The organism is Solibacillus palustris (assembly GCF_022549215.1).
GTDB lineage: Bacteria > Bacillota > Bacilli > Bacillales_A > Planococcaceae > Solibacillus > Solibacillus daqui.
On record NZ_JAKZFC010000003.1, the window covers coordinates 1 to 408,626 of the forward strand.

Consider the following 408,626-nt stretch of genomic DNA (forward strand, 5'->3'; position numbering starts at 1 on the left):
TTTCACAACATTCATGGCATTTAAGTCTGTTTCCAAACTTTGATTTGGGAACGTTTATTAGGTTTAATTTGTATACGTTATAAATCTTGTTGCACTAAAGCACCCGTTTAACAAAAAGAGAATAGATAATCTTGTTTTTAGGTATATTTGTTAAATCGAAGTCCTTGCCAACACAACTAGACAGTTTAAAATTTCTTCATCATTGAGATTAATGCTGGGTAATATCTACAGCAATGTAGGTATTGCTATAAATAGGCATATGGATTCTCTTTACATTCCACAATTTCTGAAATTCCTTAATTGGAACTTTTCGATTATATTTTTTATTATCATCATCACAATTCACCAAATGCCCTAACGATTCTGAAAGATAAATATACTCTTTGTCGTAGCCTACAACAGGGACAAAATGCAAATTATTAAGCCCCTCCTTTACTTTAATAAAAACAATTACAGGAGTTCCTTTACTAACTTCGTACTTTAATGTATGTATATCCCCTTTATAATAGCTTGTTTTAAAGCCTTTTTCTCTTAATATTTTACGAATTCCCTTTGAATATACATTACCTGCTCTCGTTTTACAGGGGAAATCTGTATATAACGATTCTCCCTCAGCTTCTATACCGAAATGACGTAGTAGATACGCTGTTGAAAATGCTGCACATTCCGTATTTTTTTGTAAATCAATTCGATTATTTTGTTGGATAAGATAATTAGGTGGATAATCTCTTTTGCGTAAAACAGGTATAGGTAATGTCATTAAATATGCATTAATACTAATTGTTATAACAACCCAAAAAATAACTGTTCTAATTATAAACATATTGCCTCCCTCATTGTTTTGTATTTGTATGCAAATCACATTTTATAACTATAATTTGCCATTTTATTACTTATTTAAAGTATAACATTCCCAAAGCGTCGTTTGGTAACCATTCATAAAAGAAAGATGTTCAATAAAATGGCCCTTTTTATGAAAAGGCACAATTTTTACTCTAGAATTGCGCCCGATTCTGGAATAGTCCTTTACTTAAATAACTGATTCACCTTATCTTCATTCTCAAGATGTTTTTGCTTAAGTGCCTTCAGATCATCTTCATTTTTCAATTCACTAAAATCTTCTCCATACCAATTTTGCAGGTTTTCTTTCGTTATTTTGTATTGTTGATTATCAAAATTAAACGTTATCCAATCTGCATTCTGAACTTATGTAAATAAAAATGTAGCATTAAAAACGACTGTTTTTTTATAGTGTTGTACTGACTCTGACCAATCATAATTTAAAATAATTCCATATGGCTTCTCTTTTGTTTCAAGTTCGAACCCTTTTAAATGTTCCGACCCTTCCAATTGATGTTCCCTACCGCACTGTTATCGCCAACAAGGGAATCTTTAAATTTAAATATATCTTCTTTCCCATCCTCTTTCCCGTTATTTGTGTTACATCCACTTACAATTAAAATTACCAACAATGACAGGGATAAAAATTTAAGCATTTGTTTCATTGGTAGCCCTCCATATCAATTAGTTACTCAACCATAAAATTTATCATATTTCTCTACAAAATGGCCCAATACAAAAGGACGCCTTATTACTAAAGAAAGGCGCCCTATTCTGGAATTATTCAGGCCGTTGAAAAGAGTTCACACTTATTGAACATTAGACATCCGTTGAAGAACAAATAAAAGTTGGCGACCACTAATACGTTAAATCACCAGAAGCCCCCATCTGAATGGATAATTTGTCCCGTAATCCATTCAGATTCTGCACTTGCTAAAAAGACGATTAACTTTGCAGCATCTTTAGGTTCACCGATTCGACCCATTGGGAATTTCGGTAATAAGGATCCCTTCAACTCACTGTTCATCCATCCACTGTCAGTTGGTCCAGGATCTACGGCATTAACCGTGATTTTAAGTGGCGCTAATTCAAGAGCGACTGATTTAGTAAAAGTAGAAACAGCACCTTTTGTTGCAACATAAGCCAAATTGCCAGGCTCAGGTGATTTGTCTTGACCTGACACCATGTTAATAATTCGACCACCATGTTTTCCTTCAATTTGACGAGCAAACTCAACAGTCAAAAGACACGTTCCTCTAATATTAACGCCATAATGAGAATCGAGGATATTTGCATTTATAGAACGAAAATCTACGTCAACGGAAAATGTTGCATTATTTACAAGAATTGATGGAGAGCCCAGTCTCTCATTAACTTCATCAAGCAGTTTCCTCGGTGCGTCTGGTTGAGAAAGATCCAATTCCATTGATTCGCATCGTACTCCAAAGCTGCGGATCTCCTCCATAAGATGTTGTGACCAAACGGAATCATCATCAATAAAATATTTCATCTGACGATCATAATTTGACCAATGGGTGAAAAAAATGTCTGCGCCTTCTCTGGCTAATTCTCGACATATTGCAGTACCTATGCCCATTACTCGACTTGCGCCAGTAACAATCGCGATCTTATTCACTAATCGTTTCATATAAGCATCTCCTCACGGACACGCTAAACATAGTGCTATTGGAGATGTATGCTTACCAAACAAAAAAACAAATACCGATATTCGCTCGGTGTGTTTATAGCACATGAACCCAGCGATCCTATAAAGGTTTAAATAAAAATAAAAAATTGACCCTTCAATAAAAAGGGAATCAACAAATCCATTCAATTACTTAGCTATTAAAGGATATCTCCCATTAAGATCCATGCTCCTTCCGTACATCTCCATTCTTATATGGTATCGTAATTACCAATTCTAGTAAATTGTTCAAAAAGAACTATCTTGAAAATTACTTCCCATAAGCCTTCCTCCATTAAATGGCCCGATTGTTGAACACAAGTTAATCAACACATATAAATTCCCTGCTAGTCAATCTTTTTTATAAAACTACACCACACTATATCCTCAAAATATTGAGCGCTTCATACGCTTCTTGTATAGCATCTTGGTTTACCCCAATATATTTGAGTGTGATATACGGAGCGCTATGATTAAAAATATTCTGCAGAATGCAACGTCCTTATCATTCTGGTACACAAGGTAGCCGAATGTTTTACGTAATGTATGGGTACCGATTTCTTTGATTTCACAATGATGAGCAGCCTCACGTAAAATTTCATACGCTCGAACAGGAGTAATCAGTCGGTTCTTGCCTGCCTTGCGTACTGTATATTTTTTTCTACGCTGCTTTGCCTTTTTCGTTTTCTGCTCAACGATATAGAAATGATCCTTACCATCAACATCCTGCACCTTCACTGTTAAAATATCGATAGAGTAAACCTGTATAAATGCCAACACAAAAACAATAGCTCATCACGTTTGTTTTTACTGGCCAAAAATGTACGTACTTCTAATATTTTTTCTAAATCCCTTATTGGCTGCATTGGACATGATCCCCTTTCTATTACTCAACAAGGCATACTCATGTTACGATGCTTATCGAAGCCAAATGGGATATGAAATCTATAGCAGATCGCTTAGGCCATAGTTCCCCTGTAACGACATTGAATACTTATGTACATATTTCGAATAAAGTTGCAGAAAAAAGTTTGGTTAGTTTCGAAAAATACATGGAGAAATTGGGACAATAAAAAGTTTGTGGGCAATTTGTGGGCAATCCAAAAATGGCATGCGGGCAAGATAAAACAAAAAAAGCGTTGGAGCTAGAGCCCCAACGCTTTATCTATTAGTACATCTTCATATATTGGTCGCGTTCCCATTGGTGTACTGTTGAACGGTACATCTCGAACTCGATTTCTTTTGCCTCTTTAAAGTTTGCATAAATATGTCCACCCAAAGCGCGTTGAACAACTTCATCTTTAGCAAGTAGGCCAAGTGCATCGTCTAATGCTGCCGGTAAATTATCGATACCATTAGCTTGACGCTCTTCTTCGCTCATTACATAAATGTTACGGTTGATTGCTGGTGGTGGCGTTAACGTTTGACGAATCCCCTCTAAACCTGCTTCTAAAATTACAGCCATCGCTAAATATGGGTTAGCAGATGGATCCACAGAACGTACTTCTACACGTGTAGATATACCACGAGAAGATGGGATACGAATTAGTGGCGAACGGTTTTGTGCTGACCAAGCTACATAACATGGCGCTTCATAACCTGGTACTAAACGTTTGTAAGAGTTAACTGTTGGGTTTGTAATCGCTGTAAAACCTTGTACGTGCTTTAACACACCAGCCATGAATTGCATAGCTGTTTCCGATAAGCCAAGCGTAGTTGATTCATCATAGAACGCATTTACTTTTCCTTTAAATAACGATACGTTAAAGTGCATTCCTGAACCTGCTTCGCCAAATAATGGCTTTGGCATGAATGTAGCGTGTAAACCGTGCTTACGAGCAATAGTTTTTACTACTAATTTAAATGTTTGGATGTTGTCACAAGCTGTGATAGCATCTGCATACTTAAAGTCGATTTCGTGTTGACCTGGTGCTACTTCATGGTGAGAAGCTTCAATTTCAAAGCCCATTTCTTCAAGCTCTAATACGATATCACGACGGCAGTTTTCACCTAAGTCTGTAGGTGCTAAGTCGAAATACCCACCGTTGTCATTTACTTCTAACGTTGGTTCACCTTTTGCATCTAATTTGAATAAGAAGAATTCAGGCTCTGGTCCTAAGTTGAAATTAGTGAAGCCCATTTCTTCCATTTCTTTTAACACGCGCTTTAAGTTGTTACGTGGGTCACCAGCAAATGGCATACCATTAGGATTGTAAATATCACAAATAAAACGTGCTACTTTACCTTTTTCTGCTGTCCATGGGAAAATCATAAACGAATCATAATCAGGATATAAGTACATGTCAGATTCTTCGATACGTACAAAGCCCTCAATTGAAGAACCATCAAACATCATTTTATTGTCTAATGCTTTATCTAATTGGCTTACTGGAATTTCTACGTTTTTAATTGTTCCTAAGATGTCCGTGAACTGTAAACGAATAAATTTTACTTCTTCTTCTTGTACGAGACGTTTAATATCTTCTTTTGTGTACTTACCCACTAAATTCCACACTCCTAAAATTGTTCAGTACTAATTTTATTTCTTTTATAGCCTTATATAATTTACACGTTATTGATAAAAACGTGATAAATCCCCTTGTCGGATAGATGATTTTTGCATACGCTGTGCTTGACGCATTTCTTCACGTAATATTTTTCGTAATTCTGTATCCGAGATATCTTTATTCGCTTGCTGTAGTGCAGGGTTATTTTTCATCGCAAATAGTTTTTTAATACCTGCCATATTGACACCTTGCTCTAGCATATCTTTAATTTCCAATAATTTATCGACATCATTCAGTGAGAACATACGTCGATTTCCCTCTGTACGGTGTGGCTGAATTAAATCATGTTCTTCATAATATCGAATTTGGCGCGCCGTAAGATCTGTTAGTTGCATAACGATGCTAATAGATAATAGTGGCATTGAACGTCGAATTTCGCTACTCATTTAATCCACCTCCCTTACACATATCATAATCCTTTGTAACATCCTTTGTCAATCTTATGTTAGAAAAACTAACACAAGATGAATAAACTAGCAATTCTCGTTCTGAAAGTAGAGAATTATCTAAAAAACAATCAAAAAAGCCGTCCGAAATTCGAACGACTTCAACTTGATTCAGCAAATTCTTTTTGTACTGAAAACGAAGCGACAGATACTGATAGTTCCCTTCTTCTATAAGTGGGGTGAATAGGGGAACTAAGGCTAAGAAAGCCGCGTCGGGCGGCAACGCCTGAGTGACCAACATCGTGTTGGCCCAAGCCCCGGCGGATGTCACAGATTTTTTAGAGGAGTTTTTCAAGTAAACTTGAAAAATCTGGACGCAATTACACCAAGGCGCAATTGATTAATTATTATTTTAATTTTTGTACGGCTGCACAAATTGCATATTTCACATGCTCGTACGTTAAGCCACCTTGTATAAAGGCTGTATAGGGCGGACGAATAGGACCGTCTGCCGTCAATTCAATACTGGAGCCTTGAACAAACGTACCTGCCGCCATAATTACATCATCCTCATAACCCGGCATATAAGCTGGCTCTGGTGCAAAGTGAGCGTTAATTGGTGAAGCTGCTTGAATTTCACGACAAAAAGCGACCATTTGCTCTGGCGTTTGGAATGACACCGATTGAATTAAATCCGTACGCGTTTCAGTGTAATGCGGCGATGTTGACATACCGACTTCCTCTAGCATAGCTGATGTGAAAATTGCACCTTTTAAGCTTTGCGCGACGATGTGTGGTGCCATAAAAAAGCCCTGATAAAAGTCTGCCAATGTATTTAATGATGCCCCCGCCTCTGCACCAATTCCTGGCGATGTCATACGGTATGCACATTTTTCTACTAAATCCGCACGCCCTGCAATATAGCCACCGATTTTCGCAAAGCCACCACCTGGATTTTTAATTAACGATCCTGCCATTAAATCCGCGCCTACTTCAGTTGGCTCTAATTCCTCTACGAACTCACCATAACAATTATCCACAAAGATAACTGCTTGTGGTGCAATTTCTCGTATTTGCTTTACCATATCTGCAATTGCTGCAATTGTAAACGAAGGACGTGTTGCATAGCCTTTTGATCGCTGAATCGCAATCATTTTTGTATTTTCTGTTACTTGTGCTTTTACGCCGTCCCAATCAATGTCTTTATTATCAATTAATTCAACATGACTATAGCCAATCTTATAATCTTTTAATGAACCCGTATCTTTGTCTCCACCATCAACGATTGACTGTAATGTATCATAAGGTTTTCCTGTGATGTATAATAGCTCGTCACCAGGACGTAGCACCCCAAATAAACTTAACGTAATAGCATGCGTACCTGAAATTATTTGTTGACGCACTATCGCTGCTTCTGCACCGAAAACTTCCGCATATACACGCTCTAAATTATCCCGTCCTTCATCATCATATCCGTAGCCCGTTGAAGGATGTAGGTGAAAATCACTTACTTGATGATTTCGAAATGCGGCTAATACTTTTTGTTGGTTAAAAAACGCGTGGCCATCTACCGCTGTATGATATTGACGAACCTTTTCTTCGACGCGCGTTGCAAGTTCGATTGTTTCGTTCGTTAAAATTGATTGAAATGCCATGATTCTAACTCCATTCTTTTTTCAAACTCCTCCCATTATACATCAAAATTTTTCTTTTTGACGAATGATTGAAAAACTGCTATTCTCATTGTTTAGTAACTTTAAGGGGGAAGTAAGTTGGCTTGGGATGTGTTTAGCGTTATTGGCACTATTGCCTTTGCTATTTCCGGTGCGCTTGTCGCAATGGAAGAGGAATATGATTTATTTGGCGTATATATTTTAGGAATTGTGACCGCTTTCGGTGGTGGTGCAATTCGAAATTTACTTATTGGTTTACCAGTCTCGACATTGTGGAGCCAGGAAATGATGTTTCAAATTGCGTTAGCAGCGATTACGATTTTCTTTTTAATGCCTCATCATTTAATAAAACATTGGAATCGTTGGGGAAATTTAACTGATGCCATTGGGTTGTCGGCATTTGCAATACAGGGTGCCATGCATGCGGTTCATTTAGAATTACCACTTGCTGCAACCATTGTTGCGGCGGTATTAACGGGTGCTGGCGGCGGTATTGTACGTGATTTACTCGCTGGAAGACGTCCGATTGTTTTACGCCATGAAATATACGGTGTATGGGCTGCATGTGCCGGACTGTTAATTGGACTTGAAATTTTTAGAGGCGATTTCTTTTTATATAGCTTATTTATAGTCATTACCGTTTTACGTATTTTCTCCTATACACGTAGTTGGAGCTTACCTATACGCAAACTGCAATATTCGAAGTAACGACAAATGCACTGTCCAAAAAGTGATCACTATTTGGACAGTGCTTCTTTCATGTATTAATTATCCGCTTTAGGCTACTTTTCACGGTGGCCAAATATAATAAAAATGTTTTGCTAAAAACGACACTTCCTGTGACAAGCATTCATGACCAGCACCGTGCTGACCTCAATCCTCGGCGCAAAGGGTCTGTCCCAGAAATACTTCTCGGACAGACCCTTTTTTGCATTCATTATTTAAATTCTAATTCGCCGTCGTATGCCATCATACCACCTTCAAGGTTTGTCACATCGAAACCTTGAGAAGCTAAGTATTCGCAAGCATTTGCACTACGCACGCCGCCTTTACATACTAAAATATATGGTTTTGAAGCGTCTAACTCACCTGTGTGCTCTGGAATTGATCCTAGTGGAATATGTAAAGCACCTGGAATCATCCCTTGTTCTACTTCAAAATCTTCGCGAACGTCGATAACATTTAAATCTTCGTTTGCATCTAATAGGTTTAATAGCTCATCCGTTGTCATTGTTTTCATAATTAATCCTCCAATACGTGCTAGCGTCTTAGTTATTATAATCAATCCCACTACAATGCGCTATTAAATTTCCTGAATTATTTATTCATCTTCTGATAATGCAATATTTTTTGATGGAACGAAAGTTGAAATTGCATGCTTATAAATAAGCTGTTGCTTTCCTTCAGTTTCTAATAAGACAGTAAAGTTGTCATAGGATTTTACTTGGCCCTTTAATTGAAAACCATTTAATAAAAAAACTGTAACAAAAATATTATTTTTACGTATATTATTTAAAAATGTATCTTGTAAATTTATCGATTTTGTCATCGTTTTTTGTCTCCTCATCTCTATAATGTATGCAATAATTACCTATTCGTTATTAGTATAGAGTATTCCTTCAAAATTAGAATAATTTACAAGAATTTTTTAATTTCATTATAATCTTTACCAATCCATTTGATTTCCATTTTATTGCGGAAATATGTTAATTGGCGTTTGGCATAACGACGTGAGTTTTGTTTAACTTGTTCAATCGCTTCCTCTAATGTCACATACCCATCAAAATACGCGTAAAATTCTTTATAGCCAATCGCTTTAATTGCTTGCACGTCGCGAATTCCAGCATCATAAAGCGCACGAACTTCTTCTAGTAAACCTGCATCCATCATTAAATCAACACGTAAATTAATGCGCTCATATAATTTTTCACGGTCCATATCCATGCCGATAATCAAATGGTTGTAGAGCGCTACATCGCCGCGATTGAATTGTTCCTCTGCACGCGATACCCCTGCAAACTCCGCCATTTCTAATGCACGAATGACACGGCGCGTATTATTCGGATGGATTTCTGCCGCCGCTGCAGGGTCGATTTGTGTTAATTTTTCATGCATTGCTTCTGGTCCAAGTAGTTCAAGCTCTTTATAGTATGCTTCACGCGCTTCTTCATTTACTTCTTGTTTCGCAAATTGGAAGTCATACAATACCGATTGGACATAAAGCCCTGTTCCACCAACTAAAATCGGCATTTTCCCACGCGACTGAATTTCCTCGATTTTTTCACGTACTAATAATTGATATTCCGCAACCGAAAAACCTTCTGTCGGTTCTTTAATATCAAGTAGATGATGCGGCACACCATCCATTTCTTCAGGAGTAATTTTTGCCGTACCGATATTCATGTGACGGTAAATTTGCATGGAATCTCCATTAATAATTTCTCCATCAATTTCCTTTGCAAGACGAATACTTAACGCAGTTTTGCCAGATGCGGTTGGACCAATAATGGCCACTACATCAATTTTTTTATTCATGTTCTAACCACCGTATAATACTTTCATAAACTTTTTCTTTTCCAATTTCATTTAAAATTTCATGGCGCATACCTTCAAATAGTTGTACCTTCACATGTTCAACACCAGCATCTACTAATTGTTTACCTACCTTTAGTACACCTTTCGCTTGTTTTTCACCTACCGGATCATGCGTCCCACTAACTAGTAATATTTTCAAATCAGAACGAATACTCACATTGCCAGTGTGATTGTCAAGTGTTGCCATCGCACCTGTTAAATCGGCATAAAATTGATTCGTCGATACAAATCCGCAAAAAGGATCGTTAATATACTTTTGCACTACTGTTTGGTCAGACGTTAGCCAATCAAATTCAGTTTTTGGATTTGGTACTTGTGCATTAAAGCTACCAAAGCTTAATTGATTCATTAATTTACTTGGTTCTGCCGGTCCTTTTAAATGTACAAGCTGACTTGCAAGCACATGACCTGCTTTATGCATGAGAGATGATGAGCCTGTGCCACTTAAAATAAGACGCTCTATTTGCATGCTATACTTTTGTGTGAAGCGACGCGCGATAAATGAGCCCATACTATGCCCAAATAATATGGGCTTGCCTAGATCCTGTAATTTAAGATGTTCTAAAATTTCCCGGACGTCTTCTACTACCCTTTCAAATCCATTTTCCAAATCAAAATAACCAAGAATACCATTATTCGCAGCGGTGTAACCATGTCCACGATGATCATGTGTCGTGACATAATATCCTTGCGCACATAGCACTTCCGCAAACTGCTCATAGCGTTCACTATGCTCAGCCATCCCATGTAAAATATGGATATGCTTATTCGGATGTTGCGGTTTTAATGTTCGTACAAAAATATCGTAACCATCTGACATTGTTAGATAAAATGTATTTTTCTCCATACCATCACCCCATCGTTTTATTACTCATAACGAGCTTTTTTCAATACATAATTTGGAACCAAGTGCATTTATCTAATATAATCCGTTCTGCTATGCCACGGGGGACGCTTTCCTGAGGGCGTGGCACATACAAGTGGATTTACCGCGCACGCTTAATCCTCTAGGAGTCGCCCCCCACTTCGCGGCACTTTACTATAAAGCTAAAATTCGTTTAGACTACAAAAGTTTTAATAAAGTGTGCTGAAATACGCTTTGTTTTTAAAATAAAGTCTACTTCATCTAAGGTTGTTTTATTTTTACATAATGAAAATAGCTATTTATATAGGCAGAGCTAACTTTTAATCAAAGATAAAATATTGTATACAGCGTAATATTTTATTGATCACCGCCGCCTCGCGATAGCGCAAGCGGCAACATTGGACTCTTTTAACTATAGAGAAGAAAGTAACATTTTAGTTTGGCGGGCCTTGCATGCGGCATTAAAGACAGTAGTATGGACACGTACCACGTGGCCATAATGCTGTCATGCCGTAGCCCGCCGAAAATAAGTTGACAGCACTTGATCCATTTTTTGTTAGTTAATTTGAGTCTTAGCACTCTCTGAATGCATTTAATATTACATCACACGTTTGAACATTTTTTCTACCTCATAAGATGTAAAATGAATGAGTACCGGGCGCCCATGTGGACAAGTAAATGGATTATCCGCTTTGCGTAAATCTTCAATTAATCGCTGCATTTGCTGCTTATCTAAATAGTGATTTGCCTTAATTGATTTTTTACAACTCATCATAATGGCCGCGTCTTCTCGTAGTTTCTTTATATCTGCTTTACTTGCATTCAATACTTGTTCAATCAGTTCCTCAATAATTTCTTGTTCCTCGCCTTTTGGAAACCAGGTCGGATATTCACGTACAACAAATGACGAATGTCCAAATTCCTCAAGAAACACGCCGACTTCTTCCAGCTGGTGTTTTGATTCTTTTAAACGCAATGCTTCATCCGCTGAATAATGGAATGTGAGCGGCATTAAAAGTGCTTGACGTTCATTAACATTCACTTCACCTACTTTGTCACGGAAAAATTCGTATTTAATCCGTTCTTGTGCAGCATGCTGGTCGATTAAATAAAAGCCATCCTCCATTTGTGCAACGATGTATGTGCCATGAATTTGTCCAACGATCTCAACTTGCGGGAAATGAAGCTTCTCTTTTTTAGGTAATTCTTCTACTTTCAAAGATTCCTCCAAATTTGGCTGAACATTAAATGGCTGGTCAGTTTCTTCAATAAAGGATTCTATTATTTGCTCTTGCATACTTCGCTCGATTGCAGATGGCTGTTTTGTTGGCATAGGTGCATACGGCTCTTTAATAACAATTGGCTCTGAAGATAAGCGCTCAACTATTGAATTCATTTTCGATGCGTCAAAGGTTGGCTCTGATGCTTTTTGTGGATTCCAAATATTCAATTGCTCATTCGTTACTCGTACGGGCTTTTCTTTTTTCTCAGCCAGCGGAATTCGAATTACATTTCGTATTGCTGCACGGATTGTATCTTCAATGAGCTTTAACAATTCAGGCTCCTTACTTAAGCGTACTTGATGCTTCGCTGGGTGCACGTTGACATCTGTTAACTGTGGATCACCTTCCACATACAGTAGCACAATTGGAAATCGCTCAATCGGTAAATACGTATGATAAGCATCGGTAATCGCTTTTTGAATGACAAAGTGCTTCACCCAGCGCCCATTCACAAAGAGTGAAATATAGTTTTTTGATGCACGTGTTACTTCCGGTAAGCTTGCAAAACCGTGAATTTTATAGTCATTATTACTACCTTCAAAGGCTAGCATTTTCTTAGCATTGTGCACGCCATAAATAGCCGCTAGCACTTGTTGTACTTGTCCACGACCGTTTGTTTGTAGCAATGTTTGTCCGTTATGGACAAGTTTTATCGCCACTTCAGGATAGCCAAGCGCAATACGATTAACAAAATCAATCGTATGCCCTAGTTCGGTTTGAATCGTTTTCAAATATTTTAAACGAGCTGGCGTATTGTAAAATAATTGCGCCACCGTAATATCTGTCCCTCGTCGAAGTGCGGTCGGTTTATGCTCTTTTAAATGACCACCCTCTAAATAAAGATGCACCCCACCATCGCCGTCAGACGTCCGCAATGTCAACTTTGAAACCGAGGCAATCGATGCCAATGCCTCACCACGAAAGCCTAATGTTCGAATTCGAAACAAATCCTGTTCTTTTACAATTTTGGATGTAGCATGTCGAGAAAAGGATAAAAGCGCATCTTCTTCGTCCATGCCACTGCCATTATCAACCACTTGAATTGAGCTAAGACCCGCTTCTTCAAGAAAAATTTCAAGTGACGTACTGCCTGCATCAATCGCGTTTTCTACAAGCTCTTTAACAACTGATGATGGGCGTTCTACTACTTCACCGGCCGCAATTTTATTCGATAGCCATTCGTCCATAATTTGAATTTTTCCCATGCGAATCTCCTCCTTAGTTATTTCCTAATAACTTTTGCTGTAATTCATACAGTAACGTCATTGCTTGCATTGGTGTTGTGCCCATCACATTTAATTTCGTTAATGTATCAAGCACTTGTTGCTGTTCAGGTGACAATGTTGGCTCATCACTTAAGCTAAACAACGATAATTGCAATTCATCTTCTGCTACTTTTGTAGGTATTGTTACAACAGACTCAGGTTGCCTTAATTCAACTGCTTGTGCAACTGGCACGAGTTTATCTGAATGTCCTGCTTCAAATTGCGCTAATAGCACACGTGCACGCTGTAAAATTGCTTGTGGCATTTCTGCAAGCTCAGCAACATGTACCCCGTAGCTTTTATCTGCCGCGCCTTTTTTCACCTTGTGTAAAAATACAACACGTCCATCTTGTTCTGTTGCACTTACATGAACATTTTGTAGTCGTTCTAATTCCTGTTCTAAATCCGTTAGCTCATGGTAATGCGTTGAAAACAGTGTATTTGCCCCAATTTCAGTATGAATGTATTCCATCATCGCCTGCGCTAAGCTCATACCATCATATGTTGATGTGCCACGTCCAATTTCATCAAATAGTAGTAAACTCTTTTTCGTTGCGTGAGTGATGGCGTGCTGTGACTCTAACATTTCAACCATAAATGTCGATTGTCCCGCGGCTAAATCATCCGCTGCCCCGATACGAGTGAAAATTTGGTCAGTAATCGGGAGCTCTGCTTCTGCTGCTGGTACATAGCAACCCATTTGCGCTAACACAACAATTAACGCCACTTGTCGCATATAGGTACTTTTACCCGACATATTAGGCCCCGTAATAAGCATCATATTTTTGTCATCTGTTAATATGCAGTCGTTTGGTACATAGCTTTGTTTATTCAGCATTTTTTCTACGACCGGGTGACGACCTTCTACAATTTTTAATGCTCGACCTTCATGAAATAGTGGCTTAGTAAAACGATATTTATCGGTTACCGCCGCAAAACTCATGAGGACATCTAATTCACTGATGGATGCAGCTAGCTTTTGCACGCGTGGAATATACGTTTTTAGTTGATCACGCAATGCAACAAATAAATTATATTCTAACGCTAAACTTTGCTCTTCAGCATTTAAAATAAGCGCTTCTTTTTCTTTTAATTCTTCCGTAATAAAGCGTTCGGCATTCGCTAATGTTTGCTTCCGTTCAAAGCGCGCTAAATCGGTATTGCCTAAGTGTGATTTTGTAATCTCAATATAATAGCCAAACACACGATTATAACCAATCTTTAAATTTTTGATACCTGTTAATTCACGCTCTTTTTGTTCAAGCTGCGCAATCCAATCCTTCCCATTGCGAGAGGCATCTCGGTATTCATCCAATTGCGCATTATAGCCATCACGTATTACATCCCCTTCCTTAATAGAAATCGGCGGATGATCGGTAATGGCATGCGCCAACAATTGTTCAATATCTGCACATACATCTAATTGTTGACCAAGTGCCGTACATTTTTCACGCCCACTATCAATTAATTTTTGTTGAATCATCGGTACTTGGCGCAGTGATTCACGAAGTTGCGCTAAATCACGTCCCCCTACTGAACCAAATGCAACACGACCCGCTAAACGTTCTAAATCATAGACATTTTTTAGTAATTCATTTAATTCTTGACGCAAGAAAAATTCTTCTAAAAATTCCGTCACAACGGTTTGGCGTGCTTCAATCGCTATTTTATTTGCAAGTGGTTGATGCATCCATTGTTTGAGTTTACGTCCCCCCATTGCTGTCACAGTTTCATCTAAAAGCCATAGCAATGTTCCTTTTGAATCACCACCGCGAATAGATTGAATCAACTCTAAATTGCGTTTTGAATTCGTATCAATGCGCAAATAACTATTTGCCTCTGTATACGTAAATGCTTGAATATGTGAAAGTGAACGCATTTGTGTACGCTCTATATATTGTAATAAACGCTTAGCAACGCCTTGCAATTTTACCGGTAATTGTGCCACATAGTTTTCCGCACGGATGCCGTCCATTTCTTCTTTTTCAAGTGACAGCACAATGCCACTTGTTTCTGCGTAATCCGATAATAGCAACTGCAATTGCTCTGTAACGATGACTTCCTTAATGGCATACGCTTGAAGTTGCTGAACCAATTCCTTTGCGCTACCTTCGATAATAGATGTATTCGCTTCTCCAGTCGAAACATCTAAATACGCAAAGGCTAACTCATTTGCCGATAGTTCCTCTGCAGCTGCAATAAAATGATTCGATTTTCCGTCGAGTGCCTTACCCTCCATAATTGTTCCAGGTGTAATCACTTGTACGACTTCACGTTTTACAACACCTTTTGCATTTTTCGGGTCTTCTGTTTGTTCGCATACCGCTACTTTAAAGCCTTTAGCAACGAGTGTTTCAATGTAGCCTTGTGCTGAATGATGCGGCACACCACACATCGGTATAGGATTATCTGTGTTACCTGCACGTGCGGTTAAAGTTATTTCTAATAATTGTGATGCTTTAATAGCGTCCTCAAAAAATAGCTCATAAAAATCGCCTAAACGATAAAATAAAAACGCATCTTGAAAATCTTGTTTAACGAGCAAATATTGCTGCATCATCGGTGTATATGTAGTCATTAATTGTTTCCCTCATTTACTAAACTTGTACTAGTTATTATACCACTAGCTTCGCGATTTTCCTTATGCTCGCTATTAGAAAAACATGACAGACAAAAAAAAACGCTCAAGCACTGAACTGTACTTGAGCAAAATCATTATGAAAATGATGATGAATCAAATTCCGCTTTTTCAGAACTAGCTGACGATGAGGATGAGGAAGAAGATGATGAGCTCGATGCACTTCTAGAATCATGTGAGCTTTCATCATATGACCACTCTTCCTCATAATCTGTTGGATGTACATTGATCACAACAGTTGTTTCTCCGATAATTTCAACTAAAAATTCACGTTCAATTGATACTTGGATCTTATCACCTGATTTTGTAATGATTGCTTCTATACAGTTCGGCTGCTGTAAGACACGCATTTTCACATCGTTAGAATCAACTTCTACTCCATCACGAAAAGATAACTTAATACGATCTTTATAAGCAATCGTTTCCGTATGAACCGCTGTTTTTGAGTGATTACTATACGCATACCAAACATTCACATCAAATTTACCTGTTACATCAACAAATTTACCATTACGCTTTGCTTGGCATTGATGGTTTATAACCCAGCAACCTAAAATACTTGTCGGCGCATTTGGCGGACATAGTAATTCTTTGGATTCGGTTCTCTTTTTCCCCTTCGCTACCACCGCTCTTGTTACAATTTGACGCAAACGCTTCACGAAAACTTCTCTCCTTTCTTAACTATTGCTAATGTATGCGATAAGTGCCTAATTGGTGAAGGAACAAAAACATCATTATCAAATGTTAATTGAACCGAACTTAATCATAACCTTCCTGGCTATAACGGTTGTTTTTGCAACAAAAAAGGAACTACTACATTCCACTGTAGTAGTTCCTTTTTTTTAAACTGGTACTGATTCTTCAAGTAATTTATTTATTTCCTCTAGCGGTAACGGTTTGAAATAATAGTAGCCTTGCCCGGTTTGACAGCCTAGACGTTTTAACTCCTCGTGCTGTTCCTTTGTTTCAATACCTTCAGCTACGGATATCATATTTAAATTTTTTGACAGCTGAATAATCGTTTTAACAACAGCATTCATGCGTGGGTCTGCTAAATTATCGACAAAACTTTTATCTATTTTAATCTCTTCGAATGGTAACTTCTGTAAATAACTTAATGAAGAATAGCCCACGCCAAAATCATCAATGGCTGTATCAATCCCATTCGCTTTCAGTTCATTAATAATTTTTTTAGCGCGCATCACATTATCCAGTTCAATGCTTTCGGTAATTTCAAATTTTATGTACTTAGGGTCTATGTTGTAACTTTCAATTAATGCAATCGAATTTTCGACAAAGCCGGCATTATAGAAATGGCTTGGCGAAATATTGACTGACACTTGATACAGCTTTAAACCTAATGCTACACGTTCTTCTAGCCATTGTAATACTTTTCGTAAAATGGCACGGTCAATTTTATAAATATTGCCCGTATTTTCTGCAACCGGAATAAACACTGCTGGTGATACGAAGCCAATTTCTGATGATACCCATCGAGCTAGCGCCTCAAAGCTTTCGATTTCTCCTGTAGCGATGTTTACTTTTGGTTGTAACATTGGTAAAAACTCATTATTTTTCAAGCCTTTTGTAATATGCGCTAGCACATTCATTTCCTGTTCTACTGATTCAATTTGACTTTGCTCAAAACGTTTAACCACTGTACCTGAAGCCTTCAATGCATTTGATAATGCTATATCTGATTTACGAATTGCATCTATAAATGGCTCATTATCATTAAATGATGCTGTCCCAATTTTTAGTGTCAAATACGTCTCTTTATCATTAATATAGTAAGGCTCAAACAATATATCATCAATTTCTTGCTGGGGAATTCTTACCTGTTGGTTTGTAGAACGACTAGCAACAATAATCGATGAACTCGTATAACGGGCAATGATTGAATCATTAAATGTAGTCAATTTTTGTAAACGACCTGCCAATTGCCTTAATATTTCATCACCAGCTTGTCGCCCTTGTAAATCCACAATATTTTGATATTCACCTGGTGCAATAATACATAAGGCCCCTTCATAGCCATGTTCAATTAAAGACATCATTTTATTTTTGAAATGTTCGAAATTAGTTAATCCCGTTGATGCATCTTGATATATTAATTGACGAATAGCGTTTTTTTGCTCGTAATATTTCACGGCAAGTGTCACAATAGGCACAACTCGATTTAAAAATTTGAAATCTGCTGCCAATGGTTCGGCTTGTTGTTCAAAATATATTGAAAATAATCCAATAATTTTTCCTTCTGTATTTAAGATAGGTTGGCTCCATAACGAAACAAATGGGTGCTTTTCAATAAGTGGTTTAAATATTTTATTGTACTGAGACTCACTTAAGTTTTTAATAATGACTGGTTTTTTAATTGAGGTATTTTCATTAAAAGTTAACCCCACCAATAGCAACTCTTCATCAAGGAAATGTATTTCCTCTGTTAACTCTCCGTAAACATACTTCATACGATTGTAATCATCTACTAAGACAATCGAACTAAAACATTTCTTACCAAATGTAGCACTAACCGTACTACAAATTTTATTCATTATTCGCTCAAACGAATCGCCATTTTCTAAACTAAAGTATACTTCTCTTTCCAGTTCAATCAACGCCTCGACATTTATCGAATCAGTTAAATCCCTCATCATCAGTACGCTATATTGTAATTCACCGAACTGATTATGCATGGGGATTATATTCACTTCATTCCAAAAGGTCGACCCATCTTTACGATAATGTAGCGACGATGTTTTAAATGTTAAACCATTTTCAATACTTTCTTGAATCGCTTCTTCATTTAAAATATCCGTTAGTTGGCCACGTAATTTATCGATCGTCATTCCAATCATGTCATGCTCGTTATAATCTGTCATATGCGAAAAAACATGATTTACAAATTCAATTGTATAGCCCTTTTTTGTATTGACAATAACAATACCTGAATCAAGTTGTCTCGCCATTTGACATAACCAAAAATATAATTCAGCATCACTTAAACTTCGATTATCGAATTCATTCATCTTCCATGTCCTTTCCTTTTTTTCAAACTAATTCAATAGTATAGCAAAAAAACAGGAATTTCGAATGGATAATACCACATCTCTTTATAACTATTTTCACTTAAATTAATTGTATCAAAGTACTAAAGTAACATTTTTTCTAGAACGCAATAAGGTTTATACCATTAAATTTCATAGGTACTATATTATTATCCATTATTAGTAAAATAAGTAACAATGGGTATTTTTATTAAAATTTATCAAAATTTGATAAAAACAGGACAACCCCATAATTTCTCAATAAATATTTTTCATTTATTTGTATAAAAAAAGGCTATTTAAATAAGCACATTTACTTATTTAAATAACCTATTTTATTTATTTTATGAACAAGAACCTGGTACGCTATTACGTACTTTTGAACCTGTTTCTCCTTTTAGTAGATCTCCACCTGTTGAAGCAATGACCTCATTTGTAACTGTATTGGCAATTGCATTTGATACTAATTGCAATAAGTCGTTTACATCTACTTGAGATTGTTTAAACTGTTGTACCACTGGCAATTCGTCGATTTCTTTTTCAATATTTTCGATTTTTGTTTCCATTGTTTTTAATGCGCGTTCTTTCCCTAGGTGCTGGAAGTTAACCGCTTGTTTTTGAAGTGTTTTTAATGATGCGATTTTTTCTCGTACAAATTGATTATCGTTAATTTGCTCTTCAGCCTTTTTGAAAAACTCCACTTCTTCCGTGTTGGCAATCATATGGGCGATTTCTTTTGCTTTCTCTACGATTTCGTCTTTCGTATATACTTTTGTTGTCATTTTACGAATTCCACCTCTTCTTTAACTTCTTCTACAAACTCACCCAGTAATGAGTAAGATTTTGCTTCTAAAATCTTCACTTGCACAAGCTTCCCAATATATTTTGGGTCTGCCTTAAAGTTTACAAGACGGTTTTTACGCGTATAGCCAGCTAAAACGTCATCTCGTCTTTTACTGCTGCCTTCAACTAAAACTTCTACTACTTGACCTTCTAGACCTTTTAATGCTTTAGCAGAAAATTCTTGAACAACTGCATTTAAGCGGTGCAGACGATCTTTCTTTTCTTGATCTGTTACGTTATCAACCATTTTCGCAGCAGGTGTGCCTTCACGTGGCGAGTAAATATAAGTAAATGCCATGTCAAATCCAACTTGGCGATATAAATCAAGCGTTTCCTGGAATTGCTCCTCTGTTTCATTTGGATAACCAACAATGATGTCAGTCGTTAATGTAACATTCGGAATTGCTTCTTTAATTTTATCGACTAATTGTAGGAAATGCTCTCGTGTGTACTTACGGGCCATAATTTTCAAAATTTCATTCGAGCCAGATTGTACTGGTAAGTGAATATGGTCGACTAAGTTTCCACCTTTCGATAACACTTCAATTAAATGATCATCAAAATCACGTGGGTGACTTGTTGTAAAGCGAATACGCGGGATATCAATTTTGCGTAATTCATCCATTAAATCGCCTAAACGATATTCGATGTTTTCAAAGTCTTTGCCGTATGCGTTAACATTTTGACCAAGCAACATAATTTCTTTATATCCTTGTGCTGCTAATTCTCTTACTTCTTGAATTATTTCTTCCGGTCGACGTGAACGCTCTTTACCGCGCGTATATGGAACGATACAGTATGTACAGAATTTGTCACAGCCGTACATAATATTAACCCAAGCTTTAATAGAACCAAGACGTTTTTTCGGTAAGTTTTCGATAACGTCCCCCTCTTTTGACCAAACCTCTACAACAAGCTCTTTTGACATGTAAGCCTCATGTAAAATGTTTGGTAAGCGGTGAATATTATGTGTACCAAATACCATGTCAACATGCTGATACTGCTTTAAAATTTTGTTTACCACTGATTCTTCTTGCGACATACAGCCACAAACACCAATTAGCATTTCTGGGTTTTTACGTTTATATTTTAACAAGAAGCCTAGCTCACCGAACACTTTATTTTCAGCGTTTTCACGAATGGCACATGTATTAAGTAGCACTACATCCGCTTCTTCGATGATTTCAGTTGGTGTGTAGCCAAGCTGCATGAAAATACCAGCCATTACTTCTGTATCATGCTCGTTCATTTGGCAGCCGTAAGTACGAATATAAAACTTACGATCATGTCCCATTCCTAAAAATTTCTCTTCAATATCAAAATCTTTATGGTATTTTACTTCTTCTTTCCCGCGTTTTTTCGCATCTTGCAGTGAAGGAGCTGTAAATACTTTCTCAAAATATTTACTATAGTCTTTTTCTTCTTTTGGTTGTTTAATCTGCTGACTTGCTAGTCGTTGTTCTTCATTCATCGACTATTTGCCCCCTATCATTTATTACAATTACTCATTTCAACATTATAGCGAAATGTAGCTAGCAGTTACAAGTTAGTCGACAAATTGTTTATAACTATTTATGTCATTTGTACGCAAAATTGTAAGAAATGTGACACTTAATTTGATTACTTGTGACCAATTCATTGCATATTGTGCTTCAAACTGATGTTTTGGCAGTTTTATAACATCTTGAAATAACTTTTTTGCATCGAGCTGCTGTTCATTTAAATACGCTAAAAATGCTAAAAACAGTTTGTGGTCCTCTACTGCCAACTCTTTACTTTCTAACAGAGCGTCCATGCGATCTCCTGGCGAATTGGCCCGTTCAAATAACTTCCCTAAACGGAGCTCTAACTTTTCATTTTTATACTGTAAAAAATCAAAAATGTTCGACATGCTGCACCTCCGCAAATTTGGTGGTGATTTTCTTATTAACTGTAGCAGATATAAGTGGTTTTCTCATTAGAAAAGTAAAAGACAGAAAGATTGCCCCTCCTGCCTTCACGTTAATTATTCAATTACTTTTTTTATCGATTTTAGTATCGTGATGAAATGGTGGCATAATCAAATCGTAGATTACGTACAACTGTTTCTTTCTCAACAACTTCCCCTTCTTCTATCTGTAATAACCTCTTTCCAAACATTTAACAGCAAATAGTTTTGTATTACTCGTATCTATATGTTTCTAACTTCTTCACCTTTTAAAATAATTATTTCCTCCAGGCAAATTCAAACGTAAAATACTTCATCAATAGAGACAATTATTCGATTCATTGATCATCCTGCTTAAATTATGAATAATGACACATCAATTGAAACTTAGTAAAACGCAACTTTAAATTGACAGTTTAAGCTCTAACTGATGTATTATATTTAACAACTAAATATTACCAATCACTTGCTTATTATTAAGTTTGAATATTCTAAATGTGGTTATACTAGCGTTTATCGAAAATCGAATTATTATTAAAATTCACTGAAAAGATGTATTTTTAATACTTGTTTATGTCTATTTTGTTAAAGATGTATTTATCATATTGCTTTAAGAAAATAATAGGCCTATATTTATCTCGAAAGGACGTGTTTAGCACATGTTAGATCAACATACAATCGACGTTATTAAATCAACAGTACCAGTTTTAGAAGTACACGGAGTAACAATTACAAAAACCTTTTACCATAATTTATTTAGGGATAATCCAACATTATTAAATATTTTTAACCACACGAATCAGTCAAAAGGTCGTCAACAAACGGCTTTAGCAAACACAGTTTATGCGGCAGCACAACATATAGACAATCTTGAGCCAATCGTACCAGTAGTCGTACAAATTGCACATAAACACGTAAGTTTAGGCGTTTTACCAGAACATTACCCTATTGTCGGTCAATACTTACTTGGCGCTATTAAGGAAGTATTAGGGGATGCAGCTACAGACGAAATCATCGATGCATGGGCAAAAGCTTATGGCGTAATCGCTGACATCTTTATTTCAGTCGAAGAGGATCTTTATAAAGCTGCGGAGAACAACGGTGGCTGGCGTGCATTTAAGCAATTCAAAATTGCACGTAAAGAACAAGAAAGTGCGGATGTAATTTCTTTCTACTTAACACCAACAGATGGCTCAAAAGTACCTGCTTATAAGCCAGGGCAATATGTAACGATCCGTGTCACAGTGCCTGGCGAGGAATATATGTTAAATCGCCAATATACATTATCACAGCCAAGTAATTCACAAGAATTTCGCATTTCTGTAAAACGCGAATCTGAGAATCTTATTAATGGTAAAGTATCAAACTTTTTACATGACACTGAAGTTGGGACAGTCATTGACGTAAGTGCTCCAGCTGGTGTTTTCACATACGAACCAACAAATGCAGCTGTATTATTCATTAGTGGTGGGATTGGTGTTACACCGTTAAACGCAATGTTCCAAACGATAGAAAATAAAGAAAACATAACATTTATTCAATGTGCTCGAAACGAAAAGGTGCTTGCTTTCCACGAAGCAATCCAAAATAAAATGAACACATTAAATGGACCAACTGGTTTACGCAAGCTATTTAGTGCATTCAAAAAAGATAGCAACTCACACCATCAAGTACTGTACTCAGACAACAATGAATACATTAATGCTAGTATTTTGCGTCCAACCTTAACTTCTGATACGCATGTTTACATGTGTGGACCAACACCATTCATGGAGGCGGCTATTAACGCTTTACATGAATGCAATATCCCAGATAGCCAAATTCATTATGAATTCTTCGGTCCTGCGATGCAGTTAAATACAAAGTAAAAGCATCAATGTTAATAATTAGATGGCAAATTTAAAGAAATAGACTAATTGTTAACCTTATCTATAAGATGAAAAATAGGACTGTCCAATAAGTTCCTTTTACAACAAAATCTCTTGAATTTACTAATGCCGAAACGCTGTTAAATCAACGTTTCGGCATTTTGAATTTTGCATAATTCAAGCTACTATTTACATTACAATTTTCTCTTGCCATACGCTAAATGACCATTTTCCAATACAAAATTCACCAAATAGGATTCTTTCCCTAATTTACATACCACTCTTACCTTCTTCAAACTTCGATTATTTCAATTGCTAACTTATTTAAATTTAAATGCTTATATTTCGAAATTCTCGGTAACATGTATTTCTAAAATTCATCGTCATCCCATACTTTTGTTGATGTACCTTAATTTTGAAACCAATACAACTTTTATGACGTAATAGAAACAAGAAGGTAGTTGGATGAAGAAATTATTAGGTGTTATGCTAATTTGCTTAAGTATTATTATCGGATTTAGTAGTGTAGTGAACATTTTCCCTAATATGATCGCGTTACTGCTTGTACTTGGATGCATTAGTATTCCCCTCTATTTGTTTGGACACCTTTTACGAACGAGTCGATATTTGATGAAAGTAAATTGGATAAGATGGATGTCCGCCTATGTATTTGTCATCATCATTATTCCTACACTCTTTTATACATTAATTAATTATGAACAATTGAAGCTACTATACTTTAATAGTGAGCAATATATTTTATTTGAATCCGCTAGTGAACATAATTTAAAAGGTCTTTCACTTGGGTTCATCATGATTCTATTGTTATTAATATCGATTCGATTTTTTAATGATGATATTAAACATATGTGGCTGATCAATATATTTATTTGCATGACGATACTTGTATACGTAGGCTATCAATATATTATGTGGGACGACTATCGTGGAATTCATGAAACTGAAGGATTAGTGAAACATAAATGGACCGGGGATAGATATTCTATACTTTGGACTGAGTTAGATAAGATTACCGTCACGCCCTACATCAAATATGCAAGTATAACGAATACCTCCGACGATACACATATTTAGTAGAAAATGACATTTACCTCTAATTACGGAGAAAGTATTCAATATATTTTCCAAGGTTTATATGAAGAACCTTTACAAAAAGGCTTTCGGGTGAAAGAGATTGCAGCTTTTAATCATATACCGTTTATTGTATCAACATTGAGTGAGAAAGAACGGGATTGGTATGAATTAGAACTGGAGCTAAATAAATTGAAGCGGGAACCTTTTGATTTTTTTTTTGAGGTGGAATAGCAGTTAAGAAAGTGGATTTTGTAGTCTAGAATGTTAAAGTCCTGAAACAAGGAACTAAGTAAAATGTTAGGGGGATGTGATTTGCACGTCAACATTAATCCAAGGTAGTGCTGGACTTCATTATACTTAATGTCCCACAATTCCTTTGCTTTAAAGCAACATTGCGCCTAAAACCATATACGTTGCACTTCACTATTTGCTGTTCCAACAGAGGTTAATTCCCAATTTTTTCGCTTAGTTAAACTAAATACCCATATAAATACATTCAGAATAATTATTTTAAAATTATTCTGAATGCCTTCACTTAACCTCTGGATTGAAAAAAGAAGCTAATCACATCTTTTATGTATAAATTATATTCCAATTCCCCTCATTTTCACCATAACTTTCTCTATCCTTCCTTCCATATCAATTTCATTAAACTTCGGAAGCTTCAACTCACTTACGATTTTTCCGTCGCGCATAAACAAAATGCGCTCTGTCCGTGCCGCAACCTTTACGTCGTGAGTTACAAGCATAATCGCAGTACCTTCTGCGTTTATTTCGGAAAATATGTCCATAATTTCCTGTGAAGTTTGTGAATTAAGCGCCCCGGTAGGCTCATCCCCGAAGATGATTTTCGGTTTGTTCAAAAGTGCACGACATATTCCAGCACGCTGAAGCTGTCCACCTGAAACCTGTGTGATATCGCGCTTTTCAAGCTCTGCAATTCCTACCCTCTTCATAAGTGCTCCTGCCTCCTCCAAAATTGTTGCAACATTTTTTCTGTTGTCGCGCATTGACGGAAGAATAATATTATCCAGAATATTAAGATTTTTCAGCATAGTCGGTTGCTGAAAAACAAATCCCATTTTTGTTCTACGTAAATCTGAAAGCTCATTTTCTCCGACTTCCGATAAGTCTTTGCCATTAAAAACGACCTTTCCTCCATTAACTCTGTCCATTCCACTCAGTGCAAACATCAGTGTTGATTTTCCCGATCCTGAAGGTCCCATAACCGCAACGAACTCGCCTTCATTTATTTCAACGGACACTTCATCGAGAACATTGCGCTGCTCATCACCCTCGCCAAAAGATTTTACTATACGATCTCCGAGAATAATCTTCTTCATATGACTACTCCTTTATATTTTCTGAAATTTTTATTTGCCCTGTGACCGATACGCCGATTATTGTTGCAATAAGTACAGCGCATATCATCAATAGCGGACTAAACAGATATGCCGAAAGTGAATTTACTTCAAAATTAAAAATTGCTGCTCCAAACGAAGAAATAATCGCGCCAGCAAGTACTTCTCCTAGAGTATTGGCTAGAAGCGTACCAAGAACAATGCCAACAATTAAAACGAAAAACGAACGTGAAATATACTGCTTCTTAATATCGGAATTCGTAAAACCGAATGCTTTCATTGCGGCAATGGAATATCTGTCCTTTGTGATAAGCATTTTCATAAATAATAGTGTTACTAGCACTGTAATTATTAGCGCAATGGCAACTGCGACAATTGAAGCCTCTCTGACTGAACTTATTGTCGAGCCGAATGTTTGTGCAACAAATTCATCAATATCAGAAACCTTCGCAAAATCAAACTTGTATGTATATTCCAAAGTTCTTCCATCGACAAGAGATTTATCAGATAGTTCCGCACAAATAATGCTCCACATAATATCCGCAGATTTGGCAGTAAAAACAGCCTTTGCAGTTTTGCCACCATTGGTAATATCAGAGTAAATTCCGCTTATTGTGAATTTCTTCTCTTCTCCTTCAATTACTAGAATAATTGCATCACCAACCTTTTTACTCAATTCATCGGCGTTCAAAGCTGAAAGTGCAATTTCGTTTGTTACGTTGGGAGCTCTACCTTCAGAATATTCAATAGGGAATATCGAATGGTCGCCAAGTTCAATTTTTATATTTTCCTCTGATCCGTCCCCCATTTTTACTTTGAATGTTTTAGTTGTAAGGATAGCATACTTTGAAATGGCACTGTCACTGTTTATCATCTTTACAATTTCAGCAGATTTTTCAGAAATATTATCGGTTTGCTGAATATCTATGCGCATATCGTAATCACCAATCCCCATATATTGGATGAAACTTTTAGAGGAAATCGTATTGTGCACGTTTTGCGGAACAATAATGATAAATGCCGACATCAACAGCACCGTTAGCATTGTGGCGTAAAGCCTCTTCCTTGAAAGAACATCTTGAATACCAAGAAAAATATTTGTATTAAGCAGCCTGTTTTTACTTAGGACAAAACGTTTTATGCTCGATTTTTTCTCCAAAGAAGTGCCAAAGCGTATTGCTTCCGCAGCGGAAATTTTCCGAAACCGTCTCAACATTCCACTTACATAGGCGATAATTGAAAGGCATACTAGCAATATACCAAGTATTCCAAAAAGCAAGGCAGAAGAGGAATTTTCACTTTCCCCCATATAAAGTCGGATATTTTCAAGAAGCTTATCTTTGAACATAATCGAAAGTACAAAACCGAGGATACTACCTACCACTGCAATCGTTGCGTATTTCGCAATGTAAATCTTTTTTATGTCCGAAACACGCAGCCCAATTGCCTTCAATACGCCAATTTCATGGTAGTCGTCTTCAATTTTTGCTAGGAGCGTAAAGCGTATGCACATAAATGCGATTGCAACGACAAGTGCACTTATTAGAAGTATAACTGCTATCATCATGCCATCGGAAAGTGCGTTAATCATTTTTATAAGTGAATATGTAATCGTTGGCCCATTCGCTTCAAGCCCTGCTGAGGCATAAGCTGTTTCAAATGTGCCGAGCTCCGACAATTCTTTTAATCTAAACTCAATCAAATACTCTATACTTCCAGCGTTCTTTATATCAATGTAATCATTTTCACTAACAAGAAATCTCTTTGAGGCGGAAAGCGAGGAATTCATCTGCGAATCACGTAGAAACCCCTTAACTATAAATTCCTTTCCGCTTATTACTGCTTTGTCACCGACCTTTGCCTTTCCGTCCTTCATATAACTTATTGGTACGTAGAGTTCGCTATCCGATACGTTTATGATGTTTCCTTCAAGATCAAGAAGATAATCAAATTTTTCGCTTTGTATACTGAAACCGTTATCCTGAACACTATTTGCAAGCGAACTATCTCCGAGAATAATTTTCGCACCGTCCATATTGAGAAATTCAATTACTTGAAAATCATCGACATTATTATTTTTCTCCGCAAAAGATGTTAGCCGCGCAATATCAACTTCACCCGAATGCATCTGCATAAAGTGAGGAGTTTTAGCTTGTTTCATAAGCGTATCTAGCGCCCCAGAAAGATTAATAACGAGTATCGCTGCGAGCGAAACAAGCATAGTCGAAGTGGCAATAAATATCATTGTTGTAAGTGTAATTACTTTGCTCTTTAAAATGTCATTGCGGATTATTCTTTTATACATAATTCACCCCTATTTTTTACTTATTAACCTTTTTCAAGTTGTACACAATTATTGAAATAATAAATTATTCTTTACTTCTTTAATTTTTACTGTCAAACATTTGCATAACAATGGATATTAGACTTCCACTTTCAGTACCAAGTATTCTTTCTATGTTGAAAATAAATGCCTGCATCCTTTTACCGCGTTCTTCATTCGTCATCTCAACCATATCATCATCAAAAACGGTATTCATATATACGACAACCATTTCCATGCATTCATATGGGAATGGTGTATTGAAAACGCCTTGTTCAATGCCCTCGCATATTATTTCCGTTAATATAGGAGGAACACCGTTGATTATGACCTTTTGTATTTTTTGATGCATAAGCGCGTTTTGTGGCTTGTGAATATGCTCCATAATTTCCTTACTGCTGCCACCACTTAGGTTCAAAGCCATTACAACCCCAATAATACGTTCGTTTAAGGTGATGCTCTTATCTGCACCTATTTTCTGTGCAGCACTTAAAAGGCGATCACTATATCGCTCAATCAGCGCATCCATAATATCCTCCTTTGACTTAAAGTGATAATATAGCGTGCCTCGAGCAATACCAACTTTTTCGAGAATATCGTTTGTACTTGTGCCGTCAAATCCCTTTTGACTAAAAAGTTCATCCGCCACGTCAAGTATTTCGTGCCTACGTTCCTTCGCTTCTTTTCTCATATAAGCTCCCTCCTATAGACCGACTGCCTGTCTATAATGTTATAGCACTTCCAAAAAACTGTCAATATAATTTTCAGATCCTTTCCAATCTAATAATATCGATTGTTTTCGACTTCCCAATACCTTTCTATGCTTTTATTGAATAATGAATCGGAAGAAGTGCTTAATTAGATTAATAGCTGTTAAATATGATTAATGAAAAAACATCAGTAAAATGCTTAGTACACTTTTACTGATGCTTCCATTCAATATATTTTCCTATCCTTTTTAATTGATCAAGCAGCTTTTTATTAGCAAACATATTTGTCCAAAGATGACAATCAATCTCCCCTACCTTAAAGGTTCTTTCATATTATTTCGCTTCCCTTACATAAAAACGACCACTAATTAGATACATTAGCGTAATAAAAATATAAATAGCTAACGTAATACCTGTTACGATAATAGATGTTGTGAAAATAATACCAATCAGGATTGCACTTAAAGCAATAATCGCTATCCAAGTTGTATAAGGGAACCATTTTACGGCATAGGCACTTGTTTTTTCTGACTGTTTTTTACGTGATTTTACATGGGCAATCGCTATGATTAACCAAATGAATAATACAGTGTATCCTAATGAACCCATTAGAAACTCAAATGTTTTTTCTCCTGCAAATAACGAAATAATTACACCCGTAAACATTGCTAACGTACACATCAATATGGCATACACTGGGACTTTTCGTTTCGATAAATAACCAAATATTTTAGGAATACGCCCGTCCATAGCTTGTGTATATAGCACGCGTGATGAACCATATAAGCCTGAGTTCATAGATGAAACAATTGCAAGTATTACTACTGCATTCATTATATGATCCGCGCCTGGTATCCCAATCATTTTAAATACCATGACAAATGGACTTTCCGGTACCCCGTTTACTTCATTCCAAGGTATTAAACTAACAATAATAAAGAAAGGTAGTAAATAGAATGTAATAATACGTACTAATGTACTACGAACGGCTTTTGGGACCGCTTTTTCAGGATTTTTTGTTTCAGCTAACGTAATACCAATAATTTCAGTGCCCCCATATGAGTAAATTACTACAAGCATTGCAGCAATTAAGCCGGTTGGTCCATTTGGTAAAAACCCACCGTGATCCGTTAAGTTAGAAAACCCAACAGCAGTATGATTGCCAAATGTGACAAGTAGTAGCACTAACCCTGCGATAATGAACACGATAATAACGGAAATTTTAATTAACGCAAGCCAAAATTCCGTTTCGGCAAAAATTTTCACTGAAAATAAGTTGATCGCTGTAACGAAAATAGCAACCGTTAATGCAAGTATCCAAATCGGATATTGTGGTAGCCAATATTGAATAAAAATGGCCGCAACGACCGATTCAGCTGCAATATTTAAAACCCACATTTTCCAATAAATCCAGTCTAAAAAATATGCAGGATATTTTCCTAAAATTGATTGTACTAAATCGCTAAATGTTCTTGCTTCGCTATTACGAACGGACATTTCCGCTAAGCCTTGCATCACAAATAACAGAATAATACCGCCTAATAAATACGCAATTAGTACGGCTGGACCGGCCATATCAATGGCTGCACTACTTCCTTTAAATAATCCTGCGCCAATCGCCCCGCCTAATGCCATCATCGTAATATGACGTGAGGTCATTGTTCTCTGTAATTTCTTGTTGCTATTTCCCATGTTTTTTCCTCCTAAAATCATCTATACCTCGGCGTATTCATTAACATCCGCCCGGAGATCAATTACGCCGTGGCGTAATTGCGTCCAGATTTTTTTAAAGCTCGTTTGAAAAACTCCCCTAAAAGGGGTTTGAACCCTCACTGAACAGAAATTACATATTTGGCATTCCTCCCCCACGTGTAGAAGTAGGGGACTTCTGCTGAAACAACTAAAAAAAGGCATATCGTCTCTTCCTTCATTATCAAATGAAAAAAGAGACGATATGCCCTTAGCAAACCGCGGTACCACTCTTATTGGTCCTTCATGAACCCTACTTTAAAACCTGGTAACGAAGGTTAATCGTTAATGCAAATTCGAATCATCTCGATGTTCTATTTACATTACCACTCCTAGGTAAGTTCAAAGTATTATTGGACTGCGTTGCACCAACCCGCAGCTCTCTAAACCGAATAATTTGCTTTTACTACTCCTATTCTTTGCGTTTTCAATATTAATTTTAAATTTTTCATGAATATCTCATCCTATATGGAAATATCTCGAATTACAATTACCGCCCATAAAAAGCAATCAAACTTCTGCTTGTCTTTTTTACTTTCTAAAATCAAAAAAAGCATATCGTCTCTTCCATCATTATCTAATGAAAAAAGAGACGATATGCCTTTAGCAAACCGCGGTACCACTCTAATTGGCTCCTCTTGAACCCTACTTTTAAACCTGGTAACGAAGGTTAATCGTTAATGCAAATCGAATCTTTTCACCATTCTATTTACACTACCACTCCTAGGTAAGTTCAAAGTATTATTGGACTGCGTTGCACCAACCCGCAGCTCTCTAAACCGAATAATTTGCTTTTACTACTCCTACTCTTTGCGTTTACTAAACTAATATTTTTAATTGTTTAACTAATATCCAACACTATACGTTCCTGTTTTATCTTTGTCAATACTTTATTTCGCAATAATCGATTAATATTAATACACAACAAAGAGATTCTGTTCCTGAACAATTTGGTACACTTGATAAAGAAGGTAATGCTATCACACTTATTAAAAAAACTTATTAAAGATCATAATATTAACAAGTACCATTTATTTCAGAATGAAGGACCTAACTGATTGAAGATTCACTTTATGGATGGATAATCACTTGTGTCCCTATTGGAACAATACTTGCTAACTCCTCAACATCTTTATTATGCATACGAATACAGCCATGTGATACTGCATGACCTATGGAGCTAGGATCATTTGTTCCATGAATACCGTAATGTTCTTTCGATAAACTCATCCACATTGTACCGAATGGACCACCTGGATTTGGTTCCTTGTTGACAATAATGAAATTCCCAAATGGTGTTTCAGTAAGCATTTTTCCTACGGCAATAGGATATTGCTTTTGAAGCACACCATCTTTAAATAAACGTAACCAGCGATTATTTACGGAAATCTCTATTTGAAAAGGTGTCGAGTTAGGAAAACCCGGGATAATTATTTGCTGTCCAATATAAAGAACATCTGGATTAATCCCTTGATTTGCATAAATGATGGCCGATAATGGTGTCCTAAAATCTCTAGCTATTTGGGACAATGTATCCCCTGCTTTTACCGTATAAATCAATATTATCATCTCCAAAACCTAAGTAGTTACTGTATATTATGCACTGGTTGAAAAATGGATTAACGGTTTATGATAGTAGTTGTAACAATAAGCTTGTACACTGGAAAAAGTAATTGATTTAATACATACAAAAATATAATGCATGCGGCTACTATTCGAAGTATGCTGTAATATCCAAAAGAAAGGAGCACTTATTCATGAAGAGGTTTTATGTAATTTTACTTACCTTTTTACTAGCTGCTTGTAATAACGAAGCAATGTCATCAAATACTAATTTAACAGTTCACGCTTTTAAAGTAGGTAAAGCCGATAGTTTATTAGTATCGCATCTAGAGGAACATATTTTAATCGATGCAGCTGAAGAAGATGACGGCGAAAAAATCGTTGCCTATTTACAATCACAAGGCATTACAAAGTTAAATGCTCTTATTATTACACATTTTGACAAAGATCATGTAGGTGGTGCGGATTATGTTGTCAGAGAAATGGACATTGAACATATATATGTGCCCAACTATGAAAGTACTAGTAAACAAACGCAGCAATTTTTATATGCCGTTGAAGAACGAGAAATGACGATTGAAAAATTAACGTCAGAAACCGCTCTGTCAGTTGGTGCGGCAAATGGGAAAATCTATCCACCGATTCAAACAAATTTTAAAGGAGATAATGATTTATCATTAGTAATTAGCCTACTCTTCAATGATACTAGTTTTTTATTCACAGGCGATGCAGAAGCACCACGTATTGCAGAGCTTCTAGCGGACCCGACAATTGTGAAGCCCCATACATTTTTAAAAGTGCCTCATCACGGACGTTTTAATGATCAAACAACCGCTTTGATCAATGCCGTACAACCAACCTATGCGTTAATTACAAGTTCAAACAAAAATCCTGAGGAACCTGCAACGGTTGCTGCACTAAAAAAGGCAAATGTACAAATTTTCACCACTCGTGAAGGTGATGTTGAATTCCTTTCAGATGGTACGATGATTACTGTGAAGGAATAATAAATGGGTATTTATCATTATTAATAATCTTGTTTTAATATTAATTTTCTTAATAATTCCCAGACTAGAATCACTGAATGAAAATTGAATAAGTAAGTAACTATTAAGTTTATCTCCGAGAAATAGCCAATGTTATTAAAATAGGATATTTACCATGGAGACATTGGCTTCTTTACAGTTTATTAGAACTCCGTCTTCTTAGACAAATTATTCTTTTACAAAATTCATCTGAAAAAACCCCAAACATTTTTATTCTAATTTCATTAATATTTTATTTCAGATGGACACGAATTTTTGTAATGTAATGCTCCTCGCTATTTTTTACGACCCCATCATAAATATATTCTTCCATTACATAGTCCCCTATTTCATAATTTTGACGTTGTATTTCTGATAATAGACGCTTATAAGTTAAGTGAATATTTTCTTCTTTTCCTAAATGATAGCCAATTGCATACAATCCCGGTGCTGAATTAAAGTACGTCTGGCTCTTTTTTTGCTTTAGCTGCTCCATATAAAGGTAACTATAATTTGTATACTCGCCCTCTAGTACTTGTTCGCGCAAAGTCATCCCCCCGATTTGAAACCCTGTATCTAGACCTATCGCGTTTAGTTCATTAATAAATTGAGTAACTACCTTTGCAAATTCTTCATCTGTTATATCTTTTATATTTTGACTCAGGTATAACAGATTTCCAGGTAAATATTGAATGCTAATTTGATGGAAATCAATCTCTTCAGCTTCCTCCAACAAACTAATTTTCACATCCATCATCTTTTCTAAATTTTCTAATTCTCTCCTTTTCATGCGCACTTTTTCTTTTTGTTGCATCATTAAAGAATAAAATAATTCAGGCGACTTTTTTTCCATATAACTTTGAATTTCCTCTAAAGACATTCCAAGTTCTTTTAATAGATGAATGACATTGAATAATTCGAGCTGTCGAAAAGAATAATAACGGTAGCCTTTTTCATTCCTGTAAGTAGGTGTTAGCAAGCCGATTTGATCATAATAGATTACCGTTTGCTTATTAATCTTACATAGTTTTGCGAACTCTCCTGTTGTTAATAATTTTTCAGACATTTGAGATCTCCTTTCTTGACTATATAGTAACTATATACCTTAAGTTGTATATACACAAAAGAAAGAAAGGTTTTGACATTATGTTTACTGGGATTCGAGCAATTACAGACTCAAACATAAAAGAAGTTTTAGATTTAAAAATTTCAGAGCAACAGCATGGATTTATCGAGCCTGTCAGCCTTTGTTTAGCAGATGCTGAAAAGGACACCCGCTATATTCCGTTAGCCTTATATGAAAAGGGAGAAATTATTGGTTTTTCAATGTATGGAAAATTCGATGAACAAATATGGCTCGACCGCTATTTAATAGATGAGCGCTATCAAGGAAAGGGTCTTGGAAGCTACTTTCTCCGCGCACTTGTCGAATATTTACTGGAAAGCTACCCAAAGCAAGCTATCTATTTAAGCGTATTTGAGCAAAATAAAGTGGCGATCCAGCTGTATCAAAAATTTGGTTTCTCCTTTACTGAGGAGTTAGATGAAAACGGAGAAAAAATAATGATTTATCCAAGCGGAGGATTGTAAGATGCTCAAACAAGTAATTATTATCGGTGCTGGTTTAGCAGGCTTAAGTGCTGCTAAGAAATTGAAAGAACAAAATATTCCATTTGTATTATTAGAGGCAGCTGAACGCGTTGGGGGGAAAATCGATTCCATCACATTTGATAATGGAATTTATTTCGAGTTAGGTCCTCAATTTTTTAATAATGATATGCATGCCTTCAAACAGCTATTAAGCGCAGCAAATATTCCCGTTGTGGAAACAGCACTAGACAGCAATTCAATAGAAGTGGACGATTATCGTAGACTTGATGTAACTCCGATTATCCAAAAACTTCACACTATTGAAAAAACCAGTTTATCTGAGGATATTCCCTTACAAACTTTATATGAAAAGGTTATAACGAATGAACAGGACCGTCGTATTATTGAAAGTTATTTTTGTGAAATTTTAAATATCCACCCTTCACAAGCAAGTGCAATTGCGTCACTCGAAAGTAGTAACCGTTATTTATCTGAGCAAAATGATTTACTACTTCAAGGGGCAAAGCCATTTAAAGAGCTAACTCAATATCTCGCTTCCTTATTTCAAGAGGAGCTTTACACGAATCATCCCGTTTATGCTATTCACAAGGTGAATGATTATTATGAAGTTCATACGACAAAGCAAGTATTTTATGCGCAAACAGTTATTATAGCGTTACCCCCAACGATTGCGTGTAAAATTCAATTTAGCGAAAAGTTGAAAACACACTTTATGCCAGCTCTTCAAAGTTATGTGGATGGTGCAATTATTAAAATAACATGGCTTTATCCTCAAAAGTTTTGGCAGGATAAACAGCCACTTAATGGGGTTATTTATACTAGTGTCCCTGGTGTCTCAGTTGTGGATTCATCAAAAAAACAGGAGGATGCGCGGTTAACAATGTTCATCGGAGCAGAGGCCGCACATGAATTCGCTACCCTTAATACACCGACTCGCCTACAACAAGCGACTACATTACTAGAGCAGTATTTTGGAGAAATAGTGCATAGCTACACTAACGTTCAGGAAAGTATTTGGGTGAATCATCCTTATTGTGGTGGCGGATATAGTGCAAAAGTAAAATTTGATGGACTCATTGATGCGCCTATGATTTTGAGGACACCGCATGAAAATATAGTTTTTGCTAGTAGCGAAATAGCGCTTAAATTCCCCAACTTTATGGAAGGTGCTATCCAAGCAGGATACAATGCAGTTGACAAGTTAATATTAAAAAAATAAGTTAATTTCTTTATAAAAAATACCTGCAGTTGGTTCACCCTTTTTCAAGTGTCCTAACTACAGGTACCATATTAGAATTAGACGGTCCCTTTAATAAATCTCTCTTACTTATGAAACGGTTCTCCGTGACTTTCCTAAGTGCGATTTTTTATTACGTATAAAATTGATTATGAATTAAGCTATTTCTTAAAACAGAAAAAATAAATCAATTTTAAACCGTTTGATTAATTCTCCCTTTTAAAACCTTAGGCAGACTGAAAGTTCCATCCAAATATCCCCTTAGTGAAAGCATTATTGGTTCACTATTCTCGCCAACACCAATTATGATACTTAAATCTTTTGGTGAATAGACAACTGTATGCAGCGTTCCGAAGTACTCTTTGTAGTATTTGTAAAACAAGGGGGAATTTCCATCATTAAAATGACGATATACAGACATTGGTGAAAGTTCCTTTATTAATAGACTGTTTATATACTCCTTACGCTTTACTGACCCTTGTATCTCCTTCCCATTTTTTTCTCGTAATGCTTCTGAATCAAAATGATTTGTACAGATTAGTGGATTTCCGAAACTGACAAATTGTTTCTGAGGAGATGCTTCCACTACCACACCTCTTCCACTTTGATCTGTAATCGAATAATTGTAGCAAAATCCATGAGGGATGGTAGAAATTAAGTCGATTGCCTCTTTTATGCATTCACACTGATCCAACAACAGTCTAACTATTGTCGTCGCAATAAATCCTTCTTCTTTGTCATGATTATTTACAAAATGTAATCCGACAACAAGCCCTTTTTCATTCATACCATCAAGCCTTCCAATCACTTGCTGGCTAAATCCAACACTTGCGTAACCATCGATTGGATTAGAAAAAACGAGTCTTGCATCATACAACTCTGGACTAAAATCATAATTTCGTACATAATAGTCATCATTTACAAATGCTGTACATCCCATTGATGGAAAAGATACATCATAACCGCTATAAAGTCTTATTATCGTATCTAACTCCATATCTAACCCCTTTGCCATACCTCTAAGTTCCTCTAAAAGATTTGGTGAAATAACCTTTAGTATCTCTAAAGCTTTCTTCACATTTGAATTAGAGCTCAAATTCTCAAGTAAGCTAAGTTGCTTTAAAAGCTGTGTCGATTTAATTTCTTCACTTTGCTTTAAACCCCATTCAAAAGAACTCCCCTGTAACTCTACTACTCTTATCATCAATTCTTCCATTTATCATTCTCCTCTTCTTTCAATTTGAGTAACAGGCATTAACAACTCCAATTCTGTAAAATCCACACCATAATACCATTCTAGTATGGGCGATATTGGTGTCCATTTATGTTCGAGTGCATAGGTCATTAGTTTATTGTAACCATTTTGGATCATAGATAATGAATCTTTAAAAGACATTGCGATGCAGATGCATTTAGGCATGTGTTCAATCAAGGCGATTTCTGTTAAATCATTTATTCTTAAGTCAATCGGTACTCCAAAACCAATTTGGACTTTAATAAAATCTTTACCAGATAGATATTTCAAGTAACAATTTTTATATGGAATATCTAATTTTTGCAATTCACTTCCTCTTTTCAAAAAATGCTCTTTAAATTCTCCTGTTTTAGATTCGGCAGTAAACCAAATAATTTGTTCTGCACTTTTTTCTATTAAATAAATTTCCTTACTTATAGAGTCACTTTCTAGATAGCGTAAACTTACTGTTAAAAGGTCCTGTGTCTTTTTTATGTTGTAAACCCAATTTTCCATCATTTGCTGCCGTCTTGCCTCTTCATTTTCTAATAAAAAAATTTGAATATCTTTTATAGGTATACCAGCTAAGCGTAAACTTGAGATTAACTTCACTGTTGCGATTTGATCATCAGAATATACGCGATAGCCATTTGTACTTCTTTCCCGAGGAAAAAGTAAATTTTTCTGTTCATAATACCTTAATGCACTTTTAGAAATACCTGTTCTTTCGGAAAAATCCTGTATATTCATGAACTGAGCCACATTATCACCCCTCTTAAGTCTAATGTTAAACCTTAAAGTAACTTGAATGTAAAGGGTTTTTCAAAATAAAATGACTTACCACATAGGCAAGTCACTTCAAGTATAAGTATAAAGGTAGTCTTTTCATTTTAATTTCGTACTTCTATAAGGGAAGAGTATTAACCGCACTTACTTATGATACGGTTCACCGTAATGCCTCTAAGTGCAATTTTCTATATACCCCAAAACTTGAGAACTATGTATCACAAACAAACGCCACCCCTTTAAAGGGTTTATTTACCATAGGTATTTTTACATTGCAAAAGAAAATAATCAGGAAGTATGACCGGATTTAGAATTTTATACTTGATTATGACTAAAGACATAAAAGTTAAAGAATAATTACCCTGTAAAAAAATACATTTCGACAATAGTTGTCCTTTAGAATGAATTTTAGTATTATGACATACTTTTTCTTGAAGGAAACTTTTTTAGGGGTGGTTAAAAATGAGTGAGGAAAGCAAACTGTCAAGACGTGACGTCTTAAAGTTGGGAACTGCTGGTGCTTTGGGTTTGGCGGGAAGTTATTTTTTAAATAATTTAGCTCCTTTTAGTACTTCCGTTAAAGCACAATCGCATAGCCCAAATCACAGTAATATGAATCATAATCAAATGGTTGGGAATATGACAAAAACTTCAGGTTATAAAATGGCTGAAAAATTACTAACTACATTTGATTATGGAAAAGTAAGTAAGTTATCTTCTGGGCAAACGCTTCGTGAATATGAAATTGTGGCTATAGATAAAGAGATTGAAATTGCAGAAGGAATTAAATTTCCAGGTTGGACTTATAACGGAACCATTCCAGGACCTACATTTCGTTGTACTGAGGGGGACTTACTTCGTTTTCATTTTATAAATCAAGGAAGCCATCCTCACTCTGTTCATTTTCATGGTATTCATCCACCAGAAATGGATGGTCTTGTACCGATTTCACCTGGCCAAAAATTTACTTATGAGTTTGAAGCTAAGCCGTATGGAATGCAGATATATCATTGTCATGTATTACCACTTGCTCGCCACATTCATAAGGGATTGTATGGAAACTTTATTATTGATCCAAAAACACCAAGGGAACCAGCGTTAGAATTAAATATGGTGATGAATGGGTTTGACTTGGATTTAGATGGCGAAAACGATTTTTATACGGTTAATGGATATGCATTCGCATTCATGAATTATCCTATTAAAGTTAAAAAAGACCAATTAGTCCGTATTTATCTAAGTAATTTAACGGAATTTGATTTGTTGAACTCTTTCCATCTTCACGCTAACTATTTTACGTATTATCCTACTGGAAGAAATGATAATCCTTCTCAATTTACTGATACGATAATGCAATGTCAGGGAGAGCGTGGAATCCTTGAAATGAGATTCCCTTATAAGGGAAAATACATGTTCCACGCCCATGTTAGTGAATTTGCTGAATTGGGATGGATGGGTTTTTTTGAAGCAGAGTAAAGGAGGGTATGACAAAATGAATTTAAAGTGGATAATTTCGGGTTTGATTCCCTTGGTATTACTTATAGGAGTATTAGCTTGGGTTTTGATAAACGGAGCAGGAATAGAAAAAGATCCTGCTGCTCCTGTTGAAGTATTAAATATTGAACGGATAAAAGTAACATATGAAGGTTTTGAACTTTCAGTAAGTAATACTGGTCCTGAAACACTGACGATTTCACAGGTAATTGTAGATGATTCTGTTTGGAATTTCAGTGTATCACCTGACCCTACGCTCAATCGCTTTGAAGATGGGAAAATCACCATTCCCTATCCATGGGTAATGGGGGATCCTCATGCTATTAAAATTATCACTGAAAACGGCATTATTACAGAAGGAGAAATTGCTGCAGCAACTCTTACTCCTGAAGCTAGCTGGAGTAACTTTTTAAACTATGGATTTATCGGTTTTTATGTCGGGATTGTCCCTATTACTCTAGGCTTATTATGGTATCCATTTATGAAACGTTTTAAGCGAAAATGGATAAATGCTATTCTTGCACTTACTGTTGGACTCTTATTATTCCTATTTATTGGAACACTTGCTGACGGATTTGAAATTGGTGCTGAAGCTCCTTCTGTCTATCAAGGTAATATGTTAGTTATTATCGGAGCTGCTCTTACGTTTTTACTTTTAATTGGATTTGACCAGTATCAGCAAAAAAGACAGGAAGCAAAAGGATATTCACCATTTAAAATAGCATTTCTAATGGCTACAGGAATTGGCCTTCATAACTTTGGAGAAGGATTAGCGATAGGGTCTTCCTTTGCCCTTGGGGAAGCTGCTTTAGGAACATTTTTAATCATTGGTTTTACCCTACACAATATTACAGAAGGTATTGGAATAGCTGCGCCGCTTTTAAAAACTAAGCCTAGTATAAAGCATTTCTTAATTCTAGGAACGATTGCTGGTGCACCTGCCATTCTTGGTACTTGGTTTGGTGGATTCATCTTCTCACCAATCTGGGGTGCTTTATTCTTAGGAATTGGAGCAGGTGCTATTTTACAAGTAATCTATGTCATTACAAAAATGCTCGTTGAAGATCATCGAACATATAAGGAACCATCTGTTTCATGGTTAAATCTTTCTGGATTCACAATTGGAATGTTAATCATGTACTTTACAGCATTTTTCGTAAAATTCTAAGACCACAGATATTAATACATCTTGTTATGAAAATTTTCTAGAAATGATTATAAGCGTCTAAAAAAGAATTGAAAGATTTAACGATTAGGAGGAACAATAATGTTTCAAAATATCGGAATACCAGGATTGATACTCATTTTAATGATTGCCCTTATTATTTTCGGGCCTTCTAAGTTACCTGAAATTGGAAGGGCATTTGGCTCAACATTAAGAGAGTTTAAAAAATCTACTAAAGATCTTATAGATGACTCAAATGTAGATACATTGGATAAGAAAGAAAAACTAGACAAATAAATTAAGAGGGGATGTAGGTTCTTTCTTACATCTTCTTATTTTTCTTTATGGAGTGGTTAAATTGGAAGATCAAAATAAGCACTTAGTTAACCATCTTGAGGAATTACGTAAACGTATTATCATTACTTTAGTTATCTTTTTACTGTTTTTAGTACTCGCATTTATATACGTCCAAGATATTTATCTTGTGATTGTTCAAGAATTGCCATTTAAATTAGCTCTGTTAGGACCTAGTGATATCTTATTCGTTTATTTAATGATTGCTAGTATTGTTGCCATCACAGCTACTATACCTGTTGCAGCATACCAAGCTTGGCTGTATGTACGTCCAGCATTAACACCGAAAGAGCGCAAAGTAACAATCGCCTATATTCCAGCAATATTTATTTTGTTCCTATTAGGAATTAGTTTTGGTTATTTTATTCTAGTTCCACTTGTACTAAATTTTTTAATGTCACTGTCAAATGACATGTTTACTACTTTCTATACAACAGAGAAATATTTTCGATTTTTGTTTCATATGACATTACCTTTTGGATTTTTGTTTGAGCTTCCTGTTGTTATTATGTTTTTAACAAGTATAGGAATTATCAATCCGAACAGTTTACGAAAGAATAGAAAATATGCATATTTTTTGTTAGTTGTCGTTTCAATTTTAATAACGCCACCAGATTTTCTATCAGATATCCTTGTAATAATACCTTTAATACTTTTATACGAAAGTAGTATAAGCTTATCTAAATTTATATATAAACGGCAAAATAAAGAAGTGAGTAATGAAATATTAAAAAGGATCTTTAAACATTGAAAGATCCTTTTTTGCTAGCAAACATATGCAAAAAGAATTAATCATATTGCAAATTGCACTTTCCCCTTCATTTCAAAAATAAAAGTTATTCAAATCAATTTATATAAAATAAACAATCTATATTCAGAAAGAAATCCTCCTACAGTAGTAAGTTAATACTAAATTTCAATCTCAATCAATAGTTCTTAGCATATTCCAAAAAACCATTAAGATAGATGGATGATTATGGTATTATTATAAATAGAAAATTTAGAATATTAAATTTCCAAAGCAAAGGGGGATCTTTTTTTATGTATATAAATATTTTAAGACATCCAGGACCTACACCTATTCCTAAAAAAGTTCAGCTCGCAATGAATCGAGATATTTTTAGTCATCGGAGCAATGAATTTGTCGAACTTTATCGTGAAACTATTGAACGAGTGAAGCCAATATTTGGCACGAAACAGGATATTTTACTACTCCCTTCTGGTGGTACAGCAGCACTTGAAGCTGCTGCGGTGAATACTGTTTCAGCGGGCGAAGATGTTGTCGTTATTACAGTTGGTGCTTTCGGCGACTATTTTGTATCTATTTGTGAAAAGTATGGGTTTCATGTTCATAAGCTAGAAAAACAATGGGGACAAGCTTGCACAGCTGAGGAGTTACAAGCATTTTTACAACCATTAAAAGATATAAAAGCGGTTTTTGTTACATATAACGAAACATCAACAGGGATTATTAACCCAATTGCTGAGTTAGCACAAGTAGTTCGAAATGAAACGGACGCGTTATTAATTGTTGATGGGGTGAGCTGTATTGGTGGTTCACTTGCTAAAATGGACGATTGGGGTATAGATATTCTCGTTACTGGCTCTCAAAAGGCAATGATGTTACCACCTGGGCTTTCTCTTGTCAGTGTCAGTGACCGAGCATGGAAAGTCATTGAAGAAAATAATGCCCCATCTTATTACTTAAACTTACAAAGCTATCGCAGTTGGGCTGTGAAAGGTATGACGCCGAACACACCAGCGATAACACTTATTTATGGACTGAACGAGGTATGTAATCTAATTGAGGAGGAAGGCGGATTTGCAGAAACGGTTGCTCGCCATGAACTCATGAAAGATATGGTGCGCAATGCAATGAAAGCATTGAATATTGAACTTTTGACAGAGGATGAGCACGCTTCACCTACAATAACAGCAATTTTGGCTCCAGAAGGAATTGTATTGGGAGATTTCTTAGCACATTTAAAGCAAAAGTATCATTTAGATTTTGCTGGTGGTCTCGGTCATTTACAAGGAAAAATTTTCAGATTTGGCCATATGGGTTATTGCTTCCCAAGTGACATTTTACAAGCTATTTCTTTAATGGAAGCAGCATTGCAAGACTTTTCTTATGAGTTTGAACCAGGGGCTGGTGTCCTTGCTGCACATAAAGTATTTTTAGCTGCACACTGTAAATAATTGAGGGTTATCTCCCGCTGAAATTTAAGCTTATATACTTTTTCTTTTATATGAGCAATTATTAGGGTATTGTTTTTTCGTATCTTTATTTGCAAATATTGAATGAAGTAAAATTTCAAAATGAAAAATGCAAGAAGGTTATGTTACAAAAAAGTCTTCCAACATCCACCGAATGACTGGAAGACTTTTTATAATTTGTCTAATAATGATTGAATTAACAACCAAGTTTATCCATTGCTAATAAATGTACATTTCCCCTTTTACGGACGACCAAAGACTGGCTATAAAATTGTCCGGACAAAACCTTTCGGCGTACTTATTAAATAACATTAAACATAAAATTAATATTATTTATTTTTTTGATAAAAATAATTAATTTTATTATTTATGTTTTTCGATATTTGTTATATAATTTAATTGAATTAATAAAAAGGAAGGTTTCCAATATGGCTTATCAAGTAATTACAAATTGCCCTGTTTGCAGTGAAACATTGAAAGTCACAAAATTGCAGTGCACTCATTGTCACACGACGATTGAAAATGAATTTGAATTATCTAAGTTGGCATCCTTATCTAAGGAGCAGCTACATTTTGTTGAAGTATTTTTAACGAGCAGAGGAAATATTAAAGAAGTTGAAAAGGAACTAGGTATTTCGTATCCAACAGTTCGAGGAAAGCTAACAGATATCATTTCATCTCTTGGCTATGTGCAGAAAAAGGAGACTGAAGTTGACGAAAAAAAAGTTGTCTCAATGTTGGAAAATGGCGAAATTACACCCGAAGAAGCAATAAAACTTTTAAAAGAAAATTAAGGAGGAATGTATGATGAAAGAAGAGATTTCAAAAGTGTTAACAATGGTTCAAGAAGGAAAGATTGATGCAGATAAAGGATCAGAACTAATTCGAGTATTACAAGAAAAAGAAGATTCCGCTAATAAACTTCATGAAAAAACAGTAAAATATATAGATAAAACATTAAAAATTCGTGTTATATCAGCCGAAAATGATAATGTCAAAGTCAATTTGCCCTTAAAGCTAGTTAAAGCAGTATTAATAGCTGGTCACAGCATCGCAGCGAGTATTCCTCAATCCGAAAAATACGTAAAAGATATAGATATCAACCTTATTATTGAAGCTATCGAAAACGAATTAGATGGTCAAATTGTTGATGTTCAATCGGCAAACGGGGATTCCGTTTCGGTTATTATTGAGTAGTGATTTGCCTATGATGCACTTAAAAGTAAAAGCCAAAAATATGCGGTTCACCATTCCAATTCCATTTGCTGTTTTAGATTTGGTAATAACCATATTATCCTCGAAACTTCTCCAAAAAAACGTTAATAAATGGACAAAAAAGCACTTTGAAAGTAAAAAAATAGACTTTTCCTTTCCGTTAATAAATAAAAAATCGCTGCAACCTATCATCAAGGAACTGAAAAATAATAAAGGGCTCGTGCTAGTAGATGTTAAAGCGAAGGATGGTACAGAGGTAAAGGTTAGACTATAGTTTAAAAATATACACGGACCACTTTTTTCATTTTAATCAAAAAGCCTATTTTCTCACTTATCATTCGAGAAAAATAGGCTTCGACAATTAAATTTACGAAGAGCCTTATATAAGAGATATCTAGCACAACAAAAATGCACCCCCTTCATACGAAATGCAAAAAATTATGCCAATCTTTTAGGTTGACGAATCCAAGCAATAATTATAGTTATAATTAAGGCGAATCCTAAATAACCCATTGTTGAATATACTTTACCAACCAATGTTGTAAAACCTACTAAGCTTGCAAAAAAACCAAGTAACCCAACGAAAATAACAGTAGGTTTAAATTTTTTGCTTTCTGGTGAAACAAATCGAACTGTAAACGCAAAAAACATCCCAACTGCTGTGTTGTACATCATACCAAGAAGTGCGAATGCCATTAGAACACCGACTACCGGATGAATGTTATTTGCTAATTCAAGAGTTGGCATATCCACTTCAGCGACAACATCCAATTTAACAAATATTGTTAAATTGATTAAAATGATTAGAATCCCAAGCATAACACCACCGAAAATACCGCCAATGCCAGCTACTTTACGCTTTTTTACTGTCCCCCCCAATACAATGAGCATCGCAGCACCTGTTGCAATGTTATACGAAACATAAAGCAAAGCACTGACGATCCAGTTAGACGCAGCAGAAGATTGTATTTGTGCCAGTTCATTTGCTTGTGAGATGGAAAGATCCATTGTAAATAATGAATAAATTAATATAACAAAAATGATGACCATTAAGTAAGGTGTGAGTAAGGCGATAACATTAATGATATTTTTCACATTTAAAAACAGCGTAAAAATCGTTGCAATTACCATTATGACACTGCCAATCCTCGGGTCCATACCAAACATTTGCTGAAATGTAGACCCCGCACCAGCAAACATAACAACGGCTACACCAAATAAGATGAACGTAATTAATAAGTCTAAAACAAATCCAATATACCGTCCACCTATGTAATACATTACATCTTTGTGCGATGTTGTTTGTAAATCCGAGCCTAGCTGTGCAAGCGTCATTCCTAATAAGGCAAAGGCAATCGTCGCAATAATCGCACCAATGAACCCTTTAAGACCGAAGCTCGTAAAAAACTGTAAAATTTCTTGTCCAGATGCAAAGCCGGCACCAACAACCATCCCTACAAATGCGCCACCTATTTGCATACTCTTTTTCATCTATTCACCTACTAGGTTTTTTAATAATATTTAGAATTGTATTGTCAAAGTAATCCTTAAATACCTTATTCGATACTTAAGGATTGTATACCATTATCGATACGTTTTTTCTCAATCGTCTATTGTCTCTACATTTACTTGACAGCTACAAAGCCTTATGAAAAGAGAGCCATAAATAGTAATTTCGCTTAGTTGTCCGATTTTAAATTTTTTAATCTACGAACTTTTGCTGTTGTTTCAATCAAAAGATTAAAGGTGTTCAAATGGAATTTGTAGTTAATACCAGGCTAATTCCCACTATGACTTTCTTTTTTTCACATAACTTAAAAGTAATACTAATGAAAGAAGGTATGCTTTTTGTATCAAAATCCGTTTGATGAAAGTCCAAATGGCCAACCATTTAATCAATTCTTTCCACCAGGATTCGGCGGTCCTGGGGCTCCACCACCTGGATTCGGTGGTCCTGGGGCTCCGCCACCTGGATTTGGAGGGCCTGGCTTTCCACCTCCCCCAATGAATCAACCACCAATGGGAGGAAATACACAAATGCCTACAGGAGCTCCCCCAAACTTTACACCAGCAATGCCTATGTCAACATCTAGATCAGGTTCATACACTGGTTCTAGCGGGATTAGGCGATGTATTTACCGCAATACATTCATTTGGCTAAGAAACGGCAATAGTTTTTGGTTTTTCCCAACATTTGTAACTAGAAACGTCGTTTTAGGCTTCCGCTGGGGAAGATTTGGCTGGCAATATAGCACAATTAATCGAGATTCGATCCTAACATTCCAATGCTTTTAGTTGGTGATTTTCAAGTGATAGGAAAGACATTGTATGATGTAACAGATTTTGTTTTCTATAGAAAAAAATTACGTACCTTTTGACATGTACGAAGAATAGCCAACTATCTGATTTGTTTCGGATAGTTGGCTTTATTACGGTTTTTTCTTAAACATTTAGGTCATTTCATGCATCATCTCGGATTTTTGGTTGCTAATGTTTCTATAAATTTGGTCAGCCTGTCATTAGATGCTCCCTAATTTAGTGCATTGTCTTTATGAACTCAAATAGCTTTAAAATACTCTTTGGGAATGTTCGATTTTTCATTGTGCATAAGTATACATTACGATTTAAAAATTCACTTTTCACTGGACGTATTAGTAGGTTTTCTGATAAATGCTGTGTAACATAGTGCTGCGGCAAGATGGCAATACCTAACCCTTCTTCTACTAATACTTTGATCATTTCAAAGCGCTCTATTTTATATTGAATATGCGGTTTGATATTTTCTTGTTCAAATGCTTTTAAGATTTGTGCACTTGTTTGAAATTCTGTCATCCCTATTATGAGTGCTTCTTCGATAAAGTCTTCTAACGTTAAACCTTCCCTCGTAGCAAATCGGTGGTCGTTTTTTATTAAGACAACGTATGGCTCGTTATACAATAATTCACTTTTTATTTCTGTATCGACAATTTGTTGGTTTGTAATTACTCCGTGTACATGTAAGCCTAATAACGCTTGACGTACGGTTTGGTTGTACAATGTGTCCATGAGGGCAATTTGATTTTTTGGATATAATTTTTGATAAGCAACCATTACTTTTGAAAACCAATGATTAGCCGATTCAATCATACCTAATCGAATTTCTAACTGTTCCCCTTTCGCTAACTCTAAAAGTTCTGTATGCATAACTTCATATTGTGCAATAAAATTTTTTGATCGTTCATAAAATTGTTGTCCTAATTCTGTTAATCGAAATTGCTTCGTTGTTCGTTCGATAAGTGGTGCATTGACTTCACGTTCCAATGATTTTATCGCATTGCTTAGTGAAGGCTGTGAAATATGCAACGCTTTTGCAGCCCTTGAAAAACTTTGATACTTTACAATCGCATCAAAATAATACATCTTCCTTATTTCCATTGAACTACCTCATTTATAGTTTTAAACTATTGTATAATAAAAATTTAATATTTGTTAATATAAATATTTGAAAATATAATAAATATATAATTTTTAGTTTTCAGAAAGGTGAATGTAATGTATAAAAATACAGACTCTGAAGTATGGCAAGGTCGTATCGACCATCATACAGAACCAGCTTATTTTCGTTATCATCAAGTTGTTCAATTAGCAGAGACAGCCCATCAAGGAAAAATTGGTTTAGTAGGCTTTGTTTGCGATGAAGGTGTACGTCGCAACAATGGACGTGTCGGTGCTAAAGACGCGCCTCATGCATTACGCAAACAGTTAGCACCATTACCATGGCGTCATTCAATTGTTGAAAATACACTTGTTGATTTTGGGGATATTATTTGTGAAGGACATGCCTTAGAGCTTGCCCAACTAGAACTTGGCGATAAAGTTGCTGACATTTTAAAAAGCGGTAAGGCCATTGTACTTGGTGGCGGACATGAAACATTATATGGTCAGTATTTAGGTGTACGAAAAGCTGTTGGCGCTAATGCTTCCATTGGTTTACTTAATATTGATGCACATTTTGATATGCGTTCATACGACAATCAAACTTCATCTGGTACGATGTTTAAACAAATTTTAGATGAGGATCCGAATGCACACTATTTTGTATGTGGCATTCAGCAATTTGGCAATACGACTGCATTATTCAATACAGCCGATCAATACAATGTGCAATACTTCGTAGACGATCAAATGGATTCAGATGTGTTCCTTTCTCAATTAAATCAGTTTATGGATACGCATGACGTGTTACTGGTAACACTATGTATGGATGTCTTAAATGCCGCTGAAGCACCCGGAGTCAGCGCACCATCACCATTTGGGTTATCTGCATTAAAGGTTCGTGATATTTTACGCCGAATAGCCGCTAACAAAAAAACAGTAAGCTTCAGTATTTGTGAAGTCAATCCTTCACTTGATGAAAATCATCGAACAGCTAAATTAGGAGCTTACTTTATTAATGAAGTTATTATAAATAGTTTTGAGTAAATTACCAAAGGGGGATTTTTATGGAATTAAATCAAATTACAACATTATGCCTAGCAGTAACATTATTTTTAATTGGTTCATTTTTAATAAAAAGGGTTGGTTTTTTAAATCGGTTTTGTATACCTGCACCTGTAGTGGGGGGCTTATTATTTGCTATATTAGCAACTACGTTAAAAGGGTTCGACATTGTTGAAATTACATTAGATACTTCTCTACAATCTATTTTCATGATCACATTCTTTACTACAATAGGACTTGGAGCAAGTTTCAAACTAGTTAAGCTAGGTGGGAAACTCCTTATAATTTATTGGATTGCTTGTGGATTCTTAGCATTAATGCAAAATGTCATTGGCGTGTCTTTAGCAAAAGTCATGGATATCCATCCGTTAATCGGTGTTATGGCTGGAGCTGTTTCTATGGAAGGTGGTCACGGCGCTGCTGCTGCTTATGGCGAAACAATTGAAGGGTTAGGAGTAGCATCCGCCGTATCAATTGGGATGGCTGCTGCCACATGCGGATTAGTAGCTGGTGCACTTGTTGGTGGTCCAGTTGTCCAATACTTAATTCGCAAATTCGACTTAAAGCCAACTTCTGAAGAAACAGAGGAATATGTTGAAAAAGCACAACATCCGATTACAGAAAAGTCATTCATGATACAAGTTTTCTTAATTACATTCAGTATGGCAGCAGGTACTTATGTAGGTGAATTGTTCTCTACTTTAACAGGATTTGTATTACCTGGTTATGTTGGTGCTATGTTTGTAGCTGTAATCGTTCGTAATCTTATTGACCGTATTAACCCTGAATTAATTAACATGAAAGAAATTAACTTAATCGGTGATATTTCACTTGGTATTTTCTTATCTATGGCACTTATGAGCATTAAATTATGGGAAATTGCAGATTTAGCTTTACCATTATTCATCATTATTTTAGCTCAAGTAATCTTCATTGTTCTTTTCGCCGTATTCGTTCTGTTCCGTTTACTAGGCAAAAACTACGATGCAGCTATTATGGTATCTGGTTTCCTTGGTCACGGTCTTGGTGCAACACCAAATGCAATGGCCAATATGTCAGCAGTCGTTTCAAAGTTCGGTCCATCACGTAAAGCATTCTTAATCGTTCCAATCGTAGGTGCTTTCTTAATCGACGTGTTCGGCATGCCAATTATTATTACTACAATTAACTTGTTTAAGTAGTACGCCTCGCAAATCATAACTTAAAAAAGCAAACCTTATACGGGTTTGCTTTTTTTAAAATTAGTAGAATGTGTACATATATTTTAATTGCAATTGTAAGTCACTTAATTAACGAACCATTCCGAATACCTCATTAATATCGTATTTATCTTATCCAAATATTTGGACTAAAATCAATTAACCATATTATTAATTCCACTATCTTGCTTTCACTAGTATGAACTTTACTAATTTGAAAAAAATATCATTCTAATATCGGTTGAAATAACGCATTCCACATGCTACACCAACTTTCCGGAGCGGCAGCTAAACGATGCCATTCAAAAAACGCATTCTCCAGGGGGAATTGGAGAGTGCGTTTTGCATGTACTGATATCGCCTCTAAGGAAAAAGCGATATCGCTGTATTTAGAAATTGTCTGTGACAATTCTATATGTTATTTGTCTTCAATAATAATATACGTTGCTTTTACAGGTCCGTGTACACCAACAATAAGTACCATTTCGATATCGGCAGAGTTACTCGGTCCAGTCATCATTAATATACATGAAGAAATTCGCTCCCCTTGCTCGATTTGCTGATGAATAAGCTGTGCCGCTTGGGTGATACGTGGCACAATTGTACTTTTAGGGATAAGTACAATTACATTTTCAGGTAGGAAATTCATCGTACGTCCGTTGTGTTTATTGCTATACAATACGGCAGTCCCTGATTCGGCAAGTGTTGTTTCACTAATTGTAATACTAATATTCGCTTGCTCAGCTTGACGAATATTTTCTTCAGGCTGTTCCTCATTCCATTCATAATGTGCAATGTTTTGACTAGCCCATACCGTCATTGTTTCGGTTAGACCAAATGCTGCAAAGCGTTCATCTTTAGGTGTAATAATTGATCGTCCACCGTTTGCCTCTACGACACTTTGCAATACGTTTGGTAGCTCGGCTGTATTCGTTACAAGGCAAGTTGTATGGATATTTTTACATTGCTCTTTTAGTACTTCGACAAGCTCTTCACTTGATGCATTTTTAAACATATCGTGCTGTGGCTGAAATTTCCACTTAGGACGCTTCACAGCAGTGCGCATCGGACGTTTTAATTGGTGCGCAATATTTTCTAAAAACGCTTCACGTTGTTTAATCATTGCGAATCTCCTTTCTGACGCTTCTTCAGCCATTCACGGAAGCTTTCCTTATTTGGTGCAGGGAAATCACGTTCCTCAGTCCATGCCTTTAACGGTCCAGGGCCTTTGGAAATTTTCCCATCCTTAACAAATGGCGACATCGCTGGAGAAGCAACCTTAGTCGCTACGGTAAATAACGAAGACGTAGAGGCACCATAGCCAAATGCTTTCATAATCAGCCGTTCCGAAATAGGTGCTTTCCCTTCATTTTCAACAATTTTTTGACGATGCTTATGCAGTAATTCGTGCAGTGGAATTTTGACAGGACATACTTCTGTACAAGCACCACATAATGTTGAAGCATAAGGTAATTCTTTGAAATCATCATAGCCACCTAATAATGGTGATAATACTGCTCCAATTGGTCCCGAATAAATCGAGCCATAGCTATGCCCACCAACGTGACGGTATACAGGACAGGCATTGACACAAGCAGCGCAGCGAATACATTGTAGAACTGACTGGAATTCAGTACCTAAAATTTGCGAGCGACCATTATCAACGATTACTAAATGAAATTCTTCTGGTCCATCTGTATCACCTTCATCTTTGATACCAGTTAACGTTGTAATATAGCTAGTAAGCTTTTGGCCAACTGCACTACGTGTTAATAGGCTTACTAATACTTCCATTTCTTCAAAAGTAGGCACAATACGCTCCATTCCCATCACGCTAATTAGCGTTTTTGGTAAAGCAGCAACCAAATCCGCATTGCCTTCATTTGTCACAAGTGTTACGGAGCCACTTTCTGCAATTGCAAAATTACAGCCAGTAATGCCAATATCTGCGGTCAAATATTCTTGGCGTAGCTTTTCGCGCACAAATAATGCCATTTCTTCGGGTTGATTTGATTTATCATAACCAATCTTTTTTGCGAAGACATCACGAATTTGATCACGATTTTTATGCAAAGGTGGCACGATTATATGCGATGGTGGCTCATGGTTGTTTAACTGTAAAATATATTCCCCTAAATCCGTTTCAATTACTTCACAGCCAGCTTCCTCTAATGCTTCGTTTAAATTAATTTCTTCCGTTACCATTGATTTTGCCTTGACGATTTTTTTCGCTTGCTTATCAATTGCAATTTGTTGAATATAACGTGAGGCCTCTTCCGCTGTTTGCGCAAAATAAACATGTCCACCTCGCTTTTGTACATTTTCACTTAATTCATATAAGTAAGCATCTAAATTTTCAAGCACGTGCTGGCGAATTTCTTCTCCATGTGAACGCCAGTCTTCCCAATTGCCAATCTCATCTACCTGTAACTGTCGACGCGTTTGGAAACGTTGTTGTGCGCTAGAAACGGCACTACGCATAAATGTATTCGTTAAATTTGATGACACGCGGTCCTTAAATGGCTCATGACTCGTTTTCATCGCCATAGAAAATCTCCCCTATCTACTATTTAATACTTCTGCAATATGCATCACACGGACAGGTTTTCCTTTACGTTCAATACGCCCGCCAATATTCAATAAACAGCCTGCGTCCGCACCAATTAAAATTTCCGCTTCGGTTTCCTCGACATTGCACACTTTTTCTTCAACCATTTGTCCAGAAATATTACCCATTTTCACTGCAAATGTACCGCCAAAGCCACAGCAGCGTTCCTTACCAGGTAACTCAACAAATTCAAGCCCCTCGACGTGTTTTAGTAAGGTCATTGGTGGTGTCTTAATACCTAATAAGCGTGTCATATGGCAAGATGTATGGAAAGTAGCTTTTCCTGTAAGGCGAGCACCAACGTTTTCAACTTTCAAAACGTTGACGATAAAATCAGTTAATTCATATGTTTTGTCAGCCAATTGTTGTGCGCGTTTCTCCCATTGAGGATCATCTTTAAAAATATGTGGATACTCCTTAAACATATACGCACATGAGCCTGCTGGTGTTACTACATATTCAGCTTGCTCAAAAGCACTAATCATATTTTGCATAGTTTTCTTAGATTGCTCAACATAACCGCTATTGTAAGCAGGCTGCCCGCAACAAACTTGGCTTGTTGGAAATTCAATGTCACAGCCTAAACGCTCCAGTAGTTCAACTGTAGCTTTTCCAACATTTCCTTGGAACATTTCGACTAAGCATGTTGCAAATAATGTAACTTTCATCGTTTCCCGCCGTCACTCTAGACGATGCGGTTCCCTCCTTTTTCATTGTGATAATAATGTTTATACTGTTAAAAACTATTTTTGAAATATTTAAACAGCAGGTCATCAGATGATTTGAATATTATCATAATTAAAAAAATTCGCTATATGTTTTTTCGACAATAGGATAGGTAAAAAAGTAGAAATTGATACATACATAGTGTTGTAGCAAACACTCGCCTGTTCTTGTAGCACGTTTATTTTTTAAACATTCTGAAAATAAATTTCAAAAACTTATATTCCTCCTAATTAACCGGAGCATTTCGTATCTTTGTGGAGTTCATAAAATAGTTAATTCTTATATCTTTAGCTAAAAAAATAAACAAAACCTAATTGACTTTGTTTAAAATTTGCTTTAATGAATATCTTCTTAAGAACGGTGCTTTGCTGCTCTAACTGCTGTACCTACTTCAATAATTTTTCGGAGCTCTAGAAGGTGAGGGATGCTATCACGATTTGAGAGAATCGTTTTCGAAAGCGGTAAATTTAGATTTTCCACGCTAAAGTGTTTTGAAAATGTCCCAGAGCCTATCATATGCTGAAATGATGGATATGTCAGATTCGGCTATTTACGATCAATTGATTTCGGAGTACGGCGAAAAATTTACAAAAGAAGAAGCGCAATACGCTATCGATAACTTACAATAAAAAATGTGCCTTCCACATATCAAATTGTGGAAGGCGAAATAGTAATATCTATATTTGGTCTAATTTTTAATCTCTTGAATTAATGGGACTATTTTGTTCCATGGTACGCAATTTGTAATATTAGTCCATACTGAAGTATATTATTGACGAATACTCTCCTCATAATATATGAAAATATTAACTTTTAGCAACGCTTATTAAAGATAGGTCGTTCAAGTTTCTCAATAAGATAATGTTCTAAGGCAGAAATGAAATACCATTGTTCTAAATCATTGAAAATAAATACAGCAATTTCAGTATTATTGTCCTTAATGACCTTATCCCAGTTCTCATCCCCGAAAGCATTTATTTGGTTTAAAATCCTTGACCTTAAACCAACTGCAGGGAGTGCTCTACCTACGTACTTAACCATTCCTTCTTGTATGAAGTAGTAGATTCCACATTCTGTCTTTAACTCGTCAGTAAAGTTGTTGTCTTTTCGAATATTATCTAAAGTCTCTTTTTCGTATGAGAGGTCAAGACAATTACTTATTTTTGAAGAAAACAAATCAACTAAACTTTGTACGTTAATATCTGAGTATGTTCTTTTAACAATCATTAATTCCTCACCCTTTCGCCATTAAATATTCGACAGAAGGAGAAAATTACCTTTATCAAATTTTTGCGAATCGTTGCATACCATTTAGGTTCGCTTGCCAGTTCATCATTGTCATAAACTTAGTAAAGTTTATATATGGGCTGTTACTCGCAATCCAAGCCGCTTCCGTATGCCAACCTCTTCGTTTTATAGACACTAAACCTAGTGACTCACAATATTCGAATTTTTGTTTTGTACTCATTAATACTCCTCCTTAATAATTAACCTTTATACTTATACGTTTTAGGTTTGAAATTTTAAAATCAGATGGAGTAAAAACGAAAGAAAAATCTTTTAATATGTCGATTTTGTGAACAAAAAAACATTTATCGTATAACCTCCCCACTAATCTGACTCAACTCCTGCTTTATCTTCTTAATCAATGTAGGTCGATTATTCCCAAACATAGCCTCGATACTAAAGCCATTTGTTTCATAAATCTCTTTTACGTCAGTGATTCGACCATCCATCGTAATGCCCCAATCTTTATTTTGATTAGTTACGATATCACCTAAATCATGATCGACTTGGTATTTAAACGGACTATTCGTTAAAATCTGTCCTTCGAGATACTCTTCTTGTATCAACTCGTTTAATTGTTGTTTCCCACTATCAGTTAATGATTGAATAATTTTAGATTCATGAATTGGTAGGTCATCATCACCCTTTTCAGCTACATCCCTAGCACTAGCATCGATAAAAATTTCATGGTGATTGATTGCACTGTAGTTACTTAACATTATAAACCAAGTGTTATTAAATACCCTGCGCGTGAATAGATTAGAGGTAAATTAAAAATAGATTTCAATTACCATTCATTACGCCATACACATGCAACAACGTTAATTGAAAATGGCACTCCTATTAAGACTGTACAAAAAAGATAAGGACACAGTCGTTCTGCAGTTACAGAAAATACCTATGTCCATTTAACACAAAAAATGGCGAGAGATGCTGCCGATATTTTTGATTCCATAGCTAGAGATTTATGATATATTGCTGGCATAATTCTAAAGCGGTGGCATATCGGTGGCAAACCCCACCATTAAGTTATATTTAATTAATATATTCTCTTACCAAAACATTGCTATATCAATGTTTCTCTTAATTACTTCGTATCATCCATCTTCAGTACCGCCATAAATGCTTCCTGAGGGACTTCTACTGAACCGACTTGCTTCATACGTTTTTTACCCGCTTTTTGCTTATCAAGTAATTTACGTTTACGTGAAATGTCACCACCGTAACATTTTGCAAGTACGTTTTTACCCATAGATTTGATTGTAGAACGGGCAATGATTTTTTGACCGATCGCCGCTTGAACTGGTACCTCGAATTGTTGACGAGGGATTAATTCTTTAAGCTTCTCTACGATTACTTTTCCGCGCTCATAGGCAAAGTCTTTGTGCACAATGAAACTTAATGCATCGACTTGCTCACCGTTTAATAGGATATCCATTTTGTTTAACTTCGAAGGTTGGTAGCCGATTAACTCATAGTCAAACGAAGCATAACCTTTTGTATTTGATTTTAAGAAGTCAAAGAAGTCATATACGATTTCCGCTAAAGGCATTTCGTAGACGATTTTTACACGTGTTTCATCGATATAATCCATACCTGAGAAGTTACCACGTTTCTTTTGGCAAAGCTCCATAACAGCCCCTACGTAATCATTAGGTACCATGATTGTCGCTTTTACATATGGCTCTTCGATTTTATCGATCTTTTGTGGATCTGGCATCATTGATGGGTTATCGACTTTTAACACTGTACCATCCGTTTTTGTTACTTCATAAATTACAGATGGTGCTGTTGTAATTAAATCAATGTTAAACTCACGCTCGATACGCTCTTGGATAATTTCCATGTGTAATAGACCTAAGAAACCACAACGGAAACCAAAGCCTAATGCTTGAGATGTTTCTGCTTCATATTGTAATGCAGAGTCATTTAACTCTAATTTTTCTAATGCTTCACGTAGGTCGTTATATTTCGCTGTGTCGATTGGGTAAAGACCGCAGTATACCATTGGGTTTAACTTACGGTAACCAGCTAATGGCTCTTTTGCTCCGCGACTACCTGCAAACGTAACTGTATCACCTACACGTGTATCTTGTACGTTTTTAATAGAAGCTGTTAAGTAACCTACGTCACCTACTGTTAATTCTTTTTGAGCTACAGATTTTGGTGTATGAACTCCAACTTCGATTACCTCGAATTCAGCTCCTGTTGCCATCATACGGATCGTATCACCTTGTTTTACAGTTCCGTTTACGATACGAATCGAGATAATTACCCCTTTATAAGCATCATAAACAGAGTCGAAAATTAACGCTTGTAATGGAGCATCTGGGTCGCCTTGTGGTGCAGGTACTTTTTCTACGATTTGCTCTAAAATGTCTTCAATACCAATTCCTGCTTTTGCAGAAGCTAATACTGCTTCTGAAGCATCTAAACCGATTACATCTTCTACCTCTTGGCGTACGCGCTCTGGGTCAGCAGCTGGTAAATCGATTTTGTTGATAACCGGTAAGATTTCTAGATCGTTATCAAGTGCAAGGTATACGTTTGCTAATGTTTGTGCTTCAATCCCTTGTGCAGCGTCTACTACTAAGATCGCCCCTTCACAAGCCGCTAACGAACGAGATACCTCATATGTGAAATCGACGTGACCTGGTGTGTCGATTAAATGAAATGTATATTCCTCGCCATTTTTTGCATTGTATTTTAATTGCACGGCATTTAATTTGATTGTAATTCCGCGCTCACGCTCTAAATCCATAGAGTCTAAAAGTTGTGATTTCATTTCACGTTGCGCAACTGTTTTTGTTTTTTCTAAAATACGGTCAGCTAACGTTGATTTCCCGTGGTCGATATGCGCGATTATCGAGAAATTCCGGATATTTTCTTGACGTTTTAAGCGTTGTTCTCGGTTCATAGTAATTTCCTCTCCTAATTAGAAAAAACACCGCTTTTTCATCGTTCAAAGCTCGGTGTTATGACGTATGTAAAGAATACCCCACTTACTTTTCTACTAAAATACAGCCCCTATGCTCTAGTGTTTATACACAAATGAGCAATAGAGGCCTCTTGTATCTTTAATTATACTATGAAAGTAAGCGATACGACAACAAAGAACACATCTCAACAGCGGGCATTTTTTCTAAATTCAATAAAACATGTGCTTTATTAGACGAAAAAATGCTACACCATTGATTCAACAAATGCCAAACGAATCGCTTGCGCTAATACCGCCATTGTCCGTTGTAACTCTTCCTCCGTATTATCGATCCCGCCAAATTCTATTAGCAGTATATTTGGCGCTAAATCTTGATTATAAATGCCATTGACATCATCACCTTGCTTTTTCATTATGCCACGCGAAATACCGGGAACAATTTGATTTAACTGTTCACTTAATGCATTCGCATAAGCTAGATTCGATTCAAAGCCTGCATGTTCAGCACCGACAACAAATGCAACTTTCGCATAGGTTTCCTCACCGTAATTCAATGTTGTCGCTTTTTTAGATGCCGAATCCCGATGGAAATCGATGACTAATTGATATTCGCTTTGTTGCAAATAATCAGCTAACACAGGACGCGCTACTTTATAAGCCTGATGAAATGTCGCATTCGTTAATTTCATTTCCGTCATTACATCAAAGTCCAAAAAATGCGGTGTAATGCCATTCAACTGCAAATAATGCTCCATCATTTGCTGCAACGAATAGATATTCGTTTGCTCATCATAAACCGCTTTTAAACCTGTCGCTTGTTCAACAATGGGCTTATACGACTCATGTGAATGTGTAAAAAGCATAAGTGCATTAAATGGTTCAGTCTTTTCCATAATTGGTTCCGGTTCAGGCACATCTGCTGCTGCAAATACAAAATGGGGCTGCTCCTTTTTTTCGGTTGCCATTTTATTATTTGGAAAAGGGAGTTGCCCAATAATTAGGGGCAGTGTAAATAAAAGGCATAGCAATATCGTAAAGCGTTTTAGTTTTTGCAAACACATCACCCTTTCTCCAATACGATATGGAGAAGAGATGAAAATTAGAACGATTTTCTAGCATTTTTTATCCATTCAAAAAGACTTTCACTTAGCAAAATGGCAAACTGAGTTAACCAAAAATCCACCTCTTTTGGTGTTACAATAAGACGTTCGGGATGGGAGCTAAAGACTTCCTCAAACAGCTGACGGCGATCTTCATTTGACCATGTCACCCATTGACCAAAAATAGGTTCTAATGAAGTTAAATCAAGGTTTTCTTTCGATGAAGTCCAATTAGTTACAGATAATTTACTAGAGGGCTTTCCTTTTTCACTAATTTTCGCTGCAATCGATTGAAACACTGCCTCTACAGCATCTGCCATTAAAATCGGTGCCTCTACAACTGTAGGAATACCAATTGCGCTTATTGGTACGTTTAACACTTCCTTTGAAATTTCTTTCCGGTGATTACCTACACCACCACCTGGTTGAATGCCGGTATTGGTTAATTGAATTGTACGGCACAGCCTTGCACTGCCACTCGTTGCAAGTGCATCAATTATAATAACAAGTTCAGGTTGAATGCTTTCTGTTAATGCTTGTACGTAATCGCTTGTTTCGAAGCCTGTTTGTGCAGTCACACCTGGCGCATACAAAACAAACTCTGGTGATTCAAGCTCTGATTGCTTTTTATGCATCGCGTCAATTACATATGGCCCAATCGCATCTGGTGTAATCGTTTTATTCCCTAACCCAATTACTAAAATTCTTGAATCTGCGGTAATGGAGATTTCTTTATGCATCTCCTCCAAATAATGTATAAGAGATTCTTGTAATTGCGAAAAGCCGTGCTGGTCTTCAGAGGTTAATGTTGGGATAGATAATGTAATATAGACCCCTTGTTTTTTATGAATTTGTCGTTCACCTTCAGCACTTACTTCCACTTTAGTAACTTTTACGCGATTTTGCTGTGACTCTTCAATGTGAATACCGCTTTTTTCTTCTAATTTTTCTTTTTGCTGACCATTTGTTTGTAAGACAACTTCTGCTGCCTCATCTATTAAATCTGTCCGATTCCAAGTTATTTCTTGCATTTTAACACCTCCATTAGCAGTGTGTTCAAACTGTCAAGTAAATATTCTTTGCGTTTATGTATTGCAATTCCTTCAATCCTTTGGTAGAATGATTTTTGTTGTATTGACACATGAATTAAGTGAGAAAATACTCATCTCGTACCTAAATACTAGGAGGTGAAAGAAATGCCAAACATTAAATCTGCTATTAAACGTGTAAAAGTTAACGAAAAAGCAAACGCTGCTAACGCACAAGCTAAATCAGCTATGCGTACTCAAGTTAAAAAAGCTGAGCAAGCGATCGCTGCAGGTGCTGATAACACACAAGAATTAGTAGTTGCTGCTTCTAAAGCATTAGATAAAGCTGCTTCTAAAGGTCTTATCCACAAAAACGTGGCTTCTCGTACTAAGTCTCGTTTAGCGAAAAAAGCTTAATTTGTAACTTATAAAGTCAACTGTCATTGGACGGTTGGCTTTTTTCGTTGTCTGCAACCACAAAAAAGTAGGTGCTTAGAAAGAACATTCTTAAACACCTACTTTGCTATAATTTTTTCATTAAAAACAATTCTAAATGACGTTCACGATTACCACCTGTCGTTTTCAGCTGTAAATCGACGTCTGCGAGGCTGTAGAGCGCCTGTAACAATCGTTGATCACTCGGTCGATTCCTTTGTCCCGAAATAATTTGAACGCGATACGGATGGATTTTGAGCTGTTTAGCAATTTGTTGTTGGTGATAGCCCTTCTTTTGTAAATAAAAAATATGATTCATCGTTCGAATATTGCTCGCAAGTAATCCGACCAATTTAATAGGCTCTTCTTTTTGGCGGAGTAAATCATGATAAATTTTCAATGCTTCCTCTTGATCATGGTTTAAATAGGCATTTAACATTTTAAATGCGTCGTGCTCTAATGTTTTTGCTACCAAATCCTCGACTAAACCAATCGTAATTTCTATTTCTTCCCCTAAATAAAGCGCCATTTTTTCGATTTCCATTTGAAGCTGTAGCATGCTAGGTCCAACCATTTCAAGAAGCTTACCGATTGCATCCTCTGTTATTGCTTTGCCATGTATTCGCGCCTCATTTTGTATCCAAACATTTAAATCGTTATTTTGTGGTGTTTCTGCTAGTAATACAACACATTTTTCTTTCATAAGCTTTGTTACTTTTTTACGCTCATCTAGCTTTTCATATGGGGCTATAAATACAGTGACTGCCGTATCTGTAGGATTGTAGAGCCAATTTTCGAGTCGTTTCACATCATGCTCTATTTTTTCTTTCCCTTTTTCTATCGCTTTTAAAAATGAAGCATTCTTAGCTATAATTAATTTACGTTCAGTAAAGAATGGAATCGTATCAGCTTCATCGATTACATAATCAATTGGCTGGTCATTTAAATCAAAGGTCATCACTTCTGCTTCTTCTTGTGCACTTAGAGCAACCTTTAATCGATTGATCGTTTCATCAACAAAGTAGGATTCTTCACCTACTATCAAATATACTGGGGCGAAATTCCCTTTTTTAATATCTTGCCATACTTTTGTTATCATATTGGGAACCTCCCTAAGTTGTCGTATCCTTTAGTATACACATTTTTTTGCAAATTGAGAATGTAGAGTTTGTACATGGCATCATATGTCAAAACTTGTTTTAATGATTTTTGAAATACCATAGCTATTTTGTGGATTTTTCTTGAAATTATTTGTCGATAAACCACTCAATAAAGGGAATAATTAGTATTCTATATAGCATTTTAGATGGAATTATTTTATAATAATGGCAGATTAGGAGGGATACTTATGGCAGGACATCAAGATCCAAACTACGTAACTGAAAATCCATTTGAGGGTCGTGGCCGCGCAATGAAAGGTAACGACTTCCCAGATACAGGTTACGGTTTCGCCGTTGGCGGCGGTTTCTTCATCACAATGTTCATCATTGCGGTTATTGTAGAAGCAGCTGTTCGTTTATAATGTATTAAAAAGAGAGCGACTGACTATATTCAGTTGCTCTTTTTTTGAGTATATAAAAATAAGTTTTTCTATATTAATTCTTAAACAAATCATTCGATGTTTCCAATTGCATCACACCATTTTTTACACGAAGTTCTATCGTTCCATCATAACCTGTTATTAAATACGGAATTTGTCGTTGTTCAAAACGGGTGATGACATCAATATTTGGATGCTTATAGCGGTTATTTTCTCCTGCTGTAAAAATTGCAAGTTTTGGGGATGTCTGCTCTACAAACGCTTCAATACTCGATGTTTTACTGCCATGATGCCCAGTTTTTAATACATCTAGCTGTTCAATTGCCGCACTATATAGCCGTACAATTTCTTCTTCGCCTTCTTTTTCTAAATCACCTGTAAATAACGTCTTAAACGCTCCCTGACGTACAAGTAGCACAAGCGAATCATTATTTCCATCATATACCGTATCATGTGGCCAAATATAATCAAAGCGTACATCGCCAATTTGCCAGCCATCACTCGCCATTTTTTCTATCAATGTCGTCTTCGTTTTTGCAAGCTCTTCTAATAAATCATTCATTACTTCTTTATCAAGCGAATTCGGTGTTACATGTACTTCTGAAACGCGAATTTCCCGAAGCACTTCTTCTGCTCCCTCTACATGATCAGCATCAGCATGCGTCAATATAAACGTATTGATTTTTTGAATACCACGCCCCTTTAAATAAGGTACAACAACTTGCCTCCCTACCTCATAAGGTTTATCCCGTTCCTTCCAAGCCTCTTGCTCAAATCGCAGTAAACCACCAGCATCAATGACGACAACTGATTTTCGGTACGGCAATTCAATAACAATACAATCCCCTTGTCCAACATTAACAAAGGCGATTTTTAATTCTCCATGCAAATACGATTGGAAGTGGAAAATAATCGCTGGGATAAGTAATGTAGCAGCCATCTTTTTAAGATTGGAACCTTTATCAAGGAAATAAAATGCCAATAATACCGAACCATATAGGACGACGAGCCAAAACAATGACGGCTTTCCAGGATTCCACATTTGAGAAATTGGCTGTTGAATAGCGAGAATGAGGTCTGTTAACCACAATCGAAGTGGCTCATAAATCGTAAAAATTAGGTGATTAATTGGTAGTGGAATAAATGAACAAGTAAGGAGAGCGAGATTAACCGGTAAAATAATGAAGGAAAACAGTGGTACAAAAAAGATATTCGCAATAAAAGAAGATAAGCTGATTTCAAAAAAGTGATGTAACAACAGTGGGTAAACGAGGATTTGACAAACGAACGTAATAAAAAATGACTGCAACCAAAAATTTTCGTAGCGCGCTAATATACGGCTTGAGTATACAAGACTATACGTAGCCAAATAAGATAATTGAAAGCCTACCTGATAAATCGCACCAGGCTCAATGAGTAAAAAAACAAGCAAACTAAGTGATATGGCGTCGTCCATCGGAATTTTCCAACGAAAATATTGTGCTAACATAATGAATTCTACAACACTAACAGCACGCCAAATTGACGGTGCGCCACCCGCTAAAACAGCATATATAGGTAATAAAATAAGCAACAAAATATTCGCTAACTCGCGCCGTACACCTAAACGCAGTAATAGTTGAAAAAACAGTAGTGAGACAAGTGCCACATGTAGACCTGAAATTGCAAACAAATGTGTAATGCCTAGTTTTTGATACGCGCGGTTTAATTCTTCATCCACATTTTCTTGTAGACCGATTAATAGCGCATGAGCTTCTGCAGCGAGCGAATTTGGAAAGGTTTGTTCAATATGCTCTTTTAACCGAAAGCGCTGATCATAAATCGGTTGTAGGAACGTTTTTTTCTTACCGACAAGCGTCATGCTTCCAATCTCCACAATGCCTCGCGCACTTTTACTTTCCAAATACCGCCCCATTAAAAACCCGTAGCGATGCGCTGGAATTGACGGCTCTACTTGCTGTCCTGTTACAAAATAAATTTGCCCAGCTAATTGCATGAACTGTAATTCATGCTTTTGCTGTTCACTCTTGATTTCGTATGTAACATAGACCTTATTACCTTGCGCATCCTTCATAATGCCACGCAACATGACACCATTTATCTTGTATTGATCTGTCCAAGTAAGTTCTGCAGGTAACGTCACCGGTTCCTGTAACTTATCTACTTCATAGCTAAAATAACTATATGTCAATAAATTAATAGTCACAATCCCCACTAAATGCCATTTCCATAACTTTTTATACAAGCAAAATCCAACTAATAACCCGAGTATCAATAATAGCCTTACCGATTGAAAACTAGCGACAGCACTAATACAAACCGATAAGGCATAGTAAATCCAATTATGCTTCCATAAGTTGACCAAATAAAGCATGCATCTTCTCCTCAAACGGGAGCAAATCTTCATGGCTCGCACCTAAAGTACGCATTTTTTCAAGCATGTCAAATGTTAACGCGTATTTTTCATCCTGTAAAAAATCAATTTTCGCTTCATCAAATGGAATATGTACAACATTTACATTTGCTTTTGTAAATAATTCTAACGCATACACACTATTTTTATAATCTTTTGCATAGTAGACGTTTTTAATACCGGCTTGAATAATTGTTTTCGTACATGGTAAGCACGGGAAATGTGTTACATAAAGGTCGGCACCATTTGCCGGTGTACCGTATTTTGCACATTGTAGTAATGCGTTGGTTTCGGCATGAACCGTACGTACACAGTGATTATCCACGACGTAACATCCTTGTTCAATACAATGTTCATCGCCCGAAATCGAGCCGTTATAGCCACCTGCAATAATGCGTTTTTCGCGAACAATTGTTGCGCCAACAGCTAGGCGTGTACAAGTACTACGCAATGCTAGTAAATGACTTTGTGCCATAAAAAATTGATCCCAAGTAATACGCTCCATATGATAACCTCCAATAAATATGTCACTTCTCAGTTTATACGTAAGTTTTGTGAATCGCAATGCACGATTATTTCGAGATTTCACATTTCTTTACTTTACATCAATTAACTCTTTTAATTGCTCAAACGTCTTTTCACCGATTCCTGTTACCTTTTTTAAATCCTCAATCGTCTGAAAATTGCCCTGCTCTGTACGGTGGCCAATAATGGCGTTTGCCTTTGATGGACCGATACCTGGTAATTGAGTCAGTTCACTTTCATTTGCCTTGTTTAAATTAACTTTGCCGGATTTATTAACTCCACCACTTCCATTTGATGAGGAATTGCTCGTGGCACCTGCAATAAGCATTTCTAGCTCCTCTGTTAGCTGCTCGCCGACTTTTGGAATATAGAGTACCAATTCATCTTGAAGCTTTTGAGCATGGTTAATAAGTGTTGGATTTGCCTGTTCCGTATAGCCACCTGCAGCTTCAATAGCATCAACAATACGCATGCCTTCTTCAAGGGTATAAACACCTGGATAACGAACAGCGCCTTTCACATCTACCATATACGCTTCGGGTGTATTATTTTCAATAATTTCGGGTTCGGTAGGTTCAATTGCTGCTAGTGGAGCGATTGGTTCAATCGTTTGTATTGGGGATTGTTTTGAAGTATCGTGAATGGTGAAAAAATAAAATAATAGAGCTGCGAGAACACTCCCTGTAATCACAAGCATCTTTTTATACTTCTCTAAAAATGGCTGCACATCAAAAAACACCCTTTCTTAAAGAAGGCTTTATATATGGAGCTATCTCCACTATACAAAGTTTCATTCATTAAGAAAAGGTATTTCATGTAAATCACTGAAACTGTCTATTTCGGCTATTTTACCGCACGAATAAAAATTCGTTCACTTTCATCATGCGGTGCTTCGGCGGACCAATCTGCTGAAATTTCAATAGATGTAAAGCCGATTTCTGTTAACCACATTTCGTATTGCTGATAAGCAAATGTCCTCTGGAAATGCTCTTCATCAAAACGTTCAAATAAATCGCCTTCTGTTTGTATAAAAAACGTCATTTGATGATAAACGGAATGCTCAAATTCACCTGGTTCTGTATGCCAAACATACGTTATTTTACCGTCGTCATACGTAAATGGACCATCTAAAAAGATGTCGTCCATTTTAAATAGTGAATGCACATCAAAAAACAATTGCCCACCATCACGTAAACTAGCATAAATCCGCTTCAACGTTTCAACAACATTTGCCTCGTCTTTTACATAGTTAATCGAATCAATTGGTATAATTGCAACATCTAAGTTGTCAAAGCCATCTAACTCATCCATACTCATCGCATATAACGGCATTGATATACCGTTTGCTGCCATTCGCGCACTTGCCACAGCAAGCATGTCCTCAGATAAATCAATACCCGAAACTTGATATCCCGCAACATGTAGCATACTAGCTAGCGTCCCGGTACCACAGCCGATATCTAATAATTGTTTGAATTGTGTTGCTGGTGCATAACGAGTAATCCACTGTACGTACTGATCATACGGAATGTCGACCATTAGTTCGTCATAAACCTCAGCAAAACGCTCATAACTATTCATTGTTAGTTTGTGGCGTGTCTAAATGTGGTGCATCTCCCCATAAACGCTCTAAATTGTAGTATGCACGCTCATCTTTATGGAAAATATGCGCAACAACATCACCCATGTCCACTAAAATCCAACGAGCTGTATCAAAGCCTTCTAATTTACGTACAGTAAAGCCTGCTTCTTCTGCTTTTTCTTTAATTTCACGTGCAATCGCTTGTACTTGGCGTTCTGAGCTACCTTCTGCGATGATGAAATAATCTGCTAATAGGGAAATACCTTGCATATTTAATGCAACAATATCCTCGCCGCGTTTGTCGTCAATTGCTTTATAAGCAATACTTAATAATGTTTCATTCATGTATGTTTATTCCTCTCTCATTAAACTGTTGTAGCACTCAATTGAAACTGGATAAATGGCTATTTGTGAACTTACTAAATGCATGAGCGAATGCAGTACACATGCTCGAAATGCATCATTCAAATCCACCTCTGCAAATGCACGTAGCTCATCTACCCCTGGGAACTTTCGATTGGGTTCAATCATATCTGCTACAAAAATAATTTTTTCAAATGTGCTCATATTCGCTCGGCCAGTTGTATGGAAACGGATGGCATTCAAAATGTCTTTATCGTCGATATGAAATTCGTTTTGAACAATCCAAGCGCCAACAGGTCCATGTAGAATCTCGCTATCCCATTGTAGTAATCGCGGATCTAAATTTTGTTCGTAAACAATTTTTCGCATCCATTCTACTTCAGCATACTTGGCGATATCATGAAAAATCGCTGCAATTTCAGCCTTTTTTTCATCTTGACCATATCGTTGTGCCAAATGAATTGCCGTTTCCATTACTCCAATAGTATGAATATAACGTTTTTCTGGCATACGACCTTTAATTGCCGCTAACATCGCTTGTCGCTCCATATAGACCTTCCTTTCGAATATAACGTTCCACTGCCTCTGGTAATAAATATTGCAGTGAGCCTTGCTGTTGTAATCGATTGCGAATAAATGTTGAAGAAAGATTAATCTCCGGTGCCTCCACCATTCGTACATTGTAATCTGTTTTTGCCTCGGAACCAGGACGCTTCACCCCAACGAAATTTACAAGCTCTATAAGCTCATCAATTTGGTACCACGTATGAAGCGAATCAATCATGTCGCCACCAATGATAAAATAAAATTCCACATCGGGTTCACGTTCACGTAATACTTTCATCGTATCATACGTATAGGAAACGCCTCCACGCTCAAGTTCAAAAGTCTCCGCGTTAAAATAAGGTACGTCTTCAATCGCGAGCTCAACCATTTTTAAGCGTTGTTCATTCGTCGCAGATTTCGATACGACTTTATGCGGTGCTTTTGCATTTGGCATAAAGCGTACTTCTGACAAACCTAACGCCGCATACACCTCATTAGCCATAATTAAATGACCAATATGTGGCGGATTAAATGTACCACCAAAAAGACCAACCTTCTTCATCATCATTCACCTTATTTCGCTTGTGCTTTTGGTAATACGATTTTTTTATTGTTACGAGATTCTTTATATAACACAACTGTTAATCCGATTAATTGTACTAGTTCAGCGCGTGTACCTTCTGCTAACTCTTGTGCTACGTCATTTTTGTCTTCTTCGCAGTTATCTAAAATACGTACTTTAATGAGTTCGCGAACTTCTAATACATCGCGTAATTGTGCAAGCATTGCATCATTTACGCCACCCTTCCCCACTTGGAAGATTGGATCTAAATGATGTGCCTCAGCACGTAAAAAACGTTTTTGTTTACCTGTTAACATAATTTCTATTTTCCTCCTAATTGCTCTGTTAAACGAGCAATCATTGCATTTGTATTTGGATAATTGCCTAACCAATGCTCATAAGCAATCGCACCTTGATGAACGAACATGCCTAAGCCGTTGACAATTGTTGCACCTTTTTGCTCAGCCGCTTGCAAAAAGGGCGTCATTAATGGATTATACACAATATCAGCCGCAATTGCCCCTGTTGGAAACTTTTCAAGAGAAAATGGTAATGCAAAGTCGCCAGTCGACATGCCTGCAGGAGTAGTTTGAATAAAGATTCGATACGTATCTAAATTCTCCTCAGCTTGTTGTATGGTAATCGCTACGCCAGCATTCATTTCATCGACAATTCGCTGTGCCTTTTCGACTGTACGATTAGCAATTGTTATGTTTTTATAACCTACCATTTGAAGCGCAAATGCAATACCACGCGCTGCACCACCCGCACCGATTAATAATACAGGCTCCGTTCGCTTTGATGTACCGATTGCTGCTTCAAGTGACTTTACAAATCCTGGACCATCTGTGTTATAGCCTTTTAGTTTGCCATCAGCTGTTCGTACGACTGTATTGACTGCACCCATTTTTTTTGCTAATTCATCTAATTCATCTAAAAAAGGAATAATCGTTTGTTTGTGTGGAATTGTGACGTTCCAGCCACTAGCTCCTAGCAGTTTAAACGACGCAACTGCCTGCTGTAAATTTTCAGGCTTCACGTGTACTGGAATATATGTTGCATCTACTTTCTCCTGCTCATACCACGCATTGTGCATTTCAGGAGATTTTGATTGAGCAATCGGATCTCCAATAACCGCAAACCACTTTTTCATCGACAAGGCCTTCTTTCCCAATAATTGAAATCCGTTTCACCTTGGCATAATTGCCGTCTAGTAGGTGTGCTGGTAGTCGTTAGATTAGTGACGGGCGAACGAATACTTCGACCCCTTTAGGTGCAAACGCTGCAACGACAACATTTGCATGCTGTACCGTAATCCAGCCTAAGCCTGAGAATACAACATCTGTTTTCGCTTCTTTAATTGAAAATTCATGACGTACTAATTCAGGTAATTGATCAATGTGCGCTGCTGTAGGAGGTGCTAAAAGCTCCCCTTTATGCTCTGCGTACAATAAATCTGCTCGTTCTAGCTTCGTACGGTGAATTGGTAAATCATTTGCTACATGCACGGTAAATGCAGAGCGTTCACCTTTAATGAAATCAAAGCGTGCTAATGCCCCAATAAATAATGTTTGCCCCTCATTTTGTTGGTACACTTTTGGTTTAATTTCTTTTTTCGGCATAATGTATTTTAATTCACTCGAATCAATATGATGTGCCATTTGGTGGTGATTGATAATACCAGGTGTGTCAAATAATGCAGCACCGTCATCTAACGGAATGCCAATCATATCAAGTGTTGTCCCTGGGAAGTGAGATGTCGTAATCACTTCCCCTTCACCTGTTGCTTGTTTAATAATGCGGTTAATGAACGTTGATTTCCCTACATTTGTACAACCAACTACATACACATCTTGTCCATTGCGGTATTCTTCAATTGCCTCAACCACTTCTTGCATGCCCATACCTTTATGTGCAGAAACAAGCTTTACATCTATCGGCTTTAAACCTAATGCCTTTGCTTCGCGTTTTAACCAGTTGACTACCTTTTTATCTTTTACAGATTTCGGTAAAAGATCGGCTTTGTTTGCAACTAATAGTACTGGATTTTTCCCAACAAAACGATGTAAACCAGGTAACCAACTGCCGTTAAAATCAAAAATATCTACAATTTTTACGATTAGACCTTGCTGTTGTCCAAGACCGTTTAAAATACGTAAAAAATCGTCATCAGTTAAGCTAACTGGTTGAATTTCATTGTAATTTTTTAAACGGAAACAACGTTGGCAAATAATTGTTTCCTTTTCTAATGAAGATGCTGGCGCATAACCTAAACCATTCTTATCTTCTGTTTGAATCACTGTTCCACAGCCAATACATTGTGGCATTTCGTTCATTAAATATTTCCTCCTAAAATAAATGGCACCTTAGGATTAGTCCCCCCAAGGATATTGCCCTTTTCGTTTTAAATCATTGTACACACGACGCTCTACAAAGCGGTTAAACTTCGTTACAAGCCCGTCTGAGTCTGCAACAGGACGCACTAAAAACGTATAAATTTTTTGACGTTTTGCCCCCATGACATCCGTTAATAGTTGGTCGCCTAACATAGCAACCTCATTGCGATTTAGGCGCAGTTTTACCATTGCATCATAGTAGGCCTTACCTAAAGGCTTTTTTGCACGATAAATAAACGGAATCCCATGTGGCTCTGCAAACGTTCTTACACGTTGTTCGTTGTTGTTTGATGCAATAATAACTTTTATGCCCGCTTCACGCATCATGTCAAACCACGCAACAAGTTCTTCCGTTGCATCAGCACGATCCCATTCAACTAACGTATTATCTAAATCCGTAATAATGCCTTTAATGCCTAGGTTGGCCAATTTTTCTGGCGTTACTTCGAAAATACTCGTGACAAATTCATTTGGTAATAAAAAACTATACAAATTCGTTACCCCTAACTCAAATTGATTTTTCTATTATAACATAGTAGCAAAGGCTTCTCCCATTTTTATCTTCGCTCCTTGGGTTACGTTCTCACTAAACGTCACTGCCTCTCGTTCAAATAACATCACCACAGTCGAACCAAATGTAAAATAGCCAACCTCTTCACCTTTTGTCCAATTGCTCGTTGTATTCGTTAATTCAATCGAATTGACGAAAGTTGCCCCTACTTTGATGAACGCTGCTTGATGGTGGTCATCATATTTGATTTCGCTAATCATACGATAGTTATGGCTAATTGGTTTCTTTCCATATTCAAGACCCATTTGATTTACTGGATATGATCTTTGTCCGAGCACATATTGGCGAGTAATCTGTCCATTAATCGGGCTATGTATACGGTGATAATCTGCAGGGCTTAAATAAAAGACAATATATGTGCCATCCTCGTATCGCTTTGCTTGTTTAGTGGAGCCAAGTAAGGCTGCTAATGAATACGGCTTATTTTTTACCATAAACATCATGCCATCCGTAATTTGGCCAAAAACTTCAATTTTCGCATCAACTGGACTAGTAAAAATCGTCGGGCGGTTATCTACAGGTCTTACGTCCGCTTTCAACTCACGTACAAAAAAATCATGTAAACTTGTAAATTGTTGCTGTGATTTTGAAACCTCTGTTAGGTTAATTCCGTATATATTACTATAGCTTTTAATAAAGGTTTTACTTATTCGTGATTGGGCAACTGTTTGAAGCATTTTTGATGAAAATTTTCCATTCGATAGTTCGATTAAATTTTGATACAATTTTTCTTTCACTTGCACTGGCCTCCAATGTTCATATTTTCTATTTAATTGATTTCGTAATTAATTTATTAACGTGAAACCTCCACCTACCACGTAGATTGATTGCATTCACTAATTGAGCTTTTTGGACGGTAATTTTACTGCTAATAAATTTGGGATAAAGATAAATTATATAATGGAAATGCACACAAATAAAGGTCCTATTATGAATAAACTACTACCTTTTTTTCAATTAACAAGTATAATAAAGAATAGCTAAAGAGCAAAGGAGTGTTTCCGATGTTTCTATTTCAAAAGGTGGATTCCACATTGAAAAAGATAAAAGCAAATGCTGCAAATATTATAACAATTACAAATATGTCATTTGGTGGAGCTGCAATTATGGCGACGTTAAATGATTCATATAGCTATAGTGTTTTACTAATTTTTATCGCAGCATTTTTAGATCGTTACGACGGAAAAGTCGCACGGAAATTTAATCAAGAGTCTGATTTAGGGAAACAACTCGATTCAATGGCTGATATAATTTCGTTCGGTGTTGCACCTGCCCTGTTAATGTATGAAATGGCATTAATCGATGCTGGTGTTTCGGGAATGATGATGCCCGTATTATATATCGCTGCTGGCGCAATTCGTTTAGCACGCTTTAATGTAATGGATTCAACAGGTTATTTCGTTGGTTTACCAATTACAGCAGCTGGTACGTTACTAACATTTTCTTATTTCTTTACCGATGTTCTATCAACGCAATTTTACATGATTTTGTTCCCTGTACTTGCTGTATTGATGGTTAGTACATTTACATTGAAAAAAGTGTAGGCACTTTAAGTCCTACACTTTTTTCATGCTCTGACGAAATTCATCATATACTGTCGAAAACGTGAAAGGAGATTTCTTTGAGCGGTGTTTTGACAGTACTGCTTCAACTTTGGCTTGAGTTCCCTGCACTTGTCGGCTATTTAAAAGGGCAAACATTTTCGAAGCCACTCAGTCGTGAACGAGAACAGCAAGTAATTTCCCGCTTTATGGAAGGTGACGAACAAGCGCGTATCGAATTAATCGAGCACAATATGCGACTTGTAGCGCACATCGTCAAAAAATTTCATCCCCCACATGAATTGCTGGATGATTATATTTCAATTGGCACAATCGGTTTAATGAAAGCCGTCAGTAGTTTTACCCCTGAAAAGAAAACTCGCCTAGCTACGTATGCCGCGCGCTGTATAGAAAATGAAATTCTGATGTATTTACGCACGCAAAAAAAGGTTCAAAAGGATGTATCATTATTTGAACCTATTGGTATAGATAAGGATGGGCAATCTCTACAAATTCGTGATTTACTTCAGCTTGATGAACCTTCCGCCATTGAAGAAATTGAAAAAAAGGAAGATTTCGCGAAGCTTTATCACTATTTAAACACGCTCGAACCTCGAGAACTTGAAATCATATCCTACCGCTATGGATTGCAAAACTATGACCCCCACACTCAAAAAGAAATTGCAAAACGCCTCAATATTTCACGCAGTTACGTATCCCGAATTGAAAAACGGGCATTAATCAAGCTGTATCAACAGTTTAAACACAATGAAAATCAACAATAAAAGAATTTTCTAGAAATTTCTTTGTGCCAAGGATGGAGGGCACACTATGCTATTCAAGAATGCAGAATGCGTTGTCACAGGAAGTGTCGTTTTTAGCATTCTATCTTTCTTATTTTGACTACTGCCGAAGCACCACCCTAAGCAGTTCCATAATACAGGAAGAGGACATTGTACAAAAAGTGTTTACTTTTTGCACAATGCCCTCCCCTTTAAGTGTTGCTTTCAATCGTTTCAAAAATCATCACGAATCCAATAATAGTTGTGATCGCAACGGCACCATAAAGTAAAAAAATCATCGCGTTCCCCCTTTAAACGAAGTATTAATCTAGTTATATCCGTTTAAGAATTATTGAAAACGCTTCGGTAATTATAATTTTGTAATCGCTTTTAATACTACTTCTGTTGAATGCTTCGCTGCTACTGGTAAAAACTCATCAAAGCTAAGATTCGATTCTTGGCCTGCAATATCAGATAACGCACGGATTACTACAAAAGGTGTACCGAATTGGTAGCAAACTTGCGCTACGGCAGCTGCTTCCATTTCTACTGCCTTCATTGTTGGGAAGTCTTTACGAACAGCTTCAACGCGTACAGGATTGCTCATAAATACATCGCCTGAACAAATTAAGCCCACCGCTGCGTTGTGCTCACCTACTTCAGCCACTGCTTGTTGTGCCACTCCCATTAACTTTTCATCTGAGTTATATGCTGCTGGCATGCCCGCCATTTGCCCGATTTCATAGCCGAATACTGTTACGTCACAATCATGATGACGTACTTCATCAGAAATGACAATATCCCCTACTTTTAATGCGCTATCAAAGCCACCAGCTGAACCTGTATTAATCACAACATCTGGCTGATACTTTTCTAATAAAATCGTTGTCGACATAGCTGCGTTTACTTTTCCGATACCACTTTTTAAAAGCACAACTTCTTTACCTTCGTATGTACCCGTTGTATATTCGCTGTTTGCCATTGTTTCAGATTGTGGGTTTTGCAATGCTGCTCGTAATAATTCTACTTCTTGTTCCATTGCACCAATTACTGCGATTTTCATATCTATTCCTCCAATAATCAATTACGCCTCGGCGTAGTTGCGTCCAGATTTTTTTCAAGCTCGCTTGAAAAACTCCCCAAAAAATCTGTGACATCCGCCGGGGCTTGGGCCAACACGATGTTGGTCACTCAGGTGTTGCCACACGATGTGGCGTCCTTAACCTGAGTTCATCCATTCAGCTGGGGTTTGAACCTCAACTGAATCGAATTGCATATTTGACATTCATCCCTTACTTATAGAAGTAGGGGACTTCAGTACTTGTCGCTTCGCTTTCAGTACAAAAAAATTGCTGAATTCTGTTAAAGCACTCTTCTTAAAGTACTCAATCCTACTACACTTCGTCAAGCAAAATCTGTGACAACTGTAAGGGCACTAGGCTAACATGATGTTGATCACTCACGCGTTGCCACACGGGTGTAGCGCTCTTTAATTGAGTTCCCTTATTCAGCCCTAGTTATGAGCTTTTAATGTAGCAAATTAATAGGCACCAACAACTGAATTTAACACTTCTAAGCGCGTTGGTTTCCAGCCTTCACCATCAATCCATTCTATACTAACACGATACATTTCCGTTTTATCCATTGATGTGACAACCGCAATTGCAGTATTTGCGCTACCATTATTTTTTACTCTTAACACAATACTATTTTCTTGTTGTAAATCAAGCACACTAAAAACTGCCTTAAGCTTCTCTTCATAATCGATATGTCCCGATTCAAATGTCGATACATGCTCACCCGTTTGTTCAGTCGGATATGCAGCCCATGCGCTATTCACTTGAACTTCATCGACAATTGGATCTACTGAAGGTAGTATGGTGTTTTCGACTACATCTGTCGTTTCTTCCGTCACATTTTCATCATCTTCATCGTTTACATCGGTAGATCCAGCATTCGTTTGATCTCCACTCGTTTGATCTTCATTCGATTGTTGCTCTTTTGAAACAACATGCTCATTTTTTTCTTTCGGTTCTGCCTGGTCTTTTGGTACTGAATCATTTGATAATATTATCGCTAATGTTACGACAATCGCTATTGCCACAATTGCAATTAAAATATTTAAATTTTTATTGAGCCGATCAAATTTTGAGCTTTTTGCTTTTTCTTCCGCATACTGTTGTCGTGTTTGAAAGCGTCGTTTACGTTCCATTTCCATACCCCCTATGCATGTACATATTGTAGCAAAAATAAAAGCAGTTAGCGAATATACGCTAACTGCTGCTTGCAAAAAATACAATTATTTAATTTCTAAAATAACAACTTCCATGTCGCCGCCTGGTGTTGTTAATTTTACAACATCATCGACTTGTTTGCCCATTAATGCTTTTGCGATTGGCGAATCATTTGAAATTTTACCTTCAATTGGATCTGCCTCTGCTGAACCTACGATTGTATAAGATTCTTCAAAGTTTGCACGCTTACCGCCGATTAGTTCATCGAAAGTAATCGTTTTACCTAATGACACAGCATTCGTAGTACCATCTTCAGTGATGATTAATGAACTACGCAACATTTGTTCGATTAAGGAAATACGTCCTTCAACGAATCCTTGCTCTTCTTTTGCTGAATCGTACTCAGAGTTCTCTGATAAGTCACCAAAAGAACGCGCTACTTTAATACGCTCTACTACTTCTGGGCGTTTTACTGTTTTTAATTCGTTTAACTCATTTTCTAATTTTGTTTTACCTTCAAGTGTCATTGGATATTGTTTTTCGTTTGACATTTGTTCTCACTCCTCCGTTATACCTTGAAAACGTTTACTTATACCATTTTCATGCTGTTGACTTTATTCTTGATTCGAACAAAGTTTACAAATCAAATTTTTTTGTTCATAAATAACAGAAAACCCGACTACTAGTTTACGGTATGTGTAAAGATGACTAAATAGAATCTTTACACAACGTTTACTAGCAGCCGAATTTCATCAATGCTTATTTATGTGTTGTTACCATTATTGAAATGCAATATTTGTAAATACTACACCATCATATTACAAGTTAGCACCAGTTTCAAGAATTGTTTTTATTTTCGTTACCATTAAATCGATTGCAACGTTATTATCGCCACCTTCTGGGATAATAACATCCGCATAACGCTTTGTTGGTTCGATAAACATATTATGCATTGGTCTTACTGCCGATAAATATTGATCAATTACTGAATCTGCTGTGCGACCGCGCTCTTTAATATCACGTTGAATACGGCGAATAATGCGTAAATCCGAATCTGTGTCTACAAATAATTTAATGTCCATTAAATCACGTAAACGCTCATCTTCAAGTACTAAAATACCTTCAACGATAATTACATCTTTTGGTTCGACGTCAATAACTTCTTCTGAACGCGTATGCTGTACATAATCATACACCGGCTTTTTTACAGCTTTATAATCTATTAGGCTGTGTACATGCTCAATTAATAAATCTGTATCAAATGCTAATGGATGGTCATAGTTTGTCAAAAGACGCTCATCAAACGTCATATGGCTTTGGTCTTTGTAGTAATAGTCTTGTTCGATTACTACTACTGAATGATCACGGAAAACATCATAAATGGCACGTGTTACACTCGTTTTACCTGAGCATGAACCACCAGCGATCCCGATAACAACTGGACGCTTTGTCATTTAGTTATTCTCCTTTCGCATCATGTCGTACTTAGAAAGTGGTTGGTCGACTTTGAATTTTAAAATTTGTAATGGGTGACGTGCAACATCTAGCTCGTTACCATCTTCATCCCAAATTTGTCCAACTGTCATTTTGAACGTTTCGATATTTGGTCCGAAGAATTCAATTGTATCACCTGGTTTGAAGTAGTTACGCTGCTCCATCGTCACCATTTGCGTTTCCGCATCATAGTCCATTACAAAGCCTGCGAAATCCCACTTCATTTTATGTGAGTGGAAACCGAACATTTGCTGTTTGTAACTTGGCTCACCTTCGAAGAATGAAGAAGCTGTTGCGCGATTTGCACAACGCGCTAATTCTTCTAACCATTCTTTTTGGAATGAGAAGTTTTCTGGGTCAGCACAGTATGCGTCAATTACTTTACGATATACCGAAACAACTGTTGCAACGTAGTGAATTGATTTCATACGCCCTTCTACTTTTAATGAATCAATGCCCAACTCAATCATGTGAGGAATAGATTCGATTAATTTTAAGTCTTTTGGACTCATCGCAAATGGTGCTTCACCTTCGTTAAATAACGCTACTTCTTCACCGTCTTTTTCTTCGTAAAGATCATAGTCCCAACGACAAGATTGGCAGCAGCCGCCACGGTTTGAGTCACGTGCTGTCATGTGGTTCGATAATGTACAACGACCAGAGTATGCAATACACATTGCACCGTGCACGAATGCCTCGATTTCAATGTCTACTTCCTCTTTCATTTTACGCATTTCTTCGCCGCCAACTTCACGTGCCAGTACAACACGCTCTAAACCTTCGTCTTTCCAATACTTAACCGCTTTCCAGTTTGAAAGTGATTGCTGTGTAGAAAGGTGGATTTCTAAAGAAGGAGCTGCCTTTTTACAAGTTTCGATAATTAACGGGTCGGCTACAATAATCCCTTTAACACCAGCACCTTCAATTGATTGTAAATATTCTTCAAGCCCGTCCATATTTTCATTGTGAGCGAAAATGTTTGTTGTAACGTAAATCACTGCGCCATATCGGTTGGCAAACTCTACGCCTTCTTTCATTTCTTCAATTGTGAAGTTTCCTGCGTTTGAACGTAGACCGAATTCTTGACCGCCGATGAATACAGCGTCTGCGCCGTAATGTACGGCAACTTTTAATTTTTCTAAGCTTCCTGCTGGTGCTAATAGCTCAGGTTTTTTCGTAATCACTGTTTTTCCGTTAATTGTTTCACGGATTTTTTCGTTTTGAATTAACTGTAGCATGATGCCTTCGTTCTCCTTCCTAGTAAACTGTTTCTTTGTAGATGAAGCCAGTATCCAGTGGACGTAACGCCGGCTGAATTGCCTCTACTTGCTCGAATAATTCAGATTTGATTTCATCGTATGCATCTTCACCTTGTTCAAAGTACGTATCAATTGCTGTACGGTAAAGTGACGCCACTTTGACAACATAGTCGAATGATTGTAAGATGCCATCGATTTTTAATGAATCAATGCCTGCTTCGAATAATTCGTTCATTTCTTCGATAATACACATATCATTTGGAGAATATATGTGCGTACCGTTCATGTCTTCATAAATTGGGTATTTATTTTTACGTTCTTTGTCATGTATGAACATGTTTTTATTGTCTTTACGATTTTCGATTTCCATCGCTTGATCGCGGTATAAGAAATAGTTGCCTAAAAGGGAACGCTTTGATTGGAACATGCATGTCATACCGTGCACTTGCACTTCGATTTCATGTTTTGTGTTTTCTTTAATATCTAGCACTTCGTCAACAGAAAGCTCACGTGCTAATACACCACGTTTACTTCCGCGCTCACCCCAATAGTTTACTTGGAACCAGTTTGTTGCTGTTGTTTCTGGGTTCCAATGTAATGGAATTGTTATGCCTAATTCGCGAACCGCTACGATTACCGCTGGATCACCAAAGATTAGCGCATCAACACCAATTCGTTGCATTTCTTGTAAATACACGTCTAGCGCTTCTAAACGATCATTATGGAATAAAACATTTACCGCTACATATACTTTTTTACCTGCAGCATGTATAAGCTTCGTTGCTTCTTCTACTTGTGCTACTGTAAATTCTCCAGCTAAACGTAAGCCAAATTTTTGTTCACCAATTACAAAAGCATCTGCACCTGCATCAAGTAATGCTGCAACATGCTCAACCGATTGTGGTGTTACTAATAATTCTGGTTTTTTCACACTAATCACCTCTTCAAACATATTAACAAACCATCACCAACTGGGAAGAACGCACTTGTATAATCAGGGTGCGCCATAATCCAATCGGAAAATGTTTTTAAATTTCGAATCATCGTTCTTTTTCTTCTCGGTACTTCTTTTATATCTAAATCTGAAAGCCCGTGCATATACATATTATCGATATACAAAACGCCACCCGATGGAACGAGCGGTGCATATTTTTCGAAAAACTTCATGTATTGCCCCTTTGCCGCATCAATAAAAACAGCATCAAAAGTAGGTTGAATGGATTCCACATCTACTTCTAACGCATCGCCCTCTATGACTTGTATACGGTCTTTTACCTGTGATCTTGCAATGAATTGTTTCGCATATTGTACACGTGACACGTCACGTTCAATTGTGACAATTTGGCACGTTGGTAATGCTTGTGCCATACGCATTGCTGAATAACCAATCGCTGTCCCAATTTCTAAAATCGATTTCGGATTTTGAATGCGCAGTAGCTGATTTAATGACTCAATACCAGCAAGCTGCATAATTGGTACATGATTCTCCTCTGCAAAGCGTTCCATTTCTAATAATAATTCATCACGTTCAGGAATGAAGGAAGCAATATAAGCATCTGATAATTCCATTCGTCTATCTCCCTTTACGTGTAGTTTTGTGCTCACATCTTTTCATTTAAAAATCACATTTCGTACCAGATAGCGTGAAATGATGCCTTTTCTTATGTGGATTTCCTTGAAAAATTATACTTCCCAATCCACTAAAAAAAGACGAAACGAAAGATGTTTGCGCCTACAAGCTTATTTATATAAGGACAAAAAATCACAATTTATGATAGCACGAAAAGAATAGGAATGCGAATAATCTTTACTAAAATCCACCTTTAGACGGAAATATCTATCACATTTTGACGAAGTTACGACTAGATTTTTCGAGTTAATTCGATAATTACCTTTATATATGTGAGCTTTCACTGCGGGATTTATCTTCATTTAACTACGAAATTGCTCTAAAAACAAAATTAGCGATTATCTCTACTTTCATAAAAAGTGAGAGATAATCGCTAATTAAATATAAATTCTTTTAAATTTTTTTCTAACTTAACGTAAATATTTTTCAATATTCGCTAAATGCTCATCATACGATTTAGCAAAGTGATTTGTTCCTTCTTTATCTGCTAAGAAGTATAGATAATCCGTTTCAGTTGGATTTAATGTCGCTTCAATTGATGTTTTCCCAGCACCAGCAATTGGGCCTGGAGGTAGACCAACATTTACATACGTGTTATAAGGATTTTTCACTTCTAAATCTTCATACAGCACGCGGTCTTTATGCGAACCTAACGCATAAAGCACAGTTGGGTCGGTTTGAAGTGGCATATCAATTTTCATTCGATTGTAGAATACACTCGCTATCGTTTCACGGTCTGTTTGAGCAGTTGCTTCCTCTTCAAGTAGAGAAGCAAATGTTAAAAACTCATGAACCGACATTTCTTTTTCTGCTAAAATTGTTGTGTATTCAGACACAATTGTATTCATAGACGATAGCATCGTTTTTATTACATCGTCAAGCGTAGGGTCTTTCTCAAAAAATGGATATGTCGCTGGATATAAGTAGCCTTCTAATGCATAACGAACATTCTCTTTTAAAATATCTTCTGTAAGTAATTCGGGATACTCTGTCATCATTTGTTCGATAAATGATTGATTTGTCACACGTTCCATGAATTTCTCAGCGCTATGTGATGTATTTTTTTCTACAACATTAGCAATTTGTTCTAATGTTAACCCTTCAGGTACTGTCATCGTAAACACAGGCTCTCGATAGACACGGCCCGTTTTTAAACTTTCGATAATTTCATCAAGCGTCATTGATTGTGTTAATGAATAATTACCTGCTTGGAAATCAGATTCGTTTTTAAATTTCGTATAATATTTAAAAATGCTCGCATCTTTAATAATACCTTTTTGCTCTAAAATACTCGAAATTGATGTAATGCCTGAACCCATCGGAATTTCCACTTCAATTTTTTTGTTTGATTCTGGGTCCACTGGCTCTAATGCCGAAGTGATATAATTATAGCTTGAATAACCCGCAATTGCGATGACAATAAGAACGACAAGCGCGATGATCCCAACAATTTTTCGCACGGTTTTCACCTCTCCTTTACGTTCCTTCATTTTCTTGAACATTTCTTGCTTTGAATTTTCATCTAGCACGGGAGTCCCCCCTCTTTCTCTTTCATTATGATACATAAATTTAAGCTTTCATACAATAATTGGCGTTAAATTGATAAATTTATTCTCGTAAATGAAGACGAATAAATATATTTTGAGGTTCAAACAAAAAAAGATATGCTAAAAGTTTTTCAACTTTCAACATATCTCGAATTCATATCACTTTTGTATTAGTTTTGTGCCAATGAATTTAGGACATCTTCCACCATTGCCCATTCTTCATCTGTTTCGATTGGTAATAAGTCCGCTACTTCACCGTTATCCCCAGCAATATAAGCTGAAGCGAATACTTCCTCGAGCTGTGGCTCGTCATCTTCTAGAATCGCATAGAATAAATAGCTTTTCCCTGCATTGTCGAAGCGGTGTAAAATTTGGCACATAATTTCTTCGTCTTCTTCATTTAAAATTGTGAAGTAATTAGCTTGGTCTGTACCAAATTCAGCTAATACTGTATTCATCACTTCTTCAACCATTGCCCACTCTTCATCCGTTTCGATGTCCGAAAAATCCGCCATTTCGCCATTTTCGTCTAGCTCGTAGCGCAATGCTGAAATCCCCGCATCTTCATCGCCCACTAATGAGAATAATACGTATGAATGATCGTCTGAATCAAATGTGAATACAACACGGCATTGTTGTTCGCCGCCATCTTCTTTTTGTAAAATGAACATATTTTCTTCCATTATTTTTTCCTCCTAAATGATTGAGAGTTGTTCAAAAAGTAATATCTTTTACACAGCGCCCAAATCAAAAATTAATGATTCATTGAAGGTAGAGATCGCAATTAAAGGGGAATTGCTAAAATCAACTCATGTGAAAACGCATTCACGACCCGTAATGTGCTGACCTTCATCTTCGGCGAAAAGGGATTGTCTAGAAAACACTTTCCAGACAATCCCTTTGTTTTTCGAATAAATTATTCTTCGCCTAATTCGTCTTCGATTTGATTTAATACTTCTTCAATTAAATCCCATTCTGCTTCAGTTTCGATAGGCGTTAATTCGCCATCTTCACCATTTTCAGCTGGTGCGAACGCTGATGCAAAGATTTCTACAGCACCATCTTCATCTTCTTCAGCACCTACTAAAGAATAAAGCACGTAAGATTTACCGAACTCTTCTGATTCAAATGTGTGTAAAATTTCGCAAAGTTGCTCGTTACCGTTATCGTCTACTACTGTAATGTGGTGTTGTTGTTCTGACATAATTGTCACCTCTTCATAATATTTAGGCAATACCTATTATTGCTCAACTCATTATACATAAAGCTTCCTGTATTCAGTACAAAAAAGCCTCATTTTAAGCAATTTTTATTTCTACCTTAAAAGGATATAAGGCAAGAAATGTTTAATTTCGGCTGTCTAAATAACCTTGTAAGATCATGACAGCCGCCATTTTATCAATGACCTGTTTACGTTTTTTACGGCTTACATCTGCTTCTAGTAACACGCGCTCAGCAGCCATCGTTGTTAAACGCTCATCCCACAGCTTCACGGGGAACCCAAATGTATCTTCTAATAACTTTTTATAGTTTTCAGAAGCTTCCCCACGAGGACCAACTGTATTATTCATGTTTTTTGGATAGCCGACAACAAATTCTGTGACATTGTGCTCTTTTGTAAGTTCTTTAATGCGTTCAATGCCGAATTCACCTTCAGCTTCATTGATTTTTACAGTTTCAATTCCTTGCGCTGTCCAACCAAGTGCATCACTAATTGCCACTCCGATTGTTTTTGAGCCAACGTCTAAACCCATAATTTTCATTATTCCGCCTCAGTATTCTTTCTAATATAAAATTTCACGAGCTCCTCTAATATTTCATCACGCTCGAGCTTGCGGATTAAATTACGCGCGTCTTGGTGGCGAGGGATGTATGCCGGGTCACCAGATAATAGATAACCTACAATTTGATTTGTTGGATTGTAACCTTTTTCTTCTAGAGACGTATACACCTTCAACATCACTTGCTTTACTTCTTGTTCCATTGACTCTTCAGGAAAACTGAATTTCATTGTTTGATCGAAAGAACTCAAGACCAGCACCTCGCTTTCAGCAATAGGGAGACGGCATTAGACCCCTTCTCCATTTTTACTATTATAACTTATTCAAGCAAGCACTTCAAATATGCTTCGAGTAAATTTTCAAACTTATAAAGATTTCACGTGTTCATATACATTTGCTAGAGCTTCATCTAATTTAGAAGCATCTTTTGCACCAGCCATCGCCATATCTGGACGACCGCCTCCCTTACCACCGCAAGCTTCTGCTACTAATTTTACGATGTTACCAGCATGGTAGTTACCACCAACAATATCTTTCGTTACACCAGCACATAGCATTACTTTATCACTATCTGATGCACCAAGTACGATAATTGCTGATGACATTTTTTCTTTTAAATCATCCATCATTTGACGTAATTGATTATTATCTTTCGCTTCAACGCGTGTCGCAAGTACGGTTACATCACCGATTTGTTGTGCTGCATCTAATACTGCGCCCGCTTGTGCGTTAGCGATTTTTTGTGATAACGAATCATTTTCGCGTTGTAATTCTTTATAATCCGCTTGAAGTGATGCTACGCGTGTTGCTACATCTTTTGGATTTGCTTTTAATAAAGTTGCTGCTTCGTTTAGAATTGCTTCTTCCTCTTTAATTGCTTCATATGCAGCTTTACCTGTTACCGCTTCGATACGACGTGTACCAGCACCGATACCACCCTCAGAAACAATTTTGAAAATACCAATTTCAGAAGAACGGCTCACGTGTAAACCACCGCAAAGTTCGATTGAATAATCTGAAACTGCTACTACGCGGACGACATCACCGTATTTTTCACCGAATAATGCCATTGCGCCCATTGCTTTTGCTGAATCGATATCCATTTCTTGAATAACAACTTCGATATCTTCCCAAATCTTTTCGTTTACCGCGCGCTCTACTTGTGCAAGCTCTTCTTTTGTTGCCCCACCGAAGTGAGAAAAGTCGAAACGTAAACGATCTGGACCTACATAAGAACCAGCCTGTGCTACGTGGTCACCTAACACATCTTTTAGAGCGCGGTGCATTAAGTGTGTCGCTGTATGATTTTTCAGGATTAATTTACGTTTTGCTTCGTCAACTTTAGCCGTTGCCGTGTCTCCAACGTTCATTTCACCAGATTCAACAACAACTGTGTGTAATGGTTGCCCGTTTGGTGCTTTTTGTACATCTTTTACGATTGCTTTGAATGTATCTGATTCAATAACACCTGTATCAGCTATTTGACCACCCATTTCAGCATAGAATGGCGTTTCAGATAAGATAACAAGTGCTTCTTGGCCTTCAGAAGCTGTGTTTGTTTCTTGTCCGTTAACAACAATTGCAGCCACGTTACCTTGTATTTCATATGCATTGTAAGTAAACGTAGATGCTTGTTTTAAGTTTGATAATACTTCATTTTGGACTTGCATTGAGTCCACGTCTACACGTGCATTACGAGCGCGTTCTCGTTGCTCTTCCATTGACGTCTCGAAACCAGCATGGTCAACTTTCATGCCTGCTTCTTCCGCGTACTCTTCTGTTAATTCCACTGGGAAACCAAATGTGTCATAAAGTTTGAATGCATCGCTACCCGGGATAACTGTTTCACCTTTTTCTTTTTGTATTTCAATGACTTCTGAAAGAATTGCTAAACCACCATCTAATGTTTCGTGGAAGCGATCTTCTTCGTTTTTAATCACACGTTGAATGAATTCTTGTTTTTCTGTTACTTCTGGGTAGAAGTCTTGCATAATCGCACCAACTGTTGGCACTAATTTGTACATAAATGGCTTATCGATACCAATTTGTTTTGCATAGCGTACCGCACGACGTAGTAAACGACGAAGTACATAACCACGTCCTTCGTTTGAAGGTAATGCACCATCACCGATTGCGAATGCTACTGTACGGATATGGTCAGCAATAACTTTGAATGGTGTGTTAATATCTTCCGCTGAACCGAAAATTTCTTTTAAGTCTACTTCACCTGGACGTTTGTATTTACGGTTTGCAAATTCTTCTGTTTTTTCGATAATTGGCATGAATAGGTCTGTATCAAAGTTTGTTGGTACGTTTTGTACAACCGAAACGATACGCTCTAGACCCATACCTGTATCAATATTTTGCTTTGGTAGTGGCGTGTAAGTGCCATCTGGATTGTGGTTAAATTGAGAGAACACAAGGTTCCAAATTTCTAAGTAACGCTCATTTTCGCCACCTGTGTATAGCTCTTCTTCAGGTGCACCAAATGCATAAGCTTCACCACGGTCATAGAAAATTTCAGAGTTTGGACCAGATGGACCTTCACCGATATCCCAGAAATTCCCCTCTAAACGAATTAAACGCTCAGCAGGAATGCCAATTTCGTTATGCCACACATCATAAGCTTCTTGGTCTTCAGGGTGTAGCGTTATCGATAATTTTTCAGGTTCAAAGCCCATCCATTTCGGATCCGTTAAAAATTCCCAAGCATAGTGAATTGATTCTTTTTTGAAATAATCACCAATTGAGAAGTTTCCTAACATTTCAAAGAAAGTATGGTGTCGCGCTGTTTTACCTACATTTTCAATATCGTTTGTACGAATTGATTTTTGAGCATTTGTAATACGTGGGTTATCTGGAATAATACGACCATCGAAGTAAGGCTTTAATGTTGCTACCCCTGAGTTAATCCATAATAATGATGGGTCATTGATAGGTACAAGTGGCGCTGAAGGCTCAACGTGGTGGCCTTTTTCTTTAAAGAAATCCAGGTATAAACGACGAATTTCAGATCCTGTCATTGTTTTTGTTGTCATGTGTTTTTCCTCCTAATATTGTTGAGTTGACGATGAATTTACCAATAAAAAAAAGCCTCCATCCCAGGTAAAGGGACGAAGACTGTTATCTCGTGGTACCACCCTAATTTATAATGCAAAATGGCACTATATCTCAGATGCTTGTAACGTAAGCACACGTCAGGGATTAGCTGCACTCTGGAGTAGCTTTCGGTAATATTTCATGGAGATTATTTCAGCCGAGGAATCTCTTTCTAATACATGAATATTATTACGTACTTATTCCATCATCGTTTTCATTTTTATTCTTTGTTCATTATAAATAAAATGACAACGTACTGTCAATTGTCACTTATTAATAATCAAAACGTTTTTTCGTCAACAGAATAATAAATACAGCAGGTACCGTAAAGATTAGCATACCTAAAAAGGCTAAGCCTGGTTCAATTTCATAAAGCATCCCACCAAGCAATGTTAAAAGTGCCGCGCTTAAGCTCATTGCTAATGCAGAATACAGCCCTTGCGCATTAGGAATTTGCTCTTTCGGTAAAGTTTTTGAAATATATTGAATAAACGCATAATGTGCCATTGCAAACGACAAGGCATGTAGCGCTTGCGACACGACAAACATCGGCATATTTGGGAACAAATAAATGAGCAACCAACGCACTGTCGAGCCTATTGCAGCTAGCAACATAAGCGAAGAAGGCTTCCATTTCGTTAAAAACGTATCGGCCTTTAAGAAATATAAAATTTCAAAAAGTACCGCGACATTTAAAATCATCCCAATATAAAATGCATTGACGTTTAAATTCTGTAAATAAATATAGCTATAATTGTAGTACGAAGCATGTGCTCCTTGCAATAAAATGACAACTATTAATACCCCTGCAAAACTCTTTACCTTGAATAAGCTTTTCATCGATAACACTTTTGTATTTTCAGGCTTTGGTATAACGCTTAAAATTTGTGGAGCTGGCATTAATTGAATCGCAAATAATGCGGTTAATCCAAAAATCATCGTCCATAAAATTGTTTGTTCACCGTAGACACCCGTTAACATACTAATTATTAAAACAGCCACAACGTACCCAAACGAACCAAGTGATCGTGCTTTCCCGTAATGGATTTGTCCATGTTGCATTAATGTAGCAGCACTACTTTCCATAGCAGGTAATAATGCTGGATAAAACATGCTAAATAACATTGTAATAATAAACAATCCGACAAAAGAATCTACCGGGATATATAATACCGTCACAATTAACGAAGCTAACGTAAAAAATATTAATACACGTTTATTACTCATAATTTTAGAGACGTAAGGGAAAATAAACATAGTCGAAAACGCACGAGCTACTAATCCGAACCCCATAATTTCACTTGCTTCTGAAACTGAAACTCCTTTATCATTTATCAGCCAGCCTGTCCAATAGGCAATAAAAATGCCCCATGTTGCAAAAAACATAAAGAAGTTTTTCGCTAACCAACGTTGTTGATTCATACAAAACCTTCCTTTTTCTAATTTCTATTATGTTGAATATTAGCACGATACCCATTACAATACTGTGAGATATCTCATATTTTCTGTTTAGGAGTTGCATTATTTATTGAAAAAATTAGCATATGATGAAGCGATTTATTATATAAACAAGTACCCCATTTCGCAATATTTTTCATTTGATATTACCCCATTTATTCATGTGTATGAGTTTGAAAAGGGCGAATTTATATTCCAAGAGCAATCACACCCCGAAGCGTTATACTACATGATTGAAGGGAAAGCAAAGCTATACATAACACATAAAAACGGGAAAATTTCTTTAATCGAATTTTTATCTTCTCCGACGTTTATGGGTGAAATCGAATTATTAAACGAGGCACGCTATTCAAAAGGCATACAAACTGTTACGCAAACCATTTGCCTTGCCATTCATTTCCGCGATGTAAAAGACAAGCTACTCGCCGATCCCGTTTTTTTAAAAATGATTTGTCTGTTTTTAAGCTCAAAAACCATGAAAATAACTGCCAGGTATACTCAAAATCAAGCATATCCTCTTGAAAATCGACTCGCTTCTTTTATCTTATTGACTTCTGACAATGATTTTTACAAAGAAAAACATACCGAGGTATGCGAATATTTAGGAATATCTTACCGCCATCTATTATTTGTCCTTGCAAAGTTTACAGAGGAAGGCTATTTAACAAAGAATAACCGTGGCTATATTTTAAATGACCGAAAAACACTCGAACAATTGGCTGTAGAAATACAGTACTAGAAGACAAAAAATCCAGTAATTTCTTCAAATTTATAAGAAGAAATTACTGGATTATATTTAGATTCATAACGAGCATTTTTCAATACAAAATTTGGAACAAAATGCATTTATCTAATAGAATCCGTTCTGCTACGCTACGGGGGACGCTTTCCTGAGGGCGTGGCTGCAACTAACTTTTATGTGCCTCTTACGGTGGCACATAAAAGTGGATTTTCCGCACACGCTTAATCCTCTAGGAGTCGCCCCCTTCACTTCGCGGCACTCTACTATAAAGTTAAAATTGGTTTCTAATACAAAGAATTTGGATAAAGTGTGCTGATTGAAGCTCTGTTGTTGAAATGAAGTCTAAGGATGTTTTTACTTTGACGCAATAAAAGTAGCTAATTTTATTGTGGTAGCTAACTTTTAATCAAAGATACAATATTTTGAATAAAGCGTAATATTTTATTCATCACCGCCGCCTCGCGATAGCGCAAGCGGCAACATTGGACTCTTTTACCTTTATTAAAACGTACCATTTTAATTTGGCGGGCCTTGCATACGGCATTAAAGACAGTAGTAAAGGGAAATTCTAAAACAATATTTAGAATTTCCCTTTGCGCCGAGGAGAGTAAAATCGAGATTTTACTCCCCACAGAAGCAGTCATGCGACTGTCGCTTCGCTTTCGTCGCAGAAGTTAAAGCCAACCTAGACGGCGGTTGGTTTTAGCTTTGCCGTAGCCCGCCAAAACTAAGTAACACCGAACTAAATCCATTTTTTTAGTAAGTTTACTCAATGTTAGTTTAGAAAGGATTTTCACTCTAATCATTGTAATCATATGGTGAAATGCCTTCCATACCAATCAATGGATGGATATAGGGCGCTGTTTCCGTTGTTAAATTGCTTGGTAATACTTCACCAATTTTATGTGATTCTGCAGTATTTAATAATCCTAATTGTTCTGTGGCAGATTGTTTTGCTGTTTGTTCCTGTTTAAGTTCCATAGTTGATGAGGGCTTTTCTTGTGACACCGCTTCGATAACTTCTGTCGTTAATGTTGGATTTAAACGTGCCTTTAATGTTGTAAAACGCATTAAATCATCTGTTGTTGCTAATCCTTTAGCTAGCACATCTGGTTCTCCACATAAAATTAAGAAGTTTTTTGCACGTGTAATACCAGTGTACAGTAAATTTCGTCGTAGCATTTTCGCATAACCACGCACAACTGGCATAATAACAGTTTGGAATTCTGAGCCTTGTGATTTATGGATTGAGCAGCAGTAAGCAAGCGTAATTTGATTTAAATCTGGTCGCTGATACGTTACTTCAATGCCTTCATAAGAAACAACAAGTAAATCCTGCTTTTCGACCGTTTCCTTCGCTCGAATGATTGCAATAACTTCACCCATATCCCCATTAAATACATTGTTTTCAGGTTGATTAACAAGTTGTAACACTTTATCACCAATACGGTAAATAGTGTCCCCAAAGACGAGTTCTTTTCGTGTGCCATCATTCGGATTAACAAGCTCTTGAATTTCTTTATTTAAGTTATCAATACCTGCTGGCCCTTTATACATTGGCGCGAGCACTTGAATGTCACGAATTGCCTGACCTTTAGACATGGCTCCCTTCACTACTTGTGTGACAACACTCGTTACTTGGCTAGCAGCTGCTTGAATAAAAGAGCGATCGGATGTTTTCACAGTTAAACTTTCTGGCATAATGCCCTTTTTAATTTGATGAGCCATTTCAATAATTGTTGAGCCTTCCGCTTGACGATAAACATCGGTTAATTCAACTATAGGAATTTGTTGCGAACCGAGTAAGTCTTTTAATACTTGCCCTGGTCCCACAGGAGGTAGCTGGTCTTGGTCACCTACAAAAACTACTTGTACATCTTCATGCAACGCTTTTAATAGTTGATGCGCCAACCACGTGTCAACCATCGACATTTCATCAATAATAATTAACCGCCCAACAACCTCACGTCCTGTTTCTTCATCTTTTTCCTGTCCGTTAAAACCTAATAAGCGGTGAATCGTCATCGCAGGTAATCCTGTTGATTCGGCTAAACGTTTTGCTGCACGTCCTGTTGGAGCAGCAAGTACGATTGGAAATGGCTCGTCTTTTTCTACATATGTTTTGGGATTTAAAGATAAACCATGTAGTTCTGCATACACTTCCACTAAACCGCGCACAACGGTCGTCTTCCCTGTACCAGGTCCGCCCGTTAATATCATGACGGCAGAATTAAGTGCTGTTTCAATTGCTTGTGCCTGTGTCGGAGCGTATGTCACCTCGTATTGCTCTTCAATATCGCCAATTGCTTTTCGGATTTCGTCACGAGAAAAATTTTGTGCTAGCTTATTTTTTTCTTTTAGCTCAATAATTTTACTAGCGATTCCTACTTCACTAAAATAGAGCGTAGGTAAATACATGCGTGTTTCTTCACCGCAAATTTTCGACTCTTCACGCATTTCAATTGCCGCTTGTGAAATCGCCTCATACGGAATTTCAATACGCTGACTTTGTTCAAGCATTGCCTTTACTTGAGGAAGCACAATTTCTGCTTCCAAATAAACATGCCCCTCCGATAAAGCCGCATTTGTTAGCACATGAAAAATCGCCGCTTTTATCCGGTCTGGATGATTGCCAGTAATGCCAAGCTTAGCACCAAGTTCATCCGCGCGAATAAAACCCACCCCGTCTACTTCTTCAATAAGACGGTACGGATTTTCAGTAAGTAGCGAAATCGTTTCCTCTCGATACGCTTGATAAATTTTCATCCCTAGCTGTGGGCCGAATCCCCATTCATTGAGACGTACCATTACACGCTCTAAACCTAGATTTTCTTCTATCGTTTGACGAATATGCAATTTTTTTTCTGATGAAAGTCGTGGTACCGCATCGAGCGCTGATGGGTCTTCTAAAATTTTCGTTAATGCATCGAGGCCAAGCTTTTCGACAATCGTCTCTGCTGTTTTGCGTCCAACACCTGTAAATAAATCACTCGATAAATAATGCACAATACCTTGCTCTGTTGTCGGCACTTCTTTTTCAAAGGTATCAATTTGAAATTGTACCCCATATTTTGGATGTGTTTTCATTTGCCCTTTAAAACGGTAGAGCTCATCTTCAGCTAATTTTGGAAAATAGCCAACAACAATAATTTCTTTTTCTTCAAATTGAATATTTGTTTCTTGAATTTTGACACGAATAATGGAGTACATATTCGTTGCATTATGAAAAATTGTTACTATTGGGCGACCTAAAATAAAGTTTTTATTTAGCTCAAACAAATCTAGATTTTCCGCCATTTTCATGTCACACCTTCTTTTTAATCGTATCGTCATTTTACCATAGGATGCCTATACTGTCTTTGCATTGCTAAATCTCCGATGCGTCTGATTTTTCTATTAATTTCAGTTATTAAAATGGTATGATAGAAAATAATTATTGAAAGTAAAGGTAGTGAAAACATGCAATTTAGACCATGTATTGACTTACATGATGGCAAAGTCAAACAAATCGTCGGCAGCACGCTCGGCTATCAAGATAAAGAGATTGTAGAAAATTTTACATCCGAGCATGATTCCTCATATTATGCATCATTATTTCAGCAACATAAATTAACAGGTGGACATGTCATAATGCTTGGCCCTGGCAATGTAGAAGCAGCAATTCGCGCATTACAAGCGTATCCAAACGGCTTGCAAATTGGCGGTGGTATTACCGCTGACAATGCAACGAAATATATTGAGGCCGGCGCATCACATGTCATCGTGACCTCTTATATTTTTCATGATGGGATATTAGATATAGCGCGCCTCGAAAAATTAGTACAAGCTGTCGGCAAAGAAAGATTAGTCATTGATTTAAGTTGTCGCAAGCGTGATGATAAATGGTTTGTTGTAACCGACAAATGGACGAAATTCAGTGATTTTGAAGTAAATGCCCAATCGATTCAGCAAATTGAGAATTATTGTGATGAGTTATTAATTCATGCGGTTGACGTGGAAGGCAAACGCAGCGGTATGCAAGAGGAGCTTGTTCGTGATTTAGCGCAGTGGACTTCGATCCCAACTACGTATGCTGGTGGTGTACGTTCGCTTGAGGATTTAATAAAATTCAAATCAATCGCAAATGGTAAACTTCATGTAACAATCGGCAGTGCATTATCAATTTTTGGTGGCGATTTAGATTTCCAAAAGGTTGTAACGTATTGTAAGTAATCTATGAAAGAGAATTGGCTCATCCTCGACGAAAAGGAATAGTCCAGGAAATACTTCCCGGACCATTCCTTTTTTTACAAGTTCGCCATTAAACGCTTGGCAATCATTTGATATTCTTCAGGACCAATACCCGGTGCAAATTCTTCAGGTAGTTCATGTAAATCTGGAATTTTCGCTCCCTTTGGTGTGCCCTCCTCCACAATGAGCGGAGCGTTCGTCAACGGATGCGTTCCTTTCCAAATCTTATCAATATCCTTATAATCCCCAACATAATTCCATGTAAAGAGTACATTTCCATAGCCGCGCTCTTCGTATTTTCTTGCCTGATCAAACACATGGTTATCAAGATTTGGAATTGGTAGCATTTTTGTGACATCAAGCCCTGTCGCCATTTCAATAGCTTTAGCATATGCCACTACATGAACACCACCGCGCACAAGTAAATAACCAATCATTTCACGTGCGGTTGGGTGATCGGTCATCTCAAACACACGCATTTTATGAGTACGCGCTCCGCATTCTAAGAAAAAATTATGCAGTAAATCAAGCACTAAATTCCCACTAGAAAACACATTTTCCCCTGTCCAAGGCTTCCCCATTGAATCCATTGGTAAAGACGTTTGTGCAGCAGCAATAAAGCTTTGTGTATTCCGCATGTTTTTTGCATTTTGCAGTGGCGCCACATTCGGTACACCTGAAAACGAGCTATCTTTATTAAGTAAATTAATCGTATTCGCTACAAGCTCTACGTGGCCAAACTCCTCTGCCGTAATACTTGCAACTAAATCATAAAAAGGCTTTAGCTTCTTTTTGCCACGAAAATTAAACGACTGATACATATAATTATTAAGTGTCGACATTTCGCCGAACTTTCCACCTAATAATTCTTGAACTGCACTCGCCGCATTGGCGTCACCATACTCCACTTGCGGCAATTCAATTAACAAACGATTAACGCGTTGAAACAAACTTGCACCCCTCCCACTTAACAAAACATATGCCAGTAGAAGTAGCGCTATTCCTTAGTCTTTGCGATTTACAAACGGCGTTATCCAAACAATTTGATCAATACGAATGTAAAAAGGCGTTCGGCATACATCTAGTAAAATATAATCTGGACAGACAGCTGCTAAAACACCTTGCTGAACATGATTACCTGTTTGCTGCACAGCGACCATTTGCCCTAAATAATGCTGTATTGCTTCCAACCAATACGCATTTGAATAATTATTCATTTGAACCAAAAAATCACTCCTTTAGTTGCATATCCTACAATATGCACAAAAGGAGTGATTCGTTCATCTCTTATTATTTTGCCTTAGATTCAACAATAATTGTAACAGGTCCATCATTTACAAGTGCGACATCCATCATTGCACCAAAAATGCCTGTTTCGACATGTAAGCCATATGTTGATAACTCATTATTAAACGCTTGCCATAGAGGTTCTGCTTGCTCTGGACGTGCTGCAGAGGCAAAGCTTGGACGTTTCCCTTTGCGTGTATCCGCATATAACGTAAATTGTGATACGGATAAAATGGCACCGTCTACTTCATGGATAGCTCGATTCATTTTGCCATCTTCATCTTCCCAAATACGTAAATCAGCAATTTTTTTTGCGACATATTGAATATCTTCTAATGTATCGCTATGTGTGATACCTACTAATAGCACATAGCCTTTGTCAATCGCGCCGGTAATTTGACCATCTACTGTGACAGAAGCCTGCTTTGAACGTTGTAATACTACTCGCATGTGATACCCTTCAATCTATTAATTAATAACGCGCTGTACAGAATAAATATCCGGCAGCTGCTTAATTTTTTCTACGACTTTATGCAGTCCTGAAATATTCGAAATCGCAATCGTTAAATGAATCGTTGCAATTTTATCACGATCAGCACGACCCGTTACTGCTAAAATATTCGTCTTTGCCTCACTTACGGCATGCATGACATCATTTAATACCCCTGGACGATCAAACGCAGAAATTTCAATATCTACTGGATATTCTTTACGCGTTTGAGTTGCGGCATTTTCCCACTCTACTTCAATTAAGCGTTCCATATTGCCATCCTCTTGAATATTAGGACAATCTGCGCGGTGAACGGAAACACCTCTACCTTTCGTAATAAAGCCAACAATTTCATCACCTGGCACTGGTGTGCAGCAACGAGATAGACGGATTAATAAATTGTCGATGCCTTTAACGATTACACCGGATTCAGTACGTTTTTTCGGTGCATTGCTATTCATATTTTTGACGATTTTTTCAAGCGCTTCTTCTTGTTCACGCTCTTTACGCATTTTTTCTGCAAGGCGATTTACGATTTGCTGTGCTGTAATACCACCTACTCCAACTGCTGCATACAAATCATCTTCGTGCGTATAATTAAATTTCTCAATAACACGCTTAATATTTTCTGCTGTTAATACTTCTTTGGCGTCAAATTCTTGTGCTTTTATTTCTTTTTCAACAAGCTCTTTACCTTTCACAACGCTTTCTTCACGTACATGCTTTTTAAAGAACTGTTTTATTTTATTTTTCGCCTGTGAACTTTGTGCAATTTTAATCCAGTCACGACTTGGTCCGAATGATTGTTTTGATGTTAATACTTCAATGATATCACCCGTTTTAAGTGGTGTATCAAGTGGGACCATTTTGCCGTTTACTTTTGCTCCAATTGTTTTGTTGCCGACTTCCGAGTGTACACGGTAAGCAAAATCAATCGGGACAGAGCCAGCTGGTAATTCAATAACATCGCCTTTTGGTGAGAATACGTATACCATGTCAGAGAATAAGTCGAATTTTAGTGACTCCATAAATTCTGCGGCATTTGATGATTCATTTTGGAACTCTAAAATTTCGCGGAACCATGTTAATTTTTGGTCAATGTTTTCTACATTTCTCTCAACCGTTTTCCCCTCTTTATAAGCCCAGTGAGCCGCGATACCGAATTCAGCAATTTTATGCATTTCTTTTGTACGGATTTGCACTTCAAGCGGGTCGCCATATGGTCCGATCACCGTTGTATGCAAAGATTGATACAAGTTTTGCTTTGGCATCGCAATATAGTCTTTAAATCGTCCTGGCATCGGCTTCCACAACGTATGAATAATCCCAATAACAGCGTAACAATCTTTAATGCTACCAACCAATATTCGTACTGCTAGTAAGTCATAAATTTCATTAAACTGTTTCTTTTGCAGTGCCATTTTTCGATAAATGCTATATAAATGCTTTGGACGGCCATAAACGTCCGCTTCAATTTCAACTTCTTCTAGCTGAGAGTTAATTTCGTCCATCACATTGTCTAAATAAGCTTCACGTTCATCACGCTTTTTCTTCATTAGGCTGACGATACGGTAATATTGTTGTGGGTTTAAATAGCGTAAAGCAGTATCTTCTAATTCCCACTTCACTTTCGAAATCCCTAATCGATGTGCTAATGGTGCAAAAATCTCCAGAGTTTCTTGAGAAATTCGGCGCTGTTTTTCCGCTGGTAAATGCTTTAAAGTACGCATATTATGTAAGCGGTCTGCCAGTTTTATCAAAATCACGCGGATGTCTTGTGCCATTGCGACGAACATTTTACGGTGATTTTCCGCTTGCTGTTCTTCTTTTGACATATATTTGATTTTTCCAAGTTTCGTCACACCATCAACTAATTTTGCCACTTCTTCACTAAAGTCGTTCACTAAATCTTCTCGTGTTACTTCTGTATCTTCAACGACATCATGTAAAAAGCCCGCTGCAACCGTCTCTGGGTCCATTTGTAATTCGGCTAAAATGCCCGCGACTTGCACAGGGTGAATAATGTATGATTCTCCGGAGCTACGGAATTGCTCTTTATGTGCTTCCTTTGCCACCTCATACGCTTTTACAACAAAGGCAACATGTTCTTCATTCATATACGATTTGACCAGCTCGAATACATCTTCGGGCGCCAAAATTTGTTCTTTCGACATAGTTTGTCCACCTTGTTTTATATTTTCACGTTAAGTATAAATTCAATTGTATAAAAAATGTCTAGTAAAAGTAAAGACACGTGGGCATTTAGTTTTGCAGAAAAGCGAAATTTGTAGAATTGATGAACGGTAATTGGGGAATTTTTATCAATGTGGGCCAAAATTTGACCTATAGAAAAGGAAAATTGCGTTATGCCAGGTTTGCTTCGTGACTTTATTGTTCATGATAAACTTTATTTGAGATTATTTTTGTATGAAATGCTAAAAAATTTATTGATTTGCTTAAATTCTCGTCGCCATATCAATATACGTTTCTTGTCCATTTACAATTATATTGATTGTGTCATGTTGTGAATCACCATACGTCACTTTAAATACATTCTGTTTTAACTCATCATTTGATTGATTATAATTTTCAAACTTGATATTTAATATATTTCCTGTCAATTCTAGTTCGGCTGTAACGGTTCCTTGAGTGTGAAAAACAATATAGGCACCATATTAAATGATTTGCAATCTAAGGTCAGAGAAAATCACCTGTTGTACTTTATTAGGGATATTTTGAATTTCATTAATACTTAATTCTGACGAGGCGTAAGCTGCTAAAATCAAAATGAACAATAGCAGAGTATAACATCGTTTTTTCAATTCATACTTCCCCTTTCTATCGATGGCTATACATTATTATTCAACAAATCACTTCAAAAGCCTTCCTAACACCTCTTTAGTAATTTACAAAACAAAGAGCTATCCTTTTCTAAATCATCAAAAAACTACCCTGCACAAATGTACAGGGTAGTTGCATCTATTTAGTATTTAATTAATGCTTTAATTGGAACTTGGCTAATTTTTTGGCGACCTTTTAATTCCTCTAACTCAATTAGGAAAGCTGCACCAACTACTTCGCCACCTAATTGCTCGATTAAACGCACCGTCGCTTCTACCGTACCACCCGTTGCTAATAAGTCGTCACAAATCAATACTTTTTGACCAGGTTTTACAGCGTCTTTGTGCATTGTTAATGTATCTGTACCATATTCTAAGCCGTAATCAGCTGAGATTACTTCACGTGGTAATTTACCTGGTTTACGCACTGGTGCGAAACCGATTTCTAATGCGTATGCTACTGGGCATCCGATGATGAATCCGCGCGCTTCAGGTCCTACGATAATTTCAGCGCCAACTTCTTTAGCATATTCAACAATTTGATCTGTTGCATATTTATATGCAGGACCGTTATCCATAATTGTAGTAATATCCTTAAAGCTGATCCCTTCTTTAGGCCAGTTTTCTACTGTTGTTACATATTGTTTTAAATCCATTGTTCCTTGTTCCTCCTCAAGAACTCAATCGTTCATCAAACCATTGTTTTAATTCACTATATGTGGCATATAATAGTTTTTGCTCGAGCTCGATTTGTTTTGAACGCATTTTATATGACGGTGCTTCTGATAACTCTTTCTTCGGCGCATTGTCATTGACAGTCGTCAAACCATTCTCTATTGTAACAAATCCCAGCTCAAAAAACACTTTTGTCATAAATTTAATTACTTCAATATTTAGTCCGATATGTTGTGATAATTGTTGAATATGCTGATTCAAGTTAAAGGTCGGACGTTTTTTCAGAAAACCATAATACCATTTAAAATGATCACGTGAGGGCATACCATTAAAGTACGCTGAGTTTTTCGTGTAAAAATGTGCATATATTCGTTCTACTTTTACGGTTTGTAATAGTTCTTCCAATAGCATGATGTTTTCCGGTAAATCTAAAAGTACAATATTCTTTTTTACATCAACTAACGACACTTGGTCTGTAACGTGAACAATTTCCTTTGGAATAACTTCGGCATGTTCAATGATTGTTTGCTCCGAAAAAGCAATAAAATCCGTTTGCTCCACTGGTATTTTGGCAAGCCAATGCGCTGTTTGACTTTTCCCACGATAATCGTATAGCTGCCATTCATTTACACCTACATCTTGTATCATAAATTGTGGCTTTTTATTTCCTTGCCATTCATTAATTTGTAAATCCCCGACGAGCGATAATGCAATGCCATACGAAATTTCATCAAACAAATATCCTTTGCTAAAGCCAATTGCATCTAGTGTCGCATAGGCATCTTCTAGTTCCATTTTCAAATGGTTCTCAGCTGTGCCAATTTTACGCATTGACTTTACTTTCACCTGTTGAATCGCAAAGTTAGGCTTCGGGAATTCCGTTCCAAACGGAGCGAGCTGACGTATTTCTTCAATTGCTTCTACCGAAATTTCATTCAGATCAATTGGTACATCAATTTGAAGTTTTTGAATCAATTGTTCTTCAGTTAAACATGCACTTGCTTGTTCATGCAATCTCGTTCGAAGTTCATCGACATGTTCAATGGGCAATGTCATTCCTGCTGCCATCGGGTGTCCACCAAAATGCGGTAATATATCGCGATTTTTCGCAAGTTCATTGTATAAATGAAACCCTTCAATACTACGGGCAGAACCTTTTGCATGCCCTTTTTCACGGTCGATAGATAATACTATTGTAGGGCGATAATATTTTTCTACTAAACGCGAAGCTACAATGCCGACAACGCCTGGATTCCAACCTTCACCTGCTACGATTAATACGAGTGAATCTCGCATTGGCTCATTACTTTCAATGATTGCAATCGCTTCATCTGTAATTTCTTCAACAATTTTTTTACGCTCTATATTTTTATCATTTAGCTGTTTAGCTAGATTGTTCGCTTCTAGTTGATTTTCACTCATTAAAAAGTGAACACCCGGCTGTGCATCACCTAATCGACCAATCGCATTTAAGCGCGGACCAAAGTAAAAACCGACTGTTTCTTCGTTAATATCCTTTTGAACGGCTCCAGAAGCTTCACAAAGCGCTGGTACCCAAGGATTGTGCGAGTGCTGTAACGCCTGTAAACCGCGCTGAACCAAATAGCGATTTTCACCAACTAAAGGCACTAAATCGGCAATCGTTCCTATCGCCACATATTCAAATAAATGTTCTGGCAATTCGCCATATAAAGCATGTGCCAATTTAAATGCAACACCTACTCCTGCAAGCTCACCAAATGGGTATTGCCCCTCTGGTATGCGTGGATGCACGATGATATTAGCATCTGGTAATTCGTCTCCCGCTTCATGGTGATCAGTAATAATCACATCCATACCGAGTTCGCGTGCCAATTTGACTTGCTCAATACCACTAATTCCATTATCAACTGTAATAATTAATTGCACTCCGTCCATATGTGCTTGTCGGAATAAGTTTTCATTTGGGCCATAGCCATGCAGAAAACGATTTGGAATAACAAAATCGACATCTGCGCCTAAATCTAACAGTACATTAAGCAATACGGTTGTACTTGTAATTCCATCGGCGTCATAATCTCCATAAACTAAAATCTTTTCACCGCTATCTAATGCTTGTTCAATTCGGGCAACTGCTTGTTCCATTCCTGCCATTAAAAATGGATCATGATAGGCACTTTCATCTACCTTTAATAGCGGTGCCGCCATCTCCACTGTTTCACAGCCACGTGCAATGAGTATTTTCGCTGCAATTGTTGAAATATTTAGCTGTGATGTTAATTGATTAATAAGCTGTTCATCTGGATTTTGGATTGTCCAAAGTTTTTGTGACTGGATCATGTAAATTCACTTCCTCATGCAGTCCATTATACAAAAAAATAAGGATGTTTCCTAAGGATTCTTATTAAATTAAAAAAAGATGCTTTGCTAAATATTTAGCAAAACATCTTCTAAGGGGTTATTTTGTTAAATCTCGATTTGTTTCTAAATTATCAAGTAGTTCTTCTATTATGAATTAGAGGCACCGCGCTCTCGCAATTCAGCTTTCAATTCAAGGATTTCCTTATCCTTTTCGTTTATTAGTGTTCGCGCATTTTCTAATTCTTTACGCACTGTTTTTGTTTGGCGCTGACTGCTAAACATTCGGAATGCGGAAAAGCAAAAACTCATAATAAAACCGACTAAAACCGAGCCCAAAATTATTAAAATTAATGGCCAATATGCTTCACCAAAAACATAATCTACCGGAACTTTTTCAACATTCACTGTGGCAAAAACAGCGATAATTATTGCAAAACCAATCCCTACTACTACTGTCCATTGTTTTTTCATTACCATCACCTGCTCTAATATTATATGTCTATCCAATTATTGCTATTCCCACTTTTGAGGTTAATTCAAACAAAAAAAGGTATTCAATAAGCAAACAACTTATTGAATACCTTTTTGACTTTCTTAAATTTGTGGCTCGTCTGAACCCCATTGTTTTTTCTCTTTTTTCACAACGGCAGTACCTTTTTTGTCCATTTCACGAGACTTTAAAGTATACCAAACTTGAGCTGCGATACAAATTGATGAGTACATACCCGTTACTAAACCAATCAGTAAGGCAATTGAGAAGTTTTGAATCGATGGTGCACCTAAGAAAATAAGCGCAATGACTACAATAATTACTGTTAATACTGTATTAATAGAGCGTCCCATCGTTTGACGAAGAGATTTGTTTACGATTGTTGCAAGTTCTTCTTTAGTAGAAATCGAACCTGCACGGTCAATATTTTCACGAATACGGTCGAACGTAACAATCGTATCGTTGATTGAGTAACCAACTATCGTTAACACCGCTGCGATAAATGTAATGTCTACTTCTAAACGTAGCATACTGAAAACCACGACAATAAAGAATACATCATGTAGTAACGAAATAATTGCCCCTAGGCCCATGCGCCATTCGAAACGAACTGCTACATAAATAATAATACCCAGTGCTGCTAAAGCCAATGCATAGATGGCATTTTTCGCTAACTCTTTACCAACTGTTGCTGAAACGGTACTTAAACTTGGCTCATGACCATATTTTTCAGCTACATCAGCTTTAAAATCTAATACTTCTTGTTGAGAGAAGTCTGTTTTATAACGCATTACCGCTACATTTTGCTCTTCGCCCGAAATAACAACATCTTCATTTGCGAAGCCAATTTCATCTAAATAATCAACGACTTCTTCTTGTGTTAATGCGTTGTCTGCTAGAATTTCAACTCGTGTACCTTGAGAGAAGTCAATGCCTAAGTTTAGCTTGAACACGCCAAGAATGACGATTCCGACTACAAGAATAAGCGTTGAGAGAACATAGAACTTTTTACGGTTATGCACGAAATCAATTTTATCGAATTTCGTTGTTAAATCTAATGAAGTAATGCCTTCTTCTAGACTATGCTGTTGCGATTTGCGAATACCGAACCAAGCTGGGTTATTAAAGTAGCCACTATTTACAAGTAAACCTTGTAGCATACGTGAACCCCATACCGCTGTTACGAATGATAATAATATCGAAATGATTAATGTTGTTGCAAAACCTTTTACCGAGCTTGTACCAAAGTAGAATAATACTACCGCAGCAAGCAATGTTGTTAATTGCGCATCAATAATCGCAGATAAAGATTGCTTTGAACCTAATTTAAAGGCATCTTTGACAGAATGACCAACACGTAATTCTTCACGAATACGCTCTGCCGTTAAAATGTTGGCATCGACCGCCATACCAATACCTAACACAATGGCTGCAATACCTGGCAATGTTAATACCGCATTGATTCCGTTAAATACGATTAATACTAAGTAAGTGAATACAGTTAATGTAATAATCGAAATGAACCCTGGTAAGCGGTAGTACAGTAACATGAAAATGAAAATTATGATGACACCAACAATACCTGCTAATACGGTATCATTTAATGCATCTTCACCGAACTGCGCTCCAACAGAAGTTGAATATTTTTCAGTTAATTTAACTGGTAATGAACCTGAGTTTAAAATCGAAGCAAAATGTTTTGTTTCATCAACAGTGAAGTTCCCTGAAATCATGACATCTGTTGTATTTAATACTTGTGTTACAGAAGCTGCAGATTCAAATTTTTGCTCTTCTACAGGCTTTTGAATTTCAGCGGCATATGAATCTACGCCCTCTTCAAAGTCTAACCAAACGACTAATAAGTTATTTGGTGCACCCATACTCATAACTTTTTGTGTTACTTCAGCAAATTTCGCTGCATCTTTTAATGTTAATGTAACGATTGGACGGTTTTGATCGTCGAATGATGCCTTTGCACCACCCTCTTTTAAATCTGTCCCATCGAGTAAGATGTTGTCATTCACATCACGGAACGTTAAATTGGCCGTACTTGATAATAGCTCACGTGCAGACGATTGGTCTTCTAAACCAGCAAGCTGTACACGAATACGGTTTTCTCCTTCGATCTGAATACTTGGCTCACTAACACCGAACATGTTAATACGATTATTCAGTGCTGTTGTTGTATCAGCAAGTACTTTTTGAGTAATTTCTTGCCCTTCAACTAACGATTCAACTTCATAAAGAACTTCGAATCCACCTTGAAGGTCTAAGCCGAGTCTTACATCGTTTAAAACTTTCTGTACCGTTGTACCCATTCCCGTAAATAGCAGCGCTACTACAAGAACAAACGTAATTATACGGTTTGCTAATTTCATTAAAAAATCCTCCTCAATGTCGTACAAAAAAGTACGAACAAAAAACATCAAAGTGCGTTCCACAAACTATGTACTTATGGATATTCATGTACTTTTTGCTTTTCAAATATAATATATCTACACATTGAAAAGCGCAACACTATCATTATGAAACAGCTTGTGGAAACTGTCAAATTATTACTAGATATTTCGAATTACTTTTTCTTAAATTATGAAGACCTATTTCTTTGGATCAAATAATTCATCTAGTTCGTCCTTTGACATCATTGTTTCAACATTACTTTGCTTTAAATCTTTTATTTGAATATAGTTCAACAATTCAGAAGCACTTATACCTAAAATTCCTGAAGCAAGTTCATGAAGCCTTAAACTTTGAACGTCTTTCTTACGCCATACCTTATCAATGCAATAGTGCCACACATCTTGCTCTGTAATGGAATCATAGCCAAAGTAATGAATTTCCTCAACTTTGTTTTTCAAAATTTCTTGAACTTGTTCATAAAGTTGTGAAAACGGAATTTGCATAGCAATCACTCCTACTGTAGGTTTTAACTTAATTTTATGGAGCATACGTTAATTGTATATGAATTCGAAAGGAGAGAGCAGAAGGTAATTGGGCTCATTTTTAAAAGGAACTTTATTTTTAATGTTCGTCATCTTCATTTCTAAATGTTTTGGATTTCTTTACCGCATGCAATTTATGCGTATAGCAGGTGAAGAAGTTGTGGGGCTCTATATGACCGCATATCCGACATTCATTTTCTTTATTTCTCTCATTCAACTCGGAATTCCGATTGCTGTGTCTAAACTTATTGCACAATATGATGCGACACGTAAAAATGAACAAATCTCAGCTGTTATGGTAAGCGCTATTAAACTTTCTGTCATTTCCATTATTGTATTCACTCCAATTGTCTTACTAAGTACTCCTTTTATAGCAAATACATTATTACATAATGAAAATTTAATCTTGACACTTTATATTAGCGTCTTCACTATTCCACTTGTTATCATATCAAGTCTCATAAAAGCATATTTGCAAGGCTTAGCTAAAATTGCACCTACCGCTTGGGCACAACTTCTTGAGCAAGTTGTTCGCATTGGACTCATTATGGCTGTTTTGCCGTATTTTGTTTCAACTTCCCCTGCTAAAACTGCTGCGGCAGCAATGGCGATTACGGGAATTGGTGAAATTTTTTCGTTGCTATTTTTGAGTTACTTTTACATTCGTGCCAAACGAAAACAAGCTACATCTAAAAAAGTGAGGTCTTCTTTCACGAAACCGATTATGCAAATTGCCTTACCATCTGCGGGTAGCAAATTGTTTGGCACATTTACGTGGTTTTTAGAGCCGATTGTTTTTTTAAAAGCGTTGACCGTTGCTGGCCTAACTGCGGGTGCAGCGACTACACTGTATGGGGTGATTTCTGGTGTACATATCCCATTATTATTATTCCCTGCGTTCATCCCAAGTGCGTTATCAATTATTCTCGTCCCAGCTGTTAGTAGCGCCTTAGCACGCAATGATTTGCCTTTGCTCACGAAGCGGGTCAGCCATTCACTACGACTAAGTTCGTTAGTTGGCTGCATTGCTGCTACCTTGTTTTTCATACATGGAGACGAATTGGTCACGCATTTGTTCCATTTAGAAGAAAATCGAGGTTATATGAAAATTTTAGCACCCATTTTTTATTTTTATTATATTCAAAGTCCACTTCATGCCATTTTACAGGCAATGGACGAGGCACAAGCTGCAATGATGAATTCGATTTATGGTGGCATCGGCAAACTGTTTTTATTATTTTTCCTTGCGTCTCAGCCGGAAATCCAAGAATTTGGTGCTATCATTGCCATAGGTTTTGGTGTTTTAATAACATCCTTTTTACACATCGCGTCCATTAAACAGCAACCAAAAATTCGTGTTGGCTTTCGATTTTTTGTGTTGCCCTATAGTGTATTTATCGTTACAGCTACCGTACTCCCTACCTATACACAGCACTTTCCATTCACTATACAAATCATAATGACACTTACCGTTACCATTTTACTATTAGTACTCACGAAGCAAATTCGCATTCAAGACATTTTATACATTCGTACGATCTTTTCGCGCACGTAATTGGACAAACCACTTCCCATTGTCATAGCTACAATAAAAAATATCTCGAATATTAGTATAGCCTTGTACCATCAGCTCTTTCTCTAACCATTCCAAATCTTTATCAATAATTTTTAAATGCCGCATATCCACATAGCCATCAAGCACAAGTGGTAAAATTATCGGGTCTTGATCCTTTAGATAAATTGACAATTTTCCAGACTGCTCTAAAAACGCAAAGGCCACATCTTGTACAGAGCTAACACCTTGCTCACGTAATTGTTGTAGCAAATCATCTAAATTATAACGCTGTTTTCTCATTTCGATTTCACATAACCAGCCATCGCGAATGATCATTGTAGGATCACCCTCTATAAAATCACGTAATTTTTTATTTTTTAAAATAAACCAAGAATTCACATATTGAATGATAAATAATACACCAATTGGTAATATATCCTTCCCTAAATCATGATTTAGATCATCCAAAGCAAGTGCTGCGACTTCTGCCATTAATACAAAAATAGCTAAATCTACAATGCTCAATTCGCCAACTTCTCGTTTACCCATTAAACGAAATACAACAAGTAAAATAATATATAAAAGTATTGTCCGAATACTAATTAGTAAATAATCATTCATATGATCACCTCGTAATTAGCATGAACAAAAATAGGAAATTCATACAAAAAAGCTTGTGGAATATGCATTCCACAAGCCTTTTATCATTACACAGATTCTATACGACCAATTGCTTGGCGTTCGAATTTTAAACGTGTATTTCCATCAACTAATAAGTATACAGTAGTATCTTCAATTGTGTCGACTTCACCATGTAACCCACCAACTGTAACAACTTTATCGCCACGTTTTAAGTTACTCTGCATTTGCGTAGTTGCTTTTTGACGTTTTTGTGCTGGTCGAATTAAAATGAACCACATCGCAATGAACATTATGATAATTGGTAAAAATTGATATAAACCTTCCATTCTCAAATTGCCCCCCTTCTATATCTCATTTTCATAGTATAGTATATAATTACGCTCTTTTGCGCATTAAAACTCTAAAATTTCTTAAAAATTTTAAAAACTACCAATTTCTACTAAAACACTAACAGATTATTAGAAGTTTTTTGCATTTGGCTTATTATAACCATATTTCTCAAAGAATTCCTCTTTGAAATCACCAAGACGGTCTTCACGAATTGCCTCACGAACTTGCTCCATTGTTTTGATTAAAAAGCGTAAGTTGTGGTATGAAGTTAAGCGTAAACCAAACGTTTCTTCCGTACGCATTAAGTGACGAACATATGCACGTGTATAGTTTTTACAAGTATAACAATCACAAGTTTCATCAATCGGTGTAAAGTCTTTTGCATACTTTGCGTTTTTAATAACCATACGACCTTCAGAAGTCATTAATGTACCGTTACGAGCAATACGTGTTGGTAAAACGCAATCAAACATATCAATTCCGCGAATCGCACCATCAATTAGTGAGTCAGGAGAGCCTACACCCATTAGGTAACGTGGTTTGTCTGCTGGCATCATTGGTGCAGTGAAGTCTAATACTTTGTTCATAATATCTTTTGGTTCACCAACCGACAAACCACCGATTGCATAACCAGGGAAGTCTAATTCAACCAATGCTTCTGCTGATTTACGACGTAATTCCTCGTATTCGCCACCTTGAATAATACCGAATAACCCTTGCTCGTCTGGACGCTGGTGCGCTTCTTTACAACGCTTTGCCCAACGAGTCGTACGGTCTACAGATGCTTCCATATATTCGTATGTTGCTGGGAATGGTGGACACTCGTCAAATGCCATCATAATATCTGAACCTAAATCGTTTTGGATTTCCATTGCTTTTTCTGGTGATAAGAATAATTTATCGCCATTTAAGTGGTTGCGGAAATGTACGCCCTCTTCTTCGATTTTACGGAACTTGGATAAAGAAAACACTTGGAAGCCGCCTGAATCTGTTAAAATCGGACGATCCCAGTTCATGAATTTGTGTAATCCACCTGCTTCTTTCACGATATCATTACCTGGACGTAACCATAAATGATACGTGTTAGAAAGGATAATTCCTGCATTCATTTCTTTTAATTCTTCTGGACTCATTGCTTTAACTGTAGCCTGTGTTCCTACTGGCATAAATGTCGGTGTTTCAAATGAGCCATGTGGAGTATGCACAATTCCTAACCGTGCTCCTGTTTGTGCACATGTCTTTATTAACTCATAACGAATGGGTGGTTGCTTTTTTGTTTCTGTCATTACTATTTCCTCGCTTTTCTAAAGTATGAACACTACTTCGAATAAAAACACCTACCACTCGTTGTAGTAGGTGCACACAAATATTTATTGTATAGAGATTTAAGGGTAATTGCAAATTACTTCTTCGGGCGAATAAACATCGCATCGCCAAAACTGAAGAAGCGATATTTTTCTTCTACTGCTTTTTCATACGCGTGCATTATTGAATCTTTTGAAGCTAATGCACTTACAAGCATCACAAGTGTTGACTTTGGTAAATGGAAGTTTGTAATAAGTCCATCAATCGCCTTATAGTCGAAGCCTGGGAAAATGAAAATGTTTGTCCAGCCTTGTGAAGCCACGATTTTACCTTTATTATCACGCGCTACCGTCTCCAGAGTACGTGTTGAAGTTGTACCGACAGAAATGACTTTACCACCCGCATCTTTTACACCTTGAATCGTTGCCGCTGCTTCTTCTGAAACACTGTAAAATTCTGAGTGCATGTCGTGCTCTTCGATTGAGTCAACACTTACAGGGCGGAAAGTACCTAAGCCTACGTGTAATGTAATAAATACAACTTTTACACCTTTTGCTTTAATCGCTTCCAGTAAGTCTTCCGTAAAGTGAAGGCCCGCTGTTGGTGCTGCTGCTGAACCACGCTCTTTTGCGAATACAGTTTGGTAGCGATCTTGGTCGTCTAATTTTTCGCGAATGTATGGTGGTAAAGGCATTTCACCTAACTGGTCTAAAATTTCATAGAATATGCCGTCGTACTTAAAATTGAACGTTCGGCCACCATGATCTAGCTCACCAGTACAAGTTGCTGTTAATAAGCCGTTACCGAAAGTCACAACTGTGCCAACTTTTACGCGTTTGGCAGGTTTAACTAGCGTTTCCCACTCATCGTCCTTTGTTTGCTTTAATAAAAGCAGCTCGATGTGTGCCCCTGTTCCTTCTTTTTCCCCCATTAAACGAGCAGGTAAGACACGTGTATCATTTAATACAAGACAGTCCCCTTCGTTTAGCTCATCTAAAATATGCCCGAATTTATGGTGCTCTAGTGCTAATGAATCCGGATTTACAACCATTAATCGGCTCGCAGTACGGTCTAATAATGGTGTTTGGGCAATTAATTCTTCTGGTAAATGAAAATCAAAATCTTCTACTCTCACGTTAAAAACTTCCTTCTTATTCTTTTTGTGCTGGCGGGTAGCCAAAATGATCGTAGCAAATCATCGTCGCAATACGGCCTCTCGGTGTACGCTGAATAAAACCAATTTGCAGTAAATAAGGCTCATATACATCTTCAATCGTAATGCGCTCCTCACCAATTGACGCCGCTAGTGCATCTAAACCAACCGGACCACCACCAAAGCGCTCAATCATCGACTGCATTAATTTATGGTCAATATGATCTAACCCGCGCGGATCGACTTGTAATAACTCTAATGCTTGCTGTGCTAGTTGTTCTGAAACAATACCATTCGCTAACACTTGCGCATAGTCACGCACACGCTTTAGTAAACGATTGGCAATACGTGGTGTCCCACGAGAACGACGCGCAATTTCATAAGCCGCCTGTTCATTTAGCTCAACACCAAATAACTCACCTGAGCGAATGACAATTTGTGCAAGTGCTTCCTCATCATAATATTCTAAGCGTGCTAACACCCCAAAACGATCACGTAATGGTGCAGATAACGCACCTGCACGTGTTGTCGCTCCTACTAATGTAAATGGAGGTAAATCTAATCGAATCGAACGTGCTTCAGGTCCCTTACCGACAACAATATCTAAACAAAAGTCTTCCATTGCCGAGTACAATACTTCTTCAATCGCACGTGGCAAACGGTGAATTTCATCGATAAATAATACATCGCCTGCTTCAAGTGAGCTTAATATCGCAGCTAAATCACCTGGGCGTTCAATCGCAGGACCACTTGTCATTTTGACATTTACCGTCATTTCATTAGCTATAACTACTGCCAATGTTGTTTTCCCTAAACCTGGTGGACCATAAAGGAGAACGTGGTCAAGACTTTCTTGGCGTAGCTTTGCGGCTTCGATAAAGATTTTTAAATTGTCCTTTACTTTATCTTGGCCTATGTATTGCGCCAAGCGTTGTGGCCTTAACGAAAGCTCAAATTGCTGTTCAGCTTCGGTCGCTTGTCCAGAAAGTACGCGGTCTGACAAAGTTCTCACTCCTTTTTATTTCAATTTTAATAATAATTTTAATGCCTGTTTAATATATGCATCTGTCGTTGTTAAGCGATCATCTTCTTCAAGCAGAGGTTTAATTTTTTCGAGCTCTTTTTCTGAATAGCCAAGCGCTACTAATGCAAGCGTTGCTTCTTCTAGCTCATGTTTATTTGGATTGACACCAAACAACGGTAGCTCATCTTCGGCACTTGGTAATACATCCGAATCAAGTAGCATATCAAGCTTGCCTTTTAAATCTAAAATCATTTGACGCGCTGTTTTCTTACCGACTCCTGGAAAACGCACTAAAAAAGCTTCATCTTCCATTTCAATAGCTTGAATCACTGATGTTGGATTACCGCTTGCTAAAATAGCTAAAGCACCTTTTGGACCAATGCCTGACACTTGAATGAGTTTTTTAAATAATTCACGTTGCTCTAAACTATGGAAACCGTATAAATTTTGTGCATCTTCACGCACTTGCATCGATACGAAAATTTGCTGCTCACTTGCTGATGTTCGAAAAGCATAAGGATTTGGCGTATAAAGTAACCAGCCTACCCCTTGTTGTTCTAACACGATATACTCTGGTGTAATACGTGTCACTTGTCCTTTTAAATAATCATACATCGTTTCATCCCTCACATTTCTTGCTTCATTATAGCATAGTTTGACTGGATTTTACGAACATATGTTGCATTACTCAAAACAAAGAGGCTGCCTATTAGACAGCCTTACTAAGTGTAACATATTCTACATCATCATTGTTTGAATCGTACTTTTTAACGATGCTTTATATTTGAGCCAATCCCGGACAATCGATTGGATAAATGGATAGCATGAAAGCTTCTGCCGTTCGTTTAATTTTAAATAAAACAAACTTTCTCTCAGTATTTCATTGGGAAAATTTAAATAATGTAATTTATGATGGGCTGTTTGTAAATACGGGTGCGTTTTCATGAGTTTTTTTAAATTATAATTTGTTTGAGGTAACACGCGATGCATCCATAATATCAACTCATCCGATGCTTCCCCAAGAGTTGCCAAATCAAAATCAATTATTTTTACCTCATTTGCTGAGACCATGAAGTTATGGTGCACGACATCTCCATGCAGTATCGTTATTGCTTCCTGATATTTTTGACTTTGTTCAATTGCATTTAATGCGGCTAAGGCTTCATTTACAATAATGTCATAATTATCACGGAGCAAGCTTTTTAAAGCCTCTTGTTGCATAACAAAACGTTCGAATCTACGTTGCCATTTTTGTTGGAGATTGTAGTTGGGCAATTCTTCTCGAGACCAATTGATTTTATTTGATGTGTTGTGTAATGTTTCGAGTGCTTGCAACGCTAGTATTTGATGCGCTCTTTTTTCATAGTTTACACTCGTTCCATCAATCCATTTTTGCTTTAAAATATGGCCACTTTCATTTTGCTCAAGTGGCACATGGTATGGAAAATCAATATTTTCTAACTCTTGATGAACATATTTCACTTTTTGTGCAAGCCCTATATCTTCATAATATTTCATAAAAAAACGGCCGTTTGGTGAATCCCACTGCCAACAATTTTCTTTAATTACTTTCGACATGATTTATTTTGAGATGGCATTTGATGCATCGGGTGCATTTGTTGCATCTGTGGCATCATAAATGTGGGATGCGGCATCATTTGTGGATGGTGACAAGGATTCGGGTTACACATCATCTGATGAATTTCATCATAATAATGGCGTAATTGTTGCTCTTGATCAGAGCAGTCACAATTTTTTGTTGAGGACTCTTCATTAATAATTGGAAGCATATTCATGGACTCTTCCATCGGCATACGGTGACAATGCGGACATCGGTGCATTGGCATCATCTGTGGCATCATTTCTGGCATCATTTCTGGCATCATCTGTGGCATCATTTCTGGCATCATCTGTGGCATCATCTGCGGCATCATCTGTGGCATCATCTGCGGCATCATGTGTGGCATACAATGATGTGGCATCATTTGCGGCATACAATGATGTGGCATCATTTGTGGCATACAATGATGTGGCATCATCATCGGCTGCTCGATATAAATCGGCTGCTGTGGTTGTGGTGGTTGCTGAATAAAAATAGGCTGCGGTTGTATCATTTGTGGCTGTGGCTGTGGTATTGGTTGTGGTATTGGTTGTGGCATTGGCTGCGGTTGTGGTGCAGTTACGTTTTGCTCAATCGATGGTTGGACATGCACATGTGTTTGCCAATTTGGCATCGGCATTGGCTGCGGTATTGGCGGTTGGAAATAAAAATCTCCTTGCCACAGCGGTTTTTGAATTTGCGGAACTGGTAATGGTGTTGGCGTTGGGGCTGGGGGTAGAGTAGGCTTTGATGGTTGCACTGGCATCTCCTTCACCGGCTTATGCTGTTCTTTCACTACATGCTGTTCTTTCACTACATGCTGTACCTCTTTTTTCGGTGCACTATTCGGTAAATAAATTTCCATTCCCGGCACGATATAATCGGGATTGGTTAAATGTGCGTTTAAACGCTTTAATTCTTCAAAGCCAACTGCATACTGTTTGGCTATTTTCCACAAAGTATCTCCCTTTTGGACAATATGAACGCGCACATCTTTCCTCCTTTTCTCGTAATAGCATATGCATAAATTGCCTAGTTGCCACAATGTTTACGTTTAGAAAACACATTTCGGCCCAAATAGCGCGAGATGATGTATTTTCTTATGTAGCTTTCCTAGAATAAGTTATACTTGCTTATCCACCAAGTAGTTAAAAGTTGTGTTACACTAAAAGGAACAGCTACGTTGATAGAGGTGGAAAAAAATGAAAAAATTATTAGGAGAAGAACGCAGAATCGAACTTCTCGCCTTGCTAAAAAATGCGAAGCAACCATTAACAGGTACGGACTTAGCAAAGCATACAAATGTGTCACGTCAAGTAATTGTTAACGACATGAATTTATTGAAAGCACGCAATGAACCAATTGTCGCGACAAGTCAAGGCTATGTTTACATGCATCATGTGCAACAAGAAAAATTCACACGTAAAATTGTATGCGCGCATATGCCGGATGAAGCAAAGGATGAGCTATTTATTTTAGTTGATTGCGGTGTTACAGTCGAAAGCGTCATTGTTGAACATCCCGTTTATGGTGAAATTACAGCATCCATCATGGTATCCAATCGACTAGAAGTGGAGCAATTTGTGAAACGTGTCGAGGAATCGAACGCCCTTTATTTATCAGCATTAACAGATGGAACACATTTACATGTGATTAGCGCAACTTCTAAAGAAAGTATAAAATTAGCTGAAGCAAAATTACGTGAACGCGGTTTTTTAATCGAACATTAAACGAAAACAGCTTAACGGTATCGTGGCCGCTAAGCTGTTTTATTTTATGCAAGAACATTTCTTTTCGTCATAATGTTACCATTAGCTGGTGTTCCATTACCGTTTATTAACTACGGATTGACACCGCTGCTATTAAACGCATTTTTAATCGGCGTTGTGCTGAAGCAAGTTAAAAAAGGTGTACGAAAAGTTTTTTCAACTTCTAGCACACCCTCTAAATTATTTGAAAAACGTATTTCGAATCTTTGTGGATCTCATTGAAAATTTTATTCTTTTCGATCAACTAAAAATCGACTTCGCTGCTCCACTGTTGGCAGCATACATGCCTCTTTTTTCCCAAACCAACGATAACGATTTTTCGCAAAATAGCTATAGATTGCATCGCGCAAAGGTCTCGGAACTAGGATTACACCAAACATCAGCTTCCACAAACCATCCAGTTGCCCCGCAATTCTTAACGCCGCGGTAGACTTCAAATAATAACGCTCCCCTTCAAGAAGCACTAAACTATCAATGTCTACTGGTACTTGAAATTTTTTTAGCAATCCCTGCCCTATCTCACTTTGAAGCGATGCAAATTGAAAAACTGCCTTTGTATCACGCGTTAAAATAAACTGCACACTTGCATCACAAAAATTGCATTCCCCATCAAATAATATAATACGTTCCATTATTGATTCACCTCATTCAGGTGTTACATACGTAAAATATGTACCGAGTGACTTCAAAGTGCAGCCAAGCGCTTTTAATTCCTCTACTGCACCTTTCATCATCGGTTCATCCTCATCTGCTAGTATATCAATAATAAAGAAATAATTCCCGAGCCCTGTTTTCAGTGGACGCGATTCAATTTTACTTAAATTAATTTTGCGCCATGCAAATACCGATAACACTTGATGTAACGCACCAGATACATCTGTTGGCAATGTTAACATGAACGTCGTTTTCGGCTGTGCTTTTAGGGGCACTATGCCATGACGAATGTTTTGTTTAGATAACACGAAGAAACGTGTATGGTTAAAATGAAAATCATGAATATTTGTTTCTGCAATATGTAAGCCGTACTTTACAGCTGCCGATGCGTTTGCCACCGCGGCAATGCAACGATCTTCCGTCTTTGATACAAGTTCTGCGGCTGCGGCTGTTGAAGCATACGGAGTTTGTTTTACGCCCCCATGATTGTAAAATAAAAATTTATGACATTGCGCTAATGCATGTGGATGTGAGTATATTTCTTCAAGCATATCTAATTGATTTGCATATTTTTTATTCACTAACAAATGCTGTTGAATTTTTGACATAACTTCCGCTGTAACAAAAAGCTCTGCCTCATGGAATAAATAGTCTACTGTAAGCGGTACAGAACCTTCCAACGCATTTTCTACTGGCACAACTGCTAACTCCACTTTCTCTTCTGCAACAGCTTCAATACATTCTGGAATCGATTGATAGGGAATATGCCAGTCATTTGGAAATAAACCCTTTGTCGCTAAATATGTAAATGATGCTTCTGGACCTAAATATGCAATTCGTTTTTCCCATTGTTGTTGTGACATCTAATTACCCCCTCAATTTCAAGTTCTAAATTTTCTGTTAATTTTTTATAAAAAGAAAGGGCTGTCCAATCTGTCCGAAAACTTTTGGACAACCCTTTTTCATCTAGGTTAATGCGCTCATTTAGCACATACGATTTATTATAATGCACCTGAACTAATTACTTCAGCCGATTCAACAAAGTCTAGTTGATTTAAGCCACGAATTAGCTCATCCAGCTCATGGACCATGCTTGTAACATCTAATGACAGTGTTACATTTGCACGACCTTGAATCGGAATCGTTTGGTGAATCGTGAGCACATTACAGTGTGCATCTGATACGGTTTCAAGTAATTTGGCAAGTGTGCCTTTACGGTCTTGTAATTGAATAAACACCGTTAAAATACGCTCTTGCACAATTGAATGGAAAGGAAAAACTGCATCACGATATTTATAAAATGCACTGCGTGATAGGTCAACTTGCTTTACTGCATCCCAAATAGAAGCGACGGTACCCTTTTGTAATAGCTGCTTTGCTTCTAAGGTTTTTTGCATTGCATCGGTTAATACATCTTCACGCACTAAATAATACCGTTGATTTGCTACGTTTTTCATCAAGATCCCTCACTTCATTAGTCAACAAAGTCAAATTCGAATTCCATTAAACGAACTGTGTCGCCATTTTCTGCGCCTCGTTTACGTAATTCTTCGTCTACACCCATTGCACGTAATTGACGAGCAAATCGGCGAATACCGTCTTCACGGCTGAAATCTGTCATTTTGAATAGACGTTCGATAGTGTAACCAGAAAGTACGAATGAACCGTCATCATCACGTGAAATTTCGAATTCCACGCCTTTTGATTCGTGTTTATAAAGCACAACTGCTTCTGATTCTTCATCGATTACTTCATGTAATAAGAATTCTGGTGTTACCTCTAATAAGTCTGCTACTTCGAACAATAATGGTTTTAACCCTTGACGAGAAACTGCTGAAATTGGGAAGACTTTTACATCGTCGCCCACTTTCTTTTTAAACTCTGCTAAGTTTTCCTCTGCATCTGGCATATCCATTTTGTTCGCTACTACGATTTGTGGGCGCTCTAATAAGCGTAAATTGTATTGCTCAAGCTCGTTGTTAATCGTTACATAGTCATCATAAGGTTCGCGACCTTCCATACCACTCATATCAATTACGTGTACGATTACTCGTGTACGCTCGATATGGCGTAAGAATTGCATCCCTAAACCAACACCTTGGTGTGCGCCTTCGATTAATCCTGGTAAATCGGCCATTGCGAATGAACGACCATCTTCCGTTTCAACCATTCCTAAGTTAGGTACGATTGTTGTGAAGTGGTAAGCACCGATTTTTGGTTTTGCTGAAGATACAACAGATAGTAATGTTGATTTACCTACTGAAGGGAAACCTACTAAACCAACGTCTGCTAATACTTTTAATTCTAAAATAACTTCTAGTTCTTCGCCTGGCTCACCTTTTTCAGCAAGCTCAGGTGCTGGATTTGAAGGTGTAGCGAAACGACAGTTCCCACGACCACCACGGCCTGCTTTTGCAACTACCGCTTGTTGGCCGTGCTCTACTAAGTCTGCAATAACCGTTTTTGTTTCTGCGTTCATCACAACTGTTCCTGGTGGTACTTTAACGATTAAATCTTCCGCACGTCGACCGTGCATCCCTTTACTCATCCCGTGCTCACCGCGTTCAGCTTTAAAGTGACGTTTGTAACGGAAATCCATTAACGTACGTAAACCTTCTTCTACTTCAAAAATAACGTTACCACCACGTGCACCATCGCCACCTGCTGGACCACCATTTGGTACATATTTTTCACGACGGAAGGCTACCATCCCATCTCCGCCGTCTCCACCTTTAACGTAAATCTTTACGTGATCGACAAACATTGCTTTCACTCCTCATGCATGTGAAGAACGTATTTCCATGATGTATCCGTTTGTTCATACGTTTTCACTTCAAAAATATTTTGCTCTATTGAAAATGGCTTCATTCGCCAATTCCCATTTAAATGGAATGTAATCGACCATTCCTTGTCTTTTGCTTCAATGTTCAATTGTAACTGATGTTCTTCAAAAGGATCGAGCACATCATAAACATGAATAATTGTTTTTTCCAAGTATTGTGCAATTGCATCATCAAATTCACTGCGAATAGGTGCTTGTACATAACTCGATAATTGGAATTGTAAAGCCGGGTAGCGCCAATGTACTGTATGTAGCCATTCTACGGTGTTTTTAAGCTGCAGTCGATTGATATTTGAAAATACTTTACAATGTTCAGATTGTTGTAAAATAACTTTTTTGGCATCCTCTACTCGGCCTAAATCTAAATTCATTTGAATTAAATGAAGCTGATTTAAATAATCGTGATTGGCGTAGCGTAACGCTTCGCTAACAGTTAATTTGGAAACGGTCATTTTTCACTCTCCGTTTTACAGATTCGTTATTAGTATAACAAGTTTTCGTTTAATTTTCCTTCTATACCTCACACAAATAATACATTCAATACTTAAGAAAATTTCAATTATTCATTAAATAATCCAATTTTCGCTCGTTTAGCCTCAACAGATATTGGGGGACTCAATGTGTTCCACTTTCGACCAAAGGACTGAAATGGCCGAGGGTTGGCGAAAATGCCGAGATACACTTTTACCAAAAAAAAGGACTGCAATAAATGCAGTCCTTTAATTGCAAAAATTATGCTTCTTGTGCAACTGGGTATACAGATACTTTTTTCTTGTCGCGACCCATGCGTTCGAATTTAACAACGCCGTCAACTGTTGCGAATAAAGTATCATCTCCACCGCGGCCTACGTTTGTACCTGGGTAAATTTTTGTACCGCGTTGACGGTAAAGAATTGAACCACCAGTAACGAATTGACCATCAGCACGTTTAGCGCCTAAACGTTTTGACTCAGAGTCACGTCCGTTTTTAGTAGAACCTACACCTTTTTTAGATGCGAAGAATTGAAGATCTAAAGTTAATAATAACATACTGTTCCACCTCCTAGATCATTTTATATTTCAATTCGATATATTCCGAATAGCTCGCAGTCATTGTATAGAACTGTGTCACCATTGTGTTCAGAATAACTTGTAATTTAGCGTCTGTTTCATCATTCAGATCCGCTTGAGGAATTGTTACCTTTAAGTAACCTCCCTGTGAACCTTGCTCGATTTCAGGAGTCAACCCGATAATTTGTGGAATTGCATTTACTGCACCAAAGGCAACAGCAGAAGCGCCTGCACAAACTAAATCTCGACCATAAACGTCCGACAATGCGTGACCTGAGATTTCAAAGCCATACGATTTGCGATTTGCGTCACTGTAAATAGTTACCGTAATCATAATTTCACCTATTAAGCGTTGATTGCTTCAACTACTAATTTAGTGTATGGTTGACGGTGACCTTGTTTACGACGGTAGTTTTTCTTCGCTTTTAATTTGAAAACAGTAATTTTCTTTTGCTTGCCTTCTTTAACAACTTTCGCTGTTACAGTAGCGCCAGCAACAGTTGGAGCTCCAACTTTAACTGTTTCTCCACCTACGAATAAAACTTTGTCAAAAGTAACGATTTCGTCAGCAGCTACACCTAGTTTTTCAACGTAGATTTCTTGACCTGCTTCAACTTTGATTTGTTTACCACCAGTTTCGATAATTGCGTACATTAAAATGCACCTCCTCTTAGACTCAGACTCGCCCGGAATTGCAGGTGATCATAAAAGATACTTAAAACCTGTTCAGCGCGGTTGCAGTAGCACGGGTGCTACAAACAATAACATTAAAATACTACCATACCAAAATTCTTAAGTCAACCTGTTCATTACATGTTTTTCAAATGCTGAACGGTATTTTCGATTTCTCCAATCTCCTATGACTTTGCTCCATAAGAATATACTTACGACAACAAAAGAAAGAGATTGTGGTAGCAAATATAATAGTACGATAATTGTGACTGTAAGTAAATAGAAAGAACTAGAGACGTAATATTCGAACAATTTCGAGTAAGAATATTGTTTTAAGAGTGTAAAACAAAGAATCCTTCCGCCATCAAGCGGCCAAATTGGTAATAGATTAATGCATAAAATAAATAACTGTATTTCGATAAATAACCCTTTTAATAACGGTGGCAATAAAAAACTAAGTCCTATCCCTATTATTGTTGCAATTGGTCCACCCATTGCAACGACGATCAATTGTCGATACGATAACTGCATTTCGTGCTTTAAAGTCATTTCTCCACCATATGGCATAATTTTACACGTATCAACTTGAACGCCTACAAATTTTGCCGCTAGAAAATGACCGAGTTCGTGGATCACTAACGAAACCATCATCACGCTATACAATGCAATATTACCATAAAGTGCGATCATCAATAATAGCAATAAAAATGCCGGATGAATTGAATACTTCATTTAAATTTCGCGATCCTTTAACCACTGAGTAGTTTGCTCCATATCCAAAATAACACCGTCTTTTTCAATTTGAATATAAAGCTCACCACTTTTTTTCGTCGCCATAACAGTTCCTTTACTTACAGATGTGTATGGCAACACATAAAAGTCATCAACAAAACCAAATGTCATCGTCATCCCATTATCATAAATAATTGAAATCGATTTTCCATTGTATTGTGTATGACCAGTAAAAATTATAAGTCCGTCATAGAGCGCATTTAAAACGAAAGGCTCTTTATACGTTAGTAAATAGCCATCATTAAAGCGTTCAATTGTTTCGAACATCTGCAATTGCTCCACCGAAGAATGAGCCGCCACTGTAATTTGTTGATCTTTTGGTTGTGTGATGGCTACAACTAATTTGCGCATATACAGTAAATCATCTGAGCTATAAACAATTTTATTAATAGCTCGTTTTAACGTTAAATCCCCAAAATAATTAGCACCTGCAATGCCAAGAAAAAGAGCGATTGCGATGAGCCATTGCCATTTTTTCAAGCTCACCATCCTATCCTTTTTTCTCTATTATATGCTCCATACAAAAGTGCATGAAAAAAGGAATGCTAAAAGTTTTTTCAACCTTTAACATTCCTTATATTCATTATTTAAATAATGATTTAATTTTTGCTAATACGCCTTTTGGTTGATCGTCCTCTAAAGTCATTAGTGGCACAGAATCTCCTAAAATACGACGCGCAATATTACGGTAACCTAGAGAAACTTTGTTATTCGGATCCATCACAATTGGTTCACCTTTATTTGATGAGCTTATGACATCCTCACTATCTACAATAATACCTAATAAATCAATTGATAAATGCGTCGTAACCTCAGTAATATCCATTGCATCACCATTGTTCATTAAATGTTTACGAATACGGTTAATAATTAATTTTGGCGGTTCGATTGGCTCTTGTTCAAGTAAACCAATAATGCGATCAGCGTCACGCACAGCTGAAATTTCAGGCGTTGTAACAACGATTGCTCGATCCGCACCAGCTACAGCATTACGGTAACCTTGCTCAATCCCTGCTGGACAGTCGATTAATACATAGTCAAAATCACGTTTCAACTCATCAACTAATACCTTCATTTGCTCAGGAGCTACAGCGTTCTTATCTGTATTTTGAGCAGCTGGTAATAAGTATAAACGATCATCAATTCGCTTATCTTTTACTAGCGCTTGATGTGTTTTACAACGTCCTTCAATTACATCGATTAAATCATAAATAATACGATTTTCTAATCCTAAAATAACATCTAAGTTACGTAGACCGATATCAGTATCGACCAAACACACCTTTTTCCCTTGCAGTGCTAATGCAGTTCCAAGGTTGGCGGTTGTAGTCGTCTTCCCTACGCCACCTTTTCCTGAAGTTATTACGATTGCTTCTCCCACATTAGCGGCCCCTTCCTTATGTAAGGTAGCATATTGAGTATTTGCTTCATCAATATTCTTAGAGAATAAAAATTCTTCTTCACTCATTTAGCTCCCTCCTTTAAATGTTGATAAATTCGGTCTTATATTTCTTAATTCTTGGATTCGGTCATAGGAAATCGTACCATCTTCGTTTATATAGGCAAAGATTTGATGCGTGTGTTCTAAAAAATATTTGCTTTCGTTTGTCATTACTTCGACAAGATTAGCAATTAACACATGCGTCGGCTCAAAATGAGAAGCAAAAACGACTGCTTCTTCGTTGCCATTTGCTCCAGCATGAACGATTCCTTTTAGTTTACCTGCTATATGGACATTGCCACCTGCTTCGACACGTCCATTTGGATTGACATCACCTAAAATTAGAATATCTCCAGTTGCACGTAATACTTGCCCTGAACGTACAATTCCAACAAATGTTTCAAAGTGACTTGATTTTTCCTGTTCTTTACTTTCTTCTACAGTTAGTACATCACTTTGAATATTTTTCACACGATATTTTTGCTGTTTCTCAACAACTTCTATAAGCTGTGCCTTTTGTTCGGGCGTACAGTAACGTCTTCCTAAGTGCAATTGTACATCTATTTTACCATCAAGATGTCCATCTGTAACTTTTTTTCCTAGTTCTTCTAGCAATTCAGTATATGAGCATTGGTCATCTAAACGAAGGACCAATCCATCCTTCGTACCTTTAATATGGACAAGTTGCTTCTTCATAGCAATTTCCGTCACCTCGCGCCAAATTATTATGAAAAGAAACAATCCAAAATATAGTGAATTGTTTCTTCCCATCATTTTTTAATGCTACTTAAGCGCGTTGAAATACGCGAGCGCTAATACAATATTTAAACGCCCATGCAAGCATTATTAAAAATAAAAAATTTGCAATTAAAGTTGGAACTAATCGATAAACTAAAAATGGTTGCAACGCCATCGTAGTAAATTGAATCAAATAGAAAAATTCATATAAGATGAATTCTAATACTGCTAATAGCCCTATAGCTAAAAATGTAGTGAATACTAAATGTGACTCAAAACGCTTTACAAACCAAGCCGCACCAAAACAAATGGCAGGATATAACACAGTATATAGTCCAATAATATTAATGTAAAATACATCAAAACATAACCCAAAAATTAAGCCATAAATCATGGCTTTTTTACGACTATAATAAATGGCTAAAAAGATTAAATATAAAATTAAAAAACGAGGGATTAAAAAATACGTGCTGCCATTCCACTGAAGTGGTGAAAACATCGCAAATTCAGACTCTACTAAAAATAATAATACCCCAACAAGTCCGATACCCAATCGAGTGATCATTATTCATCCCCCTCAACTGCTGCCTCGTCAACTTCATTTGTTAAATCCGCATTCGTTGCATTGCCGTCTGAGCCATCTACTGCTGTAGTTTTACGCTTTGCAATAATGACATTTTCTAGCATCGAAAAGTCTGCCGCTGGTTTTACATAGGCCATTTTCGTCAGACCGAAATCATCTGTAGTAACTTCGGTAATTTCTCCGATTAGCATTCCTTTAGGGAAAATCCCCCCTAAACCAGATGAAATTACTTTTCCGCCTACTTTTAATTTCATTTTTGAATCGATGCGCTTTAGTAATAATTCGTTACGCTCTACGTCATAACCTTCTATTAAACCATGAATTTCTTCATTGTTTTCTCCAAAAGCGATTGCTGAAACACGATAATTTTCATTATTCGTATAAAGCAGTTCTACTTCAGAAGTATACGGTGTCGCGATAACAATTTTACCAATTAATCCACGCGATGTCATAACTGCCATGTTTTTTTCAACACCGTGAGCAGTACCTTTATTTAAAATAATTTTTTCTTCCCATTGATCAGGGTTTCTTGCAATGACCGTCGCCTGAATCGGGTCGAAATCACGTAAGCTTTCCTCTACTTTGGCAAGGTCACGTAATGACGCATTTTCGGCCTTTAGTGTACTTACTTCCGCCTGTAACATTGCAAAATCCTCTAAGCGCATTTTTAGGCGTTGATTTTCATCATACGTATTCATAAGCGAGTCAATATTGCTAAAAATACCCGTTATGTAGTTCGTTGGCTTTGCTACAAGCGATTGCGCAAAGCCAACTGTATCTTTAATAAGTTTTTCGGGTAATGTTGCGTTATGACGATCACGTAAAGAGAAACCAATCAATGCCACTAGAAAAATTACACTTACTAAAAGTATGATTAATTTTTTATTTGTTAATTGTGGCACAAGAAAAGTCCTCCTTATTTCAATTGTTGAGCACGAATAAGATCGATGTTATCTAGTGCTTTACCTGTACCGATTGCTACGCAGTCCAATGGGCTCTCTGCGATAAATACAGGCATTTTTGTTTCATCGCTAATCACTTTATCTAAGTTGCGTAATAATGCGCCACCGCCTGTTAATACGATACCTCGCTCCATTACGTCCGCCGATAATTCTGGCGGTGTTTGCTCTAATGTTTTCTTCACGCCATCTAAAATAGCCACAATTGCTTCGTGTAATGATTTAGAAATTTCATCTGATGTAATTTCGATTGTTTTTGGTAAACCTGTTAATAAGTCACGGCCACGAATATCCATTTTTTCTGCTGGGCCTTCTGCACGTGCTGTACCGATTTCAACTTTAATTTGTTCTGCTGTACGTTCACCGATTGTTAAGTTATACGTTTTGCGAATATAAGCAATAATCGCGTAATCCATTGCATCTCCACCAACACGTACAGATTCACTTGTTACAATACCGCCTAGTGAAATAACTGCAACTTCCGTTGTACCACCACCGATATCAACGACCATAGAACCTGTAGGCTCCCATACCGGTAAGTTGGCACCGATTGCCGCTGCAAATGGTTCTTCAATCGTGAATGCTTCTTTTGCACCTGCTTGACGAGATGCGTCGATTACTGCACGTTGTTCAACAGAAGTAATGCCATATGGTACACAAATCATTACATTCGGTTTTTTCCAATTAGAGCCCGAAGCTTTCATTGATTCACGTAAATAATATTGAATCATCGCTGTTGTAATTTCAAAATCAGCAATTACACCATCCTTCATTGGACGAATTGCTACGATTGAACCTGGCGTACGGCCGATCATATTTTTAGCATCATTACCTACTGCTACAATATCTCCAGTTTTCGTATTTTTCGCTACTACTGAAGGTTCACGTAATACGATTCCTTTTCCTTTTACAAACACAAGTGTATTAGCTGTGCCAAGATCGATCCCGACATCTTTATTCCCTAATCCAAACAAATTAGTACTCCCTTTCTTATAAAAACCATTGTTTATTTATGATGTTACAAAAATCATACGCTCTATTATAACGAATTACATCAAGAAATTATAGTGTCACAAGAACTGAATCGCGACTTTTGTCGAATGTTTTTCATATAACACTACTTTTCTATTGTATTTCGAAATTCGTTTTGAAACAAATAAAATTAATATGTAAGATTTAACAATATAACAACATGGACATGACGAATATAACAACAAAAGGTTCCATAATGCAATAACATTTAATTATTGATTGTTATGTAACAATTATTATTGTGATGTAACAAAAATGCATAAAAAAGGGAGTGTCCTAGAAGTATTTCTGGGACACTCCCTTTGCGCCGAGGGTGGAGACCAGCACGATGCTGGTCATGAATGCGTTGTCAAACGATGTGACGGCTTTAGCATTCGTTCCTATTCTGACCACCGCGAAAAGCAGCCTAAAGCGGATTATTACAACACGAGGCTTGCACTGTCCAAAAAGTTGTGACTTTTTGGACAGCCTCTTTTTGTTTAAAAATAGCCTTTTTCTTTCATACTTATAAATTGATGGTCTCCGATAATAACGTGATCCAGCAAATCTACCCCAACAATTTTCCCGGCTTCGTATAGACGTGTCGTAACGTCAATGTCTTCAGGGCTTGGGGTAGGTACGCCACTAGGATGATTGTGCGCACAAATTATCGAAGCGGCGGAGCGTTTGACTGCTTCGCGGAATATCTCACGCGGATGCACAATGCTAGCATTTAAGCTTCCAACAAAAATCGTTTTCTTATGCAAAATTTGGTTTTTGACATTCAAAAATAAACAAACAAAATGCTCCTGCTGTAATGATGTCATATCTTGCATTAAAAAATTGGCTGCATCTTCTGGCGACCGAATTGTGTAACGTTGCTCATCTTCTTTTGATGCTAATCTTCTCCCCAGCTCAATCGCTGCAAGTAGTAATACAGCCTTAGCCTCACCAATGCCTTTAATTTCAGTCATTTCCTCTAGTGTGGCAAATTTTAAATTGTGTAATTTTTCAAAATTCAGCAATACGCGATTTGCCACCGTAAGTACCGATTCTTGTTTCGTTCCTGTACCGAGTAAAATCGCGATTAACTCCTGATTAGAAAGACTTTTTGCTCCTTGACGCAGCAACCTTTCTCGTGGGCGATCTGCTTCATGGACATCATGAATTTTCATATTTAGCATGGTAGTTCTAATCATTTCTATCACTCCTAAACGTGTAGTTTTAGAAGTTGTAATGTAAGCAATTTTTGGACTAAAGACGCAATCGGTAGACCAACGACATTATTATAATCTCCTTCAATTTTGTCAACGAGTAAGGCGCCACTCGTTTGAATGCCATAGCCACCAGCCTTATCAAACGGATCTTTTGTTTGAACATATGCTTCAATCATTTCATCCGACACTTCTTTAAAAAGTACTGAAGTTTTCTCGACAATAGTATGCTCTGTACCATCTGCTAAAACGATGGCGACCGCTGTCATAACCATATGACGATTACCACGTAGCTGCTTTAAATGCGCTACTGCTTCTTCATGTGATGTTGGCTTATGTAAAATTTGGTCGTTAAAAACTACAATTGTATCGGCCCCAATTATGCATTTATCGGGACATTTCGCTGCAATATCACGTGTTTTTAAGAGCGCAACCCCTTCTACATAATCTTCTACTGTCAAAGCCTCTACACTTGTTTCTTCAACATTACTTGTTACAATCGTAAATGGCACACCTAACATCGATAATAATTCTTTACGTCTCGGAGAAGCTGATGCTAAAACGAGCTGTTCATTAGTAGTAAAATTCATATTCCAATCCTCCCACTACTATAGTAAACGACAATTTCGGTTTTGAAAAATGTCCTTATTCGATATTAGGTATGAATTTTGACAGTTTACACATATTTCTCAGTTCAAAAAGTTACTTTCATGCAATCTAGCTGTTCAAAATAATTTTTTGTTAAATGGAGGCGAATGATATTGGGATTTGTTGTTAGCTTCAACACTTCTTCCGCACGATCTACCCAATCTTCTGGAATTGCTGTTGTATCAGCCTTATCAACGGATTGTAACGTGAGCCATTTCGTATCTTTCAAAGTTTTCGGCAATTGAAGCTGAGCTGCATTAGGACAACTACTATGAAGCGTAAGTTTTTTATAAAATGCGCTCGGTACAACCGTTAATGCCGTTTCCACCTTTTCAATATCTAGTCGCGACCATACAAAATATTGTGAATCTATTTCAAAAATTGCCGATTTATTCAACGTTGGATACTCCGCAACAAATTGTGCCGCACTTTCAGATGACGAAAATACACCATGTTGCAACGCATAAAAAACTTGTACAATTTCTTGTTGTTCTTGTTGTTCTTGTTGTTGTACAGCCGTTTCCACAACTGAATCAACATCTTGTGCTTTTTCTTCAGTCGGCATTTTTAAAAGCATGATTAATAACAATACCCCAATGATTCCTGTCATACTTCCAATGAACATTGCTTGAAAAACTACATTATTTTTTATTTTTTTCATTTATTAATCGCCTCAACTCTTTTAGCTCAACTCTAGCAAATTGCGCATAAAAAAAGACGAGACTACTGTCGTCTCGCCAAAAAAACTTTTCGATTTCATTCGAGCTAAACAGACAATCGCTACTTAAAAATAGCTACACGATTACGCCCTGCTTGCTTTGCCCCAACATATAATGCCTTATCAGCAAATGTAATTAAATCTGATAACTTACTCGTATGCTCTGGAATACTAGCTACCCCAATCGATACCGTCACATGCACTTCCATTTCTTTTATTATTTGCTGCCCTAATACTGTAATTTGAAATGATAGCGTTTCTATCACTTGGCGATAATGTTCAGCTAATTTTAGTGCGTCATCGGAAGTCGTATTCGGTAATAATATTACAAACTCCTCTCCACCATAACGAGCCAAAACATACTGTTCATCAACAAGTGTCTGTAAGTGAGCCGCGAACTCTTTTAAAATACTGTTTCCATTTTCATGACCATACGTATCGTTTAAACGTTTAAAATGGTCAATATCTAAAATGATAGCCGATATAGTTTCCATTTTATGTTGAACTAACTGTATTTCCATTTCTTCAATACGTTCTGTTAGATAGCGATAATTGTACAAATTTGTCAATGCACATCGTTCACTTTTATAAATCGTTTTTTCTATGACTGATTTATGCTCCAATGCCGTTTTATATGCCGTCACTAGCAGTTTACAATGTTCAATTTGAACTTTGTTAAACGCAAAAAGCGCATCACTTTCTAACAAAAGCATCGCTGGTTGATCGAATTGACCAATAGGAATGACCAATAAAGATTCTGTTTTTAAATCAGTTTCCAACAAGTGCTCCATTTGCAAATAGGCTCGTTTTTTTATATAGTGCATCTTATTTTCAGCAAATACTTTTTGAAACAAATTAAGCTGAAATCGGTTGATAAAACGTTTTTCAAGCTGGGCATTATTAAAAATAAAATGTTTCTCTGTTTCATAAACAATGGAAACTTGTTTTGCTCCAGTAACAAGTATCACCTTTTGTAAAAATTCTTTTGTAATTTGTTGCTGCGTTTCATAATCATTAAAATTCACTTGGAATTCCATGACATTTTCTAATGTTGCCGACTTTTGCAGCGTGGCATCATAATTCCGATATATCTTTACAGTAATTATGTAAACTAATAATGCAACTACAACTGCATACTTTCCATACATTAAAAAATTCGTGTACAATGCTGTACCTAACAGTACAAAAAATATGGAATTTAACACCTCTCCAAAAAGCGACTCTTTATATTTAACTAAGTTCAAACCTTTTACTTGCTTATTTAAAGTCATTATTACAACTCCGCTAAAAAGGGCAAATATTGCATAAAATAGACAGTTCACCAACAGCATTTGTAAAAAAGGCATTGTACCAAATTCAAAACCGAATATCGTAATGATTGTATAAGACAACAAAGGTCCAACAAAAAACACCATCGCATAGATTGGGTAATGTGAAAAATTCCCCAATTTCATACGACTTATTAATAAAAAAGCGAATATAGCTAATTGATAATACAGTATCATCATTGGTAAACCGTACAAATACAAAACCGGAATCATTATCCAAAAAATGTTAATTCGTTCCATTTGTCCATATTTCAATGGATAACAAGCCGCAAAAATTGTTACTAACAGTAATCCTAAAAATGTATATATATCCATCTGATGTGTAGGCACTTTATCAAATAATAGAGCCAGCATAATCGTCACAACTAAAAAAACAACAGCATTTGATCTAATTTTATTTTCATTGGTAAACATATTTCCCCCACTAGAAAACACTTAAGTTCTACCATAGTAGCAAACTAGTGATATGATGTCATCTGATTAATCACAAGAGGGTAAGTTTTTGTCGTATCTCGCTCAATAAATAGAGTGAACCCGTCACAATTAGTACTTTTTCATTCTTTGTTGGCATTTGTAACAAAGTACCTACATTTGATACAATCGATTTTTCAATTGCGTTACTTTTTTCCAGTAATTGCTGCGCTGGCATAGCACGTGGATTATCAATATCAACAAAATAAAACGTCTCACTAACTTGTTCAAGCATGGTTAAAATGGAATCTACATCCTTATCGGCCAATAAACCAACGATAAATTCAATCCTTTGCGTTGGAAACTGTTGCTGAATCGTTTGTACAAGCATTTCGATACTTGCTGGATTATGCGCACCATCAAAATATACATTTGGTAACACTTGTTCAAAGCGACCAGACAATTTTGCTTTGCTGATTGCTTGATTTATTTTTAGTGCTTCCACTGGCAAGTCAAATGCCTGAAGCACTTGTAAAAACGCGGTAATTGCTAACGCCATGTTTTTCCCTTGATGTGGTCCTAAAAATTGACGTGATAATTGTTCAAATGAAAACCCTTTTTTTATGTGAGTATAGGTTTCACCTTGAGCAGTAAACGTCACAATAAATTCCCGCCCATACTTCTCAATTGACGTATTTTTTATTTGTGCTTCCTTTTCGAAAATAAATTGTACCTCTTGAGGCACTTCGCCAAGTACAACTGGTCGCCCCTGCTTTATAATACCTGCTTTATGTGCGGCGATACTAGAAAGTGTCGTACCTAAAAAATTCGTATGATCAAGCGCAATACTCGTAATAACTGAAACAATCGGATTTACTACATTCGTACTATCTACACGCCCACCCATCCCTGCTTCAAGCAGTACTAAATCAACATGTTGCTGCTTAAAAAAAACAAACGCGATAACTGTTAACAATTCAAAATCAGTTAGTTTCCCACTTAAACCACATTCATGTAATTGTTGGAAGATAGAGTCTAGTTGTTGTGCTGTAATATTAACACCGTTTATTTGAATTTGGTCGTGTACATCAACAACGCATGGTGACATAAATTTCCCAACAGAAAGACTATATTCACGTGCCATCGCTTCCACAAACGTTAATGTAGACCCTTTCCCATTTGTACCAGCAAAATGCACGACCTTTAGTTCTTTTTCAGGACTTCCAAGTATTTTAAGAGCTTGTTCAATCGAAGCCAGGCCTGGTTTAATAGCCGTATCACTCGCAACTTGCCAACGTTCTTTATAAATATCTAATAACGGAATCATTTTAACCACCCTTTACACAAAAAATAACTACGTACTTCTGCAATAAAATACAGTGAACCTGTAATGACAAGTACATCATCAGCTGTTAACTGAGCCATTTTTTGCTCAACTAGCTCCATCCAATTCCTACTAGCAAACTTCTGTTGATGATTACTTTGTTCAAATAGCTGCCTTGCTGTAGCTGCGCGAGGTAAAGTAATTTGTGTGAAATTCATTTCTGAAGCGACTTGGTCCATTAGCTGGATGCTTAGCGCATGATCTTTATCTTGCAAAGCGGCATATACAAACACATACTTTTTGTTTGGTAGGACTTGTTGTAATGTTTCAATAAGCGCCGTTGTTCCCTCCGAATTGTGAGCCCCATCTAGTATAATATTATTACGCACCCATTCGAAGCGACCTTCCCATTTTGCTTTTTTCAATGCGTCACGCAATTTCACTTCATCCAGCTCTTGTAAAAACAGCTTTGTAGCAGTAATAGCTAGCGCGGCATTTGCTATTTGATGCTCCCCCAACATTGCTAGCTCTACATCTTTTAGTTTGAACTCACCTACATAATCAAACAATGCTTGGTTTGACTTTGCAAAAAATTGCTCGTTTAATGTATAAATTGGTGCCTGTAACTTATGAGCGGTTTTTTTAATGACCGACAATGCTTCCTCATTTTTCACACCGACTACTACTGGCTTTCCTGCTTTAATAATGCCCGCCTTTTCCGCTGCAATTAGTGCATACGTGTCACCTAACATATCGGTATGCTCTAATGAAATCGTCGTAATAACCGAGACCTCTGGAATAATGACGTTTGTCGAATCTAAACGTCCGCCTATGCCCGTTTCAAGAAGTGCAACATCCAACTTTTGTTCAGAAAAATATACTAGAGCTAACAGCGTCATAAATTCAAAAAAGCTTGGAAACTTACCATTAAGCCTGTCTACAATGACCCCCGCCAAAAGATTAGCAATTCGCAAAAAATCCTCGTCTAAAATTTGCTGCTTGTTAATTGTTACGCGCTCATTGGCACGCTCTAAATGCGGCGAAATAAAAGCACCTACTGTTAAACCTTGTGCCATTAATATTTCACGAGTAGCATTTAGTGTCGAGCCCTTACCATTTGAGCCAGCAAAATGAATAAATTTCGTTTTATGTTGTGGATTACCTAGTGCTCCTAAAATAATATGTGCTGATTGTAAAGGCTCTCCCTTATACTGACTTGCCTTTAAGCGAAAAATAAAATCTGTGCACTGCTCCATCGTTTGAAACATGTCGTTCTCTCCCTAGTTACATGTATATGTATGTTGTATTAATTCTTAATTATAGCGAAAAAAAAGAAAAGAGGTACCGAAAATTCGGTACCTCTAAGAATAATTACATAGCCTTTAACTCAGCAATGCGTTTTTCTACTGTTTCGTATTTTGCTTCGTAGTCTTCAAGTTTTTCACGTTCCGCGGCTACTAAAGCTTCTGGCGCTTTTGAAACGAAACGCTCATTTGATAATTTACCCGAAACTAATTTTACTTCTTTCGCCCATTTTTCCAGCTCTTTTTCAAGACGTGCAATTTCTTCATCAATATTGATTAAGCCTGCTAATGGCATGAAGATTTCTGCACCTGAAACAACCGCTGACATTGCTTGAGCTGGTGCTTCAAGTGTCGCACCAATTGTTAAGCCATCTGGGTTACAGAATTTTTCGATATAGCCTTTATTTGCTTCAAGTACAGACGCAGTTACAGCATCTTTTGCTGAAATTGTCATTGCTACTTTTTTGCTCATTGGCGTGTTTACTTCTGCACGGATATTACGAACTGAACGGATAATGTCCATTAATAGCTGCATGTCGCCCGCTTCCGCTTTGAAATCAAATGTAGGGTTTACAGTTGGCCAAGCTGCTACTGTAATTGAATCACCTTCATGCGGTAAGTGCTGCCAAATTTCTTCTGTTACGAATGGCATTAAAGGATGTAACAGGCGCATTGTGTTGTCTAAAACGTAAGCAAGTACAGAACGCGTTGTTAATTTTGCCGCTTCATCTTCACCGTATAATGGTAATTTCGCCATTTCGATATACCAAGAACAGAAATCATCCCAAATGAAGTTGTATAACTCACGGCCTACTTCACCGAACTCGTATTTATCAGATAATGTTGTAACACGCTCGATTGTTTCATTTAAGCGACTTAAAATCCACTTATCCGCTGTAGAAAGGTCGCCTGTTAAATCGATTTGCTCGAATGTTAAGCCTTCCATATTCATTAAAGCAAAGCGTGATGCATTCCAAATTTTATTTACGAAGTTCCAAGTAGATTCAACTTTTTCAGTTGAGTAACGTAAATCTTGACCTGGTGAAGAACCAGTTGCTAAGAAGTAACGTAATGAATCGGCACCATATTGCTCGATTACTTCCATTGGATCAACACCGTTCCCTAGGGATTTAGACATTTTGCGTCCTTCTTCATCACGTACTAAACCATGGATTAATACATCTTGGAATGGACGTTTGCCCGTGAATTCTTTCCCTTGGAAAATCATACGGCTTACCCAGAAGAAAATAATGTCATAGCCCGTTACTAGTGTGCTTGTTGGGTAGTAACGTTTGTATAATGCGTCTTCTTCATTTGGCCAGTTCATTGTAGAGAATGGCCATAATGCAGATGAGAACCACGTATCAAGCACGTCTTCATCTTGAGTCCAGTTTTCTTTATCTGCTGGTGCATCTTTACCTACGTAGATTTCACCTGTTTCGTTATGATACCAAGCTGGAATTTGGTGACCCCACCATAATTGACGAGAAATACACCAATCATGAATGTTTTCCATCCAGCGGTTATACGTATTTTCGAAACGGTTTGGTACGAAGTTTACTTTTTCTGCTTCATTTTTTTGCATTTCTAATGCTTCTTCAGCTAATGGGCCCATTTTTACGAACCATTGTGCCGAAAGATATGGCTCTACTACTGCGTTTGTACGCTCAGAGTGACCTACTTGGTGTACATGTGGCTCGATTTCAACAAGTACTCCTGCTTCTTGTAAATCTGCTACAATTTGCTTACGACATTCGAAACGATCCATGCCATTGTATTTTCCAGCAAGTTGATTCATTGTGCCATCTTCGTTCATAACTAAAATACGTTCTAAATTATGACGGTTCCCTACTTCAAAATCGTTCGGGTCATGCGCTGGTGTCATTTTTACAACACCTGTACCGAAGTCCTTATCAACATAATCATCTGCAACGATTGGAATTTCACGACCTACGATTGGTAAAATAACCGTTTTCCCTACTAAGTGTGCATAGCGCTCATCTTCTGGGTGAACAGCAACACCTGAGTCACCTAACATTGTTTCTGGGCGTGTTGTTGCAACGCGTAACACACCTGAGCCATCAGCAAGTGGGTATTCCATATGGTAGAATGCGCCTTCTACTTCTTTGTGAATAACTTCAATGTCAGAAAGGGCAGTTTTTGCAGCTGGGTCCCAGTTAATGATGCGTTCGCCGCGGTAAATTAAATCTTTTTCGTATAATTTTACAAATACTTCATTAACTGCTTCTGATAAGCCTTCATCTAATGTGAAACGCTCTTTTGAATAGTCTAATGCTAACCCTAACTTCGACCATTGTGCGCGAATGTGAGAAGCATATTCATCTTTCCATTCCCATGTTTTTTCTAGGAATTTTTCACGACCTAAATCATAACGTGTAATACCGTCTTCACGTAATTTTTGTTCTACTTTTGCCTGTGTTGCGATTCCTGCATGGTCCATACCTGGTAACCAAAGCGCATCGTAACCTTGCATACGTTTCATACGGATTAGAATATCTTGTAATGTTGTATCCCATGCGTGACCAAGGTGTAATTTCCCTGTTACGTTTGGCGGTGGAATTACGATTGAATAAGGCTCTTTTTCGCTAGTTGGGTCTGCTTCGAAAAATTTACCGTTTAACCACCATTCATAGCGGCCGGCTTCTGTTGACTGTGGATCATACTTAGTTGGCATTGTCATTTCAGTCATGAGTATCTCTCCTTTTTAATAAAAACTTTTTTCAATGAAATCAAAAAACTCCCTTCGTCTTTAAAAAAGGACGAGGGAGTTAAGTCGCGGTACCACCTTTAATTCCGGTCGGGTTTAGTCAAGCGCTCGCATACGTCATCACTTGCTTCACTCGTCCACTCGTGAACTATATGTTCAACTCGCGTCTTCGATCAGCTGCGTTCCTAGTCTGACAAGCGCTTTCTTTAAACCCTTTTTGATTTAATTAAGCGCTCGCAAAATATGCGGCGTTACTATGCCCAAACGGCACTTCATTCGATAACGGTGTTTAACCGGTACTTAGCTACTAACTGTTCACTAAGTCAGCTCCTAGGCTACCTTCTGTAAGGACAATGTGGAAACTTTGCAGCTACCGTTTCCTCTCTAACACATTGTTTATTTACGTACTCTTCCTATTCAACGCTTCAAATATTAAGTTACTCTTTATTTTATGATGTTTTGCATAAAATTTCAAGTATCACAATTTACACGGAATGATTATTTGAAACATATACTGACCTAAAGGAGTTTTCTAAATGCGTAAAAATTATAATCCATATTTATTGCCTCCTTGGCTAAGAAAATTTCGCTTTTTAATGCGACATTGCATTATTCCATTAACGGTTTTTCAAGCAATTCGCACTCTTATTTTCCCAACTACTTTGGACATTATCTTATTGTTTATTTTGATTTTCATTTGTTATTTATTATTAACAGATTTCATTTAATTAAATTTCCACCAAAATAAAAAAGGCAATAAAGAATAAGTCTTATTCTTTATTGCCTCGTTTTTTATTTTTTTGATGCATTTAACTGCACTTGTACAACACTATAGGCTTCTGCTAATTGATCAAAAAAGTCAACTTCTTCACTCGAAATTTCTGAGGATTCTAAGATGGCGGCTTTCACCATTTTTTGTGCTTGCTGAAGCTGTTCTTTTTCCTCTAACACAACTGTTTCCTCTACCACAACCTTAATTGGCTGTTCTTGCTCAATAACCTCTATTTTCTCAGCTTCTTCTTTTTGAATGTCACAGCTCACTTCCCACTTACAAACACATTGCCCACGTTCATTAACAGTTACATCCGATTGGAATGTCTGAATTTTAATATTCGCCACTTCCTCATTCGGTACATCGATTGAGAAAGGTAACGCGTATTCGAAATAGGCCTCGTCCTTTTCAATATCGAGATGTTCAATATAAATTCCATCTTTCGAAATCGATTCGTTTTCTTTAAAATCAAATTGCATGTGACCTTTTAATACATAAACACCTTTTACGATGATTGAATCTGCATTCACTTCACTTTGCCAATTTGGCTCTACTTTTATGATAGAGCCTTCCTGTACTGTTCCAAAATGTTCAGGAAAGCGAAGTACCTCACTCATTTCCCATTTTTGCATTAAAACCGCCTCCTCCGTTTACTTTATGCCAAAATGCAATAAATAGACCAAGTATGATTAATTGTCCAACTAAGCAAAATATTTAACTCATTTCCCCAGTTTAACTTGCTTCAGCATTCAGCGGGAATTCAAACCAAAGCAGAATAAGTGAACGAAGGCTAATAACATCACATCCAGTGAAAACGGCTTATAACGTCTGTATCAGTTTTTTTCTCAAAAAAAAGACCATTGTTCCCTATTAAACGAAACAATGGTCTTTAAATTTATCGTGCTAATTTCTCAAATACGGTATGGAAAGCAGCAACTGTTTTTGCAATATGTTGTTCTGTGTGAGCAGTTGAAAGGAATAAACCTTCAAATTGTGATGGTGGTAAGAAGATTCCTTCCTCCGCCATTAATTTAAAGTACTCCGCAAAAAGTGCTAAATCCGATGTTTTAGCAGATTCAAAATCAACTACGTTCTCATTTGTGAAGAAGAAACCAATCATAGAGCCTGCTCGATTTACTGTGTGTGGAATGTTGAATTTCGTTGCTGCTGCGCGGAAACCTTCTTCTAATTGATCACCTAGGTTTTTGAAATATTCATAAGAATCTGGTGTTAATTGCTCTAATGTAGCACGGCCCGCTGTCATTGCAAGTGGGTTACCTGAAAGTGTACCCGCTTGATAAATCGGACCTGCTGGCGCGATGTTTTCCATAATTTCACGTTTACCCGCAAACGCTCCTACTGGAAGACCACCACCGATTACTTTCCCTAATGTTGTTAAATCAGGTGTTACACCGTAGTAACCTTGTGCACAGCCATAGTCTACACGGAAGCCAGTCATAACCTCATCAAAAATTAATACCGTCCCATGTTTTTCCGTTAATTCACGTAAGCCTGTTAAAAACTCTGGCTTCGGCGGAACAACACCCATATTACCTGCTACTGGCTCAACGATAACCGCCGCTAATTCTGAACCAAATTTTTCAAAGACAATTTTTGCTGCTTCTAAATCATTGTAAGCAACTGTTAATGTATTTTTTGCGATATCCGCTGGGACACCAGGAGAGTCTGGTAAACCTAGAGTAGCAACACCAGAACCAGCTTTAATTAATAGCGAATCGCCATGTCCATGATATGAACCTTCAAATTTTAAGATTTTATCACGCCCTGTATAACCACGAGCTAAACGCAATGCAGACATAGTTGCCTCTGTACCCGACGAAACAAAACGAATCATTTCGACGCCTGGTACACGGTCCATTACTAATTTCGCTAATTCATTTTCAGAAAGAGATGGTGCACCAAAAGAAGTTGCTTTCGCTGCTTGCTCTTGAATCGCTTGTACAACTTTTGGCTCTGAGTGACCTAAAATAAGTGGTCCCCAAGATAATACGTAATCAATGTATTCGTTGCCATCGATATCTGTAATCATTGCACCTTTACCTGATTCCATGAAAATTGGGTCTAAGTTTACTGATTTGAATGCACGTACTGGAGAGTTTACTCCACCTGGCATTAAATCAACAGCCTCCACGAAAGCTGCTTTTGATTTTTCATAACTACGCATATTATTTTTCCTCCAACCAACGGCAAACGTCTTTTGCATGATAAGTAATAATTAAGTCAGAACCCGCACGCTTCATACCTAATAATGTTTCCAATACAACGGATTTTTCATCAATCCAACCATTTTGAGCAGCTGCTTTAACCATTGAATATTCGCCCGAAACGTTATAAGCAACTACCGGAACAGGGAAGCTATTTTTCACATCACGAATAATATCCATGTAAGCTAATGCCGGTTTAACAATTAAGAAATCCGCGCCTTCTTCCATATCTGAAGTTGCTTCGCGAATTGCTTCCATACGGTTTGATGGGTCCATTTGATATGTTTTACGATCGCCAAATTTTGGAGCACCTTCAGCAGCTTCACGAAACGGTCCGTAGTAGCTTGACGCATATTTTACCGCATAAGACATGACAGGAATATGTTCAAAACCAGCTGCATCTAACCCAGCACGAATTGCTGCTACGAAGCCGTCCATCATGTTAGAAGGAGCAATAATATCAGCCCCTGCTTCCGCTTGAGAAATAGCAGTTTGCGCTAATAAATTCAATGAAGGATCATTTAAAATTTGTTGATTTTCTACAACTCCACAATGTCCATGATCTGTGAACTCACATAAGCAAGTGTCAGCAATTACTAATAACTCAGGGTGCAATTCTTTAATTAACCGCGTTGCTTTTTGAACGATACCGTGTTCATGGTATGCACCTGAACCAACCGCATCCTTTTCAGCTGGAATTCCAAATAATAATACAGCTTGAATGCCTAGCTCAACAATTTCATCTACTTCAGTAGCTAAATTGTCTAGCGATAATTGAAACACACCTGGCATTGAGCTTACTTCGTTTTTAATATTTTCGCCTTCAATAATGAATAAGGGATAGATTAAATCTTCTTTGTGTAAGTGTGTTTCTTTTACTAATGCACGCATCGCCGGTGTTTGACGTAAACGGCGGTGACGTTGAAAATAAAGTTCTGTCATGTTGGTGATTCCTCCAAAATAAGCTGTTCAATGACTGCTTGCATCGTATAGATTTTGGGCTGAACACTTGGTGTAATACCATAATTCGCTAGTGCCGCCGTTGTTATATGACCAATAGAGGCTATTTTTACTTGATCCCATGCAATAGAGGTAGCGACTTCATTTGCATACACATCTACTGCGGAAGGGCTGGCAAAAATAACGACTGGATTTGGTACATTTCGTATTCTTTCTTTCAAATCCTCTACGTACCGCTGATGAGCATGCGTTTCATAGACCGTCCATTCATCTGCGCCTGTGCCATCACGAATTGTACTTTTTGCCATAGAGCCCCGTACAAATAAAGCACGCTCATTTGACTGTAACTGAAATTCTTTAATAAACACATCGGCACTATAAACAGTCGGTATAAAGTGAATCAGATAGCCATGCTTTTTCAGTAAGGCAGCTGTCTTTTCACCGACAGCCGCAATTTTAATCGTACTCGGCAATGTTATTAGAGCGCGTTCAAGTTTATTTACAAAATACTTAACCGCATTTTGACTCGTAAAAATAAGCCAATTATACGCTGTCAAATTACATAAATAAATTTGATCTTCATTCGTCTCTTTTTCAACTGTTTCAATTAACGGATAACAATAAACTTGACCGCCATGCTGTGTAATGAGTTCTTTGACAGACATGACAACACTTGAGCCCGTTAAAAAAATTGTTTTGTTAGCAAGTGCATTACTCAACATCAAGCTCAGCTTTTACTTTTTGAATTAAATCAAAGGCACCTTGTTCTGTTAGTTTTGCTGCTACTTGTTTACCTAATATATCCGCATCCGTACCTGTTAACGTTTCTTTATAACTTACAGAAGCATCAGGTGCTGCGACTAAACCAGTTAATGTAATTGTGTCCCCGTCAACTGTTGCATACCCTGCGATTGGCACTTGGCAACCCCCATCCATAGCCGCTAAGAACGCTCGCTCTGCATTTGCTGTTTTCCAAGTAGGTGCATCTGTTAATTTTGACAATTGCTCAAGTAACTCTGCATCATCTGCACGGCACTCGATTCCTAATGAGCCTTGTGCTACTGCTGGTAGGCAGATATTCGTATCTAAGTATTCTGTTACGACTTCATCGCTCCATCCAAGACGTTTAAGACCTGCTGCTGCTAAAATAATCGCATCATAGTCTTCTGTTTCAAGTTTATTTAAACGTGTATCTACATTTCCACGTATCCATTTAATCGTTAAGTCTGGTCGTACTGTGAGAAGCTGTGCTGAACGGCGTAACGAGCTTGTACCAACAACTGCGCCTTCTGGTAAATCAGCAAATTTTACATGATTTTTTGAAATGAATGCATCACGAGCATCTTCACGTGGTGGAATACAGCCAATCACTAAGCCTTCCGGTAATACAGCAGGCATGTCCTTCATTGAATGCACTGCGAAATCGATTTCTTTATCATATAATGCTTGCTCAATTTCTTTTACGAACAAGCCTTTACCCCCAACTTTTGAAAGTTGAACATCTAAAATACGGTCGCCTTTTGTAACGATTTCTTTAATTTCAAATTCGAACGGTACACCAGCTGCTTTTAATTCGTTAATAAACCAGTTTGTTTGCGTTAATGCTAATTTACTTTTACGTGAACCTACAATAATTTTTCTCAAGTTATTCCGACCTTTCTGTTATACCCATAGATGGAAATTCGATAGTTTGCTGCCGAGAAAGAAATTTACGACAACAAGTAAAAATAAATAAATATGTACGCGTGCATACATCGTACCTATTAATGTGCCTTTACGGTGCAATACAAAAATAATTAAGTACACGACTGACACAACAAATGAGCCAACAATTTTCACATCAAAAATTGAAATACCTTCTAACGTTAAAAATGCCCATTCCAACCCTAAAATTAAACTAATTAATAATAAAGGAACACCAATAATTGTTGAATAGTTAATCCAATTCATCGTTTGCTGTAAATTCGGCAAGCGCGACCATAAATTGTTCCATTTCTTTTGCTTTAATATGCGATACAAAATCAAATACAAAATGGCAAAGATAAACGCGACAGAAAATGCCGCATAGGAAACAATCGCAAAGCTAATATGAATAAGTAGCATTTCAGAAATTAACGCTTCTCCAACTATTTGTTGTGCTGATTGCGGAGCAATTAAATGAATCGACATAAAAACAAAACTCAATACATTTATAAAGAACACCGGCAAGTCAACACGGACAATGCAGTGTAGGACAATTGACAACATTGTAAGTAACCATGCATAGATAAAGACCCCTTCATAGAGAGATAAAATCGGGAAACGTTTCGTCTCTATGACAAACAGCACTAAATAAATCGTTTGCAATACCCAAACAATCGAAACAAGCCAAAATGCAACACGCCTACATTTCACATTTTTATATAAATAATCAATAAAATATAGCACGATACTGAGCGCATAGAGAACAATTATGAGCTCATATAATCTTGCCATAACTAAATCTGTCATAAGCTCTATCCCCTATTTGAAATTTGCTCCAATAACCCATTTCTAGTTATGTTTAGAGAACCATCTTCCACACTAAATCGTGCGAATTACTATCGTTTCTAATGTAGACTTCCAAAATATTATTACTTGATAATCTACACTAAAAATGACCAATCTTAGTTCGTCCTAAAACATATATGAAAAAGCGCTTTCGCTATCTATAATTTTACCATATAGATACGAAAACGCTTATGTTTTATTTGAAGAAAGTACGTCAATATGGCCAGTTTTCTATTGGCGAAGCGTTCTATTAATAAGACAAACGTGGCTCAAAATTTGCCTCTTGAAGCTGTTCATCTTGCTGTGCTTTTTGTTGCATTTGTTGCACTTCATGCTCCACATCTTCTTCAATCCCAAAAATTTGTTGGAACAATAAAAGCTGTGCTGCTGCCTCATTTGAATTGGCCAATTCTTTCGCCTGTAAAATAGGATTTTTTAATAATTGATTAATAATCGATTTCGTATGTTTATTTAAAATTTTTCGCTCACGCTCTGTTAAATCAGGCATTTTGTTTTCAATACTCATCATCGTTTCTTCTTGAATCGATGCCGCTTTCTTACGTAATGCTGAAATAACTGGTACTACACCCAACGTTTTAAACCAATCTTTAAATTCAACAATTTCGTTTTGAATCATTGCCATAATTTCATTTGCAGCACGTTCTCGCTCTGCTAAATTGGCTTGTACAATTCCTTGTAAATCATCGATATCATATAAGAAAACATTGGCTACGTCGCTAATTTTTGGATCTAGATCACGTGGTACCGCAATATCTACCATAAATAACGGGTCGCCTTTACGGAATTTCGCTACGTCCTTCATTAAATCGTAATCAATGACATAGTCAGTTGCACCTGTTGAGCTGATTAAAATATCCGCCTCAAGTAGCGTACATTGTAATTCATTCATTGCCTTTGCATCACCATCAAATTTGGATGCTAAGTTTTGTGCTTTTTCAAATGTACGGTTAATTACTGTTACTTTCCCAACGCCATTACCATGGAGATTTTGAATCGCTAGCTCACCCATTTTACCAGCACCTAAAATCGCGACATGCTTGTTTTGTAATGAACCGAAAATCTTCTTGGCTAACTCAACTGCTGCATACGAAACAGATACGGCATTTTCTCCGATCGCAGTTTCACTATGAGCACGCTTGGCAAACGTTACAACTTGTTTAAATAAGTGATTATAAATAGTTCCCGTTGTCCCTAATTCTTGACCTTGTAAGAAACTTTTTTTCACTTGACCCAAAATTTGGGTTTCACCTAACACCATCGAATCAATCCCCGCAGTTACACGGAATAAATGATCTAGCGATGCTTCCTCCTCACGAATGAATAAGTGATCCTCAAATTGTTCCATTGGGATGTTAAACCAGTTCGCTAAAAATTGCTTTATATAATGACGGCCTGTATGTAATTGATCTACAACCGCATAAATTTCTGTACGATTACATGTAGAGATAATTACATTTTCTAATATACTTTTTTGATTTTGTAGCGCTTCCATCGCATTCGGAATATCAGATTCGATAAATGATAATTTTTCACGGATTTCGACAGGCGCTGTTTTATAATTCAAGCCTACTACCAATGTATGCATGAATCCCCCACACCTCACACGTTCTAATTCACAAAGCTTATTTTATCATATTTCCAACATAATTCACCTATATATTGTGAACATGCTATGAATAAAATGTAACACAATTAATTAGAATAATTCTAATGTAAGTTTAACAAAGTTCTCTTAATAATTCAATGCGTTCGACTCAGAAAAAAAGCTACACAAAAAAGTTTCCTTTTAGTGTAGCCAATATTTTTACATAGTATGAATTTTAGTAGTGATAACATTTCCTGAAGCGTCTAAGGCTTGGAATTCCACTTCTGTGTAGAGATCGAACTCTGGGAATTCATATAAATTTGGACGGTGCATATAACGTGAAGAACCACGCGACGGTAAGTCATATTGTGTGTTACCGCTTGGCGAATTGAAAATAACACGCACACCTTTTACATCTGTACAGCTTGTATTAACATCCGCAATCAACGTTACTTTTGTTGGTTCAATTCGTACATCCGTATTATTGAATAATGTATCCCCAACTAAGCAGCTATTATTGCTAACAGGTGTTTTACATAAAATCGAATTAATAATCGATTGTAATGCACCATGTAAATTCTCAATCTCTACAATATTTTGGTAAGTACCTTTTGTTTCAGATGCGATATCTTTTAACAGCTTTTCGTTCACTTGCTTGTACGAGCCAACGGAAACAGTATGAATCGCAATTCCTTGTGCATTTGCTTTTCGAAGCACTTCATCTAAGCCATTTGTATTTGAATAACCGTCTGTAATTAAAACAATTGCTTTATTCGTAAACTCATTGGTTGTGAAGTTGTTTAATGCCGTATTCAACGAAGCGATTATATTTGTACCGCCCGAGCGCTTATAATCTAACAAGCTTTCCATATTAGCGACTTCCTCTGCCTTACCTTGTGCTTCAAAGGTTGCTCGTGTGTTAAAACGATACACATGCGTTGGATTTGCATTCACCTGCTTCACTGTTTGCTTTATTTTGCCTCTTGTTGCGTTGGCAGGATCCACTTTATTCATCGAACCTGAATGATCGACTACAAACATTACTTCAGATTCAAGTGAACATAAATTATTTTCAAATCGAGGGTTGGCAAAAATTGGTGCTGAAATGGTTTTCCCTTTCAACGAACCTATTACTTTATCGTAACGTGGATCTAAGTCAACCAAACGGACCTTGACCTCTGATTTGCCGTAAATAATATCATCGAAGAACACAACGGCCGAGCCTGGGCTACCTGTGCCGGTATTGTAGTCTTTTGTGTTGGTATCGAATGACACCAGCTTCGATTTACCGTTATATGTCACTTCAACCGTTCCGTAATAATCGGTAATGATGGTCCCACCAGGTGCAACAAGGTTTACGATCACTTTCGTATAGCGATCCATACCTTCTGGACGCTGTTCCAATTCTTGCCCTGCAAGTAACACATCTATTTTGGCGATGGCACCTAGTAATTTACCGATTAAGTCTGCTTGTTCCTTCTGCAATAAGTTTTTATCCACTTGACCTAATCGTTCATACATTGCTTGAATCACTTTTACCGTTTCAGCATGGGCTAATGTAATATCATCAGCAGGAGGTAAAAATTCTTTAATTAAATAAATAATAACGGCGTGTACTTTGCTCTCAAATTGATCTAAATATTCTTTACCAATAACTCCTTGTAAATCATATGTGGCACGGCCTTCACTATTTAGTGTATACATCACTTTTGCAGTGCCTACGCCGCCCCAATCAGAGTCTTTATCTGCGCCATAAATCATATAATCTAAAATTTGTTCAAATAACCAAACGGAAATGATTTGACCTTCTAACTTTAATTCAGCATTTCCATATTGAATTTCATCAGATTCTACATCACCTTGCGTCAAAGTACCTTGTTCGTTTGTATAAGTTTCCCATTTTGAACCAGTCATCAGTTTCGTATCGACATCATAATCCGTTACCGTAATTTCTCCATTCACTGTAAAAGGAACTGTTATTGTACCTACCTTCCCTTGAGGCAGCGCTGGTAATGGCTTAGATCCTGGATCAACGTTGCCGCCATTCCAATCTTTTTGCTCTGGGTCAAATACTTGATACGTAACACGTAATTCTGGCTTTGGAATGTAACGAACAGACGTTTTAATTACTTGATTTTTATATGTGTAATATTTGTCTGCTGGGTTAACCATTTCAAAGCTAATCGTATCAACAATTGATTTAGTTAAGGCTGGTGCTGTTACATAAACGTTTAAAAATGGACCATCCGTGTAAACAACGCTCGCTTCGCCACTAGTGCTTGTATTTGTTTCAGAAATTTTTGCTTTTGCTTGTGATGTCACTTTAAATGCTAATGATTCATCATAAGGTATGTCATTGCCATAACTGTCACGCAAATCAATTGTAATAAGTGTAGAATCTACACCATTGGCAATCAATTCTTCTTTTGCTACGTTAATACTTTTTACTGCCTTATAAACATCCGGACGTTTTTCTTTGTCATCTGTGCTTGAACCTGGCTTAGATGGAATCGTTACCGAATTATCTTTAGATGTTACAAAGTTTGGAGGCAGTGTAATTTTATTATTGTCTTTACCTGTTGGTGATGATGTTAGCCCTTCGATTGATAGCTTCCCTTGCTTATAAATACGATACATAAATACAGCAAAATCACCGCGTTTCAGCGTATTCCCCGATACATAGTCCTCATAGGTTTTCTTTCCTGTTGTACCTGCTGTAATTTCATTCATATATAAATAACGAACAGCTTGAACCTCTGATAAATCTAATCCGTTCGACGCCGCATAAATTCGAGCAAACTGCCCTCTATTTACTGGTGATGTACGTTTGTTTGCATTAGCAACACCATTTAATGGGATATTTAAATCACCATAATAATTATATAAAATCTCTTGCATTTCTCGCTCTGACTTACCCTTTAAATCAAGATGAAAGTTCTCATCTAATTTTGAAATAAAATGAAGTAGCTGCCATTCTTTTACAGAATAACCCCCGTCAAATTTATTTCCTGGAAACAAGTCCAAATAATTATTATCCACTGCCCATTTAATCGCAGTAAACTTCGGATTGTTCGTTGAAACATCCGAAATTTTCGTGTTAGCCGCCTCAACTGGTGACGCACTAAATGGTAACGCCGTTGAAAGAATCAGTACACAAATTACTACTAGCGCCATATATTTTTTTATATTTTTCATATTAGCACTCCCCTAATTGTAGAACAAAATGTTGTCGCGATAGTTTTCTTTTAAATCTGTTTCTAAATAACGTAAGAAGCGCTCAATAATGGCTGCTGACTCGGCACGCGTTAACGTACTTTTCGGATAGAAGTAACCATCATCCCCCTGCAGTAGCCCTATTTCTGTCGCTACATAAATCGAATCACGAGCATAGTCTGAGATTTTGTAATCATCCTTGTACTCAGTTGCATAATTTGGATCTGGAGCTTTCTCTTCAAGTCCTAATGCACGCACTAAAATCGTCGCTGCTTGTTCACGTGTTAAATAGCCATCTGGTTCAAATGATTGTGGAGTAATCCCGAAAATGACACCTTTTTTAACTGCCGCCTCTAAGTAGTTATAATCTTTCATTGAGCGCTTGACATCTTTAAAAATCGTAGTTGGCGTCTTAGTCTTAGTTTTCTTTTCTTCTAATACACGAATATCAATCGCTTTACCAATGGCAATCGCAAAATCATAGCGTTCCTCTGGTGTATTTGGAGAATAGAAATTCGATTGATCATCTAAAATTCCTAACGAATAAAGCTTTTCAATTGATTCACGTGCCCAGCTTGATGAAAGGTCCCGGAACTTAGGTATCTTTAGCATCTCAATTTTTGGCATATACTCGATTTCAAGTGCTACCGTTCCACTAGCATCTGGTAAATCATATTCATATTCTGATAATGTATCCGCCGAGCTAATCGTTTTGTAATTGCCTTTAAAGCTCGATAAGCTTGCATCACTTTCGTTGTACTCTAATACGCGAGATTTCGCCGTTGAAATTTTATTTTTTACAGTTCCGATTTTTCCATCTGCGAAATAGATTTCATAATCTGTTATTTGTGTCTCAGCTGAACCCCAGAAGTTTTCATAGCCTTCATCTCGGCTATTAATATGAATCGTAATTTCTTCTGGTTGTGCCTTTTTCCCACTACCAACCGATGTATACGTTTTGCGTGCAATCGCATTGCCTGCATAATAATCTGAAGCAGGGCGCTTATCTGTTACTGCACTGTCTGAAAGCTGGTAGTCTGCTAATGTATACGTGCGGTTATTAGCTACAATTTTCTCAGTAAATTTCGTAACGCTACCTGTTGCTGTACTTTGACCAATTTGATCGTAGTTTGTTACATCATATGTATAAGCATAGTTACGCGTAAGCTTTTCGCCATTTGGTCCAGTTAACGTTAATTTATAAGTTTCAGTTAACTTCCCTTTATTTTCTTTTATTGTGACCGATACATCTTTATTAGTGCCTGTAAATTTGATTGGTTTACCCGTTAAAAAAATATATTCTTCGTAATCGTATTCATTTTTAATGCCACCAGTAAAATCCAATGACTGTGCTGAACTTTTTTGCGGCACCATCAGCACTAACATCAGCAAGCATGAGAAGGCTGCTGAAAAAATAAATTTAAATTGCTTGTTCACTCATACATCCCTCATCTCTCTATGTACTTCTATTTTTAACTTTCTCTAAAAACATTGATTGGCATGCGAGTATTTTCCTCGCATGCCATCTTACTTATTCGCTTACCATTAAGACATAAACATCTGATGTTGAACGAGCAATTGCCGTAATATGATCTGATTTTTTAATATCTTTTATTGTAATGACTTTACCATTTTTGACAATCATCGCTTTCGATAAATCCAATGTTAATGCCCCATTTCGGAAGCTCCATGACCCATCCTTATTCCACTGACTACTATTTTTCACTGACATTTTTTTCGTATTATAGTTAACGTCATCGACACGCCCAGTTAAGGTTAATGTCGCTAACTTCTCACCAGGAACAAAGTGAATACCTTGTATATGACCGTCCTTTTCATAGAAATAACCGTAGTATGGGTTTGGTGAGTTTGTATAGTTATCATATAAATCTAAATCTAATTCAGGAATGACTTTGAAATTTGATGAACCATCTAATTCAGATGCAACTGTTGAATTACTAAATGCAAACTGCGCATTTGACTTATCTGTTTTCCAGAAATGATTATTAAAGCGCTCAATATCTGTTAATTCTAATTGATATGCGCCCATATCTGCTACATCAATACGTGCAAAGTATAAACCATACTCTGATAAGTTTGGCGCTAAGAAACCATCATTTGTAATATTGACGATATGTGCATAATCGTTCTTCGTTGCACCATCTGTCAGTACAAAGGCAGTTGTAGAAATAGGTGTTTGCTCTGTATTTAACGCAATTAATCCCTCTGGTTCTACTAAACGACCATTTCGAATTAAAATCGAACCTTCATGATATTGAACCTTTGATACGTTTTTTAATGAAATAGTATTAACATCCAATGATACATATTCAATCGGCTGATAATAGGTACGCTCATTTTTAGCTAATACAATAATTTTCTCGACTACTTCTTTACTAAATTGCTTTTTCGTTACAAAATATAAATCACTATTTTTATAGTTCATTAATTTTGATTTTGAAATCTTTTTGTTGCCTACATAAATCGATGTATTATTCGTCAATGTGAATGTTTGCTGCGCTATCGTATCTTCTGTGCCGAAACGCCAATTCAACAGTGGATGCGCATTTTTAACGACCATTGTATTTTTCGTAGTATTAACTGTGTTTAAATTTGCCTTATACAAATCTTCTACCATTACCGCAGTTGAAATAATATGAATTTCCGACACGCGAGATGTAGTTGCCGTTTCAAACTTGAGACGAACACGATCCCCAACATAAATGGTACTTATATCAACAGAAGAATTATCTTTAAACACTTCCGTATTGTTCGTTACAACAAAGGTATTTGTTGAAGAACCATCAACCTTGACACGAATTTGTAAGCCGTTTGGATCAACCGATGTCACGCTACCTGAAAGCTGCTTACTATTCGATACAATCGAACCATCTTCAATATTCGTTGTGCCACGCATTTCTTTAATTTTACCATTCGATAATTTAATCGTTACTGGCATGCCATTTTTGAAGCCAGCAATCGTTGTTAGCGTATCATTTATGTAGTAAATGCTATTTGCAGCTACTTGGAAAACCCCTGTAGTACCATTGCTCTTTTTTAATGAAATACTCTTTAGTGTACGTGTTACACTACCATCTTTATTTTCCGTTTCACTATATTGCGCCTTTACAAATGTATATGTAGTTGCTGCTTCAGCTTGCTGTCCTGTTGGAAACATTGCTAAAGCAATAATAATTGCTAGTAATACTGTTGCACATTTTTTTAGCAATTGTTCCGCCTCCCTTAACTTACTTCTACATAATAATTTTATCAAAATAAATTCATTCATCATCTATTAATCAAAATTCGTAACAAAAAGCTCGTAATATTTGTATAATTTGTATAGCTCAAATGAACTATCCCCTGTAATTAACAATAAAAACAATGAGCGTTTTTAATTTTGGTCAAACATTTTAAACCGATACGTCAATTGTATGACCAGAAGTTGGGTGTGGAGCATCTAAAATTTCAAGTACTTGCTCGGTAGATTGTTCTTGAAATTCCATCGCTTTTTTTGTTACGGCCAATGAAACATTTTGCATTAATTGTGCTTGTTTCATCGACATCGCTAATGCTGCAATATCCAAATGTAGCACCTCCCTACACCTTTTATCGACAGTCCATATTAAATATCAAGTCATTTTGATTTGTTTATTGGCAATATTATTGAATTTTCCCAAGAAAAAAACAATCTCACAGACAAACATGAGATTGCTTTTTCATTCTTACATACGTCCTTCAATTTCAGCCCATGCTTGCTCGAAGCCAAGACCTTTTTCTGAAGAGAATACGAATAATGGATCTTCTTTTTCCATTTCTAGTACTTCACGGACATTCTTTTTGTGTTTATCCCATTTACCTTTCGGGATTTTATCTGCCTTCGTCGCAACAACAATTACCGGAATGTTGTAATGCTTTAAGAAATCATACATCATTTGGTCATCGTTTGTTGGATTGTGGCGGATATCGACGATTAGCACAACCGCTCTTAGCTGTTCGCGACCCATGAAGTACTTTTCAATCATTTTCCCCCATGCAGCACGTTCAGTTTTTGACACTTTCGCATAACCATAGCCTGGTACATCAACGAAATACAATTGTTCTTCAATTCGATAGAAGTTTAACTGTTGCGTTTTACCCGGCTTTGACGAAATACGTGCCATCGCTTTACGGCCAATCATACGATTAATGAACGAAGATTTGCCGACATTCGAACGACCCGCTAACGCAAACTCAGGTAACCCATCTTCTGGGAACTGTTCTTCTCGGACAAAGCTTCCGATCATTTCAACGTTATGGACTTTCATTACTTTTTAAAACCTCCATCTAGTGCAATAGCTAGAACTTCTTCAGCTTGTGACACTAGTTTAAATGTGAGCTGCTCACGAACTGTTTCAGGAATATCATCAATATCGCGCTCATTGTCTTTCGGAATAATAATCGTCGATAATCCTGCACGATGCGCACTTAACGATTTTTCTTTTAGACCACCAATTGGTAATACGCGACCACGAAGCGTTACTTCACCTGTCATACCGACCTCGCGCTTAATTGCTTTACCAGTAATCGCTGAAACAATTGCTGTCGTCATCGTAATACCTGCAGAAGGACCATCTTTTGGTACAGCACCTTCTGGAACGTGAATATGAATATCATGCTGCTCAAAATAATCTGCATCTAAGCCTAAATCGTTCGTAAGCGTACGGACATAAGATAGTGCGATTTGAGCAGACTCCTTCATCACATCGCCAAGCTTCCCTGTTAATACTAACTTTCCTTTACCAGGCGCTAACGAAACCTCAATTTGAAGTGTATCGCCACCAACTGTTGTATAAGCGAGACCTGTTGCTACTCCAATTTGATTTTCTGTTTCGGCTTGACCGTAACGGAAGCGGTGTTTTCCTAGCATATCAACTAAAACTTTTGAAGAAACGGTTACTTTTTTCTTTTCACCAGAAACAATTATCTTCGCAGCTTTACGGCAAACCGTTGCAACTTGGCGTTCTAACCCACGCACACCTGCTTCACGCGTATAGTAACGAATTAAATCAGTAATTGCTTCTTCCTTCATTAAAAATTGTGCCTTTTTTAAACCATGTTCCATCATTTGCTTCGGAATTAAATGGTTTTTCGTAATTTCCATCTTCTCATACTCTGTATAGCCCGCGATATTAATCACTTCCATACGGTCAAGAAGCGGTCCTGGAATTGTACTTAAATCATTCGCTGTTGCGATGAATAAAACATCTTGTAAATTATATGGCTCTTCGATGTAGTGATCGCTGAATGTACCGTTTTGTTCAGGATCTAATACTTCGAGCATCGCTGCTGATGGGTCTCCACGGAAATCATTCGACATTTTATCGATTTCATCAAGTAAAAATACTGGGTTTGTAGTACCCGCTTTTTTCATCCCTTGAATAATACGACCTGGCATCGCTCCAACGTAAGTACGACGGTGACCTCGAATTTCTGATTCATCACGCACGCCACCAAGTGAAATGCGGACAAATTTACGGTCTAAACTTTCAGCAATTGAACGTGCTAAACTTGTTTTACCAACGCCAGGAGGTCCTGCTAAACATAGAATCGGACCACGCAATGAATTCATTAATTGACGCACAGATAAATATTCTAACACACGCTCTTTCACTTTTTCTAAACCATCATGATCGCGGTTCAAAATTTCCTCTGCAATACCAATATCAATTCGGTCTTCTGTTTTTTCGCTCCAAGGAATCGATACTAGCCATTCAATATAATTACGAATAACACCGCTCTCAGCACTTGCTGCCGGCAACTTTTCATAACGATCTAATTCTTTATATGCCACTTTTTGTGTTGATTCTGGCATGTCGGCAGCTTCGATTTTTTTACGTAGCTCTGAAATTTCACCTGTTTTGCCTTCGCGATCACCAAGTTCTGTTTGAATCGCTTTCATTTGTTCGCGTAGATAGTATTCTTTTTGCGTACGCTCCATCGCTTGCTTTACTTTTGAGCTAATTTTCTTTTCTAAATTTAAAATTTCTTGCTCATCATGTAGACGGATCATTAAATGATCTAAACGTTTTTTAATATTTGTAATCGCTAATACTTCTTGCTTTTCACTAATTTTAAACGGCAAATGCGACGCAATTACATCTGCTAAACGCCCCGGCTCTTCAATATCTAATACCGATTCAATCGTTTCAGTCGTAATTTTATTCGATGATTTTGCATATTTTTCGAAGTATGTTAGCACTGTTCGCATTAATGCTTCCGTTTCAGAATCTTTATAATCTTCGTCCTCGAAAAGTTCTAAGTCGGCAATTGTAAATTTGTCAGATTCTACGTAACGTAGCATTTTTGCTCGGTGTAAGCCTTCCACTAAAATACGTAATGTACCGTTTGGTAATTTTAGCATCTGCTTCACTTTGACTAATGTACCCATTTCAAATAAGTCTGATTTTACAGGAGCTTCTACACGTAAATCTTTTTGTGTTACTAAAAAAATTGTGCTGTCCCCTAACATTGCATGTTCTAGTGCAGCGATTGAGCGCTCACGTCCCACGTCAATATGTAAAACCATCGTTGGGTATACTAAAAGACCTCTTAAAGGTAAAACTGGCATATTCGTTAATTTGTTTGTCACGCGGGTATTCACCTCCATCCAAATCTTTAAAAAAACCCGCATTTGTAGTATGTGTTAGTTTTTCATCAATTACGCTTTGCTATACGTAGTCTCAATTTTTTCCGAGCTACTAAAAAATGTTCTTCAAAAAATCTGGAACATCAGACAGCCGTTATCTTATTTCAGCGAGCAAAAATACTCGCTTAAATAAGTTTAATATTCCAATTTATTGCCGATATGTATTTTCTTTTGTTAGAAAAAGCTGACTTTGGACTTGTTTATGAAGTCAAAGTCAGCTACATCATTGAAAAACTTCAGCAATTAAGCTGTTGTTTTTTCGTTATCATCTTTTGTATAGATTGTGCCGTCTTCTAATAATAGCTTTGGCTCTACTTTGTCGCTAATTGTTTCTGCTGTAATGATACACTTTTTGATATCCTCACGAGATGGTAATTCAAACATTACATCTAGCATTGTCGCTTCAATAATTGAGCGTAAGCCACGAGCACCTGTTTTACGTTCGATTGCTAATTTTGCAATTTCAACTAACGCATCTTCCTCGAATTCAAGCTCTACATGATCAAGTTCCAACATTTTTTGGTATTGTTTAGCTAATGCATTTTTCGGCTCTGTTAAGATTTGAACTAATGCATCTACATCTAACTGTTCCAATGTAGCTAACACTGGTAAACGTCCGATAAACTCTGGAATTAAACCAAATTTTAATAAGTCTTCAGGAATTAATTGAGACATTAATGAACCATCTTCATCGTTCCCCTTATTTGGGTTTGTACCAAAGCCGATTACTTTCTCACCTTGACGACGTTTAATAATCGTATCAATACCGTCAAACGCACCACCTACGATAAATAGGATGTTCGAAGTATCGATTTGTAAAAACTCTTGGTGTGGGTGCTTTCGGCCGCCTTGTGGAGGAACGCTTGCAACTGTACCTTCTAGAATTTTTAGTAATGCTTGTTGCACACCTTCACCTGAAACATCGCGTGTAATCGATGGATTTTCAGATTTACGTGCTACTTTGTCGATTTCATCGATATAAATAATCCCTTTTTCAGCACGTTCAATATCGTAATCTGCTGCTTGGATTAATTTTAGTAAGATATTTTCTACGTCTTCACCAACATAACCAGCTTCTGTTAGGCTTGTTGCATCTGCAATAGCAAATGGCACGTTTAAAATACGTGCTAACGTTTGGGCTAGTAATGTTTTACCACTTCCCGTTGGACCGATTAAAACGATATTTGATTTTGATAATTCCACATCATCAATTTTTGAATTTGAATTAATGCGTTTATAGTGATTATAAACAGCAACTGCTAATGCTTTTTTTGCACGCTCTTGACCGATTACATATTCACCTAAAATATTTAAAATCTCTTTAGGTTTCGGAATATCTTGGAATTCAATTTCTTCCTCAATCCCTAACTCCTCGACTACAATTTCTGAGCATAATTCGATACATTCATCACAAATATATACACCTGGCCCTGCAACCAGCTTTCGAACTTGTTCTTGTGGCTTACCACAAAAAGAGCATTTTAAATTGCCTTTTTCATCATTAAATTTAAACAATTCGGTTCACCCCTATTCAAGCAACAATCTTACAAGATTCTATTCGTTTTATCAAATATATTGACTGCACGACGTTACTTCGTTGTTTTAAATTATTATATTTCAAAATTGTGAGAATACTAGGTAAATTCCAAAAATTGATAATGTCCTAGCTTTTTAACAATAGGAAAATATATTTCTATGTATGTATTATGTCATATTTCATCATTATGTAAAATCAGAAGCATTTATGTGATAAAACAAGGCACGGCAAAAAACCGTACCTTGTTATCATCTACTATATAATTCAGTTTTCATTACTTCAATTTCAATAAACAATCGCTCAATGAAATCAAGTAAATAATCGCTATCCATTCCTTACCATGGTGAATAAATAGCCTTTGCTACTGAATATAAATCAAAAGATATTAGTTGATTTTAGCGTTTTCTACTAAGAACTCAACTGTTTTTTGTGTGCGGATATCGTTCTCAAGGATCGATGTACCACCTAAAGCAGTTAGGATTTGGTCTTTGTCCATACCAAATTGTGCAGCCATTTTTTCGATTTCTGTATTGATATCTTCTTCAGATACTTCGATGCTTTCAGCTTGACCAATTGCTTCTAATACTAAAGAAACTTTTACGCGACCGCCCGCTTCTTCTGCCATTTGAGCGCGTAATGCAGCCTCATCTTGACCTGAGAATTGGTAGTAAAGGTCTAGGTTCATACCTTGCATTTGTAAACGTTGACCGAATTCTTGGATCATACGGTCTACTTCAGTATTGATCATGCCTTGTGGAATTTCAACTTCCGCGTTTTCAGCAGCTTTTTCAACTAACTCATCACGTAAAGATGCTTCAACGTCAGCTTCTTTGTTAGCAATAGTCGTTTCTTTTAATTTAGCTTTTAGAGCTTCTACAGTTTCAACTTCTGAGTCGATTTCTTTAGCGAACTCATCTGTTAATTCTGGTAATACTTTTGTTTTTACTTCTTTAATGTTTACCACGAATTTCGCTTCTTTACCAGCTAATTCAGCAGCGTGGTACTCTTCTGGGAAAGTAACTAATACGTCTTTCGTTTCGCCAGCTTTAGCACCGATTAATTGTTCTTCGAAGCCTGGAATGAATGAACCAGAACCGATTTCTAATGGGTAGTCTTCACCTTTACCACCTTCGAATGCTTCATCACCTACGAAACCTTCGAAATCGATTACAGCTGTATCGAATTCTACGATAGCTTCATCTTCTTTAATTTCTAATTCAGCTTTTTTCGCTAATTCAGCGTCAATCATAGATTGAATCTCTTCATCAGTTACTTCAGCAGATTGTTTTGTTACTTCTAAACCTTTGTAATCGCCTAATTTTGGTTCTGGTTTCACTGTTACTGTTGCAGTGTAAATGAAGTCAGCACCTTTAGCGAAGTTTTCTGTACCAGCGATTTCCGGGTAGTCAACTGGCTCGATACCAGCTTCATCTAATGCTACTGGGTATGAAGAGTTAATCACGATTTCTAAAGCATCTTGGTATAATGCTTCTACACCGTACATTTTTTCGAATACTGGACGAGGCATTTTTCCTTTACGGAAACCTGGTACGTTAATTTGTTTTACAACTTTTTTGAAAGCTTGGTCTAAAGCTTTATCAACTTCTACAGCTTCTACTGTTACTGTTAATAAACCTTCATTACCTTCTTGTTTTTCCCATTTTACTGACATGTATAATTACCTCCAAAATTAACTTTCGTTTGATTTACAACTGTCATATATATTGTTTGACAACCATTTTAGTATAACATAGATGCACAATGTTTCAACAATTTTCACTACCGTTGTAAATCAGTCATAGATTCTAATTTTTGTAAAAAATCATCAAGTTCATCATGAGCTTCTAGTATTTCGCCGAACATTGTTTTCACGAAATTAACGTAACTATTTGCTACATCTTCACTATTGTAGCCGCTCCACTCAAATGGGTACAGCACAATTGCATGTTTGGCTACTAAATGGTTTACAGCCTCCAGCATCGTTGGATCTTGCTCCAGCGTCTCTGTTATATGCACCATCACCGCTTGAAATTGTGGCAGCTTCGTTGGTAATTCCAACTGAGCAGGATTTATTGTATCCATGTGATTAAACTTTGCAAGTGCAATTGGTATATTTACTTGTTGTTCTACTAATAAAATCAGTAACAAACTTTGAATAAATGGATGAACAGATTCGGTTTCGATGATAATCTTTAATTCTTCCACAAATGGTCGAATGTTTATATCTGTCATTTCATGAATTTGTAATAACTGCTGTTGCACAGTAAGTTGTAAAAAAAGATGTACGTCAAAATCATCATCATCTTCATCGATTGTTGTTTGCAATAAATGTGCCTCTTGGTTTTCGGCAATTTCAGCATTTAATTTTTTTAAACGTGTAAACTTATCAATTTCATCGCTTGGAATTATATCTTCTTCTAATAGAGACTGAATGATTTTTTCTACTTGTTTAAACTGACGAAGTTGCATACAAATCGTTAAATATAATTCCATTACTTCAAAATACATGTTCGGCCCTTTTGCAAGTATGTCCTCACAAATTTCTTTCGCACGTACATAACTTTTCGTTTCATAAAGTGAATATGCAAAAACACTCAATGAAACTTCATCACCTTCCTCTAATAGCAATGCCTGTTCGAACAAATCATTTGCCTCATGATAACGACTTAGCTCAGCTAAAGATTTGGCCTCATTGAATAATCGTTCAACAGTACCCGGAAATAAAATAACTTTCCGCGATGATTTATTATTTTCCATCTAGTTCAACTCCAATAATTGTGAAGTAGTATAATGTCGCTATTTGTTTCAAAATTATATCACACTAATATTTTATTAATCATGGCTCTAAAATTCACAAATTTAATATTTATCATAATTTACATTAATTGAAAAATGTATATACTAAGTACTAAGATACATATAATTCTCTCTTTTTCCTTTTTACATAATTCATTATTCCCGTTCAGTTCAGTAAATAATCTAATTTATTATATAAAGGGGCGTTTCAAATGGTTGTACTTTCTGAAAATGTAATATTAGAGTTTAAGCCACGTTTCGAAAAGTCTTTAGAAAATTTACCGATTACCGTTGTTAGTCGTAGTACCGCGATTGTCAATGAATCCGAATATCCTGTTAAATTCGATTTTATTACTGAGACATTAGTTGATTACAAGAAGCAAGTAGTGACAACAAATATTATTAAAATCGAAGGAACGATTCCTGGATCAATTAAAATCGGTGCGCTTATGGTGGTTCCTCAACATTTATACATTACATGTGAATATGAAATTTTATCAATTACAAACAATGAATTAAAAACTTTAATTCAAAATGAAAATCCGATGTTTTTATATAGTAACTGGCTTCTTGAAGCGATTGAAAACGAAACATTGGTATTAGAGGTAAAAACAGATACAGGACAAACGGTAGACTGGCCTGTAGGAATTAAAAACGCATATTTCTTATAATATTTTTGGAGATGCTAATCATTTAGCGTCTTTTTTTATTCCACTATTGTTTTTTCAATATACCCATTTCATTTTAAATTTTCTAATGTCTATTGTATACTAATCGCTATGCACATTTCAGTAGATTTATATAAATGAAAGAAGGAAAACGTAACATGAAATATGGATTTATCGGGCTTGGCAATATGGCGAGCGCTATTATACACGGAATGATTACAAGTGAATACTTTGTGCCAACAAATGTATATGGGATTAATAGATCTATCGCAAAAACAGAAAATTTAATTGATAAATATGCTATTCAAGCAGCTACTTCTATAGAACAGTTAGCAAATGAAGTGGACGTCATCATACTTGCAATAAAGCCACAAATGTTTGAAGATGTTCTGCCAACAATTAAGAAACACTTAACTGACAAGCACATCATAATTTCTATCGCAGCCGGAAAATCACTTGAATATTTACACGAACAATTAGGGAATGACACAACAATTTTTCGTGTAATGCCAAATATTAATGCGACAATTGGTGCTTCGACAAGCTGCTATTCTACCCTTAACGCCAGCCAAACACATAAGGAGTTAGTTGAACAATTATTTTCAACAATAGGTTCGATTGTTGAACTACCTGAAAATTTATTCTCGATTTTTACAACAATCGGTTGTTCTTCACCTGCTTTTACCTACCTTTACATTGATTCATTGGCTCGCGCTGCTGTTCGCGAAGGAATGCCTAAGGATATGGCATTAGAAATTGCGGCAAGTTCGGTATTAGGTAGTGCAAAAATGGTACTAGAATCCGATTCGCATCCATGGGCTTTAATCGACCAAGTTTGTTCACCAGGTGGCACTACGATTCAAGGTGTTACTTCACTTCAAGTAAATCATTTCGAAAGTACCATTTATGAAGCTGTAGATGCTGTCACTACGAAAGACGCATTGATTCAAAAACAAACTGTATAATAATTTGGAGAATAAATTATTTCACTTTGGCTATTTTTAATTTGATACTTTCTGCTACGCTACGAGTGGCCAACACGATGTTGGTCACGAATGCGTTTCCACACCATGTGGTACACTTAGCAAGTGTTCCACTTTTCCGATAGGCGTGCCTTCAAATTTTGAATAAAAGCTTTGCGACTAGTAACTGCAGGAGCAACCCATTGTCACCTACCTGTTTGCCCCCTAAGTGTATTGTGTGCCCCTGTTCCTACGTTCTCTCCACAACCCCCAAAGTTATGTAAAAGCTTATTAGAAAAAATCACTCCATGCTACAGTGACGCCCCATAGTTCCCCAACCCTCTTCAAACTAATTTTAATCCGCTCGCTAACCCAATTTTTCGTCTCTCAAATTAGGACCTACCTTTAATTTCTTTACAATTGACACAATCAAAAAAAATTTTTATAAAACATAATTGCTAACTTTAATACTATTTTATATAATCAATCTTGTTTCGAATTGAAACAACTCTATAAAAGATGATTGGGAGCGTGACAAGAAATTGGGTAAAGCATTGATTATTGGAGCTGGCGGTGTAGCTAGCGTAGTGGTACACAAATGTGTACAAAACTCTGAAGTATTCGAAGAGATTATGATCGCGAGTCGAACAAAATCTAAGTGCGATGCTTTGAAGGAAAAATTAGATGGTGGTAAAACGATTATCCACACAGCACAGGTGGATGCGGATAACACTGAAGAACTAATTGACCTAATCAATGGATTTAAACCAGATGTGGTAATTAACGTAGCTTTACCATATCAAGACTTAACTATTATGGATGCATGTTTAGCAACGAAGACTCACTATGTAGATACAGCTAACTACGAGCCTTTAGAGACAGCTAAATTCGAATATAAATGGCAATGGGCTTATAAAGAGCGTTTTGAAGAAGCTGGTATCACAGCACTTCTAGGTTCTGGTTTCGACCCAGGCGTAACAGGCGTATTCACAGCGCATGCACAAAAGCATCACTTCGATGAAATTCACTACATCGATATCGTGGATGCAAACGGTGGCGACCATGGCCTTCCATTCGCAACAAACTTCAATCCAGAAATCAACATTCGTGAAATCACAGCGAACGGTCGTTTTTGGAAAGAAGGCAAATGGGTTGAAACAAAACCTTTAGAGCACAAAATGGTATACAACTTACCAGAAATCGGCGAAAAAGATTGCTACCTTCTATACCATGAAGAATTAGAATCTTTAGCGAAAAACATTAAAGGATTAAAACAAATCCGCTTCTGGATGACATTTGGTCAAAAATATTTAACACATTTAAACGTGCTTGAAAACGTTGGAATGACTTCAATCGAGCCAATCGAATTCCAAGGCCAAATGATTCAACCAATTCAGTTCTTAAAAGCTGTTTTACCAGACCCTGCAACACTTGGTCCACTAACTAAAGGTAAAACAAACATCGGATGTATCGTTCGCGGCATTAAAGATGGCGAAGAAAAAACATATTATGTATACAACATATGTGACCACCAAGAGTGCTACCAAGAGGTTGGCTCACAAGCAATTTCATACACAACAGGTGTACCAGCAATGATTGGTGCAATGCTTGTGATGAACGGCGAGTGGCAAAAACCAGGTGTTTGGAACGTAGAAGACTTCAATCCAGACCCATTCATGGATGCGCTAAACAAATGGGGCTTACCATGGCAAGAAACAGAAAATCCAGATTTAGTGGACTTAGACTTCACAAACCCTAATAAAGAGGTTAAATCATAATGGCGAGCGCGAAAGCTGATTTAAAACCCATTATGACTGCTGCTCTTGAAAAAGAAACAGGCATTAATTGGAATGAGGCACCATCACCTGCCTTCGTTGTAGACGAACGCCTACTAGAACGAAATTTTAAGCTGTTAAAATCAGTCCAAGACCGTACAGGCTGTGAAATTTTACTTGCATTAAAAGGGTTTTCAATGTGGTCAACATTCCCAATGGCTCGCGACTATTTAGCAGGAATCACATCTTCTTCTTTATTTGAAGCGCGCCTTGGTTTCGAGGAATTCGGCAAGGAAGTACATGCATATGCACCTGCCTATGCAGAACACGAAATTGACGAATACTTAACATATGTCGACCACATCGTCTTTAATTCATTTGATCAGTTAAATAAGTATAAAGACAAAGTATTAAACCACGAGAAAAATATTTCGATTGGTTTACGCGTCAACCCTGGTTATTCTGAGGTGGAAACACCACTTTATGACCCGTGCTACATTAACTCTCGCCTTGGGATTCCAGTTGAGTCATTCCGACCTGATGAACTAGACGGGGTGGAAGGCATTCACTTCCATGCGATGTGTGAGCAAGGTGCTGACGTACTAGAACGTATTTTAGTGCACTTTGAAGAAAAATACGGTCAGTACTTACACCAAATGAAGTGGGTGAACTTCGGTGGTGGTCATCATATTACGAAACCAGGTTATGATGTAGAACTACTTGTAAAGCTAATTAACCATATTCAAGACACATATGATGTCAAAGTAATTTTAGAGCCAGGTGAAGCAATTGCGCTAAACACAGGTTATTTAGTCGCTACAGTGCTTGATATCGTACACAACGGCATGGAACTAGCAATTGTTGATTCTTCAGCAACTTGCCATATGCCAGATACGTTAGAAATGCCGTATCGTGCACATATTATCGGCTCGGGTGAAGCAAACGAAAAAGCATATACATACCGCTTAGGTGGCATGACATGCTTAGCTGGTGATATTATCGGTGATTATTCATTTGATGAGCCATTAAAAGCAGGCGATAAGCTCGTATTTACAGACATGGCGCATTATACAATGGTGAAAACGCATATGTTCAACGGTGTAAATTTACCAAGTATTTGCTCTTATAACGATGAGGAAGGTATGAAGGTAATTCGTACATTCCACTATGAGGATTATAAAGGCCGCTTATCTTAAAATTCAAAAAGACATCATCTCGTGCCCAATAGCGCAAGATGATGTCTTTTCTTTATGTGGATTTTATCGGATAATTGATACTTTCCTATCCATCAAAAATGTTATAGTCATATGCTATTTTTACTTTATTTTGGCGTTGGAATAAATAGTGAGACGAACGACGGCTGCCATATGCCCTGCTCATTTTTTGCCATTCCTACACCTGCTGGTAAGCCGTTTTCCCCTGTAAACATCACCCATCCTTCAGTATCTGTATCTTGTTCAAATTCACCTTCTTGCAGTCCATTAAAATATGTGGCAATTAATATACGATTGAGCTCTGGCGTAAATAGCTGCTGGTGTAGCGCTTTTGTTTTTTCATAATATGCCTTTACCTCAAAAATTTCTGAAGATTGAGCCGTTGTAAAAAGCGCCTCGTATGTTGGAAAATCCATCTCTATTTCGCTCAATAAATACATTTTCGCAATTACTACAGGTGAAATATGTCGTAAACGCTCTAAATCATGATCGATTTTAAATGCCTCAAAAACAGCCTGCTCCTCAGCCGTCAATGTCAGTGCCAATTCATCTGACGCTTGAATGGCTGTCACCTTACCAGCTAATTGTCCCTCGTTAATTTTCAATAATTGATGCTGCTCTACATTTTGATAAACAAGCAGCTCATCCTTTGCCGCCTTAATCGTTTCATTCGCAAATGACGAAAATGTTACGCCATGCTCCTGAAAATAGTAGGGATTAAGAAACGGGTCTCGCTTATTCATTTCGGTTAATTTTTCACCAAGCCCTCGTACCTTTAGCACCGTACCATTGACAGTAATTTGTCCCTCATCCATCGTCACAGAATCATTCGCTAAACCGAGTACAGTCGAGACAATGATTCCACCAGGAGTATAGTAGGCGACGTAATCCCCGTAAGTAATTGGTGCGTCCTTATCTATGACCATTGGCAAACTCTCTAGCATCCATTGTTCGCCAAGTAAACGCGCATAACTGGGTTCAATAACCTCTAAACCTGTTACATCATCTAGTAACGGCAATAACGTCTCACTTTCACTTGCAGTTAGAACACTTTTTTGAGGTGCAAATTGTGCAATCAGCAACATGCCAATAAGACAGCACACTGCAACTGAAACAGATAGTACTTGCCAATTTTGTTTTTTTGGTGTTGGCTTCGTTTGTAGTAAACGCTGTTTTAGGTCATTCGTAAATGGTGCGTCTTGCTGTAATTCTTGCCTTAATTGTTTTTTAAATCCCATCATAAAATGCCGCCTCCAACTCCTGATTGTTTTTTAATAGTTCCCTTGCACGACGAATTCTTGTACGCACGGTGTTTTGTGAAATCTTTAATAAATCGGCAATTTCAGCTACCTCAAATTCCTCGTAGTAGAATAAGATAATTACTTCACGATAATAAACAGGCAATGCAAACACACTATCTTTTAACGTTGTAAACGATTCTATTGCTAAGTATTTTTGCTCACTTGAAGGTTCATTTTTACGCACTGGGAGTAATTTCGTTAACAAATTTTTGCGCTTTTGTTTGCGCAATTCATCATGACAACAATTAATTGCAATACGCGTTAAATAGGTTTTTATCGAGGCATCGTTACGGAAATCCTCTTTATGTAGTAGAAACTTCATTAATACGTCCTGTGTAATTTCCTCTGCAAGCTGAATATCCTTCACGTATAAATAACTAAAATGATATAAATATTCGCCATACTGTTCTATGATTTGTTCCACCGATCACTCACCTCTTTTCAATTCTACAACTTAGACGCATATTTTCTGAAAAATTGTTCAATTAATTCAAAAATATTTTTTCAATAGCATTCTTTTGAACAAATAATTATAAAAATGTTAAACTTACTTTTAGTAACTAAAGGTAAAGGAGTAACCTAAAATGAAAAACTTTGAATTTGGGATTTATTCACTAGCGGATATTGGGACTAACCCATTAACTGGCGAAACACCGAGCCCTTCGCAGCGACTTCGGGAAATTTTAACGATGGCAGATTTAACAGAGCAACTTGGACTAGATCTATTTGGCGTTGGAGAGCACCATCGCTTAGATTATGTCGTTTCTGCCCCACCCGTTGTTCTATCCGCAATTTCACAACGTACAAAACGTATTAAATTAACAAGCACAACAACGGTATTAAGTACGGTTGATCCAGTACGTTTATTTGAAGACTTTGCTACACTCGATTTACTTAGTAATGGTCGTGCTGAAATCTTAGCAGGTCGCGGGGCATTTATTGAATCATTTCCACTGTTTGGCTATGATACGAAAGATTACGATGCATTATTTGAAGAAAACTTATTATTACTACAACAATTGAACAGCAATGACCGTGTCACATGGAATGGACAATTTCGCTCTTCATTACGTAATGCCGATATTGCCCCTCGTCCAATACAAAACGAAATTCCGATTTGGGTTGGGGTTGGTGGTACTCCTCAGAGCGCGATTCGTGCAGGAAAACTCGGTGTTGGTATGGCATTAGCGATTTTGGGTGGCCCTCTTGACCGTTTCCAGCCTCTTGTCGATTTGTACAGAGAAGCAGGACAGACGCATGAGAAAATTTTAAATGTTGGTGTTACAGGACATCTATTTATTGCTGAAACAACCGCGCAAGCACGTGAAGAATTTTATCCGTTTTATAAAAATTATTGGCAGTATGTCAATCAGCAGCGTGGTGGCTTAGGCTTCCAATTATCCTTTGAACAATTTGAAGAAATGACTGCTCCAAATATGGCGTTATTTGTTGGTAGTCCTGAAGCGGTTGCTGAAAAAATTATTAAGCAGCATCAACTTTTTGGTCACACTCGCTTTTTAGCACAACCAGATATCGGTGGGCTGCCAATTGAATTAATCGAGCGTAGCATGAAGCTATTTGCTGAAAAAGTAGTGCCCCTTGTGAAAAACTATATACAGCAACAGTAAAAAGCACGGAACAACAGATTTTCACGTTGTTCCGTGCTTGCTATTTTCAAGTTGATTGGTAAGTTGAATATGGGGCTTTAACCAATTCCATCACTCCGTACCATTTACTGCTTTTATCATACTTGAAAATTCCATAAAAAAACACCATAGCAAAATACTATGGTGCAAAGATTTAAGTGCCACAATAACTCACAAATGGTGGTGAGTCATCTTGTGGTGGCTCGGTAAATTTTGAGTCTGCTGTTGTATACGGATTTGTTACTGCTTGTAATAACTGTAAAAAAAGTGCTGGCTCCCCTTCCACGAATTCGTTAATCGCTTGTTCAACGACATGATTACGCGGGATAATAACTGGGTTCACTGTTTTCATAATGTCTCTTGCTTCTTCAATGGTCGTGCCTTGTGCATCTAAACGTGCAGGCCATTGTTGTTCCCATTGTAAAAATTCTTCTGATTGGAACAATAGATTTTTTGGATATACTCCTTCCGTTAGAGCACGGAATGTATTTGTATAGTCAACTTCAAATCGCTCCATATACTCAAGCAATTGTAAAATGAGTGCCTCGTCTTGCTCATTAGTTGATAATAGTCCTAACTTTTCGCGCATTTCACTAAAATAATAGCCTTCAAAGGCACTCGGGAACCTTTCAACTACCGGTTGAGCTAACTGAATAGCTTCTTCTAAATCAGTTGCAATTATCGGCAACAAACTTTCGGCAAATCGTGTTAGATTCCATAATGCGATGTTCGGCTGATTGCCATATGCATATCTCCCTTGCGTATCAATTGAACTAAAAACTGTTGCGGGATCAAAGGTATCCATAAATGCACATGGGCCATAATCAATTGTTTCACCACTAATCGTCATATTGTCCGTATTCATGACACCATGAATAAAACCGACACTTTGCCATTTTGCTACAAGTGCTGCTTGCTTGTCTAAAACACACTCTAGCAACGCTAAATAACGATTTTCATCCTGCAAAATTTCAGGATAATGACGTGCTATTGCATAATCTGCCAATGCACGCAAATTCTCAATACCTGCAAATGTTGCCGCATATTGAAATGTCCCAACACGCAGATGGCTTTGTGCAATACGTGTTAATACTGCGCCCTCTAACGCCTGTTCCCGATAAATCACATCGCCTGTAGAAGTGACTGCTAAGCTACGGGTTGTCGGAATACCGAGCGCATGCATTGCTTCACTGATGATAAATTCACGCATCATTGGGCCAAGTGCTGCACGTCCATCGCCACCACGAGAATACGGCGTGCGCCCAGAGCCCTTTAGCTGTACATCAAAACGATCACCATTTGCTAATACATGTTCACCCAATAACAGTGCGCGGCCATCACCAAGCATATTTAAATGACCAAATTGATGTCCTGCATATGCTTGTGCAATTTGTGCAGCACCTTCTAGTTCTAAATTTCCGGCTAATATTTTCGCACCTGACTGTAATAATTCATCCGCATTTAATTGTAATTCCTGCGCCAACGAACGATTAAAAATTGCAATCGAAGGCTTTTTTACACGATTCAGCTGAACTTTCGTAAAAAAACTTTGTGGTAACGTTGTATATTTATTGTCAAATCGAAAACCAAATTGTTGTTGTTGCAAAAATTTCACCTCATTCTTTCTTATGTTTATTATAGCCGTCTGTATTTAAACAAACCAAAAAATAGACATAACCATTTATGTTCCATCACTTGATAACATATAGACATCATTGCAAGTCCCTTATGTAAACGCAAGATAAACGTTTTCCACTATAAAATATTTTTGTAAAAAGTTATAGTAAACTAATAAAACTATCGTTAACCAGCTATAAATATCCGGTTGACATACTACAAAATTCCACCTATTATTTAAGTTAACTAATTTAAATTCCTAGTTAACTAAAGGAGTACTCAAATGAATACCATTACCTCAACAAATAGCTTTAAAACGATTGATTTAGTTTATTGCGGACTATTTTCTACTTTGATGATGATCGGTGCAAATATTACATCATTCGTACCCTTTTTAGTAATTGGCGGTGTTCCAATTACATTGCAAACCTTTTTCGCGATTTTAGCTGGTCTTGTACTAGGAGGCAGAAAAGGGGCCATTGCTTGTACAGTCTATATGTTAATCGGATTAGCAGGTGCACCAGTATTTTCTAAATTCACAGGTGGTTTCTCTGCCATTCTATTTCCAACATTCGGCTTTATCATTACGTTTATCTTATGTGCGTATGTAGCAGGTAGAATTGTAGAACACTACAAAACAAAAACATCTTATATCTTTGCAGCTCTTATTGCGCTAGTTATTAATTACGTTCTAGGTACAACTTGGATGTATGTTGCTTATAAATTTTGGGCTGCTGCACCAGAAGGCTTTAGCTATGGGATGGCTTGGTTATGGATGTTGCCTCCGATGCCAAAAGATATCATTCTAGCCATTTTTGCGGGTATTTTTGGGTACCGTATCCAAAAAGTACTTAAAATTTTACCGATAAAATAATTGTATAGGTAATTATTTTAATAACCCTACACGAGCCCCTTACAAAGTAGAAGCTTTATTTTTCCAATTTCTTTTTCTTTGATATAATAAAGTTAATTACAAAGGAGGAATTCTCTGTGTCGAACCATTATCAAAATATTGTCGTTGCAGTAGACGGCTCAAAATTATCAGACTATGCATTTAAAAAAGCAATTGATGTAGCAAAACGAAATGTGGGCTCTACCCTACATATTATTCATGTAATCGATACTAGTGTAGCTACTTCATTCGATATGCTATATGACAATATGGTAGAATTAATTCGCAAGCACGGCGAAGTATTATTAGACGGATGCGAAACACAAGCAAAAGATGCAGGCATCGAAAATGTAGAAAAAATCTTAACAAAAGGTGTGCCTAAACAAGTATTATCAAAAAAATTACATGAGCATGTACAACACGATTTAATCATTTGTGGTGCAACAGGTGTTAATGCAGTAGAACAAGTCTTCCTTGGCTCAAACACTGAAGCAATTGTACGCCACGCAAAATGTGATGTTTTAGTAGTACGTACACCAGAAGAGTAAACGAAAGGGTATGAGGATTTTTGTCCTCATACCCTTTTTAAATCATTAAAATTTCGCGAATGTCTTGCTCTGTTAATGTAGACGACTGCTCCGAATCTAAAATATCTGCAATGAGCATCTTTTTCTTTTGCTGTAATTGATTCATTTTCTCCTCAATCGTGCCACGTGCAATGAGCTTAATAACCTGTACGACCTGCTGCTGTCCCATGCGATGCGCGCGGTCTGCCGCTTGCTCTTCTACTGCTGGGTTCCACCATAAATCATATAAAATAACGGTGTCCGCGCCAGTTAAGTTGAGGCCGGTCCCTCCAGCCTTTAACGATATTAAAAATAGATTACTTTCCCCGTCATTAAAGGCGCTACATAATAGCACACGTTCCTCTGAAGGCGTTTGCCCGTCTAAATAAAAATAATGTTCCCCGCGCTTTGTTAGCTCCGTCGAAATTAGTTTTAGCATTTGTGTAAACTGAGAAAAAATTAGCACCCGACGCCCTGAATATTTTGCTTCTTGTAAAATCTTTAGTAGCTGTTCAAACTTTGCCGAACTTTCTTGATAATCTTCAATAAACAACGCGGGATGACAACAAATTTGTCGTAATCGCGTGATGCCTGCCAAAATACGAATTCTATTTTGCTGAAATGTATCCTTATCTAAATGCTTTAATGTATCTTCACGCAATTTTGCTAAAAATGCTGCATACAAAGCTTTTTGCTCTGGTAGTAATTCGCTAAAATCAAGTGTTTCTTCCTTACCTGGAAGCTCCGTTAATACATTTTCTTTCATGCGGCGCAGCAAAAACGGGCGCACACGGCGGGCAATGTCCTTGCGTTGCATATGCTTAAATTCCTCAAGTTCGCGGAAAAGCTGCGGAAAAATAATACGATAAATGGACCATAATTCAGCTAATGAGTTTTCAATTGGTGTTCCTGTTAACCCAAAGCGATTCGTGGCTTGAATTTTTTTCACTGTACGGGCGGTTTGCGTTAATGGATTTTTAAAGGCTTGCGCTTCATCAAAAAATACCGTGTGAAAATGCTGACGCTCATATAATGCGATATCCCGGCGCAGTAATGGATACGTTGTAATGACCACATCATGCATCGATAATTGTCGGAGTAATTCTCGACGTTCAACTGTTGTGCCATCTACAATAATAGCTTCAATTTCTGGTGCAAATTTCATCAGTTCATAAAGCCAGTTATATGCTAGTGACGACGGACAAACAACTAGTACCGGCTGCTTATTGGCTCGAATGATTTCTAGCTCAGACACAATAAAGGCGATACTCTGAATGGTTTTACCAAGCCCCATATCGTCTGCGAGTACACCGCCAAAGCCATAATTCGCAAGTAACTTGAACCAATTGTAGCCGTCCTTTTGATAATCACGTAAAATCGGTGCTAAACTTTCTGGTACTTCAAATGACAACATTTCTGGTTGTAATAGCTGCTGTGTAAACAACTGAAAGGACTGTTCTGCTTCAAAAATGTCACTATGCTCAAACTGCTCTAGAAATGGTAAACTATCTAAAATCGGCATATTAAACGTCAGCTCATATTCATCATCCTGCGCTGGAATTGCTCGTAAAAAGCGCTGAATTTCTTCCATTTCTCGTGTTTCTAAAGATAATAAAGCTCCATTTGCGAGACGATAAAATTTTTGTTTTACAGTCAGCCCTCGTAATATTTCTTTAATTTGCTTATTTGTTACGCCATCCATTTCAAATTTAAATTCCAGCCAATTTGTACGCTCTCGTTGTACATTGACGCGAATTTTCGGAAAGTTATTTTCTTTGGCAATACGTAATTTCACAGAAGTCGTCGTATAAATTTGCGTGAGCTTTTGTAGATGTGGCAATGTATGATACAAAAATTGATACTCTAATTCATCATTTTGCATATAATAGCCGCCCTCTGTATTTGTGAATCCACTATCATCCATTACTTGCATAATGGCTGCCTCTTTTTCGATATCACGCAAAATTAAAATCTCGTCTGCAATCGACGTTTCTTCAAGTGGCTGAATAACAAATTGGTCATAATGAAATTCTAGCCCTGCTAATAGTCGATTATTGACACGGTCTAAATAAAGTTTTGCTTGTAGCGGTATCTTCATTTGTTCCTTTGTAATATCCGCGGCGATTTCGACACATCCAATTTTCTTGAGCTTTGGTACAATCACATCTAAAAAATGCGTTAACTGGTTATTTTCAATGATGAAGCGCTCCTGTTTTACAAATAGTTGCTGCAAGTCTTTTACTTGCTTTGTACTTTGCGCAGACAAAACATACATATCCTGCTCAATTAAAAGTGCCCCGTAGCTTTCAAATAATATAGCGCTCTCTAACTGCGGTATGCGCATTTCATAATGATTTTCCATTTTTCCAACATTAAATGTCAATGAAGATGGTGCTTCCATATAGTGAAAGCCATTAAAACTTTCACGGTTATATTGAACAGCAATTTCTTGTTGCTCTGCTAATTTTGGTGCAAGTTTTTGCCATGCAGAAGGTGGAATGAGCATCATATCTTCAAATAATTGAAGTTCATCTTGCTGTAAGGCTGCATCAATATACAGTTCCTCATCTTGTACAATGTCATTTAGCTGCTGTACGATATTATTTTGTTTCGATTCAAAACAATGCTCACTTTGCTCATACGTAAAATGTGGGGCAATTTGGTACGGCCGTGCTCCTGAAACTGCCTGTAAAAAAGGGCGAATGGAGCGAATCGGTATGTCCTCTACCCTTAAACGTAGCGCAAATAATGTTTCATGTTTTGTTAACTCAATCGGTGTTAAAACAAATTGCAGAGCTAATGTCTCACGCTGCTCAAAATGCCGCTGATAGCCACTCCCACGAACCGACTTCTCGTCAAAAATTGAAAATAATTCATTATCAATAGCTTCTTGCTGCTCCCTTTGCAGTTGTAATTCGCCCTGAAGTAACCTTTGCTGCTGAAACGCAATTAAAACAGCGGCCACATGCTGACATTTTTTCGAAAACTGAATAAGGCTTTCACAGCTACAGCTCGTTTGCAATTCTTTTGATGTTGTTGTTTTCATAATACGCACTTGAAAATCTTCTGCGCTTTTCACAGTAGCGGTAGCATGAATTTCGTCATTTTCATTGATTGTAACTTTCCCAGTTTGATAAAAGGTTTGTCCCTTTTTATAAGAGACCGTTCCGCATAGATCCTTAATTTTTTTGTCTGTTATGTTTATCTCCATGCTCAACACCCCTTTCTCATTACTTCTATTCTCGCATGAAGTCACTGCAAATTCTATCCTTCTCCCCCAAATATGCTTGTGAAACGCAAAATGAGTGTTACCGAATTATCTGAACGTGTTGGAATCACAATGGCCAATATGTCAATTTTATAAAAAGGCAAAGCAAAAGTCATTCGTATTTCTACACTTGAAGCTCTTGAATGTCAGCCTGGTGATATTTTAGAATATGTAAAGGAATAGGATATTAAGAGAATTCATTAATAACTATATTCAAAATTAGAAGGATAACTAATCGAAAAAGACATTTTCACGAATGAAAATGCCCTGTCCCGCTTTTAATTACTTATTTCGCTCCCATCTCAGCAATGACGGATATGGATCATATGCCCATTCTGTCCGACCATTGAATTTATACAAACCATAATGTAAATGAGGCGGAAACTTGCCAGCCGTTCCTTCTTTACCATAACCTGTACTCCCCACATAGCCAATCGTCTGCCCTGCTTCCACGATATCACCTTGCTTTATGCTATCATCAAATGAATGAAGATGTGCATAATAATGGTAAGAATTATGATGATCACGAATGCCAATGCGCCAACCGCCAAATTCATTCCACCCTATAACTTCCACAACACCGTACGAAGTCGAAAGAATTGGTGTACCGTAATTTGCAAAAATATCTGTACCTTCATGGATACGCCTACCACCCCAACCACGATTTGCTCCCCATGTGCCAGCATAGCTATAAACGTAATTTTTAGGAATCGGGAAATAATTCGCATCTAAATCAATCGTGCCAAACTTTTCGAATAATTTCGCAATGACCGTAATTTGATTGACAACTTGCTCATTTTTATAATAATCCCACAACGCTAATTTAAAATCCTGTACACCATGTCCATACATACGCAAATATTTAGCCATTGTAAACATTACATCTTCATCATCATCTAGTGAAGCAACACCATCTCCATTACCATCAAGTCCCATGCCACCAAATAGTTGAATTGAATTTGGAATCGTATCATCTTCTACTGGATTCAATGCACCTGCCCAATATTCATTTGAAAATTGAATAGCTATTACGCCTTCCTTCTTCGGTATGTCTTGCCGCACCTGCTGAATATTACGTTCATACTGATCAATTGCCGCTAAATAATACCATGGAATAACGAAATCCTGGAATTGCACATAATATTTCATACGCTCTTGGATTCGCTGCTCTTTTGTATCCTGTTGTTCATTTGCATTAATAGCTTCATGTCCAATGTTCATAGTTGCTATTGTAGCAACAACCATCGCTAATAATTTTCGGTGCACAATTCCTCCTCACTTTCCGGCCTGCTGCAATCTCAACATTTCTGAAATTGTAACAAAGCTATAGCCTTGCTTTTTAAGTTCTGGTAATATTTTTTCAAGTGCTTGAACCGTTTGCTCTCGGTTTCCGCCTCCATCATGAAACAGTACAACATCTCCTTGTTCTATACCAGTCAACACTGTATTAACAATCTTATTGACTCCAGGGTCTTTCCAATCTTCAGTATCTAAATGCCAAGACCACATGACTAACTTATAGCCTTCACGTGCCACTTCTGTTACTAATTCATCTGTATAATTTCCTTCTACTGGACGAAATAATTTCGTTGAAAAACCGGTAATACTGTAGAGAATTTCATTCGTTTTCTCAATTTCCTTCATTACCTTTGGGACAGATTTCGAATAAGGGTGGCTGTACGTATGATTGGCAATTTCATGACCTGTTTCATACATACGTCGTACAATTTGTGGATATTTTTCTGCTTGTTGTCCTACAATAAAAAAAGTACCTTTCGCATCATATTGATCGAGTAAATTTAGTACGTTTTCTGTATGCGTCGCTTGTGGGCCATCATCAAACGTAAGTGCAACAACCTTTTTTTCGGTTTGAATATCCCAAATAATATAACCGGCGTCTTCATAATATTTACGCCCTTTTTCAGCCGAAGTTCGGTCAATGACGTATACTACCGAAATTGCAGTAAACACAAAAACACCTAAAAAAAAACCCATTTCTTTTTCATTATTAAGCCACTTCCTTTAATTCAATCGTTACGTTTATTATTGTTCATTCCAAGAAAATTATTGACGAAACATTAAGGAATTGTTGTCAAAAAAAGCCTGATTACTCTTTTAAAGCATAATTAATTCCCTCATTAGCCATAATCTGATTTTTATATGGATTTTATTAATTTTTTTAAAGTCAGGGAATTTCTATGATCATTTTATAGAGTCGTATCAATTACGCATTCTTACGTTAATAAACAAGTCGGTAATGAGACCATTTCTTCTCTTTAAATGAAAAACACCTGTAGACCAAAATCATGTCTACAGGTGTTTATTTGTATTAGTTCATTTTTAAAGAATATTTACCGAAGCCGTCTGTACCTTCACCAATGTATTCTATACTTTTATTGCCTTCTAATACATTTACTGCTTTTTTAGATGATTCAAATACAACTTTTACATCGCCAGAAATCGGAGCGAATTTCCAGTTACCGTCTGCTGATGGGTCGATCGTTTTTTCTTCTAAAATGTAATCGATAATCGCTTGACGATTTTCATCTGGGTAAATTTCTACAGCTGTTGCATTACGAACACCTGGGAATGTACCATTTGCGCGGTAGTTGTTTGTTGCTACAATAAATTCTTGTGCTAAATCAATTGGTTGACCATTGTATTGTAAGTTGACAATACGTGAAGCACCTTCATTTACTAATTTACCGCTTGGATCGTATTTTGCTGGTTGGGTTACATCGATTTCATATGTCACTCCATCAATAACGTCATAGTTATATGAACGGAAGTCTGTGTTAATTAGTTGTTGTTCTTCTTTATTACTCACATTAATTTGATTGAACTGCCCTGCTGACATTTCTAACCATTCTTTTACATCTGCGCCTGTTACTTTTAACATCGATAACGTATTATCGTATAGGTAAAGGTCTGCCACGTTTTTAATCGCCAGTTCGCCAGCTGGAATGTATGTGTAGTAATCTGCATCGCTACGAGTACCTGCTTTAAATGGTGCACCGGCTGATAATACTGGAAGGTTTTCGTATTTTGTCCCTTTGATTTTGTTTTTCACATAAATAGTTTGTGCATTTGTTACGATTTGAATGGATGGATCGTCTTGTATTTGTGAGAAATAGCTATGAATTGTTGCTGTTGTTGTCCCTACAGCTTGACGTACATAGTTAATTGTACCTTCATGCGCTGATTTTACACTTTCTACAATCTCTTTGTTTACTTCAGCGTTGTCTTTTGCGATTTCACGCACTGCGCCAGTACCTGAAGTTACGTCCCAATCGTCGCCTTTTTTCTCAAGTTGTAAATCGATTACACCTAAATGGCTACCGAATTTACCCGCCATTACGACCGGAACACCATTCATTGTACCTTGTGTTTCATCAACATTTGTTAATGATTCATCAACTTTACCTGGGAATACGCCATGTGCATGTCCTGTAATGATTGCGTCTACGTCATTAATTTTTGAAAGTAAGTAGGATACATCCTCTTCGCCCATTTCATGAGTTGCATCACCCATACCTGAGTGAGAAAGAACAACAATTACATCTGCCCCTGCTTCCTTCATTTGAGGAACAACAGCTTTTACAGCTTCTACAGAGTCATCTACTGTTACTTTCCCCTCAAGGTTAGATTTGTCCCATTTTAAAATTTGTGGTGGAACGATCCCTGTAACACCTACGCTAATTGTAGATATGTTACCCTGTGAATCCACTACCTCTTTATCAATTAGTACATATGGTGTATATTTTAATGCTTTTGTTGCTGCATCACGAACATTAGCATTAACAAATGGGAATGTCGCGTCATCTGTTACTTCATCTAAAAAGTCTAAACCATAGTTAAATTCATGATTACCAAATGTAGCCGCGTCATAATTTAAAACTTCCATTGCTGCTACTGACGGATGCATTTCTCCGTCTTTAAGCTTTTGAACTGCTTGAACGTAAGAGCCAAGTGGTGTACCTTGAATTGTGTCACCATTATCAAATAATAATGTATTTGGATTTTCTTTACGCGCCTCTTCGATTAGAATGGCTGTTTTCGCAAGACCTAAGCTGTTAGATTGTGCATCTTTATAGTAATCATAATTCATGATATTTGTATGAATATCTGTTGTACCTAAAATTCGTAGTGCGGCCGTTGTATTTGCTGCTACCGGGCTATATTCTGCTAAGAAACGTTCTAAAATTTTCTCAGCTTGTGCTTTTGTTACAAAGTCTTTCGGACGGATTGTCCCGTCATCAAAGCCTGTTACTAAGCTTAAACCTACTGCTTTTGCCATTTCAGCACGGTCGCCTTGTGCGATTTTAGAGCTATCTTTATATTGGTCTAATACTTTTTCTGAATATTCTTCATCCGAATCAAGACCACGAACTGCAATCATAAATGCATGTGAACGTGTTAGCTTATCATTTGGCGCAAATTCAGTATCTGTTTTACCTTTAATTAATTTTAATTCGACAGCCTTTTCGATATATGGCTTTAACGAATCTGGAACATCTTTAAATTTCACTGATTGTCCAGTTCCTAGAGGCACCCCTAATGCTTCAATAACTTCTTTAACATACTCACCGCGCGTAATTTGTTCATTTTCTGCAGCCGCTGTTGGCATAACTGCTATACCACCAGCTAATAGCGATAGTGTAAGGGCAGAAGCCGATAATTTTTTCCACATACATATTCCTCCATTGCTTAATTTTCCAACTTACTAATATATATTACCAAACACTCAAAATAATAATAGATAATTAATTAACTATTAATAAAATATTTACAATTCAAAAGAGTTAATAGAGTTAGAAAATTATTAAAAAGTTTATAAATAAAAACCCCCCTCGAAATAATCTAATATTTCAAGGGGGTTCGTGAACAACTTCTATTTAGATATTGTACATTTCTCAAATGCGCTTTGTGTTTCGCGATATAAAATCAAATTTGGAATTTGATATGTTTCTGTCGTTATAAAAATTTGTTGAAAGTCATTTTGTAACGTCGATAACCTATCTTCCTCTTCTGACGAAATGAAAAATTGGCTCGTCATAATATCAAAAGTTATCGTATGGATTTGATTATCTTCGTCAATTGTATTGACGATTAACTTCGGTACACCAAATGTAAGCTCAAGATTATGCGTAATAAGCCTTTCGCTATGATTCAATAGATTGTCGAAATCATCTAGATAAGGTAAAGTATAAATTATTTCCTTGAAGGGTAAATCTGTTAACATAGTATTTAAAATTAATTTAAAAAATTTAGTATTAGTTGAACCTTCAAAGTTAGTTTCTTCTACATTTAACTGTTCATACTTAAAAGGAACCTCGAAAACTTTTCCGCTATCCGCTTTAAATAAAATATTCACTCGGAACACCTACTATTTCAAAAATTTCCGCCAATTTGTGCTACTACATTTAAAAGTATAAGTTAGCAATTTATTTACATAGCGTCAAAAGTATTATAACACAATTAGTCATTTATAACTAACACAAAGTTTATATGCGTTACTTTCGATTCATTTTTATCCATCCATACACAAATTATTGTAATGTGTCTTTTGAATTGATCTAATACTAGATACACATGAGGTATTTTGGGGAAATTAGAAAATATATTAGAAGTGCATTTTATCTATAAAATTATTTTGCTGCCTATAAATTTCGTTTTTCTTTATATAAATTATAAATCGCTCCAGACATCCGCTCAGGATCACCAAAGAAAAATCGTTCATACAATGTTTGACGGGTACCAAATGGACTCATCGTTAAATCCCATGCAATGCGAAATAGCTTTACGCGTTCTTCACCTAATTGAGATTTTGATTGGAGAAAATGATTCAGGTCATCGTTTAGCTCAGTTTGAAAGGTATTTTCTGTCGGTATATTTATTAAGCCACTTGCAGCTAATAATTGAATGATTTCAACCATGCGTGGATACATTTTGGGATAAATTAAAATGGCGGCTTCTAGCGGCTCACGTTGTGGACAAATATAGCCAAATTCGTGTAGCTGTGCGTTATGCTCGGATTTTAATAACAATGCTTCAATCGTTTCCTGAAGCACAAGCATTTCCGCTAATTTGTGCTGAACATGAGTATACTCTTCGATTTTAATCGAATCGACAATTGCAAATGCAACATCTATCAAAAATTCAGTTTTCTTTACTTGCCGCGCCACAACTTGATGTAATGACAGTGGGCGAAATAACGAATTTTGAGCAAATGTGTTTGCTACATGTATATTATTTACATAAAAGACTCGGTCCCACGGAACAAATACTCGATCAAAAATAACGAGCGAATCGATTTCATCAAACTTTGAACCAAGAGGATAATTAAATTCACTTTCCCCAAGTGCAAATGATTCACGGCATATAAATTTTAGCCCACTCGTATTACTTGGAATCGCAAACGCAAACGCACGATTCCCATCTCCATCGTTACTAGCAGACATCACAAAAATTTCGTCCGTCATCCCACCCTGTGTAGCTAGTAATTTTGCACCGTCAACGATAATTCCTTTATCATTTTGTTCAATAATCGTTGCCGCAATTGGTTTTTCATCAAATTCGATATAAAAATTCGAGCGGTTCACTTGTGGATCAATGAATGTATGGGTAATGGACAAATCCTGCTCACGTGCATATTCATAATACGCCTGCAAATGCTCAGGATAGCAATTTTCTTTTCCTTGTAAATAATCCGTCGAACAAGCAAATGCGGTAACTACTGTATTCATATAATCCGGGCTCCGGCCCATTAAACCATGATGATACGATGCGTAATGCTGAACCATCTGCCTCCGCTTGACTAAATCCTCCTTAGTTTTCGGTTGGATAAATGACCGCCCTATCAAATCATTCGTTGTCGGTGATGAATAAGTCAATTCATGTTGCAAGCTTTGATCGTGCTGCATTGAATAAAGCTCAGCTTGACTGTTCATAATCCCTTTAAATGCACGGTGCTCTGATAGTTTGCCGTGTATCCGCTCTCCGTCAATCCATATCTCAGTCCCTAATTGATCAATACGTGAAATATATTGCTCCCCTGTAATAATAGGCATTAGCACGCTCCTTTTCACAATCATTCTATGTATCATATTAAAAGTAGCATTAATTTGACCATCTATTAATAAAAAAACTAAATAGAGCCAGGGCTTCTTCACCCCGGCAATTGTTTATTCATCCAAATAATCGTACTTTCGTGCCTCATCTGCATAGGCTTTGGAAATTTGACCATTAAGCTGTTCATCTTTAGAAAGATGTAATATTTCTTCTGCTCCGTACATGTCTTCATTCAATTCACCGTACAAACTTTTGTAACTGTCATAATCCCCTTCAAAATCAGAGGGTGTATCTGAATTACCATACTGAGCGACTTCTCGGAACGAATCTTCATCATCTTGTAAAACATCGTGTGATTCCCTATTAGAAAATGAATTATCCACTGGTGGCAAAATAATTTCTTCCTCAACTGGTCGATCAGTCGCAATCGATTTAGACTCTGTATGCTCAATACAAAATGCTGTATAAGGTATTGCCCTTAAACGATCATACGGAATTAATTCTTGGCATTTTGCACAAACTCCATATGTGCCATTTTCCATTTTTTCGAGTGCGGAATTTACCTGCCTTAACAATTCTTCACTATGGACACTTAAGGCTAAATCCTTTTCTCTGTCATATAACTCAGTTGCTAAATCGGCTGGATGATTATCGATTGTCGATAATTCATCGGTAGCCTCCCTCAAACTGTTGCGAATTGTCCCTCCATTTTCTTGATCATCCGTTGCAATAGTTAGTTCCTCTTTTTGTTCTATAAGCTGCTTTTTTAATTTTGATAACTGTTTAACGGTAAGCATCGCTTTCACTTCCCTTCATTTGTAGTATGAGCGAAATGAAGCGAATTCATGAAAGTAAACTTGGCAAAAAAAACGAATAATATTACTGTAGTGAAATCTAAAGAACACGTTTTAAGATGAATACCATATAAGAATCGACCTCGAACCACACGATTTACACGTCTCTATAAATAGTTACACCACGGTATAATAACTTCAAGTTTTTTTGAGATTACTGGAAAAAAACCTCCTAATAATCAGTTACACTCTCCGGCGATTCATTTTTTCAGCCGAGATCTGCACCTCTAATGAATTAAGGACATACTTTGGTTCTTCTGATGAAGCAAGTCAGGCATTTTCAAGCATTGTTTTATATTGTTGGGCAGTTCGAATTTCGATTGTCAGCACGCCGGTACTATAATATGTTTTTATTATAAAAGGCACACCACTCGTATTTTGAAATTTAAAATCTAACGTACCATAGGATACAGTTGCATCTCTGCCTACAGGTACGTAGCCTACACTTAACGAATGATGATGTCGCTCTCTTATCCTTAACGCAACTTGATCGATTGCATTAAATAATGTGGAGGAAGTTTGACAAATCCCTCCGCCAATCCCCATCACCATTTTTTTATTGACAATTTCATATGCGGGTTGATAGCCCCTTGCTTCAGACCTTTCACCAACCATTGTATTAAATGAAAAATAATCGCCTTCTCCAACAATGATATTATTAAGTGCTAGTGCCGAAAGTTCGATGTTTTTACTTCTTCCTTCTGCTGATGGTTGGAAATACGTTGTAAATGAAGCAATCACAACATCATTCAGCGAGGCAACTTCTTCAAATTGATAATTACTTTTTATTTCGTACAGCGGTAAATATACATTTTCTCCATTTTTAGAAGCTTCAATAATTTTAGCAACTAATTCACTTTCTTTTAGAATAATCCCATCATTTCCTTTAATAATTTGCCCATTCTCCCCCACACGATCAAGCTCCATCGTTTGATCGTATCCGATAAAGGTCTCGTATCCCCTTGCTAAATTCTTAGCCATTTGTTTCAACTGTGTTTGATAGAACGTAAAATCAGATTCGAAGCCTAATTCTTTCGGATTTATCGTTTGAACAATTTCCAAGGTACGTGGATCGATTAAGGTAACAAAAGCCGATTTTGAAATTTGTTGTGGCTCAACATCTACCTCCGTTACATTTGAACTGTCTTCTGTAGGTTGAGTCATATATGTGGGTTCATTTTTTTCTTGTTCGCTATGAAGTGTTTTTTCCTGACATCCAACTAAAAGCCATATGGTACAAAAAAGCAGTAAAGTTCCCCACGTTTTTTTCACAAAATTTCCCCTATCTATAAAAGCCAAGATACTTCTAGTTTATTCAACTCTTTCTAAAATTGTGTTATGTAAGAAAAACGGCTCAACACTAAAAGTTGGGGAAGAAATGATTTTTACTTAATAGGATTTGTTCTTCAGCACTACCAGAGTGCAACAGGCTGTTCCGATTAATTAAGAATAATTGGGATATATGAGATTATTAATAGAAGCATTTAAATTTAACAACTTGCATTTTTAACCGTTTTATTCATACCAAAATAAAAACCGACAAGTGAACTTATAACAGTTCACTTATCAGTCTTTTGGTTGAATTATATTTCAATAACAATGGGTAAAATTATCGGACTTTTTTTTGTCAACGTATAAATATATTGATCGACTACCTTTTTGACCGCTTTTTTCATGGCAAAAGGATTGGCTTCATTAAATTTCAAAACAGCTGTTTTTGCCAGTTCGTTAATATCATTAATTAACTGCTCGGCATCTCTAGCATAAACAAATCCTCGCGAAATGGTATCTGGGTCTGTAAGAATCGAACCATCCAGCTTACTTATCGTTACGACAATTACGAGCATGCCATCTTCAGACAAACGTTTGCGGTCACGTAATACAATATCGCCTACTTCACCAGTGCCAATGCCATCGACATAAGAATCCCCAGCAGCTACAGCCCTTGTTTGCCGCGCCACTTGCCCGAAAATATCGACAACATCTCCATTTTTCAAAATAAATGTGTGCCCTTTTTCCACGCCCACTGCCTCAGCGAGTAAACGATGAATATGTAGCATACGGTACTCTCCGTGCACAGGAATGAAATATTTCGGCTGCATGAGTGTAAGCATTAGCTTCAAATCCCCTTGATACCCATGTCCCGAAACATGTAATCCAGTTATACTTGAATTACCATATACAACATTTGCTCCAAGTTGAAATAAATTATCGACGATTTTAGATACGTCTTTCTCATTCCCTGGAATTGGTGAAGCTGCAAAAATAACTGTGTCACCTTGTATCACTTTAATATCCCGATTGCTACCTGTAGATAAACGTGACAGCGCTGCTAAAGGCTCCCCCTGACTTCCTGTACAAACGATGACGATACGTTCTGGTGGTAATTCCCTCAAATCCTCTATCTCTATTAACATCCAACTCGGCAGTTTCAAATAGCCAAGCTTGATGGCAACAGACGTAACACTTTTCATACTACGTCCAAGAAATAATAGCTTGCGGTTTGTTTTACTAGCTGCCTCTATAATTTGCTGGATGCGGTTTACGTTCGAAGCAAAGGTTGAAATAAAAATCTTTCCTGTCGCCTGTAAAAATTGTTGCTCTAATTGATTAGCAACTAAACTTTCAGACGGTGTATTACCTGGTCTTTCTGCATTCGTACTTTCCGAAATTAATGCTAATACACCTTCTTGACCTATTGCTGCCATTTTATGAATATCCGATGATTGGTCATTTACAGGGGTTAAATCGAATTTAAAATCTCCCGTATGCACAACTTTCCCTTCAGGTGTGTGGAATACTAGCCCTAAACAGTCTGGTATACTATGGCTCGTTTTGAAAAAGGTTACGGCCATTTTGCCAAACTCCAAGCGAGAGTCCGCCGTAATTTCGGTTAATTGAGCATCCCTCAATAGCTTATGTTCTTTCAATTTCAGTTCAATAAGACCTAATGTAAAACGTGATGCAAAAATAGGGATATTGAATTTATTCAATAAATACGGAATCCCACCAATATGATCTTCATGCCCATGCGTTACAATACAGCCTATGACTTTATCGCGATTTTCCTCAATATAAGTAAATTCAGGGATGATTACATCAATCCCTAATAAGCTTTTATCTGCAAATTTCACCCCGCAATCAACCAGAATAATTTCATCTGCATATTGAATTACATACATATTTTTTCCGATTTCATTAATACCACCTAAGGCAAAAATGGAAAGTGTCGATTGTGCGCTAGTCAAACAATTACCTCCCGATGAAAAGTTAGTAAAACACTTCAAGTGCTTTCTAGTATTGCTTATAAAAGTGTGTTATATACCGTAAAAATTACTCGGGAGAAGCATCATTTTCAAATACACTCTTGCTATTTTTTCACTACATTAAAATTCGAACCAATTAATTGCCAATTTTGCGGGAATGGAAGACCGAGCTTCCAATAACCAACACCACGTAAATATAAACGTTTTACCAAATTAAATTTCGCTTGAATAGAGCGAGCATCCTCAAACCAAACAATATGTGAACGCCCCTCATCATCGGTATAATTAAAGTATGGTGCTTGCGCGGTATAGTCGTATAGAATCGCTGCATGATATCGTTTCGCTAACTCAATCGCTCGCTGCGGGCTTAATGCTTCTGCATAAGGTCCACCTTGTACGAAAGGTAGCGTCCAATCATAGCCGTATAAATTTTGCCCAAGTATAATTTTTTTCGATGGTATAACCGTTAAGGCATATTGCACGACCTTTTCGACTTCAGGTAACGGTGAAACTGCCATTGGTGGCCCTGCTGAATACCCCCACTCATACGTCATTAACATCACAAAATCGACTATTTTACCGTGTGCCTCGTAATCATGACCAGCGACCCATTCACCAGGCTGATTCGAACTCGTTTTCGGTGCGAGTGCAGTCGATACCGTATAGCCCTCTGCATGCATTCGTTCTACGGCTCTACGCAAGAAATTATTGTAGGCTTCTCGTTGATCACCTGGTATTTTTTCGAAATCAAAATGAATATCCGAAACATTGCCAATGTGCTGTGCTTCCTCAATAATATTGTCAAAAAGTACATCTTGTACGGCTACACTTTGAAAAATATCACGTGCAAGTTCACTACTGAACTGAAAATCCTCAAGATTCGATATGACCATCGCAATTGCTGCGTTGTTCTTTGCTGCTACTGTCGGTAATGGCTTGATAGGCGGTACCTTTAACGAACCATCGCGCCTCGCCTCATAACTAAAAAGTGCTAAATACGTCAAATAGGGACTCGTTGCTCGCGCTTCATCTACTAATGCATCGCTTACTTCATCGCCCCTCGGTTCAATATACGCCAAAATTTCCGCTGTAGTTTTTGGTATTGGGGGAATAAATAATCGTGTACCAATCATAAGCGGTGCATTTGGATTAATGCCATTCATTTGCGCAAGTGTTAAATAATTGATCCCAAAACGCTGTCCAATTGACCATAAACTATCCCCAGCCTGTACGACATAAAATTGCCCCCAAATAGGAATAACCAAAGCTTGCCCGACAACTAATCGGTCTGGTTCTGGTATTTGATTAGCTGTCACTATTTCTTGAACAGTAGTTCCATATGCCCGCGCGATTCCCCACAACGTTTCTCCCGGCTGTACGACATGAATGTAAATTGTCGTTCCTCCTCTTTATTCGATTCTATAATTTATGAATTGAAGTGTGCGAAAATGTATTAATGTATATAGAAAGGTGCGAAGCAAGGAGCTGTTCAAGCTCCTATATTCAATTTCGACATGGGAAATGACATCAATTTCAACTTTTTTCATATGATAATGATGAGGTGAATAAATGCCAAGAGTCAAATATCGCGAAGCTGATGTAGATTTAATGGCTCGTATGATGCGAGCAGAGGCAGAAGGTGAAGGAAAACAGGGAATGCTTTATGTTGGTAACGTTATCGTTAATCGCGCCATTGCGGATTGTTTAGATTTTCGTGATGTTAGAACGATTGAGGATGTTATTTTTCAAGTACAGGGTAACAATTATTCATTCGAAGCAGTCCAAAAAGGCAATATGTTTTATCAACGTGCCCGCGATACCGAACGAAGATTAGCGCGCCAAACCCTAGATTTCTGGCGCCAACATCCTGCTAAATTTGCACTATGGTACTTCAATCCAGCTGGTGAATGTCCACCAACGTGGTACGGTCAACCGTTTACCGGACAGTTTAAGCAACACTGTTTTTACGAACCAATAGGTGGGACTTGTGATAGTGTTTATATGAATTAATTATTTACATTAAAATAGTAAAATTTTATGGAACTGCTTAGTATATAAGCGTTCCTTTTTTTAATGCACATTTCATTTAAGTTTTGAATAATCTAGGGGATAACCTAACTTTTCATTTTTTTTGCCAGAAAAACTAAAGGAGCGAACGACTATGTATTCATATGAAAATCTTGGTTACCCACCTTCAATGCGTTCGATTTATCCAAGTGCCCTCTCTGAATATCCCGCGCCAATACGGCATTTCTTAAATGAACAGCCTTCTTGTAACGATTATCGATGCATTAGTAAAAAAGAAGCAGACTTTAAGGCGATGAACCAATTATTATGGATGGAACACGTGAACTGGACGAGAATGACGATTATTAGTATTGTTTTCGGTTTACCCGACTTACCATTTGTACAAGAGCGTCTTTTGCGTAATGCAACGGATTTAGGCAATAGTTTGCGACCGTTTTACGGGGACCAAATTGCTAATCGGTATACTGAATTAATCAAAGACCATTTAACGATTGCCGCCGAGTTGGTAACCGCAGCAACCAAGGGAGATGCCATTACTGCGAAATTGAAAGAAGAAGAGTGGTATCGTAATGCAGATGACATTGTTGCTTTTTTAACGCGCATTAACCCTTATTTACACAAAGCTCCCTTACAACAAATGTTTTATACACATTTGAAACTTACAAAGGAAGAAGCCGTTAACATTATCCAAAAAAATTATAAAGAAGGTGTCGCTGTTTTTGATTTAATCGAAGCTGAAGCATTAGCTATGTCTGATATGATTGCTTCAGCCATCGTTTGTCAATTTTTTGGCTTTTTTTCTCCATTTAACTTGTATTAACTTATAAACAGGTTAGCGAGCGCAAATCGTTTGTGCTTCTAACTTTTTTTGTGTAACAATTAATCTTCTTTTAAAACGAACTGATAATATAATCTTCTTAACTCAGATGTTTTGTAAAGCCCTAAATGCGTTCTAAATTGTGGATGTTTCTTCATACCGTTCTTTCGTAATTCCTTCACATACCAGCCCTTCGAATACGTGTACATTCCTCAGTCCCCTTCTCACCATTATAAAACCGTTCTACCGTACCCATCATATGCGGGAAAATGAATTCAATTACGCGTAATTAGTGAATTTTTTTGAGGTATTTATTTTAGGGATACAATTGAGTATTTTACGCAAAAAGAACCACTTCGATTTATACGAAGCGGTATTATTATCAGTTTAGAATATGATAGATTTTCGCATTATAAATAGCAAAATAATTCCGTTTATGTCCAAGAGATCCTCGATTAATTCGACCACTCCAGATTTTGTAACTCAAAAGATGTGAGTCATTGTTAGCAAAATGGCGATTTTGCTCTTGGCTTTTTAGCTATTGTACTTATAGAGGTTTTTGACATTTGACCACAATAAATTTAAATGGTGGTTTATCTTCCATATTTTTATGAGGTTCTACAATTTCAGATCCCTGATACATTGATTCCGTTGTCAATAAAAACCTTTGCATTTCGACCATAGCCAATACCAGGAATCAATATTTCCTTCACTTTCTTCTCAAGGAAAAAGTCCTTTGACAGGATGGCAGAGTCTGAAGGTTCAAATCCCCACATCATTTGATTTTCTATGAAACTAGCTTCCCAAAATTCAGTCATATATCAATCTCCTTTGAAATTAGTTGTTATTTTAATGCGATAAAAAATGTTTATTATTATGCCATTTTCACTCATTTCTACATTATTTTATTTAGTTCCAGGACCTTATTTTTAGCATGAATTATAAAATATAACAAAATAAAACTCCAATACCTCAAACACAATTGTTGTGCAAGAAGTATTGGAGTAGAATATTTCTATTATAGTGGTAATTTACCCGCTACATAGCCACCATCAACTGGTAAGATAACCCCGTTAACTTGTTTAGCTAAATCAGAGCATAAGAATAATACGGCATTCCCTTGATCTTCAGCTTTAGTCATTTCACCTGAAGGCATTGCTTTTAACACTGCGTTATATTGTTCTGGTGCAGTCTCTGCCCAACGTTCGATAGCTGGTGTAAGAGTAGAACCTGGTGCAATTGCATTTACACGGATTTTATCTTTTCCGTATTCTAATGCAGCAGCTTTCGTTAAGCCAACTACGGCGTGCTTAGATGCTACATAAGCAGCCATGTTCACAACGCCTTCCATACCAGCACCAGAAGCTGTGTTAACGATCGAACCACCACCGTTTTTCAGCATGGCATTTACTTGGTGTTTAATAGAATAGAACGTACCATATAAATTAATTTGAATCGTTTTATCCCATGCTGCAGAATCAGCATCACCAATTTTTGTTTGTTGTAAGTTTACACCAGCATTATTATGAGCAAAATCTAATTTGCCGAATTTATTTACTGTTTCGTCAACTAGTGCTTTTACTTCTTCTTCTTTACTAGCATCACATTTGAAGAAATGTGCTTCGCCACCGATTTCTTGAATCAATTTAACTGTTTCAAGACCACCTTCTACATTTACGTCTGAAACCATTACTTTTGCGCCTGCTTTTGCTAAAGCTAGTGCACTAGCTCTTCCAATACCTGATCCCGCAGCTGTTACTAATCCAGCTTTACCTTCCATTAACATCATAAATGTCAACTCCTCGTGATTTTGATTAATTGTAATGATCCTTGTTGTTATTACAATTACTAGTTATTTAATTTTTGTAAACCATGATTAAAATATGATTACTTTAAATGGTTTAGCGTTAAACTATATTGATAATATACAACAAGAAAGAATAAATGGTCAAAGAAAACATCTATTTTTTTAACTCAAAAAATTGAATAATGATGTTAATTCCCTTCTTATAGAGGCAAGTCATATTATCCCCCTATGTAAATGCACTAATGCTCGCGAATTAAATCTGATAGCAAATAGAGAAACGAATACGTTGACCAATCGTAGTGCTGTAAAACGTAACCTATTAAAATTTAATATTATGTATCCCCAAACTTATGGTGACGAACCAATTTTCAAACCATTTTAATGATTTATCCTATTCAAAATTCTAGATAATAATTTTAACGAATCATTTTTAGCGTTCAAAAGCTCATCTGCCAAAATTGATATACAACTTAAATATAAATAAGTGACAAACTGTTGCTAAAGTCCCTTTTTGGCACTTAATAATAAATATGTAGTATATCAAAAACGACAACGCGGGAATTTGCACTATTTTTCCATTCAGTTTAAAAGTTCCGATGAGAAATGAAAATAGAAAATTGATTGTAACAGCAAGAGAAGATTTTTCTTGGTATAGTAATGTTGTCGATGTTTGGTATGAGAAACTGTAAGGAACAAGAAATTGTATCCTTACGCGGTTAGTAGCTGATTAGAGGGACGTATAAGGGTGAGAGATTACGCAAAAGGATATTGTTGTAAACTAAAAACCCAAAATTGCAAAGAACCCTTGACCATTCCTAGTGGAAAAGCCAAGGATTGAAAAAATTGAAAGATCATTGCTAAGCTATTTTTTCATTTTAGTTGTACCGCCGTATATGGTCTATACGTATAGTTGTGTGTGTTCTGAATCATCTACTCAATTACTTTGCTTTAAATAGACTTAGCGCTCTGTTAAGTTCACCAAATAATATTTATAAGATAGTAGAGGTTTGACGTTCCTCTAAAGACGATAATGTTGCTTATCGGATTCCAGTTTGAAACATAGTCAAAATTGCCGCAGCATCGTGCAACTCAATGAAGTTAGATAAATCCAAATTACGTAATAGGTTAAATACGTCATCTTCCGTTGCACCGACTTTGATTGGTTCGTCAATATGGATATTGATATTGCGCCACAACATTTCCTTTAACCAACCGTTATTAAAACACTTACCTAGAAACGCGCAGAAACACTTCAATCGGACTCGCTTCGTTGTGTCCTTATCGGTCATCAGCGACAACCAATCGTAAATAGCGTCAGCATCAATCGCAAGTAAATATTCTATCTCCGTTTTCAGTAGTCCGTTCCCGTAGTCCGCTTGCTCGCATTTGACGGATATTTATTTCAAGCGCTTTTTCGATAGTTAGCGCAGATTTAGAATCAATCTTAATAACGGTAGAATTAACTCCTTCGTTGAATATTCCGTCTAAATCCGCTTTCACTGTTAAACCGCTTCTTCTTTTTGTCAACGCAAAAAAACCTCCCAACGTTAGTTAGAAGGCGTTTCAATTTCGGCAGTTATACTGCTTCATTGACCGCTATAAAACTACGCTAGAAGGTTGATTTGACTCGGTTTATACCGCAATATGTACGTCCCCAGTAGGATTCGAACCTACGACCGCACGCTTAGAAGGCGTGTGCTCTATCCAGCTGAGCTATAGAGACAACTGCTTTAATAACATAACTGGTATTAAAGACAATTTTTATTATAAGTTACAAACAAAAGAAAGTCAACAATCTTTTTTATAAACTATTATGGAAATGAAATAATAGTTCAAAAACTAACTTACTTCATACTATGCAAAAAGCCTCGAATTTATAACGAGGCCCCTCCATTTATTCATTAACGTTCAATAAACATTTGGTCAAATAAATTATTTTTGTCATCATAACAATCTAACAAATAATGCGTCGGCGATATGGTTACTGTGACAAATGATTTTTCTTTAATTTGGCGAGGCTTCTTTAAGCTACCCGGATTAATGAAAAAGATACCATCAATATATTCCGCGCCTAAAATATGTGAATGCCCAAAGCACACAATATTCGCACCAAGCTCCTTAGCACGATAGACAAGCTTCATCGGTGAAGATTTCACATCATATAAATGGCCATGTGTGACATACACACGCTCACCATTTACATGAATCAAAACTTCATCTAAGTAATTTTGATCATAATCGCAGTTGCCCTTCACCCGTTCCATGTTTTGCATCGCTGAATGGGAGTACGGTAATTCACTATCGCCACAATGAATCATCTTGTATGCATCTGGATGATAGCTTTTTACACGTTCAATGATTTCCTCATCACCATGGGTATCACTCATAATTAATAGTTTCAATCCAACCCACATCCTTTTCCAGTGGTATACGAATCAGTTTGCCATCAGCTTAAGAAAATCAATTATTACTTCACAATTGTCTTTTCACCATTTACTTCAGTAATTCCGCTAATTGTAATGCCAATTTACGAATTGCGTTACCGCGGTGTGAAATGGCACCTTTCTCTTCACCAGAAAGCTCAGCCATATGCTTTTCTAAAGCTGGTACGTAGAAAATTGGATCATAACCAAAGCCGTTTGTTCCTTTTTTCTCATGGGCGATGATACCTTCACATGTGCCAAATACCGTTTTCGTTTCCATATTTGGACCTGCGATTGCTAATGCACAGCAAAAGCGTGCTGTACGTTCTTCTTCTTGAACGTTCTTCATATTGGCTAATACTTTTACCATATTAGCCTCGTCGTCATGATCGCCTGCATAGCGTGCTGAATATACGCCTGGCTCCCCATTTAATGCGTCGATTGCTAAACCGCTATCGTCAGCGATTACGATTTTGCCAAGTAAATTAGCTAACGTTTCTGCTTTTAATATTGCATTTTCTTCAAATGTCGTCCCAGTTTCTTCGATTTCTAAATCTGGGGCTACTTCGAACATTGTAACTACTTCATAGCCGAATGGATTAAATAAGGCTTCAAAGTCTTTTGCTTTGCCTTTGTTTTTTGTGGCGATTACTACTTGCTTCATTATGCTTCCACCTTCCCAATTAGTACTGCTAATTCACCTAGCGCGTCTTTTTGAATATTAATTAACTGGGCAATACCCGCTTCACCTAAATCTAATAGCTCGTTTAATTCCGTTCTTGAGAAAGTCGCTTCTTCGCCTGTTCCTTGTAATTCAACAAATTGACCTGCACCCGTCATAATTACGTTCATATCAACCTCTGCTGTTGAATCTTCATTGTAATTTAAGTCTAATACTGCTCCAATGTTAGCTAATTTCCCAACACTTGTTGCAGCTAGATAATCAGTTACTGGAAACTTGGCAAATGGTTTTTCAGTGCCCATTTTCGCAATCGCTTGAGTCATTGCTACAAACGCTCCTGTAATTGACGCTGTACGCGTGCCTCCGTCTGCCTGAATAACATCGCAGTCAATCCATACTGTTTTTTCACCTAACGCCTCTAAATCAACAACTGCACGTAATGCACGTCCGATTAAGCGTTGGATTTCCATTGTACGACCTGTTACCTTACCTGCTGAAGATTCTCGGCGTGTACGTTGCTCCGTTGCGCGTGGTAGCATTGAATATTCTGCAGTAATCCAGCCTTTACCTTGTCCACGTAAAAAACCTGGTACTTTATCTTCAATAGTTGCAGTGCAAATTACTTTTGTATTCCCAACGGTAATTAATACCGAGCCTTCTGGGTGCATTAAATAGTTATTTTCAATTTGAACTGGACGTAATTCCGTCACAGCTCGTAAGTCATGTCTTGTCATGATGGACCTCCTCAATTTGTTCGCGCACTTATCTTAACATACTTTACTAGCAGCCTAAAGCGAAAATGCAATGCTAATATAGAAAAAACCCAAATTAGAGAACACCCTAACCTGAGTTTGATCATTATTTTTCAAATGAGATTTTACGAATATCTAGAGTCCCCCGCTCTAACCAGCGCTCCGCAATAGAACGAAAAATTGGCACTGATCCAGAGGCATAAAGGACATGTTGTGGCGGCTCACTGTCCAAACGCAGTTGATCTTTATAGCTTAGTATCGCCTCAACATCTTTTGCCGTTTCTTCAGCACTAGATAAAACATGCACATCCTTACCTACTGCTGCCTCAATTTGCTTTTGTAAAATAGGATAATGCGTACAACCTAAAATCACCGTATCAAAACGTTCATTTTCAATCGGTTTTAACCCTTTTGAAACGAGATCATACGAGAATTGTCCCTCATATTCACCACTTTCTACAAGAGGCACAAATGTTGGACAAGCTAGCGGAATAACCGTAGCCTTAGTCGAAAGCGATTTAACAGCTTCCTCATACGCTCCACTTTTTACCGTACCTTCTGTAGCTAACACAACGATTTCATTACGCTTTGTTTGCTTAATTGCTGCTCGTGCCCCAGCATTAATAACACCTAAAACAGGGAAAGGCATATGCTTTTGTAAGCTTTCTAATGCCACCGCTGTCGCTGTATTGCATGCAATAACGAGCATTTTAATATTCATTTTTTCTAGCGCCTTTGCCATTTGCCATGTAAAGTTACGCACTTCTTGTTTCGAGCGTGGCCCATACGGACAACGCGCAGTATCACCGATATAATATATTGTTTCATTCGGTAATAGTTCCATTATTGCTTTTGCGACAGTTAACCCGCCGACTCCTGAATCGATTACACCAATTGGGGCATTCACTAGTACCGCCTCTATCCTATTTCATTAATAAATGTAGCTTTTGCAAATATTTTAATAATTGCTCGAACTCTACTGTGTCAAATTCATCGGTAATATCGCGTAAATAATCTTGACGCTTTACAATTACTTCTTGAATAATGCGTTCACCCTCCGGTAATAGGTGGATGCGCACCACACGACGATCATTTTCGTCACGAACTCTCTGAACAAGTTCGTTTTTCTCCATTCGGTCGACTAAATCGGTTGTTGTCGAAAATGCTAAATACATTTTAGTCGATAAATCACCAATTGTCATATCACCTGACTCTTGCAACCATTGCAATGCAACAAATTGCGGAGGTGTAATAATATAATTGCTTAATATTTCACGGCCTTTTTGCTTTATTAAGTGAGAAATATATCGTAATTCTTTTTCTAAGATTGCTACAGATTCAGAGCTATGTGTGCTTTGATCTTTCATCGATTTCATTCACTCCCCGAACGTTTCATAATTCTATTTTGATGTTTTTTTCGTAAAATAGCAAGTATCCATTCAGTTTATAGACAATTCTTGCAATCGCAATAACTCAATTAGTGCCTGTGTTCGACTGGAAACACCTAATTTTTGAATTGTATTGGAAATATGATTACGTACTGTTTTTTCACTAATACCTAGCTTAGCCGCAATTTCTCGTGTCGAATAGTCTTCAATTAATAACTCAAAAATTTCTCGTTCTCTTTTTGTTAACAGCGAACGATGCTGCGGACGAGTCATTTATGCAACACCCTCCTATCCTCTTCTTTGTACATTATGTCACGTGCGAATTAGAGGTGAGGGCATTTAACTATTTCCCAAGCAATAATTTTTTTTGTTCTTCTAAAAACGGGACACCTTTACCTGTCTCATAGTTCAATTGAACCAATGTTCCGCGCGCTGTGTAGCAGACATCCCCTTTTTCGTTTTTAACTAAGTAATGTAAATCCATTGAAGTATTGCCGATTGATGCAGTTTTCACATAAATCGTTAATGTTTCGTCATAAAATACTTGTTTTAAATAATCACACTGAATATCGGCAACAACTAACATATTTTGATTAATTGCTTCATTTGAAAGGTCGAATCCAAGTGCTTTATAATATTCCATGCGAGCATATTCTAAGTAGGCAAATACCTTCGTATTGTTAACATGTCCATACATGTCAGTTTCTGAAAAACGCACCTTTACGGTTGTCGAAAATGTAAATTCTGCTGCCCATTCTTGTGGCTCTTGAATATAAGTTGCTCTCATATTATTTCCCCCTTTTAAGTAAAAAAACATCATCCCCCGATAATGAATCTCTATTCATTATAACATAATTTGTCATTTCCTACAGATATGATCATTATGGTTTTACTTAATTATTGTTGGACTATTGTATTAATGTAAATACAATTAAGATTTTATTACACTAATATCAAATTCCCTAAAAAAAGACCTCCACAAATGTGGAGGTCTTTTGAGTTAGTATGATTAGTCAACCATGTGGTCAGAACCGAAGAAGTTCTTGAACATTTGAACAGTTGTTGCACGGTTAAGCGCAGCAATTGAAGTTGTTAACGGAATACCTTTTGGACAAGCAGCTACACAGTTTTGAGAGTTACCGCAGTTAGCAAGACCGCCGTCTCCCATAATTGCTTCTAAACGCTCGTCTTTATTCATTGCACCAGTTGGATGAGTGTTGAATAAGCGTACTTGTGATAATGGAGCTGGACCAATGAATGAAGCTTTTTCAGACACGTTTGGACATGCTTCCATACATACACCACAAGTCATACATTTAGATAATTCGTAAGCCCATTGACGTTTGCGCTCTGGCATACGAGGACCTTCACCTAAATCATAAGTACCATCGATTGGAACCCATGCTTTAACTTTCTTAAGTGCGTTGAACATACGTTCACGGTCAACTTGTAAGTCACGGATGACTGGGAAAGTTTTCATTGGTTCTAAGCGAATTGGTTGAGTTAATTTGTCTACTAAAGCAGAACAAGATTGTTGTGGACGTCCGTTGATAACCATTGAACATGCACCACAAACTTCTTCTAGACAGTTCATATCCCAAGCTACTGGAGTCGTTTTTTGACCATCAGCAGTTACTGGGTATTTTTGGATATGCATTAAAGCAGAAATTACGTTCATACCTGGGCGGTAAGGAACATCAAACTTCTCAACGCGTGTAGCACCATTCTCAGAATCTTGACGAACGATTTCTAACTTAACTGTTCTACCAGTATTTACTGTTTCCATTTTCTAGTTCCCCCTTTTACGCAGAGTAGTCGCGTTTACGTGGTGGAATTAACGAAACGTCTACTTCTGCATAAGTAATAATTGGCTCGCCCGTAGCTGGATCGAACTTCGCCATAGTTGTTTTTAAGAATCTTTCATCATCACGTTCAGGGAAATCTGGTTTGTAGTGCGCTCCACGAGATTCGTCACGTAATAATGCACCCTTCGTCATAACTTTTGCAAGGTATAACATGTTCTTTAACTGACGAGTGAAGTGAGCACCTTGGTTAGACCATTTTTGTGTGTCATTGATGTTGATGTTTTCCCAACGCTCTTGTAATTCAGTTAATTTTTTGTACGTTTCTTCTAATTTAGAGTTAACACGTACTACTGTCATGTTATCAGTCATCCACTCACCAAGCTCTTTGTGAAGTAAGTAAGCGTTTTCTGTACCGTCCATTTTAAGGATAGCTTCCCATTTCTCTTGCTCTTCTTTTTCACGACGTGTGTAGATTTCTTCTGATAAATCTTCCGCGTGGTTTTTAAGACCTTTGATGTACTTAACAGCATTTGGACCAGCAACCATACCACCGTAAATCGCAGATAATAATGAGTTAGCACCTAATCGGTTTGCACCGTGTTGTGAGAAGTCACATTCACCAGCAGCGAATAAACCTGGGATTTCAGTCATTTGGTCGTAATCTACCCATAAACCACCCATTGAGTAGTGAACTGCTGGGAAGATTTTCATTGGTAATTTACGTGGGTCATCACCTACGAATTTTTCGTAGATTTCGATAATACCACCTAACTTAATATCTAATTCATGTGGATCTTTATGAGATAGGTCAAGGTATACCATGTTCTCACCGTTGATACCTAATTTTTGGTTTACACATACGTCGAAGATTTCACGAGTTGCAATATCACGAGGTACTAAGTTACCGTAAGCTGGGTATTTCTCTTCTAAGAAGTACCAAGGTTTACCGTCTTTGTAAGTCCAAATACGACCACCTTCACCACGAGCAGATTCTGACATTAGACGGTTTTTGTCGTCTCCAGGAATTGCTGTTGGGTGAATTTGAATCATTTCACCGTTTGAATAAGAAGCACCTTGTTGATAAACAATTGATGCTGCTGAACCAGTGTTGATTACTGAGTTTGTTGTTTTACCGAAGATAATACCAGGGCCACCTGTTGCCATGATTACAGCATCAGAACGGAATGATTTAATTTCTTCAGTACGTAAATCTTGTGCTACGATACCGCGGCAAACGCCTTCGTCATCCATAACGGCACCAAGGAATTCCCAGTGCTCATATTTTGTAACTAAACCAGCTACTTCGTGAGAACGAACTTGCTCGTCTAGTGCGTATAGTAATTGTTGACCAGTTGTTGCACCAGAGAATGCTGTACGGTGCATTAACGTACCGCCGAAACGACGGAAGTCAATTAAACCTTCTGGCGTACGGTTGAACATTACACCCATACGGTCCATTAAGTGGATAATTCCAGGGGCTGCATCACACATACCCTTAACTGGTGGTTGGTTCGCTAAGAAGTCGCCACCGTATACTGTATCGTCAAAGTGGATCCATGGAGAATCCCCTTCACCTTTTGTATTAACTGCTCCGTTAATTCCGCCTTGCGCACAAACAGAGTGCGAACGTTTAACTGGAACTAACGAGAATAACTCAACTGCAGTACCAACTTCAGCTGCTTTAATCGTAGCCATTAAGCCGGCAAGACCGCCACCAACGACGATAACTTTACTCTTTGCCATGATTATTTCTCACTCCTCATTAATTGCTAATTACTTTTACTCACATTTTCATCCGATACTTAGTTCTTAACTATGTATTAGCGTTCAAGTTAAGAAATTATGCGAATGAAACAATTGCTGCAACACCCATAATGCTTAAAATCACAAATACTAATAAAGAAACATAAGTGAAGATTTGTTGAGATTTTTTAGATTGTGTAATACCCCAGCTCACGCAGAATGACCATAAGCCGTTCGCTAAGTGGAATGTTGCTGATACGATACCAACGATGTAGAATGCTAACATTAATGGATTGTCAACGATTTCAGCGATCATGTCCCATTCAACTTCAGTACCTAATGCTTTTTGTATACGAGTTTGGAAAATATGCCAAGCAATGAAGATTACTAGGAAAATCCCTGTGAAACGTTGTAAAGCGAACATCCAGTTACGGAATGTGCTAAAACGCTTCGTGTTGTGTGTAGCAGTGAATGCAATATACACTCCGTAGAATGCGTGGAACATAAGTGGGATATAAATAATAACCCATTCCATTACTAACAATAACCAATGCGGAACTAAATCCATCTTGTGAATTGAGTCATTGTAAGTACTTTCACCGCCAATTGCAGTGAAGTTCAAACTTAAGTGGAACACCAAGAATAACCCGACAGGAATTACACCTAGTAACGAGTGTAAGCGGCGCCATAAAAATTCACGATCTTTCGACAAAACTGTTACCCCCCTTAGTACTTGAAATACACATAAACATCGTCACGAAATTGTTGACTCTGTTTGTTGACTGCATATTTCATCATGGTACAATATTATGACATGTCCATTGTACTCTCAACAGATACTAGCGTCAAGGCAACCAGTGATATTTTATAATCATTTTAAAGACGACTTTAAGCTGTTTTGAGTCGGATTTTTTCTACTTATATTCACATTTCTTATCAAGAATTAAAATTATAAGAAAAATTATGAAAGAGGTATTTTACTATGGGAGAGCTAAAAATGAAAACGATTCCATCTTTTGGGTATGAAATCATTCGAGATCATCTGCTTCATTCAATTTTAGGAAAGCACGAAGAGGATGTATTATATTGGGCGGGAAAAGAACTAGCACGAAAATTTCCACTATTTTCATCAGAGGAACTACCATCATTCTTTACAGAAGCAGGCTGGGGCGTAATTACATTAGAAAAAGAATCAAAAGATGAAGCCCACTACGTATTGACGACAACTGAAGAACATTCGTTAAATATTGAACAACGTTGTTTCCGTTTAGAAGCCGGGTTTTTAGCCGAGCAAACACAAAAACAATTAGGCTGTTTAACAGAATGCTATGTAGAAAAAATCGAAAAGAAAAACTACGTTAGATTTACTTTAAAGTGGGATTTAAAGGAGTTAGTTTAACAAAAAATACCGTTCATGGACCTAGTCAATCCATGAACGGTATTTTGATTATGAAGCTGAAATCTCTAATATTGCTAGATTGAATTCATCATGCAATGCATTAGCCGCGCGTACCATTTCGTCCTGCGGCACAACAACCGACACTTTAATTTCTGATGTACTTACCATCTTCACAGGAATATGCTCTTTACCTAATCTAGCAAACATACGCGCTGCGACACCAGGATTCGATACCATCCCTGAACCTACAATTGAAACTTTCGCTAAGCCAACCTCAAAATCTGCAAAGCTAAAGCCTAATGATAATTTACTTACCTCTAGTACACGCAAGCTTTCCGCAAATTCTTCTTTGGCAATTGTAAAGGAAATGGTTGGCTTTATACCATCAATCACTGCCTGCACAATAATATCCACATTGATTTCATGTTCGGCTAACGCATGAAACACCTCAGCTAGTGATGCTGTTTCATAAGAATCATAGCCAATTGTTAAACGAATTATATCCGATTCATATGCAACACCGCGCACGATTAAATTTTTTTCCATTTCTACATCCCCTTTAATTAACGTCCCATCCACATCACGCTCATTTGAACGAATGACGAGCGGTATTTCATATTTCTTAGCTAGCTCTACCGCACGTGGATGTAAGATATGTGCTCCTAAATTTGCAAATTCGAGCATTTCATCATATGAAATTTCAGGTAACATTCGGGCATGTTCAACGATTTGGGGATCAGCAGTAAAAATGCCGTCTACATTGGAATAAATATCTACGCGCTCTGCTTCTAGCGCTACTGCAAGTGCAACAGCTGATGTTTCAGATCCACCTTTTCCCAATGTTGTAATATCATGCACCTCCGTTATTCCTTGAAAACCAGACACAACAACAATTTCACCTTGTGCTAAATGCGATTTAATTCTTTTCACATCAACGTCTTCTACACGAGCATTTCGATGCGTATCATTCGTTTTAATACCTGCCTGCCACCCAGTCAATGACACAGCTTTTCCACCTAATTCTTGAATTGCCATAGTTAAAAGTGCACTAGTCATCTGCGCCCCTGTCGCGATTAGTACATCCATTTCACGCTTTGATGGCTCATCCGTAATATCATGTGCAAATTGTCGCAACTCTCGCCGAATCGAGGCCATGGAAGAAACCACAACAACTAAGTTTATGCCGCTTGCTTGCTCCTTTATTACTTTTTTCGCTACATTCCTAATTTTTTCAGCCGTCGCAATTGCCGGGCCACCAAATTTTGCAATAATAGTTTGCATTCATTTGCGCTCCTTTTTCTAGTACTAGTAAATTCTTTACTTCTATCCCAATGGAAAATCGCAAAAAAGCGACCTTCCACGTTCATGGAAAGTCGCCGTCAAGACAAATAAAAATTAAAGTATCTTTTAGGATAGCCCTCCAGAACAAAATGTTCTGACAATCTTACATCTCTTAAATGCAAAACCAGCAAAATACGTGAACAATACGCACTTCACTTCGGCAGATTTCCCTTTCGATTGCTTTCTTAGGAATTGTTCTTCCTCAAGCAATGTACTATTGAATACTGCACCTCTATCATTAGAAAATATAGAATTGTTTGTATTTTACCATAACACTAGTCCGTTTTCAATGTTGCATCATGAAAATGTCTGTAAATGGAATCTGCTAGCTTTGGTGGCATACCGGCCTCTTGTAATTGTAATTCACTCGCCTCACGTATTTTTTTTACAGAACCAAAATGTTTCATCAATTGTTGTTTGCGTCTTGGCCCTACACCATCAATGTCATCAAGTACAGACTGAATCACATTTGTTTGGCGCTGTTGACGTAAAAACGTAATCGCAAATCGGTGTACCTCGTCTTGAATACGCTGCAATAAATAAAACCCATCACTTGTACGTTTTAGTGGCACCACTTCAGGTGGACTACCGAATAATAGCTGGGACGTATTGTGCTTATCATCTTTCGCAAGACCCGCAATTGGAATCACGAGACCCAGCTCATCTTCAATCACTTCACGTGCCACTTCGATTTGCCCTTTACCACCATCGATAACGATTAAATCCGGTAACGGTAAATTTTCACGTAGTACGCGCGTATAACGGCGGCGCACTACCTCTGCCATCGCACCATAATCATCATGCTTTGCTGCTTCACGTGTTTTATATTTGCGGTATTCCTTTTTAGCGGGCTTACCATCTATAAAAACAACCATAGCTGACACTGGATCAGTTCCGTGCATGTGGCTATTATCAAACGCTTCAATTCGCAACGGAATCGAAATATTCATCGCTTCCGCTAATGCTTCACATGCACCAACTGTTCTTTCTTCCTGACGTTCAATTAGTTGGAATTTTTCTTGAATGGCAATGCCTGCATTTTTCATAGCCAAATCGACGAGCTCTTTTTTTGAACCTCGTTTTGGAATTATAACTTTTGTATTTAAAAGCTTTTGCAATATTTTTCCATCAATTGAACTTGGCACAAAAATTTCTTTTGGCAAAATATGATTCGACGGTTCATAAAAACGACCTACAAAGGTTAAAAACTCCTCTTCAGGCTCATTGTAAATTGGGAAAACAGATACATCACGCTCAATTAGTTTCCCTTGGCGCACAAAAAATACTTGTACACACATCCACCCTTTTTCAACTGCGTAACCAAATACATCACGATTTGTTAAGTCATCAGACACCATTTTTTGCTTTTGCATAATGCTATCAATATGTGTAATTAAATCACGGAATTCCTTTGCACGTTCAAACTCTAAATTTTCCGCTGCTTCGAACATTTTTTGCTGAAGGTCCTCTTTAATTTCATCGACCCCTCCATTTAAAAACTTCGAAATTGCTTCAATCATTTCGTCATAAACTTGTTTTTCAATGTCCTTTACACAAGGTGCCAAGCATTGTCCTAGATGGTAATACAGGCATACCTGATTTGGCATATGTGTACATTTTCGAAGTGGGTACAGTCGGTCTAACAGCTTTTTCGTTTCATTTGCTGCATAAGCATTCGGATAAGGACCAAAATATTTTGCTTTATCCTTTTTAATTTTACGCGTTGTAATAAGACGTGGATGACGTTCAGTTGTTATTTTAATGTACGGATAGGTCTTATCATCAGTTAGTTTTATATTATATTTTGGATCATGTAGCTTGATTAAATTTAGCTCTAAAATAAGCGCCTCTATGTTACTAGAAGTGACAATATATTCAAAGTCTTCAATTTCACTTACTAAGCGTGCTGTTTTCCCATCATGACTGCCTGTAAAATACGAGCGAACACGGTTTTTTAATATTTTTGCCTTTCCAACATAAATTATCGTGCCTTGGCGGTCCTTCATAATATAGCAACCCGGGTCAGCTGGTAATATTTCTAGTTTCGCTTTAATCATTGCATTCATATTTCTCACCTATAAACTGTGTCGTTATCTTAATTTTAACCGATTCTAATACAAGAAAAAAGCCGTACACCTTCATAGGCATACGGCTTAGTTACTGAAATTATTTATTGTCGTTAATGAAGTCGATTAACGCTTCTTTTGGCATGAAGCCAGCTGTTTTTGCTTTTAGCTCGCCATCAACGAATAATAATAATGATGGGATAGACATGATTTGGTACTCAGCAGCAGTACCTTGGTTGTTATCTACATCCACCTTAACGATTTTAACATCGCTACCGATTTCTGCATCTAATTCTTCAAGAACTGGAGCGATCATTTTACATGGACCACACCATGCAGCCCAAAAGTCTACTAAAACTACACCATTTGAAATTTCTTGTGCGAAAGTTTGATCTGTACCGTGTACAATTGCCATTTTAAAATAGCCTCCTTAATTACAATATGCTAGTAGTATAGCATGATTTGGCAATGAGAAAATAATAAAATGCTCGCGGAAATTGGATTTGCGGTGAAATCTTGGAAACAGGCAGATGCATTAACATACATTCGAAAAATACTTAAGAGTTAAATTATAAGTGCTCTTCTTCCTAGTGAATAGTTAAGATGGCACTCGTGGATTCTGATTATCGAGGCAAAAATACGCGGCTTTTCTTCTTCCAAAAATTAGAGTAAGCTATAGACAGAGAACATAAAGGAGGTAGTTACATTGATTACAATAAATAAAGAACGTGTCCTTCAAATCGCAACGGACTTACTTCAACTGCATAGTCCTACTGGATACTGTCATGAAATTATGGATACAATTGAACAGTTCGTTCATCAAACAGGTTATCAATTTGAGCGTACATTGAAAGGCGGGGGGATCATTTCTATTCCCGGAGCTAATGAGGGCAAGGTTATCGGACTTTCTGCGCATGTTGATACATTGGGCGCCATGGTACGTTCGATTACTGGTCACGGTACATTAAAGTTTACGCTTCTAGGTGGTCCGCTCGTTCCAACTTGGGATGGCGAATATGTTTTTATTCGTACGAGAGATGGCAGAACGTATAGCGGTACAATTTTAAGTACTAGCCCGGCAGTTCACGTATTTGAAGACAGCAAATCGAAAAAACGTGAACCGCAGTTTATGGAAGTGCGTCTCGATGAAAAGGTGAAAACGAAGGAAGATGTATTGAAGCTAGGCATCGGTGTCGGTGACTTTATTTTTATTGATCCGAAAACGACTGTAACAGAAAGTGGCTTTTTAAAATCTCGTTTCATTGATGACAAAGGAAGTGTTGCGTGCTTATTAGCGCTCCTTGAAATTATGAAACAGGAATCAATTGTACCGGCATATCCGGTAAAAATTGTGATTTCCAACTATGAAGAAGTTGGTCATGGTTCATCGTATATCCCTGCTGATATTACCGAATACATTTCTGTTGATATGGGCTGTATCGGTGATGATTTAAGCTGTACAGAATATGATGTTTCCATTTGTGCTAAAGATTCAACTGGTCCGTATGATTATGAATTGACATCAACTTTTATCGAATTAGCTCAAGAAAATAATCTGCAATACGCAGTTGATATTTATCCTATGTACGGGTCAGATACAAGCGCAGCACTGAGAGGCGGCAATAACATCAAAGGTGCCCTAATTGGACCTGGTGTTCACGCTTCACACGGAATGGAACGTACACATTATGAAGCATTAGAAAACACGATTAAATTGATTTATTTATACATTACTAAGAGTTAATAAGGACTATCTCCGGGCAACACCAAAAAAGCTTCCCCAATTAAATTGAGGAAGCTCTTTTTTATGCGTTTACTTTTAATGCTTTGAATTCCTCGATTAGAAGTGGGATAACTTCGAATAGGTCCCCTACGATACCATAGTCAGCAACTTTAAAGATATTTGCTTCTGGGTCCTTGTTAATTGCTACAATTACTTTAGAGTTCGACATACCCGCTAAGTGTTGAATTGCTCCAGAAATACCAGCCGCGATGTAAAGGTCAGGTGTTACAACTTTACCAGTTTGGCCAATTTGTAATGAGTAATCACAGTATTCTGCGTCACATGCACCACGAGAGGCACCAACTGCACCACCTAGTAAGTTAGCAAGCTCTTTTAATGGTTCGAAACCTTCCTCCGATTTCACGCCACGGCCACCCGCAACAACTACTTTCGCTTCAGAAAGATCTACACCTTCAGTAGACTTACGGACAACTTCTTTAATAACTGTGCGTAAGTTTGTAATGTCTACTGTAACAGCAGATACATCACCTGAGCGACCTGCATTTTTTTCTAAAGGCGCGATGTTATTTGGACGAATTGTTGCAAAAATAACGCCGTCTTTAATTTTTACTTTTTCAAATGCTTTACCAGAGTATATTGGACGGATGAATACTGTGTCATCACCAGCACCTTCGATTTCTGTAACATCTGAAACTAAACCAGATTGTAAGCGAGACGCGATTTTTGGAGATAAGTCTTTACCTAAAGAAGTATGACCAAATACGATTGCTTCTGGTTTTTCTTTTTCAACTACAGCTAAAATTGCTTGGCTGTAACCATCAGATGTATAGTTTTTTAAGTGTGGGTGCTCTACAGTAACGACACGGCTTGCACCATATGCGATAAGCTCATTTGCTAAATCTGCTACAGCATCCCCTACTAATAATCCTACTATTTCACCACCGTCAGCGATTTTTGAACCTGCTGCGATTGCTTCGAATGAAACGTTACGTAAGCTCCCTTCACGAACCTCACCTAACACTAAAACTTTCTTTGACATGAATATCCCTCCATTACCATCTTCGTAAAACTTCGATTTATTTCGTATCTAATGAATGATTAGACAACTTTTGCTTCGTTGTGTAATAAGCTTACTAATTCTTTTACCTGTGCAGAAAGATCACCAGATAATACGCGACCAGCTGCTTTTTGTGGTGGTAAATAAATTTCTATTGTTTCTACTTTTACTTCAACATCATCTTCATCGATATCTAAATCATCTAGCTCAAGTTCTTCAAGTGGCTTTTTCTTTGCCTTCATAATCCCTGGTAAAGATGGGTAGCGTGGCTCGTTTAACCCTTGTTGAGCTGTTACTAATAATGGTAAAGATGTTTCTAACACTTCAGAGTCACCTTCGATATCACGAACAATTTTCACATTAGTGCCTTCAATTTCAAGACTCGTAATTGTTGTTACATAGTTAATGCCTAATAGGTCTGCTAAACGTGGACCAACTTGACCAGAACCACCATCGATTGCAACGTTACCTGCTAAAATTAAATCTGCTTCTTTGTCTTTTAAATATTCCGCTAAAATATAAGCTGAAGAATATTGATCTAACTCATCTAAATCATCTTCTGTATTAATTAACACTGCTTCATCAGCACCCATTGCTAATGCTGTACGTAATTGCTTTTCAGCATCTTCGCCACCGATTGTTACAACCGTTACTTTACCGCCTAGTGCATCACGCTTTTGAATTGCTTCTTCAATTGCATACTCATCATATGGGTTAATGATGAACTCAGCACCATCTTCTTGAATTTTACCGCCTGAAACGACGATTTTTTCTTCTGTGTCAAAAGTACGTTTTACTAATACATAAATATTCATAATCTAGACCTCCTAAAAGCTTTTTAATTTAATCCGTATAAACGGCTTATTTACCTGTAAATACTGGTTCACGTTTTTCGATAAATGCTTGAATGCCTTCTTTTGCGTCGGATGATACGAATACTTCACCAAAGCTTTTTGCCTCTGCAGCAACGCCATCATAAAATGAAGGTGTTTTCGAGAATTGCAACATTTGAATCGCTACTTTTAATGCAATTGGTGATTTTTTTGCAATTTTTTTCGCAATCGCAAGCGTCTCTGGTAATAAATTTTCATCAGAAAATGCTCGGTTTGCCAATCCCCATTCTACAGCTTCAACACCTGAAATTGGATCGCTTGTAAACATCATCTCCGCCGCTTTAGCAACCCCTACATAGCGTGGTAAACGCTGTGTACCTGCAAAACCTGGAATTAGACCTAATGATAGTTCAGGTAAGCCAAGCTTGGCATTTTCAGTTACGAAACGCATATGGCATCCCATCGCAAGTTCTAAACCTCCACCTAAAGCCGCCCCATGAATAGCCGCGATAACAGGCTTTGAAAAGTTTTCAAGTCGCTCGAATACGTCTTGTCCGTTTTTCGCTAAAGCGGTGAACTCTTCACCTGACTGTACGCTTGTAAATTCTTTTATGTCAGCCCCTGCAGAGAAAAATCGTCCCTCTCCATGAATGACAACTACTCGCACCGATTCATCATTTTCTACAAAGTCCAATAATCCATTTACATCTTGGATTAAGCCTTGTGAAAGCGCATTTGCAGGCGGTCTAGAAATTGTAGCGATTGCTACGTTATCTTCTACTTTCCAACTTAGAAACTCCATTTCCCCACATCCCCTTTTTATGCTTTTAATGCATTTATTAATAATTGCTGAATTTTTGGAGCTTGTTCCATTAAGTCATAGCGGTATTCATTCATTACCCATGATGTCGTAATTTCGTCAATCGTACCGAATACCATTTGACGAGCAACACGAACATCCATCGTTTGATTAAACTCTCCATTAAGCATGCCTTCGATTAAAATTTGATCTAATAAAATTAAATATTCTTTAAGAATAGCGTTAATTTTCAATCTAATCTCTTTATTCGACTGCCTTAACTCTAATTGAGTTACGGTTGCTAAATGGCGATCACTCGATAAAACATGGAAATGGTTTTCAATCATTTTGCCTAACTTTTCTGAAGACGTTTCTCCACTTTTTATTATAGCCTGTAAATTCTCTACGAAAATACCCATTTTTTCTTGAAATACAGAAATTAATATATCTTCTTTATTTTTAAAATATAAATAGATTGTTCCGTCAGCTACGCCAGCCTGTTTTGCAATTTTAGATACTTGTGCTTGATGATAGCCATTTTCCGCTATTGCAATGACTGCAGCATCTACTATTTGCATATACTTGGGTTTATTTCGTTTCAAGTTGCTCACCACCAAAAAAAAATGAAAACATGAATGACTATTCATTCATGTTTTCATCTTATAATTTGTTAAACTTTCTGTCAATAGCTCAATCTGGATTATTTTGCTTCTTGCTCCATCATTTTTTGTTTTTCTTCATCTACTAATTTACGACGTAAAATTTTTCCTACAGCTGTTTTTGGTAACTCAGTACGGAATTCATAGTAGCGTGGTACTTTGTATGCTGCTAAATTGCTACGGCAAAATTCATTTAATTCTTTATCGGTCACTTTTTTGCCTTCTTTTAATACGATATAGGCTTTTACTGTTTCACCACGGTAAGGGTCTGGAATACCTGCAACAACGCATTCTTGAATGGCATCATGCTCGTATAAAACCTCTTCTACTTCTCGCGGATAAATATTAAAGCCACCTGCAATAATCATATCTTTTTTACGGTCTACTACGTAGAAATAACCTTTTTCATCCATATAGCCTAAATCACCTGTTAAGAACCAGCCATCATTAAACGTCATAGCCGTATCTTCTGGACGATTCCAGTAACCTTTCATTACTTGCGGTCCTTTTATCGCGATTTCCCCTATTTCACCTGGTGGTAATACTTCCGATTCGCCAGAACGAAGAACAGCAGCATCTGTATTTGGCCAAGGCAAGCCGATTGAACCATTAATTCGATTGTCCCAAATTGGATTAGCATGAGTTACCGGTGACGTTTCAGTTAATCCATACCCCTCAACAATTCGACCACCTGTTAATGCTTCAAACTTTTCTTGTACTTCAAGCGGTAATGGCGCAGAACCACTTAAACATGCTTTGATAGAAGAAAGATCATATTTTGATAAATCAGGATGATTTAATAGTCCAATATACATTGTTGGTGCACCTGGGAATAATGTTGGCTTTTGTTTGTCGATTGTTTTTAATGCTTGCTCCACATCAAATTTAGGCAGTAACACCATTTTACCTTGTTGCATTATTGTAAGAACTAACACGGTAGTCATTCCATAAACATGGAAGAACGGTAAAATACCTAAAATTATTTCTTCCCCTTTATTACATTTATACATCCATGCATCACACATCATCGTGTTAGCAATTAAGTTTTTATGCGTTAACATTACACCTTTTGGGAACCCTGTTGTACCACCCGTATATTGTAACAACGCTAAATCATTTTCAAAATCAAAATCTACGGAAATTTCAGTAGCAGTTGCTGATTTCATAATTTCTGTGAACAAGTGATTCATACCGCTATGTTCAACTTTTACACTGAATCCGTATTGTTTTTTCTGAATGAATGGATATACCAAATTTTTAGGGAACGGTAAATAATCTTTTATACCTGTAACGATAACGTTCTCAATTTTCGTTTCATTTAATATTTTCATCGTACGGGGATACAAAATGTCCATCACTAAAATCACTTTCGCACCACAATCAGACATCTGATATTGTAGCTCACGCTCAGTGTATAACGGATTTGTTTGAACGACAATACCACCGGCATACAAAATGCCATAATAAGCGATAACTGATTGAGGACAGTTCGGCAACATAATTGCGACACGATCGCCCTTCTCCACCCCTAGAGAACGTAAATAATTCGCAAACTTTAATGCCGATTGATATAACTCTTTGTTTGTCAGCTCCCTACCCATGAAGTGAACCGCTACTTTATCCGGGACCTCATTGTAAGCATCGGTCAAAAATTGTTGCACAGGAATTTGAGGAAGATCTATCGTATGCGGGATTTCCTCAGGGTAACTCGCTAGCCAAACCTTTTCTGTCATAAAACTTCTCCCCTTTTCTAAAAGCTTTATTTGTTACCAACAGTATAATTAAAAAAGGAAATTCTTTCAAACTATTTAGTTAAAATTTTACTTTATTTTCTCGTTATTTCAAGTATTCTCTCGTTTAATATTATGTTTCTCATAATAATCTCATACATTAAAAACGAAAAATCCCCTGAATCTTTTTTGAAATATATTTTTGTAGGAAAATATATTTTTCTACAAATGTTTAAATTTATTCCTCAAAATAAAAAAGCAAACAAACCATTACTAGTTTGTCTGCTTCTTCATTTAAATCGTAGCCAAATAATATATTCCTACTGCGAGGAATAGTACACATACAACAATTAAAATTTTAGATAAAGTTTCCATCGACCTTCTCCTTGGAAAAACACATTTCTCGCCGAATAACGTGAAATGCACTATTTTCTTATGTGGATTTCAACTAAAAATCACTCTTTCTATTCCACTAAGATATACTTGCACCGATGACAAAGGATAATCCTACTGAAATCGTAAATGATATAAACCCGACAGAACGATTGTCTGCAGCGATTTCTTCATCTACATTGAATTTTGGTGTTAAAAATTCAAACAGTAAATAAGCAAAAATCAATAATATAAACCCGAAAAGTCCCCAACCTAACATCTCCACAAATGATGGATGTTGCTGGATTGAGTATCTGAAAATATTACAAATGCCGACAATCTTACCACCTGTCGCTAATGCAACGGCAACATTCCCTTTTTTTATTTCTTCCCAGTTTTTATATTTCGTCACGATTTCAAAGATAATCATTGCCACAAATAAACATAGCACTACTACACTAAAATAGCCGGCCGTTTCAACGAGAGGTTGGCGCCAAAAGCTTGAACCTAGCAATCCATTGTACCCCCTTAACAAATTTTGTACTTACTCTTAATATGAGCTAATTTTGCAAAAGGAGCAACTATTATTTTAGTTCAACGACCGTCACACCAAAGCCACCCTCACCTGCTTCACCATATCGATAGGATTTGATACGCTTATGATTTTTCAAAAAGCTTTGAATTCCTTGGCGTAATGCCCCTGTTCCTTTACCGTGAATAATTGATACACGTGGATAGTTCGCCAGTAAGGCATCATCTAAATATTTTTCCGTGCGAATGAGTGCATCTTCATAGCGCTCTCCACGTAAATCTAATTCTAGTTTCACATGTGAATTACGATTTTTAACATTCATATTCGGACGTGTTACTTGTTCTTTCTCTGGCTTAATATATTCTAAATCGCTATCAGGAAGTTTCATTTTTAAAATACCAATTTGAACAACCCACTCATCACTTGATTTATCAAGAATTGTTCCTTTTTGCCCATAACTTAATACTTTGACCTCATCGCCGATTTGTAGATTTTGTTTACGTTCTCGTGCAGCGACTGCTTTTTGAAGGACTTTATTTTCTTTTGGTGATGCTTCGTCTAAACGTTTTTTCGCATCGATAAATTCGTGTTCCTTAACGTTTGCTGCTGCGAGTTTTTTCATTTCGCGTAATTCAGCAATGACATTTTCAGCTTCACGTTTTGCTTCATCCACAATTTTACGCGCTTTTTCTTTTGCCTTTTTCTCTAGGCTTTCTTTCTTATCATCATATATGCGAAGACGTTCTTCAAGCTCCGCGCGAATTTGTGCGGCATCCTCTAGTAATGCATGCGCCTCATCCGCCTCGCGCTCTGAACGTAAACGGCTTTCTTCAAGCGAAGCAATCATCGATTCCACTTCATGACGGTCTGTGCCTGTAAATGATTTCGCACGGTCAATAATCGTGTTTGTTAACCCTAAACGCTTCGAAATTTCAAAGGCATTTGAACGACCCGGTACACCAATTAATAAACGATACGTTGGACTAAGTGTTTCAATATCAAACTCCACGCTGGCATTCACTACAAGTGGACGATTATAGCCGTATGCTTTTAGCTCAGGATAGTGTGTCGTTGCCATAACGCGTGCCCCACGATCTACCACTTCATCTAAAATTGAAATTGCTAATGCCGCACCTTCTTGTGGGTCTGTACCCGCACCAAGTTCATCAAACAGTACAAGTGATTTGTCATCAAACTTACTTAAAATGTCAACAATGTTCACCATATGAGAGGAGAACGTAGATAATGATTGCTCGATGGATTGCTCATCACCAATGTCCGCAAAAATTTGCTCAAACACCGCTAGCTCTGAGCCGTCTAAAGCAGGCACTGGTAAGCCAGACTGAGCCATTATTGTACAAAGACCAACTGTTTTTAATGTTACCGTTTTACCACCTGTATTTGGACCAGTAATAACAATCGCTGTAACATCGCGCCCAAATTCGATTGTGTTTGCTACTGCTTCTTCAATCGGTAATAGTGGATGTCGAGCACGAACTAAGCGTGTATAGCCTTCCTGATTCATTTTTGGCATCGTACATTTATTTGCTTGGCCGTACTTACCTTTTGCTAAAATCACATCGATTTCCCCAAGCAATTGCACTAACACGAATATATCATGACCTACTTCTGCTACTTTTGATGTTAGCTCTAATAATATACGCTCTATTTCCGCTTTTTCTTTTACTTTTAAACGCTGGACTTCATTGTTTGCTTGAATTACTGATTCTGGCTCGATGAATAATGTTTGACCGGAAGCGGATTGGTCATGCACAATGCCACCATAATGTGAACGGTATTCTTGTTTTACTGGAATAACAAAACGATCGTTACGAATCGTAATAATGGTATCTGATAGCATTTTTGTCGCATTTGAACCGCGCGTTAAGCTTTCTAGCTTTTGACGTACCTTTGATTCCTCTGAACGTAATGACTGACGAATTGAACGTAGTACTGCACTCGCAGAATCAAGCACCGCTCCGTTATCATCAATACAGTCATTAATTTCCTGCTGTAATGTCGTAAGTACTGGCATCTGCTCTTTTCGCTCGATAAAATGAGGGATTTCAATATCCTTTTCTGTCTCAATATCTTCAATAAAATTACGTAAAATGCGGCTCGCACGAATCGTACTTGCAATTTCCATTAATTCCATTGGGCTCAGCATTCCCCCAATTTGTGAACGACGTGCATGCGGTCGCACATCAAAAATACCGCCTAACGGAACATTGCCCTTCACACGTAAAATAGCTAAGCCTTCATCCATTTCTGCTAATAATTCAACAACCGTTTCAAAATCGGTTTCAGGCACTAATTCATCAATTGCCTGCTTTCCGATTGAGTTCGTACAAAATGCCGCGACTTGTTCACGGACTTTATCAAATTCTAATGTTTTCAACGCTCGCTGTTCGATCATGAAAAACACCTCCTGCTACAATTATTTATTTTTCGTAATAAAGGCTTCAAATTGCTCTTTTGACCATGTATTAACGATTAATTCTTTCTTTAACCATGCTTTTTGCGCATATTTAACACCAATTTCCATGAAGCGTAATTGATCAATCGCATGGGCATCGGTATTAATAGCGATTGGTACATTATGCTCCATTGCTAACTGTAAATGCTCAATACATAAATCTAAACGGTATGGGTTAGCATTCAGCTCTAAAATTTTCCCATGCTGTGCAGCCCATTCAATTAAAAGTGGAACATCTGGTTCATAGCCACCGCGCTCGCCAACAATTCGCCCCGTTGGATGTGCAATCATATGCACGTATGGATGTTCGACTGCTGTTTTTAAACGTGCCATAATTTTGTCCTGTGATTGCGTGAAGCTTGAATGAATCGACGCAATGACAAAATCTAGTTCCTTTAGTACTTCATCGTCAAAATCAAGTGTGCCATCTGGTAAAATATCCATTTCTGTGCCGTGATATAAGCAAAAATCAGGGTTTGTCTCATTAAAGGCATAAATATCTAGCTTTTGTTGCTGTAAACGTTCTGGCGTTAAACCGTTCGCCACTTTTAAATATTGCGAATGGTCGGTAATTACCGCATGCGTATAGCCTTTTGCAATTAATGCTTGCCCCATCTCACTTACTGAATGTGCACCATCTGACCATGTTGTATGCATATGTAAGTCCGATACAATGTCCTCAAGATTCACTAAATGATCCAGCTCATCTAAACGGTCTAGCTCTTTACCACTTTCACGCACAGTTGGCGGAATGAACGGTAAATCAAAATGTGCGAAAAACTGCTCTTCGGTTTCAAATGTCACAATCGAGCCGTCCTCTTGCTCGACACCATATTCACTAATTTTTTTGCCCATTGACTTGGCCAGCTGGCGCATACGTACATTGTGATCTTTTGAGCCAGTGAAATGGTGTAGCGCTGTCGCATATTCCTCACTTTTTACTAAACGGAAATCAACACTCACAGGCTCATCACGGTCTAAAATTACCGACACTTTTGTATCCCCTGCAGCAATTGTTTCTAAAATCACAAGACGTGTTAAAATAGCTTCACGTACAATTTCATAATCACTCGTTGCAACTATAAAATCGATATCCTTACTCGTCTCTGCTACACGTCGAAAACTACCAGCTACAGAGAACTTTTCCACTTCAGGCAAGCTTGCAAGTAGTTCATTGATTTCTAATACAGCTGGCTCTAGTTGCCAAATCGGTAAACGTTCTTTGCGTGAACCGAAAGTTTCAAGTTCTTTTAAAATTTTCTCCTCGGTTTTTGCCGCAAAGCCTGCTAATTCACGAACTCTCCCTGCTTCACATGCTGCTTTTAACGAATCTGTATCGACTATGTTTAATTCTTGGTATAATTTCGCTAGCTTTTTTCCACCTAGGCCAGGTAATTTCATTAAAGGAATCAACCCTTTTGGTACCATTTTTTCAAGCTCTTTTAATGTTGATGATACGCCCGTTTCCATTAGCTCTAAAATAACCGCAGCTGTTCCTTTTCCAATGCCTTTTATTGCTGTAATATCATCTATTTCACTTAAACTACGTTCATCAGCCTCAAGTGCAGCAGCAGCCTTTCGAAATGCCGATACTTTAAATGGGTTTTCTGCTTGTAATTCCATATATAACGCGATTTTTTCTAATGTGCGGATAATGATTTTTTTATTCATCATAATTCCCCTCTCTAAAGAAAGCTCCCCCCGAAAATCGAGAGAAGCTTTCACATGATTTTCAAATTCATTACTCCTGATTAATTATGCCTTGGCGTAATTGTGTCCAGATTTTTTTCGAGATTACTTGAAAAACTCCTCTAAAAAATCTATGACCTCCGCCGGGGGCATTAACTTGTTTCAGCCGGGGTTTAAACCCCCACTGAATTAAGGAATTCTTTGCATTCAACACCCACTTATAGAAGTGGAGGACTTTTACTGAAGCAAGTTAAAAGTTAATTTTTGTGAATATACCACCAATTTTGGAACATGCTTGTGATGACTGGCGTGTGTTCAAGAATTAGCCCTGTTAGGAACGAGCTATCAATAATCAACTGGACCGATTCTACAGGTAGTAGTGCAATGACGTATAACCCGATAAATAAAATAATGTACGCTTCGATAAAGCATAATACTGCGCCTAATAAGTAGTTTAACGAATTTAACACAGGTAAATACGTTAAAAAGTCAAACATCGAGCCTAAAATTTGTAACGCAATTTTCACAACAAAGAAAATAAGTGCAAACGCAAATACGCGGTAAAACGTACGATCGACATCTAATGAATCTAGCACTAATGTCATCGTAGAACCTTCTGTAAAGCCTGGATATGGAATCCACAGCACAAACTTATCGGCAAGTGGTTTATAGTAAATTATCGCAACTACAAGCGCTACTAAAAAGCTACCGATATTGATTAATTGGACAACAAGACCACGCTTGGCACCAATGATTAAACTAAATATAAAGACCGCAAGAATAAATAAATCTAACATATATGTCAACCCTTCAACTGTTTCAATTGTTCTTCTAATTTTTCATATTGTTCTTTTAATATTAAATAGTCGTTAACAGAATTTACAGCCGTTAATACAGCTAGCTTCGAACTATCTAATGACGGATTTAACCCATTAATTTCACGCATTTTGTCATCGACGATTGAAGCGACTAATCTCATGTGGCCAGTTGACTCTGTTCCTACCATTTTATATGTATGTCCATAGATTTCTACGGATATGCGATTCTTTTCTTGCTCAGCCAAAATAACCCCTCCAAAAAAGAATAGATAAACAGTTATCAACAACACTAGCTGGATTGTTCGCATGTCATATACGTCTGATTCCTGTTCTATATCAATTACGCCATTTTCATATTGTACATCATATCATTTCCAATTTGATTATCGCAACCGAATGCCTATATTGTATATCGGAATCTGCAAAACAATATGTTATTTTCACATTTTTTCATTTCGGGCTATACTTATTTTAACTCACGCTTTCGAAAGGACCTATTATGACAAACATTGTATTACAACTAACTACTGACATTCAGCAACAAATTAAAACACATTACCAATCTTCATTGATCGAACGCCATGCTCCTGGGGTTATTTTTGCCGCAAAATTATCTGATACCGCAATTACTGCGTATAAATCTGGGAAAGTGATGTTTCAGGGAGCAGGCGCTGAACGTGAAGCGGCACGTTGGTCTAGTATTGCCGCACCCGCTACGACAAAAACAACGTCTACAAAAGGTGACAAGCTTCCAACCAATTTTGCTACCTTATCCGTCATTGGCTCTGATGAAACAGGTACTGGAGATTATTTCGGACCTGTAACGGTAGCTGCCGTTTATGTGTCAGCTGAAAATATCGCTCTTGTACAAGAGATCGGTGTTAAAGATTCGAAGCAATTAACCGATGATTATATGCGTCAAATTGCACCGGATTTAATGAAGGTTTGCCCTCATAGCATTTTAACGCTACGCAATGACAAATATAATGAAATTCAGGCACGTGGCTATTCACAGGGCAAAATTAAAGCACTTCTTCACAACCAAGCGTTAAAACATGTATTAACGAAAATTGAGCCTGAAAAACCAAACTATATTTTAATCGACCAATTTGCTGAGCGCGGCATTTATTACAACCACATTAAAAATGAAAAGAATATTATTCGTGAAAATGTCTTATTTTCTACGAAGGCCGAAAATTTACATGTCGCAGTAGCTACTGCCTCGATATTAGCCCGCTATGCTTTTTTAAAAGAAATGGACCGTTTAGCGGAAATGGTTGGTTTTCCATTACAAAAAGGAGCAAGTGGCAAAGTTGATGTAATGGCAGCAAAAATTTGGCTGAAACATGGCGAAGAAGTGTTAAAATCAATGACAAAATGGCATTTTGCTAATACCGAAAAAGCACGTAAATTACTACAAAAAAAGAAGGGATGAGGCGCTAATCGTGCACTTCATCCCTTTTTAATTATTTTTCTGTAATTGCGAAATAATTTCCTTCTTCATCCGAAAAATTAAATACTTTTCCAAATGGCATATTGACTAATTCACCAACTGTAATGCCTTTCGTTTTATAATCTTCATATAATGCATCTAAGTTTTCACTGTAAAACATTAATGAAGGCGTACCTAAATTTAATTCTGGTGACATTGCTTGAATTTTCTTTTTGTCGTGCAATACAATCCTTGTCTGCGCTTCATCTGTTGGTGCAATTGTAATGATGCGCATTCCCTTATCTACATCCGAAATTACTTCAAAGCCTAACTTCTCTGTCCAAAATGCTTTTGCTTGTTCTTGGTCATTTACATAAAGCATTACTTGTCCTAATTGCTGAATCATCCCATTCACTCCTTCACTTTTCACCTTTTACTATACCCTATTTTACCAAAAGTAAAAACGATAGAGCTACATAAACTCTACCGTTTTCATTAATTATTTTTCTTCTGGTTTTACACCCATAAAGTCATCTCGTTTTGTAATATCAACACGTTTAATAAATAACGCTAAAATCATTGCTACAACCGTAATCCCCGCTGCCACGAAGAATGAGTACGTAATCCCATCAAGTAATGCCTGTTGCATAACTTGACCTTGAATCAGTTCTAATTGCTCTACTGTCGGCTGTGCTGCACTTGGATCCGCATTCGCTTTCATATCAGCGACAATTTCTGCTGCGCGAGTTTTTGTATGTGAGTTGAAAATGGTTACTAATACCGCTGTACCAATCGCACCTGCCACTTGTTGTGCTGTGTTATTCATCGCCGTACCATGTGGATTTAGGCGGTTAGGTAATGCATTTAAACCATTTGTCATAACTGGCATCATCACCATTGAAATTCCCAACATTCGAACGGTATACACCGTAATAATAAATGTATACGTAGAATCTGTTTCTAAATATCCTAAACCAAATGTTGCTATTGTCGCAATAAATAAACCGGTAACAGCTAAAATACGTGGTCCAAATTTATCGAACAACTTACCTGTAATTGGTGACATAATCCCCATCACAATTGCACCTGGTAACATTATTAATCCCGCCTCAAATGGCTCAATACCACGTACATTTTGAACGTAAGCTGGTGTCAAAATCATTCCTGAGAACATCGCAACGGATAATACCATTGACACAACAGATGCTAGTGCATAGGCTGGATATGTGTAAATACGTAAATCCAGTAAAGGTTCCTCTAAGCTGAATTGGCGCGTAATAAACCAAACTAAACCAATCGCCCCCACAAGAATCGTACCCCAAACTTCAACGGCACCCCATCCTGCCGAACTTGCAGTACTAAAGCCGTATAACAATCCTCCAAAACCTAGAGTCGATAATACAACTGAAAATAAATCAATTTTAGCTGGACGATTTGGTAATACATTTTCTAATTTCCAAACCGCTAATAATAATGCAATAATTGCGATTGGTAAAATCATTTTGAACAGAACGCTCCAGTCATAATGTTCAACAATCCATCCTGATAATGTCGGTCCAATTGCTGGCGCTAATACCATAACTAAACCGAAAATCCCCATTGCAGTCCCACGCTTTTCAACTGGGAAACTAATTAACATAACATTCATTAAAATTGGAGACATTGTTGCTGCACCTGCTGCTTGAATCATACGACCTGCTAGTAACAGACCAAATGATGGTGCAAATGCGGCCATCGCTGTACCAATAACGAAAATCGCCATTGATAAAATAAATAACGAACGTGTTTTAAATTTAGTAATTAAAAAAGCCGATGCTGGTACAAGTATCCCACTTACTAACATATAACCCGTCGCTAACCACTGCACCGTTGAGTAATCCTTAATATCGAATGCCACCATAATAGAAGGTAGCGCTACGTTTAATAGCGTATTGTTTAAAAAAGCAACGAATGCCCCTACAAATAATACAGCAATCATTAAATAGGGAGGCTTTTTTAACGTTTTAACGTCTTGATTCTTTTCCATAAATTGAAACCCCTCTTTTTCTTCTATAAAATTTAATATTTTTACACTCGAACTATTTTATACTCACAGTCCAAAAAATTCAACAAATTTGTACCACAAGTCCAAAAACATTGCTATACTCCTAAGAAAACAGTAAACTTGAAGTACAAACAAAACGGAGGAATAGAATGAATCTGCGAAAAAGACAAGTATTAGACGCCGCACTACAGCTATTCATAGAAAAGGGATTCCACAATACATCGATTCAGGATATATTATCAAAATCTATGATTTCCAAAGGAACATTTTATAACTACTTCTCCTCTAAAAATGAATGCTTCATGGCCATATTAGAACAAGTACGTTATGAGGCAAGCCTACGCCGACATGAAATATTACACGGTAATGACCCATCAGATGAAAATATACTGATCGAACAAATTATCGTATTAATGCAAATCAACAAGGAGCAAAATCTAGTCTCGATTTTCGAGGGCATTTTTCAATCAAATGATTTAGAACTACGCGATGCACTTATGCGTAATCGCCTCATTGAAGTAGAATGGTTATCGAATCGATTCGTTGATATTTTTGGCGAAGAGGCAAGACCCTATACACTAGAACTATCCATTTTGTTTTTTGGAATGGTACAGCATTTATCAATGTCATTTCGTACATTTTATGGTGTCACAGTAGATGTTAAAAAGGTTGTAAAGATTGCCTTTCGCAATATTAAAGTAGTGTTACCCGAAATGATTGCAACAAATGACGTTATTATAGGAGCAGGGTCACTCCAATTGATCGAAGGAAATACGCACTATCGACCTATTACAAAAGATATGATTTTAAATAAACTAGAAGGCTTTTTATCTGAATTGCAATACGACGATATCCATACAGTGGGCATCCAGTTTACGCAAACGTTAATCGAACAATTAACTGACGATACATTGCGTAGCGCAGTGGTCGAAGCTTTATTAAAACCATTTCGCTCTTCATTTTCAAATACCTCACATGAAGCTGAATCGATTGAACTCTCCAATATGCTCTGGTTTTACGTAAAAAACTTTAAAGAAACATAAAACAGGCTACGCCAAAGGAATTTCACCTTAGCGTAACCTGTTTTTATTTGCTGTTATCTATTGATCGCTATAAAACAGCCCGATCTCTTTATTTACTAGTTGAAATATGCACTTTTAGTTGCTTCCCTTTAACAGGTGTAGTTTTCATTGCATTCAACACAATTTTACCTTTACCGTTTAAAATTTCGATAAATGTAGATGTATCTAAAATGGTAATGATGCCGATATCTGCTGCGGTGATACCTGGAATTTTACATAATGTGCCGACAAAATCAACTGCACGTAGCTTTTTCTTTTTACCGCCATTGAAGTAAAGCTTCGTAATATTGGCATCAACCATTGCGCTTTTTTGCTTTTTCTTTTGTGGACGGGTTTGCATTTTTTTATCAAATGCCTCTGACTTTGCTTCTACTTCTTCATGTGTTGGTAGAGTCGCAATCGGAATTTTATTCCCAATATATTGCTCAATGCCTGCTAAAAAGTCGTATTCAAAAGGTGTCACAAACGTAACTGCCTTCCCTTCTTTCCCAGCGCGACCTGTACGACCTGTTCGGTGCACATAAGCCTCTTTCTCCATCGGCAAATCATAGTTAATGACTAACGAAATATTATCAATATCAATGCCGCGAGCTGCGACATCTGTTGCGACTAAATAGCGAAAATCTCCGCGCTTATAGTCATTCATTACCATTAAGCGCGTTGATTGCTCCATACCACCATGTAGTTGGTCAACGCTGTATTCACGGTCATATAAATAATCATATACTTCATCTACACGTGCTTTTGTACGACAGAAAATAATACATGTATCAGGGTTTTCAATAACCGCCACCTTTTCAAGCGCTGATAGTTTTACTTCCTCTTGTACCTCAATGACCGCATGTTCGATTTTAGGTGCTTGTTGTTCGGAATGTACTTCAATATCAAGCGCATTATTTAAATGACGGCCCGCAAGTGACTTAATTTCGTCAGGTACTGTTGCAGAAAATAGCATCGTCACATGCGGTTCGGTAATATGTGAGAGTATGGCTTCTACTTGTTCAATAAAGCCCATATTGAGCATTTCATCCGCTTCATCTAAAATAACATAGCGAATTTTTTCTAGTTTTAATGTGCCTTTTTCAATATGGTCAAGTACGCGCCCCGGTGTCCCAACTGCAACATGCGTTTTTTGCTTAAGCTCATCTTGCTGGTAACGGAATGGCTGTTTTCCGTATAATGCAGCTGCTTTGACACGCTTATAGCGCCCGATATTTGTAAATTCTTCTTTAACTTGCACGGCTAACTCGCGCGTTGGTGTTAATACTAATGCTTGCGGTTTGTTTTCTAACCAGTCAATGTTTTCGCAAATCGGAATCGCAAAGGCGGCTGTTTTCCCACTGCCTGTTTGTGCTTTAACGATTAAATCTACATTATTTAGTGCGTGTGGCAATACTTTATGCTGCACTTCAGAAGGCGAAATGTAGTCTAAATCACGTAACGCCTGTAATATTTCTCTTGATAAATTGTATTGTTTAAAGTCGTTTGACATTTGTTTTCCTCATTTTCTGTTAATGGATTATTCCCGGGTCTACGATTGCGATGAATTTACGCGTAGCTTGTGATAGTGGCACAGTTTTTAAATGAACAATACCAATACTGCGTTTAGGAATTTTTTGTTGCAGTTCAATTTCATATAAAATCCCTCGTTCAATATAGTCGAGCGAAAATTCCTTTGTCACACTGGCAATTCCTAAATTGATTTTCGCAAATTCTAAAACTAAATCATGCGATCCTAGCTCGAACTCAGGAGAGATTGCATAGCCTTGCTCTTTCAAATATCCTTCGACATAATTACGTGAATTAGCCTTCTTTTCCAAAAAAATTAGCGGCATTTTCATGAGCATTTCTAAACTGATTTGCTTTTTTGTCAAATTTCTATATTTTTGCCCGCATACAAATATATCATGAATTTCCTTGCAGGGGATTACTTGTAGATGTGCATCTTCCACCGGTAAGTTGCAAATGCCTAAATCTGCCTCTCCAGCTTTAATAAATGCTAAAATTTCACTCGTTGTTCCATTTAATACTTTTAATTTTATACCCGGATAACGAATGTGGAATGTTTCTAAATATGGAAGTAAAAAATGGCGTGAAATTGTATCGCCTACTCCAATACGCAATTGCCCTATTTGTAAATTTTTAAATTCTGCAATTTTTTCTTCGCCTGCGTCAAGGATTCCTAAAGCCGAGTTCACATATTCATGTAATATTTCTCCTTCATTTGTAAGCGTTACACCTTTAGGCGTTCGGTTGAACAACATTGTTTCAAGTTCTTTTTCTAGTTTTGAAATCGCTTGACTGACTGCTGGCTGTGTCATGTACAGCTCTTTGGCCGCTTTAGAAAAGCTTTTATTGCGACTGACTGCGTTAAAAATTCGATAAGCTTCTAATTTCGCTATCATATAACCACCACTTATATCTGTTATTAGAAATATTAATTTTACTTATATCACATCACTGCGATATAGTAAACATCGTGAGAAAAATTAAAACAATATTTGTTTACATATGAGGAGAGATTATTTTGGAACGAGTAGTAGGAACTGTAGTACGAGGTCTTCGTGGCCCAATTATTAATGAAGGGGACGACATTGTACAAATCGTCGTTGATACAGCATTAAACGCTGCGAAAGTTGAAAGTTTTTCTATTGAAGACCGCGACATCGTAACTGTAACAGAATCAGTAGTAGCACGTGCACAAGGTAACTATGCAAAAATTACAGATATTGCTACGGACGTACAAGCAAAATTCGGTGAAGACACTGTCGGTGTAATTTTCCCAATTCTTTCACGTAACCGTTTCTCAAATATTTTAAAAGGGATTGCAAAAGGAACAAAAAAAATCGTTCTTATGTTAAGCTACCCTTCTGATGAAGTTGGAAACCACTTAGTAACATTAGATGAACTAGACGAAAAAGGCATCAATCCTTGGACAGATGTTTTAACTGAAGCTGAGTTCCGTGGACACTTCGGTTACAACAAACATACTTTCACTGGTGTTGACTATATCGAATACTATAAAGAATTAATTGAAGAACAAGGCGCTGAAGTGGAAGTTATCTTCTCAAATAACGCGAAAACGATTTTAGATTATACAAAGAGCGTACTTACTTGCGATATTCACTCTCGCTTCCGTACAAAACGCATTTTAAAAGCTGCTGGTGCTGAAAAAGTATTCGGCTTAGATAACATTTTAAATGAATCTGTAAATGGTTCTGGCTTCAACACAAACTACGGTTTACTAGGCTCAAACAAATCAACAGAAGATGGTATAAAATTATTCCCTGATAACTGTCAACCAATCGTGGATGACATTCAAGCGAAAATTTTAGCAGCTACAGGCAAATTAGTAGAAGTAATGATTTACGGTGATGGTGCGTTCAAAGATCCAGTAGGTCAAATTTGGGAACTTGCTGACCCAGTTGTATCACCTGCGTACACTCCAGGACTTGACGGTACACCAAACGAAATCAAATTAAAATATTTAGCAGATAACGATTTCTCTGAATTAAAAGGTGAAGAGTTAAAAGCTGCCATTAAAGAATATATTAACAACAAAGAAGAAGATTTAACTGGTCAGATGGCAGCTCAAGGGACAACGCCTCGTAAGCTAACTGACTTAATCGGTTCATTATCTGACTTAACTTCTGGCTCTGGCGACAAAGGAACACCAATGATTTACATCCAAGGTTACTTCGATAACTATACAAAATAATTTTCTGACTAGGTGCTTTTAAAAGCACCTAGTCTTTTTGTTCTTTTTCTCTAGCTTATCCTCCGTTTTCTGAAAATAGCGTATTATTTTGTCACTTTAGTACTTCAGCTTGATAAATTTCTTTTATATTTTGAAAATTAATGATATTATTTTGATTATCGATTTATAGAAATAGGTGTTATTATGAAAAATTTATTAAGGAAAAAATCTATCGATGACCTTTTACATAAGAAAGGTTCGATTCAGCTTCAAAAAACTATGGGTCCCTTCGATTTGATGTTACTTGGTGTAGGTGCCATTGTCGGAACTGGGATTTTCATCCTTCCAGGTACAGTTTCAGCGCAGCATGCGGGACCTGGTATTGTGTTTTCATTTATTATCGCAGCCATCGTTTGTGCGTTAGCCGCGCTTTGTTACTCAGAATTCGCTTCTACTGTTCCTGTAACAGGAAGCGCTTACTCATATAGTTATATTGTATTTGGTGAGATTGTTGCTTGGTTTGTCGGCTGGGCATTACTACTTGAATACGGCTTAGCAACAGCTGCCGTTGCTACAGGCTGGTCGGGTTACTTTGTCACTTTAGTAGAAGGCTTCGGTATTCATTTACCGGCTGCACTTACCAACTCATTTAGTGTAGAAAATGGAACGTATATTAACTTACCTGCTGTAATTATTATTTTTGTTATCGGTTCCCTTCTCTCATTAGGCATGAAGGAATCAACACGTTTTAACGCTATACTTGTTGCACTAAAAATTGGGGCAGTCTTATTATTTATCCTAGTCGGCGTATTTTATGTGAAGCCTGAAAACTGGTCACCATTTTTACCTTATGGTATGAGTGGCGTGTTCACAGGTGCAGCACTTGTTTTCTTCGCTTACTTAGGTTTTGATGCGGTGTCATCTGCTGCAGAAGAAGTAAAAAATCCACAACGTAATATGCCAATCGGAATTATAGGCTCTTTAATCATTTGTACGATTCTTTATGTAGCAGTTTCGCTTGTATTAACAGGGATTGTTCCATATCAACAACTGAATGTAGCTGATCCAGTTGCCTTTGCGATGAAATTTGTCGAGCAAGATTGGGTAGCGGGGATAATTTCATTAAGTGCGGTTATCGGGATGTTAACAGTAATTTTAGTCATGATGTACGGTGGGACACGTTTATTAATGGCCTTTGCTCGTGATGGCTTAATGCCAAAAGTAATGAAAGAATTACATCCAAAGCGTAAAACACCTATGAAAAATACATTTATTTTCACAATGATTATTTCTATATTTGCGGGCTTTATTCCACTTGGTACATTAGCTGAAATGGTCAACATGGGCACATTAATCGCGTTTATCTTCGTATCTGCGGGCATCATTTATTTACGTAAAAATAAAGACTTACCAAACGGTGGCTTTAAAGTTCCGTTTTATCCTATACTACCAATTGTGTCGGTATTATTGTGTATTTTCTTAATTAGCCAGCTTTCTGCACACACTTGGATTGCTTGTGGTATCTGGTTCGTGTTAGGAATTATCATTTACTTCATTTATGGTAAAAGACATTCGGCTTTAAATAAATAAATCCATTTGTATGAACTATCCAACATTTTTGCTTCATTAAATAATGTTGGATTTTTTTATTCATTTTTACTTCATAACTTATCTAGTTTACTCAGCACAAATTATAGGAGTCAAATCCCCTACAGGTGTATATAGTCCATGAATAACCTAAGCTTTATCCACGAAAGAAGGTGAATATATAAATATGTATCCGTTTAATAAATAAACTACAAGATAATTTCGGACCTTTCAATTGTCACACAGCCTGGCTTCTTTTCACCTGGATTCCCTGGATTTCAGGTCCTCCTGAGCCTCCTGGTGGACCTTCAGGGGAAGTACGCAATTTCCTTCACCTATCTATGGGACCTCCTCCTGAATTCACTCCAACTATGACACACTGTTGCACTGACTCAGGCAAAATTCGAAGCTGTTTATATCGCAATACATTTGTATGGTTAAATAACTGAGATGATTTTTGGTAATTACCGACATTCGTATCTCGAAACATCAACCTCAGTTTCAGGTGGAGGCATCGTTAAAAAATACAATTTTTTCTCCCGAGAGAAAAATTGTATTTTTGTTTTATCACAGCCCCTTTCATCTTTTTTTTGCTCAAACCAGCAAATCTCCCCCTAAATATTAGCCACCAAGTTAAATAGAGGTAACTGAAACAATTGTAATTAAACTGTAATTAATGCTAGTTTACCTAGTAATAGCAGTCTATTGGCGCACTTTCAAAATCTACTACCAACATTTCCCTCCAAGTATTATATATTTTCCATGATAAAGTCGTTAGTGTACTAAATTTGGAGGTAACTATTATGAAAAAACGTTTCGTAACAACTGTCGCTTTAGCAATTGGGATTAGTTCATTTTCTACAATGCCAGCAATAATGGAACCAACACCTGTATATGCTGCAAATGTACAAAATAATGATCAAGCCGTTGCTATTAAAGCCAATCAATTAATTACTACTGCAAAAAGTTTAATCGGGAAAGCAACTTATAGTAATACCGTCTATAAACCTACTGCACCTTATAAATTTTCATGTGCCACTTTTTTAATGTATATTTTCGAGAAAAATGGCGTAGATTTAGCAACTTATAACGAAAACTATATGATGCAACAAGGAACCTATGTACCACGTAACCAGCTTCAAAAAGGGGATTTATTATTCTTTAAAAGTAAAAAAACAGGAACAGACCCAGACCATGTTGGGATGTACATTGGAGATAATAAAATCATTCACATGGCTGATTCAAAACAAAACATTGTTATTTCAGATTTAAATAGTAAGCCGTACTACAAGGATAATTATGTAACCGCTCGTCGCGTACTACCAACATTAATGAGTGCAAATCCTGCAACAACAGGAGATAAAATTGTTGCCAATGCGTACGCTACGAAAGACCAAGTAAAGATGGGCTCAATTAATAATGATGCTTCATTACGATTTACATCAGGCGGCTTCATTGAATATACGTACCGAAAAAATGGCGTTTTATTAAAAACCAAAACACTTAGCGAGCAAATGAAACTTGGTACAGCTGTTTCTAAATCAAACTTAAAAAAAGGGGATTTAGTATTCTTCAACAGTACGAAGGGATCTAAAACACCAACACAAGTTGCAATTTATGCAGGTGACCACCGATTAATTATTCCTACGAGTAATGGAGTTATTACACGTGTTTTACTAGTAGATTATTATAAAGATCATTATATTACCGCTAGACGTGTAACGAAATAAAACAAATGAAAATAGCTCTATCAACTGTATTGTAGACAGTGATAGAGCTATTTTTAATCTATTTCTTTTCATCATTCACTACTTTTTAGTTGTTTAGCAAATTGAATCATTGCTCGACTCGACATCGGGCCCTTAATGAGCAAAAGTGATTCTCTATCTAACTGTTGCTCTAGTAACTCATACACACCTTTAATGTCTTTATACATATATACTTTTGCTGATGTTCCGTCTGCAATTGCTTGTTTGGCAATATTCTCGGCTTTCGTTCCAACCGTTATTAACGTGTGAATCGGATAGGTGGCAACTAAACTCCCTAATTCCATGTGATATTTTTTTTCGAATTTGCCAAGTCTTTTAATATCACCTAATACTAAATAACGCTTCTTACCATTCCCTACCGAATCTAGCACCTTTAATGCTGCTTCTAGTGAGGTTGGGTTATTTGTCCATGTATCATCGATAATCGTGCTCCCGCCTACTCCCTTTGAAAACTGTAAATGGCGCTCCATTTGCTCGAAAGTTCTTAACTTTAAGATTGCCTTTTGAACAGATAGGCCAAGCTCATGAATGACCGCTAGCACTGCAAGAACGTTGTACACTTGATGTTCCCCGTAACCCGGAATATAGGCTTGAAATTTTTTGTTATTGATATGAACCTGAAATTTCATGCCTTTTTCAGCAAATTGCACTGCCGTGGCGTATATGTCCGCTTTATTTTTAATGCCAAATGTAAACACTTTATTTTGATACGTTGATAAAGGAAGTTTCTTTGTATTTTCATCATCGCTGTTAATGATTAGTGTTCCTCCCGCACGTATTCCATTTAAAATTTCGGATTTCGCTTTAATGTAGCCATCTAAATTTTTACATCCATCTAAATGATGTACACCTATATTTGTAATTACACCAATGGTTGGCTGGTAGATTTGACATTGATAGCTGATATTACCTGTATTCCCTAAGCCTAATTCAAAAACTGCCGCTTTTGTGTCATCATCAATTCCTAATAAATATGTTAATGTTTGACGCGGTTCGTTTTTACTACTTACGGATGTTTGAACGTTCATTTCATTACTTAATATATGTTTGAGCATTTCTTTCGTAGTCGTCTTTCCACAAGTTCCAGTAATTGCAACAACGGGAAGGTCAAACAAGTTCCGATAATACGTGCAAAATACAAAGAAAGCTTGTAAAAGATTGCGAACATAAATAGCGGTAATTTGAGATAGTGCTTGATTTTGCAGTTTCTCCTTTTCATCACAAACAATTAATAAAGGCTTTATATTATTTAATTCTTCCCAATTTATATCATCACTTTTGCGGATAAACAACATTGTATTCGGTGCGATTAATTGCTGTGGATCATAATTCATAACATGCTTCACAAACCAATTTTCAGCACCGTTTATTAATTGCCCTCCTAGCAATTGACGTATGGTTTTTACGTGTAAAGCTCGGATAAAATCGCCCCCTTTAAATTAGGTTATGAAAGTTTATCCATCTTTCTTAGGTGATCTATTCATAAGTTTATAATTCATTATCGTGTTGTACATCGTTGTGTCTTCTAATGTTTGAAAGAACGACAAATCTGGTACATAATTACCTTCAATAACCCATATCCTCCCCAAATCTGTTACCGCTATATCAAAGCCAATAATGTTACGTTCTGCTGATTGGTCAAGCAAATGGGATGCTGCTTTACAAACGGTATCTATTTGATTTTCAAGTTGCCCATGAAACTTTGAAAGTACAGTAGATTGTCTTAGCGCTTGTTGCAAAGTCAAAATAGATTGAGCTGCATTCGTTACAAAAAAATGAGGCCCTGCAACTTTTACCACTTTGCCAGTTACATACCAATCATTTGCTACCTTTTGCGTCATAACTCGGATATCCATAAATCGATTATCGATTGTCGCTAATTCAATACCCCGTTGAATGATATAGTTTTCATCTATTGGAGCAATTTTGCGAACATGCTCATACACTTGCTCAATACCTGCTATTGCCCATTTTTGTCTTCCCATCTGAATTTCATAATTTCGCATTCCTCTTTTGTGAATTTTTATAATCCCTTTTCCTTGTTGCCCATTACATGGCTTTAAAAATACAAGGGAATACCAACTTAAATAGCATGAAAATGTTGACGTCGTTAGTAAATCCGTTTGGGGCATGAAGTTCGCGATACTTTGATATTGATTCCATTTACTAACCGAGAAATGGAGAAAAGAATCGGTAATCACTATATCCCCTGCTAAATTAAATATCAACTCTATAACTATAGATTCACAATTGGTATAAGATGGTCCCAGTTGTTCAGCCGCCATGATCGCAACTTTTTGTAATTGTACTTGGTGCCTAAAACAAGCTACTGTTTCAATAATATTGAGATTTTGTTTTGATGAATGTGTAACATACCAGCGTTCATTGCGTCTTTGAACAGTTACTAAACAGTGATACCCTTTTTTACTTAGAAGTGTCGTATGAAAATGCGATTGAATGATATAATTTCTAGCACCAATAATCTGTTGAATATATTCATAAAGACCTTCTTCTAACATGTCAACTACTCTAACTTTAGTTTTTATCTGATACATTCCTTGATGTTTTGTCACAATAATAAAATCCATGCCAACAATTGGTTTCAGAATGATTTGATGCTCTAGCTTCAACATGGAGTACAATGCATCCTTTGAAAAACGTTCAATCTTGGCTAAATACGGTTGCAATTGCTCATGTTGCATTAGTATTTTATATTGTTCGATTCTCCCCCTAATCGCATGCATGATGGCCTCCCCCGATACATTTTATAAAAGCCCCATCAATTCATAATTGAAGGGACCTCATTCACATCAATGCACCTTTAACATTGACAACCTAAAGCAACAACTGATCCTTGCTTAACGGGTACAGTACCATCTTGATTAAAGAATCCTTTAATGACGAAGCTTTGAACTAAATCATTATTTGCAGTTGCTACTTGATCTCTGAATACTGCTTTAAATGGGTATTCTGTCATCCCAATTAGCCCAGTACCACGAACCTTTATAACACAGTTCTTCCCTTCTCTTTTACATTTCACATCTGTAATTTCATTTGCAGTAAATATAAAACTAAAACTATCTGGTGTTTCAGTATCTTCAAATAGTAATGACAGCGTAGAAGTATTTAGCGTAGTAATACATACATTGGCAAGGTATGTTAAATTCCCGCGAATATTTCCAACACCATCGAACTTAACATTTACGCCTTCGGCAAAAGCATTTACACGCACACCACATGGACAAATACCTCCCATAGTTTCCCCTCCCTTCTTGTATGATTAATACACTATATTAAATTAATATTTCTGGTGCTTGTGTATTTGCCATTGGCGGTTCTGGTGCCTACATGCGTGTCATGTATAAATTGATTTGTGTCAAAAAAGCAACTTATTACGCACTCATGTTTTTTTCTTCAATTTTGATGCTAAATCAAACATTGTTTTACTATACATATCTCCTTTAATTAAAATAATTGTATTGCGATCAATGATTACTTTTAATAGTTCATAGGCTAACACACTATTAATAAAACGATATACTTGTGCTTGTATCCCTAACTCCTCCGCATGATCTGCAATAATTTTTGCATGTTCTCCAACGGTAATGAGTATATCTACTCCTTTTTCTAATACAATCTCTGCTGCTTTTTTATGAATAAACGTTCCCCATGAACCGACATCGGTAATTGTTCCAATAATGGCAATACGCTTCTTTCCACCAGCAAGTTCATTTAATACAGTTAAGGCCGCTTCAAGTGATGTTGTTGTAATGCTCCACGTATCATCCAGTAAGAGCGCATCATTCATACCTTCAAATAATTGCAATTGTTTATTGAGCGGACGATATGTTTGTAACTGTCCCGCTGCTTGAGGTATTGTTAACCCCATCTCAACTACTGCCACAATAGCAGCTAATGCGTTCATTACTTGGTGTTTTCCAAAGCCAGTAACGTTTACTTTATGGTGCTCCCCCTTATGAACAACTACAAACTCCATACCATTTGTACTGTAGCGGATATTTGTAGCGGCAAAATCATTTGAACTTTTCGTTCCAATTTTTATGAGTCGCCCTTTGAATTTTTGGAAATCTATTTTGCTTGTATTACGATCCTCCCCATTAATGATTAACACACTATTTTCATCTAATATTTCTAACATTTCAGCCTTAGCGTCAATATAACCCTCTAATGTTTTGCAATAATTTAAATGATGTTCTCCAATATTTGTAATAATTCCAATTGTCGGCTTGTAGTACTTTCCAGCTTGATGCAAATCTCCTGGTGCCCCTACAGCAGTTTCAAAAACTGCTGCCTCTGTATCACTTTCAATACTTAATAAGTATTGAAAAAAGGCCGTCCTAGAATTCGTACTAAGCTGTGTTGCCGTCACTTTTTTATAACGCATTAAAATATGTTTAATCATTTCTTTCGTTGTTGTTTTGCCTGCTGTTCCCGTAATAGCCACAACCGGTAGCTGAAATTGTTGTCGATAGAAATGGATAAATTTCCATAGCGCTTCCTCAGAGCGCTCTACCTGGATTACCGTCACTTCATTTGGAAGTTCCTTCGTGTGATAATGCCACTCCGTAACAAGTACAAGCGGGAAACATGGCGCTAATTTTGCCCAATTCATAATGCGCTTTTCAATAAACAAAACCGTATTTCGCCGCTTTACCTGTTTTAAACGATATGCCCCATAATGAATACCGATTGACGAGCCATGTATATGTTTTCCATCAACAATAGTACATAATGTTTCAACAGAAATTGGTTTCATAATACATTTCACCTTCCTTTCACTCTTAGCATATGTTCGATGAATTTTTAGACGTAGATATTTGAATTATATAGGTTGGATAACCAGACAAAATCTATTTATCACCATACTTTTAAGAGGAGGTACTTTCATCAATTCGAATGGAGGTGAATGAATTGAAGACAATTGTTTTTATTGGTACTAACAAATCTGGCTCAAGCAGGGAAGCAACAAAAGCAGCGGAAAAGTTGGGTTATTTTACCGTTCTATTTACAAGTAACGAAAGACAATTTGAACAGCGTGAGCAATACGTGGATATCCATAAAATGATTGTTGTGGATACTTCAAATATGGAGGCTTTGAAAGCGGAAATTGTTAAACTTCAACAAATCGGATTAGAAATTAAAACGATTGTTAGTTTTGTGGACCCCTATGTACATGTGGCTTCCTTACTTTGCGATATGTTTTGTCAAAATCTCACCTCATCAAAAGCAATTGAAATTATGGAGGATAAAGAGGAGACACGAAAGTTTTTACTGAACAAATCATATACGCCACAATTTACAGTCATTGGACCAAACGAAATACCAACAGGCAAATTAATATTCCCTCTCATCATTAAATCTCCAAAATCAACTGGCTCTAAAGATGTATTATTTGCTAAGGATAAAAAGGAATTTAACAAGCATCTTGCAACGCTTCAAAGTAAATATCCTACCGAATCCATTATTTATGAGGAATACTTAAAAGGTGAACAATATTTAGTGGAAGTTATTGTACAAAAACATCTTCCCCATATTATTGCAGTCATGAGACAAGATATTACAAAGGGAAAACGATTCATTATTACAGGCTATCAGCTATTTGCAAATATACCTCCAAATTTGTTACCAGATCTTGAAACGCTTTGCCAATCCATTGTAGAAACGTTCGATATTAATACTGGGGCTTTTCATTTAGAATTACGACTAATAGGAAATAATTGGAAGTTGATTGAAATAAACCCACGTATTTCAGGTGGAGCTATGAATAGAATGATAGAGGCCGCATTTGGTATTAATTTGGTAGAGCAAACATTAAAACTCTATCTCGGGGATGAACCAGATTTCACACCTAAACATCACCATTTTGTCTATACTAAATATTTAATTGTCCATCGAAAAGGTAGATTAGAAAAAGTAACAGGAAAGCTACGCGCCTTAAAATCCCCAGGCATTTTCGAAGTGTATATTAAACCTAAAAAAGGCACAATACTCATCCCCCCTTTATCAATGGGACATCGATATGCCTACATCATTGCTCAAGGCAGTTCTATAAGTGAAGCCGTATCACGTGCTAATCGGGCAGCCCACGAAATAAAATTTCACATGCACCATCTACAATAAGAAAAGCGCTAAAGCGCCCTTCCAGCCCCGAGTGGGCAAAACGCCACGTCCATGTGGCATGCCCTCAATGACTCACATCGTGTGAGCCTCAGACATTGGAGAGCCCGACGCAAAAGTAAAAGCTCCACCACTTTTGCAGGAGGGATCGAAATGACCGAGGGGCTGGCGCTTTAGCCTAGACACTTTGTAAAAATTTATTCTTTCAAATATTTTAAGAAAAAAGGCTATACGAAAAGAAAAACTTTCCGTATAGCCTTTTATTATGCGAATTATGCTTTAAATTGCTTATCTAAAAATTGAATCGTTTCAAACATATTTGTTTTACTTGCACCCTTAACTAAAATCGTATCTCCTCTTCTAACCATGCCTTTTAGAAACAAATGTAATTGATCCTTGTTAATAAAATGGTGAATGTTCATTGCTGGTATGCCACTTTTTTGTGCTGCTATCCCGATTTCCTCCGTCCGGAATCCGTACGTAATTAATTGATCTATTTTTTTATCCCCAATATACGCACCTAACTTACGATATTCTTCTTCTCGCAAATCTCCTAATTCACGCATTTGTCCAATAATTGCAACTTTTCGCCCTTTTGCAATTTCACCTAACACATCAAGTGCAGCGCGAACCCCCTGTGGATGCGAGTGTACCGTGTCATCAATTAACAAAATATCATTTCGGCAATGGTAAAGCGTTAAACGACGTGGCGGCTTTTTGAATACTAAGCCCGCCTGAATAACATCTGATGAAAATCCTAATTGGTCCGCCACCGCTATAGCATTTAACGCATTATATACATGGTGCTCCCCTAAAATTGGAATAAACATCGGGATTTCCTTATTTCGTAATCGGATGTTAAAAGTCATACCATCATCTTTATACTGCACATCATAAGCCATATAGTCTGCCTTTTTATGAATACCAATTGTCTTTATTTGTCCTTTAAATTGGTCGGTTAATAGCCATTTAGAATTATCATCGTCTTTATTTAATATGAGTAATCCATTTTGATCCATTCCTTGAATTAGTTCTGATTTGGCTTTTGCCACGCCTTTAATGTCACCATCAAAGTTCCCTACATGCGCTAATCCAATATTTGTTACTACGCTAATGTTCGGTTGAATGATTTCACAATGATCAGTAATGACACCTGGATAGGCCATACCGTATTCTAAAACAACAGCTTTATGGGATTCGTTAATAAGTTCCTTATGCTTTTTCGTATGCTCCGTTGTATTCCAATAATCTTTCGACTCAAAAATGGACCAATTTTTTGATAAAATCGATGCAATGAATGCTTTTGTCGTTGTTTTTCCTGCACTCCCTGTAATTGCAATAATTGGTTTTTCAGTTGTTTTCAACGCTCTTCCTTTAATTGGGACAACTGGTTTTTCAGTTGTTTTCTCTACACTCTCTGTAATTGCAGCGATTGATTCTTCAGTTGTTTTCTCTGTACTTTTTGTAATTGCAACAATTGGTTTTTCAATTGTTTTCTCTGCTGGTGCTAGATTTTTGGCAGCTTGAATTTGCGCTTTTATCTCCTGCTGATGATGTGCAATGTAATTTGCATACTGGAGGGTATGTCGGACAACATCTAATTCCAAGTAAAATGCTGGTGGACACCCTGGCCGCCAGTTAACTTCATAAATCCAAAGTTTGCCGTTTTTATCTAAGCCAACGTCAATACCGATTTCATCAATTACTTCCTGAAATTTATCCATTTGAATGTCATCTAAATGACGCGCTAATGACAAGCCAAAATGCTCTAGCATACGCTTAATATTAAACGCCTCACGAGGAAATTGTAATTGTAAAAAAGGCTCTAAGTAATTTGTAAAACCACCATTATTAATATTAGGAACTATCGAACCTTGTGGCGCAACACGAGGATATACGGTCGTAATGATCCACTTACCTTCACCATTTTTTTGAACATGAATTCTAAAATCAAATACTTGCCCGTTTTTCAACGTAGATTGAATATATGGTTGCAATATAAATGCTTCTTCTGCTAACTGTTTTTTTAAAAATGTGTCTAGCTGATCCTTTGTTAGTTTTTCTTTCTGTGTATCCTTTTGTACTTCATAGCCATTTGCTAGTATTGAAATATAATATATCCCCTTACCTTTACGGCCTTCAACCGGCTTAAAAACTACTTTTTTGTATTTTTGAATATGCCGGTAAAATTGTTCCTCATTTTGTACACTCTCAGTAGGGATGAGGTAACTTGCAAACTCCTTCCCCTCCTGTAAACGTTTGGTTATACTCAGTTTGTTGCCGATGGAATTTGTCGTGAAAGGAATTTCATTTCGCAATAGCCTTAAAATATTTTTCGAAATTGCTAATTTTTCTGGGCTTCCTGCGTTATAGATGACATCGGGAAATGGGACGGTTTTTTCTTGCCAGACTCCATCTTCTAAAACTTTCGCTTGAATCGTTCGTGTTTTGAAGTCAACCGCTCTAGGTGTGAAATAATAAAACAACATCCCTTCCGCCTTTGCAACTGCTGCAAACGCATATGACTTCAAAACGGTTTCTGGATCTTTACGATGGTGCAACATGCCAATTGTTGTCAAAAACATACACTCCTTTTTATCCCACTACCATTTCGACTCAATATAAGTATTTTTGCTTAACAATGCTGGCTCTAAAAGTTGAATCGCCAACATGGAACCAAGGTCAACGGTCATCTGCGTTTCAGTTTTTTCTAGCCGAATAACGTCTTTTATTACATTCGTATTTTGCTCTTCTATATCAACTGCGCGTAATAACGTTAACTTGACGCGTGACTTTTCAATTGCTTCTAAACGAAAGAAGCTTGTTGCTGTATGTGTTTTTGGATTCACTACTGTATATAGCTTACATTCCTTAGTCGTGAAGCAAAACGGAATCGTGTCACTCCCAACTAACTTCTCAAAAAAATGACCATAGTATTTTGACCAAGAATTCGTGAGTAAGTCTTGCAATTGTTTCAAATCGTTTAGTGCACCATAAAGCGGGTGTTGCTTTTGATTTTCATTGTTCACAATACTTCCTCCCTCTTTGTCTCGTACACAGTCCTTTTCAGCAGTTAACGATTCTTACAAAGTGCTTCTCTCTACGATATGACTGTACATGAATTGTTGGTGATAAGTTACGCCCAATTATTAAAATTTCAGTTCTGTTTTTCTCACCAATAACTCCTGCCTTTTTTACATCAACAACATTTGGTTTTCGAAAAAAATTTTCAATCCTCCACAACTGACCACTATTGTTTAATGTATATTGACACTTTTAACCATACCAATTATTTGTTAAGGTATCAGTAATCGCGAAACAGAAAAAATTATCAGCTGAACGACAACATTTTGGAGGGACTTATTGTATGGAAAAAACATCAACACTTTCTAAATCATCTAGTAAAACATTCGATATCATTTTATCGGCAATGTTAATTACACTCGTATTTGTGGCTACACTATTTTTAAATATTCGATTACCTATAGCGGCTAATGGCGGATTAGTGCATTTAGGTACGGCTATGCTTTTTATTGTTTCAATTGTATTTGGACCTAAAAAAGGGGCAATTGCAGGGGCATTCGGAATGGCTTTATTTGATTTATTTTCGGGCTGGACACTTTGGGCTCCATTTACATTTATTGCTCGCGGCTTACAAGGGTATGTAGTCGGCAAAATTGCATGGTCTTCAAATCGCCAAGGAAATAATGTAGGCTTCAATATTTTAGCAATTCTTGTTTCTGTACCAGTAATGTTAGCCGGTTATTACGTTTGTGAAGCGATTTTATTTAAAAGTTTAGTAATCCCATTTGCTTCAATTCCTGGCAATCTTGTTCAAAATGCAGTAGGGATTATCATTGCGATACCCGTAGCTATTGCGCTAAAAAAATTACCCATTTTTAAATAAAACATCCATGAGCTTTTCGCTCACAACCATTTTTAAATACAAAATTTAGAATCAAGTGCATTTATCTAATAGAATCCGTTCTGCTACGTTACGGGGGACGCTTTCCTAAGGGCGTGGCTACAACTAACTTGTATGTGCCTCTTACGGTGGCACATACAAGTGGATTTTCCGCACACGCTTAATCCCCTAGGAGTCGCCCCCTTCACTTCGCGGCACTCTACTATCAAACCAAAGTTGGTTTTTATTACAAAAATTTTGAATAAAATTTTTTGTTTCAAACGCTGTTATTGCAATAAAATAAAAATTAGTCTAAGAATGATTTTATTATTTGACGCAATAAAAGTAGCTAATTTTATTGCCATGGCTAACTTTTAATCAAAGATACATTATTGTATACACCGTACTATTTTATTCATCACCGCCGCCTCGCGATAGCGCTAGCGGCAGCATTGGACTCTTTTAACTATTGAAAAGAAGAAAAATTTAATTTGGCGGGCCTTGCATGCGGCATTAAAGACAGTAGTATGGACACGTACCACGTGGCCATAATGCTGTCATGCCGTAGCACGCCAAAAAAGTAACAATCAATTTTTTCTTAGTAATTTCGCTCTATGATAGTAAACATAAAAAAACAGGTTAGCGTGGAAAAGTAATCCGCGCTAACCTATTTTTTATTTCACTATTTTACTAATTGCTTTAAAGGCATCACCTTGCGCAATTTGTTGCATTTCAAAAAGAGCCATTTCAACACTTGTAATGTTCGCGCCAAGTTGTAGCATTTTTTGAATTCCTACTTCTCGGTTGCCTGCAGTACGGGATGACACACAGTCGGCTAATACTTCTACTTCGTAGCCATTTGCTAGTAAATGCGCTGCCGTTTGATACACGCAAATATGTGTTTCAATACCAGCTAACAACACCTTTTTACGCCCCGTTTGCTCCAATGCTTGTACAAATTCTGGCGTGTCGTACGCACTAAACGTTATTTTTTCAATTGGCAGTTGATCTGTTAAATGCATAGCAATACGCTCATCAGTTGGACCAAGCCCTTTTGGATATTGCTCTAGCCATAAAATCGGTAATTGTAATACCTTTGCCCCTTGTACGACATTGGCAATGTTATTAATGACAAAGTCACTTTCATCGACAATTTGCGCTAACTTTCCCTGAATATCAATCAAAACTAACACCGTTTCTTGTTTTTGAAGCATAAAATCCCTCCTCTTTGTTACATTCCCTTCTATTATACTGGAATTTTAATAAAAAGAAAAAACGATTTCTTAACATTGAATCCGCTAAGACAACCCTGTATAGTAAAATTAGAATGGAGGATTTACATGCTACGTCTTAGTTGGTTCATTAGTATAGGCATTAGTTTATTTGGTGTAATGATTATTCAGCATTTTTTCACAATGAAACCAGATGAAACAGCAAATGCAGGTAACTTGGGAGCATTAGGCATTGCGCTGGTGGCTCCGTTTATTTTGCTTAGCCTTTTTATTACATATCGCTTTTTTGTTGAAAGTTCACGTCACGCGCGTGATCATATTATGCGCATGATTTATTTAGTATTTGGTGTTGCGTTGCTAGTTGTATTCGTTTTTTATGCAAATGGCTACAAGGAAGATGTATTGACCAATTTAGGTGGCGACACAAAAACACCTGGCTCACAAATTTATGGCTTTCCACTACTAAATGAATATACAAATAGTATTATTATCAATTTTTATACATTTGGTATTGTGCATACGATTAGTGGTCTTATAGGGACCATAGTTGGTATCGTGCTTCCTGCAAAGCAAGCCGATGTTGAACAATAAGGGAACCCCGAATGTCTTTTTACTACGCCATTCGGGGGTTTTTTTAGGATAACTTAAACTTCCGTACTTCAGTTTTTAAATTGGCTGCGATTTCAGCTAATTCCTCAGAATTTACTGTCATTTCTTCCATCGTTGCTGATTGCTGCTGAGTAGTTGCAGCTACTTGTTCACTTGCGGCTGCTGTATTTTCAATAATTGTGGAAATATCTCGCATCGCACGCTGTACTTGGATGGAGTTATCTTGCACTTGATTAAATGCTTTATGCATATGACCTACATTTGCTTCTGTATTTGCTACACGTTTCACGATTTGTATTAATGCGTCGCCGCCCTTTTTAATAATCGTTACTTGTTCTTCTACTGCAAGTAAGTCACTTTCCATTGTTTTTACTGTTACAGTAGTTTCAGATTGTATATCATTAATTAGCTCTGTAATTTGGCTAGATGCTAGACGTGATTGCTCTGCTAATGCACGTACTTCCTCAGCTACAACGGCAAAGCCCTTCCCATGATCACCTGCACGTGCTGCTTCAATTGCTGCATTTAATGCAAGTAAATTTGTTTGGTCTGCAATATCCGTAATAACCGTAATAATGCCTCCAATTTCCTCGGAGCGCTTACCAAGCTTTTGAATCGAATCTGTTGCAAATGAAACCGTCTGCGTAACGGTACTTAAATGTTTAATCGCATCACTTATTGCTGCTTCTCCCTCTTTAGCAATAACTGTTGATTCTTTCGCAGTAACAAGTGTTTCTTCCGCCTCCCGTAAGCATGTCGTCACTTCTGAGATTGTTTCACCTAACATGTATAAGATTTTCTCAATTTGGGTTGATTGCTGTGATGCGCCCGCTGCAATTTCATTAATCGTATTGGCGATTTGGTTGGAGCCCTCGCTGGTTTGCACGGATGAATCTGACAAAATTTGTGAAGACTCGGCAACATGAGCGGCACTGCTCGATACGATACGTATTGTTTCTTTCAAACGAAGTTGCACAGCTTTAAAGCTGTTTGCTACACCAGCAATTTCGTCATTTCCTTTCCATTCTATAATGCGTGTATCCAAATTTAATTCTGCTAGCTCATTTGCATTTTCTTGTACCTTTTTAAGAGGTCTTGAAACTTTATATTCCACAAATAAACTAATGACCGTTATTGCCAAGAACATTAAAATAGCGTTAATAACCGTAATAACGCCTAAGTCCTCTTGTAAACTCTCTACAAAAGGAGCCGTCAAAATCGCTGTTGCCCATATCCCAATAACCTCACCATTTTTATCAATTATTGGTTCATAAATGCCTTCTGATTCTTCATCTAAGATTTTTGATAATCCAATATAACGCTCTTTATTGGCAAGCACTGTTTTTTGGATTTCACTAGAAACTTCCGAATTTAGAGCACGTTCACCATTTGCCAAAACATTAGTACTAATACGGGTACCATCTTGAAAAAAAGACACATAGTTGCCATTTGTCAATGTTGCAATTTCATCAACAATTTCAGTATTTCCTACTAAATTTAGGTCCCCTTTATGTAAATCCCCATCAATAATAGCCCATTCTCCTGGATATTTCACTTCTATGTACGCTTGACTTAATGAACTATCAGAAATCAGTTTGTTTTCCATTGTATCAATTAAATTTTGTTTAGATGAGTTATAGTTAAATACCGTGATAACTACCACCAGTACCGCAATACAATTAAATAAAATAAAGTTAATTTTTGTACGTATCTTTGGTGATTCTGCAATAAAATTTAAGCCTTTCATCGTTCTCCTCCTCTTTATCTATGTACTTCGAATCCATTTTCATCATTATAGAATAAAATGGGTAATTTAGAAATATATAACCAAATAATGCTGAAAATAATTATTTTAATATTCCATTTCTAAAGCAACTCATTCTGCATATCTCATAAAAAACCTTCATTTTCTCAAAATAAAAACAGCCTATAGAAAATTTTCTATAGACTGCCCTTACTATTCAAATTAAATTATCGTACTTCTGCACCTGCTTGAGTCAATGCTTTTAGTACTTTGTTATGTGCAGCTACGACTTCTTCATCTGTTAACGTACGTTCTGGATCGAAGTAAGTTAATGAGAAAGCAACTGATTTTTTTCCTGGCGCAATTTTCTCACCAGCGTATACGTCAAATACTTTCACATCTTTTAATAAGCTAGTGCCTGCACCTTTAATAATGCTTACGATTTCACCTGCAGCAGTTGTTACATCAAGCTCTAACGCGATGTCACGGCTCATTGCAGGGAAACGAGGAATAATGTTGTAAACTAATTCTTCTTTAGTTGCAGCTAAAATCGCGCGTAAGTTTAATTCTGCTACATATGTTTCTTTTACATCAAATGCTTTTTGCTCTTGTGGGTGAAGCTGAGCGATTATCCCAACTTTTTCGTTATCTAAGAAAACCTCGGCAGTACGGCCTGGATGCAGCCCATCTAACTGAGCCTTTGCGTAAGAAACACGAGCAGTTAGGCCTAATTTTTCAAATACTGATTCCACAATCCCTTTTCCTACGAAGAAATCTACATTTTTCTTCTCGCCTTGCCATGTATTGTCAATCCATTTACCTGTTAATACGAGCGCTAAATGCTCTTCTTCAAATGGAAGCTCTTCAGCAGTTTGACCAAGGAATACAGAACCAATTTCATATAATGCCACTGTTTCTGCTTGGCGTGCTACGTTGTAGGCTGCTGCATCTACTAAGTGTGGAATTAAGCTTTGACGTAAAGTTGAACGCTCTTCAGACATTGGCATTAATAATTTTGTTGTTTCTTCTGCCTTTAACGCGAACTTTTGAGAAAGAGCCGCAGACGTTAATGAATACGTCACTGCCTGGTAAAGACCCGCGCCCTCCATAACGTTACGCACAATACGGCGACCCGCTTGATACGGTGTTAAGCTTCCGATTTGCTCACTTGCTGGTAAGCTTACAGGAATTTCATCATATCCATACATACGTGCGATTTCTTCCACAACATCTTCTGGAATTTTAATGTCTTGTCGGCGAGTTGGCGCATCAATAATTAATAAACCATTTGCTGCTTCTACATCGAATTTTAAACGGTTTAAAATAGATAACATATCTTCTAATGAAATCTTCATACCTAAACGACCATTAATGAAGTCTGGAGATACAATCACGCGAGTAGGTGCTTTATCTAGCTCATCAACTAACACTGTACCTTCTAATACTTCACCACCTGCAAGTTCAGCCAGTAATTGTGCTGCACGATCTGCTGCTGGTAACACGCGGTTCGGGTCTACACCTTTTTCAAAACGAGCTGATGAGTCCGAACGTAAGCCGATATCTTTTGAAGTACGACGCACGCTTGCTGGGTTGAAGTAAGCTGATTCGATTACTACAGTTGTTGTCGTATCAGAAACCTCTGATTTTGCGCCACCCATTACACCAGCAACTGCTTCTGCTTCTTGACCGTTTGTGATCACTAAGTTATGTGACGCTAATGTACGCTCTTGGTCATCTAAAGTAGTAATGACTTCGCCGTCTTTTGCCATACGCGTTACGATTTCGCCTGTTGCAAGTTTGTCGTAGTCGAATGCGTGAAGTGGTTGACCATATTCCATTAACACGTAGTTCGTAATATCCACTACATTGTTATGTGGACGTACGCCTGCTGCCATTAAATAATGTTGTAACCATAATGGAGACTCTTTTACTTCAATATTTTTTACAACTTTTGCTGCATACATTGGGTTGGCTTCTTTATTTTCTACTGATAATTTTAAAACGTCAGCTGCTTTTTCAGAAGAAGTAGCATATGAAATTTCAGGTAATTTTACTTCTTGCTCTAAAATTGCAGCTACTTCATAAGCAACACCTAGCATGCTCATTGCGTCAGAACGGTTTGGCGTTAATCCAAGCTCTAATACAGTGTCGCGTAAGCCTAAAATTTCTAATGCATCTGCACCTGGAGTCGCATCTGCTGGTAACACGTAAATACCTTCCGCGTAAGCCTTTGGTACAAGACGCCCTTCGATACCCAGCTCTTGTAATGAGCAAATCATACCGTTTGATTCTTGACCACGTAATTTTGCTTTTTTAATTTTAATGCCGCCTGGTAATTTTGCACCTGGTCGTGCAACGATTACCTTTTGACCTGCGTCAACATTTGGTGCACCACATACAATTTGTTGTAGCTCTTCTTCGCCAACATCTACTTGGCACACATTTAATTTATCTGCTTCCGGGTGCTTTTCTTTTGATACAACGTGACCGACAACAACATTTGTCATGCCTGATGCACGATCGATTACCGCATCCACTTCAATACCCGCGCGCGTAATTTTTTCAGCTAATGCGTTTGCTTCTAACGCTGAAATATCAACATATTGACTTAACCATTTTAATGATACTAACATTTCGATTGTCCTCCTTACACTTCTGCCTGGTGGAATTGTGATAAGAAGCGTGTGTCATTTGTATAGAAATGACGAATATCATCCACACCGTATTTTAACATTGCGATACGTTCTGCACCGATACCGAACGCGAAGCCTGATAACTTTGTTGAATCGTAACCAGCCATTTCAAGTACGTTCGGGTGAACCATACCTGCGCCTAAAATTTCAATCCATCCAGTTTGCTTACATACGTTACAGCCTTTACCTGAACATTTATGGCAAGATACATCTACTTCTACAGAAGGCTCTGTGAATGGGAAGAATGACGGACGTAAGCGAATTTCACGCTCTGCACCAAACATTTTCTTAGCTAACGCATCTAACGTCCCTTTAAGGTCTGACATGCGAATGTTCTCGCCAATAACTAACCCTTCGATTTGCATAAATTGGTGAGAGTGTGTTGCATCGTCTGTATCACGACGGAATACTTTACCTGGGCAAATTACGCGAATTGGCTCGCCTTTTTTCGCTTCCATTGTACGTGCTTGTACTGGTGAAGTATGTGTACGTAATAATGTTTCTTCAGAGATGTAGAATGAATCTTGCATGTCACGTGCTGGGTGCCCTTTTGGTAAGTTCATCGCTTCAAAGTTGTAGTAGTCTTTTTCTACTTCTGGTCCTTCTACGATTTCATAGCCCATACCTAAGAATAGGTCTTCGATTTCTTCAATTACACGCGTTAATAAGTGACGGTTCCCTACGCGTACTTTCGCACCTGGTAATGTTACGTCGATTGATTCACTTTCAAGCTGCGCTAAAATTGCGGCCTCTTCTAAAACCGTAACTTTCTTTTCAAGCTCTGCTGTAACATTTTCGCGCACTGTGTTAACAAGTGCTCCCATTTTTGGGCGCTCTTCAGCAGAAAGCTTCCCCATTCCTTTTAATAAGTCCGTGATAGGTCCTTTTTTACCTAAATACGCAACTCGAACTTCGTTTAATGCTTTTAAATCAGTCGCTTCAGCAATTTTCGCTAAAGCTTCTTGCTCTAATTGCTTTAATTGTTGTTCCATTGATAAAATCCTCCTTTATATCGTTTTTTCATAGCGTGTAATCTACAACATTTATGAAAACAAAAAAACCTCGCCCCTATAAAAGGGACGAGGACGAGTTTCGCGGTACCACCCTAGTTATTGCTAAAAAAGCAATCACTTCATTGGAGCTAACGACTGTTTCCAGCCGGCTATCCTTTCACCGAAATCGGATCCCGGACGCTGCTCGCGGGGTGAACTTCATTATACGTTTTGTTAGCGTACTTTCAGTCAGTGGCGCGCTTTTCCTAAAACAAAACTTGTATAATTACTCTTCCCGGTCAAAGCATTTAGTAATTATTCTTCAACTAGTCTACTCGATATTTAAGCATTTTTCAACTAGTTGAAGAAATTCGATTGATTACATATCCCAAAGAAGGATTAAAAGTGTACCAAGAACTGTCATAACTACTAAACCTATACCGTATACAATGTTTGAATAAATTGACCAACGATCTTCTGTTTCACCTGCATGCATGAAAACTGCAAACTGTAAAGTCGCTTGTATAAACGCTGTTACTAAAAGAACGATCATTCCTGTAGTGAACGACATATCTGTAAAGTAAACAAGCATCGCAATCACAGTTAATACTAGTGAGAACAAGAAGCCCATTACTTGGCCAATTGGAAAGAACTTAGCCATAAATTACATCATTCCTTTCAGGTAAATGAAACTGAAGATGAAAATCCAAACAACGTCTAGGAAGTGCCAGTAAAGTGAGAATACAAATGTTTTACCAGCTGTAACTGAGTTTAATCCACGTTTCCAAATTTGGAAGATGATGAATGAACCCCAGCATAGACCCATTGTTACGTGTAGTCCGTGTGTTCCTAAAGTTGTTAATAGTATCGACGTAAAGGCACTAACTGATAACCCTGCACCGATGTGTACATAGTGTTTAAATTCGTAAATCTCTACACTTAAGAATACTGCACCTAAAAGTAAAGTAATAATCATGAAACCAATCGTAGCTTTTTTACTACCAAGACGCATTGCATGAATCGCTAAACCAATAGTAAAACTTGATGTTAAAAGAACAAATGTTTCAATTAACACTGGTGTAATTTCGAAAATTTCTGCACCAGTTGGACCGGCACCTGTGCGATCAACTAATGTGAAGTATGATGCGAATAATGTACCGAATAACATAATCTCCGCACCTAGGAACACCCAGAAACCAAAGATTTTCAGGTTGTTTTCCTCTGTAGAGTACTCTAATGGAACGTTGTTATTAACCTTACCCATTATTTCGCACCTCCTTTTTGAGCATGTTTTTTCTCGTCTTCTTCGACTTCATGGGCATGAATATGGTAGCCATGATCATCTTCTAATGAACGGTAAGCCATACAAGCAAGAATTCCAATTAAACCGAAGATTGCTAAGTACCACATACTGAATACTAAGGCGAACCCAGCGATGAAGAAGAATACTGACATAACAAATGTTTGTCCTGAGTTATTAGGCATATGAATGTCTTCAATTTTACCTTTAAATAACTTCGTACCGTGTTTCTTAGAATCCCAGAATGCTTCTGAAGTTGCATCAGTTACGTCTGGAGTAATTGCGAAGTTATAATGTGGAATTGGCGTATGCGTTGCCCATTCCAGACCACGTGCATTCCAAGGGTCGCTTGAAATATCGCGTGGAGAGTTTTTAAAGCTATACCAAATGTTCCAAACGATCATTAAGAATGAAACAGTCATAATACCAGCACCAACGAATGATACCATGTTTAAGAATGAGAAGCCTGTCGCGTCAGAGTAAGTGTACATACGACGTGCTTGACCATCAAGACCTGTAATGTACATAGGAATGAATGCTAGTACGAAACCAGTAGACATTACCCAAACTGTTGCTTTACCAATACGTTCGTTAAGCATGAAACCAAACATTTTTGGCCAGTAGAATGTTAAACCTGCTAGCATCGCGTAAACAACACCAGGGATGATTACGTTATGGAAGTGGGCTACTAAGAACATTGTGTTGTGGAATTGGTAGTCAGCTGCTGACATCGCAAGCATAACCCCTGTTACACCACCAAGAGTGAATAATGGAATGAAATGCATCGCATAAAGCATTGGCGTTGTCATTTCAATCTTACCTTTGTAAAGCGTAAACAACCAGTTGAAGATTTTAACCCCTGTTGGAATTGCAATCGCCATTGTTGTAATCGAGAAGATTGAGTTTGTAAATGCACCTTGCCCCATCGTGAAGAAGTGGTGCGTCCATACTGCGAATGAGAAGACCGAAATAACTATCATCGACCAAACCATTGACGTATAACCATATAGGTTACGACGAGCAAATGTTGAGATAACCTCAGAGAAAATACCGAAAGCTGGTAAAATTAGGATGTATACTTCAGGGTGTCCCCATACCCAGAATAGGTTGGCCCAAAGCATATCCATACCGCCATTACCAATTGCAAAGAACTGAGTACCAAATAGGCGATCCATCGTACCCATAGCTAAAGCTACTGTTAATACTGGGAATGCGAATACGATAATTAAGTTTGCAATCAGTGCAGACCAAGTGAACATTGGCATTTTGAATAATGTCATACCTGGGGCACGCATTTTCATAATTGTCGTAATGAAGTTAATACCTGTCATTAACGTACCAAGACCCGCAATTTGTAATGCTATCATGTAATAGTTTGTACCAACACTCGTACTAAATTCATTACCTGCTAACGGGAAGTAAGATGTCCAACCAGCATCTGGAGAACCACCGATTACGAATGAGACATTAAATAATCCCATACCCATGAAGAATAGCCAGAATGCTAAGTTGTTTAAACGTGGGAACGCTACGTCACGTGCCCCGATTTGTAATGGTACTAAAAAGTTAAAGAAGAAAGTAATAAATGGCATTGCCATGAACAGGATCATTACAACCCCGTGTGTTGTAAATACTTCGTTATAGTGCTGTGCTTCTAAAAATGTATTTTCTGGAACAGCAAGTTGCATACGAAGCATTACGGCATCGACACCACCACGGAATAGCATAACTAGAGCCGTAATTAAGTACATAATACCGATTTTTTTATGGTCAACAGTTGTAATCCACTCACGCCATAAGTAACCCCATAATTTAAAATACGTAACAACTGCTACTAATGCGATTGTACCAAGAACAATCGAAGCCATTGCGATATAAATTAATAGACTTGGATGTGGAATTGCAAACTGTGCAAAGAATTCCTTCATTGTAGTACTCCTTTCGAGTTTAATACTTACTTATTCGTGTGAAGAATGATCTTCCGCTGCTTCGTCATCATGATGCTCGTGATGAGGAGCTGGTGAGAACTCTAAATGAGTTCCAGTGTAAGTTGATTTACCAAGATGACCTGGTTCTAATAACTCATCGAATTTTTCTTCCGTAATAGGATCAGCAGTTTCATGAACCTCTGTTACCCACTCGTCAAATTCTTTTGCAGTCATTGCTTTTACATCAAAAATATTTTCTGCTGTACCGCGACCAGAGAAGTTCGCGTTACGGCCCCAGAATTCACCTGGGTTATCAGCTGCTAAGTTTAAAGTTGTTACCATGTCAGACATTGCATATTTCTGTCCACCTAGTTGTGGAATCCAGAAACTAGTAATTGGACCGAATGAATATAATTTAAATTCAACTGGTCGATTTGCTGGAATGTAAACATAGTTCACTGTTTCAATACCTTGTTCTGGGTAACTAAAATGCCATTTCCAGTCAGATGAAGAAGCATAAATTACCAGTGGTTCTTGATCTTCGTAACCTTGTGGGATATTTTCTACAATGTAGTTACTCTTTACAGATACTACAGATAAAAATACTACAATAATAACTGGAATCCCAATCATAATTGTTTCTACAAGCCAGTGACCATGAATATGTGGCGGCTCGTAATCAGCACTTTGTTTTGAAGCACGGTACTTAAATAACATAAATATCAAAATCACTACTACCGTGATTACAATACCACCCATCAGAGTAATTAATAACATCGTATCGTCTGCTTGGCGTTGTGCTTGAGGACCTTTAGGGTCAAGTACTGTTAATTTGTCATTACAACCTGCTAATAACACTGCACTTAAACCAATGAAAGATAGTAAAGTTGCCTTCAGATTTTTCATAGTTGGACTCCTTTCCAATATATCGATCTTGTTAGAATTTCGCGTTGCTTGCAAACTTTGCAAACAAAATAAAGAAACAATGCATGTCATGGAAAATGTTTTCTTCTTTCCCACTATGGTAATAGTAGAAAATAAAAATATTTCTAGGGTACATACACAATTTGGTATGTACAGTTTTACTCATATAAAAACATTTAACTTCGTTTCCACATGAAAAAATTATTTTGTTTAGCATGTTGCGTTAATTTATTTTCTAACCTTCCTCGATTTTAGTGAAACATCAAATAAGTGTCAAAACATCAAATTGGAAAAAAGCCTTTTTTATTACTATTTCCTCAAATTTATTTTTCATTATTTCAAAATATCGATAGGAAACACAGTAAAACCGCGCAATTACGAGCATTAAAATTCACATTGTTAAAATTGACATTTCTATGAACTTCTCAAAGTGTATCTTTTCCGAACTATCTGAATTATCCACATGACGTAAATCTTGGGTTTATATTACAGTTATTTACCTATAATTATAAAAAAAGGGGACTGTAAGCATTAAACTTACAATCCCGTTACTTATAAATTATTTAACAAATGAGTATAATAAAATTCCCGTTGCTACTGCGACATTTAATGATTCTGCGCCACCTAAAATTGGAATAATGACATTTTGGTCTGTCTTGGCTAAGATTTGCGGATTAATACCGCTACCTTCATTTCCAACAATTAGTGCAAATGCATTAGTTTGTTCAATTTCTTTGTAAGAAATCGATTCTTCTAGAGATGTTCCATATACCTTAACGTCATCTTGCTGTAATTGCTCAATCCATTCGATTAAATCCCCACGTACAACAGGGATATGAAAATGTGAGCCCTGCGCTGATCGCAATGTTTTTGGATTGAATGCGTCTACACAGCCTTTTCCTAATACGACTGCATCAATACCGGCTGCGTCTGCTGTACGAATCATTGTCCCGATATTACCTGGGTCTTGTACTGAATCGACTAATAATACTTTGCGCCAATCGTACTTCTCATCTTCCGAAATTTCACGTTGCTTACAGTGCGCAAATACACCTTGAGAATTTTCTGTTTCTGCAATTTCCTTAGCAACTGCTTCATTTACATGTACTAACACAACATCATCAATCGCCCATAATAATGGTAAATCTACACCATCACGTACGATAATTTGAATGATTTGGTCTGTATGCTTTAATGCCTCTTCTACTAAATGAAAGCCTTCTACAATATATTCACCAGATTTTTCGCGCTCTTTACGCTGTGATACGAGTTTTTTCCAATGCTTTACGAGCGCATTTTGTGTTGATTCAATTCTTTTCATAATTTCCCGTCCTTTATAAGTACTCGAAAATTCATTTTATCACAGAATCACTTTATTCCATAATGAGATGTGATGTATAAAATTGAATTACTGCGAACACACTTCGTATAAAGGAGGCGTTTTGAATGGACTTTCAAATTCGACAAGCAATTACAGCCAATGTATTAGGGTCAGATGCAACTGAATTCAAAGACATTGTAAATGATGCTATCTCTAGAGGAGAAGAACATCTATTACCTGGGTTAGGTGTATTTTTAGAAACTTGGTGGCAAGCATCAAATGAAGACGAACGAACACATTTTGTCGAAAAGCTAGCAGAAAAATTCGCAAATTAATAAATGTCCATCTCAATTTTCCCTAATGGATATTGAGATGGGCTATTAAAAAAATTATTGACGATAAGTTTTATCCATAATAAATATTGGTTTAATGACTGCGCCGAATACAGATTCCTTTGCTGCTTCGTTAATTTGATCGAAATCATAAAACTTCACAAGCTTTTCAAATGGGAATCGTCCCTCTTCATGGAATTTCACAAGCTGTGCAATTGATAATTGCGGGATACCAGCCCCCATTACAACACCAATCATATTTTTACCAGTCATAATTAATTCAGCTGAATGAACCATTTCCAGTTGAATTAACATACAGCCGATTGTTGAACATGTACAATGACGAAATACACCTATCGAGAATCAATTCTATAATAGATGTATTTCTTAAGTAAGCATTAATAAAGAGCTAGCCACATTTTTTGCAAATGTATTTGTATAAGCCCCAGCTAATTATTACTGCCTGTAATTTCTGTTCTTCTGGTAAATGATTTTCGATCGTTACTAATAAATAATCTTTTACCTTTTCATCAATCATTTGTGTCGTTTGCAGGCGAACCAATAAAAGCACCTATCATAGCGCGTGGTCCATTCGTAATGAATAAAGAGCAAGAAATCATTGAAGCATTTGAAAGTTACCGAAATGGTACTTTTTTTAGATGGTAAACCATATTAATAAGCAAAATAAAAAGCAATCCAGCGTCTCCTGAATTGCTTTTTTCTATGTAGTGATGGGGCATTCCATCTTGAATACAAACATCACTGTAGCGTGCCACCCTTTGTCACAGCGTCTCCCATTTCAAAAGGCTTTACTCTACTACATCACGTGCTCGCTCTTCCTGCTTACAAATGCTGCTCGTTTTAATAGAAGAGACTACAATCCGTAGTAAGCTTCATCTATTTCAACTTTACGCTAATAAAGATACTAATACTGCTTTTTGAGCATGCAGGCGATTTTCTGCTTGCTCAAATATATAAGAATTTGGTCCATCAATTACCGATGTCGCAACTTCTTCCTCTCTGTGTGCTGGTAAGCAATGTAGGAACATATAATCTTGCTTTGCATGTGCAACTAACTCATCGTTAATTTGGTAACCCGCAAAGTCTTTTAAACGCTTTTCTGTTTCCTCTTCTTGCCCCATTGACGTCCAAACGTCTGCATATACCGCATCCGCATCTTTTACGGCTTCAATCGGATTATTTGTCACAACAACTGTGCTACCGTTTTGTATTGCAATTTGCATTGCTTTTTCAATAATTGTCTTGTCACATTCATAGCCAACTGGAGTTGCTACTGCTACATGCATACCAACATGTGCTGCGGCAACAATTAATGCATGTGCAACGTTATTGCCATCACCTACATAAGCAATTTTTAAACCTTTTAACTCACCTTTGTTTTCAGCAATTGTTTCAAGATCCGCTAATGCTTGGCACGGATGATCGATGTCTGTTAAACCATTAATCACTGGAATCGATGCGAATTCAGCTAACTCTTCTACCATCACATGTGAATTGGCGCGAATCATAATGCCATCTAAATAACCAGATAACACTTGGCCCGTATCTGATATTTGCTCGCCGCGTCCGATTTGCATATCACGTGCATTCATATACATACCGTAGCCACCTAGCTGCTGCATACCGACCTCGAATGATACACGTGTACGAGTCGAGCTTTTTTCAAAAATCATGCCTAGCGTCTGACCTTCAAGTAGACGAGGACATTTGCCCGCTTTTGTAATGGTTTTTAACTGTGTAGCAAGTGTCAATAACTGTTGTACTTCTTCACTTGTATAATCAAGCAGTGTTAATAGGTCTTTACCTTTTAAACTTTCGACAGGCTTTAACTGCACCTCTTCTAATAATTTCATGTCTTACACCTCTGTCACCTTTATGTTGATTTTCATTTTACATATGCATAAATATAAAGTCAAGCGAATTAATATAAATTTTTATAATTAATTAAATTATTCGATAATTATACATATTAATCCCAAGGTGACTTATCATAAAATTTTTACACAAACGAGTATTTTTATTATTTTTACAGAAAATCCCTACATAAATATTGAATTCCGATTCATTTTTCAGCATAATTAATACAGGATATTCTTGAGAATATTTTACTTCAAATAGATCTTTCAAGGGAGGAATCATTCATGCCACAAGCAACACATAACGTAACGTTAGCAGTATCAAATAACGCTACTTGGGATTTTTTAAAGGATTACACAAATTGGGCACCATTAATTCCAGGCTATATCGCGCATGAGGTACTAAGCGACAAGCAATTCACATGGATCTTCTTAGCAGATTTAGGCTTTACGAAAAAAACAATTAAATTAGACGTAAAAATGACTGATTTAGTTGAATCAACGGATGTAAAGTTTGATTTAAAGGGGCTTTCTGATAATTTTAACGGCAAAGGATATTTTAAAATAGCTGGCGACACACAAGTAGAATTGATAGGTAGTTTGGAATTATCTGCAGATGGCATAATGGGTATGATGATTAACTCCGTATTAGAAAATTTTGTCCCAAAGGCAACAAAAGAATTAACAGAGTCCATTCAATCTAAAATCGATGAATTACACGGTGTAAAATAATGAAAATCCTGCATTGCTCATGTTTAAAGCAAATGCAGGATTTTTTTAGTTAGCTGTTTTTGTAGTTAGCTTTTCATATAACGCTTGCGTTTGTTCTGCCGTTTGTAAATTGAAGATAACGATTTTTCCATCATCTATAAACTGAATAAATGGTGGGACGTTTGTATCGACAAAAAGCTTAGCCTTATCGCCATTTTCAAATTTGAAATGTCCCTTTAATTTAGATCCAACAGCTGAACCATTTGTACGCATTGCAATGTCCGGCAGCACTTCTAATAATTGCACGTGCTCCATTTGTGCAAATTCGTATGTATCACCATACATACCAGCAATTTCAATTTGTTCATCGGTAACTGTAACCCCTGTTGGCTGTAGTGCAAAATAGAAAATCATCGCAACGCCAACCAATGTAACCGTTAAAATAATCACTGGACGCTTTAGGTTTTTACTAGCTCCTTGTTTCCACTTACCATTTTCATCGAATAAATTGTGATTATATTTTTGCGATTTTACTACAACGATAATCGTAAAAACAATAATGAGTGTTAAGAGAGGCATTATAAGGTTTGTATAATCAAAATATTCTACAATACCGATAACAACAAACAGTGCTGCTAATGCATAGGAATACCGACCAATTAACTTTGCAAGTCCTTCAACATCGACCTTTTCCTTTTGTTCCTTTGTCATCGTATTATAGCCAGATATTAAAAAATGCCATTTTAATTTTTGTACTGCGAAGCCTAAAAAGAGAAATAATGCCGCTACAATAATCCAAATCATCTTCATTCCCCCTTCTAAAAAAACAATAATAAATAAAGATAGATCTATTCTTTATAAGAACAAATCTATCTTTCATTATAGTGTATATATCACCAAATTATGGCATTTTATGAATATTTAGTCGAATTTAATTTTATCCACTGTTTCACGGTCTAATCGTTTGATGACTTCTACGATTAATTTAACCGCATTGTCGTAGTCGTCACGATGTAAAATCCCTGCGTGTGAGTGGATGTAGCGTGTTGCAACACCGATTGCTAGGGATGGAACGCCGTTCGCTGTAATGTGGATTGAACCCGCATCTGTACCACCACCAGCGATTGCTTCGAACTGGTATGGGATGCCTGCTTCTTCTGCTACATCTAATACGAATTCGCGTAAGCCTGAGTGAGATACCATTGATGCATCATAAACAACAATTTGTGGGCCAGCACCCATTTTCGATGTTGACTCTTTTGGTGTTACGCCTGGTGTGTCACCAGCAATACCAACGTCAACTGCGAAGCCGATATCTGGTTGTACTTTAAATGTAGAAGTTTTCGCACCACGTAGGCCGATTTCTTCTTGTACGTTTCCAACACCATAAACGATGTTCGGGTGTTTTTCGTCTTTTAATGCTTTTAATACATCAATTGCAATGGCACATCCGATACGGTTATCCCATGCTTTTGCTAGTAGATGCTTTTCGTTTTTCATAACGTTGAATTCGAAATAAGGTGTGATCATGTCGCCAGGACGCACGCCCCACTCCATTGCTTCCTCTTTAGAAGTCGCGCCAATATCAACGAACATTGCTTTAATATCTACTACTTTGTTACGCACGTCAGCAGGTAAAATATGAGGTGGTTTTGAACCAATTACCCCAATAATTTCTTCGCCTTTGCGTGTTGTAATTGTTACGCGCTGTGCAAGCATTACTTGGCTCCACCAACCACCAACTGTTTGGAAGAATACGAAACCTTTGTCATCAATGCGTGTCACCATGAAACCAACTTCATCTAAGTGACCGGCAACCATAATTTTTGGACCGTTCTCATCGCCAACTTTTTTCGCGATTAAGCTACCTAAGTTGTCTGTTTCTACTTCGTCTGCAAATGGTGTAATGTATTTTTTCATTACTTCACGAGGAGCACGTTCGTTCCCTGGAATACCGTTTGCATCCGTTAAATCTTTAAACATTTGTAATGTTGGATCAAGCTTTGTCATGAGAAATAGCCTCCTAAATAGATTCCATTTAATTATAACGATTTTATTTCGAAAAGTGAAATAGTTTTACTGTTATCGTGTAGATTTCACCCATTAATACCCATTACGCTGACGCTCGTAATTTTTTTCGTTCTTAGCTTTATATGCTTCAATAATGTCTTCCACTGTAAAGTCTAAATTATAAGCAATTAAGCTATATTGCGACCAGATTGCCTTATAATTTTCTTCTGTTTGTTGTTTTAAAAACGTTAATACAGTTTGTGTCGCATCAATAAAAGCTTGAGTTAAATCCGTTTTCTTTTCAACAACTGGCCATACCTCTAATGTAAATTCGCGCATATAACCAAGTGACAGCATAAAATGAATGGAATCAACAAATTCCTCTAAAATCACGCTTTTTTCTGATGGTCCCTTTGTTGACCAAAACTTAAAGCAGCGCGTTTCATTTGCTAACTCGGCAAGCTCTACTAATAGTGCCAACCCTTTTTCATCAAAAACATCCTTTTGAATATTTTGTGTTTCTTCAATAAAACGATCTAGTTGACGCTGCATTTCAAATAACTCTATAAATTCCATAAAAAATTCCCTCTTTTTCTAAAATAAATGAAACTTTCATTCATACTTAATCGTATAGCATGAAAACACTGTAATCAAGGAGGAACTTCTATGGCACTTCTTTTGCGTATTGTCATTATTATCCTCATCATCTACATATTTTATAAAGGGGTTCGCTATTTAATCGACCCAAAACGCAAATTAGATGAGGCATATGAAAATGGGAACTATTATTTTTATGATGATGTAAAAAATGTCCGGAAAAACTTTTTCATCACTTATAAAGGAGCGCTTTTTGAAGGGGAAAAATATTTAGGCACAACAGACAATTCCTTTGAAGTTATTAGCATTTTTGTTTTTGTACATGATGCTATGAAGCTTCAAGGTTTTACAAAAGAAGATTTCTTATACTTGGAGAAGGAAGTCTTAATGAATTATCCAAACGCCACCATCAATTGGAAAAACCCGATTGAGCAATTGATGAAGGACTAATATGTAAAGCGAATCGTTTTTTAACGGTTCGTTTTTTTTTTTGAAACGAAACGCCGTTATAACCGTATAGTAGTTTGAGGTGAATTTTATGGAAATACATATTCAACAAGCTGGTTATGTAGCAAATGAACCAAGTATTGAACAGATTGAGTTTTTAATAACGCCCGGTGAAATCGTTGGGCTCATTGGAGGCAATGGTGCTGGTAAAAGTACAACGATTCAATCGGTGTTAGGGGTTATTCCGTACTTTGAAGGGGATATCTCGATTCCCTCTTATGGTTATGTACCTGAACGCCCACTATTATATGAACATTTTACATTACGCGAACATCTTCAATTTTTAATCGATGAATTTCATGATGAAAATTTGTGGCATAAGGCAAATCAGCTATTAACGCTTTTTCAAATAGACAAGCGTCTGGATGATTTACCGATTTACTTTTCAAAAGGAATGCAGCAAAAAGTAATGCTCGTTTTAGCATTTTTAATTGAACGCCCGCTCTACATATTAGACGAGCCGTTTATGGGGTTAGATCCAAGGGCTATGCGTGAGCTGCTTATGCTAATCGATGAACGAAAACAACAAGGAGCGAGCTTTTTGCTTTGTACGCACCAATTAGAAATGGCTGAAAAATTATGTGATCATTATGTATTACTGCATGAAGGAAGAATGCAAGCACAGGGCACATTACAGGAACTACAGCAAATTGTGGGGCAACCCATTTCATTATTGGATATTTTTTACGAGCTTCAAGGTAGGTTGTAGTTATGTTTGTAAAACGCCTTTATCGCTCTTATCAATTTAATTTTAAATTATTTAAATCTGTCTTTGATTGGACCGTTGTTCTATACATTGCCATTCCTAGCGTTGTTATTAGCTTTTTCTTATATCGCGATATTTCAGCAAACTTTCAAGCAATTGAAATTCAGCACAACATTTTGCTCACTCTACTTTTCGGATTAAGCTTTTTTCTAATAATTCCTTCTTTGCGTTTGTTTTTGTATGATGCTGACCTTTTATTTTATAAACAGCAAGCCACGAAAATACGTCATATCAAATTATATGGCTATTGCTATTCATTTTTACGCTATAATTGTTTCCTAATCATCGCACTATTACTTGCTTCTCCATTTATTATTTTGCCATTATCAAAAATCATACTCGTTTTCAATGTAGTCAGCGTGCTCCATATTTTCATTCAGTACAAATATCAAAAATGGTATACGAAATGGCCTCTTTTTTTAGTCTTTCACGCACTTTTTACTTTTACTCTTTTTATTATTCCAATTTGGGGATATAGCATACTGCTGGTGATTGGGCATGTAATTTTATTGAAAGCTGTTTTTAGCAATCGCTACTGGACAATCGAGGTTCGTTGGGAATACGAGGCATTTTATCTATGGATGAAACGTTTCTATCAATTTAGTAGGGAAATGCGCTATTATTTACCAGCTAAAACAAAGCAGCCACTCGCTATACTCGCTAAAAAGACGGTGTTTAGTAAATATCGAATTGACAATTTATTCTATAAAACACTTTTACGAAAATTACATTACATGATCTCACCTCTTCAGCTTATCGCGATTTGCATCGGTCTATCTTTAGTCTTACCAATGTGGGCAAAAGTTTTAGTTTTTGTGTTTTCAATTATAGGGCTCCATGTTTTATTGCATTCAATTATAAGAGAAATTAAGCAAGCGCCATTTTTCCAGCTAATGACGGTTCATGAAGATGAATGGTTAAATGCAACATTACGGCTCCGAAATCGATTACTCACTCCAGCGATTGTTATACTGGCATTCCTATTTTTTATTCTTTAACAAACTAAAAGTGGATGCTACAGCTTTGTAGCACCCATTTTTTTCGTTTTATCGATTATGTCCATAATGCCCTGGGTTGGCAATTGCACCAATTGTACTTACCCAGCGATTTGTATAATTGAAGAAACCTGCAACGAACGCCGCCTCTAACACTTCATGGTCATTAAAGCCAGCTGCTCGCAATAAATCTACTTCTTTCGTTGTCATTTCATTTGGATAACGCGTTGCACGATACGCATAATCACATAAAGCACGCTGCTTTTGTGTTAACTTCGCTGAACGATAATTATAGGTTAACTGATCGACCCAGCCTGGATTTTTCGTTAGTCCACGTAAGATATCGCTATGTGACGTTAAGCAGTAACTACAATTATTAGTTGATGATACAACAAGCCCCATCATCTCTTTATCCGCAGTTGATAAATAGCAAGTTTCTTCATTAAATAACGAAAATTTAAAGTCTAAAAAGCCTTTGTACTGCGCAGCATTAAGCGGAAGTACTTTAAATAAGTTATTTACAAAGCCATTTTGCTCTAGCTGCTTTTCGACATGCCCATCGAACAACTCCTGCAAGTCCTGTGGAATTTCTTCTTCGTTGGGCTTTTGTAAATAAGAGAGCTGTTCGTTATATTTACTCATTTGTTTCACCATCTACTGGAGCAATCGCAAAACAGCGAGCTGGGAAACCTGTTGCATTTTTAGCTTTCGGGAACGTTGCAAAAATAATTGCACCAACTGGAGGCACTTGGTCTAAGTTGGCCATTACTTCAATTTGGAACTTATCTTGTTGTAAAACATAATCCTCACCAGCAAAGCCGATTTCTTGCTGTAATAAAGGCGGATCTGTATCAAATGGTTCGTGTCCAACTGCGCCAACATTACGCACTTCAAATAAAAACTTCAATGCCTCCACAGACCAGCCTGGATAACGTGAAATGCCGTTTTCATCTTTATTTAACATCGCATCTTGATTTGGCCAACGCTTCGACCAGTCTGAACGCATTGCGACAAACGCACCTTCTGGAATTTGACCATACTGCGCTTCAAACTGCTCAATATCTTCAACCGTTAATGCATAATCATGATTTTCTATCACTTTTTCATGCACATCTATGACAGCTAATGGATATGCAAATTCATCGACACGAATTTCATCGACTAATCGGGCATTTGGTACAAAATGCCCCGGTGCATCAATATGCGTACCATATTGGCCTGGAAAAGCATAATGATTCACTTTCATAGGCGCTTCAGAGAAATCAAATAATACCGTATTTTTTAACGGTTCAAATCCCGGCCAGCGAGGTGTATCTTCACCAAAACTTTGTGTTAAATCTACCCACTTGTATTTTGGAGACTGCAATTCCTTTAATTGATTCCAAAGTGTTAAGTTTGTCGCAACTACCATCTAAAATCCCTCCTAAAATAGTTTTCTGAATTTATTATAAATTACAAATATTTATAAATCAAACTATTTTAATATGGATAATAAGTAATTTTCTTTTGTAGTTTATTTATTAAACTCATACTTTCCTATCAAAAAAAACAATTTTTCTACATAGAGAAAAATTGTTTTTTGTTTTGTTCGAGTTCATTTCGCTATATTTTAAATAATTGCACAAGAAAAAAAATATGGATTGCCGCCATTAATGGTAAGCCAAACGCGAATGCATTGTGCTTTGTTTTATGGCGAAATAAATACATTCCTAGCACGCCTCCACATGCGCCACCGAAAAATCCAAGCGTTAACAATGTTTTTTCTGAAATGCGCCACTCCTTTTTCTTTGCACGTTCTTTATCGATATACATATAGATACACAAAATGAGTGAAACGATTACAACATATGAAACGACTGCTAATGCCACAACAATTCCCCCTTGATTTAAGAAAAGCGCTAAAGCGCACTTCCAGCCCCGAGTGGGCAAAACACCACATCCATGTGGCATGCCCTCAATGACTCACATCGTGTGAGCCGCAAGTTTTGGAGAGCCCTCCTGCAAAAGAAAACGCTCAACCACTTTTGCAGGAGGGATCTAATGGTGCGTGGGGCTGGCGCTTTAGCCTAGACAATTTGAAAAAAGACTGATAAGGAATCAGTTCCCTATCAGTCTTGATTATAAAATACATGTTAAGTATTTTGCACCTGTCGCTTCGCTTTCGGTGCAGAAATAATATTTTCGGCTTAGCCTCAAATATTATTTAGCTACTGCTTTTTTAGCTTCTTCAGCTAATTGAGTGAATGCTGCAGCATCAGTTACAGCTAAGTCAGCTAACATTTTACGGTTAACTTCGATACCAGCAACTTTTAAGCCGTGCATTAAACGAGAATATGATAAGCCGTTCATACGAGCAGCCGCGTTGATACGAGTGATCCATAATTTACGGAAATCACGTTTCTTTTGACGACGGTCACGGTATGCATATTGACCTGATTTCATTACTGCTTGGTTAGCTACTTTGTATAATGTATGTTTTGAACCGTAGTAACCTTTTGCTAATTTTAAAACTTTTTTGCGACGAGCGCGTGTTACTGTTCCGCCTTTTACGCGTGGCATAGTAATTACCTCCTGCTAATTCTTTCGAATGATTAGTTATTTTGTGTTTTTAAATAATCTTTACCGAACAAAGATTATTTCATGTAAGTTAATAATGTACGAATACGTTTGAAATCGCCTGAAGTTGCAACTTTAGCTTTACGTAAATGACGTTTTGCTTTAGTAGATTTGTTAGCGAATAAGTGAGAGCCATAAGCACGGTCAAATTTTAATTTACCAGTACCTGTTTTTTTGAAACGTTTCGCAGCTCCACGGTGAGTTTTCATTTTTGGCATGTCGATTTCCTCCTAAACTTGTTTCTACATACGTATTATTTCTCGTTCTTCGGTTGAAGAATTAAGAACATGCTTCGGCCTTCCATCTTCGGTTTTTGTTCAACCGTAGATACTTCAGCACAAGCTTCAGCAAAGCGATCTAACACACGCTGACCAATTTCTTTGTGTGTGATTGCACGACCTTTGAAGCGGATACTACATTTAACTTTATCGCCTTTTTCAAGGAACTTGATACCGTTACGTAGCTTCGTTTGGAAATCATGTTCATCGATTGTTGGGCTCAAACGAACCTCTTTCATCGTGATTATTTTTTGATTTTTACGAACTTCTCGGTCTTTCTTTTGCTGTTCGAACTTAAATTTACCATAGTCCATGATACGAGCGACCGGTGGCTTGGCTTGAGGGGCCACAAGGACAAGATCCAAGTTAACACGAGTAGCAATTTCTAACGCTTCGTTTCGTGTTTTAACACCAAGCTGATCACCGTTATGGTCGATTAGACGAAGTTCACGTGCGCGAATGCCTTCGTTTACATACATGTCTTTGCTAATAATAATCCACCTCCAAGTGTTTGTCGCGAATACATGAGTTGGTGTAAAGTATAACCCGGTCGAACGGTACACCCCCGCGTTATGTCCATATAGTCTTTTTTATTTGTACAAACAAAAAAGACGGACACTCGAGATGTCCGCCCGCTATATGTGCATACGCATTGTTGCGTAAAACAATTCAACGTGTCTATACCTGTAGATAACAAATTGCATCATTCAGGTGAGAAGCGGGCAGCCTCTACTTGCTAACTTTGTATTCATAACCTAAATAATCTTACCATGCCTCTTATTTGACGTCAACTATTTTTCTTTTTTTATTTTGAACAAAATAAAGCCTTTCTATTCCACGCAACATTCTAAAATATTTAACCTTGCTTCAAGCATTCACAATGTATAAATTTTTTTCTACCAGAACATTTATTAATAGTTCTTTAAATTCTTTTTGTACTACTATCAATACTAGTTCATTAATTCCAATTGAATTGTCCACAGAAACTACCTTTTATTTCCTATAGTTCCTTGTACTACAATAAAATTGTAAGGCTATAATATTAAATGGAGTTGATAGGTATGTCTATTAAACACAAATTATTAGCTGGATTTGCACTAATGGTTATTGCGAACCTCACAGCAAGCACAATCTCATTTTATCAAATGATTGGCATTGACAAACAGTACAGTGACACAATAAACACCGGATTGCCCAAGTTAAATGCAGTAAGTGATATACGAAATAGCTTAACGATAGAAAGTACTCAGCTACAATCTTATATTTTAGGCGATGACACTGCTAAGGAGCAACTTGAAGTAGCTCAGTCTAAATTAGATGAAACTTTAAACCTTTTCAAAGAGGGTATAGAAAACGATGCAACCATGCAGCAATTTATTGATATTAATGAAAAAATTGAACTTTATGAAAAAGAAATTAATGAAGCATTACGAATTAATGATGCCACTGGTGGAGTCGATGCCGTGGCGTACTATTTAAAAACCGTGATTCCAGCTCGTGATGCAGCCATTAATTCAGGTGAAGAGTTAAACAATCAATTTCAACAATTATTTGATAATGCAAAAATACAATCCGAAAATAAAAAGAACGAAGCAATAATTATCGCCGCGATTGTATTCTTTAGCTCACTCCTTTTAGGTATACTACTTGCACTTAGCTTAAACCGACGAATCGCTATACCATTACAAAAATTACAAGCTTCCGTGCATACAATTGCTTCAGGTGACTTGAGTCAAGAAGACATTCAAATAAAATCAAAAGATGAAATTGGTCAATTAACGGGTTCAGTTAACAAGATGAAAAATACAATCAAGGGATTACTTGAATCCTTAGGTAGAAATGCTAAGCATTTAACCGCTTCTGCTGATAAGTTAAATGCTTCAACACAAGACATTACATTACTCTCTGAAAATATTGCCCATGCTGCTTCTAACTCTGTAGAATCTACACAGAATAGTGCATTTGCCGCAAAAGAGTGTGCAACGGCAATGGAAGAAACTTCTTCAGCTATACAACGTATTGCAGAATCCGCGCAGCTTTTAAATACATCAGCTAACGAAACTTCTGACGTGGCAGATGAAGGTGAATCAAATGTTAAAACAGCAAAACACCAAATGCAAACGATTTATAAATCAACGAAATTAACAACAGATTTAATCCATAAATTAGCGCAACAAACAGTCGAAATTGAAAATATATCACGCGTCATTACAAGCATTACAGATCAAACGGATTTATTAGCACTGAATGCAGCCATTGAAGCCGCACGTGCAGGTGAGCATGGTAAAGGCTTTGCAGTTGTTGCTGATGAAGTCCGCAAATTAGCAGAAGCTTCCAACAAATCCGCAAATCAAATTGTCGCATTAACAAATGAAATTCAACTGGATACAAAAAATGTAGAGCAAGCCATTCAAGAAAGCTTAACTTCCGTTGAACAAGGCGTTGACATCATTGACAATACAGGTACATCCTTCAACAAAATATTGGCAGCAGTAGATTATATGCGCTCGCAAATTGAAGATGTATCTGCAGTAACAGAACAAATATCAGCCGCAACAGAAGAAGTTACCGCTTCAGTGCAGGAATTGGCAGCCCAATCACAAATCGTCACAGATGATACTGCAAAAGCGAGAGATGCGATTAACGAGCAAATTTCAGCCATGCTAGAAATTAATAGTGTTGCAAACGATTTAAGTGTACGCGCAGAAGATTTACAACAAGCTGTTGGAGAATTTAAAATTTAACTATTGATAGTAACGAAAAATCTTACCATGTTGTATGAAACAACTTGGTAAGATTTCTTTATTTTGGAATAATTATACTTTCAAAATACAAAAACACCCCCTTTTTTCAATGTCAGCATTGAGTAAAGAGGGTGAGATAAATTATTTTGTAATTTCAGCTTTAATGTTTGCTAAGAATCCTTCAAATGATACTGTTTCAGAATCTTTTGAGCCGTAACGACGAATGTTAACTGCCCCTTCTTCCACTTCCTTATCCCCTAACACTAACATGTAAGGGATTTTTTTCATTTGAGATTCACGGATTTTGTAGCCTAATTTTTCTTCACGGTCGTCCATTTCTACACGTACGCCAGCTGCTTGTAAATTTTCTTGGACTTCGCGTGCGTAATCATAGTGTACTGCATTAGAAACCGGAATGATTGTTGCTTGAACTGGTGCTAACCATGTTGGGAATGCACCTTTGTATTCTTCGATTAAGAATGCTACGAAACGTTCCATTGTTGATACAACACCACGGTGAATAACGACTGGGCGTTGTGGTTGACCATCTTCCCCGATGTATGAAAGATCGAAACGCTGTGGTAATAAGAAGTCAAGCTGTGCAGTCGATAATGTTTCTTCTTTACCAATTGCAGTTTTTACTTGAACGTCTAATTTTGGACCGTAGAATGCTGCTTCGTCTTCTGCGATGAAGTAGTCATAGCCTAATTCGTCCATCGCTTCTTTTAACATCGCCTGTGCAGTTTCCCACATTTGATCGTCATCGAAATATTTCTCTGTATTGTTCGGGTCGCGGTAAGAAAGACGGAATGAGAAGTCCTTTAAATCAAAGTCTTTGTAAACTTCTAAAATTAATTCCACTACTTTTTTGAATTCTGCTTTAATTTGGTCTGGACGTACGAAAATATGTGCATCGTTTAATGTCATCCCGCGTACACGCTGTAAGCCTGATACCGCACCTGACATTTCATAACGGTGCATTGTACCAAGTTCCGCAATACGAATTGGTAAGTGACGGTACGAGTGTAAACCGTTTTTGAATACCATCATGTGGTGAGGGCAGTTCATTGGACGTAAAACTAATGTTTCGTTGTCCATTTCCATTGGAGGGAACATGCCATCTTGATAGTGCTCCCAGTGACCTGAAGTTTCGTATAATTTTTTCGAACCAAGTACTGGAGTGTAAACATGCTTGTAGCCTAAAGATAATTCTTTGTCTACGATATAACGCTCAATTGTACGACGGATTGTTGCACCGTTTGGTAACCATAATGGTAAACCTTGACCTACAGTTTGAGACGTCATGAAAAGGTCTAATTCTTTACCGATTTTACGGTGATCACGCTCTTTTGCTTCTTCAAGCATTTGTAAATGATGCTTTAATTCATCTTTTGTGAAGAATGCAGTACCGTAAATACGTTGTAACATTTTGTTATCTGAGTTACCGCGCCAGTAAGCACCTGCAAGAGATAATAATTTGAACTCTTTTAATTTCCCTGTAGATGGTACGTGTACACCACGGCAAAGATCGAAGAAATCGCCTTGGTAGTAAATAGATACTTGCTCATCTGATGGGATTGCATCAAGTAATTCTAATTTGTACTCGTCGTCAACTTCAGTGTAAATCGTATGTGCTTCGTCACGAGTTACTAATTTGCGCTCGATTTCGATGTTTTCTGCAATGATTTTTTTCATTTCTTTTTCGATTGCTGGTAAATCTTCTGCTGTAATTGGTGTTGGTGAATCAATGTCATAGTAGAAACCTGAATCGATTACTGGACCAATACCTAATTTTACGTCTGGGAATAAACGTTTTACTGCTTGTGCAGTCAAGTGAGCTGTCGAGTGACGTAAAATTTCTAATGCCTCTGGTGATTTGTTCGTAATAATTTCAATCGCACCATCTTGTTCGATCCCTGTTTTTGCATCGACTAACGCGCCATTGATTTTACCTGCTAATGTAGATTTTTTTAGACCAGGGCTAATTGAACCTGCAACGTCTAATGTAGATGTGCCTTTTGCAAATTCCTTTACTGCGCCATCTGGGAAAGTTAATTTAATCATTTCTGACATAATGTTGTCCTCCTTATTTTTGGCAAAATAAAAAGCACCATCCCTCGTAAAGGGACGATGCTGTATTTGCTCGTGGTGCCACCCTTCTTCCTTCTTCGCATATTACGAATAAGAAGCTCTCGGTCAGTTAACGTACTGAGAAACGTTGACGGATTTGCCCCATCACTGCTCCAAGGTAGTAAAGTAAAACACTTTGCTAGGAAGTTTGCAGCCAATGACTTCCCTCTCTTAAAGCTAGTTCGTTAAACTTGTTGTCCTTTTCAATGCATTTATTGTTTAATTACGTTAAAAGTATACGCTCGTTTTTAAGGAAATGCAACTATGAAGAAGAAAATATTTCACTATTTAAATTCTTCGATTTGTGCCATCCATTTGCACTGGAATTGTGACAGCTTTAATGCGTTCCATTAAACGTGCTGCTTTAACGACCTCAATATCACCGCGCTGCGATTGTGCCAAATGATGTTCTAACCCGCTATAATCAAAATTTGATGTAATGAATGTTGGTAGCTCTTCACTCATGCGGTAATGCATAATCGTTCCTAGGATTTCATCACGTGTCCATGCTGACATCGTTTCTGCTCCAATATCATCTAACATGAGTACTGGTGCTTTTTTGACATAATCGATTTTCTCATTTAATGAATTATCGCCAATGGCATTTTTCATTTCACGTAAAAATTCTGGTACGAATACGACAACAGTTTTCACTTTTAATGTTGCAAGCTCATTGGCAATTGCACCGAGAACAAAGGATTTACCAACACCAAATTTGCCATATAAGTAAAAGCCTTTTTTCGGTAGCTCTCCTGTACGTTTATATGTTGCGACAAACTCTGCTGCTTGATCAGCAATCGTTAAACGCGAATGATTGTCGATAGCTAAATCTTTTAATGTCGCCTTTAACACATCTTTTGGCATATGCATACTTGAAATCATATTAGCTACTTCACGGCGCTCATCTTCACGTAGCTTTTGCTCGCATGAAACATACGTAATATCAATAACATTGCGCGTAATGAATAACTTCGGAATATAACCTTTTAGTAAATTTGTACATTGATTCGTATTACCACAGCCGCAGCATGTTAAGGATTGCCCGGTGTACTCTAAAAGCTTTGGTAAACTAATTTCAACCATTTCCTTCGTTACTTGCTGTTCATGTTCGCGCAAAAATTCTTGAACTTTTGGGTGTTCAATCGTTTCACGACGGATCGCTTCAAAACGTTCTTCAAATGAGGGCATACGCTTTTTGATTTCATTTAATTGATTATTAATTGGTTCGATTGCTATTCACCTGCCCTATCAAGCTTTTGTAATATTTTTAAGCGCTCTGTTTCAAAATCGATTGCTCCGTCTTGTTGCTTATCTTGAGATGGTTCCTCATTACGCTTATAGAACCAATCTGGTACTTGCTCGTCACGGCCACCTTTTCGATTATTATAGGCTGGCTTTTTCGTTTGCGTTTGCTTTGGTTGCGTACTTTCTTGTTTCCACTGCGAATACTTATCACGCTCTTGTCGTGCTAATTCCATCGCTTCTTTCGCCGTTTTTAACTGTTTGCGATTCCAGTGGTCCGCAATTTTTTCAACGTAAGCTTTAGGTAACTTCATGTCTGTTGATAGCATAACGTATTCTAATAAAACGTTTACAACCCCAACGGACATTCCATATTTCACGACTAAATCTTCAGCAAGCTGTATCGAAGAGGGGATCGGTTCTTTGCCGTTGTTTATATCACGTAAAACTTGAACTGGTGCCGTTGTTTCTAAATATTGCAGTAGTTCTTGCTCTTTTGATAAATTTTCATCAATAGCTACTTCCGTTTGTTTTTCAAAAGCTTTCGTTAACACTGGCGCATCTGTTGACACTGTCAGTTTATAAAAATCTGCTGCTGCTCGTTTTAAACGATCTGTCGTCAACTTATTGTGCTCATCTAATGCGGTGATGACCACTTTTTGCATATGAAGCGGTGATAAATTGTATAAAAATGCAAGTTTAGCAATTGTATCTCGTGCCTCAAGCGTTAATGCGGCACTTGGAATTAATTGCTCCGATAGGCCCGCCTGTAATAATTTAAAATCAAATTGCTCATAGTAAAATGGATAAGCCCCACTTGTCGTTTGATTTATCTCTAAATCGTCCATAGGTAAACTTTGACTGATCGGGCGATACACATCAGTAAATGTGCGCGTCACCTCTTCAAATTGGGCCTTATTTGGCATTGTTAAAAAGCGCTGACGTAGTTTACGATAAGCCCCTTCTCCGATCTTACTAAATAAAAACATCGATAAAAGCGGATCTTTAAAAAAACTTGCCGCATCAAGTGGGCGCACTAATTCATAGAGAAAATGGCGACCATCCGCGACGTCTTTACGCCATGTACGAAGGAGACCGATTGCTTCTAGCGCTACACGCGCTTCAAATACTTGCTTAAGTGGTAGTGATAACACTTGCATTAAATAATAATGGTTCATCACCTGCACACTATGGCTTTCTGCTTCTGCCCACAACGTTAAATACAAACTAATAGGTGGGGGCCCAATTAACGGCTGATAAAATAATGTTAATAATTGACGTTCATTTGATGAAAGTGCGTGAGGGAGCGTAATTTCAAAATGATCCGTAGGCTGTAATTCTTTGAAGTGAACCATTTTCGTCCCTCCCTTTATTATTTCGCATTCGATTGACGAGTCATAATTTCTTTTAGTTCATCGATAAATACCGTAATGTCTTTGAATTGGCGGTAAACGGATGCAAAGCGAACGTAGGCAACTTCATCGACTTTTGATAGGCGGTCCATTACCATTTCTCCCACATCTTCAGAGCGGACTTCAGCATTCCCTAAATGGCGAAGCTCTTTTTCGATTCCAAGTACGAGATCTTCTAGCTGCTCTAATGAAACAGGACGCTTTTCGCATGCGCGAATTAAACCACGCAATACTTTTTCACGGCTAAATTCTTCGCGTGAGCCTTCTTTTTTCACAACAATTAATGGTGTTTCTTCTATTTTTTCGAATGTCGTAAAACGAAAACTGCATGATTCGCATTCACGACGTCTACGAATTTCTTTATTATCATCAACAGGTCTTGAATCAACAACACGTGTGCCGTTGTATTGACAAGCTGGACATCTCATAGTTTTTTCTCCTAAGTCGTTTAATTAATATCTTTATTATATCAAAAAGCACGCAATGGAAATAGTGATTCCTACGCGTCTATATTGTATTCAAAATGAATGCTTTAAAATTATATAGTGTTCATAGAATATAAACAATCAAAAAAAGCTTTTTGTAGAAACAAGTCGTTCTACAAAAAGCTTAGAAGTTTACAAATTAAGCGTTTACTACTGCTAATTCGTTTGCAATTTTCGTTGCTAAGTCTACTACGCGAGCTGAGTAACCCCACTCGTTGTCGTACCAAGCGATTACTTTTACTTTACGGTCACCTAAAACGATTGTTGATAAACCATCAACAGTAGATGAGAATGTTGTAGTGTTGTAATCTGAAGATACTAATGGCTCTAAGTTGAAGTTTAAAATACCGTTCATTTTGCCGTCAGCAGCCGCTTTAAATGCAGCATTTACTTCTTCTACTGTTACATCACGATCTAAATCAACAACTAAGTCCACTAACGAAACGTTTGGTGTTGGTACACGTAATGCCATGCCGTGAATTTTGCCATCTAATTCTGGTAACACTAAGCGTAAAGCTTTTGCTGCACCAGTTGAAGTTGGGATAATTGACGAAGCACAGTTACGCGCACGACGTAAGTCTTTATGCGGGTTGTCAATGTTGTTTTGATCATTTGTGTAAGCGTGAACTGTCGTCATTAAACCGTTTACGATACCAAACTCATCGTTTAATACTTTCACTACTGGAGCTAAACAGTTTGTTGTACAAGATGCATTTGAAATAACTTCATGTTTAGATAAATCTAATTTGTCGTCATTTACACCTAATACTACTGTAATATCTTCATTTTTACCTGGAGCAGTTAAAATAACTTTTTTCGCACCAGCTTCTAAATGCATTGCTGCTTTCGCACGGTCATTAAATTTACCAGTTGCTTCAATTACGATATCTACGCCCATTTCAGCCCATGGTAATTTTAATGGATCGCGTTCGCTTACTAATTCAACGCGTTTGCCGTTTACGATTAAAGCACCTTCGATTGCTTCGACAGTACCTGGGAATACGCCGTGATTTGTGTCATACTTAATTAAATGTGCTAACGTTTCAGATGGGTAGCTCGCGTTTACCGCTACAATATTTACGTCACCGCGCATCATTGCTTGGCGGAACACCATACGACCAATACGGCCGAAACCATTAATTGCAATAGAAACTGTCATATTTTTTAAATCCTCCTAAAAGTACATTTCATTCGTTTTCTTTATTCGTTGATTAGTATAACACATATTTCAAAAAGGTGAACACATTTTACGCACATTCATAAAGTTGTTATATTCTGATAATAATACCTCCGCATCATTCCTGTTCCTGAATATTTCGATGTACATATTTTCGTGCAATCGTAGTTTTTAAAATGAATATTTCCCCATCCTCTCCTTATTTTTATATTGGTGTTATTTCAATAACCTTCGCATCATTCATCGTAATTGTTTTACTATATTTTTCGCCATTTGCAACATTATAATTCCCTAGTTTTTTTTGTTATTATAAGCTTGACCTTAATAAAAATCAGAATGTAATCATGTTACGATTCATTTATCCATACTATTTTTCATAACATGATGGCAAATCGTTTTATTTTGGGGCATGTACATAGAAGTCTTTCCTATTTTGCGAAAAAGCCTTTTGTAATCTTGGTTGAATTCGTTTCTTTTTCTGTTCTGTAATGCCTTTTCGAAATAACTTCAATACGACCGCTTGCCATTGATTTCTTAATATCATAAATGGTGAAAAATCACATCCATCCACCTTTTTTGTCATGCCAGCCATAGTTTCAAGCATATGTATCTGTTGATTTAAGTTACTCTTGAGCCAACTGTGTTATACCAAGAAAATTCCTGGTGTGACTTTTACTTTCTTTTGATTGTTGAATTCTAATCAAAGAAGATTCGTTTTAGTTATTTTGATCCACAAATTGTAACACCCACAATCCGGAGATTGTGGGTGTTACAATTTATTTACTTTCTTATTTTTTAAATATCCTAGTCCTAATTATTTCAAATAATCCACCATTATTTGTACGATCAGTAGCACGGTCACTACCCTTAGGAGCGGTTTAATATGTTTTGATTTTAACTTCCTCGCCAAACGTAATCCTAACTGGGCACCTACAATTGCCCCAATCATCAATGCAATGGTAAGTGACCAAATGATTTTACCTGTTGAGATATACGTAATGGATGCCCCAAAGCAACTTGCGAAAACACCAATTCTAGCTAAACCCACCGCTCGGATATACGCTATTTTTTGGCTAGCATACAAATACATTGCAAGCGTGCTGCTCCCAGGTCCAAACATCCCGTCATACATACCAATTCCGAGTAAGGCTGTACCTATTTTTTTATTCACATGTAACGGCTCTGTCCCATCAAAGTTCCCGTTACCCATGAAAGATGTAACGAATGCAAAGCTAAGTAATATTATTGCAATGACCGTCAGAACTTCCCCACTTAAAAAGGAGGCAATTAGTCCACCTAAAATCCCACCCCCTAAGCAAAATGCGATGACAGCCAGCGCCTCTTTACCCGTAACTTCTTTCTGTTTAAAAATAACGAGAAAACTAGATAACGAACTAACTGTATTAGACACTTTATTTGCTCCAATTGCTGAATGCACGGGCAAGCCCATGAGAAGCATTGTTGGTAAGCTGATAAGTCCTCCGCCTCCCACTAGTGTTCCAACTACATTACCAACGACCCCGACAATAAAAAAGAGGAGAAATTCCATAAAAGAGCCTTCTTTCCATTCGTACTAAATGTAAATTAAGCATACCTTTCCATAACTGATAAGTAAATTTAATATTTTTTATCGTCGCTCATAAGAAATATTCATCCTAAAAGTATTCGAATAAAAGGTGAATCAGGAAATGAATCCCTCAACTGAAATTATTTCTTATGCTGAACATCTCTCTTAACTTTGGCATTAAGGGGCATGTTTTAACCGTCATATGCTACGATCCGATTCGACTCTATCGCAGGTCGCCGCATAAACGTCCAATATATCGTAGTTGTTCTTCAATATTCCCCTTTTGTTTAGGCCATGTACATAGAAGTCTTTTCCCATTATTTTGGTAGGCTGCTTGGAATCGAGACTTCACTTGTTTTTTCTCTCGCGCATTAAAATTCTTCCTGAACAATTTTAAGACAACTGTCTACCATCGCTTACTTTGAAACCATTGACGATCTTTCCACACCTCTTAAACTTTATTCCTTCTTTTATCGCGATCGGCCTTACCTTTTTTCTATATTTCTTTAGAAATCACTCCGAATGACTATATCTATCAAAAAATATACGTTTAAAATATTCGTCTCCATGAAAAGTAAAATGCCATGAACACTAGGTTCATGGCACACTAAATTTATAAATTTTCTACTTTGTTGAAAAACTTCTTCAATCAGGGCATTCCGTTATTTCAACACATTCCACTCATATAAAATCGATTGTAACTGAATGGCTGTATCTTCCAGTGTACCATTATTATGAATCACAGCATCTGCTAGCTGCTCTTTTTCTTTTACAGGAATTTGAGTAGCGATACGCGCGCGTGCCTCGTCTTCTGTAAAGCCGTTACGCGCCATTAAACGCTGTAATTGCACTTCTTCCTCGACTGAAACAACGATAATTTTCTCTACAAAATGCTCGAGCTTGCTTTCAAACAGCAATGGAATATCCATAAAAATGTTTTTTTCACCATATGACATAAATTCATCGCGCTGGCGCAGCATTTCCTCACGAATGGCAGGGTGAATAATACCGTTTAACGTTTGACGCATGTCGCCGTTATGAAAAATAATGCTCCCTACCTTTGCACGGTCCATTGAACCATCAACTGCAATCACTTCTTCTCCAAAGGCTTCCGCGATTTTTTTTATTGTGGGGGTGCCTGGCTCTACTACCTGACGTGCAATCAAATCCGCATCCACTATTGGTAATTTATAAGATTGAATCATTTTTGCGACAGTGCTTTTTCCACTCGCAATACTTCCTGTTAATCCAATAATCACAGCAATTTCCCCCTTTTACTTTTGGCATTGCGGACAATAGGTTGATGTTCTACCCGCAATGACCATTGATTCTGTAGTTGTTCCGCATGCTAAACACTCTTTTTTTCCATACATTTTCAAGCGGTGCTGCATTGTACCCGCGCCACCATTAATACTGCGGTAATCCGAAATTGTTGAGCCGCCTGAGTCAATGCTCTCCTGCAATACCTCACAAATCACCTGAAACAGCTCGATTTTTTGTGTATGGCTTACTTCACTTGCTGGTTTTGCAGGGTAAATACTCATTTTGAATAAGGATTCTGTTGCATAAATATTACCGCAGCCCGAAATGACCTGACCATCCATAATAACTTCTTTAATCGCCTTTTTTGCAAAGCGCGGTTTATCACTTTGCATTAAGAAAAAGTCGCACGCTTCCGCATCAAACGGCTCAGGGGCCATTTTTAAGAGCGGTGCATGGTCAGCTATTTCTTTAATAAAGCGCAGCTCACCAAAGCGGCGAATGTCTGAAAAAACAAGTAACTCACCGCTCGTTAATGTGAAAATAGCATGAATATGTTTACGGAATTTTTCTTCAGTAATTTCAAGAACATCGTTTACGACAAACCATGCACCTGTCATTCCTAAATGATTGACTAACATAAAGCTTTCTTCATTTTTCACTAAGTGAAAGAAAATATATTTGGAGCGACGTTGTAAGCGGTCAATCGTCATTCCTTGTAACATTCTTTCAAATTGTTCAGGCGCTGAGCTTTTAACAATTGCTTGTTTCCCAGCCTCATGAGAAGCATAAACGGTTTCTGAAAGTGTAACACTTGCGATTGTTTTACCTTCAACAATTGGCCGTAAATCGCGAACTAATCCTTCGACTTCTGGTAATTCTGGCATTACACTTACTCCTTATTTCGCGTCATACCAAGTAGCACCATGTGAATAATCCACCTTAAGCGGTACAAGTAGCTCAATCGCATGCTCCATTACTTCTGGTACGATACGCTCTAAAATTTCGATTTCTTCTTTTGGTGCTTCGAAAATTAATTCATCATGCACTTGTAGTAATAATTTTGCTTGTAAGCCTTCCTGTTGTAGGCGTGAATCCATATCAATCATCGCTTTTTTAATAATATCGGCTGCACTACCTTGAATCGGTGTATTCATTGCCGTACGCTCAGCAAAGCTTCGTAAATTGAAGTTCGAGCTTGTGATGTCTGGTAAATAGCGACGGCGATTTAAAATCGTTGTCACATAGCCCATTTTCTTCGCATCTTCAACAATTGAATCCATATAGTTTTTTACACCTGGGAAGCTTTGTAAATAGTTTTCAATAAACGTCGCTGCTTCTTTACGTGTAATATCTAAGTTTTGCGATAAGCCGTAATCACTAATGCCGTATACAATACCAAAGTTTACCGCTTTTGCTGTACGACGCATATTGCTTGTTACTTCATCTGCTTCAACACCAAACACGTCCATCGCAGTACGTGTGTGAATATCCATTCCTTGCTTAAATGCTTCAACGAGTGCTTCGTCCCCGCACATATGGGCTAATACACGTAATTCGATTTGAGAATAATCGGACGCAAATAATACCCAGTCCTTTTTCGACGGCACGAATGCTTGGCGGATTTTTCGCCCTTCTTCCAAACGAATCGGAATGTTTTGTAAGTTCGGATCTGTTGAACTTAAGCGCCCTGTTGCCGTAAGTGCTTGTTGGAAGCGTGTGTGTACTTTTGAATCGTCACAGTGCACCTCTTTTGTTAAACCTTCAATATAGGTTGACTGTAATTTTGCTAACGTACGGTACTGTAAAATATGCTTTACAATATCATGCTCAGATTGTAATTTTTCCAGTACATCGGCCGCTGTTGAATAACCTGTTTTTGTCTTTTTAATAACTGGTAAACCAAGCTTATCAAATAAAATAACACCTAATTGCTTTGGTGAATTGATGTTGAATGTTTCACCGGCAAGGTCATAAATCGTTTGCTCAATGACATCTAGTTTCGCTTTCAATTCACCGCCCATTTGCTCAAGTGTATCTACGTTTACCGTAATCCCTTCGCTTTCCATTCGCCCTAAAATATGTGCAAGTGGCAGCTCTAGCTCTTTATATAATTCAAATTGTTCGTTTTGTTGTAGCTTCGTTTCTAATACCGGCTGCAATTTCCAAACTGCAACTGCTTTACGGCTTACATGCTCGGCTAGCGCTTCAGCTGTTGGTAATGCCCATTTTGCACCTTTACCATATACGATTTCGTTCGCCTGAACATCTGTATAGCCAAATTCCTTTGCTAACGTTGCCACATCATCCCCTGAAATCGACGGCTTTAAAATGTATGAGGCAAGGAGTAAATCAAACTCGACACCTCTTAATGCAATATTTAAACGCTGTAGCATCGCTTGTGCCGCTTTACTATCGGCAATATATTTTTTCTTTGATTCATCTTCTAACCATGATTTTAACGCTTCATTGTTGAACACATCTTCCATTGTAGTGAAATACGTTTTTTCACCATCGGATAGTGCAATTCCAAATGCTTGGCAACTATGATAATGCTCATTTTCAAGCTCTAAATGCAACGCCATCGTGTCTTTTAACATATCTGTTGTAATAGTCTCTACGGTAGTAAATTCCACTAGTGCCTGTTCTGTATCTTCAACTTCAAAATTACTTTTTTCGATTAAAGATTTAAAGCCAAGCTCTTTCCAAACATCCAGCAACGCTTCTTCGTTCGGACCTTGATATGCTAAATCTTCTAAACCAATTGTGATTGGTGCTTCCGTATAAATCGTCGCTAATTTTTTCGATAAATGTGCCAGTTCTTCATTTTCAACAAGCTTTTCCTTCATTTTAGAAGCCTTCATAGAATCCATTGCTTCGTATAAGTTTTCGATTGTGCCATGTTCTTTTAGTAGCTTAATTGCTGTTTTTTCGCCAACACCTGGAACACCTGGGATATTATCCGATTGATCGCCCATTAACCCCTTCATATCGATAATTTGAATTGGGGTTAAGCCATATTTTTCTTCGATATGTGCAGGTGTATATTTTTCGATATCGGTAATCCCTTTTTTCGTAATGTACACTGTCACATCATCATTCGCTAATTGCGTTAAGTCTTTATCACCCGAAACAACAATGACTTCCGTTCCCTGTGCTGCAGCTTGTTTTGCTAAAGTCCCGATAATATCATCTGCCTCATACAGTTCTAACTCATAGCGTTTAATATTAAAAGCATCGATTAATTTGCGAATGTACGGGAATTGCTCTGATAATTCAGGTGGTGTTTTTTGACGACCACCTTTATATTCGCCAAATGATTCGTGACGGAATGTCGTTTTGCCCGCATCAAAAGCGACTAACATTTGTGTTGGATTTTCTTCACCAAGTATTTTTTGTAACATTGTCGTAAAACCATATGTCGCATTCGTATGAATACCGCTATCATTCGTTAATAATGGCAGAGCAAAAAATGCGCGGTAAGCTAAGCTGTTGCCGTCTAATAAAAGTAGTTTTTGTTTTGTCATTCGTTTTCCTCCATTTAAATCAATTTCGCCTCGGCGTAATTGCTTCCGTATTCGGCTTTGCGCTTGAGCAAAGGACTCCTTACCGAATTCGTGATATCCGCCGGAGGCATTAACTTCTTTATGCGAGTGCTTGAACACCGGCTAAAAGAGGTTAATGTACGATTATATGTTCTCTTTCTACTTTACCGATTGTTCACATGAATTACCAACATTTAATAGTCATTTGCAACGTTTTTTCTCATAAAAACAAAAAAGCCCCTAATCTAGGAGCTTTCCATTATTTCAATTTCTTAAATTTAACTTGTTCAACTGTATCACGTTTTTCAACATAAAAAATCTCTTCAAAAATAACCGTTAATAAAAACGCATTTAAAAATGGAATAATTAAATACATCGGCATGCCCGCTAAATCATATGGCATTAAGCCGCGTGCAAAAACTTCCACAAAACCAATTTGTGTGAAGTAAAAAATCATCCCCACCCCTACTTGCCAAATGGGACGCTTATCTTTGCGTTTTTCAAACCAAAGCACCTTTTTGAATGAATTTCGCACATCTTCTGCAATAAACAAACTTAATATAAAAATGACAATAAATAATACAGGTATATGATAAATTTCAGCTTTCATAAACTGAAGATTCGATTGGAAAAATAAAGCGGTAACAGAAGTTGCCATAATAAAAGCAATTAATGTGTTTTGAATTGTTCTACTCATGCGCAATTCTCCTTTTCTATTAACTAATTCATATTATAACAGCAAAATAATATGAACCAGTAGTATTTTTAGAAGAATTCATGAAGGTAATTAAACCCAAAAAAAGAAACGTACATCATTTGCATGTACGCTCCCTAAAAAATTATTGTAATTGTCCTGAAAGTAATTTTGCATATGGTGAGTTGGCTGGAATAATAATAACTGTTTCATCACCAATCGTTTTCTTATATGATTCTAAAGTTCTAAATAAGCTGTAGAACTCTGGATCTTTTGAATAAGCATTATTATATATTTCAGCGGCTTGCGCTTCACCCTCTGCACGAATAACCGCGGCATCTTTATTTGCTGTCGCTAAAATGACTTGCACTTCCTGATCGGTTTTTGCTTCTTGGCTGCGTTTTTCAGCATCCCCCTCAGATAAGTACTTTTGTGCAATCGATTGACGCTCTGAAACCATACGTGTATAAACAGATTGCTCATTTTCCTGTGGTAAATCAGTACGGCGAATACGCACATCGACTACTTCAATTCCTAAATTAGCTTCTGTAATCAGTTCATTTACACGCTCTGTTACACGGTCATTAATATTGCCACGCTTTGAGTTTTCATCATCAATGATATCATCATAAATCGTTTGACCGAATTCTGTACGCAGCGCCGAGTAAATATACTCTTCCATACGACTTTCTGCATTCAGCAATTGACCTGCGTTTGAAATTAACGCTTTCGGGTCTGTCACACGCCAAATTGTATAGTTATCAATAATAATACGCTTTTTGTCCCCCGTACTAATTTCTTCTTCTGTCATATCATGCGTCATTAAATTACGAGGTAACGTCGTAATACTTTGAATGAATGGGACTTTTATGTGCAGACCAGGTTCAGTTTCATATTTGATTACTTCACCAAATTGGCGAATAACTTTATACTCATTTTCCTTCACGACATAAAGATTGGCAAAGACAATGGCTAGTACTGCAAATACAGCGGTAATAATTGCAGCAGATGCACCCCATTGCTTCATATTCACAGGTTTTTTATCTTTATTAATTTTATTCGGAGCTTTTTTAGACTTTTTCTCAAACGCTGTTTCTCCATCATTTGTTTCGGTCTTTGGTACTTCGTGAACTGTTTTTTGTTGTTTTTTATTGCCAAATAATTTTTTTACAAACACATCTAAATCGCCATCAAAATTATTTTTATCATTACTCATTAGTTCGAACCTCCTTCTTTCTTCGTTTCAGTAGAAGTATTCGTTTGTGTTGGTTGTAATGGTAAATACTTTAATGTACTACTACCATCGTCATTCATAATATAAATTTGTGCATTCGGTAATACTGCCTCTAATGTTTCAATCATTAAACGTTCACGTGTAATCTCTTTATTTAAGCGATATTCTTCATAAAGCTGATTGAATAGGGCTACTTCCCCTTTTGCCTGCTCGATACGGGCCGTTTTTTCCCCTTCTGCTTTCGATAAAATAGCCTTCATTTCCCCAGCTGCTTCACTTGTACGTTGGTTGTTATATTTAATCGCTTCGTTGATTTTTGTGCTCTTCATTTCACGCGCATCCGTTACAGCAGTGAAAGAGGCACGTACTTCTTCATTCGGCACATCAACATCCTGTAGCTTGACGCCGACAACGCTAATCCCAATATCATACTTTTCGAGTAACGACACTAATAAATCACGCGTTTTTGCCTCGATTTCTGCTTTTCCGTCTGTTAAGGCATCATCAATCGTAGAGCTACCAATAATTGAACGAATCGCGCTTGAAGTGGCACTATGTAAAATTGTACGTGGATCAGCAGAATTAAATAGATATTTCTTAGGATCTACAATGCGCCATTGTACGACCAGGTCTGTTAATACAATGTATTCGTCACCTGTAATCATTTTTGTTTCTTCATCAAACGCTTCTAATTCGCCATCTGAATTTTGCTTATAACCAAATTGTAGACTGTATGTTTCTTTTGATAAAATTTCTACCGTTTGAATCGGCCAAGGTAATTTAAAATGCAACCCTGAATCTTGAATGGTTTCATCGGCTTGCCCGAACGTAATTACAACAGCTTGTTCGGATTCATCTACCGTATACCACGATGTCGTTACAGCAACGATTGCGATAATAGCAAATAATATAAGTCCAATCCATAATAATGTTCGCTTAACACTCATCGTTAAAAACCTCCTAATCTTTTTTTATTCAAATAGTTTTACGGACGAAACAAGCTTAAAGTTTCAATATTTTTCATAAAAATTAAATTTAGGTAAAAATAGAAAATACATCAGTACAAATGATGTCAATATTAATCCAATCAAAAAACCGTCCTCTATAAATAGAGAACGGTAGTTTGGAGTACGTATTCATCAACTAATGTATTACTTTTGAAACGGGGGTTTCTAATACAAAGAATAGCACCCGAATATAAAGTATTTATATCAGTATTGTAAAAGAATTGTTAAGCTTATTTTTTCAATGGTAAGTAGACCTTCATACTCGTTCCTTTTCCGACTTCACTCGTTACTTGAATTTTCCCTTGATGCGCTTCGATTAAATGCTTTACAATCGACAAGCCTAGCCCTGTACCCCCAGAATTTCGACTGCGGGCACGATCTACACGGTAAAAACGTTCAAAAATCCGAGAAATTTCTGCCTTTTCAATGCCTAGCCCTTCGTCTTTTACTTCAAAGATTCCGTAATCATTATTGGTACTAATTCGCAATTTGACTGTTGTTTCTTCTTTTGAATAAGCGATTGCATTGTTAATTAGATTTGTAAAAATTTGCATTAGGCGATTGACGTCACCTAAAATGACGGCATCTTGTTCGATATCTACATCAAATTGCATATGCTTACTTTCAAGCTGTGCACTTGTTAAATCAACGACGCGTACTAAAATATCTTGTAATTTTGTTGGCATAATGTCTAATGTAAAGCCGTGCCGCTCGATTTTCGATAGTTCTAGTAAATCATGTACTAGCACTTCAATACGGTTACTTTCATCATGAATAATTGTCAAAAAAGATAGCAGCATTTGTTCATCTTTAAATGCTCCATCAAGAAGTGTTTCTGAGAATCCTTTAATCGACGTAATAGGTGTTCTTAATTCATGGGATACATTCGCGACAAAATCTTTTCGAATTTGTTCAAGTCGTACAATCTCACTAATATCATGCATTACAATAACAACCCCAAGCCATCGCCCATGTTCTCCAACTACCGGTGCACCATAAACTTGTTCATTATATTCTTCTTCCGCAATTTCCAAAACAAGCTGCTGACGGTAAGGCATTTCCGTTAAAAATACATGGTCAATAAACTTCTCTAACTGCTTTGGTAAACCTAGCGACATAAAGCTTTTACCGATTAATTGTTCAGTTGGTAATTCAAAAAGCTTTTGGAAATTTTTATTGACGATTGAAATATTCCCTTCGCGGTCAATCATCATAAGCGCACTCCCCATATTTTCAATCAACGTTTTTAGACGTTCCTCTTCAATCATACGGGTTTTTGTAATGTCTTGTAGATTACGCGCTAAAATATTGATGGAATTACGAAGCTCCACTACTGTTCGAGGGCCATTCGCAAAGGCACGGGCGCGATAGTTTCCCTTTGAAAGTTCAATCGCTGTTTTCGTAATATTGACAATCGGCGTAATAAAGTTTGCAGCCACTCGATGCGCCATCAACGCCATTATAATAAGCCCTATCAGAAGCAACGTTGCCACAGAAATATAGAGCTTCACTTTTAATGTGTTAAAGTCAGTCGAATACATATCCATTGTATAAGTCTCTAATAATGCTTGCTTTTGAGAGTCAGTTAACACAATTTGTTCATCCGCTATTAATTGTTCCACTTGAGCAACATTGGTATCTTTTGCAATCGTATAATATTCATCTGCAAAAAAAGGAAAAAGCTGTCCTATGAACAACCCTAGAACAGCTAATCCTAACCCAATGACAAAAATAAACGAATAAAATAAACGGTTCTTCATGATATTCATTATTTTTTTGGCTCCTCAAATTTATAGCCCAGCCCGCGAATTGTTTTAATATACAATGGCTTACGGCTATTTTCTTCAATTTTATCGCGCAAATGACTAATGTGAACGTCCACGATTCGTGTATCACCAGCAAAATCATAATTCCATACCGCGCTTAATAATTGATCGCGCGTTAATACGCGGTTTTTATTTTCTAATAAATACACTAAAAGCTCAAATTCTTTCGGTGTAAATTCTAATGATTCTTCATTAATAAATGCTTCAAAACGTTCTGGATATACTTTTAAATTTCCAAACGAATAAATAATTTCACTCGATTCTGCTACTTCTTCAACAATTGGGCCAGAGAAACGACGTAATACAGCTTTTACACGTGCAATCACTTCACGCGGGCTAAACGGTTTTGTCATATAATCATCCGCACCGAGCTCTAAACCTAACACTTTATCAAACTCATCATCACGTGCTGTTAACATAATAATCGGTACGTTAATACGAAGGCGGCGTAATTCTTTACAAACTTCTACGCCATCAAGCTTAGGTAACATTAAGTCTAATAACATTAAATCCGGTGTATTTTCTACAGCTGCATCAAGTCCTGCTTGACCATCATGCGCAAGCAAAACTACAAAGCCAGCTTGTTCTAAGTTATATTTCAATAGTGTTGCAATTGGCATTTCATCTTCTACCACTAAAACCGTTTTCGTCATATTTAAATCCTCCAAGATTGATTTGAAACCCCCATCTCAAATCAATGACTTCATTTGTCTGGTAGTAAAACTATTCTTTGAAATACGGTATATCAAAGTGTCCCTTTCATAGTAACAACTTTTTTGGAAAAGTACAATTGTTGAAATGCATGTAATTTTCCTTTCCATAAGAAAAACACCATTTCACGATAAAATGGTGTTTCGTGTATAACTAGCTTAAACTAATGCCTTCATAACATCCTTAACTGCATTTGCAGAGTTGTCTAATGCCTGTTTTTCATCTGCTGTAAGTTCTAGTTCGTATATTTTTTCAATTCCATTTGCACCAAGTAATGCTGGTACACCAAGGTAAATTTCTTCATAGCCATACTCGCCTTCAAGGTATGCGATTGATGGTAAAATACGTTTTTGATCTTTTAAAATTGCCTCAGCCATTTCGACCATTGCTGCAGCTGGTGCATAATATGCTGAACCGTTGCCAAGTAAGCTGACGATTTCACCGCCTCCAACTCGTGTACGTTGCACGATTTCTGCTAAACGTTCTGCGGCAATTAAGCTTTCTAATGGTACACCACCAATTGTAGCAAGTCGTGTTAAGGGCACCATTGTGTCACCATGCCCACCTAAAACTAGCGCAGAAATATCTTTCACAGATACGTTTAATTCTTCTGCAATAAATGAACGGAAGCGCGCCGTATCAAGTACCCCAGACTGACCAATAACACGGTTTTTCGGGAAGCCCGATTCTATAAACACAGTATACGTCATCGCATCTACTGGATTTGTTAATACGATGATAATTGCATTTGGTGATGTTCGTGCGATTTCTTTGGCAACTGTTTTCATAACACCTTGGTTGATTTGTACTAAATCGTCACGACTCATACCTGGTTTACGTGCGACACCTGCTGTAATTAATACGATATCTGAATCCGCGATATCATCATAGTTTGACGTTCCTTTTACGTAAGAATCAAAGCCTTGAACAGGCGCTGTTTCCCACATATCTAACGCTTTACCTTTCGTCGGGTTTTCTACTGCTGGTAAATCTAAAATGACAACATCGCCTAATTCTTTTTGCGCTGCGATGAATGCTGCTGTTGCACCTGTGTAGCCACTACCAATTACTGCGATCTTTTTACGTTTTAATACCATAATAAACGCTCCTTTTTAATAGCTAGTGTAAGGTAACTAATTTTTAGTGGATAAGAAAGTATAGCTTTTTAATAAAATCCACATAGGAAAAGGGAGAAAACGCGAAGTCTCTCCCTTTTGTAGTTACTATTTATTTTGAAACGAATTCTTATTAAAGTCAATCATTGCCTATAAAATGATTTATTATGTTCACAATATTATTTAAAACTAAATAATTTGTTAAACATTTCACATAAAATGGCAAAAAATAAGTTTTAATTAGAAGTTTTCGATTAATTTAGTAGCGAATTCAGAACATTTAACTTCTGTAGCGCCATCCATTAAACGTGCGAAGTCATAAGTTACGTATTTAGAAGAGATTGTTTTCTCAACTGAAGCAGTAATCATGTCTGCAGCTTCTTGCCATCCTAAGTGCTCAAGCATTAATACGCCTGATAATAATACAGAAGATGGGTTTACTTTATCTTGACCAGCATATTTAGGAGCAGTACCGTGAGTAGCTTCGAAAATAGCGTGTCCAGTTAAGTAGTTGATGTTAGCACCTGGAGCGATACCGATACCACCAACTTGTGCAGCTAATGCGTCAGAGATGTAGTCACCGTTTAAGTTCATTGTAGCAACAACGTCGAACTCGTTTGGACGAGTTAAGATTTGTTGTAAGAAGATATCAGCGATTGAATCTTTAACTAAGATTTTACCAGCAGCTAATGCAGCAGATTGTGCTTCGTTAGCAGCAGCTTCACCTTTTTCAGCTTTGATTGCATCGTATTGGTTCCAAGTGAATACTTTGTCGCCGAATTCAGCTTCAGCTACATCGTAACCCCATTGTTTGAATCCACCTTCAGTGAATTTCATGATGTTACCTTTGTGTACTAAAGTAACAGATGGTTTGTTGTGAGAGATTGCGTACTCGATCGCAGAACGTACTAAACGCTCAGTACCTTCTTTAGATACAGGTTTGATACCTAAACCAGAAGTTTCTGGGAAGCGGATTTTGTTAACGCCTAATTCAGTTTGTAAGAAATTTAATAATTTCTTTTGCTCATCAGAACCAGCTTTGTACTCAATACCAGCATAGATATCTTCAGTGTTTTCACGGAAGATTACCATTTCTACGTCTTCTGGACGTTTAACTGGAGAAGGTACACCGTCAAAGTGACGTACTGGACGTAAGCATACGTATAAGTCTAACTCTTGACGTAAAGCTACGTTAAGTGAACGGATACCGCCACCGATTGGAGTTGTTAAAGGACCTTTGATAGCGATTAAGTATTCATTAATTTTTTCTAAAGTTTCTGCAGGTAACCATTCACCAGTTTGGTTGAATGCTTTTTCACCAGCTAAAACTTCTAACCATTCGATTTTCTTTTCGCCGTTATAAGCTTTTTCTACTGCTGCGTCGATAACGCGAGAAGCTGCTGCCCAGATATCTGGACCGATACCGTCACCCTCGATGAATGGGATTACTGGATTGTTTGGAACGTTTAGTTTACCGTTTTCAACTACGATTTTGTTAGTCATTGGAAATTGCCTCCTAATAATCATAAATCTAGGACTGTGTCAATTCACAGCCCTAGATATTTTAACATACTTTTTTGCTTAGCGCTCGTTAATTGGAACGTATTTTTGCATATCTGGACCAACATATTCCGCACGTGGACGGATTAAGCGGTTATTTGCATATTGTTCTAAGATGTGCGCTACCCAACCTGAAGTACGAGATACTGCAAAGATTGGTGTGAATAAGTCATGCTCGATACCTAAAGAATCATATACTGATGCTGAGAAGAAGTCTACGTTTGCAGGTAATTTCTTTTGCTCAACGATCATGTCATGAATTTTTACTGACATTTCGTATAATTCTGGTTTACCAGTTAACTTAGTTAACTTTTCAGACATTACGCGTAAGTGAGGTGCACGTGGGTCTCCTCCACGGTAAACGCGGTGACCGAAGCCCATGATTTTTTCTTTGTTGTCTAGCTTGTTTTGTACCCAAGCTTCAACGTTATCTAACGAACCGATTTCAGTTAACATTTTCATAACTTGTTCGTTTGCACCACCGTGTAATGGACCTTTTAAAGCGCCGATAGCTGAAGTTACACCAGAATATACATCTGATAATGTAGCTACACATACACGAGCTGTGAATGTAGAAGCATTTAATTCATGGTCAGCATGTAAAATTAACGCTTTGTCGAATGCTTCGATTTCGATTGCTGCAGGCTCTTCACCTTTTAGCATATATAAGAAGTTTGCTGCATAACCTAATTCAGGTTTTGGAGCTACTGGTTCTTTACCTTGACGTACACGTGCAAAAGTAGTTACTACTGTACCGATTTTCGCTTGTAAACGAATCGCTTTACGGTAGTTAGCTTCTGTTTCCATAACGTCTGCTTCTTCGTCAAATGCACCTAACATTGATACAGCTGTACGTAATGCAGCCATTGGGTGTACTGTGTTTAATGGCATAGATTTAAATAAATCTGTAATTGCCGCAGGGATTTCCATGTTTGCTGCTAATTCAGCTTTTAAGTTAGCTAATTCTTCAGCGTTTGGTAAACGTGTGTTCCATAATAAAAATACTACTTCTTCAAATGTTGCGTTGTTAGTTAGGTCGTCGATGCCATACCCTACGTATGTAAGTGTATCATCGATAATTGAAGAAATTTTCGATTCTGCTGCTACGATACCTTCTAAACCTTTAGTTGCTGACATAAAAAATCGCTCCTTCACTTAATAAAATAGTTTTGTAAGTGCTTTCTTTTTCTAGTAATAAAAAGAACTACACTCATACTGTTCTGCTCAATGAACCTATAAGTAAATCGCTTACATAACTTATTATAATCAATTTTGACGGCTTTGTGAATGAATTAGTTCGTTTTTAAGAAAAACACGAATATCTAATAGAATTAAAGAATTAAAGAGAATTTCTCGTTTCGAACGAGTTATATAAGGTATAATTTAGGAGTGATTTGCATAGAAACCAAAAAAAACCAAGCTCAATTACTATTAAAAATCAGGCATATAGGCGTTTTCTTACTATATATTGCCCTTTTTTATTTCATTCCACCTATAATTTTCGGACTATTTTTTGCCTACTTACTATTCCCTATTTTTCTTTATTTTAAGCGCATTCTCCATGTCCCATTTTTTATAGTTGTTATTGTACTTTCTATTTCACTTTTTACAGTAATAAGTGCCGTTGTTATTTTAATTCTACATAGTTTATTTACTTTGCTCCCTAGCTTACAAACTACAGTTCACCTATTAGAAAAAAACTATGATACCCATCCATTATTCCCTCTAATTCTCGATAAATTTTCAGGTTTACTCAACGAATTAATGTTCTTTATGGTTGATTTTATTAAAAATAGTTTGCATTCGATTTTTGAATTACTTATCTTTATCGTTACTTTCTATTTTGCATTGTTCGAAAGTAATAGGAACCGTCTTTGGTTCTTTGCTTATATTCCAGCAATGTATCGAGCAAGTTGGTCTCGGTATTTTCAAAAGGCGATGCAGTTAATAAGCTATTTTTTACTCGTGGAAATACAGCTTTTTACATTAACGTTCATCCTACTTAGCATTGGCTTTTATTTTTTACAGTTTGAAGCGTTTTTCATGAAAGCATTTTTAATTGCTTTTGCAGATTCTTTGCCGTTTTTGGGCATTGGCATTTTTTTAATTCCTATATCAATTTATTTTTTCATTGTCGGACAGCCTATTGTCGCTTCGCTTATAATCGCGCTTTATATTTTTGTACAAATAGTTAGGCAGCTAACTGAGTCAATGTTGTGGAGCCATACATTTCACTTACGTATGATTCACACATTCATCATCAGCGCTGCCTCTGTATTACTATTTGGTATTTATGGCATCATTTTGAGCCCTTTGCTTTTAATGGTGGCTATTAAATTCAAGCAACATCCTATCTTTGTACGATAATAACATTGCCTTTTTTCATTTTTTTACGTAAGAAATAGAAAATTATTGGTTTAAATAAATTTCTTGTAATCCCTAGCACAAATAATAAACCGATAATATCTGTTATAAAACCAGGGAGCGCCATTAACGCGCCTCCTATGAAAATCATAAAGGTTTCAATCATTGCAATACCAGGTGGTTGACCTTGCTGAAGGCTATTTTGAATATCTTTATACGATTTCATACCGCGCTGTTTTGCGATGAGTACACCCACTACAGAAGTGAGTACAATTAATAATAATGTATAGAAAACGCCGATTGCTTTTCCAATTAGGATAAGCATAGCAATTTCTGCAAAAACTAGCGCTAACATTCCCCATAATAATTTTTTCATATTGATTGTCCCCCTTCTTACAATATATACGTATTTTCACCAAAAAAGTTTCATAAGAAAAGTGCTAAAGCGCCCTTCCAGCCCCGAGTGGGCAAAACACCACGTCCATGTGGTATGCCCCCAATGACTCACATCGTGTGAGCCTCAGACATTGGAGAGACCGATGCAAAAGTAAACGCTCCACCACTTTTGCAGGAGGGTTCGAAATGGCCGAGGGGCTGGCGCTTTAGCCTAGACACTGTAATAACGGAAAAATTTATACTTTCTTATAAATATAAAAATCCATTTTCATAATTGAAAATGGATTTTAACATTTAAATTTTATAGTACACTCGCATGCCCTTTGTAGATGACACCTGTTTCTGCGTCCATTGTAATTTCTTGTCCGTGACGAATTAATGTTGTTGCTTCTTTTACGCCTACAATTACTGGAATACCGAGACTTAGGCCAACTACCGCTGCATGCGACGTTAAACCGCCTTCTTCTGTAATAATACCGACACAGTTTTCAATGGCTGGCATCATTTCACGGTCTGAACCGACTGTTACGATAATGGCACCTTCTGTATCATAAGCTAATGCTTCGCCAGCGTTTTTCGCTACAATCGCTTTACCGACTACCGAAGCTTTACCAATCCCTTGTCCACGCGCTAATAAGTCACCAATTACGTGAACTTTCATTAAGTTTGTTGTACCTGCTTCACCTACTGGTACACCTGCAGTAATAACAACAACATCTCCATGACTTACGAATTCGTGTTTAAGTGCTTCATCGACTGAAAGCTCTAAAATTTCGTCCGTAGTTGTTACACGCTGCGTTAAAACTGGTTTTACGCCCCACACTAAAGTTAATTTTTGTGCAGTTGATTGTTGGCTTGTAACCGCGATAATTGAAACGCCTGGGCGATATTTCGCGATCATTTTAGCTGTATTTCCGCTTTCTGTTGGCGCTAATACAGCTGTAACACCTAAGTTAATCGACGTGTACGCCACTGCTTGTGAAATCGCTTCTGTCATGTTTGCTTCTCTTTCACGGCTACGTTGAGATACGATTTGACGATAGTCTAACGCATTTTCTGTGCGCTCAGCAATTTTATTCATTGTAATTACTGATTCAACTGGATAAAGACCAGCTGCTGTTTCACCCGAGAGCATAATTGCATCTGTTCCGTCCAGAATGGCATTTGCTACGTCTGACGCTTCTGCACGTGTTGGACGAGGATTACGTTGCATAGAATCTAACATTTGCGTTGCTGTAATAACCGGCTTTCCAACCTGGTTACATTTATTAATTAATGATTTTTGTACAAGTGGCACTTCTTCAGCTGGAATTTCTACCCCTAAATCACCTCGTGCGACCATTAAGCCATCTGACACTTCAATAATGTCATCAATATTGTCTACACCTTCTTGGTTTTCGATTTTCGGGATAATTTGAATATGGCTACCATTATTTTGTTCTAATAGCTCACGAATTTCTAATACATCCTTTGCTGTACGTACGAATGATGCGGCGATAAAGTCTACCCCTTGACCAATACCAAATAAAATATCAGCTGCATCTTTTTCTGTAATCCCTGGTAATTTAACTGAAACTCCTGGAACGTTTACACCTTTTTTATTTTTTAAGACACCCGCATTTTCAACAATTGTATGAATTAAACCTTGTTCTAAATCCTTAGCTAAAACACGTAATTCAATTAAGCCATCATCTAATAAAATAACGTCATTTTGATCTACATCTTCAATTAACTGATCATACGTTACTGAAAAACGACTTTCATTGCCAAGCACTTCAGTCATTGAAATGTCGATTACTTGACCAGTTACTAAATGAATTTCGCCGTTTTCCATTGAATGCGTACGAATTTCAGGGCCTTTCGTATCTAATAAAATACCTACTGGTTTTTTCATACGCTCTGAAGCATCACGAATTGCTGCAATACGAATTGCATGTTCTTCATGATTACCGTGTGAAAAATTTAAACGCGCTACATTCATACCCGCCGTAATTAATTTATCTAACATTTCTGGTGATTCACTTGCAGGACCAATCGTACAAACAATTTTAGTTTTTCTCATAGTTTTGTCATCTCCGTTTTTTTTACACTTTAAATTGAAAGTTCTTGTGATAATGTATAAAGACTTAAATCTGCTTGGTGTTTTGATTCAAATGCTTCCTTTAAATCATAATCGATAATATGATGATTTTTCACGCCAACTGCACGTCCACCTTTATTTTCAAGTAAAAGTTCTACTGCTCTTGCACCAAATTGCCCTGCTAATACGCGATCTCGTGCAGATGGTGAACCACCTCGTTGAATATGACCTAATACGGAAGTACGTATTTTGACACCTGTGCGCTCTTCAAGCTGCTTTGCTAATTTGTGACCGTTCATAACGCCTTCTGCCACGATAATAATACTATGGCGCTTACCACGTGCTGCACCACGTTCTAAACGTGTCACAATATCCTCCATGTCAAACGACTCTTCAGGTATTAAAATGGACTCAGCGCCAGCGGCAACTCCAGCCCATAATGCAATATCCCCCGCATCACGCCCCATTACTTCAATAACAAAAGTATTTTCATGGCTTGTTGCCGTATCACGAATTTTATCGATTGATTCGACAACAGTATTTAATGCCGTATCAAAACCGATTGTATATTCAGTCCCTGGTACGTCATTGTCAATTGTTCCTGGAATTCCAACACAGGGGAAACCTTTTTCAGTAAGTTGCATTGCACCACGGTAAGAACCGTCACCACCAATAACAACTAACCCTTCGATGCCGTCTTTTTTCATGCGTTCAATCGCTTCATGTTGATAGTCATCTTCTTTGAATTCTGGAAAACGAGCAGAGAATAGCTTCGTGCCACCACGTTGAATAATATCGCCAACTGAACCAATATCTAAAAGCTCATAATCACCATTGTATAAACCTTCATAGCCGTGATGCACACCAACTACATCTACTCCATGAAAACGTGCCTTACGAACAACTGCACGAATCGCAGCGTTCATTCCTGGTGCGTCTCCACCACTCGTTAATACCGCAATCTTCTTCATACGCTATTTTCCTCCTACTTGTCTCATACTATTCACATTAACAGAAAAATGGTCTATATGTAACTATTCTGGATAACAAAAAATACAATCTTAATAAAAAAATGAAAGAATGCGCTTTCACGCATTCTTTCACACCAATTCCTTCAGTCGATATTTTCTTCTGAAAACTGACCGATGTTTTTAAATTTTGTATAACGATTCTCAATTAATTCATCTGATGTTAATTTTGTTAATTCACTCAAATGAAGTTCTAGTGCTTGCTTCATGAAATTTGCCTGTGCAAGTACATCTTTATGTGCACCACCCGCAACTTCAGGAATAATGTCGTCAATGACTTCTAAATTTTTCAAATCGGGTGCCGTAATCTTCATTGCCTCCGCAGCTTGCTGAGCATAGGTTGCATCCTTCCATAAAATCGATGCTGCGCCTTCAGGAGAAATAACAGAATAAGTCGCATTTTCAAGCATAAGAATTTTATTTGCTACCCCGAGTGCTAATGCACCTCCACTACCACCTTCGCCAATGACAATACTGATTACCGGAACACGTAACCCTGCCATTTCAAATAGATTGCGTGCGATTGCTTCACTCTGTCCACGTTCCTCGGCTGCCTTCCCTGGATACGCGCCTTTTGTGTCAATCAAACAAATAATCGGACGGTTAAATTTCTCAGCCTGCTTCATTAATCGCAGTGCTTTACGGTAGCCTTCTGGATGGGGCATACCAAAATTACGACGAATATTTTCTTTCGTCGTTTTCCCACGCTGATGACCGATTATCGTAATAGGCTGACCATTAAACGACGCAATGCCGCCTACAATCGCTGCATCATCTTTGAATGTACGATCGCCGTGTAGTTCAATGAAATCATCAAAAATATGTGCAATATAATCAAGTGTCGTTGGACGCTCTGCATGGCGTGCCACTTGCACACGATCCCACGGTTTCATATTTGCATAAACTGATTTTTCAAGCTCTTGTAAACGAATTTCAAGCTTTTCAATTTCACCACTCATGTCGACATCCGCTTCTAGAGCAATGGTCTTTAATTCCACAATTTTTTCTCGTAATTTTACAACCGGTTCTTCAAACGCCATTAATTTAGACATGAGAAACACCCCCTTGTACATGTAACTTCACTATTGTTGATACATTTTCACGGATATCACAGCGGTTAAAAATCGCATCTAATTGACCATGCTCGAGTAAAAACTCTGCTGTTTGGAAATCGTCCGGCAGCTTTTCACGTACCGTCTGTTCAATAACACGGCGTCCCGCAAAACCTATTAAACTTTGTGGCTCAGCAATATTGTAATCTCCAATTGAAGCAAAACTCGCAGATACACCACCCGTTGTTGGATGTGTTAATATCGAAATATATAGTAAACCTTCTTCACTATGTCGTTTGAGCGCTACACTTGCTTTCGCCATTTGCATTAGCGACAACACGCCTTCTTGCATGCGCGCACCACCACTCGCAGTAAAAATAATAAATGGCACACGTAATTCCGTCGCTTTTTCTACTGCACGTGTAATTTTTTCTCCAACAACCGAGCCCATAGAGCCCATTCGGAAAGTAGAATCCATTACCGCAACAACGATTTGCATCCCTTTCAATGTTCCTACACCTGACAACACAGCTTCATTCAAGCCTGTTTTCTTTTTGTCGACTTCAATCTTTTCGACATATGCTGGGAATTGTAACGGATTAATCGTTTGTAAATGGTCGTCCATTGATGTAAATGAACCTTCATCCATGAAGCTCGCGATACGTTCCTTGGCATTAAGTGTGAAATGGTGCTGACATTTCATGCACACTTTTAAATTTTTCTCTAATTCCTTTGTGACATGAATCGTTTTGCATTTTGGGCATTTTGTTACAATTCCTTCTGGAAATTCCTTTTCTTCAGCTTTTTTTGATATGCTTCCACTATTTTTTTTACGGTTTATTGATAATAAATCACGAATCGCCATTGTATATCCCCCTTTTGTAGTAACTCGCTTTTTTTAGCGCTCTATACATTCCATCCATTTTTCATATGCTTGAATTGCTTCATGTGTATAACCCATTTGCATCGCCTTTAGCATTGTTTCAACTTCAAGTTTTTCATTCGTTTCAATCACACCTGCTAACAAATCATTGCTAAATGCTACTAGTTGCATCCAAATTTTTAGTGCTAACCGATTGCCACTCGCGATTATACATTCACGTAATATATCCTCACGCAATACATTTTCTCCGAGTTCCACTTTTATGAAAAAACTATCTAATATCGGCAGCGACCGTAATTTTTTCGACTGACAAATCAAACGAATCGCTTCTTTTTCATGCATTTGTCGTGTTGCCTCAACATCGTTTGAAGACTTTTCATCTTGCAAAATAAACGAGCCAACAATTTCAACAAATTGGTGATGCTTCATGCTGGTCAAAAATGTGCCGCCACCATGCTTTGTTTCGATTAAACCTAATAGCTCTAAACTTCGCAGTGCTTCTCTAACTGATGAACGTCCTACTTGTAATCGCTCAGACAAAACCCGTTCAGAAGGTAGCTTTTGTCCTTCTAGAATATTTTGGTTCGCAATTAACTCGCGTAGCTGCTTCACAATTTGCAAAAACATTTTTTTCTCTGGCTTATGTTCCACTCAACTCACCTCAATATCTTTCAATTCAAAAGTGGTCTGACCAGTTTCACTATAATTAAGAATACAAAATGTTTTTATCATTGTAAAGAAATATTCGCTATCTTTTCAATTCACCATAAAGATATTTATGTATAACACATAATTTTTACGATTTTTCGACCAATAATTTTTACTTCAGAAAAAAAAGCGCTTCTAGTATATACTAGAAAACGCTCTATAATATTATTCAATTAATAGTAATTTGCTTTACTTTTATTTGTGTTTTGTTAAATCTACGTTCCAAAAAGCCCTCTATATATAGTAATGTATCTTCGCTTAGCTGACCGACAACTTGTTCATATTCTTTTGGAAATAGCGTGCAAATTACCGCACCAAATTCATCTTCAATCGTTACAAATGCCATCAGTTCACCACGCTTCGTACGCAATTGACGAAACTCGTTGACAATACCAATGATGCGAACATAACTATTATCCTTCAATGTTTGCAACGATTGAACATTGGCGTTCGTCTGCTGAAATTGAGGACGCATACGGATAATTGGATGATCCGATAAATAAAAGCCTAGCACTTCTTTTTCATATTGTAGTTTTACTTTTTCAGGAATATTGGACATTTCGATATACTTTGGTTTACCAAATGCCATGAAATCAGCTTGCTTTTGAGCACCCTCAATAGTAGCAAGTAGTGTAGCACGGTCTTTCCCAAATTCATCAAGCGCGCCTGCTTTAATGAGCGGCTCAACTACTTTACGTTGAAAATGCGTGCTTGTTAGTGATACAGCCAAATCAAAGATTGTCTCAAACCGCTGTTGATGCTCATCTCGCACTTTCAATAATTGTTGTAGAAATGGTTGCGAAACTCCTTTAATAGCCGATAAGCTAAAACGTATCTTACCATTTTCCACTTTAAAATGACGTACGCTTCGATTGATCGATGGCGGTAATATTTCAATTCCATTTGCTTTGGCTTCCATTAAAATTTGCATTAGTTTATCGCTATTCCCAGTTGCATTTGTTAATAATGCCGCATAGAAATTGACAGGGAAATTCGCCTTTAAATACGCCATTTGGTATGAAATAATACTATACGCAACCGCGTGACTCTTCGGGAATCCATAATCAGCAAAACGCACAATTAATTCATATACTTCGTACGCCACTTGCTCTGTGTATCCTTTAGAAAGCGAACCTTTAACAAATGCTGCGCGTTGTTCTTCTAGCGCTTCCCGTTTTTTCTTACTTACCGCGCGTCGCAGAATATCAGCTTGACCAATCGTAAAGCCCGCCATAACATTTGCGATACGCATAATTTGTTCCTGATAAATAATAACACCGTACGTTTCTTGTAAAATGGAAGTTAAATCAGGATGAGGCATACTGACAGGCTCTAGATGATGCTTACGATTTGCATAGACAGGGATAAATTGCATTGGACCTGGTCGATAGAGCGCATTAACTGCAACGATGTCTAAAAAATGCGTAGGCTTTATATCACGTAGTGCACCTTTCATACCGTCAGACTCTAACTGGAATATCCCCACCGTATCTCCCCGTTGCAACAATTCAAACGTTTTCGCATCGTTTAATGGAATCTGATTGAAATCTAGTTCGATTTGATGAGTATACAGAATCGACTTTCGAATTTGATCTAAAATTGTTAAATTTCTAAGACCTAAAAAATCAATTTTCAGTAACCCAGTTTGCTCGACTTCAAGCATTGGCCACTGTGTTAAATAGATATCATCATGCCCTTGTTCGATCGGAACAACATCGACAAGTGGTACAGGGCTTAATACAACACCGGCCGCATGGGTTGACGCATTACGAGGCAATCCTTCTAATCGTAGTGCCGTTTGAAACCATTTATGTCGAATTGGCTCAGCGTCCATCCACTTACGTAAGTTTTCAGAATTTGCATAGGCTTCTTGTAGTGTAATACCTGGCTTGTTTGGAATAAGCTTTGATATCATTTCAAGTGTTTCAGAATTAAAGTTAAACATTCGTGCGACATCACGCGCGACAGCTTTTGCGGATAATGTCCCAAATGTAATAATTTGTGCGACATATTGCTTTCCGTATTTACTCGCTACATACTCAATAACTTCATGTCGACGTGTATCTAAAAAGTCGATATCAATATCTGGTAATGTCACACGCTCCACATTTAAAAAGCGTTCAAACAGTAAATCATATTGAAGTGGATCAACTTGTGTAATTTCTAGCGCGTATGCGATGAGTGATGAAGCAGATGAACCACGACCTGGCCCTGTTAAAATTTGATGTTCACGGGCAAAGCGCATAAAGTCGGCAACGATTAAAAAATAATCCGAGTAGCCCATCGATTGAATAACTTGCAGCTCATAATCAATACGTTCTACATATTGCTTTGGTAATATTTCCGTTTGTAATCGCTTTTGTAAGCCAGCCTGCACACCTTGCTTTAACACATCTGCAGCTGAATGCCCTTCCATAAGCGGAAATTTTGGCATATACACTTGATTTAGGTTGATTTCCACATGACAGCTTAATAATAATTTTTCAGCTTCTTCAAGCCACATTTTCTTATCTAAGAATCGAGCATTCCAATCTTGGGCTGTTAATACATAGCAGTCATGCTTTTGTTCATAGTTTCGGTCATTCAACTTTACGCCCGTTTCAATCGATTGTGCGACTTCATAGGCAAATGCGTCTTGTTCATACATATACAGACTTTCATGTGTAGCAATTACATGCAGTTGATGTTGCTGTGCTAGCTCCTCTGCCTGAACTTCAAATGGGTGCACGCCGTTTGCACGTGTAATCCCTATGTAAAGGTTTGCCTTATTTGCTTGAATAAGAGCATGTAGGGATTTTTGTGCTTCTGGCTGTAACCAGGCTTGTTGATTAGCAAATGGTAAGAGAACAAATGCGATGTCCTGGCAATAGGCAACAAGCCAACGTAGTGGAATGTTTTGTTGTGGACGAATTGCAATACTACTCGCTATTTTCAATAAATTTTGGTAGCCTTTATTTGTTTTCGCATAGAGCACAAGCGGTAGTGTTTCATCCTCTGTTCGTTCAAGCTCAATCGTTAAGCCGGCCACTGGATGAATGCCAGCCTTTTTTAGTTGAAACATAAAAGGCAAAAGCCCATACAATTTTGAGTTAACAATTGCACAGCTTTTTGCCTGTTGTTGTTGTAAAAAAGGGATGAGCTCATTGATACGAATTGTACTTTTCAATAAATCGGCACTCGTCCGTATTTGTGGATATACCGTCATCGTTCATCCCTCCTGAATTTATCCCATATTAAGAGACCGTAGAACTCCCACATCAAACTAGCAATTGACTGGAAACAGCTAAGTGGGCGATCCACTGAACCTAAAAAACCGATTGGTGAAAGCTAATGCTCTGTGGGGGATGAGAAACACTCCCTCTGAGCAAAGCTTCACGCTATACGTTTTGACAAATTTCCTTTAAATCGACAATAACTTGTTCTACTTCTTCCCAAGAATGTGCCGTTGCACCTGAAGCAAGTGGATGGCCTCCACCGTTGTACTTTTTCGCTAACCCGTTAATTACCGGCCCTTTTGAGCGTAAGCGTACACGGATTGTGTCATTTTCTTCGATAAACATCACCCATGCACGAATGTTTTTCACATTGCCTAATGAGCCGACTAATAACGATGTTTCAGATGGTGTTGCATCAAATTGCTCTAACACTTCTGTTGGTAATTTAATGTAAGCCATACCGTTTTCGTCCATCATAAAGTGTTGATAAATGTAACCTTGTAAATTTAGTAGCTTGCGTTCCATTTCATACATACCATCAAACACTTGGTTACGATCAAAATCATACTGAATGAGTTGTCCCGCTGTTTCAAATGTTTTTGCACTCGCGCTCGGGAACAAGAAACGTCCTGTATCTCCGACAATGCCTGCAAATAAGAGACGTGCTGATGCGTCAGACATTTGCCAGTTTGCATAGTCTTTAGCTTCTTCATATAATTCATAAATCATTTCACTACAAGAGCTTGCATTCGTATCAACCCATAATAGATTACCGTATGCGTCATCATTAGGATGGTGGTCAATTTTAATGAGGAAATCACCCATTGTGTAGCGTTGATCATCAATACGTTCTGTGTTTGCTGTGTCTGTTGCAATAATTAATGCCCCTTCAAAAACAGCATCATCAATTTGCTCTGGCTGTGCTAAAAATGATAGGGACTCGTCATGCTCTCCAACTGTGTAAACCTTTTTTTCTGGGTAATTGGCGCGAATTAGTTCTGCTAAACCCATTTGGGAACCATAGGCATCTGGGTCTGGGCGTACGTGCCGATGCACTATAATTGTTTCGTATTGTTTAATTTTGTCAATAATTTGACGTTTCACAAAGTTTCCCCCTAATACATAGTGAATACCTATCGCAATTCCCTGAAAAAGCCGTTACAATATTTAGTAGTTTTTGTAAATGGGAGGTTCACTATGGTTTATTTAAATTTCTTGTTAGTAGCTGGTATTATTGCATCTCTTGTTTTTTATTTTTATTTCAAAACGAAGCAGTTCCGATCGACGTTGCCAATTCGTACGAAATGGTATAAAGCCAAATCAGGTATTGCACTCGCTGCATTTATCATTTTCTTTGGGTTCAATGCAACGATTCTTTATCCTGATCTGATTGGCTATATTGTAGCGGTTGTATTTTTAATTATTGGTATCAGTCTTGGTACGAATAACTACAAACGTATGCGTCACGAAGGGCGTTTCATTCAAGAGGAATACGAATTAAATAAATAATGGATGGGCCACTATTTTTTATAGTGGTCTTTTCATTTAGATAAGAAAAGCGCTAAAGCGCCCTACCAGCCCCGGGAGGGGCTGGCGCTTTAGCCTAGACACTAAAAAAAATAATTATTAGCGCTCTAATAGCTGGAATGTCATCATTGCTTTACCGACTAACAATCCCCTGCTATATACTTCAAAGTCCATTTTTACGAATTTACGTGACATGTCCAAAATACGTGGCTGCACGGTTAATACACTCTCCATTTGTACAGGCTTGATGAAATAAATATTCATATTCTCTACAACTGCTTCACCACGTTTACGACGTTTTAATGCAAACGCCCCTACTTCTGATAATAAAGTTGTGAAAGCGCCGTATGAAATTGCACCGAATTGGTTCGTCATTTGCGGTGTAACCGTAAACTCGACAACGATATCATCTTCACCTATAACACGCATTTCGTTTTTCACTAAATCATCAATCGTTTCGCCATGCTGTGGTTGACGTTGGGCAATTTGAATCGCCTTTAACACGTCTTGACGGCTAATAACACCGCGCAGTGAACCACCATCATCAATAACAGGTAATAGGTCGATTCCTTCCCAAATCATACGGTGACCTGCTGTTGCAACACTCGTTTTCATTGAGGCAGCAATTGGATTTTTCGTCATTACTTTTTCGATGGGCTCATCCTCGTCTTTTCCAATTACGTCTTTACTCGTAATCATTCCGACAAGTTTATTTTGTTGTGTGACAACCGGGAATGCACCGTGTGTTGTACGTAAATTTTGTTTGTGGAAATCGGCAATTGTGTCGGAATTTTTCAACACCGCCGTATCCTCGATTGGCACGTACACATCTTCAATTAATAAAATATCTTTTTTAATTAATTGGTCATAAATCGCACGGTTAATCATTGTTGCAACGGTAAATGTATCATAACTTGTTGAGATGATTGGTAAATCTAATTCATCAGCCAACTGCTTATTTCGCTCAGTCGTATCGAAGCCACCTGTAATTAATACAGCTGCGCCTGTTTTTAATGCGTATTCATGCGCTTGCGTTCGGTTACCGACAATGAGTAAACTACCTGCATCCGTGTAGCGCATCATATCTTCTAGCTTCATCGCTCCTATTACGAATTTTGTTAAAGTTTTATGTAGACCTGATTTTCCACCTAAAACTTGACCATCAATAATATTCACGATTTCAGCAAATGTTAGGCGCTCAATATTTTCCTTCTTTTTCTTTTCAATCCGAATGGTTCCGACACGTTCAATAGAGCTTACTAAGCGACGATTCTCCGCTTCCTTAATCGCGCGATAGGCAGTTCCCTCACTCACTTGCATTTCCTTTGCAATTTGACGAACAGAAATTTTATCTCCGACTGGTAGTGATTCAATATATTGTAAAATTCTCTCGTGTTTTGTTGACAACTACATCACCTATTTTTCTTCATTCATTTCTAATATTAGTGTAACACATTTAATCATCGTAATTACACCAATTTCATTAGTACAGTTGTGAAACATTCGTTCAATTATTCGAAAATTGATGGTCGAGCAATTGAAAAAGCTGTCCATGTAAGAACTAACCTACTGGACAGCTTTAAAATAGTTAAAGCTTCACCGACTCACCGGCTGATAATATTTGTACTTCCGCACCTTCTACAAGCTTCGCAAATTCATATGGATCTTGTTCAATTGGTGGGAATGTATTGTAATGGATTGGTACAACAATTTTTGGCTTTAACAATGATACAGCGTAGGCTGCATCTTCAGGTCCCATCGTAAAATTATCACCAATTGGTAAAAACGCTACATCAATCGGATGACGTTTCCCGATTAACTCCATATCTCCAAATAGCGCTGTATCACCTGCATGGTAAATAGTCTTTCCTTCTGCTGTAAATAAAATTCCTGCTGGCATTCCTGTATAAATAATTTCGTTATTTTCTGTTACATAAGATGAGCCATGAAATGCTTGTGTAAACTTCACTTTGCCAAATTCAAACTGCCATGCACCCCCAATATGCATATTGTGTACATTACAGCCTTGCCACCCTAAATAATCGGCTAGTTCGTTTGGTGCTACAACAAGTGCATTGTTTTTTTTTGAAAGCTCTACCGTATCCCCTACGTGATCGTTATGACCATGTGTCAATAAAATAACATTAGGATTCTCGTTTTCAACTATTAAATCGGTTTGCCCATTTCCGTTAATAAATGGATCAATTATAATGGTCGTTCCATTCGTTTCGATTTTTACGACGGAATGTCCGTGATAAGAAATTTGCATTTTATTACCTCCTCGATAAAATTCATCACCAATTCTATTCGTTATTTCTGCACATTTCCCCTTTTTTTGATATGCTAAATAAGCGAAAATAATATTTTTATTTTTATTCAAAATCAAAGGAGTATGTACTATGACAAAACTTAATGAATTGCAAGCTTACTTATTGGCGCACAACATCGATGCGGCTTTTATTACAACCCCGGATAACGTATTTTATTTCTCAGGTTTCAATAGCGATCCACATGAGCGTTTACTTGGAATCATGGTATTTAAAGACTCAGAGCCATTTTTAATTTGTCCAAAAATGGAGATGCCAGATGTTGTAGCGGCCGGTTGGAAATATGAGGTTGTAGGTCACGAAGATACAGAAAATGCATGGGATGTTGTGGCAAAAACAGTTGCATCACGCAAAACAGCATTCAACACACTTGCTATTGAAAAATCTCATTTAACGGTTGAGCGTTACGAAGCTATAAAAGAACGTTATGAAAACGTAACTTTCAAGGGCATTGATGAAAAAATCAATGAGATGCGTATTTGTAAAGGCAAAGAAGAGTTAGTAAAAATGCGCAAAGCTGCTGAACTTGCAGACTATGCAATTCAAGTTGGTTGTGATGCGATTGCTGAAGGTAAAACTGAAATGGACATTTTAAATGAAATCGAATCAGCTATCAAAGCAAAAGGCTATGCGATGAGCTTTGACACGATGGTACTTGCCGGTGAAAAAGCCGCTTCTCCACACGGAACACCAGGTGATCGTAAAATCCAACATGGCGACCTTATTTTATTTGACCTTGGCGTTATTTATGAAGGCTATTGCTCAGATATCACGCGTACTGTCGCATTTGGTCAACCAGGTGAGGAGCAAATCAAAATTTATAATACCGTACGTGCTGCCAACGAAAATGCAATTGCAGCTGTAAAACCCGGTGTACGCGCAATGGATTTAGATAAAATCGCACGCGATACAATTTCAGCAGCTGGTTATGGCGAGTATTTCACTCACCGCTTAGGGCATGGTCTTGGTATTTCAGTACATGAATTCCCTTCAATTAACGGCACAAATGAAATGGTCTTAAACGAAGGTACCGTTTTCACAATTGAACCAGGCGTATATAAAACAAATGTTGCTGGTGTTCGAATTGAAGACGATGTAGTTGTGACAAACACGGGGGTAGAAATATTAACAAAGTTCACGAAGGAATTAGTGATTCTTTAAGTTCAACTATCGACGGTGTGTCCGAAAATCGAGGCAAAATATTAGTGGCCACCACTAAAAGCACCACACTTTGTGAATAATGAATACATTGGTAATGCATGCTTCTGGCGGTGGCGCTGTACATGCAGAGGTGGCTGCATTACTTGAAGGTCAAAATGTGCGCCATATCGCACTTGATAGCTGGCATACAGACGAAAACATTGTCACTGTTTATGCAGATCGAGTAAGCCGTGCATTCTCTTGGCTTCCAATTACAGTCCAAAATGATTCGCATGTATTGTTTACAGTACATAGCCAGCCGATTGATCCAGAGAAAAACGCAGAATATGTAGCTCAATTTGAACAGTTAGCACAGGCTATTGTAAAAAAAGCAGGGATCGAAAACTTCCACATTACATACCGTTCTTCTGGCGGTAAAGCGAACTGGTTAGCACCAGATGTAAAAGATAAAATTAAAGAATTACATGCGGCAGGTGCAACAGGCTTCGTTACTTGTGAACTTTTAGCATTAAGTGCAGATGTAGAGTCCTATTCTGAGGTTGGCAAAGAGTGCCAAGACGTATGTAAGGAATTAAACGTACCATTTAGCGTAGCAGAATTCCCTAGCGACAGTTTCGATACAGTTGTAGCATTAGCTGAATTAGTAAAAAAAAATATTTGAATAAAACGCATTATTTTTGCGTAACCTATTACGAGTGATTAACGAGCATTATGCAGTTAATCACTCGTTTTTTGTTTTACAAAAGCTATTTTCGATAAAAAAGTATTTTACAATATTTCACTTGTTTTTCATAGATAAAAAAAAGGAATAGTAAATTCATAACTTTCGAAAGGAATGGTGCATCATGAAAAAATGGACAATCATTACCATCTTTGTTTTACTTTTTTCTATCTTGCCTATCTCTCCTGTAGTACAACATACGGAAGCCGCTTCTACCCAATACGTACAAGCAATAAACGATATTCTTTTACGTGATGCACCGAAGCAAACGGCAAACACGATATTGAATATTAAGAGCAACTCAAAGGTAATTGTTCATTCCAAAAACAAAAATTGGGCATTTGTCGAGTATAATGGCAAAAAGGGCTATATTCTTGCTTCCACCTTAACTACAAAAAAACCAAAGGCTATTGCAAAGTCGCCAATTATTACAACAGGCTTAATGCCGAAAGTAAATAGGAGCTATACGTATGAGCCTTCTTTTGAAGGACTTGAAAAAACAACCTACTATGCCTCTAAAAATGAGGCAATTTCAAATTCAATTGAATTATTGCAATCGGATTATATTGGATTTACGTATATCGAAAAATTTAATGAGCTCACATTTGGTGTTGCCTATTCGGACGTTTTTTTCTTTACACTTAGCTATCCAATAAAAGAAAAAGCTACCTTGCTGGATACCGATTACGGCTATGATGGCTCAATGACAACAACAAAAGTCTTTGTAGAAAGTACTTCTGCAACGTTATTAACTAAGGCTGGTACGTTTAATAATGTCGTTATATTAGCTTATCCGAATGGCACAAAGCTTTATTTTGCTAAAGATTATGGTATTATCCGCATTACAGATTTTGAAGATAAGATTGTCACTGAACTCGTTTCTGTCGATTAAAAAAACCACGTAAAAACAGAATTGCCTAACAAAAAATCCGCCCTACTTTCATTTTTTGAAAGTGAGGCGGATTTTTCTATTATTAACTTAATCCTGTTAAAACGCTTAATACATCGTCAACTGCAACATAAGACAAATCTTGTGCATCTGCTACTGCGCGGTACACAACTTTACCATCAATTGTATTAACTCCACGTTTTAGTGCTTCATTTTCTAAGCAAGCACGAATATAGCCTTTGTTCGCAATTTGTAAGGCGTAAGGTACTGTGTTGTTAGTTAAAGCAATTGTCGATGTACGTGGTACTGCTCCTGGCATATTTGCCACTGTATAATGCACAACTCCGTGTTTCTCAAACGTTGGGTTGTCATGAGTCGTTACTTTTTCAGATGTCGCGAAGCAGCCACCTTGGTCAATCGCAATATCGACGACAACAGAACCTGGAGACATCGCTTCAATCATTTCTTCCGTTACTAATTTTGGTGCTTTTGCGCCAGGAATTAATACAGATCCAATGACTAAATCCGCAGAACATACCGCATTCGCAATATTAAATGGATTAGAAATTAACGTTTGTACATCACGGCCAAAAATATCTTCTAATTGACGTAAACGCTCTGGGCTTAAATCAATAATTGTCACATCTGCACCCATGCCTACTGCAACCTTAGCTGCATTTGTTCCAGCAATGCCGCCTCCAATAACCGTTACTTTTCCTCGAGGAACGCCTGATACACCACCTAATAAAATCCCTTTTCCGCCTGGTAATTTTTCTAAATAATGTGCACCAATTTGTGTCGCCATTCGTCCCGCTACTTCGCTCATTGGCGTCAGTAATGGTAAAGAACCATTTGGTAATTGCACTGTTTCATAAGCAATGCCGACTACTTTGTTTTCAAGTAATGCTTTTGTTAACTCTGGCTCGGGTGCTAAGTGTAAATATGTAAATAAAATTAAGCCTTCACGGAAATATTTATATTCGCTTTCCACTGGCTCTTTTACTTTTAACACCATGTCATTATTCCAAGCTTCTACTGCTGAATCAACAATTGTAGCTCCTGCTAATAAATAATCATTATCTGTGAATGAAGAACCTAAACCAGCGCCAGTTTCAATATACACCTCATGATTATTCGCAACTAATGATAATACCCCAGATGGCGTCATTGCCACTCGATTTTCATTATTTTTAATTTCTTTTGGTACCCCGATTTTCATTGTGTATTCCTCCCTGTGAATCATATAATCTAATAATTCAAATCCATTCTACCAATTTTATCAAAAAAATAGTAGCTAATTTTTTAATATAAAATATTTTCGTAACAATCAGATTATAATACTTCCTTTTTTTTCTAATATTACTTTTCTAAAATTGCAATGAACATTATTTTTTAATAATAACCGAATAATATTTCAACATTTTTAAGAATTATTTTACAAATGCGATAGAAAATACTATTATTTATCAGCTTTTTCAATGTTAGGTATTTCCAATCTTAAAACATTTGTTATAATAAAGCTATAGAAAACTAGGAGGTAATGAAAATGGCAAATCATTATAAAAGTATTGTAGTAGCAGTAGACGGATCTAAAGAAGCAGAATATGCATTCCGTAAATCGATCGATGTTGCAAAACGTAACGAAGGGGCGACAATTAACTTAGTTAACGTTATCGACACTCGTTCATTCGCAGCTATCGAAGCTTATGATCGTTCTATCGCTGAGCGTGCTCAACAACACTCAGAAGAACTATTAAACGGTTACAAAAAACAAGCGGAAGAAGCTGGCGTTGCTAATGTAAACTTAGTAATCGAATACGGTTCTCCAAAAAATATCATCACAAAAGAGCTTTCTAACGTAGTAGAAGCTGACTTAATCATCTGTGGTGCAACTGGTTTAAACGCTGTTGAACGTTTCTTAATCGGTTCTGTATCAGAAGCTATCGTACGTTCTGCAAAATGTGACGTATTAGTCATCCGTACTCCAGAGTGATTTTTTCATTCTTATAATTGAAAACGCCATCATCTTTTTTTGAATGATGGCGTTTTTTTATATTTAGGCTAAAGCGCCAGCCCCCTAGAGCTTACGAAAGCTTTAGCGCTTTTGGTCATTTCCTTCACGCCACATACTTACTTTTTCAAAGAACATCGCAAGTGCTTCTCGGTTTGACATATTTGGCACTTTTGCTAATAATACTTCGCGTGGTGCTTTTAAATGCTCGCTATGCTTTTGTAATATCAAAATACTTTTCTCATGCGCTTTCGATGCAAATAAATTTTCAGGTAATTGAATTACAGCTTGAATCCATGCATGACCTTTAATAAACTTGTGTAATTGCTTTGCTTGCTCTGATTCAAATAAATTAGCAGGAATTAAGAAGAATGCAAAGCCTCCATCTTTTGTATAATTCATGGATTGTTCAATAAATAAGTGGTGTGCATAGCTCATTCCTTCACTCGCGCACAATTCAAAATCTAACGCGACTTCTTCATTTGGATAATACCCAACAGGCAGATCACAAATGACCGCATCTACTGGATCTACCAATAATTTTTCTAATGCATCTTGACGGAATAATGTCACAGGTTGCTCAATTAAATCTCCTGTTGCTGCAGCAAGACGTATTAATAAATCATCGACTTCAACACCTGTTGCTTCGACATTACCATTTAAAGCATTCATAACGGTAAACAATAAATTCCCAGTGCCTAAAGCTGGGTCAACTACTGCAATTGGACCATGCTGTAATCGATGTTCAAAGCATTGCTCTACAAAATGTGCCACAAGTAAGCCTAACGTATCTGGTGTCATTTGGTGGTTAGGTTGTGCACTTTTACGCATGCCTTTTAAAATCGCAATTTGAATTGCTTTACGCATATCTTCCTTATTTGCACCTTCTACTTGCCACTCAAATGTACCGTCTAATGTATCTTCTAATGTCTGTAATAATGCTTCTAAATAATCAAGCCCATTAGCTTCTACCAATTTTTCTGCATATTCATTGACATATTTAAAAATCTGTTCAAATTTTTCCATCGTCTTAAAACCCCTCTTACTATTTTAGAAAAACATATTTTCGTCAAATCGCATAAAATGATGCCTTTCTTATGTGAATTTCCTTGAAAAATTTATCTTATCTTATCCATCAAAGAAATGAACAACCCACTCAAGAAAATTGAGTGGGTTTATTATACCTCTATTTACTTTACACTAAATTGCTGTAAAACGAAATTATTTTGAAAGTGCTTTTACCGCTTCTAAAGCTGCTTCATAGTTCGGGTGTGTTGTACCTTCTGAAACGTATTCTACATAAGCTACTTTACCGTTTTCATCCACTACGAAAATTGAGCGAGCTAAAAGGCGTAATTCTTTCATATGTACGCCATATGCTTCCCCGAATGATGCATCGCGGTGATCTGATACTGTAACGACTTTATCGATACCAGCAGCGCCGCACCAACGTCTTTGTGCAAATGGTAAATCCATTGATACAGTATAAATAATAACGTTATCACCTAACTCTGCAGCCGCTTCATTGAACTTTCGCGTTTGTTGGTCACATACACCTGTATCTAATGATGGAACCACTGAGAATAAACGAACTTTACCTTCAGAATCTTTTAATGTTACTGGTGATAAATCGTTTGCTAACACTGTGAAGTCAGGTGCTTGGTCGCCTACTTTTACTTCATTACCAATTAAAGTGACTGGTTTGTTAATAAATGTTACTTGTGCCATAATAACGCCTCCTTATTTATTACCTTATATTACTAAACTCTAATTGAACTTTGCAACTGACGGGACTTGAAAGCAAAAGAAAAAAGCTATTTCATAAGTTAACCCTTACAAAATAGCTTTTTACTTGTTTAGAAGGTATCGATACTTTGTGATTCCCTCACATAGTACTTGTTAAACCTTTTGCACATAAATATTTTCATGCACGACAATTGTATCCGCAAAATAGTCGGCAATACTTTTATTATTCGGTGCAAATGCGACAATTACATATGGTAAATATAACATCGTCCCATTAATAAAGCGTCCTACTCCTTCACGGAATAATACTGTCATCCAGTCTAATGGTTCCCCATTCTCTTTTTGCACTTTTAACCCAAATACCATTTTGCCTAAAGTTTGTTTAAAGAACTTCGTCATCAATACGAAGTACACATAAAAGATTATCCCCGATATAATCGTATATGGTGCGTACCAAATTTCACCCGTTACGCTCCAATCCATCACTGCGAATAATGGCTTTACTGCAATTCCTACAATTGCTGCAATAACTAGCGAATCTATGACAAAAGCCCAAAATCGCATCCAAAAGCCACCTGTTTTAAGTTGAAGAGAAGGCTCTACTACGACTGGTTTCGTATCAATCGTATTTACTTCTTCGATTATGTCCGACATCGTAACCCCTCCTAATCTATTGTTCTCCATATAAATACATCATACGCGGTGAGCTTGTTGATGAAATAATTTTTGAAATTGCTTGTGTTTCCACTGAAGGACTAAACATTGAACCAATTTTAACGCCTAATAACGAAGCCCAGCTATCTGATTCCGTTGCATATTCAAATAACTCTGCGTCCTCTAATCCTTGTTCCGTACGTAATGCGCTTAACGCTGTATTTTCATTACCGATTTCATCTACTAATCCCGCTTTTAATGCTTGCGTACCGCCTAAAATTCGCCCATCCGCAACTTTCTTTACATCTACTTCTGACATACCACGACCTTGTTCAATAATGTCGACAAATTCTTCATACGATTCATCAATCATTTCTTGTAGCATTGCTTTCTCCTCTGCTGTAGATGGACGACTGCCTCCGAACATATCCTTATGCGCACCTGATTTGATTGTTTCAAATTCAATTCCTACTTTTTCTGCTAACTTGCTATAGTTAAGTGATTGCATAATGACACCAATCGAACCTGTAATCGTTTCACGCTGCGCAAAAATTTTGTCTGCTGGCGCTGAAATATAATAACCACCTGAGGCAGCCATTGAGCCCATTGATACATAAATTGGTATTTGCTTTTCTTCTTTAATTTGAACAAGCTTTTCATGGATTTCAGCTGATTCAATAACACCGCCACCTGGAGAATCTACAGAAAGCAATACAGCTTTAACTGTATCATCCATTAAAACAGCATCTAACTGTTCCATAAAAGCTTGATGATTATATTCAACCGTTTCCCAAACACTCGGTTCTCCTACATCTTGAATGACACCACTTACCGTTAAATGGGCAATCCGATTTGAAATTTCACCCGATTCAATCACATTTTCATACGTTAAATTTTGTGTTCCAAGCATGCTGTCAAAGCTCGTCAAAAAATCTGTTTTAAAGATCGTAATAATTGTATTTATTCCGATAGAAAAGAATAATAATACCGCTGCGATAATGAGCGCAACTACACGTTTTGTATTCATTTTTATAGCCTCCTTTGTTTATTGTACGAAAGTATTTTACATAAAGTTTCAACTTTCTACAAAACTAGCCCAAAATAAAGAGGGTGGAAAAATAACCACCCTCAATATTACCCAGGAAATAAATCGAAATAGCTGTTATTTTGTTGCTTTTACGCGTAGTTCAACGCGGCGAATTTTGCCGGAAATTGTTTTTGGTAGCTCATCTAAAAACTCAATAATTCGTGGATATTTATATGGAGCTGTTAGTTGCTTCACATGGTTTTGCAATTCTTCAATAATTGTTGGACTCTCTTTTAAACTAGCATCCTTTAAAACAATATATGCTTTTACGACATTCCCTCGAATTTCATCGGGACTTGCTACAACCGCGCATTCTTGAACAGCTGCGTGTTTTGTTAATGCATCCTCTACCTCAAATGGCCCGATTGTGTAGCCAGATGAAATAATAATATCGTCATTACGCCCTTCAAACCAGAAATAACCGTCTTCATCCTTCGTTGCTCGGTCACCTGTTACATACCAATCGCCACGGAATTGAATCGCTGTGCGCTCAGGGTCTTTGTAATATCCTTTAAATAATGCCGGTGTCGATTTATGCACGGCAATATCGCCCACCTCACCTGTAGTGACTACTTCACCAAACTCATCGATTAAATCAATGCGGTTACCAGGTGTTGGTTTCCCCATTGAACCTGAACGTAATTCTGTGTTCAGTAATGTACCAATTAATAATGTATTTTCCGTCTGACCATAGCCATCCCGTACAATAATTCGATGTTCACGCATAAATGTTTCTATAACTTCACGATTTAATGGCTCACCTGCAGATACCGCACTACGTAATGAGGCTAAATTGTAGGAGCCAAGTTGATCAAGTTTTGCCATCAACCGATATTCAGTTGGTGTACAGCATAGTACATTAATTTTTTGTTGTTCAATAATTTCTAAAAATGATTTTGCTTCGAACTTTCCTTTGTAGACAAAGCCCGTTGCTCCGCTACCAAGAACCGCTAAAAATGGACTCCAAATCCATTTCTGCCATCCTGGCGCAGCAGTTGCCCATACGATATCCCCATCTTGCACACCAAGCCACTCGCTCGCGGTTGTACGTAAATGCGCATAGCCCCAACCGTGTGTATGCATTACCCCTTTTGGATTGCCAGTTGTGCCAGAAGTATAAGCTAAAAATGCCAAGTCATCTGCATTTGTTGCAACAGCATTAAAATCAGTTGGCTGCTCATTTGCTAACTCCATTAGTGACAGCCAATCTTCATGTTTTTCACCAATAATAAAGCATTTAACATTCGCTAAGTTTTTGACTTGCTCAAATTCTTTTACAAACTGCTCTTGCACAATAACTGCCTTAGCGTCTGAGTGGATTAAACGATAGTCAATATCTTTTGCGCGAAGCAATTCCGAACTAGGTATAATAACTAATCCCGCTTTTAACGCACCAATATATGATACATACGCTTCTAAACAACGAGGCAACATTATTAAAATAACGTCCCCTTTTGTTAAGCCTTGTGCGATAAAGGCATTGGCTGCCTGATTTGCTTTTTCAAGGAGCGCTTCGTATGTATACTGCGCTTGTTCGCCGTTTTCCTCTTGAATAATAAGTGCTGTTTTTTCCGATTTATTGCGGTGTTTTTCAAATTCATCCGCAATATTGTACTTTTGTGGCGCTAATAATTGTTCATAATTCACCATCAAACTTCCCCCTTGTTTGAAAAAATGATACTCTCCATTTTAGTATAATAATTCATCGCTATAAATTCAAAAAATCCCATCAAAAATTTCGAATAAATTATTTAGTTGACGTCAAAAATAAAAGGAATGCCTACATCTGTAGGCACTCCCTTTATTTTTTACTTATTATTGATTTGATTTTCCGCGTAATTGTTGTTCAGCCATTTGAACTAGGCGTTTTGTAATTTCGCCACCAACTGAACCGTTTGCGCGTGATGAAGCGTCTGGGCCAAGTTGCACTCCGAACTCTTGTGCGATTTCGTATTTCATTTGATCAAGTGCTTGTTGTGCTCCAGGAACTCGTAATTTGTTTGAGCTACCGTTGTTGTTTGTCATGTGTTGCTCACCTCCTTGTGCAATTAGAATGCGCAGGATGAAAGTTTTCATACACATTAGAAAACAGGTAATTCCTACTTCTAATAGGAAATACGCTACAACTTTTCACAAATTATAGTAAGTCTGCAAATTGATCCTGTTTTGCTTCTTTTTGCGGGAAGCTATATACTTCGCGATTTTTCACTGCACGCTCGATTAATTCATCAAATTCCGTGAAGCTTTCAAAATGTTGAACTTTTTCTAATTTTGGCTTTGTTTTCGGACTAGATGGCGTAAAAATCGTACAGCAATCCTCATATGGCTGAATCGATGTTTCATACGTACCGATTTTTTCAGCAATTTTAATAATATCGTTTTTATCTGCTGAGATCAGTGGGCGTAAAATAGGTGTGCTTGTTACATCATTAATTGCTGTTAAGCTTTCTAATGTTTGCGAAGCTACTTGTCCTAAGCTTTCACCTGTAACAATTCCTAATGCACCCACTTCTTCTCGCACACGGTCTGCTACTTTCATCATCATACGACGTGTTGACGTCATGGACATATTATCCGGTACAGCATCTTTAACTGCTACTTGTAATTCAGTAAAAGGAATTACGAATAAACGGACACGCGCACCAAATTTTGTTAATTCATTCGCTAAGTCTTTCACTTTTTGTAACGCATTATCACTTGTGTACGGTGGACTGAAGAAATGAATCGCGTCAATACGTACACCACGCTTCATCATTAAATAACCAGCAACTGGACTATCGATTCCACCAGAAAGCATAAGTAATGATTTACCATTTGAACCAATTGGCATACCACCAGCACCTCGGATGACTTGTGCCATCATATAAATTGCATCTTCACGTACTTCAATACGTAATGCCACTTCTGGATTTTTCACTTGTACTTTAAAGTTTGGGAACTGTGGTAACAGTGTCGCACCCATTTCACGCTGTAATTCATGTGTGTTTAACGGGAACATTTTATCAGTACGGTGCACTTCAACTTTAAACGTTACCAGTTCGCGGTCACGATAATCTTCTAAAATTTCAACAGCTAAAGCTTTCATTGTATCTAAATCTTTTTCACAAGAAGCAACAGGACTGAATGATTGGATACCGAATACATGTGGTAAACGCTCCATTAATACATCGAACTTTTCTTGGTTTTCGATTTCGATAAACATACGATCGCGCTCAGCACGAATTTTTAGTGGCGCGATATCATGGAATGAATAACGCACATTGTCACGTAAACGGCTAATGAAGTCTTTTTTGTTACGACCTTTCGTCGATAATTCACCGTAGCGAATTAAAATTTCTTTAAAAATCATGATGTAAATTCTCCTTTTAACTCTTTCATCACTGCTATAAATTGCTTTTTAAATGCTTCGATATCAGCATCTGTATTATTTGCGCCAAAGCTAATGCGTAGTACACCGTTTTTAAAACGGCTATCCATATTTAACGCTTCGACAACGTGGCTTGTTTTCGTTTGTTTTGATGAACATGCACTAGACGTTGACACAATGATATCACGTTTTTGTAGCGCATTAATTAACACTTCACCTTTTAAGCCTCTTACACTGAAACTCATAATATGTGGTGCACCATTACGAGATGATAATACATATACTTCTTCACCGAATCTAGCAAAGAAATCATGTAAATCATTGGCCCATCTTTTATAGTTTTCAACGTGTTGTGGCATTGCTTCAATTGCTAAACGTGCTGCTTTTGCCATTGCAACGGCTTGAGGTACTGCTACTGTACCGCTACGTAAACCAAACTCTTGCCCACCACCAACGATAAAAGGCTTAACTTGTGGCTTTTTGCGGAATGCTAACACCCCTGTTCCCTTTAACGCATGAATTTTATGACCAGAAATTGAAATTAAGTCCGGCCCTTTTTCACCATTAAATCGGATTGGCAATTTACCAAAGCTTTGAATCGCATCAACATGTAGCATCGCTTGACATGTTTCATGAATCAGCTCAGCGGCCTGCTCAATTGGCTGGATGGCCCCCATTTCATTATTTACGTGCATAATGCTGACGATAATTGTATCTTTACGTAGTTTTGCACGTAATTCGTCTAATGAAATAACACCTTGTTTGTCGACTTTTAAATAATCGATTTCGTAACCTTCTGATGCAAGTCGTTTTGTTGCTTCTAAAATCGATGGATGCTCGATTTCTGTTGTAATGATGTGCTTTCCACGGAAGTCACTTGATTTTGCTAAACCGTAAAGCGCTGCGTTATTTGACTCTGTACCACTTGCTGTAAAGAGCACATTTTTTTCTTCTGTATTTAAAAGTTGTGCAAGCTGTTCGCGTGCTTTTGTAAGTAATGCATTTGACTCAACACCTGCTTTATGAATCGACGACGGATTCGCAAAGTATTGTTCATTCACTTGAATAAATGCTTGTAGTACCTCTTTGTGCGGCTTTGTTGTCGCACTATTATCTAAATAGATCATTTTTCCATACCTTCTTTTTAGAACTAGTTTCCGTAAGAAAAAGGGCTCGTTCCGAAATAACCTCCCGAACTGCCCCTTGTTCTTTTTGCTTATATATTATACCGCTAAAATACGTAACATGTAACCGTTATGCTTATGAATTTGATAGTAATTGCTCCTGCACTAATTCTTCGATACCTTTAATAGCGCTTGGATCGATCATTTCTACTGCTTTTGCGGCATCTTCAAGTGCTTTCACATAGCGGAAGTTTTTAAATGCATCCTCTGCATCTAGTAAACTTTCATGTACTTGACGATTGCCTGCACGGTAACGGTTACCATATTGAATTAAACGCTCAATGATTAAGACATTTTCAATCATTTCTTGTGCTTTGTCGTGTGTTTCTTCAATCGATTGTTTTGCAGTTAGTAAATGCTGATTTACTTGAATGATATTTAACGGCACTTCTTGTAAGCTTTGAATTACGACATAAATACGTTCCTCTGCTTCTTCTAAACGTACATCCATTTCTTCTGGAATCCCCGGAATATTGGCACGGTTTAACAGACGTTCTGTATCTTGCAATGTACGTTTTAACAACTCTAAATCCGTGCGTGCTTTATTTTCATCGATACGTAGATTTTTTAATTGGTTTGAGAAGCGTTCTTGCTCTTCTGCAATACGGTCGATTTCCTCAGTAATTTCTGTAAGTTCTTGCTGTAAGCTAGAATACGCTGATTTTTCTTCTTGTACACGCATTGATAAAATTTCATAGCGCTTTTGCAAAACTTCTAAATGTTTTAAACCTACTTTTGGGATTTCTGCCTCTTTTTCTTGCAAGCGATAGCTATGCTGCACATACTCGACTTCATTATTGATGTCTTTCGTTAAGCGCATCACTTCTGTAATTGTGTTAAACATACTAGAACAATGGCGCTCTACATATTTACGCGACATAACCTCTTTTTCCAGCAAATCATAGAAATGATCAATTTCATCATTAATTTCTTGAATGCGAGGTGATACCGCTTGTAAATTAAGCTCAGCAATCGCAGTTTTTAATGTAATTAGTTCGTTATCTAGTGCATCTAAGTATTCTGTTAGCTCTAGATGGCGCAAGTAATAGTTTTGCTCTTCCATTTCACGTTGACCATTTCTTAATTCATGAATAGCTGTTGGAATTTTTGTTTGAATTTCGGTTAATAATGTTGGTACTTCATTTAGCAGATTGAAAATTTCCTGTGCTTCGCTATTTAGCTGTAACACAATTTCACGCGCTTGTAAGTAATTACCTTCTTTTGTTAATCCATTAAACTCTTCAAATCTAGGTGAAAACTGTTCCAAACGCTTCTCTAACCCTTCTAATGCAGGGCCAAATGAATGTTGATGAGCTAAAATTGTTTTACGCGCAGAGCGGTAATATTCTTTTAGTTGTTCCATTTCAATGCGATTCTTTTCTTCACTACCGATTAATTCATCCAACTCTGCGATAATTTGTACACGTACTTGTTCACATTGTGTTAACTGTTGTTCAATTTCACGCTCAGTAGTAGATGCTTTTTTAAATTGGAAGCGGTCAATATGCTCTTCTGCATCAAATAGCATTTCATCAACTTTTGGAATTTGCTTATCCATAACATCTAGCCATCGATTACGCCAGTTTTCGAATAGTTCCTCTGTTTGACCATTCATATTTAGTGCTTTCACTTTTGCTAATTCTTCAAAAATCGGATAATGTTGAATTTGTAATTTTTCTTTGTCTAATCGTCCTATTTCTGCATTATGCTTGCGTCGTACTACTAAGCCGGCTGTTAATAATGCTAATAGTATGACGACAACAATGATGATATACTCCATTGTAAGCCCCCTAATCCCAAAAAAAAATCAATAAAGATAGCTATATACGTATTACTAATCATAACATGTTTTTTGGAATTTGTTTAACTATTTACAGGTTTTTTACTTCGAGAATCCCTTATTTTCAAAGGAGGACGCTAATGAGAAAGCGAGACGGTCATATACATACGCCTTTTTGCCCACATGGATCAGGCGATTCATTCGACAAGTACATTACTAAAGCAATAGATGAAGGTTTTACTGAAATCACATTCACCGAGCACGCACCATTGCCAATTTCGTTTATCGACCCTACACCTGAAAAGGATTGCGGCATGAAACACGAATTGCTCACAGCATATTTTGGACAATTACAAGAATTAAAAGAACGTTATAAAAAGCACATTATTATCAATATCGGTTTAGAAATTGATTATATTGTAGGTTTTGAACATGCAACTCGAAATTTTTTAAATGAAGTAGGACAAATTCTTGATGATGCCATTCTTTCAGTACACTTTTTACAACATGCAGGAAACTATACATGCATTGATTTTTCTGAGGATGTATATTTACAATTTAGTGAACAAATTGGTGGAATCGAAGCAATGTACTCCCTTTATTATGAGACGGTGAAGCAATCTATATTAGTCGATTTAGGACCTTACAAACCAAAGCGTATCGGGCATCCTACACTAATTCATAAATTCCAACTTGCACATAACCAATCGATCAATGACCGAGCACAAATCAAATCGGTGTTAGAGTTAATGCAAACACATGGCTATGAACTTGATTTCAATAGTGCGGGATTAAGTAAAACCTATTGTCAGGAACCTTATCCAAATTATGAATATGCGGCTTTTGCTAAACAAATTGGTGTACCGATTGTTTTCGGTTCAGATGCACACACAGCAAATGATTTACATCAGCATTATTATGCGTTACAACAAAAACTAACTTTTTAAATTTGGAGGCTTTTTTATGTTTGCAAAAAAAACTTACAGCGGCACTCTCGCCGAGCAATACAATTTACTCTCAAAGCAATTAGACGCACTTTGTCATGGTGAAACTGATATGATTGCCAACTATAGTAACGCTTCAGCTTTACTAAATCAGTTTTTAACAGACATTAACTGGGTCGGCTTTTACTTTATGAAAGACGGGGAACTCGTACTCGGGCCATTCCAAGGTTTACCAGCATGTGTACGAATTCCTGTTGGTCGTGGTGTTTGCGGAACAACTGTAGCCAACAAAGAAACCATCGTTGTTGAAGATGTACACACATTCCCTGGTCATATCGCTTGTGACGCAGCATCAAAATCAGAAATCGTTATTCCAATTATCAAAAACGATGAAGTGATTGGTGTGTTAGATATCGACAGTCCAATAGAAGCTCGTTTCAGTTCAGAAGATCAAGTAGGCTTAGAAAAATTTGTGACAGTTCTACTAAAGTATGTATAAAACAGTTAAAGCTCCCCACTACTGTGGAGAGCTTTTTTAATGCTGTAATTGCATCGAATCTGCAAATAAGCAATAACGATTTTTACCATTACGTTTTGCGCTATATAACGCAGTATCTGCTTGCAAAAATATGTCCTGGAAATCCGGACGGGCATGGCGGTTCCAAGTAATAAGCCCTGCCGAAACGGTAACAGATGGATTAGTCTTATTCGGAACAATATCTACAATGGATTGCGCTATTTTTAATGCTTCATTATTTAAAATATTCGGGATATAGACGGCGAGTTCTTCCCCGCCCCATCTTGAACAAATACCGCGCGTACCAATTTGTTGTTGGAGCTGTGAGCTTATTTGCACGAGCACTTCATCGCCAACTTGATGACCAAAAGAGTCATTTACCTTTTTAAAATTATCAATATCAATTAGTAAAAACATCCCCGAATCATCTTTTTGAATCGATTGTTCTACATAATTATCGGAAAATCTGCGCGCGTACAGCTTTGTTAAATGATCACGGTCTACCATTTCTTGCAAACGATCACGTAAAATCGAATTGGATATAGCAAGGGATGAATGATGAATTAACGATTGCATTAGTTTGAAACTATCAAACGAAAAGAAATAAGGTTCATTATGTAATACAATACTAAACCCATTAATCTTTTCTTCAACAATCATCGGAATGGCCATAATTGATTTGAAAGGAATGTCCTCATCAATAAGACGACTAAAATCTGCGATAAATAACGAATCTTGTGTTACTTCGAAATGTTTTTCTATATGCTCAATATAAATTTGAACTTCCTCGTGTTGAAAAAAACCCGTACAAACTTCGGTTGATTTATATTGATTTTCATTTTTAAAAAAGAAACCAATCTCTTTAGGTTGAAATGACTTCAATAATTGTTTTTGTAAAAAAAGTAGCATTTCATTAATCGATAGCTTCATATTCATACGATGCGACGTTTCATTAATCAGTTGTAAGTCACTTACCAAGCGATGTGATTGATGATATAACTTCGCATTTTCTAGGGCATTCCCAGATGCATGCGCTAACATACGAATAAATTCTTTTTCAGTAGTTGAAAATACATACTTTAACGGAGCCTTTACTTGTAAAATGCCGTATATTGCTTGGCGACCTTTAATTGGGGCATTCAGTAAGCAGCAATCTAATTCAGAAGCTTTTTCTTCTTTCATTTCTCCAGACACAAAGGATTCTATCGTTGATGGACGCTCTGACAAATAATCAAACGGCTTAATACATACACGCGTTTGACGGTCTTGGTCATTTGATAAAATCAACTCGACTTCAAAATTTGCGAAATTTTCTTCTATTGCTACGAGTACATTTTCTAAAATGACATCAATATCCATTGTTGAATGGAATAAATCCGTGATGGCATATAATTTGCGATATTTATCTTCATTTGCTTGCATTTTATAGCTATCCAGTAAAAATTGATATATCTTCGTTACTTCTTGCACAAGTTGAGGTGTTAAATAAGCTTCTTTTGTTTCATCTTCACATTTAAAAACAATCAAGCCTAAAATAGATTGCTCTACAATTAGTGGCATAATATGTGTATGATTTTGTAAATAGTTTTGTTTTTGTACTATTTTTGGTATTTCAATTATGTAGTGACTTTTTAATAACGGTTGCACATCGTTTAATGTAAGTTCATTTAAAAACTGATAATCTGTATAGTTTGGTTTCAGCGAATTTCCTTTTAACCGAAATAAAATGCTGTCTTGAATCGTAAAGTATTTGTTTAAACCATGAGCTAATAAACTAAAATAATCATTAAAATTATTTAGGTTTTCTTTAGAGTCGATACATAGACTTAAGATTTCGGATTTAAATTGATCAACCAATTGTTGATATTCTGTCATTTAACCACCTTTTCTTTCACACTTACGATTTACGTTACCTCTACTTACTTTATAGTATACACTAGTTATGCCTATTAGACCATTTATTTTTGTTAAAATTTTCTAAACAATTAAACTGAAATGTTCTTTTTATGTATTAATTGATACTTTAGTTTAATTTACAACAACTTAAGACTATGTAATTGTAACTATATTTATTCACTTTATATAAATCTAAATTCACTATATCGACTGCAATGGTATAATTGGTTGACGCGTCAAAAAAAAAAAGTTACAATAGCCTTTGTGTAAAATGAATGCAGTAGTTGTATAACTTACTGGTGTATTTTATTCCTTCTTTTTATATAGAATGGTGTATTGCGTAACCCTTTCGGCTGCATGGGCGAAGATACGTGAAAATAAAATACCTAGGAAGATCGGGTACAACTGGTTTTTTCTTTTACAACAAAAACCAAATTTAAAGGAGGAGACACAATTATGTCTCGTTATACAGGTCCATCTTGGAAACTATCTCGTCGTCTTGGTATTTCATTAAGCGGCACAGGTAAAGAAATCGCTAAACGCCCTTACGCACCAGGTCAACACGGCCCGAACTCTCGTGGTAAGAAATCAGAGTACGGTCTACAATTAACTGAAAAACAAAAATTACGCCACATGTATGGAATGACTGAACGTCAATTCAAAAACACATACAATAAAGCTGGTAAATTACAAGGTGTACACGGCGAAAACTTCATGATTTTACTTGAAACTCGTTTAGACAACTTAGTTTACCGTTTAGGTTTAGCTCGCACTCGTCGTGCATCTCGTCAATTAGTTAACCACGGTCACATTTTAGTTGACGGTAAACGCGTTGACATCCCATCATTCTCAGTAAAACCAGGTCAAACGATCTCTTTACGTGAGAAATCAGCTAACTTATCAGTAATTGCTGAATCAATCGAAGTAAACAGCTTTGTACCAGAATATTTATCATTCGATGCTGACTCTAAAGTAGGTACTTTTGTACGTTTACCAGAGCGCTCTGAATTATCTTCTGAAATCAGCGAACAATTAATCGTAGAGTTCTACTCTCGTTAATAAAACTTCGTTGCATTTAGCAACACAAAGAGCCCTAGAAACCTTGTTAACTCAAGCGTTTCGGGGCTTTTTTCTTTTATCGTATATTGCATTTAAATGTATTTAAGCCCTTTTGATTAGGGGTAGTTTAGGGCTAAAATAGGGCTACTTCAAAATTAGCCCTAATCTTAATAAAAATGCGTTGGCGACACGTTTAAGAGAATGCACATAAATCCATTAGCGCGGCTACTTTTGGGTCTACGCTGTACGGACTAACCACCGCTAACCCCAATGATGTTTTCATCTGATAATAACGGTCTACCATTTCGTAAACTTGTACTGCTGTGTATTGCTTTGCCATAAGATTGCCCCCTTATGCTATAATTATGATGTCACCCATATATAGCAAGAGGGGAACCGTAGCGCTTGTACTCGCTGCGGTTTTTATGTTTTTTTCTAGTTTTTAATCCTACTTTCAAAAGTAAAAATCACATATTTTATAATATCTACAAAATTTTTGAAAAGGAGTGAAACTATGAAGAGACAAAGAAAACTGGGTTTTTGTTATCCTGGTTATAGATACTGCGGACCAGGGTGTACTGGACCTGGGAAACCAACTAATCCAGTAGATGCGTGTTGTAAGTTACATGACGAATGTTATTCCCGAAATGGGAGAACACAGTATTGTGATGAAATGTTTTACTCTTGTTTGTCGCCAAAGATTAACAATTACAGCAAAACTGGAAGAGATGCCGCAATGTTCACCAACATTATTAAACTACGGAATAAATTCTTTTAACCCATAATGATCATATTGTTTAGTAACTAAATTTTATATATTAACTGGACCATAAATTCTATAGACGGTACAACAATAAAAATTTGTTCATGTTTTTTTGCCCTACCTTCTCCCCTTTTACTGAATAAAATAAGGAGGGAAGGAGGGATTTTCATGGACTACTCAGGATATGGTAATTGCTATGGAGGATACAACAGTTATAGCAAGAACAATGGTTCAACATTCGTTTTAATCGTTGTCCTTTTCATACTTCTAATTATTGTCGGTGCTACTTTCATGCATGGGAATTATTAAAAAAAGTAGTAATCGATGGGTACGATAGTCATTTATTAATAGCTTGGTATCACTCTAATGTTTTTTGGGATTAGGATCACTTTCCCATAGAGTGATCCTTTTTATAGTTTCATTCCTCATATACATATTTAGTTCACACCTCACTCACTGAACATTTTTGTTCAAATGCTTAGTAATCCAAATCCAACAGGACATTATCTATCCGTTTCGTTTTCAAGACGTTTCCAAGCCCCAAAAAATGAAATATACTAAGCTTGTCAGGCTACTCCTGATCTAGGCCCTTTGTATACGACAAGTTTTGCCCGGACTGTAAAAGCCATTGCCCTGGTCCAGCAGGAACATATACTTATCGCATTACAGTGGAACGAAACACTCCAGATGAAAATATTTTTAATGTTTCCGTACTTTCTAGGTCTATTAACGCAGTAGTCTTCCCTTCGAAAAACAATAGTTAAATAACTTTTTGTTGTGGAAAACAGCCCTAAATTAAAAACTGTACGTGCTACCGCCATCAATCTTTTCGGCAATATCTGTTGTTGCATCTGGCGCATCATCATGCTTGTTTTTACCTTCGCGCTGGTACTCGTTCATAGCTTTAAAATACTCCAGCCATCTCTCACGCCAATTGCGCGGGAAATAGTTATGATCCATTACCCATGTGGATTAGGTAATATACGAGCTTGTTTGTTTTTTACTTTGATGAAATGGCTCAACGCGCGTGAAATTCAATTCAACATGTTGTAGTATGTACTGTAGCTGAAACCGAGTCCAATTCATCTTTCATACGCTTATACTTACACATATTATTGCGATATTTCTTTAACGCCTTGTCTAATTGAACTTGCCTACCATAAGATTGCCTCTAATGCTATAATAATCTTGTTGGAATAATATAAAAATGACTTACCAAGCCGCAGCTCGCAAAGCTGTGGCTTTTTTCACTCAGAAACGGGTCTTTTCTTTTCGACATTTAAAATCGCCATATTTACTATAATATTGGAAAAATTTATTATTTATTGATTATAATTAATCTAATCGAATTTGGTTTTTCAAAGTTCGTATTATAAAAAGGAGTCTGTTAAATGGACAAAGCTAAACTTCAATCTTTTTGTCTCACATTCCCCGGAACTACACATGATTACCAAGTAGACTGGCAAGCGGATCGTTATCATGTTGGCGGAAAGATGTTTGCAATGATGGGTGGAGACGCTGAAAGAAAACCTATCATTACTTTAAAATGCGACCCTGCTCATGCTGAAGAGTTACGAGAAACCTATCAAGGCATTGTTCCAGGTTATTATATGAATAAGACGCACTGGAACTCTATTTTTTTTGATTCAGATTTATCCAATGATCTGATTGAAAATCTAATTCTTCATTCCTACCAGCTAGTTTTCGAGAAGCTAACAAAGAAAGTTCAAAATCAAATTAATCCTAAATAATTTTGCTGACTTGAGTGGATGCTCAGGTCTTTTTTTATGCGGATATTACTACACGTAATTGACGAAATGTTTAGTAATGCAATCTGGTCGTTAAAAAATATTATAAGGGCACCTTTCTATTCTTTAGTCCATAAGATACCTAATAAGGTGATTTTCTATTATAAGTAATAAGGACGTGACTTTTTTGCATTACGCTTTACAAGGAACTTCAAACGATAAGTTAGTTCTCGACATTAATAATGCAATTAATGGTGAATTCAATGCTATCCGATTTTATGAACATTTAGCACAACTTGCTCCAAATGAAGAAGTTAGAAATCGAATTTTAGAAATTAGGAATGATGAAATACGACATTACTAGGGTTTTACTTTTACGTATACCTGGATCACTGGCCAACAACCTTCACCTCAATTAACTGAGCCTTTACCACTCGATTTTAAAAGCGGTATTTTAACTGCATTTAAAGATGAACAAGAAGCGGTTGATTTTTACCATCGGGTATCTAGAGAATCTAATATGCCTTATATCAGTAATCAGTTTCGTTCTAACGCTTCTGACGAACAGAATCATGCTATTTGGTTTTTATTTTTTATAAACAAATATTAATACCTTATCCTGATTATTATTTTAGGAGGTTGAATTTTGAGTAAAAAAAAAAGAGAATTTTAATATTAATGAACTTTTATCAGGTGTAGATAATGACGCTGCTAAACTTACCGTAATTGCTGGATTAATTAATACATTAGGTGATGGTTTAGCTACTATTGCAGCAATTATGGCCTTAGAGGAATCACAACAATCAAATAATAGCAACGATAATAACTCGATCAAAATAGCTGAATTAGAAAAACAAGTTCAATATTTAACAAAGGAACTAAATAGACTTAAATACTCAAGAAAATGAACCTCGCTACATCCCTTTTTATTAAACTGTCTACAAAATGGGGGGCAGTTCAAGATAACTTGTATCTCTATTCTTTGTGTCCACGGTTTTTCCGATAGACTACTCCCCTATATATCTCACTAAGTATTCTTTTAGTTTATTTAATTCTTGCCCTGCCATAAGATTGCCCCCTTATGCTATAATTTAAGTGTCACCTTATATAGCAAGAGGGAAACCGTAGCGCTTGTACTCGCTGCGGTTTATTTTGTTTACGCAAACATACGCGCTATAATAAACACGTATAGTTTTGCTGACTTGAGTGATTGCTCAGGTCTTTTTTATGCCCATTTACTACACAATTATTAATTCTTCTTTTTCAAGCACATTCCACGCAAGTACTATTTTGGTATATAATGTTATTATTAAATTGTATTTACTAGATAAAAGGAGGGGTGTTTTATGGACGATATGCTCAATCAACATCATGAACAAGCCCACAATCAAATGGTTCAAGATGAATTTAATAATCAACACCAACGCTTTATGGATGAGACTGACAGACAGTTCATGGAGCAAGCAAACCCTGATGATATTGATATGTATTTGGAATCATTGAAACAAAATCCGATATCGAAATTATGGCTTGCTATTGCGTGTGTTTGCTTGTCTATTATTTTTATTATTTCTTTATTTATTGTTCTTCTTTTGTTCAAACAAAATTTAATTGTGTACTTAAATCTTTAGATTCAGTTACTTTTTTATCAGTTTAATTTCACTCTGTTTCAATCTATCTTTCAATGCATGGTCGCTATCTGGTGCATAAAATCCTACCGTATAAAGGCCCGTCTCTGATTGAATATAAACCCATTTAGCATTTGCCATCTCATTTGCTCCTTTCCCCTACATTATTTCCTCAAGATTCTCAGATATTATAAGTGATATATTTCATAAGGAGTAATAGGGATGAAATTATCTAAAGAAAAAAATTACTACTTTAAATGAGGGGCATTTTGGCTATTATTAGCTACTATAGTCAGTTTTGGGGATGAAATAATCCAAGAAAACATTTCCAATATTATGATACTTAACATATCCACTGTTATAGTCTTAGCTATTTGGCTTGTATTCTTTTTTATTGCATTAAATTTCAAATAAAAGCAATTAAATTTAAATGGTTTAACTAAATTTCTGAACAAAATCCTCATATTGTTCAGTTGCTTATTTCCTATATTTGTTTCTTCATGGTACTTTCGTATTTAGCGAAATAGGCATTTATCCAACTCTTAAAAAAATCTATACATATCTTGAACTAATGATTATCAGTTAATTTCATAAAGGGGGTTGTAATCATTACTTCTAATGTTGATTTCACTTCGCCATCCACACAGTTCACATTTGATGTAAATAAAAGCACACTGTTTAAAAAAGATAATCAAAATAAAATCAATATTTTGGGTATTAATCAGCTAAATACTTTAGAAAATGTATCATTGTTAGATATTTTTCTTAGTACTTCTAATGTGGTCGAACCGCATTATCACCAAAATGCTGCAGAATTAGTTTATTGTATTTCTGGAGCAGCTACAGTCTCAATGCTCAATCCATTTACAAAACAAATTCATAACTATACTATTACACCTGGGCAGGTTGTAAATATACCTCAAGGTTGGTGGCATTACGAGGTTGCTAATATTGATAACACACATTTACTAGCTATATTCGATGCACCCACTCCTGAGGTAATTCTAGGTTCAGATATCTTAAAATTCACTCCGCCCCATATTATGGCGCACACCTATTGTTTAGATGAAAATCTTTGGAAGGAAGCAATTGCTCCCGTGATGCCATCAACATATATTGGACCTCCCGAAGATTGCAAAAATATAAGTCAAAGTGCAAATCTTCATTACAATCCAAATGTTAATTCATACACAAGATACATGAATCCCTATCCGTATTATCCATACAGTTATTAATAATGTTTCTTTCGTAGCGTGGTCAATCGCTACGTTTTTTTGCGCTATATTGTACTTTTGGTGCGATTGTGTCTCCCCCAATCGCTACTACACAATATTGTTCAGAATGTCGATTAAACTTCACTGTTTGCTGTAGTGTTTAAAGACGCTACGTCTTGTTTATGATACAATTTACATATATTGCATAAAGAGGTGATAATATGGAAAATGATAAATTGGTTTGTAAGGCTTGTGGTAATGATTCCTTCTCACAAGGTGAATTAGGCGGATCTATGGCAAATGTAAAACCCGTTAAGCTCGATATGCTCCATTTTTCGAGTTCGCCACTAATCTTGACTATTTGTACGAATTGCGGAGAAGTAGCTTCAATGAAAGTTAAGGAACCTCAAAAGTTCAAATAGTCCTTTAGATTTAATATTTAGGGTTACTTCCAGCGGAGTGACCCTTTTTTTAGATGTTTTCGGTCAATCGACAAACTCTCCAAGAATGGCGTGCTCTTTTTAAATTTGGAGGAATAGAGGCGTTAACTCGCCCTAAGAAAAATAAGGTGTCCTCAAGCAAATTTCAAACTGGGTATGACGACCTTCTTCTAGATATTGAAGTGCTAGTAAGTTTATGTCTGGTGAAAATAATTCTATTGGCATGAAAAAACTCCCCATTTGATAAACAGATTTTATTTTTTATCTGTCTACCTAATGGGGAGCATACCAAACTGTGGAAGGCTTATTTTATATCTAATCAAGTATGGTCTGAATTAGGTTATTTTATATTTTATGGATTATTGGCAACATTTTTTGTTCTATCAATAATTGGCTGTTTTGCTTTAGCACATGGGTAGAAAATCGAATTACTGCATCTTCACCATTAGTAGCTAATATGGCGTCTGTAAAATAATCATCTACCTTTACCCACTTGTAAAATCGTATTTTCTTTCCAACTAACTTTTTACGTCGCCAATGATAATCTACTTGTAAATTTTTCAGCACTCCGTCTAGCTGGGTAAAATACAGCTCGGCAAATTTTAAATGTTTCATATTATCTATATCATGTTGTAATGACCGAATAGCTAACTCCAACATTAGAAATTCATAAACTAATTGACGATCTTGGAGAGCAATCATTATTCAATCTCCCTAACTTTTTCTATTTCCCCGTACTTAATGCGCTTAACGCTAAATTCTGTATCAAGTAGTAATTCATTATGTCCAGAATGCAATGCTGTTATAATCCCTTTTTCTACAATCCATTTATCTCGCCACAAATTCAATTCTACTTGCTGTTTTTGATGATATGCTTTTACAACGATCTGCTGTAGTTCGTCCCATTCCCAATCCGTTTTTTCTTTCGGGTACTCATTACCTACGCTATTTTGCCACTCTTTTATTTGATGCAGGTGCTCCGGTATCATCATACCAGTCCATTTTTTAGCCAAACCTCTATTTTTAATCATAGAAGCGCCCCCTATTTTTTATGCCCAGCAACAAGCTGTCGGCGCGACCTTGCAGTACCTGCATTTGTAAATGATACTGCCCGTAAAATGGATGTTGAACCGAATCGATTCCGTAAATTATCCATTGTGTTAGCTAAATGCGCACGTTTATCTTTCGATTGGTCAAACAAATCAAGTTGCATACCCCGTTCTTTTGAAACGTTGGATATTCGTACAGATAATTGGCGAGCTGGTTCACCACCATAAAACTCATTTAAAAGTTCCTTGCATACGTTATATATTACAAGCGTGTCGTTCGTTGGTTCCTCAACTGTACGCGAGCGATAAAAATTATCAGACATAATTGCGTGTCGACTATGTGCTAAACCGAGCGAAATTGTTCTAGCTGAATAGCCCTTTTCTCGTGCACGTTTTGCTACATCCTCACACATTTCCAATAGAACAACAGAAATTTCTCTTTTATGATTATAGTCACGCATCAGCATTTGAGACTTCCCAAAACTCAGACCACGCTTTATATCTTTAATATTTTCTTGCTCTCCAATTTGTGCTAAATCTATTCCCCATGCGTGATAATATAATTGATTACCCATAACACCAAACTTCTTTTCGAGTTCATCTAAATTAGCTTCAGCAAGCCCACCAACAGTATAAATCCCCATAGCATTTAAACGTTTTTCGGTTTGTTTGCCTATTCCCCACATTTCTGATAGGGGACTTACTTTCCACAGTTTGTGCGGTATATCCTCATAGGTCCATTTAGCAAAGCCCGATTTCTTTCCTTCCAAGTCTAGAGCCAATTTCGCCATCAAAATATTATCCCCCATGCCAGCTGAACAAGGTATTTTAAATTGCTGATAAATTGCGTTTTGTATGGATTTTGTTATTGATTCTGCGTCACCATATAAACTTGTTACATCATCTAATTTCAGCATAAATTCATCGATACTATAAACGTGTATCGATTCAATTGGGACAAAGGTTGCTGCTAATTTTATTATTTCTACTGACATGTGAATAAAAAATTCCATTTTGGGCTCAAAAAGTTTTATATCTGGGTGTTTAGGGATCTCATATAAACGGTTACCAGTCTTTATTTTAAAGCGCTCCTTCATTGGGCGATTAGCTGAAAGGACTACCGAACCGGATTGTGTTAAACTACCTACAACAGCCATTGGTACATTCATAATATCGATATTTTCTAGCGACGCTATGCAACTTACGTAAAATGCGTGCATGTCCATACAAACGATTTTGTGTCGAGGCAAAATTTCGTATAAATGATATTCTCCCACTTTTCAACAACTCCGTTCTCCTATAAATAAGAACATTTGTTCTTAATTACTTTATTATAGAACGTTTGTTTCTATTTTAAAACAGAAAAAATTTAATTTTTTTGGAAAAATTATGATTAAACGTAAAAAAGCAAGTTATCACCATTTAAAGTGATAACAGGCTTCAAATATATGGCTATTCTTTTGTGTGTATATTGTAAAGCATCGTAATTAATTCCTCGCGTGTAGCTGGACGTTTTAAGAATGTTCCATCTGATACACCGTTCGCCTATGTCCATTCAACAGCTTCCTTTGCCCACGCTGCTGGGCTTTGATCAGGCAGACGTCATTAATGAAATAATTTCAACCTATAAATAGAAAATAATGCCCTTTGCAAAGAGTACACTTTACTATGTGGGCTTTCAAACTATCGAAGTTTACTAATTGACCATTTTAATCTTATGAATGTTAAAAGGGCTAGTATAGAAAAAAATCTATACTAGCCCTTTGAATTTAATTACACCTGGGTTTGGGCCCCGCTGAAGCAAGTTAAAATAACACAGCCTGCGCCAAGATAACTAATAAGATTAATACTAATAGCGATGCAAAAAACGCTTTCCATTTCGAAATTTTATGTACCTCTGAAATCCCGACAATTGTAATGATATACGTCCAAATACTTGCAATTATGATCAGCGTTCCACAAATAAATTGTAAGATATAATCGCTCATCCCTGGCAGTATATACGGAATATCAAAAAACGACTGTGGTGCGAACTGCATCCAGAATAAGACAATCGGTAAAATCCAAATATACGGCACCATTGTCATACTAATCATGCGGAACATTTCTTTAAACTTCCCTACTCCACCGAACACCTTCGCAGATAGCATCAAAACCCCTGCTGATAATAACGTTGATAAGAAGTACAGTAAAAAACTCGACATGAATGTAGAGTAAACAATATCTCCAAGTGTATATTTCCCTGTAAACTCCGAGCCGACAAAGCTTAATAAATTGCTAGCAAACATGCCAACAACCCCAACAAAGATGAAGTATGGAAGATTTTTTGTAGTTAATACATAGCGAATCGTATCACGAGGTTTTATAGCAATGCTTAAAATCGCGTGACGATCATCAACCAATGTATTTGGTAGATTACTCAAAAATAGAACCCCCTAAAAAAATGTATAGTATCTATTATACTAATATCTTTCTGGTGATTCAAAGTTATTGAATAACAAAGTTATGGTGTAGTAGTAGAAGTGATAGGAACATAGCCCGCCTTTTCTAGTAGCTGCTGCCCTTCCGTTGACGTTACCCAATCAATAATTTGTTGTACTTGAGGATTACTATTCTGCGTTGTGACAATATAAAATTCATTCGTTATTGGGTAGGCTTCACTGCGAATCATGTCAACAGTCGGCGCAACACCATCTACTTCAAGCAATTTTATTTCATCACTTTTGACCATTTCATTCGAATAATAACGGAATGTATAACCAATTGCATTTTTGTAATTACGGTATTTTGACACTTCTTCAATAATGCCACCCATACCTTGTGCAATGTTTTCCGTTGGCGCTTCCATAATCGGTTTGTTACCCATTAGATTTTGCAAAGCGGTTTGTGAGCCACTGTCTTGTGGTCGCTGAAATGCCCGAATGTCTCCATCTTTACCGCCTACTTCCGACCAATTCGTAATGGTTCCTGCATAAATATCTTTAATTTGATCGAGTGTTAATCCATCAATATTATTTTTAGCATTTACAAAGAATACAAATGCCTCTTTGCCAATTGGCGTTAATTTCAGCTCAACACCCATTACTTTTGCATAATTGATTTGTTGCTCAGACGGGGCCAAAACAAAAATTAAATCGACATGACCATCTATTAAATTTTTATAGGCAGCTGGTGTTTTATTGACCATTACCTCGCTATCATATGGTTGATAGTCTTTCTTCGGATAAATGGTTTCTGTAAATGCAGCATAAAGCGGGTAAAATGCCGTTGCACCATCGATAATTGGTAATGGCTCCTGTAGCTGTACGCTCGCCTCACGGTCCATTTTCGTCACCTGATTGCCCTCTGTAAACGGCATGTATTGATAAACATCCACCTCGGCATCAACAGTCGGAATTTGATTTTTATAAATCTCCTTAAACGGTGTAATAAATGCGATCAGTAGTGTGATAGCAGCAAGCACTGCAACTGCTTGCTTTCTTTTTTTCGTCGTAAAAAACTGGAACATCATCAAAATAGCAAACATAAAAATTACAACTGCTACAACAATAATAAATGATTCGTAATAAAATCCACCGTTTAATGACACGACTAACAACAAAAAAATCGTACCGATTGCTAGCACTATTCCAATAACGACTAGCCCAATAATACGTAAAATGATTTGCCCTATATCCATAACATACCCCCTCTCTTTAATATGAACATTCCCTTTCTCCCCAAAAATCCCCTCTCAAATACAAAAAAACACCCCAAATGACTTGGAGTGTTTTCATCTTATAATAAAATTATGCGAATTTCACCATATGGTATTTTTTCTTACCGCGACGAATAATCGCGAATGCATCTTCTAAACGGTCTTTCCCGTCGATTATATATTCTAAATCCGTAATTTTTTCACCGTTTACACTAATCGCACCGTTTGTTACATCTTCACGTGCTTGGCGTTTCGAAGAAGAAATGCCTGCTTCTACGATTAAATCGACGATGTTTTTATCTTCTTTTGCCACTTCTACTGAAGGAACACCTGCAAATGCAACTTTCATTTCATCAACTGATAATGCTTTTAAATCACCAGAGAATAATGCAGCTGTAATACGCTCAGCTTGTGCCAAACCTTCTTCGCCATGAATTAGCTTTGTCATTTCAGCAGCTAATGTTTTTTGTGCTTTACGTAAGTGTGCTTCTGCTTCAACACTTTCAGCTAAAGCTTCAATTTCCGCGCGGCTTAAGAATGTGAAGATTTTTAAGTATTTCACAACATCCGCATCGGCTGTATTAATCCAGAATTGGTAGAACTCGTATGGCGATGTTTTCTTGCCATCTAACCATACTGCGCCACCTGCAGTTTTACCAAATTTTGTACCATCTGCTTTTGTTACAAGTGGAATTGTAATACCGAATGCTTTTGCGTTTTCATCATGCGTTTTACGAATCATTTCTAACCCAGTTGTGATGTTCCCCCATTGGTCAGAGCCACCGACTTGGATGCGCACATTGTAGTTGTCATATAAGTGATTGAAGTCCATCCCTTGAATTAATGTGTATGCAAATTCAGTAAATGAAATACCCGAATCTAAACGAGAAGCAACAGTATCTTTATTTAAAATGTAATTTACATTAATCAATTTCCCGTAATCACGTAAGAAATCGATTAACGTCATTTGACCCGCCCAATCATTGTTGTTAACTAATACTGCACCATTTTCATTATCAGATGAGAAGTCAAATAAACGTTCCATTTGCTTTTTAAGACCTTGTACGTTTTGCTCAACTTGCTCCATTGTTTGTAATTGACGCTCTTCTGAACGACCTGATGGATCACCTACAGTACCTGTTGCACCACCAACTAATAAAATTGGTGTATGGCCAGCTTTTTGGAAGCGACGTAATGTCAGTAATGGTACGATATGACCAATATGCATTGAATCTGCTGTTGGATCTACCCCTACGTATAACGAAACCTTTTGTTCGTTTAATAATTTTTCCATACCTTCTGCGTCAGTTTGTTGGTATAACAAACCGCGCCATTCTAAATCTTGTAATAATTCGTTTGTCATTGTCATTCTCTCCTTTTACATGTTTTCACATTTGCATTGTAAGGAAATAAAAAACGCCCCTACATGCAAACTTGCATGCAGGGACGTCAAATGGTCATTTAACGCGGTACCACCCAGCTTGAAGAAAAAACTTTCTTCCACTTTAAGCGTCTATATCGCTGACGATGCGTACAAGCTCCAAGAACGTAATTCATAAAAGCGTTATGTCTAGCTTTCACCAACCGCTAGCTCTCTAAATCAGGGAACGTTTTTACTACTGCAAACTCTTCAATGCTTGAAATTTATAATCTCTATTTTACTTAGAATTCGGATGATGTCAATAATTATATTCGTTTATATAACAAATATGCTATAATAAACAAGATTTTAGGAGGGCGATGATGTGAAAAAATGGCTTGATCAATTAAATGAAAAAATCGAAACCCTTGCTTCTTCAAAACCAATGCGTTATGTAAGAATGACAGGTGACGTATTTTGGAACCTTTCATTATTAGCAGTTATTTTAATTACGACCGTTGTCATTTTAGTCGGCGGGATTGGCTTTGGTTACTTTGCATCATTAGTAAAGGACGAGCCGTTACGTTCCAAAGAAGAAATGCGTGAACAAATTTTTAGCTATGAAGAAACAAGTGAAATTTACTTTGCGAATGATATTTATATCGGGAAAATTCGAACGGATTTAGACCGACGTGAAACATCACTAGCAAATATATCCCCAAACGTAATTAATGCTGTACTTGCAACAGAAGATGAATACTTCCGCGAGCACCCTGGTATTGTACCAAAAGCCGTACTTCGTGGTCTGTTACAAGACGTAACAAATTCGTCAACGCAAACAGGTGGTTCAACACTTACACAGCAATTAATTAAAAACCAAATTCTAACGAATGAGGTATCTTATGAGCGTAAAGCAAAGGAAATTTTACTTGCCTACCGCTTAGAAAACTTCATGTCAAAAGAAGAAATTTTAGAAGCTTATTTAAATATCATTCCATATGGACGTAACTCATCCGGTCGCAATATCGCGGGGATTGAAACAGCCGCACAAGGTATTTTTGGAATTAGTGCTTCTAAGCTAAACTTACCACAATCGGCTTACATTGCGGGAATTCCTCAAGCACCGTTTAAATACACACCTTTTACAAATAAGGGTGAGATAAAAAGCGATGAAGGGATGCAGCATGGTATCGACCGTATGAAAACGGTACTATTCCGTATGTTAGAAGTTGGCTATATTACAGAAAAAGAATACAACGAAGCCATTAACTATGATATTAAAAAAGATTTTAAAGAACCCGAAGAACGTCCAGAAGATAAATATCCATGGTTAACTGTTGAGTTAGAAGAACGTGCGAAAGAAATTTTTGCGAAAATGCTTGCTGAAAAAGACGGCATTGACCCTGCCCGTTTAAAAGAAGAGTCAAACTTAAAAGATAAATACACAATTTTGGCCGACCGAACAATACGTTCTGGTGGATACCGCATTTATTCAACAATTGATAAAGATATGTACGACACAATGCAACAAGTTACACAGGATTACACACTTTACGGTCAAACCTATAAGAAAAAAGAAAAAGACCCTGAAACTGGTGAAGAAGTTGAAGTCGATGTCCCTGTACAAACAGGTAGTATAGTCATTGATAACAAAACAGGAAAAATTTTAAGCTTTGTAGGCGGACGTGATCATGAGCTAGAACAACTAAATCACGCAACAAAGGCATACCGTTCAAACGGTTCGACGATGAAACCATTATTAGCTTATGCACCTGCATTAGAATATGGTGTTATTGGTGCCGGTAGCCCGGTTGTCGATGTCAAATTCAAACGTGAATATGACGACTATGAACCAGTCAACTACAATCCAAAACAAGAGCTAGGTATTATTCCTGCGCGCCAAGCATTAGCTTCTTCTCAAAACTTAGCAGTATTACGTCTATATGATTCCATTTTAGATCGACGCCCTGCAACGTTTTTAGAAAAAATGGGCTTCTCTAAGTTAACAGAAGGTGACTATGTCAATCTTTCAACATCAATCGGTGGGTTAACATATGGAGCGACTGTTGAAGAAAATACAAATGCCTATGCAACCTTTGCAAATGGTGGTCAATTTATCGATGCTTATATGATTGAACGCATTGAAGATTTAGATGGTAATATCATCTACCAGCATAAAGCTGAGCCAGTTGAAGTATTTTCACCAGAAACAGCTTATATGATGACAGATATGCTTCGCGGTGTATTAAAAGAAGGCGGGACAGCTACATTAGGTAAGAGCCAACTGAAATTCTCATCTGACTTCGCTGCAAAAACAGGGACAACGCAAGACCATAAAGACGTATGGTTAGTAGGTTACAACCCAAATATTTCAATCGGTGTATGGCTAGGTTATGACCAACCACGCACGCTATATGCATTCAATAATCGCTATCAGCATCCAAGTAATCGTGTCAACCGATTATGGGCCAAGTATTTAAATGCGCTTTATGATCTTAACCCTGAATATATCGGGACGAAAGAAACCTTCAAGCAGCCTGAGGGTGTTGTGACCAAATCATTCTGCGGTATTTCAGGATTAGCACCATCCACATCTTGTGATAATGCCGGTCTAGTTCGTTCAGATTTATTTAATAAAAATGTATTTTTACCAACACAGCCAGATGACAGTTTCGTTTCATCAACAACGGTTGTTATCAATGGAAGCACATATGCAGCTTTACCTACAACACCTACAGAATTCGTACAAATGAATGGCTTCGGACTTAACCAAAGCTTCATTGATCGTATGTTAGGCAAATTAGGTGGCGATTCAGCCAAATTATTACCGTTCAGTTCAGGAAATGGGATTGTTGCTGGGGCACCGTTTAATGCCGATAGCCAAGCACCTGAAGCAGTTTGGGCTAAGTTGGCAAATGGTTCTTTAACTTGGACAGCCTCCGCTTCAAATGATGTAGTAGGTTATCGCGTTTATAGTGTTACAGATGGCGGTATATCGTTTGTTCGTTCAATTAAAGCTTCTGATGGGTTACAAATGAACGTTTCACCTGGTGTACGCTATGTAGTGAAAGCTGTGGATATTAGCGGCTTTGAATCGACCGTTTCAAATGAAGTCGGTGAAATTATCGAGGTTCCAGAACCACCAGCTCCTGAAGAAAATCCAGATACGTCGACACCTAAGGAAAACCCGGAAAATCCAGAAAACCCAAGCCCTGAGGAAACACCGGATTCTGGTGAAAATCCTGACGACACAACCGACACTATAGAATAACTTCAAAATGATCAAAAACGCCCGAGCTCAAATTTGAACTCGGGCGTTTTTTATTTATCCACTTCGATTCTGCTATTTTTTATCACTGCTTGCAATTTTCCAACAGCTTCATCAATTTCCTGCTCCGTCACCGTTAATGGAGGTAATAAACGAATCACTTTTGGACCTGCTGCTACCGTTAATAACCCCGCTTCATCTAACGCCATTACGTACGGGGCTACATTTTCTCCGCCTAAGCCAAGACCTAACATTAAGCCTTTCCCTTGAATCGTGTATTTTTCTTCAGGGAATGCTTGCTGTAGTTTTTCAACAAAATAGGCAGACTTCTGTTGCACATTTTGTAAAAACGCTTCGTCGAATACGTTGTTAATGACTGTTTGTGCTACTGCAACGCCTAATGGATTACCACCAAACGTTGTACCATGTGTACCCGCGCTAAATGTATTGAAAAATTTCTCTTTCGCTAAAATACCACCGATTGGGAATCCGCCACCAAGCCCTTTTGCCATGGACATGATATCTGGTTTAATCGCTGTTTGTTCAAAGGCAAAGCGTGTACCTGTACGACCGATACCTGTTTGCACTTCGTCGACAATGACTAATACATCTGAGTTTACCTGGATATCCGCAATTGCTTGTGCGAACTCTTCTGTTACACTATTAACGCCACCTTCACCTTGAATAATTTCAAGCATAATGGCTGCTGTTTCAGAATCAACCGCGGCTTTCAATTGTTCCACATCATTGAACGGAAGTGTAATAAATTCACTTACTAATGGGCCGAAACCTTGACGTACTTTATCTTGCCCCGTTGCACTCATCGCACCAAATGTACGACCGTGGAAGCTTTGTTCAAATACGATGATTTTATGCTTCCCTGTATGCTTACGTGCTAGCTTAATTGCTGCTTCATTTGCCTCTGCACCACTGTTACAGAAAAAAGCATAATCTAATGGAATATCCTTTACTAACGATGCCGCAAGTTGCTCTTGTCCTGGACTTTCAAATAAGTTGCTAATATGCCATAGCTTTTCACTTTGGGTTTTAATGGCTTCTACGATTGCTGGGTGGGCATGCCCTAAGCTACAAACTGCAATACCACTTGTAAAATCTAAATAACGCTTACCTGTTGTATCAAAAACTTCTGTTCCTTTCCCTTCAACAATTGCGAAAGGTCTTCTTGCGTAATTTTGAAATAATGCACTCATTTAACTAGCTCCTCACTTTTAATCGTCGTACCTGTTAACGTTTCATTGACAATTTGGACAGATGGAATACCGGCTTGTAAACAATTTAGCGCTCCTTGTACTTTTGGGATCATCCCACCGTAAATATGGCCCTCGCTAATCCAGCAGTTAATTAGTCTTGGTGTTACTTCGGTTTGATACTCGTCATTAATACGGATACCTGCAACGTCCGTTACAAGAAGTAAACAATCTGCTCCAACTGCAAGCGCGATTTCACTTGCTACCGTATCACCATTAATATTAAGCGCTTGACCATCTTCGGTAGCCCCAATACAGGCAATGACCGGCACAACACCTGCTTCAGTTAACATATTTAAAATATCCACATTCACTTGCTTCACTTCACCAACGTATTGATAGGTAGTAAAGTCTAAATAATCACTTGTTAAAAGTGCGTTATCAAAACCATTTAATCCAATTGCCGTTATGCCGGCAGCATGAAGCTCGTGTACAAGCGCAGGGTTTACTTTACCAATTAATGTCGATTGTACAATATCAATCATTTCTTCGCTAGTGACACGTAAGCCATTTACCGTGTGCGAAGTAATCCCAGCAGCCGCAAGTTCACGGTTAATCGCTGGCCCACCACCATGCGTAATAATTAGTTGAATTCCTTGTGCTTGTAAGGCTTTGAAATTGCGAAAGAAGGCCTCATTTAGACCTTCTAGCGTACTACCTCCAAGCTTAATCACCATTTTACGAGCGGTAAGATGCGTTGATTTGAACGTAGTCATAAGTTAAATCACACCCCCATGCAAAGCCGTGTCCCTCTCCTACTTCAAGTGACACATAAATTTTCACTTCATGCTGCTTTAAAATATCAATAAGCAATTCTTCCGAGAAATTAATCGGCTCACCATTTTCAACCATTGTCGCGGCACCGATTTTAATTGTAATTTTTTCTGGATCTACCGTTGCACCTGAATAACCAACAGCGGCAATAATACGCCCCCAGTTTGCGTCACAACCAAACACTGCTGTTTTTACAAGAGGTGAGCCGACAACTGTTTTCGCGATTTTACGTGCTTCTTCGTCTGAAATCGCACCTTCTACCTCAACTTCGATTAGTTTCGTTGCACCTTCCCCATCGCGTGCAATTGATTTTGCTAAGTCTTCTGCAACAAGACGTAATGCTGTATAGAAGTTTTCCCATTCTGGATGTGCTGGTGATAATGACTCGTTCCCCGCTAAACCGTTTGCCATCACAACAACTGTGTCATTTGTAGATGTATCACCATCAACTGTAATAGAGTTAAATGTGCAGTCTGTTACGCTTGATAATGCTTTTTGTAATTCATCTGATTCGATATTGGCATCTGTTGTAATAAATCCAAGCATTGTTGCCATATTTGGCTCGATCATACCAGAACCTTTTGCTGCTCCAGATACTAAAACTTCCTTACCATCAATAACCGTTGCATACGTTGTATTTTTCATCACCGTATCTGTTGTCATAATTGCCTGTGCAAAATCAATGCCGTTTTCTAGTTTTGAATCTGGTTGAAGTAATGCCATACCATTTTTGACTGGCTCCATTTTCATAATTTCGCCGATTACACCTGTTGATGCTACCCCTACTAAACTCGCATCAATGCCTAATTTTTCTGCTGCAAGTTTTTGCATTTCATACGCATCGGCTAAACCTTGCTTGCCTGTACAAGCATTGGCATTGCCTGAGTTAACAATCATTGCCTGCATTTTTTTCGTATAATAAACAACTTCTTTTGTAACTTTAATTGGCGCTGCTTGCACAGCATTTGTTGTAAATACACCTGCTACACTCGCTGGAACTTCACTAATTAATATTGCTAAATCCTTTTTCTTATGCTTAATACCCGAATGTACACCTGCTGCTGTAAAGCCTTTTGGTGATACGATATTTTTGCTCGATAATTTTTTCATTTCAATCGTTGATGCCATTGATATTGCCCCCTAATTAAATAAAGTATGGTACAAGTTGTAAACCTGTTTGTTGTGGATACCCGAATTGAACATTCATATTTTGAATCGCTTGACCTGCCGCGCCTTTAACTAAGTTATCAATCACCCCAATGATTGTTGCGCGCTTTGTTCGTTCATCAAGCTTGACGTAAATATCACAGTAGTTAGAACCTTTTACTTGATTTGTACCAACTGCATTCGCATCTTGGATAACACGAACAAACGGATGATTTTTGTACGTTTCATTTAAACAATCAATTAATTGTTGCTGCGTAACACCATCTGTTACGTGCGCATAAGAAGTTGCTAAAATACCGCGCGTCATCGGTACTAAATGTGTATTAAATGTGATTTTTGTATCGACACCTGCAAATAAGCCAATTGCCTGTTCAATTTCTGGTATATGCTGATGTTCGTTAATTTTATAAATCGAGAAGCTTTCATTCGCTTCGCTAAAGTGTGACGTTTGTGATGGCTTGTTACCTGCACCTGAAATGCCGCTTTTCGCATCAATTATTAAAAAATTTGGATCTATTAATTTATGCTTTAGTAGTGGCAATAACGACAATAACACAGCTGTCGGATAGCAGCCTGGATTGGCGATTAATTCCGATTGGCGAATCGCATGTTCATTCCATTCGGTTAAGCCATAAACGCTTTTGTTAACGGCTTCTTGTGGTGCTGGTGTTTTTTTATACCAATAATTGTAACTCTCTAAATCCTTTAATCGGAAGTCACCTGACAAGTCAATCAGTTTTGGACCTAAGCCAACAAGTGGAGGAAATAAGCTGCTTGATACTCCAGATGGCGTGCTTGCAAACACTACATCGTATTTTGCCAATGCATCATAATCAATTTTTTGTAACGGTACATTGTATAGGTCTGTTAAATGGGGAAACTTATCTGAAAAAATTGTGCCTTCCTCAGATGATGTAAATAAACCGATCGATTCTACTTCTTTATGGTTATGCAAAAAGCGCAACATTTCTAAACCGCCATAGCCTGTTGCACCAATAATACCTACCTTCATCATGTCACCTCGAATTTTCATTTCGTACGTTAGTTTAAATAAAAGATAAAACTAAGTATAATTATGTATAAATATTTAGTCAACTGTATTTTTATATATTTATAGATAATTCTAAAATTTATTTTATATACATACAAATAAAAAAGGCAAAGCTATCATTATCGTAGCTTTGCCTTTTGAACTTAGTCTTCCATTGTAGAAAGATCGCCTGTTGGTAGGTTTAATTCCCATGCTTTCAACACTCGGCGCATAATTTTACCGCTCCGTGTTTTTGGAAGCTTCTCTTTAAATTCGATTTCACGTGGTGCTGCATGCGCTGAAAGCCCTGTTTTTACAAAGTCACGGATTTCGGATTCTAGCTCTTCAGTTGGTTCTACACCTTCGCGTAAAGAAACAAATGCTTTAATTATTTCACCACGAACTGGATCAGGCTTACCGATTACCCCTGCCTCAATTACATCAGGGTGCTCTAATAATTTACTTTCAACCTCAAACGGACCAACACGCTCACCTGCTGTCATAATCACATCATCAACACGCCCTTGGAACCAAAAGTAGCCTTCATCATCCATATAAGCAGAATCCCCCGAAACATACCATTCTCCTTTTAAGAAGTAAGATTCATAGCGTTCTGGATTGCCCCAAATTTGACGCATCATTGCCGGCCAACCCTTTTTCACCGCTAAATTCCCCATTGTAAATGGAGGCACTTCATTGCCTGAGTCATCAACAATTGTTGCATAAACACCTGGTACTGGTTTACCCATTGAACCTGGCTTAATAGTCATAGTTGGATAATTACAAATCATGTGCCCACCTGTTTCAGTCATCCACCACGTATCATGAATACGATGATATAATGTTTCCACACCCCATCGTACTACTTCTGGATTTAACGGCTCCCCAACCGATAATACATGACGAAGTGACGATAAATCATATTGACTAATGACATTTGGTCCTGCCCCCATTAACATGCGGAATGCAGTCGGAGCACTGTACCATACTGTTACGCCATATTCTTGGATGGCACTATACCAAGCTTGTGGACTAAAGCGCCCACCGACGATGACATTGGTCACGCCATTTAACCATGGACCAAAAATTCCATATGCTGTTCCAGTAACCCACCCCGGATCTGCTGTACACCAATAAACATCATCTTTCTTTAAATCCAATACCCACTGTGCTGTTTGGTATTGTTGCACCATTGCATAATGTACATGCAGTACTCCTTTAGGTGCCCCTGTTGAACCCGATGTATAATGTAATATAGAGCCATCTTCTTTATCAACCCATTCAATGTCAAAGTTCTCAGATGCCTCTTGTATATGCTTATTAAAATCGATAATGTTTGCTGTTTCTTCAATATCATCGCCAACTAAAAAAACCGTTTTTAAATGTGGCAATTTATCCAGTGGAACACGACTTAATAGTGCTGGTGTAGTCACAAGTGCTACCGCCTCACTATCAGCTAAACGATCATATACCGCACCTTCCATAAATGCTTCAAACAGTGGACCAACAATTGCGCCAATTTTCAGTGAGCCCAATAAGCTAAAATAAAGCTCCGGCGTTCGAGGCATAAAAATGAAAATGCGATCCCCTTTTTGCAATTTCGATTTATCCTTAATGACATTTGCAGCTTTGTTTGAATAATTCTTCATGTCTTCAAATGAATATGCTTCTTTACGTGTCCCATCATTATAATGTAGTGCAACTTTGTTTTTTTGTGTTGTATCCACATGACGATCAATTGCTTCATATGCAATATTGACCTTACCTGTTTCATACCAAGAAAATGCCTTTTCAGTGTTTTCCCAGTCATGTGTGTTAGCTGTTTCCTCATAATTTTTTAAATTATGCTCCCCTGGAATCACAGCTAATTTCTCCATCGTTTTCATCCCCATGAAAAATCCCCCTTCTATATAACATACACCAATTTTACAACACTGTACTATAATAGGCAAAAGTTTTTTAAATTTTCACTTAATTAAGATATTGACCGTAAATTTAAGCTTTTTTTAACATAAAATAGAGTATAATGGAAATATCATAAGCAGGTGGTGTGACTATGAATCATGTGAAAAATCATTATTGCCTTGAATTCGAAACGAGGCATGGTAAAGTTTTAGTAGAAGGTCCTGTTCCTTCTACAAGGCTTGCTTCGTATACATTACACGAAGATTTAAAAGCATTTAGGCCTTCACATCAGCAACACGAGGCGCTAATAGAAATTGCAAAGTTAGAGGAAGGTCGCATTATCGTCATCCGACAAGACGAAACAGTTGTCGGTTATGTGACGTATTTGTATCCGGATCCGCTTGAAAGGTGGGCAGAAGATCGTATTCCAAATATGATTGAGCTCGGTGCAATTGAAGTTATTCCTGCGTTTCGTGGCACAGGTGCAGGGAAAAAATTATTGGAGGTATCGTTTATGGACGATACAATGGAGGATTATTTAGTCATTACAACTGAGTATTATTGGCATTGGGATTTAAAAGGGACGGGTCTTACAGTGTGGGATTATCGAAATATGATGGAGCGCATGATGACATCTGCCAAGTTTGAATACTATGCAACGGATGACCCTGAAATTACCTCTCATCCTGCGAACTGTTTAATGGGACGTGTGGGGGCACGTGTTGATACAGATACGCTTGAACGTTTTGACAAACTGCGCTTTAGAAATCGTTTCATGTATTAATTCTTATCACAAGGGGGATTATAAAATGATTGTCGAAGAAATTATGAAAAGGGAATTACATACGCTCACGCCAAAAAACTCTGTACGTGACGCCGTGCGCTTAATGCGTGAAAAAAATATCCGTCATGTTCCAATTATTAATAATGAAAAAAAGATAGTAGGAATCATTACAGACCATGACATAAAAAAAGCACTTCCTTCGTGCCTAAGAGAAGAGCCAAATTCCACTATTTACGATGCGGCAATTGAAGAAGTTATGACGAAAAATCCACTTGTTGGCCATCCACTCGATTTTGTAGAAGAAGTCGCACTCACATTTTATGAATCTAAAATTAGCTGCTTACCGATTGTTTCAGCTAACGAATTGATCGGAATCGTGACAACAACCGATTTACTGTATACGTATATCGAATTAACAGGTACAAATCAACCGGGCTCTAAAATTGATATCCGTGTCGATGATCGTCCAGGTATATTGTTTGAAATTACAAAAATATTTCATGAAAATAAGGCCAATGTATTAAGTTTACTCGTCTATCCAGATGGTGAAAGTGAAACAACTAAGATTTTAAGTGTCCGATTACAAGTAATTAACCCACTACAAATTATTGAAGCTTTACGAAATCAAGACTACGACGTCCTGTGGCCACATGTGCCTGGCGTAACACTATGAAAAAAGCTGTTTTTATTTATTCGCCAGATCAGCTCAATTACAAATTTTCGGACACTCACCCGTTTAATCATAAACGCTTACACTTAACTATTGATTTACTTAAAAATATCGATGCGTTATCCGATGATGACATCGTACCTGCGCGCATGGCAACCGATGAAGAAATCGCACTTGCGCATGACACACAATATATTGAAATCGTCAAAAAGGCAGGCCACGGTGAACTCACTTCTTTACAAGGTGCGCCGTATGGCATTGGTACAGAAGATACACCGATGTTTACAAACATGCATGAAGCAAGTGCACTGCTAGTTGGTGGTACCCTACAAGCTGTCGACTATGTGCTACAAGGGAAATCCGAGCACGCTATTAATCTTGGTGGAGGCTTACACCATGGCTTTCGCGGGCGCGCATCAGGATTTTGTATTTACAATGATAGCAGTATAGCTATTAAGTACATACAAGAAAAATACGGCTTACGCGTTCTCTATGTCGATACGGATGCTCATCACGGGGACGGCGTGCAATGGTCGTTTTACGATGACCCAAATGTGTGCACCCTTTCCATTCATGAAACAGGTCGTTATTTGTTTCCGGGTACGGGTAGCATTACCGAACGTGGCAATGGTGAAGGTTATGGAACATCATTTAATTTCCCGATTGACGCTTTCACTGAAGATGAAAGTTTTTTACAAGTATATGAGCAATCCATGCGTGAAGTGTTTGAATTTTTCAAGCCTGATGTTGTGTTGACACAAAATGGGGCAGATGCACATTACTTTGACCCACTTACACATTTGTATGGCACAATGAATATTTATAAAGAAATCCCTAAACTTGCACATAAATTAGCACATGAATATTGTAATGGACGATGGATTGCAGTTGGTGGTGGTGGTTACGATATTTGGCGTGTTGTACCACGCGCTTGGAGCTATATTTGGACAGAAATGACCGATCAACAAGCGCCAACTGGTCCTCTTCCCCAAGCATGGTTAGAAAAATGGCAAGTAGAATCACCGGTACCATTCATTCCAACATGGGAAGATCCCCACCCATTATACGAGGCTATTCCACGTAAAGCTGAAATTGAGGAAAAAAATGCACAAATGCTAGAAAAAGCTTTACATATGGTTCGTTCAGAGAAAAATCGTATATAAGTGTAGTAACTATGCAGTCTTTTACAAGTTTGCATAGTTTTTTGATTGGAATATATTAAGTTTTTCGGTGTAATCCACATAAGATACGACAAGCACTCGTGCTATTTTCACGAGAGGTTGTACTTATCTAAAGTTCGTTTGTTTTTCACAGCAAATACTGAAAAAATGAACTATAATAATCTTATTAACGGATTGGAGGTTTTTTTATGTATAAACATATCTTACTAGCTGTTGACGGTTCTGAAAATTCATTACGAGCAGCACAGGACGCCGTAAAAATTGCTTCTGAAGAATCGTTCATTGAACTATTTTCTGTCATTCCAACAGAAGGTATTACATCGCAAGCTGTACATGCAGGTACTTTAGACAATTTAGAAGCAGAATATGCTCAAAAATTAACACAAGAACAAGAATACATCCAAGCAAATCACCCAAATTTCAAATTAACAATCGTACACGGCCCAGCTGGTCGTATGATTTCAAACTATGCAAACGACAAAAAAGTAGACTTAGTAGTTATAGGTTGCCGTGGCTTAAACCCAATGCAAGAAATGGTATTCGGTAGCGTAAGCACCTATGTAACAAAAAACGCAAACTGCTCCACTTTATTAGTTAAATAATTCAAAAAAGGGGACAACCAATAGTAATTCTGGCTTGTCCCCTTTGCGCCGAAAATGAAGGAAAGCACAAGGCTGATCATGAGGAGCGTTTTTGCGTAGCTCCTTTATTTACTTGAATCGCGTTGTTCCACACGGTGAGGCAAGATGACATGCTTCTCATCTATTTCCTCTTTGTTCATAAACTTCGTCAGTAATCGCATTGCTACCGCGCCGATATCGTAAAGTGGCAATACAACACTTGTAAGCTGTGGGCGTACCATTCGCGCTAATTTTGAATTTTCAAAGCTGATGATTTCAACATCACCAGGCACCGTTTTACCACTATCTTGAATACCGTGAACTAAACCAATCGCTAATTCATCATTGCCAACAAAAATTGCCGTTGGTGGTACATCAAGTGCGGCCAATGTAGCCCAGGTTTCTAAGCCGTCATCATAAGAGCCATCCCCTGCTACGATTAACGCTTCATTAATTTCGATATTTGCCTGTGCTAATGTATCTTTATAAGCCGTTAACTTATGTTGACCATTCACCGTATATTGCAGTGGGCCAGATACGAAAGCAATACGTGAGTGTCCGTTGCTAATTAATAGTTGGACTGCTTCTTTTGCTGCTGTGTAATAATCGATATTAACCGATGCAATTTCTTCCGTTTCACATATTGACCCTGCTAGCACAATAGGAACCGGACATGTTTCAATTGCACGTTGAATGCTGTCAGTTACTTCTTCGCTCATCATTACAATACCATCTACCTGTTTGCCAAGCATTGTATCAAGTAATGACAGCTCTTTTTCTTCATTTTGGTCTGAATTTGCTAAAATAATGTTATAGCGATACATTGTTGCAATATCTTCAATGCCGCGTGCAAGCTCAGCATTTAAATTGTTTGAAATATCAGGGATAATGACTCCTACTGATGTTGTTTTTTTACTCGCTAGCCCACGTGCAACCGCATTTGGACGATATTCGAGTCGTTCAATAACTTCCAATACTTTTTTTCTAGTTGCTGGCTTAACATTTTGATTTCCGTTTACTACGCGTGATACTGTCGCCATCGAAACATTAGCCTCACGTGCAACATCGTAAATTGTGACAGTCAAACTAATCTCCCCCTTTAACTTGTAAATTCAATAAATGATGGCCTAACCCATATTTATGTATAACATCATCATATAATACTTTCATTTCCATTTTCAATCTTAAACCAAGTAATTTACTAGATTTCTCCTATTATTATGAACAACTCGTGTTGCATATAATCAAATTTAGTACAAGTTAGCAAGGGACTGTATTGAAAGTTAATCTCTTTACGCACAGTCCTTCATGGTGAGCTTATTCTTGTCGATTGAGAATCTTTTGTTGTAAAGATAAATATAGTTCAATTTCTTCAGATGTTAATGCTGAAAACAAATCTAAAAAGATTTCTTTCCCTACTTTGTTAGCTTCAATTAAAGCTTGTTTCCCTTTTTCCGTGATACACAATCGAATTATGCGACGATCGTTTTCATCAAATACTCGCTCCGCTAACTGATTCGTAACAAGCTTATTCGCAATACTTGTCATTGCACCTTTCGTGTAGCCTAAACGATCTGCTAATTCCACTTGTTTTAGTTGTTCATTATCTCTTAATTCTAATAATACTAAAATTGGAGAAATACCGATTGGATACTGAAATTTTTTTGTAAATTTGATAATGTTTTCACTATTCATTTGATCAATCATGTGGATCAATTGAAAAATATTTTCATTAGCGATAGAAAGCACTCCCTAGCTCACAGAATTATTATTGTTATTATACCGAACAACCATCAACCATAATGATTTGGCCAATGATGTATCAGTGCCTATAATAATAACAACTTTATCTATTAATTTCATTAAATAACACTACCAATTCTCGAACTAATTCCATTGTAAAACACAAATGGTTTACAAGTAACCCATTTACCTATAAACCTTTCACATTTTGCTCTCACTATTATGTTCTTCAAAAATAAAACAATCCCTCTAATAAACATCAGAGGGATTGTTTATATTATTTTGAAACTTCGTATTGCTTCATGAATTTTAAAATTTCATTGTAGAATGCATTAAACGTTGGGATGTCCATTTGTTGTTGTTGATCAGATAACGCAATAGATGGATCTGGGTGCACCTCAGCCATTACACCGTCTGCACCGATCGCGATTGCCGCTTTTGCACATGGTAATAATAAATCACGACGACCTGTAGAGTGTGTTACGTCTACCATTACTGGTAAATGCGTTTCTTGTTTTAAAATTGGTACAGCTGAAATATCTAATGTGTTTCGTGTCGCTTTTTCGTACGTTCGAATACCGCGCTCACAAAGAATGATGTTTTCATTCCCTTTTGACATGATATACTCAGCAGCGTGAATGAACTCATCGATTGTTGCTGCTAAACCACGTTTTAATAATACTGGCTTGTTCGTTGCACCTGCAGCTTTTAATAATTCAAAGTTTTGCATGTTACGTGCACCGATTTGGATAACATCAATGTAATCTAAAGCATGATCTAAATCAGATGGTGTTACAATTTCTGTAATGACGCCTAAGCCATATTCTTTAGATACTTCTTTTAAGATTTTTAAGCCGTCTAAGCCTAATCCTTGGAAATCGTATGGTGATGTACGTGGTTTATATGCACCACCGCGAATTAATTTTAAACCTTTTTCTTGAATTGTAGCAGCAACTGCTGCAACTTGCTCGAATGACTCAACCGCACATGGTCCGAATACAAAAGAAGGTGTACCTGAACCAATTAGCTCACCGTTCACATTAATGACAGTATCTTCTGACTTTTCCTTACGTGAAACAAGTAATTCTTTTTTCTTTTCTGCTTCAAGTTGTTTTAAAGCCGTTTTGAAGATTTGTTTGAAAATATAATCAACCGTCATTTGATTTAATGGACCATTGTTATTTTTCTTAATTAAATCAAGCATATGACGCTCACGTAATGGATCGTAACGGTTTACGCCTTGCTTTTCTTTAATTTTACCGATTTCTTCTACGACAGCAGCACGTTCGTTAATTAAACGTAAGATATCCAAGTTCAAGCTGTCAATTTGGATACGTAAGCCTTCTAAATCTTGTTGACTCATATTCCTCTTACCCCTCTTCTTTGCGTATCCGGCACTTTAAGATAACTTAAAAGTATGATACATTTTTAAATAATAAGCTTATTATAATCAACTCGCACCAAATTGTCACGCATTTTTAATTTAGCGCTTCAACTCGCTAAAGTTAATTACGGAAATAGTTAGAAAGGAAGCGTTTTCAAATGACCAATAAATTATTTGCGCTTGATATCGGTACTCGTTCAGTTGTAGGTATTATTCTAGAACAACTTGGAGACCAATACCATGTATCCGATATTTTAGTAAAAGAACATAAAGAACGTGCGATGGTAGACGGCCAAATACATAATGTTTTATACGTTGCAGAACTCATCAAAGAAATTAAAGCCGAATTAGAACAGGTGCATGGGCATTTACAAAAAGTAAGTGTAGCCGCAGCAGGTCGTGCTTTAAAAACTGAGCAAGCAAGCGTTACAATTTCAATAAAAAATCGTCCAATTTTTACTGAAGAGGATATTAACCGCTTAGAACTTCAAGCGGTTCAGCAAGCTCAACAACAGCTTCTTCAACAAAAAGGAGATGCAAAAAATAACCATTATTACTGTGTAGGTTATTCGGTACTACATTTCCGTTTAGATGGTGAAGAAATCGGTAGTCTTCTTGATCAGCAAGGCGATGAAGCAACAGTTGAAGTCATCGCTACATTTTTACCACGTGTCGTTGTCGAATCATTACTTGCCGCATTAAAACGTGCGGATTTAGAAATGGAGGCTTTAACCTTAGAGCCAATTGCGGCTATTAATGTATTAATTCCACCAACAATGCGTCGTTTAAATGTTGCGCTTGTTGATATTGGCGCAGGGACATCCGATATCGCGATTACCGACAAGAGCACTGTAGTAGCATATGGGATGGTACCCACTGCTGGTGATGAAATTACCGAGGCATTAAGTGACCATTATTTACTCGACTTCCCGATTGCCGAGACAGCAAAGCGACAAATGCATACAAATGATGAAATCTTAATTCAAGATATTTTAGGCTTTGACCAATACTTCCCCCGTGAAGAAGTGTTACAAGCAATATACCCCGCTATTGAAAACTTAGCAAAATCAATCGGGGAAGAGATTTTACGTTTAAATAACCAGATTGCACCAAAAGCGGTGATGCTTGTTGGCGGTGGTAGTTTAACACCAAACCTACCTGAAGAAATTTGCAAAATTCTACAATTACCAACAAACCGAGTAGCTGTACGTGACGTCAATGCTATTCAAAACTTAACGCGTGCCGAGCATATTGAACCAACTCCTGAACTTGTTACACCTATTGGAATTGCCATTGCAGCTCAAAAAGCACCCGTTCACTACATGTCTTTAACAGTAAATGAACAAGTCGTTCGGTTATTTGAGCTAAAAGAAATGACTGTAGGCGATGCATTTTTAGCCGCAAATATTCGTGCGAAGCAACTTTATGGAAAACCAGGACACGGATTATCAATTACGGTAAATGGTCAAAGTATATTTGTGCCAGGCGAACATGGCCAAGCTGCTCAAATTTTAGTGAATGGTGAAGCCGCATCGACAAAAACACAAATTAAGAGCGGTGATAAAATCGACCTTATTCCAGGCCTTGATGGTGCCGATGCAAAAGTATCTGTCCGAGAAATTATAGATGGAGCCACAATCAAGTCGATCACCATTCAAGAAAATCTGCATATGATTGAACCAAGAGTCCACGTTAATGGCACCATCGTTAACTTAGATACGGCTTTAGTGGATCGCGATGTTGTTATGGTCGAATCAATTGAAACAATAGAAGATGCCTTTAAGCACACAAATAATTTAATGCAGCTCCAGCAATTTAACTCCTATTGTGTGCATATCGAAGGCAAGCCATTATACTTGCCTGAGTTTTCATCACAGCCTTCGATAAACGGCAAACCAGTTAAAATTAATTACCCTGTTCAAAATGGCGATATAATCACTTTTGAACAAAGCTCTTTACCTACAGCTGATCAAATTGCTGCACATTTGGATATATTACTAGAAGAAAAAGTGGTCGTAACCTTCCAAAATGAACAGGTAGAGCTCATGAAGCAAGCCCGCGAATTTTTCGTCAATGGTCATGTTGTTGAGAGCCGCTCAACCGTACCGAATGGTGCAACAATTAAAATTTTAGAAAAAGACATGAGCAAATGGATTTACCAAGATGTATTCCGCTTTTCAACGTGGCAGCTTCCAACCACATTTAAAGGTTCATTTACGATTTTACGAAATGGACAACCTTCAATGTTTGATGCTGAAATTTTCGGCGGTGACCGTTTAGAAATCGAATTATCTGAACAAACCGTTTCACAATAAAAATTAGAGGCAAAAGTAAATAAATAATTTTCTCCGCAATTTTCCATTTAAAAACGGCTCTCAAAATGCTTGAGAGCCGTTTTTATTATTCTACATCCGTATGGCGTGTTGAGTTTGCAACATCGGCTTGTGTGACTTGTGCTGCTTCTTCTTCAGCAATTCCATCGATTATTGCTTCGTACTCATTTCCAAGTGGTTCTTCACCCTCAGAGGAGACCGTACCATCATCCAAAATCGGTGCTTGTTTTGCCGTTTTTGATTTTACTTTTTCTACAATTGTTGTAGATTGTTCCTTAAGTTGTGATGATAGTTGTACTGTTTTTTCCTTCGCTGTTCCCGACAGCTCAATCCCTTTATCCTTAAGTGTTACCGCTTGAATGGCTACATCACTACGCAATTCGCTACCTGCTTTTGGTGCAAGTAATAAGGCCGTTGCTGCTCCGACAATGCCACCGACTAATGCACCAATAATAAAATCTTTTGCGTGAATTTTATCATCCCCATAAATGGCGTCGTTAATTTGCTTAAAATCTTGAGTTGTGTTGTAATTTACTGGTTGTTCTACCGTCATAACAAATCTCCCCCTTGTGTCATAAAGTTAATAATTATTTACGTTTAAAAAATCCAAATTTTTGCTTTGGCTCCATCGCTGGAGGTGTTTCATTTGTTTTGGTACTTGTATAGACAATGTCATCTTGGTTAATCGGCTTGCGTTGACGCCATTGGTCAGCAATTCCCATCGCAACATTGCTCCATTGAACAACTTGTGCAATTTTTTCTTCGTTTTTGTGAACCTCTGTAGAAATCGATGAAGTGACTTTTTGTATCGAGCTATTTAAGCTATTGACTGAATCACCAACACCTTTTACTGCATGAATAACAGAGTTTAATTTCTCTGATTTATCCGAAATATCATCTGCTAGAGCATTCGTTTTTGTTAGTAGGCTCGTTGTTTCACGTGTGATGCCTTCTAGCTGCCCTTCAATTCCTGCTACTGTTCCCGCGATTGAATTTAATGTATTCTTTAATGAAAACAGCGTCATACCAATACTTATACATAAGACTAAAAAGCCGATTGCTGCCACAAGTGCTGCAATATAAAGCACTACTTCCATCCAATATGACCTCCTCTATCTAATTCAATTTAAACATTCAACAAAAAATAAGACAATCCCTTTTCTATAAATCGAATGACAATTTTGTCTACATTTACATATTCCCCATTCAAACTTGGAATAAAACACAAATTTCTGCTATATGTATGAAAAACAGCTTAGCCAGTCGTGCCGGTAAGCTGTTTGATTGTTTACTATTTTAAAATGGCTTCGAATGCTTCTTGATATTTATGCACGTCGCCTGCACCCATAAATAGGAATACAGCATTGTCGTATTTTTTCAAGTGATCGATTGTTTCAAGTGTTAATACTTCACAACCTTCAATTAAGTTTGCTAAATCTTGAATTGATAGCTCGCCTTGCTTTTCACGGGCTGATCCGAAAATATCGCATAAATATGTCGCATCTGCGGGGCTCAAGCTATCCGCAAAGTCTTGTAAAAATGCCTTTGTACGCGAGAATGTATGTGGTTGGAAAATAGCCACTACTTCACGCTCTGGATATTTTTGACGTGCCGATTGTAATGTTGCAGCGATTTCTGTTGGGTGATGTGCATAGTCATCCACTAAAACCACATTTCCAATTTTTGTTTCGGTGAAGCGACGTTTAACCCCACCATAAGTCAATAAACGTTCCTGCACTAAATTTGCTGGAATTCCTTCATAATGGCATAACGAAATTACCGCAAGTGAGTTTAATACTGTATGGTCACCAAATAACGGGATAAAGAATTTACTATAAAATTCATTGCGCACATACACATCAAATTCAGTACCTTCTGTCGTTTTCACGATGTTGCGTGCTGCAAAATCATTTTCTTGACCGAAGCCATAGTATACAACTGGTACATTCGCTTGAATTTTTTGTAGTTGCTCATCATCCCCACAAGCGATAATTGCTTTATTTACTTGAAGTGCTAACGATTGGAATGCACTATATACATCCTCAATATCGCTAAAGTAATCTGGGTGATCGAAGTCGATATTCGTCATCACAGCATAATCTGGGTGATACGCTAAAAAGTGACGACGGTATTCACATGCCTCCATAACAAAATACGCAGCATCTTCTTTCCCTGCTCCTGTGCCATCTCCAATTAAAAATGAAGTCGGCATATAGCCACCAATAACATGACTCATTAAGCCTGTTGTCGATGTTTTACCATGTGCACCAGTAATTGCAATAGAAGTGTAACGGTTAATATAGTCGCCTAAAAACTTATGATAACGGATTACTTCTACGCCTAATTCACGCGCACGTACTAATTCAGGATGCTCGTCAGGAAATGCGTTCCCCGCGATTACTGTTAATCCTTCTGTAATATTATTTTCATCAAATGTTAAAATTTCAATTCCTCGGTCGCGTAAAGGCTGCTCCGTAAAATAAAATGTGTCGACATCAGAACCTTGTACGTACTCTCCAGCATCAAATAAAATTTGTGCTAGTGGACTCATGCCTGAACCTTTAATACCGGTAAAATGATAGCGTGTCATTATTGTTAAAACCCTCCTAGGATGCAACGATCCCATTGAATTAAAATATTTAATATACCTAGACGAATGCAACAAGAAATTTTTTTGATTAGCCTCAAAAATAATGACTGCATTCATCGTGGCATTTTCTTCAAATTCTTTTTACATTATAGCACTAAATACACCGAACGATAATAGAACAACAATTCAAATTATTTTTTTTCATGTATTTTTTAGTTCTTTAGTCACCAAACTGTAAGGATAAAACCTCTTCCGTAATAAAGACGTCTCTCGGTTTACTTCCTTTTGGCTCAGAAACGTAACCTTGACGCTCTAACATGTCAATTAATCTCGCCGCACGATTATAACCGATATGGTATTTACGTTGTAATAGTGAAGTAGAAGCCGAACCTTGTTCATAAACAAAACGGCATACTTCTTCAAACAGCTCATCTTGTTCTTCAATTGCTTCAGATCGTTTTAATAATTCTTCTTGTTTGAAAATATACTCAGGCTCCCCTTGCTCACGAACAAAATCAATAATTTCTTCGATTTCATCATCCGTTACAAATGTACCTTGGATACGTGTTGGTGCTGACATACCATTACCTAAATATAGCATATCCCCTCTTCCAAGTAAGCGCTCAGCTCCTTGTGCATCTAAAATTGTTCGTGAATCAATTTGCGATGAAACTGAGAAGGCGACACGTGTTGGGATGTTTGACTTAATTAAGCCAGTAATAACATCCACCGATGGACGTTGTGTCGCGACGATTAAGTGAATACCTGCTGCACGTGCCTTTTGCGTAATTCGGCATATGCTATCCTCTACATCTTGCGGTGACATCATCATTAAATCCGCTAACTCATCAATAACTATTAATAAGTATGGCAATTTCTGCGCGTGCATGCCATTTTCATCGCACATTTTATTGTATGCTTCAATTTTACGTGCACCGCTATGCATAAATAACTGATAACGTCTTTCCATTTCTTCAACTGCCCATTTTAATGCTGCTGTTGCGGCTTTTACATCGGTAATAACTGGGCTTACTAGATGCGGAATATGGTTAAACGGCGCTAATTCAACCATTTTCGGGTCAATTAACATTAGCTTTAACTCATTTGGATTTGCTTTGTAAAGTAAGCTCACTAAAATGGAGTTAATACAGACCGATTTTCCTGAGCCCGTAGCCCCCGCGATTAATCCATGTGGCATTTTTCGTAAGTCAATTGTAACTGGCTTCCCTGTTAAATCTAATCCTAGTGCCGCTTCTAATGGCGAATCTGAGTTGCGGAATGATTCAGAATCTGTCACTTCTGAAAGCCTTACAGAACGAGAAATACGGTTTGGAATTTCAATACCGATTGAGCGTTTCCCTGGGATTGGTGCATCAATACGGATGTCCTTTGCGGCAAGAGCTAATTTTATATCGTCCGCTAAATTACGCACTTTACTTACTTTCGTGCCTTGACCAACTGTAATTTCAAATTGTGTAACGGCTGGTCCCTGTACGATTGATTCAATATTCGCTTGAATTTGGAAATACGACAATGCTTCAACTAAATTTTCACCTTGTTCGTCCATCCAATCACGGTCTTCGATCATTTCCTCTGGCGGCACTAAATAATCTAGTGGTGGTTTAACATATGGCATTCGTTTTTTAATTGGCTCGATTATTGGTTGTTCTTCAATAATGGGCTCTTCTTCTACTATTGAAGCTGATTCATGTTCAACTTGTACTATGTCTACAGATGTGGGTATTTGTATTTCGTCCTTAATTGCAACCTGTTGTTCATCTTGTTCATCTTGTTCATCTTGTTCATCTTGTTCATCTTGTTCATCTTGTTCATGCTGCACTAACTCTTCTTTGCTATTTTCACGATCTAATAGTCCAATTGCTGTTGTTTGTGGTTGTTGGTCTAGCTCAGTTAATGCTTCTACAGTTTGTTCGAATGCTTGTGGCATCAATATCACTGGGGCTTCCGTTTCGATTTCAGACTGTTTTTCAAATTGAAGTGGTTGTTCCTGTTGAACAGCGTTTTCCACTTGAGTTTCTTCTGTAATAGCTTGCGGTTGATCTTCAGTTATTTGAGGAACTTCCTCAATAATCTTCTCTACTACCGTATCTTGTTCAAAAAGTTCTGGTTCTTCGATTGCCTCTTCAACATCAGATTGTTTGAATTGCTGTGTAACAAATTGCTTTGTTAAAAGCTTCTGTTTATCTGATTTTAACATTAAGACATTAAACGGTAAGCGACTTCCTGTAGGCTCTGGTTGCACTGGCAGTGAATTTACTTGCTGTGCTTGCTCAATAATTTTGTCTTGCTCCCGCTGAGGTAATTGCTCCACATTTAGCTGCCCAATATGAATTGTAGAATTTTCAATCGTGACATGTTTAACCTGCACATCATTTAAAGTCTCTTCTACTGAAGACTCTTGAGGTACTTGTTTATCCTCTGCCAATAATACCGCTGGTGGCTCAGCTTCTTCAGGTAGTGGCTCGAGAATTGCGATGTCCCTTTCTATCGCAGCTGGTTCTTCTTCAAATAAAATTGGTTCTGAAGCTTGAATTTCAATTTCTTCAGCAATTGCTGGTTCGATAATTGTTGCGACAGGTTCGTTTTGTTCGATAACTATAGCTTCTAACACTGCTATCTGCTCGATTGTAGTAGCAATTTCTTCGACAACCACTTCATTCGTAGACGCATCTTGTATAGTTGGCTCGATTGGTTTAAGAGGCTGTACCAGAAAATCTTCCACAACTTCTGATGCAGCTAACTCATGTTGCACTTGTTCATCAATAGGTTGAGGTTGTTTTATGTTTTGTTGTTGGACATGTTGCTTTTCGATTAACTGCTCAATTGGTGTCGGTTTCAAAAATCCATGCACCGGTGATGGTACGTCAGTTGGGACAAAGCGTTTACGATTCGCTAACGGATTGACGAATTCCCTGTTGATGTTTGTATCTTCCCGCATAGGATTTTTTGTTAATATTTGTCGTTCTTCCTTCGTCACAGGAACATTACGTACTTGCTCTGGTGTACGAATGACATTCGAATGTCCCTTACCTTTTCGGCGACGCTCTAATAAATCACGAATGCCAGAAACCTCAACATCTAATATTTCATTCGTTGGTCTCTTTTGTAAATGATTCGGTAGTGATAATTGTGCTCGATCCTCATCGTAATAGCTTGTCGTTTGTGGCTCGACATGTTGCTGTTGTGATTGTGTCTCATATTCGTCATCAATTAATGGAAAACGAAATGTCTTTTTTGACTGCTGCGGCTCTTCGTAAAAATCTTGCTGTCTCTGACTAATTTGTTGAGCTGGTTGCTCGACTTCCTCAAAATATTCTTCATAATCTTCATTTTCATCCAATTTAAATAATTTATTAAATTGATTTTTAACCCAACTCATTTATTTCACTTCTTTCTATCAAAACATTGCCTTACAAATAGTTTATTTGTATTGGTCTTTCATAAAATACGTCAAAAAAATAGATTTCGTACTACCTAGTGTGAAATGCTATTTTTTCTAATGTAGATTTCATTGAAATAATTTATACTTTTTTATCCACTAAAAATATGTATACCTCAAAAGCATATCATATTTATTGCTTAAATGCGCATATCACAATGTTTTTTCAAGGCAAAATAAAAAGTCAGTACGAAAGACTACGCTACGTACTGACTATGGTTTCAATTATCGAGTTGGTACTGTAAATGCACTACCTACTTCAGCAGTTTCTTCTAATACTAAAATCCCTTTTACTTCTGGTGCTCCTGGAATTGCTAGCTCACGCGCTGAACAAAGCATACCGAATGAATCTTCGCCACGTAAGTTACCTTCTTTAATTAATAAACCTGATGGCATCACTGCACCTACTTTTGCTACCACTACTTTTTGACCTGCATCTACGTTTGGTGCACCACATACAATTTGTAATGTTTCTTCACCAACGTTTACTTTACAAACGCTTAATTTATCTGCATTTGGGTGCTTTTCTTTTGATTCTACTAAACCTACAACAAATTTAGGTGTGAAATCTACGTCTAATGAAATTTCTACGCCGTTTTCATTAATTGCAGCTTCTAATTTTTCTACTAATTCAGGTGTTACTTCTACGTTACCTGCTACATCAAGTGCTACGTATTTGCTCGCATTAAATAAATTGAATGCTTTTACTTCACCCGTCGCTTCTTCTTTTAAAATCGCGATGTCACCAACTCGCTCCATTTGTGTTTTTACGATTGATTCCATTGCTAATTGAACTAATAATACGTCCCCTACATGTACTTTGTTGTAAGCTACTTTCATAAATATTCTTACTCCTTTTTCTTGTTTTTCGCTAAAATAAAAATTGGTTCGAAACGACCATCTTCATATACAAATGAAAGGCTCGTAATTGGAACGGCCCCCACTGTAAAGAAGTGCATCGTCATCTGTGCTAATACATCATAACCTACATCGTTACGAATATCACCAATAATTAGTACATCTTGGTGTGGCACAGACACCGTCATTTCGCCTTCAATTTGACTGGCCATCTCTTTTAAGAAACCGTCATTTACAATACGACTCGCATCATAGCCGTCATTATGATTTAAAAAATAATAGACATTACCCGAAACTTCATCACGTTTGACAGAAGTCGGTAATTTTTTGACAGAAAACCGTGCCATCTCATGTACTTGCTCTGCTGTTATGTTTAATTTGGGAAGCATCGATTCATCAATTAAGCGATACGTTGTGCCTAAATCAAGTGCATAAAAAATGCGTGTTTCTGCAGTATGATCTGTTGTGACAAATGCGTGCCCCTCATTAGACTTTTTTGGGAAGGAAGTCGAACGAACAATTGGATACACTGATGCTAAGCCTTCAAAACCCTGCTCTTGCTCATGTGTCATTGCTGCAAATGTTTGCTCAATTGTATAAACGACTTCATCGATTGCTCGTTGTTTTTTTGTTTCATATTTTGCTAAAATTTCTGCTAAAGAAATATCCATACCGCGTCTAATCACTTTGTTATCGAGACGCAATTTATCATGTTTTTCATCGAATATGAATGTATAATGTGCTTCACCTAATCTTTTTTTCAGCTCCGCTACTAATTGTTTCGATTCCATGAGGTCACTCCTTTTCTATTAGAAAAACACATTCGCGCCAAATAGCGCAAATTGATGTATTTTCTTATGTAGATTTCCTTGAAAAATGCATACAATCTCATCTACCAACACAAAAAGGTCCACAACTGTGAACCGTTTTGAAATACTCTAACTATTGTAGCAAAATTTAAGTTGCTTTACTTAGTTGAAAGCTTGTATTACTTAATTACTTTTACAGATTGTGCAATTTCCATCATGTATTGTAACTTTTCATCTATTTTTTTCTTGTCAGAAAGCGTTGTCACTTTTACGCCGCCAACACTAACAATTAGCTCAAACTCTTCTTCATTCAATTGATTTACAGCAGAAAATCCAAATAAATCCCCTTTTTCAAACGTTTTATCTTCAATAATATTCGTCTTCGCATCTTGCTTTAAAATGTCATAATGTAATTTGCTATTTTCGGTTTCATTTGGATTAACGAATAAAATATATGAATCTTTGCCATTAATAACTGTGTAGTTTGCTTCATCAATACCTTTTTCAATATTAAAGCCGTTTGGTAAATAAAGCTCGATATGACCCATCGACTTATTTGTTGCATTAGGTTCGTTCGTAAATACAGATTCTGCATTTTCAATCCCTGTTGCTGTTTTTTCTTCTACCGTCTTGCCACAAGCAGATAATACAAGCATACATAAAGCGGCTAACAGTATGTGACTCCATTTTCGGTACATCTTAATCACTCCTTAAAACCTTATAATGATGATTGTTGGTTGTTTAGTTTAAATAATACTTGCCCAATAAGTATTGTGACAATATGTTCAAACATTTGCTTTCGATCGATTAAATCATTTGTAAAAATTCCTATTGCTCCTTGGTGATGGCGAATATTTTCAATATCGGTATAGACGTCCATTACTGGGCCAAGTTCCTTCCCCATACGAAGCTCCTGCGCTATAACTTCTGGCAATGCAAATTGTGCCCCTGAACTTGAAATAACTGTACCATCTTTCATTGCCACTGCACCCCAGTTACAGCAATACATTACACCACCAATTTCATCGACGCCACCTTCTAAACCAAATGCTAAATCAGCATTTGTTTTAAGTAAAGTATTACGTGCGCGATTTACTGCACCTTGACGAGTTTCTTCATTTGAAAATGGTTGCACTGATACATCTGAGGCAACTTCTAAATTTTCAAGTTGTGCATCAGGAAAATATTTAGACACAATAGCTTGTACTGCGCCTACTTTTGCTTTATTTTCTGTCCCTACTGCGATTTTCATTCATTCATCTCCAAATTGTGTTGTAGATTTTTAGTTTAGAAAACTCATTTCACATCAAATGCGCGAAATAATATTTTTCTTATGTGGACTCCTAAAAAAATTTACTCTCCAATAAAAAACGAGAATGCGAAAAACACCACATCCTCGTATTATAACATTATTATACTTTTTTACACGTTTGCACGAATTGAATCGATTGTTGAACGGTCTGCTGATTGAATCAGTTTTACTAATAACTCTTTTGCAGCTGCATAGTCATCAACATGGATAATGGAAGCAGATGTATGAATGTAACGCGAGCAAATACCGATAACCGCTGAAGGAATACCGTCGTTTTGTGTATGCACACGACCTGCATCCGTACCACCTGGTGAAACGAAGTATTGATATGGAATATGATTTGTTTCAGCTGTATCTAATACGAATTCACGCATACCTCGGTGTGTCACCATAGAACGGTCGAAAATACGTAATAACGGTCCGTTTCCTAATTGACCAAATTGCTCTTTATCACCCGAAGTGTCGTTTGCTGGTGACGCGTCAAGTGCAAAGAAAAGGTCTGGTTGAATCATATTTGCCGAAACTGCTGCACCACGTAAACCAACTTCCTCCATTACGTTTGCGCCAGAATAAATGTGGCTCGCTACTTCCTTGCCATGTAATTCTTTTAATAATTCGATTGCTAAACCACAGCCATAACGGTTATCCCAAGCTTTTGCCATAATTTTTTTCGGATTTGCCATTGGTGTAAATGGACAAACTGGAATGATTGATTGACCTGGGCGTACCCCTAAGTTCATCGCATCTTCTTTAGAATCCGCGCCGATATCGATTAGCATGTTTTTAATATCCATGGGCTTTGCACGTTCTGCATCTGTTAATAGATGCGGTGGAATTGATGCAATTACCCCCGGAATTTCACGATCTTTTGTATACACTGTTACACGCTGAGCTAGCATCACTTGGTTCCACCAGCCACCAAGTGTTTGGAAGCGAATCATACCGTTATCTGTAATTGATGTTACCATGAATGCCACTTCATCCATATGACCAGCTACTAAAATTTTTGGCGCATTTTCGTCTTGTGCTTTACGTACACCAAAGATGCCACCTAAATTATCTTGAATAATTTCATCTGAGTATTTTTCTAATTCAGAACGCATGAAGTTACGAACAGCACGTTCATTTCCTGGTGCACCAGGGAGTTCTGTTAATGTTTTAAATAAATTCAATGTATCTTGATTCATGTTAGACACCTCAAAATTAGATTTTTTCCATTATAACATAAATTCCAAATAATATTTCGAAATTCGAACCTTCTATTTTTTGTACACAAAATTCAGAGTATGTTAAAGTAAATGTAGATTATATTTTTGAGGGGGATTTTTCATGAAAGTAAAAGATTTTGCACTTGGCGTGGTGACAGGTGTTGCAGCAGCAGTCATCGTCAAAGAAATGTCAAACCGTGTCGTTCCATACGCAAATCCAGATAATATTTTAGAAAATATTAAATCGGAATTTAAAAAACAAACACCAATTGATGGCTCATGGATCTATATGAAAACTGAAAACTACAGTAATGGCTTTACTGAAATCCCAGTATTTAAAGGTGGAATTACCCGTACGGTAGAAGGCGAAGTTGAAAATTTTGAATTTGCTGCAGATGCACGTTCTGGGGCAATCGTAAATATTGAACAAGTGAAATAATTCCAAAAGAGGGGCTGTGCAAAAAGTTAACACTTTTTGCACAGCCCCTCATGTATTTATAATTCGCTTTTGGCAATGGTCAGATGTAGAAAGAATGCTAAACACGTCACGTCCTGTGACAACACATTTATAACCAGCTTCATGCTAGTCTCCATCTTCAGCGTAAAGGGAATGTCCCAGAATTACTTCTCAGGGTATCTCTTTGTCATTTAAAAGATGATTTTTGCTTGTTTTGAACGCTCTAGATGATCTGTTATTTCTTTACCTGTCGCGTCCCATTGAATCATGCGATAGTAAGCATCATGATAGAAAATAAAGCGGTAGTTATTCGCTAATGCTTCCTTTAAAATCTTTTCTTTCGCAAACACACTTGTCATTGGATAGTCATCATACGCTAATACCCAAAGCGGGTTTTGGTGGGCATGTGTTGGCATTATATCTGCCATGTGTAGCGCTACTTCTCCATTTTGCTCAAGGCGAATGACTGCATGTCCATCACTATGACCACCTGTATGGATCATTGTAATGCCAGGCGCGACCTTTAGCTCACCATCAAATGGTTTTACTAAATGCTGCACAGGCTCCCAATTTTCCTTCCAGTACGTATTTTTTGAACGCAGATTTGGATGACGCATTTCATCCCATTCAGTTTGCGTCACGAAAATGTCTGCATTCGGAAATACCGGTACAAGCTGTTCGCCTTGCCATTTCGTTAAGCCCCCTGCATGGTCAAAATGTAAATGTGTCATTAAAATCGCATCGATATCACCAGGCGTCATGTCGAGTTCGGCTAGGCTTTGTTCGATTGTTGATTCTTCAGAAACACCAAAATTGCGAAGTTGCTTTTCATTTAACTTCCCAGCACCAACGCCAGAATCGATTAAATAATTTTTACCTTCGTATTGAAGTAGAATCGGCTCACAAGGTAATTCAATTTGATTTAACTCATTCACTGGATATTTGCGTGACCACAGTGCTTTTGGCACAACCCCAAACATTGCCCCTCCATCTAGTGATGTGACACCCCCATCTAACCAAGTCAGTGTCATGTTGTGAAATTCAAAACGATCCATTAATCCATCCCCCAAATCATCAAATTATTTTGTTTTAAATTGACATTCTAATCGATAAATCGGCTGACCTTTTTTCGAGAATTTTTCCTCGTACTCCGTCATGACGTTATCTTCTGGCATGTTTACGTGTAAATCTAATGAAACATAATTTAGAGACATCCCATAAGCGTTCATGCTTACTAATGAATATTCAAAAAGACCACGGTTATCCGTTTTAAAATGGATTTCCCCGTTATCGACTAAAACATTTTCATAAAGCTTCAAGAAGTTTTCATGTGTTAAACGACGTTTCGCATGACGCACTTTTGGCCATGGATCCGAGAAGTTTAAATACACACGGTCTACATCATTTTTAGTAAAGAATTTTTCTAAGTCTTCACCATTTACTTTTAGTAGACGCAAATTAGAAGGTTTGTTTGCTGCTTCGATTTTTTCTAATGCACAAACAATAACACTATCAAATAATTCAATTCCGATATAATTGATATCTGGATTTTGCTGGGCCATACCTAATACGAATTGCCCTTTTCCTGTTCCTACTTCAATATGTACAGGATTATTGTTGCCAAATACTTCATGCCATTTACCTTTATAATCTTCTGGGTTTGGCAAAATCACATTTGGATGTTGTGCAATATATTCTGCCGCCCAAGGTTTATGCTTTAATCTCACTGATATATCCTCATTTCTTTTGTAACATCCTCTACATTATAACATCAATTACGACTTGGCGTAATTGAGTCTGGATTCGGCTTTGAGCTCTCGCAAAGAACTCCTTTCCGAATCAATGACATCCACCGGAGGCTTTAACTGTTATTTTGCTAATTGCCACGCTTTTTCGATTACCGTAATAGCAATCTTGTTGTTGCTTTCAAGGAGAAGTTGGTTTTCACCATCTGCATGTGCCATTACGGAGTCGCTAAACTCAAGCTCAAGCGCTGTCGTTTCAAACTGATAAACTTCTTTTAATCGCGTATGCTTTGCAAAAAATACACTACCAAAGAGGAATAACAATTTCCACTTTGATAAATTCGAAACAACCGTTACTTCTAATTTTCCATCAGATGTATTTGATTTCGGAGATATATTCATGCCTCCTCCAAAATACGGCTGATTACTAACGGTAGCAAACCATACATTTTGAAATTGCTGCTGATTGCCATTCTGTTTCACGTTTAATTGAAACGGTTTAAAGGTAAAAAGTGCATAAATGACAAAATACGGATAACTTAATTTTCCAATACTCCATTTATTTAGCTTTTTCTTTAGCTGTGATTCATTAGCCGTGTTCGCTACAAGTGCATCAAAGCCTACACCGAAATTATTAACGAATAATTTTGGTGCTCCATTTATTTGTGCAATACCATAATCATGCACTGTCGTTTCAATAGTAGCAACAAACTGCTCAAGTTGTTGTACATTTGCAAAAACTGTATAGCCTCGTGCAAAATCATTACCCGAGCCTGCTGCAATTGCCCCAATATATACATTTTCTACATTTGCCGCGCCGTTTAACACTTCATGTACCGTTCCATCCCCACCAATTGCAACGATACATACCGGTAGCTCTTTTGTTGCAAGCTTTGCAATGTCCTGTGCGAGAATAAATGTGTGCCCCACGTACTGTGTTTCATGCAGTTCATACGGAAACGAGAGCTGCTGATTAAACTGCAACCAACGTTTTTTGGCACGTCCATTCCCAGCATTCGGATTTAAAATAAAATGAACACGCATGGCTAGTTTTCCTTATTTTCTGTACTTTCTGTATTCCAAATATCACGGTGGAAGGACGTCGTTTGAACATTATTTAAAATAGATTGTGCCGCGCGTATTTGCATATGCTTCATTGGGGAAACTGAGCGTCTTAATTGCTCCATCCACTCAGGAAACTTACGCTTGTCTACTAATTGCGTACCATACATTGTACCCGGATAATCGATATATCCATTACGTGTTAACAATACTTTTTTAATCGACATTTCAATTCCACTTTGGATAAACATTTGCTCCAGTAACTTTTCCATACGATTCAATTGAATTAAAGGGCTTAATACTTTTTTGTCATTTTTGCCAACCTTCTTCATCCAAAAACGCTCACTATTTGCAATATAAACTGCCTGTTCTTCTTGTTCAAGGACTGTAATACATAAGCATTCTGTTGGCGTTAAAATAATTATATCCAGTTCAATCGGTGCCTTTTTCACACGAATTATCGGATAATAAAAAATCAAATAATTATCTGGTAATGTTTGTAACATCGCCCGAAGCAATGTATCACGCATATATTTCGGATCAACATATGATCTTTCACGTAACGTTGAGCTCGCCCATTTCATTTGAAAATGGAAAAATTGATCAATAAACATCTTTTTTAATTCTTCTATTGTATTGGGCTCATAAATAATATTTGGTTCAAAAATTAATGTTGTATCTTCTTCTGGAATTTGATCTTCAACAGCCCACTCACCCGAGATATTCACTGTTTCTATTTCTTCACTTTCTTGTACTATAACTTTTTCTTTTTTACTAAACGGAAAGAATTTTTGAAAAAATGTTCGGCCTTTTTCTTCCTGCAGTAAGGCATCTTCATCAATATGTTCCCATCGTTCGATTACTTCACCTGTTTGCCATTGTTGCCTCACACGTTCCCACTGATTTTGTTTTAAACGAATAAACTGTGTCGGGTAACGCGACAAATCATTTTGATAGCGTGAAATATAATCTTGAAGTTTAACTAATTGAGCCATTGTATCGTCTCCTAAATTGTAACCTTATGTTCATTAAGTTATATTTTACAGGTATTTGACAAAAAAAAATAGCAGATTGCGTGATTGCAACCTGCTAGCACCTTTTTCAAGTCTTATTATGCATTAATGCCTTTAGGAATCTTTGTTTCAAATTGGGCTTGTAATTTGCGTGTCCATTCGCCCGGCGTACCATTTCCAATTGCCTTGCCATCTATGTCAATGATTGGTGTAACTTCAGAAGTTGTTGATGAAACAATTGCTTCATCCATTGCCAATAACTGCTCTTTTGTCATTGCTTCTTCCTTAACAGACATACCGATTTCAGTTGCACATGTTAAAAGTACTTGGCGTGTAATACCATTTAAAATTAAATTATTTGCTGGATGCGTGTATAATACTCCATCTTTTATACCGTAAATATTTGAAGATGATCCTTCTGTAATCGTTTCACCGCGGTGTAAAATCGCTTCGTAGCAACCTTTTTCATGTGCTTCTTGTTTTGCAAGCACTGCACCTAATAAATTTAATGATTTAATGTCGCAACGTAACCAGCGGATATCTTCAACAAATGTCGCTTTTACGCCATTTTCAAAGTTTGCCACTGGACGTGGATTTTCTTTTGTATTCCCCGTAATTACCGGTTTTACGTCATCTCCAGGGAAAATGTGATTTCGTGGGCAAGCACCACGCGTAATTTGGAAGTATACATGACCAGTGTCGACATTATTAGCTTCTACTAACTGATGTAATAATTGATGTAACTTATCTTTTGTATACGGAATTGCAATACGAATTTTTTCTGCACTCGCATAAAAACGATCAATATGCTCAGTAGCTGTGAATAATTCACCATTATATACTTTTACTACTTCATATACACCATCACCAAATTGGTAACCTCGGTCTTCCTTATCAATTACTATTTCATCATTTTTCACGATTTGATCATTTAATAAACTATAGCTCATTAATTTTACCACCTTTTATTTAATTATTTCGTTGCTAATTTTACAATAGCCTCCGCATAAATTGCAGCAGCCTTTACTAAATTTTCTACTACAACAAACTCATTTGCTTGGTGTGCTACATCTGGTTCACCAGGGAATAACATCCCAAACGCCACACCTTTTTTCATAACACGCGCATACGTACCGCCACCTGTAGATAGTGGTTTGCGGAAATCCCCGCTATATTTGCGATACACTTCCATTAATGTTTGTACAAGCTCATCATCCTCACTTACATAGTGTGGCTTTGAATTACCCGCTACATCTAATGTAAATGCTTCTTGCTGCAACAAACCTTGCGCTTCTGTCATTTTTTCTTCAAATGGATAAGTAACAGAGTATCGCATGCTTACTTCAATGACTGCACCATTTTCAGTGAATGACACAATACCTGGATTTAATGTAGTTGAGCCTGACATATCATCTTCAAAGTTTAGCTGTAGCGCTGAACCATAGCAATCCTCGTCAAATAGCTTGACTGTAAAATCAACAAATGCCTTCGCTTCTGTTGTTGTCACAACGCTTTGTATAAACTTCGCTAAATACACCGCTGCGTTTCGTCCTTTTTCTGGCTCCATCGCATGCGCTGATTTACCTTTAATCGTAATTATAATCGTATCGCCCTGTTCAATGAAAGAGCCTTCAACATTATTTTTTTCTAAAAATGCTTGAAAATTCCCATTTGAGTTAGCATCAATATATTTTAGCATGGCCACTGCTTCATCTGGCACCATATTTATACGACTACCTGCTCTAAATGAAATAAGCTGTTCATTTGCTGACGGCTTTTCTTTGCCCGCGAATACTAAATGCGCAATGCCTTTTTCTGCATTAATCAGCGGGAAATCCGCATCTGGTGCAAATCCAAGTGTCGGCATCTCTTCTTTCTCAAAATAGCGGTCCACACATCGGAAGCCGCTTTCTTCATCTGTACCGATAATCATACGCACACGCTTGTTTAATTCAATTCCCTCGTCTTGAATCATCTTCATTGCGAGCCATGCTGCTATCGTTGGTCCCTTATCATCAATCGCACCACGGCCATATAGCTTTCCATCGGCAACTTGCCCTGCAAATGGTGGGTAGGTCCATGTACTGGAATCACCAGCCGGTACAACATCTACGTGGCAAAGGACCCCGATTAACTCGTCCCCTTCGCCCATTTCAATATGTCCCGCCATATGATCAACATCTTTTGTTTTCATGCCTTGTTGCTGTCCTTTAGCAAGCATAAAATCCAGTGCCGCACGAGGCCCCGGTCCAAACGGCATCTCGTTAGACGTATGCTGCTCATCTAAAATACTTTCAATTTGAATTAGTTGCTGTAATTCATTTATAAGTTCCTCTTGTCTCGCCTCGGCAATTTTTAGCCAGTTCATCAAAGCACCTCATTACTAATTTATGGATTTTCACAAAATGTCAAAATACTTTTATATTTCCTATGTATCATACTACTTAAAACATTCACGAGTCCATTACTCCGATGCATATAAAGCTTATCATTTCGGAACATTAAAAAAGATTAAGCACCGTAAATGCTCAATCCCTTTGATTTTATGAGCTGTCCTCCATCCTTGACGCAAAAAGAGTGTACAAGAAGTAATTCTCGCACACCCTCTCTATTATTATTTTACAAAACCAAACGATTGCCACGGCTTAATATGTTGGAGTAGAAATTTTTCCTCCTCAACTATTGTTCCAACAATAGATGCTGTCCCTTCATTCGGCATTTCTTTTAAGACAATTTGCAGCTCGCCTTTATAGCGAACATCCTCATTGTTATCGATTGTTACATCGCCCATTTGTAATGGTCGAACCGTATGCGCTGGAAAGTCTTCCTGCTTAAATTTTACACGTGATTGTGTGCTACGAATCATATATTCTGACACATCGCCACGATTAAAATGGTATTCATCAAACACAATTGTTTCCTCGATCGGTGTGATACCTGTTGCAGGTTGGACTTGCAGCTCTAGTTTTTGACGATTTAATTTACCAAGCGCTTGTAGCTCTTGCTCTGAGGCAAACATATTGCCAATAATCAAATCATCAATTAAACCGGTATTCCACAAATCCTTTGCCTGTACCGTAATTGGTAAATGGCGGTGTTCCTCCAACGTTGGCAGGCCATGCAACGTCTCTTCCCACGGCCCAAACTTCCCGTGTTGTGAACTAATCATCGCAGCTGTTCGAATATTATGTGCTTTAAATAGTTGCGATGTTGCTAAAAAGTGCTGACGAGAAAGTGCTGTATATTTTCTTGGATAAAAATTATGACAGCCTAGTAAATTGTCTCGATTTGCTTCATAAGACAAAATTGTTTCAACATATTTCGTGCCGTTACTAATATTCAATTCTACTTTAATATTACTCGCATCAAGAGACATAAACGCCTCTTCTTGTCCGCTAAAGCCCATATCCAGACGTAAAGCTGATACATGAAAGTGCTCTTTAAAATAACCGACATCGCGATACGTTTTTCCTAATTCCTCAAATACGGATGGCGCGATATCTGTGGAAATATCAAAGCCTAAGTTTTTTGCAAATGCATTGACTTGCTGTAGTTTGTTCAATTCTTGTTCATTTGTTATTGACATTAAGCAGGTGAACATTCGATCAAAACCGTTTTGATGTGCAAGCTGAATGTAGTCCTGTAGCTCCTGTACTGTGCTATGCTGTGGATAAACAGCAATTCCAAGTCTTCTCATTGCAATCCCTCCGTGCACTAATCCACTTTTTGCTCGCTATTTTTCACTGCCATACGATTCGCCATTGCGATAAATGGTAAATAGATTAACACGGAAATAACGATGAGCACTAAACTTAATACCGCGCCACTCCAATGCTGCGTTACTAACAAACCGTTTAAAACTGGAGGTATAGTCCAAGGCGCGACAACTGTTGCTACAGGCACTAGCCCTAATTTTGTAACGAAATAAGCAATCGATACATTGACCATCGGCGTTAAAATAAACGGAATAAATAAAATTGGATTTAATACAATCGGAAGTCCGAATAGTAACGGTTCATTAATATTGAAAAGACCTGGTGCTGCGGAGAGCTTTCCGACCGTACTGTATTGTTTGTTCTTTCTTGCAAATATGAATATTGCGATAATTAAGGCGATTGTCGTTCCTGAACCACCCATATTAACGAATGCATCAAAGAATGGTTTGTTAATAATATAAGGTGCTGCTTCTCCCGCTTGTAGTGCTGTTACGTTCTTTGCAATCGCGTCTGCATTAATTGTTTGCATGAACGGGTCAATAATATTTGCACCGTGCACACCTAATGTCCATAAAAACGCTGGAATAAATGCAAGGATTAATCCTGCTGTCCAAGTATTCGTTAAGCCCATGAACGGCTCTTGCACCGCTGCATAAAATGACCCAATAATATCTGGCATTTCTAAAGTTACTGTAATAATTGTTCGAACAAGAGCAAAAATACTAATTGTAATAATTACTGGTAATAATGATGCAAATGATTTCGATACTGCTGGTGGTACACCATCTGGCATTTTAATTAACAGTTTGCTATTTCCAGATAACCGACAAAACAACTCAGAAGCTAGTAAAGAGATAATAATGGCAATAAATATTCCGCCTGTACCTGTTGTTAAGCCTGTTAATCCACCTTCACCGAATGTACCAAATGTCATGTATGCGGCAAGTCCCATTACCCCTGCTGCTAAGCTATCTTTACCATACCCCTTCGCCAAATTATAAGCGATTGTAAATGCAAGTAAAATGGACATCATTGCGAAGGTAGCGCTCCAAACATTTCCACCCCATTGCTTCCAATTGCCATCTCCAAACACGGCATTCATCATGTTTTGATACAAATCAATTGGTAAATTATTAACTAATACTGCGAGTGAACCTGCAATTGTCAGCGGCATAATCGCGATAAAGCCATCACGGACTGCAATTAAATGACGCTGATTTCCAATTCTTGCTGCTACTGGCACAAATTTTTCTTCTAAAAATTTGAACATAACAACCCAACCCCTTTACTTTTATAAGATGCATCTAAAACTAGATGGTATTTCCCCCTAGACGTTCGTAAAGTTCAACCATTTCAATTGCTAAATCTCTAAATGTAATCGCATTCATCAAATGGTCTTGCGCATGAATTAATAGCATTGTCAGTTCGATTTTTTCCCCACTCGCTTCTTTTGTCAGTAACCCCGTTTGCGAATGATGGGCATTGATTAGCGCTTCATTTGCCAAATTTATTTTTTCTTTTGCCTCATTAATCTTGCCTGTTTTGGCAAGCTTCAATGCTTCCATACATTCACTTTTCGTATTTCCACTATGCACAATTAACCCCATCACTGCTTGTAACATATCGTTTTGATCCACGGTCAAATCCCCTTCTATCCAATAAGCTTTAATGCGTGATTTAATACATTGTCACCATTCATCATGCCGTAATCGACCATCGCAATTGTATCAATCGGAATGTTGTGGTCCCTATACTTCTCTTCAAATGTAGATTTTAAATAACGAACTTGAGGACCTAGCAATAATACGTGTACATCCTCATTTGCTAAAACTTTATCTACTTCATTTTCAGCAACTGCAAAAATATGTGCATCCACATTTTTCTCCTGTGCTACTTTTTGCATTTTTGAAACAAGTAAACTAGTACTCATACCAGCTACACAAACTAACATAATATTCTTCATTTAGCACACCCCTATTTTAATTATTGTTCTCTGATTTCGACTCATGAAATCGCTTTCTTAAAAAGAGAATAGCATCTGTCGGTCTATACCACAATATAATTTTTACATTGCTTTCATTAATTACCATTAAATTAAAATGCCGGTCTATCGCAGTATTCCAGTGAAAATCACCTTTCCATAACAACTGGTATAGTCCAGAAAAATTCGCAAATTTTTTTATGAATATTCAAAAATATTCATAAAAAGTTGGCACTTGATATGGAATTGCTCTTTCCCACTGACGGATGACTTCCTCTGTACACGTAACATTTGTTAAATAGACTAAACGTTCCATCGTTATATACCCAAGTAACAATGTAGTAAGGTGATTGATGGTTAGCTCCAATATATGCTCCTTATTAACGTTTTCTTCATCGACTTTTGCAATTTTTCCGTACTTATTTATTTCATAAATCGCTTCATTCCATTCACAAAATGGATCAGTAATTTGCACATATAAACTTGCGTCAAGCTCTCGCCAATTATATTGTTGCAAAAATATCTTCACATCAACAATTCGAGCCATGACATCCCGCGTCAGTTCACGCTTATACTGTGGTTCTTGGAATAAAAAGCCCATCTGCTCATCCAGAGAGGTCACTCCACATATTTTTTCTATACTTGCTGCATGGGCAGTCATAAAACGCCATAAAGCTTGTTGGGCATAATAATTCTTCACAAGAAAATCTTGTACTTCAAATGTTAATTGATCGATTGTATATCGAATATAGCCGATCACTTCTTGTAGCTCATAAACAACTGCAAAATGACTTTTAGGTTGACGTCGTTCTATTCGCTTCCACCAGGCTGCATCACGTAGCATCGCACCATTTTTCTTCGCACATAATTCATTATGAAACTGCATTACATCACTAAAAAGCGCTGTATCTACTACAGAAAAGCTAAAACGTTTAACATCATCTCGTTGCTTGCCAAAGTCAGGAAATGCTGTGCGTGGAACTGTATAGTGAACCTTATCAACAAAAAGTTCCCAGCCAAAATAACGATAAAAAGATACTGAAAATGGTGCTAACACGGAAACAAGCTGCCCTTGTTGACGCATGCTTTCTAATGCTTTTTGCATTAATTGTTTCATAACACCTTTATTTCGATACTCCGGATAAGTCGCAACAAAACCAATTCCTCCCATTAGCATATTGACCCCATGGACTGTCATATTTAACGGCAGCACTAATAATTGACCAATTATTTGGTTATCTTCATATGCACCAAGCGTCTCACTATTTGCTACCCAAAATTGAAAATCTTCTTTTTTGTCGCCTTCATAAACACTTGGAAAGCTATAATCACGTAAGCGATAAATTTGTTCATAGTCGGAAGGTGGTACTTTTTTGATTTCCAATATGGTTCAACACCCTTCATTGAGAACGTGATAATTATTTCAATATATCTAATACTGCTTGTTCAACTTGCTGTGCAGTAGTTAATTTTAGTAAATTTTGTACTTGCGGAACGAGCTGTTCCTTACTTAAAGTCGCAAGCTGACTACGTACCGGTAAAATAGATGACGCGCTCATCGAAAATTCATCTAAACCAAGTGCAAGTAAAATTGGAATTGCTATTGAATCTCCTGCCATTTCACCACACATCCCTACCCATTTACCTTCGTTATGGCCAGCATCAATAATCATTTTTACTAAACGCAAAATGGCTGGATGATAAGGCTGATATAAATACGATAAATTTTCATTCATGCGATCCGCAGCTAAGGTGTATTGAATTAAATCATTTGTGCCAATTGATAAAAAATCTGCCTCTTTGGCAAATAAGTCCGCAATAATTGCAGCTGACGGAATTTCAATCATCAGGCCAATTTCTATTTCTTCCTCTACTGGAATGCCCTCTACACGGAGCGTTTCCTTTTCCTCGAATAGCAATTCCTTAGCCTTACGAAACTCATCTAGTGTAGCGATCATCGGAAACATAATTTTTAAACTACCAAAAACACTTGCGCGCAGTAGTGCTCGTAATTGTGTACGGAATAGCTCTTGATGATCCAAACAAAGACGAATCGCACGATAGCCTAAAAATGGGTTCATCTCCGTTGGTAATTTCAAATAAGGCAGATTTTTATCCCCGCCAATATCAAGTGTACGAACGACTACAGGCTTGCCATTTAACGCTTCTAGAACCTCTTTATAAGCTGTGAATTGCTCTTCCTCACTCGGTAAATCCAATCTGTCCATATAAAGAAATTCCGTTCGAAAAAGACCTATGCCCTCGCCACCAACTGCTAATACGGCTGCAACATCTTGTGGCCCGCCAATATTCCCTGCAAGCTCTACGAAATGGCCATCCTTTGATACACTTTTTAACTCCCGATATTTTTCTAATTGTTGCTTGAATAGCTTTTGCTGTTGTTCTATTTGTTTGTATTGTGCAATACGGTCATCATCTGGATGAAGAATAATTTCTCCAGAGGAACCATCGATAATTAATACATCTCCATGCTTAATATCCAATGTGGCACTTCTAACCCCCACAATTGCTGGGATACCTATCGTTCTTGCTAAAATAGCTGTATGTGATGTTTTTCCACCAATATCCGTAATAAATCCCTTTACATGAGTCGGATCCAACTGAGTTGTCATGGAAGGTGTTAAATCCTTCGCTACAATAATGACATCTTCTTTAATGCGACTATAATCTGGTAGCGCTATGCCTAATAAATGAGCCAATACCCGCTTTGATACATCGCGAATATCCGCAGCACGCTCCTTCATATAGTCATTATTCAAATCTTCAAACATGTGTATGAAAAATTGTGCCGTTTCATCTAAAGCATATTCTGCATTCATACCATCTTTAATTTTCCCTACTACCATAGTAATCAATTCAGGATCTTGTAAAACAAGTAGATGCGCACCAAAAATAGCTCCTTTGTCTTCTCCATACTTTTGCGTAGCTGCAGCTTGAATTCGTTCAATTTCAGTTTTAGCATGACTAATTGCTTCGTTGAAACGCATGATTTCTGCATCATTATTTTGATTTTGCTTTTTTGAAAAGGTTAAATCAGGCTCTACTAAACAATAAGCCTTTGCAATTGCTGCACCGTTTGAAACAGGAATCCCTCTTAACGCTAGCATTCTTCTCCAATTCCTTTCGATGTAATTACATCGTCAATCACCTGTAAAGCCTCTGCCTCATCACTGCCCTGTGCTGAAATAACGATTGTACTTCCAGTAACAACCCCTTGCGCCATAACGCCCATTATGGATTTTAAGTTTGCTGATTTTCCATTAAAGTGTAATGAAAGGTCTGCTAAAAATGGAGTTGCCGCTGATACAAGTAATGCGGCCGGTCTTGCGTGAAGCCCTTCTGGTGCAGTAATTTTAAATGTTTTTTCCATAATTCATTCCTCCAATTAATTTAATTGCTTTTGACTCCGATTGGTCACTTAGGCTTTGCCACACGACGCTGCGCTCTTTTCCTAAATTCACCTGATCCGTCAGTTTTCCCCTACAAAAATCCCTCTATCTTTAATACGCCCTGCAATGATAGCTGCTACTTTTTCCAAAACATGCTGTTCTTCCTTAAAAACATTGAGATTAATTGTTGAACTTCTACTACGTAAGGTTGCATTAACTCACCTTTTTATTTCACTAATAAATTTATAGCTATCTGCTCGGTACGTACTCTCTACCATTTCAAATGGGAAACCATCGCTCAAATAACTAATTCGTTTAATATTTAACACAGCCGAAGTTGGACTTATTTTTAATAGCTTACTTTCCTCCTTTGTCACAATAGAGGCCTCAATTTGCTGCACAGCATTACCTATTTTTTGTGGAAACTTTGCTTCAATCAGCTGATAAAAAGAGCCCAATATTTTTTGTTCATCTAAATTAGGTATGAGCTTAACGGGAATATAGGCTCGCTCAATCCCCATTGGTTTATCATCGGCACTTCGTATACGCACAACATAAAAAACCTCATCCCCAGACTCCAAAAATAAATCATTTATAACATCGAGTGATGGGATTATTTTTTCAAATCGGATGATTTTGCTACTTGGCTTCATACCACGTGCCAGCATATCCTCTGTAAAGCTCCGAAGTCCTGTAAGTGGCTGCTCTAGTTTAGGATTGGCTACATAAGTCCCTCGCCCTTTTTCACGATATAAAAGACCGTTATTTACTAAGTTTGTAATAGCCTGCCTAACAGTCATCCGGCTTACATCAAATTGAACCGAAAGCTCTCGTTCAGAAGGAATATTTTCACCAATTTTATAAATCTTTAAATAAATCTTTTGTTTAATAATTTCTTCGATTTGACCGTAAATCGGTATTCGGGAATTTTTATCGATCTTTGTATTCATCTTTATTCCATCTCCATGTTAGGTTTTTCATAGACAACCTTTCCTTTACGAATGGTTTTACAAACAGTTACTTCGCTGTCTACTAATACTAAATCGGCTTCATAGCCAACAGCAATGCGTCCCTTAGTTGTTTCTTGTAGTTGCTGCGCTGCATTGGATGAGGACATGGCGACAATTTCTTCTAAACTACAATTTGTAATTGTTTTCATGTTTTTCACAGCTTGCTCCATCGTTAAGACGCTTCCTGCCAATGTCCCGTCTTCTAAGTGCGCGCCATTTTCTGTCACATACACGATTTGCCCACCCAAATCATATTCACCATAAGGCAATCCCTTGGCTCTCATAGCATCTGTTATTAATATAATTCGCTTTGCTCCCTTCACTTTATAAGCAAGGTTCACAGCTTTTGGGTGACTGTGTATAAAATCGACAATTAATTCAACCAATATCTGATCGTCCTGTAAAGCGGCACCTACTACTCCCGGATCACGATGATGGAATGGACGCATTTGATTATATAAATGGGTTGCCTGTGTAACACCTGCTTCAACAGCTGCTTGCACTTCCTCCATGGTTGCATCCGAATGTCCTATGGAGGCAATAATATTAAGCTTGCGTAGCATAGTTACAAGTTCTAACCCATTTTCTAATTCAGGAGCGAGTGTCATTATTTTTATTACTCCATCACACAAAGTATGCCAGTGCTTTAGAAGCGAAATTGAAGGTGGTTGCATAAACTCGACTGGTTGTGCACCCGCACGTTTAACCGATACAAATGGACCTTCGACATGAGCACCTAATAACTGCGCTCCTTCAAAATGATCTTCATAGTTTTTCAAATTCACTAGAGCAGCTTCAATATTTTCAACCGATTGGGTCATTGTCGTAGCTAAAAAGCTTGTCACACCTTCTTTTACCAAATGCTTCGATATTTTTTCAATAGCTTGCTGCGAACTGTCCATTGTATCAAAGCCATTTGCTCCATGAATATGAATATCAATAAACCCTGGAAGTAAAAATAATGACTGTTGCTTACAATCTATTATCTTAGTAGCTTCTTTTTTTAGCGATTGACCAATATCTATAATTTTTCCATTTTCAATATAGATGTCACATAATTCTTTTCTTTCATCGCAATTGACAATGGTAATATTGGTAATAAGTAATGTTTCCATCAATATCCCCCCTTATTGTTTATTACTACACGGTCGCTCTACATTACGGTATAGTTGTCTATACCAATTATACACAATAGTTATTGGAATTTGAAATGTATTTTGTATTTTCTGAATATTAATTTGAATTTTAGCATAAAAATCTTACTATATACTGAAATGGAATCATCTTTTCAAATATGTAGATAACATTCAAATCCTCTCGTACATTTCAGTAAAAAATACTTTTACAAATTTTCTACCTGTTTTTACGATTTAAAAACATTAATTTGTGATCATTAAATTAAATTAAAGTTTATGAATTTTCAGTAAAACTATTAATAATTCGGTCTCAATTATGGAACTATACTTAATTTTTCGCTATAATGTATGTGTCGGAACAATTATTCTGACCAAACTTTCAGAAAAGGGGATGTCTCAGGCAAACTAAAAAGAGCCTAAGTGCACTCCGCACATATCTTGTCGTCCGCTAGTCTTATGCCATGAGAATCTAAGATCGAAGGAGTGGTTTTTATTATGAAACCAACTACTGACAGAATGCTTAATCGTATTAAAGACGTGTATATGTTTATCCTCAACAAAGGAGAAGTGACTACACAGGATTTAGTCGAAGAGTTCAACATCACTCCTCGCACCATTCAAAGAGATTTGAATGTGTTAGCCTTCAATGACTTGGTAGTGAGCCCGAGTCGAGGTAAATGGACAACGACGAAGAAAAAAGTTAAAATGACATCTTAGAATTTTTGAAAGCGGCTGATTCTTATTTTGTGAGAAAGGACTTATTTGTCCCAACATAATTTAAGGTGTCGATCAGTTACACAATGTAATAAATAGACTTTTATGCTGAAAGTCAACCAGTTCCTAAAACACTGGGAACGAAAAAAGCGAATGTCCTTTTCGTCGGGGACATTCGCATTTTTTTAACGCTCTAGTAAACTCGTTAATTCTTCTTTCGTTAGCTCACGGTAATCACCCAGCGCTAACTCTTCATCCAATTCAAGTGGCCCCATTGATAGACGTTTTAAATACGTTACTGTTTTACCAACGGATTCAAACATACGCTTCACTTGATGGAACTTTCCTTCTTGAATCATTAGTTCAATTTCAGATTCCTCACCCGAAACTATTATTTTCAACTCGCCCGGCTTTGTATGATAGCCATCGTCAAGTGTTACCCCTTGCGCAAAAGCTTCGATATCGGCCACAGTTACAACACCGTCTATTTTTGCATAATACCATTTGGGTACGTGCTTTTTCGGTGATAATAAATTATGCGCTAAATTACCATCATTCGTAATCAGTAATAGCCCTTCTGTATCTTTATCTAAGCGTCCTACAGGGAATGGCTGAAAATGCTGTACATAGGGATCTAATAAATCAATTACCGTTTGATCATAACGATCTTCTGTCGCCGAAATTACTCCCGGTGGCTTGTTCATCATCACATAAATGAATTCAATGTATTCCACGCGTTCACCGAACACAGATACATTCTGCTTTTCTGGATCAACATGCATCGCTGAATCCTTAACCACTTCACCGTCAACTGTTACGGCTTTTTGTTTTAATAATACTTTTACTTCTTTACGAGAACCGTAGCCCATGTTCGCTAATAGTTTATCTAAACGCATAAAACCCTCCAAAATGAAAGAGGACGCCTACTAGACGCCCAACTTGTTTATTTAACTAAACGTAATTTACGCATAACTTTTGTTAATTTTTCACCTAATAATAATTGAGCTAAACCAAGCTTGTATGAAATTGCCCCGTAAACAACCATACCCATTCCCGCACAAACAACGGCATACATAAGTGCCATTAATTTTGTATCGGCTGGGGCAATTGCTGTTAATACCAAATGTGTTAATGATACCGCAATCGACATGAAAATTGTTAATAACAAAATCAATAAAATTCGGCGACGTGCTACCTTCATTTTGTAATTTGTTACTTTACTAATGACGAACATATTAATGACAATCGTAAAGATATAACCAATAGCCGTTGCTAAAATCGCACCATCAACAGATAGTAATTTAATTAGCGGTGTATTTAAAATCGTTTTTACAAACAAACCAATTAATAAGCTAAAGATAACCCATTTTTGATAATCGACACCTTGTAAAATCGCTGCCGTTACTGAAAATAAACCAAATAAGATTGCAAGCGGTGCATAATGACTTAACACCTGCGTCCCCATTTCACTATATTCAAAGAAGAAGTGATATAAGTCCTCTGCTAAAATAGCGATACCAATTGATGCTGGCACCGTAATAAATAACAGTATTTGGTACGTTTTATCAATCGCACCATGTACAGAGCGTAAATTTCCTTCCGTAAAAAACTTTGTCACTGTTGGAATAATCGCCATCGAAAAACCTGTCGCTAATACAACTGGAATCATCACAATTTTTTGTGTTAATAAGTTTAGCATCGTAAAGTATGTATCCGTTACATCTGCTGGCTCGCCCCCTGCAATCATTGCACGGTTGAACGTTAACATATCAACTAATTGGAATAACGAACTCCCCAGTCCTACGAAGACAACTGGGACCGAGTATTTGAATATTTCTTTATACATCTCCGAATATGGCAACTGATGTTGTTTTGGTGCAACAACTTGAACGGCTTTAATTTCCGGACGTAGCTTCTTCCAAAAATAGAATAATGTTGCAAGTCCACCAAGTGCGCCAATAAATGCAGCAAATACCGATACGTTAATCGCAGTAATTTTGTCTCCTTCAAAAACATTTACTACTAAGAATGCGCCGCCAAGCAAAAAGACAATACGCACAATTTGTTCAATAAGCTGTGATACTGATGTAGGTAAATAATGACCATATCCTTGAAAATAGCCACGCACTAAACTCATAAAAGGTACGACAATTAATGCGTAACTTACCCATTGAATGACATCGGTAATTTGCTGTACACTAAATGCTTGCTCATCATCAGCAATTACAATATTAGCAATAGGCTCTGCCAATAAATTCATGATAATAAACGCTACAATCCCTGTAAGCGTCATGAAAAGTGCACCTGTTTTTACTAAGCGACGACCGGCATCATAATCACCGAGCGCATTATATTTTGAAACGAATTTTGATACCGCAATTGGTAACCCTGCAATAGCGATACTCAACATAATGTTATATGGAATATAGGCATAGTTGTATAAACCAATATTTTCTTCACCAACAATCGCATAGAAAGGGAAAATATAAACTAATCCTAAAAGCTTAGATAAAAACAAACCGATTGTTAAAATCGCCGTTCCCTTCATTAAAGAAGACATGAAAAAACCTACCGTTCTAAATTTAAATTCAAGTGAAGATGCTGTCATCACTTTTAATAATTGCCAGTTTTCATAATGACGACTTCCCTTTGTTAGAAGTTTCATTGTATTTCACTATAACAGTTTACATGTGAAAGACCATTTACTCAAATAGTTTCTTCAATTAATGTATAATAGGTCATAGAAAACTTTAGCCAGTTAAGAAAATTTATTGAAAAGAAAGTGAGAAATAACTATGTTTGATTGTATCGTAATCGGAGGCGGGCCATCGGGCTTAATGGCCGCAATCGCCGCAGCCGAACAAAATAAAAAAGTATTATTATTAGAAAAAGGGTCGAAGCTTGGGAAAAAACTTGCGATTTCTGGTGGCGGGCGTTGTAATGTTACAAATCGCCTATCTGTTGAAGAAATTATTAAGCACATTCCTGGGAACGGGCGCTTTATGTTTAGCCCATTCACAGTCTATAACAACGAAGATATCATTCGCTTTTTTGAAGGGCTTGGGGTGCCATTAAAAGAAGAGGATCACGGTCGAATGTTCCCAGTATCAAACCGCGCGCAAGATGTTGTCGATGCTTTAGTGAATGAATTAAAGCGATTAAAAGTAGAGGTTCGTTTACACACCGCAGTCAATAAATTAATGATGGACGACGAAAAAATTTACGGCGTACGTCTAGAAAACGATGAAGAAATCCGTGCGAATGCGGTTGTCGTAGCAGTTGGTGGTAAAGCAGTTCCACAAACTGGTTCAACAGGTGACGGCTACCCATGGGCTGAACGTGCTGGACATACTGTAACAACACTTTTCCCAACAGAAGTACCGGTTACATCCAAGGAATCTTTCATTCAATCACGCGAATTGCAAGGTCTAGCACTCCGTAACGTTGCGGTTTCAGTATTAAACAAAAAAGGCAAAATACTCGTTACGCATCAAATGGATATGTTATTTACACACTTCGGCTTAAGTGGTCCTGCTATTTTACGTTGTAGTCAATTTATTGTGAAAGAGCAATTAAAAACAGGAAGTGCCCCTGTACAAGTACGTATTCATTCCTTAACTGAATATAATGAAGAAACTTGTTTCCAAATGTTAAATAAAACAATTAAACATGAGCCAAAAAAAGCCGTTAAAAATTTATGGAAATCACTCATTCCTGAGCGATGGTTACTATTTTTACTAGAACGTGCTGGAATTGACGCATCACTTACTGGTATCGAATTATCTCAAGAAAAGATTCGCAACTTTGCCCGTGAATTAGTTAGTTTTACGATGAATGTACACGGGACTCAATCTATTGACAAGGCATTTGTTACTGGTGGAGGTGTATCTGTTAAAGAAATTGAGCCAAAAACAATGGCTTCAAAGAAAAAAATTGGTCTTTATTTCTGTGGTGAAATTTTAGACATCCACGGTTATACAGGCGGCTACAATATTACATCCGCACTAGTGACTGGACGTATTGCAGGTATGAGTGCAGGTTCTTTCAAATTTTAGGCCAATTCAACTAGCGATTGCCAGCATTCCCTAGTATCATTAATGGTATGTAAAATCAGGAGGCTACAGCACGATGCTTAATTCTGACGCAAAACAATCAACTCTTTATTTAGCGGCAGACGATATGATGCAAATTCATTTGTCTGTCCAAAAAATACGTGACTTAAATAAGGATGAATTTTCATTTGCTATTCGTACATTTTGCTACGTTGAACAAGATGAGGAATTCGCTCAAAATTTACTTTTCAAACTTATTTTAGGCATAAGCAAGCAAGGGCAAGGCATGACGCTCGCTGTAGATTTAGTAAACATCCCTAATATTTTTCCGCTTCAATTAAAAAATATTATCGAACACATTCAAAAAAGCCCCATGCTATTGGAGAGTCTGTACAATCAGCTATCTTATATACAGAAGTCTGATGATTACGAAAAAAGTTTGCAGGCACAGCGCGCAAAAGAGTTTTTATTAGATAATCTTTCAAAGGGCATTACGAGCTTTTCTACCAATCGACAAGCAACCGAGATGATTTGGTTAACAAATCAAAACCATAATATTTCAAATATTAGTCCCTTTTTACTCGACGAAAAAGGTGGGCATATTCAATTTACAGTTCAAATCGGGTTCAAACATTCCTATATGATGCAATGCTATGAAGTAGATTGCATGATGCATATGTTTAATGAAAGTGAAAAACTAGGCTACTATTTTGAGCTGTATTTAGATCAAGAAAATTACCATCACCAGTTGATGTACGAAAAATTGCCAGACCAGTTTATGGATAACCAAGCCTTTTTACAGCAAATTTTAACTCAAATGAAAAAACGCAACGAAGAACAATACGACGAGTATTTACATGATTTAATCGAAAAATTTACTGCGAGTATTTAAAAAAAGTCGGCTCTCCAAATACGAGAGTCGACTTTTTAATCAATTAAGCCTAAGCATAATTTTCGTCTAGATTTTTTCGAACCTATGCCTGCACGAAGCAGGTTAGTTAGCCGTTATCGCATGGACATGGATGCGATGAACTAGGTTAACATCCTAAATTAACTCCTCTAAAAATCTGCGACATTCGCTTGGGCAGTAACTTGCTTCAGCCCCCACTTATAGAAAGCGGAGAACTTCTGTACCAATTGCTTTGCTTATGATACACAAAGAATTTGCTGAAGCAAGTTATACGTATAAATAAATCGCGAAAAACATCGCCACACTGCCACCCATTACAAATACGTGCCAAATTGCATGATTGTACGGAATGTTTTTGTTTTTATAGAAATACGTGCCAATTGTGTAGCTTAGGCCTCCTGCAAGTAATGTGAGGATGCCTGCAATCCCAATGTGTGCAAATAATGGCTTGAACACGAAAATAATAATCCAGCCCATACCGATATAAACTAGTAACGATACCCCCATATATCGATGGACGAAAAATTGTTTTAGCGCAATACCAATTGCCGCTAATCCCCATTGAACCGCAAAAATCGTCCAGCCTAACGTGCCACCAATTGCAATTAAAACAACTGGTGTATAGGTCCCCGCAATAAGTAAAAAGATTGAGCTATGATCAAGCTTTTTTAGGAAAGTTTTGTGCGTTGGCCATACGTGATACATCGTTGAGGCTAAATATAGGCAAAACATTGACATTCCGAAGATTATATAACTGACAAGCTCTACTGTTGAACCATTTACCTGTGCTTTTGCGATCAAAGCTATCGTTGCAGGAATTGTTAACAGTGCGGCTATACCATGCGTCAAGCCATTCCAAAATTCTTCTTTGGCATTATAGCCACTTTGTTCCACTATGATTTGTGTCATCAAAACCACCTCTTTCTTAACTTCATTATAGAAAATAGCCGGTCGTAACCACATAGGAAGTTGTCATAGCTTCCATATGATATTTATCACATATTAGAAAAGTGCTAAAGTGCCTGTGACAAACTTTGGGCTGGCCGACTAGTGAGTAGATGCTTTATCAACTTTCGACGGACGGACCAAAAAATCGGGGAACTAACGCTTTAGTCTAGCTCCCAGTAAAAAGTTATACTTCCTTATCTTTGAACAAAAGCCCATTAGAAAAACATTCTAATAGGCCTGTTAAAATTACGCTTGGATATGACGTGCAATTTTTTCCGTTAAACGAGATGTGATTTTTGGTAATACTACTTTAATTGCGGGCGTTAATACAGCCCCAGATAAACCACCTGCATTCATTTCTACTGTACCAGTCATATATGTACCACCATCTTTTGGCTCTGCTTTAAATTCGCCGCCACCTGAGAAATTGTCTGACAACCCTTTTATTTCAAATTTAATGCTCGATGGTTCGTTCATTTCGACAATTTTAATTTCTAATTGGATTTTTTTTGATAAACCTTTGAAGTTACCTTCGAACGTCCAATGCGATGTTAGTTCATCAATTTGCTTATGATCTTTATAGGCTGGAACTAATGTTGCCCATTTTTCGATTTTGCTTACGAAAGCCCATACTTTGTCTTGAGCTACAGGAATTTGTACTGAATGTGATGCTTGTGCCATATTACTACACTTCTTTCTAATTAAATCGTTAAATGAAAGTCATTTACTATTCTAGTATACATAAAATTACGGATGACTAAAGTATTATTTTTCATTTAATTGTTGTGTATTTTTATCAAAATTCGCTTTATTTAAAGCATTCGCACCTTTTTTCATAATCAATGAAAACTAAACTCCCTATATCAATAACACTAGTAATAAAGTAGCTATCTCTTACAAACACGATTTCTTCATACAATTGTAACATCCCTCTCATATTAATACTTTCAACCTATATACTTTCCATATATATCGTTTTTACTATTAAAGTTAGCTACAAATTTTATACTTAAAGTAATTATTCCCAAAAATAATAATCAGTACTTTTTTATTAATTTTTTCTAAATAATTCAATAAAATATATCCATCGATGAATAGAATTAACATATAATAGGTAATGAATCGTTTGCATATAAAGTTAGGAGTGTAACCTATGCCAAAAATTGAACAACTATTGCTGCGGGATATCGTACCTGGTGATGTTCTTGCTGCCGATATATATGTTGACCGCCAACTAATCATGACAAAAGGTAGTCCCATCACAGAAAAAGCGATTGATTTACTTAAAAGAAAGAGTGTACATTTTGTTTCGATTTACTATAAAGAACAAGTTATGGCACCAATTGATTTAAATATCCCTAATGTCAAATCAGATACCCTTCAGCCAACTGAAAGCTTAACTTTTAACTTTGCAGCTATTTCTGAAGAAAATTACGAAACCTTTGACTTCTACGCTATATTAGCTGAACTAGATATTGAAATTCGTTATGGAGAAATATTAAAGGATGAGAAAAAAATTGATTACTTACAAAAATTATTAGCTAAAATTTTATCAAATAGTGATTATAAAAATTATTTAATGCAGTTAAGAGAATGGGATTATCATTCTTATCTACATTCGATTGATGCCTATATTATTGGAACTTTATTTGCGCGCCATTTAAATTTAAAAAATATAGAGCGTTTGGCAATTGGCTATTTACTACACGATATTGGGAAGCTTAAAACTCCGCGTTCTATCTTATCAAAGCCTGGTCGCTTAACTGCACATGAATTTGAAGAAATGAAAATGCATACGCTCCATGGTGAAAAGATTTTCAAACAAATTGGTTTATCGGATTTAGCTTACATCGCCAAATCACACCATGAACGTCGTAATGGTGAAGGTTATCCTGAAAGTGCACCAACCATTTTTACAACAGAGCTTGAGCTGCTTCAAATTATTGATGTTTATTCTGCTACAACAATGAAACGAACATACCGTGATGCGATGCGTGCAGCAGATGCCTTTAGTTTACTTTACCGTGACGAAGAAAAATTTAATGATAGTCTATTAACATTATTTGTTGATTTTATTAGTATTTACCCTGTAAATTCAATTGTTCTATTATCAGACGGCTACCACGGAATTGTCGAAAAAACAAATCCACAATTCCCAACGTCACCACGTGTGAAATGTATGGAAACGAATACTTCTTTCCATATTTCAATTAACAACGATATTACAATTATTAAAATGATTTCACACCAAACTGAAGATAAGACAGCGCTTTTAAATACGTTTTACAATGAACTTGTTAGCGCAAATGTAGAAAGCGCGAAAAAAACCTATTTAAAAATTGTAGACAACTTTAAAGTTATCGAATATTTCACGAAAATCTTTATTCCTGTCTATCAAATTCTAAATTTACTGCATATGCAAAAGGCCATTTCTGACAAAAAGTATGCGGATGTCATCAATTATATGAAGCAGCTCATGCAACAAAAAGTAAATGAACAAATAGAAAATAATTTATATAAAGAAAATGTTTTAATTTTGGTTGATGATCAATTTAAAAATGATTACTTCTTCTCGGTATTTTTAGGTCTCATTCATAATGATCGCGTGATGCCACATATCATGCCGTTAAACGCTAATCTTGATTTAATTTTAAACAAGCTAGACACTGCAGAATTTACAACAACATGCGTCATTAGTAATTCCCATACCGATACGTTGTTATTGTCATATTTACCAAATATGTATGAAGTACCAAAAAATAAAATCGAAAACTATTTAATCGGTCTTATTGGTGATAATAAGGATGTATTCAACTTCCACTATTTACTCGAAGATTTAGCTGTGGAACAACCGTTTGTTTTTCTTTAATATAAAAGTGGCTATGCAAAAAGGGCGACCTGAAACACTTCTCGGCCGCCCCCCTTATTATGCTAAAAAGCACCTTTTATTTCACTTCAAATTTATAGCCAAACCCTCTGACTGTTTGAATATACTTTGGCTCCGCTGGATTCGTTTCAATTTTTTTGCGTAGCATACTAACTTTGTAAAGAGATGCACCTGTCCCCCGTTTATGTACACAATTTTTTCTTCAAAATCAATTAGCATATTATCTAATTTAAGCCGTTGCTTTTTCATACCCTTCTTTCGATTAATATCTTGCAATCACTTCTTTTGCAATAAACGGCTTCGTTATACATAATATAAACAATTGTTTTCTTGAAATAAAATTAGACTGTTCAGAAAAAAATTTCTGAACAGTCTTTCATAAAAAATGATTATTATTTTACAACGATGTTTACTAATTTCCCTGGAATTACGATAACTTTTACAACATCTTTACCAGTAATGAATTCTTGTACTTTGCTATCTTCAAGCGCAACTTTTTCTAATTCTTCTTTAGAAACGTCTTTTGCTACTTTTACTTTGGCACGAACTTTACCTAATACTTGCACAACGACTTCGATTTCATCATCTACAAGCTTAGATTCGTCATATGCTGGCCACTGTTCGTACGTAATTGTACCTTCGTGACCTAAAATTGTCCAAAGCTCTTCTGCTACGTGTGGAGCGATTGGTGATAATAGTTTTACAAAGCCTTCTACATATTTAGTAGGAATCACTTCTGCTTTGTAGCAATCATTGATGAATACCATCATTTGTGAAATCGCTGTATTGAAACGGATACCTTCGTAGTCTTCTGTCACTTTTTTCACTGTTTGATTGTACATTTTTTCTAATGATTGATCATCTGATACTTGTACTTTATCGGCTAATTTGCCTTCGTCTGTCACGAATAAGCGCCAAATACGATCTAAGAAGCGACGTGCCCCATCAAGACCATTTGTAGACCATGCAACAGATGCTTCTAATGGACCCATGAACATTTCGTATAAACGTAATGTATCGGCACCATGAGATTCGATAATATCATCAGGGTTTACAACATTCCCTTTTGATTTCGACATTTTTTCGTTCCCTTCACCTAAGATCATCCCTTGGTTGAATAACTTTTGGAATGGCTCTTTCGTGTGAACAACGCCTAAATCGTAAAGCACTTTATGCCAGAAGCGTGCGTATAGTAAGTGCAGTACCGCGTGCTCCGCGCCACCGATATAAATATCAACCGGTAACCAACGCTTTAATAATTCTGGGTCAGCAATTGCTTTTTCATTTGTCGGATCGATATAGCGTAGGAAGTACCATGAAGAACCAGCCCATTGCGGCATTGTGTTCGTTTCACGACGACCTTTTTTTCCTGTTACCGGATCTACAACATTTACCCACTCTTCAATATTCGCAAGTGGTGATTCACCTGTACCTGAAGGACGGATGTTTGTTGTCTTCGGTAACTCAAGTGGCAGCTGGTTTTCAGGAATTGTAGTCATTGTACCATCTTCCCAGTGAATCACTGGAATTGGCTCACCCCAATAGCGTTGACGGCTGAATAACCAGTCGCGTAGACGATAAGAAATTTTCTTCTCTCCAACACCATTTTCCTCTAACCAAGCAATTGCTTTTTCAATACCATCCACTTTGTTTAAGCCATTTAAGAAATCAGAGTTAATGTGAATACCGTCACCAGTGAATGCTTCGTTTTCGATATCGCCACCTTCTAATACAGGTGTAATTTCTAAACCGAATTCTTTTGCGAACTCGTAGTCACGCTCATCATGTGCAGGAACCGCCATGATTGCACCTGTACCATAAGAAACTAATACATAGTCGGCAATCCAGATCGGCACTTGTTTGCCGTTAATTGGGTTCACAGCATAAGCACCCGTGAAGACACCCGTTTTTTCTTTCGCTAAGTCTGTACGCTCTAGGTCAGATTTTAGAGAAACCTTTTCTAAATAAGCTTCAACTGCCTCTTTTTGTTCTGGCGTTGTAATTTCAGAAACAAATTTATGCTCTGGTGCAAGTACACAGTAAGTTGCACCGAATAATGTATCTGGGCGAGTCGTAAATACTTCGAACTCTTTTTCTGTACCAGCAACTGTGAATTTCACTTGTGCCCCTTCAGAACGTCCAATCCAGTTACGTTGCATTTCTTTAATTGACTCTGGCCAATCTACATCTTCTAAATCATCTACTAAACGGTCTGCGTATTTTGTAATACGTAGTACCCATTGACGCATCGGTTTACGTACTACTGGATGACCACCGCGTTCAGAAACACCATCGATAACTTCTTCGTTGGCAAGTACTGTTCCTAATGCTTCACACCAGTTTACAGCGATTTCGTCTACATACGCTAAATCCATTTCCACTAATTTCGTGAAAATCCATTGCGTCCATTTGTAGTAGGAAGGGTCTGTTGTATTAATTTCACGATCCCAGTCATACGAGAAGCCTAATTCGTTAATTTGACGTTTGAATGTAGCAATGTTTTTTGCAGTGAATTCTGCTGGGTCATTTCCTGTATCAAGCGCGTATTGCTCTGCTGGTAAACCGAAAGCATCCCAACCCATTGGATGAAGTACGTTGTAACCTTGCATACGTTTAAAACGAGAAAGGATATCTGTCGCTGTGTAACCTTCTGGGTGTCCTACATGAAGACCTGAACCCGATGGATAAGGGAACATATCTAATGCGTAGAACTTCGGTTTATCGACTTCGTTTTCTGTTTTGAATGTTTTGTTAACATCCCAATATGCCTGCCATTTTTTTTCGATTTGCTGATGATTAAAGCTCACAATAATTTCCTCCTTTAAATACGATTGATTGTTCTGCTAGGAAGTATTTCTAATTCGCTTGTAAATTAACTGAATATTTGAACAATAAAAAAATCCCGCCCCTATCTTGTGAAAGACAGGGACGAGAGAATATTGTTAACTCCCGCGGTACCACCCAAATTAGTGACACAGCACTCAGCTTGTAGATTCTTAACGCGAATTCACGGCTTTACTTACTAAGTGTTCAGCAAAGCATACTCCGAGGCGAGTTCAATTTATCACCTACTAGCTTACACCAACCGCTAGCTCTCTAAAAAGTGAAGCCATCTACTATTCCTCATCACAGTTCAATTTATTATTATTTCATTCATTTTAATGGATAGATGGTAAAAGTACAAGTGGGAGTTTTACGTATCCTTCAATGCTCTGTCATAAACCAAACACGGGATAATCGCGACTAATGTAATAATAGATAAAATGATCATTAACACTTGCATACCATAAACATCCACCATGAAGCCACCAAACACTGGGCCAATCATACGTCCAATCGTTGTAGCACTGTTTACTAAACCTTGATAAAAGCCTTGCTGTCCTTGAGGGGCTAGCTTGTTTGCAATTAACGGAATGACCGGTGAAAAGAACACTTCACCGAATGTTAAAATAACCATCGCTGCTACAAATATTTTAAAATCTTGTGCAAAATAAACGACCATATAAGATACAGACATTAACACTAAACCAAGCACTAGTTGATGCTTAACTTTCTTTTCCCAACGTGTTACAAGTGGTTTAATAATCGGTTGTACCGCGACAATCATAAAGCCATTTATCGTCCATAGTAAGCTATACTGCGACAAACTCATCCCTAACCCTTGAGTATATGACGAAATGGTTGCGCTCCATTGCGAATAACTTAGCCAACAAACAACAAGTGAAATACTTAAAATTGCAATGGCCAATATCGGACCTTTTTGACGACCTTTCTCCCCTTGCGAAATCGCTTTTGTCGTCACTTGATCTACGTCAAAACACTTGAATGTCGTTAACACAAGAATGAAAAATAGCACATAGAAAAATAGATTTGCACTAAATACATAATCAAATTTAATATCAGCCACAATTCCCGCAAGTGCTGGACCAATAGCAACTCCAACATTATTTGCTAAAAAAATCGAGTTAAAGGCTTTTCGTCCCCCCTCTGGCCAAGCACTACCAGCAATCGCATAAATTGCTGGATATACAATCCCCCCACTAAAGCCAAGCATCGCTAAAAAGATGACATATTGGGGCCATTCATGCCAAAATGTTAATAACAAAATCGATAATAAATTGAGCACAACCCCAATAAATATCGCTTTATAGCCCCCCAATTTATCAAATAAAAAACCACCAACTAAATTACCAAACACCCCTGCTAATGAATTCAGCATAAGAACAATTCCAGCAACCGTTAATGACTTCCCTAAATGATCATGTATGTAAATACTATTTAAAGGCCATAAAAATGAATTTCCTACCGTATTAATAAACGAGCCAATAATTAATAACCAAACTTGTTTCGGCACAAAATTTCCCCCTTCAAAAACGACCTCAAACAACAAGTTTATTCTTAATATTAAAAATACACAAGAAAAAGATTTTCTATTAGTACAGTTCTTAGCTCCATGATAAAATAAATGCTTAGAGGAGTGAAACAGACTTATGACTGAAACAAATTTCCCTTTCCCTTCAGATGGAAAGCGTTATTATACATGGAATCGCTATTTACGAAATGAATTCGGGAAAAAGGTATACAAGGTAGCACTAGATGCTGGCTTTGACTGCCCTAACCGTGATGGTACAGTTGCATTTGGGGGTTGTACATTTTGCTCGGCAGCTGGTTCAGGTGACTTCGCTGGCAATAAAGTGGATCCAATTCCCGTTCAATTTGAGCAAATCAAATCAAAAATGGAAAACAAATGGAAAGACGGCCTAACGATGGCTTATTTCCAAGCGTACACAAATACACATGCTCCCCTTGAAGTATTAAAGGAAAAATTCGAAGCAGCATTAGCTTGTGAAGGCGTTATGGGCTTATCAATCGCCACTCGTCCTGACTGTTTGCCAGACGATGTTATTGAATATTTGGCGGAATTAAATGAACGCACATATTTATGGGTAGAGCTTGGTTTACAAACGGTACACGAAAAAACAGCAAACTTAATTAACCGCGCACATGATTACAAAACCTATGTTGAAGGAGTTAACAAGCTCCGCAAACATAACATTCGTATTGTGACACATATTATAAACGGCTTACCACTTGAAGATTACGATATGATGATGGAAACCGCACGTGAAGTGGCAAAGCTTGATGTTCAAGGCATCAAAATTCACTTATTACACTTATTAAAAGGCACACCGCTCGTAAAGCAATACGAAAAAGGCATGCTTGAGTTTATGGATAAAGATGCCTACATTAATCTCGTGGCGGATCAACTTGAAATCATTCCCCCAGAAATGATTGTACATCGAATTACAGGTGACGGCCCTATCGATTTAATGATTGGTCCAATGTGGTCAGTGAACAAATGGGAAGTGTTAAACGGTATCGACGCGGAGCTTGAACGACGCGGATCATGGCAAGGAAAGCACTACAAGGCTGATGTGACAAGCGAATGAAGCTAGAACGAGTTATTCAATACGCACAAACACTACTACAAATGTCAGTTGCTGAAGGTGATATCGCCGTTGATGCGACAGCTGGTAACGGGCATGATACGTTATTTTTAGCGAACCTTGTTGGCGATCATGGTTTTGTTTATGCGTTTGATGTGCAGAAAGAAGCCGTTGATGCAACATTACACCGTTTACTTGATAATGCATTAGAACACCGTGCCATCGTGTTACGCGACGGCCATGAGAATGTAGCAAAATACGTCAATAAGACGGTATCAGCAGCCATCTTTAATCTTGGTTATTTACCAGGCAGTGACCACGAAGTTGTAACAAAACCAAACACAACAATTCAGTCACTCGAAAGCCTACTTAAATTATTAAAAGTAGGAGGCATGATTGTATTAGTTGTCTATCATGGACACGAAGGCGGGAAAGAAGAGCGCGATGAAGTGATTCGCTTTGTTAGTAATTTACCGCAAAAATACATTCACGTACTGCGCTATGAATTTATTAATCAAAAAAATGACCCACCGTTTATCATTGCATTAGAAAAAGTAAAAGAATTACCAAGAGATTTTGAGAATTTATTTTGACCACCGCAGAAGCACCGCCTATAACGGATAAATAATATATGAGACGAGCACTGTCCAAAACGGAAACATTTTTTTGACAGCTCCCCTTTTAGAAATGAGGGAATATATGCGATTATGGCATTATGAATTGATACCTTATTTACCAAAAAGCCAACTTCTTGCACAGTGGCGCGAGCTCAACAGTATTTTTGCGAAAGAAGACAAACACATTCTCATCAATTATATTTACGAATACCCAAAGACCGATTTATATGTATACACAGAGCTCGTACTACAAGAAATGAAATTGCGCGGTGTCAACATTCGAACGCTTGATAAAATGGCACGCTATTTTGAAGGCATTGAAATTCCCACTACTTATAAGCCGTTCGCGAAGCATCATAACGAACCGTATTTAACCATTTGCTTCTACAATTTATATGAAAAATTTATTCGCGGACAAAAGGATTTTTCTTCAGAGCAATTTACAACACTTGAAACATTTTACACGTTAGATAAACCTATTTCTCGCAATAATAATGTGAAATAATGGCTATACTTACGTGGGATTTTTTGAAATATTTTATACTTTCCTATCCACCAAAAAGGGCAGACCGAATTAATTCGGTCTGCCCTTTTCCATTATTATTTATTTCGCGTTTCCCAAAAATCAGCATTTTTAATGCCGAGCTTCTTCGGATCAAACTCTGGGTCTTTCCCCTCTTTTTTCTGCTGCTCATAGTCTTTCAACGCAATTAACGCTGGCTTCATGATGAATAGCATCAAAATAACGTTTATCCAAACTGTTAAGCCTAATCCTACGTCACCAAACGCCCATGCTAAATCAGATGTTTTTACCGTACCGTAGAATGCAGAAGCTAATAAAATAATTTTCATTGCGAAAATACCAATTTTTTCGGTATTACCTTTAAACATGTATGATACATTTGTCTCTGCAATGTAGTAGTAAGCCATTAATGTTGTAAATGCGAATAAGAATAATGAAACCGCAACAAATCCTGAACCAAAGTTATTTAATGTAGGGAATGCATCATTTACAGCTGCTTGTGTAAAGCCTGTATATGTGATTGCTCCATCTAATTTCGCCTCGATTAATGCACCATCTTGACTCCCATCATGTACGTTGTATGTCCCCATGAATAAAATCATTAATGCCGTCGCAGAACATACTAATAATGTGTCAATGTAAACCGATGCTGCTTGAACTAAACCTTGTTTTGCTGGGTGAGAAACTTCAGCAGCTGCGGCTGGATGTGCACCAGTACCTTGGCCTGCTTCGTTTGAATAAATCGCACGTTTTACACCCCAGAAAATCGCACTACCAATCATACCACCAAATAGTGCATCCGTTGCAAACGCACTACGGAAAATTAAAGATAAAACAGCTGGTACTTCTGAAATATTCATAATGATAATAATAAATGCAACTAACATATACGCTAATGCCATGAATGGCACTAAAACTTGTGCTACGTTGGCAATACGTTTTACCCCACCAAAAATGATGATTCCAAGTAAAACAATTGTTACTAATCCAGTGATCCAAGGCTCAATACCAAATGCATTTTCTACTGCACCTGAAATGGCGTTAGCCTGTACCCCTGGCATTAAAACTGCAACCGACATAATCATTGCAATTGCAAAAATAATACCTAACGCTTTAATACCTGTCGATTTTTCGATATAAAATGCAGGACCACCACGATATTGCCCATCTTTTTTTTCTTTGTAGATTTGGGCTAATGTTGATTCCATATATGCTGTAGATGCACCAATGAATGCTGTTACCCACATCCAGAACACAGCACCCGGACCACCAAATGCAATTGCCGAAGCTGTCCCGATAATATTACCTGTACCTACACGTCCTGATAATGCAATCGACATCGCTTGGAACGACGATACACCCGCGTCTGACTTTTCCCCTTTAAACATTAGAGAGAACATATCGCCAATAAGTCGAACTTGAGCGAATTTTGTTAGAATCGAGAAAAATAACCCGACAATTAAAATACCGTAAATCATTACTGGGCCCCATAAAATATTATTCGCCCATCCTACAAACTCATTAATTAATCCCATAAGTTTCCCCCTTGTTGGCATAGTGTATTATTTTAAAGTTTAGTATATTACAAATATTCTAAAATTTCGATATATTTTTTCGTGAAATTTTAAAAGCCTAGTAAAATGGAGTCTCTACTAGGCTTTTCCTCATTCAATAATGTATCCCAAATCGCGCAAAGCGTTGTTTATAAAGTCTACGCTATATCTAAAAACTTCCTCTCGTTCTAGCTCAAAGTATAAGCTATGCATGCACCCTTTCCACTGTTTAAATTGGAATTCTGAGTGTGCCGTTTGTTCATAAGCCCATTTTTTTGTTGCTTGAACATCGGTAATTTTATCATTTTCACCCGTCATCACTAATAGGGGAACATTAGGTAATTTAAATTCTGAATCACGTATGATACGTGTTACTTGCTGCCAATCACGATACCATTTCACTGTCACTGTATTAGTTAATGGCAAATATTCTTTTAGCTCCATTAACACATCCGTGTTACGTGTAAAATGTTGTAACGTCAACTCATGCTTCAGCTTTACATTAGACGTAATAACACTAAAGCTAGATAGCGCATTGGATAATTTTCCTGGAGTTAATTTTAAAGTTAGCCACGGTGAAGTTAATATGATTCCAGCACAATCAAGTTTTTTCTTTTGAAGTACATACGTTGCAATCGTGGCACCTAAACCATGACCAACGACAAATAATGGTAAATTATATTCTAATGCTACTTTAAATAATAATTTCGTATATTTATAATATCCTTCGAAATCTTCATCATGATATCTTGCAAATTTCTCTTGCTCCCCATGTCCAGGTAAATCTCCCATTACAACATGAAAACCTGCACTTCTAAACTTTTCAATTAACCATGCGTACCAGCGATGCTGTTCATAAACACTATGAAGAATGACGATTACTGCTTTCGGTTGCTGTTCTGTTTCCCATTTCCACATGGTCAAACCACTCTTTCATTCAAATTTCTATTTTCTATCATACATTGTGCCTCAAATAAATGCTAATTGAAAATTTCCCTCTATCTGTTACGATAATAACAGCAAACACTATTTTATATAAGAATCGAGGAATTGCACATGATTTATCCTTACAAAGACAAATCACCTAACATTCATCCTAGCGCGTTTGTTGCGGATTATGCAACTATAACAGGCGATGTAACAATTGGGGCTGAGTCAACTATTTGGTTCAATACTGTAATTCGCGGTGACGTCAACAAAACCGTAATTGGTGAACGTGTTAGTATCCAAGATTTATCTTGTCTACACCAAAGCCCTGCTTATCCTTTAATTGTTGAAAATGAAGTAACAGTAGGTCATCAAGTGACGCTACATAGCTGTACAATAAGAAAACGTGCACTTGTAGGTATGGGTTCCATTATTTTAGATGGTGCTGAAATTGGTGAAGGAGCGTTCATCGGTGCAGGTAGCCTTGTCCCTCCAGGTAAGGTAATTCCACCAAACTGCTTGGCAATGGGGCGTCCAGCAAAAGTTGTACGTGAACTTACAGAAGAAGACCGCGCGGACATGGATCGAATCATCCGCGAATACGTTGAAAAAGGGCAATATTATAAATCTTTACAAAACACTCCAGCAAATAAGAGCGTTTAATATTATACAGTTTCTTCCTATTGTATAGGTATAAATTTTTCGAGTATCAAAAAAACAAATAGAGCCATTATTAGCAAGTTACTAATAATGGCTCCATTTTTTATTTTATAAACCTGCTTTTTCTTTTAACAATTGTGCTTTGTCTGTATTTTCCCAAGGCACATTTAAGTCCGTACGACCAAAGTGACCATAAGCAGCTGTTTGCTTATAAATAGGACGACGTAGGTCTAACATTTTGATGATACCAGCTGGACGTAAGTCAAATAATTCACGTATCCACTCCACCATTTGAGATTCTGCTACTTTACCAGTACCGAATGTATCAATTGCGATTGATACAGGTTGTGCTACCCCGATTGCATAGGCTAATTGCACTTCTGCGCGATCTGCTAAACCGGCTGCTACGATATTTTTAGCCACATAACGTGCTGCATAGGCCGCAGAACGGTCTACTTTTGTAGCATCCTTACCAGAGAATGCACCACCACCGTGACGTGCATAACCACCGTAAGTGTCCACAATAATTTTACGACCTGTTAAACCAGCATCCCCTTTAGGACCACCGATTACGAAACGGCCCGTCGGATTGATGAAGTACTTTGTAGCTTCGTCTAATAATTCTGCTGGAACAACTGGTGCAATAACATGTGCCTTCATGTCCGCTTGAATTTGCTCTAATGTTGCTTCTTCATCATGCTGAGTAGAAATAACGATTGTATCGACACGAACTGGTACGTTGTTTTCATCATACTCAATTGTTACTTGTGTTTTACCGTCTGGACGTAAGTATGCAAGCTGACCAGATTTACGCACTTCCGATAATCGACGCGCTAATTTATGCGCTAATGAAATTGGCATTGGCATAAGTTCTGGCGTTTCGTTACATGCATAACCGAACATTAAGCCTTGGTCACCTGCACCGATTGCTTCTAACTCGTCCTCTGACATTGAACCTTCACGTGCTTCTAACGCTTGGTCTACACCTTGTGCAATGTCAGGAGATTGCTCACCTACTGCTACAAGTACTGCTAAGTTTTCGGCATCAAAGCCATATTTACCACGCGTGTAGCCGATTTCTGCTACAGTGTCACGGATAATCCCTTTCATATCTACGTATGTAGATGTTGTAATTTCACCAGATACTAATACTAATCCAGTAGTAACTGTTGTTTCACATGCTACACGTGCATTTGGATCTGCTGCTAAAATTGCATCTAAAATTGCATCTGAAATTTGATCACAAATTTTGTCTGGATGTCCTTCCGTTACACTTTCTGATGTAAACAGTCGACGATTTGCCATGTTTATTTCCTCCTAAAAAACCTTACAAGTATTTTTGACGGTACTCATTACGCCCATGTTCAGCTTCTTTGCTTTATCAACACGAGTTATTCGAAAGGTATTTTAAGGAAACTTCCTTTTATAAAATAAAAAACCTTTCGCTCTGATCTGCGCAATAGTGCACAGCGAGGAAAGGGTTACGTTCGTTCATTACCTTTCACTCTTATCGTTCAAGGAAAAATCCTTGCATCAGATTGGCACCAACGCATGTCGTGAATGTTCATGCAGGTTGCCGGGTTTCATAGGGCCTGACCCTCCACCAGCTCGGGATAAGAGTATCCGTTCAATTAAATATCTTACGTAAAAAAGCTTTTACTGTCAATTAAATTTGTCTTATTTCATACAGTTTTCAAACAGCTAAAATTTCCTAAAAAAATAATACATAATTAGTATAGATTATTATAATCAATGTGTTATACTATTTTTGAATTAACAAATAACTCCCCTACACAAGGGAATAATATAAAAAAGGATGGTATTTAATAGATGAATTCGGTAGAAATTGCTAACGAGCTGAAAGAACTTTTAAATGGGGAAAACATTCAAACTCAATTATCAGTTCCACAATTAGTTGAAAAAGCTACATCACGTGGAGAAGCAATGTTAACTGTAGAGGGCGCATTACGTGCCGAAACAGGTAAATATACTGGTCGTTCTCCTAAAGATAAATATATTGTTGAAGAAGAATCTTCAAAAAATAAAATCGACTGGGGCAAAGTAAACCGTCCAATCTCTGCAGATGTTTTTGATAATCTTTATGTAAAAGTAATCAATTACTTAAAAGAGCGTGATGAATTATTCGTATTCAACGGCTATGCAGGTGCAGATAAAGATTCTCAATTATCTATTAAAGTAATTAATGAATACGCTTGGCATAACCTATTCTGTCATCAATTATTCATCCGTCCTACTGCAGAAGAATTAGCTACTCACATTGCTGACTTCACAATCGTATCTGCTCCAAACTTCAAAGCAGATCCACAAGTAGATGGCACGGATTCTGAAACATTTATCATTACATCACTTGAAAAGAAAATCATTCTTATCGGTGGTACAGAATATGCTGGAGAAATGAAAAAATCTATCTTCGGTATTATGAACTACTTATTACCAGAACAAGATATTTTCCCAATGCACTGTTCAGCAAACGTTGGTGAAACTGGGGACGTATCATTATTCTTCGGTTTATCAGGTACTGGTAAAACAACTTTATCAGCAGACGCTGACCGTAAATTAATCGGTGATGACGAGCATGGTTGGTCAGACAACGGCGTATTTAATATCGAAGGTGGTTGCTACGCTAAAACGGCAAACCTTTCTCCTGAAAACGAACCAGAAATTTATGCAGCAATCAAATTTGGTTCGGTTTTAGAAAACGTAGTAGTTGATGCACACACACGTGTAAGTGACTACAGCGACCTTTCATTAACTGAAAACACACGTGTAGCGTACCCAATCGACTACATCGAAAATATTGCAGTACCATCAGTGGCAGGACACCCAAATACGATCATCTTTTTAACTGCAGATGCATTTGGCGTATTACCTCCAATCTCTAAATTAACAAAAGAGCAAGCAATGTATCACTTCTTAAGCGGCTTCACTTCGAAGTTAGCAGGTACAGAGCGCGGTGTTACTGAACCAGAGCCAGTATTCTCTACATGCTTCGGTTCACCATTCTTACCATTACCTGCAACAGTTTATGCTGAGCAATTAGGTAAAAAAATCGACGAGCACGGTTCTCAAGTATTCTTAGTAAATACTGGTTGGACTGGTGGCGAATACGGTGTTGGTAGCCGTATGAAGCTTTCTTTCACTCGTACAATGGTACGCGCAGCAATCGAAGGAAAACTAAACAATGTGGAAACAACTCAAGATGCTGTATTCGGATTAAACATCCCAGTAGCTGTTGAAGGTGTCCCAACTGAAGTATTAAACCCTCGCGATGCATGGTCTGACAAAGCAGCTTACGATAAAAAAGCAGCTGAGCTTGCAGACTTATTCAAAAACAACTTCACAAAATTCGTAAACGTAGACGAAGCAATTGTGAAAAAAGGCGGTCCTTTAGCATAATTCGCTAAATCCATACGACATAATGTTTAACTTTGGAGTGCATTTTCAGAACTCCTCCCTAATTTGGGTAAACATCAAATAAATGTATATCATATTAGAAAAAGGATGTTACGCACAGGTCTAATGCGTAACATCCTTTTTCGATTTCATCCAATCGCATAATTTTTGTACGGTTATCCGATTTAATTTAGCTGGGTAATGATGTTTTAAGCCATATGAAAACCACGTTTCAACTGACTTCCCTTCATCTTTTAAATATAGCTCGAGCTGATAGGCATGCTCAATATCAACATGCTGGTCTTCTGTACCATGAATAATTAACACAGGTGCATGAATTTGTGCAACATCATATAACGCTGTACGGTCCTCATAGTTTTCTGGTACTTTATTTGGTGTACCACCTACGATACGTTTTAAGCCTCGGCGCATATCAACACGCTCCCAATACGTAGCAGTCGCATCCGATACTCCCGCCCACGTTACAAGTGATTTGACTTCATCACTTAATATTGCGGTCCATAATGCCATTAAACCTCCGCGTGAAAATCCGAAAACATTCACTTGCTGTACATCAATAAATTGCTTTAGTACCGCAATAGCACTAATCGCATCATAGCGATCGTCACCAGCAAACTCATCCTTCCCTTCACCACCACGATTTCCACGATAATACGGCGCAAAGACAACGAATCCATGTTGGGCAAATTGTGCGATACGCGCAGGGCGTACCATGCCAATCGATTGTAAACCTCCACGCAAATAAAGAATGGCTTCGTAATTGCCAGCTTCTTTTGGGCGCGCTAATAGCCCTTTAACACGAAGTCCCTGCGAGTAGTAAATTACTTCATCTAGACGTATTTGTCGGTTAGGTGAAGGATATGGGCGTATTGAAAAGATATTACCATTGTCATTCATGATTTTTCACTTCCTGCAACATCTTTTTCATGCCAGCATCTCGCATATAGAAACTTAAGTGGGGCTGCTGCCAAAGCTCCTCTTCCGTCAACCATAAAATTCCATCGGTCTCATAATCACCAACAAACGTCTCAATTTCTTTTACCTTTGCTGTAAATACCGCCTTGCAAAATGGAATTTTATCATGTACAACATAGTACGCAAACCACTTTATATCTTCTACAATAACATTCGTTTCCTCATACACTTCACGAATGGCCGCCTGCATCAATGTTTCATTCTCTTCCTGCTTGCCGCCAGGAAATTCTACTCCACGGCTACTATGAATTGTACAAAGCCATTTTCCTTCGTGTTGTACAAGTGCTAGCACATGCTTTGGCTCTACTTCAAATGGTCCTTCATCAAAACGTAAATCTACTTGTAATCCGTTTTCATCAATAAATGTAAACATTCGCTCAACTCCTACTTGTAAGTGTAACGAACGAATGAACATCATTCAATATGGGATATCGTCATTCTAACGAAAATAAGGTAACTGCTCTACAAAGCTTTTTGCCTCATCGTCGCCAAATTCATGAATAAGTGCGTATACCTTTTGCAGACGGTAATCAAGCTCATGATTTAAGCGGTCCATATGGTACGGAATAAACGGCATATGCGCTCGAAATGCATTCGATGCTTCTATGCTTTGCATTTGTGAAAATAGTTTTGAAAATACCCGTGCCTTAATGGGGTCCATTTGCAGCACAAATTCATACGACGATCCTGGATGCATATTACACGTTAAATAAACGACAGATACATAGATATTTCTCTTTTGCATGTTATTTCACCTCAAGTATTAGCATGCTTAGCATCAAAAAAACTATGCAAAAAAAACGACTCCATAATCGGAGTCGTTCCCTTTTTAGTTACCTAAATATGCGTTTAACATCCAAGCATGTTTTTCTAGGCTTTGGAATGTTGCGTTCAGTAAATCTTCCGTACGATCATCACCAGCTTCACCTGCTGTTTCCATCGCTTTCTTTAAAGCTTTCATAATCGTTTGGAAATCGGCAAGTGTTGATTCAACCATTTCTTCCGTTGACTCTTTCCCTGTCGCCTCTTCGATTAATGATAATTCCAAATGCTCTTTTAGCGTTGCAACTGGTTTACCACCCTTAGATAAAATACGCTCTGCAATATCATCTAAATTAATCGTTACTTCGTTGTATAACTCTTCAAATTTAGTGTGTAGCGTGAAGAATGATGGACCATTTACATACCAGTGATAGTTATGTAATTTTGTATATAACACTGACCACGTAGCTACTAATTCGTTTAACTGTCCATTTAACTTTTTCTCTGCCATGCTTGTCACCTCATAGTTTATATTTAAAATCTCGAGTTTAATAGAGATTTTATCCCTAATTGAAAAACATTATCATTAATATAATAATACACCATTTTAATAATTGCTGTGACAAAACCTCGAATTTTACTCACCTTTAACATTATTGCCCATTAAGAATGTTTTAAAACATAATTTATTCAATTTTTATGCCGTCCATTTATTGTAATATAGAAGGGAGTATTTATAAATGGAGGTAGCATTATGAAGATAACGATCATTGTTATTGCTGTAGTAGTCATTTTTATTATTACTGGATTATTTTTAACAGCCGTCAACTGGGGTTATAAAGTAAAGCACACTGTAGACACAATTACACATGATGATTCTGAACAAATGAAAGAGGTGAAAAAATGAGCTTACCAATTGTTTTGATTATTATCGTAACGATTATGGGGATATTTGCGTTCTCAATTATTTTACTTGCACGAAAAAACAACGTATCATTAAAGCAGACCATTGATGAAAAACCGATTCGAGCTTATAAAAATGGAGAACAAAAATAACAATGAAAAAACTTTTTATCGGCTTTATTCGCCTGTATCAAAAATACTTATCGCCAATGAAGCCTCCATCATGTCGTTTCCATCCCACTTGCTCAAGCTATGGTATTGAGGCCATACAAAAGCATGGGGCCATTAAGGGAACATTAATGACCATTATCCGCATATTAAAATGTCAGCCACTACATCCCGGCGGCTTTGATCCTGTGCCAGATAAATGGCCTTCGAAAAAAAACTAATTTTCGAAGGCTTTTTTTATTTGTATTTTCTACTATTATCTTATATAATAAATAATGTTTCAAAAACATAAATCGTAATTATTACTATTTAAGGGGCATATAGCGCATGAAAAAATGGTTTTTATTTATTCCACTATTATCGTTAATATTAGTGGCATGTAATTCTAATGACGACACTACTTCTCCAACGCAATCAGAGGATACTTTATCTGTTTATACAACGGTATATCCGTTACAATATTTCGCAAAACGTATCGGCGGTGACTATGTAGATGTCACTTCAATTTACCCTGCAGGCGCAAATGAACATACATTTGAACCAACGCAGAAAGATATGATGGCTTTAGCTGATTCAGATATTTTCTTCTATATTGGTCTTGGTTTAGAAGGTTTTGTTGAAAATGCCAAGAAAACTTTGGCAAATGAGGACGTGAAGTTAGTACCTGTTGCAGAGGGAGTAACAGAGGAACAACTTCATATTTCAACTGGTCATACACATGCAGAAGCAGAAGAAAGTGATCATGATCACGATGATGAACATGAAGGGCATACGGATTCAGAGCGCGATGCACATGTTTGGTTATCACCTGTTATTTCACAGCAATTAGCATTAACTATTAAAGATGAGCTTGTAGCTGCTTTACCTGAGCAACAACAAACATTTACAGCAAACTACAATGCATTAATAGCAGACTTAACTACATTACATGCAGATTTTGAAAAAATGGCATCCGAAGCTACAACGAAAACTTTCTTTGTATCACATGCAGCGTTCGGATATATCGCTGGTCATTACGGACTGACGCAAGTTCCTATAGCAGGCTTGAATTCACAAAGTGAACCATCACAAAAAGAGCTGACATCTATTGTAGATTTAGCCAAAAAAGAGAACATCGAATATATTTTCTTTGAGCAAAATATTTCATCAAATTTAACAAAAATTATTCAAAATGAATTGGGCGCAAAACCCCTTACATTGCATAACTTAAGCGTATTAACAAAAGAAGATATCGAAAATGAAGAAGATTACTTCACATTAATGCGTAAAAATATCGATGCATTAAAGCAAGCGTTAAACTAAAAAAGAGGGCTTTCACGTTATTGTGAAAGCTCTCTTTTTTAATTTATTTTGCTGCTACAAAAGTCTTTTTTGTTTGTTGAAACTGTTTTGCTGTAATTGCCGTTGATTCCAATGTTTTTAAATTCATTTGATAATATTTCTTATCTTTTTCACTCATATAAAATAGGTTATTTTTAACCGTATATGCTTGCGTTGCTATATGAAAACTTTTATACTTTTCACTTTTGGCAACAGGATATTCTGATTTTTCCCAACTATGCGTTGCTGCAATTTGTTTGTCGGTTAACATGAAGTATTTATAGCGTACTTCATCTGCATTATTACCGATTGGATCATCCCATGTTGGATCAACGTGGTACCATTGTTTATCAACGTTCACCAAAATCCATGCGTGACGCTCATTATTTGAATAGCCTTTCACATACTTAGCTTCAATTTTTAGCTCATCTAACATTTTTAACATTAATAATGCATAAGCCTGACATACACCCTTGCCTTCTGTTAAAAATGTATACGTACTATATTGGCTGTTTTTTGTGTTACTTGAATAGCTACCATTTAATACGATGTAGTCATGTACCGCTTTGATTTTTTCGACTTGTGTTGCATCTTTATTAATGATTTTTGGGAGAATTTTTTTAACTTCTTCTGTAACATGATTTTCTTTTTGCTTATTTGTTAAGTAGTTGATTTTAAAAGTTAATGTGCCGCTATTCCCTTTATATTTCATTGCCAATTGCCATTTTGAAACATTTTCATAAATGTATGAATTATTTTTGCGAATTTCATCCATTACACTTTGTACAAGCGTTTTCATTTTTGAAAAATCACCATCATATGCAAATGCAAAATCCGTATTATAATTACTTAATTCGCTTAAAATATCATTTTTTAACGTACGCTCGGTAGTAATGTTTTCTGCATATGCAGTTGTATTTCGCACTTCCCAATTCGATGTAGGTAAAACACTAAGTAACAGTATCACTATAAAAAATGGAGTAATTATTTTCTTCATATAAAAAACCTCCCCAAATTTTTATATTCAAATAATCTATTTCAATTTCTTATTACTAGTAATACCTTAATATTCAATTCTGTTTCAGCTCATTTAATTGCCTTCTAAGAAGTTTATTCGAACCATTTCTAGGTAAATTATTTACAAAATGAATTTTTTTAGGTTTTTTATAGCTCGCCAGATTCATTTCACAAAAATTCATCAATTGTTTTTCTGTGACAGGCGCTTTCAATACAACAAATGCTACGGGTACTTGTCCCCACTTAGCATCTTCAACCCCACATACTCCTGCTTCCTTCACTGCTTCATGTGCTAATAAAACATTTTCAATTTCAGCAGGATATATATTTTCACCGCCAGAAATGATTAAATCACTGCGACGATCCACAACATACAAAAAGCCCTGTTCATCCAAATATCCCATATCGCCAGTATGAAGCCAGCCTTCGTTAGTCGTCGATTTATCTTTAAACTTCCCAATATACCGAGGCGTTACATGTGGGCCACGCACTAAAATTTCACCGATACCCTCTTCATTTGGCGCATCAATTGTTATTTGATTAAAAAATAATGGCTTTCCTGCTGAACCAATCTTTAAAAACGCATCTTCGCTTGCTAATGTAGATGTTTGTGAGGATGTTTCAGTCATTCCATATGTTTGAGCTACACATAAATGGAGCGATTGTGCACGCTGTAAGTAAGCTGCTGGAACAGGACCACCACCAGCAAGCATCGTTGTAAAATTTTGATGTGCTGTTAAATTTGCTTGTTCCATTTCCGCTAAAATATTTTCGAGTGTTACAGCTACTACCGACATTTTCGTTACCAAGCCATTCGCAATTTCTTGTGCACAAGCTTGTGCATCGAATTTTTCATATAAACGTATTTTCATTCCATACAGCAATGAACGGACGATGATTGAAAAACCACTTATATGAAAAATCGGTACGGTGCATAGCCAAGCGTCTTGTTCAGTTAATCCTAAATTCAAAGCAGAGCTGACCGCGCTTGCACTATGGTTACCTACTGTCTGACATACACCTTTTGGAAAACCTGTTGTACCAGACGTATACATGATCGTCAACGCAAATTCATCGTTCCATTCCGACGCAATTTCAAATGGTTGTGGCTGGATTTTATGGAGCTCTGAAAATGATATTATTTTCACATTTGCTCCCAGTTTTTCAAGTTCCGAGTCTGCTACTAAAATCGCATCCACCTCTGCATCCGCAACTTGATAGCTCAACTCTTGCTTCGATAAACGACCATTTAGTAATACCATCTCACACTGTGCTTGCATACAGGCATATAACACTTCAATCAGCTTAGGCGTGGATGGTGCTAAAACAGCTACACGTTTCCCTTTTAAAAGATGATATGCATTTAGTTTGTATGCTAGAATGACAGATTTTTCGTAGAGCTCCTGAAACGTCCACTGCTCATCATGAAAACTAACAGCAATTCGATTTGGTGTTAAATACGCACGTTGTTTTATCCAGTTTGGCTGCATTTAAATTCCTCCTTTATACCAAAAAAAGAGCACACCTAAGTATGCTCTTTTCCTGAAAATCACAAATGAATCAAGGGAAACGTGGGAATTGACCGAAGTCAGGTTGACGTTTTTCCTTGAATGCGTCACGGCCTTCTTTTGCTTCATCTGTTGTATAGTAAAGAAGCGTCGCGTCACCAGCTAGTTGTTGGATACCAGCTAAGCCGTCTGTGTCTGCGTTCATGGCAGCTTTTAGGAAACGTAAAGCTGTTGGAGACATTTGTAACATCTCTTCACACCATTTTACTGTTTCATCTTCTAACTCTGCGTAAGGAACAACTGTGTTTACTAAGCCCATTTCAAGTGCTTGTTGCGCATCGTATTGACGGCATAAGTACCAGATTTCGCGCGCTTTTTTATGTCCTACGATACGAGCTAAGTAACCAGAACCGTAACCAGCGTCGAATGAACCTACTTTTGGTCCTGTTTGACCGAAGCGAGCATTTTCAGCAGCAATTGTTAAGTCACATACTACGTGTAGTACGTGGCCGCCACCGATTGCATAACCTGCAACCATTGCTACTACTGGCTTAGGAATTTTACGGATTAATGTTTGTAAATCTAAAACGTTTAAACGAGGAATGTTGTCGTCGCCTACATAACCACCGTTACCGCGTACTTTTTGGTCTCCACCTGAGCAGAATGCATGCTCGCCTTCACCTGTTAAAATAATTACGCCAACGCGCTCATCATCACGTGCACGTGTGAAAGCGTCGATCATTTCCGCTGTTGTTTTTGGACGGAATGCGTTGCGAACTTCTGGACGGTTAATCGTAATTTTTGCGATCCCGTTATAGAACTCATACTTAATGTCTTCATAAGTATGTAAAGTTGTCCATAGACGTTGCTTTGTCATCGATAGTTCCCCCTATTTTTCAATATGCTTATTATAAGCAATTACTAAGTATTAACTTAAGTTTTCATGAACAAAAGTTAAATCATTTCCTCTACTATTGTAGCAAACTTTAGAGGATTTTCCACATGAATTGCGTGTCCAACCTCTGGAATTGTGAGATGTTTTGCATGAATGAGCGAGTTTTGCATTTTTTGATTAAGCGCAACAAACTTTTCATCAAGCTCACCAGTAAACAAAGTGACGGCTATTGGCAATGTAGCTAAATCATCCCATAGATTAGGCATGACACCTGTACCCATACCGCGCAGACTATTTGCTAAACCGATTGCCCGTTGCAGTAAGCGCTCGGTGCGAATTTCCTGCTGTACTTCATTTGTCAGTAATTTCTGAGAGGCAAAAAGCGGAATGTTCTCCCATTTGTCGACAAATGATTCGATACCCTTTTGCAGGATTATCTCGGCTAATTGGTCATCCGCTTGTTTACGTGCCGCGCGCTCTTCTGCTTGCACTAATCCTGGTGAGGCACTTTCTAATAGCAAATGCTCCATATTTTGCGGGTGCTTCACTGCATAGCTTAATGCCACACGCCCGCCCATGGAATAGCCGAGCAGTGCAAATTTTTGCACATTTAACTGCTGAAATAGTCCATGCAACATATCCACTTGAAATGCCATTGAATACGCTTCGATGTTTTCAGGTGCAGACGTCTCACCATGCCCGATTAAATCCACCATAATACAGCGCACAGAAGTCGGTAAAGCCTGTACAACATGCTGCCACGTCTTTGTACTGCCAGTAAAACCATGCAAGAGCACGAGCGTTTTTGTCCCTTGTGGATTTACCTCCTCCACAAATACATCGAGCCCGTTTACAGCATATCGAGCCATTGCTCAATCACCTCGTTAATGCGTGTCCATAATGCGCGGTGTTCTTTTACATTTTCCTCACGATTTGTAAATACTTCGATTAATTTTAATGATTGCTGTTTTTCTGAAGTTATCGTCGCTAAAAATTGCTCTTTTGATGTGACTTTCACATACTCCATATCATACATTGTTGCTACTTGCTCGAACGCTAATGCAGTCGGAGTACCAAATAATTCCTCATAATGCGCTTCTACTTTCGCTTGTGGTAAGTATGAGAAGATACCGCCACCATCATTATTTAACACGATAACCGTTAGATCACAGTCTTGATAGCGACTTGCGACAAAGGCATTGGCATCATGTAAAAACGCTAAATCACCAATTAATAAATACGTTTTACGATTCGCTCGACCATTACTAAAGCCAAGTGCTGTCGACGTGACACCGTCAATTCCGTTTGTACCACGATTCGCAAACACTTGAATATCATTATTCAGAACAGGTAAAAACGTATCAATATCACGAATTGGCATGCTGCTACTAACAAAGATGTCTGTGCCTTCATGTAAGCTTTCTAGCATCAACTGCACATAGGCCCCTTCATCATTCGCTGTTTGACCATACTTCGCAATTGCATCTGCCGCTAGTAAATCCGCCGTTTTCCAAAATTCAATATATGCAAGCTCTGTCTCAACATGGCTTATTTCGATTTCACTTAACCACTCACCAGGTAAGGCATGAATAAAGTGCGTCGAACTATGCGTTGAATCACGGAACATCGGGTCTTCATCGATAACGATGTAATGCAGCGGATTCGATTGTGCAATAAACTGCATTAAAAATTTCGATATAGGCTGTGCGCCAAAGCGAATAACTGTTTGCGGACGAACATTGCGTTTAAAGCGTTCGTTTTTCATTAACGCATCATATGTAGTAATCGCGAATACTTGGCAATCTTCTGGCACTTCGGTACGTAAATTCGATAAGCTTTCAATCATCACAGGCCATTTCAGCTCACGTACAAAATTCCATAAAGCCTTTGTATCAGTCCCTAGCGGTAGCTCGCCAACAATGATAATTCCGTTTTTCGTTTGCTCAATAATTGATGTAAATTCTGCCAGCGTTTGTTTAGATGGTGTTAAGTCATTTGTAAAGCTTTTAACAAAACTTACACGTTGTAATTGCGTTTTAAAATCAATGACTAACGGCTCACGAAACGGTATATTTAAATGCACTGGTCCAAATGGTGCTGTCGTTGCAATCGTAACCGCACGTACCGTATGACGCTCAATATATGGCAAGGTTTGTGGTGCCTCATCCGGAATCGGGAACTCCGCCGACCATTTGACATTTTCACCATATAAACGGACTTGGTTAATCGTTTGCGGTGCACCGACTTCACGTAATTCATGTGGACGATCTGCAGTTAGTACAATTAATGGTACACGTGCATATTTCGCTTCAACAATGGCTGGATAGTAATTGGCTCCTGCTGTTCCAGATGTACATAATAAAACAACGGGTTTTGCCGTCGCCTTTGCTAAACCTAATGCATAGAAGCCAGCTGCGCGTTCATCAACTTGACGGTGCAAAGTAAGTTCTTTTGTTGAAGCAAAGGCATAGGCAAGCGGTGTTGAGCGCGAACCTGGACTCACAACAACTTGCTCCACACCTGATGCAACAAGTGACGCGACAATTTGGTACACATAATTTGATAACACTTCACGTTCATTCATGTAATTGTCCCCCTAGAGCTCGTAGCATTGGTCTGAATTTCACTAGCGTTTCTTCGTATTCTGATTGCGGCTTTGAGTCAGCAACAATGCCACCACCCGCGTATAGATAAGCTTTATCTTGCACAAGAGCTGCTGAGCGAATCGCAACTGCAAATTCCCCATTGCCATCTGCGTCTAACCAACCAATTGGTGCTGCATATAGCCCACGGTTCATCGGTTCATATTGACGAATGATGTGCATTGCCGCTTCACGGGGTACGCCACCTAGTGCTGGTGTTGGGTGTAAATGCTTTACAAGCTGTAAAATCGTTGCGTCGTCATTGAGTTGTCCTTCTACTGGTGTGTATAAATGCTGAATATCCCGGATTTTTAATAACTTCGGTCCATTCGGAATTTTGACGTCACGACAATTTTTTTCAAATGTATCTGTAATCATTTCTACTACATAATGATGCTCACCACGATTTTTCGCATCATTTAGTAAGCTATTGCCCAATGCTTCATCTTGTTCGGCTGTTTGTCCGCGCTTAATAGAGCCAGCAACACATGATGAAAACGCTCGTCCGTTATTTACCTTCACTAGGCGTTCAGGTGATGCCCCGTAAAACAACATATTCTCATGCTCCAAACCAAATAAAAAGCTTTCTGGCTGTTCATGTACCACATGCGATAAAATTTGTGGAGAAGTAATTGCTTCCTCAAATTGCAATGCTAGAGAACGCGCAATGACAACCTTTTGCGCCTCATTTGCTTTAATTAAAGTCGTTACTTGGTCAATTGATTGTAAATATTCTTCTTTAAACGGTTCTGCATAGCTAATCATTGTTGGCTTCGTATAGGTTTTTACTTCTTTCACCTGTGCAGCATGAATCAGTTCGTCACGTTCTTTACGTAGCGTTTCAAATGTTTGTGCACTATTTGTTTCATTTGTAATTAGATTGATCGTTACAAACGCTTGATCATTACGAATAACTAATTGATGTGATGCCACTGTAAAATAGCTTTGCGGAAATTTCGCCCATTCACCAGCCACTTCGTTTTGTGGGTCAAATGTAAAACCACCAAATAAAATCGGTTGCAGGTGTTGGTCTTCTTGCACTATTTGACTTGTTAACTGTTTCCACTCGCTTTCCACATGGTCAAAACGCTTTGTTCCTTTATTATTTTCAATTTTATAGGCATGTCCTAAACCCACTAATGTGAATGTTTTCTCACGATTTTGCCAAAAATTACGTTTCCCTTTATATTTCGCCTCGCCTGCAGCAAAGAATGCCAGTGCCGATAAGCGACTAACTTCGATTGTTTCCATATAAAAAATTTGCTTTGAATTCGAGCCTACTTCGATTTCAGTGGCATTGTACCACTTGTGTTGCATGAAAATTCCCTCCGTCATGTTGCAAATTCACTAGTATGATGCAAGTTGCGTTTTTTATTTCAAAAACACGTTTTATCTTTTAAATATTTGCTCATTTCATTTGCGTTCGTTCTATAAATAATGCCTTTTCTATCATACCATTTTTCGTACGAACGTTACATGTATTCACACTCCCCTCTGTTCTTTTTGTTTCTTTTTCGATACAATAATGAAAGATTGTTTTCAAGTTAGGAGAGTTTTTACTATGACAAAAGTCATTGAAGCGGACAAAGGCTTTAAAGTTTGGTGGCATTTGACACGCCCTCATACATTAACCGCCTCTTTTGTTCCTGTACTTTTAGGAACAGCGATTGCCCTTGCAATCAATCATGAAACGATTAATTTTGGGCTGTTTTTGGCCATGCTTATCGCAAGTATGCTAATTCAAGCAGCAACTAATATGTTTAATGAATACTACGACTATAAACTTGGTTTAGACAATGAACATTCCGTTGGTATTGGTGGGACAATTGTTCGTCACGGCGTAGCACCAAAAACGATTATGATTATCGCATTAACGTTTTACTTCATTGCGATGCTATTAGGAATTTACATTTGTGCAATGACTTCTTGGTGGCTAGTTGCAGTTGGACTCGTATGTATGCTAATTGGCTATCTTTACACAGGTGGACCTTATCCGATTGCTTATTCTCCCTTTGGTGAGCTTGTATCAGGGGCAGTAATGGGAATGGGCATTGTGTTAATTGCATTTTTTATCCAAACAAAAGAAGTAACAATAGAAGCAATCCTCATTTCAGTACCAAGTATGATTTTAGTTGGGGCGATTATGCTATCGAATAATATTCGTGATATCGTCGGAGATACGGAAGGCGGACGTAAAACGATGGCCATTTTAGTTGGGCGTCATAACGCAGTAACGATTTTAGCTACGTTCTTTATCATTTCTTATTTATGGATTATCGCTTTAGTCATCTTCACCCCATTATCAGTTTGGGCATTACTTGTGTTATTAAGCATCAAAAAACCCATTCAAGCGATTAAATTATTCCGCGCAAAAGAAAAGCCATTAGAAGTTATGCCTGCTATGAAATATACGGCGCAAACAAATACGATTTTTGGTTTCCTTTTAGCGATTGGACTGTTAGCTTCATATCTTTTATAACAACAAAAGCTGTTCAGGGCGTCTTTTATTACGCCTTGAACAGCTTTTTAACTTACTTCAGTAGAAATAGGGTAACCTCCAAAACAAGAGCGCCGAGCTGTAATTGCTGCTTGTTCATATGAAGCCCATCTTTGGCCTTTAATTCATTATTGCCCTTATCGAAGTTATTAATTATTTCGCTTATAGTTTTGAATAAGCAACAATGGCATCATATAAAAATTGTGTCGCCCCTTGCCCAACGCGGCTATCATAATAATTTGTAAATCGCTCATCATAAATATACATTTGTGCCAAACCGGCATGTGCTTCTTTCGTATATTTCGCCCAATAAAAGCTTAGCCAGCGTTTATGCAGTTCCGCTACTTCCATTGCAATATCGGTTGCTGCATCACCGCTTGCTAACGCTTCCTTTAATCGAGCAAATAGTTGCTGCTCGAGCTGTTGTACTGCTTCATATTGTGCCTCTGTCATTTGCCTTAATTTATTATTGCTATCTTTAACCATTTCCTCCCCATATTTCTCACGGATTTCTTGCCCGTAAGCTTGTTCATTATCTTCAATTAACTTATTTTTAAATGCTTCAAATTTTTGTTCGTTTGTCATCGTTCTTTCCCCTTCCATCGTTTGTATCGTTTTTTCAATTGCCTCAAGTAGGCCATCTAAATAATTTCTCTTTTGCTCAAGTAGCGTCTGCTGATTTATTAGCGCTTCTTTCACATTAAAGTTTTTGTCCTCGAGCAACGCTTTAATCTGCTCTAATTTAAAATCCAGTTCGCGATAAAACAAAATTTGCTGTAAGCGGTCAATATCACATTGATTATATTGACGGTAGCCATTTTGCTCTACCATTGAAGGCTTTAACAGACCAATTTCATCGTAGTATCTGAGCGTGCGTGCACTCACACCCGATAGTTTTACTAACTCATTAATAAGCATGTCATCACCCCTATGTAGTACTATAAAGTGTAACGTAACGTAAAGGTCAATACGAAATAATAATTTATTTTTGACCTTTTTTATGCACTCCATTCTCTTACATATAGAAGAGGTGGACAAAATGAATGTATCCCGGCTTGTGAAGAAAGCAAAACGCGGCAGTAAAGATGCTCTCGTACAGCTTATCATGCAAGACAGCTACCCTAAAGAATTACAAATTTTAAGTATTACTAAACAAAATGACTATACAGAATTAACCATCCGTTCCGAAGCAGATGTGATTTACGTTAAGGTAACGCTCCAAACAACAAAAGGCTCCGTACCATTGCAAACAACTAAAGGTTTTTACGATGACGGCAGCTCCACCCGCACTTTACTATTTGAAACAACAGATGAAGCAATAAAGCTAATGATAGAAAATATGTACTTCTTCGATCAACAAAACGATAGAATCAACATCCCTATTAACTAACAAAAGCACAGTCATGAAGTTGTTTATTTCATGACTGTGCTTTTTTATTTCATCAATGCTTGAAGCTTATCAGTAAATGGTTTTAAATAATTTTGAGGGAGTGCTTGCATATCAGCTAAGCTAATTTCCTGACTACCACTCACTTTTTCATCCCCTTGATAGTAATAGCCTGTCACCAATGCACTTGTAATGGTGTCATTAGATAAATTAAAGAAATCCTGCAATCTCATATAATACATACCATCTAATTCTTCTCGTTGAATTTGAAATGTATCCAATCCATTTGTTATTTCATAAATAAACACATTTGCAAACTCATAATCTTTAATAATTTCATTATATATCTTATAAGGAATGACCCCTAACGCTTTTAGCTCTTCAAAAGCTATATTTATCCCCAATTCCTCATGCAGCTCTCTCACACCATCTAAAATCGTTTCTGTCGCTAATAAATGCCCTGCTGCTGTTATATCAAATTGATTTGGATAATCTTTTTTCAACTTACTGCGCAATTGTAAATAGATCATCCATTCATCTTCTATTTTTTCTATTACCCAGCAATGAAACACTTCATGCCAATACCCCTTAGCATGTACTTCGTCACGTATTGCTTCACCAATCTTATGATAATGTTCATCAAAAATTGCCAAGCGTTCTATCATCCGACTCACCGCCTCTTTAATTATGCGTATTAAAAAACACTAAGTACTTTTGAATGTACTTAGTGTTTTCTTGT

383 protein-coding genes, 1 tRNA gene, 8 pseudogenes, 2 riboswitches and 9 other annotated features are annotated in these 408,626 nt (G+C 37.3%); of the genes and pseudogenes, 95 read left to right on the forward strand and 297 right to left on the reverse strand.

Annotated elements, in window-relative coordinates:
• Positions 1–208: 208 nt before the first annotated feature.
• From LZ480_RS09460 to LZ480_RS09475, 5 genes are all read right to left on the reverse strand, one after another.
• Positions 209–823 (reverse strand): cysteine peptidase family C39 domain-containing protein, encoded by a 615-nt coding sequence (locus tag LZ480_RS09460; protein ID WP_241369180.1) that lies wholly within the window; start codon positions 821–823, stop codon positions 209–211.
• Between the two features lie 383 nt (positions 824–1,206).
• Positions 1,207–1,350 (reverse strand): DUF4825 domain-containing protein, encoded by a 144-nt coding sequence (locus LZ480_RS19995; protein ID WP_332844035.1) that lies wholly within the window; start codon positions 1,348–1,350, stop codon positions 1,207–1,209.
• The gene (locus tag LZ480_RS20000) at positions 1,329–1,505 is read right to left on the reverse strand and encodes a hypothetical protein (protein WP_332844036.1); all 177 of its coding nucleotides are present in this window, start codon (positions 1,503–1,505) and stop codon (positions 1,329–1,331) included. The genes LZ480_RS19995 and LZ480_RS20000 overlap by 22 nt, the downstream gene beginning before the upstream one ends.
• 206 nt (positions 1,506–1,711) lie before the next feature.
• Positions 1,712–2,488 (reverse strand): SDR family oxidoreductase, encoded by a 777-nt coding sequence (locus LZ480_RS09470; protein WP_241369182.1) that lies wholly within the window; start codon positions 2,486–2,488, stop codon positions 1,712–1,714.
• A gap of 468 nt (positions 2,489–2,956) precedes the next feature.
• Positions 2,957–3,304 (reverse strand): site-specific integrase, encoded by a 348-nt coding sequence (locus LZ480_RS09475; RefSeq protein WP_241369183.1) that lies wholly within the window; start codon positions 3,302–3,304, stop codon positions 2,957–2,959.
• A 122-nt stretch (positions 3,305–3,426) separates the two neighbouring features.
• Here LZ480_RS09475 and LZ480_RS20075 point away from each other — a divergent pair.
• Positions 3,427–3,597 (forward strand): annotated as a pseudogene (locus LZ480_RS20075) (site-specific integrase); the annotation flags it as partial.
• 95 nt (positions 3,598–3,692) lie between these two features.
• Here the strand turns inward: LZ480_RS20075 and glnA are convergent.
• The 3 genes from glnA to LZ480_RS09490 form a co-directional block, all read right to left on the reverse strand.
• The gene (glnA, locus tag LZ480_RS09480) at positions 3,693–5,027 is read right to left on the reverse strand and encodes a type I glutamate--ammonia ligase (protein ID WP_241369184.1); all 1,335 of its coding nucleotides are present in this window, start codon (positions 5,025–5,027) and stop codon (positions 3,693–3,695) included.
• Between the two features lie 69 nt (positions 5,028–5,096).
• A complete protein-coding gene (locus LZ480_RS09485; RefSeq protein ID WP_241369185.1) occupies positions 5,097–5,477 on the reverse strand; it encodes a MerR family transcriptional regulator in 381 nt (126 codons plus the stop codon).
• A 407-nt stretch (positions 5,478–5,884) separates the two neighbouring features.
• Positions 5,885–7,132: a methionine gamma-lyase family protein gene (locus LZ480_RS09490; RefSeq protein WP_241369186.1), complete on the reverse strand. Its 1,248-nt coding sequence runs from the start codon at positions 7,130–7,132 to the stop codon at positions 5,885–5,887.
• A 117-nt stretch (positions 7,133–7,249) separates the two neighbouring features.
• Between LZ480_RS09490 and LZ480_RS09495 the strand changes: the two genes are divergently transcribed.
• A complete protein-coding gene (locus tag LZ480_RS09495; RefSeq protein WP_241369187.1) occupies positions 7,250–7,858 on the forward strand; it encodes a trimeric intracellular cation channel family protein in 609 nt (202 codons plus the stop codon).
• Positions 7,859–8,087: 229 nt separating this feature from the next.
• On the opposite strand, the gene LZ480_RS09500 is transcribed toward LZ480_RS09495, so the two are convergent.
• From LZ480_RS09500 to LZ480_RS09550, 11 genes are all read right to left on the reverse strand, one after another.
• Positions 8,088–8,390, reverse strand: a complete 303-nt coding sequence (locus tag LZ480_RS09500) for a rhodanese-like domain-containing protein (protein ID WP_241369188.1) — start codon at positions 8,388–8,390, stop codon at positions 8,088–8,090.
• 81 nt (positions 8,391–8,471) lie between these two features.
• Entirely contained in the window at positions 8,472–8,699 is a 228-nt protein-coding gene (gene hfq / locus LZ480_RS09505) for an RNA chaperone Hfq (protein ID WP_241369189.1), read from the reverse strand.
• Positions 8,700–8,785: 86 nt separating this feature from the next.
• A complete protein-coding gene (miaA, locus tag LZ480_RS09510; RefSeq protein ID WP_241369190.1) occupies positions 8,786–9,685 on the reverse strand; it encodes a tRNA (adenosine(37)-N6)-dimethylallyltransferase MiaA in 900 nt (299 codons plus the stop codon).
• Entirely contained in the window at positions 9,678–10,592 is a 915-nt protein-coding gene (locus LZ480_RS09515; protein WP_241369191.1) for an alpha/beta hydrolase, read from the reverse strand. The genes miaA and LZ480_RS09515 overlap by 8 nt, the downstream gene beginning before the upstream one ends.
• A 616-nt stretch (positions 10,593–11,208) precedes the next feature.
• The gene (gene mutL, locus LZ480_RS09520) at positions 11,209–13,098 is read right to left on the reverse strand and encodes a DNA mismatch repair endonuclease MutL (protein ID WP_241369192.1); all 1,890 of its coding nucleotides are present in this window, start codon (positions 13,096–13,098) and stop codon (positions 11,209–11,211) included.
• A gap of 13 nt (positions 13,099–13,111) precedes the next feature.
• On the reverse strand, positions 13,112–15,736 hold the full coding sequence (gene mutS / locus LZ480_RS09525) for a DNA mismatch repair protein MutS (RefSeq protein ID WP_241369193.1): 2,625 nt from the start codon (positions 15,734–15,736) through the stop codon (positions 13,112–13,114).
• Positions 15,737–15,873: 137 nt separating this feature from the next.
• Positions 15,874–16,455: an outer spore coat protein CotE gene (gene cotE / locus LZ480_RS09530; RefSeq protein WP_241369194.1), complete on the reverse strand. Its 582-nt coding sequence runs from the start codon at positions 16,453–16,455 to the stop codon at positions 15,874–15,876.
• A 183-nt stretch (positions 16,456–16,638) separates the two neighbouring features.
• Complete coding sequence (locus LZ480_RS09535; RefSeq protein WP_241369195.1) at positions 16,639–18,822, reverse strand: bifunctional diguanylate cyclase/phosphodiesterase; 2,184 nt, start codon at positions 18,820–18,822, stop codon at positions 16,639–16,641.
• A gap of 362 nt (positions 18,823–19,184) precedes the next feature.
• Entirely contained in the window at positions 19,185–19,622 is a 438-nt protein-coding gene (locus tag LZ480_RS09540) for a RicAFT regulatory complex protein RicA family protein (protein WP_241369197.1), read from the reverse strand.
• Positions 19,619–21,154, reverse strand: coding sequence for a tRNA (N6-isopentenyl adenosine(37)-C2)-methylthiotransferase MiaB (gene miaB / locus LZ480_RS09545; RefSeq protein ID WP_241369199.1), 1,536 nt, complete (start codon positions 21,152–21,154; stop codon positions 19,619–19,621). The genes LZ480_RS09540 and miaB overlap by 4 nt, the downstream gene beginning before the upstream one ends.
• A 75-nt stretch (positions 21,155–21,229) precedes the next feature.
• Positions 21,230–21,574 (reverse strand): hypothetical protein, encoded by a 345-nt coding sequence (locus tag LZ480_RS09550; RefSeq protein WP_241369200.1) that lies wholly within the window; start codon positions 21,572–21,574, stop codon positions 21,230–21,232.
• Between the two features lie 695 nt (positions 21,575–22,269).
• Here LZ480_RS09550 and hmpA point away from each other — a divergent pair.
• From hmpA to LZ480_RS09565, 3 genes are all read left to right on the forward strand, one after another.
• A complete protein-coding gene (gene hmpA / locus LZ480_RS09555; protein ID WP_241369201.1) occupies positions 22,270–23,478 on the forward strand; it encodes an NO-inducible flavohemoprotein in 1,209 nt (402 codons plus the stop codon).
• 465 nt (positions 23,479–23,943) lie between these two features.
• Positions 23,944–24,573 carry a hypothetical protein gene (locus tag LZ480_RS09560; RefSeq protein WP_241369202.1) on the forward strand — a complete coding sequence of 210 codons (630 nt, stop codon included), beginning with the start codon at positions 23,944–23,946 and terminating at the stop codon, positions 24,571–24,573.
• A 90-nt stretch (positions 24,574–24,663) separates the two neighbouring features.
• Complete coding sequence (locus LZ480_RS09565; RefSeq protein ID WP_241369203.1) at positions 24,664–24,804, forward strand: hypothetical protein; 141 nt, start codon at positions 24,664–24,666, stop codon at positions 24,802–24,804.
• Positions 24,805–25,157: 353 nt separating this feature from the next.
• On the opposite strand, the gene LZ480_RS09570 is transcribed toward LZ480_RS09565, so the two are convergent.
• From LZ480_RS09570 to LZ480_RS09590, 5 genes are all read right to left on the reverse strand, one after another.
• Positions 25,158–25,916: an ABC transporter ATP-binding protein gene (locus LZ480_RS09570; protein ID WP_241369204.1), complete on the reverse strand. Its 759-nt coding sequence runs from the start codon at positions 25,914–25,916 to the stop codon at positions 25,158–25,160.
• Between the two features lie 4 nt (positions 25,917–25,920).
• Positions 25,921–28,239: an ABC transporter permease gene (locus LZ480_RS09575; protein ID WP_241369205.1), complete on the reverse strand. Its 2,319-nt coding sequence runs from the start codon at positions 28,237–28,239 to the stop codon at positions 25,921–25,923.
• A gap of 79 nt (positions 28,240–28,318) precedes the next feature.
• Positions 28,319–28,948: a TetR/AcrR family transcriptional regulator gene (locus tag LZ480_RS09580; protein WP_241369206.1), complete on the reverse strand. Its 630-nt coding sequence runs from the start codon at positions 28,946–28,948 to the stop codon at positions 28,319–28,321.
• 352 nt (positions 28,949–29,300) lie between these two features.
• Positions 29,301–30,659, reverse strand: coding sequence for an amino acid permease (locus tag LZ480_RS09585; protein ID WP_241369207.1), 1,359 nt, complete (start codon positions 30,657–30,659; stop codon positions 29,301–29,303).
• A gap of 250 nt (positions 30,660–30,909) precedes the next feature.
• Positions 30,910–31,145: a binding site (T-box leader), on the reverse strand.
• A 156-nt stretch (positions 31,146–31,301) separates the two neighbouring features.
• Positions 31,302–31,536, reverse strand: a binding site (T-box leader).
• Positions 31,537–31,787: 251 nt separating this feature from the next.
• Positions 31,788–32,276: a L,D-transpeptidase family protein gene (locus LZ480_RS09590; RefSeq protein ID WP_241369208.1), complete on the reverse strand. Its 489-nt coding sequence runs from the start codon at positions 32,274–32,276 to the stop codon at positions 31,788–31,790.
• 197 nt (positions 32,277–32,473) lie between these two features.
• Between LZ480_RS09590 and LZ480_RS09595 the strand changes: the two genes are divergently transcribed.
• On the forward strand, positions 32,474–33,286 hold the full coding sequence (locus LZ480_RS09595; protein WP_241369209.1) for a ComEC/Rec2 family competence protein: 813 nt from the start codon (positions 32,474–32,476) through the stop codon (positions 33,284–33,286).
• Between the two features lie 271 nt (positions 33,287–33,557).
• Here LZ480_RS09595 and LZ480_RS09600 read toward each other — a convergent pair whose 3' ends face one another.
• Positions 33,558–34,370, reverse strand: coding sequence for a MerR family transcriptional regulator (locus tag LZ480_RS09600; RefSeq protein WP_241369210.1), 813 nt, complete (start codon positions 34,368–34,370; stop codon positions 33,558–33,560).
• Between the two features lie 80 nt (positions 34,371–34,450).
• Here LZ480_RS09600 and LZ480_RS09605 point away from each other — a divergent pair, with 80 nt between their 5' ends.
• The gene (locus tag LZ480_RS09605; protein WP_241369211.1) at positions 34,451–34,894 is read left to right on the forward strand and encodes a GNAT family N-acetyltransferase; all 444 of its coding nucleotides are present in this window, start codon (positions 34,451–34,453) and stop codon (positions 34,892–34,894) included.
• A 1-nt stretch (position 34,895) separates the two neighbouring features.
• A complete protein-coding gene (locus tag LZ480_RS09610; RefSeq protein WP_241369212.1) occupies positions 34,896–36,134 on the forward strand; it encodes a flavin monoamine oxidase family protein in 1,239 nt (412 codons plus the stop codon).
• Between the two features lie 211 nt (positions 36,135–36,345).
• Here the strand turns inward: LZ480_RS09610 and LZ480_RS09615 are convergent, their stop codons facing one another.
• Both LZ480_RS09615 and LZ480_RS09620 read right to left on the reverse strand, forming a co-directional pair.
• Positions 36,346–37,368, reverse strand: coding sequence for a C45 family autoproteolytic acyltransferase/hydolase (locus LZ480_RS09615; RefSeq protein ID WP_241369214.1), 1,023 nt, complete (start codon positions 37,366–37,368; stop codon positions 36,346–36,348).
• Between the two features lie 3 nt (positions 37,369–37,371).
• A complete protein-coding gene (locus LZ480_RS09620; RefSeq protein ID WP_241369215.1) occupies positions 37,372–38,148 on the reverse strand; it encodes a helix-turn-helix domain-containing protein in 777 nt (258 codons plus the stop codon).
• Positions 38,149–38,634: 486 nt separating this feature from the next.
• Between LZ480_RS09620 and LZ480_RS09625 the strand changes: the two genes are divergently transcribed.
• From LZ480_RS09625 to LZ480_RS09660, 8 genes are all read left to right on the forward strand, one after another.
• Positions 38,635–39,648 carry a multicopper oxidase domain-containing protein gene (locus LZ480_RS09625; protein ID WP_241369216.1) on the forward strand — a complete coding sequence of 338 codons (1,014 nt, stop codon included), beginning with the start codon at positions 38,635–38,637 and terminating at the stop codon, positions 39,646–39,648.
• Between the two features lie 16 nt (positions 39,649–39,664).
• Positions 39,665–40,834: a ZIP family metal transporter gene (locus LZ480_RS09630; RefSeq protein WP_241369217.1), complete on the forward strand. Its 1,170-nt coding sequence runs from the start codon at positions 39,665–39,667 to the stop codon at positions 40,832–40,834.
• Positions 40,835–40,933: 99 nt separating this feature from the next.
• A complete protein-coding gene (gene tatA / locus LZ480_RS09635) occupies positions 40,934–41,128 on the forward strand; it encodes a twin-arginine translocase TatA/TatE family subunit (protein ID WP_241369218.1) in 195 nt (64 codons plus the stop codon).
• Positions 41,129–41,189: 61 nt separating this feature from the next.
• A complete protein-coding gene (tatC, locus tag LZ480_RS09640) occupies positions 41,190–41,936 on the forward strand; it encodes a twin-arginine translocase subunit TatC (RefSeq protein ID WP_241369219.1) in 747 nt (248 codons plus the stop codon).
• Positions 41,937–42,226: 290 nt separating this feature from the next.
• Positions 42,227–43,384 (forward strand): pyridoxal-phosphate-dependent aminotransferase family protein, encoded by a 1,158-nt coding sequence (locus LZ480_RS09645; RefSeq protein WP_241369220.1) that lies wholly within the window; start codon positions 42,227–42,229, stop codon positions 43,382–43,384.
• Between the two features lie 446 nt (positions 43,385–43,830).
• Positions 43,831–44,196, forward strand: coding sequence for a DUF2089 domain-containing protein (locus tag LZ480_RS09650; RefSeq protein ID WP_241369221.1), 366 nt, complete (start codon positions 43,831–43,833; stop codon positions 44,194–44,196).
• 13 nt (positions 44,197–44,209) lie between these two features.
• The gene (locus LZ480_RS09655) at positions 44,210–44,599 is read left to right on the forward strand and encodes an SHOCT-like domain-containing protein (protein ID WP_241369222.1); all 390 of its coding nucleotides are present in this window, start codon (positions 44,210–44,212) and stop codon (positions 44,597–44,599) included.
• Positions 44,600–44,609: 10 nt separating this feature from the next.
• On the forward strand, positions 44,610–44,891 hold the full coding sequence (locus LZ480_RS09660; protein ID WP_241369223.1) for a hypothetical protein: 282 nt from the start codon (positions 44,610–44,612) through the stop codon (positions 44,889–44,891).
• A 164-nt stretch (positions 44,892–45,055) separates the two neighbouring features.
• Here LZ480_RS09660 and LZ480_RS09665 read toward each other — a convergent pair whose 3' ends face one another.
• Complete coding sequence (locus LZ480_RS09665) at positions 45,056–46,108, reverse strand: YkvI family membrane protein (RefSeq protein ID WP_241369224.1); 1,053 nt, start codon at positions 46,106–46,108, stop codon at positions 45,056–45,058.
• A 357-nt stretch (positions 46,109–46,465) separates the two neighbouring features.
• On the opposite strand from LZ480_RS09665, the gene LZ480_RS09670 reads away from it, so the two are divergent.
• Positions 46,466–46,912 (forward strand): hypothetical protein, encoded by a 447-nt coding sequence (locus LZ480_RS09670; RefSeq protein WP_241369225.1) that lies wholly within the window; start codon positions 46,466–46,468, stop codon positions 46,910–46,912.
• A gap of 240 nt (positions 46,913–47,152) precedes the next feature.
• Here LZ480_RS09670 and LZ480_RS09675 read toward each other — a convergent pair whose 3' ends face one another.
• Positions 47,153–48,031, reverse strand: coding sequence for a LysR family transcriptional regulator (locus LZ480_RS09675; RefSeq protein WP_241369226.1), 879 nt, complete (start codon positions 48,029–48,031; stop codon positions 47,153–47,155).
• Between the two features lie 117 nt (positions 48,032–48,148).
• Between LZ480_RS09675 and hutG the strand changes: the two genes are divergently transcribed.
• Together hutG and gltS are read left to right on the forward strand one after the other, a co-directional pair.
• A complete protein-coding gene (gene hutG, locus LZ480_RS09680) occupies positions 48,149–49,078 on the forward strand; it encodes a formimidoylglutamase (protein ID WP_241369227.1) in 930 nt (309 codons plus the stop codon).
• Between the two features lie 14 nt (positions 49,079–49,092).
• Positions 49,093–50,277 (forward strand): sodium/glutamate symporter, encoded by a 1,185-nt coding sequence (gltS, locus tag LZ480_RS09685; protein WP_241369548.1) that lies wholly within the window; start codon positions 49,093–49,095, stop codon positions 50,275–50,277.
• A 436-nt stretch (positions 50,278–50,713) separates the two neighbouring features.
• Here gltS and LZ480_RS09690 read toward each other — a convergent pair whose 3' ends face one another.
• Genes LZ480_RS09690 through LZ480_RS09700 form a run of 3 tightly spaced genes read right to left on the reverse strand, consistent with a single transcriptional unit; the run spans position 50,714 to position 53,571 of the window.
• Positions 50,714–51,418: a LutC/YkgG family protein gene (locus tag LZ480_RS09690; RefSeq protein WP_241369228.1), complete on the reverse strand. Its 705-nt coding sequence runs from the start codon at positions 51,416–51,418 to the stop codon at positions 50,714–50,716.
• Complete coding sequence (locus LZ480_RS09695; RefSeq protein WP_241369229.1) at positions 51,415–52,842, reverse strand: LutB/LldF family L-lactate oxidation iron-sulfur protein; 1,428 nt, start codon at positions 52,840–52,842, stop codon at positions 51,415–51,417. The genes LZ480_RS09690 and LZ480_RS09695 overlap by 4 nt, the downstream gene beginning before the upstream one ends.
• Before the next feature lie 12 nt (positions 52,843–52,854).
• Positions 52,855–53,571, reverse strand: coding sequence for a (Fe-S)-binding protein (locus LZ480_RS09700; RefSeq protein ID WP_241369231.1), 717 nt, complete (start codon positions 53,569–53,571; stop codon positions 52,855–52,857).
• 570 nt (positions 53,572–54,141) lie between these two features.
• Here LZ480_RS09700 and LZ480_RS09705 point away from each other — a divergent pair.
• Positions 54,142–54,258, forward strand: a pseudogene (locus LZ480_RS09705) (Ltp family lipoprotein); the annotation flags it as partial.
• Between the two features lie 184 nt (positions 54,259–54,442).
• Here the strand turns inward: LZ480_RS09705 and LZ480_RS09710 are convergent.
• From LZ480_RS09710 to LZ480_RS09720, 3 genes are all read right to left on the reverse strand, one after another.
• The gene (locus LZ480_RS09710; RefSeq protein WP_241369232.1) at positions 54,443–54,856 is read right to left on the reverse strand and encodes a hypothetical protein; all 414 of its coding nucleotides are present in this window, start codon (positions 54,854–54,856) and stop codon (positions 54,443–54,445) included.
• Between the two features lie 55 nt (positions 54,857–54,911).
• On the reverse strand, positions 54,912–55,097 hold the full coding sequence (locus LZ480_RS09715; RefSeq protein ID WP_241369233.1) for a hypothetical protein: 186 nt from the start codon (positions 55,095–55,097) through the stop codon (positions 54,912–54,914).
• A gap of 124 nt (positions 55,098–55,221) precedes the next feature.
• Positions 55,222–55,635 carry a siphovirus ReqiPepy6 Gp37-like family protein gene (locus tag LZ480_RS09720; RefSeq protein ID WP_241369234.1) on the reverse strand — a complete coding sequence of 138 codons (414 nt, stop codon included), beginning with the start codon at positions 55,633–55,635 and terminating at the stop codon, positions 55,222–55,224.
• A 57-nt stretch (positions 55,636–55,692) separates the two neighbouring features.
• On the opposite strand from LZ480_RS09720, the gene LZ480_RS09725 reads away from it, so the two are divergent.
• On the forward strand, positions 55,693–55,782 hold the full coding sequence (locus LZ480_RS09725) for a tyrosine-type recombinase/integrase (RefSeq protein WP_241369549.1): 90 nt from the start codon (positions 55,693–55,695) through the stop codon (positions 55,780–55,782).
• Between the two features lie 221 nt (positions 55,783–56,003).
• Here LZ480_RS09725 and lepA read toward each other — a convergent pair whose 3' ends face one another.
• The 3 genes from lepA to gpr all read right to left on the reverse strand — a co-directional run bounded on the left by lepA (position 56,004) and on the right by gpr (position 59,985).
• Positions 56,004–57,833 carry a translation elongation factor 4 gene (gene lepA, locus LZ480_RS09730; protein WP_241369235.1) on the reverse strand — a complete coding sequence of 610 codons (1,830 nt, stop codon included), beginning with the start codon at positions 57,831–57,833 and terminating at the stop codon, positions 56,004–56,006.
• Positions 57,834–58,099: 266 nt separating this feature from the next.
• Complete coding sequence (spoIIP, locus tag LZ480_RS09735) at positions 58,100–58,915, reverse strand: stage II sporulation protein P (RefSeq protein ID WP_241369236.1); 816 nt, start codon at positions 58,913–58,915, stop codon at positions 58,100–58,102.
• A 38-nt stretch (positions 58,916–58,953) separates the two neighbouring features.
• A complete protein-coding gene (gene gpr / locus LZ480_RS09740) occupies positions 58,954–59,985 on the reverse strand; it encodes a GPR endopeptidase (RefSeq protein ID WP_241369237.1) in 1,032 nt (343 codons plus the stop codon).
• A 165-nt stretch (positions 59,986–60,150) separates the two neighbouring features.
• Between gpr and rpsT the strand changes: the two genes are divergently transcribed.
• On the forward strand, positions 60,151–60,399 hold the full coding sequence (gene rpsT / locus LZ480_RS09745; protein ID WP_241369238.1) for a 30S ribosomal protein S20: 249 nt from the start codon (positions 60,151–60,153) through the stop codon (positions 60,397–60,399).
• Between the two features lie 106 nt (positions 60,400–60,505).
• Here the strand turns inward: rpsT and holA are convergent, their stop codons facing one another.
• Positions 60,506–61,516, reverse strand: a complete 1,011-nt coding sequence (gene holA, locus LZ480_RS09750; RefSeq protein ID WP_241369239.1) for a DNA polymerase III subunit delta — start codon at positions 61,514–61,516, stop codon at positions 60,506–60,508.
• 249 nt (positions 61,517–61,765) lie between these two features.
• On the opposite strand from holA, the gene LZ480_RS09755 reads away from it, so the two are divergent.
• A complete protein-coding gene (locus LZ480_RS09755; protein WP_241369240.1) occupies positions 61,766–61,939 on the forward strand; it encodes a YqzM family protein in 174 nt (57 codons plus the stop codon).
• 73 nt (positions 61,940–62,012) lie between these two features.
• Here LZ480_RS09755 and LZ480_RS09760 read toward each other — a convergent pair whose 3' ends face one another.
• The 12 genes from LZ480_RS09760 to LZ480_RS09815 all read right to left on the reverse strand — a co-directional run bounded on the left by LZ480_RS09760 (position 62,013) and on the right by LZ480_RS09815 (position 71,652).
• Positions 62,013–64,331: a DNA internalization-related competence protein ComEC/Rec2 gene (locus LZ480_RS09760; RefSeq protein ID WP_241369241.1), complete on the reverse strand. Its 2,319-nt coding sequence runs from the start codon at positions 64,329–64,331 to the stop codon at positions 62,013–62,015.
• On the reverse strand, positions 64,300–64,875 hold the full coding sequence (locus LZ480_RS09765; RefSeq protein ID WP_241369242.1) for a ComE operon protein 2: 576 nt from the start codon (positions 64,873–64,875) through the stop codon (positions 64,300–64,302). The genes LZ480_RS09760 and LZ480_RS09765 overlap by 32 nt, the downstream gene beginning before the upstream one ends.
• A gap of 90 nt (positions 64,876–64,965) precedes the next feature.
• Positions 64,966–65,622, reverse strand: coding sequence for a helix-hairpin-helix domain-containing protein (locus LZ480_RS09770; protein WP_241369243.1), 657 nt, complete (start codon positions 65,620–65,622; stop codon positions 64,966–64,968).
• A 116-nt stretch (positions 65,623–65,738) separates the two neighbouring features.
• Positions 65,739–66,476 (reverse strand): class I SAM-dependent DNA methyltransferase, encoded by a 738-nt coding sequence (locus tag LZ480_RS09775; protein ID WP_241369244.1) that lies wholly within the window; start codon positions 66,474–66,476, stop codon positions 65,739–65,741.
• Positions 66,469–66,822: a ribosome silencing factor gene (gene rsfS, locus LZ480_RS09780; RefSeq protein ID WP_241369245.1), complete on the reverse strand. Its 354-nt coding sequence runs from the start codon at positions 66,820–66,822 to the stop codon at positions 66,469–66,471. Before rsfS ends, LZ480_RS09775 begins: the two co-directional genes overlap by 8 nt.
• Positions 66,823–66,828: 6 nt before the next feature.
• A complete protein-coding gene (gene yqeK, locus LZ480_RS09785) occupies positions 66,829–67,389 on the reverse strand; it encodes a bis(5'-nucleosyl)-tetraphosphatase (symmetrical) YqeK (protein WP_241369246.1) in 561 nt (186 codons plus the stop codon).
• Positions 67,358–67,948, reverse strand: a complete 591-nt coding sequence (locus LZ480_RS09790; protein WP_241369248.1) for a nicotinate-nucleotide adenylyltransferase — start codon at positions 67,946–67,948, stop codon at positions 67,358–67,360. Before LZ480_RS09790 ends, yqeK begins: the two co-directional genes overlap by 32 nt.
• Before the next feature lie 11 nt (positions 67,949–67,959).
• Entirely contained in the window at positions 67,960–68,265 is a 306-nt protein-coding gene (gene yhbY, locus LZ480_RS09795; protein ID WP_241369249.1) for a ribosome assembly RNA-binding protein YhbY, read from the reverse strand.
• Positions 68,266–68,270: 5 nt separating this feature from the next.
• Positions 68,271–69,101, reverse strand: coding sequence for a shikimate dehydrogenase (gene aroE, locus LZ480_RS09800; RefSeq protein WP_241369250.1), 831 nt, complete (start codon positions 69,099–69,101; stop codon positions 68,271–68,273).
• Between the two features lie 79 nt (positions 69,102–69,180).
• Positions 69,181–70,284, reverse strand: coding sequence for a ribosome biogenesis GTPase YqeH (gene yqeH / locus LZ480_RS09805; protein ID WP_241369251.1), 1,104 nt, complete (start codon positions 70,282–70,284; stop codon positions 69,181–69,183).
• 36 nt (positions 70,285–70,320) lie between these two features.
• A complete protein-coding gene (locus tag LZ480_RS09810; RefSeq protein WP_241369252.1) occupies positions 70,321–70,836 on the reverse strand; it encodes a YqeG family HAD IIIA-type phosphatase in 516 nt (171 codons plus the stop codon).
• Between the two features lie 33 nt (positions 70,837–70,869).
• Positions 70,870–71,652, reverse strand: a complete 783-nt coding sequence (locus LZ480_RS09815) for a phosphatidylserine decarboxylase (protein WP_241369253.1) — start codon at positions 71,650–71,652, stop codon at positions 70,870–70,872.
• Positions 71,653–71,919: 267 nt separating this feature from the next.
• Here LZ480_RS09815 and pssA point away from each other — a divergent pair, with 267 nt between their 5' ends.
• Together pssA and sigK are read left to right on the forward strand one after the other, a co-directional pair.
• Positions 71,920–72,459, forward strand: coding sequence for a CDP-diacylglycerol--serine O-phosphatidyltransferase (pssA, locus tag LZ480_RS09820; protein WP_241369254.1), 540 nt, complete (start codon positions 71,920–71,922; stop codon positions 72,457–72,459).
• A 77-nt stretch (positions 72,460–72,536) separates the two neighbouring features.
• Positions 72,537–73,241: an RNA polymerase sporulation sigma factor SigK gene (gene sigK, locus LZ480_RS09825; protein WP_241369255.1), complete on the forward strand. Its 705-nt coding sequence runs from the start codon at positions 72,537–72,539 to the stop codon at positions 73,239–73,241.
• Positions 73,242–73,608: 367 nt separating this feature from the next.
• Here sigK and mtnN read toward each other — a convergent pair whose 3' ends face one another.
• The 14 genes from mtnN to LZ480_RS09895 all read right to left on the reverse strand — a co-directional run bounded on the left by mtnN (position 73,609) and on the right by LZ480_RS09895 (position 87,704).
• The gene (gene mtnN / locus LZ480_RS09830) at positions 73,609–74,301 is read right to left on the reverse strand and encodes a 5'-methylthioadenosine/S-adenosylhomocysteine nucleosidase (protein WP_241369256.1); all 693 of its coding nucleotides are present in this window, start codon (positions 74,299–74,301) and stop codon (positions 73,609–73,611) included.
• A 477-nt stretch (positions 74,302–74,778) separates the two neighbouring features.
• Positions 74,779–75,450, reverse strand: a complete 672-nt coding sequence (locus tag LZ480_RS09835) for a YrrS family protein (RefSeq protein WP_241369257.1) — start codon at positions 75,448–75,450, stop codon at positions 74,779–74,781.
• A gap of 87 nt (positions 75,451–75,537) precedes the next feature.
• Positions 75,538–76,023 (reverse strand): transcription elongation factor GreA, encoded by a 486-nt coding sequence (greA, locus tag LZ480_RS09840; protein WP_241369259.1) that lies wholly within the window; start codon positions 76,021–76,023, stop codon positions 75,538–75,540.
• A gap of 267 nt (positions 76,024–76,290) precedes the next feature.
• The gene (gene udk, locus LZ480_RS09845; protein ID WP_241369260.1) at positions 76,291–76,926 is read right to left on the reverse strand and encodes a uridine kinase; all 636 of its coding nucleotides are present in this window, start codon (positions 76,924–76,926) and stop codon (positions 76,291–76,293) included.
• Positions 76,927–78,204, reverse strand: coding sequence for a peptidase U32 family protein (locus LZ480_RS09850; RefSeq protein ID WP_241369261.1), 1,278 nt, complete (start codon positions 78,202–78,204; stop codon positions 76,927–76,929). It abuts the gene before it with no gap.
• Positions 78,205–78,223: 19 nt separating this feature from the next.
• Entirely contained in the window at positions 78,224–79,156 is a 933-nt protein-coding gene (locus tag LZ480_RS09855; RefSeq protein ID WP_241369262.1) for a peptidase U32 family protein, read from the reverse strand.
• 5 nt (positions 79,157–79,161) lie between these two features.
• Positions 79,162–79,794: an O-methyltransferase gene (locus tag LZ480_RS09860; protein WP_241369264.1), complete on the reverse strand. Its 633-nt coding sequence runs from the start codon at positions 79,792–79,794 to the stop codon at positions 79,162–79,164.
• A gap of 471 nt (positions 79,795–80,265) precedes the next feature.
• On the reverse strand, positions 80,266–81,384 hold the full coding sequence (gene mltG / locus LZ480_RS09865) for an endolytic transglycosylase MltG (protein WP_456299982.1): 1,119 nt from the start codon (positions 81,382–81,384) through the stop codon (positions 80,266–80,268).
• Positions 81,385–81,572: 188 nt separating this feature from the next.
• Positions 81,573–82,085: a DUF1292 domain-containing protein gene (locus LZ480_RS09870; protein WP_241369265.1), complete on the reverse strand. Its 513-nt coding sequence runs from the start codon at positions 82,083–82,085 to the stop codon at positions 81,573–81,575.
• A gap of 233 nt (positions 82,086–82,318) precedes the next feature.
• Positions 82,319–82,606, reverse strand: coding sequence for a DUF1292 domain-containing protein (locus LZ480_RS09875; protein ID WP_241369266.1), 288 nt, complete (start codon positions 82,604–82,606; stop codon positions 82,319–82,321).
• A 142-nt stretch (positions 82,607–82,748) separates the two neighbouring features.
• Positions 82,749–83,165 carry a Holliday junction resolvase RuvX gene (gene ruvX / locus LZ480_RS09880; RefSeq protein WP_241369268.1) on the reverse strand — a complete coding sequence of 139 codons (417 nt, stop codon included), beginning with the start codon at positions 83,163–83,165 and terminating at the stop codon, positions 82,749–82,751.
• Positions 83,165–83,434: an IreB family regulatory phosphoprotein gene (locus tag LZ480_RS09885; protein ID WP_241369270.1), complete on the reverse strand. Its 270-nt coding sequence runs from the start codon at positions 83,432–83,434 to the stop codon at positions 83,165–83,167. Before LZ480_RS09885 ends, ruvX begins: the two co-directional genes overlap by 1 nt.
• A 114-nt stretch (positions 83,435–83,548) precedes the next feature.
• Positions 83,549–86,221 carry an alanine--tRNA ligase gene (gene alaS / locus LZ480_RS09890; protein ID WP_241369271.1) on the reverse strand — a complete coding sequence of 891 codons (2,673 nt, stop codon included), beginning with the start codon at positions 86,219–86,221 and terminating at the stop codon, positions 83,549–83,551.
• 68 nt (positions 86,222–86,289) lie between these two features.
• Positions 86,290–86,500, reverse strand: a binding site (T-box leader).
• A gap of 55 nt (positions 86,501–86,555) precedes the next feature.
• Positions 86,556–87,704, reverse strand: coding sequence for an MFS transporter (locus LZ480_RS09895; protein ID WP_241369272.1), 1,149 nt, complete (start codon positions 87,702–87,704; stop codon positions 86,556–86,558).
• 106 nt (positions 87,705–87,810) lie between these two features.
• Here LZ480_RS09895 and yeiL point away from each other — a divergent pair, with 106 nt between their 5' ends.
• Positions 87,811–88,479 carry a transcriptional regulator YeiL gene (gene yeiL, locus LZ480_RS09900; protein ID WP_241369273.1) on the forward strand — a complete coding sequence of 223 codons (669 nt, stop codon included), beginning with the start codon at positions 87,811–87,813 and terminating at the stop codon, positions 88,477–88,479.
• A gap of 801 nt (positions 88,480–89,280) precedes the next feature.
• On the opposite strand, the gene recD2 is transcribed toward yeiL, so the two are convergent.
• The gene (gene recD2 / locus LZ480_RS09905) at positions 89,281–91,779 is read right to left on the reverse strand and encodes an SF1B family DNA helicase RecD2 (RefSeq protein WP_241369274.1); all 2,499 of its coding nucleotides are present in this window, start codon (positions 91,777–91,779) and stop codon (positions 89,281–89,283) included.
• Between the two features lie 162 nt (positions 91,780–91,941).
• Between recD2 and hisA the strand changes: the two genes are divergently transcribed.
• Positions 91,942–92,694 (forward strand): phosphoribosylformimino-5-aminoimidazole carboxamide ribotide isomerase, encoded by a 753-nt coding sequence (gene hisA, locus LZ480_RS09910; RefSeq protein ID WP_241369275.1) that lies wholly within the window; start codon positions 91,942–91,944, stop codon positions 92,692–92,694.
• Positions 92,695–92,768: 74 nt separating this feature from the next.
• On the opposite strand, the gene LZ480_RS09915 is transcribed toward hisA, so the two are convergent.
• The 9 genes from LZ480_RS09915 to LZ480_RS09955 form a co-directional block, all read right to left on the reverse strand.
• On the reverse strand, positions 92,769–93,662 hold the full coding sequence (locus tag LZ480_RS09915; RefSeq protein ID WP_241369276.1) for a manganese catalase family protein: 894 nt from the start codon (positions 93,660–93,662) through the stop codon (positions 92,769–92,771).
• Between the two features lie 54 nt (positions 93,663–93,716).
• Positions 93,717–93,929 carry a YuzF family protein gene (locus LZ480_RS09920; protein WP_241369551.1) on the reverse strand — a complete coding sequence of 71 codons (213 nt, stop codon included), beginning with the start codon at positions 93,927–93,929 and terminating at the stop codon, positions 93,717–93,719.
• Positions 93,930–94,002: 73 nt separating this feature from the next.
• Positions 94,003–94,449 carry a D-aminoacyl-tRNA deacylase gene (dtd, locus tag LZ480_RS09925; protein ID WP_241369277.1) on the reverse strand — a complete coding sequence of 149 codons (447 nt, stop codon included), beginning with the start codon at positions 94,447–94,449 and terminating at the stop codon, positions 94,003–94,005.
• 18 nt (positions 94,450–94,467) lie between these two features.
• Positions 94,468–96,663 (reverse strand): RelA/SpoT family protein, encoded by a 2,196-nt coding sequence (locus LZ480_RS09930; RefSeq protein WP_241369278.1) that lies wholly within the window; start codon positions 96,661–96,663, stop codon positions 94,468–94,470.
• 809 nt (positions 96,664–97,472) lie between these two features.
• Entirely contained in the window at positions 97,473–97,985 is a 513-nt protein-coding gene (locus tag LZ480_RS09935) for an adenine phosphoribosyltransferase (protein ID WP_241369279.1), read from the reverse strand.
• A 16-nt stretch (positions 97,986–98,001) separates the two neighbouring features.
• The gene (gene recJ / locus LZ480_RS09940; protein WP_241369280.1) at positions 98,002–100,323 is read right to left on the reverse strand and encodes a single-stranded-DNA-specific exonuclease RecJ; all 2,322 of its coding nucleotides are present in this window, start codon (positions 100,321–100,323) and stop codon (positions 98,002–98,004) included.
• A gap of 168 nt (positions 100,324–100,491) precedes the next feature.
• A complete protein-coding gene (locus tag LZ480_RS09945) occupies positions 100,492–100,815 on the reverse strand; it encodes a LapA family protein (RefSeq protein ID WP_241369281.1) in 324 nt (107 codons plus the stop codon).
• A gap of 123 nt (positions 100,816–100,938) precedes the next feature.
• On the reverse strand, positions 100,939–103,212 hold the full coding sequence (gene secDF / locus LZ480_RS09950; protein ID WP_241369282.1) for a protein translocase subunit SecDF: 2,274 nt from the start codon (positions 103,210–103,212) through the stop codon (positions 100,939–100,941).
• A 219-nt stretch (positions 103,213–103,431) separates the two neighbouring features.
• Complete coding sequence (locus LZ480_RS09955) at positions 103,432–103,737, reverse strand: post-transcriptional regulator (protein ID WP_241369283.1); 306 nt, start codon at positions 103,735–103,737, stop codon at positions 103,432–103,434.
• Positions 103,738–103,825: 88 nt separating this feature from the next.
• Here LZ480_RS09955 and LZ480_RS09960 point away from each other — a divergent pair, with 88 nt between their 5' ends.
• The gene (locus LZ480_RS09960; protein WP_241369284.1) at positions 103,826–105,331 is read left to right on the forward strand and encodes a putative polysaccharide biosynthesis protein; all 1,506 of its coding nucleotides are present in this window, start codon (positions 103,826–103,828) and stop codon (positions 105,329–105,331) included.
• On the opposite strand, the gene LZ480_RS09965 is transcribed toward LZ480_RS09960, so the two are convergent.
• From LZ480_RS09965 to LZ480_RS10000, 8 genes are all read right to left on the reverse strand, one after another.
• Positions 105,299–105,952 carry a DUF421 domain-containing protein gene (locus LZ480_RS09965; protein WP_241369285.1) on the reverse strand — a complete coding sequence of 218 codons (654 nt, stop codon included), beginning with the start codon at positions 105,950–105,952 and terminating at the stop codon, positions 105,299–105,301. The genes LZ480_RS09960 and LZ480_RS09965 overlap by 33 nt on opposite strands.
• An 86-nt stretch (positions 105,953–106,038) precedes the next feature.
• Positions 106,039–106,299 carry a preprotein translocase subunit YajC gene (gene yajC, locus LZ480_RS09970; protein WP_241369286.1) on the reverse strand — a complete coding sequence of 87 codons (261 nt, stop codon included), beginning with the start codon at positions 106,297–106,299 and terminating at the stop codon, positions 106,039–106,041.
• A 132-nt stretch (positions 106,300–106,431) separates the two neighbouring features.
• Positions 106,432–107,589 (reverse strand): tRNA guanosine(34) transglycosylase Tgt, encoded by a 1,158-nt coding sequence (tgt, locus tag LZ480_RS09975; RefSeq protein WP_241369287.1) that lies wholly within the window; start codon positions 107,587–107,589, stop codon positions 106,432–106,434.
• Positions 107,590–107,705: 116 nt separating this feature from the next.
• Positions 107,706–108,743, reverse strand: a complete 1,038-nt coding sequence (queA, locus tag LZ480_RS09980; RefSeq protein WP_241369288.1) for a tRNA preQ1(34) S-adenosylmethionine ribosyltransferase-isomerase QueA — start codon at positions 108,741–108,743, stop codon at positions 107,706–107,708.
• 16 nt (positions 108,744–108,759) lie between these two features.
• Positions 108,760–109,764 carry a Holliday junction branch migration DNA helicase RuvB gene (gene ruvB, locus LZ480_RS09985; protein ID WP_241369289.1) on the reverse strand — a complete coding sequence of 335 codons (1,005 nt, stop codon included), beginning with the start codon at positions 109,762–109,764 and terminating at the stop codon, positions 108,760–108,762.
• A gap of 15 nt (positions 109,765–109,779) precedes the next feature.
• Entirely contained in the window at positions 109,780–110,400 is a 621-nt protein-coding gene (gene ruvA, locus LZ480_RS09990) for a Holliday junction branch migration protein RuvA (protein ID WP_241369290.1), read from the reverse strand.
• 123 nt (positions 110,401–110,523) lie between these two features.
• Positions 110,524–111,303: a phosphotransferase gene (locus tag LZ480_RS09995; RefSeq protein WP_241369291.1), complete on the reverse strand. Its 780-nt coding sequence runs from the start codon at positions 111,301–111,303 to the stop codon at positions 110,524–110,526.
• A 47-nt stretch (positions 111,304–111,350) separates the two neighbouring features.
• Positions 111,351–112,376 carry a LysM peptidoglycan-binding domain-containing protein gene (locus LZ480_RS10000; RefSeq protein WP_241369292.1) on the reverse strand — a complete coding sequence of 342 codons (1,026 nt, stop codon included), beginning with the start codon at positions 112,374–112,376 and terminating at the stop codon, positions 111,351–111,353.
• 211 nt (positions 112,377–112,587) lie between these two features.
• Here LZ480_RS10000 and LZ480_RS10005 point away from each other — a divergent pair, with 211 nt between their 5' ends.
• Complete coding sequence (locus LZ480_RS10005) at positions 112,588–113,115, forward strand: transcription repressor NadR (protein ID WP_241369293.1); 528 nt, start codon at positions 112,588–112,590, stop codon at positions 113,113–113,115.
• Between the two features lie 266 nt (positions 113,116–113,381).
• Here LZ480_RS10005 and LZ480_RS10010 read toward each other — a convergent pair whose 3' ends face one another.
• The 22 genes from LZ480_RS10010 to LZ480_RS10115 all read right to left on the reverse strand — a co-directional run bounded on the left by LZ480_RS10010 (position 113,382) and on the right by LZ480_RS10115 (position 133,553).
• A complete protein-coding gene (locus LZ480_RS10010) occupies positions 113,382–113,786 on the reverse strand; it encodes a thiol-disulfide oxidoreductase DCC family protein (protein ID WP_241369294.1) in 405 nt (134 codons plus the stop codon).
• 12 nt (positions 113,787–113,798) lie between these two features.
• The gene (gene pheA / locus LZ480_RS10015; protein WP_241369295.1) at positions 113,799–114,671 is read right to left on the reverse strand and encodes a prephenate dehydratase; all 873 of its coding nucleotides are present in this window, start codon (positions 114,669–114,671) and stop codon (positions 113,799–113,801) included.
• 138 nt (positions 114,672–114,809) lie between these two features.
• Positions 114,810–115,265 carry an ACT domain-containing protein gene (locus LZ480_RS10020; RefSeq protein WP_241369296.1) on the reverse strand — a complete coding sequence of 152 codons (456 nt, stop codon included), beginning with the start codon at positions 115,263–115,265 and terminating at the stop codon, positions 114,810–114,812.
• Between the two features lie 17 nt (positions 115,266–115,282).
• Entirely contained in the window at positions 115,283–116,572 is a 1,290-nt protein-coding gene (obgE, locus tag LZ480_RS10025; protein WP_241369297.1) for a GTPase ObgE, read from the reverse strand.
• 5 nt (positions 116,573–116,577) lie between these two features.
• Positions 116,578–117,102, reverse strand: a complete 525-nt coding sequence (locus LZ480_RS10030) for a Spo0B domain-containing protein (protein WP_241369298.1) — start codon at positions 117,100–117,102, stop codon at positions 116,578–116,580.
• Positions 117,103–117,382: 280 nt separating this feature from the next.
• A complete protein-coding gene (gene rpmA / locus LZ480_RS10035; RefSeq protein ID WP_241369299.1) occupies positions 117,383–117,679 on the reverse strand; it encodes a 50S ribosomal protein L27 in 297 nt (98 codons plus the stop codon).
• Positions 117,680–117,692: 13 nt separating this feature from the next.
• A complete protein-coding gene (locus LZ480_RS10040; RefSeq protein WP_241369300.1) occupies positions 117,693–118,034 on the reverse strand; it encodes a ribosomal-processing cysteine protease Prp in 342 nt (113 codons plus the stop codon).
• An 11-nt stretch (positions 118,035–118,045) separates the two neighbouring features.
• Complete coding sequence (gene rplU, locus LZ480_RS10045; RefSeq protein ID WP_008405205.1) at positions 118,046–118,354, reverse strand: 50S ribosomal protein L21; 309 nt, start codon at positions 118,352–118,354, stop codon at positions 118,046–118,048.
• A gap of 14 nt (positions 118,355–118,368) precedes the next feature.
• Positions 118,369–118,447: a sequence feature (ribosomal protein L21 leader region), on the reverse strand.
• A 45-nt stretch (positions 118,448–118,492) separates the two neighbouring features.
• Entirely contained in the window at positions 118,493–119,104 is a 612-nt protein-coding gene (locus tag LZ480_RS10050) for a site-2 protease family protein (protein WP_241369301.1), read from the reverse strand.
• Entirely contained in the window at positions 119,105–119,644 is a 540-nt protein-coding gene (locus LZ480_RS10055; protein WP_241369302.1) for a M23 family metallopeptidase, read from the reverse strand. It abuts the gene before it with no gap.
• A 103-nt stretch (positions 119,645–119,747) separates the two neighbouring features.
• Positions 119,748–120,545 (reverse strand): septum site-determining protein MinD, encoded by a 798-nt coding sequence (gene minD / locus LZ480_RS10060; protein WP_241369552.1) that lies wholly within the window; start codon positions 120,543–120,545, stop codon positions 119,748–119,750.
• Between the two features lie 87 nt (positions 120,546–120,632).
• Positions 120,633–121,301 carry a septum site-determining protein MinC gene (gene minC, locus LZ480_RS10065; RefSeq protein ID WP_241369303.1) on the reverse strand — a complete coding sequence of 223 codons (669 nt, stop codon included), beginning with the start codon at positions 121,299–121,301 and terminating at the stop codon, positions 120,633–120,635.
• A 91-nt stretch (positions 121,302–121,392) separates the two neighbouring features.
• Complete coding sequence (mreD, locus tag LZ480_RS10070; protein WP_241369304.1) at positions 121,393–121,908, reverse strand: rod shape-determining protein MreD; 516 nt, start codon at positions 121,906–121,908, stop codon at positions 121,393–121,395.
• Positions 121,908–122,828: a rod shape-determining protein MreC gene (gene mreC, locus LZ480_RS10075; RefSeq protein ID WP_241369305.1), complete on the reverse strand. Its 921-nt coding sequence runs from the start codon at positions 122,826–122,828 to the stop codon at positions 121,908–121,910. The genes mreD and mreC overlap by 1 nt, the downstream gene beginning before the upstream one ends.
• 14 nt (positions 122,829–122,842) lie before the next feature.
• The gene (locus LZ480_RS10080) at positions 122,843–123,859 is read right to left on the reverse strand and encodes a rod shape-determining protein (protein ID WP_241369306.1); all 1,017 of its coding nucleotides are present in this window, start codon (positions 123,857–123,859) and stop codon (positions 122,843–122,845) included.
• A 537-nt stretch (positions 123,860–124,396) separates the two neighbouring features.
• The gene (gene radC, locus LZ480_RS10085; RefSeq protein ID WP_305037323.1) at positions 124,397–125,095 is read right to left on the reverse strand and encodes a RadC family protein; all 699 of its coding nucleotides are present in this window, start codon (positions 125,093–125,095) and stop codon (positions 124,397–124,399) included.
• 11 nt (positions 125,096–125,106) lie between these two features.
• Positions 125,107–125,700 (reverse strand): Maf family protein, encoded by a 594-nt coding sequence (locus LZ480_RS10090; protein ID WP_241369307.1) that lies wholly within the window; start codon positions 125,698–125,700, stop codon positions 125,107–125,109.
• A 104-nt stretch (positions 125,701–125,804) separates the two neighbouring features.
• Positions 125,805–126,419 carry a translation initiation factor 2 gene (locus LZ480_RS10095; protein WP_241369308.1) on the reverse strand — a complete coding sequence of 205 codons (615 nt, stop codon included), beginning with the start codon at positions 126,417–126,419 and terminating at the stop codon, positions 125,805–125,807.
• Between the two features lie 119 nt (positions 126,420–126,538).
• The gene (locus LZ480_RS10100; protein ID WP_241369309.1) at positions 126,539–128,218 is read right to left on the reverse strand and encodes a GGDEF domain-containing protein; all 1,680 of its coding nucleotides are present in this window, start codon (positions 128,216–128,218) and stop codon (positions 126,539–126,541) included.
• 70 nt (positions 128,219–128,288) lie between these two features.
• A complete protein-coding gene (locus LZ480_RS10105; RefSeq protein ID WP_241369310.1) occupies positions 128,289–129,542 on the reverse strand; it encodes a bifunctional folylpolyglutamate synthase/dihydrofolate synthase in 1,254 nt (417 codons plus the stop codon).
• Entirely contained in the window at positions 129,539–130,807 is a 1,269-nt protein-coding gene (locus tag LZ480_RS10110) for a bifunctional folylpolyglutamate synthase/dihydrofolate synthase (RefSeq protein WP_241369311.1), read from the reverse strand. The genes LZ480_RS10105 and LZ480_RS10110 overlap by 4 nt, the downstream gene beginning before the upstream one ends.
• A gap of 103 nt (positions 130,808–130,910) precedes the next feature.
• Positions 130,911–133,553: a valine--tRNA ligase gene (locus LZ480_RS10115; protein WP_255731380.1), complete on the reverse strand. Its 2,643-nt coding sequence runs from the start codon at positions 133,551–133,553 to the stop codon at positions 130,911–130,913.
• Between the two features lie 63 nt (positions 133,554–133,616).
• Positions 133,617–134,001: a binding site (T-box leader), on the reverse strand.
• Positions 134,002–134,107: 106 nt separating this feature from the next.
• Here LZ480_RS10115 and LZ480_RS10120 point away from each other — a divergent pair.
• The gene (locus LZ480_RS10120) at positions 134,108–134,299 is read left to right on the forward strand and encodes a hypothetical protein (RefSeq protein ID WP_241369312.1); all 192 of its coding nucleotides are present in this window, start codon (positions 134,108–134,110) and stop codon (positions 134,297–134,299) included.
• Between the two features lie 64 nt (positions 134,300–134,363).
• Here the strand turns inward: LZ480_RS10120 and LZ480_RS10125 are convergent, their stop codons facing one another.
• The 16 genes from LZ480_RS10125 to LZ480_RS10200 form a co-directional block, all read right to left on the reverse strand.
• Positions 134,364–134,975, reverse strand: a complete 612-nt coding sequence (locus LZ480_RS10125) for an alanine racemase (protein WP_241369313.1) — start codon at positions 134,973–134,975, stop codon at positions 134,364–134,366.
• 263 nt (positions 134,976–135,238) lie between these two features.
• On the reverse strand, positions 135,239–136,528 hold the full coding sequence (hemL, locus tag LZ480_RS10130; protein ID WP_241369314.1) for a glutamate-1-semialdehyde 2,1-aminomutase: 1,290 nt from the start codon (positions 136,526–136,528) through the stop codon (positions 135,239–135,241).
• Position 136,529: 1 nt separating this feature from the next.
• Positions 136,530–137,510, reverse strand: a complete 981-nt coding sequence (hemB, locus tag LZ480_RS10135) for a porphobilinogen synthase (protein ID WP_241369315.1) — start codon at positions 137,508–137,510, stop codon at positions 136,530–136,532.
• Positions 137,507–138,250 (reverse strand): uroporphyrinogen-III synthase, encoded by a 744-nt coding sequence (locus tag LZ480_RS10140; RefSeq protein ID WP_241369316.1) that lies wholly within the window; start codon positions 138,248–138,250, stop codon positions 137,507–137,509. The genes hemB and LZ480_RS10140 overlap by 4 nt, the downstream gene beginning before the upstream one ends.
• Positions 138,240–139,172 carry a hydroxymethylbilane synthase gene (gene hemC / locus LZ480_RS10145; protein ID WP_241369317.1) on the reverse strand — a complete coding sequence of 311 codons (933 nt, stop codon included), beginning with the start codon at positions 139,170–139,172 and terminating at the stop codon, positions 138,240–138,242. Before hemC ends, LZ480_RS10140 begins: the two co-directional genes overlap by 11 nt.
• Positions 139,173–139,190: 18 nt before the next feature.
• Positions 139,191–140,018 carry a cytochrome c biogenesis protein CcsA gene (gene ccsA / locus LZ480_RS10150; RefSeq protein WP_241369318.1) on the reverse strand — a complete coding sequence of 276 codons (828 nt, stop codon included), beginning with the start codon at positions 140,016–140,018 and terminating at the stop codon, positions 139,191–139,193.
• A gap of 289 nt (positions 140,019–140,307) precedes the next feature.
• On the reverse strand, positions 140,308–141,663 hold the full coding sequence (gene hemA / locus LZ480_RS10155) for a glutamyl-tRNA reductase (protein ID WP_241369319.1): 1,356 nt from the start codon (positions 141,661–141,663) through the stop codon (positions 140,308–140,310).
• A 219-nt stretch (positions 141,664–141,882) separates the two neighbouring features.
• Positions 141,883–144,858: a VWA domain-containing protein gene (locus LZ480_RS10160; RefSeq protein WP_241369320.1), complete on the reverse strand. Its 2,976-nt coding sequence runs from the start codon at positions 144,856–144,858 to the stop codon at positions 141,883–141,885.
• Positions 144,859–144,870: 12 nt separating this feature from the next.
• Positions 144,871–146,313, reverse strand: a complete 1,443-nt coding sequence (locus tag LZ480_RS10165) for an S-layer homology domain-containing protein (RefSeq protein ID WP_241369321.1) — start codon at positions 146,311–146,313, stop codon at positions 144,871–144,873.
• A gap of 94 nt (positions 146,314–146,407) precedes the next feature.
• Positions 146,408–148,105 (reverse strand): phosphate ABC transporter ATPase, encoded by a 1,698-nt coding sequence (locus LZ480_RS10170; RefSeq protein WP_241369322.1) that lies wholly within the window; start codon positions 148,103–148,105, stop codon positions 146,408–146,410.
• A 184-nt stretch (positions 148,106–148,289) separates the two neighbouring features.
• The gene (locus LZ480_RS10175) at positions 148,290–148,463 is read right to left on the reverse strand and encodes a YjfB family protein (RefSeq protein WP_241369323.1); all 174 of its coding nucleotides are present in this window, start codon (positions 148,461–148,463) and stop codon (positions 148,290–148,292) included.
• Positions 148,464–148,601: 138 nt separating this feature from the next.
• On the reverse strand, positions 148,602–149,183 hold the full coding sequence (gene yihA, locus LZ480_RS10180; protein ID WP_241369324.1) for a ribosome biogenesis GTP-binding protein YihA/YsxC: 582 nt from the start codon (positions 149,181–149,183) through the stop codon (positions 148,602–148,604).
• Entirely contained in the window at positions 149,183–151,525 is a 2,343-nt protein-coding gene (gene lon, locus LZ480_RS10185) for an endopeptidase La (RefSeq protein ID WP_241369325.1), read from the reverse strand. The genes yihA and lon overlap by 1 nt, the downstream gene beginning before the upstream one ends.
• Before the next feature lie 282 nt (positions 151,526–151,807).
• On the reverse strand, positions 151,808–153,079 hold the full coding sequence (gene clpX, locus LZ480_RS10190; RefSeq protein ID WP_241369326.1) for an ATP-dependent protease ATP-binding subunit ClpX: 1,272 nt from the start codon (positions 153,077–153,079) through the stop codon (positions 151,808–151,810).
• Between the two features lie 407 nt (positions 153,080–153,486).
• Positions 153,487–154,773 carry a trigger factor gene (gene tig, locus LZ480_RS10195; RefSeq protein WP_241369327.1) on the reverse strand — a complete coding sequence of 429 codons (1,287 nt, stop codon included), beginning with the start codon at positions 154,771–154,773 and terminating at the stop codon, positions 153,487–153,489.
• A 107-nt stretch (positions 154,774–154,880) separates the two neighbouring features.
• Positions 154,881–155,858: a tetratricopeptide repeat protein gene (locus tag LZ480_RS10200; RefSeq protein ID WP_241369328.1), complete on the reverse strand. Its 978-nt coding sequence runs from the start codon at positions 155,856–155,858 to the stop codon at positions 154,881–154,883.
• A gap of 251 nt (positions 155,859–156,109) precedes the next feature.
• Here LZ480_RS10200 and LZ480_RS10205 point away from each other — a divergent pair, with 251 nt between their 5' ends.
• The 4 genes from LZ480_RS10205 to nspC all read left to right on the forward strand — a co-directional run bounded on the left by LZ480_RS10205 (position 156,110) and on the right by nspC (position 160,498).
• Complete coding sequence (locus LZ480_RS10205) at positions 156,110–156,568, forward strand: hypothetical protein (RefSeq protein ID WP_241369329.1); 459 nt, start codon at positions 156,110–156,112, stop codon at positions 156,566–156,568.
• Positions 156,569–156,702: 134 nt separating this feature from the next.
• Positions 156,703–157,530, forward strand: a complete 828-nt coding sequence (proC, locus tag LZ480_RS10210) for a pyrroline-5-carboxylate reductase (RefSeq protein ID WP_241369330.1) — start codon at positions 156,703–156,705, stop codon at positions 157,528–157,530.
• Between the two features lie 539 nt (positions 157,531–158,069).
• A complete protein-coding gene (locus tag LZ480_RS10215; protein ID WP_241369331.1) occupies positions 158,070–159,305 on the forward strand; it encodes a saccharopine dehydrogenase family protein in 1,236 nt (411 codons plus the stop codon).
• A 32-nt stretch (positions 159,306–159,337) separates the two neighbouring features.
• Positions 159,338–160,498 (forward strand): carboxynorspermidine decarboxylase, encoded by a 1,161-nt coding sequence (nspC, locus tag LZ480_RS10220; protein WP_241369555.1) that lies wholly within the window; start codon positions 159,338–159,340, stop codon positions 160,496–160,498.
• Positions 160,499–160,623: 125 nt separating this feature from the next.
• On the opposite strand, the gene LZ480_RS10225 is transcribed toward nspC, so the two are convergent.
• Together LZ480_RS10225 and LZ480_RS10230 are read right to left on the reverse strand one after the other, a co-directional pair.
• The gene (locus tag LZ480_RS10225; RefSeq protein ID WP_241369332.1) at positions 160,624–161,757 is read right to left on the reverse strand and encodes a hypothetical protein; all 1,134 of its coding nucleotides are present in this window, start codon (positions 161,755–161,757) and stop codon (positions 160,624–160,626) included.
• Positions 161,744–162,241, reverse strand: a complete 498-nt coding sequence (locus LZ480_RS10230) for an RNA polymerase sigma factor (protein WP_241369333.1) — start codon at positions 162,239–162,241, stop codon at positions 161,744–161,746. Before LZ480_RS10230 ends, LZ480_RS10225 begins: the two co-directional genes overlap by 14 nt.
• Positions 162,242–162,401: 160 nt before the next feature.
• Between LZ480_RS10230 and LZ480_RS10235 the strand changes: the two genes are divergently transcribed.
• Positions 162,402–163,445: an LLM class flavin-dependent oxidoreductase gene (locus LZ480_RS10235; protein ID WP_241369334.1), complete on the forward strand. Its 1,044-nt coding sequence runs from the start codon at positions 162,402–162,404 to the stop codon at positions 163,443–163,445.
• A 172-nt stretch (positions 163,446–163,617) separates the two neighbouring features.
• Here LZ480_RS10235 and LZ480_RS10240 read toward each other — a convergent pair whose 3' ends face one another.
• Positions 163,618–165,069 carry a protein adenylyltransferase SelO gene (locus LZ480_RS10240; RefSeq protein ID WP_241369335.1) on the reverse strand — a complete coding sequence of 484 codons (1,452 nt, stop codon included), beginning with the start codon at positions 165,067–165,069 and terminating at the stop codon, positions 163,618–163,620.
• A 294-nt stretch (positions 165,070–165,363) separates the two neighbouring features.
• Here LZ480_RS10240 and LZ480_RS10245 point away from each other — a divergent pair, with 294 nt between their 5' ends.
• Positions 165,364–165,954 carry a biotin transporter BioY gene (locus tag LZ480_RS10245; protein ID WP_241369336.1) on the forward strand — a complete coding sequence of 197 codons (591 nt, stop codon included), beginning with the start codon at positions 165,364–165,366 and terminating at the stop codon, positions 165,952–165,954.
• A gap of 116 nt (positions 165,955–166,070) precedes the next feature.
• Complete coding sequence (locus LZ480_RS10250) at positions 166,071–166,520, forward strand: universal stress protein (protein WP_241369337.1); 450 nt, start codon at positions 166,071–166,073, stop codon at positions 166,518–166,520.
• Between the two features lie 37 nt (positions 166,521–166,557).
• Here the strand turns inward: LZ480_RS10250 and LZ480_RS10255 are convergent, their stop codons facing one another.
• Positions 166,558–169,749, reverse strand: a complete 3,192-nt coding sequence (locus tag LZ480_RS10255; protein WP_241369338.1) for a DEAD/DEAH box helicase — start codon at positions 169,747–169,749, stop codon at positions 166,558–166,560.
• 72 nt (positions 169,750–169,821) lie between these two features.
• Here LZ480_RS10255 and LZ480_RS10260 point away from each other — a divergent pair.
• Positions 169,822–169,989: pseudogene (locus LZ480_RS10260) on the forward strand (helix-turn-helix domain-containing protein).
• Positions 169,990–170,088: 99 nt separating this feature from the next.
• Here the strand turns inward: LZ480_RS10260 and LZ480_RS10265 are convergent.
• The 9 genes from LZ480_RS10265 to LZ480_RS10305 form a co-directional block, all read right to left on the reverse strand.
• Positions 170,089–171,072, reverse strand: a complete 984-nt coding sequence (locus LZ480_RS10265; RefSeq protein ID WP_408641611.1) for a M23 family metallopeptidase — start codon at positions 171,070–171,072, stop codon at positions 170,089–170,091.
• A 9-nt stretch (positions 171,073–171,081) separates the two neighbouring features.
• Entirely contained in the window at positions 171,082–171,777 is a 696-nt protein-coding gene (locus tag LZ480_RS10270; RefSeq protein WP_241369339.1) for a polysaccharide deacetylase family protein, read from the reverse strand.
• Between the two features lie 358 nt (positions 171,778–172,135).
• Positions 172,136–174,496: a bifunctional 2',3'-cyclic-nucleotide 2'-phosphodiesterase/3'-nucleotidase gene (locus tag LZ480_RS10275; RefSeq protein WP_241369340.1), complete on the reverse strand. Its 2,361-nt coding sequence runs from the start codon at positions 174,494–174,496 to the stop codon at positions 172,136–172,138.
• Positions 174,497–174,697: 201 nt separating this feature from the next.
• Positions 174,698–175,180, reverse strand: coding sequence for a hypothetical protein (locus tag LZ480_RS10280; RefSeq protein ID WP_241369341.1), 483 nt, complete (start codon positions 175,178–175,180; stop codon positions 174,698–174,700).
• Positions 175,181–175,466: 286 nt separating this feature from the next.
• Entirely contained in the window at positions 175,467–176,876 is a 1,410-nt protein-coding gene (gene hpaB / locus LZ480_RS10285; protein WP_241369342.1) for a 4-hydroxyphenylacetate 3-monooxygenase, oxygenase component, read from the reverse strand.
• Positions 176,877–176,990: 114 nt separating this feature from the next.
• Positions 176,991–177,674, reverse strand: coding sequence for a TraR/DksA C4-type zinc finger protein (locus tag LZ480_RS10290; protein ID WP_241369343.1), 684 nt, complete (start codon positions 177,672–177,674; stop codon positions 176,991–176,993).
• A 327-nt stretch (positions 177,675–178,001) separates the two neighbouring features.
• Positions 178,002–179,003, reverse strand: coding sequence for a VanW family protein (locus LZ480_RS10295; RefSeq protein ID WP_241369344.1), 1,002 nt, complete (start codon positions 179,001–179,003; stop codon positions 178,002–178,004).
• A 311-nt stretch (positions 179,004–179,314) separates the two neighbouring features.
• Positions 179,315–180,979 (reverse strand): ribonuclease J, encoded by a 1,665-nt coding sequence (locus LZ480_RS10300; RefSeq protein ID WP_241369345.1) that lies wholly within the window; start codon positions 180,977–180,979, stop codon positions 179,315–179,317.
• A 122-nt stretch (positions 180,980–181,101) separates the two neighbouring features.
• The gene (locus LZ480_RS10305) at positions 181,102–182,358 is read right to left on the reverse strand and encodes a LysM peptidoglycan-binding domain-containing protein (RefSeq protein WP_241369346.1); all 1,257 of its coding nucleotides are present in this window, start codon (positions 182,356–182,358) and stop codon (positions 181,102–181,104) included.
• Between the two features lie 208 nt (positions 182,359–182,566).
• Here LZ480_RS10305 and LZ480_RS10310 point away from each other — a divergent pair, with 208 nt between their 5' ends.
• Both LZ480_RS10310 and LZ480_RS10315 read left to right on the forward strand, forming a co-directional pair.
• Entirely contained in the window at positions 182,567–183,007 is a 441-nt protein-coding gene (locus LZ480_RS10310) for a cell wall hydrolase (protein ID WP_241369347.1), read from the forward strand.
• Positions 183,008–183,158: 151 nt separating this feature from the next.
• Positions 183,159–183,845, forward strand: coding sequence for a hypothetical protein (locus tag LZ480_RS10315; RefSeq protein WP_408641612.1), 687 nt, complete (start codon positions 183,159–183,161; stop codon positions 183,843–183,845).
• 59 nt (positions 183,846–183,904) lie between these two features.
• On the opposite strand, the gene LZ480_RS10320 is transcribed toward LZ480_RS10315, so the two are convergent.
• The 16 genes and pseudogenes from LZ480_RS10320 to LZ480_RS10395 form a co-directional block, all read right to left on the reverse strand.
• Entirely contained in the window at positions 183,905–184,051 is a 147-nt protein-coding gene (locus LZ480_RS10320) for a DUF2639 domain-containing protein (protein WP_241369348.1), read from the reverse strand.
• A 420-nt stretch (positions 184,052–184,471) separates the two neighbouring features.
• Positions 184,472–184,660: pseudogene (locus tag LZ480_RS10325) on the reverse strand (SAM-dependent methyltransferase); the annotation flags it as partial.
• 200 nt (positions 184,661–184,860) lie between these two features.
• Positions 184,861–185,631, reverse strand: coding sequence for a glucose 1-dehydrogenase (locus tag LZ480_RS10330; RefSeq protein WP_241369349.1), 771 nt, complete (start codon positions 185,629–185,631; stop codon positions 184,861–184,863).
• Between the two features lie 1,055 nt (positions 185,632–186,686).
• Positions 186,687–186,848 carry a hypothetical protein gene (locus LZ480_RS10335; RefSeq protein ID WP_241369350.1) on the reverse strand — a complete coding sequence of 54 codons (162 nt, stop codon included), beginning with the start codon at positions 186,846–186,848 and terminating at the stop codon, positions 186,687–186,689.
• Between the two features lie 121 nt (positions 186,849–186,969).
• Positions 186,970–187,176: a hypothetical protein gene (locus LZ480_RS10340; protein WP_241369351.1), complete on the reverse strand. Its 207-nt coding sequence runs from the start codon at positions 187,174–187,176 to the stop codon at positions 186,970–186,972.
• A 122-nt stretch (positions 187,177–187,298) separates the two neighbouring features.
• Positions 187,299–187,372, reverse strand: a tRNA-Arg gene (locus LZ480_RS10345).
• Positions 187,373–187,550: 178 nt separating this feature from the next.
• Positions 187,551–188,051 carry a YfcE family phosphodiesterase gene (locus LZ480_RS10350; protein WP_241369352.1) on the reverse strand — a complete coding sequence of 167 codons (501 nt, stop codon included), beginning with the start codon at positions 188,049–188,051 and terminating at the stop codon, positions 187,551–187,553.
• Between the two features lie 91 nt (positions 188,052–188,142).
• Positions 188,143–188,736, reverse strand: coding sequence for an XTP/dITP diphosphatase (locus tag LZ480_RS10355; protein ID WP_241369353.1), 594 nt, complete (start codon positions 188,734–188,736; stop codon positions 188,143–188,145).
• Complete coding sequence (gene rph, locus LZ480_RS10360; RefSeq protein WP_241369354.1) at positions 188,736–189,488, reverse strand: ribonuclease PH; 753 nt, start codon at positions 189,486–189,488, stop codon at positions 188,736–188,738. Before rph ends, LZ480_RS10355 begins: the two co-directional genes overlap by 1 nt.
• 124 nt (positions 189,489–189,612) lie before the next feature.
• The gene (gene racE, locus LZ480_RS10365; RefSeq protein WP_241369355.1) at positions 189,613–190,413 is read right to left on the reverse strand and encodes a glutamate racemase; all 801 of its coding nucleotides are present in this window, start codon (positions 190,411–190,413) and stop codon (positions 189,613–189,615) included.
• Positions 190,414–190,429: 16 nt separating this feature from the next.
• Complete coding sequence (locus tag LZ480_RS10370) at positions 190,430–190,873, reverse strand: MarR family winged helix-turn-helix transcriptional regulator (RefSeq protein WP_241369356.1); 444 nt, start codon at positions 190,871–190,873, stop codon at positions 190,430–190,432.
• Positions 190,874–190,945: 72 nt separating this feature from the next.
• Positions 190,946–191,167: a helix-turn-helix domain-containing protein gene (locus tag LZ480_RS10375; RefSeq protein ID WP_241369357.1), complete on the reverse strand. Its 222-nt coding sequence runs from the start codon at positions 191,165–191,167 to the stop codon at positions 190,946–190,948.
• A 70-nt stretch (positions 191,168–191,237) separates the two neighbouring features.
• On the reverse strand, positions 191,238–191,681 hold the full coding sequence (locus LZ480_RS10380) for an acyl-CoA thioesterase (protein ID WP_241369358.1): 444 nt from the start codon (positions 191,679–191,681) through the stop codon (positions 191,238–191,240).
• A 222-nt stretch (positions 191,682–191,903) separates the two neighbouring features.
• Positions 191,904–192,680 carry a succinate dehydrogenase iron-sulfur subunit gene (gene sdhB, locus LZ480_RS10385; protein WP_241369359.1) on the reverse strand — a complete coding sequence of 259 codons (777 nt, stop codon included), beginning with the start codon at positions 192,678–192,680 and terminating at the stop codon, positions 191,904–191,906.
• Positions 192,681–192,696: 16 nt separating this feature from the next.
• Positions 192,697–194,442 (reverse strand): succinate dehydrogenase flavoprotein subunit, encoded by a 1,746-nt coding sequence (gene sdhA / locus LZ480_RS10390; RefSeq protein ID WP_241369360.1) that lies wholly within the window; start codon positions 194,440–194,442, stop codon positions 192,697–192,699.
• Between the two features lie 97 nt (positions 194,443–194,539).
• A complete protein-coding gene (locus tag LZ480_RS10395; protein WP_241369361.1) occupies positions 194,540–195,154 on the reverse strand; it encodes a succinate dehydrogenase cytochrome b558 subunit in 615 nt (204 codons plus the stop codon).
• Between the two features lie 270 nt (positions 195,155–195,424).
• Here LZ480_RS10395 and LZ480_RS10400 point away from each other — a divergent pair, with 270 nt between their 5' ends.
• Positions 195,425–195,841: a YslB family protein gene (locus LZ480_RS10400; RefSeq protein ID WP_241369362.1), complete on the forward strand. Its 417-nt coding sequence runs from the start codon at positions 195,425–195,427 to the stop codon at positions 195,839–195,841.
• A gap of 48 nt (positions 195,842–195,889) precedes the next feature.
• Here LZ480_RS10400 and LZ480_RS10405 read toward each other — a convergent pair whose 3' ends face one another.
• The 3 genes from LZ480_RS10405 to trxA form a co-directional block, all read right to left on the reverse strand.
• Positions 195,890–197,122 (reverse strand): aspartate kinase, encoded by a 1,233-nt coding sequence (locus LZ480_RS10405; RefSeq protein WP_241369363.1) that lies wholly within the window; start codon positions 197,120–197,122, stop codon positions 195,890–195,892.
• A gap of 124 nt (positions 197,123–197,246) precedes the next feature.
• A riboswitch (Lysine riboswitch) is annotated at positions 197,247–197,425 on the reverse strand.
• Positions 197,426–197,457: 32 nt separating this feature from the next.
• Positions 197,458–199,248 carry an excinuclease ABC subunit UvrC gene (uvrC, locus tag LZ480_RS10410; protein WP_241369364.1) on the reverse strand — a complete coding sequence of 597 codons (1,791 nt, stop codon included), beginning with the start codon at positions 199,246–199,248 and terminating at the stop codon, positions 197,458–197,460.
• Positions 199,249–199,348: 100 nt separating this feature from the next.
• Positions 199,349–199,663, reverse strand: a complete 315-nt coding sequence (trxA, locus tag LZ480_RS10415; protein ID WP_241369365.1) for a thioredoxin — start codon at positions 199,661–199,663, stop codon at positions 199,349–199,351.
• A 291-nt stretch (positions 199,664–199,954) separates the two neighbouring features.
• Between trxA and LZ480_RS10420 the strand changes: the two genes are divergently transcribed.
• Positions 199,955–200,992 (forward strand): M42 family metallopeptidase, encoded by a 1,038-nt coding sequence (locus tag LZ480_RS10420; protein WP_241369366.1) that lies wholly within the window; start codon positions 199,955–199,957, stop codon positions 200,990–200,992.
• A gap of 61 nt (positions 200,993–201,053) precedes the next feature.
• Here LZ480_RS10420 and LZ480_RS10425 read toward each other — a convergent pair whose 3' ends face one another.
• The 10 genes from LZ480_RS10425 to zapA all read right to left on the reverse strand — a co-directional run bounded on the left by LZ480_RS10425 (position 201,054) and on the right by zapA (position 212,202).
• Positions 201,054–202,031 carry an electron transfer flavoprotein subunit alpha/FixB family protein gene (locus LZ480_RS10425; RefSeq protein ID WP_241369367.1) on the reverse strand — a complete coding sequence of 326 codons (978 nt, stop codon included), beginning with the start codon at positions 202,029–202,031 and terminating at the stop codon, positions 201,054–201,056.
• A gap of 59 nt (positions 202,032–202,090) precedes the next feature.
• A complete protein-coding gene (locus tag LZ480_RS10430; RefSeq protein ID WP_241369368.1) occupies positions 202,091–202,864 on the reverse strand; it encodes an electron transfer flavoprotein subunit beta/FixA family protein in 774 nt (257 codons plus the stop codon).
• A gap of 46 nt (positions 202,865–202,910) precedes the next feature.
• Positions 202,911–203,684, reverse strand: coding sequence for an enoyl-CoA hydratase (locus LZ480_RS10435; RefSeq protein WP_241369369.1), 774 nt, complete (start codon positions 203,682–203,684; stop codon positions 202,911–202,913).
• Between the two features lie 17 nt (positions 203,685–203,701).
• Positions 203,702–204,283, reverse strand: a complete 582-nt coding sequence (locus LZ480_RS10440; RefSeq protein ID WP_241369370.1) for a TetR/AcrR family transcriptional regulator — start codon at positions 204,281–204,283, stop codon at positions 203,702–203,704.
• 98 nt (positions 204,284–204,381) lie between these two features.
• Entirely contained in the window at positions 204,382–206,073 is a 1,692-nt protein-coding gene (locus LZ480_RS10445; protein WP_241369371.1) for a long-chain-fatty-acid--CoA ligase, read from the reverse strand.
• 469 nt (positions 206,074–206,542) lie between these two features.
• Positions 206,543–206,956 carry a DUF350 domain-containing protein gene (locus tag LZ480_RS10450; protein WP_241369372.1) on the reverse strand — a complete coding sequence of 138 codons (414 nt, stop codon included), beginning with the start codon at positions 206,954–206,956 and terminating at the stop codon, positions 206,543–206,545.
• 70 nt (positions 206,957–207,026) lie between these two features.
• Positions 207,027–209,390 (reverse strand): endonuclease MutS2, encoded by a 2,364-nt coding sequence (locus tag LZ480_RS10455; RefSeq protein ID WP_241369373.1) that lies wholly within the window; start codon positions 209,388–209,390, stop codon positions 207,027–207,029.
• Between the two features lie 21 nt (positions 209,391–209,411).
• Complete coding sequence (polX, locus tag LZ480_RS10460; protein ID WP_241369374.1) at positions 209,412–211,121, reverse strand: DNA polymerase/3'-5' exonuclease PolX; 1,710 nt, start codon at positions 211,119–211,121, stop codon at positions 209,412–209,414.
• A gap of 275 nt (positions 211,122–211,396) precedes the next feature.
• Positions 211,397–211,936 carry a CvpA family protein gene (locus tag LZ480_RS10465; protein ID WP_241369375.1) on the reverse strand — a complete coding sequence of 180 codons (540 nt, stop codon included), beginning with the start codon at positions 211,934–211,936 and terminating at the stop codon, positions 211,397–211,399.
• Positions 211,937–211,941: 5 nt separating this feature from the next.
• Complete coding sequence (gene zapA, locus LZ480_RS10470; RefSeq protein WP_241369376.1) at positions 211,942–212,202, reverse strand: cell division protein ZapA; 261 nt, start codon at positions 212,200–212,202, stop codon at positions 211,942–211,944.
• Between the two features lie 254 nt (positions 212,203–212,456).
• Here zapA and rnhC point away from each other — a divergent pair, with 254 nt between their 5' ends.
• Complete coding sequence (gene rnhC, locus LZ480_RS10475; RefSeq protein ID WP_241369377.1) at positions 212,457–213,392, forward strand: ribonuclease HIII; 936 nt, start codon at positions 212,457–212,459, stop codon at positions 213,390–213,392.
• Between the two features lie 31 nt (positions 213,393–213,423).
• On the opposite strand, the gene LZ480_RS10480 is transcribed toward rnhC, so the two are convergent.
• Together LZ480_RS10480 and LZ480_RS10485 are read right to left on the reverse strand one after the other, a co-directional pair.
• Complete coding sequence (locus tag LZ480_RS10480) at positions 213,424–213,795, reverse strand: VOC family protein (protein ID WP_241369378.1); 372 nt, start codon at positions 213,793–213,795, stop codon at positions 213,424–213,426.
• A gap of 93 nt (positions 213,796–213,888) precedes the next feature.
• Complete coding sequence (locus tag LZ480_RS10485; protein ID WP_241369379.1) at positions 213,889–215,415, reverse strand: DHA2 family efflux MFS transporter permease subunit; 1,527 nt, start codon at positions 215,413–215,415, stop codon at positions 213,889–213,891.
• Between the two features lie 167 nt (positions 215,416–215,582).
• Between LZ480_RS10485 and LZ480_RS10490 the strand changes: the two genes are divergently transcribed.
• Positions 215,583–216,476: a TetR/AcrR family transcriptional regulator gene (locus LZ480_RS10490; protein WP_241369380.1), complete on the forward strand. Its 894-nt coding sequence runs from the start codon at positions 215,583–215,585 to the stop codon at positions 216,474–216,476.
• Between the two features lie 88 nt (positions 216,477–216,564).
• Here LZ480_RS10490 and LZ480_RS10495 read toward each other — a convergent pair whose 3' ends face one another.
• Together LZ480_RS10495 and LZ480_RS10500 are read right to left on the reverse strand one after the other, a co-directional pair.
• Complete coding sequence (locus LZ480_RS10495) at positions 216,565–218,007, reverse strand: DEAD/DEAH box helicase (protein ID WP_241369381.1); 1,443 nt, start codon at positions 218,005–218,007, stop codon at positions 216,565–216,567.
• A gap of 19 nt (positions 218,008–218,026) precedes the next feature.
• Positions 218,027–218,920 carry a LysR family transcriptional regulator gene (locus tag LZ480_RS10500; RefSeq protein ID WP_241369382.1) on the reverse strand — a complete coding sequence of 298 codons (894 nt, stop codon included), beginning with the start codon at positions 218,918–218,920 and terminating at the stop codon, positions 218,027–218,029.
• A gap of 122 nt (positions 218,921–219,042) precedes the next feature.
• Between LZ480_RS10500 and LZ480_RS10505 the strand changes: the two genes are divergently transcribed.
• The 3 genes from LZ480_RS10505 to LZ480_RS10515 all read left to right on the forward strand — a co-directional run bounded on the left by LZ480_RS10505 (position 219,043) and on the right by LZ480_RS10515 (position 223,529).
• Positions 219,043–220,233, forward strand: coding sequence for a coenzyme F420-0:L-glutamate ligase (locus LZ480_RS10505; protein WP_241369383.1), 1,191 nt, complete (start codon positions 219,043–219,045; stop codon positions 220,231–220,233).
• Positions 220,234–220,416: 183 nt separating this feature from the next.
• On the forward strand, positions 220,417–221,802 hold the full coding sequence (locus LZ480_RS10510; protein ID WP_241369384.1) for an amino acid permease: 1,386 nt from the start codon (positions 220,417–220,419) through the stop codon (positions 221,800–221,802).
• Positions 221,803–222,602: 800 nt separating this feature from the next.
• A complete protein-coding gene (locus tag LZ480_RS10515; protein WP_241369385.1) occupies positions 222,603–223,529 on the forward strand; it encodes a C40 family peptidase in 927 nt (308 codons plus the stop codon).
• 71 nt (positions 223,530–223,600) lie between these two features.
• Here the strand turns inward: LZ480_RS10515 and LZ480_RS10520 are convergent, their stop codons facing one another.
• The 4 genes from LZ480_RS10520 to LZ480_RS10535 form a co-directional block, all read right to left on the reverse strand.
• On the reverse strand, positions 223,601–224,902 hold the full coding sequence (locus tag LZ480_RS10520; RefSeq protein ID WP_241369386.1) for a UDP-N-acetylmuramoyl-tripeptide--D-alanyl-D-alanine ligase: 1,302 nt from the start codon (positions 224,900–224,902) through the stop codon (positions 223,601–223,603).
• Positions 224,903–225,022: 120 nt separating this feature from the next.
• Positions 225,023–226,312, reverse strand: coding sequence for a YheC/YheD family protein (locus LZ480_RS10525; RefSeq protein ID WP_241369387.1), 1,290 nt, complete (start codon positions 226,310–226,312; stop codon positions 225,023–225,025).
• A 77-nt stretch (positions 226,313–226,389) separates the two neighbouring features.
• Complete coding sequence (locus LZ480_RS10530; protein ID WP_241369388.1) at positions 226,390–226,824, reverse strand: hypothetical protein; 435 nt, start codon at positions 226,822–226,824, stop codon at positions 226,390–226,392.
• Between the two features lie 144 nt (positions 226,825–226,968).
• The gene (locus tag LZ480_RS10535; RefSeq protein WP_241369389.1) at positions 226,969–228,345 is read right to left on the reverse strand and encodes a Mur ligase family protein; all 1,377 of its coding nucleotides are present in this window, start codon (positions 228,343–228,345) and stop codon (positions 226,969–226,971) included.
• A 155-nt stretch (positions 228,346–228,500) separates the two neighbouring features.
• Here LZ480_RS10535 and LZ480_RS10540 point away from each other — a divergent pair, with 155 nt between their 5' ends.
• Positions 228,501–229,709: an ATP-grasp domain-containing protein gene (locus LZ480_RS10540; protein ID WP_255731382.1), complete on the forward strand. Its 1,209-nt coding sequence runs from the start codon at positions 228,501–228,503 to the stop codon at positions 229,707–229,709.
• A gap of 269 nt (positions 229,710–229,978) precedes the next feature.
• Here LZ480_RS10540 and LZ480_RS10545 read toward each other — a convergent pair whose 3' ends face one another.
• Both LZ480_RS10545 and LZ480_RS10550 read right to left on the reverse strand, forming a co-directional pair.
• On the reverse strand, positions 229,979–232,291 hold the full coding sequence (locus LZ480_RS10545; protein WP_241369390.1) for a YheC/YheD family protein: 2,313 nt from the start codon (positions 232,289–232,291) through the stop codon (positions 229,979–229,981).
• A gap of 18 nt (positions 232,292–232,309) precedes the next feature.
• Positions 232,310–232,735, reverse strand: a complete 426-nt coding sequence (locus tag LZ480_RS10550) for a CotY/CotZ family spore coat protein (RefSeq protein ID WP_241369391.1) — start codon at positions 232,733–232,735, stop codon at positions 232,310–232,312.
• A 338-nt stretch (positions 232,736–233,073) separates the two neighbouring features.
• On the opposite strand from LZ480_RS10550, the gene LZ480_RS10555 reads away from it, so the two are divergent.
• Positions 233,074–233,613 (forward strand): ECF transporter S component, encoded by a 540-nt coding sequence (locus tag LZ480_RS10555; RefSeq protein WP_241369392.1) that lies wholly within the window; start codon positions 233,074–233,076, stop codon positions 233,611–233,613.
• A 671-nt stretch (positions 233,614–234,284) separates the two neighbouring features.
• Here LZ480_RS10555 and LZ480_RS10560 read toward each other — a convergent pair.
• Entirely contained in the window at positions 234,285–234,824 is a 540-nt protein-coding gene (locus LZ480_RS10560; protein WP_241369393.1) for a hydrolase, read from the reverse strand.
• Positions 234,825–234,950: 126 nt separating this feature from the next.
• Between LZ480_RS10560 and LZ480_RS10565 the strand changes: the two genes are divergently transcribed.
• Positions 234,951–235,433 (forward strand): nucleoside-diphosphate sugar epimerase, encoded by a 483-nt coding sequence (locus LZ480_RS10565; RefSeq protein WP_241369394.1) that lies wholly within the window; start codon positions 234,951–234,953, stop codon positions 235,431–235,433.
• A gap of 43 nt (positions 235,434–235,476) precedes the next feature.
• Here the strand turns inward: LZ480_RS10565 and LZ480_RS10570 are convergent, their stop codons facing one another.
• The 8 genes from LZ480_RS10570 to LZ480_RS10605 form a co-directional block, all read right to left on the reverse strand.
• Positions 235,477–237,198, reverse strand: coding sequence for a methyl-accepting chemotaxis protein (locus tag LZ480_RS10570; RefSeq protein WP_241369395.1), 1,722 nt, complete (start codon positions 237,196–237,198; stop codon positions 235,477–235,479).
• Between the two features lie 224 nt (positions 237,199–237,422).
• Positions 237,423–239,828, reverse strand: coding sequence for a phenylalanine--tRNA ligase subunit beta (pheT, locus tag LZ480_RS10575; RefSeq protein ID WP_241369396.1), 2,406 nt, complete (start codon positions 239,826–239,828; stop codon positions 237,423–237,425).
• A 14-nt stretch (positions 239,829–239,842) separates the two neighbouring features.
• Positions 239,843–240,880 carry a phenylalanine--tRNA ligase subunit alpha gene (pheS, locus tag LZ480_RS10580; protein ID WP_241369397.1) on the reverse strand — a complete coding sequence of 346 codons (1,038 nt, stop codon included), beginning with the start codon at positions 240,878–240,880 and terminating at the stop codon, positions 239,843–239,845.
• Between the two features lie 80 nt (positions 240,881–240,960).
• Positions 240,961–241,192, reverse strand: a binding site (T-box leader).
• 67 nt (positions 241,193–241,259) lie between these two features.
• Positions 241,260–241,541 (reverse strand): cytochrome aa3 quinol oxidase subunit IV, encoded by a 282-nt coding sequence (gene qoxD / locus LZ480_RS10585; RefSeq protein ID WP_241369398.1) that lies wholly within the window; start codon positions 241,539–241,541, stop codon positions 241,260–241,262.
• 3 nt (positions 241,542–241,544) lie between these two features.
• Positions 241,545–242,144, reverse strand: a complete 600-nt coding sequence (gene qoxC / locus LZ480_RS10590) for a cytochrome aa3 quinol oxidase subunit III (protein ID WP_241369399.1) — start codon at positions 242,142–242,144, stop codon at positions 241,545–241,547.
• Positions 242,144–244,108 (reverse strand): cytochrome aa3 quinol oxidase subunit I, encoded by a 1,965-nt coding sequence (gene qoxB, locus LZ480_RS10595; protein ID WP_241369400.1) that lies wholly within the window; start codon positions 244,106–244,108, stop codon positions 242,144–242,146. Before qoxB ends, qoxC begins: the two co-directional genes overlap by 1 nt.
• Before the next feature lie 30 nt (positions 244,109–244,138).
• Positions 244,139–245,014: a cytochrome aa3 quinol oxidase subunit II gene (gene qoxA / locus LZ480_RS10600; RefSeq protein ID WP_241369401.1), complete on the reverse strand. Its 876-nt coding sequence runs from the start codon at positions 245,012–245,014 to the stop codon at positions 244,139–244,141.
• 577 nt (positions 245,015–245,591) lie between these two features.
• Entirely contained in the window at positions 245,592–246,353 is a 762-nt protein-coding gene (locus LZ480_RS10605; RefSeq protein WP_241369402.1) for a TrmH family RNA methyltransferase, read from the reverse strand.
• A gap of 125 nt (positions 246,354–246,478) precedes the next feature.
• Here LZ480_RS10605 and sspI point away from each other — a divergent pair, with 125 nt between their 5' ends.
• Positions 246,479–246,688 carry a small acid-soluble spore protein SspI gene (gene sspI, locus LZ480_RS10610; RefSeq protein ID WP_241369403.1) on the forward strand — a complete coding sequence of 70 codons (210 nt, stop codon included), beginning with the start codon at positions 246,479–246,481 and terminating at the stop codon, positions 246,686–246,688.
• Positions 246,689–246,742: 54 nt separating this feature from the next.
• On the opposite strand, the gene LZ480_RS10615 is transcribed toward sspI, so the two are convergent.
• Together LZ480_RS10615 and LZ480_RS10620 are read right to left on the reverse strand one after the other, a co-directional pair.
• Positions 246,743–247,000, reverse strand: a complete 258-nt coding sequence (locus tag LZ480_RS10615) for a hypothetical protein (protein ID WP_241369404.1) — start codon at positions 246,998–247,000, stop codon at positions 246,743–246,745.
• Between the two features lie 94 nt (positions 247,001–247,094).
• Positions 247,095–247,247 carry a hypothetical protein gene (locus LZ480_RS10620; protein WP_241369405.1) on the reverse strand — a complete coding sequence of 51 codons (153 nt, stop codon included), beginning with the start codon at positions 247,245–247,247 and terminating at the stop codon, positions 247,095–247,097.
• Here LZ480_RS10620 and LZ480_RS20005 point away from each other — a divergent pair.
• Positions 247,226–247,351, forward strand: a complete 126-nt coding sequence (locus LZ480_RS20005; RefSeq protein ID WP_241369406.1) for a pirin-like C-terminal cupin domain-containing protein — start codon at positions 247,226–247,228, stop codon at positions 247,349–247,351. The two genes, LZ480_RS10620 and LZ480_RS20005, sit on opposite strands and share 22 nt — an antisense overlap.
• 242 nt (positions 247,352–247,593) lie before the next feature.
• On the opposite strand, the gene argF is transcribed toward LZ480_RS20005, so the two are convergent.
• Positions 247,594–248,559, reverse strand: coding sequence for an ornithine carbamoyltransferase (argF, locus tag LZ480_RS10630; RefSeq protein WP_241369407.1), 966 nt, complete (start codon positions 248,557–248,559; stop codon positions 247,594–247,596).
• 288 nt (positions 248,560–248,847) lie between these two features.
• Between argF and LZ480_RS10635 the strand changes: the two genes are divergently transcribed.
• Positions 248,848–249,294, forward strand: coding sequence for a CoxG family protein (locus tag LZ480_RS10635; RefSeq protein WP_241369408.1), 447 nt, complete (start codon positions 248,848–248,850; stop codon positions 249,292–249,294).
• Positions 249,295–249,339: 45 nt separating this feature from the next.
• Here LZ480_RS10635 and LZ480_RS10640 read toward each other — a convergent pair whose 3' ends face one another.
• From LZ480_RS10640 to LZ480_RS10650, 3 genes are all read right to left on the reverse strand, one after another.
• The gene (locus tag LZ480_RS10640) at positions 249,340–250,077 is read right to left on the reverse strand and encodes a DUF3784 domain-containing protein (RefSeq protein ID WP_241369409.1); all 738 of its coding nucleotides are present in this window, start codon (positions 250,075–250,077) and stop codon (positions 249,340–249,342) included.
• Between the two features lie 117 nt (positions 250,078–250,194).
• Positions 250,195–251,283, reverse strand: coding sequence for a M42 family metallopeptidase (locus LZ480_RS10645; RefSeq protein WP_241369410.1), 1,089 nt, complete (start codon positions 251,281–251,283; stop codon positions 250,195–250,197).
• 93 nt (positions 251,284–251,376) lie between these two features.
• Positions 251,377–251,859 (reverse strand): dUTP diphosphatase, encoded by a 483-nt coding sequence (locus LZ480_RS10650; protein WP_241369411.1) that lies wholly within the window; start codon positions 251,857–251,859, stop codon positions 251,377–251,379.
• Positions 251,860–251,949: 90 nt separating this feature from the next.
• Between LZ480_RS10650 and LZ480_RS10655 the strand changes: the two genes are divergently transcribed.
• The 3 genes from LZ480_RS10655 to LZ480_RS10665 all read left to right on the forward strand — a co-directional run bounded on the left by LZ480_RS10655 (position 251,950) and on the right by LZ480_RS10665 (position 254,151).
• The gene (locus tag LZ480_RS10655; RefSeq protein ID WP_241369412.1) at positions 251,950–252,330 is read left to right on the forward strand and encodes a sigma-w pathway protein ysdB; all 381 of its coding nucleotides are present in this window, start codon (positions 251,950–251,952) and stop codon (positions 252,328–252,330) included.
• Positions 252,331–252,418: 88 nt separating this feature from the next.
• Positions 252,419–253,096 carry an ABC transporter ATP-binding protein gene (locus tag LZ480_RS10660; RefSeq protein WP_241369413.1) on the forward strand — a complete coding sequence of 226 codons (678 nt, stop codon included), beginning with the start codon at positions 252,419–252,421 and terminating at the stop codon, positions 253,094–253,096.
• A gap of 2 nt (positions 253,097–253,098) precedes the next feature.
• Positions 253,099–254,151, forward strand: coding sequence for an ABC transporter permease (locus LZ480_RS10665; protein ID WP_241369414.1), 1,053 nt, complete (start codon positions 253,099–253,101; stop codon positions 254,149–254,151).
• A 48-nt stretch (positions 254,152–254,199) separates the two neighbouring features.
• Here the strand turns inward: LZ480_RS10665 and LZ480_RS10670 are convergent, their stop codons facing one another.
• The 6 genes from LZ480_RS10670 to infC all read right to left on the reverse strand — a co-directional run bounded on the left by LZ480_RS10670 (position 254,200) and on the right by infC (position 257,521).
• Complete coding sequence (locus LZ480_RS10670) at positions 254,200–254,790, reverse strand: peroxidase-related enzyme (protein ID WP_241369415.1); 591 nt, start codon at positions 254,788–254,790, stop codon at positions 254,200–254,202.
• Positions 254,783–255,559, reverse strand: coding sequence for a cyclase family protein (locus tag LZ480_RS10675; protein ID WP_241369416.1), 777 nt, complete (start codon positions 255,557–255,559; stop codon positions 254,783–254,785). The genes LZ480_RS10670 and LZ480_RS10675 overlap by 8 nt, the downstream gene beginning before the upstream one ends.
• Positions 255,560–255,750: 191 nt before the next feature.
• Complete coding sequence (locus LZ480_RS10680; protein WP_241369417.1) at positions 255,751–256,017, reverse strand: DUF1294 domain-containing protein; 267 nt, start codon at positions 256,015–256,017, stop codon at positions 255,751–255,753.
• Positions 256,018–256,347: 330 nt separating this feature from the next.
• Complete coding sequence (rplT, locus tag LZ480_RS10685) at positions 256,348–256,707, reverse strand: 50S ribosomal protein L20 (protein ID WP_241369418.1); 360 nt, start codon at positions 256,705–256,707, stop codon at positions 256,348–256,350.
• Positions 256,708–256,781: 74 nt separating this feature from the next.
• Positions 256,782–256,982: a 50S ribosomal protein L35 gene (gene rpmI, locus LZ480_RS10690; RefSeq protein WP_008407727.1), complete on the reverse strand. Its 201-nt coding sequence runs from the start codon at positions 256,980–256,982 to the stop codon at positions 256,782–256,784.
• A 35-nt stretch (positions 256,983–257,017) separates the two neighbouring features.
• Positions 257,018–257,521, reverse strand: a complete 504-nt coding sequence (gene infC / locus LZ480_RS10695; RefSeq protein WP_241369559.1) for a translation initiation factor IF-3 — start codon at positions 257,519–257,521, stop codon at positions 257,018–257,020.
• Positions 257,522–258,103: 582 nt separating this feature from the next.
• On the opposite strand from infC, the gene LZ480_RS10700 reads away from it, so the two are divergent.
• Complete coding sequence (locus tag LZ480_RS10700) at positions 258,104–259,786, forward strand: methyl-accepting chemotaxis protein (protein WP_241369419.1); 1,683 nt, start codon at positions 258,104–258,106, stop codon at positions 259,784–259,786.
• Between the two features lie 141 nt (positions 259,787–259,927).
• Here the strand turns inward: LZ480_RS10700 and thrS are convergent, their stop codons facing one another.
• The 19 genes and pseudogenes from thrS to citZ all read right to left on the reverse strand — a co-directional run bounded on the left by thrS (position 259,928) and on the right by citZ (position 281,888).
• The gene (gene thrS, locus LZ480_RS10705) at positions 259,928–261,859 is read right to left on the reverse strand and encodes a threonine--tRNA ligase (protein ID WP_241369420.1); all 1,932 of its coding nucleotides are present in this window, start codon (positions 261,857–261,859) and stop codon (positions 259,928–259,930) included.
• 47 nt (positions 261,860–261,906) lie between these two features.
• Positions 261,907–262,132 (reverse strand) — a binding site (T-box leader).
• A 72-nt stretch (positions 262,133–262,204) separates the two neighbouring features.
• Positions 262,205–263,146, reverse strand: coding sequence for a primosomal protein DnaI (gene dnaI, locus LZ480_RS10710; protein ID WP_332844040.1), 942 nt, complete (start codon positions 263,144–263,146; stop codon positions 262,205–262,207).
• 2 nt (positions 263,147–263,148) lie between these two features.
• Complete coding sequence (locus tag LZ480_RS10715) at positions 263,149–264,513, reverse strand: replication initiation and membrane attachment family protein (RefSeq protein WP_241369422.1); 1,365 nt, start codon at positions 264,511–264,513, stop codon at positions 263,149–263,151.
• 17 nt (positions 264,514–264,530) lie between these two features.
• Positions 264,531–264,998 (reverse strand): transcriptional regulator NrdR, encoded by a 468-nt coding sequence (gene nrdR / locus LZ480_RS10720; RefSeq protein WP_241369423.1) that lies wholly within the window; start codon positions 264,996–264,998, stop codon positions 264,531–264,533.
• 196 nt (positions 264,999–265,194) lie between these two features.
• Positions 265,195–266,214: a glyceraldehyde-3-phosphate dehydrogenase gene (locus LZ480_RS10725; RefSeq protein WP_241369424.1), complete on the reverse strand. Its 1,020-nt coding sequence runs from the start codon at positions 266,212–266,214 to the stop codon at positions 265,195–265,197.
• Between the two features lie 418 nt (positions 266,215–266,632).
• Positions 266,633–266,917, reverse strand: a pseudogene (locus tag LZ480_RS10730) (IS91 family transposase); the annotation flags it as partial.
• Positions 266,918–267,046: 129 nt separating this feature from the next.
• Positions 267,047–267,781, reverse strand: a complete 735-nt coding sequence (locus tag LZ480_RS10735; protein WP_241369426.1) for a sulfite exporter TauE/SafE family protein — start codon at positions 267,779–267,781, stop codon at positions 267,047–267,049.
• A gap of 212 nt (positions 267,782–267,993) precedes the next feature.
• Positions 267,994–268,205 (reverse strand): annotated as a pseudogene (locus tag LZ480_RS20150) (IS91 family transposase); the annotation flags it as partial.
• 256 nt (positions 268,206–268,461) lie between these two features.
• Positions 268,462–269,058, reverse strand: a complete 597-nt coding sequence (gene coaE / locus LZ480_RS10740; protein ID WP_332844037.1) for a dephospho-CoA kinase — start codon at positions 269,056–269,058, stop codon at positions 268,462–268,464.
• A gap of 15 nt (positions 269,059–269,073) precedes the next feature.
• Entirely contained in the window at positions 269,074–269,946 is an 873-nt protein-coding gene (mutM, locus tag LZ480_RS10745) for a bifunctional DNA-formamidopyrimidine glycosylase/DNA-(apurinic or apyrimidinic site) lyase (protein WP_241369427.1), read from the reverse strand.
• Between the two features lie 12 nt (positions 269,947–269,958).
• Positions 269,959–272,586, reverse strand: coding sequence for a DNA polymerase I (polA, locus tag LZ480_RS10750; protein WP_241369428.1), 2,628 nt, complete (start codon positions 272,584–272,586; stop codon positions 269,959–269,961).
• A 277-nt stretch (positions 272,587–272,863) separates the two neighbouring features.
• On the reverse strand, positions 272,864–273,301 hold the full coding sequence (locus tag LZ480_RS10755; protein ID WP_241369429.1) for a DNA polymerase I: 438 nt from the start codon (positions 273,299–273,301) through the stop codon (positions 272,864–272,866).
• 142 nt (positions 273,302–273,443) lie between these two features.
• Complete coding sequence (gene hflC, locus LZ480_RS10760; RefSeq protein WP_241369430.1) at positions 273,444–274,514, reverse strand: protease modulator HflC; 1,071 nt, start codon at positions 274,512–274,514, stop codon at positions 273,444–273,446.
• Positions 274,514–275,479, reverse strand: a complete 966-nt coding sequence (hflK, locus tag LZ480_RS10765; RefSeq protein WP_241369431.1) for an FtsH protease activity modulator HflK — start codon at positions 275,477–275,479, stop codon at positions 274,514–274,516. Before hflK ends, hflC begins: the two co-directional genes overlap by 1 nt.
• A 290-nt stretch (positions 275,480–275,769) precedes the next feature.
• Positions 275,770–277,308, reverse strand: coding sequence for a two-component system histidine kinase PnpS (gene pnpS / locus LZ480_RS10770; protein WP_241369432.1), 1,539 nt, complete (start codon positions 277,306–277,308; stop codon positions 275,770–275,772).
• On the reverse strand, positions 277,308–278,018 hold the full coding sequence (locus tag LZ480_RS10775; protein WP_241369433.1) for a response regulator transcription factor: 711 nt from the start codon (positions 278,016–278,018) through the stop codon (positions 277,308–277,310). Before LZ480_RS10775 ends, pnpS begins: the two co-directional genes overlap by 1 nt.
• A gap of 216 nt (positions 278,019–278,234) precedes the next feature.
• Entirely contained in the window at positions 278,235–279,173 is a 939-nt protein-coding gene (mdh, locus tag LZ480_RS10780) for a malate dehydrogenase (RefSeq protein WP_241369434.1), read from the reverse strand.
• A 258-nt stretch (positions 279,174–279,431) separates the two neighbouring features.
• The gene (gene icd / locus LZ480_RS10785; RefSeq protein ID WP_241369435.1) at positions 279,432–280,694 is read right to left on the reverse strand and encodes an NADP-dependent isocitrate dehydrogenase; all 1,263 of its coding nucleotides are present in this window, start codon (positions 280,692–280,694) and stop codon (positions 279,432–279,434) included.
• 78 nt (positions 280,695–280,772) lie between these two features.
• Complete coding sequence (gene citZ, locus LZ480_RS10790) at positions 280,773–281,888, reverse strand: citrate synthase (RefSeq protein WP_241369436.1); 1,116 nt, start codon at positions 281,886–281,888, stop codon at positions 280,773–280,775.
• A gap of 252 nt (positions 281,889–282,140) precedes the next feature.
• Here citZ and LZ480_RS10795 point away from each other — a divergent pair, with 252 nt between their 5' ends.
• A complete protein-coding gene (locus tag LZ480_RS10795; RefSeq protein WP_241369437.1) occupies positions 282,141–283,118 on the forward strand; it encodes an AI-2E family transporter in 978 nt (325 codons plus the stop codon).
• Here the strand turns inward: LZ480_RS10795 and LZ480_RS10800 are convergent.
• The 8 genes from LZ480_RS10800 to LZ480_RS10835 form a co-directional block, all read right to left on the reverse strand.
• On the reverse strand, positions 283,102–283,491 hold the full coding sequence (locus LZ480_RS10800; protein WP_241369438.1) for an FxsA family protein: 390 nt from the start codon (positions 283,489–283,491) through the stop codon (positions 283,102–283,104). The two genes, LZ480_RS10795 and LZ480_RS10800, sit on opposite strands and share 17 nt — an antisense overlap.
• A 321-nt stretch (positions 283,492–283,812) precedes the next feature.
• Positions 283,813–285,573: a pyruvate kinase gene (gene pyk, locus LZ480_RS10805; RefSeq protein WP_241369439.1), complete on the reverse strand. Its 1,761-nt coding sequence runs from the start codon at positions 285,571–285,573 to the stop codon at positions 283,813–283,815.
• Positions 285,574–285,602: 29 nt separating this feature from the next.
• On the reverse strand, positions 285,603–286,562 hold the full coding sequence (gene pfkA / locus LZ480_RS10810) for a 6-phosphofructokinase (protein ID WP_241369440.1): 960 nt from the start codon (positions 286,560–286,562) through the stop codon (positions 285,603–285,605).
• Between the two features lie 143 nt (positions 286,563–286,705).
• Positions 286,706–287,671, reverse strand: coding sequence for an acetyl-CoA carboxylase carboxyl transferase subunit alpha (accA, locus tag LZ480_RS10815; protein WP_241369441.1), 966 nt, complete (start codon positions 287,669–287,671; stop codon positions 286,706–286,708).
• Positions 287,664–288,536: an acetyl-CoA carboxylase, carboxyltransferase subunit beta gene (accD, locus tag LZ480_RS10820; RefSeq protein ID WP_241369442.1), complete on the reverse strand. Its 873-nt coding sequence runs from the start codon at positions 288,534–288,536 to the stop codon at positions 287,664–287,666. The genes accA and accD overlap by 8 nt, the downstream gene beginning before the upstream one ends.
• 33 nt (positions 288,537–288,569) lie before the next feature.
• A complete protein-coding gene (locus LZ480_RS10825) occupies positions 288,570–289,205 on the reverse strand; it encodes a FadR/GntR family transcriptional regulator (RefSeq protein WP_241369443.1) in 636 nt (211 codons plus the stop codon).
• A gap of 226 nt (positions 289,206–289,431) precedes the next feature.
• Entirely contained in the window at positions 289,432–292,467 is a 3,036-nt protein-coding gene (gene dnaE, locus LZ480_RS10830) for a DNA polymerase III subunit alpha (protein ID WP_241369444.1), read from the reverse strand.
• Between the two features lie 172 nt (positions 292,468–292,639).
• Positions 292,640–293,581, reverse strand: a complete 942-nt coding sequence (locus LZ480_RS10835) for a DHH family phosphoesterase (RefSeq protein ID WP_241369445.1) — start codon at positions 293,579–293,581, stop codon at positions 292,640–292,642.
• Between the two features lie 93 nt (positions 293,582–293,674).
• Here LZ480_RS10835 and LZ480_RS10840 point away from each other — a divergent pair, with 93 nt between their 5' ends.
• Positions 293,675–293,986, forward strand: a complete 312-nt coding sequence (locus LZ480_RS10840) for a YtpI family protein (protein WP_241369446.1) — start codon at positions 293,675–293,677, stop codon at positions 293,984–293,986.
• Positions 293,987–294,103: 117 nt separating this feature from the next.
• On the opposite strand, the gene LZ480_RS10845 is transcribed toward LZ480_RS10840, so the two are convergent.
• Positions 294,104–295,411 (reverse strand): DRTGG domain-containing protein, encoded by a 1,308-nt coding sequence (locus tag LZ480_RS10845; protein ID WP_241369447.1) that lies wholly within the window; start codon positions 295,409–295,411, stop codon positions 294,104–294,106.
• A gap of 181 nt (positions 295,412–295,592) precedes the next feature.
• On the reverse strand, positions 295,593–296,273 hold the full coding sequence (locus tag LZ480_RS10850; RefSeq protein WP_241369448.1) for a metal-dependent hydrolase: 681 nt from the start codon (positions 296,271–296,273) through the stop codon (positions 295,593–295,595).
• Between the two features lie 130 nt (positions 296,274–296,403).
• On the opposite strand from LZ480_RS10850, the gene LZ480_RS10855 reads away from it, so the two are divergent.
• From LZ480_RS10855 to LZ480_RS10865, 3 genes are all read left to right on the forward strand, one after another.
• Entirely contained in the window at positions 296,404–297,492 is a 1,089-nt protein-coding gene (locus LZ480_RS10855) for a M24 family metallopeptidase (protein WP_241369449.1), read from the forward strand.
• A 79-nt stretch (positions 297,493–297,571) separates the two neighbouring features.
• Entirely contained in the window at positions 297,572–298,153 is a 582-nt protein-coding gene (locus tag LZ480_RS10860; protein WP_241369450.1) for a ferrochelatase, read from the forward strand.
• A 184-nt stretch (positions 298,154–298,337) separates the two neighbouring features.
• Positions 298,338–299,105, forward strand: a complete 768-nt coding sequence (locus tag LZ480_RS10865) for an SH3 domain-containing protein (RefSeq protein ID WP_241369451.1) — start codon at positions 298,338–298,340, stop codon at positions 299,103–299,105.
• Between the two features lie 82 nt (positions 299,106–299,187).
• On the opposite strand, the gene ald is transcribed toward LZ480_RS10865, so the two are convergent.
• Positions 299,188–300,321, reverse strand: coding sequence for an alanine dehydrogenase (gene ald / locus LZ480_RS10870; RefSeq protein ID WP_241369452.1), 1,134 nt, complete (start codon positions 300,319–300,321; stop codon positions 299,188–299,190).
• Positions 300,322–300,648: 327 nt separating this feature from the next.
• On the opposite strand from ald, the gene LZ480_RS10875 reads away from it, so the two are divergent.
• Positions 300,649–301,095, forward strand: a complete 447-nt coding sequence (locus tag LZ480_RS10875) for a universal stress protein (protein ID WP_241369453.1) — start codon at positions 300,649–300,651, stop codon at positions 301,093–301,095.
• 102 nt (positions 301,096–301,197) lie between these two features.
• Here LZ480_RS10875 and LZ480_RS10880 read toward each other — a convergent pair whose 3' ends face one another.
• From LZ480_RS10880 to ezrA, 9 genes are all read right to left on the reverse strand, one after another.
• On the reverse strand, positions 301,198–302,139 hold the full coding sequence (locus LZ480_RS10880; RefSeq protein WP_241369454.1) for a class I SAM-dependent methyltransferase: 942 nt from the start codon (positions 302,137–302,139) through the stop codon (positions 301,198–301,200).
• A gap of 195 nt (positions 302,140–302,334) precedes the next feature.
• The gene (gene tpx, locus LZ480_RS10885; protein WP_241369455.1) at positions 302,335–302,841 is read right to left on the reverse strand and encodes a thiol peroxidase; all 507 of its coding nucleotides are present in this window, start codon (positions 302,839–302,841) and stop codon (positions 302,335–302,337) included.
• A gap of 171 nt (positions 302,842–303,012) precedes the next feature.
• Positions 303,013–303,513, reverse strand: coding sequence for an RDD family protein (locus tag LZ480_RS10890; protein ID WP_241369456.1), 501 nt, complete (start codon positions 303,511–303,513; stop codon positions 303,013–303,015).
• A 16-nt stretch (positions 303,514–303,529) separates the two neighbouring features.
• Complete coding sequence (gene sppA / locus LZ480_RS10895) at positions 303,530–304,540, reverse strand: signal peptide peptidase SppA (protein ID WP_241369457.1); 1,011 nt, start codon at positions 304,538–304,540, stop codon at positions 303,530–303,532.
• A gap of 135 nt (positions 304,541–304,675) precedes the next feature.
• Complete coding sequence (gene mbcS / locus LZ480_RS10900; RefSeq protein ID WP_241369561.1) at positions 304,676–306,247, reverse strand: acyl-CoA synthetase MbcS; 1,572 nt, start codon at positions 306,245–306,247, stop codon at positions 304,676–304,678.
• Positions 306,248–306,415: 168 nt separating this feature from the next.
• Entirely contained in the window at positions 306,416–306,625 is a 210-nt protein-coding gene (locus LZ480_RS10905) for an alpha/beta-type small acid-soluble spore protein (RefSeq protein ID WP_241369458.1), read from the reverse strand.
• Between the two features lie 112 nt (positions 306,626–306,737).
• The gene (thiI, locus tag LZ480_RS10910; protein ID WP_241369459.1) at positions 306,738–307,949 is read right to left on the reverse strand and encodes a tRNA uracil 4-sulfurtransferase ThiI; all 1,212 of its coding nucleotides are present in this window, start codon (positions 307,947–307,949) and stop codon (positions 306,738–306,740) included.
• Positions 307,946–309,094, reverse strand: coding sequence for a cysteine desulfurase family protein (locus tag LZ480_RS10915; RefSeq protein WP_241369460.1), 1,149 nt, complete (start codon positions 309,092–309,094; stop codon positions 307,946–307,948). The genes thiI and LZ480_RS10915 overlap by 4 nt, the downstream gene beginning before the upstream one ends.
• 133 nt (positions 309,095–309,227) lie before the next feature.
• Entirely contained in the window at positions 309,228–310,931 is a 1,704-nt protein-coding gene (gene ezrA, locus LZ480_RS10920) for a septation ring formation regulator EzrA (RefSeq protein WP_241369461.1), read from the reverse strand.
• Between the two features lie 140 nt (positions 310,932–311,071).
• Here ezrA and hisJ point away from each other — a divergent pair, with 140 nt between their 5' ends.
• Positions 311,072–311,878 (forward strand): histidinol-phosphatase HisJ, encoded by an 807-nt coding sequence (gene hisJ, locus LZ480_RS10925; RefSeq protein ID WP_241369462.1) that lies wholly within the window; start codon positions 311,072–311,074, stop codon positions 311,876–311,878.
• Positions 311,879–311,894: 16 nt separating this feature from the next.
• Positions 311,895–312,374, forward strand: a complete 480-nt coding sequence (locus LZ480_RS10930) for a GAF domain-containing protein (RefSeq protein ID WP_241369463.1) — start codon at positions 311,895–311,897, stop codon at positions 312,372–312,374.
• Between the two features lie 36 nt (positions 312,375–312,410).
• Here the strand turns inward: LZ480_RS10930 and LZ480_RS10935 are convergent, their stop codons facing one another.
• The gene (locus tag LZ480_RS10935; protein ID WP_241369464.1) at positions 312,411–314,267 is read right to left on the reverse strand and encodes a sensor domain-containing diguanylate cyclase; all 1,857 of its coding nucleotides are present in this window, start codon (positions 314,265–314,267) and stop codon (positions 312,411–312,413) included.
• Positions 314,268–314,744: 477 nt separating this feature from the next.
• On the opposite strand from LZ480_RS10935, the gene rpsD reads away from it, so the two are divergent.
• Positions 314,745–315,347 (forward strand): 30S ribosomal protein S4, encoded by a 603-nt coding sequence (rpsD, locus tag LZ480_RS10940; protein ID WP_241369465.1) that lies wholly within the window; start codon positions 314,745–314,747, stop codon positions 315,345–315,347.
• A 193-nt stretch (positions 315,348–315,540) separates the two neighbouring features.
• On the opposite strand, the gene LZ480_RS10945 is transcribed toward rpsD, so the two are convergent.
• Complete coding sequence (locus LZ480_RS10945) at positions 315,541–315,687, reverse strand: hypothetical protein (RefSeq protein ID WP_241369466.1); 147 nt, start codon at positions 315,685–315,687, stop codon at positions 315,541–315,543.
• Positions 315,688–315,861: 174 nt separating this feature from the next.
• Between LZ480_RS10945 and LZ480_RS10950 the strand changes: the two genes are divergently transcribed.
• Together LZ480_RS10950 and LZ480_RS10955 are read left to right on the forward strand one after the other, a co-directional pair.
• Positions 315,862–316,125 carry a Parvovirus coat protein VP1-like protein gene (locus LZ480_RS10950; protein WP_241369467.1) on the forward strand — a complete coding sequence of 88 codons (264 nt, stop codon included), beginning with the start codon at positions 315,862–315,864 and terminating at the stop codon, positions 316,123–316,125.
• A 153-nt stretch (positions 316,126–316,278) separates the two neighbouring features.
• Positions 316,279–316,419, forward strand: a complete 141-nt coding sequence (locus LZ480_RS10955) for a YjcZ family sporulation protein (protein ID WP_241369468.1) — start codon at positions 316,279–316,281, stop codon at positions 316,417–316,419.
• Between the two features lie 486 nt (positions 316,420–316,905).
• Here the strand turns inward: LZ480_RS10955 and terL are convergent, their stop codons facing one another.
• The gene (gene terL, locus LZ480_RS10960; protein ID WP_241369469.1) at positions 316,906–317,070 is read right to left on the reverse strand and encodes a phage terminase large subunit; all 165 of its coding nucleotides are present in this window, start codon (positions 317,068–317,070) and stop codon (positions 316,906–316,908) included.
• A 431-nt stretch (positions 317,071–317,501) separates the two neighbouring features.
• Between terL and LZ480_RS10965 the strand changes: the two genes are divergently transcribed.
• The 3 genes and pseudogenes from LZ480_RS10965 to LZ480_RS10975 all read left to right on the forward strand — a co-directional run bounded on the left by LZ480_RS10965 (position 317,502) and on the right by LZ480_RS10975 (position 319,489).
• A complete protein-coding gene (locus tag LZ480_RS10965) occupies positions 317,502–317,861 on the forward strand; it encodes an MmcQ/YjbR family DNA-binding protein (protein WP_241369470.1) in 360 nt (119 codons plus the stop codon).
• 184 nt (positions 317,862–318,045) lie between these two features.
• Positions 318,046–318,468, forward strand: a pseudogene (locus LZ480_RS10970) (ferritin-like domain-containing protein).
• Positions 318,469–319,204: 736 nt separating this feature from the next.
• Positions 319,205–319,489: a hypothetical protein gene (locus LZ480_RS10975; protein WP_241369471.1), complete on the forward strand. Its 285-nt coding sequence runs from the start codon at positions 319,205–319,207 to the stop codon at positions 319,487–319,489.
• 6 nt (positions 319,490–319,495) lie between these two features.
• Here LZ480_RS10975 and LZ480_RS19890 read toward each other — a convergent pair whose 3' ends face one another.
• Positions 319,496–319,627, reverse strand: a complete 132-nt coding sequence (locus tag LZ480_RS19890; protein WP_255731384.1) for a hypothetical protein — start codon at positions 319,625–319,627, stop codon at positions 319,496–319,498.
• 467 nt (positions 319,628–320,094) lie between these two features.
• On the opposite strand from LZ480_RS19890, the gene LZ480_RS10980 reads away from it, so the two are divergent.
• Positions 320,095–320,721: a cupin domain-containing protein gene (locus tag LZ480_RS10980; RefSeq protein ID WP_241369562.1), complete on the forward strand. Its 627-nt coding sequence runs from the start codon at positions 320,095–320,097 to the stop codon at positions 320,719–320,721.
• Positions 320,722–320,921: 200 nt separating this feature from the next.
• A complete protein-coding gene (locus tag LZ480_RS10985; RefSeq protein WP_241369472.1) occupies positions 320,922–321,122 on the forward strand; it encodes a hypothetical protein in 201 nt (66 codons plus the stop codon).
• 363 nt (positions 321,123–321,485) lie between these two features.
• On the opposite strand, the gene LZ480_RS10990 is transcribed toward LZ480_RS10985, so the two are convergent.
• From LZ480_RS10990 to tyrS, 6 genes are all read right to left on the reverse strand, one after another.
• Positions 321,486–321,842: a hypothetical protein gene (locus LZ480_RS10990; protein WP_241369473.1), complete on the reverse strand. Its 357-nt coding sequence runs from the start codon at positions 321,840–321,842 to the stop codon at positions 321,486–321,488.
• Positions 321,842–322,171: a YolD-like family protein gene (locus LZ480_RS10995; protein ID WP_241369474.1), complete on the reverse strand. Its 330-nt coding sequence runs from the start codon at positions 322,169–322,171 to the stop codon at positions 321,842–321,844. The genes LZ480_RS10990 and LZ480_RS10995 overlap by 1 nt, the downstream gene beginning before the upstream one ends.
• 11 nt (positions 322,172–322,182) lie before the next feature.
• Entirely contained in the window at positions 322,183–323,415 is a 1,233-nt protein-coding gene (locus LZ480_RS11000; protein WP_241369563.1) for a Y-family DNA polymerase, read from the reverse strand.
• Between the two features lie 579 nt (positions 323,416–323,994).
• Positions 323,995–324,612 carry a Yip1 family protein gene (locus LZ480_RS11005; protein WP_241369475.1) on the reverse strand — a complete coding sequence of 206 codons (618 nt, stop codon included), beginning with the start codon at positions 324,610–324,612 and terminating at the stop codon, positions 323,995–323,997.
• 80 nt (positions 324,613–324,692) lie between these two features.
• Complete coding sequence (locus tag LZ480_RS11010) at positions 324,693–325,868, reverse strand: PstS family phosphate ABC transporter substrate-binding protein (RefSeq protein ID WP_241369476.1); 1,176 nt, start codon at positions 325,866–325,868, stop codon at positions 324,693–324,695.
• A gap of 109 nt (positions 325,869–325,977) precedes the next feature.
• On the reverse strand, positions 325,978–327,249 hold the full coding sequence (tyrS, locus tag LZ480_RS11015; RefSeq protein WP_241369477.1) for a tyrosine--tRNA ligase: 1,272 nt from the start codon (positions 327,247–327,249) through the stop codon (positions 325,978–325,980).
• Positions 327,250–327,325: 76 nt separating this feature from the next.
• Positions 327,326–327,529: a binding site (T-box leader), on the reverse strand.
• Positions 327,530–327,631: 102 nt separating this feature from the next.
• Here tyrS and LZ480_RS11020 point away from each other — a divergent pair.
• Entirely contained in the window at positions 327,632–330,517 is a 2,886-nt protein-coding gene (locus LZ480_RS11020) for a transglycosylase domain-containing protein (protein ID WP_241369478.1), read from the forward strand.
• A gap of 50 nt (positions 330,518–330,567) precedes the next feature.
• On the opposite strand, the gene LZ480_RS11025 is transcribed toward LZ480_RS11020, so the two are convergent.
• The 5 genes from LZ480_RS11025 to acsA all read right to left on the reverse strand — a co-directional run bounded on the left by LZ480_RS11025 (position 330,568) and on the right by acsA (position 336,645).
• Positions 330,568–331,725, reverse strand: a complete 1,158-nt coding sequence (locus LZ480_RS11025; protein ID WP_241369479.1) for an acetylornithine transaminase — start codon at positions 331,723–331,725, stop codon at positions 330,568–330,570.
• Complete coding sequence (gene argB / locus LZ480_RS11030) at positions 331,722–332,498, reverse strand: acetylglutamate kinase (RefSeq protein WP_241369480.1); 777 nt, start codon at positions 332,496–332,498, stop codon at positions 331,722–331,724. Before argB ends, LZ480_RS11025 begins: the two co-directional genes overlap by 4 nt.
• The gene (gene argJ, locus LZ480_RS11035) at positions 332,461–333,684 is read right to left on the reverse strand and encodes a bifunctional ornithine acetyltransferase/N-acetylglutamate synthase (RefSeq protein ID WP_241369481.1); all 1,224 of its coding nucleotides are present in this window, start codon (positions 333,682–333,684) and stop codon (positions 332,461–332,463) included. The genes argB and argJ overlap by 38 nt, the downstream gene beginning before the upstream one ends.
• Before the next feature lie 16 nt (positions 333,685–333,700).
• Positions 333,701–334,735 (reverse strand): N-acetyl-gamma-glutamyl-phosphate reductase, encoded by a 1,035-nt coding sequence (gene argC / locus LZ480_RS11040; protein ID WP_241369482.1) that lies wholly within the window; start codon positions 334,733–334,735, stop codon positions 333,701–333,703.
• A 182-nt stretch (positions 334,736–334,917) separates the two neighbouring features.
• Positions 334,918–336,645, reverse strand: coding sequence for an acetate--CoA ligase (gene acsA / locus LZ480_RS11045; protein ID WP_408641613.1), 1,728 nt, complete (start codon positions 336,643–336,645; stop codon positions 334,918–334,920).
• A 164-nt stretch (positions 336,646–336,809) separates the two neighbouring features.
• Between acsA and LZ480_RS11050 the strand changes: the two genes are divergently transcribed.
• The 4 genes from LZ480_RS11050 to LZ480_RS11065 all read left to right on the forward strand — a co-directional run bounded on the left by LZ480_RS11050 (position 336,810) and on the right by LZ480_RS11065 (position 339,895).
• Positions 336,810–337,442 (forward strand): GNAT family N-acetyltransferase, encoded by a 633-nt coding sequence (locus tag LZ480_RS11050; RefSeq protein WP_241369483.1) that lies wholly within the window; start codon positions 336,810–336,812, stop codon positions 337,440–337,442.
• A gap of 25 nt (positions 337,443–337,467) precedes the next feature.
• The gene (locus LZ480_RS11055; RefSeq protein WP_241369484.1) at positions 337,468–338,115 is read left to right on the forward strand and encodes a CBS and ACT domain-containing protein; all 648 of its coding nucleotides are present in this window, start codon (positions 337,468–337,470) and stop codon (positions 338,113–338,115) included.
• Positions 338,112–339,275: an acetoin utilization protein AcuC gene (locus LZ480_RS11060; RefSeq protein WP_241369485.1), complete on the forward strand. Its 1,164-nt coding sequence runs from the start codon at positions 338,112–338,114 to the stop codon at positions 339,273–339,275. The genes LZ480_RS11055 and LZ480_RS11060 overlap by 4 nt, the downstream gene beginning before the upstream one ends.
• Before the next feature lie 206 nt (positions 339,276–339,481).
• Positions 339,482–339,895, forward strand: coding sequence for a universal stress protein (locus LZ480_RS11065; protein ID WP_241369486.1), 414 nt, complete (start codon positions 339,482–339,484; stop codon positions 339,893–339,895).
• A gap of 104 nt (positions 339,896–339,999) precedes the next feature.
• On the opposite strand, the gene ccpA is transcribed toward LZ480_RS11065, so the two are convergent.
• The 3 genes from ccpA to LZ480_RS11080 all read right to left on the reverse strand — a co-directional run bounded on the left by ccpA (position 340,000) and on the right by LZ480_RS11080 (position 343,019).
• Positions 340,000–340,998 (reverse strand): catabolite control protein A, encoded by a 999-nt coding sequence (ccpA, locus tag LZ480_RS11070; RefSeq protein WP_241369487.1) that lies wholly within the window; start codon positions 340,996–340,998, stop codon positions 340,000–340,002.
• 232 nt (positions 340,999–341,230) lie between these two features.
• Positions 341,231–341,662, reverse strand: coding sequence for a MarR family winged helix-turn-helix transcriptional regulator (locus tag LZ480_RS11075; RefSeq protein ID WP_241369488.1), 432 nt, complete (start codon positions 341,660–341,662; stop codon positions 341,231–341,233).
• Positions 341,663–341,933: 271 nt separating this feature from the next.
• On the reverse strand, positions 341,934–343,019 hold the full coding sequence (locus LZ480_RS11080) for a bifunctional 3-deoxy-7-phosphoheptulonate synthase/chorismate mutase (protein ID WP_241369489.1): 1,086 nt from the start codon (positions 343,017–343,019) through the stop codon (positions 341,934–341,936).
• A 179-nt stretch (positions 343,020–343,198) separates the two neighbouring features.
• Between LZ480_RS11080 and LZ480_RS11085 the strand changes: the two genes are divergently transcribed.
• Positions 343,199–345,355 carry a cell division protein FtsA gene (locus LZ480_RS11085; RefSeq protein ID WP_241369490.1) on the forward strand — a complete coding sequence of 719 codons (2,157 nt, stop codon included), beginning with the start codon at positions 343,199–343,201 and terminating at the stop codon, positions 345,353–345,355.
• Between the two features lie 85 nt (positions 345,356–345,440).
• Here LZ480_RS11085 and LZ480_RS11090 read toward each other — a convergent pair whose 3' ends face one another.
• The 9 genes from LZ480_RS11090 to LZ480_RS11130 all read right to left on the reverse strand — a co-directional run bounded on the left by LZ480_RS11090 (position 345,441) and on the right by LZ480_RS11130 (position 355,589).
• Positions 345,441–345,926, reverse strand: a complete 486-nt coding sequence (locus tag LZ480_RS11090) for a YtxH domain-containing protein (protein ID WP_241369491.1) — start codon at positions 345,924–345,926, stop codon at positions 345,441–345,443.
• 34 nt (positions 345,927–345,960) lie between these two features.
• Positions 345,961–346,470, reverse strand: a complete 510-nt coding sequence (locus tag LZ480_RS11095; RefSeq protein WP_241369492.1) for a DUF948 domain-containing protein — start codon at positions 346,468–346,470, stop codon at positions 345,961–345,963.
• A 194-nt stretch (positions 346,471–346,664) separates the two neighbouring features.
• On the reverse strand, positions 346,665–347,963 hold the full coding sequence (gene murC, locus LZ480_RS11100; RefSeq protein ID WP_241369493.1) for a UDP-N-acetylmuramate--L-alanine ligase: 1,299 nt from the start codon (positions 347,961–347,963) through the stop codon (positions 346,665–346,667).
• A 220-nt stretch (positions 347,964–348,183) separates the two neighbouring features.
• Positions 348,184–351,363 (reverse strand): DNA translocase FtsK, encoded by a 3,180-nt coding sequence (locus tag LZ480_RS11105; RefSeq protein WP_241369494.1) that lies wholly within the window; start codon positions 351,361–351,363, stop codon positions 348,184–348,186.
• 285 nt (positions 351,364–351,648) lie between these two features.
• Complete coding sequence (gene ytpR, locus LZ480_RS11110; RefSeq protein WP_241369495.1) at positions 351,649–352,263, reverse strand: YtpR family tRNA-binding protein; 615 nt, start codon at positions 352,261–352,263, stop codon at positions 351,649–351,651.
• An 8-nt stretch (positions 352,264–352,271) separates the two neighbouring features.
• Entirely contained in the window at positions 352,272–353,072 is an 801-nt protein-coding gene (locus LZ480_RS11115; protein WP_241369496.1) for a DUF1444 domain-containing protein, read from the reverse strand.
• Positions 353,073–353,269: 197 nt separating this feature from the next.
• Positions 353,270–353,788: a hypothetical protein gene (locus LZ480_RS11120; RefSeq protein WP_241369497.1), complete on the reverse strand. Its 519-nt coding sequence runs from the start codon at positions 353,786–353,788 to the stop codon at positions 353,270–353,272.
• 20 nt (positions 353,789–353,808) lie between these two features.
• Positions 353,809–354,342 (reverse strand): DUF84 family protein, encoded by a 534-nt coding sequence (locus LZ480_RS11125; RefSeq protein ID WP_241369498.1) that lies wholly within the window; start codon positions 354,340–354,342, stop codon positions 353,809–353,811.
• 170 nt (positions 354,343–354,512) lie between these two features.
• The gene (locus LZ480_RS11130; protein WP_241369499.1) at positions 354,513–355,589 is read right to left on the reverse strand and encodes a M42 family metallopeptidase; all 1,077 of its coding nucleotides are present in this window, start codon (positions 355,587–355,589) and stop codon (positions 354,513–354,515) included.
• A 142-nt stretch (positions 355,590–355,731) separates the two neighbouring features.
• On the opposite strand from LZ480_RS11130, the gene LZ480_RS11135 reads away from it, so the two are divergent.
• Positions 355,732–356,049: a hypothetical protein gene (locus LZ480_RS11135; protein ID WP_241369500.1), complete on the forward strand. Its 318-nt coding sequence runs from the start codon at positions 355,732–355,734 to the stop codon at positions 356,047–356,049.
• A 209-nt stretch (positions 356,050–356,258) separates the two neighbouring features.
• On the opposite strand, the gene LZ480_RS11140 is transcribed toward LZ480_RS11135, so the two are convergent.
• The 15 genes from LZ480_RS11140 to nagA form a co-directional block, all read right to left on the reverse strand.
• Complete coding sequence (locus tag LZ480_RS11140) at positions 356,259–357,122, reverse strand: YtnP family quorum-quenching lactonase (RefSeq protein ID WP_241369501.1); 864 nt, start codon at positions 357,120–357,122, stop codon at positions 356,259–356,261.
• Between the two features lie 24 nt (positions 357,123–357,146).
• Positions 357,147–357,794 (reverse strand): tRNA (guanosine(46)-N7)-methyltransferase TrmB, encoded by a 648-nt coding sequence (gene trmB / locus LZ480_RS11145; RefSeq protein ID WP_241369502.1) that lies wholly within the window; start codon positions 357,792–357,794, stop codon positions 357,147–357,149.
• A gap of 141 nt (positions 357,795–357,935) precedes the next feature.
• Entirely contained in the window at positions 357,936–358,856 is a 921-nt protein-coding gene (locus tag LZ480_RS11150) for a diacylglycerol/lipid kinase family protein (protein WP_241369503.1), read from the reverse strand.
• Positions 358,857–358,858: 2 nt separating this feature from the next.
• Positions 358,859–359,869: a nuclease-related domain-containing protein gene (locus tag LZ480_RS11155; protein WP_241369504.1), complete on the reverse strand. Its 1,011-nt coding sequence runs from the start codon at positions 359,867–359,869 to the stop codon at positions 358,859–358,861.
• 116 nt (positions 359,870–359,985) lie between these two features.
• Positions 359,986–360,837, reverse strand: coding sequence for a D-amino-acid transaminase (gene dat, locus LZ480_RS11160; protein ID WP_241369505.1), 852 nt, complete (start codon positions 360,835–360,837; stop codon positions 359,986–359,988).
• A gap of 23 nt (positions 360,838–360,860) precedes the next feature.
• The gene (gene pepV / locus LZ480_RS11165; protein WP_241369506.1) at positions 360,861–362,255 is read right to left on the reverse strand and encodes a dipeptidase PepV; all 1,395 of its coding nucleotides are present in this window, start codon (positions 362,253–362,255) and stop codon (positions 360,861–360,863) included.
• A 246-nt stretch (positions 362,256–362,501) separates the two neighbouring features.
• On the reverse strand, positions 362,502–363,584 hold the full coding sequence (locus LZ480_RS11170) for a DUF871 domain-containing protein (RefSeq protein ID WP_241369507.1): 1,083 nt from the start codon (positions 363,582–363,584) through the stop codon (positions 362,502–362,504).
• 17 nt (positions 363,585–363,601) lie between these two features.
• Positions 363,602–364,873: a PTS sugar transporter subunit IIC gene (locus LZ480_RS11175; RefSeq protein ID WP_241369508.1), complete on the reverse strand. Its 1,272-nt coding sequence runs from the start codon at positions 364,871–364,873 to the stop codon at positions 363,602–363,604.
• A 40-nt stretch (positions 364,874–364,913) separates the two neighbouring features.
• Positions 364,914–365,225, reverse strand: a complete 312-nt coding sequence (locus LZ480_RS11180) for a PTS lactose/cellobiose transporter subunit IIA (RefSeq protein ID WP_241369565.1) — start codon at positions 365,223–365,225, stop codon at positions 364,914–364,916.
• A 29-nt stretch (positions 365,226–365,254) separates the two neighbouring features.
• Positions 365,255–365,566 (reverse strand): PTS sugar transporter subunit IIB, encoded by a 312-nt coding sequence (locus tag LZ480_RS11185; protein WP_241369509.1) that lies wholly within the window; start codon positions 365,564–365,566, stop codon positions 365,255–365,257.
• Positions 365,567–365,792: 226 nt separating this feature from the next.
• Positions 365,793–366,968: a GNAT family N-acetyltransferase gene (locus tag LZ480_RS11190; RefSeq protein WP_241369510.1), complete on the reverse strand. Its 1,176-nt coding sequence runs from the start codon at positions 366,966–366,968 to the stop codon at positions 365,793–365,795.
• Between the two features lie 34 nt (positions 366,969–367,002).
• Positions 367,003–368,712, reverse strand: a complete 1,710-nt coding sequence (gene ptsP, locus LZ480_RS11195; RefSeq protein ID WP_241369511.1) for a phosphoenolpyruvate--protein phosphotransferase — start codon at positions 368,710–368,712, stop codon at positions 367,003–367,005.
• The gene (locus LZ480_RS11200; protein ID WP_241369566.1) at positions 368,706–368,978 is read right to left on the reverse strand and encodes an HPr family phosphocarrier protein; all 273 of its coding nucleotides are present in this window, start codon (positions 368,976–368,978) and stop codon (positions 368,706–368,708) included. Before LZ480_RS11200 ends, ptsP begins: the two co-directional genes overlap by 7 nt.
• A 234-nt stretch (positions 368,979–369,212) precedes the next feature.
• Positions 369,213–369,944: a GntR family transcriptional regulator gene (locus tag LZ480_RS11205; protein ID WP_241369512.1), complete on the reverse strand. Its 732-nt coding sequence runs from the start codon at positions 369,942–369,944 to the stop codon at positions 369,213–369,215.
• A gap of 2 nt (positions 369,945–369,946) precedes the next feature.
• Positions 369,947–371,119 (reverse strand): N-acetylglucosamine-6-phosphate deacetylase, encoded by a 1,173-nt coding sequence (gene nagA / locus LZ480_RS11210; RefSeq protein ID WP_241369513.1) that lies wholly within the window; start codon positions 371,117–371,119, stop codon positions 369,947–369,949.
• A gap of 516 nt (positions 371,120–371,635) precedes the next feature.
• On the opposite strand from nagA, the gene LZ480_RS11215 reads away from it, so the two are divergent.
• Complete coding sequence (locus LZ480_RS11215) at positions 371,636–371,857, forward strand: DeoR family transcriptional regulator (RefSeq protein WP_057989039.1); 222 nt, start codon at positions 371,636–371,638, stop codon at positions 371,855–371,857.
• Positions 371,858–372,039: 182 nt separating this feature from the next.
• On the opposite strand, the gene LZ480_RS11220 is transcribed toward LZ480_RS11215, so the two are convergent.
• Both LZ480_RS11220 and LZ480_RS11225 read right to left on the reverse strand, forming a co-directional pair.
• Positions 372,040–372,750, reverse strand: a complete 711-nt coding sequence (locus LZ480_RS11220) for a pseudouridine synthase (protein WP_241369514.1) — start codon at positions 372,748–372,750, stop codon at positions 372,040–372,042.
• A gap of 47 nt (positions 372,751–372,797) precedes the next feature.
• Positions 372,798–374,414 (reverse strand): putative polysaccharide biosynthesis protein, encoded by a 1,617-nt coding sequence (locus tag LZ480_RS11225; RefSeq protein ID WP_241369567.1) that lies wholly within the window; start codon positions 374,412–374,414, stop codon positions 372,798–372,800.
• 235 nt (positions 374,415–374,649) lie between these two features.
• Here LZ480_RS11225 and LZ480_RS11230 point away from each other — a divergent pair, with 235 nt between their 5' ends.
• The gene (locus LZ480_RS11230) at positions 374,650–375,909 is read left to right on the forward strand and encodes a BaiN/RdsA family NAD(P)/FAD-dependent oxidoreductase (protein ID WP_241369515.1); all 1,260 of its coding nucleotides are present in this window, start codon (positions 374,650–374,652) and stop codon (positions 375,907–375,909) included.
• A 73-nt stretch (positions 375,910–375,982) separates the two neighbouring features.
• Positions 375,983–376,798, forward strand: coding sequence for a cysteine methyltransferase (locus LZ480_RS11235; RefSeq protein WP_241369516.1), 816 nt, complete (start codon positions 375,983–375,985; stop codon positions 376,796–376,798).
• A gap of 285 nt (positions 376,799–377,083) precedes the next feature.
• Here the strand turns inward: LZ480_RS11235 and trhA are convergent, their stop codons facing one another.
• Together trhA and LZ480_RS11245 are read right to left on the reverse strand one after the other, a co-directional pair.
• Positions 377,084–377,725 (reverse strand): PAQR family membrane homeostasis protein TrhA, encoded by a 642-nt coding sequence (trhA, locus tag LZ480_RS11240; protein WP_241369517.1) that lies wholly within the window; start codon positions 377,723–377,725, stop codon positions 377,084–377,086.
• Between the two features lie 285 nt (positions 377,726–378,010).
• Complete coding sequence (locus LZ480_RS11245; RefSeq protein ID WP_241369518.1) at positions 378,011–378,445, reverse strand: CoxG family protein; 435 nt, start codon at positions 378,443–378,445, stop codon at positions 378,011–378,013.
• Between the two features lie 472 nt (positions 378,446–378,917).
• On the opposite strand from LZ480_RS11245, the gene LZ480_RS11250 reads away from it, so the two are divergent.
• On the forward strand, positions 378,918–380,633 hold the full coding sequence (locus LZ480_RS11250) for an HD-GYP domain-containing protein (protein WP_241369519.1): 1,716 nt from the start codon (positions 378,918–378,920) through the stop codon (positions 380,631–380,633).
• A 76-nt stretch (positions 380,634–380,709) separates the two neighbouring features.
• On the opposite strand, the pseudogene LZ480_RS11255 reads toward LZ480_RS11250, so the two are convergent.
• The 3 genes and pseudogenes from LZ480_RS11255 to LZ480_RS11265 all read right to left on the reverse strand — a co-directional run.
• Positions 380,710–380,805, reverse strand: a pseudogene (locus tag LZ480_RS11255) (winged helix-turn-helix domain-containing protein); the annotation flags it as partial.
• 238 nt (positions 380,806–381,043) lie between these two features.
• Positions 381,044–383,458, reverse strand: coding sequence for a leucine--tRNA ligase (leuS, locus tag LZ480_RS11260; RefSeq protein ID WP_241369520.1), 2,415 nt, complete (start codon positions 383,456–383,458; stop codon positions 381,044–381,046).
• Positions 383,459–383,572: 114 nt separating this feature from the next.
• Positions 383,573–383,790: a binding site (T-box leader), on the reverse strand.
• A gap of 54 nt (positions 383,791–383,844) precedes the next feature.
• On the reverse strand, positions 383,845–385,005 hold the full coding sequence (locus LZ480_RS11265; protein WP_241369521.1) for an MDR family MFS transporter: 1,161 nt from the start codon (positions 385,003–385,005) through the stop codon (positions 383,845–383,847).
• A 136-nt stretch (positions 385,006–385,141) separates the two neighbouring features.
• On the opposite strand from LZ480_RS11265, the gene LZ480_RS11270 reads away from it, so the two are divergent.
• The 3 genes from LZ480_RS11270 (at position 385,142) to LZ480_RS11280 (ending at position 387,220) form a co-directional block, all read left to right on the forward strand.
• A complete protein-coding gene (locus LZ480_RS11270) occupies positions 385,142–386,101 on the forward strand; it encodes a TIGR01212 family radical SAM protein (RefSeq protein ID WP_241369522.1) in 960 nt (319 codons plus the stop codon).
• Positions 386,098–386,691: a class I SAM-dependent methyltransferase gene (locus LZ480_RS11275; protein ID WP_241369523.1), complete on the forward strand. Its 594-nt coding sequence runs from the start codon at positions 386,098–386,100 to the stop codon at positions 386,689–386,691. Before LZ480_RS11270 ends, LZ480_RS11275 begins: the two co-directional genes overlap by 4 nt.
• A 106-nt stretch (positions 386,692–386,797) precedes the next feature.
• Positions 386,798–387,220 carry a pyrimidine dimer DNA glycosylase/endonuclease V gene (locus tag LZ480_RS11280; RefSeq protein WP_241369524.1) on the forward strand — a complete coding sequence of 141 codons (423 nt, stop codon included), beginning with the start codon at positions 386,798–386,800 and terminating at the stop codon, positions 387,218–387,220.
• A gap of 95 nt (positions 387,221–387,315) precedes the next feature.
• Here the strand turns inward: LZ480_RS11280 and LZ480_RS11285 are convergent, their stop codons facing one another.
• Both LZ480_RS11285 and LZ480_RS11290 read right to left on the reverse strand, forming a co-directional pair.
• Positions 387,316–388,773 carry an alanine/glycine:cation symporter family protein gene (locus tag LZ480_RS11285; RefSeq protein ID WP_241369525.1) on the reverse strand — a complete coding sequence of 486 codons (1,458 nt, stop codon included), beginning with the start codon at positions 388,771–388,773 and terminating at the stop codon, positions 387,316–387,318.
• 129 nt (positions 388,774–388,902) lie between these two features.
• Complete coding sequence (locus LZ480_RS11290) at positions 388,903–389,709, reverse strand: alpha/beta hydrolase (protein ID WP_241369526.1); 807 nt, start codon at positions 389,707–389,709, stop codon at positions 388,903–388,905.
• A gap of 138 nt (positions 389,710–389,847) precedes the next feature.
• Between LZ480_RS11290 and LZ480_RS11295 the strand changes: the two genes are divergently transcribed.
• Positions 389,848–390,381: a gamma carbonic anhydrase gene (locus LZ480_RS11295; protein ID WP_241369527.1), complete on the forward strand. Its 534-nt coding sequence runs from the start codon at positions 389,848–389,850 to the stop codon at positions 390,379–390,381.
• Positions 390,382–390,486: 105 nt separating this feature from the next.
• On the opposite strand, the gene metK is transcribed toward LZ480_RS11295, so the two are convergent.
• The gene (gene metK / locus LZ480_RS11300) at positions 390,487–391,683 is read right to left on the reverse strand and encodes a methionine adenosyltransferase (protein ID WP_241369528.1); all 1,197 of its coding nucleotides are present in this window, start codon (positions 391,681–391,683) and stop codon (positions 390,487–390,489) included.
• Between the two features lie 199 nt (positions 391,684–391,882).
• A riboswitch (SAM riboswitch) is annotated at positions 391,883–391,998 on the reverse strand.
• A gap of 210 nt (positions 391,999–392,208) precedes the next feature.
• Here metK and pckA point away from each other — a divergent pair.
• Positions 392,209–393,795, forward strand: a complete 1,587-nt coding sequence (gene pckA / locus LZ480_RS11305) for a phosphoenolpyruvate carboxykinase (ATP) (RefSeq protein WP_241369529.1) — start codon at positions 392,209–392,211, stop codon at positions 393,793–393,795.
• Between the two features lie 120 nt (positions 393,796–393,915).
• Here pckA and LZ480_RS11310 read toward each other — a convergent pair whose 3' ends face one another.
• The 4 genes from LZ480_RS11310 to LZ480_RS11325 form a co-directional block, all read right to left on the reverse strand.
• Positions 393,916–394,710, reverse strand: coding sequence for an alpha/beta hydrolase family protein (locus LZ480_RS11310; RefSeq protein ID WP_241369530.1), 795 nt, complete (start codon positions 394,708–394,710; stop codon positions 393,916–393,918).
• Positions 394,703–395,161 (reverse strand): NUDIX hydrolase, encoded by a 459-nt coding sequence (locus LZ480_RS11315; protein WP_241369531.1) that lies wholly within the window; start codon positions 395,159–395,161, stop codon positions 394,703–394,705. Before LZ480_RS11315 ends, LZ480_RS11310 begins: the two co-directional genes overlap by 8 nt.
• 66 nt (positions 395,162–395,227) lie before the next feature.
• Positions 395,228–395,533 (reverse strand): transposase, encoded by a 306-nt coding sequence (locus tag LZ480_RS11320; RefSeq protein ID WP_241369532.1) that lies wholly within the window; start codon positions 395,531–395,533, stop codon positions 395,228–395,230.
• Positions 395,534–395,617: 84 nt separating this feature from the next.
• On the reverse strand, positions 395,618–396,061 hold the full coding sequence (locus LZ480_RS11325; RefSeq protein ID WP_241369533.1) for a Dps family protein: 444 nt from the start codon (positions 396,059–396,061) through the stop codon (positions 395,618–395,620).
• 243 nt (positions 396,062–396,304) lie between these two features.
• Between LZ480_RS11325 and ytzI the strand changes: the two genes are divergently transcribed.
• The 4 genes from ytzI (at position 396,305) to LZ480_RS11345 (ending at position 397,923) form a co-directional block, all read left to right on the forward strand.
• Positions 396,305–396,457: a YtzI protein gene (gene ytzI, locus LZ480_RS11330; RefSeq protein ID WP_241369534.1), complete on the forward strand. Its 153-nt coding sequence runs from the start codon at positions 396,305–396,307 to the stop codon at positions 396,455–396,457.
• Complete coding sequence (locus LZ480_RS11335; protein WP_241369535.1) at positions 396,454–396,606, forward strand: hypothetical protein; 153 nt, start codon at positions 396,454–396,456, stop codon at positions 396,604–396,606. The genes ytzI and LZ480_RS11335 overlap by 4 nt, the downstream gene beginning before the upstream one ends.
• 2 nt (positions 396,607–396,608) lie before the next feature.
• Positions 396,609–396,842: a membrane protein insertion efficiency factor YidD gene (gene yidD, locus LZ480_RS11340; RefSeq protein WP_241369536.1), complete on the forward strand. Its 234-nt coding sequence runs from the start codon at positions 396,609–396,611 to the stop codon at positions 396,840–396,842.
• A 106-nt stretch (positions 396,843–396,948) separates the two neighbouring features.
• The gene (locus LZ480_RS11345; RefSeq protein ID WP_241369537.1) at positions 396,949–397,923 is read left to right on the forward strand and encodes a metal ABC transporter solute-binding protein, Zn/Mn family; all 975 of its coding nucleotides are present in this window, start codon (positions 396,949–396,951) and stop codon (positions 397,921–397,923) included.
• Between the two features lie 43 nt (positions 397,924–397,966).
• On the opposite strand, the gene LZ480_RS11350 is transcribed toward LZ480_RS11345, so the two are convergent.
• The 6 genes from LZ480_RS11350 to LZ480_RS11375 form a co-directional block, all read right to left on the reverse strand.
• Positions 397,967–398,938 carry a transglutaminase domain-containing protein gene (locus LZ480_RS11350; protein ID WP_241369538.1) on the reverse strand — a complete coding sequence of 324 codons (972 nt, stop codon included), beginning with the start codon at positions 398,936–398,938 and terminating at the stop codon, positions 397,967–397,969.
• A gap of 73 nt (positions 398,939–399,011) precedes the next feature.
• Entirely contained in the window at positions 399,012–400,448 is a 1,437-nt protein-coding gene (locus LZ480_RS11355) for an o-succinylbenzoate--CoA ligase (RefSeq protein WP_241369539.1), read from the reverse strand.
• A gap of 70 nt (positions 400,449–400,518) precedes the next feature.
• Positions 400,519–401,343: a 1,4-dihydroxy-2-naphthoyl-CoA synthase gene (gene menB, locus LZ480_RS11360; protein ID WP_241369540.1), complete on the reverse strand. Its 825-nt coding sequence runs from the start codon at positions 401,341–401,343 to the stop codon at positions 400,519–400,521.
• A gap of 77 nt (positions 401,344–401,420) precedes the next feature.
• Complete coding sequence (gene menH, locus LZ480_RS11365; RefSeq protein ID WP_241369541.1) at positions 401,421–402,230, reverse strand: 2-succinyl-6-hydroxy-2,4-cyclohexadiene-1-carboxylate synthase; 810 nt, start codon at positions 402,228–402,230, stop codon at positions 401,421–401,423.
• On the reverse strand, positions 402,212–403,945 hold the full coding sequence (gene menD, locus LZ480_RS11370) for a 2-succinyl-5-enolpyruvyl-6-hydroxy-3-cyclohexene-1-carboxylic-acid synthase (RefSeq protein WP_241369542.1): 1,734 nt from the start codon (positions 403,943–403,945) through the stop codon (positions 402,212–402,214). The genes menH and menD overlap by 19 nt, the downstream gene beginning before the upstream one ends.
• Positions 403,938–405,320 (reverse strand): isochorismate synthase, encoded by a 1,383-nt coding sequence (locus LZ480_RS11375; protein WP_241369543.1) that lies wholly within the window; start codon positions 405,318–405,320, stop codon positions 403,938–403,940. Before LZ480_RS11375 ends, menD begins: the two co-directional genes overlap by 8 nt.
• 244 nt (positions 405,321–405,564) lie before the next feature.
• Between LZ480_RS11375 and LZ480_RS11380 the strand changes: the two genes are divergently transcribed.
• A complete protein-coding gene (locus tag LZ480_RS11380; RefSeq protein ID WP_241369544.1) occupies positions 405,565–406,482 on the forward strand; it encodes a 1,4-dihydroxy-2-naphthoate polyprenyltransferase in 918 nt (305 codons plus the stop codon).
• Between the two features lie 180 nt (positions 406,483–406,662).
• Here LZ480_RS11380 and LZ480_RS11385 read toward each other — a convergent pair whose 3' ends face one another.
• Complete coding sequence (locus LZ480_RS11385; protein WP_241369545.1) at positions 406,663–407,418, reverse strand: MerR family transcriptional regulator; 756 nt, start codon at positions 407,416–407,418, stop codon at positions 406,663–406,665.
• A gap of 121 nt (positions 407,419–407,539) precedes the next feature.
• On the opposite strand from LZ480_RS11385, the gene LZ480_RS11390 reads away from it, so the two are divergent.
• Positions 407,540–407,890: a hypothetical protein gene (locus LZ480_RS11390; RefSeq protein ID WP_241369546.1), complete on the forward strand. Its 351-nt coding sequence runs from the start codon at positions 407,540–407,542 to the stop codon at positions 407,888–407,890.
• 44 nt (positions 407,891–407,934) lie between these two features.
• Here LZ480_RS11390 and LZ480_RS11395 read toward each other — a convergent pair whose 3' ends face one another.
• Positions 407,935–408,552 (reverse strand): NUDIX hydrolase, encoded by a 618-nt coding sequence (locus LZ480_RS11395; RefSeq protein ID WP_241369547.1) that lies wholly within the window; start codon positions 408,550–408,552, stop codon positions 407,935–407,937.
• Between the last annotated feature and the right edge of the window lie 74 nt (positions 408,553–408,626).

Coding starts and splice junctions, on each gene's coding strand:
- LZ480_RS11350 (WP_241369538.1), bottom strand. CDS start 398,938: ATGAAGAAAATAATTACTCCATTTTTTATAGTGATACTGTTACTTAGT.
- LZ480_RS11130 (WP_241369499.1), bottom strand. CDS start 355,589: ATGAATCAAGATACATTGAATTTATTTAAAACATTAACAGAACTCCCT.
- LZ480_RS10560 (WP_241369393.1), bottom strand. CDS start 234,824: ATGCTTCAAAAACAAGAAACGGTGTTAGTTTTGATTGATATTCAGGGA.
- LZ480_RS11120 (WP_241369497.1), bottom strand. CDS start 353,788: ATGTACCGAAAATGGAGTCACATACTGTTAGCCGCTTTATGTATGCTT.
- hmpA (WP_241369201.1), top strand. CDS start 22,270: ATGTTAGATCAACATACAATCGACGTTATTAAATCAACAGTACCAGTT.
- LZ480_RS10675 (WP_241369416.1), bottom strand. CDS start 255,559: ATGGTAGTTGCGACAAACTTAACACTTTGGAATCAATTAAAGGAATTG.
- LZ480_RS09710 (WP_241369232.1), bottom strand. CDS start 54,856: ATGATTGTTAAAAGAACATACTCAGATATTAACGTACAAAGTTTAGTT.
- LZ480_RS10400 (WP_241369362.1), top strand. CDS start 195,425: ATGGGAGAGCTAAAAATGAAAACGATTCCATCTTTTGGGTATGAAATC.
- LZ480_RS11150 (WP_241369503.1), bottom strand. CDS start 358,856: ATGCGTGTTCATTTTATTTTAAATCCGAATGCTGGGAATGGACGTGCC.
- LZ480_RS11000 (WP_241369563.1), bottom strand. CDS start 323,415: ATGGACATGCACGCATTTTACGTAAGTTGCATAGCGTCGCTAGAAAAT.
- LZ480_RS11010 (WP_241369476.1), bottom strand. CDS start 325,868: ATGGATATAGGGCAAATCATTTTACGTATTATTGGGCTAGTCGTTATT.
- LZ480_RS10915 (WP_241369460.1), bottom strand. CDS start 309,094: ATGATCTATTTAGATAATAGTGCGACAACAAAGCCGCACAAAGAGGTA.
- aroE (WP_241369250.1), bottom strand. CDS start 69,101: ATGAAAAAGTGGTTTGCGGTTATTGGAGATCCGATTGCTCAATCAAAA.
- pssA (WP_241369254.1), top strand. CDS start 71,920: ATGTTTCTATTTCAAAAGGTGGATTCCACATTGAAAAAGATAAAAGCA.
- LZ480_RS11225 (WP_241369567.1), bottom strand. CDS start 374,414: ATGTCTTCTTTAATGAAGGGAACGGCGATTTTAACAATCGGTTTGTTT.
- qoxB (WP_241369400.1), bottom strand. CDS start 244,108: ATGAAGGAATTCTTTGCACAGTTTGCAATTCCACATCCAAGTCTATTA.
- LZ480_RS11395 (WP_241369547.1), bottom strand. CDS start 408,552: ATGATAGAACGCTTGGCAATTTTTGATGAACATTATCATAAGATTGGT.
- LZ480_RS10905 (WP_241369458.1), bottom strand. CDS start 306,625: ATGACAAACAACAACGGTAGCTCAAACAAATTACGAGTTCCTGGAGCA.
- menB (WP_241369540.1), bottom strand. CDS start 401,343: ATGACAAAGCAACGTCTATGGACAACTTTACATACTTATGAAGACATT.
- LZ480_RS10010 (WP_241369294.1), bottom strand. CDS start 113,786: ATGGAACGTATTATATTATTTGATGGGGAATGCAATTTTTGTGATGCA.
- LZ480_RS10500 (WP_241369382.1), bottom strand. CDS start 218,920: ATGATAGCGAAATTAGAAGCTTATCGAATTTTTAACGCAGTCAGTCGC.
- LZ480_RS10995 (WP_241369474.1), bottom strand. CDS start 322,171: ATGATTAAAAATAGAGGTTTGGCTAAAAAATGGACTGGTATGATGATA.
- LZ480_RS11055 (WP_241369484.1), top strand. CDS start 337,468: ATGATTGTCGAAGAAATTATGAAAAGGGAATTACATACGCTCACGCCA.
- obgE (WP_241369297.1), bottom strand. CDS start 116,572: ATGTTTGTCGATCACGTAAAGATTTACGTTAAAGGTGGAGACGGCGGA.
- miaA (WP_241369190.1), bottom strand. CDS start 9,685: ATGAATAAAAAAATTGATGTAGTGGCCATTATTGGTCCAACCGCATCT.
- LZ480_RS10445 (WP_241369371.1), bottom strand. CDS start 206,073: ATGACAGAAAAGGTTTGGCTAGCGAGTTACCCTGAGGAAATCCCGCAT.
- LZ480_RS09655 (WP_241369222.1), top strand. CDS start 44,210: ATGAAAGAAGAGATTTCAAAAGTGTTAACAATGGTTCAAGAAGGAAAG.
- LZ480_RS11325 (WP_241369533.1), bottom strand. CDS start 396,061: ATGGCAGAGAAAAAGTTAAATGGACAGTTAAACGAATTAGTAGCTACG.
- LZ480_RS09575 (WP_241369205.1), bottom strand. CDS start 28,239: ATGTATAAAAGAATAATCCGCAATGACATTTTAAAGAGCAAAGTAATT.
- LZ480_RS09580 (WP_241369206.1), bottom strand. CDS start 28,948: ATGAGAAAAGAAGCGAAGGAACGTAGGCACGAAATACTTGACGTGGCG.
- ruvX (WP_241369268.1), bottom strand. CDS start 83,165: ATGAAAATTATGGGTTTAGACGTTGGCTCAAAAACAATCGGAGTGGCA.
- hflC (WP_241369430.1), bottom strand. CDS start 274,514: ATGAGTAATGATAAAAATAATTTTGATGGCGATTTAGATGTGTTTGTA.
- LZ480_RS10755 (WP_241369429.1), bottom strand. CDS start 273,301: ATGAGTAGAACAATTCAAAACACATTAATTGCTTTTATTATGGCAACT.
- minC (WP_241369303.1), bottom strand. CDS start 121,301: ATGAAGAAGCAACTTGTCCATATTAAAGGTACGAAGGATGGATTGGTC.
- LZ480_RS10935 (WP_241369464.1), bottom strand. CDS start 314,267: ATGACAGAATATCAACAATTGGTTGATCAATTTAAATCCGAAATCTTA.
- LZ480_RS11155 (WP_241369504.1), bottom strand. CDS start 359,869: ATGGCTCAATTAGTTAAACTTCAAGATTATATTTCACGCTATCAAAAT.
- nagA (WP_241369513.1), bottom strand. CDS start 371,119: ATGGAAACATTACTTATTACCAATATTACCATTGTCAATTGCGATGAA.
- LZ480_RS10645 (WP_241369410.1), bottom strand. CDS start 251,283: ATGACAAAGCTTGATCCAACATTACAAATGTTTAAAGATTTAACGGAT.
- LZ480_RS10800 (WP_241369438.1), bottom strand. CDS start 283,491: ATGAAAAAATTATTATGGGGAATGTTAGCGCTAGTTTTTGCAGAAATT.
- LZ480_RS10975 (WP_241369471.1), top strand. CDS start 319,205: ATGGACGATATGCTCAATCAACATCATGAACAAGCCCACAATCAAATG.
- LZ480_RS11105 (WP_241369494.1), bottom strand. CDS start 351,363: ATGAGTTGGGTTAAAAATCAATTTAATAAATTATTTAAATTGGATGAA.
- icd (WP_241369435.1), bottom strand. CDS start 280,694: ATGACTAACAAAATCGTAGTTGAAAACGGTAAACTAAACGTTCCAAAC.
- LZ480_RS11115 (WP_241369496.1), bottom strand. CDS start 353,072: ATGGAATCGAAACAATTAGTAGCGGAGCTGAAAAAAAGATTAGGTGAA.
- holA (WP_241369239.1), bottom strand. CDS start 61,516: ATGATAACAAAAGTATGGCAAGATATTAAAAAAGGGAATTTCGCCCCA.
- polA (WP_241369428.1), bottom strand. CDS start 272,586: ATGACAAAACAAAAACTACTTTTATTAGACGGCAACAGCTTAGCTTAC.
- sspI (WP_241369403.1), top strand. CDS start 246,479: ATGGACTTTCAAATTCGACAAGCAATTACAGCCAATGTATTAGGGTCA.
- accA (WP_241369441.1), bottom strand. CDS start 287,671: ATGTCTAAATTAATGGCGTTTGAAGAACCGGTTGTAAAATTACGAGAA.
- udk (WP_241369260.1), bottom strand. CDS start 76,926: ATGACAAAGCGTCCAGTTGTTATCGGGATCGCTGGTGGTTCATGCTCA.
- tyrS (WP_241369477.1), bottom strand. CDS start 327,249: ATGACAAACGAATTATTACAAGATTTAGAATGGCGCGGTTTGTTATAC.
- LZ480_RS09645 (WP_241369220.1), top strand. CDS start 42,227: ATGTATATAAATATTTTAAGACATCCAGGACCTACACCTATTCCTAAA.
- LZ480_RS10860 (WP_241369450.1), top strand. CDS start 297,572: ATGAATACATTGGTAATGCATGCTTCTGGCGGTGGCGCTGTACATGCA.
- LZ480_RS09675 (WP_241369226.1), bottom strand. CDS start 48,031: ATGGAAATAAGGAAGATGTATTATTTTGATGCGATTGTAAAGTATCAA.
- LZ480_RS09995 (WP_241369291.1), bottom strand. CDS start 111,303: ATGAAATATTATGAAGATATAGGGCTTGCACAAAAAGTGAAATATGTT.
- LZ480_RS10545 (WP_241369390.1), bottom strand. CDS start 232,291: ATGTTTTTGACAACAATTGGCATGTTGCACCATCGTAAAGATCCAGAA.
- pheS (WP_241369397.1), bottom strand. CDS start 240,880: ATGGAACAACAATTAAAGCAATTAGAGCAAGAAGCTTTAGCGAAAATT.
- accD (WP_241369442.1), bottom strand. CDS start 288,536: ATGGCGATTCGTGATTTATTATCAATAAACCGTAAAAAAAATAGTGGA.
- yidD (WP_241369536.1), top strand. CDS start 396,609: ATGAAAAAACTTTTTATCGGCTTTATTCGCCTGTATCAAAAATACTTA.
- LZ480_RS09610 (WP_241369212.1), top strand. CDS start 34,896: ATGCTCAAACAAGTAATTATTATCGGTGCTGGTTTAGCAGGCTTAAGT.
- LZ480_RS09660 (WP_241369223.1), top strand. CDS start 44,610: ATGATGCACTTAAAAGTAAAAGCCAAAAATATGCGGTTCACCATTCCA.
- menD (WP_241369542.1), bottom strand. CDS start 403,945: ATGAATGAACGTGAAGTGTTATCAAATTATGTGTACCAAATTGTCGCG.
- LZ480_RS09850 (WP_241369261.1), bottom strand. CDS start 78,204: ATGCTACAGTTAATTCAAAACGAAAAAATCCGTGAAACAATTAACGGA.
- LZ480_RS10515 (WP_241369385.1), top strand. CDS start 222,603: ATGAAAAAACGTTTCGTAACAACTGTCGCTTTAGCAATTGGGATTAGT.
- LZ480_RS11310 (WP_241369530.1), bottom strand. CDS start 394,710: ATGAATGACAATGGTAATATCTTTTCAATACGCCCATATCCTTCACCT.
- LZ480_RS10110 (WP_241369311.1), bottom strand. CDS start 130,807: ATGTTTCAAACGATGGAGCAGTGCACAGATTTTATTTTTCGCTTAAAG.
- LZ480_RS11290 (WP_241369526.1), bottom strand. CDS start 389,709: ATGTGGAAATGGGAAACAGAACAGCAACCGAAAGCAGTAATCGTCATT.
- LZ480_RS11170 (WP_241369507.1), bottom strand. CDS start 363,584: ATGAGAAGACTTGGAATTGCTGTTTATCCACAGCATAGCACAGTACAG.
- mutS (WP_241369193.1), bottom strand. CDS start 15,736: ATGACTACATATACACCGATGATGCAGCAATATTTGCTCGTTAAACAA.
- hemA (WP_241369319.1), bottom strand. CDS start 141,663: ATGCATACATTGGTAGTAGGCTTGAATTATAAAACAGCGCCTGTCGAA.
- LZ480_RS10840 (WP_241369446.1), top strand. CDS start 293,675: ATGGTTTATTTAAATTTCTTGTTAGTAGCTGGTATTATTGCATCTCTT.
- LZ480_RS10990 (WP_241369473.1), bottom strand. CDS start 321,842: ATGATTGCTCTCCAAGATCGTCAATTAGTTTATGAATTTCTAATGTTG.
- LZ480_RS09955 (WP_241369283.1), bottom strand. CDS start 103,737: ATGCAAATTCCGTTTTCACAACTTTATGAACAAGTTCAAGAAATTTTG.
- mutM (WP_241369427.1), bottom strand. CDS start 269,946: ATGCCAGAATTACCAGAAGTCGAAGGATTAGTTCGCGATTTACGGCCA.
- LZ480_RS10480 (WP_241369378.1), bottom strand. CDS start 213,795: ATGATTCAGCAATTAGGACAAGTAATGCTTTATGTAAATGACCAAGAA.
- tig (WP_241369327.1), bottom strand. CDS start 154,773: ATGTCAGTAAAATGGGAAAAACAAGAAGGTAATGAAGGTTTATTAACA.
- LZ480_RS11025 (WP_241369479.1), bottom strand. CDS start 331,725: ATGAGTGCATTATTTCAAAATTACGCAAGAAGACCTTTCGCAATTGTT.
- LZ480_RS10455 (WP_241369373.1), bottom strand. CDS start 209,390: ATGATCGAACAGCGAGCGTTGAAAACATTAGAATTTGATAAAGTCCGT.
- LZ480_RS10485 (WP_241369379.1), bottom strand. CDS start 215,415: ATGGAAAAGAATCAAGACGTTAAAACGTTAAAAAAGCCTCCCTATTTA.
- LZ480_RS11080 (WP_241369489.1), bottom strand. CDS start 343,019: ATGAGTCAACAAGATTTAGAAGGCTTACGTATCCAAATTGACAGCTTG.
- LZ480_RS09500 (WP_241369188.1), bottom strand. CDS start 8,390: ATGAAAACAATGACAACGGATGAGCTATTAAACCTATTAGATGCAAAC.
- rplT (WP_241369418.1), bottom strand. CDS start 256,707: ATGCCACGCGTAAAAGGCGGAACAGTAACACGCGCTCGTCGCAAAAAA.
- LZ480_RS09755 (WP_241369240.1), top strand. CDS start 61,766: ATGGCAGGACATCAAGATCCAAACTACGTAACTGAAAATCCATTTGAG.
- yihA (WP_241369324.1), bottom strand. CDS start 149,183: ATGAAAGTCCATAACGTTGAAATGATCGGAAGCTTTGTCCGAGAAGAA.
- LZ480_RS10095 (WP_241369308.1), bottom strand. CDS start 126,419: ATGAAAAAAATAAAAAATAATGTAGTTTTTCAAGCAATGTTCATTGGA.
- LZ480_RS10605 (WP_241369402.1), bottom strand. CDS start 246,353: ATGAAAAGAATTGAATCAACACAAAATGCGCTCGTAAAGCATTGGAAA.
- yqeH (WP_241369251.1), bottom strand. CDS start 70,284: ATGAACGAAATGCCACAATGTATTGGCTGTGGAACAGTGATTCAAACA.
- hflK (WP_241369431.1), bottom strand. CDS start 275,479: ATGAGTGTTAAGCGAACATTATTATGGATTGGACTTATATTATTTGCT.
- LZ480_RS11275 (WP_241369523.1), top strand. CDS start 386,098: ATGAAGCTAGAACGAGTTATTCAATACGCACAAACACTACTACAAATG.
- secDF (WP_241369282.1), bottom strand. CDS start 103,212: ATGAAATTAGCAAACCGTATAATTACGTTTGTTCTTGTAGTAGCGCTG.
- LZ480_RS10660 (WP_241369413.1), top strand. CDS start 252,419: ATGGAAATACATATTCAACAAGCTGGTTATGTAGCAAATGAACCAAGT.
- LZ480_RS09930 (WP_241369278.1), bottom strand. CDS start 96,663: ATGTCGAAAGAACAAATTTTGGCGCCCGAAGATGTATTCGAGCTGGTC.
- LZ480_RS09835 (WP_241369257.1), bottom strand. CDS start 75,450: ATGGAACGTAAACGACGCTTTCAAACACGACAACAGTATGCGGAAGAA.
- ccsA (WP_241369318.1), bottom strand. CDS start 140,018: ATGACAGATTTAGTTATGGCAAGATTATATGAGCTCATAATTGTTCTC.
- yajC (WP_241369286.1), bottom strand. CDS start 106,299: ATGGAAGGTTTATATCAATTTTTACCAATTATCATAATGTTCATTGCG.
- LZ480_RS10405 (WP_241369363.1), bottom strand. CDS start 197,122: ATGCAAACTATTATTGCAAAATTTGGTGGCCCGGCAATTGCGACGGCT.
- LZ480_RS09605 (WP_241369211.1), top strand. CDS start 34,451: ATGTTTACTGGGATTCGAGCAATTACAGACTCAAACATAAAAGAAGTT.
- LZ480_RS10115 (WP_255731380.1), bottom strand. CDS start 133,553: ATGACTGAAATGACAATGCCAACTAAGTATGATCCACAGTCAACAGAA.
- LZ480_RS09695 (WP_241369229.1), bottom strand. CDS start 52,842: ATGGCGATGAAAACGAGTCATGAGCCATTTAAGGACCGCGTGTCATCA.
- argC (WP_241369482.1), bottom strand. CDS start 334,735: ATGAAGGTAGGTATTATTGGTGCAACAGGCTATGGCGGTTTAGAAATG.
- citZ (WP_241369436.1), bottom strand. CDS start 281,888: ATGTCAGCAACTAAAGGTTTAGAAGGTATCGTAGCAGCAGAATCGAAA.
- LZ480_RS10640 (WP_241369409.1), bottom strand. CDS start 250,077: ATGATTTGGATTATTGTAGCGGCATTATTTCTCTTTTTAGGCTTCGCA.
- polX (WP_241369374.1), bottom strand. CDS start 211,121: ATGAATAAAAAAATCATTATCCGCACATTAGAAAAAATCGCGTTATAT.
- LZ480_RS10525 (WP_241369387.1), bottom strand. CDS start 226,312: ATGCATGCGATTAGGGGGAGAATCGAACAATATAAAATACTAATGCAA.
- qoxC (WP_241369399.1), bottom strand. CDS start 242,144: ATGGGTAAGGTTAATAACAACGTTCCATTAGAGTACTCTACAGAGGAA.
- LZ480_RS09790 (WP_241369248.1), bottom strand. CDS start 67,948: ATGAAGAAGGTTGGTCTTTTTGGTGGTACATTTAATCCGCCACATATT.
- alaS (WP_241369271.1), bottom strand. CDS start 86,221: ATGACAACAAAAACAATGACAGGATCTGAAATTCGTCGTTTATACCTG.
- LZ480_RS20000 (WP_332844036.1), bottom strand. CDS start 1,505: ATGAAACAAATGCTTAAATTTTTATCCCTGTCATTGTTGGTAATTTTA.
- LZ480_RS09630 (WP_241369217.1), top strand. CDS start 39,665: ATGAATTTAAAGTGGATAATTTCGGGTTTGATTCCCTTGGTATTACTT.
- terL (WP_241369469.1), bottom strand. CDS start 317,070: ATGGATCATAACTATTTCCCGCGCAATTGGCGTGAGAGATGGCTGGAG.
- LZ480_RS09595 (WP_241369209.1), top strand. CDS start 32,474: ATGAAGAGGTTTTATGTAATTTTACTTACCTTTTTACTAGCTGCTTGT.
- mreD (WP_241369304.1), bottom strand. CDS start 121,908: ATGATCACTCGATTGGGTATCGGACTTGTTGGGGTATTATTATTTTTA.
- yqeK (WP_241369246.1), bottom strand. CDS start 67,389: ATGGAGCGACAAGCGATGTTAGCGGCAATTAAAGGTCGTATGCCAGAA.
- LZ480_RS09470 (WP_241369182.1), bottom strand. CDS start 2,488: ATGAAACGATTAGTGAATAAGATCGCGATTGTTACTGGCGCAAGTCGA.
- LZ480_RS10875 (WP_241369453.1), top strand. CDS start 300,649: ATGGCAAATCATTATAAAAGTATTGTAGTAGCAGTAGACGGATCTAAA.
- LZ480_RS09560 (WP_241369202.1), top strand. CDS start 23,944: ATGAAGAAATTATTAGGTGTTATGCTAATTTGCTTAAGTATTATTATC.
- LZ480_RS11090 (WP_241369491.1), bottom strand. CDS start 345,926: ATGACGGTAGAACAACCAGTAAATTACAACACAACTCAAGATTTTAAG.
- LZ480_RS10425 (WP_241369367.1), bottom strand. CDS start 202,031: ATGTCAAAGAAAGTTTTAGTGTTAGGTGAGGTTCGTGAAGGGAGCTTA.
- LZ480_RS11230 (WP_241369515.1), top strand. CDS start 374,650: ATGTTTGATTGTATCGTAATCGGAGGCGGGCCATCGGGCTTAATGGCC.
- LZ480_RS10965 (WP_241369470.1), top strand. CDS start 317,502: ATGGACAAAGCTAAACTTCAATCTTTTTGTCTCACATTCCCCGGAACT.
- LZ480_RS09895 (WP_241369272.1), bottom strand. CDS start 87,704: ATGAATCAACAACGTTGGTTAGCGAAAAACTTCTTTATGTTTTTTGCA.
- dtd (WP_241369277.1), bottom strand. CDS start 94,449: ATGCGAGTAGTATTACAACGTTCAAAGCAGGCTTCTGTCACAGTAGAT.
- tatA (WP_241369218.1), top strand. CDS start 40,934: ATGTTTCAAAATATCGGAATACCAGGATTGATACTCATTTTAATGATT.
- mutL (WP_241369192.1), bottom strand. CDS start 13,098: ATGGGAAAAATTCAAATTATGGACGAATGGCTATCGAATAAAATTGCG.
- LZ480_RS10100 (WP_241369309.1), bottom strand. CDS start 128,218: ATGTTTACCAATGAAAATAAAATTAGATCAAATGCTGTTGTTTTTTTA.
- LZ480_RS09540 (WP_241369197.1), bottom strand. CDS start 19,622: ATGACAACAAAAGTATATACGAAAGACGAAATCGTAGAGAAAGCAAAA.
- ezrA (WP_241369461.1), bottom strand. CDS start 310,931: ATGGAGTATATCATCATTGTTGTCGTCATACTATTAGCATTATTAACA.
- LZ480_RS10465 (WP_241369375.1), bottom strand. CDS start 211,936: ATGTTAGATTTATTTATTCTTGCGGTCTTTATATTTAGTTTAATCATT.
- pyk (WP_241369439.1), bottom strand. CDS start 285,573: ATGAGAAAAACTAAAATTGTTTGTACGATTGGTCCTGCAAGTGAATCA.
- LZ480_RS09920 (WP_241369551.1), bottom strand. CDS start 93,929: ATGAATAATTATTCAAATGCGTATTGGTTGGAAGCAATACAGCATTAT.
- nrdR (WP_241369423.1), bottom strand. CDS start 264,998: ATGAGATGTCCAGCTTGTCAATACAACGGCACACGTGTTGTTGATTCA.
- LZ480_RS09490 (WP_241369186.1), bottom strand. CDS start 7,132: ATGGCATTTCAATCAATTTTAACGAACGAAACAATCGAACTTGCAACG.
- LZ480_RS09775 (WP_241369244.1), bottom strand. CDS start 66,476: ATGAATAGTTATGAGCGTTTTGCTGAGGTTTATGACGAACTAATGGTC.
- LZ480_RS11235 (WP_241369516.1), top strand. CDS start 375,983: ATGCTTAATTCTGACGCAAAACAATCAACTCTTTATTTAGCGGCAGAC.
- rpmI (WP_008407727.1), bottom strand. CDS start 256,982: ATGCCAAAAATGAAAACTCACCGTGGAGCTGCGAAACGTTTCAAAAAA.
- LZ480_RS10650 (WP_241369411.1), bottom strand. CDS start 251,859: ATGGAATTTATAGAGTTATTTGAAATGCAGCGTCAACTAGATCGTTTT.
- LZ480_RS09535 (WP_241369195.1), bottom strand. CDS start 18,822: ATGAATGAATTCGATAATCGAAGTTTAAGTGATGCTGAATTATATTTT.
- LZ480_RS10355 (WP_241369353.1), bottom strand. CDS start 188,736: ATGAAGCAAGTAGTAATCGCCACAAAAAACAAAGGCAAAGCAAAAGAC.
- LZ480_RS09585 (WP_241369207.1), bottom strand. CDS start 30,659: ATGGGAAATAGCAACAAGAAATTACAGAGAACAATGACCTCACGTCAT.
- LZ480_RS11375 (WP_241369543.1), bottom strand. CDS start 405,320: ATGCAACACAAGTGGTACAATGCCACTGAAATCGAAGTAGGCTCGAAT.
- LZ480_RS10375 (WP_241369357.1), bottom strand. CDS start 191,167: ATGACTCGTCCGCAGCATCGTTCGCTGTTAACAAAAAGAGAACGAGAA.
- pepV (WP_241369506.1), bottom strand. CDS start 362,255: ATGAACTGGCTAAAAATTGCCGAGGCGAGACAAGAGGAACTTATAAAT.
- argJ (WP_241369481.1), bottom strand. CDS start 333,684: ATGGCATCAACGATTGAAATGAAAAAATTATCGAGCAAAAATATCGTA.
- LZ480_RS09650 (WP_241369221.1), top strand. CDS start 43,831: ATGGCTTATCAAGTAATTACAAATTGCCCTGTTTGCAGTGAAACATTG.
- lon (WP_241369325.1), bottom strand. CDS start 151,525: ATGGAGGTGAATACCCGCGTGACAAACAAATTAACGAATATGCCAGTT.
- LZ480_RS11280 (WP_241369524.1), top strand. CDS start 386,798: ATGCGATTATGGCATTATGAATTGATACCTTATTTACCAAAAAGCCAA.
- LZ480_RS11285 (WP_241369525.1), bottom strand. CDS start 388,773: ATGGGATTAATTAATGAGTTTGTAGGATGGGCGAATAATATTTTATGG.
- hisA (WP_241369275.1), top strand. CDS start 91,942: ATGCAATTTAGACCATGTATTGACTTACATGATGGCAAAGTCAAACAA.
- LZ480_RS11345 (WP_241369537.1), top strand. CDS start 396,949: ATGAAAAAATGGTTTTTATTTATTCCACTATTATCGTTAATATTAGTG.
- LZ480_RS11335 (WP_241369535.1), top strand. CDS start 396,454: ATGAGCTTACCAATTGTTTTGATTATTATCGTAACGATTATGGGGATA.
- LZ480_RS10125 (WP_241369313.1), bottom strand. CDS start 134,975: ATGCAAAAATGGGAAATGAGTGAGGTACTTCGCTTTCCTGAACATTTT.
- LZ480_RS10735 (WP_241369426.1), bottom strand. CDS start 267,781: ATGGAATTTCTCCTCTTTTTTATTGTCGGGGTCGTTGGTAATGTAGTT.
- LZ480_RS10030 (WP_241369298.1), bottom strand. CDS start 117,102: ATGACCGTTTCCAAATTAACTGTTAGCGAAGCGTTACGCTACGCCAAT.
- LZ480_RS11060 (WP_241369485.1), top strand. CDS start 338,112: ATGAAAAAAGCTGTTTTTATTTATTCGCCAGATCAGCTCAATTACAAA.
- LZ480_RS10435 (WP_241369369.1), bottom strand. CDS start 203,684: ATGGAGTTTCTAAGTTGGAAAGTAGAAGATAACGTAGCAATCGCTACA.
- LZ480_RS11320 (WP_241369532.1), bottom strand. CDS start 395,533: ATGCAAAAGAGAAATATCTATGTATCTGTCGTTTATTTAACGTGTAAT.
- LZ480_RS11215 (WP_057989039.1), top strand. CDS start 371,636: ATGAAACCAACTACTGACAGAATGCTTAATCGTATTAAAGACGTGTAT.
- LZ480_RS09570 (WP_241369204.1), bottom strand. CDS start 25,916: ATGAAGAAGATTATTCTCGGAGATCGTATAGTAAAATCTTTTGGCGAG.
- LZ480_RS09700 (WP_241369231.1), bottom strand. CDS start 53,571: ATGAAAGTTACATTATTTGCAACATGCTTAGTCGAAATGTTCCAAGGA.
- LZ480_RS11390 (WP_241369546.1), top strand. CDS start 407,540: ATGAATGTATCCCGGCTTGTGAAGAAAGCAAAACGCGGCAGTAAAGAT.
- LZ480_RS10205 (WP_241369329.1), top strand. CDS start 156,110: ATGGTTGTACTTTCTGAAAATGTAATATTAGAGTTTAAGCCACGTTTC.
- murC (WP_241369493.1), bottom strand. CDS start 347,963: ATGACACGCTATCATTTTACCGGTATTAAAGGTTCAGGCATGAGTCCA.
- greA (WP_241369259.1), bottom strand. CDS start 76,023: ATGTCAAACGAAAAACAATATCCAATGACACTTGAAGGTAAAACAAAA.
- hisJ (WP_241369462.1), top strand. CDS start 311,072: ATGAGAAAGCGAGACGGTCATATACATACGCCTTTTTGCCCACATGGA.
- LZ480_RS09860 (WP_241369264.1), bottom strand. CDS start 79,794: ATGGAATTATCAGATGCTTATATTGCTTCCTTCATTCCTGAACGTGAT.
- trxA (WP_241369365.1), bottom strand. CDS start 199,663: ATGGCAATTGTACACGGTACAGATCAAACTTTCGCACAAGAAATTTCA.
- LZ480_RS11355 (WP_241369539.1), bottom strand. CDS start 400,448: ATGCAGCCAAACTGGATAAAACAACGTGCGTATTTAACACCAAATCGA.
- pckA (WP_241369529.1), top strand. CDS start 392,209: ATGAATTCGGTAGAAATTGCTAACGAGCTGAAAGAACTTTTAAATGGG.
- LZ480_RS11185 (WP_241369509.1), bottom strand. CDS start 365,566: ATGAAGAATATTATGTTAGTTTGTGTAGCTGGTATGAGTACTAGTTTA.
- LZ480_RS10370 (WP_241369356.1), bottom strand. CDS start 190,873: ATGAAAGATCAAAGCACACATAGCTCTGAATCTGTAGCAATCTTAGAA.
- LZ480_RS09550 (WP_241369200.1), bottom strand. CDS start 21,574: ATGTCGAACATTTTTGATTTTTTACAGTATAAAAATGAAAAGTTAGAG.
- thrS (WP_241369420.1), bottom strand. CDS start 261,859: ATGTCAGAAATGATTAAATTAACTTTCCCAGATGGCGCAGTAAAGGAA.
- mdh (WP_241369434.1), bottom strand. CDS start 279,173: ATGGTATTAAAACGTAAAAAGATCGCAGTAATTGGTAGTGGCTACACA.
- LZ480_RS10315 (WP_408641612.1), top strand. CDS start 183,159: ATGTATTCATATGAAAATCTTGGTTACCCACCTTCAATGCGTTCGATT.
- LZ480_RS09870 (WP_241369265.1), bottom strand. CDS start 82,085: ATGGAAGAAAATATGTTCATTTTACAAAAAGAAGATGGCGGCGAACAA.
- LZ480_RS11380 (WP_241369544.1), top strand. CDS start 405,565: ATGACAAAAGTCATTGAAGCGGACAAAGGCTTTAAAGTTTGGTGGCAT.
- LZ480_RS10490 (WP_241369380.1), top strand. CDS start 215,583: ATGAATCTGCGAAAAAGACAAGTATTAGACGCCGCACTACAGCTATTC.
- LZ480_RS11125 (WP_241369498.1), bottom strand. CDS start 354,342: ATGAAAATCGCAGTAGGGACAGAAAATAAAGCAAAAGTAGGCGCAGTA.
- pheA (WP_241369295.1), bottom strand. CDS start 114,671: ATGTCACAACAACAATGGGAAAAACGAATTGCATATTTAGGTCCAGAA.
- rph (WP_241369354.1), bottom strand. CDS start 189,488: ATGACAAGACATGACTTACGAGCTGTGACGGAATTACGTCCAGTTCAA.
- LZ480_RS10330 (WP_241369349.1), bottom strand. CDS start 185,631: ATGATGTTAATGGAAGGTAAAGCTGGATTAGTAACAGCTGCGGGATCA.
- LZ480_RS10050 (WP_241369301.1), bottom strand. CDS start 119,104: ATGAAGTATTCAATTCATCCGGCATTTTTATTGCTATTATTGATGATC.
- ald (WP_241369452.1), bottom strand. CDS start 300,321: ATGAAAATCGGGGTACCAAAAGAAATTAAAAATAATGAAAATCGAGTG.
- LZ480_RS10005 (WP_241369293.1), top strand. CDS start 112,588: ATGAAAAAATTATTAGGAGAAGAACGCAGAATCGAACTTCTCGCCTTG.
- recD2 (WP_241369274.1), bottom strand. CDS start 91,779: ATGGCGGAAAATCTAGATTTGTTTGAGCTAAATAAAAACTTTATTTTA.
- LZ480_RS10160 (WP_241369320.1), bottom strand. CDS start 144,858: ATGAAAAATATAAAAAAATATATGGCGCTAGTAGTAATTTGTGTACTG.
- dnaE (WP_241369444.1), bottom strand. CDS start 292,467: ATGACGGTATATCCACAAATACGGACGAGTGCCGATTTATTGAAAAGT.
- LZ480_RS10855 (WP_241369449.1), top strand. CDS start 296,404: ATGACAAAACTTAATGAATTGCAAGCTTACTTATTGGCGCACAACATC.
- LZ480_RS10520 (WP_241369386.1), bottom strand. CDS start 224,902: ATGAATTATGATCCACAGCAATTAATCGCACCGAATACAATGTTGTTT.
- LZ480_RS19890 (WP_255731384.1), bottom strand. CDS start 319,627: ATGGCAAATGCTAAATGGGTTTATATTCAATCAGAGACGGGCCTTTAT.
- LZ480_RS09625 (WP_241369216.1), top strand. CDS start 38,635: ATGAGTGAGGAAAGCAAACTGTCAAGACGTGACGTCTTAAAGTTGGGA.
- sdhA (WP_241369360.1), bottom strand. CDS start 194,442: ATGGCAAAGAGTAAAGTTATCGTCGTTGGTGGCGGTCTTGCCGGCTTA.
- LZ480_RS10715 (WP_241369422.1), bottom strand. CDS start 264,513: ATGGTTCACTTCAAAGAATTACAGCCTACGGATCATTTTGAAATTACG.
- rpsD (WP_241369465.1), top strand. CDS start 314,745: ATGTCTCGTTATACAGGTCCATCTTGGAAACTATCTCGTCGTCTTGGT.
- LZ480_RS10655 (WP_241369412.1), top strand. CDS start 251,950: ATGGCACTTCTTTTGCGTATTGTCATTATTATCCTCATCATCTACATA.
- LZ480_RS11095 (WP_241369492.1), bottom strand. CDS start 346,470: ATGGAAGTAGTGCTTTATATTGCAGCACTTGTGGCAGCAATCGGCTTT.
- pheT (WP_241369396.1), bottom strand. CDS start 239,828: ATGTTAGTATCATTAAAATGGTTAAGTCAATATGTTGATATTTCAGCG.
- LZ480_RS10890 (WP_241369456.1), bottom strand. CDS start 303,513: ATGTCGGACATAATCGAAGAAGTAAATACGATTGATACGAAACCAGTC.
- uvrC (WP_241369364.1), bottom strand. CDS start 199,248: ATGAATGCAATGATTAAAGCGAAACTAGAAATATTACCAGCTGACCCG.
- LZ480_RS09665 (WP_241369224.1), bottom strand. CDS start 46,108: ATGAAAAAGAGTATGCAAATAGGTGGCGCATTTGTAGGGATGGTTGTT.
- LZ480_RS11085 (WP_241369490.1), top strand. CDS start 343,199: ATGACCAATAAATTATTTGCGCTTGATATCGGTACTCGTTCAGTTGTA.
- LZ480_RS10555 (WP_241369392.1), top strand. CDS start 233,074: ATGGAAAAAACATCAACACTTTCTAAATCATCTAGTAAAACATTCGAT.
- ytzI (WP_241369534.1), top strand. CDS start 396,305: ATGAAGATAACGATCATTGTTATTGCTGTAGTAGTCATTTTTATTATT.
- LZ480_RS09600 (WP_241369210.1), bottom strand. CDS start 34,370: ATGTCTGAAAAATTATTAACAACAGGAGAGTTCGCAAAACTATGTAAG.
- trhA (WP_241369517.1), bottom strand. CDS start 377,725: ATGACACAAATCATAGTGGAACAAAGTGGCTATAATGCCAAAGAAGAA.
- thiI (WP_241369459.1), bottom strand. CDS start 307,949: ATGATTTTTAAAGAAATTTTAATTCGCTACGGTGAATTATCGACGAAA.
- recJ (WP_241369280.1), bottom strand. CDS start 100,323: ATGATCCAGTCACAAAAACTTTGGACAATCCAAAATCCAGATGAACAG.
- LZ480_RS11315 (WP_241369531.1), bottom strand. CDS start 395,161: ATGTTTACATTTATTGATGAAAACGGATTACAAGTAGATTTACGTTTT.
- LZ480_RS10225 (WP_241369332.1), bottom strand. CDS start 161,757: ATGATGGGATTTAAAAAACAATTAAGGCAAGAATTACAGCAAGACGCA.
- LZ480_RS11250 (WP_241369519.1), top strand. CDS start 378,918: ATGCCAAAAATTGAACAACTATTGCTGCGGGATATCGTACCTGGTGAT.
- pfkA (WP_241369440.1), bottom strand. CDS start 286,562: ATGAAGAAGATTGCGGTATTAACGAGTGGTGGAGACGCACCAGGAATG.
- LZ480_RS10635 (WP_241369408.1), top strand. CDS start 248,848: ATGCCACAAGCAACACATAACGTAACGTTAGCAGTATCAAATAACGCT.
- LZ480_RS11175 (WP_241369508.1), bottom strand. CDS start 364,873: ATGTTCAAATTTTTAGAAGAAAAATTTGTGCCAGTAGCAGCAAGAATT.
- LZ480_RS10320 (WP_241369348.1), bottom strand. CDS start 184,051: ATGTACACGTATTCGAAGGGCTGGTATGTGAAGGAATTACGAAAGAAC.
- LZ480_RS10510 (WP_241369384.1), top strand. CDS start 220,417: ATGAAAAATTTATTAAGGAAAAAATCTATCGATGACCTTTTACATAAG.
- LZ480_RS09765 (WP_241369242.1), bottom strand. CDS start 64,875: ATGGAGCGTATTACTTGGGATCAATTTTTTATGGCACAAAGTCATTTA.
- rpmA (WP_241369299.1), bottom strand. CDS start 117,679: ATGTTATTATTAACTTTAGATCTTCAATTCTTCGCATCTAAAAAAGGT.
- LZ480_RS10430 (WP_241369368.1), bottom strand. CDS start 202,864: ATGAATATTTATGTATTAGTAAAACGTACTTTTGACACAGAAGAAAAA.
- LZ480_RS10535 (WP_241369389.1), bottom strand. CDS start 228,345: ATGAAACCAATTTCTGTTGAAACATTATGTACTATTGTTGATGGAAAA.
- LZ480_RS09945 (WP_241369281.1), bottom strand. CDS start 100,815: ATGAAAAAACAATGGACAGTAGTAGTAGGGATTGGTTTTGCAATAATT.
- ruvA (WP_241369290.1), bottom strand. CDS start 110,400: ATGTATGATTATTTAAAAGGACAAGTGACACGTATTACACCAGAGTAT.
- LZ480_RS11245 (WP_241369518.1), bottom strand. CDS start 378,445: ATGGCACAAGCATCACATTCAGTACAAATTCCTGTAGCTCAAGACAAA.
- LZ480_RS09720 (WP_241369234.1), bottom strand. CDS start 55,635: ATGTTAAGTAACTACAGTGCAATCAATCACCATGAAATTTTTATCGAT.
- LZ480_RS10615 (WP_241369404.1), bottom strand. CDS start 247,000: ATGTTAATTCAACTGGAAATGGTTCATTCAGCTGAATTAATTATGACT.
- LZ480_RS10665 (WP_241369414.1), top strand. CDS start 253,099: ATGTTTGTAAAACGCCTTTATCGCTCTTATCAATTTAATTTTAAATTA.
- sppA (WP_241369457.1), bottom strand. CDS start 304,540: ATGAATACAAAACGTGTAGTTGCGCTCATTATCGCAGCGGTATTATTA.
- argB (WP_241369480.1), bottom strand. CDS start 332,498: ATGACTACGTTCAAATCAACGCATCTTACCGCTCGTAAAATGGTGATT.
- LZ480_RS10700 (WP_241369419.1), top strand. CDS start 258,104: ATGTCTATTAAACACAAATTATTAGCTGGATTTGCACTAATGGTTATT.
- radC (WP_305037323.1), bottom strand. CDS start 125,095: ATGATTAGAACTACCATGCTAAATATGAAAATTCATGATGTCCATGAA.
- LZ480_RS10725 (WP_241369424.1), bottom strand. CDS start 266,214: ATGACAGTTTCTATTGCAATTAATGGTTTCGGCCGTATTGGTCGTATG.
- yhbY (WP_241369249.1), bottom strand. CDS start 68,265: ATGTTAACAGGTAAACAAAAACGTTTTTTACGTGCTGAGGCACATCAT.
- LZ480_RS10880 (WP_241369454.1), bottom strand. CDS start 302,139: ATGGAAAAATTTGAACAGATTTTTAAATATGTCAATGAATATGCAGAA.
- dat (WP_241369505.1), bottom strand. CDS start 360,837: ATGAGCTATAGTTTATTAAATGATCAAATCGTGAAAAATGATGAAATA.
- LZ480_RS10140 (WP_241369316.1), bottom strand. CDS start 138,250: ATGTTGAGTAATGCACTTGCTAACAAAACAATTTTTTTAACGGGCTCA.
- LZ480_RS11065 (WP_241369486.1), top strand. CDS start 339,482: ATGTATAAACATATCTTACTAGCTGTTGACGGTTCTGAAAATTCATTA.
- qoxD (WP_241369398.1), bottom strand. CDS start 241,541: ATGGCTAAGTTCTTTCCAATTGGCCAAGTAATGGGCTTCTTGTTCTCA.
- LZ480_RS09875 (WP_241369266.1), bottom strand. CDS start 82,606: ATGTCAGAACAACAACACCACATTACAGTAGTAGACGATAACGGTAAC.
- infC (WP_241369559.1), bottom strand. CDS start 257,521: ATGTATGTAAACGAAGGCATTCGCGCACGTGAACTTCGTCTAATCGAC.
- metK (WP_241369528.1), bottom strand. CDS start 391,683: ATGGCAAATCGTCGACTGTTTACATCAGAAAGTGTAACGGAAGGACAT.
- sdhB (WP_241369359.1), bottom strand. CDS start 192,680: ATGGAAACAGTAAATACTGGTAGAACAGTTAAGTTAGAAATCGTTCGT.
- LZ480_RS09485 (WP_241369185.1), bottom strand. CDS start 5,477: ATGAGTAGCGAAATTCGACGTTCAATGCCACTATTATCTATTAGCATC.
- LZ480_RS11135 (WP_241369500.1), top strand. CDS start 355,732: ATGAAAGTAAAAGATTTTGCACTTGGCGTGGTGACAGGTGTTGCAGCA.
- LZ480_RS10985 (WP_241369472.1), top strand. CDS start 320,922: ATGGAAAATGATAAATTGGTTTGTAAGGCTTGTGGTAATGATTCCTTC.
- LZ480_RS10275 (WP_241369340.1), bottom strand. CDS start 174,496: ATGTGGAAAAAATTATCGGCTTCTGCCCTTACACTATCGCTATTAGCT.
- miaB (WP_241369199.1), bottom strand. CDS start 21,154: ATGAATGAAGAACAACGACTAGCAAGTCAGCAGATTAAACAACCAAAA.
- LZ480_RS10570 (WP_241369395.1), bottom strand. CDS start 237,198: ATGAAAGGCTTAAATTTTATTGCAGAATCACCAAAGATACGTACAAAA.
- LZ480_RS11385 (WP_241369545.1), bottom strand. CDS start 407,418: ATGCTTATTAATGAGTTAGTAAAACTATCGGGTGTGAGTGCACGCACG.
- rsfS (WP_241369245.1), bottom strand. CDS start 66,822: ATGAATGAAACATTATTAAGTATTGCTTATAAAGCAATTGACGACAAA.
- LZ480_RS10930 (WP_241369463.1), top strand. CDS start 311,895: ATGTTTGCAAAAAAAACTTACAGCGGCACTCTCGCCGAGCAATACAAT.
- LZ480_RS10495 (WP_241369381.1), bottom strand. CDS start 218,007: ATGTCAAACGACTTTAAACAATACAATTTATCAAGAGAAATATTACAG.
- LZ480_RS09715 (WP_241369233.1), bottom strand. CDS start 55,097: ATGAGTACAAAACAAAAATTCGAATATTGTGAGTCACTAGGTTTAGTG.
- ytpR (WP_241369495.1), bottom strand. CDS start 352,263: ATGAAAGTAGCTTACAACAAAGTACATGTAGGGGACGTATTATTAGTT.
- LZ480_RS11205 (WP_241369512.1), bottom strand. CDS start 369,944: ATGAATACAAAGATCGATAAAAATTCCCGAATACCGATTTACGGTCAA.
- LZ480_RS11180 (WP_241369565.1), bottom strand. CDS start 365,225: ATGTTACAAGCAGTGATGGGGTTAATTGTGCATAGTGGAAATACGAAA.
- LZ480_RS10200 (WP_241369328.1), bottom strand. CDS start 155,858: ATGGAAAATAATAAATCATCGCGGAAAGTTATTTTATTTCCGGGTACT.
- gpr (WP_241369237.1), bottom strand. CDS start 59,985: ATGCAAGAAATAACTTGGAATCGGACAGATTTAATAGATGAGGCAGCA.
- LZ480_RS09515 (WP_241369191.1), bottom strand. CDS start 10,592: ATGGAGAAAAATACATTTTATCTAACAATGTCAGATGGTTACGATATT.
- LZ480_RS10020 (WP_241369296.1), bottom strand. CDS start 115,265: ATGAAAAACGTAGCAAATCAACGGTATTATTTAGTGCGTGAAGATGTA.
- LZ480_RS10290 (WP_241369343.1), bottom strand. CDS start 177,674: ATGCTTACCGTTAAACAGTTATCAAAATTAAAAAAGCAGCTTATAGAA.
- LZ480_RS10335 (WP_241369350.1), bottom strand. CDS start 186,848: ATGTTGTGGCGCAATATCAATATCCATATTGACGAACCAATCAAAGTC.
- hfq (WP_241369189.1), bottom strand. CDS start 8,699: ATGACAAAATCGATAAATTTACAAGATACATTTTTAAATAATATACGT.
- LZ480_RS10955 (WP_241369468.1), top strand. CDS start 316,279: ATGGACTACTCAGGATATGGTAATTGCTATGGAGGATACAACAGTTAT.
- spoIIP (WP_241369236.1), bottom strand. CDS start 58,915: ATGTGTTTGCAAAAACTAAAACGCTTTACGATATTGCTATGCCTTTTA.
- LZ480_RS10565 (WP_241369394.1), top strand. CDS start 234,951: ATGCTACGTCTTAGTTGGTTCATTAGTATAGGCATTAGTTTATTTGGT.
- LZ480_RS11270 (WP_241369522.1), top strand. CDS start 385,142: ATGACTGAAACAAATTTCCCTTTCCCTTCAGATGGAAAGCGTTATTAT.
- LZ480_RS09690 (WP_241369228.1), bottom strand. CDS start 51,418: ATGATTAAACAACGTGAAGCGTTTTTAGAAAATATTGCGCACCAATTA.
- rplU (WP_008405205.1), bottom strand. CDS start 118,354: ATGTACGCAATTATCGAAACTGGTGGTAAACAAATCAAAGTTGAAGCA.
- qoxA (WP_241369401.1), bottom strand. CDS start 245,014: ATGAAAAATCTGAAGGCAACTTTACTATCTTTCATTGGTTTAAGTGCA.
- acsA (WP_408641613.1), bottom strand. CDS start 336,645: ATGGGGATGAAAACGATGGAGAAATTAGCTGTGATTCCAGGGGAGCAT.
- LZ480_RS11140 (WP_241369501.1), bottom strand. CDS start 357,122: ATGGATCGTTTTGAATTTCACAACATGACACTGACTTGGTTAGATGGG.
- menH (WP_241369541.1), bottom strand. CDS start 402,230: ATGGCTCGATATGCTGTAAACGGGCTCGATGTATTTGTGGAGGAGGTA.
- hemL (WP_241369314.1), bottom strand. CDS start 136,528: ATGCGTAGTTATGAAAAATCAAAAGCAGCTTTCGTGGAGGCTGTTGAT.
- rnhC (WP_241369377.1), top strand. CDS start 212,457: ATGACAAACATTGTATTACAACTAACTACTGACATTCAGCAACAAATT.
- LZ480_RS10950 (WP_241369467.1), top strand. CDS start 315,862: ATGAAGAGACAAAGAAAACTGGGTTTTTGTTATCCTGGTTATAGATAC.
- tpx (WP_241369455.1), bottom strand. CDS start 302,841: ATGGCACAAGTAACATTTATTAACAAACCAGTCACTTTAATTGGTAAT.
- rpsT (WP_241369238.1), top strand. CDS start 60,151: ATGCCAAACATTAAATCTGCTATTAAACGTGTAAAAGTTAACGAAAAA.
- proC (WP_241369330.1), top strand. CDS start 156,703: ATGAAAGAAGGAAAACGTAACATGAAATATGGATTTATCGGGCTTGGC.
- pnpS (WP_241369432.1), bottom strand. CDS start 277,308: ATGAATATCATGAAGAACCGTTTATTTTATTCGTTTATTTTTGTCATT.
- hpaB (WP_241369342.1), bottom strand. CDS start 176,876: ATGCCTATTATTACAGGGGAGCAATATATTTCACGTATTGATCAATTA.
- LZ480_RS09965 (WP_241369285.1), bottom strand. CDS start 105,952: ATGAATGATTATTTACTAATTAGTATTCGGACAATACTTTTATATATT.
- LZ480_RS10775 (WP_241369433.1), bottom strand. CDS start 278,018: ATGACGAAAACGGTTTTAGTGGTAGAAGATGAAATGCCAATTGCAACA.
- LZ480_RS10310 (WP_241369347.1), top strand. CDS start 182,567: ATGCCAAGAGTCAAATATCGCGAAGCTGATGTAGATTTAATGGCTCGT.
- LZ480_RS10850 (WP_241369448.1), bottom strand. CDS start 296,273: ATGCAAATTTCTTATCACGGACATTCCGTCGTAAAAATCGAAACGAAT.
- LZ480_RS09935 (WP_241369279.1), bottom strand. CDS start 97,985: ATGGATTTAAAACAATATGTAACAACAGTAGAAAACTGGCCTAAAGAA.
- LZ480_RS11050 (WP_241369483.1), top strand. CDS start 336,810: ATGAATCATGTGAAAAATCATTATTGCCTTGAATTCGAAACGAGGCAT.
- ptsP (WP_241369511.1), bottom strand. CDS start 368,712: ATGCTAGCGTTAAGAGGGATTCCTGTTTCAAACGGTGCAGCAATTGCA.
- LZ480_RS10090 (WP_241369307.1), bottom strand. CDS start 125,700: ATGAATTTTACTACTAATGAACAGCTCGTTTTAGCATCAGCTTCTCCG.
- LZ480_RS10865 (WP_241369451.1), top strand. CDS start 298,338: ATGAAAAAATGGACAATCATTACCATCTTTGTTTTACTTTTTTCTATC.
- LZ480_RS10255 (WP_241369338.1), bottom strand. CDS start 169,749: ATGGAGATAAACATAACAGACAAAAAAATTAAGGATCTATGCGGAACG.
- hutG (WP_241369227.1), top strand. CDS start 48,149: ATGTATAAAAATACAGACTCTGAAGTATGGCAAGGTCGTATCGACCAT.
- argF (WP_241369407.1), bottom strand. CDS start 248,559: ATGAAATTATTAGAAGAGGTGCAGTTAAAGCCTGTCGAAAGTTTAAAA.
- lepA (WP_241369235.1), bottom strand. CDS start 57,833: ATGAACCGAGAACAACGCTTAAAACGTCAAGAAAATATCCGGAATTTC.
- LZ480_RS10530 (WP_241369388.1), bottom strand. CDS start 226,824: ATGGGAGGTATTTGTCCATGTGGTGTGCGTGTAAATGCTTTTGCCGAA.
- LZ480_RS10105 (WP_241369310.1), bottom strand. CDS start 129,542: ATGATTCCGTTATTAGATATTTATAAAGAACGTTGGCAAGTTGCGAGT.
- LZ480_RS11295 (WP_241369527.1), top strand. CDS start 389,848: ATGATTTATCCTTACAAAGACAAATCACCTAACATTCATCCTAGCGCG.
- LZ480_RS09760 (WP_241369241.1), bottom strand. CDS start 64,331: ATGCTTTATTTGGTCAACTTATGGAAGCATAATTGGATTTACTATGCC.
- tgt (WP_241369287.1), bottom strand. CDS start 107,589: ATGACAGAAACAAAAAAGCAACCACCCATTCGTTATGAGTTAATAAAG.
- LZ480_RS10235 (WP_241369334.1), top strand. CDS start 162,402: ATGAAAAACTTTGAATTTGGGATTTATTCACTAGCGGATATTGGGACT.
- LZ480_RS10380 (WP_241369358.1), bottom strand. CDS start 191,681: ATGAGAGCAACTTATATTCAAGAGCCACAAGAATGGGCAGCAGAATTT.
- LZ480_RS10945 (WP_241369466.1), bottom strand. CDS start 315,687: ATGGCAAAGCAATACACAGCAGTACAAGTTTACGAAATGGTAGACCGT.
- hemB (WP_241369315.1), bottom strand. CDS start 137,510: ATGACAGAACTTTATTTTCAACGTCACCGCCGTTTACGTCAAACACCG.
- LZ480_RS10245 (WP_241369336.1), top strand. CDS start 165,364: ATGAATACCATTACCTCAACAAATAGCTTTAAAACGATTGATTTAGTT.
- LZ480_RS09615 (WP_241369214.1), bottom strand. CDS start 37,368: ATGGAAGAATTGATGATAAGAGTAGTAGAGTTACAGGGGAGTTCTTTT.
- LZ480_RS11220 (WP_241369514.1), bottom strand. CDS start 372,750: ATGCGTTTAGATAAACTATTAGCGAACATGGGCTACGGTTCTCGTAAA.
- LZ480_RS10120 (WP_241369312.1), top strand. CDS start 134,108: ATGCGTAAAAATTATAATCCATATTTATTGCCTCCTTGGCTAAGAAAA.
- LZ480_RS09460 (WP_241369180.1), bottom strand. CDS start 823: ATGTTTATAATTAGAACAGTTATTTTTTGGGTTGTTATAACAATTAGT.
- mtnN (WP_241369256.1), bottom strand. CDS start 74,301: ATGAAAATCGCAGTAATTGGTGCAATGGAACAAGAAGTAGAATTATTA.
- LZ480_RS10040 (WP_241369300.1), bottom strand. CDS start 118,034: ATGATTACGGTAACTATTTACAGTGACGCAAATCGCAAATCGTATGGC.
- nspC (WP_241369555.1), top strand. CDS start 159,338: ATGACTGCTGCTCTTGAAAAAGAAACAGGCATTAATTGGAATGAGGCA.
- LZ480_RS10670 (WP_241369415.1), bottom strand. CDS start 254,790: ATGAGTAAATATAACGAACAGCTCTCTTATTTACAAAAGCCCAACGAA.